The organism is Methylobacterium sp. J-118, assembly GCF_057836565.1.
This window is the reverse complement of record NZ_JBYQFA010000001.1, coordinates 2330001-2780720: the sequence shown is the minus strand read 5'-3', so window position 1 is coordinate 2780720 and position 450720 is coordinate 2330001. Positions and strand designations below refer to the sequence as shown.

415 protein-coding genes, 4 tRNA genes and 14 pseudogenes (2 of these 433 running past the window's edge) are annotated in these 450720 nt (G+C 68.0%); 216 read left to right on the top strand and 217 right to left on the bottom strand.

Annotated elements, in window-relative coordinates; genetic code table 11:
- The 4 genes from AC3IF3_RS13395 to catC form a co-directional block, all read right to left on the bottom strand.
- Window positions 1-561, bottom strand: the start of a protein-coding gene (locus AC3IF3_RS13395) for an ABC transporter substrate-binding protein (RefSeq protein ID WP_489229157.1). It extends 645 nt beyond the left edge of the window; only the first 561 of its 1206 coding nucleotides appear in the window; it begins with the start codon at window positions 559-561; its stop codon lies off the left edge, out of view.
- Window positions 562-692: 131 nt separating this feature from the next.
- Window positions 693-1490, bottom strand: a complete 798-nt coding sequence (gene pcaD / locus AC3IF3_RS13390; protein WP_489229156.1) for a 3-oxoadipate enol-lactonase — start codon at window positions 1488-1490, stop codon at window positions 693-695.
- A 16-nt stretch (window positions 1491-1506) separates the two neighbouring features.
- Window positions 1507-1803: a YciI family protein gene (locus AC3IF3_RS13385; RefSeq protein ID WP_243964712.1), complete on the bottom strand. Its 297-nt coding sequence runs from the start codon at window positions 1801-1803 to the stop codon at window positions 1507-1509.
- A gap of 13 nt (window positions 1804-1816) precedes the next feature.
- On the bottom strand, window positions 1817-2101 hold the full coding sequence (gene catC, locus AC3IF3_RS13380) for a muconolactone Delta-isomerase (RefSeq protein ID WP_243964714.1): 285 nt from the start codon (window positions 2099-2101) through the stop codon (window positions 1817-1819).
- A 277-nt stretch (window positions 2102-2378) separates the two neighbouring features.
- Between catC and AC3IF3_RS13375 the strand changes: the two genes are divergently transcribed.
- Entirely contained in the window at window positions 2379-3434 is a 1056-nt protein-coding gene (locus AC3IF3_RS13375) for an enoyl-CoA hydratase/isomerase family protein (RefSeq protein ID WP_489229155.1), read from the top strand.
- A 41-nt stretch (window positions 3435-3475) separates the two neighbouring features.
- On the opposite strand, the gene AC3IF3_RS13370 is transcribed toward AC3IF3_RS13375, so the two are convergent.
- Together AC3IF3_RS13370 and AC3IF3_RS13365 are read right to left on the bottom strand one after the other, a co-directional pair.
- Entirely contained in the window at window positions 3476-4204 is a 729-nt protein-coding gene (locus AC3IF3_RS13370) for an SDR family oxidoreductase (protein ID WP_489216500.1), read from the bottom strand.
- A gap of 193 nt (window positions 4205-4397) precedes the next feature.
- Entirely contained in the window at window positions 4398-4703 is a 306-nt protein-coding gene (locus AC3IF3_RS13365; protein ID WP_489229154.1) for a hypothetical protein, read from the bottom strand.
- A 669-nt stretch (window positions 4704-5372) separates the two neighbouring features.
- Here AC3IF3_RS13365 and AC3IF3_RS13360 point away from each other — a divergent pair.
- Window positions 5373-5462: transfer RNA gene (locus tag AC3IF3_RS13360), tRNA-Ser, on the top strand.
- 44 nt (window positions 5463-5506) lie between these two features.
- Here the strand turns inward: AC3IF3_RS13360 and AC3IF3_RS13355 are convergent.
- From AC3IF3_RS13355 to AC3IF3_RS13345, 3 genes and pseudogenes are all read right to left on the bottom strand, one after another.
- Window positions 5507-5983 (bottom strand): annotated as a pseudogene (locus AC3IF3_RS13355) (transposase); the annotation flags it as partial.
- Window positions 5984-6025: 42 nt separating this feature from the next.
- The gene (locus tag AC3IF3_RS13350; RefSeq protein WP_489229153.1) at window positions 6026-8896 is read right to left on the bottom strand and encodes an AMP-binding protein; all 2871 of its coding nucleotides are present in this window, start codon (window positions 8894-8896) and stop codon (window positions 6026-6028) included.
- A gap of 250 nt (window positions 8897-9146) precedes the next feature.
- Window positions 9147-9374, bottom strand: coding sequence for a hypothetical protein (locus AC3IF3_RS13345; RefSeq protein ID WP_489229152.1), 228 nt, complete (start codon window positions 9372-9374; stop codon window positions 9147-9149).
- A 171-nt stretch (window positions 9375-9545) separates the two neighbouring features.
- On the opposite strand from AC3IF3_RS13345, the gene AC3IF3_RS13340 reads away from it, so the two are divergent.
- Window positions 9546-10424: a 3'(2'),5'-bisphosphate nucleotidase CysQ family protein gene (locus AC3IF3_RS13340; protein WP_489229151.1), complete on the top strand. Its 879-nt coding sequence runs from the start codon at window positions 9546-9548 to the stop codon at window positions 10422-10424.
- Here AC3IF3_RS13340 and AC3IF3_RS13335 read toward each other — a convergent pair.
- Entirely contained in the window at window positions 10405-10896 is a 492-nt protein-coding gene (locus AC3IF3_RS13335; protein WP_489229150.1) for a YHS domain-containing (seleno)protein, read from the bottom strand. The two genes, AC3IF3_RS13340 and AC3IF3_RS13335, sit on opposite strands and share 20 nt — an antisense overlap.
- Window positions 10897-11054: 158 nt before the next feature.
- On the opposite strand from AC3IF3_RS13335, the gene AC3IF3_RS13330 reads away from it, so the two are divergent.
- The 9 genes from AC3IF3_RS13330 (at window position 11055) to AC3IF3_RS13290 (ending at window position 17549) form a co-directional block, all read left to right on the top strand.
- On the top strand, window positions 11055-11687 hold the full coding sequence (locus tag AC3IF3_RS13330; protein WP_243967452.1) for a DUF1134 domain-containing protein: 633 nt from the start codon (window positions 11055-11057) through the stop codon (window positions 11685-11687).
- A gap of 109 nt (window positions 11688-11796) precedes the next feature.
- A complete protein-coding gene (locus AC3IF3_RS13325; protein WP_489229149.1) occupies window positions 11797-12540 on the top strand; it encodes a hypothetical protein in 744 nt (247 codons plus the stop codon).
- 146 nt (window positions 12541-12686) lie between these two features.
- Window positions 12687-12989, top strand: a complete 303-nt coding sequence (locus AC3IF3_RS13320; protein WP_243967454.1) for a 3',5'-cyclic-nucleotide phosphodiesterase — start codon at window positions 12687-12689, stop codon at window positions 12987-12989.
- A 149-nt stretch (window positions 12990-13138) separates the two neighbouring features.
- Complete coding sequence (gene lptM, locus AC3IF3_RS13315; protein WP_489229148.1) at window positions 13139-13489, top strand: LPS translocon maturation chaperone LptM; 351 nt, start codon at window positions 13139-13141, stop codon at window positions 13487-13489.
- 127 nt (window positions 13490-13616) lie between these two features.
- Complete coding sequence (gene lysA / locus AC3IF3_RS13310) at window positions 13617-14885, top strand: diaminopimelate decarboxylase (protein ID WP_489229147.1); 1269 nt, start codon at window positions 13617-13619, stop codon at window positions 14883-14885.
- Window positions 14882-15730 (top strand): glycosyltransferase family 2 protein, encoded by an 849-nt coding sequence (locus tag AC3IF3_RS13305; RefSeq protein ID WP_489229146.1) that lies wholly within the window; start codon window positions 14882-14884, stop codon window positions 15728-15730. The genes lysA and AC3IF3_RS13305 overlap by 4 nt, the downstream gene beginning before the upstream one ends.
- 12 nt (window positions 15731-15742) lie before the next feature.
- Window positions 15743-15834 (top strand) — tRNA-Ser (locus tag AC3IF3_RS13300).
- Window positions 15835-16121: 287 nt separating this feature from the next.
- Window positions 16122-16304 (top strand): DUF3606 domain-containing protein, encoded by a 183-nt coding sequence (locus AC3IF3_RS13295; protein WP_003600567.1) that lies wholly within the window; start codon window positions 16122-16124, stop codon window positions 16302-16304.
- A 103-nt stretch (window positions 16305-16407) separates the two neighbouring features.
- Window positions 16408-17549, top strand: a protein-coding gene (locus AC3IF3_RS13290) for an IS3 family transposase (protein WP_489229145.1) whose coding sequence is annotated in 2 segments (ribosomal slippage) — window positions 16408-16675 and window positions 16675-17549 — 1143 coding nt in all. Because the reading frame shifts where the segments join, the coding sequence is not laid out codon by codon here.
- 318 nt (window positions 17550-17867) lie between these two features.
- Here AC3IF3_RS13290 and AC3IF3_RS13285 read toward each other — a convergent pair.
- From AC3IF3_RS13285 to AC3IF3_RS13275, 3 genes are all read right to left on the bottom strand, one after another.
- Window positions 17868-18776: a LysR family transcriptional regulator gene (locus tag AC3IF3_RS13285; protein ID WP_489229144.1), complete on the bottom strand. Its 909-nt coding sequence runs from the start codon at window positions 18774-18776 to the stop codon at window positions 17868-17870.
- 98 nt (window positions 18777-18874) lie between these two features.
- Entirely contained in the window at window positions 18875-19804 is a 930-nt protein-coding gene (locus AC3IF3_RS13280) for an EthD domain-containing protein (protein ID WP_489229143.1), read from the bottom strand.
- Between the two features lie 31 nt (window positions 19805-19835).
- Window positions 19836-20960 carry an alkene reductase gene (locus AC3IF3_RS13275; RefSeq protein WP_489229142.1) on the bottom strand — a complete coding sequence of 375 codons (1125 nt, stop codon included), beginning with the start codon at window positions 20958-20960 and terminating at the stop codon, window positions 19836-19838.
- Between the two features lie 197 nt (window positions 20961-21157).
- Between AC3IF3_RS13275 and AC3IF3_RS13270 the strand changes: the two genes are divergently transcribed.
- The 4 genes from AC3IF3_RS13270 (at window position 21158) to AC3IF3_RS13255 (ending at window position 24964) form a co-directional block, all read left to right on the top strand.
- Window positions 21158-21616, top strand: a complete 459-nt coding sequence (locus AC3IF3_RS13270; RefSeq protein WP_489229141.1) for a diguanylate cyclase domain-containing protein — start codon at window positions 21158-21160, stop codon at window positions 21614-21616.
- A gap of 271 nt (window positions 21617-21887) precedes the next feature.
- A complete protein-coding gene (locus AC3IF3_RS13265; RefSeq protein ID WP_489229140.1) occupies window positions 21888-23045 on the top strand; it encodes a Gfo/Idh/MocA family protein in 1158 nt (385 codons plus the stop codon).
- A 154-nt stretch (window positions 23046-23199) separates the two neighbouring features.
- Window positions 23200-24447 carry an MFS transporter gene (locus AC3IF3_RS13260; protein ID WP_489229139.1) on the top strand — a complete coding sequence of 416 codons (1248 nt, stop codon included), beginning with the start codon at window positions 23200-23202 and terminating at the stop codon, window positions 24445-24447.
- 274 nt (window positions 24448-24721) lie between these two features.
- Complete coding sequence (locus AC3IF3_RS13255) at window positions 24722-24964, top strand: DUF6522 family protein (protein ID WP_489229138.1); 243 nt, start codon at window positions 24722-24724, stop codon at window positions 24962-24964.
- Between the two features lie 507 nt (window positions 24965-25471).
- Here the strand turns inward: AC3IF3_RS13255 and AC3IF3_RS13250 are convergent.
- The 4 genes from AC3IF3_RS13250 to AC3IF3_RS13235 form a co-directional block, all read right to left on the bottom strand.
- On the bottom strand, window positions 25472-25825 hold the full coding sequence (locus AC3IF3_RS13250; RefSeq protein WP_489229137.1) for a hypothetical protein: 354 nt from the start codon (window positions 25823-25825) through the stop codon (window positions 25472-25474).
- Between the two features lie 220 nt (window positions 25826-26045).
- Window positions 26046-27077 carry an HWE histidine kinase domain-containing protein gene (locus AC3IF3_RS13245; RefSeq protein WP_489229136.1) on the bottom strand — a complete coding sequence of 344 codons (1032 nt, stop codon included), beginning with the start codon at window positions 27075-27077 and terminating at the stop codon, window positions 26046-26048.
- A gap of 189 nt (window positions 27078-27266) precedes the next feature.
- On the bottom strand, window positions 27267-27515 hold the full coding sequence (locus AC3IF3_RS13240) for a hypothetical protein (RefSeq protein ID WP_489229135.1): 249 nt from the start codon (window positions 27513-27515) through the stop codon (window positions 27267-27269).
- The gene (locus tag AC3IF3_RS13235; RefSeq protein ID WP_489229134.1) at window positions 27512-27769 is read right to left on the bottom strand and encodes a hypothetical protein; all 258 of its coding nucleotides are present in this window, start codon (window positions 27767-27769) and stop codon (window positions 27512-27514) included. The genes AC3IF3_RS13240 and AC3IF3_RS13235 overlap by 4 nt, the downstream gene beginning before the upstream one ends.
- Before the next feature lie 292 nt (window positions 27770-28061).
- Between AC3IF3_RS13235 and AC3IF3_RS13230 the strand changes: the two genes are divergently transcribed.
- Together AC3IF3_RS13230 and AC3IF3_RS13225 are read left to right on the top strand one after the other, a co-directional pair.
- Window positions 28062-28391, top strand: a complete 330-nt coding sequence (locus tag AC3IF3_RS13230) for a YciI family protein (protein WP_489229133.1) — start codon at window positions 28062-28064, stop codon at window positions 28389-28391.
- Window positions 28392-28465: 74 nt separating this feature from the next.
- Window positions 28466-29221, top strand: a complete 756-nt coding sequence (locus AC3IF3_RS13225) for an SDR family NAD(P)-dependent oxidoreductase (RefSeq protein ID WP_489229132.1) — start codon at window positions 28466-28468, stop codon at window positions 29219-29221.
- A gap of 549 nt (window positions 29222-29770) precedes the next feature.
- Here the strand turns inward: AC3IF3_RS13225 and AC3IF3_RS13220 are convergent.
- The gene (locus AC3IF3_RS13220) at window positions 29771-30778 is read right to left on the bottom strand and encodes a LysR family transcriptional regulator (RefSeq protein ID WP_489229131.1); all 1008 of its coding nucleotides are present in this window, start codon (window positions 30776-30778) and stop codon (window positions 29771-29773) included.
- On the opposite strand from AC3IF3_RS13220, the gene AC3IF3_RS13215 reads away from it, so the two are divergent.
- From AC3IF3_RS13215 to AC3IF3_RS13175, 9 genes are all read left to right on the top strand, one after another.
- On the top strand, window positions 30769-31524 hold the full coding sequence (locus AC3IF3_RS13215) for an SDR family NAD(P)-dependent oxidoreductase (protein ID WP_489229130.1): 756 nt from the start codon (window positions 30769-30771) through the stop codon (window positions 31522-31524). The genes AC3IF3_RS13220 and AC3IF3_RS13215 overlap by 10 nt on opposite strands.
- A 174-nt stretch (window positions 31525-31698) precedes the next feature.
- The gene (locus AC3IF3_RS13210; RefSeq protein WP_489229129.1) at window positions 31699-32142 is read left to right on the top strand and encodes a (2Fe-2S)-binding protein; all 444 of its coding nucleotides are present in this window, start codon (window positions 31699-31701) and stop codon (window positions 32140-32142) included.
- A gap of 13 nt (window positions 32143-32155) precedes the next feature.
- Window positions 32156-34426, top strand: a complete 2271-nt coding sequence (locus tag AC3IF3_RS13205; protein WP_489229128.1) for a xanthine dehydrogenase family protein molybdopterin-binding subunit — start codon at window positions 32156-32158, stop codon at window positions 34424-34426.
- Between the two features lie 87 nt (window positions 34427-34513).
- Entirely contained in the window at window positions 34514-35941 is a 1428-nt protein-coding gene (locus AC3IF3_RS13200; RefSeq protein ID WP_489229127.1) for an amidase, read from the top strand.
- Between the two features lie 185 nt (window positions 35942-36126).
- Complete coding sequence (locus tag AC3IF3_RS13195) at window positions 36127-36765, top strand: HD domain-containing protein (RefSeq protein WP_489229126.1); 639 nt, start codon at window positions 36127-36129, stop codon at window positions 36763-36765.
- Between the two features lie 64 nt (window positions 36766-36829).
- The gene (locus AC3IF3_RS13190; RefSeq protein WP_489229125.1) at window positions 36830-37345 is read left to right on the top strand and encodes a DUF1993 domain-containing protein; all 516 of its coding nucleotides are present in this window, start codon (window positions 36830-36832) and stop codon (window positions 37343-37345) included.
- 143 nt (window positions 37346-37488) lie between these two features.
- Window positions 37489-37950: a DUF4126 family protein gene (locus AC3IF3_RS13185; protein WP_489216346.1), complete on the top strand. Its 462-nt coding sequence runs from the start codon at window positions 37489-37491 to the stop codon at window positions 37948-37950.
- Complete coding sequence (locus AC3IF3_RS13180; RefSeq protein ID WP_489231293.1) at window positions 37950-39347, top strand: FAD-containing oxidoreductase; 1398 nt, start codon at window positions 37950-37952, stop codon at window positions 39345-39347. The genes AC3IF3_RS13185 and AC3IF3_RS13180 overlap by 1 nt, the downstream gene beginning before the upstream one ends.
- A complete protein-coding gene (locus AC3IF3_RS13175) occupies window positions 39344-40744 on the top strand; it encodes an FAD-dependent oxidoreductase (RefSeq protein WP_489229124.1) in 1401 nt (466 codons plus the stop codon). Before AC3IF3_RS13180 ends, AC3IF3_RS13175 begins: the two co-directional genes overlap by 4 nt.
- A 17-nt stretch (window positions 40745-40761) precedes the next feature.
- Here the strand turns inward: AC3IF3_RS13175 and AC3IF3_RS13170 are convergent, their stop codons facing one another.
- Window positions 40762-41421 carry a TetR/AcrR family transcriptional regulator gene (locus tag AC3IF3_RS13170; protein WP_489229123.1) on the bottom strand — a complete coding sequence of 220 codons (660 nt, stop codon included), beginning with the start codon at window positions 41419-41421 and terminating at the stop codon, window positions 40762-40764.
- Window positions 41422-41542: 121 nt separating this feature from the next.
- Here AC3IF3_RS13170 and AC3IF3_RS13165 point away from each other — a divergent pair, with 121 nt between their 5' ends.
- The gene (locus tag AC3IF3_RS13165; protein ID WP_489229122.1) at window positions 41543-42724 is read left to right on the top strand and encodes an HlyD family secretion protein; all 1182 of its coding nucleotides are present in this window, start codon (window positions 41543-41545) and stop codon (window positions 42722-42724) included.
- Between the two features lie 26 nt (window positions 42725-42750).
- Complete coding sequence (locus tag AC3IF3_RS13160) at window positions 42751-44337, top strand: DHA2 family efflux MFS transporter permease subunit (protein WP_489229121.1); 1587 nt, start codon at window positions 42751-42753, stop codon at window positions 44335-44337.
- A gap of 433 nt (window positions 44338-44770) precedes the next feature.
- Here the strand turns inward: AC3IF3_RS13160 and AC3IF3_RS13155 are convergent, their stop codons facing one another.
- The 3 genes from AC3IF3_RS13155 to AC3IF3_RS13145 form a co-directional block, all read right to left on the bottom strand.
- Window positions 44771-45109, bottom strand: coding sequence for a hypothetical protein (locus tag AC3IF3_RS13155; RefSeq protein WP_489216334.1), 339 nt, complete (start codon window positions 45107-45109; stop codon window positions 44771-44773).
- A gap of 357 nt (window positions 45110-45466) precedes the next feature.
- A complete protein-coding gene (locus AC3IF3_RS13150) occupies window positions 45467-46345 on the bottom strand; it encodes a Gfo/Idh/MocA family protein (RefSeq protein ID WP_489229120.1) in 879 nt (292 codons plus the stop codon).
- 124 nt (window positions 46346-46469) lie between these two features.
- Window positions 46470-46712, bottom strand: a complete 243-nt coding sequence (locus tag AC3IF3_RS13145) for a hypothetical protein (RefSeq protein ID WP_489229119.1) — start codon at window positions 46710-46712, stop codon at window positions 46470-46472.
- A 162-nt stretch (window positions 46713-46874) separates the two neighbouring features.
- Between AC3IF3_RS13145 and AC3IF3_RS13140 the strand changes: the two genes are divergently transcribed.
- Window positions 46875-48086 (top strand): oxidoreductase, encoded by a 1212-nt coding sequence (locus tag AC3IF3_RS13140; RefSeq protein WP_489229118.1) that lies wholly within the window; start codon window positions 46875-46877, stop codon window positions 48084-48086.
- 41 nt (window positions 48087-48127) lie between these two features.
- Here AC3IF3_RS13140 and AC3IF3_RS13135 read toward each other — a convergent pair whose 3' ends face one another.
- The 4 genes from AC3IF3_RS13135 to AC3IF3_RS13120 form a co-directional block, all read right to left on the bottom strand.
- Window positions 48128-48541 (bottom strand): site-specific integrase, encoded by a 414-nt coding sequence (locus AC3IF3_RS13135; protein WP_489229117.1) that lies wholly within the window; start codon window positions 48539-48541, stop codon window positions 48128-48130.
- 278 nt (window positions 48542-48819) lie between these two features.
- Entirely contained in the window at window positions 48820-53109 is a 4290-nt protein-coding gene (locus tag AC3IF3_RS13130) for a diguanylate cyclase domain-containing protein (RefSeq protein WP_489229116.1), read from the bottom strand.
- 98 nt (window positions 53110-53207) lie between these two features.
- Window positions 53208-54020, bottom strand: coding sequence for an IS5 family transposase (locus AC3IF3_RS13125; RefSeq protein ID WP_489229115.1), 813 nt, complete (start codon window positions 54018-54020; stop codon window positions 53208-53210).
- A gap of 410 nt (window positions 54021-54430) precedes the next feature.
- Window positions 54431-54856, bottom strand: coding sequence for a Ros/MucR family transcriptional regulator (locus AC3IF3_RS13120; RefSeq protein ID WP_489229114.1), 426 nt, complete (start codon window positions 54854-54856; stop codon window positions 54431-54433).
- Between the two features lie 260 nt (window positions 54857-55116).
- On the opposite strand from AC3IF3_RS13120, the gene AC3IF3_RS13115 reads away from it, so the two are divergent.
- The 5 genes and pseudogenes from AC3IF3_RS13115 to AC3IF3_RS13095 all read left to right on the top strand — a co-directional run.
- Window positions 55117-55485 carry a hypothetical protein gene (locus tag AC3IF3_RS13115; RefSeq protein WP_489229113.1) on the top strand — a complete coding sequence of 123 codons (369 nt, stop codon included), beginning with the start codon at window positions 55117-55119 and terminating at the stop codon, window positions 55483-55485.
- Window positions 55482-56441, top strand: coding sequence for an AraC-like ligand-binding domain-containing protein (locus AC3IF3_RS13110; RefSeq protein WP_489229112.1), 960 nt, complete (start codon window positions 55482-55484; stop codon window positions 56439-56441). Before AC3IF3_RS13115 ends, AC3IF3_RS13110 begins: the two co-directional genes overlap by 4 nt.
- Before the next feature lie 737 nt (window positions 56442-57178).
- On the top strand, window positions 57179-58012 hold the full coding sequence (locus tag AC3IF3_RS13105; RefSeq protein WP_489229110.1) for a PAS domain-containing protein: 834 nt from the start codon (window positions 57179-57181) through the stop codon (window positions 58010-58012).
- 165 nt (window positions 58013-58177) lie between these two features.
- A complete protein-coding gene (locus AC3IF3_RS13100; protein WP_489229109.1) occupies window positions 58178-59137 on the top strand; it encodes a helix-turn-helix domain-containing protein in 960 nt (319 codons plus the stop codon).
- Window positions 59138-59341: 204 nt separating this feature from the next.
- Window positions 59342-59713 (top strand): annotated as a pseudogene (locus tag AC3IF3_RS13095) (IS5 family transposase); the annotation flags it as partial.
- Here the strand turns inward: AC3IF3_RS13095 and AC3IF3_RS13090 are convergent.
- Window positions 59714-60148 (bottom strand): annotated as a pseudogene (locus AC3IF3_RS13090) (helix-turn-helix domain-containing protein); the annotation flags it as partial.
- The gene (locus AC3IF3_RS13085; protein ID WP_489229107.1) at window positions 60108-62255 is read right to left on the bottom strand and encodes a methyl-accepting chemotaxis protein; all 2148 of its coding nucleotides are present in this window, start codon (window positions 62253-62255) and stop codon (window positions 60108-60110) included. The gene AC3IF3_RS13085 and the pseudogene AC3IF3_RS13090, both read right to left, overlap by 41 nt.
- Window positions 62256-62514: 259 nt before the next feature.
- Between AC3IF3_RS13085 and AC3IF3_RS13080 the strand changes: the two genes are divergently transcribed.
- On the top strand, window positions 62515-62649 hold the full coding sequence (locus AC3IF3_RS13080) for a hypothetical protein (protein WP_489216300.1): 135 nt from the start codon (window positions 62515-62517) through the stop codon (window positions 62647-62649).
- A 199-nt stretch (window positions 62650-62848) separates the two neighbouring features.
- Here AC3IF3_RS13080 and AC3IF3_RS13075 read toward each other — a convergent pair whose 3' ends face one another.
- The 11 genes from AC3IF3_RS13075 to AC3IF3_RS13025 form a co-directional block, all read right to left on the bottom strand.
- On the bottom strand, window positions 62849-63367 hold the full coding sequence (locus AC3IF3_RS13075) for a cupin domain-containing protein (protein WP_489216298.1): 519 nt from the start codon (window positions 63365-63367) through the stop codon (window positions 62849-62851).
- A 788-nt stretch (window positions 63368-64155) separates the two neighbouring features.
- Window positions 64156-64500, bottom strand: coding sequence for a Rieske (2Fe-2S) protein (locus tag AC3IF3_RS13070; protein WP_243971764.1), 345 nt, complete (start codon window positions 64498-64500; stop codon window positions 64156-64158).
- Complete coding sequence (gene nirB / locus AC3IF3_RS13065; RefSeq protein ID WP_489216295.1) at window positions 64497-66944, bottom strand: nitrite reductase large subunit NirB; 2448 nt, start codon at window positions 66942-66944, stop codon at window positions 64497-64499. Before nirB ends, AC3IF3_RS13070 begins: the two co-directional genes overlap by 4 nt.
- A gap of 39 nt (window positions 66945-66983) precedes the next feature.
- Entirely contained in the window at window positions 66984-67331 is a 348-nt protein-coding gene (locus tag AC3IF3_RS13060) for a molybdopterin oxidoreductase (RefSeq protein ID WP_243971768.1), read from the bottom strand.
- A 735-nt stretch (window positions 67332-68066) separates the two neighbouring features.
- A complete protein-coding gene (locus AC3IF3_RS13055; protein ID WP_489229105.1) occupies window positions 68067-68702 on the bottom strand; it encodes a glutathione S-transferase family protein in 636 nt (211 codons plus the stop codon).
- Between the two features lie 19 nt (window positions 68703-68721).
- Window positions 68722-70365: a cation/acetate symporter ActP gene (gene actP, locus AC3IF3_RS13050; RefSeq protein WP_489229103.1), complete on the bottom strand. Its 1644-nt coding sequence runs from the start codon at window positions 70363-70365 to the stop codon at window positions 68722-68724.
- A complete protein-coding gene (locus tag AC3IF3_RS13045; protein WP_489216289.1) occupies window positions 70362-70625 on the bottom strand; it encodes a DUF485 domain-containing protein in 264 nt (87 codons plus the stop codon). Before AC3IF3_RS13045 ends, actP begins: the two co-directional genes overlap by 4 nt.
- Window positions 70626-70815: 190 nt before the next feature.
- Complete coding sequence (locus AC3IF3_RS13040; RefSeq protein WP_243971776.1) at window positions 70816-71385, bottom strand: hypothetical protein; 570 nt, start codon at window positions 71383-71385, stop codon at window positions 70816-70818.
- A gap of 59 nt (window positions 71386-71444) precedes the next feature.
- Window positions 71445-72326 carry a PRC-barrel domain-containing protein gene (locus AC3IF3_RS13035; RefSeq protein WP_489229101.1) on the bottom strand — a complete coding sequence of 294 codons (882 nt, stop codon included), beginning with the start codon at window positions 72324-72326 and terminating at the stop codon, window positions 71445-71447.
- Window positions 72327-72365: 39 nt separating this feature from the next.
- Window positions 72366-73016 carry a BON domain-containing protein gene (locus AC3IF3_RS13030; RefSeq protein ID WP_489229099.1) on the bottom strand — a complete coding sequence of 217 codons (651 nt, stop codon included), beginning with the start codon at window positions 73014-73016 and terminating at the stop codon, window positions 72366-72368.
- 272 nt (window positions 73017-73288) lie between these two features.
- Window positions 73289-74218 (bottom strand): LysR family transcriptional regulator, encoded by a 930-nt coding sequence (locus tag AC3IF3_RS13025; protein WP_489229098.1) that lies wholly within the window; start codon window positions 74216-74218, stop codon window positions 73289-73291.
- Between the two features lie 160 nt (window positions 74219-74378).
- On the opposite strand from AC3IF3_RS13025, the gene AC3IF3_RS13020 reads away from it, so the two are divergent.
- The 6 genes from AC3IF3_RS13020 to AC3IF3_RS12995 all read left to right on the top strand — a co-directional run bounded on the left by AC3IF3_RS13020 (window position 74379) and on the right by AC3IF3_RS12995 (window position 79519).
- Window positions 74379-74936 carry an OsmC family protein gene (locus AC3IF3_RS13020; RefSeq protein ID WP_243971783.1) on the top strand — a complete coding sequence of 186 codons (558 nt, stop codon included), beginning with the start codon at window positions 74379-74381 and terminating at the stop codon, window positions 74934-74936.
- Between the two features lie 300 nt (window positions 74937-75236).
- Entirely contained in the window at window positions 75237-75974 is a 738-nt protein-coding gene (locus AC3IF3_RS13015) for a cyclic nucleotide-binding domain-containing protein (protein ID WP_489229097.1), read from the top strand.
- A gap of 565 nt (window positions 75975-76539) precedes the next feature.
- Complete coding sequence (locus AC3IF3_RS13010; RefSeq protein WP_243971787.1) at window positions 76540-77187, top strand: BON domain-containing protein; 648 nt, start codon at window positions 76540-76542, stop codon at window positions 77185-77187.
- A gap of 117 nt (window positions 77188-77304) precedes the next feature.
- Window positions 77305-78021 carry a hypothetical protein gene (locus AC3IF3_RS13005; RefSeq protein WP_489229095.1) on the top strand — a complete coding sequence of 239 codons (717 nt, stop codon included), beginning with the start codon at window positions 77305-77307 and terminating at the stop codon, window positions 78019-78021.
- Window positions 78018-78626 (top strand): GlcG/HbpS family heme-binding protein, encoded by a 609-nt coding sequence (locus AC3IF3_RS13000; RefSeq protein ID WP_489229093.1) that lies wholly within the window; start codon window positions 78018-78020, stop codon window positions 78624-78626. Before AC3IF3_RS13005 ends, AC3IF3_RS13000 begins: the two co-directional genes overlap by 4 nt.
- Window positions 78627-78658: 32 nt before the next feature.
- Entirely contained in the window at window positions 78659-79519 is an 861-nt protein-coding gene (locus tag AC3IF3_RS12995; protein ID WP_243971793.1) for a universal stress protein, read from the top strand.
- A gap of 66 nt (window positions 79520-79585) precedes the next feature.
- On the opposite strand, the gene AC3IF3_RS12990 is transcribed toward AC3IF3_RS12995, so the two are convergent.
- The 5 genes from AC3IF3_RS12990 to AC3IF3_RS12970 form a co-directional block, all read right to left on the bottom strand.
- A complete protein-coding gene (locus AC3IF3_RS12990) occupies window positions 79586-79951 on the bottom strand; it encodes a chaperone modulator CbpM (protein ID WP_489229091.1) in 366 nt (121 codons plus the stop codon).
- Complete coding sequence (locus AC3IF3_RS12985; RefSeq protein WP_489229089.1) at window positions 79948-80856, bottom strand: DnaJ C-terminal domain-containing protein; 909 nt, start codon at window positions 80854-80856, stop codon at window positions 79948-79950. The genes AC3IF3_RS12990 and AC3IF3_RS12985 overlap by 4 nt, the downstream gene beginning before the upstream one ends.
- A 47-nt stretch (window positions 80857-80903) precedes the next feature.
- Entirely contained in the window at window positions 80904-81413 is a 510-nt protein-coding gene (locus AC3IF3_RS12980; protein WP_489229088.1) for a nucleotide exchange factor GrpE, read from the bottom strand.
- Between the two features lie 32 nt (window positions 81414-81445).
- Window positions 81446-83332, bottom strand: coding sequence for a molecular chaperone DnaK (gene dnaK, locus AC3IF3_RS12975; RefSeq protein WP_489229086.1), 1887 nt, complete (start codon window positions 83330-83332; stop codon window positions 81446-81448).
- 345 nt (window positions 83333-83677) lie between these two features.
- A complete protein-coding gene (locus AC3IF3_RS12970) occupies window positions 83678-84070 on the bottom strand; it encodes a hypothetical protein (protein ID WP_489229085.1) in 393 nt (130 codons plus the stop codon).
- Window positions 84071-84688: 618 nt separating this feature from the next.
- Here AC3IF3_RS12970 and AC3IF3_RS12965 point away from each other — a divergent pair.
- Together AC3IF3_RS12965 and AC3IF3_RS12960 are read left to right on the top strand one after the other, a co-directional pair.
- Window positions 84689-85339, top strand: coding sequence for a BON domain-containing protein (locus tag AC3IF3_RS12965; RefSeq protein WP_489229083.1), 651 nt, complete (start codon window positions 84689-84691; stop codon window positions 85337-85339).
- 68 nt (window positions 85340-85407) lie between these two features.
- Window positions 85408-85779 carry a hypothetical protein gene (locus AC3IF3_RS12960; protein WP_489216262.1) on the top strand — a complete coding sequence of 124 codons (372 nt, stop codon included), beginning with the start codon at window positions 85408-85410 and terminating at the stop codon, window positions 85777-85779.
- Window positions 85780-85832: 53 nt separating this feature from the next.
- Here AC3IF3_RS12960 and AC3IF3_RS12955 read toward each other — a convergent pair whose 3' ends face one another.
- The 12 genes from AC3IF3_RS12955 to AC3IF3_RS12900 all read right to left on the bottom strand — a co-directional run bounded on the left by AC3IF3_RS12955 (window position 85833) and on the right by AC3IF3_RS12900 (window position 97638).
- On the bottom strand, window positions 85833-86069 hold the full coding sequence (locus tag AC3IF3_RS12955) for a hypothetical protein (protein WP_489216260.1): 237 nt from the start codon (window positions 86067-86069) through the stop codon (window positions 85833-85835).
- A complete protein-coding gene (locus tag AC3IF3_RS12950; RefSeq protein ID WP_489229081.1) occupies window positions 86066-87433 on the bottom strand; it encodes a YeiH family protein in 1368 nt (455 codons plus the stop codon). Before AC3IF3_RS12950 ends, AC3IF3_RS12955 begins: the two co-directional genes overlap by 4 nt.
- 186 nt (window positions 87434-87619) lie before the next feature.
- The gene (locus AC3IF3_RS12945; protein ID WP_489229079.1) at window positions 87620-88906 is read right to left on the bottom strand and encodes a hypothetical protein; all 1287 of its coding nucleotides are present in this window, start codon (window positions 88904-88906) and stop codon (window positions 87620-87622) included.
- A gap of 55 nt (window positions 88907-88961) precedes the next feature.
- A complete protein-coding gene (locus AC3IF3_RS12940; protein WP_243971814.1) occupies window positions 88962-89249 on the bottom strand; it encodes a hypothetical protein in 288 nt (95 codons plus the stop codon).
- A 280-nt stretch (window positions 89250-89529) separates the two neighbouring features.
- The gene (locus AC3IF3_RS12935; RefSeq protein WP_489229078.1) at window positions 89530-90903 is read right to left on the bottom strand and encodes an LLM class flavin-dependent oxidoreductase; all 1374 of its coding nucleotides are present in this window, start codon (window positions 90901-90903) and stop codon (window positions 89530-89532) included.
- Window positions 90903-92141, bottom strand: coding sequence for an SfnB family sulfur acquisition oxidoreductase (locus tag AC3IF3_RS12930; RefSeq protein ID WP_243971816.1), 1239 nt, complete (start codon window positions 92139-92141; stop codon window positions 90903-90905). The genes AC3IF3_RS12935 and AC3IF3_RS12930 overlap by 1 nt, the downstream gene beginning before the upstream one ends.
- A gap of 5 nt (window positions 92142-92146) precedes the next feature.
- Window positions 92147-93379 carry an SfnB family sulfur acquisition oxidoreductase gene (locus AC3IF3_RS12925; RefSeq protein ID WP_489229076.1) on the bottom strand — a complete coding sequence of 411 codons (1233 nt, stop codon included), beginning with the start codon at window positions 93377-93379 and terminating at the stop codon, window positions 92147-92149.
- A 74-nt stretch (window positions 93380-93453) separates the two neighbouring features.
- Window positions 93454-94107, bottom strand: coding sequence for a methionine ABC transporter permease (locus AC3IF3_RS12920; protein WP_489229075.1), 654 nt, complete (start codon window positions 94105-94107; stop codon window positions 93454-93456).
- Window positions 94088-95230, bottom strand: a complete 1143-nt coding sequence (locus AC3IF3_RS12915) for a methionine ABC transporter ATP-binding protein (protein ID WP_243971822.1) — start codon at window positions 95228-95230, stop codon at window positions 94088-94090. Before AC3IF3_RS12915 ends, AC3IF3_RS12920 begins: the two co-directional genes overlap by 20 nt.
- Window positions 95230-96030, bottom strand: coding sequence for a MetQ/NlpA family ABC transporter substrate-binding protein (locus AC3IF3_RS12910; RefSeq protein WP_489229073.1), 801 nt, complete (start codon window positions 96028-96030; stop codon window positions 95230-95232). The genes AC3IF3_RS12915 and AC3IF3_RS12910 overlap by 1 nt, the downstream gene beginning before the upstream one ends.
- On the bottom strand, window positions 96027-96920 hold the full coding sequence (locus AC3IF3_RS12905) for a MetQ/NlpA family ABC transporter substrate-binding protein (RefSeq protein WP_489229072.1): 894 nt from the start codon (window positions 96918-96920) through the stop codon (window positions 96027-96029). The genes AC3IF3_RS12910 and AC3IF3_RS12905 overlap by 4 nt, the downstream gene beginning before the upstream one ends.
- Before the next feature lie 475 nt (window positions 96921-97395).
- Entirely contained in the window at window positions 97396-97638 is a 243-nt protein-coding gene (locus tag AC3IF3_RS12900; RefSeq protein ID WP_489229070.1) for a hypothetical protein, read from the bottom strand.
- Window positions 97639-97885: 247 nt separating this feature from the next.
- On the opposite strand from AC3IF3_RS12900, the gene AC3IF3_RS12895 reads away from it, so the two are divergent.
- From AC3IF3_RS12895 to AC3IF3_RS12875, 5 genes are read left to right on the top strand one after another with little or no spacing between them, the layout of a single operon-like run.
- Window positions 97886-98893: a hypothetical protein gene (locus AC3IF3_RS12895; RefSeq protein WP_489229069.1), complete on the top strand. Its 1008-nt coding sequence runs from the start codon at window positions 97886-97888 to the stop codon at window positions 98891-98893.
- A 54-nt stretch (window positions 98894-98947) separates the two neighbouring features.
- Complete coding sequence (locus AC3IF3_RS12890; protein ID WP_489231292.1) at window positions 98948-100546, top strand: ABC transporter ATP-binding protein; 1599 nt, start codon at window positions 98948-98950, stop codon at window positions 100544-100546.
- A gap of 15 nt (window positions 100547-100561) precedes the next feature.
- The gene (locus tag AC3IF3_RS12885; RefSeq protein ID WP_489229068.1) at window positions 100562-101638 is read left to right on the top strand and encodes an ABC transporter permease; all 1077 of its coding nucleotides are present in this window, start codon (window positions 100562-100564) and stop codon (window positions 101636-101638) included.
- Complete coding sequence (locus AC3IF3_RS12880; protein WP_489229066.1) at window positions 101635-102561, top strand: ABC transporter permease; 927 nt, start codon at window positions 101635-101637, stop codon at window positions 102559-102561. Before AC3IF3_RS12885 ends, AC3IF3_RS12880 begins: the two co-directional genes overlap by 4 nt.
- A 33-nt stretch (window positions 102562-102594) precedes the next feature.
- Window positions 102595-103656 (top strand): BMP family ABC transporter substrate-binding protein, encoded by a 1062-nt coding sequence (locus tag AC3IF3_RS12875; RefSeq protein WP_489216234.1) that lies wholly within the window; start codon window positions 102595-102597, stop codon window positions 103654-103656.
- A gap of 46 nt (window positions 103657-103702) precedes the next feature.
- Here the strand turns inward: AC3IF3_RS12875 and AC3IF3_RS12870 are convergent, their stop codons facing one another.
- Together AC3IF3_RS12870 and AC3IF3_RS12865 are read right to left on the bottom strand one after the other, a co-directional pair.
- Window positions 103703-103969 (bottom strand): hypothetical protein, encoded by a 267-nt coding sequence (locus tag AC3IF3_RS12870; protein WP_489216232.1) that lies wholly within the window; start codon window positions 103967-103969, stop codon window positions 103703-103705.
- Between the two features lie 229 nt (window positions 103970-104198).
- Window positions 104199-104432, bottom strand: coding sequence for a hydroxyisourate hydrolase (locus AC3IF3_RS12865; protein ID WP_489216230.1), 234 nt, complete (start codon window positions 104430-104432; stop codon window positions 104199-104201).
- A gap of 280 nt (window positions 104433-104712) precedes the next feature.
- On the opposite strand from AC3IF3_RS12865, the gene AC3IF3_RS12860 reads away from it, so the two are divergent.
- The 3 genes from AC3IF3_RS12860 (at window position 104713) to AC3IF3_RS12850 (ending at window position 107563) form a co-directional block, all read left to right on the top strand.
- Window positions 104713-106116 (top strand): nucleobase:cation symporter-2 family protein, encoded by a 1404-nt coding sequence (locus AC3IF3_RS12860; protein ID WP_489216228.1) that lies wholly within the window; start codon window positions 104713-104715, stop codon window positions 106114-106116.
- A 32-nt stretch (window positions 106117-106148) separates the two neighbouring features.
- Window positions 106149-106991, top strand: a complete 843-nt coding sequence (pucL, locus tag AC3IF3_RS12855; RefSeq protein WP_489229064.1) for a factor-independent urate hydroxylase — start codon at window positions 106149-106151, stop codon at window positions 106989-106991.
- Window positions 106992-107305: 314 nt separating this feature from the next.
- The gene (locus AC3IF3_RS12850) at window positions 107306-107563 is read left to right on the top strand and encodes a hypothetical protein (RefSeq protein ID WP_489229063.1); all 258 of its coding nucleotides are present in this window, start codon (window positions 107306-107308) and stop codon (window positions 107561-107563) included.
- 346 nt (window positions 107564-107909) lie between these two features.
- Here the strand turns inward: AC3IF3_RS12850 and yidD are convergent, their stop codons facing one another.
- Complete coding sequence (gene yidD / locus AC3IF3_RS12845) at window positions 107910-108248, bottom strand: membrane protein insertion efficiency factor YidD (protein ID WP_489229061.1); 339 nt, start codon at window positions 108246-108248, stop codon at window positions 107910-107912.
- Window positions 108249-108252: 4 nt separating this feature from the next.
- Window positions 108253-108696 (bottom strand): iron-sulfur cluster assembly scaffold protein, encoded by a 444-nt coding sequence (locus AC3IF3_RS12840; RefSeq protein WP_489229060.1) that lies wholly within the window; start codon window positions 108694-108696, stop codon window positions 108253-108255.
- 386 nt (window positions 108697-109082) lie between these two features.
- Here AC3IF3_RS12840 and folE point away from each other — a divergent pair, with 386 nt between their 5' ends.
- Genes folE through AC3IF3_RS12825 form a run of 3 tightly spaced genes read left to right on the top strand, consistent with a single transcriptional unit; the run spans window position 109083 to window position 111200 of the window.
- Window positions 109083-109754: a GTP cyclohydrolase I FolE gene (folE, locus tag AC3IF3_RS12835; protein ID WP_489220320.1), complete on the top strand. Its 672-nt coding sequence runs from the start codon at window positions 109083-109085 to the stop codon at window positions 109752-109754.
- Between the two features lie 40 nt (window positions 109755-109794).
- Window positions 109795-110217: a phosphoribosyl-AMP cyclohydrolase gene (gene hisI, locus AC3IF3_RS12830; RefSeq protein WP_489216220.1), complete on the top strand. Its 423-nt coding sequence runs from the start codon at window positions 109795-109797 to the stop codon at window positions 110215-110217.
- On the top strand, window positions 110214-111200 hold the full coding sequence (locus AC3IF3_RS12825; RefSeq protein WP_489229059.1) for a patatin-like phospholipase family protein: 987 nt from the start codon (window positions 110214-110216) through the stop codon (window positions 111198-111200). Before hisI ends, AC3IF3_RS12825 begins: the two co-directional genes overlap by 4 nt.
- A gap of 34 nt (window positions 111201-111234) precedes the next feature.
- Here the strand turns inward: AC3IF3_RS12825 and AC3IF3_RS12820 are convergent, their stop codons facing one another.
- The 9 genes from AC3IF3_RS12820 to cynS all read right to left on the bottom strand — a co-directional run bounded on the left by AC3IF3_RS12820 (window position 111235) and on the right by cynS (window position 116420).
- On the bottom strand, window positions 111235-111393 hold the full coding sequence (locus AC3IF3_RS12820; protein ID WP_489216216.1) for a hypothetical protein: 159 nt from the start codon (window positions 111391-111393) through the stop codon (window positions 111235-111237).
- Window positions 111394-111970: 577 nt separating this feature from the next.
- Window positions 111971-112165, bottom strand: a complete 195-nt coding sequence (locus tag AC3IF3_RS12815; RefSeq protein ID WP_243971855.1) for a hypothetical protein — start codon at window positions 112163-112165, stop codon at window positions 111971-111973.
- Between the two features lie 345 nt (window positions 112166-112510).
- Window positions 112511-113260 (bottom strand): aquaporin Z, encoded by a 750-nt coding sequence (gene aqpZ, locus AC3IF3_RS12810; protein WP_489229058.1) that lies wholly within the window; start codon window positions 113258-113260, stop codon window positions 112511-112513.
- 181 nt (window positions 113261-113441) lie between these two features.
- Window positions 113442-113786, bottom strand: coding sequence for a hypothetical protein (locus AC3IF3_RS12805; protein ID WP_489229056.1), 345 nt, complete (start codon window positions 113784-113786; stop codon window positions 113442-113444).
- Between the two features lie 215 nt (window positions 113787-114001).
- On the bottom strand, window positions 114002-114214 hold the full coding sequence (locus AC3IF3_RS12800) for a hypothetical protein (RefSeq protein WP_489216210.1): 213 nt from the start codon (window positions 114212-114214) through the stop codon (window positions 114002-114004).
- Window positions 114215-114329: 115 nt separating this feature from the next.
- Window positions 114330-114704, bottom strand: coding sequence for a hypothetical protein (locus AC3IF3_RS12795; protein WP_489229055.1), 375 nt, complete (start codon window positions 114702-114704; stop codon window positions 114330-114332).
- 44 nt (window positions 114705-114748) lie between these two features.
- Window positions 114749-115018, bottom strand: a complete 270-nt coding sequence (locus AC3IF3_RS12790; protein WP_489229053.1) for a DUF1488 family protein — start codon at window positions 115016-115018, stop codon at window positions 114749-114751.
- Window positions 115019-115253: 235 nt separating this feature from the next.
- The gene (locus tag AC3IF3_RS12785) at window positions 115254-115442 is read right to left on the bottom strand and encodes a hypothetical protein (RefSeq protein WP_243971866.1); all 189 of its coding nucleotides are present in this window, start codon (window positions 115440-115442) and stop codon (window positions 115254-115256) included.
- A 489-nt stretch (window positions 115443-115931) separates the two neighbouring features.
- Window positions 115932-116420, bottom strand: a complete 489-nt coding sequence (cynS, locus tag AC3IF3_RS12780; protein WP_243971868.1) for a cyanase — start codon at window positions 116418-116420, stop codon at window positions 115932-115934.
- A 233-nt stretch (window positions 116421-116653) separates the two neighbouring features.
- Here cynS and tsaE point away from each other — a divergent pair, with 233 nt between their 5' ends.
- The 3 genes from tsaE to AC3IF3_RS12765 all read left to right on the top strand — a co-directional run bounded on the left by tsaE (window position 116654) and on the right by AC3IF3_RS12765 (window position 119200).
- The gene (gene tsaE, locus AC3IF3_RS12775; protein ID WP_489229051.1) at window positions 116654-118234 is read left to right on the top strand and encodes a tRNA (adenosine(37)-N6)-threonylcarbamoyltransferase complex ATPase subunit type 1 TsaE; all 1581 of its coding nucleotides are present in this window, start codon (window positions 116654-116656) and stop codon (window positions 118232-118234) included.
- 18 nt (window positions 118235-118252) lie between these two features.
- Window positions 118253-119005, top strand: a complete 753-nt coding sequence (locus AC3IF3_RS12770; protein ID WP_243971872.1) for a nucleotidyltransferase family protein — start codon at window positions 118253-118255, stop codon at window positions 119003-119005.
- Between the two features lie 118 nt (window positions 119006-119123).
- Window positions 119124-119200, top strand: a tRNA-Arg gene (locus AC3IF3_RS12765).
- Here AC3IF3_RS12765 and AC3IF3_RS12760 read toward each other — a convergent pair.
- From AC3IF3_RS12760 to AC3IF3_RS12750, 3 genes are all read right to left on the bottom strand, one after another.
- Entirely contained in the window at window positions 119171-120805 is a 1635-nt protein-coding gene (locus AC3IF3_RS12760; protein ID WP_243971874.1) for a recombinase family protein, read from the bottom strand. The genes AC3IF3_RS12765 and AC3IF3_RS12760 overlap by 30 nt on opposite strands.
- 67 nt (window positions 120806-120872) lie before the next feature.
- Entirely contained in the window at window positions 120873-121208 is a 336-nt protein-coding gene (locus tag AC3IF3_RS12755; RefSeq protein WP_489231291.1) for a recombinase family protein, read from the bottom strand.
- A gap of 594 nt (window positions 121209-121802) precedes the next feature.
- Window positions 121803-122540, bottom strand: a complete 738-nt coding sequence (locus AC3IF3_RS12750) for a hypothetical protein (RefSeq protein ID WP_489229048.1) — start codon at window positions 122538-122540, stop codon at window positions 121803-121805.
- A 9-nt stretch (window positions 122541-122549) separates the two neighbouring features.
- On the opposite strand from AC3IF3_RS12750, the gene AC3IF3_RS12745 reads away from it, so the two are divergent.
- From AC3IF3_RS12745 to AC3IF3_RS12735, 3 genes and pseudogenes are all read left to right on the top strand, one after another.
- Entirely contained in the window at window positions 122550-122846 is a 297-nt protein-coding gene (locus AC3IF3_RS12745) for a hypothetical protein (RefSeq protein ID WP_243971878.1), read from the top strand.
- A 1689-nt stretch (window positions 122847-124535) separates the two neighbouring features.
- Complete coding sequence (locus tag AC3IF3_RS12740; RefSeq protein ID WP_489229047.1) at window positions 124536-124847, top strand: plasmid mobilization protein; 312 nt, start codon at window positions 124536-124538, stop codon at window positions 124845-124847.
- Window positions 124844-125260 (top strand): annotated as a pseudogene (locus tag AC3IF3_RS12735) (relaxase/mobilization nuclease domain-containing protein); the annotation flags it as partial. The gene AC3IF3_RS12740 and the pseudogene AC3IF3_RS12735, both read left to right, overlap by 4 nt.
- Here AC3IF3_RS12735 and AC3IF3_RS12730 read toward each other — a convergent pair.
- Window positions 125222-125377 (bottom strand): hypothetical protein, encoded by a 156-nt coding sequence (locus AC3IF3_RS12730; protein ID WP_489231386.1) that lies wholly within the window; start codon window positions 125375-125377, stop codon window positions 125222-125224. The pseudogene AC3IF3_RS12735 and the gene AC3IF3_RS12730 sit on opposite strands and share 39 nt — an antisense overlap.
- Between AC3IF3_RS12730 and AC3IF3_RS12725 the strand changes: the two genes are divergently transcribed.
- The 6 genes and pseudogenes from AC3IF3_RS12725 to AC3IF3_RS12700 form a co-directional block, all read left to right on the top strand.
- Complete coding sequence (locus AC3IF3_RS12725) at window positions 125376-125681, top strand: hypothetical protein (protein ID WP_489231385.1); 306 nt, start codon at window positions 125376-125378, stop codon at window positions 125679-125681. The genes AC3IF3_RS12730 and AC3IF3_RS12725 overlap by 2 nt on opposite strands.
- A gap of 188 nt (window positions 125682-125869) precedes the next feature.
- Window positions 125870-127612, top strand: a complete 1743-nt coding sequence (locus AC3IF3_RS12720; RefSeq protein WP_489231290.1) for a hypothetical protein — start codon at window positions 125870-125872, stop codon at window positions 127610-127612.
- Between the two features lie 262 nt (window positions 127613-127874).
- Entirely contained in the window at window positions 127875-128801 is a 927-nt protein-coding gene (locus AC3IF3_RS12715; RefSeq protein ID WP_489229045.1) for a hypothetical protein, read from the top strand.
- A gap of 262 nt (window positions 128802-129063) precedes the next feature.
- Complete coding sequence (locus AC3IF3_RS12710) at window positions 129064-130341, top strand: exodeoxyribonuclease VII large subunit (protein WP_489231289.1); 1278 nt, start codon at window positions 129064-129066, stop codon at window positions 130339-130341.
- 20 nt (window positions 130342-130361) lie between these two features.
- Window positions 130362-130550 carry a hypothetical protein gene (locus tag AC3IF3_RS12705; protein WP_243971889.1) on the top strand — a complete coding sequence of 63 codons (189 nt, stop codon included), beginning with the start codon at window positions 130362-130364 and terminating at the stop codon, window positions 130548-130550.
- Window positions 130551-130868: 318 nt separating this feature from the next.
- A pseudogene (locus AC3IF3_RS12700) lies at window positions 130869-130982 on the top strand (IS481 family transposase); the annotation flags it as partial.
- A gap of 95 nt (window positions 130983-131077) precedes the next feature.
- On the opposite strand, the pseudogene AC3IF3_RS12695 reads toward AC3IF3_RS12700, so the two are convergent.
- Window positions 131078-132304 (bottom strand): annotated as a pseudogene (locus AC3IF3_RS12695) (IS110 family RNA-guided transposase).
- 248 nt (window positions 132305-132552) lie between these two features.
- On the opposite strand from AC3IF3_RS12695, the pseudogene AC3IF3_RS12690 reads away from it, so the two are divergent.
- Window positions 132553-132792: pseudogene (locus AC3IF3_RS12690) on the top strand (hypothetical protein); the annotation flags it as partial.
- 7 nt (window positions 132793-132799) lie between these two features.
- On the opposite strand, the gene AC3IF3_RS12685 reads toward AC3IF3_RS12690, so the two are convergent.
- Together AC3IF3_RS12685 and AC3IF3_RS12680 are read right to left on the bottom strand one after the other, a co-directional pair.
- A complete protein-coding gene (locus tag AC3IF3_RS12685) occupies window positions 132800-134332 on the bottom strand; it encodes an ISL3 family transposase (protein WP_243971897.1) in 1533 nt (510 codons plus the stop codon).
- A 182-nt stretch (window positions 134333-134514) separates the two neighbouring features.
- Window positions 134515-134856, bottom strand: a pseudogene (locus tag AC3IF3_RS12680) (HU family DNA-binding protein).
- Window positions 134857-135339: 483 nt separating this feature from the next.
- Here AC3IF3_RS12680 and AC3IF3_RS12675 point away from each other — a divergent pair.
- On the top strand, window positions 135340-135858 hold the full coding sequence (locus AC3IF3_RS12675; RefSeq protein ID WP_243971891.1) for a PAS domain-containing protein: 519 nt from the start codon (window positions 135340-135342) through the stop codon (window positions 135856-135858).
- 379 nt (window positions 135859-136237) lie between these two features.
- Complete coding sequence (locus AC3IF3_RS12670; RefSeq protein WP_489229043.1) at window positions 136238-136462, top strand: hypothetical protein; 225 nt, start codon at window positions 136238-136240, stop codon at window positions 136460-136462.
- 387 nt (window positions 136463-136849) lie between these two features.
- Here the strand turns inward: AC3IF3_RS12670 and AC3IF3_RS12665 are convergent, their stop codons facing one another.
- Complete coding sequence (locus AC3IF3_RS12665; RefSeq protein WP_489229042.1) at window positions 136850-137275, bottom strand: hypothetical protein; 426 nt, start codon at window positions 137273-137275, stop codon at window positions 136850-136852.
- Window positions 137276-137571: 296 nt separating this feature from the next.
- On the opposite strand from AC3IF3_RS12665, the gene AC3IF3_RS12660 reads away from it, so the two are divergent.
- From AC3IF3_RS12660 to AC3IF3_RS12650, 3 genes are all read left to right on the top strand, one after another.
- On the top strand, window positions 137572-138411 hold the full coding sequence (locus tag AC3IF3_RS12660; protein WP_489216192.1) for an outer membrane protein: 840 nt from the start codon (window positions 137572-137574) through the stop codon (window positions 138409-138411).
- A gap of 857 nt (window positions 138412-139268) precedes the next feature.
- Window positions 139269-139478, top strand: a complete 210-nt coding sequence (locus AC3IF3_RS12655) for a hypothetical protein (protein ID WP_489229040.1) — start codon at window positions 139269-139271, stop codon at window positions 139476-139478.
- A gap of 586 nt (window positions 139479-140064) precedes the next feature.
- Window positions 140065-140241 carry a hypothetical protein gene (locus tag AC3IF3_RS12650; protein WP_489229038.1) on the top strand — a complete coding sequence of 59 codons (177 nt, stop codon included), beginning with the start codon at window positions 140065-140067 and terminating at the stop codon, window positions 140239-140241.
- Window positions 140242-140246: 5 nt separating this feature from the next.
- On the opposite strand, the gene AC3IF3_RS12645 is transcribed toward AC3IF3_RS12650, so the two are convergent.
- Window positions 140247-140474: a DUF6894 family protein gene (locus tag AC3IF3_RS12645; RefSeq protein WP_489231288.1), complete on the bottom strand. Its 228-nt coding sequence runs from the start codon at window positions 140472-140474 to the stop codon at window positions 140247-140249.
- Between the two features lie 227 nt (window positions 140475-140701).
- A complete protein-coding gene (locus AC3IF3_RS12640) occupies window positions 140702-141100 on the bottom strand; it encodes a hypothetical protein (protein ID WP_489229036.1) in 399 nt (132 codons plus the stop codon).
- Between the two features lie 1112 nt (window positions 141101-142212).
- Between AC3IF3_RS12640 and AC3IF3_RS12635 the strand changes: the two genes are divergently transcribed.
- Window positions 142213-142629 carry a GlcG/HbpS family heme-binding protein gene (locus AC3IF3_RS12635; RefSeq protein ID WP_243966577.1) on the top strand — a complete coding sequence of 139 codons (417 nt, stop codon included), beginning with the start codon at window positions 142213-142215 and terminating at the stop codon, window positions 142627-142629.
- Between the two features lie 100 nt (window positions 142630-142729).
- On the top strand, window positions 142730-143155 hold the full coding sequence (locus AC3IF3_RS12630; protein WP_489216186.1) for a BrnA antitoxin family protein: 426 nt from the start codon (window positions 142730-142732) through the stop codon (window positions 143153-143155).
- On the opposite strand, the gene AC3IF3_RS12625 is transcribed toward AC3IF3_RS12630, so the two are convergent.
- A complete protein-coding gene (locus AC3IF3_RS12625) occupies window positions 143134-143370 on the bottom strand; it encodes a hypothetical protein (RefSeq protein ID WP_243966575.1) in 237 nt (78 codons plus the stop codon). The genes AC3IF3_RS12630 and AC3IF3_RS12625 overlap by 22 nt on opposite strands.
- A gap of 1355 nt (window positions 143371-144725) precedes the next feature.
- Window positions 144726-146036: an NHL repeat-containing protein gene (locus AC3IF3_RS12620; protein ID WP_489229034.1), complete on the bottom strand. Its 1311-nt coding sequence runs from the start codon at window positions 146034-146036 to the stop codon at window positions 144726-144728.
- A 434-nt stretch (window positions 146037-146470) separates the two neighbouring features.
- Between AC3IF3_RS12620 and AC3IF3_RS12615 the strand changes: the two genes are divergently transcribed.
- On the top strand, window positions 146471-146824 hold the full coding sequence (locus AC3IF3_RS12615) for a hypothetical protein (RefSeq protein ID WP_489229032.1): 354 nt from the start codon (window positions 146471-146473) through the stop codon (window positions 146822-146824).
- Between the two features lie 124 nt (window positions 146825-146948).
- Window positions 146949-147749: a tyrosine-type recombinase/integrase gene (locus AC3IF3_RS12610; protein WP_489229030.1), complete on the top strand. Its 801-nt coding sequence runs from the start codon at window positions 146949-146951 to the stop codon at window positions 147747-147749.
- A gap of 15 nt (window positions 147750-147764) precedes the next feature.
- Here the strand turns inward: AC3IF3_RS12610 and AC3IF3_RS12605 are convergent, their stop codons facing one another.
- Window positions 147765-147938, bottom strand: a complete 174-nt coding sequence (locus AC3IF3_RS12605; RefSeq protein ID WP_489220318.1) for a ribosome modulation factor — start codon at window positions 147936-147938, stop codon at window positions 147765-147767.
- A 279-nt stretch (window positions 147939-148217) separates the two neighbouring features.
- Here AC3IF3_RS12605 and AC3IF3_RS12600 point away from each other — a divergent pair, with 279 nt between their 5' ends.
- Genes AC3IF3_RS12600 through AC3IF3_RS12590 form a run of 3 tightly spaced genes read left to right on the top strand, consistent with a single transcriptional unit; the run spans window position 148218 to window position 151169 of the window.
- Window positions 148218-148826, top strand: coding sequence for a TadE/TadG family type IV pilus assembly protein (locus AC3IF3_RS12600; RefSeq protein ID WP_489229029.1), 609 nt, complete (start codon window positions 148218-148220; stop codon window positions 148824-148826).
- A gap of 56 nt (window positions 148827-148882) precedes the next feature.
- A complete protein-coding gene (locus tag AC3IF3_RS12595; protein ID WP_243966569.1) occupies window positions 148883-149467 on the top strand; it encodes a TadE/TadG family type IV pilus assembly protein in 585 nt (194 codons plus the stop codon).
- Window positions 149451-151169, top strand: a complete 1719-nt coding sequence (locus tag AC3IF3_RS12590) for a TadE/TadG family type IV pilus assembly protein (RefSeq protein WP_489229028.1) — start codon at window positions 149451-149453, stop codon at window positions 151167-151169. The genes AC3IF3_RS12595 and AC3IF3_RS12590 overlap by 17 nt, the downstream gene beginning before the upstream one ends.
- A 7-nt stretch (window positions 151170-151176) precedes the next feature.
- Here AC3IF3_RS12590 and AC3IF3_RS12585 read toward each other — a convergent pair whose 3' ends face one another.
- Window positions 151177-151671, bottom strand: coding sequence for a Ros/MucR family transcriptional regulator (locus AC3IF3_RS12585; protein ID WP_489229026.1), 495 nt, complete (start codon window positions 151669-151671; stop codon window positions 151177-151179).
- A gap of 101 nt (window positions 151672-151772) precedes the next feature.
- Here AC3IF3_RS12585 and AC3IF3_RS12580 point away from each other — a divergent pair, with 101 nt between their 5' ends.
- The 4 genes from AC3IF3_RS12580 to AC3IF3_RS12565 all read left to right on the top strand — a co-directional run bounded on the left by AC3IF3_RS12580 (window position 151773) and on the right by AC3IF3_RS12565 (window position 153276).
- Window positions 151773-152060 carry a hypothetical protein gene (locus AC3IF3_RS12580; RefSeq protein WP_489229024.1) on the top strand — a complete coding sequence of 96 codons (288 nt, stop codon included), beginning with the start codon at window positions 151773-151775 and terminating at the stop codon, window positions 152058-152060.
- Between the two features lie 269 nt (window positions 152061-152329).
- The gene (locus AC3IF3_RS12575) at window positions 152330-152608 is read left to right on the top strand and encodes a PilZ domain-containing protein (protein WP_489216177.1); all 279 of its coding nucleotides are present in this window, start codon (window positions 152330-152332) and stop codon (window positions 152606-152608) included.
- A 16-nt stretch (window positions 152609-152624) separates the two neighbouring features.
- Window positions 152625-152882, top strand: coding sequence for a hypothetical protein (locus tag AC3IF3_RS12570; protein ID WP_489229022.1), 258 nt, complete (start codon window positions 152625-152627; stop codon window positions 152880-152882).
- A gap of 76 nt (window positions 152883-152958) precedes the next feature.
- Window positions 152959-153276, top strand: coding sequence for a hypothetical protein (locus AC3IF3_RS12565; protein WP_489229021.1), 318 nt, complete (start codon window positions 152959-152961; stop codon window positions 153274-153276).
- A gap of 169 nt (window positions 153277-153445) precedes the next feature.
- Here AC3IF3_RS12565 and AC3IF3_RS12560 read toward each other — a convergent pair whose 3' ends face one another.
- Window positions 153446-154084 carry an MFS transporter gene (locus tag AC3IF3_RS12560; RefSeq protein WP_489229020.1) on the bottom strand — a complete coding sequence of 213 codons (639 nt, stop codon included), beginning with the start codon at window positions 154082-154084 and terminating at the stop codon, window positions 153446-153448.
- Window positions 154085-154101: 17 nt separating this feature from the next.
- Between AC3IF3_RS12560 and AC3IF3_RS12555 the strand changes: the two are divergent.
- Window positions 154102-154468, top strand: a pseudogene (locus tag AC3IF3_RS12555) (LysR substrate-binding domain-containing protein); the annotation flags it as partial.
- A gap of 285 nt (window positions 154469-154753) precedes the next feature.
- On the opposite strand, the gene AC3IF3_RS12550 reads toward AC3IF3_RS12555, so the two are convergent.
- The 15 genes from AC3IF3_RS12550 to AC3IF3_RS12480 form a co-directional block, all read right to left on the bottom strand.
- The gene (locus AC3IF3_RS12550) at window positions 154754-155005 is read right to left on the bottom strand and encodes a hypothetical protein (RefSeq protein WP_489216174.1); all 252 of its coding nucleotides are present in this window, start codon (window positions 155003-155005) and stop codon (window positions 154754-154756) included.
- A gap of 376 nt (window positions 155006-155381) precedes the next feature.
- Complete coding sequence (locus tag AC3IF3_RS12545) at window positions 155382-156554, bottom strand: chromosome partitioning protein ParA (protein WP_489229018.1); 1173 nt, start codon at window positions 156552-156554, stop codon at window positions 155382-155384.
- A gap of 29 nt (window positions 156555-156583) precedes the next feature.
- Window positions 156584-156886, bottom strand: a complete 303-nt coding sequence (locus AC3IF3_RS12540) for a hypothetical protein (RefSeq protein ID WP_243967514.1) — start codon at window positions 156884-156886, stop codon at window positions 156584-156586.
- 81 nt (window positions 156887-156967) lie between these two features.
- On the bottom strand, window positions 156968-157330 hold the full coding sequence (locus tag AC3IF3_RS12535) for a CsbD family protein (RefSeq protein WP_489216172.1): 363 nt from the start codon (window positions 157328-157330) through the stop codon (window positions 156968-156970).
- 368 nt (window positions 157331-157698) lie between these two features.
- Window positions 157699-158199: a YidB family protein gene (locus AC3IF3_RS12530; protein WP_489216171.1), complete on the bottom strand. Its 501-nt coding sequence runs from the start codon at window positions 158197-158199 to the stop codon at window positions 157699-157701.
- A gap of 39 nt (window positions 158200-158238) precedes the next feature.
- Complete coding sequence (locus AC3IF3_RS12525; RefSeq protein ID WP_489229017.1) at window positions 158239-158538, bottom strand: hypothetical protein; 300 nt, start codon at window positions 158536-158538, stop codon at window positions 158239-158241.
- A gap of 46 nt (window positions 158539-158584) precedes the next feature.
- Window positions 158585-158857 (bottom strand): hypothetical protein, encoded by a 273-nt coding sequence (locus tag AC3IF3_RS12520; protein ID WP_489229015.1) that lies wholly within the window; start codon window positions 158855-158857, stop codon window positions 158585-158587.
- Window positions 158858-158938: 81 nt separating this feature from the next.
- Window positions 158939-159871, bottom strand: a complete 933-nt coding sequence (locus AC3IF3_RS12515; RefSeq protein ID WP_489216170.1) for a YsnF/AvaK domain-containing protein — start codon at window positions 159869-159871, stop codon at window positions 158939-158941.
- Complete coding sequence (locus AC3IF3_RS12510; protein WP_489229013.1) at window positions 159868-160374, bottom strand: YsnF/AvaK domain-containing protein; 507 nt, start codon at window positions 160372-160374, stop codon at window positions 159868-159870. The genes AC3IF3_RS12515 and AC3IF3_RS12510 overlap by 4 nt, the downstream gene beginning before the upstream one ends.
- Entirely contained in the window at window positions 160371-161357 is a 987-nt protein-coding gene (locus AC3IF3_RS12505; RefSeq protein ID WP_489229011.1) for a PhnA-like protein, read from the bottom strand. The genes AC3IF3_RS12510 and AC3IF3_RS12505 overlap by 4 nt, the downstream gene beginning before the upstream one ends.
- Window positions 161358-161406: 49 nt before the next feature.
- The gene (locus tag AC3IF3_RS12500; RefSeq protein WP_243971503.1) at window positions 161407-161667 is read right to left on the bottom strand and encodes a GlsB/YeaQ/YmgE family stress response membrane protein; all 261 of its coding nucleotides are present in this window, start codon (window positions 161665-161667) and stop codon (window positions 161407-161409) included.
- Window positions 161668-161757: 90 nt separating this feature from the next.
- Window positions 161758-162009 (bottom strand): hypothetical protein, encoded by a 252-nt coding sequence (locus tag AC3IF3_RS12495; RefSeq protein ID WP_243971501.1) that lies wholly within the window; start codon window positions 162007-162009, stop codon window positions 161758-161760.
- Window positions 162010-162071: 62 nt separating this feature from the next.
- Window positions 162072-163562 (bottom strand): helix-turn-helix transcriptional regulator, encoded by a 1491-nt coding sequence (locus AC3IF3_RS12490; RefSeq protein ID WP_243971506.1) that lies wholly within the window; start codon window positions 163560-163562, stop codon window positions 162072-162074.
- A gap of 390 nt (window positions 163563-163952) precedes the next feature.
- On the bottom strand, window positions 163953-165206 hold the full coding sequence (locus AC3IF3_RS12485) for a flavin monoamine oxidase family protein (protein WP_489229009.1): 1254 nt from the start codon (window positions 165204-165206) through the stop codon (window positions 163953-163955).
- 93 nt (window positions 165207-165299) lie between these two features.
- Entirely contained in the window at window positions 165300-167129 is a 1830-nt protein-coding gene (locus AC3IF3_RS12480; protein ID WP_489229008.1) for a cation:proton antiporter, read from the bottom strand.
- A gap of 412 nt (window positions 167130-167541) precedes the next feature.
- Here AC3IF3_RS12480 and AC3IF3_RS12475 point away from each other — a divergent pair, with 412 nt between their 5' ends.
- The 3 genes from AC3IF3_RS12475 (at window position 167542) to AC3IF3_RS12465 (ending at window position 170301) form a co-directional block, all read left to right on the top strand.
- Window positions 167542-167970 (top strand): LexA family protein, encoded by a 429-nt coding sequence (locus AC3IF3_RS12475; protein WP_489229006.1) that lies wholly within the window; start codon window positions 167542-167544, stop codon window positions 167968-167970.
- A complete protein-coding gene (locus AC3IF3_RS12470) occupies window positions 167967-169256 on the top strand; it encodes a Y-family DNA polymerase (protein ID WP_489229004.1) in 1290 nt (429 codons plus the stop codon). The genes AC3IF3_RS12475 and AC3IF3_RS12470 overlap by 4 nt, the downstream gene beginning before the upstream one ends.
- Before the next feature lie 634 nt (window positions 169257-169890).
- Entirely contained in the window at window positions 169891-170301 is a 411-nt protein-coding gene (locus AC3IF3_RS12465; RefSeq protein ID WP_489229003.1) for a helix-turn-helix domain-containing protein, read from the top strand.
- A gap of 748 nt (window positions 170302-171049) precedes the next feature.
- Here the strand turns inward: AC3IF3_RS12465 and AC3IF3_RS12460 are convergent.
- Entirely contained in the window at window positions 171050-173107 is a 2058-nt protein-coding gene (locus AC3IF3_RS12460; RefSeq protein WP_489229001.1) for a putative bifunctional diguanylate cyclase/phosphodiesterase, read from the bottom strand.
- Between the two features lie 1038 nt (window positions 173108-174145).
- Here AC3IF3_RS12460 and AC3IF3_RS12455 point away from each other — a divergent pair.
- From AC3IF3_RS12455 to AC3IF3_RS12430, 6 genes and pseudogenes are all read left to right on the top strand, one after another.
- A complete protein-coding gene (locus AC3IF3_RS12455; RefSeq protein ID WP_243971488.1) occupies window positions 174146-175084 on the top strand; it encodes a hypothetical protein in 939 nt (312 codons plus the stop codon).
- A complete protein-coding gene (locus tag AC3IF3_RS12450) occupies window positions 175081-177363 on the top strand; it encodes a glycosyltransferase (protein ID WP_489228999.1) in 2283 nt (760 codons plus the stop codon). The genes AC3IF3_RS12455 and AC3IF3_RS12450 overlap by 4 nt, the downstream gene beginning before the upstream one ends.
- 41 nt (window positions 177364-177404) lie before the next feature.
- Complete coding sequence (locus AC3IF3_RS12445) at window positions 177405-178478, top strand: WcbI family polysaccharide biosynthesis putative acetyltransferase (RefSeq protein WP_489228998.1); 1074 nt, start codon at window positions 177405-177407, stop codon at window positions 178476-178478.
- Window positions 178479-179014: 536 nt separating this feature from the next.
- Window positions 179015-179833, top strand: a complete 819-nt coding sequence (locus tag AC3IF3_RS12440; RefSeq protein ID WP_489228996.1) for a class I SAM-dependent methyltransferase — start codon at window positions 179015-179017, stop codon at window positions 179831-179833.
- 554 nt (window positions 179834-180387) lie between these two features.
- A protein-coding gene (locus AC3IF3_RS12435; protein WP_489228979.1) for an IS5 family transposase occupies window positions 180388-181193 on the top strand; the annotation gives its coding sequence in 2 pieces (ribosomal slippage) (window positions 180388-180724 and window positions 180724-181193; 807 coding nt in all).
- Window positions 181108-181437, top strand: a pseudogene (locus AC3IF3_RS12430) (hypothetical protein); the annotation flags it as partial. The gene AC3IF3_RS12435 and the pseudogene AC3IF3_RS12430, both read left to right, overlap by 86 nt.
- 472 nt (window positions 181438-181909) lie before the next feature.
- On the opposite strand, the gene AC3IF3_RS12425 reads toward AC3IF3_RS12430, so the two are convergent.
- From AC3IF3_RS12425 to AC3IF3_RS12390, 8 genes are all read right to left on the bottom strand, one after another.
- Window positions 181910-182356: a MarR family winged helix-turn-helix transcriptional regulator gene (locus AC3IF3_RS12425; RefSeq protein WP_243969426.1), complete on the bottom strand. Its 447-nt coding sequence runs from the start codon at window positions 182354-182356 to the stop codon at window positions 181910-181912.
- Between the two features lie 325 nt (window positions 182357-182681).
- Window positions 182682-184289, bottom strand: a complete 1608-nt coding sequence (locus AC3IF3_RS12420; protein ID WP_489228994.1) for a mechanosensitive ion channel family protein — start codon at window positions 184287-184289, stop codon at window positions 182682-182684.
- A gap of 361 nt (window positions 184290-184650) precedes the next feature.
- On the bottom strand, window positions 184651-185115 hold the full coding sequence (locus AC3IF3_RS12415) for a nuclear transport factor 2 family protein (RefSeq protein WP_243969394.1): 465 nt from the start codon (window positions 185113-185115) through the stop codon (window positions 184651-184653).
- A gap of 68 nt (window positions 185116-185183) precedes the next feature.
- Complete coding sequence (locus tag AC3IF3_RS12410) at window positions 185184-186152, bottom strand: zinc-binding alcohol dehydrogenase family protein (RefSeq protein ID WP_489216158.1); 969 nt, start codon at window positions 186150-186152, stop codon at window positions 185184-185186.
- Between the two features lie 39 nt (window positions 186153-186191).
- Entirely contained in the window at window positions 186192-186719 is a 528-nt protein-coding gene (locus tag AC3IF3_RS12405) for a YybH family protein (RefSeq protein WP_243969390.1), read from the bottom strand.
- Window positions 186716-187120, bottom strand: a complete 405-nt coding sequence (locus AC3IF3_RS12400) for a DoxX family protein (protein WP_489228992.1) — start codon at window positions 187118-187120, stop codon at window positions 186716-186718. The genes AC3IF3_RS12405 and AC3IF3_RS12400 overlap by 4 nt, the downstream gene beginning before the upstream one ends.
- A gap of 16 nt (window positions 187121-187136) precedes the next feature.
- Window positions 187137-187529: a YybH family protein gene (locus tag AC3IF3_RS12395; protein ID WP_489228990.1), complete on the bottom strand. Its 393-nt coding sequence runs from the start codon at window positions 187527-187529 to the stop codon at window positions 187137-187139.
- 179 nt (window positions 187530-187708) lie between these two features.
- On the bottom strand, window positions 187709-188215 hold the full coding sequence (locus AC3IF3_RS12390; protein ID WP_243969385.1) for a YybH family protein: 507 nt from the start codon (window positions 188213-188215) through the stop codon (window positions 187709-187711).
- Between the two features lie 103 nt (window positions 188216-188318).
- Between AC3IF3_RS12390 and AC3IF3_RS12385 the strand changes: the two genes are divergently transcribed.
- A complete protein-coding gene (locus AC3IF3_RS12385; protein WP_489228988.1) occupies window positions 188319-189233 on the top strand; it encodes a LysR family transcriptional regulator in 915 nt (304 codons plus the stop codon).
- Window positions 189234-189372: 139 nt separating this feature from the next.
- Here the strand turns inward: AC3IF3_RS12385 and AC3IF3_RS12380 are convergent, their stop codons facing one another.
- Complete coding sequence (locus AC3IF3_RS12380; protein WP_243969382.1) at window positions 189373-190278, bottom strand: LysR family transcriptional regulator; 906 nt, start codon at window positions 190276-190278, stop codon at window positions 189373-189375.
- Window positions 190279-190373: 95 nt separating this feature from the next.
- Here AC3IF3_RS12380 and AC3IF3_RS12375 point away from each other — a divergent pair, with 95 nt between their 5' ends.
- Window positions 190374-191498, top strand: a complete 1125-nt coding sequence (locus tag AC3IF3_RS12375) for an aldo/keto reductase (protein ID WP_489228986.1) — start codon at window positions 190374-190376, stop codon at window positions 191496-191498.
- A 270-nt stretch (window positions 191499-191768) separates the two neighbouring features.
- Here the strand turns inward: AC3IF3_RS12375 and AC3IF3_RS12370 are convergent, their stop codons facing one another.
- Window positions 191769-193061: a DUF2254 domain-containing protein gene (locus AC3IF3_RS12370; RefSeq protein ID WP_489228984.1), complete on the bottom strand. Its 1293-nt coding sequence runs from the start codon at window positions 193059-193061 to the stop codon at window positions 191769-191771.
- Window positions 193062-193144: 83 nt separating this feature from the next.
- On the opposite strand from AC3IF3_RS12370, the gene AC3IF3_RS12365 reads away from it, so the two are divergent.
- From AC3IF3_RS12365 to AC3IF3_RS12355, 3 genes and pseudogenes are all read left to right on the top strand, one after another.
- Complete coding sequence (locus AC3IF3_RS12365; protein ID WP_489228982.1) at window positions 193145-194398, top strand: cation:proton antiporter; 1254 nt, start codon at window positions 193145-193147, stop codon at window positions 194396-194398.
- A gap of 354 nt (window positions 194399-194752) precedes the next feature.
- Window positions 194753-194953: a hypothetical protein gene (locus tag AC3IF3_RS12360; protein WP_489228981.1), complete on the top strand. Its 201-nt coding sequence runs from the start codon at window positions 194753-194755 to the stop codon at window positions 194951-194953.
- Window positions 194929-195183 (top strand): annotated as a pseudogene (locus tag AC3IF3_RS12355) (transposase); the annotation flags it as partial. The gene AC3IF3_RS12360 and the pseudogene AC3IF3_RS12355, both read left to right, overlap by 25 nt.
- A gap of 2 nt (window positions 195184-195185) precedes the next feature.
- On the opposite strand, the gene AC3IF3_RS12350 reads toward AC3IF3_RS12355, so the two are convergent.
- The 5 genes and pseudogenes from AC3IF3_RS12350 to AC3IF3_RS12330 form a co-directional block, all read right to left on the bottom strand.
- Window positions 195186-195991, bottom strand: a protein-coding gene (locus AC3IF3_RS12350; protein WP_489228979.1) for an IS5 family transposase whose coding sequence is annotated in 2 segments (ribosomal slippage) — window positions 195186-195655 and window positions 195655-195991 — 807 coding nt in all. Because the reading frame shifts where the segments join, the coding sequence is not laid out codon by codon here.
- Window positions 195992-196474: 483 nt separating this feature from the next.
- Complete coding sequence (selB, locus tag AC3IF3_RS12345; RefSeq protein WP_489228977.1) at window positions 196475-198460, bottom strand: selenocysteine-specific translation elongation factor; 1986 nt, start codon at window positions 198458-198460, stop codon at window positions 196475-196477.
- A gap of 82 nt (window positions 198461-198542) precedes the next feature.
- A pseudogene (locus AC3IF3_RS12340) lies at window positions 198543-199916 on the bottom strand (ABC transporter substrate-binding protein).
- 313 nt (window positions 199917-200229) lie between these two features.
- The gene (locus AC3IF3_RS12335; protein ID WP_243969426.1) at window positions 200230-200676 is read right to left on the bottom strand and encodes a MarR family winged helix-turn-helix transcriptional regulator; all 447 of its coding nucleotides are present in this window, start codon (window positions 200674-200676) and stop codon (window positions 200230-200232) included.
- A gap of 967 nt (window positions 200677-201643) precedes the next feature.
- Window positions 201644-202570: a LysR family transcriptional regulator gene (locus AC3IF3_RS12330; protein WP_489216151.1), complete on the bottom strand. Its 927-nt coding sequence runs from the start codon at window positions 202568-202570 to the stop codon at window positions 201644-201646.
- 123 nt (window positions 202571-202693) lie between these two features.
- Between AC3IF3_RS12330 and AC3IF3_RS12325 the strand changes: the two genes are divergently transcribed.
- The 9 genes from AC3IF3_RS12325 (at window position 202694) to AC3IF3_RS12285 (ending at window position 211431) form a co-directional block, all read left to right on the top strand.
- Window positions 202694-203719, top strand: a complete 1026-nt coding sequence (locus tag AC3IF3_RS12325; RefSeq protein WP_243969409.1) for a carbon-nitrogen hydrolase family protein — start codon at window positions 202694-202696, stop codon at window positions 203717-203719.
- A gap of 47 nt (window positions 203720-203766) precedes the next feature.
- Window positions 203767-204345: an ABC transporter substrate-binding protein gene (locus AC3IF3_RS12320; protein WP_489228975.1), complete on the top strand. Its 579-nt coding sequence runs from the start codon at window positions 203767-203769 to the stop codon at window positions 204343-204345.
- 44 nt (window positions 204346-204389) lie between these two features.
- The gene (locus tag AC3IF3_RS12315) at window positions 204390-205697 is read left to right on the top strand and encodes an ABC transporter substrate-binding protein (protein ID WP_409564827.1); all 1308 of its coding nucleotides are present in this window, start codon (window positions 204390-204392) and stop codon (window positions 205695-205697) included.
- A 10-nt stretch (window positions 205698-205707) separates the two neighbouring features.
- Window positions 205708-206583 (top strand): branched-chain amino acid ABC transporter permease, encoded by an 876-nt coding sequence (locus tag AC3IF3_RS12310; RefSeq protein WP_243969405.1) that lies wholly within the window; start codon window positions 205708-205710, stop codon window positions 206581-206583.
- Complete coding sequence (locus AC3IF3_RS12305; RefSeq protein ID WP_243969403.1) at window positions 206583-208472, top strand: branched-chain amino acid ABC transporter ATP-binding protein/permease; 1890 nt, start codon at window positions 206583-206585, stop codon at window positions 208470-208472. Before AC3IF3_RS12310 ends, AC3IF3_RS12305 begins: the two co-directional genes overlap by 1 nt.
- On the top strand, window positions 208469-209173 hold the full coding sequence (locus AC3IF3_RS12300) for an ABC transporter ATP-binding protein (RefSeq protein WP_243969401.1): 705 nt from the start codon (window positions 208469-208471) through the stop codon (window positions 209171-209173). The genes AC3IF3_RS12305 and AC3IF3_RS12300 overlap by 4 nt, the downstream gene beginning before the upstream one ends.
- Before the next feature lie 79 nt (window positions 209174-209252).
- Window positions 209253-209405 (top strand): ABC transporter ATP-binding protein, encoded by a 153-nt coding sequence (locus AC3IF3_RS12295; RefSeq protein ID WP_489231287.1) that lies wholly within the window; start codon window positions 209253-209255, stop codon window positions 209403-209405.
- Between the two features lie 98 nt (window positions 209406-209503).
- Window positions 209504-210403, top strand: coding sequence for a fatty acid desaturase (locus AC3IF3_RS12290; RefSeq protein ID WP_243969400.1), 900 nt, complete (start codon window positions 209504-209506; stop codon window positions 210401-210403).
- Complete coding sequence (locus tag AC3IF3_RS12285; protein ID WP_243969398.1) at window positions 210400-211431, top strand: alpha/beta fold hydrolase; 1032 nt, start codon at window positions 210400-210402, stop codon at window positions 211429-211431. Before AC3IF3_RS12290 ends, AC3IF3_RS12285 begins: the two co-directional genes overlap by 4 nt.
- Before the next feature lie 267 nt (window positions 211432-211698).
- On the opposite strand, the gene AC3IF3_RS12280 is transcribed toward AC3IF3_RS12285, so the two are convergent.
- The gene (locus AC3IF3_RS12280) at window positions 211699-212205 is read right to left on the bottom strand and encodes a tyrosine-type recombinase/integrase (RefSeq protein ID WP_489231286.1); all 507 of its coding nucleotides are present in this window, start codon (window positions 212203-212205) and stop codon (window positions 211699-211701) included.
- Between the two features lie 612 nt (window positions 212206-212817).
- Between AC3IF3_RS12280 and AC3IF3_RS12275 the strand changes: the two genes are divergently transcribed.
- Together AC3IF3_RS12275 and AC3IF3_RS12270 are read left to right on the top strand one after the other, a co-directional pair.
- Window positions 212818-215211: a putative bifunctional diguanylate cyclase/phosphodiesterase gene (locus AC3IF3_RS12275; protein WP_489228972.1), complete on the top strand. Its 2394-nt coding sequence runs from the start codon at window positions 212818-212820 to the stop codon at window positions 215209-215211.
- A gap of 58 nt (window positions 215212-215269) precedes the next feature.
- Window positions 215270-216943 (top strand): methyl-accepting chemotaxis protein, encoded by a 1674-nt coding sequence (locus AC3IF3_RS12270; RefSeq protein WP_489228970.1) that lies wholly within the window; start codon window positions 215270-215272, stop codon window positions 216941-216943.
- A gap of 285 nt (window positions 216944-217228) precedes the next feature.
- Here the strand turns inward: AC3IF3_RS12270 and AC3IF3_RS12265 are convergent, their stop codons facing one another.
- The 4 genes from AC3IF3_RS12265 to AC3IF3_RS12250 are packed head-to-tail and all read right to left on the bottom strand — an operon-like array spanning window position 217229 to window position 219873.
- A complete protein-coding gene (locus AC3IF3_RS12265; RefSeq protein WP_489228969.1) occupies window positions 217229-218482 on the bottom strand; it encodes an MFS transporter in 1254 nt (417 codons plus the stop codon).
- Window positions 218479-218808, bottom strand: a complete 330-nt coding sequence (locus AC3IF3_RS12260; RefSeq protein WP_489216143.1) for a hypothetical protein — start codon at window positions 218806-218808, stop codon at window positions 218479-218481. The genes AC3IF3_RS12265 and AC3IF3_RS12260 overlap by 4 nt, the downstream gene beginning before the upstream one ends.
- Before the next feature lies 1 nt (window position 218809).
- Complete coding sequence (locus AC3IF3_RS12255; protein ID WP_489228967.1) at window positions 218810-219373, bottom strand: isochorismatase family protein; 564 nt, start codon at window positions 219371-219373, stop codon at window positions 218810-218812.
- A gap of 47 nt (window positions 219374-219420) precedes the next feature.
- On the bottom strand, window positions 219421-219873 hold the full coding sequence (locus AC3IF3_RS12250) for a MarR family winged helix-turn-helix transcriptional regulator (protein ID WP_489216141.1): 453 nt from the start codon (window positions 219871-219873) through the stop codon (window positions 219421-219423).
- A gap of 490 nt (window positions 219874-220363) precedes the next feature.
- Between AC3IF3_RS12250 and AC3IF3_RS12245 the strand changes: the two genes are divergently transcribed.
- Window positions 220364-220780 (top strand): DUF1761 domain-containing protein, encoded by a 417-nt coding sequence (locus tag AC3IF3_RS12245; protein WP_489228965.1) that lies wholly within the window; start codon window positions 220364-220366, stop codon window positions 220778-220780.
- A 25-nt stretch (window positions 220781-220805) separates the two neighbouring features.
- The gene (locus AC3IF3_RS12240) at window positions 220806-221516 is read left to right on the top strand and encodes a helix-turn-helix transcriptional regulator (RefSeq protein WP_489216138.1); all 711 of its coding nucleotides are present in this window, start codon (window positions 220806-220808) and stop codon (window positions 221514-221516) included.
- Window positions 221517-221887: 371 nt separating this feature from the next.
- Here the strand turns inward: AC3IF3_RS12240 and AC3IF3_RS12235 are convergent, their stop codons facing one another.
- Window positions 221888-222742, bottom strand: a complete 855-nt coding sequence (locus AC3IF3_RS12235; RefSeq protein WP_489228963.1) for a helix-turn-helix transcriptional regulator — start codon at window positions 222740-222742, stop codon at window positions 221888-221890.
- Between the two features lie 99 nt (window positions 222743-222841).
- Between AC3IF3_RS12235 and AC3IF3_RS12230 the strand changes: the two genes are divergently transcribed.
- Window positions 222842-223756: an SDR family oxidoreductase gene (locus AC3IF3_RS12230; RefSeq protein WP_489216132.1), complete on the top strand. Its 915-nt coding sequence runs from the start codon at window positions 222842-222844 to the stop codon at window positions 223754-223756.
- Here the strand turns inward: AC3IF3_RS12230 and AC3IF3_RS12225 are convergent.
- On the bottom strand, window positions 223753-224682 hold the full coding sequence (locus tag AC3IF3_RS12225; protein WP_489228962.1) for an AraC family transcriptional regulator: 930 nt from the start codon (window positions 224680-224682) through the stop codon (window positions 223753-223755). The two genes, AC3IF3_RS12230 and AC3IF3_RS12225, sit on opposite strands and share 4 nt — an antisense overlap.
- Window positions 224683-224775: 93 nt before the next feature.
- On the opposite strand from AC3IF3_RS12225, the gene AC3IF3_RS12220 reads away from it, so the two are divergent.
- A complete protein-coding gene (locus tag AC3IF3_RS12220) occupies window positions 224776-225519 on the top strand; it encodes an SDR family oxidoreductase (RefSeq protein ID WP_489228960.1) in 744 nt (247 codons plus the stop codon).
- Window positions 225520-225797: 278 nt separating this feature from the next.
- Here the strand turns inward: AC3IF3_RS12220 and AC3IF3_RS12215 are convergent, their stop codons facing one another.
- Both AC3IF3_RS12215 and AC3IF3_RS12210 read right to left on the bottom strand, forming a co-directional pair.
- Window positions 225798-226826 carry an IS110 family RNA-guided transposase gene (locus tag AC3IF3_RS12215; protein WP_489220400.1) on the bottom strand — a complete coding sequence of 343 codons (1029 nt, stop codon included), beginning with the start codon at window positions 226824-226826 and terminating at the stop codon, window positions 225798-225800.
- A 353-nt stretch (window positions 226827-227179) separates the two neighbouring features.
- Window positions 227180-227995, bottom strand: coding sequence for an alpha/beta hydrolase (locus AC3IF3_RS12210; protein ID WP_489228958.1), 816 nt, complete (start codon window positions 227993-227995; stop codon window positions 227180-227182).
- Between the two features lie 1215 nt (window positions 227996-229210).
- Here AC3IF3_RS12210 and AC3IF3_RS12205 point away from each other — a divergent pair.
- Window positions 229211-229408, top strand: a complete 198-nt coding sequence (locus tag AC3IF3_RS12205; RefSeq protein ID WP_489216124.1) for a type II toxin-antitoxin system ParD family antitoxin — start codon at window positions 229211-229213, stop codon at window positions 229406-229408.
- A 7-nt stretch (window positions 229409-229415) separates the two neighbouring features.
- Window positions 229416-232220: a GAF domain-containing hybrid sensor histidine kinase/response regulator gene (locus AC3IF3_RS12200; RefSeq protein WP_489228956.1), complete on the top strand. Its 2805-nt coding sequence runs from the start codon at window positions 229416-229418 to the stop codon at window positions 232218-232220.
- Between the two features lie 690 nt (window positions 232221-232910).
- On the opposite strand, the gene AC3IF3_RS12195 is transcribed toward AC3IF3_RS12200, so the two are convergent.
- The 3 genes from AC3IF3_RS12195 to AC3IF3_RS12185 all read right to left on the bottom strand — a co-directional run bounded on the left by AC3IF3_RS12195 (window position 232911) and on the right by AC3IF3_RS12185 (window position 234058).
- Entirely contained in the window at window positions 232911-233183 is a 273-nt protein-coding gene (locus AC3IF3_RS12195) for a GCG_CRPN prefix-to-repeats domain-containing protein (RefSeq protein ID WP_489216120.1), read from the bottom strand.
- An 83-nt stretch (window positions 233184-233266) separates the two neighbouring features.
- Window positions 233267-233665, bottom strand: coding sequence for an EF-hand domain-containing protein (locus AC3IF3_RS12190; protein ID WP_489216118.1), 399 nt, complete (start codon window positions 233663-233665; stop codon window positions 233267-233269).
- A gap of 81 nt (window positions 233666-233746) precedes the next feature.
- Window positions 233747-234058 carry a GCG_CRPN prefix-to-repeats domain-containing protein gene (locus tag AC3IF3_RS12185; protein WP_489228954.1) on the bottom strand — a complete coding sequence of 104 codons (312 nt, stop codon included), beginning with the start codon at window positions 234056-234058 and terminating at the stop codon, window positions 233747-233749.
- 187 nt (window positions 234059-234245) lie between these two features.
- Between AC3IF3_RS12185 and AC3IF3_RS12180 the strand changes: the two genes are divergently transcribed.
- The 7 genes from AC3IF3_RS12180 to AC3IF3_RS12150 all read left to right on the top strand — a co-directional run bounded on the left by AC3IF3_RS12180 (window position 234246) and on the right by AC3IF3_RS12150 (window position 242077).
- Window positions 234246-234965, top strand: a complete 720-nt coding sequence (locus AC3IF3_RS12180) for a response regulator (RefSeq protein WP_489228952.1) — start codon at window positions 234246-234248, stop codon at window positions 234963-234965.
- Window positions 234962-236329 (top strand): ATP-binding protein, encoded by a 1368-nt coding sequence (locus tag AC3IF3_RS12175; protein ID WP_489228950.1) that lies wholly within the window; start codon window positions 234962-234964, stop codon window positions 236327-236329. Before AC3IF3_RS12180 ends, AC3IF3_RS12175 begins: the two co-directional genes overlap by 4 nt.
- 634 nt (window positions 236330-236963) lie before the next feature.
- Window positions 236964-238016, top strand: coding sequence for an ABC transporter substrate-binding protein (locus AC3IF3_RS12170; protein WP_489228949.1), 1053 nt, complete (start codon window positions 236964-236966; stop codon window positions 238014-238016).
- 4 nt (window positions 238017-238020) lie between these two features.
- Window positions 238021-238947: an ABC transporter permease gene (locus AC3IF3_RS12165; RefSeq protein ID WP_243972051.1), complete on the top strand. Its 927-nt coding sequence runs from the start codon at window positions 238021-238023 to the stop codon at window positions 238945-238947.
- The gene (locus AC3IF3_RS12160; protein WP_243972049.1) at window positions 238937-239743 is read left to right on the top strand and encodes an ABC transporter ATP-binding protein; all 807 of its coding nucleotides are present in this window, start codon (window positions 238937-238939) and stop codon (window positions 239741-239743) included. The genes AC3IF3_RS12165 and AC3IF3_RS12160 overlap by 11 nt, the downstream gene beginning before the upstream one ends.
- Window positions 239744-239772: 29 nt before the next feature.
- Window positions 239773-241314 carry an amidohydrolase family protein gene (locus AC3IF3_RS12155; protein ID WP_243972047.1) on the top strand — a complete coding sequence of 514 codons (1542 nt, stop codon included), beginning with the start codon at window positions 239773-239775 and terminating at the stop codon, window positions 241312-241314.
- Window positions 241315-241318: 4 nt separating this feature from the next.
- Window positions 241319-242077, top strand: a complete 759-nt coding sequence (locus tag AC3IF3_RS12150) for an aspartate/glutamate racemase family protein (protein WP_243972091.1) — start codon at window positions 241319-241321, stop codon at window positions 242075-242077.
- A gap of 10 nt (window positions 242078-242087) precedes the next feature.
- On the opposite strand, the gene AC3IF3_RS12145 is transcribed toward AC3IF3_RS12150, so the two are convergent.
- Complete coding sequence (locus AC3IF3_RS12145; RefSeq protein ID WP_489228948.1) at window positions 242088-242822, bottom strand: maleate cis-trans isomerase family protein; 735 nt, start codon at window positions 242820-242822, stop codon at window positions 242088-242090.
- 135 nt (window positions 242823-242957) lie between these two features.
- Here AC3IF3_RS12145 and AC3IF3_RS12140 point away from each other — a divergent pair, with 135 nt between their 5' ends.
- Together AC3IF3_RS12140 and AC3IF3_RS12135 are read left to right on the top strand one after the other, a co-directional pair.
- Window positions 242958-243191, top strand: a complete 234-nt coding sequence (locus tag AC3IF3_RS12140; RefSeq protein WP_489228946.1) for a hypothetical protein — start codon at window positions 242958-242960, stop codon at window positions 243189-243191.
- Window positions 243192-243814: 623 nt separating this feature from the next.
- The gene (locus AC3IF3_RS12135) at window positions 243815-244024 is read left to right on the top strand and encodes a hypothetical protein (protein WP_243972041.1); all 210 of its coding nucleotides are present in this window, start codon (window positions 243815-243817) and stop codon (window positions 244022-244024) included.
- Window positions 244025-244055: 31 nt separating this feature from the next.
- On the opposite strand, the gene AC3IF3_RS12130 is transcribed toward AC3IF3_RS12135, so the two are convergent.
- Window positions 244056-245336, bottom strand: a complete 1281-nt coding sequence (locus AC3IF3_RS12130) for a cytochrome P450 (protein WP_243972039.1) — start codon at window positions 245334-245336, stop codon at window positions 244056-244058.
- Between the two features lie 397 nt (window positions 245337-245733).
- Here AC3IF3_RS12130 and AC3IF3_RS12125 point away from each other — a divergent pair, with 397 nt between their 5' ends.
- Both AC3IF3_RS12125 and AC3IF3_RS12120 read left to right on the top strand, forming a co-directional pair.
- Window positions 245734-246453, top strand: coding sequence for a L,D-transpeptidase (locus AC3IF3_RS12125; RefSeq protein ID WP_489228945.1), 720 nt, complete (start codon window positions 245734-245736; stop codon window positions 246451-246453).
- A 170-nt stretch (window positions 246454-246623) separates the two neighbouring features.
- Complete coding sequence (locus tag AC3IF3_RS12120) at window positions 246624-246914, top strand: hypothetical protein (RefSeq protein ID WP_489228943.1); 291 nt, start codon at window positions 246624-246626, stop codon at window positions 246912-246914.
- Between the two features lie 630 nt (window positions 246915-247544).
- On the opposite strand, the gene AC3IF3_RS12115 is transcribed toward AC3IF3_RS12120, so the two are convergent.
- The 6 genes from AC3IF3_RS12115 to AC3IF3_RS12090 all read right to left on the bottom strand — a co-directional run bounded on the left by AC3IF3_RS12115 (window position 247545) and on the right by AC3IF3_RS12090 (window position 251658).
- Window positions 247545-247928: a CsbD family protein gene (locus AC3IF3_RS12115; protein WP_243972033.1), complete on the bottom strand. Its 384-nt coding sequence runs from the start codon at window positions 247926-247928 to the stop codon at window positions 247545-247547.
- 82 nt (window positions 247929-248010) lie between these two features.
- Complete coding sequence (locus AC3IF3_RS12110) at window positions 248011-248214, bottom strand: CsbD family protein (protein ID WP_489216095.1); 204 nt, start codon at window positions 248212-248214, stop codon at window positions 248011-248013.
- Window positions 248215-248330: 116 nt separating this feature from the next.
- Complete coding sequence (locus AC3IF3_RS12105; protein WP_489228941.1) at window positions 248331-249254, bottom strand: PhnA-like protein; 924 nt, start codon at window positions 249252-249254, stop codon at window positions 248331-248333.
- A gap of 100 nt (window positions 249255-249354) precedes the next feature.
- Entirely contained in the window at window positions 249355-249861 is a 507-nt protein-coding gene (locus AC3IF3_RS12100) for a CsbD family protein (RefSeq protein WP_243971911.1), read from the bottom strand.
- Between the two features lie 67 nt (window positions 249862-249928).
- Window positions 249929-250102 (bottom strand): CsbD family protein, encoded by a 174-nt coding sequence (locus tag AC3IF3_RS12095; protein WP_489228940.1) that lies wholly within the window; start codon window positions 250100-250102, stop codon window positions 249929-249931.
- 95 nt (window positions 250103-250197) lie between these two features.
- Window positions 250198-251658: a PAS domain S-box protein gene (locus AC3IF3_RS12090; protein WP_489220316.1), complete on the bottom strand. Its 1461-nt coding sequence runs from the start codon at window positions 251656-251658 to the stop codon at window positions 250198-250200.
- Window positions 251659-251917: 259 nt separating this feature from the next.
- On the opposite strand from AC3IF3_RS12090, the gene AC3IF3_RS12085 reads away from it, so the two are divergent.
- The 3 genes from AC3IF3_RS12085 to AC3IF3_RS12075 all read left to right on the top strand — a co-directional run bounded on the left by AC3IF3_RS12085 (window position 251918) and on the right by AC3IF3_RS12075 (window position 253472).
- Window positions 251918-252580 carry a sigma-70 family RNA polymerase sigma factor gene (locus AC3IF3_RS12085; protein ID WP_489228938.1) on the top strand — a complete coding sequence of 221 codons (663 nt, stop codon included), beginning with the start codon at window positions 251918-251920 and terminating at the stop codon, window positions 252578-252580.
- A 222-nt stretch (window positions 252581-252802) separates the two neighbouring features.
- Complete coding sequence (locus AC3IF3_RS12080) at window positions 252803-252997, top strand: hypothetical protein (protein WP_489216086.1); 195 nt, start codon at window positions 252803-252805, stop codon at window positions 252995-252997.
- A gap of 100 nt (window positions 252998-253097) precedes the next feature.
- Window positions 253098-253472: a hypothetical protein gene (locus AC3IF3_RS12075; protein WP_489216084.1), complete on the top strand. Its 375-nt coding sequence runs from the start codon at window positions 253098-253100 to the stop codon at window positions 253470-253472.
- A gap of 48 nt (window positions 253473-253520) precedes the next feature.
- Here the strand turns inward: AC3IF3_RS12075 and AC3IF3_RS12070 are convergent, their stop codons facing one another.
- The gene (locus AC3IF3_RS12070) at window positions 253521-254888 is read right to left on the bottom strand and encodes a sensor histidine kinase (protein ID WP_489228937.1); all 1368 of its coding nucleotides are present in this window, start codon (window positions 254886-254888) and stop codon (window positions 253521-253523) included.
- A gap of 6 nt (window positions 254889-254894) precedes the next feature.
- On the bottom strand, window positions 254895-255572 hold the full coding sequence (locus AC3IF3_RS12065) for a response regulator transcription factor (protein WP_489231285.1): 678 nt from the start codon (window positions 255570-255572) through the stop codon (window positions 254895-254897).
- A gap of 340 nt (window positions 255573-255912) precedes the next feature.
- Here AC3IF3_RS12065 and AC3IF3_RS12060 point away from each other — a divergent pair, with 340 nt between their 5' ends.
- Genes AC3IF3_RS12060 through AC3IF3_RS12050 form a run of 3 tightly spaced genes read left to right on the top strand, consistent with a single transcriptional unit; the run spans window position 255913 to window position 260697 of the window.
- A complete protein-coding gene (locus AC3IF3_RS12060) occupies window positions 255913-256110 on the top strand; it encodes a polyhydroxyalkanoate synthesis regulator DNA-binding domain-containing protein (RefSeq protein WP_243967491.1) in 198 nt (65 codons plus the stop codon).
- Window positions 256111-256165: 55 nt separating this feature from the next.
- Window positions 256166-257512: an efflux RND transporter periplasmic adaptor subunit gene (locus AC3IF3_RS12055; protein ID WP_489228935.1), complete on the top strand. Its 1347-nt coding sequence runs from the start codon at window positions 256166-256168 to the stop codon at window positions 257510-257512.
- Window positions 257513-257520: 8 nt separating this feature from the next.
- On the top strand, window positions 257521-260697 hold the full coding sequence (locus tag AC3IF3_RS12050; protein ID WP_489228933.1) for an efflux RND transporter permease subunit: 3177 nt from the start codon (window positions 257521-257523) through the stop codon (window positions 260695-260697).
- Here the strand turns inward: AC3IF3_RS12050 and AC3IF3_RS12045 are convergent.
- The 4 genes from AC3IF3_RS12045 to AC3IF3_RS12030 form a co-directional block, all read right to left on the bottom strand.
- Window positions 260583-261386 (bottom strand): hypothetical protein, encoded by an 804-nt coding sequence (locus AC3IF3_RS12045; RefSeq protein WP_489228932.1) that lies wholly within the window; start codon window positions 261384-261386, stop codon window positions 260583-260585. The genes AC3IF3_RS12050 and AC3IF3_RS12045 overlap by 115 nt on opposite strands.
- Before the next feature lie 85 nt (window positions 261387-261471).
- A complete protein-coding gene (locus tag AC3IF3_RS12040; RefSeq protein ID WP_243967487.1) occupies window positions 261472-261723 on the bottom strand; it encodes a DUF6894 family protein in 252 nt (83 codons plus the stop codon).
- 160 nt (window positions 261724-261883) lie between these two features.
- Window positions 261884-262603 (bottom strand): Crp/Fnr family transcriptional regulator, encoded by a 720-nt coding sequence (locus tag AC3IF3_RS12035; protein WP_489228931.1) that lies wholly within the window; start codon window positions 262601-262603, stop codon window positions 261884-261886.
- Window positions 262604-263282: 679 nt separating this feature from the next.
- Entirely contained in the window at window positions 263283-263591 is a 309-nt protein-coding gene (locus AC3IF3_RS12030; RefSeq protein ID WP_489228930.1) for a hypothetical protein, read from the bottom strand.
- Between the two features lie 93 nt (window positions 263592-263684).
- Here AC3IF3_RS12030 and AC3IF3_RS12025 point away from each other — a divergent pair, with 93 nt between their 5' ends.
- Entirely contained in the window at window positions 263685-263945 is a 261-nt protein-coding gene (locus AC3IF3_RS12025; RefSeq protein WP_243967483.1) for a hypothetical protein, read from the top strand.
- Between the two features lie 92 nt (window positions 263946-264037).
- Entirely contained in the window at window positions 264038-266611 is a 2574-nt protein-coding gene (locus AC3IF3_RS12020) for a CheR family methyltransferase (protein ID WP_489228929.1), read from the top strand.
- Between the two features lie 87 nt (window positions 266612-266698).
- On the opposite strand, the gene AC3IF3_RS12015 is transcribed toward AC3IF3_RS12020, so the two are convergent.
- The 4 genes from AC3IF3_RS12015 to AC3IF3_RS12000 all read right to left on the bottom strand — a co-directional run bounded on the left by AC3IF3_RS12015 (window position 266699) and on the right by AC3IF3_RS12000 (window position 275822).
- Entirely contained in the window at window positions 266699-269548 is a 2850-nt protein-coding gene (locus tag AC3IF3_RS12015) for a bifunctional diguanylate cyclase/phosphodiesterase (protein ID WP_489228928.1), read from the bottom strand.
- A 121-nt stretch (window positions 269549-269669) separates the two neighbouring features.
- On the bottom strand, window positions 269670-273638 hold the full coding sequence (locus AC3IF3_RS12010) for a beta strand repeat-containing protein (protein WP_489228926.1): 3969 nt from the start codon (window positions 273636-273638) through the stop codon (window positions 269670-269672).
- Window positions 273639-274134: 496 nt separating this feature from the next.
- Window positions 274135-275064 carry a Brp/Blh family beta-carotene 15,15'-dioxygenase gene (locus AC3IF3_RS12005; RefSeq protein ID WP_489228925.1) on the bottom strand — a complete coding sequence of 310 codons (930 nt, stop codon included), beginning with the start codon at window positions 275062-275064 and terminating at the stop codon, window positions 274135-274137.
- Between the two features lie 5 nt (window positions 275065-275069).
- A complete protein-coding gene (locus AC3IF3_RS12000; RefSeq protein WP_489228923.1) occupies window positions 275070-275822 on the bottom strand; it encodes a bacteriorhodopsin in 753 nt (250 codons plus the stop codon).
- An 819-nt stretch (window positions 275823-276641) separates the two neighbouring features.
- Between AC3IF3_RS12000 and AC3IF3_RS11995 the strand changes: the two genes are divergently transcribed.
- Both AC3IF3_RS11995 and AC3IF3_RS11990 read left to right on the top strand, forming a co-directional pair.
- Window positions 276642-277739 (top strand): sensor histidine kinase, encoded by a 1098-nt coding sequence (locus tag AC3IF3_RS11995; RefSeq protein WP_243967477.1) that lies wholly within the window; start codon window positions 276642-276644, stop codon window positions 277737-277739.
- A gap of 81 nt (window positions 277740-277820) precedes the next feature.
- On the top strand, window positions 277821-278249 hold the full coding sequence (locus tag AC3IF3_RS11990; protein WP_243967476.1) for a SufE family protein: 429 nt from the start codon (window positions 277821-277823) through the stop codon (window positions 278247-278249).
- Between the two features lie 109 nt (window positions 278250-278358).
- Here the strand turns inward: AC3IF3_RS11990 and AC3IF3_RS11985 are convergent, their stop codons facing one another.
- Both AC3IF3_RS11985 and AC3IF3_RS11980 read right to left on the bottom strand, forming a co-directional pair.
- The gene (locus tag AC3IF3_RS11985) at window positions 278359-279207 is read right to left on the bottom strand and encodes a DUF6456 domain-containing protein (RefSeq protein WP_489228922.1); all 849 of its coding nucleotides are present in this window, start codon (window positions 279205-279207) and stop codon (window positions 278359-278361) included.
- Window positions 279208-279308: 101 nt separating this feature from the next.
- The gene (locus AC3IF3_RS11980) at window positions 279309-279536 is read right to left on the bottom strand and encodes a hypothetical protein (protein WP_489228921.1); all 228 of its coding nucleotides are present in this window, start codon (window positions 279534-279536) and stop codon (window positions 279309-279311) included.
- A gap of 170 nt (window positions 279537-279706) precedes the next feature.
- Between AC3IF3_RS11980 and AC3IF3_RS11975 the strand changes: the two genes are divergently transcribed.
- Complete coding sequence (locus tag AC3IF3_RS11975) at window positions 279707-281842, top strand: S9 family peptidase (RefSeq protein WP_489228920.1); 2136 nt, start codon at window positions 279707-279709, stop codon at window positions 281840-281842.
- 9 nt (window positions 281843-281851) lie between these two features.
- Here the strand turns inward: AC3IF3_RS11975 and AC3IF3_RS11970 are convergent, their stop codons facing one another.
- Complete coding sequence (locus AC3IF3_RS11970) at window positions 281852-285298, bottom strand: AsmA protein (protein WP_489228919.1); 3447 nt, start codon at window positions 285296-285298, stop codon at window positions 281852-281854.
- Between the two features lie 282 nt (window positions 285299-285580).
- Between AC3IF3_RS11970 and AC3IF3_RS11965 the strand changes: the two genes are divergently transcribed.
- From AC3IF3_RS11965 to AC3IF3_RS11935, 7 genes are all read left to right on the top strand, one after another.
- Entirely contained in the window at window positions 285581-287956 is a 2376-nt protein-coding gene (locus AC3IF3_RS11965) for an ATP-dependent helicase (protein ID WP_489228917.1), read from the top strand.
- A 412-nt stretch (window positions 287957-288368) separates the two neighbouring features.
- Window positions 288369-289085 carry a PhoH family protein gene (locus AC3IF3_RS11960; protein ID WP_243967471.1) on the top strand — a complete coding sequence of 239 codons (717 nt, stop codon included), beginning with the start codon at window positions 288369-288371 and terminating at the stop codon, window positions 289083-289085.
- A 133-nt stretch (window positions 289086-289218) separates the two neighbouring features.
- A complete protein-coding gene (locus AC3IF3_RS11955) occupies window positions 289219-289440 on the top strand; it encodes a hypothetical protein (RefSeq protein WP_243967470.1) in 222 nt (73 codons plus the stop codon).
- Window positions 289441-289590: 150 nt separating this feature from the next.
- Entirely contained in the window at window positions 289591-289875 is a 285-nt protein-coding gene (locus AC3IF3_RS11950) for an accessory factor UbiK family protein (protein ID WP_489228915.1), read from the top strand.
- A gap of 290 nt (window positions 289876-290165) precedes the next feature.
- Window positions 290166-290675 (top strand): type III secretion system chaperone family protein, encoded by a 510-nt coding sequence (locus AC3IF3_RS11945; protein WP_243967468.1) that lies wholly within the window; start codon window positions 290166-290168, stop codon window positions 290673-290675.
- Window positions 290676-290713: 38 nt separating this feature from the next.
- Window positions 290714-291517 (top strand): pyrroline-5-carboxylate reductase, encoded by an 804-nt coding sequence (gene proC, locus AC3IF3_RS11940; RefSeq protein ID WP_489220313.1) that lies wholly within the window; start codon window positions 290714-290716, stop codon window positions 291515-291517.
- A gap of 104 nt (window positions 291518-291621) precedes the next feature.
- Complete coding sequence (locus tag AC3IF3_RS11935) at window positions 291622-292437, top strand: TetR/AcrR family transcriptional regulator (protein WP_489228913.1); 816 nt, start codon at window positions 291622-291624, stop codon at window positions 292435-292437.
- A 13-nt stretch (window positions 292438-292450) separates the two neighbouring features.
- Here AC3IF3_RS11935 and AC3IF3_RS11930 read toward each other — a convergent pair whose 3' ends face one another.
- Together AC3IF3_RS11930 and AC3IF3_RS11925 are read right to left on the bottom strand one after the other, a co-directional pair.
- The gene (locus AC3IF3_RS11930) at window positions 292451-294448 is read right to left on the bottom strand and encodes a methyl-accepting chemotaxis protein (protein ID WP_489228911.1); all 1998 of its coding nucleotides are present in this window, start codon (window positions 294446-294448) and stop codon (window positions 292451-292453) included.
- Between the two features lie 540 nt (window positions 294449-294988).
- On the bottom strand, window positions 294989-295423 hold the full coding sequence (locus AC3IF3_RS11925; protein WP_243965402.1) for a response regulator: 435 nt from the start codon (window positions 295421-295423) through the stop codon (window positions 294989-294991).
- 228 nt (window positions 295424-295651) lie between these two features.
- On the opposite strand from AC3IF3_RS11925, the gene argJ reads away from it, so the two are divergent.
- From argJ to AC3IF3_RS11910, 3 genes are read left to right on the top strand one after another with little or no spacing between them, the layout of a single operon-like run.
- Window positions 295652-296902 (top strand): bifunctional glutamate N-acetyltransferase/amino-acid acetyltransferase ArgJ, encoded by a 1251-nt coding sequence (argJ, locus tag AC3IF3_RS11920; RefSeq protein WP_489216045.1) that lies wholly within the window; start codon window positions 295652-295654, stop codon window positions 296900-296902.
- Entirely contained in the window at window positions 296899-297612 is a 714-nt protein-coding gene (locus tag AC3IF3_RS11915; RefSeq protein WP_489228910.1) for an SIMPL domain-containing protein, read from the top strand. The genes argJ and AC3IF3_RS11915 overlap by 4 nt, the downstream gene beginning before the upstream one ends.
- Window positions 297609-298037, top strand: a complete 429-nt coding sequence (locus AC3IF3_RS11910) for a (deoxy)nucleoside triphosphate pyrophosphohydrolase (protein ID WP_489228908.1) — start codon at window positions 297609-297611, stop codon at window positions 298035-298037. Before AC3IF3_RS11915 ends, AC3IF3_RS11910 begins: the two co-directional genes overlap by 4 nt.
- Before the next feature lie 10 nt (window positions 298038-298047).
- On the opposite strand, the gene AC3IF3_RS11905 is transcribed toward AC3IF3_RS11910, so the two are convergent.
- From AC3IF3_RS11905 to AC3IF3_RS11890, 4 genes are all read right to left on the bottom strand, one after another.
- Entirely contained in the window at window positions 298048-299025 is a 978-nt protein-coding gene (locus AC3IF3_RS11905; RefSeq protein WP_489216039.1) for a Gfo/Idh/MocA family protein, read from the bottom strand.
- A 138-nt stretch (window positions 299026-299163) separates the two neighbouring features.
- Entirely contained in the window at window positions 299164-299595 is a 432-nt protein-coding gene (locus tag AC3IF3_RS11900) for a DoxX family protein (protein ID WP_489228906.1), read from the bottom strand.
- A 38-nt stretch (window positions 299596-299633) separates the two neighbouring features.
- Window positions 299634-300266, bottom strand: a complete 633-nt coding sequence (locus tag AC3IF3_RS11895; protein ID WP_489228905.1) for an alpha/beta hydrolase — start codon at window positions 300264-300266, stop codon at window positions 299634-299636.
- Between the two features lie 60 nt (window positions 300267-300326).
- The gene (locus tag AC3IF3_RS11890) at window positions 300327-301250 is read right to left on the bottom strand and encodes a ring-cleaving dioxygenase (protein WP_489228903.1); all 924 of its coding nucleotides are present in this window, start codon (window positions 301248-301250) and stop codon (window positions 300327-300329) included.
- Between the two features lie 118 nt (window positions 301251-301368).
- Between AC3IF3_RS11890 and AC3IF3_RS11885 the strand changes: the two genes are divergently transcribed.
- Both AC3IF3_RS11885 and AC3IF3_RS11880 read left to right on the top strand, forming a co-directional pair.
- The gene (locus AC3IF3_RS11885; RefSeq protein ID WP_243965416.1) at window positions 301369-302325 is read left to right on the top strand and encodes a LysR family transcriptional regulator; all 957 of its coding nucleotides are present in this window, start codon (window positions 301369-301371) and stop codon (window positions 302323-302325) included.
- Window positions 302326-302678: 353 nt separating this feature from the next.
- Complete coding sequence (locus AC3IF3_RS11880; RefSeq protein ID WP_489228901.1) at window positions 302679-303347, top strand: GntR family transcriptional regulator; 669 nt, start codon at window positions 302679-302681, stop codon at window positions 303345-303347.
- 30 nt (window positions 303348-303377) lie between these two features.
- Here the strand turns inward: AC3IF3_RS11880 and AC3IF3_RS11875 are convergent, their stop codons facing one another.
- Genes AC3IF3_RS11875 through AC3IF3_RS11860 form a run of 4 tightly spaced genes read right to left on the bottom strand, consistent with a single transcriptional unit; the run spans window position 303378 to window position 306556 of the window.
- Window positions 303378-303944 (bottom strand): GbsR/MarR family transcriptional regulator, encoded by a 567-nt coding sequence (locus AC3IF3_RS11875; protein WP_489228899.1) that lies wholly within the window; start codon window positions 303942-303944, stop codon window positions 303378-303380.
- 56 nt (window positions 303945-304000) lie between these two features.
- Window positions 304001-304123 (bottom strand): DUF2474 family protein, encoded by a 123-nt coding sequence (locus tag AC3IF3_RS11870; protein WP_243965419.1) that lies wholly within the window; start codon window positions 304121-304123, stop codon window positions 304001-304003.
- The gene (cydB, locus tag AC3IF3_RS11865; RefSeq protein ID WP_489228897.1) at window positions 304123-305130 is read right to left on the bottom strand and encodes a cytochrome d ubiquinol oxidase subunit II; all 1008 of its coding nucleotides are present in this window, start codon (window positions 305128-305130) and stop codon (window positions 304123-304125) included. The genes AC3IF3_RS11870 and cydB overlap by 1 nt, the downstream gene beginning before the upstream one ends.
- A 7-nt stretch (window positions 305131-305137) precedes the next feature.
- Entirely contained in the window at window positions 305138-306556 is a 1419-nt protein-coding gene (locus tag AC3IF3_RS11860; RefSeq protein ID WP_489228895.1) for a cytochrome ubiquinol oxidase subunit I, read from the bottom strand.
- Window positions 306557-306801: 245 nt separating this feature from the next.
- Between AC3IF3_RS11860 and AC3IF3_RS11855 the strand changes: the two genes are divergently transcribed.
- Entirely contained in the window at window positions 306802-308031 is a 1230-nt protein-coding gene (locus AC3IF3_RS11855; protein ID WP_489228893.1) for a pyridoxal phosphate-dependent aminotransferase, read from the top strand.
- 415 nt (window positions 308032-308446) lie between these two features.
- Here AC3IF3_RS11855 and AC3IF3_RS11850 read toward each other — a convergent pair whose 3' ends face one another.
- Entirely contained in the window at window positions 308447-309373 is a 927-nt protein-coding gene (locus AC3IF3_RS11850; RefSeq protein WP_489216020.1) for a dihydrodipicolinate synthase family protein, read from the bottom strand.
- Between the two features lie 453 nt (window positions 309374-309826).
- Between AC3IF3_RS11850 and AC3IF3_RS11845 the strand changes: the two genes are divergently transcribed.
- The gene (locus AC3IF3_RS11845) at window positions 309827-310006 is read left to right on the top strand and encodes a hypothetical protein (RefSeq protein ID WP_489228892.1); all 180 of its coding nucleotides are present in this window, start codon (window positions 309827-309829) and stop codon (window positions 310004-310006) included.
- Window positions 310007-310186: 180 nt separating this feature from the next.
- On the opposite strand, the gene AC3IF3_RS11840 is transcribed toward AC3IF3_RS11845, so the two are convergent.
- The 3 genes from AC3IF3_RS11840 to AC3IF3_RS11830 all read right to left on the bottom strand — a co-directional run bounded on the left by AC3IF3_RS11840 (window position 310187) and on the right by AC3IF3_RS11830 (window position 315216).
- Complete coding sequence (locus AC3IF3_RS11840; protein WP_489228890.1) at window positions 310187-313339, bottom strand: multidrug efflux RND transporter permease subunit; 3153 nt, start codon at window positions 313337-313339, stop codon at window positions 310187-310189.
- Between the two features lie 18 nt (window positions 313340-313357).
- Window positions 313358-314650, bottom strand: coding sequence for an efflux RND transporter periplasmic adaptor subunit (locus AC3IF3_RS11835; RefSeq protein WP_243965428.1), 1293 nt, complete (start codon window positions 314648-314650; stop codon window positions 313358-313360).
- Between the two features lie 155 nt (window positions 314651-314805).
- Entirely contained in the window at window positions 314806-315216 is a 411-nt protein-coding gene (locus AC3IF3_RS11830) for a hypothetical protein (protein ID WP_243965430.1), read from the bottom strand.
- A 219-nt stretch (window positions 315217-315435) separates the two neighbouring features.
- Here AC3IF3_RS11830 and AC3IF3_RS11825 point away from each other — a divergent pair, with 219 nt between their 5' ends.
- On the top strand, window positions 315436-315996 hold the full coding sequence (locus AC3IF3_RS11825; RefSeq protein ID WP_243965431.1) for a L,D-transpeptidase: 561 nt from the start codon (window positions 315436-315438) through the stop codon (window positions 315994-315996).
- Between the two features lie 346 nt (window positions 315997-316342).
- On the opposite strand, the gene AC3IF3_RS11820 is transcribed toward AC3IF3_RS11825, so the two are convergent.
- The 5 genes from AC3IF3_RS11820 to AC3IF3_RS11800 are packed head-to-tail and all read right to left on the bottom strand — an operon-like array spanning window position 316343 to window position 322560.
- Entirely contained in the window at window positions 316343-316822 is a 480-nt protein-coding gene (locus tag AC3IF3_RS11820; RefSeq protein WP_489228889.1) for a SidA/IucD/PvdA family monooxygenase, read from the bottom strand.
- Entirely contained in the window at window positions 316822-317706 is an 885-nt protein-coding gene (locus tag AC3IF3_RS11815) for a lysine N(6)-hydroxylase/L-ornithine N(5)-oxygenase family protein (protein ID WP_489228887.1), read from the bottom strand. The genes AC3IF3_RS11820 and AC3IF3_RS11815 overlap by 1 nt, the downstream gene beginning before the upstream one ends.
- Window positions 317703-319559, bottom strand: coding sequence for an IucA/IucC family protein (locus tag AC3IF3_RS11810; RefSeq protein ID WP_489228886.1), 1857 nt, complete (start codon window positions 319557-319559; stop codon window positions 317703-317705). Before AC3IF3_RS11810 ends, AC3IF3_RS11815 begins: the two co-directional genes overlap by 4 nt.
- The gene (locus tag AC3IF3_RS11805; protein WP_489228884.1) at window positions 319556-320752 is read right to left on the bottom strand and encodes a GNAT family N-acetyltransferase; all 1197 of its coding nucleotides are present in this window, start codon (window positions 320750-320752) and stop codon (window positions 319556-319558) included. Before AC3IF3_RS11805 ends, AC3IF3_RS11810 begins: the two co-directional genes overlap by 4 nt.
- Window positions 320749-322560 carry an IucA/IucC family protein gene (locus AC3IF3_RS11800; RefSeq protein WP_489228883.1) on the bottom strand — a complete coding sequence of 604 codons (1812 nt, stop codon included), beginning with the start codon at window positions 322558-322560 and terminating at the stop codon, window positions 320749-320751. The genes AC3IF3_RS11805 and AC3IF3_RS11800 overlap by 4 nt, the downstream gene beginning before the upstream one ends.
- A gap of 154 nt (window positions 322561-322714) precedes the next feature.
- Here AC3IF3_RS11800 and AC3IF3_RS11795 point away from each other — a divergent pair, with 154 nt between their 5' ends.
- The gene (locus tag AC3IF3_RS11795; protein ID WP_489228881.1) at window positions 322715-323890 is read left to right on the top strand and encodes an MFS transporter; all 1176 of its coding nucleotides are present in this window, start codon (window positions 322715-322717) and stop codon (window positions 323888-323890) included.
- Here the strand turns inward: AC3IF3_RS11795 and AC3IF3_RS11790 are convergent.
- The 3 genes from AC3IF3_RS11790 to AC3IF3_RS11780 are packed head-to-tail and all read right to left on the bottom strand — an operon-like array spanning window position 323887 to window position 327711.
- Window positions 323887-325092, bottom strand: a complete 1206-nt coding sequence (locus tag AC3IF3_RS11790; RefSeq protein WP_489228879.1) for an MFS transporter — start codon at window positions 325090-325092, stop codon at window positions 323887-323889. The genes AC3IF3_RS11795 and AC3IF3_RS11790 overlap by 4 nt on opposite strands.
- Window positions 325089-325451 carry a hypothetical protein gene (locus AC3IF3_RS11785; protein ID WP_489228877.1) on the bottom strand — a complete coding sequence of 121 codons (363 nt, stop codon included), beginning with the start codon at window positions 325449-325451 and terminating at the stop codon, window positions 325089-325091. Before AC3IF3_RS11785 ends, AC3IF3_RS11790 begins: the two co-directional genes overlap by 4 nt.
- Window positions 325452-325455: 4 nt before the next feature.
- Window positions 325456-327711 carry a TonB-dependent receptor gene (locus tag AC3IF3_RS11780; protein WP_489228875.1) on the bottom strand — a complete coding sequence of 752 codons (2256 nt, stop codon included), beginning with the start codon at window positions 327709-327711 and terminating at the stop codon, window positions 325456-325458.
- A 278-nt stretch (window positions 327712-327989) separates the two neighbouring features.
- Here AC3IF3_RS11780 and AC3IF3_RS11775 point away from each other — a divergent pair, with 278 nt between their 5' ends.
- Window positions 327990-329015, top strand: a complete 1026-nt coding sequence (locus AC3IF3_RS11775; RefSeq protein WP_489228873.1) for an AraC family transcriptional regulator — start codon at window positions 327990-327992, stop codon at window positions 329013-329015.
- A gap of 307 nt (window positions 329016-329322) precedes the next feature.
- The gene (locus AC3IF3_RS11770; RefSeq protein ID WP_489228871.1) at window positions 329323-329955 is read left to right on the top strand and encodes an outer membrane protein; all 633 of its coding nucleotides are present in this window, start codon (window positions 329323-329325) and stop codon (window positions 329953-329955) included.
- A gap of 7 nt (window positions 329956-329962) precedes the next feature.
- On the opposite strand, the gene AC3IF3_RS11765 is transcribed toward AC3IF3_RS11770, so the two are convergent.
- Genes AC3IF3_RS11765 through AC3IF3_RS11755 form a run of 3 tightly spaced genes read right to left on the bottom strand, consistent with a single transcriptional unit; the run spans window position 329963 to window position 331959 of the window.
- Window positions 329963-330565 carry a GNAT family N-acetyltransferase gene (locus tag AC3IF3_RS11765; protein ID WP_489228869.1) on the bottom strand — a complete coding sequence of 201 codons (603 nt, stop codon included), beginning with the start codon at window positions 330563-330565 and terminating at the stop codon, window positions 329963-329965.
- Between the two features lie 35 nt (window positions 330566-330600).
- Window positions 330601-331644: a MaoC family dehydratase gene (locus AC3IF3_RS11760; protein WP_489228867.1), complete on the bottom strand. Its 1044-nt coding sequence runs from the start codon at window positions 331642-331644 to the stop codon at window positions 330601-330603.
- Window positions 331645-331656: 12 nt separating this feature from the next.
- Window positions 331657-331959 (bottom strand): YggT family protein, encoded by a 303-nt coding sequence (locus tag AC3IF3_RS11755; protein WP_243965451.1) that lies wholly within the window; start codon window positions 331957-331959, stop codon window positions 331657-331659.
- A 122-nt stretch (window positions 331960-332081) separates the two neighbouring features.
- On the opposite strand from AC3IF3_RS11755, the gene AC3IF3_RS11750 reads away from it, so the two are divergent.
- Window positions 332082-332157 (top strand) — tRNA-Ala (locus AC3IF3_RS11750).
- Between the two features lie 340 nt (window positions 332158-332497).
- Here AC3IF3_RS11750 and AC3IF3_RS11745 read toward each other — a convergent pair.
- The 5 genes from AC3IF3_RS11745 to AC3IF3_RS11725 form a co-directional block, all read right to left on the bottom strand.
- A complete protein-coding gene (locus tag AC3IF3_RS11745) occupies window positions 332498-334123 on the bottom strand; it encodes a recombinase family protein (protein WP_489228866.1) in 1626 nt (541 codons plus the stop codon).
- Window positions 334120-334722 (bottom strand): DUF2924 domain-containing protein, encoded by a 603-nt coding sequence (locus AC3IF3_RS11740; RefSeq protein WP_243964915.1) that lies wholly within the window; start codon window positions 334720-334722, stop codon window positions 334120-334122. The genes AC3IF3_RS11745 and AC3IF3_RS11740 overlap by 4 nt, the downstream gene beginning before the upstream one ends.
- Window positions 334722-335336 carry a DUF3489 domain-containing protein gene (locus AC3IF3_RS11735; RefSeq protein WP_243964916.1) on the bottom strand — a complete coding sequence of 205 codons (615 nt, stop codon included), beginning with the start codon at window positions 335334-335336 and terminating at the stop codon, window positions 334722-334724. Before AC3IF3_RS11735 ends, AC3IF3_RS11740 begins: the two co-directional genes overlap by 1 nt.
- A gap of 137 nt (window positions 335337-335473) precedes the next feature.
- Complete coding sequence (locus tag AC3IF3_RS11730) at window positions 335474-335746, bottom strand: hypothetical protein (protein ID WP_243964917.1); 273 nt, start codon at window positions 335744-335746, stop codon at window positions 335474-335476.
- Window positions 335747-336345: 599 nt separating this feature from the next.
- Window positions 336346-336708 carry a hypothetical protein gene (locus AC3IF3_RS11725; protein ID WP_243964918.1) on the bottom strand — a complete coding sequence of 121 codons (363 nt, stop codon included), beginning with the start codon at window positions 336706-336708 and terminating at the stop codon, window positions 336346-336348.
- 82 nt (window positions 336709-336790) lie between these two features.
- Between AC3IF3_RS11725 and AC3IF3_RS11720 the strand changes: the two genes are divergently transcribed.
- The 3 genes from AC3IF3_RS11720 to AC3IF3_RS11710 are packed head-to-tail and all read left to right on the top strand — an operon-like array spanning window position 336791 to window position 340163.
- Window positions 336791-338356 carry a recombinase family protein gene (locus AC3IF3_RS11720; protein WP_489228863.1) on the top strand — a complete coding sequence of 522 codons (1566 nt, stop codon included), beginning with the start codon at window positions 336791-336793 and terminating at the stop codon, window positions 338354-338356.
- On the top strand, window positions 338353-339252 hold the full coding sequence (locus AC3IF3_RS11715; protein ID WP_243964920.1) for a plasmid partitioning protein RepB C-terminal domain-containing protein: 900 nt from the start codon (window positions 338353-338355) through the stop codon (window positions 339250-339252). The genes AC3IF3_RS11720 and AC3IF3_RS11715 overlap by 4 nt, the downstream gene beginning before the upstream one ends.
- On the top strand, window positions 339249-340163 hold the full coding sequence (locus AC3IF3_RS11710) for a plasmid partitioning protein RepB C-terminal domain-containing protein (RefSeq protein ID WP_489228861.1): 915 nt from the start codon (window positions 339249-339251) through the stop codon (window positions 340161-340163). The genes AC3IF3_RS11715 and AC3IF3_RS11710 overlap by 4 nt, the downstream gene beginning before the upstream one ends.
- A gap of 278 nt (window positions 340164-340441) precedes the next feature.
- On the opposite strand, the gene AC3IF3_RS11705 is transcribed toward AC3IF3_RS11710, so the two are convergent.
- Window positions 340442-341128, bottom strand: coding sequence for a hypothetical protein (locus AC3IF3_RS11705; protein WP_243964923.1), 687 nt, complete (start codon window positions 341126-341128; stop codon window positions 340442-340444).
- A gap of 218 nt (window positions 341129-341346) precedes the next feature.
- Between AC3IF3_RS11705 and AC3IF3_RS11700 the strand changes: the two genes are divergently transcribed.
- Entirely contained in the window at window positions 341347-341760 is a 414-nt protein-coding gene (locus AC3IF3_RS11700; protein ID WP_243964925.1) for a hypothetical protein, read from the top strand.
- Between the two features lie 31 nt (window positions 341761-341791).
- Here AC3IF3_RS11700 and AC3IF3_RS11695 read toward each other — a convergent pair whose 3' ends face one another.
- The 8 genes from AC3IF3_RS11695 to AC3IF3_RS11660 form a co-directional block, all read right to left on the bottom strand.
- The gene (locus AC3IF3_RS11695; RefSeq protein ID WP_243964926.1) at window positions 341792-342001 is read right to left on the bottom strand and encodes a hypothetical protein; all 210 of its coding nucleotides are present in this window, start codon (window positions 341999-342001) and stop codon (window positions 341792-341794) included.
- Window positions 342002-342457: 456 nt separating this feature from the next.
- Window positions 342458-342664: a hypothetical protein gene (locus tag AC3IF3_RS11690; protein WP_489228858.1), complete on the bottom strand. Its 207-nt coding sequence runs from the start codon at window positions 342662-342664 to the stop codon at window positions 342458-342460.
- Window positions 342661-346824, bottom strand: a complete 4164-nt coding sequence (locus tag AC3IF3_RS11685; RefSeq protein WP_489228856.1) for a peptidoglycan-binding protein — start codon at window positions 346822-346824, stop codon at window positions 342661-342663. The genes AC3IF3_RS11690 and AC3IF3_RS11685 overlap by 4 nt, the downstream gene beginning before the upstream one ends.
- A 629-nt stretch (window positions 346825-347453) precedes the next feature.
- Window positions 347454-347930: a GNAT family N-acetyltransferase gene (locus AC3IF3_RS11680; RefSeq protein WP_489228854.1), complete on the bottom strand. Its 477-nt coding sequence runs from the start codon at window positions 347928-347930 to the stop codon at window positions 347454-347456.
- A gap of 667 nt (window positions 347931-348597) precedes the next feature.
- A complete protein-coding gene (locus AC3IF3_RS11675) occupies window positions 348598-349143 on the bottom strand; it encodes a PAS domain-containing protein (RefSeq protein WP_243969316.1) in 546 nt (181 codons plus the stop codon).
- A gap of 810 nt (window positions 349144-349953) precedes the next feature.
- Window positions 349954-350340 (bottom strand): response regulator, encoded by a 387-nt coding sequence (locus tag AC3IF3_RS11670; protein ID WP_489228852.1) that lies wholly within the window; start codon window positions 350338-350340, stop codon window positions 349954-349956.
- 122 nt (window positions 350341-350462) lie between these two features.
- Complete coding sequence (locus AC3IF3_RS11665) at window positions 350463-350729, bottom strand: hypothetical protein (protein ID WP_489228850.1); 267 nt, start codon at window positions 350727-350729, stop codon at window positions 350463-350465.
- A gap of 3 nt (window positions 350730-350732) precedes the next feature.
- Window positions 350733-351497 (bottom strand): Crp/Fnr family transcriptional regulator, encoded by a 765-nt coding sequence (locus AC3IF3_RS11660; protein ID WP_489228848.1) that lies wholly within the window; start codon window positions 351495-351497, stop codon window positions 350733-350735.
- A 585-nt stretch (window positions 351498-352082) separates the two neighbouring features.
- Here AC3IF3_RS11660 and AC3IF3_RS11655 point away from each other — a divergent pair.
- The gene (locus tag AC3IF3_RS11655; RefSeq protein WP_243973867.1) at window positions 352083-353135 is read left to right on the top strand and encodes a PAS domain-containing protein; all 1053 of its coding nucleotides are present in this window, start codon (window positions 352083-352085) and stop codon (window positions 353133-353135) included.
- A gap of 637 nt (window positions 353136-353772) precedes the next feature.
- On the opposite strand, the gene AC3IF3_RS11650 is transcribed toward AC3IF3_RS11655, so the two are convergent.
- Genes AC3IF3_RS11650 through AC3IF3_RS11635 form a run of 4 tightly spaced genes read right to left on the bottom strand, consistent with a single transcriptional unit; the run spans window position 353773 to window position 357260 of the window.
- The gene (locus AC3IF3_RS11650) at window positions 353773-354402 is read right to left on the bottom strand and encodes a class I SAM-dependent DNA methyltransferase (protein ID WP_243969359.1); all 630 of its coding nucleotides are present in this window, start codon (window positions 354400-354402) and stop codon (window positions 353773-353775) included.
- Entirely contained in the window at window positions 354399-355541 is a 1143-nt protein-coding gene (locus AC3IF3_RS11645) for an acyl-CoA dehydrogenase family protein (RefSeq protein WP_243969357.1), read from the bottom strand. Before AC3IF3_RS11645 ends, AC3IF3_RS11650 begins: the two co-directional genes overlap by 4 nt.
- Window positions 355542-355555: 14 nt before the next feature.
- Window positions 355556-356059, bottom strand: coding sequence for a DNA polymerase ligase N-terminal domain-containing protein (locus AC3IF3_RS11640; protein WP_243969356.1), 504 nt, complete (start codon window positions 356057-356059; stop codon window positions 355556-355558).
- Complete coding sequence (locus tag AC3IF3_RS11635; protein WP_243969354.1) at window positions 356052-357260, bottom strand: glycosyltransferase family 2 protein; 1209 nt, start codon at window positions 357258-357260, stop codon at window positions 356052-356054. Before AC3IF3_RS11635 ends, AC3IF3_RS11640 begins: the two co-directional genes overlap by 8 nt.
- Window positions 357261-357283: 23 nt before the next feature.
- Between AC3IF3_RS11635 and AC3IF3_RS11630 the strand changes: the two genes are divergently transcribed.
- The 6 genes and pseudogenes from AC3IF3_RS11630 to AC3IF3_RS11605 all read left to right on the top strand — a co-directional run bounded on the left by AC3IF3_RS11630 (window position 357284) and on the right by AC3IF3_RS11605 (window position 364847).
- A complete protein-coding gene (locus AC3IF3_RS11630) occupies window positions 357284-358588 on the top strand; it encodes an MFS transporter (RefSeq protein WP_243969352.1) in 1305 nt (434 codons plus the stop codon).
- Window positions 358589-358606: 18 nt separating this feature from the next.
- A complete protein-coding gene (locus AC3IF3_RS11625) occupies window positions 358607-359851 on the top strand; it encodes an MFS transporter (RefSeq protein WP_243969350.1) in 1245 nt (414 codons plus the stop codon).
- Between the two features lie 105 nt (window positions 359852-359956).
- Complete coding sequence (locus AC3IF3_RS11620; RefSeq protein ID WP_243969348.1) at window positions 359957-360244, top strand: hypothetical protein; 288 nt, start codon at window positions 359957-359959, stop codon at window positions 360242-360244.
- 40 nt (window positions 360245-360284) lie between these two features.
- Window positions 360285-360782 carry a DUF892 family protein gene (locus tag AC3IF3_RS11615; RefSeq protein WP_243969346.1) on the top strand — a complete coding sequence of 166 codons (498 nt, stop codon included), beginning with the start codon at window positions 360285-360287 and terminating at the stop codon, window positions 360780-360782.
- A gap of 624 nt (window positions 360783-361406) precedes the next feature.
- A complete protein-coding gene (locus AC3IF3_RS11610; protein ID WP_409564825.1) occupies window positions 361407-363824 on the top strand; it encodes a bifunctional diguanylate cyclase/phosphodiesterase in 2418 nt (805 codons plus the stop codon).
- 79 nt (window positions 363825-363903) lie between these two features.
- Window positions 363904-364847 (top strand): annotated as a pseudogene (locus tag AC3IF3_RS11605) (transposase family protein).
- On the opposite strand, the gene AC3IF3_RS11600 reads toward AC3IF3_RS11605, so the two are convergent.
- Window positions 364844-365524, bottom strand: coding sequence for an OmpW/AlkL family protein (locus AC3IF3_RS11600; protein ID WP_489228846.1), 681 nt, complete (start codon window positions 365522-365524; stop codon window positions 364844-364846). The pseudogene AC3IF3_RS11605 and the gene AC3IF3_RS11600 overlap by 4 nt on opposite strands.
- Window positions 365525-365673: 149 nt before the next feature.
- Window positions 365674-366741 carry a class I SAM-dependent methyltransferase gene (locus AC3IF3_RS11595; RefSeq protein WP_243969339.1) on the bottom strand — a complete coding sequence of 356 codons (1068 nt, stop codon included), beginning with the start codon at window positions 366739-366741 and terminating at the stop codon, window positions 365674-365676.
- A gap of 355 nt (window positions 366742-367096) precedes the next feature.
- Here AC3IF3_RS11595 and AC3IF3_RS11590 point away from each other — a divergent pair, with 355 nt between their 5' ends.
- Entirely contained in the window at window positions 367097-369100 is a 2004-nt protein-coding gene (locus AC3IF3_RS11590; RefSeq protein ID WP_489228844.1) for a putative bifunctional diguanylate cyclase/phosphodiesterase, read from the top strand.
- Between the two features lie 711 nt (window positions 369101-369811).
- Entirely contained in the window at window positions 369812-370510 is a 699-nt protein-coding gene (locus AC3IF3_RS11585; RefSeq protein WP_243969336.1) for a hypothetical protein, read from the top strand.
- Between the two features lie 516 nt (window positions 370511-371026).
- Here the strand turns inward: AC3IF3_RS11585 and AC3IF3_RS11580 are convergent.
- Both AC3IF3_RS11580 and ligD read right to left on the bottom strand, forming a co-directional pair.
- Entirely contained in the window at window positions 371027-372985 is a 1959-nt protein-coding gene (locus AC3IF3_RS11580; RefSeq protein WP_489228842.1) for an AI-2E family transporter, read from the bottom strand.
- A 384-nt stretch (window positions 372986-373369) separates the two neighbouring features.
- Entirely contained in the window at window positions 373370-375883 is a 2514-nt protein-coding gene (ligD, locus tag AC3IF3_RS11575) for a DNA ligase D (RefSeq protein ID WP_489228840.1), read from the bottom strand.
- Window positions 375884-376088: 205 nt separating this feature from the next.
- Here ligD and ku point away from each other — a divergent pair, with 205 nt between their 5' ends.
- Together ku and AC3IF3_RS11565 are read left to right on the top strand one after the other, a co-directional pair.
- Window positions 376089-376991 (top strand): non-homologous end joining protein Ku, encoded by a 903-nt coding sequence (ku, locus tag AC3IF3_RS11570; RefSeq protein WP_489228838.1) that lies wholly within the window; start codon window positions 376089-376091, stop codon window positions 376989-376991.
- A 785-nt stretch (window positions 376992-377776) separates the two neighbouring features.
- Window positions 377777-378790: an alpha/beta fold hydrolase gene (locus AC3IF3_RS11565; protein WP_489228837.1), complete on the top strand. Its 1014-nt coding sequence runs from the start codon at window positions 377777-377779 to the stop codon at window positions 378788-378790.
- 569 nt (window positions 378791-379359) lie between these two features.
- On the opposite strand, the gene AC3IF3_RS11560 is transcribed toward AC3IF3_RS11565, so the two are convergent.
- The gene (locus tag AC3IF3_RS11560) at window positions 379360-380250 is read right to left on the bottom strand and encodes a LysR substrate-binding domain-containing protein (RefSeq protein WP_489228835.1); all 891 of its coding nucleotides are present in this window, start codon (window positions 380248-380250) and stop codon (window positions 379360-379362) included.
- Window positions 380251-380377: 127 nt separating this feature from the next.
- Here AC3IF3_RS11560 and AC3IF3_RS11555 point away from each other — a divergent pair, with 127 nt between their 5' ends.
- From AC3IF3_RS11555 to AC3IF3_RS11525, 7 genes are all read left to right on the top strand, one after another.
- Window positions 380378-381604, top strand: a complete 1227-nt coding sequence (locus AC3IF3_RS11555; protein WP_243970021.1) for an aminotransferase class V-fold PLP-dependent enzyme — start codon at window positions 380378-380380, stop codon at window positions 381602-381604.
- 64 nt (window positions 381605-381668) lie between these two features.
- A complete protein-coding gene (locus tag AC3IF3_RS11550; protein WP_489228833.1) occupies window positions 381669-382973 on the top strand; it encodes a dicarboxylate/amino acid:cation symporter in 1305 nt (434 codons plus the stop codon).
- A complete protein-coding gene (locus AC3IF3_RS11545; RefSeq protein WP_243970025.1) occupies window positions 382970-384007 on the top strand; it encodes a threonine aldolase family protein in 1038 nt (345 codons plus the stop codon). Before AC3IF3_RS11550 ends, AC3IF3_RS11545 begins: the two co-directional genes overlap by 4 nt.
- Before the next feature lie 590 nt (window positions 384008-384597).
- Entirely contained in the window at window positions 384598-385497 is a 900-nt protein-coding gene (locus AC3IF3_RS11540) for an amino acid ABC transporter substrate-binding protein (protein WP_489231284.1), read from the top strand.
- A 370-nt stretch (window positions 385498-385867) separates the two neighbouring features.
- Window positions 385868-387460: an ABC transporter substrate-binding protein gene (locus AC3IF3_RS11535; RefSeq protein ID WP_489228830.1), complete on the top strand. Its 1593-nt coding sequence runs from the start codon at window positions 385868-385870 to the stop codon at window positions 387458-387460.
- Between the two features lie 13 nt (window positions 387461-387473).
- Entirely contained in the window at window positions 387474-388922 is a 1449-nt protein-coding gene (locus AC3IF3_RS11530) for an amidase (protein WP_243970029.1), read from the top strand.
- A gap of 14 nt (window positions 388923-388936) precedes the next feature.
- Window positions 388937-390325 (top strand): amidase, encoded by a 1389-nt coding sequence (locus tag AC3IF3_RS11525; RefSeq protein ID WP_489228828.1) that lies wholly within the window; start codon window positions 388937-388939, stop codon window positions 390323-390325.
- Window positions 390326-390469: 144 nt separating this feature from the next.
- Here AC3IF3_RS11525 and AC3IF3_RS11520 read toward each other — a convergent pair whose 3' ends face one another.
- The 5 genes from AC3IF3_RS11520 to AC3IF3_RS11500 form a co-directional block, all read right to left on the bottom strand.
- On the bottom strand, window positions 390470-391720 hold the full coding sequence (locus AC3IF3_RS11520) for an NAD(P)/FAD-dependent oxidoreductase (RefSeq protein WP_243970033.1): 1251 nt from the start codon (window positions 391718-391720) through the stop codon (window positions 390470-390472).
- 151 nt (window positions 391721-391871) lie between these two features.
- The gene (locus AC3IF3_RS11515) at window positions 391872-392642 is read right to left on the bottom strand and encodes an ABC transporter permease (RefSeq protein ID WP_243970035.1); all 771 of its coding nucleotides are present in this window, start codon (window positions 392640-392642) and stop codon (window positions 391872-391874) included.
- 2 nt (window positions 392643-392644) lie between these two features.
- The gene (locus AC3IF3_RS11510) at window positions 392645-393478 is read right to left on the bottom strand and encodes an ABC transporter permease (protein WP_489231283.1); all 834 of its coding nucleotides are present in this window, start codon (window positions 393476-393478) and stop codon (window positions 392645-392647) included.
- Window positions 393478-394635: an ABC transporter ATP-binding protein gene (locus AC3IF3_RS11505; RefSeq protein ID WP_489228825.1), complete on the bottom strand. Its 1158-nt coding sequence runs from the start codon at window positions 394633-394635 to the stop codon at window positions 393478-393480. Before AC3IF3_RS11505 ends, AC3IF3_RS11510 begins: the two co-directional genes overlap by 1 nt.
- 17 nt (window positions 394636-394652) lie before the next feature.
- Window positions 394653-395720 carry an ABC transporter substrate-binding protein gene (locus AC3IF3_RS11500; protein ID WP_243970041.1) on the bottom strand — a complete coding sequence of 356 codons (1068 nt, stop codon included), beginning with the start codon at window positions 395718-395720 and terminating at the stop codon, window positions 394653-394655.
- A 201-nt stretch (window positions 395721-395921) separates the two neighbouring features.
- On the opposite strand from AC3IF3_RS11500, the gene AC3IF3_RS11495 reads away from it, so the two are divergent.
- On the top strand, window positions 395922-397202 hold the full coding sequence (locus AC3IF3_RS11495) for an NAD(P)/FAD-dependent oxidoreductase (protein WP_489228822.1): 1281 nt from the start codon (window positions 395922-395924) through the stop codon (window positions 397200-397202).
- A gap of 143 nt (window positions 397203-397345) precedes the next feature.
- Here the strand turns inward: AC3IF3_RS11495 and AC3IF3_RS11490 are convergent, their stop codons facing one another.
- The gene (locus AC3IF3_RS11490; RefSeq protein WP_243970045.1) at window positions 397346-398332 is read right to left on the bottom strand and encodes a LysR substrate-binding domain-containing protein; all 987 of its coding nucleotides are present in this window, start codon (window positions 398330-398332) and stop codon (window positions 397346-397348) included.
- Between the two features lie 119 nt (window positions 398333-398451).
- Between AC3IF3_RS11490 and AC3IF3_RS11485 the strand changes: the two genes are divergently transcribed.
- The 3 genes from AC3IF3_RS11485 to AC3IF3_RS11475 all read left to right on the top strand — a co-directional run bounded on the left by AC3IF3_RS11485 (window position 398452) and on the right by AC3IF3_RS11475 (window position 402445).
- A complete protein-coding gene (locus tag AC3IF3_RS11485; RefSeq protein ID WP_243970047.1) occupies window positions 398452-399774 on the top strand; it encodes an aspartate aminotransferase family protein in 1323 nt (440 codons plus the stop codon).
- 47 nt (window positions 399775-399821) lie between these two features.
- Window positions 399822-400730 (top strand): amino acid ABC transporter substrate-binding protein, encoded by a 909-nt coding sequence (locus AC3IF3_RS11480; protein ID WP_243970049.1) that lies wholly within the window; start codon window positions 399822-399824, stop codon window positions 400728-400730.
- A gap of 416 nt (window positions 400731-401146) precedes the next feature.
- Entirely contained in the window at window positions 401147-402445 is a 1299-nt protein-coding gene (locus AC3IF3_RS11475) for an aspartate aminotransferase family protein (protein WP_243970051.1), read from the top strand.
- 18 nt (window positions 402446-402463) lie between these two features.
- Here the strand turns inward: AC3IF3_RS11475 and AC3IF3_RS11470 are convergent, their stop codons facing one another.
- The 3 genes from AC3IF3_RS11470 to AC3IF3_RS11460 form a co-directional block, all read right to left on the bottom strand.
- Window positions 402464-404656 carry a N,N-dimethylformamidase beta subunit family domain-containing protein gene (locus tag AC3IF3_RS11470; RefSeq protein WP_489228819.1) on the bottom strand — a complete coding sequence of 731 codons (2193 nt, stop codon included), beginning with the start codon at window positions 404654-404656 and terminating at the stop codon, window positions 402464-402466.
- Window positions 404657-404681: 25 nt separating this feature from the next.
- A complete protein-coding gene (locus AC3IF3_RS11465; protein WP_489231282.1) occupies window positions 404682-406259 on the bottom strand; it encodes an ABC transporter substrate-binding protein in 1578 nt (525 codons plus the stop codon).
- 215 nt (window positions 406260-406474) lie between these two features.
- A complete protein-coding gene (locus AC3IF3_RS11460; protein WP_489216467.1) occupies window positions 406475-407758 on the bottom strand; it encodes an MFS transporter in 1284 nt (427 codons plus the stop codon).
- A 197-nt stretch (window positions 407759-407955) separates the two neighbouring features.
- Here AC3IF3_RS11460 and AC3IF3_RS11455 point away from each other — a divergent pair, with 197 nt between their 5' ends.
- On the top strand, window positions 407956-409065 hold the full coding sequence (locus AC3IF3_RS11455) for an enolase C-terminal domain-like protein (protein ID WP_489216465.1): 1110 nt from the start codon (window positions 407956-407958) through the stop codon (window positions 409063-409065).
- Window positions 409066-409082: 17 nt separating this feature from the next.
- Here the strand turns inward: AC3IF3_RS11455 and AC3IF3_RS11450 are convergent, their stop codons facing one another.
- Entirely contained in the window at window positions 409083-409799 is a 717-nt protein-coding gene (locus AC3IF3_RS11450; protein WP_279598630.1) for a GntR family transcriptional regulator, read from the bottom strand.
- 135 nt (window positions 409800-409934) lie between these two features.
- Here AC3IF3_RS11450 and AC3IF3_RS11445 point away from each other — a divergent pair, with 135 nt between their 5' ends.
- The 7 genes from AC3IF3_RS11445 to AC3IF3_RS11415 all read left to right on the top strand — a co-directional run bounded on the left by AC3IF3_RS11445 (window position 409935) and on the right by AC3IF3_RS11415 (window position 417213).
- Entirely contained in the window at window positions 409935-410900 is a 966-nt protein-coding gene (locus AC3IF3_RS11445; protein WP_243972781.1) for a Bug family tripartite tricarboxylate transporter substrate binding protein, read from the top strand.
- 56 nt (window positions 410901-410956) lie between these two features.
- Window positions 410957-412099: a mandelate racemase/muconate lactonizing enzyme family protein gene (locus AC3IF3_RS11440; RefSeq protein ID WP_243972782.1), complete on the top strand. Its 1143-nt coding sequence runs from the start codon at window positions 410957-410959 to the stop codon at window positions 412097-412099.
- Between the two features lie 11 nt (window positions 412100-412110).
- Window positions 412111-413007: a fumarylacetoacetate hydrolase family protein gene (locus AC3IF3_RS11435; protein WP_489228817.1), complete on the top strand. Its 897-nt coding sequence runs from the start codon at window positions 412111-412113 to the stop codon at window positions 413005-413007.
- A complete protein-coding gene (locus AC3IF3_RS11430; RefSeq protein ID WP_243972784.1) occupies window positions 413004-413978 on the top strand; it encodes an NAD(P)-dependent oxidoreductase in 975 nt (324 codons plus the stop codon). The genes AC3IF3_RS11435 and AC3IF3_RS11430 overlap by 4 nt, the downstream gene beginning before the upstream one ends.
- Before the next feature lie 8 nt (window positions 413979-413986).
- Complete coding sequence (locus AC3IF3_RS11425; protein ID WP_489216460.1) at window positions 413987-415126, top strand: mandelate racemase/muconate lactonizing enzyme family protein; 1140 nt, start codon at window positions 413987-413989, stop codon at window positions 415124-415126.
- 87 nt (window positions 415127-415213) lie between these two features.
- Window positions 415214-415690 carry a tripartite tricarboxylate transporter TctB family protein gene (locus tag AC3IF3_RS11420; protein WP_243972786.1) on the top strand — a complete coding sequence of 159 codons (477 nt, stop codon included), beginning with the start codon at window positions 415214-415216 and terminating at the stop codon, window positions 415688-415690.
- Complete coding sequence (locus AC3IF3_RS11415) at window positions 415687-417213, top strand: tripartite tricarboxylate transporter permease (protein WP_243972787.1); 1527 nt, start codon at window positions 415687-415689, stop codon at window positions 417211-417213. The genes AC3IF3_RS11420 and AC3IF3_RS11415 overlap by 4 nt, the downstream gene beginning before the upstream one ends.
- A 537-nt stretch (window positions 417214-417750) precedes the next feature.
- Here AC3IF3_RS11415 and AC3IF3_RS11410 read toward each other — a convergent pair.
- The gene (locus AC3IF3_RS11410) at window positions 417751-418362 is read right to left on the bottom strand and encodes a helix-turn-helix domain-containing protein (RefSeq protein ID WP_489228815.1); all 612 of its coding nucleotides are present in this window, start codon (window positions 418360-418362) and stop codon (window positions 417751-417753) included.
- A 172-nt stretch (window positions 418363-418534) separates the two neighbouring features.
- Between AC3IF3_RS11410 and AC3IF3_RS11405 the strand changes: the two genes are divergently transcribed.
- The 8 genes from AC3IF3_RS11405 (at window position 418535) to AC3IF3_RS11370 (ending at window position 426007) form a co-directional block, all read left to right on the top strand.
- On the top strand, window positions 418535-419863 hold the full coding sequence (locus AC3IF3_RS11405; RefSeq protein ID WP_489228813.1) for an MFS transporter: 1329 nt from the start codon (window positions 418535-418537) through the stop codon (window positions 419861-419863).
- A gap of 96 nt (window positions 419864-419959) precedes the next feature.
- Entirely contained in the window at window positions 419960-420352 is a 393-nt protein-coding gene (locus AC3IF3_RS11400) for a Rid family detoxifying hydrolase (RefSeq protein WP_489228811.1), read from the top strand.
- Window positions 420349-420918, top strand: coding sequence for an MOSC domain-containing protein (locus tag AC3IF3_RS11395; RefSeq protein ID WP_243969809.1), 570 nt, complete (start codon window positions 420349-420351; stop codon window positions 420916-420918). Before AC3IF3_RS11400 ends, AC3IF3_RS11395 begins: the two co-directional genes overlap by 4 nt.
- A gap of 4 nt (window positions 420919-420922) precedes the next feature.
- Window positions 420923-421870 carry a PDR/VanB family oxidoreductase gene (locus AC3IF3_RS11390; RefSeq protein ID WP_243969810.1) on the top strand — a complete coding sequence of 316 codons (948 nt, stop codon included), beginning with the start codon at window positions 420923-420925 and terminating at the stop codon, window positions 421868-421870.
- A gap of 13 nt (window positions 421871-421883) precedes the next feature.
- Window positions 421884-423473: an ABC transporter substrate-binding protein gene (locus AC3IF3_RS11385; RefSeq protein ID WP_489228808.1), complete on the top strand. Its 1590-nt coding sequence runs from the start codon at window positions 421884-421886 to the stop codon at window positions 423471-423473.
- Window positions 423466-424665, top strand: a complete 1200-nt coding sequence (locus tag AC3IF3_RS11380; RefSeq protein ID WP_489228806.1) for an acyl-CoA dehydrogenase family protein — start codon at window positions 423466-423468, stop codon at window positions 424663-424665. The genes AC3IF3_RS11385 and AC3IF3_RS11380 overlap by 8 nt, the downstream gene beginning before the upstream one ends.
- Window positions 424662-425327 carry a 3-oxoacid CoA-transferase subunit A gene (locus AC3IF3_RS11375; protein WP_243969816.1) on the top strand — a complete coding sequence of 222 codons (666 nt, stop codon included), beginning with the start codon at window positions 424662-424664 and terminating at the stop codon, window positions 425325-425327. Before AC3IF3_RS11380 ends, AC3IF3_RS11375 begins: the two co-directional genes overlap by 4 nt.
- Window positions 425324-426007, top strand: a complete 684-nt coding sequence (locus AC3IF3_RS11370; RefSeq protein ID WP_243969817.1) for a 3-oxoacid CoA-transferase subunit B — start codon at window positions 425324-425326, stop codon at window positions 426005-426007. Before AC3IF3_RS11375 ends, AC3IF3_RS11370 begins: the two co-directional genes overlap by 4 nt.
- Window positions 426008-426120: 113 nt before the next feature.
- Here AC3IF3_RS11370 and AC3IF3_RS11365 read toward each other — a convergent pair whose 3' ends face one another.
- Window positions 426121-426312, bottom strand: a complete 192-nt coding sequence (locus tag AC3IF3_RS11365) for a helix-turn-helix domain-containing protein (protein ID WP_243969819.1) — start codon at window positions 426310-426312, stop codon at window positions 426121-426123.
- On the opposite strand from AC3IF3_RS11365, the gene AC3IF3_RS11360 reads away from it, so the two are divergent.
- Complete coding sequence (locus tag AC3IF3_RS11360) at window positions 426304-426765, top strand: hypothetical protein (RefSeq protein WP_489228802.1); 462 nt, start codon at window positions 426304-426306, stop codon at window positions 426763-426765. The two genes, AC3IF3_RS11365 and AC3IF3_RS11360, sit on opposite strands and share 9 nt — an antisense overlap.
- A gap of 63 nt (window positions 426766-426828) precedes the next feature.
- Window positions 426829-427125 carry a hypothetical protein gene (locus AC3IF3_RS11355; RefSeq protein WP_243969823.1) on the top strand — a complete coding sequence of 99 codons (297 nt, stop codon included), beginning with the start codon at window positions 426829-426831 and terminating at the stop codon, window positions 427123-427125.
- A gap of 59 nt (window positions 427126-427184) precedes the next feature.
- Here the strand turns inward: AC3IF3_RS11355 and AC3IF3_RS11350 are convergent, their stop codons facing one another.
- Window positions 427185-428657, bottom strand: a complete 1473-nt coding sequence (locus AC3IF3_RS11350; RefSeq protein ID WP_279598450.1) for a DNA modification methylase — start codon at window positions 428655-428657, stop codon at window positions 427185-427187.
- A complete protein-coding gene (locus tag AC3IF3_RS11345) occupies window positions 428650-429831 on the bottom strand; it encodes a DUF5681 domain-containing protein (RefSeq protein WP_489228801.1) in 1182 nt (393 codons plus the stop codon). Before AC3IF3_RS11345 ends, AC3IF3_RS11350 begins: the two co-directional genes overlap by 8 nt.
- A gap of 1180 nt (window positions 429832-431011) precedes the next feature.
- On the opposite strand from AC3IF3_RS11345, the gene AC3IF3_RS11340 reads away from it, so the two are divergent.
- From AC3IF3_RS11340 to AC3IF3_RS11315, 6 genes and pseudogenes are all read left to right on the top strand, one after another.
- Window positions 431012-431632, top strand: a complete 621-nt coding sequence (locus AC3IF3_RS11340; protein ID WP_489228799.1) for a TetR/AcrR family transcriptional regulator — start codon at window positions 431012-431014, stop codon at window positions 431630-431632.
- Between the two features lie 142 nt (window positions 431633-431774).
- Window positions 431775-432005 carry a hypothetical protein gene (locus AC3IF3_RS11335; RefSeq protein WP_489228797.1) on the top strand — a complete coding sequence of 77 codons (231 nt, stop codon included), beginning with the start codon at window positions 431775-431777 and terminating at the stop codon, window positions 432003-432005.
- A 92-nt stretch (window positions 432006-432097) separates the two neighbouring features.
- Complete coding sequence (locus AC3IF3_RS11330; protein WP_489228796.1) at window positions 432098-432781, top strand: type 1 glutamine amidotransferase domain-containing protein; 684 nt, start codon at window positions 432098-432100, stop codon at window positions 432779-432781.
- Window positions 432782-432882: 101 nt separating this feature from the next.
- A pseudogene (locus AC3IF3_RS11325) lies at window positions 432883-434291 on the top strand (amidase).
- Window positions 434292-434340: 49 nt separating this feature from the next.
- Complete coding sequence (locus AC3IF3_RS11320; RefSeq protein ID WP_489228794.1) at window positions 434341-434535, top strand: hypothetical protein; 195 nt, start codon at window positions 434341-434343, stop codon at window positions 434533-434535.
- A gap of 300 nt (window positions 434536-434835) precedes the next feature.
- Complete coding sequence (locus tag AC3IF3_RS11315) at window positions 434836-436161, top strand: APC family permease (RefSeq protein ID WP_489231281.1); 1326 nt, start codon at window positions 434836-434838, stop codon at window positions 436159-436161.
- Window positions 436162-436176: 15 nt separating this feature from the next.
- Here the strand turns inward: AC3IF3_RS11315 and AC3IF3_RS11310 are convergent, their stop codons facing one another.
- Together AC3IF3_RS11310 and AC3IF3_RS11305 are read right to left on the bottom strand one after the other, a co-directional pair.
- Window positions 436177-436740, bottom strand: coding sequence for a class I SAM-dependent DNA methyltransferase (locus tag AC3IF3_RS11310; protein WP_243969839.1), 564 nt, complete (start codon window positions 436738-436740; stop codon window positions 436177-436179).
- A 321-nt stretch (window positions 436741-437061) separates the two neighbouring features.
- Complete coding sequence (locus tag AC3IF3_RS11305) at window positions 437062-437673, bottom strand: helix-turn-helix domain-containing protein (protein ID WP_243969835.1); 612 nt, start codon at window positions 437671-437673, stop codon at window positions 437062-437064.
- Window positions 437674-437845: 172 nt separating this feature from the next.
- Between AC3IF3_RS11305 and AC3IF3_RS11300 the strand changes: the two genes are divergently transcribed.
- From AC3IF3_RS11300 to AC3IF3_RS11285, 4 genes are all read left to right on the top strand, one after another.
- Window positions 437846-439174 carry an MFS transporter gene (locus AC3IF3_RS11300; RefSeq protein WP_489215977.1) on the top strand — a complete coding sequence of 443 codons (1329 nt, stop codon included), beginning with the start codon at window positions 437846-437848 and terminating at the stop codon, window positions 439172-439174.
- An 89-nt stretch (window positions 439175-439263) separates the two neighbouring features.
- Window positions 439264-439656, top strand: coding sequence for a Rid family detoxifying hydrolase (locus AC3IF3_RS11295; RefSeq protein ID WP_489228792.1), 393 nt, complete (start codon window positions 439264-439266; stop codon window positions 439654-439656).
- Window positions 439653-440222: an MOSC domain-containing protein gene (locus tag AC3IF3_RS11290; RefSeq protein WP_489228790.1), complete on the top strand. Its 570-nt coding sequence runs from the start codon at window positions 439653-439655 to the stop codon at window positions 440220-440222. The genes AC3IF3_RS11295 and AC3IF3_RS11290 overlap by 4 nt, the downstream gene beginning before the upstream one ends.
- 4 nt (window positions 440223-440226) lie before the next feature.
- Window positions 440227-441174: a PDR/VanB family oxidoreductase gene (locus AC3IF3_RS11285; RefSeq protein ID WP_489228788.1), complete on the top strand. Its 948-nt coding sequence runs from the start codon at window positions 440227-440229 to the stop codon at window positions 441172-441174.
- 121 nt (window positions 441175-441295) lie between these two features.
- On the opposite strand, the gene AC3IF3_RS11280 is transcribed toward AC3IF3_RS11285, so the two are convergent.
- Window positions 441296-441955 (bottom strand): hypothetical protein, encoded by a 660-nt coding sequence (locus tag AC3IF3_RS11280; RefSeq protein WP_489228786.1) that lies wholly within the window; start codon window positions 441953-441955, stop codon window positions 441296-441298.
- A gap of 375 nt (window positions 441956-442330) precedes the next feature.
- Complete coding sequence (argH, locus tag AC3IF3_RS11275; protein ID WP_489228784.1) at window positions 442331-443710, bottom strand: argininosuccinate lyase; 1380 nt, start codon at window positions 443708-443710, stop codon at window positions 442331-442333.
- Between the two features lie 42 nt (window positions 443711-443752).
- Here argH and tlpA point away from each other — a divergent pair, with 42 nt between their 5' ends.
- Window positions 443753-444394: a thiol:disulfide interchange protein TlpA gene (tlpA, locus tag AC3IF3_RS11270; RefSeq protein WP_489228783.1), complete on the top strand. Its 642-nt coding sequence runs from the start codon at window positions 443753-443755 to the stop codon at window positions 444392-444394.
- 13 nt (window positions 444395-444407) lie between these two features.
- On the opposite strand, the gene AC3IF3_RS11265 is transcribed toward tlpA, so the two are convergent.
- Together AC3IF3_RS11265 and AC3IF3_RS11260 are read right to left on the bottom strand one after the other, a co-directional pair.
- On the bottom strand, window positions 444408-444977 hold the full coding sequence (locus AC3IF3_RS11265) for a type II toxin-antitoxin system VapC family toxin (RefSeq protein WP_489228781.1): 570 nt from the start codon (window positions 444975-444977) through the stop codon (window positions 444408-444410).
- Window positions 444974-445285, bottom strand: a complete 312-nt coding sequence (locus AC3IF3_RS11260) for a hypothetical protein (RefSeq protein WP_243969995.1) — start codon at window positions 445283-445285, stop codon at window positions 444974-444976. Before AC3IF3_RS11260 ends, AC3IF3_RS11265 begins: the two co-directional genes overlap by 4 nt.
- An 82-nt stretch (window positions 445286-445367) precedes the next feature.
- Between AC3IF3_RS11260 and nhaA the strand changes: the two genes are divergently transcribed.
- Window positions 445368-446573, top strand: a complete 1206-nt coding sequence (nhaA, locus tag AC3IF3_RS11255; protein ID WP_489228779.1) for a Na+/H+ antiporter NhaA — start codon at window positions 445368-445370, stop codon at window positions 446571-446573.
- 55 nt (window positions 446574-446628) lie between these two features.
- Complete coding sequence (locus AC3IF3_RS11250; RefSeq protein WP_489231280.1) at window positions 446629-448386, top strand: carbamoyltransferase family protein; 1758 nt, start codon at window positions 446629-446631, stop codon at window positions 448384-448386.
- A 55-nt stretch (window positions 448387-448441) separates the two neighbouring features.
- Here the strand turns inward: AC3IF3_RS11250 and AC3IF3_RS11245 are convergent, their stop codons facing one another.
- Window positions 448442-448969 carry a response regulator gene (locus AC3IF3_RS11245; protein WP_489228777.1) on the bottom strand — a complete coding sequence of 176 codons (528 nt, stop codon included), beginning with the start codon at window positions 448967-448969 and terminating at the stop codon, window positions 448442-448444.
- Between the two features lie 562 nt (window positions 448970-449531).
- On the opposite strand from AC3IF3_RS11245, the gene AC3IF3_RS11240 reads away from it, so the two are divergent.
- Together AC3IF3_RS11240 and AC3IF3_RS11235 are read left to right on the top strand one after the other, a co-directional pair.
- Window positions 449532-449855 carry a hypothetical protein gene (locus AC3IF3_RS11240; RefSeq protein WP_489228776.1) on the top strand — a complete coding sequence of 108 codons (324 nt, stop codon included), beginning with the start codon at window positions 449532-449534 and terminating at the stop codon, window positions 449853-449855.
- Between the two features lie 14 nt (window positions 449856-449869).
- Window positions 449870-450720, top strand: the 5' portion of a protein-coding gene (locus AC3IF3_RS11235; RefSeq protein WP_489228774.1) for a hypothetical protein. Its footprint extends 28 nt past the window's final position; the window shows 851 of its 879 coding nt (coding positions 1-851); it begins with the start codon at window positions 449870-449872; its stop codon lies beyond the right edge, outside the window.

Sequence of the window (450720 nt, the reverse complement as noted above, 5' to 3'; positions counted from 1 at the left end):
CGTCACCACCCGGGTGACCTGGGCCTCCAGATCGTGCCCGAAGGTGTAGTCGGCGGTGATGAAGAACCACGTGTTCTTGGGATCGTCCGCTAGGGCCGTGGCGGTGCCGGCCGCGAGGGCATAGGTATCCCAGGTCCAGTGGGCGCCGGTCGGCGAGCAGGCGGCGTTGGTCAGCGCCATGGAGCCGGCGCCGGAATTGATGTCGATCTTGCCCTTGGCGCGCGCGACCTCCCGCACGGCGAGCCCCGCCACCGAGGAGTTGGTGTCGAAGATCGCGTCGACCCCCTCGGTGTCGAACCAGCGCCGCGCGATCGCGGAGGCGATATCGGCCTTGTTCTGGTGGTCGGCGAAGATCAGCTCGACCTTGCGGCCGTTGATCGGACGGCCGAAATCCTCCACGGCGAGCTGCGCCGCCGTCACCGATCCCCGGCCGGCGAGGTCCGAATAGCCGCCCGACATGTCGGTCAGGACGCCGATCTTGATGCCGCCGTCGGCATATTGCGCGGCGGCCGGCGTGACCGCGAGGGCGACCGCGCCGAACGCGGCCGCCGCCAGGGCCATGCCCCTCCCGCGACGCGCGCTCCGGTGCCGAGCCGGCCTCCGCCGTGACCGCGCCCAGGTCCCATCAGCCATAGAGATCCCCCCGTGTGTTGATCGTCTTGTCGGATCGCGATGCCGCGCGCCGCCGGCGGCTACGGGCCGCCCCCGGCCCCGGCGCCGAAGAACGCGAGCAGCGCTCCGTTGAAGCGCTGCACATCTTCGAGGTTCGTCAGATGCGCGCCGCTCAGTTCGAGATACTGCGCACCGACGATGTGGTCCGCCAGGTAGCGGCCCTGCGCCGGGGGCGTCGAGGCGTCGTGCGTTCCGGCGATCACCAGCGTCGGCACGCGGATCTGCGGGAGCTGCGCGCGGAAATCGGCATCGCGCACCGCCAGGCAGGCGGCCGCGTAGCCCTCCGCCGCCGTGGACGCGAGCGTCCTGCGCAGGGCCGCCGCCAGTTCGGGCCGGGCGGCCGCGTAATCCGGCGTGAGCCAGCGCGACACCACGGTCTCGGCGATGCTGCCGACGCCGTCCGCCCGGACCTTCTCGACGCGCCCGGTCCAGGTCTCCGGGGGGCCGATATAGGCGGCCGTGTTGCACAGGGCGAGGCGCCGCAACCGCTCCGGATGGTTCAGGGCGATCCACTGCCCGGTCAGGCCGCCCATCGACACACCGGCGAAATCGGCGCTGCCGATGCCGAGGTGATCCAGGAGGCCGAGGGCGTCCCGGCCGAGCTCGGCGATCGTGTAGGGTCCCGGCGGGACATCCGAGGCCCCGTGGCCGCGCGTGTCGTAGCGGATCAGGTGGAACCGGTCCGCGAAGGGTTCGACCTGCGGTGCCCACATGTCCAGCGCCGCGCCGAGCGAGTTGGACAACAGGAGCGCGGGTTTGGCGGGGTCGCCGTCGGTCCGGTAGTGCAACCGGACGCCGCCGAGGTCAGCGAAAGCCATCTGCGTGCCCTCCCCTTCAGAGATAGCTTCGGCCGTCGAGATAGGCCTTGCGCCAGCGCCGGATCTCGACGCGCGCGAACAGGCCGACCGCGTGGAAGGGATCCGCCTGGATCAGCGCCTCGGCCTCGGCGCGGGTCTCGACATCGACGACGTACAGGCCGCCGCCCGCGTCGCTGCCGTCGTCGTTCAGCTTCGCGCCGCAGGCGAGGAGACGGTCCTTGATCCGGTCGAGATAGGCGAGATGCGCGGCGCGATGCGCCTTGCGGACCTCCAGGCTGCCGGCCTTGTCGAAGGTCTCGATGATGTAGGGCATGATCCGCGACCTCTCAGTTGGCGGCGATGGCGGAGGGATGCTGCGCCAGCGGCGTGACCTGGATCGACATGTACGGGTAGAGCGGCAGCGCCGTCAGGGTCTCGTGGAGCGCGTCGTTGCCGGCGACGTCGAAGACGCTGTAATTGGCGTACTGGCCGGCGACGCGCCACAGGTGCCGCCACGTCCCCGCCTGCTGCAGTTTCTGAGCGTAGGCCTTCTCGTCCGCCTTCAGGCGATCGGCCTCCGCCTTCGGCAGGGTGTCGGGAATGTTGACCTGCATGTGGACCAGATAGAGCATGTCGTCCGTCCTTCGCCGACCGGATGTCAGCCCGCATCGGCCCTGAGAGGCGACTCGGTCACCGGTGAGGAGCAGAGACGGGGCCGGGCCGCAACGGTCGCGGCGGGCGGCCCGGAACCATCGTGCCGATTCTGTAGCCTCTGATACCCCGCGGCCCGCACCGGGGCCGCGTCGGCGGAGGGGGCGGGGCCAAGGCGCCGATCGTTGCGGCGCCCCGGATGCAGGCCTATTCAAACGCCGGTGGGGCGAAGTTCATACCGGGTGGATGCGGCCGACGATGACGGGACATTCGACAGACGAAGTGGTCTTCGAGGCGCGCGGGCCGCTCGGACTCGTCACGCTCGACCGCCCGAAAGCCCTGAACGCCCTGACGCTCGGCATGATCCGGGCGATGCAGGCGCAGCTCCGGGACTGGGCGGCGGATGAGCGCGTGACCCGCGTGGCTCTGCGCGGCAGCGGCGGACGCGCCTTCTGCGCGGGCGGTGACGTCCGGCGCATCTACGAGGCCGCCCGCGCGGGCGAGATGGAGGCGATGTTCGCGATCTGGCGCGGCGAGTACGAACTCGTCGCGGCGCTGGCCCGCTATCCCAAGCCCGTCGTCGCCCTGATCGACGGCATCGTCATGGGCGGCGGCGTCGGAATCTCGGTGCACGGGCCGTACCGGGTGGCGTCCGACGCGTATGCCTTCGCCATGCCGGAGGTCGGCATCGGCTTCATCCCGGATGTCGGCACCACCTATCTCCTGCCGCGGCTGGCGGGTCACAGCGGCACCTACCTGGCCCTGACGGGATCCAAGATCGGCCCGGGCGACGCCCTGGCCCTCGGGCTGGCGACCCATGCCGCGCCCGCCGCCGCGTTCCCGGCGCTCCTCGACGCCCTGGCGGCCGGCGGCCCGGTCGAGCCGATCCTGGCCGCGCACGCCGCCCCCCCGCCGCCGCCGGGGCCGGTCGTCCGGGAGGCGGCCCTGATCGAGGCCTGTTTCTCCGCCGGGAGCGTCGAGGCCGTCCTAGCCCGGCTCGACGCGACGGAAGGGTCGGATTTCGCCGCCGAGACCGCGCGCATCCTCCGCAGCCGCTCGCCGACCAGCCTCTGCCTCGCCCACGAACAGATGCGGCGCGGACCCGGCCTGACCCTCCTCGACGCCATCCGGACCGAGTACCGGCTGGTGACGCACGTCATGCGGGGCCACGATTTCTTCGAGGGCGTGCGCGCGGTGCTCGTCGACAAGGACAACCGGCCGGCCTGGCAGCCCGCCACGCTCGACGCCGTCGACCCGGTCGCCATCCGGGCCGCCTTCGAACCGCGGGACGCGCCGGAGCCGAGCTTCACCTGAGGCGTCTGGCCAGCCGGATTCGGCCCGTCCCGTGACGGGGCTCAGATCGTCCAGCCGCCGTCGGCGACGACGGCCTGGCCGGTGGTGTAGGTCGCCCCGGCCAGATAGACGGCGAGGTCGGCGATCTCCTCCGGCGTGCCGAGCCGCCCGATCGGCTGGCGGGCGACGAAGGCGGCGCGGGTCTGCGCGTAATCGCCCTGCGCCCGGATGCGCGCCTGCAGCGACGGGCTCTCCACCGTGCCCGGACAGATCGCGTTGCAGCGGATGTTGTGGGCGACGTAATCGGCCGCGACCGACTTGGTCAGCCCGATCACCGCCGCCTTGGTGAGGCCGTAGGCGCAGCGGTTCGGCACGCCCTTCACCGAGGAGGCGACCGAGGCCATGTTGACGATGGCCCCGTCGCGGCGTTCCACCATGCCGGGCAGCACCGCCCGGATGGTGCGGACCATCGCCTTGACGTTGAGGTCGAGGGCGAAGTCGAGCTCGGCCTCCTGCATCTCGAGGACGGTCCCGCCCTGGACCACGCCGGCGCAGTTGAACAGCACGTCGACCCGGCCGATGCGCTCCACCAGGGCGGCGATCGCGCCCGCGTCGAGCACGTCGAGGATCGCGGTGCTGAGCGTGTCCGCCCGGAGGTCGGCGAGGGCGGCCGCGTCGATGTCGGTGGCGTGGACCCGTGCCCCGGCGCGCGCGAAGGCGAGGGCGCTCGCCCGGCCGATTCCCTGCCCCGCCGCCGTGATCAGGACCGTCTTTCCCGAGAGATCTGCCATTCCCCGCCCCCAGAAGGTTGTCGTCGGTGCGGAGCCGGTCGCCGCGATCGCCCTGGACGACGCCCTCGATCGGCGAGAATTCTTCGCTCGGCGACCGGCCCTCCCGGAAGGGTGGCACGGATGCCGTGCCGCCGCCACGCGGCCGCCGCCGCGATCGTCCCGACGGGTTTTTGATCCGATCGCGCGGAGCGCATCACGCACCGGCCCGATGCCGGGACCGGGGCTTTCGGGGGTGCCGGCGGCGAACCCGCGGCGGGGGCGCGGCCTGCGGCGGCGCGACGGCGGGCGGGGGCGCGGCGCGCCCATCATGGGCGGCGATGACGCGCCGGGCCTCCTCGACGCTCATGTCGCAGGCGCTCGTCATCCCCTGCAGGGCCCCGAGGGCCCGATTGTACTCGGGCAGATTGGTGCATCCGGGCACGCCCCAGGCCAGGGCCGTGACCGGCGCCGCGCCGACCACCGCCAGAACCAGGCCGGCAAGACATCTGCTGTACGCCACGTTCCGTCCTCCCCAGGGCGGAGACCGGGGTTGGACGGTCTCACGGCGGGGCAACGCGGCTGCCCCCGGGCCGGGTTCGCCCGATGGATCCGGGATGCGGCGATTTCAGGCACCGCTCCGGCGAAGGAAGTGCTTCCGGTCGACGGCGGTGTTCGCAGTATCGGCTGGACCACGGCTTGAGGCAGCGCCGGCCAAGTCGGCATCCGGCGCGTTGCGGCCATCGTTGAGGGTGTCGTGGGCGGGACGGGTCCGCTCTCAGGCCGGGACGCGGCGCAGGAACTCCAGGCGCTGCGCCCCCACAGCCGGATCTCGCCGACATCGACCAGGCCGTCCGATGGGGCGCACAGCAGCAGAATTTCGGGCCGCGGATCGATCACCCGCCGGCGCTGGCCCGGCTCCTCCAAGGCGGAGACGCACCGCAGGATCGACGGCGAGGACGGCACCGCAGACGGCAAACCAACCGGGAATCACAGACGCCCCCAGCCACGCTGAAGCGATCGCGCCGGGTTCCGGTTCTCGCCGCTTGCTCTGTCTTCGCAACCCCGTTATGACCCGCCTCGGTCATCCGACGCGACCGTTGCCGATCTCTATGGCGACGCTCTATCGGTATGACCAAAGCGACGGTTTTGAGGACGGTGCCGCACGCACTTCGTCATCGAGATCGAGGCTGGAGAGGTGGCAGAGCGGTTGAATGCACCGCACTCGAAATGCGGCATGCCTGCAAGGGCATCGGGGGTTCGAATCCCCCCCTCTCCGCCAATCATGCTGAAGTTCTGATCGACGAAGCCCTCTCTCTACGCTCCCGTCTCCGCCTGCACCGCGTCGGTCAGGCGATCCACCGCGCCGCGATCGTCGGCCTTGGCCGGGGTGATATGTGGCGCCGCCACGTGGCCGAGCGTTTCCACCGCCGGGTGAACCTTCGCGCCCCGCTTGCTCCCGTCCCCGTCCTAGCTCGCCGCCCTCGTCCGAGGAGCGCAGCGTCCGCCTGTTCAACACCGCCGGCTCCCCGGGCCCCGCAGCGCCCCGGCCGGGTCTGTAAAGCACGCCGCGGCCCGCCCGAGCGCTGCGCCGGTTGATACATCGCCGCCCGCAGCAGCAGGGCGTGCGGCATGAACCGCCAGGGGGCGCCCGGCTTCACGATGAACCGCAGACCGTTGAACACCTCGCGCCGCGCATCGTCGCGCTCGCGCGAACGCTCCGGCAGGAGCGCCCGATGCGGCGCGCCCAGCCCCCATTCCTCACCCGACACGCGCGGGATAGGTGGGACGATCCAGGCCCATCCCACCCAAACGCAAACAACACCCATCAGTTCGCAGCACGCGCTAGAGATCGGCGGAACTAAACCCCAGTGACTTATAATAAGCGTCAGCTTTCGAGCGAATGCTCAACTGCCTGCTGTCGAGGAATTGTCCGTGCGGCGTGCTGAATCCCGCAAAGAACAGTTGATAGACCGGCTTGTCGGTGGAGGGCTTGCCCCAGGCCCCCGTCATCAGAACGCATTCGTAGGTCCGCTCGTCGACGAGTTCGAGATTGAGCGTATTGATGTGCGTAAAAGGCTTGCCGAGGCGGCGCAATTGCGTGGTGATGTAGAACACGCTTGCCGGCACGCCGATGATCAAGAAGCGGTCATACGCACCCAAAACCGCGTCGACGAGATCCTTGTCCATTAGCCAGCAGCAGAAATGCGGCAGGTCGATCAGGGTCCGCCGCCCGGGGAAGGTCGGACGCCTGGGCGGCGGATCGCGCAGCAGGCGCTCCTCGATCCGCGAGACTAGGCTCGGCGGTGCGTAGACGACGTTATCGTGACGGTGGTTGACCCGGTCGATGACGTCCCACTGCCGGGTCAGATCCGTGAAAATCGGCAGCGTGGCGATCTTCAGGACATCGGCACCGAGATAACCGGCCAGGCGGTCCAGACTCGTGTCGTGATCGTCGCTCAAATCCTGACCGAACTGTACCGAGATCGGCAGCAGGTGGTGCTTCAGGGTATAGCGCTGCCAGCGATACGCCAGCATCTCCGTTCCGGCCTCCCGGATATTCATCCGGTTGAGCAACGGGTAGACCTGCTCCTTGGCGAAGGCAATCTCGGCCACGTCGTCGACGAGGAGCAAGCTCGCCCCTTTCACAATCGCCAAGACCTCATCGACCATGTCCAGGGATTCGCCCGTGCCATCCGTCCGGAAATAATCGCAGACGATCAGATCGTTGAGCAGGACCTCGCTCGGCGGAACACAGACGTGCTCCAACGACACGGGGCAGCCCAGCAAGGCGGACCAATGTTCAAGCGTCTCCGGGCTGATGCCCTCGACGATCCCGCGGTCGCACAGCGCGACGATCCTGATACCGTCCTCGGCGCTGTCGGCTTCTGCCGCGGCGTCGCTCGCGAGGATCTCGTTGATGGAGCGACGCGTATCGATGGCGCGGCCGTGATGCGACGCGATGATGGAGATCAGGACGCGGCCGAGGGAGTCCAGGCAATCCGCGACGGGCTCGTCCCGTGGCACGTGCGGGAACAGAGCGTCGAAGTCATCGGCCAGCGAGGTGCGTCTGCTCGACCGCGCGTGCGTGACATGCGCCTTCCACCGTTCGAGCGTCGCGCGCCGGTTGGCCTTTCCGGATGAGGTTTTGACGATGAACCGACTCGGAACGAAGTGGATCTGAACGACCTCGATGCCGGTCAGATCGGACAGCTTCCTCTGCAGCGCGCCGGCATCGGTCCGCGCGAAGAACGTTTCGTCTTCGATGAAGGCGATCGGCAGCTCGGTCCCGAGCTCGTCCGAGCGCTCGGCGCAGACGACGGCGCGGCCCCGGGATTCGGGCACCAGCGTCTCCACGGCCCGGTCGAGGTCGTTCAGCATGTATTTGCGGCCCGCGATGTTGAGCACGTCACCGGTGCGGCCGGTGACGATCAACGCCCCCCCGTGCAGGAAGCCGGCGTCCCCCGTCGGGTAGAATCCCCGCGCGTCGGCGATCTCGGCACCGCCCAGGTAGCGGCGCATGGCGGTCGGGCTCGTCACGAAGATCTGCCCGTCGCGGATCTCCAGCTCCACTCCGGGGATCGGGGCGCCGCACGAGACGAGGCGGCGCCCGTCATGCTCGACGATCGAGAGGGCGTCCGACTGCGCGACGGCGAAGACGTTCTCGGCCATCGCATAACAGGACGCGAAGGTGCTCGGATCGAGGGCGTGCGCAGCCAGGAAGCGCTCGGCGGTCTCCGCGTAGACCGGTTCGGAGCAGGAGACCCAGCGCCGCATCGAACCCAGATCGCCGGCCGGCTGTCGCGCCATGATCTCGAAGCCGAAATTGGGCATGTAGCAATACGTGCCGCGGTGGGCCGCGATGGCGTCGAACAGCAGCTTCGGCCGGCGGACCCAGGTGATCGGGTCGATCATCACGACGGGCACCCCCAGGACCAGGGGCATCAGAAAGCAGGCGACGAACCCCATGTCATGATAGAGCGGCAACCAGGACACGCAGACATCGTCCGAGCGAAGCCGCATGATCGCGTTGTAGGCCCCGACATGGGCCTCGACTTGGCTGCGGGTGAACGCCAGCGCCTTGCGATGTCCCGTGGTGCCGGATGAGAGCTGCAGGATCGCCCGCGCCCGGAACGCGAAACGCTGCCCGACGCCGCTCCCCTCGGGGAGGTGATCGATCCCGAATGGGACGGCGAGATCCGGCAGCAGGTCGGCGATCTCGGGCGCGCAGACCACGTGGTCGAGCGTCGCGAGCGTGACCGAATTCGCCACCGACGCGCGCCAGGCCGCCCGGTCCTGCTTCTCGGTCGGGTACTGCAGGATCAGCGGCTCGAACCCCGCGGACACGAGGCCAAGCCAAGCCACGATCAGCGCGGGCTCGGAGCGGAATACGAGGCCGATCCGCTGTCCGGCCAAGTCCTGCCGGAAGCGCAGCGCCGCGGCTTCGGCCAGCCGCCTCAGCTCGGCGGCCGGCATCGTGCGGCTGCCGTCCTCTGACACGAAGGTGAAGTCGCACAGCTTCAGGTCGAACGCCGGGCCCGGATCTGCCGTGTCGCCCCGCGATGCGGATCGGCCCCGAGCGCCCAGAAGACTGGCAACCCACCGCTTAAGCCGCATGATCATCTCGTCTGAACCAAGGCTTCCGACGCCGGCGGAGTTCGGCCCGGGCGCGGGGCGCACCTTTTGTCGCATCGTCGATCGACGGGCGCGGAGCAACGATATGCGGCTGAGAGGACGCGGTCTGCACCCAACGGGCTACCTCGACGCATGCGCTGGGACCGGCGGCGGCGCGCACCGACGGAGATCGGGACCCACCGCGGCACGCTCTAGACGGACCCATCACGAACGTACGGTTGCCGGTGGCGTGGAGTTGCGTCGGCGCCCGCGTGCCACGGGCTCGATCAAGAAGCACATCCGCCGCGCAGCGGCCTGTTACATGGCTTTCGGCAGCCGATCCACACATCCTTCACGCGGATCGCCCGCCCTGCGGGCGCTCGGCGAGATCCTCCGGCACATCGCCCGACGGCCCGAGGATCGTCACGCCGTCCGGCCGGCCGGTCTCATCGTCGGCCAGGATCCTGAGCGCCTCCGCCCCCAGCACCCGCCTGCGGAGGGTCTCGGCCTCCTTCAGCGCGCCGAAACCGGTCTGCGCCGGCTCAGGTCGCGCGAGTCGGAACCGCTCGAATGCCTGCACGCGGGATGCACCGACGTCGAACCTGCCCCCCGCAGGGCGGCAGGCCACGCGCTGTCGCCGCTCCGGAGGACGCGGCCCGCGCGCCCAAGTGAAACCGCGACACGACCTCGCCCCGGAAACGGTCGACATCGCGCCGCCCCTCGGGCATTCAGAGTGGTCTTGGGAGGAACCATGACCGGCGCAGCGACGATCCCGGGACCGGAGCGCGAGCGGATCGCCGCGGCGCTCGCCGAGATCGCCTGTGCGGCCGGCGAGATCCTGCGCGGCTATCACCGGGCCCCCTGCCCCCACGCCCTGAAGCCCGACGGATCGCCGTCGAGCGCCGCCGACATCGAGGCCGAGGATCTGATCGTCGCCGCCCTGGCCGGACGGTTCCCCGGGATCGCGGTGATCGCCGAGGAGCGCCACCGGGACGGCGCGGCGCGGCCGGGCGAGATCTTCTTCCTCGTCGATCCCCTGGACGGCACCCGCGACTTCCTGGCCGGGACGCCGGACTACTCGGTCAACATCGCCCTGGTGGCGGGCGAGCGCCCGGTGGCGGCGGCCCTGGCGGCGCCGGGGCTCGGCCGGGTCTGGTGGGCGGGTCCGGCGACCGTCGAGGCCCCGGTGATCGCGGGACGGCCGGGCGCCGGGCGGCCGGTGCGGACGCGGCCGGTGCCCGAGGCCGGCCTGCTGGCCCTCGGCAGCCGTCGGCACGGCGACGCCGCCACCGCCACCTGCCTCGCCGCCCTGCCGGTGCTGGAGACGCGCCAGGTCGGTTCCGCCGTCAAGTTCGGCCTGATCGCCGCCGGCGAGGCGGACATCTACGTGCGCTGCGGCCCGACCATGGAATGGGACACGGCGGCCGGCGACCATATCGTGGCGGCCGCCGGGGGGTGCGTGGTGGTGCCGGGGGGCGGCCCGATCCGCTACGGGCGGCACGGATCGGATTACCGCAACGGGCCCTTCGCGGCGATGGGTGATCCGTCCCTGGCCCGGCGCCTCGCCCTGCCGGCGTCCTGCGGGACCCGCGGACCGGACCGGCCGCCGGTCACCGCGGCGGCGTCGTAGGCGGCACGTCCAGCAGGCCCTGCAGGCCCGGCCACGCCGCCTCCGCCTGCCCGGCAAGGCCGGGATCGGCCAGGAACCGGGCGCGGCGCACGGCATCCCGGAACAGGTAGAGCCGGCCGCCGATCACCGCGAAGATCAGCGGGTCGGCATCCACCAGCCGGCCCTCCAGGATCCCGGCGGCATCGTAGCCCCCGAGCCGCGGGGCGTAGGCGGCCGGATCGTCCCGGAAGGCCGCGCGGTTGGCCCCGTTGGCGAAACGCCAGACCCGCCCGCCCCAGGACACTTCGAACCGGCCCGTGCCGGCGGTTGGTCCGGCCTCCAGGAAGTAGCTGACCGGATCGAAGCCGTTGAGCGTCAGCAGGGCGAACCCGGCCCCCGCCGGCTCGGCCCGCGCCGGCGGCGCCATGGCCAGGGTCAGGGCCGCGCAGAGGACGAGCGCGCGGGGTGCGGGATCGGGACGCGTTAACCACATCTTGCGGATTCCCTCGGAAGCTGGTCCGACTCGGGCGCCCGCGGGACGCGGGCCCGGACGGAGCAGGGCTCCCGGGCCGCGGCCGATGCCGGCGCGGCGGACGGGAACGGACAGATCCATCGCACGAACCGTTAATCGAACCGGGCGAGGAGACAACGATGACGGCACGAGACGATCGCGGAACCGACCGCCGCCGCCTGCTGCGCGCGGGCCTCGCCCTGGCGCTCGGCACCCCGCTGGGCGCTTCCCTGGCCGGCCTCGGCGGCGCGGGCGCCGCCCTGGCGCGCGGGGCGGACCCGGACACCCCCGAGACCTTCCGCCCCGGCGAGATCGTGGAATCGGGCCACCGGTTCTTCGGCTCGGTCTCCCGCGGCCTCGCCCTGACCGTCGAGGAGGCGGGCCGGCGCTGGGGCGAGCCGAACGGCTACATCCTCGGCCAGGAGGGCGGCGCCGCGGTGGTGGCCGGCCTCCGCTACGGCGAGGGCACCCTCTTCACCCGCAATGCCGGCCAGCGGCGCATCTACTGGCAGGGGCCGTCGGTGGGCTTCGACGTCGGCGGCGACGGGGCGCGCACCATGATGCTCGTCTACAACCTGCCGAACGTGCGCGACCTGTACCGGCGCTTCGCCGGCGTCGACGGCTCGGCCTACCTTGTCGGCGGCTTCGGCATGACCGCGGTGGTCAACGACCGGATCATCGTGGTGCCGATCCGCAGCGGCGTCGGCGCCCGGCTCGGCATCAATGTCGGCTATCTGAAATTCACCCGGGAGCCGACCTGGAACCCGTTCTGATGGATCGGCGGAATCGGATTTCACCCTTCCGATCAACCTGGGCTAGAGTGGAGACGGGTCGGGTCGTCCGGCCGGATACGCGGGCTGTTCCCTCGTGATCGAAACGGCGATGATCTTCGCGCTGGGCTTCCTGGCGGCGAGCCTGTGCGGCCTCCTGCTGCTGCCGGCCCTCAACGCCCGCGCCGCCCGGCTGGCCCGGCGGCGGGCCGAGGCGCGCCTGCCCCTTTCGCCGGCCGAGATCGCCGCCGAGCGCGACTTCCTGCGCGCGCAATTCGCCGTGCAGCAGCGCCGCCTGGAGCGCCGGGCCGAGACCGCGGAGGCCAAGCGCCAGGCCGAGATGGCGGCGCTCGGGGCGAGGACCATGCGGGTCGCCGCCCTCGCCCGCGACGTCGCGGCGCGGGACGCCGACATCGCCCAGGCCCAGTCCAAGACCCGGGAGCTCGAGACCGAACTCGCGCTGGCCCGCGAGGACGGTACGGCGAGCCTCGCCACGCTCCAGGCCCTCGAAGAGGCCCATGCCGACCTGCTCGACAGTCTCCTGGGGCTGCGCCGGGGTGAGACCACGGCGGCCGGCCCGGATGCTGCGGCCGTGGCGGCGGAGCGCGACGATCTGCGCGCGAGCCTCCGGGCGGCCGAGGAGGCGCTGGCCCTGACGGTGGCGGATCGGCAAGGGGATCGACACGCGGACCGCCAATCGGACCGCCAATCGGACCGCCAATCGGACCGCCAAGCCGGCATCGAGCGGGAGAACGCCGATCTGCGCCGGCGAATCGCGGATGTGGCCGACGCCCTGACGAATCCGGGCCGGATGCCCCGGGCCGCCTACCCGGTCGCGCAGGCCGAACGCGTCTGACCCGGATTCGGGCCCGCCGGACGGCCCTGCCGGGCGCGTCGGACGCGAAAACCTGGGACCCTCGCCTTGTTTCGACCACGCGGAGGCCCCATCGCAGCGCGGACTCACTCAACATCGTCCCTGTCCGAAAGATGGTACGGATACCCATGCGCCTGAAGCCCATCGTCCTCGCCGTCGTGGCGACCGCTGCCCTGGCACTGCCGGCAGCGGCGCAGCAATCGAAGCGCGGCAACGAGACCCTGAAGAAGTACTGCACCGGTGACTACCTGACCTATTGCGGCAACCTGGCCCCCGACGATCCGGCCACCGATGCCTGCTTCCAGAAGAACTGGAAGAAGCTCAGCGAGAACTGCCGCCGTGCGATCGACGCCTACGAGGCCGAGCAGGGTCAGGACGCGCCCGCCAAGGGCCGGCAGGGCGCGCAGGGCGGGAAGGAACGCCGCGGCTGAGGCCGAAGGGCCAACGCGGTTCCGGCCCGGCCCTGATGCGGGCCCGCCTGTTGCGGGCCTGCGCTCGCGCCGGCGCGCGGCAACCGCTAAGGTCGCGCTTCCGCCGGCCCCTCCGCGTGCCGGTGCCGAGCCCGCCGGACCCTCGCGCGATGTTGTCGAACCCCGCCCTCAAGCTCCTCGCCGCGGCCGGCCTCGTCGCCCTGGCGGTCTCCGCCTGCGGGCGGCGGGGCGCCCTCGAACCGCCCCAGACCGCCGCCCCCGCCGCCGCCGCCGCGCCGGCGGCTTCGGATGCGGTGAACGGCCGCCGGACCCTGCCGGTCTCCGTGGGCCTCGGCGGCGGCGCGCCGGAGCCGGATGCGGCCTCGGTGCGTGCCGGCGACGAACTGTCCGGGGCGGCGGTGCCGCCGGGGGGCACCGACGCGCCGGTGCAGACCAGCCGCGGCGCCCGGCGCGGCTATCGCATCCCGAAGGAACCTTTCATTCTGGATCCGCTGCTGTAGAGGGCGGGGGCCGGAGGGCCGCGCCGTCGCGGCGCTCTCTTGGCGATCCGGTCGCCGGAGCGCTCCGCGGCCGGATGTTTCACGGGAAACAGCCCGCTTCTCCGCGCGCAGACGAGACACGGCCGAGATGCACCATTTCCACTATCGCGACGGCCGCCTGCAGGCCGAGGACGTCGACCTGACGGGCCTCGCCGCAGGGGTCGGCACGCCGTTCTACTGCTACAGCACCGCCACCCTGGAGCGGCATTACCGCGTGTTCGCCGAGGCCTTCGCGGGCGACGACGCGCTGGTCTGCTTCGCCATGAAGGCGAATTCCAACCAGGCCGTGCTGCGCACCCTCGCGGCCCGGGGCGCCGGGATGGACATCGTCTCGGGGGGCGAGCTGCACCGGGCGCTGGCGGCGGGGGTCGATCCCGGCAAGATCGTCTTCTCGGGCGTGGGCAAGACCCGCGCCGAGATGGCGGCGGCGCTGACGGCCGGCATCTTCTGCTTCAACGTCGAGAGCGAGCCGGAACTCGCGGCCCTGTCGGAGACCGCCACGGAACTCGGCCTCACGGCGCCGGTCTCGATCCGCGTGAACCCGGACGTGGATGCCGGCACCCACGCCAAGATCTCCACCGGCAAGTCCGAGAACAAGTTCGGCATCCCGATCACCCGGGCGCCTGCGGTCTACGCGGCGGCCGCATCCCTGCCGGGCCTCGCGGTCCACGGGGTCGACATGCATATCGGCAGCCAGATCACCGACCTGGCGCCCTTCGCCGGTGCGGCGCGCCTGCTCGCCGACCTCGCCCGGCAGCTCCTGGCGGCGGGCCATCCCCTGCGCCACATCGATTTCGGCGGCGGCCTCGGGATTCCCTACCACGACGACAACGCCCCGCCCCCGGACCCGGCCGCCCTGGCGGCGACCCTGCGGCCGCATTTCGCGCCGCTCGGCCTGCGCCCGGTCTTCGAGATCGGCCGGATGATCGCCGGCAATGCCGGGATCCTGGTGACCCGGGTGCTGTACGTGAAGCGGACGGAGGGGCGCACCTTCGTGATCGTCGATGCGGCGATGAACGACCTGATCCGCCCGACCCTGTACGAGGCCCATCACGGCCTGCGGCCCGTGGCCGAGCCGGACCCGGAGGCGCCGCGCATGGTCGCCGACGTGGTCGGCCCGGTCTGCGAGAGCGGCGACTACCTCGCGCTCCAGCGGGAGATGCCGGCGGTGCGGGCGGGCGATCTGATCGCGGTGATGAGCGCGGGCGCCTACGGGGCGGTCCAGTCCTGCACCTACAACACCCGGGCGCTGGTGCCGGAGGTGCTGGTGCGGGGGGACCGCGCCGCCGTCGTGCGCCCGCGCGTCGAGGTCGAGGCGCTGATCGCCCTCGATCGGGTGCCGGACTGGCTGGCGTGAGCGGCGCATCCGCGTCGGCGTCGGCGGCCGCCGCCGCCGGCCCCCTGCCCCTGTCGATCTTCGTCATCGCCCACAACGAGGCGGACCGGATCGGCGCGACGCTCCGGGCGGTGCGCGCCCTGACCGACGACCTCGTGGTGGTCGATTCGGGTTCCACCGACGGCACGCAGGCTTTGGCCGCCTCGCTCGGCGCGCGGGTGATCCACAATCCCTGGCCGGGCTACGGGCCGCAGAAGCGCTTCGCCGAGGAGCAGTGCCGGCACGTCTGGCTGCTGAACCTCGACGCCGACGAGGTGGTGCCGGAGCCCCTCGCCCGGGAGATCCGCGGCCTGTTCGCGGCGGGCGAGCCGCGCCGGGCTGCGTGGCGGATCGGCATCGCCGAGATCTTCCCCGGCGAGGCGCGCCCGCACCCGCTGGCCTACACGCTGACCCCGGTGCGGCTCTACCGGAAGGATCGGGGCCGCTACGCCGCCTCCCCGGTCCACGACCGGGTGGCGCTGGAGCCGGGGGTGGCGGCGGGACGGCTCCGGGGTGTGATCCACCATTTCTCGGTGCGCTCGCTCGGCGACCAGCTCGACAAGCTCAACCGCTACTCGGACCAGCAGGCGGACGACCTGGAGGCCCGGGGGGTGGTGATCCCGAGCTGGCGCGTCTTCGTCGAACTGCCGGGCAATTTCCTGAAGGCCTATCTGGGCCGGCGCCACGTGGTGCGCGGCACCTACGGCTTCCTGACGGCGATGAACTACGCGATCGCGCGGCACCTGCGCATCGCCAAGCACTACGAGCGCCGCCGCCTGGCCACGGTCCGCCGGGATCGGGTTGACCCGCCCGGCCCGACCTTCTAGAGCCAAGGCGCCGGAGACGTGGCCGAGCGGCTGAAGGCACTCGTTTGCTAAATGAGCATACCCAGAAATGGGTATCGAGGGTTCGAATCCCTCCGTCTCCGCCACTTACGTGGCTTAAGTTGCTGTTTTAATCTAGAAAACAGACCCAGCGGCAACTGCCGCCCCACCTTTTGACCCACATTTTGAAACGGCTTGTACCGGCTCGTATCGGACGCAGCCGGACGATGCGGCCTCACGCGCGCGAGGGCCGACACCAAACCTTGATAGGGGAGGACGAGCTTCGTTGCAGACTGCGTGGTCGCGCTTCCCCGCATTCCTTCGCGCTCGTCCCCCATCAAGGTCGTCGCGAGGTTCTCCCTAGACCGCAATCATCATCCCAACAGGATCACTCATGGCCGGCCTTAAGGACAAGCGTGGCTTCATCGATAAGGACCGACTCGATCTGTCGGAACGCAAGGCTGTCGAGTTCTGGATGAAGCGCTGGGGCGTCACGCAGGACCAACTTACGGCAGCGCATCGGAAGGTCGGTCGAATGACCAAGGACATCGCCGCCGAGTTGGGCAAGAAGCGTTAGGGGCACGCTCGCCACGACGGGGCAGCTCGTGAAGAGATGACCTGACCGGCCGGCTTTGGACCGGGCTGATTGAGAGGATCAGCCTGGTGCAGAGGAGTTGGGGATGAAGCGAGGACAGAGGCCGAGCGCGGAACAGGTCGTGCTGATGCTGCGCCAGATCGAGGTGCAGACGGCACAAGGGAAAAGCATCGCCGTTGCCTGTAAGGAAGCGGATGTCTCCGAGCAGAGCTACTACCGCTGGCGTAAGGAATACGGCGGTCTGAAAATTGATCAGGCCAGGAAGATGAAAGATCTGGAGCGCGAAAACGCTCGGCTTCATCGGCTTGTGGCGAATCTATCTTTAGAGAAGCAGGTTCTGGCGGACGTCGCCTCGGGAAACTTGTAGCCCCCGAGCGACGCAGGCAGACGGTCGACGTCATTCGGGAGGAGTATGGTCTCTCGGAACGTCACGCCTGCGGGATCGTCGGCCAGCACCGGGGCACGCAGCGCTACGTGCCCACCGTGCCGGCCGACGAGGATGCGCTGACCCGAGCCATCGTTGCCCTGGCGTCCGAGTACGGGCGCTATGGCTACCGTCGTGTCACCGCGCTGCTGCAGGCAGGCGGCTGGCAGGTGGGCAAGGACCGGGTTCAGCGCATCTGGCGTCGCGAGGGGCTCAAGGTCCCCAGCCGACATAAACCCCGCAGCCGCCTCTGGCTGAACGACGGCTCGTGCGTGCGTCTGCGGCCACTCCACCGCAACCACGTCTGGAGCTTAGACTTCGTGCAGGCTCAGACCCACGACCGCCGGAGCCTGCGCATCCTGACGCTGATCGATGAGCACAGCCGGGCGTGCCTCGCCTTGAGGGTGGCGCGGCGCATCAACAGCCTCGGCGTAATCGAGGCCCTGGCAGAGGCGATGTGCCTCCACGGCATCCCGGAGAACATCCGCTGCGACAATGGTCCCGAGATGATCGCGAAGGCGTTGCGCAAATGGGTTGCCAAAACTGATCCACAGATCCAGTACATCGCGCCAGGATCACCGTGGGAGAACGGGTATTGTGAGAGCTTTAATGGCAATCTGCACGACGAGTGCCTGCGCCAGGAGATATTCTACTCGCTGAAGGAGGCACAGATCGTAATCGGCCTCTGGCAGAACACCTACAACCGCGTCCGGCCCCATTCGTCGCTAGGCTATCGGCCGCCCGCGCCCCTCAGCTTCCCGGATCTGGCCTTCCAGCTACCCATGGGCGTGACCATGCAGTAGCCTCGCAACTGGCCCGGTCCAAAATACCGGTCAGGTCACCATTGGCAAACAAGCGGCTTTTTCTTTGTCAAAAATGCATATGACCCCGATATGACCCCGCCCCGGACGCGTGTGGAAACCCCTGGCCCATGAGGGGTCGTGACCACGTTCAGGCAGCACTGCGGGTGCTTCCTCGGCAGGATTCTGGAGAGTAGTCTGGTAGCGAAAGTCCGATTATCGCGGTCATCTGAACGTCGGAGGCCAGTAAATTCCTTTCGCCAGGATACGCGCCGCTCGGCGTTCAACCTCCGCGAACCGCAGTCTCGATCCTCGTCTCCGTTACAGGTCCCAGGGCGGACGCGGCTGCCAGGATGCGGTTAGGAGTTCGACGAACGCGGTTACCTTCGGCGGCAGCAGTCGACGGGCTGGGTAGACGACCGCCAGGGCTTCGCCTTCCGAAGCCTGACCCGCGAGGATCGGCACCAATCTGCCGTCGCGGAGTTCGTCCGAGATGAGGAAGGTGGCCAACTGGCCGATACCGAAGCCTGCGACGACCGTATCGCGTAGCCCTTCGGCGTTGTTTGACGTCAGCGAGCCCCCGGCGGCGACCATCCGTTGTTTCCCATTCTCGCGAAACCGCCATTCGACAGGGCGGCCGCCGTGGCAGAACGTCAGGCAATCGTGGTCCGCCAGGTCGCCCACCGTCGCGGGCGTCCCACGCTGCGCCAGGTAGTCCGGTGCGGCACAGGTCACGAGTGCGTGGGGCGCGACCTTCCGGCTGACCAGATTGCTGTCGACCATGCCGCCCACCCGGACCGCAACGTCGATTCCCTCGCCGACGAGGTCGACGTAGCGGTCGTTGAAGCTGACGTTCACGCTTACCGCAGGCCAAAGCCGCATGTAGCGCTGAAGGATGGGGAGAACCTGCAGGCGTCCGAGCGACACCGGGACGTCGATCCTCAGGCGGCCGGTCGGTGACACGCCCCGCGCCGATACGACCGCTTCCGCGGCTTCCAGGGACACCAGGATTTCCGCACACCCCGCGTGGAACGTCGCGCCCTCGTCGGTGAGCGTCACGCTGCGCGTCGTCCGATGCAGCAGGCGTACGCCGAGGCGGGCCTCCAGACGCGTGATCCGCTTGCCGATTGTCGAGCGCGACAGGCCCAGCCGCTCGGCGGCTACCGTGAAGCTCCGGGCGTCCGCCGCATGCACGAACGCGACGATGTCCTCGATCCGTTCAGGAGACATGACGGGCGCCCCGTCCCGCGCGTTCCGCATGGGTGCGTGGGGCCCGCCCGTCCCCGGTATCCTGCCAGGACGCCGCAAGGGCGCCCCGGTTCGGACGATCAGCGATCCTGGAGCGTACCGGTGTGCAGCAGGTGACGGACATCGGCGGCGACCTGGTTGCGGGCGCCGAGCCTCTCGATCAGCTGGGCCGGACGGCTGCCCCGCAATCCTGCGAGCGTCAGTTGCTTGTCTCGGACATAGGTGTAGACGCCGCTGACCGCAAACGGCGTGGCATACGCCACGTCCCGACCCAAGCCTTCGCAGGCCCGGACAAAGGCGTCGGACGCGTAGAACGTGCTCCGCTCCAGCGGCGACGCGAATGCGAGGTCGAGGATCGCGATCAGGCGACGTTCGGCCGGGACCTCGTGGCCGACGTTGGGCGCCGGGGGAGCCGGCTTGGCGTTGTCGTAGGGGTCCGGCAGGTGGAGGCGGACCCGCAGCACCGCCTCCTCGGCGGCGAGCGCCCGGGCGAGACGGCCGACGCGTTCGCCGAATGCCGCCGCATCGTCGTGGGCGGCACCAAGGTGGAGGTGGATGCGGTCGAGCCCGTCGTCGGCGTTCGGGGAAGGTTCGGCGATCCGGTCGACCAGCGTGGTCGAACCTTTCGGTAGCGCGTAGGCGACGGTGGCCGCGAACATGTTCTGCTCGTCGGCGAACAGGATCGGGCAAGCCTCGTTGAAGGCGGCCTGGTCCTCCGCGGAATGGAAGCCGATCTCGACGCCACCGTCGAGGTCGTAATCCGGGAACGGGCGGATGCCCTCCATGGCGGGCCAGAGGCGGGCGTCCTGCTCGCGGGCGAGATGGGTCTGCACGTACCAGCCGAGGCCCGGAATGCGTGAGCAAAGGGGGCCGTGCACGTCCCGCCAGTAGGTGGCGAACAGCTCATGCGGCACCACCGGATGGCGCAGCACCGTAGTGTATGAGTTGATCGCGATGCCTTTATCGCGGTTGGCGTAATCGACGGATGTCGTGAGCTTTGGCAAGGTCATATCCTTCGGGCGAAGTGGGGAAGCGAGTGGGTCAGGCGGCGGTGTAAATCGGGTAGTCGACGTACCCGGCGGCGCCACCACCGTAGAAGGTCGCCTTGTCCGGGACCGCCAGGGGGAAGCCTTCCCGCAGCCGGGCGACAAGGTCCGGATTGGCGATGAACGCTTGCCCGAATGCGGCGAGGTCGATGGTCCCCTCGGCGATCAGCGCATTCGCGCGTTCCAACGTCATCCCGCCAGCGAGGATGATCGCGCCGGTTGGGAAGGCAGCGCGCAGCTTTTCCCAGAAAGGGGGCTGGGCCGGGATGGCATCGACCGACATCTCGCCGGTATCAAAGCTCGATTGGTCCATGACGTGGATGTAGGCGATGCCGCGCCCGGCAAGCTCAGACGCCAGCGCGAGGTAGGTCTCCTCCGTCCCATCGTAGGCGGGCATGTCGAACAGCCGGCCGTAGGGCGAAATCCTGAGGCCGATTTTGGCTGAGCCGATCCGAGCCGCGATGGCGTCGACAACCTCCAAGGTGAAGGCTATGCGGCCGGTGACCGTCGATCCCGAATAGCGGTCGGTACGGTCGTTCACGTGTGGGTTGAGAAACTGCTCGTGCAGGTAACCGTTGGCACCGTGGATCTCGACGCCGTTGAACCCGGCCTCGATGGCATTCGATGCCGCGGTCGCGAAATCGTCCACCACGCGGCGGACCTCGTCCGTCGACAGGACGCGGGGACGGGAGGTCTCGACAAAAGTCGGCTTGCCGGCCTCGTCGTAGGCATACGCTTTGGCGCCCGCCGCCGGTTTGGCCGACGCGCTGACCGGGAGGCCATGGTCCTTTTGGAGGGATGTGTGAGACACGCGTCCCACGTGCCAAAGCTGCGCGAACATGCGGCCGCCGGCGCCGCGCACCGAAGCCGTGACGATTCTCCAGCCCGCGATTTGCTCGGGCGAGAAGATGCCGGGGTTGAACAGGTAGCCCCGCCCTTCCGCAGTGATGGTCGTACCCTCAGAGACGATCAGTCCGGCCGTCGCCCGCTGCGTGTAGTAAAGCGCGGTCATTGCGTCCGCCTCATCGTTTGAGGCCCTGGACCGTGTCAGCGGCGCCATCACGATCCGATTGGGCAGTTCCAAACCGGCCAGGGAAAACGGGGAGAACAGGGGCGACACGAAATTCCTTCCGAACAGGGCGACCGGTCCATTCCTCCGCCGGGCACCTCATCCTGAGATATGGGCGCGGAACGCTCCCGGAAGGCACCTCGGTTCCGATCTGTAGGGACACAGCGTCCCCAATCGGCCGCCACGTCGAGGATGCCGGTCATGCCAAGCGGACGTCCCACTGTCTGGTTCTCATCGCGGAGCATCCGATGCGGAGGTTGGGGGCTCATGCGGAAGGCGACGAGGTTCTCTGCTGGGTCGCCTCTGCCGGGACGGCAGCAATTGGTCGAGGCAATTGGTTTGAGCGGCTTGGGGGCGACGAGTTCGGCCTCTTGCGGCAGGCCAGCACGGTCGCGGCGGCCATATTCCGGTTGGAGACGATACACCGGCGCCTCAGTGACGGCCTCCGAGGGTCGGGCCATCCTGTCGGCATCACCATGGGAGCCGTCGACGCACGGCCCGGGACCACCCTGGATCGGGCGACGGGGATCCGCGAAGCCGACCGCTTCATGTACACCGCCAAACGCACGCGAAGGGGCGGGTTTAGCATCGAGATATTCGGAGGAAGCGCCGTCCCAGCGTTCTCGACGAGAGGTGCCGGGGAACGCGCCCGTCGCTGCCGCGTCAGGCATCACCTCCAGGCTGGTGAGCTTGCCGCCAGGTCTTGAGACGCAGGGTGCGACGCCGTTCCAAAACCATCTCCCGACACGGCATGCTCACCCGCAACCGCCTCTCGCGGGGCGGTCGCCCCAGGCGCAGGACACGCATAGGCGGTCCGCTGCATGGTTTTGCAACGATTGCTGCACCGCACAGTTGATGCCCAGACCCCATGCGCCAGCCGCATATCGTCAGGGCCGGACGTTCCGATCCGTCTTGCCACCGGTCGTTCGACAGCCCGACCTTCGGCGTGGACCAACCCAGATATTCACAAGAGATCCCATGAGCATCGCCTCCGCCCTCGGTCTGACGTCGGGCAAGAAGGTCCGCTATGCCTTCGTTGCCCTCGGTGACATCACTCAGGAAGCCATGTTGCCCGGCGTCGAGCACACCGGAAACTCCGAGGTCGTGGCCTTCGTTACCAGCGACCCCGAGAAGGCACGTGGCGTCGGCAAGCAGTACGGCGTCACCGACACCTACACCTACGAGCAGTTCGGCGAGCTCCTCGCCTCGGGCAAGATCGACGCGATCTACCTCGCGACCCCGAACTGGCGCCATGCCGAGTTCGCGATCCCCGCCCTGAGGGCCGGCATCCACGTGCTGGTCGAGAAGCCGCTGGAGATCTCCACCGCCAAGTGCCGCGAGATCCTGGATGTCGCGAAATCCTCCTCCGCCAAGCTGATGGTGGCCTACCGGCTTCACTTCGAGCCGGCGACGCTCGCGACCATCGACCTGATCCGCGCCGGAAAGCTCGGCGAACTCCTGACGTTCTCGGCGACCTTCACCCAGATGGTTTCGCCCGAAAACCACCGGGCGACGAGCGGCGTGGAGGCCGGGCCAGTCTTCGACATGGGGCCCTATCCGGTCAACGCGGCCCGTTACGTCTTCGGCGACGAGCCGACCGAGGTGGTCTCCGCCATCGGCGTGCGCCACCCCGAGGCGGGCCTGGGGGAATTCGACGACACCGTCGCGGTGACGTTGCGTTTCCCCGGCAATCGCCTCGCCCAGTTCGTGCTGTCCTACTACGGCAACACCCTCGACACCTACGCGGTGGTGGGCACGAAGGGCAGTGTCGAGGTCAACCCGGGCTTCATGTACGGCAAGCCCCTGGAGCACACCGTCACGCTCGGCGAGACCAAGAGCCACGAGAGTTTCAAGAACACCGACCATTTCGGTGGTGAGCTCCATTACTTCTCCGACTGCATCCTCAACGATAAGGACCCAGAGCCCGATGGGGAGGAAGGCTATGCCGACGTGCGCGTGCTTGAAGGCATCGTCCAGGCGCTCAGGAACAACGGGTCGGTCAAGCTGGAGCCGTTCGAGCGCACGAAGCGAATCGACACGTCGGCCCAGCGAGAAACACTGAAGGCCCGCAAGTCGCCGGACCTCGTCAACACCTCGAATCCCGGCAAGGGCAAGGACAAGGTCCCCGTGAACTGACGCACTCCGAAGTCGGACGCGGAATGGATGTTGTCGGAACGGGTAGGCGGACGGGAATGAGCGGGAAACGTACAGCTATGGTGACCGACGGGGCCTCGATCCGTCCCGCCGCGACACCCGATGACGACCGTGCATGCCTGGGCGGCTCCGGCACATGACCCTCGTCGACCTGCCCGAAAGCGCTCGCCAGGACCTCGACGAGGCGATTGCTCCGGCGACACCTGTCCCCGCCGTACATCCGACCCTCGTCCTCGTGGCGTTGGCGATGGGTGGCTTCGCCATCGGCACGACCGAGTTCGCGGCGATGAGCCTGTTGCCGGCCTTCGCGCCCGATCTGGGCATCGACGCGCCGACGGCCGGTCACGTGATCAGCGCCTACGCGCTCGGTGTCGTCGTCGGTGCCCCCGTCATCGCGGTCCTGGCCGCCCGGATCGCGCGGCGCACGCTGCTCATCGGCCTGATGACGCTGTTTGCATTGGGCAACGTCCTCTCCGCCCTGGCGCCGAGCTATCACTGGATGCTGGCATTCCGATTCATCGCCGGCCTGCCGCATGGCGCCTATTTCGGGGTGGCGGCCCTGGTCGCCGCGTCTTTGGTGCCGCGCGCCAAGCGTTCCCAGGCGGTCTCGCGCGTGATCGCCGGGCTTACGATCGCGACCGTTGTCGGCGTACCGCTGGCCAACGGGATCGGGCAACTCGTCGGCTGGCGTTGGAGCTTCGGCCTTGTGGCCACCCTGGCCATCGCCACCATCGCCCTGGTCCGCCTCCATGCGCCGCTGGGGGGGCCGGCACCTGGGGCGAGCGCGCTGCGGGAACTCGGCGCGCTGCGGAGCGGACAGGTCTGGCTGACGCTCGCCACCGGCGCCATTGGGTTCGGCGGCCTGTTCTCGGTCTACACCTACCTCGCCTCGACGATGCTGGAGGTCACCCACGCCTCCCCCGCCGCAATCCCGGCGATCCTGGCCTTGTTCGGTCTCGGCCTGACATTCGGCAATCTTGCCTGCGCCTGGGCGGCCGACCGAGCGCTGATGCCCGCGGCCGGGGCGACCCTGGTCTGGAGTGCCGTCGCCCTCGCACTGTATCCGTTCGCCACCGGCAGTTTGTGGACGTTAGGTCCCGTTGTGTTCCTTATCGGTTGCGGCGGTGGCCTCGCCACCATCCTGCAAACCCGCCTCATGGACGTGGCGGAGGATGCGCAGACGCTGGCCGCCGCCCTCAACCACTCAGCATTCAACCTTGCCAACGCGCTCGGGCCCTGGCTTGCCGGCCTCGCCCTCGCTGCAGGGTTCGGCCTCCCCGCCACGGGGTGGGTCGGCGTGGCCCTTGCGCTGGGTGGCCTCGCGCTATGGGCGACCTCGATGCTGTTCGACCACCGGTACGTTCGCCATCGACAGGTGCGGTGATCGGAATTGAACGGGCCCGGGTTGATCTCCGTGTGGCTCGGATCTGACGTCTACGCCCATCCCGAAAGTCCGTGATGGGTGGTTTCCCGACTGTCCGGTTTTCGATAGCACACTAGAACAAGCGGACGTTTGCTCCGGTCGCCAGGATCGGCCGTTTCGGACCCTTTCTGGCCGCTTCCCGCTGGTTTGCGCCCTCATCGCCGCAGGCAGCACCCCAGTATGCTAACGTTGCTCTCAGCTCCGCATCTGCCGCCAAGCTGATCAGGGCTACCTCATGCGATTAGAGCGCAACGAGCGCGGCGACTGGATGCTCGATCCCGAGCAGCTCCACTCCCGACTCATGATCAATCCAGGCCTCATGCGGCAGAAGATGAGGCTCGGCCTTGTCACCAGCCGGATCGAAAAGGGCGTCGATGCGGATGTCGGTAGGTCGCGCGTGACGATAAGTGTCGCCACCTCGACCTGGGAAGGGATTTTCGACGAGACGGGATCCTTGATGAGCGAGAAAATTGTATGAGCTAATCGGAAATAAGTTCGCCCAACACCTTAATGATTTTTCTGAAAAGGTCCGCTGGCCGAGTCAGTATATTTGGCAGAAACTTGAGTTTAGCCGGCTGCTTCCCTGCAGGCTCTAGCTGCGCCCCGGATTGTGGAAAGACGAGGCGCACATGTCGGCTCTGTCGCTAGGTCACGCACGGAGTTCGACGGCGCTCATGCGTCAGCCAGAGTGACGGGGTGGCCGAGAAAGGCGAGCCGGCCGACCACCTCCACTATAACCCTCACTATTACGCCGCCAACGTGTTCGACATGGATCATCAAGGTCTGGAGCTCGTCCATAGGGGCTGCCAGCGGGCTTCGTCCCAAAAGTCATGTCCCCGCGACGTGTGGGCCGAACCTGGTCGGTACCGAGACGACATCAACGATGAGGTCCCGGGTCAGCAGGTCCGATGGTCTTTTGATGTAGCAGGAACGTTCGGTCGACGAATCTTCCACTCCCCGTGCGACCGAACACCGATGCGTAAGCCTACGGCAGAGCGCCGATCATCCCCTTAGCCTGGGTCATCGTGTTTTCGCAGGCGCGCTTTTCCCCCCGCTGGTCTTCGGCGCCAGCCCGGATGATGAGGGTCCTGGCAACAGCGACGTGGTCGGCGGTCGAGATCATGTCGGGATCGCTTGGGGCGTCGAGGCGAGCCGTGGTGACGCCATGGGTCGAACCGGTCCGGAGTGTATGCCCGGCTTGGAGGCCGGCGACTTGCACGGCCCCGGCGCTGTCGAGGCGACGCTCGATGGTGCCGATCTGCTCGGCGCAGGAGGATGCCATCGCGGGAAGCGGGGCGATGGCGAGGGTGAGGGCCGCGAGGGTGGGGATAACGCGCATCGGGGTAGCCTTCGGCTTAACGGCAGCATCGCGGTTCCGCCCGTCGAGCGTTTGACCCGATGCCGTCCCTCACCCGTCGATGCGAGGGTAGCGCCTTCTCAAAGGTACGCCTCTCGTTTTGCTGCGTCGCAACATGAAACGCGGGGCAGGTCCGCGTTCCTTGTATCCGCCATCACATCAGAGGGATGCCGTGCCGTTCGCCTGCGATGCCGTTCGAGAGTCACCCATGGTCGGGTGAGTCGAGCGGCATCCCCACGGTGACCCGAAGGCCGTCCGGATCGTAGTCGATGGCCACCTCGGCATGGACCTGGGTAGCGAGGACGCGCTTGAGCAACCGCGATCCGAAGCCTTCCCGGGTCGGCAGCGCGACCGGCGGCCCGTCGTGCTCTTTCCAGACCCAGGTCAGCCGGGGCCCGGACTTCGTCTCTTCCAGGGTCCACGTCACCTCGATCCGCCCGCCGAACTCGGCGAGGGCGCCGTGCTTGGCGGCGTTGGTGGTGAGTTCGTGTACCGCCATGCCAACCGGCACCGCGAGCCACGACGGAAGGACCACATCCGGTCCCTGCAGGCGGATGCGGGTCTCGCCACCATCCTCGTAGGGCGCCAGTTCGGCTCGAAGGAGATCCTGGAACGGCACGGACTGGAACCGGTCCTCGGTGAGAAGGGCGTGCGTCTTTGCTAGGGACGCGATCCTCCCGCCGAACGCGTGCTGGAATTCCGGCATGGTAACGCTGCTGCGAGCGGTCGAGCTCATGATGGCCTGGACGGTGGCCAGCGTGTTCTTCACCCGGTGGTGAAGCTCGCGCACCAGGAACTGCTGATGTTCGAGCGCGGCCTTGCGCTCGGTCACCTCGCGCTGGGCGGAAACCCAATGGAGGATCCTGCCCCCGTCATCGACGACGGGCGTGATCAGCCATTCGACGGCATAGGTCGTCCCGTCCTTGCGATAATTCAGGGCCTCCCCCTGGAAACGCTCTCCGGCCCGGAGCGCCGTCCGCATAGCGTCCAACACGCGCCGGTCGGTCAGCGGCCCCTGCAGGAAACGCGGCGAACGACCGATCACCTCGTTCACGGCATAACCGGTCATGCGTGCGAAGGCGGGGTTGGCATACTCGATGATCGGCCCGGGCTCGGCGAGGTCGACCGATGTGACGAGGATCGCCTCGCCGGTAGCCTCGACGGCGGCCCTAAGGAAGGCCGCATCGATGTCCGGGCTCGCGGCGGCGAGGACGGGGTGTGGAGCGCCGTGCATGGCAGTCTCCGAAGGCTCGACGGTCGGATTGCAGATCGGGGATGAGGCGTGAACCCGCGGCGAGCAGGCGGGACGAGGGCATGCCGCCGAGGGCAAGTCCAGCCGGACGGGCCGAATACGTCGGCATTTCGATTCTGGGGCGGGATAACTGCGGGATGCGAAGCACCCGTCACGGGCGTCGGGACGCGCTTATCCCAGGATCTGGGATTTCGCCCCATCCCAACAAGCGACCAGGATCAGGGTTGAGAACCCGAGGGTGCGGCCGAACCGGTCCATGGCCTTCCTCGCCTGACGTGCTTCCCCGTCCCTTTCGTTAGGCATCGGCCAGATGCGCTTGTCATGCATCCCGGCCGAGCCGGTCCTTACCGCATCCGACATGCCTTCCGCTTGACCGTGGCAGAGGGCCTGCGAACCATTGTCCTGGCTGCCCATGCTCATCCTACCATCTGTCGATCTGTGATCGGACCCGGGCGGAGCCGCCCCTCGAACACCGGCAGGTGCTGCTGGTAGTCATCGAGGATCTCCCTTTCGAGCGCCTGACGCTGAACGTCCTCAAGGTCGGCGAGGATATCCTCGCCCCATGCGTCGCGTACCGACAGCAACCTGACCACGCCCCCCCTTGTCTCGAACTCCACCATGGCCTCCGCCTGGGCGTACTGGTCATGCGGGTCGATGCAGGCATGGAGAGGCATCGGCGTGCTCTAATATAAATACAAGGTCGAGGAAGTCGCGCTTGGCGACTCCCAAGCGCGATCCGGGAAAAGCCCGATGCGCGGGAGTGAGGCGGGGGCGCGTTGGCCCGCGCATCGGCCTAACGACGGATAGATCGCCAGGATAAGTAGGCTAGCAGGGTTCGGGACGGGCGACCGAACGATTTACGGAGATCCGCTAGGCATAAAAGCGGACCTCGACGACTGTACTTCCCACTCCAGAAGGATCATCGATTTCAATCGGCAACGCCAGGGTCAACCAGGATAGCCAGCGATGATCGATGAGAACTGGCCTCATTATTTCGCGGCTTATCACAGTCCTGGTCCGGAATGGGTTGACGGTACGCCGTACGACCGGCAGCCCGGCTTCGAAGATCACGTCGCATATATCGCTGATTGTCGGAGCAAGGGCTGGATCGTCCCCGACAATCCTTTCCGGGAGGCATCCGACGATGTTTCGAGGATCTTCGTATTCGGAAACGTGACGATCTTCAGGGCCACAGACCTTGAGGAGGCGATGAGGCTCGGGGCGGACAATCCGACCGTTCGGTCCGGGATGCTGAACGTCGAGGTCGCGCCCTGGGCTGTCCCGTCCCACGGATGAACGTGCACGGGAAGCGACCTGCTTGACCAAAAATCTCGCGTTCCCCGTGATCCGGGGGCCCACGATCAACCGACATGGAGATCGACATGCGTAAGTTAGAAGGACGGGTGGCCATCGTCACAGGGGCATCGAAAGGCATCGGGGCGGGGATCGCGCTGCGCCTGGCGGCGGAAGGGGCGAGCGTCGTCGTCAACTACGCCCGGAGCGTCGAGGCGGCGGAAAGGCTCGTCATGACGATCAGGGACGCCGGCGGGAAGGCAAAGGCGATCCAGGCGGACGTTTCCAGCCCCAGAGAGATCACCAAGCTGTTCGACGAGGCCGTCTCGGCGTTCGGACAAGTCGACATCCTGGTTAACAATGCCGGCATCTACGAGTTCGGCGACCTCGCCGGCATCACGCCGGAATCGATAGACCGGCAGTTCGGCCTCAACGTGAAGGGGCTGATCCTCGCGACGCAGGCGGCGGCGAGGGTGTTCCCCCCCACGGGCGGCGTGGTGGTCAACATCTCGTCCGGCGCCGGCGTCACCCCCATCGCCCAGGCGCAGGTCTACAGCGCCACGAAGGGCGCGGTCGACAGCCTGACCCGCTCGCTCGCGCTCGAACTCGGGGCGCGCGAGATCCGCGTGGTCGGCGTCGCGCCCGGCCTCGTCGCGACGGAAGGCACCAGCGGGATGGGCGAGGAGGGCGCGGCCCCGTTCGTCGCCCGTACGCCGCTCGGCCGCATCGGTCAGCCCGCAGACATCGCCGCCACGGTCGCCTTCGCGGTCTCCGACGATGGCGGCTGGATCACCGGCGAGACCATCCAGGTCGGTGGCGGGCTGCGGCTATAGCCTGACGGCTCCGGCATGAGCGACTTCCATCCATCCACGAGCCGGGACTGACAATCACGGACCACAAGACCGAACAAGGTGTGATCGCATGCGACACGGATTGATCGTTCCGGCCCTCCTAGGGTTCGCGCTTGCCGGCCCGGCCCTCGGCCAGTCGGATCCCTATCGGCAGGCACCGAGCGCCCTGTTCCACGGCAACTATTGCGGCCCCGGGAACAACGCCCCTGCACCGCCCATCGATGCCCTCGATGCCGCCTGTGCCCGCCATGACGCTTGCAGCCCCAACAGTGGGCCCGCCACGAAAGCCTGCAACCTTCGCCTGCAACGAGATGCCGAGGCGATCTCGCGGGATCCCCGGCAGCCGAACGACCTCAGAACCCTCGCCGGGTTCGTGTCGATGGGGGCTTCGATGATGATGTCGACCGGTGTGCCCCATGCGGGGATACCGGTCGGTCGGACCTCGAACCGCAAACTTCACGCTGCGGATCACCGCCCGGAATTCGGAGCCGTCCGGCGGTCGAGCGACAGGGTTTCCGACGCCCGCGCGCATCAGGGACCTTTCAGCTCTGTCAGGAGAAAGTCCGCGAAGGCCCGAGCCGAGGGCTTCATGGCATGACCGCTCGCGAAGACGGCATGAAGTTCCACCGTATCCATATCCCAGTCCTTCAGGACCCGAACGAGGGCGCCGCTCTCAAGCTCCCGACGGCACGCGCCCAGCACCGACGAGATGATCCCGAGCCCTGCCACGGCGGCCGCGATGGCCCCCTCGTGCACTGACGCCTTCAGCCGGCTGTCGACGCCGATGGAGAGCTCTTGTCGCCCCTTGCGGAACGACCAGGTCGAAGGATGCCCGGGACCGAGGACGAACGCGTGGTCGGTGAGGTCGTCGGGCTTGGCCGGCACGCCCTTCAGGGCAAGGTAGGCCGGCGCCGCCGCGAGGACGCGGGGCCAGACGGCGACGAGCCTCGCCGTCGCGGTCGAGTCGCTCAGGCTTCCGAACCGCAGCGCGAGGTCGACGCCTTCGTTCACCAGGTGCTGGCGCTGGTCGTCCATCATGAGGTCGACGCGCAAGTCGGGGTGGCACTCCATGAAGCGGGCCAGCCGCGGGATAATCTCGCGGATGCCAAGGCTCGACGAGAGGCCGATCCGTAGCGTCCCACGAAGCTCGGCCGACCCCCGCGCCTCGTGATCGGCCTCCTCAAGGGCCATCAGGATCGGCTCGACCCGCGTCAGGTACTGCTCGCCGGCATCCGTCAGGGTCACGGCACGCGTGGTCCGCGTGAATAGCGCTGCGCCGACCTCGCTTTCCAGGGCCGCGATGATGCGCGAGGCCGAGGGCTGCGACAGTCCGAGGTCGCGTCCCGCGCCCGAGAAGCTTCCGGAGCGGGCCACGCGCACGAAAAGCTTGAGGGCAACGAGACGATCATTCATGTCTGGGATGAATATAACAAAGTTGAAAGCAATGGCTAGTGGCACGGTTTGGAATGAATGATCGTCGTTGACAGTTAAACACGCCGACCACCGGCAAAACTCGTAGGAATACTCAGATGCTCGCATTGGCCGACAAGACAGCGCTCGTCACCGGAGCCTCCAAGGGCATCGGGGCCGCCATCGCAAAGGCTCTCGCCAAGGCCGGTGCCACCGTGATCGTCAATTATGCGACCAGCCAGGCCGGTGCGGAGAAGACCGTCGCCGAGATCCGCGCAGCCGGTGGGCGCGCCCATGCCATCCAAGGGGATTTCTCAAAGCCCGACCAGATCAACCGCGTTTTCGTCGAGATCGAGAGCAAGTTCCGGACGTTGGACATCCTCGTCAACAACGCAGGGGTCTACAAGATCGGTCCCTTGGAGGATGTGACCCCAGCCGAATTCCACAGGCAATTCGACCTGAACGTTCTGGGACTGCTGCTGTTGACCCAGGCGGCCGTCCCCCTGTTCGGACCCGGAGGCGGCTCGATCATCAACATCGGCTCCACGGTCGGCAAGATGGCTCCGGCCAACAGCGCCATCTACGCCGCGACCAAGGGTGCCGTCGATTCGGTCACGGTCTCGTTGTCGAAGGAGCTCGGCAACCGCAAGATCCGGGTGAACAGCCTCAATCCGGGTCTCGTGGAAACCGAAGGCACCGTCACCGGGGGGTTCCTCGGGGAGAGCGATTTCCAGACCTTCGTCGTGGCCACCACTCCGCTGGGTCGCATCGGCCAGCCCGACGACATCGCCAACGTTGCCGTCTTCCTGGCGTCCGACGCAGCTGCGTGGGTGACCGGCCAGCAGATCGTCCTGGCCGGCGGGCAGACGATGTGATGGGTCCGGTCGGCCCCCGACCCTGAGTGGACGGGCGGAGCCGTACCGCGGCCGGACGCGACACCCCAACCGGGTCGGTCCCGCCCCGGCCCTGCGCAATCGGGGCCCGATCCTGGAACCGTCCACGACGAGCGCCCCGACCGACTCAACCATGGGCCAGGGAGTACCATCGCGATGATCCTCACCATCAACGGTTCGCGCCACGAGGCCGACGTCGAGGGCGACACGCCGCTCCTCTTCGTCCTGCGCGACACGCTGGGCCTCACCGGCACCAAGTACGGCTGCGGCATCGGCCAGTGCGGGGCCTGCACCGTGCTCCTCGACGGTCAGGCGACGCGTTCATGCCAGATCCCGGCCGACAGCGCGAAGGACGCCAGGATCGTCACCATCGAGGCCATTGAAGGGGATGAGGTCGGTCGCAAGGTCGTTGCCGCCTGGGTCGCGGGGCAGGTGCCGCAATGCGGCTACTGCCAGTCGGGGCAGGTCATGGCCGCCACCGCGCTGCTCCAGCAGACCCCTAAGCCCTCGGACGACGACATCGCCAACGCGATGACGAACCTGTGCCGGTGTGGGACCTACAACGCCATTGCCGCCGCCGTGCGGCAGGCCGCGGCTTGAGGAGGCGAACGCCATGAACGATCTCACTCCGATCCGTGCCGCGATGCGGCCCTCGCTCCATGTGGAACCGACGATCCGCAACCTTTCGCGCCGCGGGTTCCTCGGTGCCGCCACGGGCGCCCTCGTGCTCGGCGTCGGTCTCCCCGTCGGTTCGGCCCGAGCCCAGTCCGACGGCGCCGGGGCCATCGCGCCTAAACCCGGCACGCGGGTCTCGGCCTTCCTGGAGATCCGACCCGACGATAGCGTCAGGCTCCTCAGCCCCTTCGTCGAGGGCGGCCAGGGCATCAATACCGGGCTTGCCCAGACCATCGGCGAGGAGCTCGACCTCGATCCGTCGCGCTTCGCCGTCGAATGCGCGCCGCCCGGACCCGACTACGCCGTGGTCAATGGCCTGCGCATGACCGGCGGCAGCTTCTCGACCCGGTCGAGCTACGACGCCATGCGTCGGCTCGGCGCCACGGGGCGCGAGATGCTGCTGCGGGCCGCGGCCGCCAGGTTCGACGTCAAGCAGGACACGCTCACGACCAACGACGGTCGCGTCCTGCATGAAGCGTCGGGCCGCACCATCGGCTACGGCGCCCTGGCAGGTGCCGCCCTCATCCTGCAGCCGCGCGAGGACGTGCCGCTCAAGGACCCGAAGGCTTTCCGCTACATCGGCAAGCCGGTCGCCCGCCTCGACGTGCGCGACAAATCCACGGGCCGGGCGACCTACGCCATCGACCTCAAGGTCGACGGCATGCTCCATGCGGCCGTGGTCCACGCGGTCCATCTCGGCACGGAGCCCAAGGCCATCGCCAACGAGGCGGCGGTCAAGGCGATGCCGGGCGTTCACGCCGTCCACCGCCTGCCGGGCGCCGTGGCGGTCACCGCCGACAGCTGGTGGCGAGCGCGCAAGGCGGTCGAGGCCCTGAACGTGACCTGGACCGAGCCGGCACCCGCCGGCATCGCCACGGTCTCCGATGACTTCTCGTCGGCCGGGATGCGGGCCGCACTGAAAGCCGCCGACGCTGAGGGCCTCGTGGCCGAGGCGTCGGGCGATGCCGCGGGCGTGTTCGCCAAGGCCACGAAGGGCTCCGGGGTCACGGTGATCGAGGCCGAGTACGACGCGCCCTACCTCGCCCATGCCCAATTGGAGCCACCGTCCTCCATCGCGCGCTTCAACGCCGACGGCACCCTCGACCTTTGGGTGCAGAACCAGATGCCGGAGGTGTTCCAATCGGTGGCGGCCAAGGTCTCGGGCCTCCAGCCGGAGCGGGTTCGCATCCATTCGCCGATGCTCGGTGGCTTCTTCGGCCGCCATTTCTATTACGGCTCGTCGAATCCGTTCCCGCAGGCGATTCAGCTCGCCAAGGCCACGGGTCGGCCTGTGCGGGTGCTGTGGTCGCGCGAGGAGGAGTTCGGCATGGACGCCGTTCGTCCACTCGGCTTCGTACGGTTCCGCGCCGCCATCGGTCCCGACGGGATGCCGCTGGCCATCGAGACGCGTGCCGTGGGCGAGGGCCCGATTGGCCGCTGGTTCGGCTCGATCTTCAAGGCGCCCGTGGATGCCTCGGTGGTCGAGGGCCTCGACAAGAAACCCTACGCGATCCCGAACCGACGGATCGACTACGTGAAGGTCGCCCAGCCGGTGACCATCGCGTTCTGGCGCTCGGTCGGCCACTCGATGAACGACTTCTTCTCGGAGAGCTTCTTCGACGAGATCGCCCAGGCCGGCGGCAAGGACCCTTTCAACCTTCGCGTGGCGCTGCTGAAGGACAGCCCGCGCCACACGACCCTCCTCAAGGCCGTGGCCCACCTCGCCGGCGGTTGGAAGCGAGGGCCGTTCCAGGCCGCGGACGGCACAAGGCGCGCACGTGGCGTGTCCATGGCCTCGCCCTTCGGCTCGGAGACCGCGACCATCGCCGAGGTCTCGCTCAAGGACGGCGAGGCGAAGGTCCACGACCTCTGGATCGCCATCGATCCGGGCAGCATCGTCAACCCGGCGATCATCAGGCGCCAGGTCGAGGGTGCCGCAGCTCTGGGGCTGTCCGCCACGCTGCTGGAACAGGTGGTCTACGAGAAGGGCAAGCGCCAAGCCCGCAACTACGACACCTATCCGATCCTCGACCGGGAGAGGATGCCACGCGTGCACGTCGCCATCGTCGAGAGCGGTGCCCCCATGGGCGGCATCGGCGAGCCTGGCCTGCCCGGCGTTCCGCCCGCGGTGGTCAACGCCGTCGCCGCCCTCACCGGACAGCGAGTGCGAAGCCTGCCGCTCGCCAAGGAAAAGCTTTCGGGCGTGTAGCACGCGGGCTCGTCGGGCCTCCGGGGGGACATCCGGATCCGCCGACCGATACCGAAAGACCGTCCTGTCATCGAGCGAGGTTGAGTCATGGTCGAAACCCGGAACCACGACGAGGGTGTCCCGCTCCACTATGAGGATGCGACCCGTCTTGCCTCGCTCATTCGGACCAAAGCCATCTCGTCACGCATGGTGGTCCAATCGCATCTCGACCGCATCGAAGCGGTCAACGGCCCCATCAACGCCGTCGTCACCCTGATGGCGGATGACGCGCTCAGGAGCGCCAATGCCGCCGACGAAGCCGTCGCGCGGGGCGGACGCCTGGGGCCGCTGCACGGCGTCCCCTTCTCGATCAAGGATGCCATCGATACGGCGGGCACGCCCACGCAGCGCGGTTCGAGATTGTTCGCGGGCAACGTTCCCGAAACGGATGCGACGGTCGTCGCGCGCTTCAAGGCGGCCGGGGCCATCCCGCTCATCAAGACCAACCTGCCCGAGTTCTCGGCCTGGACCGAGAGCGACAACCTGGTGACGGGCCGCACCAACAACCCCTGGGACCTGACGCGCACCCCCGGCGGTTCCTCCGGCGGAGAGGCTGCGGCCATCGCGGCCGGGATGTCGCCAATCGGCATCGGAAGCGACGTGATGATCTCGGTGCGAGGACCGGCCGCATTCACGGGCATCGCCGCCCTGAAGGCGACGCACGGCCGCATCCCCTACACCGGCCACTACCCCAGCATCCTCTCGCATTGGTGGCACGTCGGGCCGATGGCCCGGAGCGTCGGCGACGTCGCCCTCGGCTACTCCATCCTGAAGGGACCTGATGGGGCTGATGGCTACGCCATCCATGCGCCGGATGCCGGGCCGGGGAACGTCCGTGTTCCCGGGCAGCCGCTCCGGGTCGGGTGGGTCTCGGAGGCTGCCTTCGGCCCGGTCGATCCTGAGATCACCGCAGCCCTTTCCGGCGCTGCGTCCCAGCTCGCCGATCTCGGCTGCATCGTGGAGGAGGTGACCCTGCCGTTCCTCGGCGATCCCTTCGGTACGCTCGCCACGCTGGTCTACGGCGAGATCGTCCCCTCGATCAAAGCCCTGGCGGAGGGCCGTGAGGACCAGTTGCACGCCGTGGGTGCCGGGATCGTCGGGATGTCGGACCCCTCGTTCATCGATTTCGCCGCCGCTCATGCCAGGGCCGAAGCGCTTCGATCGGCATTCGCAGGATTCTTCAGCATCCACGACGTCCTGCTGTGCCCGGTCAATCCGATGACCGCGACGCCGCACGGGGCCCAGACACTCGTCGTCAACGGTCGGCAGGTTTCGTGGACCCACGTCATGAGCGCGACCTGTCCGTTTAATCTCAGTGGGCTACCGGCGCTTTCGGTACCGTATGCCCTCAGCTCCGAGCATCTGCCGATCAACATCCAGCTCGTCGCCGGATGGCTCGACGAGGACACCATCCTGCGTCTCGGCGCCGTCCTCGAACGCAAGGGCGGTCTCGGACGCCGGCACCCGATCCCATAGACCGGGGACGCGGACCCATTCGCAGATTGCGATCCGATGGCGAGAGAGCGTCGCCTGACGCAGCAACGTCCTCGACTGCATGGGACGAAGAATGACTGACCAACAATCGTCCAAGCTTAGCTCATGCCGTCCAGGGAGGTGCTGAACGCCCCGATCCACATCGTACAGTGCAAGGAGAGCCAGCCATGACGATCTCGATCAGAGGCATCCACCTTCCGGACGGCAAGCTCGGTCGCGCCGTGACGGAATTCATCCGTGACACCGAGAACGACCTGCTCTTCAACCATTCGAGCCGCGTCTACTATTTCGGCGCCCTCGCGGGTCTCGACCGCGAGCTGAAGTTCGACGCCGAACTGCTCTACACCGGCGCGATGTTCCACGACATCGGCTTGATCCCGGCCTACAGCAGCGCGACGGAACGCTTCGAGGTCGACGGCGCGAATGCCGCCCGGGACTTCCTCAAGGGCCATGGCATCGATCAGACCGACATCGACACGGTGTGGACCTCGATAGCGCTTCACACCACGCCGGGCATTCCCAAGCACATGCACCCCGTCGTCGCCCTCGTCACCGCGGGCGTCGAGATGGATGTCCTGGGCCTGACCTACGCCGAGTACGCGGAGGAGGAACGCGAAGCCGTCGTTCGCGCGTACCCGCGCGCAGGCAGCTTCAAGGAAGACATCATCCAGGCGTTCTACGACGGCATCAAGCACAAGCCGGACTCGACCTTCGGCAACGTGAAGGCCGATGTCATCGCCGACAAGGAGCCGCATTTTCATCGCGGCAACTTCTGCGACGTGATCCGCGCGTCCCGCTGGCGCTGACGTTTCCCGGCCGCGCCCGGCTGCTTGAGCCGGCATCCCACCCCGTCAACCGGAGGCCGACACGATGCCCATTTCGATGTACCAAGCCTCGGTCCCCGTCCTCACGCGAGGACTTGGAGTGCTGTCGGATCTGCTGAGGAAGGGCGAGGCGCATGCCCGCGAGGCCGGCCTCGATCCAGCGTCCATCGTTGCGGCCCGCCTGGCCCCGGACATGCTGAACCTGGCCGGGCAGGTGCAACGGGCGAGCGACACGGCGAAATACACGGCCGCACGTCTCACCGAGGAGGCGGGACCATCCTTCGCGGATGATGAGGCGACCTTCGCCGAGCTTCACGAGCGTTGCGCGCGGACGGTGGCGTACCTGGAGTCGGTCCGCCCCGGGACCCTGGAGGGTAGCGAAACGCGGATGATCACGTTCGGGGGCGAGGCGCACAAGACGACGCTCCCGGGAGATGCCTACCTCCTCAGCTTCGCGCTGCCGAACTTCTTCTTCCACGTCACCACCGCCTACGACCTCCTACGCCACGTTGGCGTCCCCCTCGGCAAGGCCGACTATCTCGGGACGCGTGAGAGCCGCTGAGGCTTTCGCCGCGACCGTCCCGGGAGCCTTCCGCAGGAGCAATGAACCGGGGCGGCCGATCCGCGGCTCCCCCGGCAAAGCGATTTCCTCTGTCGCGCACAGGAAGCGACGGACGTCCGGAACCCCGAAGGGAAACCCAGGTCATGACGATGTACCTTCTCGCCCTGCTCGTCGGCATCATCGCCGGTCTCCGGGCGTTCGTGGCACCGGCCGTCGTGAGTTGGGCCGCGGCCTCCGGGTGGCTCAACCTGGACGGATCGTGGCTCGCCTTCCTCAGCTATCGCTACACCCCGTACGTGTTCACGCTGCTGGCCCTGGGCGAGTTCGTCACTGACCAGTTGCCAAGCACGCCGAGCCGCACGGTGCCGATGCAACTCGCGCCCCGGCTCCTGAGCGGCGCCCTTTGCGGCGCGGCCATCGGGATACCGTCGGGACAGCTTGTCGGAGGGCTCGTGGCCGGCATCGTCGGCGCCGGGATCGGCACCTACGGGGGCGCCGCGGCACGCGGACGCCTCGCCGCGACCTTCGGTAAGGATCGGCCGGCCGCATTCATCGAGGACGCCGTGGCCATCCTCGCCGGAGCGTTCATCCTCGGATCCCTATGATGGGCCGCCGGTTCGACGCCATCGTCATCGGTGCCGGCCAGGCCGGGCCGCCGCTGGCCGGCCGCCTCACGGCGGCGGGCCAGCGCGTCGCGGTGATCGAGCGCAACCTCTTCGGCGGCACCTGCGTCAACACCGGCTGCATGCCGACCAAGACCCTGGTGGCGAGTGCCTATGCCGCCCACCTCGCCCGCCGAGCCGCCGAGTACGGGGTGGTCCTGGAAGGGTCGGTCGGCATCGACGCTAAGGTCGTCGCCGCGCGACAGCAGGGCGTGTCCGCCAAGGCGCGGGCCAACGTCGAGATCTGGTTGCGCGGCATGGAGGGCTGCACCGTCCTGACCGGTCATGCCAGATTTGTGTCGAGTTACGCCGTGGCCGTGGGCGACGAGGTCCTGGAGGCGGAACATATCTTCATCAATGTCGGCGGCCGCGCCCGCGTGCCGGAGATGCCGGGGATCGACACGGTCCCGTTCCTTACGAACACCACGCTGCTGCAGCTCGACACGATTCCCGAGCACCTCGTCGTCATCGGCGGCAGCTACATCGGATTGGAATTCGCGCAGGCCTACCGGCGCTTCGGCAGTGCGGTCACCGTCGTGGAAATGGGCCCGCGGCTGATCGGGCGCGAGGATGCGGACATCTCGGAAGCGGTCGCCGGCATCCTGAGAGACGAGGGCATCGCCCTTCGGCTGAACGCGGAATGCGTCCGGTTCGCACTCCATGCCGACGGCATCACGGTCGGGGTCAACTGCCGGCAGGGCGAGCCCGAGATCGTCGGGTCCCACGCACTGCTGGCGGTGGGGCGCCGGCCGAACACCGACGACCTCGACCTGGAGGCAGCCGGCATCGCCATCGATGCGCGCGGCTTCATCACCGTCGACGACACCCTGCAGACCAGCGTGCCCGGGATCTACGCGCTCGGCGATTGCAACGGGCGCGGCGCCTTCACCCATACCGCCTACAACGATTTCGAGATCTTGGCCGCCAATCTCCTCGACGGGGCGGACCGCCGGGTCAGCGACCGCATCCCCGGCTATGCCCTCTACATCGACCCGCCCCTGGGACGCGTCGGCATGAGCGAGGCGGAAGCGCGGTCGAGCGGCCGCCCCGTCCTCATGGGGACCCGCCCGATGACCCGGGTCGGGCGGGCCGTCGAGAAAGGCGAGACCAAGGGCGTCATGAAGGTGCTGGTGGATGCCGGGAGCCGAGCCATCCTCGGCGCGGCGATCCTCGGGACCGGCGGCGACGAGGCCGTACACGGCATCCTCGACATGATGAACGCCGGGGCCACCGCGGACACCCTTCGGTGGGCGGTGCCGATCCACCCGACCGTGTCCGAACTGATCCCGACCGTCCTGAACGATCTGAAGGTGCTTGGCCACCGAGAGAATCCCGCATGAACGCGCTCGAACGCTACGACATCCTGATCCTAGGCGGCGGCAAGGCCGGCAAGACGCTGGCGATGGATCAGGCCAAGGCCGGCAAACGCGTCGCCGTCGTCGAGGCCGGCATGATCGGCGGCTCGTGCATCAATATCGCCTGCATCCCGACCAAGGCGCTCGTCCGCAGCGCGCAGGTCGCGCACCTGACCAAGCAAGCGGGCGCGTTCGGGGTCGTCACGCCCGGGGAACCAGCCATCGACATGCGTCGCGTGGCCTCGCGCACCGCCGAGGTCGTGGCCGGGATGGTCGCGGTCAACGCGAAGGCCTTTGCTGCGAGCGGGTTCGAGCTCGTGCTCGGCTGGGGTCGGTTCGTCGAGCCACGGGTGATCGAGGCCGTCGGCGAGTGGGGCGCCCGCCGGCTTACGGGGGATCGCATCTACCTCGATCTCGGCACCCGCGCCGCCATCCCGCCCGTACCGGGTGTGCGCGAGGTCGAACCGCTCACGCACGTCGAGGCGCTGACGCTCGACGTCCTACCCAACCACCTGCTGGTGATCGGCGGGGGCTACGTCGGCATGGAGATGGCCCAGTCGTTCCGCCACCTCGGCGCCGAGGTCACCATCATCGAGCACGGACCGCGCCTCGCCGCCCGGGAGGATGCGGACGTCGCCGGCGCGATCCAGGACCTGTTCCGGGCCGACGGCATCAAGCTCGCGCTGAACGCCAGGATAGCGGAGGTCTACGGTCATTCCGGCGACGGCGTGACCGTCCGGCTTGAGGACGGACAGGGGTTTGACGGATCGCACGTGCTGGTCGCGGCCGGGCGCGAGCCGATGACGAAGGACATCGGTCTCGACATTGCCGGCGTCACCCTCGACGCGCACGGGTTCATCACGGTCGACGAGCGCCTGGCCACCGCCGCACCCGGCATCTGGGCCCTCGGCGAGGTCGCCGGCAGCCCGATGTTCACCCACGTCTCGCTCGACGATTATCGCGTGGCCAAGAGCGGCATCGAAGGTGGGGGCCGCACGACGAGGGATCGCCTGGTGCCCTACGCCGTGTTCATCGAGCCCGAGTTCGCACGGGTGGGCCTCGGCGAACGCGAGGCCGAACAGGCGGGCGTCCCATACCGCGTGGCGCGGATCGCGATGGACGCCGTGCCGCGCGCCCGCACGCTCTCCGAGCGGACGGGCTTCATGAAGGCCCTCGTCGGCGACGACGACCGCATCCTCGGCTTCGCGATGCTGGGTGCCCAGGCCGGAGAGGTCATGTCCACGGTGCAGATGGCGATGCTCGGGAACCTGGCTTTCACGGTCTTACGCGACGCAATCCTGGCCCATCCGACGCTGGCCGAGGGACTGAACATGCTTTTCGCCAACCTTGGCGTGCGGACGCCTTCGGCGCAGGCGGCATGATGGCCATGGCCGTACGATCAGGGGCATCGCTTCGTGGCCGCGCCGGACAGGAACAGTCGCGCGCATCGGTGGGCCCGTTCGACGATTTCGGCCTCCGTCGGCAAGGCGCGCTGCCCCATCATCGCCGCCCTCTGGGGTTCCATCGTCATCATCCCCCGCAGCATCCCCGCAGCCATGTCGGGATCTTCAAGCCGGAGGGTCCCGCGTTCGCATTGCAGCCGGAGATAGGCAGCCAGGACGCGCTGCGTCGCCAGGATCGCCTCCTGGAAAAAGTTCGCCGCCAGATCCGGAAACCGGCCGCTCTCGGCGATGACGAGTTTCTGGATCGCCACCGTCTCCTGTGAAAGGGTGAGCCGTCCATATTCCTCCATGATGCGCGCGAGTGCGTCGTCGACCGGCAATGAGCCGACAGCCACCGGATCGACCGCCAGCATGAACTTGGCGATGCGGTCGGTGATCGAGGTCTGGAACAGGTCGGCCTTGGTTGGGACGAGCCGGTAGAGCGTCTTCTTCGAGATGCCGGCGGCCTGCGCCACGTCGTCCATGCTGGTGCCGGCGAAGCCGCTTACCATGAAGGCCTGCCGCGCCGCGTTGGAAATCAATCCGCGGGTCTCCTCGTCGGACCGGGTCGGGGGCCGTCCCCTCGGACGACGGGCAAGCTGTTCGGTGGCGTCCATCAGAAATTCTCGGTGGGTGGATTGATATCACGGAGATAGGGACCATTTTGGAAACTATCAAGTTTCCGAAATGCCACGCTGGGGTTCAGCGGCGGCATCCGCCTCATCAGGAGCAGCGGCCATGTCGAAGCACCCGGACGCCTTCATCGTCGACCGGCAGGTCCCTGCCGCCGTGGCACTCCCCAGCCGGGACTTGGCTGTCGCGACGACAGAGCTTCCGGTCCCCGCGAAGGCGCGAAGCGGTCTTCGTCGGTTCCTGATGGTCGGCGCGAGCCTCGCGGCGCTCGCGGGCGGCTCGTACTATGGCTGGGACTACTGGACGGTCGGTCGCTTCAACATCTCGACCGACGACGCCTACGTCCAGGCCGACAGTGTCACCATCGCGCCGAAGGTGTCGGGCTACCTCGGTGCGGTCCTCGTCGGCGACAACGAGGCGGTGAAGGCCGATCAGGTCCTGACCCGGATCGACGACCGGGATTACCGCGTCTCCCTCGACACCGCGAAGGCCGATGTCCTCGCCGCCTTGGCGACCATCGAGAGCAAGAAGGCCGCCATCGAGACCCAGCTCGCGATGATCGAGTCGGCCAAGGCGATCGTCACCGTCAGCCAGGCGAGCCAGATGTTTGCCGAGCAGGAGAACAAGCGCTACGCCGACCTCGCCTCGACCGGGTATGGCTCCGTCCAGAACGCCCAGCAGGCGGCCTCCCGCATCGCCGCCTCCCGTGCATCCGTCCAGCGGGACGTGGCGGCGTTCTCCTCCGCGACCAAGCAGGTCGGTCAACTCAAGGCGGAGCTCGCACAGGCCGAGGCCGCCCTCGCCCGCACGCGGGCCCTGGAGCATCAGGCCGAGCTCAACCTGTCCTACACGGCGATCCGCGCGCCCATGGACGGCGTGGTTGGCAACCGCACCCTGCGCGTCGGCCAGTACGTCAATGCCGGGACCCAGCTGATGTCGGTGGTCCCGACGGCGGCCGTCTACGTGGTCGCGAACTACAAAGAGACCCAACTGACCGACGTCCGCCGGGGCCAGCGCGTCACGGTCGAGGTCGACATGTTCCCCGGCCGCACCTTCACCGGCAGGGTCGACAGCCTCGCGCCCGCCAGCGGCCAGACCTTCGCGCTCCTGCCGCCGGACAACGCCACGGGCAACTTCACCAAGGTGGTCCAGCGCATCCCGGTGCGGATCACCCTCGATTCGGCCAGCATCGGCTCCGGCGACCTTCGCCCGGGCATGTCGGTCGAGCCGGTGATCGAGACCAAGGCGGCTGCACAAACGTCGACGACCCTCGTGCAGGCCGAGTGACGCAGAACCCCGAGGAGGGCCGTCCCATGCCCAGCGTCACGCAGCCTGCACTGCCCGGAGCGGTCACCCGCGCCACCACCCGCGAATGGATCGCGGTCTCGGCCAGCATGATCGGCGCCTTCATGGCGATCCTGAACATCCAGATCACGAACGCCTCCCTGCTCGACATCGAGGGCGGCATCGGCACCGGAATCGACAACGGCGCCTGGATCTCGACCTCGTACCTCATCGGCGAGATCATCGTGATCCCGCTGACCGACTACCTCAGCCGGGTGTTCTCCTTCCGGCGCTACATCCTCGTGAACAGCATCCTATTCCCGCTGTTCTCCATCGCCTGCGCGTTCACCCACGATCTCGGCTCCATGATCGCCATGCGGGGCCTGCAGGGCTTCGCCGGCGGCGTCCTGATCCCGATGGCGTTCACCATGGTGCTGACGCGGCTGCCCAAGGCGCAGCAGCCCATCGGTCTCGCCCTCTTCGCACTCGCCGTGACCTTCGCCCCGGCAATCGGCCCGACCATCGGGGGCTACCTCACCGAGAACTACGGCTGGCAGACGATCTTCTACGTCAACGCCGTCCCGAGCGCCGTCATGGTGGTGGCGCTGGCCCTGACCCTCGACCCGTCGCCGATGCGGCTCGACCTACTCAAGGAAGGCGACTGGGCCGGGGTCGTCACGATGGCGATCGGGCTCTCCGCCTTCCAGACCGTGCTGGAGGAAGGCAACAAGGACGACTGGTTCGCCTCGCCCTTCATCCTCAGGCTGGCGGTCGTCGCCGCCGTGTTCCTGACCGCCTTCATCGCCATCGAATTGACGGTCGCGAAACCCCTCATCAACATCCGCCTCCTGAAGCAACGCAACTTCGGCATCGGGGTGCTCGCGAACACGCTCGTCGGCTTCGCCCTATTCGGCACGGTCTACATCCTGCCCCAGTATTTGGGACAGGTGCAGCGCTACAACGCCGAGCAGACCGGCAACGTTCTGGCCTGGACCGGGCTGCCGCAGCTCCTGATCATCCCGCTCGTGCCGCTGATGATGAAGCGCTGGGACGCGCGGTACATCGCGTTCGTCGGCGTCGCGATCTTCGCCGCGAGCTGCTTCATGAACATCACGCTCTCGCTCGACAATTCGGGGGACCAGTTCTTCATCCCCAACGTCGTCCGGGCCATCGGCCAGGCCCTGGTCCTGACCCCGATCAGCGCCATCACCACGGGCGCCATCGCGCCAAGCGAGGCCGGTGCCGCCTCCGGGCTGTCGAACATGATGCGCAACCTCGGCGGGGCCGTCGGCACGGCGGCCCTGTCGACGATCCTAGCCAAGCGCGAACAGTTCCACTCTAATATCATCGGGCAGTCGATCACCCTGACGCGTGACGAGGTCCGTGCCCGGCTCGAACAGATGACCGACTACTTCATGGCGCACGGCGTCGCGGATCGCGCGATGGCCACGGCCAAGGCCGTCGGCCAACTCGGGGCGGTGGTGAAACGCCAGGCCCTGGTCATGGGCTTCAGCGACACCTTCGCGGTGATCGGGGTCGTCTTGTCGGTTGCGGCGGTCTCAGTCCTGCTGGCCCGCCGGTCCGGCAAGGCGGCCGGCTTGGGCGGCGGGCATTGAACACCGCCCGTCCCTCGCCAAGGTCGTGATCGACGCCGGAACATGATGACGTTCGAGCGCCCCCCGAATCGCATCGCCTGCTGGAGGCATGTCGAGGCTGCCGTCCTGCACCGGCAATTCGAGATCTTGGCCGCGGTGGCCTTCGTCGCGACCGACGCTGGCGGTTGGGTGACCGGCGAGACTGTCAAGGCTAGGGCAAGAGTTGGTGGCGTGTTCGTAGAGCGAGCGAGCCCTGGTGCGGGCTCGCCTTCTAGACCGGTGAACTCGGCTTGGCTCCGGCATCGCCAACGTCAAGGCGCAGCTCGACGACCAGATCGCAACGGGCGCCTAGGTGAAGGTCGCATGGTCCCATCGCGACGCCGGGGATGTACGTCGCATCCCCGGCTCCAGGACACAGGTGAATGGAGTCGAGACTTTAATCGGTGGATCGACCCTACCTTTTCGATTCACCCGCATCCTTCGCGCTGACCGAGCCCGTCGTCGATGGCTCGCTGGCGAAGCGGAGCATGCCCTCAGTGTCGATGACGAGCGTGTCGCCAGTCTCCACTGAACGTCCGTACCCCGAACCCCGTACGCGAAGCTCGCATCCCCCCTTGCATTCGACCTCGGTCGAAGCTCCCGCCGCCAGCTTCTGGTCGGCCTGGGTCTCGCCCTGGTCGACCGTGAAGATGTGCTCGGCCTTGTCTTGGTTGGTGACCGTGATCGCGAACGCCGGCGACGCCGCCAGCATGGTGCCGGCAAGGATGATTGCGGGTATCAAATCGCGTTTCATGTCTTTTCTCCGTCCGTTGGCGTTATGCCGTCGTGCCGGGGATGTAGGGCCGGGCCGCGGTCACCCGCCCGGATGACACGGCCAAAAGCCAATCGCTTTTGCGGAGTAGCTATCCGTATTTGAGGACTTCCAATTAGATGTTGGCGACAGTGGGGGATGCAGGTTCGGGGAAAGCTCCGACCGAGCGACGGTCGATGACCACCTGCACCAATCGTCCGGGCCAGGGTTGTATTAGGAATTAGACGTCCTTGTCGGGGCTCAAGGGGAAATCCCGCCGAGAACAGGTCAGCCTGAAAGACGCTATTTCCGATGGCACGCCCGGTCACCCCACGATATTTCTTCGACCGTCTCGACGGGTTATCCCGAAGGGGGACCTGGGCCGTGCTGACGCTCACCGGCCTGGGTTTCATAATGTTCGACGAGGTCGCCGGCGTCCCCGGTGACGTCGATTTGCACGCCCGAGCCGCCGCGCTTGCCGCCCTCGACATGGACCGACAGCACCGCGCCGTCGGCAAGCAGGCCCGAGAGCACGAGTTGGTCCGGGTTAGTGGTCGGGATGCGCTCGCCGGTCTCGGCGATCCGCACCTCGGGGAACGGGTTGACCAGCAGGGCCGAGACGCTCTGAGGCCAGCCCACACCCTGGAACAGCATGTCGAGGAAGTGCCCGGCGTAGATGGCGACGACGCTGGAGAAGTTCTCCGGCGGCACCGTCCAGGCCATTGCCCTCGGCCGGACCTCGTGGAAGTCCGGCGTGCTCACGTGCATCCGCACCGAACGGAGGCGGCCGACGAAGCCGTCCGCGATGAGGTCGCGCAGGTACCGGTTGTGCGGGGCGAGCCGCCGCTGCAGGCCGACGAGGTGGCGAACGCCCCGGTCCCGCGCCATACGCAACAGATCCTGCGCGGTTGCGGTGTCCACCGTCAGGGGCCACTCGCAGTACACGTCCTTGCCGGCGGCGATGACGGCCCGCACGGTGTCCGCGTGCTGGGGCGCGGTGTTGAGCACCAGCACGAGGTCGAGGCCAGGCAGGGCGGCGAGTTCCTCGACCGTATCCGCCACCGTCGCGATGCCGAACCGGTTCGCAGCGGCCTCCGCAGCTTCCCGACGCCTCGCCTGGACGGCAACCACCTCGTGGTCCGGAAGCAGGTCGAGGACCTGCAGGTGGCCGTGGTTGGCCCAGGTGCCGGCGCCGATCAGCCCGACCTTGATCGGGCGTCCGTCTGGATGGGGGTTCATGTCGGTCTGCCTCGGTTCGTCGCCGCGGCGTCGATCTAGGCGTGGTCGGGCAACCTCGGAATTGGGCCAACCGTCCGGGCATTCCGGACGGGGGCGTCCGCAAAGCCGGGGCCGCTAAGGTCCCCTATGTCTCGGCGAGCCACGCCACAGTCCGTAGGGCGCGCTCCCAGGTGACTTCGCGGGATGGGTAGGACGAGCGGGAGTAGGCGGCCACGGGCGTCCAGAGGCCGCCATCCTCCACGTCCCTGCGGAACTCCTCGAACCCCCAGGTCCCGTCCGGCCGCCGGAACAGGTCGACGCAGCGGTCGTGCGCGTCGTTCTCCACACTGGTCAGGACGGTCCACGACCGGTCGATGCGTCTGGTCATGCCTGCTCCGGCACCTTTCGCGGCCCCCGAACCGAACGGGGCGATGGCTGACGAGCATCAACGCGCGACGATTGCGGACTGGACGTCCCGAGTGTCCGGACACGGACCCCGATACCGTCTCGCGGCGTCGCCGGCCATCTTGCCGAGACTGTGGAGGACGTCATGCCAACCCTGTTCGACCCCATCCGGCTCGGCGCCATCGAGGCACCGAATCGCATCCTGATGGCGCCCCTGACCCGGGCCAGGAACACCCGCGATCATGTCGCCACGCCGATGATGGTCGAATACTACCGCCGCCGCGCCAGCGCGGGCCTCATCGTCGCCGAGGCGACGGGGGTCAGCCTGCAGGGGCTGGGCTGGCCCTACGCACCGGGCATCTGGAGCACCGAGCAGGTCGAGGCATGGAAGCCCATCGTGAGGGCCGTGCGCGAGGCCGGCGGCCGCATCGTCTCGCAGTTCTGGCACATGGGCCGGGCGGTCCACCCGAGCATGCCCGGACGAGAGCAACCGGTCTCGGCCTCCGCCACCACGCAGCCGGGCGAGGACCACACCTACGACGGCAAGAAGCCGTTCGCTCAGGCCCGTCCGCTGCGCATCGACGAGATCCCGGCGCTGCTCAACGATTACCGCCGCGCCGCACGCAACGCCCTGGCCGCCGGCTTTGACGGCGTCCAGATCCACGCCGCGAACGGCTACCTGCCGGACCAGTTCCTGCGCGACGGCTCCAACCTGCGCGACGACGCCTACGGCGGCTCCATCGAGAACCGGATGCGGCTGCTCGGCGAGGTGACCCGCGCGGTGGCGGAGGTGGCGGGACCGGACCGGCTGTCCGTGCGGCTCTCGCCCAACGGTGACCGGCGCGGCGTCAACGACAGCGACCCGGCATCGCTGTTCACGGCCGTAGCCGCCATGCTCGACGGCCTCCGTGGCGCCGCACCCGCGCAGCCGCCCGACCTCGGCGGTCAGCGCCGCCACCCGTGCCTCCAGGGCGTCGACCGTCATGCCGGCCTCGTCGAGCACCTCCCTGAAGTGCGCCCGATCGATCTCGAAGTTCGCGCGTTCGACGTCGCGGACCCGGCTCTCGTCGGCCCGGACCTCCTCCAGCAACGCCCTGCCGAAGTCGCCGATGCGCTTCTCCAGGGCCTCCGGCAACTGCATCGTCTCGATGACCGGATGGTGATTATGCATATGCCAAATCTCGCGAATTTGGCTCAATCTCGCACCACGCAGGGGCAGCCCAACCCATCCGATGCCATCTCGTTCGATCCGATCCAGCACCTGCAGCCTTCCCATCCGTTGATCCCGATGGCTCGTTCGGGGGTTTGGGCGCCTTCGACGAAGGAGCGCCAACACGACCGCGGATGCGACCCGTAGTCGATCGCGCCCACCCCCCCGAACACGGTGCCGCCAGCCTGCTACGCGATCGTCCTACGGCGGCGAGGCGTCAGGGCCTGGGCCTCTCTGACGGGCAAGCCATCCAGCGGGGGGAGTTTCACCTTCGCAATCGCGTGCTCTGCGGCCAGCATTTCTGGGCCTTCGCTGTACCGGCCGAGCGTCAGGCCCGAGCGCTTGTGCCCGACGATGGCTGCGAGGAGGTCGCCATCGACAGCGGCACGCTCCGCCTTGGTAATGAACCAGCGTCGAAGGCTATGGAGGTTGACGAGCGAACGCCGCTTCCCCTCAATTTGCTCGTCGACTTTGAGGTCGCGCCGATACTTCGTGAAGCGTTTCGAGAAATACGCACTTCGTTCGCTGACCGACCCCTTAGCCACCGGCGCTGGCCATTCCGGAAAGAAGTCGTCCGCGGGCTTTTCAAGGCGATGGATCACGAGGAGATCCCAGCCTTCATGGCCCGCTTGCGGACGGCCGGCTCAATGAGCGCCTTCGCGCTTGAGCGGATCATCCTGACGGCGCCGAGCGTCGGTGTCGGTGCGCGGAGCGTTGCGGGTTGTGCGCCAGGGGCTGCGAAGAGCGGACCTGCCCCTTTGCGCCCCCTGCTGACCCAACAGGCAGTTCATCCCGTCCCGAATAGCGGACGGGCCGGAACGCACCCTCAGCGGTCCTTCGCACGGCGGTGCGGAGAGGTGTCAGCAACGGGGATGAGCCCTCACGCCGAACGTGCCGGGACCTTCCGACCGACGCAAGCGTCGGGGTCCCAGGTCTTCAGCAGCCACGGCACGCGCGCGCCGGCCATCGGCTTGGCATAGAGGTAGCCCTGCACGTGGTCGCAGCCCATCGCCGCAAGGTGCCGCGCCTGCTCCACGGTCTCCACGCCTTCCGCCGTGACTTTCATCCCGAGGTTCCGGCCGAGGCCGATCACGGCCGCGACGATCGCCGCGTTGTCCGGGTCCCGTTCCAGATCGCGCACGAAGCTCTGGTCCACCTTGATGTGGTCCACGGGGAACTGCTTCAGGTGCGTCAGCGAGGCGAAGCCGGTCCCGAAATCATCGAGCGCGATGCTCACGCCGCTGGCATGCAGGCGTGCCAGCGTCGCGGGCACGGTTTCCGCTCCCGCACCGAGGAATACCGTTTCGGTGACCTCGACCTCGAACTGCGTCGCGGGAACCCCGAAGCGGCTCAGGACATCGAGGATCACGCCGGCCAGATCGGGCTTCTGGAACTCGGCCGAGGCGAAGTTTACCGCCACGCGCCCGAAGTCGAGGCCGCGCGCGGTCCAGGCGCGCATGTCGGACGCCGCCGTTTCGAGAATCCGGTCGCCGATCGCGGTGGACAGCTCCGGTTCCTCGAAGGCCGAACCGAAATAGCCCGGCGTCAACAGCCCCCTCTCGGGGTGCCGCCAGCGGGCCAGCGCCTCGAAGCCGACGATCCGGCCCGTCGTGAGGCAGACCTTCGGCTGGTAATACGGCACGATCTGCCCTGTCGCGAGGGCGGCGCGCATCTCCGCGGCGATTCTCAGCCGGCGCAGGGCGTCCACGCGCATCGCGGCCGAGAACATCACGACGCGGTCCCGGCCCCGCGCCTTGGCCTGGGACAGCGCGATGTCGGCGTCCTTGAGAAGCTCACGCAGGTCGGTGTGGTGATCCGGGCAGGCTGCCACGCCGATGCTGGCCTTGCAGGTCAGCGTCTGGTCCCGGATCTGCAACGGCTGGCGCAGGCGCTCGATCAGCGCTTCCGCATGCTGCACGGCGTTGGGCAGGCGCAGCGGGTCGACGAGGATGAGGGCGAACTCGTCGCCCGTGAGCCTTGCGAGCGTATCGCAGGGCCGCAGACCCTCCCGCAGACGATCGGCGACCTCGCAGATCACGGCATCGCCGACGTCGTGGCCGAGGGTGTCGTTCACGTCCCTGAGATGGTCGAGGTCGATCAAAAGCAGGCTCACGCCGGTGCCGTCCCGCTCCGCCGCCGCCAGCGCCGCCTCCGCGCGCCCACGGAACAGCTGCCGGTTCGGCAGACCCGTGAGCGCGTCGAGGTTGGCCGTCTGCCACAACTTCTCCTGCGCGAGCTTGCGCTCCGTGATGTCGAAGGTGATCCCCACGATCCGATCCGCATCGACCCGCTCGACCGACGAGCACAGCCATTGCATGCGGCCGGCGGGTGAGAGGTAGCGGAACTCGCGCTCCTCGCGCGTGCCGCAGGTTCGGATGAAGTGCGCCATCTGTGCGCAATCGTCCGGGTGTACGCGATCGAGGAACTCCGACCGCGATTCCACCGCCAGGCCGAGGACGTGGGGGGCATTCTCGGTTTGGGTGACCCGACCCGTCTTGAGGTTGTGCTCCCACGCCACCATCCGGCCGGCGCGCAGGGCGAGACGCAGGCGCTCCTCGCTGGTGCGCAGCGCGGCGATCGCCCGCCGCTGCTCGGTCACGTCGCGTACCGCACCGACCATGCGGACGGGCCGCCCCCGCGCATCGCGGACGACGAAGGCCTGGTCGATCACCTCCTTGTAGCCCCCGGTACCGCTGCGGTAGCGGTACTCGGCCTGCCACCGATCGTCCGTGCCCTCGACGGCCGCGGCGAAGCTGGCGATCACGCGCGCGCGGTCCTCGGGATGGATCCGAGCCGCCCAGCGCGACCATGACGGCTTGCTCTCCTCATCCGTGTAGGTGCGCACCTCGCCGGTCGCCTTGATCCAGGCGACGTCGTCCGACGCCACGTCCCAGTCCCAGATGCCGTCCTGCGTGGCGCGCACCGCCAGGCGATACCGCTCCTCCTGAACCCGGATGGTCTCGGCCGCCTCGTGACGCTCGTGGATGTCGGTGATCGTGCCGACCCACTCCTGGACCCGACCCGTCTCATCCTTCAGCGGGACGGTCCGGCCCAGAACCCAGCGGTACCGGTCCTGCGCGTGGCGGACCCGGTAGGTGGCACTGCCCGCCTGCCCGGTCGCCATGGTCGCCTGCCAGATTGCGGTGATCGTCTCCCGGTCCTCCGGGTGCACAACCTTCAGCCAGCCATCACCGAGATAGGCGTCCGTGGCCTGTCCCGTATATGACGCCCAGCCGCGGACCTCGATGATGCTGCCGGCGGCGTCCGCGCGCCAGACCATGGTGCCGGTGGCTTCGATCAGGGCCTGATAGCGCCGCACCGTCGTTCGCAGGTCGGCATCCAGCGCGACCTGGGCGGTGATGTCGCGGGACACGGCCAGAATGCGCTCGGGGCCGTGTCGGCCGCCCGCGAGCGGGCTGAGGTTGACCGCCCACCATTTCGGCTGCCCCGAGGGCGTCAGGCAGAAACCGCGGAAGCTGGCGCTGCGCCCGGCCCTTGCGTGGGCGAGCGCGGCCTGGGCCGCTTCGTGATCCGCCCCGTGCCAGAACGCGAGCCAGGATCGTCCGAGGCGCGGCTGGATGTCGTCGATCTCCATCAACGCCTGCCCGCCGGCGCTCATGAACAGGAGATCGCCCCCCGGATCGACGAGCATCACGCAATCCGTGCTGCTCTGGAGCAGGCCACTGAAGAGCGCGTCGAACAGCCCGTGCTCGGTGCGATCCGGGGGCGCGAGGCCGGTCGTCGGATCGCGTGTCTGCTCGTCCGCGGTCCAGGCGGGCCCAACCGCCTCGGACCCGTAGAGGTGATAGCCGCCCCGACCGGCGGCCTTGGCGCGGTAGAGCGCCTGGTCCGCGCAGGTAAACAGGCGGTCGGGGTCGAGCCCATCGTCCGGGGCGCGCGCGATGCCCATGCTGAGGCCGATGCGCACCGGATAGCCGCCGAGATCGACCGGCGCCGCGACCGCCGCCAGCAGCCGCTGGGCCAGTGCGGCCGCTTCCGCGACGCAGCCCGTCCCGGTCCGGATGATGACGAACTCGTCGCCCCCCAGGCGCGCCACCGTATCCGCGGGGCGCAGGACGCGTTTCAGCCGCTGCGCCACCGCGCACAGCAGACTGTCGCCGGCCTGATGGCCGAGGGTGTCGTTGACCGGCTTGAATCGATCCAGGTCGAGGCAGAACAGCGCGAAGCCGCCGCCGCCGCGCTGGGTCCGGGTGATCTCCCGCGCGAGCCGCTCGCGGAAGAGGAGCCGGTTCGGAAGGCCCGTGAGCGGATCGTGACGCGCCATATGCGCCATCTGCCGCTCGGCCTCCTTGCGCCGGGAGATGTCTCGGATGACGGCGACGTAGCCGTCCGACGCCCCCGTCGCCGGGTCGGTGGTGAGGTTGAACGAGACCTCGACCCAGACCCACGCGCCGTCCTTCCGGCGGTAGCGTTGCTGACTGACCGCTTGTTTGAGCGTGCCGCGCCCCACCTCTTTCAGCAGGCGGGCGAAGGCTCGCGCGTCCTGCGGATGGACGGACTCGATCGGCCGCGTGCCGAGGAGTTCCTCCGGCTCGAAGCCGAGCAGCCGTTTCGCGGCGGGCGACACGTAGCGGCGCGTCCCGTCGAGGTCGCAGCGGACGATCAGATCGGTGGCGTTGTCCGCCAGCAGCCGGTACAGGGCCGCGCTGTCCCGCGCCTCGCGCTCCGCCTTGCTCATCCGCAGCAAGGTGACGGCGATCTGCGCCAGGCTCCGAAGCTGGTCCTGTTGCTCGGCCGAGAACGGGCGCGGGACCCGGTCGATGATGCACAAGGCGCCGAGGTGGATGCCGGGGGCGAGTACGAGGGGCGCGCCCGCATAGAAGCGGATATGCGGCTCGCCCGTGACCAGCGGATTATCCGCAAACCGCCCGTCACGCGTGGCGTCCTCGACCACCATCACCGCGTCGGACAGGATGGTGTAGGTGCACAGGGAAACCCCACGCGCGGTGCCGGGCGTGTCGAAGCCGCATCGACCCTTGAACCGTTGCTCGGTCTCGCCCACGAGGCTGACGAGGGCGATCGGAACGCCGAACAGCGCCTGCGCGGTCCGGCAGAGCGCGTCGAATTGCGGCTCGGCGGGAGAGCCGAACACGTCGAGTTCGCGCAGGGCTTCCAGACGTCTGACCTCATTCGGATGAACCGGATGCATATCTGATCCACTCGGGTCCGCTTGCACCCCCCGGGTGCCTCGCCTCGCTCGACCCGACGAACAGTCTGTGGGGCTTATGTTAGAGTCCGTCCGAGAAGTCAGGCTGATCGGGCGAGGCGTCTGACGAGGATCATGACGGCTGCGGCGTAGAGGAAGGCTCGTGCGGAGGCGAGTGTCGCTTCCGGATCCTTCCAGAGGCGTCGGTTGCGGCTGATCCAGGCGAAGAACCTCTCAACGACCCACCGACGTGGATGAACAGCGAAGCCAACCTGATCCGGCGGCTTGCGCACGATCTCCACGGCGATGATCGTCGCGCTCGCTGGCTTGTCGCCGGCATAGCCGGCGTCGGCGAAGGCCTTGGTGATGAACGGGAAGGTCCGGCGCGACAGGCGCAGGACCGGACCGGCTCCGTCCCGGTCCTGCACGTCGGCAGGTTGCGGATCGAGGACGAGCGCACGCCCTTCCGTGTCGACCAGAGCTTGGCGCTTGCGGCCTTTGACCTTCTTGCCAGCGTCGTAGCCGCGCGGCCCGCCGCTCTCCATCGTTTTGACGGTCTGGCTGTCGAGCACGGCTGCAGACGGCGAGGCTTCCCGCCCGACACGCTCGCGATCGGCCATGACGAGGTGATGGTTGATCCGGCCGAACAGCCCTGTGTCGCGCCAGCGGCTGAAGTAGCCGAACGTCGTCGAACGCGGCGGCAGATCCTTGGGGATCATCCGCCAGGAGATCCCACCTCTCAGAACGTAGAAGATGGCGTTCAGGACTTCCCGTGTCGTCCAGAGCGGAGGCCGGCCACAGGACGCTGGCCTCGGCATCAGCGGCGCGATCACAGCCCACTCGGCATCGGTGAGGTCAGTTTCATAGCGAAGGCCCGCGCGGCTATGCTGCCGCCGGGTGGTCGGGGTCCACATGGCGCTTCCAGGTTAGGCTTCAGCACCCTCCTGGAATCATCGCCATCCCGGCCACTCAACCCCGCCTCAGGCCCTTATCGGACGGGCTCTTAAAAGCCGGTTCATTCGACGCCGACCGACAAGAAATTCACGGCCGAAAACCGATGTACGTGTAGGAATTTTCCATACATTGCGCATGAAATCGGACTGAATGCCGATGATGTTTTGAATGAATAGTGTACCTGAGATCCACTGAGCCGCGTGGATCGGGGCAACTTATCCGATTTCACCTTGCACCTTGCCGATCGATACGCGCACCGGTCTTCGCACGGCGATTTGGCTCGCCGGGGCGGGAGCGCCAGCGAGGATCATCGAAAACGAGATCAAGGCTTCCCCATCGGTCATCGGCAGCCGCGGGTACCCGTGTTGCATCAATCGGCGCGCGTTCTCGGCTGACCGAGACCGATTTCCCTGGCGATCTGGGCGCGCTTCTCGGCGTAGCTCGCGGCGACCATCGGGTAGTCGGCAGGTAATCCGTACCGCTCGCGATAGCGCTTCGGGTCGAGCCCGTGGCTAGTCAAGTGCCGCTTCAGCGTCCTGTAAGCTTTGCCGTCAATGAAACTGATCAATACATCCGGCTTGACCGACTTGCGGATCTGCGTCAGCGTCGCCTTCTTCTCGAATGCGATCGACGTGTCCTGTGCAGTTCCGTTCACGAGCCCGTTCAAAGCCGCGTGGATATGGCCGATGAGGTTCGGAAGCTCAGACGCGGGAACGGAATTGTTCGCGACATAGGCTGAGATTATATGGCCGGCCAACCCCATGGGAAGGAGGGGGCGCCGTTCGTTGATGTCCATCATACGCTCCGTACCCTTGATCATCTGAGAAGTGACAGTCCGAACGAAGTTCATTAGAAACTCTGTATTCTGCTTTGGGCAGTGCAGAGCGCGGCCCCGGAGGCTGCCGCGGCGATGACCGCCGCTCCCCGACTTGCTCCGGCTCTCGGGAAGCTGAAACACAGATCTCCCGCATTCGCTGCTCAGGGCCATGGCTTGAACAGGGTTGACCTGTTCCCTCGCCAAATACTGCGTCCTATTCGAAGGATCGATGCCCAACGATGAGCGTCCTCGTTCTTACTGAGAACGTCATCGTGCAGACGCAATCCCCGCTTCCGCCTCTCACAGCCACGCAGATCGTGATCGCACTCGGGCGCGATGCCGTCTGCGCAACCCATTGCGCCGCCCGCACAGTGCAACTCCGTTCCGGAGCGGCTGAAATGCGCGCGCTCTGCCCCTCCTCGCGGCCGGATGACGAGACCTTCGCGTGCCGTGAAGAAGTATCGTCACGTGGAAATTTTTTTAATCTTGATCTGGCGGAGCCGGATGCTTTCAGCCTACTGGGGGGCCATATGAACCTGACGGTGCGATGTCGGATCGGCCGAGTCAGCACTCATCGTCGGCTATTTGAACGGCTGAGGGCCAGGTGAAGACCGTTTTCTCGACAGAGCACGTCCACCCGCGTGATCGGTTCGATTTCTGGCACGACGTTGCGCGAAAGGATGTCGTCGATCACGCCGCCACGCCGAAATGCCGGGCCACCTTTCGGGCTGAGCTGCGCTCAGGCGCGGTCGGGGCCATCGGCCTTGTCTCGTTCCAGAACTCGGACATGTCGGTCACCCACGCGCGCGATCACATCGCGCACGCGAACACCGATGAGGTGCTCGTCTGCCGGCAATTCGGTGGGCGGGTCGCTCTCGAGCAGGACGGCCGCCAAGTCGTGCTGGAGCCGGGGGATATCACGCTGATCGACCCGAGCTTGCCCTATCAGGGACGGTTTTCCGAAGCGTCGGACGTGCTCGTGTTGAAGGTCCCACGGCAGCTCGTGGAAGCCCGCCTCGGGCAGATCCGGGAGATGACCGCGCGGGCGATCAGGCCCTGCACGGCCGAGAACGGTCTGCTCTCGGCCAGCCTTGCGATGCTGCCGTTCCACACACCGGACGCGGGCTCGACCGCCGAGGCACTCTTGGAGCCGCACCTGCTTGATCTGATCACCCTCTCCGTCGGTCGGACGATGGGGCAGGACAGGGCGCGCACATCGTCGTCCCGCTCACTCGTCCGCGTGCGGCTGCGGGCCGTGATCGAAGCGCGCTTGGCTGACCGAACGCTCGACGCCGGCACGGTCGCGAGCGCAGCCGGGGTCAGTGTACGATACGCCAATGAGGTCCTGGGCGACGAGAGCACGTCGATCGTGCAGCTCATCCAGGCGCGGCGCCTCGCTCGCTGTCGGCAGGCGCTGGAAGACCCCCTTCAGAGAGGCCGGACGGTGAGCGAGATCGCCTATGGCTGGGGGTTTTCGGACATGACCCATTTCGGCCGCCGGTTCAAAGCCGGATACGGCGTCTTGCCCAGCGCGTATCGTCGCCGCGCCGGGCCGAGTCACTGAACGTCGGCCACGGGCTTCGTTTCGTCTGCGGGACTGTTCGCGGCCTGCAGGCAACGCTTGGTGTTTCATCCCGCGGGGATGGCCGCAAGGCGAACGGGGACGCGCGGCGTCTCGTCCCGCGGACGATCCCCCGGCCGGCTGCGGCGGACCTCGCAGCTTGGCGCATCAGCCCGAACGGCGCCCACGGCTTTGGGGAACAGATGATGCGTCCTCGGCGGCGGCAAATGCGATCGGGCGCATGACGGCCCGCCGTCGCGTCGGTCGCGGCCCTGCCTGCCGGGGACGTCCCCCCAAGACGCTGGCGATCTGATCGCCCTTCTCGTTGAACGTGCACTGACCGGCGTCGAGGCGCGCCCGGGCGCAGGGCTCCGGGGTGGCTTGGCGCGTGAGCGATCATCGGTCCGAACGACAGCCTTCGATCGCGGCGTCATCTCGATACCGCGCATACGCTCACCCAACAGAATCGAGGATGCCGAGCATATACCCTGTGGCGCCGTTGAACTTAATTTGAGTGTCAAATTTCGGTTCCACCCACAAAATCCATGTGTTTACTTTAAATACAAAGAGATTTGGCTGCGATTTTCTCAAGCACAATATTTAAATTGATGGGTCGATTTCGGCAGACCGAAGATGTATCACATTGCTCGACGACGGATGACCGCCGGGCAAGTTCTCCGGATACCGCTGCGGTTCCCGAGAAAGCTGCTGCGCCGCCGGCGAAGAAGGTCGAGACGAGGGTGCGTCAGGATAGATCTCCACCGGGCGACAGCGGGCCCGCCGCGCGCGAGACGGCCGCGGATGGCGCACGGCACCGCTGCAACCCGGCGATCGCGCCGGCGCCGGAGACCCTGTTCGCGGCGTTCATTCGGCAGGCACAGGTGTTCGTCGGCATCGCCGACACGAAGCTCACACCCGTCTTCCTGAACGCGGCCGGGCGCAGGATGGTCGGGCTTCAACCCGACGACGACATCTCGGCCATTCCGATCCCGGACTTCTTCCACCCCGCCGACCAAGCCGTCATCCGCGACGTCGCGCTTCCGACGCTGTTGCGGGATGGCCGCTGGGAGGGCGAATTGCGCTTCCGGGATTTCGGGGGCGGCGCCGGGACGGCGGTCCGGGGGCGCGCCTTCACGCTCTACGATGAGGATGGAGGGCTCATCGGCGCCGCGACGATCAGTACGGACATTTCGGCGCGCACCCGCGCCGAAGCCCGGCTGCGCGCGAGCGAGACCCGGCTTCAGGCCGCCATCGACCTCGTGGACCTCTCGACCTATTCCTGGGATCCCCGCACGGGCGCGCTCGATTGGGACGCGCGCCTGAAGGCGCTGTGGGGCTCCCCCCGACGCGCCCGTCGACGAACAGGTCTGGCTGTCCGCCATTCACCCCGACGACCGCCCGCGCGTCGAGGCGGCGGTGGCGGACCTGTTCTGGCTCTCGGATGCGCAGAGGGCGGCGATCGAGCTGTCCGGGCGGTGGACGACCGCTCGTGCGCCAGGCCAGCTCTTCAACTTTTAGTGATCGACGCGCTGCGGGCGGCAATCGAGGGCCAGAAAATCAACTTTAGAGATTAATATAGCATCTGGCGCTGGGCTAAATGTGTTTCAGGAGTATTATCTGAGGTTGCTTGCCGAGCCTGTTGCAGCTTGACATTCAAAAAACTACGATCATTCAAAACGATGGCGATCTTATGGCGATTTACTGATTTCACGTAATCGTGAAATGTAGAAGACTCATGTATGAAAACTTTATTTTCCACCGAGTACCTTCATCCTCGCGATAGGCTCCGGGTTTGGCGAGAGACCGTGATCGAGCATCTCATCCCCATTGAGATCCAGCGCCTCGACGACGGGCCGTTCGCTGCCAAAATGGAGGTCGCCGGTGTCGGTCCTCTCCGGATGTCGCGCCTCACACAGGGCGCCTTGCGGACCGAGACCACACCCAGAACCACGCGGCATCACGACGGGGCTGAAATAATAGCCGTGTGCTTCAATGTCGCCGGTGCATCGACGAGCCTCCAAGACGGACGGGAAGCCGTGCAACGGCCGGGCGACATCGTCGTGCTCGATCATCGTCCGGCCGTGATTACGACGAGTGCGGGCAGCCAATCCGTGATCCTGGATCTGCCGCGCCAGCGCCTGGAGCACATACTCGGGCCCTCGCGGCTCTACACGTCGCTGACGATGGGGGCGGATCTCGCCTCGACAGCCCTGACATCGAACTTTTTCCACGAGCTGATCCGGGTGCATCGTCAACTTACGCCCGACGCGGCCGAGCGCATGGCGTCGATCGGCGCCGACCTGATCGTGGCCAGCATCGCCGCGCGACTGGCACAGGAGGTGCCCCGGTCGCTCCACGGCACCGTCGTGGTCCAGCGCGCCAAGGCCTATGTCGAAGCTCACTTGAACGATCCGACCCTCGACCCGCCCCAGCTCGCCGCAGCGGTCGGCGTATCGCTGCGGCGGCTCCAGGAGCTGTTCCACGCGCGCGGCCAGCACATCTCCGACTGGATCTGGCGCCGCCGGCTGGAGACGGCGGCCAAGCGCCTGTGCGACCCGGGCTACGCCCATCTGCCGATCGGCACCCTGGCCTACGGGACCGGCTTCGCCAGCCAGGCCCACTTCTCCAAGCGCTTCAAGGACCGCTTCGGCATGACCCCGCGCGCGTACCGGGATGCGGCGCTGGTGAGCGCCCCATAGGCGACCCTGATGGGCGCGCCGGCGCACAGGCGACCCGGCGCGTGGTCCGGACCTGACGCTTGGGACCGGCGGCTATGGTTCGGACGCACCCGCTCAGACGGTCAAGCTGCGTGCGTTCAGGCCCTCGGGTGTGAACCGAACCAAGCCATTGCATGGTTTGTCGGTTTGTGAGTCCAGGCGGCCGTTTGCGGCCTGGAGGTGACGATGGCGAACCTGTTCTGGCTCTCGGATGAGCCGTGGGCGGTGATCGAGCCGTTCATGCCCAGGGACCAGCCCGGACCCGAGCGGAACGACGACCGGCAGATCATCTCGGGGATCCTGCACGTTCTCACGTCGGGCTGCCGCTGGCGCGACGGCCCGGCCGCGTATGGCCCGCGCACCACGGTCTACAACCGCTTCAATCGTTGGTCGCGGCGCGGCTTCTGGAAGGCGATGCTGACCGCGCTGGCCAAGGCCGGGTGAACTAGCGATGCGGCCGCTCTCGACAGCAGCTACGTCCGGGCTCAGGCCGCCGCCCATGCGCTGGAGGGCGCCCGGATTCAGGAGGGTCACGGAGCGCCCGCGCGTGGTGATCAGCCCGTTACGGCGGAGCGTGGTGAACGTCCGGCTCACGGTCTCGCTCGAGAGGCCGAGATAATCCCCGATGTCGGTGCGCGACATCGGCAGCTCGATCGATCGCATGGTCGAAACTCTGCCCACGAAGTCGATCAGAAAATACGCACGCTTCTCAGAGGCGCCGGCGCGACCGATCACAGACAGATCCTCCGCCCGCTCGGCCATGCGCAGGGGCCACGACCAGAGCGCGTTCGCGATCTGCGCGTCCGATGCCGCAAGCGCGTCCAGCCGGGAGCGGGAACAGCGTACGGCCCGCGTGTCGCTGACCACCTCGGCGGACGAGGCGTGCCGTCGGGCGCGCTCCATCCCGAAGAACTCCCCGGAGAGATGGAACCCGCGCACGACCCGATTGCCATCACGGCTGACGTTGATCGTGCGGACCATGCCGGCCACCACGCAATAGACGAAATCTCCGACATCGCCTTCGGCGTAGAGGGTCGCGCCAGGGGAGAAATGGTCGACCCGCCCGAGAGACGCGATGCGAGCGAGGGTGAGATCGCCGGTGCCCCGCGCCAACGCGGGCGGCCAAGTGTCGTGAGGGCCGGGAGCGGGCAATACGTAACCATACTGCAGCATGACGCTCCCCTGCGGTGGCATTCATAGATCGGATATTGTCCCATCTCGCACAATGCGGAGAACACCTAGCCTGCCTGCTCCTTCGGATTGTGTTCAGGCCCACACGGTCGATGACGTCCTCCCGCTCGGAGCCGGCGGCCAAGCTCTCGACCTCGCGCACGCCCCGGGATCGGCCTTCGGTCGAGCAAGCGTCGAAGGCCTCGACGATCCGACAGGGCCGGCGACCGGGGTCGACGACGGCGGCCACCCCCGCGTCACGGATGATGTCCAACGTCATGTCATTCATGCATCCGATTGTATTGGCGATCGACTGGATCGCACCGACGGCCTTCGTGGTCGATGCCTGGATCGCATCGATCTGCGCCGAGATATCGGCGGTCGCGTCGGCGGTTTGGGTCGCCAATTCTTTGACTTCCGCGGCCACGACGGCGAAGCCGCGGCCCGATTCACCCGCTCGCGCCGCCTCGATGGTTGCGTTGAGCGCGAGAAGATTGGTCTGTCCGGCGATGCTGGAAATCAGCCCGACCACCGCGCTGATCCGGCTGGCGCTCTGCAGCAGATCCTGCACGATCGCAGCGGTTGCGTTCGCTTCGTCGACAGCCGCGCGCGACAGGGCTTGCGCATCCCGCACTTGCCGGCCGATCTCTTCTACGGACGAACCCAGTTCCTCCGCCGCGCCAGCGACGACGGTGACATTGGCGGACGCCTGCTCGGCTGCGGCTGCAACCGCAGTCGAGCGCGTTGTCGAGTGGGTGACGATCGCATTCATGTCGCCGGCCCCGGCTTCGAGCGCGCGGGCCGACGCGGCGACGGTCTCGACGATGCGTCCGACACTCGCCTCGAACTCTCGGCTCAACGCCTCGAGCGCATCCTTGCGTCGCCGTTCCGCCCCGGCGCGGGTGCGTGCGTTCTCGATTTCCAGCTCACGGTTGCGCTTGAGCCCCGTTTTAAAGACTTCGACGGCCGCCGCCATACCGCCGATCTCGTCGGCTCGGCCGACGCCGGGAATGGCTTCGTCGACATTGCCACCCGCGATGCGCGACATACTGTCGGTCATCTGCCTGATAGGCCGCAAGACGTGGCGGTAGACCAGAACCGAAATCCCGATACTGATTGCCAGCGAGCCGACGATGATCGCAATCGCGAAGTAAAGGCGCTGCGTCGCGTCGGACAGTTTCGCCTGGATCGCGTTGTCGGCCTCAGCAAAGGCAGCGTCACGCAGGGCGATGACCTTGATCCATGTCGGGACGGTTTTCTCGCGGTAGGCCCCTCCGGCCAGGGGATATTGCCCGGTGATGGAACTCTCGAACACCGTTTGGTTGAGGGCCCCGAACTCATCGATGTAGGTTGCCTTAACGGCCAGGACTGAATCCTTAAGCCTTTGCGGCGTCGATGACTGCTCAAGGAGTGGAGCAAGCCTGTTCCATACCTCCGTGATCTGGCCGCGGAGCTTGAGGATCGTCCGACGCTCGGCGTCGGACGCCGGTTTGCCGCTCGCGATGAAATTCAGCAGCAGGCCGGCCTCGCGACCTCCGGCATCCCGCAGGTCCAGGACGAGGCTCGCGAAGTCTGCGTACCGGAAAGCGTTGCCGTCGATGGCGGCGAGTTGCCGGGTCTGGTCGAGCATCGCCGCTATCACGATCCGGTTGATCTCGGCACTCTGATCGATCGCGCGCTTGATGGCGTCGCCGCGCCCCGCCGGCGGCACCTGGAGGATCTGATCGTCGCCAGTGGCGCGTGTCTCCCTCCATAGATTCACGATCTTCGTCGTCTGCTCAGCGAGGGGGGCCACGGCAGCGTCTGACATCGCCAACACGCTGGCCGCGGCCTGGGCGGCAGCCATCGCCGCATCGGTGGCCTTGCGCATCGTCACCAGCGTATTGTCTTGCGGCTGATCCCCAACCGGCCGCGTGCTGATGAGCAGCATGCGATGCCCTGGCCGGGCACGGCGTGACCGCCAGCACGGGCGGACTGTCGCGGTTCTTTACCCGACGCGGCATCACCCACAGAGAAGGGCTCTCTACGCGGCTGAGCAGGACAACATTGACTGTGATCGCGCCTGTTTTCGCGCATGATCCTGTGAATTCCAAAGGGATCATCCCTTTGGCGGGGTCTCGGGGCAGAGCCCCGAGGATCGGGCAGCGCTTGCGCCCTGCACCCGCGACAGGTCCCGGACCTTCACCACGTTGAAGCACCTGCTGCAGACCACGGCGGACTGCCACGCCGCCAACCGCCGAGCCTTCCCCCGCTTCACGCCCGATGCGTGCCGCGACTGCCTGACCGCGGCCCGATCCGAGAACGACATCGCCGTTGCTGCATGATCGCGTGCAGATCCGGTCATGACACGGCAGAGCTGTCTTTATGGAAAATTTTGACCGCGTTTTGTTTCAAGGAACTGGAAAAGAGCGCTCGCAAAACTGCCATAGATTGGAATTTAGCAGGGCGCCACGCCGGTCGTTACCGAACGCAGCGCCCTTCCAACTCTCTTCCCTGGGGGCGTATTAACTCTTTACCGGGCGCCTAGACTTCGCGCCAACCAGGCTTGGTTTCATCCGTGAGATGATAACGGATCGGACCCAGACCACTGATCGCAATGATCGCGGGTTCCTTGATGCCAGCCTTTACGCCGTCGTAGTGCGGCGACTTCGCGACGCGGTGGACGTAAGAGCCTGCCGGAACCGGCACTGTCGCTTCTGGAACGAAATCCGCTCCGCTCGCGACATACCAGGTTCCGGACAGAACGACACAGAGTCGATCGGTTTCATACCAATGCGGCGCACTCATGTACCCGGGGTGCCACCGTATGAGAACGAAATACTGTCCAGGATCCCCGATCTTCCCGAACATCGGCGCCTGCTCCGCCATTCCCGGCGGGAAGTTATAAAGCGGCTGCCAGGGAATTTGGTCCGGTAGCTTAACAATGGTCTGGGCCGGATCGACACCGGCGGCAGGAGCGGAACGCGTCCCGAAGGCGGTGGCAGCCGCCGCAAGCAGGGGCGCGAGGAGCAGATCGCGCCGGTTAGCACCAGGGTCTGACATGGAGGTTCTCCGACTCAGGGATCAGGAAACTAAGGCCCCTCGATCTGACCATGGAGGCGGATCGAGCCGGAACCAAGCCTATGGCACCACGGCCGTTGATTGTGTAGATCCACCGGCTAAACATCCACGGTGCTATGGGTGCCGTCGAGTCAATGTCGTCAGATTTGAAAGACACATATCGTGATTTGACGTTTTGACAATACAATCACACAACGGAATTCCGACGCATTGTTGCAATCATCACTATGGAAGCTTTTAGATCGACGGCTCCATCGTGACCTGCGCTTCGGTGTGCATGGGGAGGCCGAGCGGGGCGATCCGAACGTGAAGGGGTCACTGCAAGACAACGACGTCTGCGTGCGCTCGGTTCATGGTTCCGGGATGACGCGGTGCTGGCCGATTCTGAACCGGTCCGAGCCGGTGATCCAGGCCTGACAGATGGTCGGGAACGGTGTTTTCCGGCGTGATGCCCGGAGGTACGTAGCGAAGTCGCGGGTCATGACGAAAGCCAAGACGTGCGCCCTGAGGCTTTCCAACGCGTCGGAGTGGAAGACCCTTACGGTCGCGTCCTCGATCGTCCGGCTCCTGCACTCAGCCTGGCCATGGCTCGGCGTCGTGCGGGCCCCGCCGTGAAGACCGCTTGCCGCGGGCCATCCTGCTCCTGACGCATCAGGAGCAGGATGCACCCTCACAGACCGGGACGGCACACCGAGTGCGCGATGCGGCTCGCCGTCTGCGAGATCCCGGCGGAGACGCCCCGAGCGTTCGGCAAGGGTACGCCGCCGAACTCACTCCGCCGCCGCCTGGGCTTGGACGGGCTCCGGCCGCAACCAGATCTGGCCGTCGATGACCCGGGCCTGATAGGTGACGAGGCCGAGATGCTCGTGGCTCGTGCCGCAACCGGATGTCAGGTCGAAGGTCCGGTCGTGCAGCGGGCACATCAGCGTGGTCCCGCCGAGGAGTCCATCGGCCAGGGGTCCCTGCCGATGTGGGCAGAGTGCCTGCGTCGCGTAGACGTCCCCTTCGGCGGTGTGGAACACGGCGATCTCGACGTCGCCGACGCGGAAGGTGCGCCCCTCCCCGGTGGGGATTTGCTCGACCGCGCCGAGCAGCACTTCGCCGGCCGCCATCATGCCTCCTCCTTCGCCGGGATCACCGAGGTGAACTGGTTGGCGGTCTTCGGGGCGACCGCTTCGAGCCAGGGATCGACGCAGGCGGCGATCGACGCCTCCATGGCCGCGTCGAGATCGGCGCAGATCCCCTCGCTGTCCTCCACCACCACGGCGCGGACCCGCTCCAGGCCGACCCGCTCCATGAACGTGTAGGTCCGTTCCTTCCACTTCGCGTTCTCGCGGTAGAACTGCATGAAGCGGCTGCCGATCAGCATCGCCTCGGTCTCGTCCCGGGCGGTGGTGAGCAGGTCGCCCTTGCGGATATGGGCGCCGGCCGCACCGCCGACGTAGATCTCCCACTTGCCGTCGCCGATCGCGACGAAGCCGACATCCTTCACGTAGGCTTCGGAGCAGTTGCGCGGGCAGCCGGCGGTGGCGAGCTTGAGCTTGGCCGGGCTGTCGATGCCGCGGTAGCGCCGCTCGATGCGCTGGGCGAAGCCCATGGAATCGCCGAGTCCGAACCGGCAGAAATCGGTGCCGATGCAGCTCTTGCAGGTCCGGTAGCTCTTGCCCCAGGCATAGCCGGCCTTGAAGCCGAGATCGCTCCAGATCTTGGGCAAGTCGTCCTTCTTCAGGCCGACCAGATCGACGCGCTGCCCGCCGGTCAGCTTCACCAACGGAACGTTGTACTTCTGCGCCACTTGGCCGATGCGGACCAACTCGTCGGGGGTGCAGACGCCGCCGGGCATCTCCGGGATCACCGAGAAGGTGCCGTCCTTCTGGATGTTGGCGTGGACGCGGTCGTTGATGAAGCGCGCGTCGCGCTCGTCGTCGTACTCGCCCTTCCAGACGGTGATCAGCAGCGAGGCAAGCGCGGGCTTCGCGCCGGCATCAACCTCGCCGTTCCCGAGCTCGCGGAACACCGAGGAGACCGACTTGAGGCCGCGGGCGACCACCTCCCGCATCAGTTCCGGTTTCCGCAGGGGAATCGTCGGCACGTAGTAGTGGACCGACGGGTCCTCCTCGACCTCGCCGCCCAGGAGCCACGAGACGAGCTCGGTCACCTCGCCCTTGCAGGCGCCGCAGCCCATGCCGGCGCGGGTCTGGGTCATCACCGCTTTGGAGGTGTTGGCGCCGCCCGCGACGCAGGCCGCGATACCGGCCTTGGTCACGCCGTTGCAGTTGCAGACCTGGGTCTCCGCCGGCATCTCGTCATAGGTGACCTTGGCGGAGGGCGTGCCGAGATCGAACATCAGCGACAGGCGCTCGTCCGGCAGCGGCGCGTCCTGCGCGAAGGCCTGCATCAGGAACGGCGCCTTGGAGATGTCGCCCATCAGGATGCCGCCGACCAGCCGGCCGTCGCGCACGATCAGCTTCTTGTAGGTACCGCGCTTCGGCTCGGTGAACTGCACGACCTCGTCGTTGTCGTCCGCCGGCTCGGTGATGCCCATCGAGGCCAGCTCGACCCCCATCACCTTCAGCTTCGTGGCCAGCTTCGAGCCGTGATAGGCCGCGTCGATGTCGGTCCGGGTGACGTGCTCGGCGAACACCTTCGCCTGCTCGTAGAGGGGGGCAACCAGGCCGTAGAGCCGGCCGCGGTGTTGCGCGCATTCCCCGACCACGTAGATGTCGCGGTCGTCCACCGACTGCATATGATCGTTGACCACGATCGCGCGCTCGACCGTGAGGCCCGAGAGCTGGCCGATCTCGGAGTTCGGCCGGATGCCGGCGGCGACGATGACGAGGTCGCAGGCAAGCTCCGAGCCGTCCTTGAACCGCAGGCCCTCGACTTTGTCGGCGCCCAGCACCTCGGTGGTGAGCTTGCCGGTATGGACCCGGATGTTCATGCCCTCGATGGTCTTCTTCAGAAGTCCGCCGGCGGTCACATCGAGCTGCATCTCCATGAGGTGGCCCGCGAGGTGGACCACATGCGACTCGCAACCCTGCACCGTCATGCTGCGCGCCGCCTCGAGACCGAGCAGACCGCCGCCGATGGTCACCGCGACCTTGCTCCGCCGGGCGTAGTCGACGATCCGCGCGCAGTCCTCGACGGTGCGATAGCCGAACACCCCCGGCTTGAGGCTTCCGTCCTCCATCCGTACGCCCTGCATGGGCGGGATGAAGGCGCGGCTGCCGGTGGCGATCATCAGCTTGTCGTAGCGTTCCCGCACGCCGGTCTGCGCGACGACGACCTTGGCGGCGCGATCGATCCGCTCGACGCGGTGGCCGGCATGGAGCGTGATGCCGTTCTCGGCATACCAGCTCAGCGGGTTCATGGTGATCCCGTCGGTGTCCTGGGTCCCGTTGAGGATCTCGGAGAGCAGGATGCGGTTGTAGTTGCCGTAGGGCTCGTCGCCGAACATGACGATGTCGAACATCTCGGCGCCGCCCCGAGCCAGCACCTCCTCCACGGCACGGGCGCCGGCCATGCCGTTTCCGACGACCACGAGTCTCTGCTTGCTCATGAAGGCTCTCCTGCTCGGTGCTGCCTGCGGTCGGACCGTTCAGATCTCCAGGAGGCCGACATCGACCACGACCTGGCCGGTGGCGCCCTCGGGGGCGGAGATGTGGATCTCGACCCGCGTGTCCGGCTGCAGGTCCTCGACGATGGTCAGCGGCACGTTCATGCCGGCCTTGGCGCCGATCGGCAGGTAGCGGGCGGCCTTGCCGGCGATGACGAGCGACAGGCAGACCAGTTCAGGCCCCGCATTGCCGGCGCGCAGGTAGACGAACTGGGCCCGCTTGGTGCTCGGAACCGTATAGATCAGCGTCGACGCCAGGAGGGCCGACCGGTCGAGGCCGGCACCGGTGTATCCGAACACGCCCTGGAGGAATTTCGGGATGGATTCCATGATGCTGATCCTTGGCTGAAGCTTCGGGGCCACGGCCCCGTATCGTCCGTGCGACGGAGGGTCCGTCAGGCTAATGGGCGGAGGCGGCGTGCGGCCTGGCGATGGCAGCCGTCAGCACGGCGTGCGCCCCGAAGCGGTGCATCCGCGGACGTTTCCCCAATGCGGCCCGGGATCGGCGTCCGCCGGGTCGGCGCGGAGGCGCCCGAGGGGGTGGGTTCTTCGATACCGGCCATGCGACACCCGCCACATCCGCACTTCGGCACCGCCCGAGGCTCGTCGGTCCAGGTCGTGCGGGATCCCCGCGCCTGAACCATCCCCGGACCGGGACATAAACGAGACGACCTCAAACCGTCGGCAACAAACCGGAACCCGGCTGTTCAAAACACCTGTTCGGCGCCGTTCTAAAGTGGAACGCTATCCGATAATACTTGAGCGTCGAGCAATAATTTTAGGCTCAGTGCTCATCAGGCATCATATCTGCACATGGCGAGAGCATGAGCGACAGAGAGGCGCCGATACCCTTCGCAGAGCCGCGCTCGCGTTTGGTGAGCGTGTCCCCGGATCGATCGAAGTCGAGCGGATCGTGTTGCGCGACCGCGCCGACGGCCCGCGCTTCGGCGGCCCCGGATCGGATCGTGACGGGGCCGTCGCCGGGATCGATCGCCGCGACGCGTGGACCGGATGTCCCAACCTCCGCCAGGATGCCGAGCGCCGCCCGGGCAGAGGCAGGGCGGACTACACCACCTTCTCGGTGATCTGCTGAGGCGTCGGCCGCGTCCCCTGGAAGGAGGGCCGGCGTTCCATGCGATCGCTATAGGCGGCGAGACCCGGGTATTGCGCGCGCCACGGATAGTCCGGCCAGCGGACATCGAGATAGCCGACGACCGTTCCGGCCGCGATGTCCCCGAGCCCGAAGCCGTCGCCAACCGCATAGTCACGGTCCCCGATCAGGCGGGCGATCTCGCGCACGCCGCCATCGACCTTGCGGCGCTGCCGGGCGATCCATTCCGGGCTCTGCCGCTCCTGCGCGCGCATCTGCTCGAAGAACATGAGCACGAACGCGTCACAGGTGCCGTCGCACAGCACCTCGAACTTGCGGGCGAGGAGCCGGCCGTCGACATCCGCCGGAACGAGCGGCGGCGTCGGGTACTTCGCCTCGATCCATTCCATGATGTAGTGCGATTCGTAGACGGCGCTGCCGTCCTCGAGGATGAGAACCGGCAGCTTCTCGAGGGGATTGTACTGCGGCGTCACCGACGTGCCGTGCCAGGGCACTTCGGTCTGCAGTTCGAAGGGGATGCCCTTCTCGGCGAGTGCGATCCGCACCTTGCGGGCATAGGGGCTCGGCGTCGCGCTGATCAGCTTCATCATGCCGGGATCCTGGGGTGTTTCATTCCGCGAGCGCCGGTGCGGTCGGTGCGGCCCGGCCGACGAAGGCCCCCCGCTGGTGATCGATCCGGGCCTGCGGACTCCTGTCGGTGATGGACACGAGGTAGCAGACGAGAAACGCGAGCGGCATCGTCACGATCGTCGGCGGATCGATCGGGAAGATCGGTGTCGCGTAGCCGAGAACGCCGACCCAGACGGCCCGGCCCAGGATGGTGAACAGGAGGGCACTGGCGAGCCCGACGCACCCGCCCGTCACGGCCCCGCGCGTCGTGAGCCCGGGCCAGTACAGAACGAGGATCAGAAGCGGCAGCGTCGACGAGCAGGCGATGGAGAACGCCAAGCTCACCATATAGGCGACGTTCTGGTTCTGGAACGCGATCCCGAGCCCGATCGCCACGATCCCCAGAACCACGGTCGCGTAGCGCGAGACCCGCACCTCCGCCGCATCGCCCGCTCCGGCCCGCCGGAACACGCTGGCATAGAGATCGTGCGACACCGCCGTCGCCCCGGCGAGCGTCAGGCCCGCCACGACGGCGAGGATCGTCGCGAAGGCGACGGCCGAGATGAACCCGAGCATCAGGTCGCCGCCGACCGCGTGCGAGAGATGGATCGCCGCCATGTTCCCGCCGCCGATCAGGCCGCCGGCGGCGTTCACATAGGCGGGGTTCTTGGCGACCAGGGCGAGGGCTCCGAATCCGATGACGAACACCAGGGCGAAGAAGTAGTTCATCCAGACCGAGGCCCAGAAGACGGAGACCCGGGCGGCGCGCGCATCGGGCACCGTGAAGAAGCGCATCAGGATGTGGGGGAGGCCGGCGGTCCCGAACATCAGCGCGAGGGCGAGGGAAATCGCCGAGACGGGATCGCGGGACAGGAATTGAGGCGTCAGGATCGCCTCACCGCGGGGGTGACGGGAGACCGCCTGCCGCAGCAGCGCGCCGTAATCGAAGCCGAAATGGGCCATCACGAGCAGAGCGACCGCCGTTCCGCCGATCAGGAACAGCACCGCTTTCGTGATCTGCACCCAGGTCGTGGCGACCATGCCGCCGAACAGGACGTAGCAGATCATCAGGAGCCCGACGATGAACTGCGCGTAGACGTAGTCGAGGCCGAGCAGAAGGCGGATGAGCTGGCCGCCGCCGACCATCTGGGCGATCAGGTAGAACGCGATCACCACGAGGGAGGCCGAGGCCGCGAAGATGCGGACCGGCTTCTCCTGAAGGCGCGTGCAGGCGACGTCGGTGAAGGTGAACCGGCCGAGCGCGCGCAACCGCTCCGCCATCAGGAAGACGACGATCGGCAGCCCCGTCGTGTAGCCGACCGCATAGATCAGGCCGTCGAACCCGTTGCCGTAGACGAGCCCGGCGAGCCCGAGGAAGGCGCCGGCCGAGATGAAGTCGCCGGCGATCGCGAGACCGTTCTGGAATCCCGTGATGCGTCCTCCGGCCGTGTAGAAGTCCGAGGCCGATCGGGTCCGCTGTGCCGCCCGGTAGGTGATGTACAGCGTGCCCATCACGACGGTCGTGAACAGCGCGATGGCGGTCAGGTTGAGGCCAGTCCCGGCACCGCCCGTCTGCGCGAGCGCCGGCGTCGGGATGAGGGCGGCCAAGCCGAACAGCCCGCGGCGTCCTGCCCAAGCCCTCACCGGATGCGCTCGCGGTTCGCGATCAGCACGTAGATGCCTGTCAGCGCGACGCCCAACGCGATGACGAAGAGACCATACGCGAAGGCGACGGTGACCGTGCCCCCATCGACGAGGGGCCGCGCCAGGACGGACGGCGCGAACGCGCCGAGCCCGACGAACCCGAAATAGAAGACCATCAGGATCGCGGTGAGGCCCAGGCCGAGCCGGGGACGCCCGATCCTGCCGCCCGCCTCGGAAGGCGGGGAAATCTGCACAGCCATGACGGTCTCCGGATGCGTCCCGGTCGAATCCGCAACTCGGATGCCAACCTGGACACCGCTCCGAGAAAGACCTTCGTGGCGATCAGCGGGTGCCGGAGATCCGCGCCCGAGACCCGTTCGCGCCGAACCCTGCGCCGGCCATCGCTTGAGCCCGTCGCGCCGGGCCGATCCAGCCGCGGCCCAGCGGTGGTCAGCCGCGGATCTGGGCCCGCGCCATGTCCCGGTCCCAGGTGGTCCGGGCCGCCGCGCGGGCGGCGCGGGCGGCGTTCGCGGTGGCCGTGGCGGCCTTGACGAGGGACGCCCGTGCCGTCGTTGCCGCTCGCCGCATCGCCGCCATGTCCGAGCGGACCGAGGCCCCGGCGGCCGCCTCGGAGGTCTGCACCGCGAGCCGGGTCGCCGCCACGGATGTCCGCGCGGCATCCGCGGCCTTCCGCATCGAGGCGTTCGCCGCCCTGCCCGCCGCCCTGTTGGCCGCGGCGATCTTGGTCTCGGCGCGATCGGCCGCCTCGGCGGCGTCGGTGGCGAGCTTGCCGATCATGTCGGCCGATCGCTTCGGGGCATCGGTCACCGCCGCCTTCGAGGCCTGCATCGCCAGCCGGGCCGCCTCACGGGCCGCGTCGGCGGCTTGGCTCGCCTCGCGCCCCGCCTCCCGCATCGTCGCGCTCGTGTTGCCCGGAGGCGTCATCGGCGTCTGCGCCCGGGCCGCCGGGATCGTCGCGAGGACGAGGAACGTCGTCGTCAGGATCGTGATCGTTCGCATGGGACAGTCCAATCGTGTCGTCGGGCGGGGCGGGCGGCGGTCTTCGGTCGATGCGCGGTTCAGTCCGTCCGCCGGATCTTCGCGGCCGCACTCCAGTAGGCGTCCGCCTTCGCGGTCTGCCGGGCGAACGGCTCCGCCGTCGTGAAGCGGCCCTCGATCATCCGCGGGGCCTGGTCCATGCCGTCCTTGCTGGTGTCGAGGACGAGGATGTTCAGGTTCGGAGAGACCTTGAACTGATCCCAGGGGACCGCGACGTGGCGCTCGCCCAGGCCGAAGATGCCGCCGCGGGCGACGACGAGGTAGGCGATCTTGCCGCCCTCGGGGCCCATGACGATGTCGTCGACGCTGCCGAGGGCCACGTTGCCGGGGTTGCGCACCTCGCTGCCGAGCAGGTCGTCCGAGCGGAAGGCGCGCGTCCGGGACGCGACCGGCTGGGCGAGGGCGAGTTCCTGCTTGCGGAACCCCAGGGCGTTGGCGATCCGGAGGTCACGGCCCTGCAGATCCGTCTTATAGGCGTCGTAGCTCGCCCGGATCTGGACCAGCACGTCCTCGCACGGCTGCTGCTTGCCATGGCGCGCCAGGATGTCGGCGCCCGCGAACAGGATCCGGACCTCGTATCCGGGGCGGGCATTCGCGTACCGCATCATCGCGGAGGCGGCGCCCATCGCCATGCCGGCGTCGGACCCCAGGCTGCCCGCCCAATAGCCGCCGAGCGGATAGCCGTAGCCGTAGCCCGATCCGCCGAGCCAGTACCCGTCCTTCTCCATCTGAGCGTCGAAGACCTTGAGATGGTCGAGGCAGGCCTGGGCCGGCAGGGCCTCCGCGTCCGGGGCGGTCGCGGCCGCCGGATCGGCGCCCCGCTCACCGGCGGCGCGCAACGGTGTCGCCAGGATCAGGGCCGCGCAGGCCCCGAGCGTCAGGGGGCGGATGAGATCGCGCATGGGGGTGCCTCGGCTCGAAGGGACGGACGCGGACGCGCGTCAGAGGATGGCGAGGTCGTTCTCGACGATGGCGACGCCCGGGCAGCCCCAGGCCGTGACGGCCGCGAGCCGGCGCTCGCCCTCGGTATGGACGCTGCCCGTCAGCCGGACCCGGTCGCCCTCCACATCGACTCCGACGCGCTTGGGATCGAAGAACCAGGAGCGCCCCAGGGCGCTGTGGATCCCTTCGGCGATGTGATTGGCGTTCGCGCGCGGCTTGATCGTGATCCCGTTCGAGAGGCCGACGACGCCGAGCAGCGACCGGACGTCGAGAGCCGCGGCGTCCTTCTGGAAGTTCCAGTCCACGGCCCCGTTCAGGGTGACCCAGCCGTCCTGGACCTGCGCCGTGATCGTGTCCGAAAGGATCGCGGCATCCCAGTCCAGGCGGTTGACGACGGCGGCCGCGATGTCCGCGTCGGTGCGGCGATGATCGAAGGGGAGGTCCACCCCGATCTCCCCGGCGATGGCCTTGACCCCATTCACGCGGCGGGCGGCGGCCTCGGCGGCGTGCTTCTGCGCGAAGCTCGTGACCGCGCCGGTCAGCGTGACGATGCCGTCCTTCGCGCTCGCCCCGAGGGCCGTCTCGGTCACGCTCGGATCCCAGGCCAGCTCGGCCAGCACGTCGTGCGTCAGTTTCTCGTTGGGGCTCATGATGGCTCGCCTTCGTCGGTGCGATCCCGGCGGCGGATGGGCCGACGGATCCTGTCGACGGCAAGCTAGCGTATCGAACAAATACATACGCCAATCAAATTTGATATTTCACTATGCACGATCGAATGCTGAAATATTGCAACATCAGCGGCAAGCTTTGATTCAGATCAAAGGGCAGTGCCCGCAATCGGTCGATACATGGCGATTGATGTCCGTCCCGGCGCATCCGGCCTCCTGTCGGGATCGGACCGCGGATGGCCGCCAGGGCCGCATCATTGGTTGACGGCGCGGACGTCATCGGCGTCCGCCATCAGGGGCTGGAGCTTGTGGCCGAGCGCGCGGATGCTGTCGGTGATGTGGCTCAGCACCACCCGGATCCGCGGCGTGTCGCGGTTGTCCTTGTGGACGAGCAGCAGGATGTCGGCGCTCGGGGGTTCGGTCGGGACATTCAGCCGGATCAGCCGGGACTCCTCGTCGCCGCGGAACCGCGCCAGGCAGGCCAGCCCGCCGCCATTGGCGGATGCCAGAACGGCGGCCTCGTGGCTGCTCGTCTGCAGAACCACCTGGGCGCGGGGGGCCATCTCGGTCAGCCAGGCCGACTGCGTCATCTCCTGGCTGTCCTCCAACTGCGTGATCAGGTGGTGGTCGGGGCACCCGTCGTCGAAGTCCGGCCCGCCGTGCGCCGCGAGATAGTCCGGCGCCGCGTAGAGACCGAAGGCGATGCCGCCGATGCGCCGCACGACGAGATCGTGCTGTTCCGGCTGGCGCATGCGGACGGAGATGTCCGCCTCGCGCATCGCCAGGCTCAGTTCCCGCGGGTTGGGGATGAGCTCGATCATGATATCGGGATGCAGCGCATGGAGCCCGGCGAAGCTCGGCGCCAGCAGGTGCGCCGCCATCGTCTCGGCGCAGGTCACCCGCACCAGCCCGCGCAGGCGGGTATCGCGCCCGGTGACGTCCCTTTCCAGGGCTAGGGTCTCCGCCTCCAGACGCTCCGCCCGCTCGCGCACCTCCTCGCCGGCCAGCGTGGGCACGTAGCCCTCGGGGGTGCGGTTGAGCAGGCGGACCGCCAGGGTCGCCTCCAGGGTGTTGAGGCGCCGCCCGACCGTCGACTGCGAGACATGCAGCACCTTGGCGGCCGCCGACAGGCTGCCGTGCCGCGCCAGGGCCAGGAAAAATCTCAGGTCATCCCAGTCTAGCATCCGCCGCGCCCCGCCATTTTTGAGCTTCCCTTCATCAAATTTGGTTGCCGACTCTCGCGAATATAAGTCTAAACTACCGTTCGAGAGTTGCCTATCGATCAAATATTTCCGGCGGACGGAACGATCGCCATGGACAAGCAATCAGGGGACGGCATTCAATATGGCTAAGCTGCCTCTTGCACCCGAGAACCGGGCGCCGTCCCCCGTCGACAAACGCGCGCTCGACGTCGTCGTGGCGAAGGCCAAGGCGGACCCGGCCGCCGTGCGGACCCTGCGGTGCCGGACGGTGGCACAGGGGCGGCTGCACCAGCTCAACTACATCCGGAACCTGCCGCCGCAGCAGGTGATGGAGGACGAGCCCGAGGGACTGCTCGGCGAGAGCGTGGCCCCGAACGCGTCCGAGGCCCTGCTCGCGGCCCTCGGGTCGTGCCTGTCCATCGGCATCCACGCCAACGCCCTGGCGCAAGGCATCCCGATCCGGTCCCTCGAACTCAACGTCGAAGCCGACATCAACATGACGTCGGTCTGGGGCAGCGGCGATCTCCAGCCGAAGACCATCGGGTTCGAGACCATCCGGGTTGCCGTGACGATGGACGCCGATGCGTCGCGAAAGGCGCTGGCCGCGCTCATCAGGCATACGGTGCTGTGGTCGCCGGTGGCGAACACGCTCCACAACCCGGTCCATCTCGACGTCGCGCTCACGGCGGCCGTCGCCTAGCGCATACGCCGTCTCCGAAATCCGGTGGCCGCCGTCCGGGGCGATCCGGTCGGGCGGGGCCCAACATCGCGACGCCCTGACTGCGGGTGAAGACAGGGGATCGATCCCGTCATCACGCGGCCCCCAGTCCGGGCACGGCGCAAATCCGGGTGTCCGGTCGCCGGATTTGACTCCGTTCGTCGCCGCCGCAGGCACGTTGTCCCGATACGGAGCGGATGCGGGTCACCGAATGGTGGCGGAGGCGCCGCGGTGCCGTCATCGGCGGAGCATGCGACCAGACCGAACCCGAAGGACAGGCCCATGTCGACCCATTCACTGCCGGTCAGCCCAGGGATCCATCCGTATCGACCGCCCGCGTATCGGCCGGACGGCGTGGGCACGCTCCGTCGCGTCAGTTCGGCCACGGCCCTTCCGCTAGCCGAACGCGACGCCCTGGAGCCGCTGAGCCGGCGGGTCGCCCTCGACCAGAAGCAGCCCCTGTACGGTCAGGACGAGCCCGCCGCCTCGGTCTACAACGTCACGTCCGGCGCCCTTCGCCTGTACCGCATCCTCCCCGACGGACGACGCCAGGTCACCGGATTCGCCTTCCCCGGGGACTTCCTCGGGCTCTCCATGCTCGACCGTTTCTCGGTCTCCGCCGACGCCCTCGGCCCGGTGACGGCCTGCCGCTTCGAGCGGCTGGCCTTCATGGACCTGCTGCGCGGGCAACCGGGCCTGATGATGCACCTGCACGCGATCACCGGGCAGGACTTGTCCCGGGCCAAGGACATGATGATGCTGCTCGGGCGGCGCACCGCGGAGGAGAGGATCGCCACCTTCCTGACGGGCCTGCAGGCGCGCTACGTCCGGATCGGGCGGTCCGCGGTCACCCTCGAACTGCCGATGGGCCGCCTCGATATCGCCGACCATCTCGGCCTGACCATCGAGACGGTGAGCCGGACCCTGTCCCGCCTCGACCGGGACGGCACCATCCTGATCGTGCCGGGCGGCGTGCGCCTCATCGATCAGGGCCGCCTCGACCGGCTGTCGGCACAGTGATCCCCTCGGTCGCAGCGCGCCGGAGGCCGGGCCCGCTCACGGGGACGGCGGCCGGGCCGGCGGCCGCTTGATGTCGCGCCACCGGGATATCGCGCCCGTCTCCGCGGGTCCTTGGGCGCTTCCCGCCGCGGCGGCATCCTCCGGTCGGATCTCGCTCGGCACGATGTCCCGCGCGGGCGGCATGTTCGGGCCGCTGGAACCGGCCTGAGGTCCGTCGGCGGGGGCCGCCTGAGCCATCGCGCCGACGAGGACCGCCCCAAGGGCGGCGAACGTGGTCGTCAGTGATCTTGCCATCGCGGGTTCGTCCTTCCCGGGTCGTCGGCCGCGTTCGGCCGCCCCGGTGCGCGATGCAGCATGGGCGCGTGGCCGGTCCCGGACTTTGCGTTGGATCAAGGACGGGGCCCGCCCGGTCATTAGGGTTCGGTGGCCAGGACGGACGGCCAGGACGCACGGCCCGAACCGAGGCCGCGACGGCCCCCCTCACCGTCCCGGCACACCGGACGCAGCCGATCCCCGAAGCCCCAGCGGCGACGGGGCGCCGTCCTCCTCGATCCAGGACCGCATCATGACCATGGACAAGACCCTGCAGACCAACGTCATCGCCGAGCTCGGCTGGGAGCCGAGCGTCACCGCCGCGCATATCGGCGTCACCGCCAAGGACGGCATCGTCACCCTCACCGGCCACGTCCAGAACTACATGGAGAAATACGCCGCCGAGCGGGCCGCCGGCCGCGTCAAGGGCGTGCGCGCCGTCGCCGAGGAGATCGAGGTCCGCCTGCCGGACCACGCCAGGCGGAACGACGACGAGATCGCGGTCGCCCTGCTGCAGCGCCTGGACTGGAACGTCTCGATTCCCGACGGGGCGGTCCAGGCCAAGGTCGAGAAGGGCTGGGTCACCCTCACCGGCACGGTCGACTGGCAGTACCAGAAGGAAGCGGCGCAGCACGACATCCGCGGGATGCTCGGCGTGGTCGGCATCTCCAACTGGATCGCGATCAAGGCCCGGCCCAGCGCGGTGAATATCGGCGCGGACATCACCAAGGCCCTGCACCGGAGCTGGTACGACCCGAAGACCATCGCGGTCAGCGCCGAGGGCGGCGTGGTCCATCTGAGCGGGACGGTGGACACCTGGTACGACCGGCAGATGGCCGGATGGACCGCCTGGGGCGCGCCCGGGGCCACCACGGTCGAGAACGACATCCGCGTCGTCTGATACCGGGCCTCACCGATCCCCGCCAGGGGTCGGTGGGGCTGAGCCAGCCGCGCACCGCGACCTACCCGGGCGGTCCAAGCCGATCGGCCCGGTACGGCCTCCCTCAGGAGCCCCAACGTGATGATGCACGCCCGGATACACGGCCACGACCGGACCACCCTCGCCCTGATCTTCAACCACCCGACCAGCGAGAACCTGGAATGGCGGGAGGTCGTGGCCTTCGTCGACAGGATCGGGACCAGCGAGGAAAAGCCGGACGGGAACTGGAGCCTGAGCCTCGGCGGGCGGGCGTGGACCTTCCCCCAGCCCCCGCACAAGGACATGGATCCCCGCGAGGTCGAACGGCTGAGGCACCTGATGGAGGAGGCCGGCCTGTCGGCGCATTCCACGGAATTGATGGCGCCCGGCCCGGCCGCGGCCGAGAACGACGCCCTGATCGTGGTCGATCATCACGAGGCGCGGATCTATCGCCTCGACCCCGAGACCGTGGGCAAGACGGCCGAGACCACGCTTCGGCCCTACGATCCCCACGGCTACATCCACCACCTCGCCCACAAGGAAGGCGGGACCTACCCCGGCCAGCGCGCCCCGGAGAACATGGCCTTCTACGACGGGATCGTCGCGTCGGTCCGGGATGCGCCGCGCATCGCCATCGTCGGCCACGGCACCGGCAAGAGCAGCGCCATGTCGGTCCTGTCGCGCCGCCTCGGCGAGCACCATCACGCGACGCAGGGCCGCGTCGTGGCGACCGCGAATGTCGACCTCTCGGCGGCGACCGACGGACAGTTGCTGGCGCTGGGGCGCACGATGCTGAACCGGGACGCAGGGTCATGACCGCAGGCGTCTCCACCGCTCCCGAGGGCGCCCTGACGCTGGCGGAGGCCAGCGCGGTCGTCGCGCAAGCCATCGCGGAGGCCCGTCGCCTCGGGCTCGCCGTGAGCGTCGCCGTCTGCGGCGGCCAGGGCCGCCTCGTCGCCTTCGCGAAGATGGACGGCGCGGGCTGCATGACCGCGCGCGGGGCCATCGGGAAGGCCGTGGCCTCGGCGCTCTCGGGCGAGCCGAGCGAGGTCCTGCGCGCGCCCGGGGAGGCCGTCTGGAGCTCCTTCGTCGAGGCCGAAGGGACAGCGGCCTTCCACGAACGCGGCGGCGTGCCCTTGAGACGGGACGGCGCCCTGATCGGCGCCGTCGGCGTCTTCGGGGAGGCATCCCGGGACCAGGATCTCGCCTGCGCGACCGCCGGCAGCGGCGCCCTGCGGTCCACCGCGCCTGCGCCGGAAGGGCGGGGTCACACCGCCGTCACGGAGCGCCCCGTCGTCACGAACGACGCCCGCGGGATCGGCGGCCCCGAACCGGACCACGGGGCCGCCGGCGTCGCGGCGGGTCGCCCGGCCGATCCTCACAACGGGGCACGGCTCGAGCCCGTCCTCATCCGAACGTAGCCCGCGATCACGCCAGGTGAGGAAAGTCTCCGATGTTCTTGCGCTGCCTGCTCGTCCCGACCGCCCCGGGTCTCGACCCGACCCGTCGGCTGGAGGCCGCCCTTCGTCTCAGCCGGCGCCTCCATGCCCATATCGGCGTGCGTTTCATCGCGCCCGGTCTGGACCATATGCTCGCCGGCTTCGCGAGCCTCGCCCCCCTCGACGGTGCGAGCCTCGAGGCCGTCCAACAGGGCGTGCGCGAGGCGGCGGCCGACGGCAAGGCGGCTCTGCAGGCGTGGTGCGCGCGGGCGGAGGTGCCGTTCAATGGGAAGTCCGAGCGCCTCGACGCCACCTTCGTGACCTGGGCCGAGCTCAGCGGCGAGGTCGAACCCCTCCTGACGCTGGCCGGGCGCGTCAACGACCTGGTCATCGTCGACCGGCCCGATCCGAAGCTGCCCTTCACCGGCCGTGCGCTCGACACCGCGCTGTTCTCGGTCGGGCGGCCGACGCTGATGGTCGGCGAGACCGTCCCGTACGACCTGCTGAACCATGTCGTGATCGCCTGGAACGGCAGCTTGGAGGCGACGCGCTTGATCGGCCAGTCCATCGACCTGCTGCACGAGGCCACGCGTGTCACGGTCGTGCATGCCAGGACCGAACGCTCCGACGAGGCGCGGGCCGCGGACCTGTGCGGGTACCTGAGCTGGCACGGGGTCGTGGCCGAGGCCGCCAGTCTGGCGATCGAGGACGGAGCCCCGGTCGGCGCCGCGATCCTGGCCGAGGCCGAGCGACGGGGCGCCTCCATGCTCGCCCTGGGCGCCTACACCCACAGCCGCGTGCGCGAATTCCTGCTCGGCGGCGTCACCCGGCACGTCGTCGAGAACGCGGGCATGCCCGTGCTGATGGCCCACTGACGCGGAGAGACGGCGCGGCTTCTCGACCGCCGCCCGATCGCTCGAACGAGGCCGCGACCGTTCCGGTTACCGGCTTCGTCCCTCCGGTTGACCGGGGGCATCGCCGGACCCGCGCGCCGCCGCCAAGGCCCCGTCCGCGATCCGGTCCCGGATGTGGCCCGGTTCTCGTCGGATCGCCACGGCGCGGTGACCGAGCGCCCGCCGCATGCCGCTCATCCGGTCGACGAGGTCGAGGATCAGGACGATCCCTTCGGCGTTCACGCCGAAATCCCGGTCCAGGTCCTGGATGAGTTGCGCCCGGCCGAGGTCGATCTCGCGGAACGTCCAGTGTCCCTCGGTCTCTCCGGGGATGAGCCAGCCGGTCTCGACCCAGGCGAGCAGAGCCTCGGTCTCGACCCCGGCGCGGGCCAGGAACTCAGGCATCTCCATCATCGCGCGTCCTCGCTTTGGCGGGTCTCGGGACGCTCCGCGCTCCCCCATCGGGAGACGAAGTCCTGCAGTTCCGCATCCGGCTCGGCCGGCAGGGTCAGCCGCAGCGTGACGTACGCGTCGCCAGGGGCGCCGCCGCTACGGACCATGCCCTTGCCCTTCAGGCGGAGCACGGCGCCGGCGTTGCTCCACTTGGGAACCGTCATGGAAACCGGACCGGACGGCATCGGCACGCTGACCCTGCCGCCGAGGACCGCGTCGCGGAGCGAGAGCGGCAGCGCGACATGGATGTCCTCGCCCTCCAGCTTGAACACCGGGTGGGGACGGACCTCGATCGCGATCAGGGCGTCGCCGGGCGGCCCTTTTCCGATGCCGGGCTCGCCCTTGCCGCGCAGGCGCAGCGTCTGCCCCGTCCGCGTCCCGGGCGGGATCGTGACGTCGAGGGCTGGACCGTCCGGGAGCGTCAGCGTGCGCGTCCCGCCGTTGAACGCCTCCAGGAAATCGAGATCCAGCCGATACCGGGCGTCGGCACCTGCTCGATTGGAGTCGGCGCGGCCAGCGCGACCGAACATCTGCGCGAAGATGTCCTCGCCGTCGAAATCCCCAAAGCCCGCATCGCCGCCATACGGATGGCCGCCTTCGCGCTCGGCCTGCGCGCGGTAATACGGCTGCCGCGGCCGCTCCGCGCCGGACGCGTCGATCTCGCCACGGTCGAACTGGGCGCGCTTGGCAGGATCGTTCAGCAGATCGTAGGCGGTCGCGACCGTCTTGAAGGCCGCCTCGGCTTGTGCATTGCCCGGGTTCAGGTCGGGATGCAGCTTCTTGGCGAGCTTGCGATAGGCCTTGCGCAGGCCCGCCTCGGAGACGTCCCGCGTCACGCCGAGGATCTTGTACGGATCGTCGCTCACTGCGGAGTCCTCCGGCTCGGGATGATCTCTGGACTGACCAAGGCCTGTCAGCCCGGCGTGCCGCCGCCGGATCGCACCTTGGCGACACTCACCCGGGCCGGTCTGAGGAGCCGGTCATGGAGGGTGAAGCCGTCCTCCATGACGTCGAGGACGATCCCCGGCGGGTGGATCGCATCCTCGATCTCGCGCATCGCCTCATGGGCCTTCGGATCGAAGGGCATCCTGAGGGCCGGGATCCGGTGGATGCCGAAGCGTTCGAGGGTGCCGGTCAGCATCCGCTCGGTCGCCCCGACGCCTTCGAGCAGGGACGCGTGGGCCGCCGGACCGACGCCCTGGCCGCTCATGGCCGCCGCAACCGCCCGGCCGAGGTTGTCGACGACCGGAAGAAGCGCGCCCGCGAGACCCTGGACGGCGAATTTCTTCGCCTCCTCGACACGCCGCTCGCCCCGCCGCCGGACGTTCTCGGACTCGGCGAGCGCCCGCATCAGGCGATCCTGCAGGGATGCGTTCTCGGCCTGGAGGGCCGCGAGATCCGCGGCCTCCGAAGCGGGCGACATGGCCTCGGTTGGGGGCTCCGCGATCGGGCCGGTCATGCCGCCGGCCGGTGGCGGGTGTCGCCGCCCGGCGCCTCCTCGAATTCCGCGTCGACGATCTCCGGGTCGGAAGACGGCGCCTTCGGTGCGGCCCCGGTCTCGCCCAGCCGGGACGCCGCCTGGGTCAAGCGCTCGGTCGCAGTCCTGATGCGCGCGAGGTCGCCGGCTTGGATCGCCGCCTTCGCGGCCGTGACCGCGGTCTCGACCTCGGCCTTCACATCGGCGGCCACATGGCCCTCAGCGTCCTTCAGGCTCTTCTCGGTGGTGTAGATCGCGACATCCGCCTGATTGCCGGCCTCGACCAGCTCCTTGCGCACCTTGTCGGCGCCGGCATGGGTCTCGGCCTCGCGCACGAGCCGCTGGATCGCCGCCTCGTCGAGGCCGCCGGACGCCTCGATCCGGATCGTCTGTTCCTTCCCGCTGGCCTTGTCCTTGGCCGCGACGTTGACGATGCCGTTGGCGTCGATGTCGAAGGTCACCTCGATCTGCGGCTGGCCCCGGGGCGCGGGTGGGATGCCGACGAGGTCGAACTGGCCGAGCATCTTGTTGTCGGCCGCCATCTCGCGCTCGCCCTGGAACACCCGGATCGTCACCGCCGGCTGGGCGTCGGCGGCGGTCGAGAAGGTCTGGCTCCGCTTCGTTGGGATCGTGGTGTTGCGCTCGATCAGCCGGGTCAGCACGCCACCGAGGGTCTCGATGCCGAGGGAGAGCGGGGTGACGTCGAGCAGCAGCACGTCGCTGACGTCGCCCTGGAGAACGCCAGCCTGGATCGCCGCGCCGATGGCCACGACCTCGTCGGGGTTCACGCCCTTGTGCGGCTGGCGTCCGAACAGGGCCTGCACGGTCTCCTGCACCTTGGGCATCCGGGTCTGGCCGCCGACGAGGACGACCTCGTCGATCTGCGACACGTCGAGGTTCGCGTCCTTGAACGCCGCCCGGCACGGCGCCGTCGTCCGCTCGATCAGGTCGGCCACGAGGGCTTCGAGCTTGGCGCGGCTGAGCTTGATCGCGAGGTGCTTGGGCCCGTTCTGGTCGGCCGTGACGAAGGGCAGGTTCACCTCGGTTTGGGTGGCCGAGGACAGCTCGATCTTGGCCTTCTCGACGGCGTCCTTGAGGCGCTGGAGGGCGAGCCGGTCCTTGCGCAGGTCGATGCCGCTCTCCTTGCGGAACTCGTCGACGAGATAGTCGACGATGCGATTGTCGAAATCCTCGCCGCCCAGGAAGGTGTCGCCGTTGGTGGACTTCACCTCGAACACGCCGTCGCCGATCTCCAGGAACGAGACGTCGAAGGTGCCGCCGCCGAGGTCGTAGACGCCGACCCTGCCGCTGCCCTTCTTGTCGAGCCCGTAGGCCAGAGCGGCCGCCGTGGGCTCGTTGATCATGCGCAGCACCTCCAGGCCGGCGATGCGGCCGGCATCCTTGGTGGCCTGGCGCTGCGCGTCGTTGAAATAGGCCGGCACGGTGATGACCGCCTTGGTCACCTTCTCACCGAGGAAGGCCTCGGCGGTCTCCTTCATCTTGGTGAGGATGTAGGCGCTGATCTGGCTCGGGCTGTAGGTCTTGCCCCGCACCTCGACCCAGGCGTCGCCGTTGGGGCCGGGCACGATCGTGTAGCCGACCATGGCCTTGTCCTTCTCGGTCAGAGGGTCGTCGTAGCGGCGGCCGATCAGGCGCTTGATCGCCGAGATGGTGTTCTCCGGGTTGGTGATGCCCTGGCGCTTGGCCGGCTGGCCGACCAGGACCTCGCCGCCCTCCGTGAAGGCGACGATCGACGGCGTGGTCCTGCCGCCTTCCGCGTTCTCGATGACCTGCGCCTTCGCCCCGTCGAGGACGGCGACGCAGGAATTGGTGGTGCCGAGGTCGATGCCGATGGCCTTGGACATGGTGGTCTCCGCAGTGTCTGTGGTCAGGGATGCCGGTGCCGGCGCGTTTCGGCATGGGCGTCGAAGGTCTCGAAGGGTCAGGCTCGAAGGCCGGTCGGGGGAAGGCTTGAGCGGGGCCGTCGCGACGGTCGATCCGGCGGGGCGCGACCCATGTCGGTTGCGGCTTGCGCGGGGTCCGGAGACGGATGCGGAACCCGGCTCGCCGTGCGCGGGCCCGACACGCCGGCCCCGCCATCGTCCGCCCAGGTCTCGCGCTGGAATCGCTCGATGGGCGTCAGGCGCTCGGATGGGAATGTCATGTCCGGTCCTCCCTGCATCGTGCCGGGCCACGGGCGGCGGCCGCTCTCAGCGCGCGGGAACCGGACCGATGCCGGCCGCCCCCGGCACCGCAGCGTCGGGGCCGCGGTCGGATTTCGGGGCGGTCAGGGCCCCGGTCGTGTCCGGAGGGGCTTCGAGGCAGGTACAAGCGAAGGTCTCATCACCGGCGTCGGAAACATCGTCCGGATCGGCCTGACGGTTCGAACCGCCGGGCAGGATCGAGCCCGCGGCGTCCGCACCCGGCGCCGTGATGCGGCAGGTGCAGTCCAGGGCCTGCTCACGGACCGGCGCCGCGTTCCGCACCGAGCCGGGATTGTTCGCGCTGTTCACGGCATCGTCCGGCAGAGTGGCCTGAGCGAAACCGGACCCGGTGATCGCCGCTGCGAACACGGCCGAAAGGATCAGAACGGACAGTCGCATCGGAGATTTCCTTCGTCCGATGGGGCTCATAAATCTGCATCCATCGCGACATATCTATGAATTTCATCGCAACGGAGGTCTTTGTCTTGGATCAAAGACGGTGGGAGCTCGTCCAATATTCTCAAGACCGCGCCTGAAGAGCGCGGTTTCTCGTGTCCACGGGCATCACCGTAGCGCAGGCGCGTCGAACGAGCGCTGGCAGGCAAGTTCTGGACAGCGAGACACTGCATGGTCCACGCCGACGCCCCCCGCCACGGCCCGAAGGCCTATCTCGTCGGCGGCGGCCGTCTACCAGGGCAAGTTCGATCCCCGCATCCTGTTCAACGCTTACCGGGCCCTGCACGATCGGCAGGACACCGGGGTCTCCCGCGCGGATCTCGGCAGACCGGCGGCCTGAGCCGCACGGGCCGACGATCCTGACCCGGTCGGCGCGCCGGCGGTCGGGATGACGGCCGGATGCCCCGAGGCGTCGCGGCGGTTGCGGTGGATCAAGGACGTCACCGGTGCGGCTGCTTAGGGTCGCCGAATGCCGGGCCACCCCCTCACGGCGCGGACGGCAAAGGAGCCTCCGCCGGGGGTTCAGGGTCACCCGCGCCCCGCATCGTCACGGAGACCACCATGTCCCACGACACAACCCTCCAGCACGCCGTCACGGCCGAACTCATCTGGGATCCCCAGGTGACCTCCTCCGAGATCGGCGTGACGGCCAAGGACGGGGTCGTCGCCCTGTCCGGCCAGGTCGGCACCTACGACGAGAAGATGGCCGCCGAGGCCGCCGCCCGCCGGATCCGGGGCGTGCAGGCGATCGTCCAGGAGATCGAGGTGACGGTGCCGTTCGCGCTGAAACGGTCCGACGCGGACATCGCGGCGACGGCCGTCGCCCGCCTCGCCTGGAACGTGGCCGTGCCGCCGGACTGCATCTCGGTGAAGGTCTCGAAGGGCGTCATCACCCTGACCGGGGAGGTCGACCAACACTTCCAGTCCAAGGCCGCCGAGCGGGAGCTTCGTCAGATCTCCAGCGTCGTGGCGGTGAACAACGACATCACCGTTCGGCCCCAGGTCGACGTCTCGGCGGTCAGCGACAACATCAGTGAGGCGCTGGATCGCTCGTGGCTGTTCGATCCGAAGACCGTGACCGTCACCGCCGACGGTGGGACCGTCCATCTCGGCGGGACCGTCCGCACGATGCAGGAGCGCCGCGCGGCGGTGGGGGCGGCCTGGGCCTCCCCGGGCACCACGGCCGTCGACAACCTCATCAGCGTCGTCTGACGGGCGCACCCCCTGCCGGATCGCACGTGCCGGCAGGGCGACCTTCGACCAGGACAGGGAAACCGACCATGACCAGACCCGATCACGAGCACGGCCAATCCTCGGATGCCGGGGCCGGCGGCAGCGACGACGGACGCCGCATCGAGGGGGCCGCCGACGAGATCTTCGCGCGCGCCCAGGACGCGGTCCGCGACGTCGCCGACCGGGCCACGCACCTGGCGCAGGATAGCCTGGCCCGCGGACGGGCCGGTGTCAGGCGGGCCGAACAGGCGAGCCAGGGCGACCCGCTCAACGGACGCGCGCGCGGTGGGGCGTCGCCGCTGGCCACCGCGTTGGCCGTCGGGGCGATGGGCTATGCCATCGCGACCCTGATCCAGGGGGCTTCGCGCAAGCGTCGCCCCGCCCCCCGGACGGCGTTGCCGGCGGCCCCCGCGGCATAGGCGCACCGCCGTCGCGCCCACGGGGCGCGACGGCGGGCGTCAGGGCTTCGTCCTCACGCCGCGTGATCGGCGCAGGATTCGCCAGCCGGAAGATACAAGCCCCGATGGCGGCACAGACCGTCGCTGCTCTTCACGGAGGCGAAGGCCGAGCTCATGGCGGCGAGGTTGCCGAACAGGCGCTCCAGCCTGTGCGGATCGGTCTCGAAATGCACGCAGGTCCCGCAGCGGCGCCCCTCGCGCGCGGCCCAGCGCAGGCCGGCCACTGTGCGCCGCCAGCGGGGGGCGCTCACTTCGCCAGCTCCGCCCAGTAGGTGCCGAAGACCAGGACCGACATCACGAAGCCGACGACGAGGTTCACCGCGACGCCGGCCGTGAAGGCGATCGCCGGCCGCCCGCCCGCCGGGGCGAAGTCGCGGAAGCGCGTCGTCAGCCCGATCGACAGGAAGCTGAACGTGAAGGCCCAGATCCGCAGGCTGGTGATGGGGGCGATCAGGGCCGGCTTCACCCGCGCGTTGTAATCCGCGAACGAGATCCCCCGCGTCACGGCGGTGACCAGGAGCGAGGCGATCAGGAACCCGACCACGAATTTCGGGAAGCGCCACCAGATCTGGCCGACCTCCACCGGGCCTGTCGTGCCCTCGCGCTCCCAGTAGGTCACCGAGATGATCGACAGGACGAGGGCCCAGATGCCGATCCAGACATCGCGCCCGACCACCTTGATCAGCGTATAGGCCCAGACAGCCTGATCGGCCGTGCCGGCGATGCCCGTCGCCGGACCGGCGAGGCCGCCATAGGCCTGCGCCGCGGCGAAGCCCGCCGCATCGGCGAATTCCGAGGTGCCGATCCACGCCCCCCCGACCCCGGCCGGGAGGCCCAGAGCCCGGGACACCAGCGGCAGCAGGAAGATCAGCACGATCGCCCAGAGCACGACGAGCGTGATCGCGATCGGCGGATCCTCCTTGCGGGCGCGCACGGCCCCGGCGACGGCGATCGCCGCCGAGACGCCGCAGACCGCGCCGCCGGCCCCCAGCGTCGCGGCCAGCCGATGGTCGAGGCCGAGCCTGCGCGCCACGAAGAAGATGACCAGGAAGGTCAGGATCGAGACGATCGACGCCTGCAGGATCGCCACCGGGCCCGCCCAGAGGATCAGCGTGAACGGCAGCGTCGCGCCGAGCAGGACGATGCCGAGCTTCACGTAGAACTCGACGCGGAACGCCGCCGACAGGGCGGCCGGCAGGCCGGTCGTGTTGGCGATCACCAGCCCGATGAAGAGGGCGATCAGCGGCGGTTCGAGGTTGTAGGTCTGCGCCTTGTCCCAGGCGCCGAGGGTGAAGATCGCGAAGGACAGGAGATAGACCAGTACGAAGGAGGCCAGGAAGGCCCCCGGGCGCAGGCCGATGACGGCGAGGGCGATCGTGAAGACGGCGGCGAAAACCACGAACTGGACGGCGTAGCGGACGGCATCGGCCGCAAGCTGCGCCCGGAGTTGATCCAGCGTCGACCATTTGGCCGGCGCCGCGGCGATCCAGCCGATGCTGGTTCCCTGGGCGAACGCCGCGTAGGCGATCAGCACGGTGGCCAGGCCGACCCAGACGGCCCACCAATCCTCCTTGCGCCACAACTCGTTCCACCCGCCCCCGTGTTTCGAGGACACCGGCTCGGTTGCGGCCGGTATCGCAGCGTCCCCACCCATCTCGACCCTTTCACACATCCAGCGCCCGAAACCCCGTGCCCGGCCGGACCGGCCGCGCACCCCGCCGCCACGTCGGCACTGAGGGAGAACCCCCGGGCGCGCTGTCTCGACTGCGCGTTGCGGTATGCCCGTCCACGGCGCGGGACGCTACGGCCCCGCGGCGTTGGCGAGCGCCTGCTGCGGCTCGGCGAGGAACAGGGACCGCAGCCGCGCCGCCGATTCGGGGGGCGGCAGCGCGAGGGCGCGCGTCGCATCGGCGATCCGGGCCTCGCAATCCTGCGATCGGGCGACGCTCGGAACCATGACACCCGGGCTCGTGACCGCCGGGATCGTGGCGGGGACCACCCCTTGGCCCGGGGCCGCCCCTTGGCCCGGCAGCGCCCCTTGGCCCGGCAGCGCCCCCTGCGTCCGGGCGAGGAGCGGCGCCAGCCCGAACCCGGAGGGTCCCTCGGCGCGGAGCCGCGCGTCGAGCGTCACGAGATCGCCGGCCAGGAGCGCCGTGCAGGTGGCCGCGCCCCGCGTGCCGGTGATCCGCATCATCGCCAGCACCCGGCGCCCCAGCGCCCGGACGACCCCGTCGTCGGCCGCCCGGAAGCGCCGCCGCAGATAGGCGCCGGCCAGCCGGCTCAGGCCCGCCCGCGCCTCCGCCTCCGGCCGCCCGGCCGCGTAGCTGTCCCGGTACCACCGGGCGATGGGATCGAGTCCCGCCGCCCCGGCCTGCCGCAGGATCGGCAGGGCCCGCAGGATCGCCGCGCGGGCCCCGGCCTCGCTCGGATCCGCGTCGAGGGTCGAATCGGGGAAGCGGTCGGGGCCGACGACCTCGGTCACGACGCCGGCCGCGCGGAGTTCCGCCGCCGCGGGCATCCAGATCCCGGCCGGGGGCACCGCCAGGGCCCGCGCCACGAAGGCCCGCGGCAGGCCGGCGGCGCGGTAGGCCGCCCGCTCCGGCGCGGAATCGACCGGGTGCATCCGGCCATGGGCGCCGATCTCGTGGGGCGCGTGGAAGCCGAGCCGGCCGCCGACCGCGAGGGAGCGCGCCCGCCCGCGGACGAAGATCAGCGTGCAGGCCGAGGCGCAGGCATCGGGCACGTAGGTGGCGAGCCCGCGCGCCGCCACGAGCGCCCCGATCGCCGCGCCCTCCTCGACCAGCCCGCCGTCGCTGGTGAGGTGGAGGCGCGCGATCTGCGGGTGCGCGGCGAGGATCTCGGCGACCCGCGCGGCCACGCCCTCCGTGAGGTCGCCGGCGAGGCGCAGGTCCCGGCCATCCGGTCCGACCGTGAGCCGGGCCGGGATCTCCGGCCCGTCCGTCGCGGCGGACGCGCGGCGATTCGTCGACAGGGGCCCGGCGACAACCGGGCCGGCGGCGAGCGCCAGGGCGAGGACGCAAGCCGCCCTCCCCGTCCGGCGCCGCCACCCGCGGGGGATGACCGACATGACAGGTTTCCATCGTTCGGGAGCGGGATTGCCGGCGCGGCCGGCCGCGGCGCGTCTACTGGAGGTAGGCGACGAACATCTCGGCGACGGCCCGGGACGCGTAATCCTCCGGGCTCTCGCCCCGGCGGACCGGAAAGGCCTCCGCCACCCGGCGGCCGGCGAGGATCCGGGCCACCTCGTCGGGCATCAGGCCGTCATCGAAGGCGGTCGCGAGGGCGGCGCGTTCGTAGGCGGGATGGGAGCGGACGCTCCGGTACAGGGTTCGGCCGAGGGACGCGGCCGGTTCGGCCTGCGCGGCGCTCAAGTCAGATCGGGTGTTCCGGGTCGTCTCATAGGTCTGCATCGCTGGTCGCCTTCCGTGCCTGATGTCGTGCGCTCTCCGCCTCCTGGACGCGGCAACACGGCAGACACGGCACAGTCGTCAGGGCGATCCGATCCTTGCTGGCGACCACGGCACACCTCATTCGGCGCTGCGTCGACTTCGCGTCGACACCGTCAATCTAGATGCCGATGCCGAGAATGTGCTGCCAAATCGGCGATAACCTGCAGCGCAGGTTGTTCGCCGAAGGCCCATCCCGGAGCATAAGATGCGGTCCGGCCGGGGCCTGAACCCGCCCTCCGGCTCACCCGCGGCCGACGGCCCGGCGGCGAGCGGTCTGGGCGGGGTGGCGTTCGGGCAGCCGGTCGCCCTCCCCGAACAGCTTGTTCCGGTACGACCCGTCCGCATACGCGGTCTTGTAGAGCCCCCGATCCTGCAATTCCGGGATCACGATGTCGATGAAGTCGGAGAAGCTCTCCGGGGCGACGATGCGGCTGAGGTTGAACCCGTCGACCTCGCCCTCCTCGATCCAGGCCTGAAGCTCGTCGGCGATCGACACCGCGTCGCCCGCCAGCACCGCGTAGCGCCCGCCGAGATCCAGCTCCCCCAGGAGGTCGCGCTTGGTCAGGCCGCGCTTGGCGGCGGCCGCGGTGGCGGACTGGATGGCGTTGCCCGGGCCGTAGGGGATCGGCTCGTCGAGGCCGTAGCGCGCGAAATCGATCCCCGTGGACGCGGAGAAATGCGCCAGGCCCGCCTCCGGGTTGGCGTAGCGCCGGTACTCGGCGCGTTTCTCCGCGGCCTCGGCCCGGCTCCGGCCCGGGATGACCGCGAGGCCGACGAACACCTTAATGTCGTCCGGCCGGCGCCCCGCCGCCACCGCCTCGGCCCGGAGCGCGCGCACGGCCTCCCGGGCGGCGCCCCGGTCGCGGGCGGAGATGAACACGCATTCGGCATGGCGCCCCGCGAAGGCCCGACCGCGGCCCGAGGCGCCCGCCTGGTAGAGGACCGGGGTCCGCTGCACCGACGGCTCGGACAGGTGATAGCCCTCGACATCGAAGAACTCGCCGTGGTGCGAGACCGGCCGGATATGGGCCGGATCGCTGAACACCCGGGCCTCCCGGTCCCGGCGCACGGCCGCGTCGTCCCAGCTGCCCTCCCAGAGCTTGTAGAGCACTTCGAGATACTCGTCGGCGTAGTCGTAGCGCCGGTCATGGGCGGGCAGACTGCCGCCGCTCTGGCCGCGATGGGCGCTGTCGAGATAGCCGGTGACGATGTTCCAGCCGATCCGGCCGCCGGTCAGGTGATCGAGGGTCGAGAGGCGCCGGGCGAAGGTGTAGGGCGCCTCGGTATGGACGTTGACCGTCACGCCGAAGCCGAGATGCGCGGTCACCGCCGCCATGGCGGGCACCAGCAGGCTCGGATCGTTGACCGGGAGTTGCACCGCCTCCCGGGCTGTGACGGCGATGCCGCCGCCGTAGATGTCGTAGACGCCGCTGATGTCGGCGATGAACAGGCCGTCGAACAGGCCGCGCTCCAGCAGCTTCGCCTGGTCGGTCCAGTACCGCAGGGTGTTGTACTCCGAGGATCGGTCGCGCGGATGGGTCCACAGGCCGTGGTTGATGTGGCCGACGCAGTTCATGGTGAACGCGTTCAGCCGGATCTGCTTTCTGGCGGCCATCAGAGGGCTCCGTGCCGGGGCGGCAGCCGGCCGTCGAGGTGGTAGGCGCCGATCCAATGGTATTTCCACCGCACCGGATCGTGCAGGGTGTGGGTGCGGACGTTGCGCCAGTAGCGGTCCAGCGCCTCGGCCCGGTCGGTGGCGGAGGTGCCGCCGAGTTCGAGCAGCGTGTTGGCGGCGCGCAGACCGGCCCGGTGGCTCGCGGCCCGGGCCTCCGCCACCGCCACGGAGGCCGCCGCGACGCTGTCCGCGTCGGGTTCGGCCTGCGCGGCATCGACGAAGCGGCCGGCCCGCTCCAGCAGGGCATCGGCGGCGGCGAGCCGCACCCGCACGTCGCCGAGCGCGTGGAGGGTCAGCGGATCCTCGCTGGCACGGGCGACGCCGGCATCGATCCAGGGCCGGGCCCGATCCCTGACAAAGGGCAGCGTCGCCGCGAAGGCGCCCTGGCCGATGCCGAGATCGATCCCGGCGTGCAGGATCTGCGCGAAGGGGCCGATGGCGGTGGGGCGGTCCATCGAGGCCTGGAACGGCACCACCCAGTCCGGCTCCACCCGAACGCGGTCGAACACGACCGAGCCCGAGCCGGTGAGCCGCTGGCCGAACCCGTCCCAATCGTCGACCAGCGTCACGCCGGGGGCGTCCCGGGGGATGAACACCAGATAGGCGACCGCCCTGCCCTCCTCCTCGGCATTGACCATCGTGGGGATGCGGTGGGCGAACAGCGAGCCGGTGCAGTAGTATTTGCGCCCCTCCACGAACCAGCCGGACGGATCGCGCACGAGCCGCGTGCGGCGGGTATGGTCCCGCGGGCCGATCTCGGCAAGCGCGTTGCCGAACCGCTCGCCGGCCAGGACCCGCCCGTAGAGGTCCCGCTTCTGCGCCGCGGTGCCGCCGTTGCGGAGCACCTCCAGGGCGTAAAAGTGGTTCTGCGGAATCTGGCCGATCGACCCGTCCGCCGCCGCGATGATCGCGATCACCTGCGCCACCGTGGCGGCGCTCACCCCGGGGCCGCCGTAGTCCCGGGGCACCGTGATCGCCCAGAGGCCGGTCCCGGTGAAGCGCTCGATCTCCGCGAAGGGTAGCGTCCGGTCGAGGTCGCGGGTGGCGGCATCGACGGCCAGGTCCTCGGCCAGCGCCCGGGCGGCCGCGAGGGCGGCGGCATCGTCGGCGAGGATTGGCACCCGGCGCGGCGGCTCGGGCAGCCGGGTGAAGGCGGATTCGTGCGCCTGAAGCGGCATGGCCCTCAGTTCCACTGGTGCCGGGCGGGCAGCGCGCCGTTCAGGGTGTAATCGCCCAGCAGGTGATACTTCCAGCGCACCGGATCGTGCAGCGTGTGCACCCGCGCATCGCGCCAGAAGCGGCCGAGATTGTCGCCCGCGCGGGTCGCCGCGGCGCCGGCGAGTTCCAGCAGGCGCTCGGAGGCCTCGAGGGCGACTTCGGTGGTGAGGATCTTGGCCTCGGCGACGGCGACGGAGGCCTCGGCCGAACTCTGCGCGGTGACGGGGGCGGCGGCGATGCGGTCCAGCGTCCGGCCGGCGCGGGCGAGCACCGCCTCGGCGGCGTGCAGGTCGACCGCCAGCCGCCCGACCTCCCCGAGAATGTGCGGATCCTCGGCCACGCTCTCGGCGGTGAACGGAAAGGGCCGTGTCCGGGTCCGCAGGAAGTCCAGGGCGGCTTCGGTCGCACCCCGGGCGATCCCGGCATCGATCGCCGCCTGCACGAGCTGGGAGACCGGTCCGAACAGGGCCGGCCGCTCGGCCAGGGGCGTGAGGTCGAGGGTCAGGCCGTCCTCGATCGGCGCGTCCGCGAACGCCACCGTGCCGCTGGCCGTGGTGCGCTGCCCAAAACCCTGCCAATCGTCCACGACCCGCACCCCCGGGGCGTCGCGGCGTGCCCAGACCAGGAGCGGCCGGCCGTCCGGGGCCACGGCGCGGGTCGGGATCCAATGGGCGAACAGGGCGCCGGTGGAATAGAAGCGCCGGCCGGTGAGGCGGCTCCCCGCCGGCCCGGGCGCCAGCCGCGTCTCCACCTGGATGATCGCCCTGCCGTTGCGGGACGGCCCGGCATTGCCGATCCGGTGACCGTCGAGCACGGCGCCGTAGATCCGGGCCTGCTGCTCGGGGCTCGCCGCCGCCCGCACCAGCGCGAGAACGCCGAACTGGCTCTGCGGGATCTGGGCGGCCGAGCCGTCGGCGGCGGCCAGGATGGCGAACACCGCGGCCAGGGTCGTGTGCGCGACATCGGCGCCGCCATAGGCCCGCGGCACGGTGATGCCGCCCAGGCCGCTCGCCGTGAACGCCTCGATCTCCGCCCAGGGCAGGCGCCGGTCGCGGTCGCGGTCCGCGGCCCCGTCGGCGAAGCGCCGCGCGATGGTCCGGGCGATCGCGATCGCCTCCGCGTCCGAACGGATCCGGTGCGGGCGGGTCGGCGGCAGCGGGCGCCGGTCCTCGAAACCGTCGGCACGGTGCAGGGTCATGCGCGGATCACCTCGAACGGAACGGGGGGGGCGCGCGACAGCCGCCGCGGGTGGCGCGCCCGGATGCGGGACGATCAGCGGGCGCGCAGGCGCCGGACCGCGCGGTCGCCCGCGAACTGCACCAGGCAGACCAGCGCGACCAGCACCGCGATCACCGCCGCCATCACGGTGGTGTCGAAGCGCTGGTAGCCGTACCGGATCGCGACATCGCCGAGGCCGCCGGCGCCGACCGCCCCGGCCATGGCAGAAGCGCCGATCATCGCGACCAGGGTGATGGTGAAGCCGCCCAGGATGCCCGGCAGGGCCTCGGGCAGGAGCACGTGGAGCAGGATATGCCGGCGCCGGCAGCCGATGGACTGCGCCGCCTCGATCAGCCCGCCATCGACCTCCCGCAGCGAGACCTCGGCGATCCGCGCGAAGAACGGCGTGGCGCTCACCGAGAGCGGGACGATCGCCGCCCAGATGCCGATGGTGGTGCCCGTCACCAACCGGGTGAACGGGATCAGCGCCACCAGCAGGACGATGAAGGGCACGGCGCGGAAGCCGTTGACGATCGTCCCGACCACCCGGTTGGCCTTCGGCGCCGGGAGGATGCCGCCGGGCTCCGAGGTGACCAGGAACAGCGCCAGCGGGATGCCGGCCAGCACCGCGATCCCGGCCGAGACACCGACCATGACGAGCGTGTCGAGACAGGCCTGCCCGAGGCGATCAATCATCTGCGGTGACATAGCCAATCCTCTCCACGGTTCCTCCGAGGGCGCGCAATCGATCCTCCGCGTCCGGCCCCGCCGCATCGAGGGCGATCAGCATCCGGCCGACCGCGTGGCCCTGGATCCGCTCGATGCCGGCCTGGAGCAGCCGGACGGGTCCGCCGGCGGCCGCCACGAGGGCCGACAGATCGGGGCCGGCCGGCCCGGCACAGGTGACCGCCAGGACCGTCGCGGCACCGGGGGTGAAGTGCGGCCGGAGCCGGGGCGCCAGATCCGCCGGCAGGCCCCGGCTCAGGGGTTCAAGGAGGGCCCGGGTCGTGGGATGTTCGGGGCCGCCGAACACCCGCCAGACCGGCCCCGTCTCGACGACCCGGCCCTTTTCCAGCACCACCACGTCGCTGCAGATCTCCCGGATCACGCTCATCTCGTGGGTGATCAGGATGATGGTGATCCCGAGCCGGCGGTTGATGTCGCGGAGCAGGTTCAGGATCGTCAGGGTCGTTTCCGGGTCGAGCGCGGAGGTCGCCTCGTCGCAGAGCAGGATGTCCGGGCGGCTGACGAGGGCGCGGGCGATGCCCACGCGCTGCTTCTGGCCGCCGGAGAGGCGCGACGGATAGGTCTCCGCCTTGCCCTCGAGCCCGACCAGGCGCAGCGCCTCCTGGACCCGCGCGGCGATCTCCGGCTTCGGCAGGCCGGCCGCCTTGAGCGGCAGCGCCACGTTCCCGTGCACCGTCTTGGCCGAGAGCAGGTTGAAATGCTGGAAGATCATGCCGACGCGGCGGCGCAGGGCGACCAGCCCGTCCGTGTCCAGCGCCGCGACCGGCTGGCCGTCGACCAGAACGCGGCCGGAGGTCGGCGCCTCCAGCCGGTTGACCGTGCGCAGCAGGCTCGACTTGCCGGCCCCCGACCGGCCGATGATTCCGAGGATCGCGCCCGCGGGCACGTCGAGGTCGACCCGATCGAGGGCCTGGACCGGGCCGGCGGCGGACAGGTAGGTCTTGGACACCGCCTCGAACCGCACGGTGCCGGCCGCCCGGGTCGCGATCGCCGACACGAGGGCGGGCGCGGCGGATGCGCCGGGCCGGTCCCGGGCGATCCAGCGGGCGGGGTCGCGGAGGCTGTCGAACGTGAGGCCGGCCATCAGTTCTGCCACGCCAGCACGTAGAGCTTGTCGCTGTTGGCGAAGGATTTGTGGATCTGCCGCTTCACCGCCTCCGAAGTCTGGAAGATCCGCACGAACCTGGCGATGGTCGGGTCTTCCTTGCGCGCCGCCTTGGTGACGAAGCTCACCGCGAAGAGCTTGTCCTCGATGCCCGTATAGATGAGGCCGCTGGTCGGATCGAAGCTGCCGGCGGCGACGATGAAGTGCGGATAGCCCTGCGCCAGATCGACATCGCCGGTGATGCGCGCGAGCTGGGGGCCCTCGACCTCGGTGAACCGGAGCTTCCTCGGGTTCTCGGTGATGTCATCGAGCGTGCCGAGGAAGCCGACCTGGTCCTTGAGCTTGATCAGCCCGGCCTTCTGGAGCAGCAGCAGGCCGCGGCCCTGGTTCACCGGATCGTTGGCGATCGCCACCGTGCCGCCCACCGGGATCGCCGCGAAGCTCGTGTGCTTCAGGGAATAGAGCCCGAGATTCTGCAGGATCCCGAGCCCGACGATCGCGAATTTGTAGCCCTTCTGCCGCTCGGCATTCTCCATGAAGGGGCGGTGCTGGAAGAAGTTCAGATCGATATCGCCCGCGTCGAGCGCGACGTTCGGCGTCGTCCAGTCGCTGAACTCGATGACCTTGACGGTGATGCCCTGGGACTTGGCCTCGTCTGCGGCGACGTTGACCGCATCGGCATAGGCGCCCGGGACCACACCGACCGTGAGGGTCTCGGCCCGGGCGGCCATCGCGCCGAGCGACAGGAGGGCGGCGGCAAGGAGACGCGGGACTCTCATCGGGTCGAACTCTGGGATGGGGCGGCTTCGGGCAGCCAGGGCAGGGCGTAGAGGCTCGGGTTGTGGGCGAAGGACGCGTCGATCCGCGCCCGCACGGCCGGCGAGGTCTGATAGATCGCCACGAATTGCGCGATCTCGGGATCGTCGGCGCGGTCGGCCCGGGTCACGAACCGAATGGCGTAGGCGCGGTCGCCGATGCCGGAATAGATCAGGGCCTGGCCGGCGAAGTCTGCGCGACCGGCATTGACGTAGTGGCCCGGATACCCCTGCGCGAGATCGACATCCGAGACCGCGCGGACCAGTTGCGGCCCCGCGATCTCGACGAATCTGAGTTGTTTCGGATTGGCGACCACGTCGTCGAGCGTCGCCTTCGTGCCGGCCCCGTTCGTGAGCGTGATGAGCCCGGCGGATTCGAGGAGCGCGAGCCCCCGGCCCTGGTTCACCGGATCGTTCGCCACCGCCACCGTGGCCCCGTCCGGCAGGGCGGCGAGGCTCGCATGCCGCTCCGAGTACAGGCCGATATTGGGCACGATGCCGAGGGCGACGCTCCTGAGCGGAAAGCCGGTCTCTGCGACGGCGTTGTCGAGGAAGGCCTGGTGCTGGAAGTAGTTCACGTCGAGATCGCCGTTGGCGAGGGCGAGATTGGGCGTCGTCCAATCGGTGAATTCGACCACCTGCACATCGAGCTTGCGTGCCTTGGCCTCCGCCGCCGCGACGTGGATGGAATTGGCCAGGGATCCGGGCGTGACCCCGATCCGCACCCGGGCGAGGGCCGGCGCGGCGCCGAGGGCGAGCAGCAGCGCGGCCGCCAGGACACGGCGTCTCCGGCGCGGCCGCCGGGGCGAACGGACGAGGCCGGCCTGTGGGTGGAGGATGGCGCGGGACTCCATGACGGCGTTCGACCTCGCGGGACCCCGTCGGGGGATCCCCGCAGTCCAGAGCGGATGGGACGGCCATTCATCGAACACCCCAGACACCGATCCTCGGCCTCCGAAGTCTTCCGTGCGCGACGGCCGAGGGAAGATCGGATGGGATCGTGTCGGGACGATCGTTGCGACCGCGAGCGTTTGATCTCGCGTCGCAAACTAGACCAGAGTCGCGGGGCCGGGCATTCCAAAGATCTCTGAATCGCGATACAGACGACCTACCGCCGGCCTGACGGACAGAAGTTCTAGCCTGCCTCCGATCGGTGGCCCGGGCTCGCAGTCAGACCGTCGTCGGTCCGCGGCCCCGGAATGGGGCGTCCCGCGGGAGGCCCGCTCGGCGCGCACCTTCAGATGTCGTCCCACGCGATCGCGAGGTTGCCGGCCTGAGACAAAGTCCCGCTCGACCGCTGCAAGCTGCGCGACGCCGGGAACCTGCCTTTCAAGACCGGATCCGCTTCGGGATCGCGCGGCCGCGGCAGGCGGCGCGGTATTGCTGGCGCGGCAGGCCGCGCATGTTGCGCCGGTCCGCCTCCTGCGTGCAGGCGGTCTTGCGGTCAGCCTTGCTCAGTTCCCGGGTGCCGGAGGACGGCACGTCGGTCGGCGCGGGGGCGGTGTAGCTTTGCGCGCCTGCCGCACCCGGGATAGCAACGAGAAGGGCGAGCCCGAGATACAACCGGCGCATGATCGTCCCTGTGAACTAGAGCCAAGTCGAAGCAAGCGCCGCGCCAGGACGAAGACCCACGGGACGTGCAGGAACTCCGGTTCAGGTCCCGGATTCCGGCGCGGGATAGCGCAGCGGGTCGCCTCCGCGGGTCCGGCATCTGTTGCACTTTTATAACGCGTGCGGCCGGCCGCGCTCTGGACCGGAGCGATGGCATATCGGTTGCGGCCGCTCGTCCGATGCTTTGCGAAGCCGGGGGACCGAGACGATGTTCAGGCGCGGGATCGCGGCTGCCTTGTTGCCAGCCCTGATGTTCGGGGCCGCGCATGCGGCAGACCTTGAAGCCGGCAAGACGGCCAAGGCACCCGAGGCTGCCGCCGTGGCCGATGGGCCGTTCTTCCTCTTCGCCGACACGCAGGTCAGCTATCGCTACCAGTTCCCGACGGTCTCGCCCGGCGTCCAGATCCAGCGGGCGGACGGCAGCTTCGTCTCCCGGGAGGCGCCCAAGCAGATCCTCAACATCGCGCATGCCGATGCCTGGGCCTACGGCACCAACTTCTTCTCCCTCGACATCCTGAAATCGGGCTCGCAGTTCCCGGCGGGCACCACCAACCCGCCGGGCAGCGTCGCCGCGCCGGCCTTCTTCGAGAACGGCAATACCGAAGCCTACGGCCTGTACCGCGGCACCCTCAGCCTGAACGCGCTCACCGGCACCAGGGCGTTCACGATTCCCGGGCTCGTCAAGGACGTGTCCCTCGCCTTCGGGTTCGACGCCAATGCACAGAACGACGCGTTCGGCTCGAAGAAGCGCGATATCGTCGGCGGCTTGAATTTCTCCTTCGACGTCGCGGCGGGCTTCCTCAATCTCAGCACGCACGTCTACAAGGAGTGGAACCGCAACGGCTTCAACCTCCAGCCGGATCGCGACCAGAGCTTCGACGCCGTTCCGGAATTCGAGCTCGTCTACAACTTCCCGCTGACGTTCACCGGGCTGCCGCTCAGCCTGACCGGGTTCAACAACATCGTTCTGCCCAAGGGCCGCGGCGTGCGCAACGTCGCGGACTTTTCGTACAATCCGCCGCGCGGTCTCGAGTTTCTCTCGCGCACGAACCTCGTGCTGGATCTCGGCAAGCTGATCTACGACCAGCCGAACAGGGTCGATGTCTTCATCGGCTTCCAGTACTGGCTGAACAAGTTCGGCAACCTGGAGACCGCGACCTTCAAGGGGACCGAGGAGAAGAGCTTCCTGGCGGGCTTCGCCTTCCACGTCCTCTGAGGCGCTGTCCCGGCATCGCGGAGGGTCTGGATGACGATCGCGGCGACTGAGCCGATGCCCGCCCCGGGCGATCCGAGGCCGCTGTTCGGCGCCTACGGCATCGTGAAGCGCTTCGGCGCCTTCACGGCCAACGACCGCATCGACCTCGAGATCCGGGCCGGCGAGATCCATGCCCTGCTCGGCGAGAACGGGGCCGGGAAATCCACGCTGATGAAGATCCTCTACGGCCTCCTGGAGCCGACGGCGGGCGTCGTGACGCATCGGGGCGAGGTGGTCCGGCTCAGGAACCCCGAGGCCGCCCGCCGGCTCGGCATCGGCATGGTGTTCCAGCACTTTTCCCTGTGCGCGAATCTGACGGTCGCCGAGAACATCGCCCTCGTGATGGGCAAGGGCCTCGGCCGCAGGGCGCTCGCCGACCGGATCGCGGCCCTCGGTCGGACCTACGGCTTGCATCTCGACCTGGATCGGCCGGTCTGGTCGCTGTCGGCGGGGGAGCGTCAGCGCATCGAGATCGTGCGCTGCCTGCTCCAGGATCCGAAGCTCGTCATCCTCGACGAGCCGACCTCGGTGCTCACCCCCGGCGAAGCCGAAATGCTGTTCACGGTGCTGGAGCGCCTGCGGGACGAGGGCCGGGCGCTGCTCTACATCTCGCACCGGCTCGACGAGGTGCGCCGCCTCTGCGCCCGCGCCACGATCCTGCGCGGCGGCCGGGTCGTCGGCGCCTGCGATCCGCGTGCGGAGAGTGCCGGCTCCCTCGCCGCCCTGATGGTCGGCGCGCCGGTGCGCGCGCTGACGCGGGAGGCCGCCCCCGCACGGTCGGCGCCGGCGGGACCCGAGCGCCTGCGCCTCGACCGGCTGTCGCTGCCCGCCCCCGGCCTGCACGCCACCGGCCTGCGCGACATCTCGCTCAAAGTCCGCGGCGGCGAGATCCTCGGCATCGCCGGGATCGCGGGCAACGGCCAGTCCGAATTGTTCGCGGCGCTCTCGGGGGAGGCCCGGGCGCCGGAGGCCGGCGCCGTCCGCATCGACGGGACGCCCGCCGGCCGCCTCGACATCAACGCGCGGCGGCGTCTCGGGGCCGCCTTCGTGCCCGAGGAGCGCAACGGCCATGCCGCGGCGCCCGGCCTGAGCCTCTCGGAGAACGTCGTGCTCTCCCGGTACGCCACCGCGTCGCTGACGCGCTTCGGACTCGTGCGCCGGGGCGCGGCCCGGGCGCTGGCGGCCCGGGTGATCGCGGCGTTCGATGTGCGCAAGGCCGGCCCGGACCCGGCCGCCGGCACCCTGTCGGGGGGCAACCTGCAGAAGTTCGTGGTCGGCCGCGAGATCCTGGGCGAGCCCGGGGTGCTCGTCGTCGATCAGCCGACCTGGGGCGTCGATGCGGCGGCGGCCGCGCGCATCCGCCAGGCGCTGATCGACCTCGCCGCGCGCGGGAGCGCCATCCTGATGATCAGTCAGGATCTCGACGAACTCTTCGCGATCGCCGGGTCCATCGCGGTCCTCCAGGCCGGCACCCTGTCGCGGGCGGTGGCGCGCGCCGAGACCTCCCGCGAGGCGGTGGGACTGCTGATGGGCGGCTCCGGCGGCCCGCCCCCGGGCGGCCACACGGGCACACCGGCGGGCCGCAGCCGCGAAGGAGATTCCCATGCGACGTAACCAAGCGACGTAGCCATGCGCCTTGACCTCGTGCCGCGCCCCGGCCGCGCGCCGCTCGCCGCCCTCCTCGCGCCGGCCCTGGCCTTCCTCGCCTCGGTGCTGCTCGGCGGCGTGGCCGTCGCCCTGCTTGGAGTCTCGCCGGCGGCGGCCTTCGCGGCCTACTTCATCGCGCCGCTGTCCGAACTGTGGTCCCTGCAGGAGATCGCCGTGAAGGCCGCGCCGCTCGCCCTGATCGCGACGGGCTTGGCCTTCTGCTACCGGGCGAACCTGTGGAATATCGGTGCCGAGGGCCAGTTCGTGGTCGGTGGCCTCGCCGGCGGCTGCGTCGCCCTCGCCACCCAGGGCAGCGCGGGCTTCACCTTCTGGATCCTGCCGACGATGCTCGCCGCCGGCACCCTCGCCGGCATCGCCTACGCGATGATCCCGGCCGTGCTGAAGGTGCGGCTCGGCGTCTCCGAGATCCTGACCAGCCTGATGCTGGTCTACGTCGCGGAACTGCTCCTCGACTACATGGCCCGGGGCCCGTTGCGCGATCCGGCGGGATACAACTTCCCGCAGAGCGTCCCCTTCGATGCCGCCGCGCGCCTGCCCTACCTGATGGAGGGGGAAACCCTGCATGCCGGCGTGCTCGTCGCCTTCGCTTCCGTCGTGCTGGCCACGATCGTCCTCGGGCGGACCCTGTTCGGGTTCGAGGTGCGGGTCGTCGGGGCGAGCCCCCGCGCCGCCCGGTTCGCCGGCTTCAGCGAGGCCCGCCTGACGCTCGCCGCCTTCGCGGTCTCGGGCGGGGCGGCGGGGCTCGCGGGGATCGCGGAAGTCGCGGGCCAGATCGGGCAGCTCCAGCCGACGATCTCGCCGGGCTACGGCTTCACGGCGATCATCGTCGCCTTCCTCGGCCGGCTCTCGCCCCCGGGCATCCTCGTCGCCGCCCTGGTGATCGCGCTGACGACGATCGGCGGTGAGGGCGCGCAGATCGACCTCCGGCTTCCCCTCGACCTGACGCGGGCCTTCCAGGGCGTGCTGCTCGCCTTCGTCCTGGGGGCGGACGTCCTCACCCGCTTCACGGTCCGCCTCGTCCCGGGAGGGGCCCGATGAGCCTCGACATGGTCCAGATGATCCTGGTCACGGTGCTGACGGCGGCGACCCCGCTGATCATCGCCGCGATCGGCGAACTGGTGGTCGAGCGCGCGGGCGTGCTCAACCTCGGGGTCGAGGGCATGATGATCTGCGGGGCGGCCGTCGGCTTCGCCGCCGCGGTCGAGACCGGCTCGACCCTCCTGGGCGCCCTGGCCGGCGCCGGCGCCGGATTGGGCCTGGCGGCCCTGTTCGGGCTGCTGACCGTCGGGCTCGCGGCCAACCAGGTCGCCTCGGGTCTCGCGCTCACGATCCTCGGCCTCGGCCTGTCGGGACTCGTCGGCGCCCGGTATGTCGGCCTGAAGCGGGATCCCGCACCCCATCTCGACATCCCCGGCCTGAGCGACCTGCCGGGGGTCGGCCTGCTCCTGTTCGGCCAGGACGCCTTCGTGTACGCGGGCCTGGCCCTGACCTGCGCCGTCTCGTGGTTCCTGTGGCGGACGCGGGCCGGCCTGATCCTGCGCGCGATCGGCGACGACCACACCGCCACCCACGCCCTCGGCCTGCCGGTGCGCAAGCTGCGCTTCCTGGCCGTGCTGTTCGGGGGCGCCTGTGCCGGGCTCGCCGGATCCTACCTGTCGCTGGCCTACACCCCGTTCTGGGCCCCGGCGATGACCGCGGGCCGCGGCTGGATCGCCCTGGCGCTCGTCGTCTTCGCCTCGTGGCGGCCGGCGCGGCTGGTGGCCGGGGCGATCCTGTTCGGGGGCGCCACGGTGCTGCAGCTCCATGCCCAGGCGGCGGGCATCGGCCTGCCCGGACAGCTACTCTCGGCGCTTCCCTACCTCGCGACGATCGTCGCCCTCGTCCTGCTGTCCCTCGGGCGGCGGCAGGGCGGATCGCTCGCCCCCGCCGCCCTGGGGCGCGACTTCACCCCGCACCGCTAGCGGTGCCGTCCACCGGAGAGGACACGAGCGACCATGCGACATTCCATCTGCGCCGGCCTCGGTGCGCTCCTGCTCCTGCTCGGCCCGGCGCGGGCCGCGGACAAGCTCAAGGTGGGCTTCGTCTATGTCGGGCCCGTGGCCGATTACGGCTACTCGTTCCAGCACGACCTCAGCCGCAAGGCCCTGGCCGAGGCCATGCCCGACACGGTCGAGACCACCTTCCTGGAGAACGTGCCCGAGGCCGACAGCGAGCGGGCGATCGAGAAGCTCGCGCGCTCGGGGGTGGGCCTGATCTTCACCACGTCGTTCGGCTTCATGGAGCCGACCCTGAAGGTCGCCAGGAAATTCCCCGCGGTGAAGTTCGAGCACGCCACCGGCTACAAGCGCGCGGCCAACGTCTCGACCTACTCGGCCCGGTTCTACGAGGGTCGTTACGTCTGCGGGAAGATCGCCGCCAGGCTGTCGAAGACCGGGACGGTCGGCTACATCGCGTCCTTCCCGATCCCCGAGGTGGTGAGCGGCATCAACGCCTTCATGCTCGGCGCGCAGTCGGTCAACCCGAACGTGAAGGTGAAGATCGTCTGGGTGAACACGTGGTTCGACCCGGGCAAGGAGGCCGAGGCCGCCAAGGCCCTGCTGGCGCAGGGCGCCGACATCCTGACCCAGCACACCGATTCCGCCGCCCCGCTGCAGGAGGCCGAGAAGCAGGGCAAGCTCGCCTTCGGGCAATCCTCCGACCAGTACCGCTTCGCCCCGAAGGCGCAGCTCACCGCGATCGTCGACGACTGGAGCGGCTACGTGATCGGCGAGGCCAAGGCCGTGCGCGACGGCTCCTGGAAGAGCCACGACACCTGGGGCGGGATCAAGGACGGCCTGGTCGTGCTCGCCCCGTTCACCAACATGCCCGCCGACGTGAAGGCCATGGCCGAGGACACCGTGAAGGCGATCGCCGCCGGCACGGTTCATCCCTTCGCCGGTCCGGTGACGAAGAAGGACGGGACCGTCGCGGTCAAGGACGGCGAGACCGCCCCCGACCCGATGATCCTCGGCATGAACTGGTACGTGAAGGGCATCGACGACACGCTGCCCCAGTAGGGAGCCGCGGACCGCCGGACGCGGATCGGGATCGGGATCGGCGCCGTCAGCGGCTCGCGGGGGACCCGTAAGTGCCGGGCGGCGGCCCGGCGGGCTCCTCGACGGCGACCCCGCCGCGGCTCGGCGGCACCGCCACGGCATCACCCGACCGGATCGATTCGGCCTCGTTGCGCGGTCCGGCGATGCCCTCCGTGCCGCCCGGTGCGGTGGATGGATCGCGCCCGGCCGGCGCAGTGTAGGATTGCGCCGCGGCGGCGCCGGCGGCGCCGAGAAGTCCGCAGAGCGCCAAAGTCAGGGTCGTCTTCGTTCGCATGGTCGCCTCGCGCCCGCTGCATCCTGCAATCGGGACGAATGGCGCAGCTGCGGGCTGGTTCCGCCGTTTCAGCGCCGGTGGCGCGGATGCCTATGAAAGAGGTGAAAATGGCGACGGCGGACGCCGCGACCGCGCAGGCCGCCCTCGAATCCGGCGCCCGGGCGGAAGATCCGCTTCCCGCCTGAGCCTGACATCTCGCCGGCGTCGCGGCCAACCCCGTGCCGCGGGCTCAGCTCCCCCGGTAGGTTTGGAAGCTCCACGGGGTCGCGGCCAGCGGCACGTGGTAATGCGCCTCCGGCTCCGCCACACCGAAGCGCAGGGGCACGACGTTAAGTAAGGCCGGCCGCGGCAGGGCGAGACCGAGCCGGCGGTGATAGTCGCCGAGGGCGAAGCGAAGCTCGTAGACCGCGATCGGGACCGGGCGTCCGCCGATCAGCGGCGGCCCGGGCGACCCACGGCGCATGCTCGAAGACCGCGCCCAGCGCCGCGATGAAGTCGGGTTCCGGGAGGCCGTCGAGATCTGCGAGGGAAAACGTCATCGCGCTCGCACCGCCCCGGTCCCGTGCGGCCGCGACGCAGGCACCGGGCCAAGCGCCGGCGCTCGGGAATCGGCCGGCCCGCGGGAGCGATGGCCAGGGCGGGGCCGGGACGCGGGGGTGGCATATGGCTTGCGCCTCCGCCCTCGTGGCGCATCGGGCCGCGCTCCGGCTGCCGGCCCGTAACGCCTCGGGGGAGTCTCCGCGATGTCGAGCGCCGTCCGGTCAGAGCCTTCCGCAGCCTCGGGTACCGTCGCGCTCGGGCCGGCCACCGCCCCGGTGGGCGGGGTCGGCCCCCTCGCCCTCGGGCTCCTCGGCCTCCAGCACGTGCTGGTGATGTATGCGGGCGCGGTGGCGGTGCCGCTGATCGTCGGGCGGGCGCTGAAGCTGGCGCCGGAACAGGTGGCGATGCTGGTCAGCGCCGACCTGTTCGCCGGCGGCCTCGCCACCCTGGTCCAGAGCTGGGGCCTGCCCGGGATCGGCGTGCGCATGCCGGTGATGATGGGCGTCACCTTCGCGGCGGTCACGCCGATGATCGCCATGGGGAGCAATCCCGCGATCGGGCTCACCGGCATCTACGGCGCGGTGATCGCCGCGGGCCTGTTCGCGCTCCTCGTCGCGCCGCTGATCGGGCGGCTGCTGCCGCTGTTCCCGCCGGTGGTGACGGGCACCATCATCCTGGTGATCGGCATCTCGCTGATGCGGGTCGGCGTGAACTGGGCGGCCGGCGGGGTCGGCAACCCGGCCTACGGGGCGCCGGTCTACCTGGCGATCGCGGCCTTCGTCCTCTGCGTCATCCTGGCGATCACCCGATACGGCACCGGCTTCGTCAACGCGGCCTCGGTGCTGATCGGCATCGTCCTCGGCATGGTCGTGGCCGGCATGTTCGGGCTGGTCGACTTCGGCCACGTGGCCAGCGCGCCGTGGTTCGACGTGGTCCGCCCCTTCGCCTTCGGCTGGCCGAGCTTCGAGCCGGTCTCGGTGGTGACGCTGAGCATCGTGATGATCGTCGTGATGATCGAGTCGACCGGCATGTTCCTCGCGCTCAGCGAGATCTGCGCCGATCCGATCGACGCGGCGCGCCTGACCCGGGGCCTGCGCGGCGACGGCCTCGGCACGGTGATCGGCGGCATCTTCAACACCTTCCCGTACACCGCGTTCTCGCAGAATATCGGCCTCGTCGGGGTCACCGGCGTGCGCACGCGCTCCGTGGCGGTGATCGGCGGGATCATCATGCTGGGCCTCGGGCTGGTTCCCAAGCTCGCCGCCCTGGTCGAGGCCGTGCCGCAATGCGTCCTCGGGGGCGCGGGGCTGGTGATGTTCGGCATGGTCGGGGCGACCGGCACGCGCATCCTCGGCGCCGTCGATTTCGCCAGCAACCGCAACAACCTGTTCGTGGTCGCGGTCTCGGTGGGCTTCGGAATGATTCCCCTGGTGGCGCCGGGCTTCTTCCGGCAGATGCCCCAGGCGCTGCATCCGCTGCTCGAATCCGGCATCCTGCTCTGCGCGCTCTCGGCGGTGCTCCTGAACCTGTTCTTCAACGGGCTCGGCAGCACGGAGGAAGCCCGCGCGGCCGCCATCCGCCAAGCCAAGACCGCGGAGGCGCATTGAGATAGGCCTTCGGCCCCATTCCGGAGATCCCCATGGCCCTGACGGCATCGCGATACGGCAAAAGCCGGGTGCGGGTGATGCGCCTGACCCGCGACGGCGACCACCACACCCCGCGCGAACTGACACTCACGGTCCTGATGACGGGGGGGTTCGACGCCGCCTGGACCGCGGGCGACAACCGGGCCTGCGTGGCCACCGACAGCGTGAAGAACATCGTCAACGTCACCGCGGCGGAGAACCTCGCGCTCGACAAGGAGGCCTTCGCCGAGGCCGTGGCCAAGGTCTTCCTCGACACCTACCCCCAGGTGGAGGAGGTCGCGATCGAGGCCACGGAGACGCGCTGGCTGCGCCAGGAGATCGGGGGCGCCCCGCACGGCCATACCTTCGTCCTCGACGGCAACGGCTTCGGCTATGTCGGCCTCGTGGCGAACCGGGGCGGGTCGGTGCTGCGCTCGGGCCTGCGCGGATTCACCGTCATGAAGACCACGCAATCGGGCTGGGCCGACTTCGTCGACGACACCTACCGGACGCTTCCCGACACGACCGACCGCATCGCCGCCACCAGCATGGACGCGACCTGGACCTGGGCCGGCAAGCCGATCGACTATGCCGCCGCCAACGCCGAAATCCTGTCGGTCCTGATCGCGGTGTTCGGCACCACCTACAGCGCCAGCGTCCAGGACAGCATGTACCGGATGGGCGAGGCGGCTTTGGCCGCCGTGCCGGAGATCGACACGATCGGCTTCGCGATGCCGAACAAGCATTACATCCCGGTCAACCTGCAGCCCTTCGGCCGGGCGAATCCGGGGACCGTGTTCCTGCCCACGGACGAACCGCACGGCCAGATCGAGGCGACGATCCGCCGGACGGGCTGAGGCGGCCTTCGACAAGCGCGGCATCGGCGATCGATCGGGCCGAGCGGGAGGGGGGATTGGCGAAAGAACCGTGCCAGCAGGCCGGCCGTGCCGAGAGCCTTCGACAGCCCGGCTAAAAGGCTGCGGCATCAGGGACTTCGCCGATCCTTCGACCCTCCGCCTGCGGCGCCGGCCTCCGGAGCGGGCACCGCCTCGTGCGCAAGCGCACAAATAGCGAACAGGGTGTGTTGTTATTTTCGGCAGCGCTGCACAGTTCCGATTCCATGGAAAGCGGCCGGCCCATGCCCGGCACCTTCGCCATCGGATCCTGCGCCATGACCACCCGCATCGTTCTCGGAGCCGTTCTCGGCTTCACCCTCTCCACCGCAGCGCTCGCGCAGAGCTATACGGCCCCCGCCGGGATCCCCGCCACCACCGCGCCGGGCGGCCTTGAGGGGCGTGCGGCCGTCCCGAACCTCATGAACGACCGCGGGCCTGCGTTCCGCGCCGGTCCGTCCCACGGGACCACGGACGATCTGGTCACCGGCACCCTGCCCCACCCGCACCGGAACCACACGGGCGGCGCACGCTGAGGGCGGGCCCCGAGAGGCGACGCCGGTGAACGCCGGGTGGTCCTTGCGGGATCGCGGAACGCAGTTTCGCCGAAGCACCGCCCGATGACCGGCCGTTTGCATTCCCGGTTCCCGCCGCGGGCCGTGGTGGTCCCACATCGGCCCGAACACGGCGCGACCCGCCCCCCTCTCCCGTGCGGGCTACCGGAGTCACACCTCGCGTTTTGATCCCCGGCCGGGTCGAAGGATCTTGGCTGTCCAGAGCTGCCATGCGCCCGCCCTCCCCCGCGTCAGCCACCCCGTCATCCCGGGTCCACGGCGGTGCGGCGCCCTGTTTCACGTGAAACAAAACGCGAACTCAGCGGTCTCAGCCCGTCTCCGTCCGCGGCGCCTCACTCACCGTCTCGCAGGCGAAGGGCGCGGGCGGCGCCTCGACGCCGCGCCAGCGGGCATAGGCCCAGGGGCGGTACCAGGCGGCCCCCGCGGGCAGCCGCTCCGGCACGAGGTCGATGCCGTGGGTGCCGAACGGCCCGCAGCGGCAGATCCGGGCGAAGCCCATCCAGCCCCCCGGCCAGAGCCCGTGCCGGGCGATGGCCGTATCGGCGTAGTCGGAGCAGCTCGGCCAGTGGCGGCACTGGCGGCCGATCAGGCTCGACAGGGTGAGCTGGTAGATGCGGATCGCCCAATGCGCGGTGCGCCGGACCATGCCGTCACGCGGCCTGCCGCTTGGCGGCGATCTGGTCGAGGGCGTCCACCACCGCGTCGAAGGTCAGCAGCGTCGAGGCGTGGCGCGCCTTGAACTCCCGTACGGGCTCCAGCACCGCGAGATCCGCCCAGGCCCCGCCGGGGGCCGGGCCGTTCTCCTTGAGCATCGCCCGCATGGTCGCGCGGACCGCGCGCAGCTCCTCCGCGCTGGCGCCGACCACGTGCCGGCCCATCAGCGACGAGGAGGCCTGCCCGAGGGCGCAGGCCCGGACCTCCTGGGCGAAATCCGCGACCCGCCCGTCCTCACCGAGCACGAGATCCACCGTCACGGTCGAGCCGCACAGGCGGGAATGCGCGGTGGCGCTGGCCTCGGGGTGGTCCAGCCGGCCGAGCCGCGGGATGTCGGCGGCCAGTTCCAGGATACGGCGATTGTAGATGTCGTCGAGCATCGGGTCCTCGGCCGGAAGCGCATATCCCATCGGGACGCTGCCGCGTGCATCGCGCATTGCGCGTTGCCCCGCGAACGATGATATAGGCGCCGGACGGACGCTTCGCGAGGAGGCGGACCGTCGACCAGGGTCGCGCCCACGGCCACGGTGATTCCCACAGCTTCTGAACCGCCCGGGGCGCCGGCTTGAAACCTTTTCGAGCCCGGGATCTTCCCTCGAACGCCCGACGCGATCCGACGATGTACGCCAAGCCCGACAGCACCCCGATGAAGTCCCGCGTCGCGCGGGCCGGAGATGCCATGGATGCCGCGCTCAAATCCCTGTCCTACCAGGGCGACGCTCCGGGCTTCGACCGGGGCGGGCTCGACGGGCAAGGGCTGAACGGCATGCGCAACGACAACCGGCCGGTGGATGACGGGCGTCCCGCCGAGGTCGCCCCCGAACCGGCCTCCGCCACCCGCGTCCCGGACGGGATCGAGACCGGCCGCCCGAGCCGCGCCGAGGCCGAGGCCGCCGTGCGCACGCTGCTGCGCTGGGCCGGCGACGATCCGGCCCGCGAGGGGCTGCGCGACACCCCGGCCCGGGTGACTAAGGCCTACGAGCAGCTGTTCGGCGGCTACGGGGTCGATGCCGAGAAGCTCCTGGAACGGGTCTTCGAGGAGGTCGAGGGCTACTCGGACATCGTGCTGGTGCGCGACATCCCGTTCCACTCCCATTGCGAGCACCACATGGTGCCGTTCATGGGGCTGGCCCACATCGCCTATTACCCGACCCGGGGCGTGGTCGGCCTGTCGAAGCTCGCCCGGGTGGTCGACACCTTCGCCCGGCGCCTGCAGACGCAGGAGACCATGACGGCCCAGATCGCCGACGTGATCGAGAGCATCCTCAAGCCCCGCGGCGTCGCCGTGATGGTGGAGGCCGAGCACCTGTGCATGGCGATGCGCGGCGTCCAGAAGGCCGGGGTCTCGACCATCACCAGCCAGTTCCGCGGCGTGTTCAAGGGCGACGCCAACGAGCAGGTGCGCTTCCTGACCCTGGTGCGCGGCGGCGCCAAGTAGCCTATAGGACCCGCGAACCAGAGGTCCCCGCCCCCGCCCCATGACCGCGCGCGACATCGCCTTCGATCCCCCCGGCTCCCGCGCCGAGGTCGAGGAGGGCACGGCCTTCATGCCCCGCTTCGACCGGGACGGGCTGATCACCTGCATCGCCGTCGACGCCGGGGACGGCCGGGTACTGATGCTCGCCCACATGAACGCCGAATCGCTGGCGCGCACCCTGGAGACCGGGGAGGCCTGGTACTGGTCGCGCTCCCGGCGGGAACTCTGGCACAAGGGCGCCACCAGCGGCCAGATCCAGCGCGTCGTCGAGATGCGGGTCGATTGCGACCAGGACGCCCTGCTGATCCGGGTCGCGGTCGGCGGCGACGGCGGCTGCTGCCATACCGGCCGGCGGGACTGCTTCTACCGTGGCGTCGTCCGGAAGCCGGACGGCGGCGTCACCCTGGAGAGCGCCGGGATATGAGCGCGAGCCTTGCCGCGACCGGGTGGCAAGACTGTCCCGCCGTCACGTCCTTTCTGCCCGGCGCGGTCGAGCCGATCCGGCCCCTGCCCAGGGCGGGCCCGCGGATCGGGCTGGCCCTGGGCGGCGGCTCGGCCCGGGGCTGGGCCCATATCGGCGTGCTCCGCGCCCTCGAGGAAGCGGGCATCCACCCGACCGTGGTGGCGGGCTGCTCGATCGGGGCGGTGGTGGGCGCCTGCTACGCAGCCGGGCGCCTGGACCGGCTGGAGGCCTTCGCCCGGGCGCTGACCCGGCGCCGCGTGGTCGGTCTGATCGATCCGCGGCTGCCGGGCTCCGGCCTGATCGCCGGCAATCGCCTGCGCCAGCGGCTCCGCGCCGACCTCGGCGAGCGCCGCATCGAGAACCTGCCGATCCGCTTCGGCTGCGTCGCCACCGAGTACGGCAGCGGCCGGGAGGTCAGCCTGACCGAAGGTCCGGCGGTGGACGCGGTGCGCGCCTCCTACGCGATTCCCGGCCTGTTCCCCCCGGTGACCCACGAGGGCCGGGTGCTGATGGACGGGACGCTGGTCAATCCGGTGCCGGTGGCCCTGGCGCGGGCGCTCGGCGCCGATCTGGTGATCTGCGTCAATCTCAACGGCGACACCGGCGGCCCGGTGGTGCGCGAGGCGCCGCAGCATCCGCTCCGCCGCGGCTTCCTGCAGACCCTGCGCGAGCGGTTGCCGGGCTTCCAGAGCGCGGAGCCGGAGATCGCCGTGCCGGGCCTCGCCCGGGTGGTGCTCGACGCCTTCAACATCACCCAGGACCGGATCTCGCGCGCGCGGCTGGAGCGCGACCCGCCGGATGTGGCCATCGGCCCGGACGTGGCCGGGTTCGGCCTGTTCGACTTCCACCGCGCCGCCGAGGGCATCGCCCTCGGGCACCGGGCCGCCCGGGCCGCCCTGCCGCGGATCCGGGCCGTCCTGCAGGGCGCCGAGGCGCGGGCGTAGGGCCTCGTCCCCGGCGGGGTCGCGGGACGGGCCGCTATCGGAAGACGGGCAATCCCGCGCCGATGATGACGAGTCCGAGCACGATCAGGCCGCCCCCGGCCCCCTCCAGGGCCGCCTGCTGCACCGAGCGCCGCGGCGCCAGGCCGGCAAGCGACGCCCCCGAGACCAGGCAGATCACGCTGAGCAGGGTCATAGCGGCAGGCGCTCCGGCGCCCAGGCGGACGCTCACGACGACATCGGGCCGCCGAGGCTACAGGCGCACCGTTAAGGAAAGATCTCGCGGGACGCGCCCGCCCGGGGCGGTGACGGCAGCCGACGGCCCCACGGATGGCGCTCGGCGCCGGGCCTGCGCCGCCATAGCCTGACCAAACGTCTCTTCCCGAAATCCGGGTAGAGTTGGATACAAATTGACGAATCCTGAAATCAAAATCTGCCTTATAATAATACGATCATATTATCCATGTAGTTCGATAATTCTAAAGCCTGTTCGGCCGTTCTTGCCCGGTTGCGACCTCATCCCGCGGCGTGTCGCGGTGCGGAGCCCTCGAAGGAGGCCTCCAGCCGGCCGCGCGATCCCTGGAGAGCTCTTTCGAGTCTGCTGCGCAGCACCCTCACGAAGAGGCGACGATCGGGCTACACGTCGGTCAGGACGGCCGCGCGATCGCAATCGCACGGTCAAACGGGCGTTCAGACTCGGCAGCCGCCCCCCATCCCGGTCCGGAGCGCGGACACGCGGCCCACGCTCCGTGTTCGATCAGGCGATGGAGATGTTAGTGCTTGCCGGTGCTCTTGGCGTGGGCCTTGGCCGAGCTTTCATGCGCCTTGACCGAATGGCCATGCGCTTCCTCGGAGTGTTTCGTGGCCGTGGCCATGTCACCCTTCGCATGATGATCGGCCGCACTCTTGTGGGATTTGGCCGCGGCCTCGTGATGCTTGGAGGCTTCGGCGTGGGATGTCTGAGCCATGGCTGGTTTCCTTCGTTGCACCGGTGACCGGTGCGTGTTGCGGTCGTTGCGACCGTCGCATCCGGACAGGATGTTTCCCGCCCGGCGTGCTGGCTTCCTCGGAGCCGGCCCATATCGGGGACGGGCCGTTTCGCTGCCGGTGGGACGGTGCCGACGGCGGGAGGCTCCCGAGAGACTTTGAATCGAGGATCTTCGTCGTTCCGTTGCGCCCCGGACCGATCCTCCGGGATGTCAGGGTCGAGCCCGGGGGGCGCGAAGATGGATCGCGACCGCGGCGCGATCCGGGACGAATCCGGGAGGGATGATCGACGGTCGCCGGGGCTGTCCGCCCCGTCACGCCGGCCTTCAGATCGGCCGGACGGCGGCCTTCTCGACCACCACGGTTTCGACCATGTCGGCCGGCTCGTAGAACCACCGCGCGAGCCTACCCGCCACCATGGCCCCGGCGATGGGCGCGCGCCAGAACAGCCACAGCTGCCCGATATAGGCTTCACCCGCGAACAGCGCCGGCCCCGTGCTCCGCGCCGGGTTGACCGAGGTGTTGGTCACCGGGATCGAGATCAGGTGGATCAGAACCAGGGCGAAACCGATCGGGATGCCGGCAAAGCCCACCGCCGCCCCCTTCGAGGTCGTTCCGATGATGATGAACAGGAAGAAGAACGTCGCCAGGAACTCGATGGCGAGGCAGGAGACGATGCCGAACCGGCCGGGGCTGAGGTCGCCGTACCCGTTCGCGGCGAAGCCGTTCGGAACCCAGCCGGGCTTCCCCGACGCGATCAGGTAGAGGGCGCCCGCCGCCAGGATCGCCCCCGCGACCTGCGCCAGGATGTAGGGGACCACATGCCGGCTCGCGCATCGCCTGGCCGACCATAAGCCGAGGGTGACCGCGGGATTGAAGTGGCCCCCGGAGATATGCCCGACCGCGTAGGCCATGGTCAGGACGGTGAAGCCGAAGGCGAAGGATACGCCCAGGAAGCCGATGCCGAGCTCGGGGAAGGCCGCCGACAGCACCGCCGCGCCGCATCCGCCGAATGTCAGCCAGAACGTGCCGAGGAGTTCGGCTGTCGCACGCCGCATGGTCGAATGATCTGTCATCGAAGCCCTCCAGGGCTGTCGCGCAGGACGGTCGACGCCGGGACGACGTCGCCGCAGCGCCCGCCCCCGGTCCGGATGCCCCCCCGCATAGGCGTTCGCGGCCCGAGACCCGCGCTGCGACGGGCCCTCTGACACCGAGCCGGGCACCCACCTCGGCGGACAGTATATTCAGGACGATGCGTTAGACGTGAGGGCTTTGCACGTTCGGTCGTAGCGGGCTCTCGGTCCGATGCACCGCCGCGGTGATCTCATCGCGAAGATCCTGACGCTGTATCTCTTCGAAATCGGGGAGGATGTCGTCGTGCGCGGCGTCGATCACCGAGATCAGACTGACGTCGCTGCCGTCCCCCTTGAATGTCACCAGGACCTGAGCGTCGCTGTATTGATCGGTCGGATCGATGCAGAGGTGCGTCGGCATAGGCATCTCCGGACCACGGTTCGGGATGAGCGCCACCGCATCGCCGCCGTCCCGATGGGCCGGGTCCGGGGCGACGGTGCGCGGGCAGGTCGGGCGCGTTGCGCGCACCGGCCGGATACCGACCGGCGATCCGACGTCCGGAGTCTATCCGCGGGACGCTGCCGTGGCGCCCACCAATTCTGATGCTCGGATCCGCGAATATGACGCGACCGGCCTGTCCCGGACCCGGTCCGGCATCCCCGGGCCCCCGCTCTCCGGCGCGCCATCCTGGCCGGGCGGAGCCGTGGCCGGTCGGGCGACGTGGCCGACCGATCCCGACCGGATCAATCGTCCGGGCGCGGCATCGGCCGTGCCTGAAGGAACGCGGCGCGCACGAAGGGGCGCTTCAGTCCGATGCCGACATTGGGACGACCGACAAATTCCTGGGCGCCCGGGTGGCTGCGCACCGCCTTGACGAGGTTCAGCCGATAACCGCCTCGGAAGAGGAACACGCTCGCGACCGACCCGGACAGGAAGGCTTCGACGGCGGCGTCCACCTCGTCCTCCGAGATGAGCTTCCGGTCGCACAGCGTCCCGATCGTCTGAAAATCCATCATCGTGACGATGTAGGGCGCGGATCTCGCCCGTGGATCCGAAGGCCGCCGCCGCTCGTCAAGGCGCGGGGCGCACGACAGGATCGCTCGACGCCTGTGCCGAGGGGCGTTCCTGCGCGCCTACGGCCGCCGCGACCTGGGCCAGCTTCTCGGACATGTATCGGAGCGCTTCCGCGCCGCGATCGATCTCGTGCCGCCGGTTGGCGACGGGACCCGCCTCGTCCTTGGTCGATGAGATCGCGTCTGCGGCGAGGCCGAGCCGTGCAGCCACACGCTGCAGGGATTGCGGCCCGGTGAAGACTATTCGCGCATCGGCGGCGAGGGTCTCGACCAGCGTTCCCGTCTCGGGCTCGAGCTGCATGCCCCAATGCTGCTCGTAGTTCGAGGCCAGCATCTGGCACTTGGTGAACCAGCTAAATTCGATGCCCGTCAATCTGGGAGTTGTCATTGCAATTTTCCTGATCCTGTGAGCCGAAATCAAGACATGTCGGCTTCTTTAATCTCGACGATGCCGTTCATGACCCCGCCGAATTCGTATTTATTGCTGGCGAAGCCTTCGATCTCGCATTGGAAACTCTCGAAGAGAGCGATCGGCTCGGAATCCGCATCGCCGAAGCAATCGCGCAGCGTGCTGATCGCGATGCGGCATGGGATAAGCCTGCGCCCATCCGACATCGCGAAACGGACGTGTTCGCGCGTGTTCGCATCGATGACCGGTTGCCAGGCCGGGTATCCGACAATCGGCATGACGTATCTCCGCAGTCTTTGATATCATTTAAAACATGATGGATGTGTGCTGCAATAAATGGAAACGTGCGAACGCGCAAAAAGTCACGGATTTTATTTTCGATGATCTCGCGACAGGCCCGATGCCGCCCGACGCCCCCATGACGGGGCGCCGGGCTCGTCCTGCAAGACCGAAGCGGTGGCCGCCGTTTCGCGGATCAGGACGCGAGCGGCAGCCGGATCCGCCGGGCCGGTTTCACCCGATCTCCGGAGGCGCACCGGACGGGATGCCCAGCGGCTCGTTGGACGGCGGGACCTCGTCCGGCCCATCGTCGGGCATGCCCGGAGGCTCGGGGAGCGGCGTCCGGTCGGGATTCGGGGGATGCGCCGGTGACGGATCGGGATAGGTCGGGTCGGGGCGCTCGGGAGACATCGGGCTTGTCATGCGGGGGTCCTCGCGCGCTCGCCGCCGAAACGGGGACCGGTTCGCCGTCTGCGAGCGCGTCAGATCAAGGACCTGGGGCGACGCCCGGTTGCACAGCCACGCGGTACGCCGGGGATTCCGCCTCGCTCCGGCGACGACAAGGGGGCTACAGAGGTTTGAGGTCTCAGCGCGCTCGCCGGTCAGATCGGCGGGGCTCGGGTCCCCTCACTCGTGCGGGGCGGCGTTGGAGGTTGCGGGTGGTGCAGGATCGAACGGTGCGGTGCCGTCTGCACCACCCGCACCCCTGACCCCGCCCCGCGACGGGGAGGGAAACAGCGCCTTCCTTTCAAGATGGTGGCGTCAGCCCGAGACGTGTGAACCCGGCAGGCCGTGGGGGAAGGGCGACGCGCCTGGGGCCGGCCGTTGCCCCCGGCCGGACGCGATCCGTGAATCCGCCAGCCCCTGCGGGCACGGCGGATGCGGCGGATCCCGATCGCCCCCCCCGGCCGCTCAGCCCTCCTTGAAGCCGTATTCCGGCGTGTCGTCGTCGTTGCCGTAATACTTGTACGGCAGGAACTTGCCCGACATGGTCAGCCGCACCCGGTCGCCCTTGTTGTTGGCCTCGCGGGCCATGTCCATGTTGAAGTCGATCGCCGACATGATGCCGTCGCCGAACTCCTCCTGGATCAGTTCCTTGAAGGTCGTGCCGTAGACCATCACCAGCTCGTAGAACCGGTAGATCAGCGGGTCGGTGGGCGGCATCTGGGGGATCGAGCCGCGATAGGGCGCCTCGTTGAGCATGCGCTCCTCGGCGGCGGTGAGCCCGAACAGGGCGGCCGCCCGCTTGGCCTGGGCCTTGGGCAGCTTCATCTGGCCCATGCAGGCCGCGGTGATCAGGAACGGCGACAGGCCGCCGATCTCCGCGTGGATGTGCTTCCAGCTCCAGCCCTTCTCGCGCTTGATGTCGAGAAGCTTCTCGGTGAGGTCCTCGCGCTTCATGCGTCACTCCCTGCCTGATCGTCGAATGGGGGGCCGGGCCGGCCCGCGGGTCGTTCGCGTCGCCCTCGGCAAGCGGTATGCCAAGCACGGCGCCGGTCCGGCAATCCGCAGCCGATGCCCGCGAGCGTGGTTTCGGTGCACCGGGCGAACGGGAAGCGCACGAGAGGGGCCGGAAACGCTTGCATCCGTGGCGTGTTTTCGGACCATGCGTCTTCGGGTCTCGGAGGCGGGCTTTGGACGGGGACGATCGGGACGGGCAGAGGGCCGGCGGGGCGGCGGGCGCATCCGCGCCCTGGGAATTCGTGCTGCCGGAGGAGACCGCCACCGAGGATCTCGGCCTGTTCCTGTCCGAGTTCCTGCTCCCGGGGGACGTCGTGACGCTCTCCGGGGGCCTGGGCGGCGGCAAGACCACCCTCGCCCGTGCGGTCATCCGCGAACTCACCGGCGACCCGCGCCTGGAGGTGCCGAGCCCGACCTTCACGCTGATCCAGCCCTACGCGACCCGGGACGGCCGGCCGATCATCCACGCGGACCTCTACCGCCTGCGCGACGCCGACGAATTAGTGGAACTCGGCTTCGACGAGTTGGCCGAGGGGGCGATCACCCTGGTGGAATGGCCCGAGCGGCTGCCGGCCCGCGACGGGCCGGTGCTCAGCATCGACCTGTCCCTGCGGGCGGAGTTCGGTCCCGGGGCGCGGCTCGCCCGGATCGCCGGCACCGGCGCCATGCGCGCCCGGCTCGACCGGGCCCGGGCGGTGCGCCGGCTCCTCGACCGCAGCGGCTGGGACCTCGCCGAGCGCGCGCTGATGCAGGGCGACGCCTCGTCCCGCGCCTACGAGCGCCTGACCAAGCCCGACGGCACCAGCGCGGTCCTGATGATCGCGCCGCCCCGGCCCGACGGGCCGCCGGTGCGCGACGGCAAGCCCTACAGTGCGATCGTGCATCTGGCCGAGAGCGTCCACGCCTTCGTGGCCCTCGACCGGGGGCTGCGGGCGCTCGGCTTCTCGGCGCCCAAGATCTACGGCGAGGACCTCGCCGAGGGTCTGCTGATCCTGGAGGATCTCGGCAGCGAGCCGATGATCGAGGCCGGCGCCCCGCGGCCCGAGCGCTACGCCGAGGCCGTGCGCCTGCTCGCACGGCTCCACGCCACCCCCCTGCCCGCGGTGCTGCCGGTGGCGGAGGGCATCGACCACGTGCTGCCCCCCTACGACACGGAGGCGCTGCTGTTCGAGGCGGAGCTGCTGCCCGACTGGTACGCCCCGGCGATCCGGGACGTGACCCTGCCGGAGGCGGCGCGCTCGGACTTCGTGGCTCTGTGGCGGGCGGCCCTGGAGGGGGCGGTCCCGGACCGGCCGACCTGGACCCTGCGCGACTACCATTCGCCCAACCTGATCTGGCTGCCCGACCGGGACGGGCTGGAGCGGGTCGGGCTGATCGACTTCCAGGACGCGGTGATGGGCCACCCGGCCTACGACGTCGCCTCGCTGCTGCAGGATGCCCGGGTCGATGCCAGCGCCGAGTTCGAGCTGCGGCTCCTCGGCCTCTACGCCCGGGAGCGCCGGGGCCGGGACCCGGCCTTCGACGTCGGCGCCTTCGCCACCGCCTACGCCCTGCTGGCGGCCCAGCGCGCCACCAAGATCCTCGGCATCTTCGCCCGGCTCGACCGGCGCGACGGCAAGCCCGGCTACCTCGCCCACCTGCCGCGAATCGAGGGCTACCTCGCCCGCAACCTCGCCCATCCGGCGCTGGCCGGGCTGCGGGCCTGGCACGCGGAACACCTGCCGGGGCTGGTCGCCCCCGCCCCCGAACCCTGACCACCGGATCCGCCCCGCATGAGCGAGCTCGAGCCAGCCGTCAGCCGCGCCTTCGTCCTGGCCGCCGGCCTGGGCAAGCGCATGCGGCCGGTGACCGCCACGGTGCCGAAGCCCCTGGTGGAGGTGGCCGGCAAGGCGCTCCTCGACCACGCCCTGGACCGGGTCGCCGAGGCGGGGATCGGGACCGCGGTCGTCAACGTCCATTACCTGCCCGACCTGATCGAGGGCCACCTCGCCCGCCGGGCCGAGGCGCCGGGCCGGGGGCCGGCCACGATCGTGTCCGACGAGCGCGGCGCGCTGCTGGAGACCGGCGGCGGCATCCGCAAGGCGCTGCCGCTCCTGGGCGAGGCGCCCTTCGTCGTGCTGAACGCGGATTCGTTCTGGCTGGAGGGGCCGGCCTCCAACCTGCGCCGGCTGGTCGAGACCTGGGACGCGGCCCGCATGGACGGGCTGCTCCTCGTGGCCCCCACCACCACCAGCCTCGGCTACGAGGGCGCCGGCGATTTCGTGATGGATGCGGACGGGCGCCTGGAGCGCCGCGGCGAGCGTGCGGTCGCGCCGTTCATCTATGCCGGGGTGGCGATCCTGGACCCGGGCCTGTTCGCCGACACGCCGGAGGGGGCCTTCTCGCTCAACCTCCTGTTCGACCGGGCGATCGCGGCCGGGCGGCTGTTCGGCATGCGCCTCGACGGCCAGTGGCTCCATGTCGGCACGCCGGAGGCGATCCGGGCCGCGGAGGAGCGGGTGAAGGCGAGCGCCCGGATTCTCTGACCCGGCGGGGGTGACGCTCGTGGCCGGATTCTCTTGCCACGATGTGTCTTGCCAAGCCCGATCCGAGCCTCTAGAAGCCCCCTCACACCGGCGGGGCGAGACCCCGCCGCCGTGTCAGGCGCCCGTAGCTCAGCTGGATAGAGCACCAGACTACGAATCTGGGGGTCAGAGGTTCGAATCCTTTCGGGCGCGCCACTTCCGTACAGAACTGCGAACACTGGGCGCGGCTGAGCCGGCATCAAGGATGGCCGTTTCCAGGGCTTCTTTCCCGCCAACGATGCGGATGACATCTGCCCCGACCTCGACCCGGTCGACGATCGCCTGAAGCCACGCCTTCCGGAACGGGATCTCTCCCGTCGTCACGTTCTCGCGCATCAGACGGCCGAATCGTTCGATGAGGTCCGGAGCGATTTCCGCCGGCGGACGCGCGTTGACGTGGATCCGGTCGAGCGCCGCTTTGGCGCGGTCCCGCTCCTGTTTCAGCGCCGCAAGACGGTCCCTCAGGATGTCGTCGAGGTCGGTCATTCCTTCTTCGATCATTCGGTACAAGCGCTTCAGTTTCTCCTCCGCCCCGGCGACCTCGCGGTGCAGCGCCGCCACCCGCACGTCGACCTGGATCGCCTTCTCCGCCCTCACCGACCAAAGCGAGGCGAGCGTCGTCCGCAGCCGGTCAGGCTGCAACAGCTCCGCCACGAGGCGGTCTGTGACCAACGTGTCGAGGGTATCCATCCGGATCGATCGGCCGGTGCAGCCGGTCTTGCCTTGCCGGCCGTGGGTCGAGCAGCTGTAGTAGCGATGGACTTGGCCGGACTTCGACGTGCCGGTGCGGAGCGTCATAGGGCCGCTGCAGGTCGTGCAGGTCGCCAGCCCGGTGAGCAGGATCGGGCCGGTCACGACCCGGGCCGGCGTGGTGCGTGGGTTGTGCGCCTTCAGCGTCGCCTGCACCGCCTCGAACTCGGACAGGGAGATGATCGCCGGCACAGTGATCGGGATCTGCTCCGCCTTCGGTTTCTCGGTCAGCGTCCGCGAGCAGCGCCGGTTGAACACCCACTCGCCGACATACACGCGGTTGGTCAAGATACCGTGAACCGTCGCGACCCCGAAGCGACCCCCGGAGCGAGTGCGGTAGCCGCGCTCGTTGAGATGGCAGGAGATCGCCTTGACCCCGAGCGGACCGGAGATGCCGTCGCCATGGCGGTAGAGGCGGAACATCAGTGCGATCGTTTCCGCCTCGACGCTGTCGACCGCCAACCGCTTCTTGATCCGGGCCCCGCGCTTCTCGACCTCGACGGCGGTGTAGCCCAGCGGCACCGGAGCGCCGTTGTAGAAGCCCTGACGCGCATTCTCCTTCATCGCCCGCAGCACGTGCTTGGCGTTCTCCTTCGACTGGTACTCGTCGAACAGGGCGATCACCTGCCGCATCATCACCTGGGCGGGATCGTCACCGAGTTCCTGGGTGATCGAGATCAGCCGCACGCCGGCCTTGGCGAGGCGGCGCACGTACATCTCCAGACCGAACGAGTCCCGGAAGAACCGCGAGTATGAGTGGACGAGGATGACGTCGAAGGGGTCGTCGTCGTCGCAGGCGCGCTCGATCATCTTCTGGAACGCGGGGCGGTTGTCGTCGGTGGCCGAGGCACCCGGCTCGACATACTCCCCCATCACCGGCCAAGCCTTGGCGGCGCAGAAGGCGTGCACCTGCGCTCGCTGATCGGGGATCGAGAGATCCGATTCGGCCTGGCGTCCGGTGGAAACGCGCAGGTAGCAGACGACACGCTGAGGCTCATCGAGAGCAGGCATGGCGCGCGCTTTGCGGGTGTAATGACTCACGGCGGGAACCTCGGCACGGCAGGGGTGGTGAGCACGTTCAGAGAGATGAAAGCTGCTTCGACTGGTACGCGTCGAACCGGGCGATCACCTGCCGTATCATCACCTGGATGGGGTCGTTGTAGAGTTCCTCGGTGACCGAGATCAGGCGCACGCCGGCCTCGGCGAGGCGGCGCACGTACGGATCGCGCCCGCAGGCATCCCGAAGAAATCGCGGATGAGAGGGGACGAGGATGACGTCGAAGGGATGGTCGTCGTCGCAGGCGCGCTTGATCATCGTCTCGAATGCGGGCCGGTTGTCGTCGGTCGCCGAGGCACATGGTTCGACACACGCGTCCACCACTGGCCAAGCCTTGGCGGCGCAGAAGGCATGCACCTGTGCCCGCTGGTCGGGGAGCGAGAGATCCGATTCGTCTGCAGTCCAGTGGAAACGCGCAGGTAGCACACGACGCGCTGCGGTCCGTCGAGAGACGGCAGGACGCGCGTTTTGTGGGCGTGTCGGCTCATTGGCGGAACCTCAGCAGTTCAAGAACGAGAGCTCTCATGGACATGGAGGCTGCGAACTCTGCGACTCGGCGGCAAGAGTCGTCGCTGCATCCTCCAAAGGCGGTCACGCTCGCAGGGTGGCGAAGCCTCAACCCAGCAGATCGTCGATGAAGCTCCCGAGATGCCGATCGATCACTTCGATCTCCCGGGTCGCCACGTTGGTGGGATCTGCGAGATCGAGGACGAACGAGGGATGCCTGCGGATACCGGGGCGGCGCTGCGTTGCGACGCGAGCCCGCGCACCGGGGGCATGGCGTCCGTCAGGCCGCCGAGGCTCGGTCTTGCGTCGTCCGTTTCGGCGAGATGTGTTCGGGGGAAATGGCTTACGCATCGTCGGGCTCCTCAATGGAGCTCTCCAATGATGCCAGTCCGCTTTGAAAAACTCGGGTAAAAACTCGCGCGGCCCTGTCGAACGACGAAATCTTCAGCCTGTCCGCTGCTTCGCGATGATCGCCGGCACACGGATCTCGATCGGCCCCCCCCGTTTGATCGCTGTTTCGACCTCGTTCAGCAGCTCGCCGCGCAAGAAGTGGATGTTTGCGTCGGCGAGACCGTTGAAGGCGTCGATGATCAGGTCCCTGCAGAGGAAGTACCGGCTGATCGCATCGGGATCGGTGCTGTCGAGACTCGACCAGCCGGCGAGGTAGTTGATCAGCCAGTTTGCACCGTCCGGGCTCAGCGGCGCGAACTTTCCGATCCTGCACCACCCGGCGCAGCGTGCCGCTTCGAACATGGCACTCGACAGATGGTAGCTCCGCCACAGCTCAGCGGGATTGATGTGACCGTAGATCGCGACTTCGACCATCTCCGGTAGGCTCAGGCGGAATTTCTCCTGTTGCTTGGTGTCGAGGAGCAGGCGCTCCTCCAACAGAGCTTCCTTCCCTTCCCACCAACCGATGTCGTCGTGCGCGCGCACCGCGTGGCCGAGTTTGTGTTGCTCGCTGGTGATGAGCTGGTCTTGTTCGCTGGCGATGGCGAGCAGGCGCAGGATCCGTTTCTGTGCGGTGATCCAGGCATCGCCGGTTTTCGCGTTCGGCTTTCCCGGATGTTTGCGTCCCCGTCCGCGCGCGTCACCCTTGAACGCCTTGAAGGTGGGATAGGGCGATAGCTCGGCTACGAACTTCTCTGCCGCATCGGTAACCGTTGCCGGACTCCACGACACTGGGATCCCATGGAGGATCTCCTGCCGCAACTCCTCGTGCAGAACCTCACGCCGATGTCCTTTCGCGCGGCCAGCATCTCGCGCGCGACGGAGCAGCGCCTCGAAGAGGCCGACGTAGGTGAGGCCGAAGCTCGCCTGCAGGAGCCTCTTCCGCTCAACGGTGCGGGGGCGTCCCGTCTGGACGGGCGGCGGACACGTAACTGGGACCCAGGCGAGCGGGTGACCTCGTCCATCCCGACGGATGTCCTCCGTTTTGAGGGGCTGGCTGTACACGAACCTGGGGGCATCATCGTCGCCGAGCATTGAGTCCGCTCCATCGTTTGAAGGTGGATTCGAGCGATCTCAAGATCGCGACGAAGAATGTAGGTCGGCATGAGAGTCCTCATGCCGACCCTTCGTATGAAGATATGGAAGATTATCGACTATGGGCCTGATGTCGTATTTTGCCTGGTATGACGCATAGCTCTGTAGACTGTTTGTGTAAGTCGCGGATCGCAACCTATCGCTGCCGTCATCTCGACGGATGATCAGAACAGCGGATCCTCTTTCTTTGTCGGATTGTTCCTGGGCTGTGGAATCGGATGCGGCTCGAAGCCCGGGGGAGGTGCGCGATCCATTCTCGCCGCAGCCGCGAGGCATAAATCGAGACTCGGTTGATTTTGAATGCCCGGTGTCCGCTCTGCCATGGATGCAGGCGATGATGGTGTCGGCGCCCGTGACGTGCTCAGCGGAACGCTCGTCTCTCGGATTGGCGGCGCCGGCATCGGATTGTGTGAAGTGACGGGCTGCGCCGCCGGCCGCGTTACCTCGGCGGACTGAGGTGGCTTTGCGGGTATCACCGTTTGTGCGAGCGGCGCTGGTGCCGGTCGAGCCTGTTGTACTGGGTGCGCGTCGGTTATCGGTCGCGAGACATCTGGCTGGACTGGAATGCCCCGCATCGCCTGTGTTTGTGACGTCGATGCTGGCTTCGACGACGCTGCCGCAGTCGGTGATCGGTTCGACGGACAGGGATCGCCGCTGACCATTATCGCGGGCGATGACGACCCGGCTGACTGACCAGCTCCACGCTTTGCCGGTTTCGTACCCTTCGTGCGCCGCCCCTTCGATTTGCTGCGCCGGCCGCCACGCGCCGCGATGTAGCGCTTGAGCGTGGCTGCGAGCATCGGTTGGCCGCCAAGCCGAACGCGCTCGGCAATCATCTCGATGGTGTGGCCCGCATCCAGGAGCGCCAGGATCTTCGGGGCGAGGTCTCCAATGGCTTTCGCAAGTGTGATCGTCTCGCGTGGCGGCGGTGGCGGAATGCGTAGCAACGCATCGAGCGCCTCGTGCGACGCAGAGATTTCCTCCGACTTGATCGGGACCCTTATTCGCTTTGGCTTTACCATCATTGGCTCCACCTGTGGATTGGTTCGCTCGACGCATCGTCAGCGTCCGCCGTCACCATGGTCACGCTTGCCTGTACCGATTGCAAGAACTTTTTGCCGCGAATCGATGCAGATGAGTGTTATATTGATTGTGTTTTATGGTGATTCGCCCCCGCAAATTTTGCTGTGCTTGTCAACTCATTGACCAATCAAGCGCCGGTGTGAATGCTTGAGACGGCGATGCTCGATTCCCCCACGGACTCGACAAAGTTGATCGCTTTCGAGTTGGCTAGCGAGCTTATGATCTACGTAGAAAACTGCGCGACGCCGGTTAAACGAGCTCGCCGCAAAACGATCGCCAGTGCGCTGCGCGACGGCTTCGTTCCAGGCTTGGTGGCCAAAGCGGAGGCGGTCACCGCGCGTCGGCTGACGCCGCGGGAAGACCAGGGAAAGACAACACCCATGGAGGACGCAGGGGGCAGGATGCCCTTTGCTAACCGCGCCGTCCCCGCCGGCCACGGAGCGCAAAGGGTCGGGGGCCGTTCGGCGCTCTCGCTTCTCACCTCCCCCTCAGCCTGTCGGGGCGTGCCCCCGAACCCCCACCCCTGAAGGCCCCCTGAGGACGACGCCGATGTCCGGCCAACGTGGTTCAGAGCGCCGCCAACTCACGGAGATGGTCGGCATTCGGCTCGCCCCCGACGAGCACGCGCGCCTCCTTCGCGAAGCGCAGGGGGCCGGGCTCACCCTCGCCGCGCTCACCCGCCGTCGGCTGGTCGGCCTGCACATCGCGGCACAAGTCGATGATGAGCACATTCGCGAGCTGCGCCGGCTCGGCGGCCTCGCCAAGCTCGCCATCCGCACCCCCGGTTTGCGCGAGGACGGCCGCCTCGCCCTGCGCGATATCCGCCGCGCCATCGACGCCCTGTCGAGGGCGCCGTCATGATCGGCAAGCGCGTGGACAAGCGCCGCGACGGTGCGCCGGTCGCACGGCAGGTGGAGGCGCTGGTTACCTACATCGACCGCAGCGCCAACGATCTCGACCGCGGCGATGTCCTGGCCCGCGGCAGGCTCAACCTCATCGCCGGAACCCGCTCGGGCCAGGTCGCCGAACTCATCGCCACCGTCACGGGGGCGCCGCGAGCGCGATCACCGGTCGAGCACCTCGTGTTGTCCTGGCGACCCGGCGAGCAACCCACGGTGCGACAGGTCGAGCGGGCGCTGACCATCCTGCTGGATGAGACCGGTTTGCGCGGTCACGGCGTGCTCTGGGCGCTGCACCTCGGCGAAGGTGGCAACCCGCACCTGCACGCGCTGGTCTCACGCGTCGCACCGGATGCCGACAAGACGACCAAGGTCGCCTTCTTCCACAACGCCATCGGGCGCGCGGTCGCCCGGATCGAGCATGCCCAGGGCTGGCGACGCGAGCCCGGCGCCAACTTCGAGATCCTCGAAGACGTCACGGGAGAACAGCATGTCAGCAGGTACAGGACAGCCCGGCGGGCAGCCGCCGAATTGGGGGCAGGTCGCCGCCAAGCATGCGGAGCATGCCTCCGTCGAAGCGCACGCCGCCCATCGCGACACGCGCAGGATCCTGCAGTTCCTGCAGGGCGGTGGGGATCAAGCCGAGGAGGATCCGATGAGCGCGATCCTCGAAGCCCAGGACGCGATGATGGAACAACAGGAGCAGATCGTCGGGCTCCTGGCAGACATGCGCGAAGAGATCGGCCAGTTGCGGGCTCAGATGCAGGCGGTGCTGGTTCGGCTCGGGATCGGTTGAGGCGGGCCAATGCCGACACGGCTCACCTCCCACGACAGGTGAGCGCGAGCCGGTTGCGTGCTTCCGCTGCTCACGCTTCCAAAGCTAACGGGCAACGCCGGGAGAGCGCCGAGGCGCGTATCACCCGCGTCCGGGACGCACTCCGAGCGGCCGCGGCGGACGATCCAAACGCGCGGGTTGCCCGTTATATGGCCGCCGCCCGCGTCCGTGAGAGCTATCGGGCGACGGCCCAGGCAAAGACCCTCGCCCGCCGTTTCGATCCGGGCGACGCCCTGCCTTCCGGAGCGGCGCGGGCGGAGATCTACCAGGGCGGCGAGAGTGCCGCGCGGCGGGCCATCGAGATCGTAGCCCCGATCGTCGCGCGCGCCGGATCCTGGGCCGCCCTGCACCGCGATCTCGCTACGGAGGAGATCGTCTACGCGAGCAAGGGATCGGGCGCGATCCTGATCATCGATGGTCAGGTCATCAAGGCCTCGACCTGCCGCGCCGCGAGCTTGGCTAAGCTGCAGGCTCGGCTCGGGCCGTTCGAGCCGGGTCCGGCTGCGCAGGGCGTCCGACCGGCCTACCTTCCCGAAGCGCAACCTTCCGGATCACCGCGCGCCGCACCGGGAACCGATCCAGAACTTCATGTGCTGGCACGGCGGCGCAAACACGAGGCTGATCGGGTCCGTGAGCGGTACGACGCGAGCTATCCCGCGCTCGATGCGATGCCCCTGCTCAAATCGGTGCTGGTCGGCCCCCGGCCTTCGACCGCGCCCAGCGCGCGAACGCTCGCCAGACAGACCGGTCGATCGCCGCCCAAGCTCGCCCCCCTGAAACGTGATAACGAGCCGGCGGCACGGATCCCGCACACGCTGGCAACGTGTCATGCCGCGCTCGATGCTTCTCGCTACCGCCTCGTCGCCGTGCGACCCGCTCCGGTCCCGCACGACCCGATCGACCGGAGCGTTAGGCCGGTCAGAATACCCGATCGCCTCGCCCATGTTCCGCCCAGTCCGATGGCAAAGATCGCCGCGGCATTGCCCGGCTTCCTGGCGGCGTTCGACGATCGGACGATCCATCTGGCTCCCGACGACGACCGGCGCCACCACGTCGTCCTGGCCGATCTCGATGCTCGAGCCGTTGATCGCCTCCAGCGGAGGTTCTCACCGTCCCTGATCCTCGCCCGGGGGAGAAGGCGCTTCGACGCTGTCCTGAGCGCGACCAAGCTTCTGCTCCCGTTCGAGATGGCTGCGGTTGCGCGAGCTGCTGCCGCGATCCGCGCTTTTGTCGGTGCGGCCCGAGGGCGTTTGGGACTGACGATCCTCGACGATCCGAGCCCGGACGGCTTCAGGCTATTCGCACACGCGATCCAGACGACGGGGAAGGATTGCAGCGCGTTCGCAGCAGCGATCCAGCGGCAGGCGCGGTGGTTCGTCCGGCGTTTCGGCGTCGGAGCCTCCTCACGCTCGGGCGTAGCGCCGGATGCCGCACACCCGACGCAGCCCGTGCCGCCGGACGCGATGCTCTACCGCGAACACCGGTTGAACATCCTCGCGATGTGGGAAGGACCTTGGCCGGACGCCTCACGGGTCGATGCCCTCGTCGCCCGCCGTCTGCGCGTCTCGGGGCACGACCAGACCGAAGTCGCCGCCTTGATCGCCGCGTATGCACCCTCGACCGCCGGCAGGCACCGCGACTGGCAGGCCTACGGAAAGCGGGCCGCGGCACACGCGTTCAGTGACTTGGATGACGGGAGCTGGACGTTCGACCGTCGCCCGGATGCTGAGCCATCGGACATGCTTCGTCGCAAGAGGAAGCTGAACGCCGAGAAGACCGAGCCTTCAACACCGCTGCTGTCGACTCCGCCGGAGATCATCGGGGCGCTCCGGCCAACACCCGTTCGCCGTCCCGTCGGACGACGTTCCGAACGCGGGATAGGAGATGACTGACCGAACCACGTGGGTTGCATCGGCGCGATGCGCGCGGGGTACGACGACCCGAACGACGGGATTGGCACAGACAGACGATGATCCTTCGCCGCGCGGTCGGATCATCAGCGAGACAGACGAGAGACCGGGACCAAAGACGCGAAGGCGTTCCACGAAAAATCCCACGAGGACGGGACGAGAGGCGACGCGAGGCGGGCGACCGCAGCCTGCGCATGGCCGGTGAGGCGTCTTCACACCTCCCTCACATCCCAAGGATATCGACATGACACACGAGACCGACCTCCCCGCCAGCGGGGGGCCGAGCGCCTCCGCGCGCCAGTGCACGCCGCTGCGCATCTGCGCGATGGTCGAGGAGCCACGCCCCCACGACGCCGGCTGGCGATGCGAACTCCGCGCCACGCACTCGGCACGGCGGGGCCGGCTCACGGCCGTGCTCCCGCCGAAACTCGTCACGCGCATCGAGGCCCAGACCGGCCATCCTCTCCGTCCCAACGACCTCATCGTCGAGCACGTCGTGGAACTCAACGTCACGGTCGCCCCGGACGGTGACCTGCTCGGATGGATCGAAGATCTCCATCTCGACCTCGAGCACGACGAGGTGGTGGGGGCCCGGACTGAGAGGGATGACGCCATCAGGGCGAGGCTGTCCGCCGACGGCCTCATGGCCACGCAGGGCACGCGGCCGCAGATCGACCGTCTGCGCCGGGTCGCGATGATCGAGCCGCAGGATGGTCGCCCACGCGAGGCGAGCGTGCGGCTGGCAGACTGGGAGGCGCGGGGCCTGCTGACGCTGCTGCGCTTCCCGGTCGCGTTCGACGGGCCGCAAGCCGTTGTCGATCTGCACCATACCCTCGACGGTGCCTATGACCAGTACGAGTGGGGCACCCTCGACGCGCTGATCGTCGTCCTCAACGGGGTTCGCGACCTCGATGCCCTCGCCGACGAGGAGCTGCTGCGACGGCTCTGCGTCTTCCCGGTGCCGATCCTGGTGGTGCGGCCGCACCGTCCGACCGTGCTGTGCGATCTCGCCCACCTCACCGTCGATGGCGCGGTGGAACTGATCGCGCACCTCGAGGCCATCCTGCAGCGCGAACTGCGGCTCGCCGGCTACCCCCGCCTCGCGGCGATCGCCCAGGCGCTCCCCCCGGTCGCTCCCATCCTACGCCGGGTGCCGCTGTCCGAGGGCTGAGCCGATGTCAGGCGCCCGCTGCCCCAATCCCGGGCGGCCGGCGCACCCGATCAAGCCGACAAGCCGTGTCCTGTCGGAACACATTACGCCATCGCACGAGATCCGCCTCCCCATGCGTCACCATCTGTTCCCCGGCACGATCGCTTATGCGTCGCCCGGACATCGCCGGCTGTCTGCCCCCATAACCGCCGACCCGCCTCCCGGGCCCCCTCAGCCGGATAAGCCGGTCGATCGCCTGCCGATCCTCGAGCTACGCGACCTCGTGGGCTGGTTGCGGCAGCGTCTCGCGGGCGAGCACACCGTCCGTGCCTGTGTCATCGCCGTCGAGCCCGCCGGCAACGGCAGCTGTCTCCTGATGCTCGGCGAGGCCGATGCAGTCCTCACTGCGGAGCCTCCGCGCCTCACGGCTCGGCTGAACCCCTCCGAACTCGCCGTCATCCGGGAGCAACGCGGGGCGACGTTCGATCCGGCATCCCTCGCCGACAGCATCGTGGTCCTGACGCTGCGGACCGGCATCCGCCATCGCTTCGGCAAGGGCTTGGGCGTCCAGGCCAAGGTCGTCGCTCTCGAGGGGGTCGAGGAGACCGCGCGTTCGGCAGCGCTCTCCCGCGACCGGGCGCTTGCGTTCCTGCGATCGAGCGGATTGCGATTTGGACCGCAGACCTGGGACGCTTCCGAGGATCCATGCGAGATCGCGGTGATCGCCTCGGAGCACGGCGAGGCCCGCAGGGACGTCGCCCACCAGCTTCAAGCCCTCGAACAGATGGGATTATTGCGCGTCCACTGGCTCTGGGCGACGTTCGAAGGGACCGGCGCGCAAGCCTCGCTGGTCGCCGCGCTCGAGCGAGCCGCGCAGCTGCACGCTGCGCGGGGCCTGTCGGCGACGGTGCTGGTCCGGGGCGGGGGCTGCTCGTTCGCCTTCCACATCCTGAACACCCTCGACGTGGCCAGGGCGGCCACGGCCGAGCGGATCCCCAACCTGATCGTCGGGCTCGGGCATGCCGGGACGGTGCGCACCGCTCTCGACGAGGTCGCCGCCCGCTCCGAGCCGACCCCGACAGCGGCGGCGAGGCTGGTCCGGGATCTGGTCGAGCAGACTAGCGCGCGTGCCGAGCGGGCGCTCGCTTCTCTCGACGATGCGATCGCGCACGATCTGCTGGAGGCGGGCCGCATCGCTCTGGCTCGAGCCACGAAAGCGTTCGAGGCGGCGTTACAGGATCTCGCCGCCGAGGCGCATGCGCGGCTGCGGCACCTCGATCGGGAGGTCGAGCACGCCCTGCTTGGCGCACTCGCGGCAGCGACGACGATCACCGCCGCTCACGGCATCGCGCCGCTCCAGGCGGTGGCCGAGCCGACCATCCTGGCTGCCGACCAGGACCCCGATCTTGAAGCGTCCCTCGCGCTGGTGATCGACGCCGAGACCGGAACGGTCATCACCGGGGCCGGCAGGGCGCCTGCTGGCTCACGCCTGCTGCTGCAATTCACGGACGGCCTCATGCCAGTCCGGGTCGAACCCCACTCCCATCCTACCGCTCATTGAGCCAGTTTTTGGAGACCCCCATGATACCGACACACGATCAGGCCCCGACATTCCTCGCTGCCGTCAGGCGCATCGAGCAGTTGACCGAGGAGATCCGTCGCGACGGGCTCGCGGGCTTCGAGCGGGCGCAGTCCGCCTACACCGAGATCCGGGAGTTGCGCCTCGTTCTCGATGCCCGGATCAGGGAGCTGAACGGGCAGCGCCAATAGTCGAGGTCACTAAGTACGTCGGCGGTGAAATCTTACCGCCGACGGGAAGAATGGATCCATCGGCCCGGGCTCGATTTGCTTCGAGTTCGGCCGTTTACGTCTGATTGGGCGCCCAAATACCGACGAGGCCTATCATACTAAACTACGACGCAGAGTCAAAATTTTGAGGATACCATCCAGAATAGTTTGAGATTGAAGATAAATATTGGCCGTTTGTCGTAAATGATCGGCTCCCACCGGGTGGTCCGGACTCAAAGTTAGTGCAGGGTCGGCTTTTGCTCCACGGGTAGCTTGGCCGGCGGGGCCGGTCGGGTGAGCGCAGCCGGCCAGACGTTCCGAGCCCACAGCGTCGAGTCTGCCTGCGCTCGCAACGACATCGACCATCGGCTAACAAGGCCGCGTCACCCCTGGACCACGGATGAGGTTGAACAGCCCCTTTCCTCGCGGATCGTGCTATTTTTCTGCCGCCCACGGGTGACCACGTGACGAAGAGCCGGGTTTGAGGTGCAAGGCCGGCCGCGCCGTCTTCATAGTCGCTCCTCCTTTGCGGGACCCGTGGGCACCCGCCGCCCACGTCGGCTACAACCCTCGATCAGCCGCCGATAGGCAATCTCCGCCTGCTCGACGCGTCGCCGTTCGTCCTGGCGCATGCGGGTTAGGTTGTAGGCGTAGGCTGACCCACGCTGGCCGCGACGAGCCGGCTCACCCGAACGCAGTTCCAACTCGCGCAGCTTCTTGGCGTGCAGCTCTGGACGCACCCACGCGTAATCCTCACCCCGCTTGAGCAGATGCCAGATGATCGCCGCGAGCTTGCGCGCGACCGCCACCGCCGCAACGTGTGGCCCGCGGCGAGCCGAGACGCGCTGGAAGAAGGCGCGCAACGGTCCAGGTCCCCGAACCGCCTGCCACGCCGCCTCGACCAGCATGGTGCGTGCATGGCTTCGGCCCTGTTTGGTGATGCGCCCGTGCCGTGGCTTGCCAGAGCCGGACTGATGCACGCTCGGGTTCAGCCCGAGATAGGCGACCAGACGATCCGGGGCGGCAAACCGTGCGATGGGTCCGATCGCGGCAATCAGCCCGACCGCCACTACCATGTCGATGCCCGGGATCGTCATCAGCCGGGTGACGTTGGTATCGGCCTGGGCCTCGCGCGCTAGCTCGCGCTGGACGACCTTCAGATCCTCACTCAGCCGGTCGTACTTGCGCAGGTGCCGGGTGACCGCATCACTCTCGTCGGAAGGGAGCGTTTGGGCCAGTAACCAAGGCCGCCCCCGTGGCCCGAACAGATCAGCATGCGGACAAGGCGGGACGAGATGGGCATGCAGGATCGACTGTACGATCGTCTTCAGTCGCGTCCGCTGCCGCACGATTTGGGTCCGGCGTGTAACTTGGCGTCAGAGCCCAAGGGTGGCCTCGTTCGGCATCCAGACCTCCGGAAGGAAGCCGCTGGCGTAGAGGCGTGCCAGCACTGTCGCATCGATCACGTCGGTCTTGATCCGCGCCTCCGCGATGAGGCGCACCTGGCGGGGATTTGCGATCACGACCCGACCGACATGGGGCCGGATCACTTCGGCGACCGCGCTCGCATTGCCGGTCGCCTCGACTACGACGTGGCCGTCGTGCGTCGGTCTTTTGGCAAACGCCGTCAGGTGATCACGCCTCATCCCGACCCGCCCCAAACGCCGGATCGTCCCGTTCTCCAGCAGCACCGCCTCAGCAAAGACGCGGTGGATGTCCAATCCCACAACTCGCATGAGCCTGCCTCCTCGTGTCTTGATCACGGGAGCTGGCGGGCAACACGGCAACTACGGATCCGCGCTCGCAGCGCATCCGGGCGAACCGCAGGGGCGGCCAGATAACGGCTCTGACTCTAAGCCCATAGCTTAAGGGTCGGCCTGCCCGCACTCACGTGCTCCCGGTGCCCTACATCCCGGATGGGCTCACCATAGCGCCGATCACATGGTCAGCGGAATGTAGGGGCACCGAGGCCATCATGCCGGATAACGGTCAGGTCGAGCGAATGAACCGGACGATCAAGGACGCAACAGTCAAGCGCGACCACTACGATAGCCATGAGCAACTCCGCGCTCACCTTGCTGACTTCGTGAGCTCCCACAACTTTGGACGTCGCGTAAAGACTTTGCTTGGACTCACGTCTTATGAAGCTTGTGTTTCAGCGTGCGACTTTGGTTCTTCCGCACTTTCGGTGCTGAAGGTTTGGCATCCGATCAAGCTTTGCTGATCCCGGCTCATGCAGCATGCAGGACGCGTTGGCGCAGGAGATCGAAACCGGCGCGACCGTACATGCTCCGCTTGATCAGCTTGAGGCGGTTGACCTGCCCCTCGACGTGGCAGTTGCTCCAGGGCTCGACGATAGCGGCGCGCACGGCTGGCTCGTCCTGCTGGAGCCCGGTGACGAAGCCGCCGAGATCGGTCGCGGCTGCAGCTTCCAGCCAGGGCGTCAGTCCGGTGGGATCGTTCTGGCGCAGGAGGTCGGCGAAGGCGCGTATATCCTTGGCGGCTTGCTTCAGCTTCGGCGCGGCGCTGCAGAGCGCTTCGGTGAAGGCGCGATCCTCCCGCGACAGTGCGGCCGGGTCGGCGGTGAGCCAACGGGTGATGCGGCGCGTCGAGGGGACCCGGGCGGACGGTGATCGCGCGGGCGCATCCTGCCTCCGTCGTGAGGCCCAGCGCCGGACGATGTCGTAGCTGCCGATGAAGCCCTGCGCGTGCAACTCGCGGTGGAGGACGGTGGCGCTGTGCTGGCCCTCCCGCCAGCGTGCCTCGACGAAGGGGAGATGGCGATCGAGCAGGCTCGAACCCGGTGCGCGGCGGTAGGGCATCAACCGGCCCGCCCGCACCCAGCGGCGCACGGCGTTGCGGGATGCGCCGAGACGGCGAGCGATCTCCTTGGTCGGCAGACCTTCGCCGTGGAGGCACAGGGCCGCCTCGCAGCGGTCGCGTCGCCGGCTGCTCACGTTCGTTGGCACTGTCTTCGCCAGATCAGGGGAGCCCGCGGAATCGTGCACGGCGCGGTGCGCCACGTCTCGGATCTCGGACTGGTGCCGCTCGACGATGCCGCGCAGGACCTCGGAAGCGTTGACGAGCAGGTGCCAGCGATCCGCGACCTGCGTCGCCGTCGGTGCTCCCGTGCGCGTGGCCTCGGCGTAGGGTCCCGAACGGTCACGGCTGACGACGGTCACGCTCGGATGGGCGGTGAGCCACTCCCGCACCGGTGCCGACGAGCGGCCGGGCAACAGATCGATGACGCGCCGCCGCTCCAAGTCGCACACGATGGTGCCGTAGGACCGGCCGCGCCGCCACGCCCAATCGTCGATGCCGATCACCCGCGGCGGCGGAGACGGTACGGTCCCGCGACGACGGATCAGGCGCAGGACGGTGTCGCCGCTGACCGGCATGGCCAGCCGCCGCGACAGCCTTGCGCCGGCTTCACCACCCAGCACCATGCCGATGTCGGTCTGCGCCTCGGCCAACCGGTCGCTGCGGCGCGCCTTGCGCGCACTCAGCCCCGGCACGCGTTCGGCGAAGATCCGCCCCGGGCAATGGCCGCAGCGGAAGCGGCGCACCTGCACCCGCCACGTCACCGGCCGGTCCTGCCAGGGCAGGTCGTCGAACGTCCGCCAATACCTGCTGTGCACCCGCACTGACGCACGCCAGCAGACCCGACAGCAGGCTTGGGCTGCCATGGTTCGGGCGGTGATCAGCAACCCGGCCGTGTCCAGCGTCAGATCATCGACGTGCAGGCCGTCCGGGACCGACGGCAACGACGGGTTCGAGATCGGCATCGCACTGCCCTCGGGCCAACATGCGAATCAACGTCCAAACCACCGCTCAGCACCGAAAGTACGGAAGAACCAATGTTTAAAGCTGTTTGACAGCCATCGCCGACCTGCTGCCGGACGTGCCCGAGCCCGGGCGTATTAGGAAGGTGAGGGCGATCCTCCAATCACTGGACGTGATCAGGTGGCGCGTAGCAGCCGTTCCGGCCTCCCCCTTCCTGCTCAACCTTCACGTGGTTAAGCCGATCCAGCATAAGTTTGCTCGGGCTGAAGTGGATGTTCGCCTTGACCGCCACCTTCACACGAGCGCCGAATCGTGGGTTGCGGACGATGCGATCTTTGACCGTTCGCGTCGTGAACGCCCCGAAGCCGCGCAGCTCGACGCGGGTACCGTCCGCTAGTGCGTCGGCGATCCGGTCAAGGATGGCATCGACCGCCCACTCGACGTCCCGGGCCTAGAGGTGCTGGTTCTGCTCCGCGACGCGGAGGACGAGCTCTGATCGGATCATGTCGGAAAGGTGTCGGGATCTCAGCGAAGGTGCAAGCGGGGTCCGGCAGCAACCTTTATCTTCGCTCCCCTTCGTTCACTTTGCTTCCGGCGGCATCGCAGTCAGGGCCTGGCTTGAAGAAATCCTCGACGGGCCTGCCAAGGACGTCGGCGAGGCGCTTTAATGTCCGCAGCTTGCCCTCGCGCTCTCGTGTCGCAGCGGCCTGCTCCCCCGAAGGGAGAGGCATGTCGCGGCCGTCACCTTTGTCGCGCTCGCCCATCCTGGACCTGTCATCATCGTGATCCCCAGGTTGAGTACGCCGATTGCGGTACTACGAAAAGTTGCGATGATGCGGTCTCCTCGAATTGTGAAGGGCATAGGTTACTCATGCCGCGTCGGTCCCCAGGGTACACTCTTGCAGCAGCTGCGCTGCCGCTGACAGATCTCAGCATCGGGGTATGGGAAGAGGACGTAGGCGCTGACCGGATCCGCGGCGATGCGGTCATGGGTCGAATGTACGGGCTATCGGATGCGGAGACCGCCGAGGGCATCTCGCGATCGGATCTCTTCTCGATCTTCCACCCGGACGAAGTCGCCCAAGATCCAGAGCTTCGTCGCAGCGTGCGCGAGGAGGGCGGACTGTTCGTATGGGAGCACCGCATCATGCCCGCGCCCGGCATCGTGCGCTGGATCTTAGTGCGCGGGCATTACAAGCGGGGCGCGGACGGACAGATGCGTGGGCGCGGGATCGTCATCGACGTGACCGACAGTCGGATCGATGGACAGATTGATGGACCGGCACGCTTCCTCACAGCCTACGAGGCGCCAGGTGCTATTCTGGAGCGCATTGCTGATCGAGCGATCGAAGCCTGTGAGCTGATCCGCACCCTGGAGGCGGACAAGTCGGTTCACCTCCGTCTGCTGATCGATGCCCTCCTGCATGAGCTCGGTTGCCAGCTCGCGACTTCGCTGCAGGACGATCCGCCAGCTCCGAAACGGCCGCGGAGCGCCAGGATCCACTGAGCGTGTTCCGTAATATCGACGCTCTCCCGCCCCGTTAGCAGATCGGGGCGGGGCCGAGCGGCCGATACGATGGTGAATGCCCATACCTGGCTAGGCCCTGCATCGCAGCCACGTTCGGGAAGGCCCTCAAGTGGTGAGCGGCTATGCACACATAAGTTGCAACTGGTGGTGACCCTCAGACATTGAGGAAGCATAGCCATTCAGCCCCCAAGTCCTCCCATGTTGCTCATCTCATCCCTCGTCGTAGGCACGTTCGTACTCGCTACATCGTTCTCGCTCGTCGCCGTTCTGTCGGACTAAGGCTCCCGCCGAAAAGTCCTCCCGGGAACTTCGGTCAGACCCCGCGCCTTGGCCTCCCACAACTTCAACGGAGGCCAACATGGGCTCGGATGTAGACGCGGCATGCGAAGCCTTCGGGACCGTGCCGCCAGGCCGGCCGATCGGTGAACTGAAGAAGCTCGATCCGGCGGTAGGCAGCAGTGGCCCGAACTCGCCAGGTAGCCCCGAGCCTGATGCCGGTGAGGGTCCCGAGAGCGGCGGCTACGACAACCGGCCGGATACGCCCCAACCCGACAACGCCAAGGGCGGTCATGGCGCTGGTTGACGTGTGAGGGTCGGTGCGGCGGCGGGACTGGAGACCGCAGGCGCCGGCTCACGGACCTCGACAATCGCCGGCGCGCAGCTCCGCTCCCGAGCGCCCGCCGGATGCATCGTGGGCGTGCAAGGGTTCGCTAACCGACGGTCGTCACCGTCGTCGATATGTCCAAGCGAACGACCCGAACCCTGAGAGGCGTTCTCTGGATTGCCGCCCTGGCGCTCTGCTGCTTCTCGGCCGTGATGCTGATGGAGGCCAACAGGCCTACTGAACGAGCGATAGCGCACCTGCCGTCCGCTGATCCCACGACAACAGGCGCCATCGATAAGGGTCCCATCCGGTGGTGTGGTGCCGCCTCGTGGTGCCGATGATGCACACGATCACGTCGCTGTCGTCTCAAGCATAGGGGCCCCCGAACAGGTCACCGAGCGCTTTCCGCCGGAACAGCGTGCGCCAGCGTCGCCTCTGATGTTCCGGCCGATCGTGGATCATGTGGCATCGCTGGCAGAAGGCCGCGAGGTTGGCGTCCGCATTGTTCGAGGTATCGTGATCCCTGTGCGCGGCAGCTAGAACGACCCAAGTCCGGCGAGCGCGGCCGAGGATGCCGGCACCCAGCCCGAGACGGATCCGCCTGCCCCAGCCGTCACGCCACCGCCTGACGTCCGTGTCCCACCAGCGCCCATCGCCGAGGTGGTAGACCATCCGCCCATGCGGCCGTCCGCAGCCCTCACAGCAGCCCTTTGCCCGACCAAAGCGGATCGCCAGCGACAGCTCGCGCCAGTCGATCGGATAGAAAAAGCGGTGCTCGGGCCGGATCGGCATGAGGGGGCTGAATACCCGATGGCGGGCCAATTCTGTGGCAGGGCGGCGGATCGCTTCTGTAGCATCTCGGCAACAGCCACGGGCCAAAGTCACGGGGTGCCGCAACCAAACCACCGCCGAGATGTTACGCCGCCTGGTCGTGCACATCGCACTGTATTTCGACCGTGCAACGCATGTTCATGGATGGTTTACTATACCGTCCCACGTCATCAGCCGGCAGTGTGTCCGTAAAACTACAGCCATTTCATCGACGGACCGGTAGCCTTCTCGTCAGATCGAAATTTGGACCTTACGTTATGACCAAGCTCCTGACCTCGCTGGCCGCCTTCACCGCCCTGACGGCCGCCGCCTCGGCCGCCGACCTGCCCCGCCGCGCCGCCCCGCCGCCGGTGTTCACCCCCGTGCCGGTGTTCACCTGGACCGGCGCCTACTTCGGTATCAACGCCGGCTACGCGTTCGACGCCTCCAGCCGCAGCAACAACAACTCCACCTTCGGCGTCCCGGCCCCCTACGCCGCCGCCGGCACCACCGCCACCTTCGGCAACCGCAGCCAGGACGGCTTCTCCGGCGGCGCCCAGATCGGCTACAACTACCAGTTCACCCCGGGCTCGGGCGTGGTCGTCGGCATCGAGGCCGACGCCCAGTACCTCGACTTCGGCCGCAGCCGGAACAACGCCTTCATCAACGGCGCCCTCGCCCCCGGCTACTACGTCACCGACCCGCGCGGCCTGTCGAGCCTCGACTACTTCGGCACCGTGCGCGGTCGCCTCGGCTACGCCTTCGACCGCACCCTCGTGTACGGCACCGGCGGCTTCGCCTACGGCTCGGGCAGCGCTGACCGCTCCTTCGGCGGCTATGCCGGCAACGACAGCTTCCGCACCGGCTACGCGGTCGGCGGCGGCGTCGAGTACGCGCTCCCCACCGACTCGTTCCTGAACTTCTTCCGCTCCTCGGCCGTGACGCTCAAGGTCGAAGGCCTGTACGTCAACCTCGACCGCAACACCCGCAACCAGGGTGCGTTCGTCATCAACGCCGCCAGCAACTTCCCCGCCGTCTACAGCAGCGGCATCGGCCGCCGCTCCGACGAGTTCGCCGTCGTCCGCGCCGGCCTGAACTACAAGTTCGGCTCGTACTGAGATCCGGTCGCGCTGCTCCCGGCACCCGTGCCGGGAGATGCGATGGTGGGCGAGGGGTAGTTGGTCCTCCTCACCGCCCCTCATCGCCGAAGAGCAGCCGATCGGCTGACCTTCGCATCCCCAGCTCGATCAAACTGGCCGCGAGGTCGGCGACACCCTGGGAGCACCCGCTCCCGGGGTGTTTCTTCGTTCTGGGATTAGGCGCGGAGAGGTTCAGCCGATCGCCCAGAACAGCGGCAGGGCGCCAGCCAAGAACAGGGCCGAGGACAGGAGCACGGCCAAGCGCTCGCGGTGATAGTGGATGAAGGCGTGGGAACTGGCGAACATGGCGATGCCGGATCGGGGAAGGCATCTCACGCTCGCCCCTGAACCTTGACCAATCAGAGGCATCCGACGTCGTCCACAGATGGTCGTCGATGCGTGTCACCACCGAGCCACATGCGACTGGATGTGCTCAGGCGCACCCCGCGAAGGCGGGGCTGGGCGTATCCGTTTCGTCGTGGCCGTCATTGCCCCCTCAGGCGGCCCGACCAGCGGCGCAGTGACCTCAAGGTTGCTGCGCCGTTGTCGTATAAACGCTCAGCTTACGGCTCAGGCTATGCCGCTACCGCCTCGGCGCCTCTGGCTGCTGGTTTGGCGTGCGCGCATCCCGAGCGCGGTAGAGGATCCGTTAACCTTGCCGCCCCACCATGCTCTCAGCGATCGGCTCTGGCCGCGCGCCGGAAGAGCAGCACCGGGATCGTCTTGAGACGGCGGGCCTTGGTGCGGCCTCGCCGGCCCAGTCGCGCTGATCGGCATGATTGCGGCCAAGCTTGAGCCCAGCTATGCGCGCCACCTCGGGGTGTGCGGGAGCAGGAATGAGCGATGTCGTGGCCGCCCTGCTTCTAGCGCTGGCGGCCGAGAACGCCGAGTTGCGCGAGCAACTGGCCTCCGCTCAAGACATGCTCGTCGAGACCGCGATCGACGCCGGCAACATGCACGCCCTCGTCGAAGCCATGAGAACAGAGCGGGACACGTGGCGGGAGGAGGCCAAGCTGGTCCGTGCAGCCTTGCAGTTGGCTGAATAGGGGCAAGGCGCCCCCCCCGTCGAAGCTCTGCACCCGCAAGCAGGCTACAATCGTATCCAGGCGCTCCAGCGGGTCGCTGAGGCTGGGACCGAGCAACACAGCCGTCCCAAAGGAAAGGCGATTATATCGTTGACACATGGCGTAGCGCTGACGCGGAGGTTGCCCGAAGGCGGGCGTGATGCGGTCAACGGGTGACGTAATAAGTCTATTGGTAGACTCTGGCCGTCGGGGTGATATCTCCGGCGGCTTTTTGCTGCCGACGCTGTGAAGGCTTACATTGAGGCTGATCCAAGGGCCGCACCGATGCCGACAGACACGCCCCTCAAATCAAAGCCCCCCTAGCTCGGCGCCGAGAGGCTGACGCCCGGGAGACTCGAGGACAGGCAGTAACAGACATGCACGCTAGAACCGACCTCGTGTGGCCAGATGTACGGCGCTTGTCACTGATCTTTGACTCGGCACTACTTTCGGCCGCAAAAAGAATTGCACGCACGCTCGAACTCTTGGCCGAAGATGTCGCCTTGGTGAAGACAACCGCGGCGGCCGTAGCCGCTTCACAGCCGTTCTTGAACCCACAGAATGGCGGATGGCCGTTACATCTGAGAAGTCCAAGCCACCCGGCAAGCTCGGGGCTCAGAAGCTGACGCCCGAGGAACAGCGTCGCCGGTTCATCGAAGCCGCTCGCGAGGCTGGTGCCAGTGAGGACGAAGCCGATTTCGATGCAGCGCTGAAGCGGGTCACAAAGCCGAAGGCCGCGAAGTAGCGGACCTACTGGTCTGTGATGGAGAAACTGGCCCGTGCGCTCATCACCAGCCGGCCAACATCGTCGTAGGCCTGAGCGGTGAACTCGTCCACGCCGGTTTGGCACCCTTTGTCCCGCATGATCTCGGTCAAGGCTCTGCGGAGTAAGTCACGAAGGGCGCTTAGGCTCCGTAACTCGACGCCCTCTTCATCTATCGCCGTAACGTGGTTCGCCGTGTTGACGAAGTAGCGCACATTCACGCGTCCGTGACCTGGTAGGCCCTACGGTGCTAACTCGCGATATCTTGCATCGTTCGTTGAAAGCGAAGGCTTACGGCATCGTTTGTGCGAACGGTATAATCGTCAAAGGAAATGCCGGATTAGGTGGTGCTGTCAGAGGACACCCTAGCCCCCAGCTCTGACCCGAGCGGGTCCCTCGCTGGTCAGCCGCCGGATCGCCCACCCATTAGGCCATTCCTGGCTCAACCCTCGCGGTGACGACCCAGGCTCCCACCCTCGTATAGGATGCGCGGCTGCCGGCCTGCGTAGCTGACGCCCAAATCGAACCGCGCAGAGCCCGCTCTGCGCGTACCCCGAGCTGGGTTGGCCACCACAAAATCGATGACCGAGCGCGCGGCGCATTTGGACTGGGGCATGTTGCAGGTCACGCGAAGGGTCCCAGGCCGGATGGCGTAGCGGCGTAACGGCCACTGCCTGATGGCGGCGCGCTTCTCGTTGATGAGCTGCCCCTGCGTATAGGGACGCCCGTAGAACTGCACTGTCGGCCCGTACATGTACGGCACGCCCGCGACCGCGTCGCCGTCATTCGATGACCAGATCGCGAGGTAGCGCTCTGCGATGGTGGCCGTGCGCCGCTGCATCTCCGCCGCCGACTGCGCCAGGGCCTGAGTTGAGCCTAGGGCGAGGCAAGCACAGAGCAGCAGAAGGAATGGCCTTGGCATGGATGGGACTCCTCTGCGGGTGCGAGGAACGCTCAGAACTGGCCGCCGGGTCCGGAGAGCCAGCGCATCAGACCGTCCGAAGCGACGACACTTCGGCGTGGCGAGGGGGCGTCCACATTGAGGTCGTCGCGACCTGCCAGCCGCACCGTCCTGTAGGGGCTCGGGACAGGCGAGCGCGCGCGGCGGGGCTCAGGCCGCCGAGCAGCCATCCGGGCCTCGTCGACGGCATGGAGCAATGGCAGATTTCGGGATGGGGCGGGCTGAGGCTTCGGCTTAGGACCGGCTGCCTCGGCGACACGAAACCGAGCATGTCTACCATCCTCGTCGAGGGCGCGCCGAGGCGCCTCCAAGGACCCGAGCCGAGGTCCGTCCACATCCAGCGCTGGGCGGGCGTGCTGGCCCCTGTCAGCAAGCCTAATCCGGTGACGTTCCATGCCCTCGTCGGTCGGACGGACAGGCACGGGCATGGCTTGCAGGACGGGACTCCTCTTCCCATCCGCGACGGACTTGGCGCCCTCTCCGGGCACCTCGGCGGGACCAGGGGTAAACTGAAGCTTCGGGGGTGCGGGCGCCACGGCGGTAAGCTTGACTGGATCCGACCAGGGCAGCGGCTGCCCGTGGGCTTCAGCCCGCAGGCGCTCGGAGAGGGTGGGCACGGCCACGTGTGGTGCCTCCGCGACATACCTGTGAGCGTCGCCGCGGGACATGTACGCGCTCGTGCTGGCCACCCCGGTTACGAAGGCGACGGCGACGGCGAACAGGAACCTCGTTGACGCTGTCATGGACTACCTCGCAGAGGCCGCAGGTGGTATCACGGGATACGCACGGCAACCGCGTAGATAGGACGGAGACCGCCACCGGATCGATGCGAACGAACCCCCATCTACGCAGCCGCTGCCGTAACGCCCCGCCGCTCGCCATTCGGCGCCCATGCCCGCGCAGCAGGGCCAGACCTACGATCCGCAGGAGGAGCCGGCGCCCCGGGGGGGCTTGGTTCGACGCTTCACACGACCATAATCCGACGGTGGCTAATGCATCAGCGTACCTGCCTCGACGCATCCGACGTGCGCATCCTCATGGCTGCGGGACGCGCTGAGGCCGAACGGCGCGGCCTTCCGGTAGCGTTTGCGATCGTCGACGAGGCAGGCGTGCTGCTCGCTCTCGAACGCCTCGACGGCGCGCGACTGCACACGCCGGAGGCGGCTTGGTTGAAGGCTCGAACCGCCGCAATCACGCGCACATCGACCGAGGACCTTCAGGCGGCGATCCAGACGAACGCAGCGCTTCTCGCCTTCCCAAGACGCCTGCCTCTGACGGGTGGGTTGCCGTTGCTGGTCGGCGAGGAGATCGTGGGCGGCGTCGGCTCGTCGGGTGGCGAACCTGAGGACGATCTAGCCGTGTGTCACGCCGTGTGCGCAGCGCTCCGACGGCTGCCCGTCGCTGGCTGAGCGATGGTGTGTTCGGCCGGTCAAGTGACGTGTCGTCGATGACCCGGCCGCGTCCGGCTACGCGCCGAACCCCGACTACAGCCAGGAGGATTGGGACGAGGTGTCCGACAATCCCGAGCTGACGGATGCGGAGATCGCCGATCTACGTCCGAACGGCGAGGGCCTGCCCGCCGAGATGGCCGCGGCGTTCAAGAGTCTCGGCGGTCGCCCGAAGTCCAAGGTCAAGGCCGTCCCGGTCTCGCTGCGGGTGCCGCCGGATGTGCTGGCAGCCTTCTTAGGCACCGCGATAGCCCTTTCCATCATCACGAGGATGCTCATGAGGCGGGACTTCCTGATCGCCCTCAGGTGCGCCCATGTCGCCCGGTTCGGTGCCTCCCGACGAGCGTGGACCCTCTACCGTCCCTCTCACCGGAAGGTCCTGATAGGCGCGCTCTCCCGGTGGTGTCTCGGCGGGATCGGTCTCGGGGTGCTTCGGATCGATCATGCTTGTGCTCCTTCCGACGCTCAGGGACGAGTGGGCTTGTAGGGCTGCACCACCTTCGGCTGTAGCTGGCTCCGGATGGCATCGACTTGATCCGGCGGCAGCTCCTCGACGCTCATCTGCAGGCTTGGCCCGACGACCTTCCCGAAGGCCTCACGAGCATCGGTCTCATCGTCCGCCAGCACGATCATGAGGTGCGTATCAGATACCGTGTCGTCCGGCGGGGGCAACGTCATCTGCTGGGCTATAAAGACGGGCATGGTGCGATCCGTGCTGCCTCGACTAACCCAAGTGTTGATTGAGAGCTTCTTCTCCAGCCGCGCGTGCCTCGTCCTCACTCGCGTAGGTGCCATCCGACATGATGACCGGGTTCAGCGGCATGTCGTCGGTGTCGAAGAGATGCCATTTGAAGCGTCCGGGCTTCGAAGGATCGGGCAGGACCCGGACGACGGCAGGAGGTGCTCTATCCATGACCTATCATGCCACGCTCACCAGCCCAGACCAAGGTGCGGTTCAGGAAGAGGCGTCGAACATTATCGTAGCGGGACCGCCCTCGACAGCCACGCTCACCAAGATCGTCTCGCCGGGACGCGCTACGTCATTGCCGCCCTCGCCTTCGTCGTCGCTGCCGGTGGGGCGTAGGCGGTTGAACTGCTTCAGAAGTTCAAGCCCAATACCCTCTACGTCGATGCTCGCGCGACGCTTTTGGAGATCGGTTGGCGGCCGGTTCCTGAAGCGGCATCAAGCAGGGTGTGTGACGGCCGCGAGAATACCTGCGAGGCCTACTCAGAGGCTGAGACCTGCGCGCCGTTCGGATCCGCGGCCTGCTCGATGCTCTGCAAGCGCGGCGAGCAGATCATCAGCGTGACGACGATTGGCGACAGAGACATCCTGGTCCGATCCGCGTCCTGTCGGTCCGGCTGCTAATGGTACCGACCAAGAAAAGCCCGCGCCGGCGAACCGGGCGGGCTGAAAAAACGATCTGCGAGACGAAGACTACTTCCCGCTGGGCGCGGCGTAGCTGCCAGTCGTCCCGTTGCCGCCGCCGCTGCCGGCGGGCGCACCGCGTGTGGTGTTCCGGACGAAGCTGGCACCGGGGTACTTCCGCTGCGTCCGCATCATCGAGCGTCGGCGCATGCGGTGACGTCTTATCCGAACATTGGTGAGCATATCGGAAGGCGAGGAGACGCCGGCTACGGGGCCAGCCGGCACGGCTGAGGCGGGAAGGGCCAGACCGCCGAGGCCAAAACCAGCAAGCGCGGCGAGAACAAACATTCGCATGGAGTTTCTCCTTGCCTCAGCGCAGGAGTATCGCGTCGGCCTGTTGGAAAGTCCTGAAACGAGGCGGCAGTTCACTGCTTCCAGGGGCCCGCGACTCAGCACCGCGTGTTTTGACGGATCACCAGCGACCAGCCCCCTTCCGTCTTCACCGTCTCCCGCCCATGGTTCTGCACCACGATGCGGAAGGGGGCGCCAGTGGCAGAAGGATCTATTGGAGTGGATCCGCCGCTGGAACGCTCCTCACGCGTAAAGGATGCTCCAAACGCTGGTGAGATCGACGACCTCCCCTGCCAGCCTGTGATCAGATCGGGCGGCGGGGCCGAGCCGATTGCGTCTATCTCACTACGCGCGCGCTATGGACCAATGCCGCCTCAAGGCGCGCGGGATCAATGCGGGTGACGACAACCCCGTGCTCAGGACTTCCGTCGAAGCTTGTGAAGTAGAAGCGGCCAGCTGCGTCCCAAGCATTGAAACCGGTGTGGACGTGCAAATGCTCTAAAGCCGGGTCGAGTTCGGCCATCGTACATAGGCGCCGCGTCCGACCGCTCGCGAACTCAAATTGGTACAGCGTCGTATCTTCACTCGGCCGTGGGGATGTGCTGGTGCCGACATACGCACTCTTTCCGTCAGAGCTCGGCGCAAAAAGCCAGAACTCGACACCGCCCCAGCCCGCCGTCTTACCTGTTTCTACTTGGCCCAGGTATGCCCACGTATGCGCATCCTGATCGAACCGGTAGACGTGACCGCGGTCGTCTCCGAACACGCACCGCTTACCGCCGTCCATGCACTGCCCTGTCTCCAGGGCTAGGCCGTCCTTCAGCAGCCAGTCCTTCTCCTCACCGAAGCCGGTCTCTGGGTCGTAGTAGTGCACGTGGTCGTGCGCTGTTGGTTCATCCCAGTTGCTGGCGGTGAAATAGAGGCGGCCGTGGGTGTCGACCCACATCACCCGCCCTGTGTAGACGTAGGGCTGCTTGTATGAGGCCGGGCGACCGAGGTCCTGGGTGCGTCCGCTGGCGACGTCGTAACGATAGATCGCACCGGTCGGCACGCCCGCGCCGTAGATGACGTTGCGGGCTGGGTCAGAGGCGAGGGTGATGAGATTGCCATGGGGCACGGCACTCCCGCTAGGCTCGGACGCGCTTAGGTCCATGAAGCTGTCGTGGGCGGGATCGTAGGCGTACCAGTGAAAGCCGCGTCGATCGAGGTAGCCCGCGTCGAGGTCCGAGCGATCCATGGTCGCGACGTAGATCTTGCCGTTATACCAGAGTGGCCGGGTGTGGAATTTCTGGGCCGTCTCCCCGGGCAGCCAGTTTTGCGCGATCTCTGACGCGGAGCGCGCATCACCGACGTACCGCAGCGTGCCCGCCTGTGCGTCGATGCGATACAGGGCTGCGTTCGTCTTGTGATCCATGCCGCCGACGTAGATGCTACCGTCAGGCGCGGAGCCGGTTGCGTGCCAGCTCTGGGTAGGGCGCAGACCGTTTGGCGTGTCCGGCAGCCGCCAGTGCCACGTGCCGTCGAGGGTTCCTGCCCAGCCCACCTCGATCTTTTTAGGCTGTGAGGTCTGTCGCTCGGAGGCTTGGCCCGTGGTGGGCAGCGCGAAGCAGGCGAGCATCGCGCCGAGGCAAGTGATCTGCCGCAGCATGGTATCTGTTCCCGGGGGGCGAAGCAGCCTGCGCCGGCCGCGCTTCCGTTCTGTGTCAGCAGGCCAACACCCGCTTGCATGTACCGTTCCTGTCGGATCGTTCGACGTCGGAATGCCCCGGTTCGTCAGCAAGCTGACCCACGACGCATGTGGCCACGGACGTAGCCCCCATCCACGGGACATCGCCCCCGCCAGAAGGCGTCCGCCGCACCGGCCGGGCGGCCATAGCATCACGGCTTGCCCGGCCTCGCCCACCCTCCGATCGCACCGCGGCTGGTAGTGCAATAGACGGCGAGGCTGCGTCTGGCGGCCAGCCGATCTGAGGTCATGACCAACCACGGACCGACGTAGCTACAAGCTTTCGGAATTCCCTACGATCCGGCATCCCCACGAACGCTAGGTAAGTATCTTTATCTTGCGTTGAGGCGAACCTTGTGCCGAACTTGCTCAACCCGATCCTGTTCACGGTGCTCGGCGACCCGATCACGCTGGCCAAGGCGCTGTCGGTTGCGGGACTTTCACTCGACGTGCTCGGCGTCGTGGTCCTGCTCGTCCAGGGTCTGCGCGGGAGGCTGGAGGATGTCGCCGATACAAGCGGCGATGCTCAGATCTGGCGCGATATGCACCGCCGAATGTACGACACGTCGATCGTCTCGAATTCGACGCACATGCTGGAGGAGACACGACTCGAACGGAAGGCGCTGGCCCTCCTACGCGGTACACGAGCCGGTTTTGGACTGATCCTGATTGGCTTCGTCCTGCAGATCCTCGGAACACTTGCCTCATGAGCAACGCCCTCGTCCCGCTTGTCGAGCCCGTCGAGGCCCGGCCACCCAGCAGGCGGACGACGACGCGCAGATGATCCGGCTGTGGCTCGCCCGGTCCGCCAGTCCACACACCCGCCGGAATTATGTGCGGGAGGCGGCCCGGTTCCTGGCGCACGTCGCCAAGCCGCTCGGCTCGGTGCGGATGGGCGACCTACAGGAATACATCGCGGGCCGGCCGGGCTCATTGGCCAAGGTGGCGCTGACGGCCGCGGCCCTGAAGTCGCTGTTCACGTTCGCGCAGGAGGTCGGGTTCCTGCGCTTCAACATCGGCGCGCCCGTGAAGGTGCCGCCGATCAAGAACACCCTGGCCGAGCGCATCATGGCCGAGGCTGACGCCCTGCTGATGATCCGGCAGGAGGCTGCCCTACAAAACCGCGTCCTGCTGACCGTGCTCTACGGCGGCGGGCTGCGCATCTCCGAGGTTTGCGGCCTGCGCTGGCGCGATCTCACGGCCCGCGATGAGGCCGGACAAGCGACGGTGTTCGGCAAGGGCGGCAAGACCCGGGTCGTGCTGTTGTCGGCAGCGACGTGGAAAATGCGTACGGCGCTACGGGAGGAGGCAAGTCGCAGAGTAGGCGACTTGCAGGTTGCAGATGACAAGTTGGCATCTGTATCGGCCGACGCGCCGGTGTTCCTGTCGCGGAAGGGTGGGGCGCTCGATCCGAGCGCGGTCCACCGGGTGATGAAGGCCGCGGCTGCTAGGGCAGGGCTCCCTGGCGAGGTCTCGGCTCACTGGCTGCGGCACGCCCATGCCTCGCACAGCCTGGATCGTGGGGCACCGATCCACCTTGTGCAAGCCACGCTCGGCCACGCCTCGGTGGCAACGACGGGCCGGTATCTGCACGCGCGGCCATCTGAGAGCTCGGCGCGGTTCCTGGGGGTTTAGGGACCGTCGTTGACCTCAGCCCTTAAGGTTCGCTTCCCCAGCCTCAGCGTCGGGCATCTTGTAGCCGCGCTCCCAAATCCGGTGCTCCTCAGAGCCATCAGGGTAGGGATTGGCGGTGATCGGCTCGCCGCGGTCGCGCGCGTGACGCCCCTCGTCGCTGATCGTAGCGGGTGAACGGGACGAGAGCATCACGGTGCAATCCTCCTGGATTTTGGCTCGGCCACAAGCACGCTACATCCGGCGGACGAACGCATTCAAGGGGCGCTCAGGGAGCGGGATCCTGTAAGATCCTCATATGAATGGAACACAATTACCTGCTCTCCCAGCAACCGTTTAGAAACTTGAACGTTAAATTTCGTCAGGATGTGGTGTTAGATAGGTTTTTTAACCAAATGTAAACTATTGCTGCCGTTATGATTTGCGTGACAGCGCAGAATATTACTTCGCTGGTACACAGCTGGTTTCTCGATGCCACTCAAGCATCTCCGTCGTCTTGAGCGCCTGCATTTTCTCCGTGACAAGCGCGGAGCAGCGGCGGTTGAGTTCGCTTTCGTGGCGATGCCGTTTCTGGCGCTGTGCGGTTCAGTTTTCCAGGTCGCGTTTCAAATCTGGGCGACACAGAATTTTGATCGTGCACTGCAAAATGCGGTCCGCACAATCTTCACCGGACAATTCCAGATCGCCAATGCTGGCCAGACCGATGCCGCAACCCTGCTGGCGGCCCTGAAGACGACGATGTGCGGGCCGGCGACCGCTTCCATCGTCAACGTTTTCAATTGCCAAGCGGTCAAGATCGACGTCGCGACGTCGAGCACTTTCGCGGGCGCCACCGCGTCGACGCCGATCAACGCCACGACGGGGACGTGGAGCACGAGTTTCGGGACCAACTATGCCTGCGCCAAACCGGGCACGATCGTCATCGTCACCGCCGCCGTGCAGTTCCCGACCTTCTTCAACCTGATGGGGTTGAACACGCGAAAGTTCAGCAGCGGCACGGATGCCGGATCGAGCCTTCTCACCTCGACGGCGGTGTTCCGCACCGAGCCGTACCAAATTGTCGGGACGAGCCCGTGCTGAGGTGCTTCGCTCGCCGGGCTGGGCGCATGTGGCGCGACCGCCGTGCGACCGCCGCCGTGGAATTTGCCGTGATATTGCCGGTCCTGCTCGCCATCTGGGCGGGCATGACGGAACTAGCGCATGCAATCGACGAATGGCGCAAGCTGACCCTGCTCGCTCGCACGGTCGCTGATCTGACCGGACAAGGCGACACGCAAAACCCGATCAGCGCGACGCTGATGAACGACATCGTCGCCTCTGCCACCACAGTAATGCGCCCGTTCAATTCCTCGACGGTAAAAATCGTAGTCAGCGCCATGGGCGTTGGGCTAAATGGTGCGAACCTGATCCCGACCGTTTGTTCTAGCGTCGCCAACGCCAATGCCAGCCCCCGCAGCACAGGGACAGCCACTGGCCTGACTGTGCCACCGGGCTACCAGACCGCGGGCATGCGTTATGTTTTCGCTGAGGTCAGCATCGCTTACACCCCGATGATTGGGGGAGCGCTGATCCAACTCGCAAAGGGCGTCAGCAGCACGATTACCTTCTCGACCAGCGTCCCGTGGCCGGCGCGGGGCGGCAAGACCTATGGAACGAACACCTACACCGAGGTCGTAGTGCCGGCCTCCAACGCGATGGCGTGCAATGGCTCAACACCCTGATGAACTGCGGCAAGGGGCTTGGAACGGGATCGCCCGGGATCGCGGCGGCAATGTCGCTATCTTGTTCGCGTTCCTCAGCGTGCCGATGCTTATGTTCGGTGGGGCGGCGATTGATTACGGCTTCGCAACCCGGGTCGAGACGAAGCTACAAGCCGCGACGGACGGCACTGCACTCCTCCTTTGCCAGACGCCGCTCACGACCTCGACGTCGGATCTAAACGCCTTAGCCCAGACGGCGATGATCGGAGCAATGGGGGCGCCGAACCTCGTGGTCGATCCTCTGGTGATCACCAGCAACCCGCGCCAGATCACTCTGACGGCGCACAAGCAATCGTCGGTCTTTTTCGGAAAGCTCACGAAGACGACAGTCATCAATCCGGGCGCCAAATCACAATGCGCCACGCCACTACCCAAAACATTCGAGATTGCCCTCGTGCTCGACAATACGGGATCAATGGCCGAGTCGAGCGGTGGGCAGACGAAGCTGCAGGCGGTTCAAACTGCTGCGACGAACTTCGTCAGCTATGTCTACACCAACAGCGCCTTCTCGAGCGCAACTAGGATCTCGATCGTGCCGTTCGCTGCTGCGGTGGCCGTTGATCCATCAACGTACAGATATGCTTCCTGGATCGATCAAACCGGACAATCCAGTTTGCATTGGACCAACATACTCTCTCCGAGCAGCTCGAGCTTCACGAGCCGGTTCGATATCTTCACAAAGCTGAAAGCAGCTTACTCCGGCTGGGGTTGGGCGGGGTGCCTGGAAACGCTGCCATATCCTTTGAACGTACAAGATGGAGCACCGGCCAGCGGCAACAAAGACTCCTACTACATACCGTTGCTGGCTCCTGACGAACCTGGCGACTCCAGCAATACATATGCGGGTTTCAACGTCAATGGCAATACATACTATAGCTTCAATAGCTACATTGATGACGACAACAGCAGCAAGTCTGGCAGTTGCCCGATAATGCCGTCTGGAACATCTTTTAACGCCGCCGAAGGCCGAGCGTGTAAGTATGTTAGCCCCGCCAACCCAGCTCCAACAAGCTCGAACACCTCAACTGGCGTCCCGAATGGCCCTAATTTCGGGTGCACCACGCAGCCGTTGCAGCGACTGACGAATAATACGATTACGCTGAAGACCCTGATCAACAACATGGCGCCGTTGGGCTCGACCAACATCCACGAGGGCTTCATGTGGGGCTGGCGAACGCTCTCGCCAATTAGCGTTTTTGCTGATGGAAGCGCTTACTCTTCGAGTTCCAATAGCTCGAGCGCAACAACTATCAATAAGATCATAATATTAATGACAGATGGAACAAATAGCTGGGCAACAAACCCATACTCCCCAAACGTTTCGATGTATTTTGCTGCCGGCTACTTTCAGAACGCCAATGGTACGACACCGAACCCGCGTCTGCCCTCGACGAACCAAAACATTAACGACACGACGAGTTCTAGGAACGCGCTTGACGCACTGACCGCACAAGCGTGCACCAATGCGAAAGCGACTAATATCTCAATTTACACGATCGGATTTAGCATTCCTTCTGATCCAATCGATACGGCAGGACAAAATTTATTAAAAAATTGCGCATCATCAGCAAATCAATTTTTCATTGCTAATACGTCCGATGATCTTATTTCAGCCTTCCAGCAGATACAAGCAAGCATCGGCGCCCTGCGGCTCACGCAGTAGCGCGGCATCAGCTGTTTGCCGGGTCCTTGGCCTTGCGCGGCCGGCCGGCACGCTTCGCCTTGTTAGACACGGTCTCGGTGGGCTCGGCCACCTTCTCACGCTGCTGACCGAGACCGAGGCTTTTGGCAAGCGCCGAGTAGCTTGCTGCTGTGGAGGGGTAGTCCCTAGGCAGGCCATAGTGCTTACGGTATTCCTCGATCGTCAGACCGTTGCCGGTGAGGTGGCGCTTCAACGTCTTGTACGGCCTGCCGTCGATGAAGCTGATCAGCGCGTCCGGCGTGATCGACTTGCGGGTCTGGCCGGCTGTGAGCTTCTCAGTGGCCAGAGCAGCAAGTGCGCCAGTATTGCCAAGCCCCGTGAGCGCAGCGTGCGTACTGGTGATCAGCTCCGCCATATCGGCCGGTCGTACCGAATTTCTGGACACATAGGCCGAGACCAGGTCAGCCGTGAGTTCCAAATAATCGTTGGCAGCAGCTACGATGGTTCTTAGTTTCTTGTCCACGATGCACTTGCCTTTGTTGAAGGCGCATATTCTGTGGACGTGCGTCAAAATGCAATCATATTCAAGAGCGAATTTGTATTTTTGCTGCTATCGATACCGCGATGATGCAGGTTTTAGGCCTTGAAAGCGCTGCGCATATCATCGCCGAGAACGTAGCCTCGGCGTTCGTGTACGCGTGCGATGGCGCGGACTTTGACGATTTGTCCCGAGAGACCGTCGTAGCTCGCTTGTTGCGCGAAATCCTGTTTGTAATGCCAACTCGGTGCAGCAACACTCTGACTGCCGCGTGCAACCACGCCCTCGACAACACTGTCGGCGTGATGGGCCTCACTTGCCCTCGCGTCGAGGCAATCGACGCCAACGACGGCTCGGTGACGATGCGTTCATAATGAGGTGACGGGCCGGATCCCGTGACGACGTGGTTCGGCACTGCGCCGTTCGGCATCCGAGCCGGAGCGACGGATGCGATGTAGCACGTGAGCGAGTCGACGTGGGATCAATGAGTGCTGAGGGGGCGCTCTATAGAAGGCGGCCACGGTAGCGCGCCTTGCACCATTGGTCCAAGTTCAATTGGCTAACCCTGCGATTATTATCATCAGCTATAAAGATTTAAGGATCACGTGCCATCGTGATGATCTCATTTCAGTAGCACATCGTGATGTTAGAGCGCCGCGCCAAGCTTCGTGTAACGTCAACGTTGGAGGGACGCGCGTCGTTCGCGGGCACCCCCGTTCAATCCCCCTGCCTGGTGCTCAACCACAGCTCTAACGGCGCATGCATCCTGTTCGCCGCAGGCATGAAAGTGCCGCACACGTTCGATCTCTCGATCGGCAGGGCCAGCACCGCACTGCCAGTCAAGGTCGTGTGGCGTCGCAATACGACTATGGGCGTTACCTTCCTGATCCCGCGGATCGTGCCGGACGTGATCCCGGGCTGAACTGGGGCGATTCGACATGCTGATCGCCGACAAGCTCGTCACTGCCTTCGAGCCCGACCGGGATGGAGCGCCTTTCCATCCAACCATGAGCGTAACCGTCGTGTCCGTCTTGGTGCGCAGCCTTCTGCTCGTTATGCCTACTGTCTCGGACGACGCCCTCGCAGCAGCGTGCAATCGCGAACTCAAGACTGTGGTCGGCGCAATCGGGATCGGCGGCCCGCACGTCGAGGCGGTCGATCCCGATGATGGGTCGGTGACGATGCGGGGCGGTTGAGCGGACCTTCCGTACAGAAAGATTTCATTAACCATAAGACCAGCACCCTGCTCACGGTCAGCCTGCAGTTGCCGCCGTGAACAGTGCCTATCCCGTCAGCGCCGAGGATCCGGCCGGTGACTGCCCGGTGCCGATCGATACGCTCAGCCAGCTCTACCGCGCAGGGCCCGAGGCATTGTCCGATCAACTCTGCGGCATCCCCGAGGCGACACGAGCCCGGCTCGCGATCTATCTCTACGGGCGCAGTCACACCCGCAAACTCGGGGTGCAGATCGCCGCGACCTGCGAAGGAGCCAGCCTACGCCGTGTGGCCGGGTTAGTCGGCAATGCGCTCTACGATCTCTCCCGACAGAACCGTGCGGCGAGGTCGGAAGCCAGCCCTGACCGGTGGTAGGCGTGGGGTTAGCCTTGCAGGGTCAAGCGCCGCAACGCTGTGAATCGGCTCCGAAGCATGACCCCAGCAAAAATTTAGCTAACGCTTTCTCCAAAACGCGAAAATCGAGATAGAGGTGGGGTCACTATCGGCGCCGACCGTGACTCCATCTCGAAGTAAAATTCAGCACCTATCTCAACGCATTGAACCCAATTCCGGGAGGGGTGAGGCTTCGACGCCTATTGATAGCGCAGGCCCCGACCAGGCCGGCGCCGATGATGCCGCTGCCGTAGTGGATCGCGCCGACGAGGGCAGAGACCGCTCCCGCCCGCTCCGGGAAGCCAGAGAGCGCACCAAATATCGAGTTCGCCACCACGAACCCCGTGGCCAAGACGAACACGAGGAGCGGCAGGGCCAGCCCGGCAAGGCCGCCCCATCCAGTCCCGGCCGCCATGGCGAGAACGACGCCGGCACAAGCGCCCAGGGCCGTCCCGAGGATGAGGAGCCGGTCGCCGCCGAAGCGCATCACAAGGCGCGCGTTCAGCAGGTTAGTCGCCATGATCCCGAGGATGCCGACCTCGAACAGCAGGCCGTAGGACCGCGGCTCGACGTGATAGATCGTGATGTGAGCGAATGGAAAGCCAGCGACGTAGGCGTACATGCCGCCATAGAAGAACCCGCCCGCCCCGGCGTAGGCGAGGATGCGGGGGTGACGGAGCAGTCGCCCGTAGCGTGCGAATGCACGGCCGAGTGGTTCGTGATTGCGCCGCTCCGGCGGTAGGGTGTCCGGCAGGGTGAACAGGGCCGCCGCCGTCAGCACGCCGATCACGACCAAAACCGAGAAGATCGCCCGCCAAGCCGCGCACCCCCGACGAGCTGACCGGACACGCCTGCATCAACCTCCGCCTGCCGACGCGCGGCAGCCTATACGCATGGGAGTTCGAGAAGGGCTCGCGCGTCCTGAACGTGCGGGTCGAGGGTCCGCTGGTAATCAACACCGGCTCGAGGTCGCTCAAGGCGGCCCTGGGCGGGCTGGGCCTCGCCTACCTCCTCGAGGACCGGGTGCGGGTCGACCTCAACGCCGGCCGGCTCGTGCGGGTGCTGGCCGATTGGTGCCCGCCATTCCCGGGCTGCCACTAGTACTACCCAAGCCAGCCGGCAGCCCACGCCGGCCTTCGCCCTGCTGGTCGAGGTGCTGCGCCACCGGGGATGAGTGTGGGCCTCGTACGCTCCCATACGGATGACGATGTCAGTCTGCGCGACCGGATCGAGCGGGGAACGGAAGCCGCAGCGGCATCCTTGAGGAAGTCTCCCGCTCCCCGTCGATCACCCGCCCATGATTCCCCGACGTCGCTGCAAAATCGCCGCCTTGCGCAGGACGCGTTCGGATGACGCCGGCGGGGCGTCCTATCCCACCGCTGAGGAAGAACGAGACGACGCTCTCCACCCCAGCGAGGCTTTCGCCGGCGGCCCCCGCGGGTGACCGTCGGGTGCCGGTTCAGCCGCGGATGTCACCGTGGAAGGTCGCGAAGGAGGACAGCACCTTCTCGGCGATAGCGTCGTCGACCGCGACGGAGACCCTGACCTTGCCGGCGAGGGCGGGTTCGCCCTCGGTCCCGGCCTTCAGGTGCCCGTCTTCGACATCAGCCCGCGCCGCCTCGGTCCCGGCCGTGTTCTCGTCCAAGGCAGGACCGACCTGCACCGCATTCCGATCAAGGCCGTGATCCTGCACGATGTGCTCGACGGCCATCTCCGCATCCCGGCGGGATTTGAAATCAGCTGAGATCGTCCTGGACATGTCGTCTCCGGTTTATTGCCGATGGGTCCGGAAGGATCGCGAAATATCATTCGGGATCGACTTCCATTGTCTTGGGCAAAGGGCCGGCGCGCGGGACCGTTCCGGTGGCGAACCATGAATACGGACGCGAGGGTGGAATTCACGATGCCGTCCGAAGCTGCATCGACCACCGTGCTTCAGGTCGCGGCAAGCTCCAACCCTGGACGTCCGTGACGCCTCGTCCGGAAATCCGACGGTCAGAGCGCTTCCTCCCTGTCCCGCCGATCTGGAGCCCCCTGTCTGTTCCCCGCCCTGGTTCAGCGCCCCTTCGGCCCAAGTCCCGAGGGATTCATTCGGCCTTGGGGGCGACGGCAGGCGCTAGCGACTGGGATGGGCCGGGATGCACCGTCATGGACGGAGGCTGGTTTGAAAGCTGCTGACGCGCCTCTGCGAGCTTGGCCTGGGCCGCGGCAAGCTCCTGCCGGGTCGTCCCGATCCGGTCCGCAAGGGCGGCCATCTCCTTGTTCCGAGTGGCCAGCGTCTCGGTCAGGGTCGCCAACTGCGCCTGGGCGTCGGCCTGCCTCTTCTGCAGCGCCTCCAGCGCCGAGGTCGCATCGTCGCGATCGGAAGCCAGCTTCTGGACGGCCTGCTCAGCCTGGTTCCGTTCGGAGATCACACGGTCCCGCTCGGACTGCGCCGTAGCCAGTTCCTTCTGCGTCGCCGCCAACCCATCCTTGGCTTGCTGCACCTGCTGGCCAACCTGCGAGCCGCCGCTCGCCAGCTTCTCACGATTGGCGGTCAGACCGTCGACGGCCCGCTCCAAGTCAGCCTTCTGCCTCGTCGCCTGCTCGGTCGCGGCGCGGGCATCGGCGAGATCCTTCTGAGCGGCGGCCGAGCCCTCGCGCGCCTTCTGCTGGCTCTCCTCGGCCTTGGCGAGGTCGGCGGTCTTGGCGGTCGCCTCCTGGGACATGGAGGCGATGTCGGATCGCAGCTTCGCCTCTTGCTGGCGCGTCTCCTCCAGCCGACGGCCGACGTCAGCCAATTCCTTGGTCCTGGCAGTCGCGGCCTGCTCGGCGGCCGTGGTGGCCTCCTTCATCGGCGCGAGCTTCTGCTCCGCCTGGGTAAGCTGGGCCTGAAGCCCGGTGAGCTTGGTCGTCTCGGCCTCCGCGGTGGCCTTCGCCTCGCCGGCCTTGCGCTCGGCCGCCTGTTGTTCGGTCGCCAAGCTCGCGGCCTTCGCCTTTGCCTCTTCCCCGGCCTGGGTCGCGTCCCGCTCCTGCTGCTGGGCGGATGCGATCTTCGACTTCAGTGCATCGAGGGTCCCCGCGGCCGCCCGCTGCTGATCGAGGTCCGATCGAAGCGCGACTTGCCGTGTCTCCAGGTCCTGGATGTGGTGATCCCGCACAGTCCTCTGCCTCGCACCGACGATGGAGGCGACGACGAGCCAAACCAGGAGGACCGCCGCCACGACGGCGAGGCTAAACGGCAGGGGCCTGCGGAGTTCGGAACGGTAGTCGATGGCCATGGCGGTCTCGCGGGCGTTGGAGGAACGGATCAGATCGACGTGGCAGCCTCGCCAGGGGTCGGTTCGGCACCGGCGGCCCCCGGCTCGGGGGTGGGACTGCTCGATGCGAGTTCGGCACGATCAGTCCTGACGAGGGAACCGATCATACCGAGGAGGGCGCGGTGCTCGGGGGAGCCGTCCGCCGCAGCAAGGAAAGCTGCGAGCTCGATGCGGGACGGCCTCCCGCCGGATGGCCCGTTCGGTTCATGCAAGACGTACACGTCGGCAGGGTCACCGCCGCGGCATAGGTACCAGCGGTCGTCGTTGGACCCGTCGTGGATCAGCGTGCGCATGGGTGGCATCGAGGGTCCCCATCGTCTCGTCCCCGATCGGGGACCACGCCTATCGTAAGCCTAACCCCGGACGGCAACCGTTCAGCGACGGCCGTGGATCACCATCGCAAGCAGGTATCCAATGGCTCCGGCCATGGCCGCCAGCATCAGCGGGGACTCCTTCGCATACTGTGCGACGACATCTCCACCCTGGCGGTAGGCACGCTCGGCCTCGGGAAGGGCGTCCCGGCCCCTATTGATCGCCTTGTCGGCGCGGTCGCTTGCCTGTCCGGCAGCGTCGCGCACGGCGTCCTTGGCCTGTCCGTACAAGTTCTCGACGGTCCCCTTTGCCTCGTTGGCCGTGCCCTTGGCCTGGGTCTCGCGGTCGCCTGTGACGTCACCGACGGCGCCCTGGACCTTGCCGCCGAGTTCCTTGGCGGCGCCGGTGATGCGGTTCTCGTCCATTGGTCAATTTCCATCCGGTTCAAGGTTGAGCTGGCCCGCTGCGAAACGCGCTTCGAGCCGATGCGAGGCACTGACTGATCCTTCGACACAGCCTTCCCGGGTCGCGCCTTCATCGAGCTTTGGTTGGCTTTCTTCGCCCGGTCGTCGGCCTTCGACGCGTGCTCGGCGGCCTTCTCCTCGTTGCCGGCGTCGATGTGTCGAGCGGCCTTCCGGTGTGACTTCGCCGCAGCCTCATGGTGTTCGGCGGCGTTGGCGTGCGCGTTTCCGGACATCTGTCCCTCCCGTGACGGGGATTTACGTGCCCCGGTGCGAACGTGGTGGCCGGTCGGTTCCGATCCTCGACACTGGCGGGATCGACCGGGGGTTCATCACGCCGGCATGCCGGCGACCGTAGACGGTAGCCTGCCGTCGGGGGTGTAGCGGTCCACCGCGGACGGCAGCTCGCGCGAGAGCCTGGACAAAAGGTCGTCGTGCGAAAGGCCGGTCTGCCGCGACAGCGTATCGAGGACGTCGGAACCGATGGCCGACCTCAGGTGGTCGGGCTTCATCTCGGCGTTCGGACCATGGTGCACCCAGGAGTCGGCGGCCTCGCCGTGGCCGTTCTCGCGAAAGCGGTCGACGAGCTGGCCGAGGCCGCCACTGAGCAGGCCACCGGCACCAGCACCCCCGAGAGCGCCTCCGAGATTACCCAGCAGGCCGCCGAGACCACCCTGTCCCGCGATCCCGCCCTGTCCGGCGGGCGCACCTGGGGTTGTGGGACCACCGTGGCCGGCTCCGCCGAGCATCTCCTGGATCTTATCCCGGTTCTGGAAGCCCGCCACGGCCAACAGGCCGAGCAGCGCCGTCATAGAGGGGAAGCCGTCACTCATTGGGTGTCTCCGTTCCGGTGAGAGGGGTCGTCGTGCCGATCAGCAATCGTTGTTGCCGGGCTTCACCACCTTGCCCTCGGGCGGCTTCGCCTCGTTGGCAGAGGGCGTCGCATTCGAGCCGACGTTGTTCATCGCCCCGACCGTCCCGGGGGATTCGGCCTTGGCACCGGGCGAGACCTTCGCGGTCGCGTCCCCGTCGACCTTCGAGGAAGCGTCCGCCGAGCCCTTCTGGCTGGCGCTGTTCGTGGTCGTTCCGACCGCACATGGCTTCGCCGAGGCGAGGCCAACGCCAAGAAGCGTCATCGCCGTCGCGACGGTCAGGGTGGTGAGGATCGTCATGGTGTTTCCTTCGGGATGGGGGGTGGACCGGGCAGGCGAGCGGCCACTACCGCGAGGGAACGGACTGTTCGGAAGCCGTCTCGACGTAGTCCGCGATGGCCGCGCGGCAGCCTGGCGAGACCTCCCGGGCGTTCCTGCGGAAGCAGGCGACGATCTCGGGTCCGTTCAGGTCGAGGCCGTTGCAGAGACGGGCATAGTCGGCGGAGCAGAAGGGTTTCAGCGACGCCCTGGAACCGGTCTTCTCAAGAGCCTGCGCGCCGAGCGGGAGGCATGACGATGCGACGGCCGCGAACACGACGAGGTGGCGGAGCTTGGTCACGGCAACGGGGCTTTCGCGAAAGGTGGACGTGGGATCGTACGGAGCCGGGACCGGCTCGAACCGGTCCCGGACTTGAGCGTTTCAGAGCGGCTTGCGCGCGGTGGTTTCCGTCGTGGTCCCGGTGGTGCCGGTACGGCTGACCGTTCCGCGACCGTCCTCGACCTCGACCTCGGTGTGACGGACCTTGTCGGTCACGATCTCCATCCGCTGGGCCGCATCCTTGCGGATGCCGACCTCACCGACGACGCGGGCGTCCTTCGACACGACCGCCTGCTCGCGCATCTCGGTCGCCTCAATGACCTTGTCCTCGAACAGCGCCATGTCGCCCGGGGTGACGGCGCGGTCGACGACGCGACGGTCGACGCTCACGGTCTCGTCGTGGAGGGTGACGTTCTCGCTGACGTCCTTCTCGACGGCGTAGGACCGAACCCGGACCCGGCCAGCGTCGACCATGCGCTTGCCGACGTTGAGGCGCTCCTCGACCACGGGGATGTAATCGGTGCCGGTTGCGGTCCCGCGGGCGGCGAGGTCCTCGGACGATCCGGCTGCGTGCAGGCTGGTGTCGCGGGTCCTGGCGGCGTGGTCGGACGACATCGCACCCTCACCGAGCGCTCCGGCGGCAACCGGTGCGGTTCCGGTGGTGGAACCGGTCGCACGACCGTCCCAGCCTTCCTTGCGCCAGGCGGCCTCGCGCTCGTCGAGATCGACCGAACCGTGCTCCTCCAGGATATCGGAGGCGGCGTGGACATGCGCGTCGTCGACCTCTGCGCTCAGCATCGTGCCGCCGCGGTGCAGTCCCTCGCCGTATGCGTGACGGTCCTCCTCCGGCATGAAGAAGTCCTTGATCGAGCCCCACATGCCTTCGTCGGCCTTGGTCGCGGTTCCGGCCGAGCCGGCCTGGGTGCCGGAAATCAGCTTGATCGCGCCGGCGGGAATGCCGAGGCCGACGAGCTTGCCCTGGGCGGCGACCGCCTCGGGATGGGTGTCGTACATGGCGGTGATGGTCTGGGTCATGATGTCGGCTCCTGTGACGGGTGCGTGGTGGCCTGTTCCGTGACGTGCCCCTCGGGGGACACGCGTTCGATCACGGCGTGCTGCCTGCGCAGCGTCACCGGCATCTCGACGTCCTCGCTCGCCGTGGTCCGGCGGATGTGCACCTCCTCCTTCAGGACGAGGCGTTTCTCGACGACGAGGATCTCTTCCAGCACCGGGATGATGGTCACCCCGGCCTCCGTCCTGACCACCGGGGGTGCCTCGCCCTCGGCGAGGGTCCGGTTGATGGGCACCCGGGTCACCCCGACCATGTCGCTGCGCAGGGTCTCGCGCAGGACTTGGTCGAGGGTGTCGGTTCGCGTGCTGACACGGACCCGTCCGGTCTCGACCGCACGCTTCTCTATGCGCGCAGTCTCCTCGATCAGCGGGAGGACCGCCTCCTCACCGATGGCGACCTCCGCCGCGGTGCCGAAGCGCGTCCCGAGCCCGTGGGGCTCGGTCGCGGCGGGATCGCCGACACTCATGCCCGGCGCGGGGTCAGGGTATTCGGGGCGGTGCGGGTGACGGTCGGATCGACGGCCGAACCGCGGCCGGCGAAGAAGGAGGCGAGCGCCCCGAAGATCAGCGCGAGGCCCCCGAACAGCGCACCCTGGGACACGCGGCGCGCCGTGGCGTCGGCGATCTGCTTGGACTGCTCCTTGGCCGAGGCGACGGTTTCCCTGAACTGCTGGGTGTACTGCGCGACCTGGGTCCGGGCCTGCTCGACCGGGATGTTCTGCGCCTTGGAAAGAGCCACGGCAGCCTTCTCCTGAGCGGCGGCCTGCTGTGCGCCGTCACCCGAGACGGCGGCGCGCATCGCGGTCACAGCGGCGTCCTTCAGCGCGGCCGGATCGGATCCGGTGCCGTTGCGGACATTGGACTCGATGTTCGAGAAAGGGTCGGTGACCTTGGTCAGCGACGGGGCGGCGGCCTGCGCCAGGGTCGAGACGGAGCCGCCCATCGCGTTGCCGACCCCGCCGATGGCCGAGGAGGCCGTGCCGAGGGCGCCGCTGACGATGCCGCTGGCGGCCGACGACAGCATGTACAGCACCACGAGGGTCGAGACCGCCCAGGCGAGGAGACCGTGATAACCCGCCGTCGAGGTCGAGGGCTTACCGGACAGGCGTCCGGCGAAGTAGCCGCCGGCGACGGCCGCCAGCACGCCGGAGACGACGAACCACAGGCCGGCACCGATGCCGAGCGAACTCGCCGCCGGGGTGCCATCACCCATCGGATCGACCGTCGAGAGGCCGATGCCGAGCCCCAGCATGTTCAGGATGACCTGCGAGATCAGGGCCACCGTGGCACCGGCAAGCACGGCACCCCAGGAGACGGAATGCAGCGTCATCGCGCGCATGTCCTCAGCGGGGGTGACCATGGTGGCCTGCGGCAGCTCGCGGTCGACGACGGCGCGGTCGGGTATTGGGCGTCCGGGGGATACGGGCGCGGGCTCGGTAACGGTGGCCATGGTGGATCTCCTAAGTATTGAGCTCGGAAAGCTGGAAGGGCGCGGTGGGTCAGACGACCCGGCGGCGGCCCATGACGATGTGGTAGAGCCACAGCACGATCACGGCGCCGACGATGGCGACGAGCAGGCTGTAGAGGTTGACCCCCGACACGCCAGGCTCGCCGAACTGGTTGAACAGGAAGCCGCCGACGACCGCGCCGACGACGCCGAGCAGGATGTCGACGACGAGGCCCTGTCCGGTGTTGTTGACGATCTTGCTGCCGATGAAGCCGGCGATCAGGCCGAGGACGATCCAGGCGAGGAGGGACATGACGGGCTCCATTAACTTGGCGTGCGGAAGGGTCCCGGCGCAGGGCCTGCGCGGGCTGGGATGAGTCTCGAAGGTGTGTTGGTTCGGCCGCTACGACCTCGATGGCCTGCGGGGTTGGTCGGGTTTGGTCTTTGTCGTGGCGTGCCGCGCCTTGGTCGCGACGATCTCGGTCGTGGCCTCCGCCTCGACCTTGGTGTCACCAAAGATCACGCCGATGGCCTGCTTGATCAGGGCTCGGGCATGATCGCTCGATAGAACCTTCCGGTCCTTGCCCATCCACCACACCTCTCTGTCCGGCTTAGCCGTCTTTGAGATGCCCGGATCGAGCAGAGCTACACCCACCGAATACTTCTATCGAAGCGATGTTCCGGCGATTTACATAAAAGTAATTAAGCCTAGGCCGCTTAGTGTTTTCGACCTGGTTTTCGCGTTGTATTTTTGCCGTAATGCTCAATCGACGTCTTCTCGCCGATCCCACGCTCCCTGGCCCAGACCACCACGGCGCTGCGGCGGTTGACACCGATCTTGCGGTACAGGCTCGCGACGTGGTTGCGCACCGTGCTTAGCGAGACCCCGAGCGCCTTGGAGATCTCCTCGTCCGTGTCGCCGCGGCAGATGCCCTCCAGCATATCGCCCTCGCGGGTCGTGAGCCTCTCGACCATCGCCAGCGGCTTGCCCGGCCTGGGAGGATTGCGTAGCTGGGCGAGTTTCTCGATCACGCCGTGGCTGAACCACGACGCCTCCGCCATGACGGATTCGATGGCCGCGATGAGTTCGACCTCCGTCCGTTTCCTCGACGAGATGTCCTGGACGGCGCAGAGAAGCCCGTCACCGCCGTTGACGGTGACCTTCTCGGCGGAGACGAGGCAGTCGAACTCGTCGCCGTCTTGGGTTCGCAGCCGTCCCTCGAATGCCCGGACCCTTCCGTAGCGCTGGAGCTCACGCTTGAATCGGGTCCGTTCCGCTTCCTCGGCCCAGGGCACGGACGTGGCGTGCGCGGCGTTCCCGAAGGTTGCGGCGTAGGCCTCGTTGACGCTGGTCGGGACCTTCGCGTCCGAACTCAGGAGAGCCGTCGGGATCGGGCTGAGCTCGAACGCCTTGGCGAAGCGCTCCTCGCTGAGACGGAGCTCCGCCTCGGCCTTCCGTCGGTCCTCCAGGTCGGCGAAGGTGAACAGCATGCAGCGCTCGCCGCCGGGCATCTCGATGGGATGGCCGGCGACGATGACGTACTTCTCGGCGTCGGACGGCACCGAAAGGCACGCCTCGCGTTGGCGGATGGTGGTGCCGGCATGGAGGTGCTCGACCGCGGAGGCGCGGCGCTCGCCTTGGCCAATGAGGTCGATTTCGGTGAAGGTCCGGCCGAGGACTTGGTCGCGGGCGTAACCGGTCAGCTCGACGAAGCCCTGGTTGACCTTGACGTAACGCAGGTCGGAGAGCCGGCACACCACGGCCGGGGCGGGGTTCGCCCGGAACATGCATTCGAACCGCTCCTCGGCCTCGTAGCGGTCGCTGGCGTCCTGCATCAGCAGGGCGAGGCCGTTTGGCGTTCCGGCATCGTCCGTCGTCACAAGTCCCCGCATCCGGTGCGTCCACGTCCTTGCGGGATCCCGGAAATGGTGGACCTCGACGACCGCATCGCGAAACGCCTCGCCGGCCAGGATGCGCTCGACCGGATGCTGCAGCGGCCCGACCTCGCGATGGTTGCGGTAGTGCAGGATGAAGTTGGCACGGTACTCGGCGACGGTGGCTCCGAGGTCACCGAGTTCGGTGACCCCATGCATCGCGAGGGCGGCGTCATTGGCGTAGGCGATGGTGTGGTCCGGCTCGATCAGGATGACGCCTTCCGCGAGACCGTCGACGACCTGCGCCAGTTGCCGTTGCTCGAACTGGGTCATGATGGCTCGCCTCGTTCGAAGGGCATCAGTGGCCGCCTCGCATCCACGCATGGGTGCCAACGTCCCAAACGATGCGTCGGGCAATACCCCAGACATCGCCGGCCGGCATCCTTGCCTTAGTCGGGAAGGCCGTCGCCTCGGACCGACGCGCGTTTCCGGACTAGGTGCCCCTGCAATCCGATCCTCGGCCCTCGACCGCTTCGGACTGGGGCATGACGAACGGCCCAACCGCATCCGCCAGGTTTTATAAGAAGGGTTGGCCCTTCCGAATGACCCGGTCGGCCTGCCTGGTCAGGCATCGGCGGTCGTCGGCAGTGGTGTCCGAGAGCATCGGAAGTCCGCCCCGGATGTTCCGGGATCTGCGGCCATACGGATGCTTTCGGGCTTCCGTCAGGCCGCTTTCTCCTGTCTGTGCCGAAGCGCTGCCATGGCCTCGTCCGCAGCCCTCCGCCCGCTGTCGTGAGCTCCGTGGGCAGTGGTGAAATCGAAGGGGTGGGTCGCCTCGCCCGCGAAGAACAGCCTATCCTCGAAGGGCCGGGCCAGCCGTGCACGCGCCTTGGATTTGCTTGGCAGGGCGCAACTGTAGGCACCGCCGATGGACGCTATCTGGCTCCAGGACGTCGCTGCGAGCGGCCGGATCGCCGATGCGACGGCGCTGCCGAACAGGCTGGCCAATTCGGCCGACACGAAGTCGAAGCCCGCGGCCGGACCGTTCTTCTCCAGGATCCGGGCGCCCTCGCCCCCGAGGAACGCCTCGATCACCGGCCATCCGTTGGGGCGGATCGAGTAGGCGGCAGACCGCGGGTCGTGCAGGTTGCCGTAGGCGTGCGTGTCCGGCTCGAACGCGGCCCCGCGCCCGATCTCCAGGAAAATTTTCTCGTTTCGGCCCAGCGGCAGGTCGGCGGCCGCGTCGCGCCAGGGTTCGGTACCGGCGGGAAGGCGGATCGCGTCCCCGGCCAGGACCGCGGTCGAGACCGTAAGGATGGCGGCCCCAGCGCGGACGGCGCCGGCGCGGGTGGTGACGGCGACGCCGTCGGCCGTCAGGTCGATCCGCTCGGCGGGCGTGGCGAGCCGCAGCGTCGTCGAGGGCGGCAGGCTGGCGGCGACCAGCGTGCCGTAGCCGAGCGGCAGGTGCCAGTTCCGGCCCGTCGAGGCATCGTCGTAGGCGAGGTAATCCGTGGCTGAGATCGCCTCGGGTGCGACGCCGCTCATGAAGCCGGCGATGGCCCGCACGTAGGCGTTCCAGGGCTCGCCGGGCTCCAGGGCGTCGCTGGCCCTGTCGCTGCCCGCTGCGACCGTGCGGAGCCGCTCCTCCCAGTCGCCGTAAGCCCTCTGCGCCGCCTCCTGGGCTTCCTCGTCCTCGGCGATGCCCGGGTGCGCCTTCGCCCATGGCGGCTCGCCCCGGTCGACCGGGAAGCCCGATGCCTCGGCGATACCGACCCAGGCATTGCGGTCGCCGGAGTGGAGCCACTCGCAGCCGAGGTCGAGCGGGTAGCCTCCGAGATCCTGCGTGTGGGCACGGCCTCCGAGACGCGACGACGCCTCCAGCAACAAGGCCGATGAGCCTTGTGCCGCGAGCCGCCGCGCGGCGCCGATACCGGCGGCGCCTCCCCCCACGATGATGACGTCGAACGTGTTGCCCATGGGCCAAAGGTGAGGAGGGACGGTACGACTTCCAAGATTCGTGCTGCTGCGGCGCCGCGGCCGTGACGGTTGGGTCCCGCCAGACGCCTCCGCTCAGGCAGGTACCTGAACGAGGCGGTCATCATCAGCGTTGACCATTGCCATGCCCGGCGCCTGCAAGACCAGCAATCGGTCGTCCTCGGCAGCGTCGTTCGCCTCGTGATCGGCGGAGACGAATTCGAGCCTCCCGTCGATCTTGATAGCCAGCAGGGGAATGTCGTCCGGCTGCCCGAGGGTATCCGGGCCGGTCACGACGAACCGCCAACCAGCCTCGTGCCGCCCGGCGAGCGCGTCGAAGCTGGCGTCCGCGGCACCGAACACCTTCCCGCGGGCATCCCGGCTGACGCCGGTGTCAGCGTGCAGCATGTGGTTTTCCGACGGCGCCAGTTGGTAGACACGCTCGCGACCGATCTCCGGGGCCAGCCTCGTGCAAACGAGGGCGTTGTAGAGCTCGTCCCTGGTCGCGGCGAGCAAGTGGTCCGGGGGATGGTCGGCCATCCCTTCCTCGGCGGATCGGGACAGGAGTTCGGCCTGAAGCGTCGGCACGCCCGCCTCCCGCGCGGCAAGCATGGCGCCAGGGTAGATGTCGATGATCACGACCGGCACGCCCGCCCGGTGCAGCGCGATCACCATGTCGCTCGCCCATGGGGATGCACCGACCACGGCGAGCCGCTGGGTATCGGCGGCGGTCGACAGGCCGAGCCGGCGGGCGAGCGGCCCCAGGGAGAAGCCGTGGGCGAGCACGGTCGCCACGATGACTGCGAACACGGTGGGCTGGATGAGGTCGCCGCCGGCATATCCCACCGCGCTTAGGCGGGGACCGGCCAGCCCGGCGACGGCGGCCGCGACGATGCCGCGAGGTCCGATCCAGCCGACGAACAGGCGCTCCCGCCGGGTGAGGTCGCTGCGCAGCGTGGCCAACCAGATTGCCGCCGGGCGAACCACGAACAGGATCGCGGCCGTCAGACCGAGGATGGGCGCCGACAGCTTGCCGAGGACCGCGAGGTCTAGGTCGGCGGTCAGCACGACAAAGAGGCAGGACACCAGGAGGACGACGAGGCTTTCCTTGAACCGACGAAGCTCCGCGAGACCCGGCACGTGCCGGTTCGCTAGCGCGATGCCGAACACGGTCGAACCGATAAGCCCGGCCTCGTTCATCAGAAGGTTCGGCACGACGTAGGCGATCAGCGCGAGCGCGAGCAGCGCCGGCGTCCTCAACGTCTCGGGGATGAGGTCGCGCCGGAACGCCCAGGCGATGAGGAACGCCGAGCCGACGCCGAGGGCGCCCGCCACCAGCACGCCCTCCGCGAGGTGAAGCATGAGCGCGGTGGCCGCATCCTCCCCGGACCCATGGGGCACCCCAACCAGGATCTCGATGACGACCGCGGTCAGGATGGCCCCGACGGGGTCGTTGACGATGGCCTCCCATTTCAGGAAGGCGGCCGAGCGTCGCTCCAGGCGGGCGTGGCGCAGGAGCGGCAGGATCACGGTCGGCCCCGTGACGACCAGGATGGCGCCGAAAACCGAGGCCGGTCCCCATAGCATGCCCCCGATCACGTGGGCGGCGAGCGTGCCCAGGACGAAGTTGATGGGCAGGGCGAAGGCGGTGAGCCGTAGCACCCCCTCGCCGGAAGCCCGCAACTCGCGGAAGTCGAGCGCGAGGCCGCCCTCGAACACCACGATGGCGACCGCCAAGCCGATTAGGGGCCGGAGGTTCGGTCCGAAGTCATGCGTCGGATGCAGCAGGCCGAGTACGGGCCCGACCATGAAGCCGAGCGCGAGCAGGAGGACGATGGCAGGAATGCGCAGCCGGGATGCGAGAACCTGGGCTGCGATGCCGCCGCCGACGACGCAAAGGACCGCCGTCGCCACACCGTTTTCCATGCAGGACGCTCCGGACCAGCGTCCGGACCTACCCCCTGGCAGCCGAACCGGGACCAAATGATGGGTGGGGATGGTCGCGCCGCTCCACCTCTGACAGGCGGGGCCTCACCTTACGCTCCGAGGCCAATCGAGGGGCCGAGCGACAGTTCCCGCTCACGCAGTGAGGCCGTGGTCGCATCCCCCCGGGTACGCGTCGACGGTGTCTGCGGGCGTCGCCAGTGACAGGAAGCCCCCCTTGATCAGCACCGGGTTTGAGCAGCGAGGCCCGATGGTGACTTGTGGCATCAACGTCAATGCCTTTTGCGCGTTATCCACACGCGTCCACAGCCTCGCTACGTCGTGGGCCTAACCGCTTGGCGGAACCGCCCCACCGTGTTCCACTTTTGTTCTGATGGATTCGTGGAGCGGGCGCATGCTGGTGCTGGACATCGTCGTCGGGTTGCCGACCCCCATCCCCATGCTTGCCCGTGCCGTCCGGGCGGGCTTCCCCAGCCCGGCCGAGGACTTCGTCGAGGAGGAGATCGACCTGCAGCGGCTGCTGATCGCGAACCGGCCGGCAACCTTCCTGGTGCGGGTGGCGGGCGACAGCATGCTGCTGGCCCGCCTGCACGACGGCGACCTCGCGGTGGTCGACCGGTCGCTGACCCCGCGCAACGGCGACGTGGTGGTCGTCGACATCGACGGCGAGCGCTCGTTCAAGGTCTGGCGGCGCCAGGGCCCGCGGGTGATCCTGTCCTTCGCCAACCCGCGCTTCCCCGAGTTCCGCCTCGCCCCGGACGCGGTGGTCGAGGTCTGGGGCGTGGTCTCCGGGTCGATCAACCCGAGGCGCCGCGCGGAATGAGCGCCCGGGCCTACGCCCTCTCGGACGGCAACTCCTTCTACTGTTCGTGCGAGCGGGTGTTCGACGCCCGGCTGGCCCGGGTGCCCGTGATCGTTCTGTCCAACAACGACGGCTGCGCCATCGCCCGGACACCCGAGGCGAAGGCGCTGGGCATCCGCATGGGCGAACCCTTCTTCCAGATCCGCGACATGTGCCGGTCGCAGGGGGTGAGGGTCTACTCCTCGAACTACGCCCTCTACGGCGACATGTCGGCCCGGGTGAACACGGTCTACCGGAGCTTCTCTCCCCGCATCGAGATCTACTCCATCGACGAGAGCTTTTTGGACCTCTCGGACGTGCGCGAGGCCGACCGCGTGACCCTGTGCCGGGACATGCGCGAGACGGTGCGGGCCTGGACGGGCATCCCCACTTGCGTCGGCATCGGTGCCACCAAGACGCTGGCCAAGCTCGCCAACCACGTCGCCAAGAAGGTGCCCGAACTCGGCGGGGTTTGCGACCTCACCGACCCGGTCCAGTACGACCATTGGATGGCCCGCATCCCGCCCGAGGACATCTGGGGCGTCGGGCCTGCCAACGCCCGCAAGCTGGAGGCCCTGGGCTGCGAAAGCGTCGCCGACGTGCGCGACCTCGACACCCGGGCGGCGCGCAAAGCCATGACGGTGGTGGGCGAGCGGCTGGTGCAGGAACTGCGAGGCATGGCCTGCCTCGACCTGGAGGAAGTCGCCCCGACCCGGAAGGGATGCGCGGTGACCCGGAGTTTCTCCGACCGCGTTGAGGACCTCGGCACCATGGAGCAGGTGGTCGCCGCACACGCCGCCAGGCTGGGCGAAAAGCTGCGGGCGGGGGGACTTGGCACCAACCACGTGACGGTGTTCTTCCATACCTCGGAGCACGACCGAGACCGACCGCAGCGGTCGGTCTCGTCGGTGGTGACCCTGCCGGAGGCGTCGAACGACACCCTCGTCCTGGTGAAGGCGTGCCTCCACGGCGTCCGGAAGACTTGGAGGAATGGGTACCGCTATTCCAAGGCCGGAGTCGTCACCACCGACCTCGTGCCCCTTGCTGCCTCGCAACAGGCCTTCCCGGGGTTGGGGCAACTTGACCGGGAACACGGGGCGGCGCTGATGAGCGCCCTCGATGCCTGCAATCGCCGCTTCGGGCGGGGCGCGGTCGTCCCGGGCAGCGCCGGGTTCGCCTCCAAACGAGAATGGTCAACCAAGTTTGACATGCGCTCGCCCCGGTACACGACCCGGGTTAAGGAGTTGCCGATCATCGCGGCGGCATAGGCTGTGAATCGGCTTTGAGGCATGACCCCGGCAAAAACTTAGCTAATTATTTCTCCAAAATGCAAAAATAGAGATAGAGATGGGGTCACTATCGGCGCCGACCGTGACCCCACCTCGAAGTAAAATTCAGCACCTATCTCAACGCATTGAACTCAATTCCGGGAGGGGTGAGGCTTCGACGCCTATTGAAATTTAAAAACTGACTTCGAATCTTCACTGTCTGCCGGAAGGCCTTGTGTAGAAGGCTCCGCATTGCAAGTCGCAAATTAAGGTTCTGTCGCGTTGGTTGGGTGCAGTCTTGTGTCCGGCCTGTCGATGCAGTCGTGCATGTTGACTGCTGGCCCTGATGGTATCCGCGTGATGGGTCCCACTCTGCCTTGCGGGCTATGACGCCCTGGACATTCGGCGGGGTGTCCTGGCTCCCGGTATGATCGGTTCACCATGTCGTCTCTGGCCGGCGCGGGCCGATGATGCAGACTGCGTGGCTGTCGAATTTTCAGTCCCTGCGACCCAGCCAGACGATTGACGCACGCCTGAATTGCATGTCTTTCCGAAACTCAATCGTGCGTTATGGAGTTGGGGCGATCGACGCCGCGGCCAACCCTGGTCGTACTTTTCCGAAAGTCGACTTCGAATGACCGCCCTCGTGATTTTTAACAAATGTCCGAAAATGGCAACCGATGCTGATCGCACGATCGGCAGCCGCATCGCAGCGCTCCGGGCGGCACAGGGCTTAAGCCAAACGGCACTTGGGAACGCCCTCGGCGTCAGCTTCCAGCAAGTGCAGAAGTACGAAAAGGGTCGCAACCGCGTCGGTGCCGGGCGGCTTCAGGCGATCGCCGATGTTTTGAAGGTTCCGGTCGAGACCTTCTTCGCCGGTCGGCCAGGATCGGCCGGGGCTGAAGCCGCGACGTTCTTAGACGATGCGAAGGTCATGGAACTTGTGATGGCGTTCACGGGAATCCCGGACGACGCAACCCGCGACAGCGTCCTGTCGATCGTGAAGGCAGCTGTGCGCCTGCGACCGGAATCCGACGCGGCCTGACCACTTTTCGCGATGTAACGCTCAGACCGCCCCCTGAGACCTGGCCGGGCTCGGCAGGAGAGTCCAAGGGATCGAACACGATCGGATCCCCCCGGCCTGGAGGCGGGCCACCGGCCGGTCAATGCCCATTTGGGCGCCGGCATAGTCCCACGCAGGGCGGCACACACCTGATGAACGCCGAACGGCCGGGGTGTTGGCTGGCCGAGACGATGCACGTCGCGCGTGGCCAAGACTTGAAGGATGCCGGCGCACGGGCGCCAGGCTGGTTCGGGCTACGTCTCTCAGGCGTTCGTCCTTGAGCGCCGGATCAAGTGTCAAGGCCCGGCAGGTCGCCTCGGTGGCGGCGATCGGGCCAGAGCGTGGCGCGGGCCATCGGCGCGATCGCCACCCGCGCGTCTATCATGTGCCGTGTTACCGTGTCCGGGAGGCGTAGACGCGCGACGACGGCCTAGAGCCCGACGCGGTCGCCCAACCCTGCGCCGGCCGGTAGAGGGCCGAGGCCTTCCCGCGCCGATGAGGCAAGGTCCCGGCGGCCGAAGCGTCCCGGGCCGTAGCCGCAACGCTGCTCACGAACCATGGCGACCCGTAATGTCGGTAATCCGCCGCGGGTGGCAGCACCAGCTGGTTCAGCGATTTCTCAGCCTCGGCAGGGCGTCTCCGATCGTGCGCTTAATCGGTGCCCCGGTTGGAGGGGCGTCGCAGACGAGATCCACGCGCCGCCGACGCTAGGGACAGAAATCGACTCCAATCACCGCGGGCCATCACACAGAATTGGAGACGCAGCCAAATAAAGAGCGGCCTCATGAGCAGGCAGAGGCTGGCTGATCAGAAATCCCTGGATCTGCGCGCAGCCTTCCCGCCGAACCAGGCTGAGCTGCTCAGCAGTCTCGACGCCCTCGGCAACGATGCCCATACCCAACCGCTCGCCTATGCCGACCACAGCCCGCACGATCGCGGCCGAGTCCGCGCGGGCGATGTCGTTAACGAACGTGCGGTCGAGCTTAATTTCGTCAAATGGGAAGATCCGCAGGTAGCCTAGCGACGAATAGCCGGTGCCAAAATCGTCGAGCGCGATCCTCACACCACGTGCGCGTAACGCGTGCAGGCTAGCGAGCACCGAGTCCGCGTCATGCACAAGAACACTTTCCGTCACCTCCAGTTTGAGCCGGGTAGGCGACAGCCCACTGGTCGCGAGTGCCAAGAGCACAGCCGCCTCAAGTCCGCCACGCCGTAACTGGACCACCGAGACGTTTACCGCCACGCGGATCGGATCCGGCCAATCGACGGCCACACGGCAGGCCTCCTGCAGTGCCCAAGACCCCAATAGAACAATTAATCCGGTTTCCTCGGCCAGTGGGATGAAGATGCCGGGCGAGATCTCGCCGTGCACTGGATGCCTCCAACGCATCAAGGCCTCGAAACTGAGAACGACACCCGTCGTTGCATCAACTACAGGCTGGTAGAACAATCGGAACTCGCCGCGGCGGATCGCTTCGCCCATGTCAAGGGCAAGTTGGCTGCGCAACGCGATGCGGACGCCGGCATTGGCCTCGAATTCTCTGCACATGTTTCCGCCGGCGGCCTTGGCCTCGTAAAGGGCGATGTCGGCGCGCTTAAAGATTTCGTCGGTACTGACGTCCCTCTTGAGCGCAAGTGTGAGCCCGATACTGATGCCCACCTCAACCGTCCGCCCTTCAAGGGTCATCGGCTGGCTGACCGCCGCGATCAGTTGCTCCGCCAGGTGCGTGGCGTTGCTTGGCAGGTCGAGATGCGTGAGCAGGACCGCAAATTCGTCACCGCCGAGACGCGCCAAGGTGTCGTAGGGGCGCAACACCGCCGTCATCCGATCGGCCACAAGGCGCAGAAGGGCGTCTCCGGCCGGATGTCCGAGGCTGTCATTGACCGCTTTGAACCGATCAAGATCGCAGGCTAGCATCGCAACGAAGCCGTGCGTGCGGTGTCCCTGCGCTACGGCTTGGTCGAGGCGATCCCAGAATAGGGCCCTGTTCGGTAAGCCCGTGAGCGCGTCGTGCAGCGCCAGATACCGGATCTGCTCTTCTGCCCGGCGCCGCTCAGAGATGTCGCGCAGCGCCGCCACGTAGCCGATAGCGCGATCGTCAGACGGCTCACGCACCACCCGGACTGAGGCTTCGAGCCAGACGTGATGCCCCGCTTTATGCTGATAGCGCATACTCGCGACAAATCGGCCCTGGCGCTCGCCCTGCGCCTTGGTCCAAAGCTCGGTGAACATATTCCGTTCATCGGGATGGACGTGCTCGAGTTGCACGCTTCCGACGAGTTCCTCCGGCTCGTAACCCAGCACGGTACGTACGGCCGGCGAAACGTAAAGGCGGCGCAAGTCGAGGTCGCCGAGGATGAAGATATCGTTGGAATTTTCGGCCAAGAGCCGAAAACGGCGCTCGCTGTCGCGCAATGCGGCCTCCGCGGCGTTCCGCTGCGTGACGTCGGTGAAGGTTCGAACTAATCCGCCTTCCGGGATCGGCACGGTGCGGACATGGAGCACCGTGCCGTCCGGCCGCGAGCGCTCATAGTCTTCAATCATACTATCCGAATGTCCCTCTTCCAGCCATCGCCTCAACGGCTGCGGCAAGTGGGCAAACTCCCCCCGGGCCGCCTGACAGTTTCGAACATTGGCGAAAGCTGCCCCCCCGCGCAGAAGATTCTCTGGAACATTAAGCATCTGCAAGACGCGTTGGTTATAGACACGCACGCAATCGTTAGCGTCAGTCATTATAAGACCCTGATCGATATGCTCCAGGATCGTGCGAAAACGCATCTTCGACATCTGCAGCTATCTCCCGAACCGGATCAGGTCGGTGACATCCACGACCACACCCGAGATCGCTGCCCGTCCACCCGACCCCTCGCGCCCCGTCCATCCGTGACCCACAACTTCCAGCACAGAGCCGTAGGTACGCAGCATACGGCTGAGTCCAACAAAGGCGCCATCAGCGTAGTTTAACGTGCCGCGCGTTCCCCGGTGAAACGCACGGAGTAGACGCGAACGCTCCCGCGGGTGATGGCTGACGATGTGCCGTCGAAGACTGATAAAGCCGTCCGCCCACACCTCCCGCTTGAGAGGGCGCCCCAACGCCTTGCACAAAACCACGCGACCGGTCGTCTGATCGATCGTCCAACGACCGATGCCGGGGATCTGACGACCCCGACGCTTTGCGCCTGGAGCGTTCTGCACATGCATCTGCCAAACAGCGATGACCGCTTCCTCGCGAGAGTTCGTGTGCAGGCGCTGACGTCGCCGCCCAGCATACAAGCCAGCCCGCGAATTGCAATCTGTGAGTGCATTATGGAATCCTTTTCAACCAGAGCGGTTAGGGGCCTCGATCGAGGTGAGGAAGACGGTCGGCCAGACGGTCCGAAGTTAGAGGCTTAGTCGAAAGACGGGGATGGACGCCCGGTTTGGACTCGAAACCCGTACGGAGATCACGATATCGGTCTGGAGCGTTTCCACGTCGCCCGCGGCTTCTGATCTCAGTTGCTCGATATCATTCATCGCCAAATGGCAATTTGCCGTTCGATATGTGCCTTGGTTGTCTAACTATATCTTCGTTTTCAGCGAATAATCTGACAAACCGCGGAATACTTACTGAGAAAGCTTGCCCTGGCCAGAAATCATGCTGGGGCCGTCTGTGCCTCCAAGAGACCTCCCACCCAGGCCCGCGCGACCATAATTCGTTTTTTTTTCGCTAATGGGTTGCATTGATCGGAGGAGAACTCCATTCTGGGTTGCAACGAGGGATCTCGGCCACGTCCCCCATTTCGGGCTGAACAGCCGGCTGAATGGGTATCGAGTGGGAGCAAACCAATGCCCAAAGCTATCTTATACCGCAATGATGAGTGTGACGGGCAATCGAAGTCGGCTATTGTCTATAGGAATTTTGAATTTGCACTACGCCGTTTCGCTCAGGCCGAAGGCCGCGAAGTTCATTCGAACTTCAGACCGGAAATTCTAGGCGAAAAACGCCCATGTACGATGTATAGGAGTATCCATAGCGTCATAGCTATCGGGTTGGCATCCCACGAGCGTCTGTCGAATGTCATCAGAACCAGTTTGATCTACCTAGATCCCAAACCTTCGAAGCTTTCCACCGGCGACGACATCGCAAATTTGTTGAACGGCATTGGAAGCACCAGGAAACAGTCGCGCGTCCGTCTGCTCGGCGACCGAGCACGGAAGGCATCGGTCTTAATCCAGCACGACCAAACCGCGGCACACGATCTTCCCCCTCTCAATCTCAACCTGAAGTCTCCGCGGACGGCCTCGGCGCCGAGGCTGGCAGTGATCAATCATCTCGATCGCGACTGTTTGGCGCGGACGATAGTCGGGCGACTCATTGCCGAAACATCTTATTTCATCGACGGGTATGGCATGTCTGGTGAGTCGCACAATCGGACCCGTTATCTTGGCGACGATCAGATCAGTGATACCGCTTCGTGGGTGCATATTCACATCGGTTCGCAGCAAACCGACTCGGAACGCCTCCGGATATGCGACAGCTGGCAAAGCCGAGTTCCAGTCCTTCATTTCGACCTGAACACGACGATCCAGGGGCGCAGCGAGGGCCACGAGCTGAAGGACGGTGGGGATGTCCTCCGGTGCAACACCTACAATGAAGCCAGTGATCTCCTGACCCTGCTACTCGAGACGCCAAGCCTCTACAACCAACTGATCGAAGGCGGCCGGGCTTCTGTCGCGAGCGCAGCACAATCATGGCAGACATTGGTACAGGAGCTTGCGGCGTGATCCTGCGGATTGGCTGGCTAACACCGTTTACAAATCGATCCGGTGTGGGGACTTTCAGTAAAGCCGTAACAGATGCGATGCCTGAGACATATGGCGACCATCGCATCGAACTGAGTATCGTGACACAGATATCCGATGGATTGTACGAAACCAAACACAGGATCATTGACATCGAGAAAACAGCATCGGACAGCAATTTTTACAGTCTTTTTGATTTTATAATATACAACATTGGTAATAACGAAGAACATCATAAGCATATCTTTGACGTACTTCGAAACTATCCCGGAATTGTTATCTGCCACGATTATGTTTACCAGCACGTGCTTGCAAAAATTGTCCATGATCGCGGGAGTATGTTCGCGGATTATGTCGCAATTGCCGCCCGTTACGGGTCTCTAACCGATCTGCGCCGCGTGCGTCAGTCGAACATTACCCAGCCGTATGGATTGCGATACGCCGTGTGGGACTCTGAGATGAGTGGAGATATGCCGCTCGGAACTCCACTGTTTCAGCTGGGCTCAGGCCTGGTGGTGCACTCACGATACGCTGAGCGATATAACTCACAGCGATTCTCTGGTCCGGTTCTATGCCTCGGCATGCCGCATGATCAGCGGCCACATGCGATCTCTACGGACTCAGCAGCTCGAACTAGGCGACGTCGCACGATTATCTCCTTCGGGCATATTCAAAGCACGAAATGTATTCACGACGTTCTCGCGGCTATCGCCGATTCACCTAAGCTACGGAGCAAGATCGTCTACGTAATAGCGGGCTTCGCTAGCGATGCGCATTATCTCCAAAAGTTGTGGGACTTCGTCGCGGAAAACAATCTTGGTGAATGTGTGCGCTTTGCGCTAAACCTGAGTGACGCCGCACTGGAAGAGCAATGCATTGAGGCCGATGGCTTCGTGAACCTTAGGTTCCCGAACACGGAAGGCGCCTCGGTGTCGCTGATTGAGCAACTCCTAACTGGCAAACCGGTCGTGGTTTTTGATACTGGTTGCTACTCGGAAGTTCCAGACGATGCAGTTATAAAGGTTGCTGCGTCTCGGAGCGTGGAGGCTATTGCCAGTGCGCTGTATCGGTTGCTGGAAGAACCGGACATGCTCGCCCGGATCGGCGCGCGTGGACGCGACTACGCGCGACTGATCGACTGTCGAAGCTACGCTTGTCAAGTACTGGGGTTTATTAAACAGCACGAGGCTTTGCTTCGCAGGCGAGCCCTCGTCCACGCGGAGTCCTTCCTCGAGGGAACGCGCCTCTATGTTGAAGGTGTCGCAGAGGACGCATCGTGGGAGCGGGACTTGGCGTTGGCAAGAGAATCCCTCGATCTCCTAGAGCAGGGGCGTCTCGCAGACGATCCTGTTTTGATAGAAAGCCTGGATACCGAAGCTCTCGTCGAATTCGTGCAGGCGGCAATTCTGCGTTCCAGCACTAGCCGCCGCTTGACCGTTGCGCTGCATCGATACCTTGCTGGAAAGTTAGATGTCGTTCGTAGGACACGGACCATCAAGGCGGTTAAAACAGCCATTGAGACGTTTGACCCCTCTCTGATCGCCCTGTTCCCGGACATAGTCCCCTACGACGACATCACATTCTGGGAAGTCGTGGATGCCGTTACAGACCAAGCGCTCATCACTGTTGCCCATGCTGCCACCTATGGATCGCTCCCCAACTGCTCGCCGGTTCCGAGATCTCCAGACGCGTTCAGTCCATTATCGCGCGTGTATCTCGCTGATGCCCTGGAGCGTCGGCCCTCCGGCGAGAGAAAAGTATCTTCAAAAGCATTTGAGACATTGACAAAGTGGCTCCGGGCCGCCGCAGGGCCGGAATGTGACATCTATCTCGACCCATGTCCCGTTGGGCAACTCATCCGAATAGGTTCTGACGAGCAGGTACGGTATCTAAAGATGGTTGGGTTCTACGAAATCCACGGGGACCATGTCTGGACTATGCCCCCAAGCGCCTGTCTCTTCGTTTTCCCTGCACCGCGGGCGAAAAGCATCATGCTGTATGGGAACACGATGGACAACGTCGAGGATATTCAGATTGCGATCACAGCCCAGACGCGCGCGGGTCCAATAGAAGCGCGGCAAGTCCCGTCAAACGCGGGGAGGGTGTTCGAGATTGCTCTGCCGGATGAGCCGGAATACTCGCAAGGCAACCTATTGCAGCTATTTATCAATAGTGACGGATGCCGTTCGCCACGCGAGATGGGGCAGTCTGAAGATTTTCGAGCTCTCGGATTTCAGCTTAAACAGGTTCAAGTACTGTAATAGTTAATCTCAGCGATTTTGGTTATCACGCGGATACGCTCATGAAATTACTCCTCTACGGCGGTTGCCATGCTGTCATCATCAAGCGTTTGATAGATGAGCTGGGACCCGCTCACCGGCACCAAGTCGAGTGCCTCGTGAATTTTCAGCTGATCAATTCAGGCAAGTCTTTTCCTTATGAAAGTCTGCCTGCGTACGACGCGGTTATATATTCGCCCATTAGCAATAAGGGTGAGTATAACACCAGCTTCCTCGACGAGGCATGCTTGGCGGCCAACGTGCAGGCTATCCGCTTTCCGTGGCTGGAATGGCATGGTTACGCGCCTAGCGCGCAGAAAAAGCTTTTCTGGGGCCATCACGGCTGGTACTTTCCTGAACTCGTCTCAAGTTCCTGTAATTTCACGAACTTCGATGATTTTGTTTACTTCGCGCTTAACGAATTTCCGTCGTACGAAACTATTAAATTGAGCTATGAGTATTCTACCAATCGAATCATTGACCAGGAAATTGGCTCCAAATGTGAAATCAGGGTGAGCGACTTTATATTAAACAATTACCAGGATCGTCGATTGTTTCTGATTCCTGATCACCCGACGACGTATCTGTATCAATATATTTTAAATGAAATCGAGGCGCTTGTCGGTACACCGCTGGTGTCGGCCTGGCCATCGAACCTTCCGGAACTGCAGCCCGAGGAGCGAACGCCGATCTTGCCCCGGATCGCTTCTGAAATGGGGCTAACTTTCAACGATACATCGTGGTGTTCGGAGACGCAGCCGTTAAGCGCGATGGATGTCAATGCTTTCCTCGCCCTACATTTCGAGGCTGGCCGGGAAAGGCACCGAGAGAGGATGGAAGGGAGCGACGTCGTTCTGGCCACGGCATGCCGCCCGACCTGGGCGAGCTCGGTCGCGAGGGGCCCCGACGTATCCACGCCCGTCGACCTTCCGATTTTTACTCAGGTCCTCATGCGCCGCTGGGCGATCGATGAGGGGAGTGACCATTTCACAGGCGACGTCTTGGCGGCACTGAGTGGTCACGGCGGTGGGATCCTTGCTCGTCGCCTCGGAGGCTTGAGCCGCTTCCGCACAGGGGATTGGATTTTTAGGTCGTAGGGGTGGGGGATAATGGTTCAGCCCGCGATTGACATTGTGCATTCGCGTCCATGGGCGAACGATCACTGCGAGATCCGGATATCTCCAGACTCAGTATATGGTGGATGAATTCATTCGTTATATCAAAGCGCTCGTCGCTCACCGCGGCGGTTCGAGCCCGATAACCCTGTATTCAAGCGGGAATTACCACCGGTCCGTATCCGTCATGTCTTTGTGGCATGAATCTTAAAAATGTGAAATTGAGATATACATAATCGTTCGTTGTTGCCATTCCCATTGCTGGTTTTATCCAATGGCATCGTAAATCGATCGACCCCCTTCGTAAGTCGTCAGATTTATAAAACAATTCATACAAATCAATGCATATTTTCCTGTGTCTGTCGAGTAATATAGTTTTTGACTAACAATACAACTTTCATATGTATTTATTCCAACAAAAGTGATTTGCTTCAGTCTTCGCCGATACGTATTGATTGTTAGCAAATCAATCCCCGAGCCTGAGCACCTATACCCTGTCCGACCTGACTCGAGGTTTTATGATGACAGTACGAGCCCGAATACAATCAAGTGAGCTTGCTCCTTACGAACCTCGACAATCACAGGCAGACTTAAAAGACTGTTTTTTCTACCATACCATGACTTTTAGAGACGGCAGTGTAGCACAGGGCGCGTGGGATCTTCGTGGCCGGTTTTCCGATTACATTGGGCATGTCAGCCTCAATGGTTGCCGCGTCCTCGACGTCGGAACGGCGAGTGGATTTCTATCGTTTTCCGCAGAACAGGCTGGTGCGTGCGAAGTAGTCAGTTTCGACCAGGATACGGCGAAGCGCCAACATTTGCTGCCGTTTGCGGGCAGCCTCTACATGGTCGATCATGCATCTTGGGTGCGGAATCATGATCACGCTATGCAGGCTTGGAAGAACGCTTACTGGTACACTCATGCCGATCAGGGCTCTAACACAAAAGTTGTATATGGAGACGTGTATGATCTTCCAGCAGGGATCGGAGTATTTGATGTTGTGATTCTTGGAGCTATTCTTGAGCACCTCGGCGATCCCGTCCGCGCAATTGGCTCCGTATCAAAAATCTGCACCACGCGTCTCGTCATCAACACCGACTACATTTGTGGCGAAGAGCCAATGGCGCGCTTCAATGGATCGCCAAATTTCCCTGACCATAACTATATCTTTTGGACATACACGATCGGTACCTACCGACGGATCTTACAAATTTGCGGTTTTGAGATCGAGAGAATTTATGAAGACGTCTTCTTAGGGACGCCCGACGAGTTTGGCGGCCTCCGTCCTCTAATGCCGCGTGCAGCAATCGTTGCTCGACGGGTCGCTTCGCCTTAGCCACCCCAGCAATTCTGGGGGCGAAAAAATACATGCCTGCGATCCGTAATTTGCGGACAAAGAAAGCTTCTGGGCGGATGGAGGCCACATACGGTTGGCGGAAAACTCCATCTTCAAGAGGTTGAGCCGCCCATACGAGCAATTGTTGGTCTTAAGAAGTTTCAAGCCACGGCTTTTTGCCTCTTCTCCAAAAATGCCAACTTCGCTGTCTCGACACCGAGCGTCCTTGCCGGTGATCCACGTGGTTTTCTGCCCAGCCAGCATCTATCCTGGCTATTGCGGTGCGCCGATCTTGTAGCCTTAAATCCATCCGGGCGTTTCCACGAGGCCCTTTGCTACTAAGTCGTCGGGATTATTCAACTGGAAGTAGCGTCAATCGGCCTCATGCAATCTGAGCTTTCCAGTCGGATAAACATGTGTTGAGAAATGTGCTGCATGGAGCCGATTGGCGGTCGGGTGCTCTGTACGGTTGGGGGAAGTTGATGGTGTCGTTCAGTATGGCTTAGAGCGCCTAACAGAACGGCACCGAGCGGGGTTTTCAGCGTTGGTTTGGCATGGCCAGACTGCTTCTTCCCGTTGATCTCTGGGATGAGATCGCGCCGCTCCTCCCGCCGCCTCGGCCGCGTCCGAAGGGCGGGCGTCGTCCAATTGAGAACCGGGCCGCACTCACGGGCATCCTGTTCGTGCTGCGCTCGGGGCTGCCGTGGGAAATGCTGCCGGCCGAGATGGGCTGCGGCTCCGGCATGAGTTGTTGGCGGCGACTGCGGGATTGGCAGGCGGCGGGCGTTTGGAGCCGTCTGCATGACGTGTTGCTGGAGCGCCTGCACGCAGCAGGGGAGATCGACTGGAGCCGGGCTTGCCGGGACAGCGCGTCTGTCCCGGCCAAAAAGGGGGGCCTGCCACCGGCCCGAACCCGACGGACCGGGGCAAGGCGGGCACGAAGCGCCATCTCGTCACCGACGCGCGCGGCACGCCGCTCGGCTTCTGCCTGAGCGGTGCCAACCGGCACGACACCGTCATGATGGCGGCCACCCTCGATGCCATCCCGTCTGTGCGGAGCGGTCGGCGCGGACGACCGCGACGCCGTCCGGACAAGCTGCACGCTGACAAGGCCTACGATGCCAGACCTCGCCGCCAGGAGTGCCGAGCGCGGGGGATCGTCCCACGCATCGCACGTAAGGGCATCGAGAGCAGCGAGAAACTCGGTCGTCACCGTTGGGTCGTGGAGCGCACCCACGCCTGGTTCAACCGTTTCCGTCGATTGCCCATCCGCTATGAGCGACGCGCAGACATCTACGAGGCCTTCACGAGCTTCGCCGCCAGCCTCATCACCCTCAACCAGATCAGACGGTTCTGTTAGGCGCTCTAAGTACGCCCTTCAGGCGGCAGGGCTGATCGGCACTTGGAGCACGAATGTTGCTGCAGGTCGCTCTGTGCTCGATGTAGGCGCCGCAGCCCTGCTGGCCGGTAGCGCCAGCCTCGCTGGCAAGCCGCTTTCCCTCGAAGCTGCTCTGTACCGCACGCATCCGGATGACCGAACTTGGTTGTTTGACCGCATCAGCTATGTGCGACAGACCGGCGGTCCGTTCTCAGCCGAATTCCGTGTCTTGGATGAGCGCGGCGAGGTCCATTGGGTGCTCAATCGGGGCGCCCTAGTGCGCAACGGGTTTGGCCTCATGCAGGGCCTCGGCATTTATATCGATACCACTGATAGTCATCAGGGCCCCTTCACTCCACCGGCCTCAATGAATCAAGATATCGAGGACTCACTGGTTGCTGCCGCGGATCGCTGCATCGAGATACATCTAGCTCTCAAGCAGAGTGCTATACGGACCTGCACAAGCTTTCAGGGTTCCTTCTGTTCGAAATCGGCCGCGCGCTCGCACGATTTTGACCGCATAGGCCGCGGCACGGGCGTGGACGGCGTGAGCGAGCCGACAGCATGGAAGGCACCTGCAGTTGCGCATGGCCCTCGATTGGTCCGCGTGGGTCGTCGGCCAGGCCGGCGTCGAACCCTCGCGGTTTCAGTTCGCCCACTCGGGGCGCATCATCCGCCCACCTGCGCGCCGTGCATTCTCAGCCCGTTGCGGCGACGCGGTCAGCGAGATCCTTTAACTCCTGGCGCAGGTCGGCGAGCTCGCGGTCGCCGAGGCCGGTACGGCAGACCACGGCCTGCTGTGCCGTCGCGACTTGGTCCTCCAGCAAGCGGCCCGCCTCCGTCAGGGCGACGAGGACGATGCGCCGGTCCGCGGCGCGGGTCCGGATCACGAAGCCAGCCGCCTCCAGCCGGTCGACCAAGGGCGTAATCGCGCTGGACGTGAGTTGCAGGCGGGCGGCGAGGTCGTGCACTGCCGTCACGCCATCCTGCCAGAGCGCCAGCATGACGAGGTACTGCGGGTAGGTCAGCCCGAACTCGCCCAGTAGCGGCCTGTAGGCGCGCACGACCGAGTTCGTAGCGGCGTAGAGGGCGAAGCAGAGCTGGTCGTCCAGCCGCAGGCCGCGTTGCTTCGTCGACGTTGCCACTGGCCGCTGCTCCATTCAGACTTTAATCATTCACGCGTGAAAGACATTGTCAACGGGCTGTATCTTGTGCGGCGGGAAACGCGGCTAACAGGCCTGCCTTTCCCGCTCTCTGAGCGTCCGCATCCGCGAGAAGTCGCCCGAAAGCGGACCGGCGCCTATCCACCGGACCCAGTCGTTCAGAGGCGCTCGCCCAAGCGGCTGGGTTTGGCCGAAAGCCGAATGACTGCTTCTGATTGATCCCGCGCTGAAACGGACACGGTCGCCCTGGCCATCGGTTTGAGGCACCAGTCCGTTATCGCGCACGCCATTCGCGGTGTTCGACCGGTCAGCTATTCAGCTGGATGCCTGCTCCGGCCATGCCGGACAGGACGTGGCGCAGCAGATCCGATCTCACCCGCCCCTGGCTGCCGGGCACCGTCCGGACCAGCACGGCCATCCTGACGGACGCCTCGGACAGGGCCGTCGCACCCAGAAACGCGGGCGGCGCGGTGAGCAGGGTAGCGAGCGTCTCGTCGGCCTCCACCGCCGCGATGGCCGCCGTGATCACGCCAGCTGCGGCTTCGTAGGGCACGCCGTGTGGCACATAGATCGGGACCTCAAGCCCCGCCCAGTCGCGCGAGAAGTTCGTCACCGCCTTCAGCTCGCCGAAGGCCACCGTATGCATGTGCCCGCTGTCGTCGCGCAGTCGGACCGAGCGCAGCGAGAACGCCTCGACCCGACCCTGCAGGCCGCCGCTCTCGATCGTCTCGCCGACTCGGAACGCGTCGTCGAGCAGCAGGAAGAAGCCCGCGATGACGTCACGGACCAAGGCCTGCGCCCCGAAGCCGATCGTCAGGCCGACCACGCCAGCCCCGGCGAGCAGCGGGCCGATCTGCAGGCCGAAGGTCGAGGCGATGCTCAGGGTCGCCGTGACCGCGAGCGCGACAAGCACCACCGTCCGCAGGGCGGGCAGGACGGTGGCGAGGCGATCCGTGCGCGAGTCGCCGTCCGCCCGGGCGAGACCACGGTCGATCAAGCTGCGGACAATCTGCCAGGCAAGGTCGGCGCCGAGTAGGATCAGCAGGGTGAACACGATCTGGGTCGTAGCGGCTGCGCCTAAGCCTTCCTCGGACCCGGGCGCGCCCCTAACCACCAGCAGCAGTCCCGCGATCAACGCGACGTTGCGGGCGGCGTGGGCGACGATGCGTTCCTCGCGTGTCAGCGCTCCCAAGCGGTTCGGACCGAACGCGATCGTGCGCGCGGCGTCGCCGAGCGCCAACGCCAGCGCCGGCGCGAGGCCCAGCACCAGCGCAGCCCAAGCCACGGCGGAGAGGCCGGCCTGGGCCAGCAGCCACGCGGTGATGGGGACGAGGGCCAGCGCCACAATCGCCGGGCGCGGCGGACGTCTGTCCGCTCCGCGCCGCACCAGGACGACGGCGCAGACGACCGCCGGAATCAGGATGGCAGCGAGCAGCAGACTCAGGCTCGTGGCCGCGTCGGCGACGGCCGCGCCGGCGCCAGCCAGCCGCAGCAGCGCCGACCATAAGAGCCCCGCCGCCAGGGTGAGAGCCACGACCGTGACCCCGTGCTGCGCGCGCCAAGCCGCGTCCGTCGGCAGGGCGACGAGACGCAGCCGCGGGCCACCGGGGGCGAGCAGAAAGCGGCCGAGCACGCGCGTGGTGCGCACGGCGACGATGGCGAGCAGCACGTCCAGCGCCATGACGCCGGCGGCGGCCGGGGGTGCCGCAGCGAGGTAGGCGAGGCAGGCACCCGCCGCGAAGCTCAGGACCAAGCATTGGGCGAACAGCAGACGCTGGGCCTGGGCGACGGCCCGCTGTCGCACGGTGGCCAGCGGGCTGTCGGCGATCCGGCGCATCCACGTCGCGGACCAGCGGAAGAACAGGCGCTCAGCGAGCCACCCTCCGAACCATAGCATGAGGAGGCGCGCAGCCAAGCCAATCGGGCTCGTCTGCTCGTCTGCAACGAGCGTTGAGGCGGCTTGGCTAGTCGCTGCGGGGACCCCGGCGGCAGCCTCGACCAGATCGCCCGTTCTATCTCGGATCGAGCGGAGGTGCTCGTCCAGGTCGCGGCCGAGGGCGAGGCCGCCGAAGCCGAGCTGGAGCGTCTGCGCACTTGGTGCCGTCGGGAAAGCGCACAGGACAGCGAGGGCCGCCAGGCACCAGAAGCGGCGAGATCTTATCACGGCCGGCTTGCGCGCATGAATCGCGACCCACACACGAGAAGATGCGACACCGTTGCCGCCGGGGTCGTCATGCCCTCCTACACCACCTCATGCGTCGCGGCACCGCCTCGGTTTAGATCGTCACCTCCGTTCCTTCTGGATCGGCCCGGAAGGTCCAGGAGCCCCCACTTCTGAACGTCGAGGCCGTACCGAACGTGTTCTCCATGAACTGCATGTGTGTGACTTTGCCATCCCTGACCTTGGCGAGGACGGCGACCGGAGACGTGATCCGCTTGTCCATGACGCGTGAGCGGAAGGTGCACCGCGCGAACACTGCGACCCGCTCGTCGGTGCCGAATGCCTCCAGAACGTCGAAGGCCAGAATCCCCCAGTGGCGGTTCACGTCCACGAATGTCGCCAGGATGGATTGCGAACCGGCATGCGTGCCGCACCAGGGCATGATCCTACTCAGCTCTGGATTGTCGTAGTTCAGCGAGACGTAGGTGGCGTCCGGCTCGACCAGCGCGGCGATGGTGGCCGGGTCAGTCGCATTCCTCAGGACGGCGAGGACGGTCTCGGTCGGCGTCAGGGCGTTCATCACGTTCTCCTCGCGGTCAGCCGGACATCCCGCGCCGGGCATGCGGCAAGGGCGTCGACCTGATACGGTCAGGCCAGCACCACGATCTTCCCGCCGGCGCGGTTCTCCTCCATGCAGCGATGCGCCTCGGCGATCTCATCCAGCCGGAACGTCCGCCCGACCTGCACCCGCAGCGTGCCCGCGGCGACCTGATCGACGAGTTCCTGGAGCGGCGTGCGCATGAAGTCGGCCACGCCGCCGTCGTAGGTCGTCAGGCAGACCGCGCTGGGGATCGCGTCCATCGGGCTGAAGTCTGGAAGCGACCAGCGATCGCCCACCATCCCGGTCATGCAGACGATGCCGCCCGGCTTGGCGCAACGCAGCGAGTCTTCCAGTGTCGTGGTGCCGACGAGTTCGAGAACCTTGTCGACGCCGCTGGTACAGACTTCCCTGACTTGAGCCACGATGCGGCCGGTGTCGACGAAGACCTGGTCCGCACCGGCCTCGCGCAACAGGGTTGCGCGGTCCGCCCGTCGCGAGGTCGCGGCGACATGAGCGTCATGCGCCTTTGCGATGGCGGCGGCGGCAAGCCCGACGGACGTGGTGCCACCCCGGATCAGCAGGCGCTCGCCTGCCCTCAGGCGCAGGGCCGTGAAAAGCGAGCCCCAAGCCGTCTGCAGCATCTCAGGGAGCGCGCCGAGAGTCGCCCAGGGCAGATCAGTACGCACCACCTGCACTTGGCCGGCCGGCACCCGGACATACTCGGCGTAGCTTCCGTCGTACTGGCGCCCCATGCCGCCCATGACCGTCGCGACAGTCTCACCGTCGCGGAATTCCCCGCCGGGAGCCGCCGCGATCGTGCCGACCGCCTCGATGCCCAGCACGCGCGGGAACACGACATCGGGCGACTGGCCCCGGCGCGTGAATAACTCGGACCGGTTCAGGCCGAAGGCGCGCACGCGGATCAGAACCTCGCCGTCCCTGGGTTCGGGGACTGGAAGCGCCTCGACCTTCAGCGCGCCCGCATCGCCGGCCTCTCGGATCACCGCCGCCTTCATCGTCGCCATGAGCCACCCTCCTGTCATGCGAGGCTGCGCTTAGCCCTCGCCCTGCACGGGGTTGGTGTTGAAGATGTACAGGCTGATCCGCCACCTGCCGTCGATCCTGCGCAGCACGAAGACCTCGCGGTTCAGGTCGACAATTTCCTTGCCGCCCTCCAACACCGTGGCGCCCTTGTGGTGGTATGTACGCACCACCGCCGTGTCGCCGTGAACGTCGATGCCGGCGTAGCCGAACATGGTCGTGAACTTGGCGATCTGGAATAGGGCATCGTAGGCGTCCCTCTTCTCCTGAAGCGTCGAGAAGGTGGGCTTGTCGTTCCACTCCGCGATGCCGTCGGGTGCGAACAGCGCCAGGATGCCGGTCGTGTCACCGGCATTCAGCAGTTGTTCGTAGCGATGCACCACATCAAAGGCCGACCGCTGCTGCGCCGCGACCGCCGGGTCGGTCGCGAAGGTGAAGTTCGGTCCAGGCTCGATCGCTGCATGCGCGAGGGGTTGGAAGAGGACTGCGCCCAAGACCGCCGCAATGACGCTGGAGCGCAGGATAGTCGTGAGGCTCATCATGGTCTTCCACCTGTACCGACCCGGCGGCCATTGAGACTGAGGCTGGTGGCGCCGGCGCGGGCGAGCAGCAGGAAGCCGCCCGCCATCGCGAGATTCTTCAGGAAATTGATCAGCTGGTTCTGGTCGGCGAACGCCGTGTGGAAGATGGCCGCGGTCAACAGGCACCAGCCGGCCAGCAGCACGCCGAGCGGACGCGTCCAGAGGCCGAGCAGAAGCAGTGCGCCGGAGCCGATCTCGAACGCGGCCGCCGGCCAGAGCAGCACGCCCGGAACGCCGTAGGCGGCCATGTAGCCCTGCGTAGCCGAGACGGCGGTGAGCTTGCCGATGCCCGAGAGCAGGAACAGCGCGGACATCAGCGTGCGGGCGGGCGCATCGGCCCATCTCGACAGGGTGAGGGTCATCGCGAGCGCCTCACGCCTACGCCGGCAGGACGGTAGAGAAGCTGTAGCGGGCGATCTTCCAGGTGCTATCGACCTTCCGGAACAGGAACAGCTCCTGATTGGCCTCCGGGATTTCGATGCCGGGCTGCAGGAGGCGGATCGTGCCCGTCGAGGTCGAGCACAGGAACGCCCAATCAGGGGCGACCAGGCGGATCTCGGCGATCTCGAAGGTGATGTCGAGCTTGATCGCCCCGGCCATCCCGGCATAGGCGGCGTGCACGGCCGCCTTGCTGACCGCGGACGGACTGTTCTGAGCCATCAACACGGCGTCGTCGGTATAGAGTTCTGCCACGGCCGTGGCATCCGAGTTGTTGGCGGCCTCGGCGTACCGCGCCAGCACGGCCGCGATGGCCTGTTCGTCGACATCCATGGTGTCTTCCTCTGATCGTGGGAGTTTCATGAACTGGCCTCCGCTCGCATGAGCGGCGTCACAAAGCAGATCGGGAAGGTCGCCTCCGGTGGCGGAAGCCAGCCCGAGAGACCAGCCAGGTCACCGCCGCAATGTTCGCGTGCACTGTGCGGGAACCGGGTTCGGCTCGTGCGCTGGAGCTAAAGTCGAGGCGGCTTCGTGGGCGAGAAGCTGTAGCGTGCGATCCGCCAGAGCCCGTCGTCACCCTTCCGGAAGATAAACAGTTCCTGGTTGGCTTCCGCAGTGGTCTTGCCGGTCGAGTGATGCAGGGTCGTCCCGGCCGAGTTGGTGCGCACGAACGCCCAGGCCGGCGCCATCTGCACCACCTCGGCGATGTCGAACCTCACGCCGAACTTCAGTTCGGCGAAGACGGCGTCGTACGCCTTGCGGATCGCCGTCTGGCCGATGAACGACGGGCTGTAGGGAGCCATGAAGATGCCGTCTGGCGTGTAGAGCGGTAGTACCGCGGCCGTCTGACCGCCGTTGAGCGCAGCGTTGTACGAGGCCAGCACGGCGCGAATGGCCTCCTCGTCGGTCACCGCGCGCTGTGTGGTAGGGGCTCCATCGCTCGATTGAGCCAGGCTTGGACCGCTGACAAGGCAACTGAGCAGGAACAGCGGCGACGTAATGACGAACCGAAATTTCATCCCGGGCGCTCCAGCCACCGGTTTACGGTGCCGCATGGATATGCAACCGATGATCTGCCCATAAGACCGCGATTGCGGAAAACACCTTCCCAGATCTGGGATAATGAAGCTCGATCTGAACGCACTGCTGGTCTTCGCCAAGGTCGTGGAAGCCAACAGCTTTTCGGCGGCCGCGCGACAGCTCCGGGTGCCGGTCTCGACCGTGAGCCGGCGTGTCGCGGAGCTGGAAGGACAACTCGGTGTCCGTCTGCTGGAGCGCTCGACGCGCAGCCTGCGCTTGACCGACCTCGGTTCGGAGGTGCTGGAGCACGCCCGGCGCAGCGTCGAGATCAGCGACGCGGTCGCCGGCATCGTCTCGAACCAGATGACGTCCATCTCGGGCCTGCTGCGGGTTGCGGCGCTCCCGAGTATCTCCGATACGCTCGTCGCACCGCTCGTGGGCGCGTTCCAGGCCGCCCACCCGAACGTGCGCGTCCAGGTGCTGGTCACGGAGCGGCACGTGGACCAGGTCGCGGAAGGCATCGACATCGCCTTTCGGTTCGGCCCCCTTCGCGACTCGGGTTCGGTCGCGCGTCGCGTTCTCACCTATCGCCACCGTCTCGTGGCGAGCCCGACTTACCTGGCGGCGTGCCCAGCGCCGGACGTGCCGCGAGACCTGTACGATCACCGGCTCCTGGCGTTCTCGCTGAGCAAGCCGGACCATCGCTGGACGTTCATCCGCGCCGGACATGCGGACCGGGAGACCATCACCTTCCAGCCGCACTTCACGATGAACGACTATATCGGGCTCGCCACCGCGCTGCTGGCAGGGTCCGGCATCGGAGACTTGCCGCCAGTGGTCCAACCGGAGCTGCTGCGGGACGGCAGGTTGGTCGAGGTGATGCCGGACTGGCGGTTCCGGACCTTCGACCTGTCGCTGGTACATCTTGGTCACCGCCAGCTGTCACGACCCGTGCGCCTGTTCAAGGACTTCGCCATTGAACTGATGCCGACGCTCTTCCCCGACCTGCCGACCTGATGATCCGGATTGGCCTCTGACGCGCGCGGACGGCAGTGCACAGCTGTCGAAGAATGGGCTTGCGCGGACCGGTCGGACGCTGTCCGGCTGCTTGCAGATGAGTGGCTGGGCAGAGTGAAACCACGATCCGGCACCGCTCCTATTCGGCAGCGGCCTTCCCCAGCGAGCGCAGTGCGTCGATGAGGGCGCGCAGAGCGGGTGTAACCTGCCGGCTGGGATAGTAGAGGTGACACCCGGGGAAGGGTAAGCACCAAGCGTCCAGCACAGACACCAGCCGCCCAGTCGCTAGGTCGTCCGCGACCTCGTCTGCCAGCATGTAACCCAATCCCGCTCCCGCCCGCACCGCCGCACCCGCAAGGTCACCCTCGTTCACGACGAGCTGACCGCGTGGGCGCACACGCACCTCGCGCCCGGCGTTCAGAAACTCCCACGGCAGCAGGCCGCCCCCGCCGATCAGCCGATAGTTGACGCAGTTGTGCGCTTCCAGATCGTAAGGCGTCTCCGGTGCCGTATGACGCGCAAAGTAGTCCGGTGTTGCCACCACGACCGTGCGCAGATCCGGGCCGACGCGAACGGCCACCATGTCGCGCTCCACCGTCTCACCGAAGCGGATGCCGGCGTCGAACCCGGCTGCGACGATGTCTGTGAGGCGATCATCGATCACGACCTCGACCGCGACGGCAGGATGGTCGAGGAGAAAGCGTGGGAGTGCTGGCTGGAGCACGGCCCGGGCAGCGTAAGCGAACGTCGTCAGCCGGAGGCTGCCGGACGGCTCACCGCGCCAGTCAGCCAGCGCGGCGAGCCCGCGTTCCACCTCTAAGAGTGCGGGATCGAGCGAGCGCAGCAACTGAGTCCCCGCCGGTGTTGGAGCGACGCTGCGGGTCGTGCGCGCGAGCAGGCGAACGCCGAGCCGGGCTTCAAGACCGCGCATCGCGTGGCTGAGGGCCGAGGGCGACAGGCCGAGCTCGGCAGCCGCGCGCGTGAAGCTGCGGGTGCGCGCCACAACCGCGAAGGCCGCGAGATCGTCGAGGGTACCACGCCGCATTGCTGCATCTCGCTCATAAGCGCATGCCGTCCGAAGCGGCTAATCGCTGGCGCCGCGCTGGGCTAGCTCTTGCGCGTCATCGACGAGGCGCAGCAATGGATCTGACCCACTATCGCACGCTCGGCCGCTCGGGATTGGCGGTGAGTCCCTTGGCACTCGGCACCATGACCTTCGGCACGGCGCGCTGGGGCATGGACGAGGCGGCGGCTCGCGCCGTGTTCGACGCCTACGTCGAGGCCGGCGGCAACTTCCTCGACACCGCCGACGTCTACGCCGGAGGCGTAAGCGAGACGATGGTCGGCCGCTTCATCGCCGAGCATGGCCTGCGGGACCGAATCGTGCTCGCGACGAAGGCGGGGTTTGCCACCGGCACCGGACCGCACGCGGGCGGCAACGGCGCCAAGCACGTCTACACCACGCTCGAAGGATCGCTGCGCCGGCTCGCGACGGACTACGTCGACTTGTACTGGATCCACGTCTGGGACGGCGTCACGCCGGCGGAGGAATTGTTGGAGACGATGGCGGCCCTCGTGCGGGCAGGCAAGATCCGCTACTGGGGCCTGTCGAACACGCCCGCTTGGTACGTCGCCAAGCTCGCGACGCTGGCGGGCGTGCGCGGCCTGCCGGGGCCGATCGGGCTGCAGTACTTCTACTCCCTCGTGAACCGGGACGTAGAGGACGAGCACGTACCGCTTGCGGCCGAATTCGGCCTCGGATTGGTGCCCTGGTCGCCCCTGGCCTACGGGCTGCTGACTGGCAAGTACGACCGGACCGCCGTCGAGGCGCGCAGTGAAATACGCGCGGACGGCCTGCCGAGAGACGCCGCCATGGCTGGCGAACTGCGTCCCGCCGAGGATAAGCGCCTGGACGGGGCGAACCCATTCGGCGACAGCCTGTTCACGCCGCGCAACTGGAAGATCGTGGAGGCGGTACGCCAGGTGGCTCATGCGATTGGGCAGCCGCCAGCGCGAGTGGCGCTGGCGTGGGTGATGGCGCGTGCAGGCGTGGCTTCGACGCTGATGGGCGTGAGCCGGGCGGTACAGGTCGCCGACAACGCGGCAGCACTCAGTCTCATCCTCGCACCCGACCATCGGGCCGCATTGGACGCAGCCAGCGCGTCGCCCGAGCCGCGCCTTATCTACGGCTTGGCCAGACCGCCAATGCGGCAGCACGTCGTGTTCGGCGGCAGCCATGTTCAAGCCATGTCAGAGGGGGCCTGAGGCAAAAGGCTGGTGTCCGCTTTGGAGGAGAAGCAGGGATGCCTCCGAACAGCCGGAATGGGCGCAAAGCCGAATGTCCGGTTATGCGTACGCTGACGATATGGCGTGACGTGGTATGGCCGGAAGCTGCCTGTTCGCTTCGGAGAAAATCGGTCGGAAAAGCGGACAGGCTTCTACTGACCCAACCCAGCCACTGAGAGGCCCCCGCCGACATCCCACAAAGCAGACAAGCTGCGGCAATCTTCTGAACATCCCCGACAAGGGGGCGTACTAGGTGCCGACTGAGTCGGCGCCGCCGAACCGACTGTAGCGGTCCTCCAGGTCGGCGAGGTCGGACGGATCCGCCACGTCGCGGCGGGCCGCGGCGATAACGAGACCGGCATGCCGGTAAAGCTCCGCCGTCCGGTCGGGCCGCCTCTCGACCTCGGCGACGCGGGCAAGGACGTCGAGCATCCGACCGAGCACGTGGACCGAGCCGGCCGCGTTCTGCCGGATCATGTGGAACATGGCATCACACAGCCCGACGTAGTCCGTCACGGGATGGACGAGCACGGCGTGGCCATCCCGGAGCGTCACCCCGGTCGGCAGATGCCGCGGCGCGATCCGGCATAAGGCGTCGCCGAGATGGTCCACCACACTGCCGGCGGTGAACGGGTCGTTGATGCCGGACGAAAGGGCCCGGACCGCGATCTCGACCAACTGCCGCACTGAGTATTCCGGGTCCTGGAGCGCGGCAGGGCGGCGGCCGAGCGTCACCGCGTCGAGGATGGCGGCCTCGGCCCCCTCAACCGGCGCGGACAATAACGCGATGGGGATGCCGCTCGGTACGTAGTCGCCGGGCCGCACCCGCAGGGTGACCGCGATCCCGTGCCCGTGGGCCCAGTCCGCCAAGGCGTCCTCGTCGATAGCCTGCACGTAGCCGCCCCCGGTCGCAGCCGCGGCCCGTCCAACCGGCGCGTCGTCGGGACGGGCGGCCCCGGGTTCGTCCCGGGTTTGGGCCCCGATGGCCCGGCAGAGGTCCTGCTGGACGGCGTCGACCACGGTCTCGATGTTGATGCTGGTGGCGATGTGGTGGACGAACCAGACCAGCGTGCCGACCGCGACCAGCGCTAGGACCAGGGCGCCGGTGATGGCGAGGTGTGGGACGAACGGGTCCTCCTCCACCGTCCGCACGGTGCGCAGGACCATCAGCGCGTAGGCGAAGGTGCCAAGGAAGATGCCGAGCACGGTCTGATTGCGGCCGTCGCGGATGAAGTTGCGCAGGAGCCGGGGGCCCATCGGACCGGAGGCCAGGGTCAGGGCGGCGATGGTGATGGAGAAGGTTGTGCCCGCGACCCCGATGTTCGAGGAGGCGATGGCGCTGAGCAGCGCCCGCGCGCCCTCGGCCCCGCCGGAATAGCCCCAGTTCGTGTCCGGCGAGGAGGGGTCGAAGCCGGCGACGTGGGCCGTTTCCAGCCAGACCCCGAACTGGGCCAGCAGGATGCAGCCGAGGACGACGAGGGCCGGCCGGAGCCAGAACATGTCGCCGAGGATCTCAAGCCAGGCTTTGACGCGTACTCTCATCGTTGCGGACCGACCCCTTCCGAGCCCGGCAACGACCGGCACGATGGGGCGTTCCGGATGACCGCAGGCGGGAAGGACGGCCCTTGATCTCTATCTTCGACCTCGCAGCCATGCTGCTGACGTTGTCGGCGTTGTTCGGCTGGCTGAACCGGCGCTTCCTGCGCATGCCGCACAGCATCGGCCTGCTCGTGATGGGGCTACTCGCCTCGCTCGCGCTGGTGCTCGTCGACGTCGCCTTCCCGGCGCAGCATCTCTATCAGGACCTGACGGGCGTCCTTAACCAAGTCGACTTCACCGGCGTGGTCATGAACGGCATGCTGGCGTTCCTGCTGTTCGCCGGCGCAATGAACCTCGACCTCCGGGCGCTCCGGGAGCGGTCCATGGCGGTGGCGACCCTCGCGTTGCTCGGGACGGTCATCTCCACCGCCCTGGTCGGCGGGGCGTTCTGGGCGGCGGGACAGGCGCTCGGCACCCCGCTGCCGCTGGGCTGGGCTCTCGTGTTCGGCGCGCTGATCAGCCCGACCGATCCCGTCGCAGTGCTGGCTACCCTGAAGAACGTGGAGGTGCCGGAAGCCCTTGAAGTCGAGATGCAGGGCGAGGCGCTGTTCAACGACGGCGTCGGCATCGTGTTGTTCACGGTGCTCGTCGCCTTCGCCTCCGGCAAGGGCGGCGAGGCGACGAGCGCGGGCGGGGTGGCGACGCTCCTCCTCCACGAGGCCGGGGGAGGCATGCTGCTTGGCGTCGTCACCGGCTACGTCGCCTACCGGGCGATGAAGGCCATCGACGACTTCCCCGTGGAGGTGCTGATCACTCTGGCCCTCGTGACCGGGACCTACGCCATCGCGCAGAAGCTCGGGGCGAGCGGCCCCCTCGCGGTGGTGGCTGCCGGGCTTCTGATCGGCGAGCGCGCCCCGCGCTACGCGATGAGCGATAACACCCAGAAGTACGTCTCGACCCTATGGACGCTCGTCGATGAGGTGCTGAACTCGGTCCTGTTCCTCCTGATCGGCCTGGAAGTGCTCGTCCTGCGTTTCCAGGTCTCCGGGCTGGCCTTGGCAGCCTGCGCAGTGCCCATTGTGCTCGTCGCTCGCCTTGTGGCGGTCACGACGCCTGTCCTCTTGTTCCGCTGGGGAGGCAACCTCTCGCTTGGCAACGTGCCGTTCCTGACCTGGGCGGGCGTGCGCGGCGGCATCTCGGTGGCGCTGGCCCTTTCGATCCCGGAGAGCGAGGCCAAGCCCGCGATCCTGGCGGCGACCTACGCCGTGGTGTTGTTCACCATCATCGTGCAGGGGTCGACCCTCGGCCTCGTGGCGCGGCGGACCCTTCGAGCGAGCTAACCGTCACTGAACTTCCCTGAGCCAATGCGAACTGACAGTGACGGACGAAATTACGAGAGGTCTGTTGGGAAGTGTAAGCGGCTGGCGACAACGTCCGCTTGGATGCATTGCGAGCCGAAAAGTGGACCTGCAGAGATCCGCCCCGAGCAGCCATCTCGCTCCCGACCCAACCCAGCCGCCCAGACCGCTGGCTGCGCTGCTCCAAAGCGGCCGTTGATGAGCCCTCCAGCAACTTCGGCTCGGGGTGGGAAGCGGACGTTGGCCTGTCGCTCCGAACCGGACGTTCCGCATCCGACCCTGGCTGTGTCAAAACTCCGATGGTGGCAGCTTTCCTCTGCACGACCGGAGGCCGGCATGGGACGGTTTGTTGTCGGTGCCGAGCGCAATCAGACGACGCTATTTCCGCCTTGCCTGGAAGACTGGATTGCTGAGGACAACCCTGTCCGTGTCGTCGATGCCTTCGTGGAGGCCCTGGAACTCGGCGCGCTCGGCTTTGCGGGCGTCGATGCGGCACGGACGGGCCGATCTGGCACACCTCGGTCGAGAATGGTCTGACGCTGCATCGTTACTGGACGAACGTCTGCCAGACCTGCCCGATGAAGGCGGACTGCACGACGGGGAAGGAGCGCCGGGTGACACGGTGGGAGCACGAGGACGTACTGGAGGCCGTGCAGCGCCGGTTGGACGGCGATCCGCTGGCCATGCGGGTCCGGCGCGAGACGGTCGAGCACCCCTTTGGCACGTTGAAGGCGCGGATGGGGGCGACGCACTTCCTGACTAAGAGCGCCTAACAGAACCGTCTGATCTGGTTGAGGGTGATGAGGCTGGCGGCGAAGCTCGTGAAGGCCTCGTAGATGTCTGCGCGTCGCTCATAGCGGATGGGCAATCGACGGAAACGGTTGAACCAGGCGTGGGTGCGCTCCACGACCCAACGGTGACGACCGAGTTTCTCGCTGCTCTCGATGCCCTTACGTGCGATGCGTGGGACGATCCCCCGCGCTCGGCACTCCTGGCGGCGAGGTCTGGCATCGTAGGCCTTGTCAGCGTGCAGCTTGTCCGGACGGCGTCGCGGTCGTCCGCGCCGACCGCTCCGCACAGACGGGATGGCATCGAGGGTGGCCGCCATCATGACGGTGTCGTGCCGGTTGGCACCGCTCAGGCAGAAGCCGAGCGGCGTGCCGCGCGCGTCGGTGACGAGATGGCGCTTCGTGCCCGCCTTGCCCCGGTCCGTCGGGTTCGGGCCGGTGGCAGGCCCCCCTTTTTGGCCGGGACAGACGCGCTGTCCCGGCAAGCCCGGCTCCAGTCGATCTCCCCTGCTGCGTGCAGGCGCTCCAGCAACACGTCATGCAGACGGCTCCAAACGCCCGCCGCCTGCCAATCCCGCAGTCGCCGCCAACAACTCATGCCGGAGCCGCAGCCCATCTCGGCCGGCAGCATTTCCCACGGCAGCCCCGAGCGCAGCACGAACAGGATGCCCGTGAGTGCGGCCCGGTTCTCAATTGGACGACGCCCGCCCTTCGGACGCGGCCGAGGCGGCGGCAGGAGCGGCGCGATCTCATCCCAGAGATCAACGGGAAGAAGCAGTCTGGCCATGCCAAACCAACGCTGAAAACCCCGCTCGGTGCCGTTCTGTTAGGCGCTCTAAGACGTTGCCGCGCGTCTCGACCGAGATGGCACTTCAGGTCCTGGCCTACAATCTGAAGCGTGTTCTCAACATTCTGGGAAGCCGGAAGCTCTTAGATGCCATTCCCGCCTGAGCAAGAGCCTTGGATCGCTCACTGAGGAACTGAAAAGCCGTACAACAGCGCCTTCAACTCAATCGGATTGTCGCTCGACCACAAAAGGTCGCTCCAAGCGATGGAACGCCCATTCTCGCAAGATTGGGGGGCACCCGAGCGCAAAGCCCATTCCCGGCGTTTTGACACGGCCTGGACCCAACCCGGCCATCCGACTCGGGTCGAACGAAACCCGAAAGCAGTCGTTCATGCGGGACGCGGAATACCTTGATGTACGCTGCCCTGTACGAGAGCCCGTTCCGGGATGCTTAAGCCGGAACCATGAGAAGCGCCCCCACCTTCATGCTGACACCCGCAAGTCCGTTGGATCCGAACCCGGCGCCTCCGGCGGCGGGGCATGCAGGTTCGATGGGGCTAGGACGCGCCAGTCGGTTCGGATGCGCCGTCCCTCCGCGATCCGCACCGTGAAGCCTCGCTCGTCGAAGAACTCGAGGAGCGGCATGGTCATGTTGCGACCGATACCGGCCGTCTCGCGGAAGCGCCCGACGGTCAACAGGCCTTCGGGATGCTGGCGCGCCACGGCATCCGCGATCCGCGCCAGTTCGGCGACCGTCTCCGGCAACGCGTAGTAGTTCTTCGAGATGCGCTGGAGCCAGCCGAGGCGGCCGGCCTTGTCGAGGAGATGGCGGAGATCGTCCGGTTCGCGGTCCAGGCGGTCTGCGAGGACGGTAACGCGGGGCTGGTCCAAGCCCGCCTCCTCCAGCACGGCGCGGACGCCATCGTAGACGACGGCGTCGGCCGGACGCAGGCGCGCCGTGTGGCCGGGCAGGTGCAGGAGCGAGCCGCGCTGCAAGACCTGCTGCGTCCGGACGAGGCCATCGAGGGCGGCTGGGAGGGCCGGACGGTCCCCGGCCTCCAACGTCGACGCGATTTCGTCCCGCGTAAGCCCGGGGTTGTCAGGCTGCGCCATGTGGGTCCGGGCGAGTTCGGACATCACGCCCGCGGCCAGTGCCGCGACCCGCTCGCCTTGGAAGGCGAGCCGCGGGCCATCCTCTGCCACGACCGCCCCCGCCTCGGCGACGAGTGCTTCCAGCTTCGCCACGGGCAGGTTGCGCAGGCGCGCGAACCGAGCGAGGTCGATCCCGGGCCCGGAGGTGTCGAGGAGCCCCCGGAGCGCCCGACCGTCGTCCGCGGTGTCGAGGGCTGCGACAACAGCCCGGCGTTCCAGCGTCCAGGGACCCCGGCGCGGTCCCTCCACGTCGATCACGCGACCGCCCCCGAGCGTGCGCGCGGCCGAGACGTCGCGCAGGACGAAGCGGTCCCCGGCGAGGGCGCCGACCTCGCGGTCGAGCGTGATCACCGCCTGGGCGGACGCGCCGGGCTCGACCGATCCGCTCCCGGGAAGCAGCAACCGTCCGGTCACCGCGGCCGCGCCGAGATGGAGATGCACCGGCGTACGGTGGCGCAGGGGGCGAACCTCGTGCGGCAGCACGCGCACGGAGACGTCGAGGCGGGTCGCCGGCCCGTGCAGGTCCGGCGCCAAGATCCACGTGCCCCGGCCCACATCGTCGAGCGAAAGGCGAGAACCAGCCAGGTTCAGGGCGCAGCGCTCCCCGGCGCACGCGGTCTCGGTCACCGCATCGTGGACGCGCACGGCGCGCACCCGGACCTCGCGCGCGCTTGGCGAGACGAGGAGCCGGTCGCCCACCCGCACCGTGCCCGCGTGCACCGCCCCGGTCACGACCAAGCCGGCACCGGGCACGGTGAAGCGCCGGTCGACGGCAAGGCGGAAGCCGCGATCCGCACCTGCCGGGGCGTGGGAGCCCGCCGCAGCCTCCAGCCGACGGGCGAGATCGTCGATGCCCGACCCCGTCAGCGCGGAGCAAGCGACGACCGGCGCCGCGGCGAGCCCGGTTCCGGCGAGGAGGGCGTGGATCTCCGCGGCCACCGCCACGACGCGCTCTGGATCGGCGCGGTCGGACTTCGTCACCGCGACGACGCCGCGGTCCAGGCCGAGAAGGTCGAGGATGGCAGCGTGCTCGCGCGTCTGCGGCATCACCCCGTCGTCGGCGGCGACCACTAGAAGCGCGCAGGACACGCCGGTGGCGCCCGCCACCATGGTGCGCACCAGGCGTTCGTGGCCCGGCACGTCAACGAAGCCTAGCGGGACCCGCAGGCGACCGTTCCTCGGCGCGTAGGCGAAGCCGAGGTCGAGGGTGATGCCCCGGGCCTTCTCCTCCGGCAGCCGGTCGGCATCGACCCCCGTCAACGCCTTCACTAGGGCCGTCTTGCCGTGATCGATGTGCCCGGCGGTCGCGACGATCATCTTGTCCCTCGACCGAGCGGCATTTGACGCGAAGGACCGGCGCGGGTCACCCCGCGCCGGCGTTTACTTCAGCCCGAAGGCATCAACCCTTGATCCGGGTCTCGGCGAGTTCGGACATGCAGGTGTCGTAGGGTGTGAACTCTACCCGGTCCGACACCGCGAACAGGGTGAAGGGCGAGTACAGGAACAGGGCCTTGGCCTCGTCCTGCAGGTAGCGCTCCACCTCGCGCACCACCCCCTCCGTTTCGGTCTCCGGCGTATGCAAGAGCTTCTCGTAGAGGGCGTCGAACTTCGGATCCTCCGGACCCTGGCGCAGGGTCGCGTCACGTCCGAAGAACTCCCGGTGCACGCAGGCCACCGGATATTGCGGCGTCCAGTCGAAGTACCATTCGAGCTTGACGTCGAACTCCGCCGGCGGCTCATCCTTGGCGCTGACGAAGCGGCAGCCCATGCCGACCTTGGCGAGGCACTGGCCGATGGCGTCCACCACGCCCTTCCAGGCGGGCGAGGCGACGAAGACCAATTCCCGTCCCCCGAGGCCCAGGCCGTCGAGCGTGCGCTTGGCACCCTCGGGGTCGTGCGGCATCGGCTTCATGTCCGGGTCCGCTCCGTAGCGCCCGGGCTGGATGAAGGCCGGGATCACCGTGCCGTAGCCATGCGCCCCGTGCTCCAGCACGAAGGCCTGGTCGATGGCGAGGTTGAGCGCCCGGCGGGCCTCCGGGTTGCGCCAGGGCGAGTCCGGACGGTTCTCGTTGAAGACGCCCGTCAGGATCGTCTTCGCCTTCTTCGTCTGGATCCTGCCGTGCTCGCTTGCCGGGAAGGCGTGCGCCTCGTCCGGCGTCAGATCGAACACCACGTCGACCCGGCCGTCACCGGCCGCGACCGACTTGATGCCCTCGGCCTTGCCGATGACGTTGTCGTAGACGATCCGGACCGTCGGCCTGCGGGCCGGGTTCCAGTACGTCGGGTTGGGCTCCATGACCACGCGGTCGGAGCGGCTATCGATGAGCGAGACGCCCTCGGTGAGCACGAACGGGCCAGTCCCCCACGGACCAGGCGCGTCGATCACTCACCAATGACCTTCTGCCGACCCCGTCTTCGGGTCGACGAAACCCCACTCATTCCAGAAGCGCGTCGACGGCAGGTGCATGCCGCGCAGCTTCATCAGCGCCGCAGAATCACCGCCGGGGAAGCGCATGCGGATGGTACGGTCGTCCACCGCCTCGCAGGTCACGTCCCGGGCGAAGTTCAGGAAGGCGCCCGGCGGGTGCGGGTTGGTCCATTCTTGGACCTTGTCGAACCCGAGCTTGAACATCGCGGCGTTGAAGGGCTCGCCGTCCTGATAGACTGCGTCCCGCATCTTGAGTTCGAGGATCTCGCCATCGAGCCAGCGCCAGCTCTCGGCGAGGCTCGGCTGGCCGATGCCGTCGTGATCGACGCGGTTGGCCTCCTCCATCGTGTTCCAGGTGATGGAGAGCCAGTTCACCGGCGACGGATCGACCACCGTCACCGTATGGTGGGGTCCCCAGGGCTGTCCGCCCCCCGGGTCCCCGGTCGCTTGCGCGTCCATATCTCCTCCTCGTGTTCGACCCGCATGGCGTGCGAGCATCGTCCGGCTCATCGCGAGCCGACAGCATGGAAGGCACCTGCAGTTGCGCATGGCCCTCGATTGGTCCGCGTGGGTCGTCGGCCAGGCCGGCGTCGAACCCTCGCGGTTTCAGTTCGCCCACTCGGGGCGCATCATCCGCCCACCTGCGCGCCGTGCATTCTCAGCCCGTTGCGGCGACGCGGTCAGCGAGATCCTTTAACTCCTGGCGCAGGTCGGCGAGCTCGCGGTCGCCGAGGCCGGTACGGCAGACCACGGCCTGCTGTGCCGTCGCGACTTGGTCCTCCAGCAAGCGGCCCGCCTCCGTCAGGGCGACGAGGACGATGCGCCGGTCCGCGGCGCGGGTCCGGATCACGAAGCCAGCCGCCTCCAGCCGGTCGACCAAGGGCGTAATCGCGCTGGACGTGAGTTGCAGGCGGGCGGCGAGGTCGTGCACTGCCGTCACGCCATCCTGCCAGAGCGCCAGCATGACGAGGTACTGCGGGTAGGTCAGCCCGAACTCGCCCAGTAGCGGCCTGTAGGCGCGCACGACCGAGTTCGTAGCGGCGTAGAGGGCGAAGCAGAGCTGGTCGTCCAGCCGCAGGCCGCGTTGCTTCGTCGACGTTGCCACTGGCCGCTGCTCCATTCAGACTTTAATCATTCACGCGTGAAAGACATTGTCAACGGGCTGTATCTTGTGCGGCGGGAAACGCGGCTAACAGGCCTGCCTTTCCCGCTCTCTGAGCGTCCGCATCCGCGAGAAGTCGCCCGAAAGCGGACCGGCGCCTATCCACCCTTGGCAGACCTTCAGGTTGCGTATGCGAGTATGAGCGGCGGCTCACCTGAATGGGTCGCTCGGAGGCCGACATGGTTAGGCTCGCGGTTCGAATTTTGGCGAGCGCCCTCATACTCATCGGGCTCGGCACCGTCGTGGGGTTGGGTCTGGCCTTCACTGCCAAGCGAACCGTCTGCGCCGGACAACCTGACTGTCGTCGCCTCGCCAGATGGTTCATTCAGTGTGGTCCTAGCGTCCTGGAACGGTGGCGGGGCTATCGCGCCCTTCTGCTACAACCGCGTATTCGTCGTCCCGGCGGCGGTATCGAACGACCGCCTAGCGGACGACCAGAACCTCGTGTTCGCAGGCGCGTGCGCGACCTTCGAGGACCATTCCAGTGCGCCCAACTTGACTTGGCGTGGGCCGAACGCGCCTCAAGTCAAGTTCTCGACACTGGAGACCACAAGCGCTCCGGCAACATTGCGCCTGCGCCATCTCGCTGCAGGTGGCCAGGTCGAAGTGGAGTTCGAGGTAGGTCACTAGGCTCTGAAAGTCCGCTTTCCGCCCGCAGCGGCCATCCCGGTTCCGACCCAACCCGGTCACAGGAAATGATCGGCGCGGCTCCCCAAAGCGGACATTCCCATCGGAATGGAAGGTGTAGTGCAAAAGCACATATACTCAAACACAAAGACGTTGATTGGCCCTGCATCAATCTCTCTGTATGCACATCGAGTAATATTTAAGAGCTATCTCTCGTATTAAAGAATTATGCTGCCCGGGCAGTTTAAGGACAGTCCGTCTAATACTTCGCTGATCCCAAAATTTAGACCGGCTGCGGAAGCCGAAGATTGACTTGCAGCGAGGGGTCGGAGCGGAACAGGGTTTTCAAGAAGTCCGAGACCGCCCTGATGCGGGGCGAGAATTGCAGGTCGGTGTGGACGTTGAGCCAGAGATCTCGGGTCGTCGACAAGTCATCGTGGAGTACCGGGACCAGAAGGTCGCGTCCGGCAACCGCGAAGCTCGGGAGGAGGACGATGCCGAGCCCACCGGCGGCCGCCTGCTTCTGCGCGATCATGCTCGTCGAGTGGAACACGGTACGCCGATCCGCGATGATCTCGTCGAGCCACCGCACGCAATCGACCTGCACGAGGTCCTCGACGTAGGTGACAAAGGCGTGGCGCTCCAGATCCTGGATGGATCGCGGCGTTCCCGCTCGGTCGAGGTAGCCCGGTGAGGCGTAGAGCCCGAGCCGGAAGCGGCCAATCCGGGCGGAGACGAGCGCCTGCCCAGGCGGCTTGAAGAAGCTCAGGAAGAGGTCGGCCTCCCGGCGGTTCACGTAGACTGTCTGGGGCGATGTCAACAACTCGACGGTGAGGTCGGGATGCGTTTCGTGCAGGCGCACGAAACGCTCGGCGAGGTAGAGGGAAGCGATGCCCTCCATCGTCGCGAGCCGAACGCGGCCCCCGGCCTGTCCAGAACCGGGGGTGACTTCCTCCTCCATGGCGATAATGGCGCTCTCCACCCGCTCCGCATGGCCGAGCAGTCGCTGACCGGCCTCACTCAGGCGCAGGCCGGATGGCACGCGCTCGAATAGGGAGACGCCGAGCGCGGATTCGAGATGCGCGATGCGGCGGCTGACCGTCGATTGATCGACCCTTAGCCGCTTGGCGGCACCAGCGAGGCTGCCGCCGCGGGCGGCATGGACGAAGACCTTCAGGTCATCCCAATCGAGCTGATCGAGGGCACGCATGAGCCTGCGCGGCGCAAGAGTCGCGCCACCTCGGCGGCTCGGGATGCATGCAAGGGTGCTTGCGGAATTGCCCGCTTCAAGCGGCGGCCACGCTGCCTAAGCTCGGCCGGGAAAGGGCATCCCATGCATCCCCGCTTCAAGGCCGCCGCCATTCACGCAGCCCCCGTCTTCCTCGACGCGAAGGCGACGACGGACAAGGCGGTCTCGCTGATCCACGAGGCGGCCAGGGCCGGGGCGGCCCTCGTCGCCTTCCCGGAGACATTCATCCCGGCCTTCCCGATCTGGGCCGCTCTGGCAGCGCCGATCGACAACCACGACCTGTTCGCCCGCATGGCCAACCAGTCGGTCGTGATCGACGGGCCGGAGGTTGCCCTCATCCGCGAGGCCGCGAAGGCTGCGGGGATCGTCGTCTCCATCGGCCTGAGCGAGCGTTCGCCTGTGAGCGTCGCCTGCCTGTGGAACAGCAACCTGCTGATCGGCGAGAGCGGCGACATCCTCAACCATCACCGCAAGCTCGTCCCGACCTTCTACGAAAAGCTGATCTGGGCGGCAGGCGACGGGGCGGGCCTGAAGGTGGTCGAGACCTCCATCGGCCGGATCGGCCAGCTCATCTGCGGCGAGAACACCAACCCACTCGCCCGATACAGCCTGATGGCGCAGGGCGAGCAGTTCCACATCTCGTCCTGGCCGCCGGTCTGGCCGACGCGTCGACCGTCGGGCGGGGGCAATTACGACAATCTCGCCGCCAACCGGCTCCGGGCGGGCGCCCATTGCTTCGAGGCCAAGGTCTTCGGCCTCATCACCGCCAGTGTGCTCGACCGCAAAGCCTTTGACACCATCGCCGCCTGCGATCCCCGCGCCGCCGAGGTGCTGGAAGGGACCCCGCGTGCGGCCTCGTTCTTCCTCGATCCGACCGGTTCCCAGATCGGCGAGGTGCTGCAGGAGGAGGGGATCCTCTATGGCGAGATCGATCTCGCGGCCTGCATCGAGCCGAAGCAGTTCCACGACGTGGTCGGCTACTACAACCGCTTCGACGTGTTCGACCTCACGGTGAACCGCCGCCGCCTCGCCCCCGCGGCCTTTCGCGATCCCGGTTTCGCCCAGCCGCCGGCGAGTGTTCCCGCGCCTGTTCCCGGCGACGGCGCATGACTTGCTGAGCGTTGCCTCGACCCCTGCCCGAGCGGAGATGTGCTATAATGTTCGACCGTCGCAAGCTGCTCCTCGGGGGCGCCGCCGGACTGATGCTGCCGAGCTTGGCTCGCGCGCAGACGCCCGCCGCGATCGGCACCTTCCCAGAGGGTGTCGGCGCCGACTCCGTCTTCGTCGGCCTGACCATGCCGCTGACCGGCGTGTTCTCCGGTGACGGGAACGACCTGAAGCTCGGCTACGAACTCGCCATCGCGCAGATCAATGCGGGCGGGGAGATCCCGGCCGCCTGGGGCCTCAAGGGCAAGGGCGTGCTCGGGCGCCAGATCCGCTACAAGGTCGCCGATACAGAGGGGAAACCCAACGTCGCGGTGCAGGCGGCGACGCAGTTCATCCAGCGGGACAAGGCGATCCAGTTCTCGGGCTCAGTGAGCAGTTCCGAGGCCATCGCCCTCGAAGAGCTCGCGAGCCGCGACAAGGTCCACGACGTGGTCGGCTACTACAACCGCTTCGACGTGTTCGACCTCACGGTGAACCGCCGCCGCCTCGCCCCCGCGGCCTTTCGCGATCCCGGTTTCGCCCAGCCGCCGGCGAGTGTTCCCGCGCCTGTTCCCGGCGACGGCGCATGACTTGCTGAGCGTTGCCTCGACCCCTGCCCGAGCGGAGATGTGCTATAATGTTCGACCGTCGCAAGCTGCTCCTCGGGGGCGCCGCCGGACTGATGCTGCCGAGCTTGGCTCGCGCGCAGACGCCCGCCGCGATCGGCACCTTCCCAGAGGGTGTCGGCGCCGACTCCGTCTTCGTCGGCCTGACCATGCCGCTGACCGGCGTGTTCTCCGGTGACGGGAACGACCTGAAGCTCGGCTACGAACTCGCCATCGCGCAGATCAATGCGGGCGGGGAGATCCCGGCCGCCTGGGGCCTCAAGGGCAAGGGCGTGCTCGGGCGCCAGATCCGCTACAAGGTCGCCGATACAGAGGGGAAACCCAACGTCGCGGTGCAGGCGGCGACGCAGTTCATCCAGCGGGACAAGGCGATCCAGTTCTCGGGCTCAGTGAGCAGTTCCGAGGCCATCGCCCTCGAAGAGCTCGCGAGCCGCGACAAGGTCCTCTACATGGTCGGTATCGCCGGCTCGAACGACGTCACTGGCAAGAACTGCCAGCGCTACGGCTTCCGCTCGCAGCAGAATGCCTACATGGCGGCCAAGGCACTGGCCCCGGTAGTCGCCAAGGCCCTCGGACCCAAGCGCAAGATGGCCTTCCTGGTGCCGGACTACACCTACGGCCAGACGGTCTACGATTCCTTTGCGAAATTCGCCAAGGAGGCGGGCTGGACGCAGGTGCTGAAGGAGACCGTGCCGCTCGGCACCGCCGATTACAGCTCGGCTCTCCTCAACATCGCCAATAGCGGCGCGGACGTCTTCGTGAACATCTGCTTCGGGGCCGATGCGGTCGCCTCGACCAAGCAGGCCGAGCAGTTCGGTGTCCTGTCGAGCATGAAGCTTGTGGTGCCGAACCTGTCCTCGTTCCAGGACAAGGAGCTGGGTGCCGAGCTGATGCAGGGCGTCTACGGCTCCTGTGATTTCTGGTGGACGCTGGAGGACCGCTATTCACTGGCCAAGACCTTCGTGGCGAGCTTCTTCGAGAAGAACAAGTATCACCCGCGTTGGGGCGCGCACATCGCCTACATGCAGACCTATCTCTGGGCGCTCACCGTCGAACGCGTCGGCGGGTTCAACCCAGTCGACATCACTAGGGCGATGGAAGCATCGAAGAGCCAGCCCTACGACTCGACCATCGGCCGCGTCTATTACCGCGCCGAGGATCACCAGATGGTTCGGCCGATCCCTATTCTGAAGGGCAAGGCCCCCGGCGCGATGAAGGGGCCGGAGGATTTCTACGAGATCGTCGACCTGGTCGAGGGCGAGGCGGTGATGAACCCGCCCGACCTGTTCGGCTGCAAGCTCGGCCCCTACACCTGAGACCGTGCCGATGCCCAGTACGGCGGTTCTTCTCTCCCAAGCGTTTAATGGCTTTGCCCTCGGGAGCCTTCTGGCGCTCGTCTCCAGCGGGCTCACCATCATCCTGGGCACGCTCGGCGTGCTCAACTTCGCCCACGGCGCGCTGTTCGCCGTGGGGGCTTACACAGCCTTCGTGATGATGTCGGCGACGCATTCCTTCCTGCTGGCGATGCTCGGCGGCTGCGCCGTCATGCTGATTATCGGCTGCGCGATGGAGCGGCTGGTGATCCGCCACTTCTACGCGCGGCCGGACGAGGACCAGATTCTCGTTACCTACGGCATTGGCATCGTCCTCGTGGAGGCCCTGCGCGCCTGGTTCGGCGGCAACAGCCAGCGGGTACCCGTGCCGTCCTGGGGCGTGGGCGCGACGAAGCTCGGCTTCCTTGTCTACCCGACCTACCGCCTCCAGCTCATCGGCATCGTCGCAGCGCTGCTAGTCGGCCTCTATCTCGTCCTCTACCGGACGGCGATCGGCCTCGTGGTGCGGGCGGGCATAGAGAATGCCGGCATGGTCGGCATCCTGGGCATCGACGTGCGCCGCACCTTCCTCCTCGTCTTCGCCATCGGCATCGTCGCGGTGGGGCTCGCGGGAATGCTCTACGCCCCGGTCGTCTCGGTGACCCCCGACATGGGCGCGAGCTTCATGGTACAATCCTTCGTGGTCATCGTTCTGGGCGGGCTCGGCTCCTTCCCCGGCGCGGTGGTCGGCGGACTTATCGCCGGCGAGGTCATCAGCCTGACTAGTGCCTTCAGCTCCGCCTATTCCGAGGTGATGCTCTACGGCCTCATGGCCCTCGTGCTCGTCGCGCGCCCGCAGGGGCTGTTCGGCACGGAGGGCCGCGTGTGATGGCCCGCGTCCTACGCCGCTTTCTCCCGGAACTGGCGCTTGCCGCCTTCCTCGTGGTGGCGCCGGTCCTGTTGCCGCCGCTCGGCTTCTCGCACGACCTGCTCTCCCGGGCGCTCAACTGGGCCCTTTTCGGCCTCGGTCTCGATATCCTGTTCGGGCTCGCGGGCCTTCTGTCCTTCGGGCAGGCGGCCTTCTACGGGACCGGCGGGTTCGTCGCCGCCACCCTCCTCGTCTCGGGTGCGGTGGGAAGCGTCTGGCTCGCCCTCGTGGCCGGGACGTTGTCGGCGGGGCTGTTCGGGCTCCTCGTCGGCTGGCTCGCCGTCCGGCGCATCGGCATCTATTTCGCCATGATCACCCTGGCCTTCGGCCAGATGGCTTACTTCTTCCAGAACTCACCGCTCTCGGACTGGACCGGCGGCGAGAACGGCATAGCCGGGGTGCCCCTACCGACGATCGGCTTCGGGGCAAGTGCGGTGCGGATCACCGCCGGGCTGCCGATGTACACGCTGCTCGCGGTCACCTTCCTCCTCGGCTTCGTCCTGGCCCGCCGCATCGCCCGCTCGCCCGTCGGGCTGATCCTACGGGCAGTGAAGGAGAACACCGCCCGCGTGGCGATGCTTGGCCACGACGTCCCGGCCTACAAGCTCGCGGCCTTCACCATCGCCGCCCTCTATGCCGGGCTTGCCGGGGCGATGCTCGGGCCGTTCCAGAGTTATATGCCGCCGGATGCCTTCGCTCTGGAGACCTCGGGGCAGCTCGTGGTTCAGACCATCGTCGGTGGCGTCGGTACGCTGGTCGGACCCTTCGTCGGCGCGGCCTTGTGGCTGTGGCTGCGCGACAATCTGCAACTCGTTCCCGGCCTTGGCCCCCTCTGGAAGCTCGTCCTGGGGCTCGCCTTCATCGGGCTCGTCATCGGCTTGCGCCGGGGCATCTGCGGCGAGATCCTGCATCTCTGGAATCGCCGCCGGGAGGCCCTTCGCCTGTACGCGGCACAGGCCCGGACCGAAGCCATCGAAGCGACGGGCGAGGCGCGGCCAGCCGCCATCCCGGCCGAGATCGCCCTTCCGATGCCGCGCCCGGCCGTGGATGGCCGGAGCGCGTATGCGGAGATCGCCCTGGAGGCGCGGGGGCTGGCCCGGCACTATGGCGGCCTGAAAGCCGTGGACGGCGTCAGCTTCATCGTGCGCCGGGGCTCCATCCACGCGGTGATTGGGCCGAACGGGGCGGGCAAGAGCACTCTGTTCAAGATGCTTTCCGACGAAGTGAGCCCCAGCGCGGGCGAGGTGCTGCTGTTCGGCGAGCGGCTGACCGGAGGCGGGGTGAGCCGGGCGGCCCAGCGGGGCATCGCCAAGAGCAATCAGCTCAACCAGCTCTTCCTGGACCTCACGGTGCGGGACAACCTGCGGGTGGCGGCGCTGGCGCGGGCGCGGGGCGGCTTCCGCCTGGATCTCATCGCCCCCGCCGACGGACACCTCGAGGTGGAGGCGCAGGTCGCGACCCTGATGGACCTTCTCGATCTCGGCGAGCGGGCTGGCACCCCGGCGAGCGTCCTGGCCTATGGCGAGAAGCGACGGCTGGAAATCGGCATGGCGCTCGCCACCAGCCCGAACGTGCTGCTCCTCGACGAACCCTTGGCCGGCATGAGCCTGTCGGAGCGGGCGGCGACCTGCGCTCTGATCCGGCGCATCGCGAAGGCTTGCACGGTCGTCGTGGTCGAGCACGACCTCGACGCGATCTTCAACCTCGCCGAGCGGATCACCGTGCTGTGTGAGGGCCGCCTCCTGGCCGACGGCCCAACCGATTCCGTGCGCCGGGACGCAGCCGTCCAGCGCGCCTATCTCGGTGCCGGCCCGGCGGAAGCCGGTGCCACAATGGGAAGCGCCGCATGAGCCTGCTCGAAGTCCAGGGGATCGACACCCTCTACGGCGATTCCCACGTCCTATTCTGCGTTTCCCTGCGAGTGGAGGAGAACGAGGTCGTGGCCCTGCTCGGCCGCAACGGCGCGGGCAAGACCACGACGCTGCGCACCCTCATGGGCGTGCTCAGCCCCAGGAAGGGCACGATCCGCCTCGACGGCCAGCCGATCCATGGGCTCCCGCCCTCGAAGATCGCTCGTGTTGGCATGCAGTTAGTGCCGGAGGAGCGCGCGGTGTTCGGCGGCCTGACCGTGGAGGAGAACCTCCGCGTCGCGCGCCTGACCGCCCCCAAGGCGTGGCCCCTCAATCGGATCTGGGAGATCTTCCCCCGGCTCAAGGAGCGACGCACCTCGCGGGGGCGCACCCTCTCGGGGGGCGAGCAGCAGATGCTCTCGATCGCCCGCGCCCTGGTCCGCGACCCGCGCATCCTCCTCCTCGACGAGCCCTTCGAGGGGCTGGCGCCGCTGATCGTTCAGGATCTGATCGTGTTGACGAAGCGTCTGGCCGCGGAAGGGCGCACGATCGTCGTGGTAGAGCAGAACGTAGCAGCGGTCCTGAGCTTCGCCGACCGGGTTTACGGCCTCAACAACGGCCACGTCGTCTACGAGGGGCGGGCCTCCGCTCTCCGGACAGATCCCGCTCCGATGCGGGACTTCATGGGCTTGGCGCCGTAAGCGAGACCACAGACATCGCCTCGATGCGGCTGCTTACATCGAGCGATCACCGCTTTGGTTCGCCGATCGGGTCGCGGTGATGCAGCAGGGCCGGATCGTCGAGACGGGTCCAGCCGCTGCGATCTTCGCCGCGCCCGAGCACCCCTACACCCGCGGCCTCGTGGCCGCGATGCCGGGCCGCAGCCTGTTCTGCGGGCTCGACGCGTCGGCGCCCGAGGCGCTGACCGCCTGAGCGTGTCCGCCGGTTCAGCAACAAGGGCCGGCGGCACCGGCACGGATGATGCAGCAGCCGTGTGTCTTTCGAGGCGCCTGCAACTCTCGGGGAGATCCATGGCTTCGGCGAGCGGACGGATTCTGACGGGCGCGGAGGTGAAGGCGCTGTCGCAGCGCTCAGACCTGCGCGGTGCGATGCGCCTCGGCGCGCATGTCCTGATGTTGGCCGGCTTCGGCTGGCTGGTCTGGCGCTCCGGACCGTGGACGCTGCTGCCCGCCATGATGCTGCTAGGCATCGTGCAATCGGCGCTGTTCGCGCCGATCCACGAGACCATCCACCTGACCGCGTTCCGCTCGCGCCGGGCCAACGCCGTCGCCGGCTGGCTGGTCGCTTGCCCGTCGCTCCTGAACTGGCACTTCTACACGGCCTTCCACCTCGCCCACCACCGCCACACGCAGGATCCCGAGCACGATCCCGAACTCGCGTTGCTGCCACCTTCAACCCTCGACGCCTATGTCTGGCGCGTGATGGCACTGCCCTACTGGCGCACCCGCCTCCAAGTGGCTGCAGCCGGCCTGCGCGGCGACCTCTCGGCTTACCCGTTCATCACGGAGCGCGCCGCGCCGCGTATCATCCGGTCGCTCAGAGTGATGTGCGCTGTCCTGCTCGGCGTCTCGGTTCTCGGTATGGTGCTGATCGGCTGGTGGGCGCCCCTGGTGTTCTGGATCGGGCCTCAGCTCCTCGGGCAGCCGTTCCTGCGGCTCTACCTGCTCACCGAGCACACGCTCTGCACGATGGACGACAACGGTCTGACCAACACCCGCACGACCTTGACCAACAGCCTGATGCGTCTGCTCATGTGGAACATGCCGTTCCACACCGAGCACCACCTCTACCCGTCGATCCCGTTCCATCGCCTGCCGGACGCCCACGCGGCGATGCGTGAGCGGCTCGTCGTGCTCCAGCGCGGCTACGCGAAATGGCATGTCGGCTTCGTCCGGACGCTGCGCCCGTGACCGGATGGCCGACAAGCACCGGTACCTTCGCGCTCGGTGACCTGCCGCTTCAGTCGGGCGCCGTGCTGCCGGGTGCGCATCTGCGCTGGAAGACGCACGGGACCCTCTCGTCCGAGCGCGACAACGTCGTGCTCTATCCGACGAGCTACGCGGCCCAGCACCCCGACCTCGAATGGCTGATCGGCCCGGACGGCGTGCTCGATCCGGGCCGCTGGTTCATCGTCATCCCGGACATGTTCGGCAACGGCCTGTCGTCGAGCCCGTCGAACACGCCGGACTGGCCCGGCCTCGTCACCGCCTGGGACAACGTCCACGCTCAGCGCCGCCTGCTCGCAGAGACCTGGGGCATCGAACACCTGCACGCGGTCTACGGCTGGTCCATGGGAGCGCAGCAGGCCTATCACTGGGCGGCTTTGTTTCCCGAGCAGATCGCCCGGGCGGTGATCAACTGCGGCAGCGCCCGGACCGCCACACACAACCGCGTGTTCCTGAAGGGTTTGATGGCGGTGCTGGAGGCCGCGCCGGAGCATCGCGGCGCCGGCCGCTTCTCGGCCGAGCCCGCCGCCGCGCTCCGGGCCTTCGGACGCATCTACGCGGGCTGGGCGCTCAGCCAGGACTTCTACCGGGCCGACCTGCACCGCACCGCCCTCGGCGCCCCGGACCTCGACACCTTCCTGTGCACCGACTGGGAGGAGCGCTTCGCTCGCCGCCCGGCGGCCGACCTGTACGCGCAGCTCCGCACCTGGGAGGCGGGCGACATCAGCCGCGCCCCGCGCTTCGGCGGCGACCTCGCACGGGCGCTGGGTGCGATCACGGCCCGCCTGCTGCTGATGCCGGGCGAGACCGATCTCTACTTCCGCATCGCCGACAACGCCGCCGAGCTGCCGCACCTGCGCGAGGCCGTCCTGCGGCCGATCCCGAGCGTCTGGGGCCATCGCGCCGGCAATCCCGCGGCCAACGCGGCCGACGCCGCCTTTCTCCGCGACACCGTGCGGGCCTTCCTCGAGGCTGACGCGATAAACCCCTGATCGGTGCGGCTTGCGCCCAAGATCCGCGCCAAATCTCGAGCATCAATTGCAAACGGGTTCGGCGCCCGGGCGAAGCAGAGAAGTCACATCATCGCGTCAACCCCGTATCGCAGGCGAGACGGCGCTCGGCCTTGCCCCATGTCCGCTTCGGAGATGCTGCCGATGGCAGTCGGATGACCGAGATGGGCGCTTTTCTGCCGGGCTGCTCTGAAAGCCCCTCGACACTGAAGCCGAGGGGCCGAACGCTCAAATCTTCGTGCCTTCGGCTTAGGTCAAGGCATCTTCGACGTCGACACCGAGGTACCTGACCGTGCTCTCGATCTTGGTGTGACCGAGCAAGATCTGGACGGCACGCAGGTTGCCCGTCCGCTTGTAGAGCAACGACGCCTTCGTGCGACGCAGGGAATGGGTTCCGTAGTCCTTGCTGCGCAGCCCGATGCCCGTGACCCACTCATCGACCAGGCGAGCATACTGCCGGGTGCTGATGTGCGTGACGCCGTCGAGCCGGCTCGGAAAAGCATAGTCCTCGAGCGTTCCACCCCTGGCCTCTAGCCATGCGAGGATGCTGGTACGTGCAGGTTCGAGCAATTCGAACTGCACTGGTCGACCGGTCTTGCGTTGGATGACGATGGCGCGGCTACGGACGCGATTGCCGCTGACGAGCTCGCCGATCTTAAGCTTGACGATGTCGCAGCCGCGCAGCTTGCTCTCGATGGCAAGGTCGAACATTGCCCGGTCGCGCGTGCGCCGTTCGCGGTCGAGCCAGAATCGGATGGCCTAGACCTGCTGAGGTTTAAGGGCTCGTTTGGCGCCGAGCTTGCGGCCCGCGTTCCAGGCCGGCCGCCCTTTCGTGGCCGGATCGTGTGCTGAGTGTCCCATCGTCTGTCTCCTCGCCGGCTCATGCCGACGAGGCGAGGAGACACCCGAACCAAAGCTATGAAGATGGGGACACATGCGGACGTTCCGCTGGCGACCCATCTCCAACAAACAGTCGATGATCGGTTCTCCCCTCAAGCGGACATAACTCGGCTTTTTCCTGGAGCCGCCTAACTCGCGAAGCATTGCCCGGTCCCATTGCTTCGGTAGCCGTGAGGAAAACCGACCGGCGGGCATCCGCACGGTTGCCAACATCGCTCGCCCGGATGGTGTGTCCCAACAAGGTACGGTCTGCGACGGGTTGTAAGTCGGAAGAATGCGGGAGGGCGGGAACGCGGCGCGTCTCCCTTTCGCAGCTGGTCAAATCGTCGCGATAACAAATCCGTCATCACAAAAGGTGCTCAAGACGACCCGGTCTAAAACTATCTTGATACATATAAATTTAATAAGAGCCGCGTACTTCCCCAGACAAAGGGACATGCTGATCCTTCAGTTGGAACAGTCAGACTGATGCGGACATTCCGAGCCGAAGCACCGCAAGGCGGGCCGCTTCCCGATCAAGCGCTCGACACGCACCTGCCTGCCGACGAGCTGAAGCTGGGTCGCATCCGAGCTCGGCGACACGAGGCTATCGATCAGCTCGTGCCCGCGATGATGCTGGCCAACATCGCCTGTGTCGTCCCGCTCACGCTGCTGCTCTGGCGGGCTCAACCCGTCGTGATGCTCTCGTGGTGTGCGATCATCGTTGCCCTTTGCACGGCGCGGTTGATCACGGCGATCCGAACCAACAAGCAGTCGTCACGTCTTTATGCCTCGCTTCGTTTCGATCGAAAGCGTGTACGGCAGGCGGCCGTCATGGCCCTGCTCTTCGCCAGCGTGCCCGCTTGGCTGCTGTCGCGAACGACGGGAGCCGAAGCCACCTGCGTCGTCTGCTTCGTCACTGGTTTGCTGTGGGCAGGCGGCCTCATTCTCGCGCCCGTGCTACCGGCTGCGATCACCTACGTCGGCTTGGTCGGCGGACTCACCATCGCAGGCTTCCTCGCCTCCGGGGGCAACGCCTACACGCTGTATCTGACTTTGCTGTTTGTCGCCGGAGGCGTCACGGTTTTAGGCACTGCAAGGCGTCAGTCTGCACTATTTACCGCCAACCAACGGCAGCAGGCCGAGTTGGAGGAACAAGGCGCCACAATCGGTGTATTGCTGAAGGACTACGAAGATCAAACGAGCGACTGGCTTTGGGAAACCGACGCCAAGCTGCGGTATCGGAATTTGAGTCAGCGCTTTGTCGAGGCGCTCGACCGGCCCGTCGAGCTTATGCAGGGCACGGCTCTGGATCAGCTCATGGCGGACGATGGTGTCGCCGGGAACGCTGACGCGAGACGGGCGCTTGTGGAGCACATCACTGCACGCTCGGCGTTTCGCGATGTCGTCATACCGTTCACCATCGCCGGCACTCCGCGATGGTGGTCGCTCTCGGGCCGGCCGTTCCACGACGGGCAGGGGGCGTTTTCGGGGTATCGCGGCGTCTGTGCCGACATCACCTTGGCCAAGCAGGCCGAAGCGCGTCTCGCCTATCTCGCGCATCACGATGCCCTCACCGATCTGTCGAACCGCACGCTCTTCTGCGACAGCCTCGATCGCCTCCTTCAACACGGCCGCGGGGGCTTTGCGGTGCTCAGCCTGGATCTGGACGGCTTCAAGGGCGTGAACGATCGCTACGGCCATCCCTCCGGCGACGAATTGTTGAAGGCAGTCGCGCAACGCCTGCGTACCGTGACCGGGGTGGACGATCATATCGCCCGCTTGGGCGGCGACGAGTTCGTGATCTTGGTCGCTAAAAGAGAACGTCAGCAGGAAGTCGAGGCGCTCGCGCAGAACGTCATCCGCGCGCTGGGCTCGTCATTTTCGGTCGCCGGCGACGAGGTGACGATCGGCGTCAGCATCGGTGTCGCCTTCGCCCCGACGGACGGAGAGACGGCCTCCGCGCTGATCAAGAACGCCGATGCCGCGCTCTACCGGGCCAAGGATGAAGGGCGCGGCACCTTCCGCTTCTACGAGATGGAGATGGATCGTCGTCTGCAGGAGCGGCACCGTCTCGTGCAGGATCTGCGCTCGGCGCTGACGCGCGAAGAGCTCGTGCTGCATTACCAGCCCTACATTTGCGCGCGGACCGGGCGTGTCAGCGGCTGCGAAGCGCTACTGCGGTGGCATCATCCGGAGCGGGGTATGATCGCGCCGGCGGACTTCATCCCGGCAGCTGAGCAGAGTGGCCTCATCGTGCCCATCGGAGCCTGGATCCTCGGTGAGGCCTGTCGGGCGGCGGTACGCTGGCCTGCGGATCGCCGCGTATCGGTCAACATTTCCCCCGTGCAATTCCGCGATCGGGAATTGCCGCGGACAATCCTGGCGGCGCTGACCGCCGCGGGATTGTCACCGTCGCGTCTCGAGATCGAAGTGACGGAAACCGTCCTGATTGACGACGTCACAGTCGCGCTCGATACCTTGCGACAGATCCGGGCCCTGGGTGTCCGCGTGGCGCTCGACGATTTCGGCACCGGATACTCGTCGCTTAGTTATCTGCGCATGTTCCCGTTCGACAAGATCAAGATCGATCGCTCGTTTGTTCAAGAACTGACGACGCGGCGGGACAATCAGGTCATCGTACAGGCGATCCGCGAGATGGCCCGAGGGCTCGGCATGTCCGTGACGGCGGAGGGTGTCGAGACGAGCGAGCAGGCTGAACGACTGCGACAATGCGGCTGCGAAGAGCTCCAGGGTTACTACTATAGCCGCCCAAAGCCAGCGGGCGACCTTCAATTCGAAAAAATTTCGATGCCAATGCTTGAGATGATATCGTCTAAAAGCTTAGGTGCTCTGCCTCTATACCATGTAGCCAGTCGATGACGGCTAGTTGTGCTGCCCTGTCGGCGGCTTCGGGTGCCGGTGCTTGGAAATCTGCCTCATGAAAATGACGATCAAACTGCGGCTCATCGCATTGCTCGGCGGCCTCGGCCTGGTCTTGCTTGCAACGGCCGCACTAGGAAATCTTGCGCTTCATTGGAGTCATCAGAGCCTGAAGACTGTCTTTGACGATCGTGTCGTCTGCCTTCGGCAATTCAGTGTCATCCGTGACGCCTACGATGACCTGATCGATACCTCGCGCATGCTGCGCAGCAAGCAGATCGAGCCGGCTCAGGCGAGGGACAGGATCGATCGTGACATGTCGAAGCTCCACACGGAGTGGTCGGCCTATCTGGCGACTTTCCTAACCCCGGAGGAGGAGGTCCTCGCCAAGGACCTGCAAGGGCGCATCAATCGGAACGATGTGATCGTCACCGAGATCCTCCAGCGCGTCGCCGCCGGTGCCGCTTCGAATTTCGACGCTACGCACACGGATCTTTTGAAGAGCATGCAGGTTACCACCGCGACACTGAGCAAGCTGACCGCGTTGCAGGTCCGGGAAGCCGAGGCCGAATACCAGCGCTCCGAAGCGACTGCCGGCTGGTCGCGCCTCGCGTTCTTGACCGCGCTCGTCGTCGCCGCGCTCAGCATCGCCTACGGCGTGTACGTGATCATCCTGCAGGTCGCCCGCCCGCTGGGCAACCTCGTCGCCGTGCTGCAGCGGATGGCCCAGGGTGAAGTCGACGCCGAAATCCGCGACGCAAGCCGCGGCGACGAGATCGGCGCAGTGGGTAAGGCGGTCGAGGGCATCAAGGCCATGGTCGCCAGCAAGGCCGCCGAAGAGGCCGAGGTCAAGCGCCGCGCCGATGAGGCCGCCGCCGCTGAACGCCGCCGCACCATGATCGAGCTCGCCGATGGCTTCGAGCGCGCCGTCGGCGGCATCGTCGGCCTTGTCTCTTCCTCTGCCACCGAGCTCCAGGCGACCGCTCAGCAGATGACCGCGACCGCCCAGGAGACGGCGCGTCAGTCGATGACCGTGGCCGCCGCTGCCGAAGAGGCGTCGACCAACGTCAACACAGTCGCAGCTGCTGCCGAGGAACTCAGCTCGTCGGTGCAGGAGATCAGCCGGCAGGTGACCGGCTCGGCCCATCTTGCGCAGGCCGCAGTGGGCGAGGCAGACCAGAGCGCCCATCTCGTCCAGGCTCTCAGCCATAACGCTGCCCGGATCGGCGACATGGTCGGGATGATCTCGAGCATTGCCGGCCAGACCAACCTCTTGGCGCTCAACGCCACGATCGAGGCGGCGCGGGCCGGCGAAGCCGGTCGTGGCTTTGCGGTAGTCGCCGCGGAGGTAAAGGCTCTGGCCGAGCAGACGGCCAAGGCAACCGCGGAGATCTCTGCTCAGATTTCTCAGATTCAGGGCTCAACCGGCCAAGCGGTAACGGCGATCGGCGGGATCACGGGGCGGATCCGGGAAATCGACAGCGTGGCGACGTCGATCGCGGCTGCGGTCGAACAGCAGGGCGCGGCAACGCAGGAGATCGTGCGCAACGTAGGGCAGGCCTCGGCGGGGACGAACGAGGTGACGGCCAACATCGCCGGCGTGGCGCAGGCCTCGGAGGAAACTGGGGCCGCCGCCACGCAACTGCTCGGTGCAGCCTCGGAACTCTCGCGTCAGTCCGAGCACCTCACCGCCGAAGTCGACCGCTTCCTCGCAACCGTGCGCGCCGCGTAGCGATAAGATCGCACGCTGCACTGTGAAGCGTCCGCTTTTCGGTTTGTTGGACCGAGAAGCGGACAGGCAGGAAATAACCCTCAGCCGCCATTCGGCTTCCGACCCACAGCAGCCGCCCGGATCGCCTTCGGCGCTTCCCGAAAGCAGCCATTGGCCCGATGTCCGAGAGCGGACCTCAAACTCCTTACCCATCTGGTCATTCGCAGAATACAGCGATTGGCCCGCTTGGGCGTTTCAACCATGATTAGATTGCACCAAGTAAAGTTTCTGTTCTTGCTCAGGATTTCATCGCGAGCCTCCTCGCTGACCGAGGCGGATCGCCCTTAACCTACGCCGTTCTCCCCTCAAGAAATAACCTCCCACAATCACCGCCGCGAAGCCGGACATGGCGCCGACGCTGAGTGCCCAACGCGGTCCGAGATGGTCGGCGATCCGGCCGACGATCGGCGCTCCGATGGGAGTGCCACCAAGAGCGACGCCGACGCGCAGCGCCATCACACGGCCACGCATAGCGGGCTCGGTCGACAGCTGCATCAGGCTGTTACTGGTATTGGTGAAGGTCAGGGCCGCCACGCCAGTTAGGGCGAGAGCGGCCGCGAACGTGTAAGTGCCCGGGGAGATGGCTGCCAGCGCGCACCCTAATCCGAACAAGGCGCCCCCGATCAGCAAGGTCTCGAAGGTCGGGCGCTCCCGCCCGGCACTCAGGAGCGCACCGGCCACCGTTCCCACCGCCATGCTTGCCGACAGCAGACCGTATCCACGGGCATCGGCGTTGAAGACTCCGACGGCCATGGTGGAGATGAAGATCGGGAAGTTCAGCCCGAAGGTGCCAATCAGGAACAGCATGATCAGGATGATCTTGAGGTCGGCCCTAGACAACACATAGCGGAAGCCCTCGGCGATGCTGCCGCGCCGATTTGCTCTCTCACGCCTGTGGAGTTCGCCGACGCGCAGCAGACACAAGGATGCCAGCACCGCAACGAAGGAGGCGCCGTTGATCAGGAAGGCCCATCCAGTCCCGACCGCAGCGATGACAAGTCCGGACACGGCCGGGCCGATCATTCGGGCGGCGTTGAACGAGGTCGAGTTCAGCGCGACAGCATTGGCGAGGTTCGCGTCTCCCACCAGTTCGCCCACGAAGATCTGCCGCACGGGCGCGTCGAAGGCCGCCGCGCTACCGAACAGCGCCGCGAAGACGTAGACGTGCCAGAGCTGCACGATCCCGCTGACGGTGAGGACACCGAGTGCAAGAGCCAGTGTGCCCATCGCGGCCTGGGTTGCTATCAGGAGCCTGCGCTGGTCGAGATGGTCGGCGGCGTAACCGGTCCAAGGCGACAGGAGAAGCTGCGGCCCGAACTGTAGCGCCATAACGGTGCCGACCGCCGAGGCGCTGTGATCGGTGAGCACGGTGAGCACCAGCCAGTCCTGAGCGGTGCGCTGCACCCAGGTTCCGACGTTGGACACGAAGGCACCCGCGACCCAAACCCGATAGTTGAAGCTGGTCAGCGATCGGAAGACGCCACGAGCCGGAGCGTTCACGAGCGCTCCGGCAGGTTTCCGCCATGGAAGCGTCCGAAGTGCCGCGCAAGCGGAACGCCGATCAGGAGCATGCCGAGCCCGAGCGCCGCGACGTGGCAGATGTTCCGCGGGTCGAAGTCGCCGACCTGGGCCACGAGCAGGTAGCCGACCGCCAGATTGGCGAAGCCCCAGAGCACGTTCACGGTCGCCGAGGAGAGGCCCTCACCACGCGGCGTGGCGAACGGACTCTGGAACGGCCTACCCATCAGGCCGCTGACGGCGTGCGGGACCGCATTCGCCAGGAAGGCGCCCCCAAGAAGGTAGGACGCGAGTGGGAGCGAGGGCATCTTAACCCCTCTCGTTCAGCAGGGCGATGACTGCATCAGTGGAGCCGGTCTCCCCAAGCCTCGGGAAGACGCTCCGCACGCTGTGGTCGTGCGCGTCCGGGCGCCGGTCGGTCATGGCGTCGATCGCGAGCGTGACGTTGAACCCGAGTTCGTAAGCCTGCCTAGCGGTGGACTCGACCCCCGATCCGGTGGCGACACCGGTAATCACCACCTGCGTCACGCCCGACGACCTCAAACGCTTCTCCAGGTCGGTGGAAGCGAATGCGCCCTGGCTTCGCTTGGTGACGACGATGTCGTCGGGCTGCCGGTCGAGTTCCGGAAGGAGGTCGGCGAAGTCCTCGGGAAGCGTGCTCGTATCGAGCTTCGGCTGCTCCGTCCGACCCGGCGGAACGTCGGTGACGTTGACGAGGACGACGGGAAGGCCGCGGGCGCGAAAGGCTTCCACCAAGCGGCAATTCCGCTCCACGACCGTCTCCATAGAGGGCGCTGGGGGCGAACCGACGGTACCTTTTTGCAGGTCGACGACGACGAGTGCTGTGTTTGGATCGAGCGTGGTCAACGCCATGGGCGTGGTCCTTCGATTAGGTTCACTGGCCGGATCGGGAGTGCGGCTTAGGCGTCGACGAGGCGCCGGAGCAGGATGAGCGCCGCCGCGAGCTGCTCCTGCTCTTGTGGCGAGAGGTGGCCCTGAATGGTGCGCGACAGCCAATCCTGCCGCGCTGCCCGACCATCGCGGAGCCACTGCCGGCAGTGCTCCGTCAGCGACAGGATCGTCTGACGTCCGTCCTTCGGGTCAGGCACGCCGCTCACCAGTCCACCGGTTTCGAGTGCCACGATCACGCTCCCCATGGATTGTGGGCGCATGCCCTCCGCTCGGGCGAGTGCCGATGTCGTAGTGGGACCGTCTCGTTCCAGGCGTAGAAGGACGGCGGTCTGCGATGGTGTGAGGTCGCCGGTATGGCCCTGCTCACGCAAGCGGCGCTTCAGTTGGCCAGCCAGGGCACGCAGCTCCTGCGCCAAGGCCGCAGCGCTTACAGACGTTCGCTCAAGGGACAGCTCGCTCATGCCCACGACGCTACATTTATGAAGGCAATCTGTAAAGATTGCCTGCGCTTCATAGGGATAGATGCAAGTGCCGCCCGTCGGCGAAGAGGGGTGAAACATTGCAGGCCATCCCAGCAGTTCCGCGGAGCGGACGACATGATCAGGAGCTGGTCGCAATCAGGTTTCGCGTTCAGGGCCGATCAGAGCGCCAGCAAGCGCACCTTCCGAAGTGCGGAAGAGGGTCGAAAGAGGGCGGAGCGGCCACGTCCGCTTGTCGACCAAAAGCAGACCGGCAGAAGCCCACCCCGAGCCGCCATTCGGCTACCGACCCGACTCGGTCGTGTTGAAAGCTGCCGTGATTGACCAAAAGCGGTCATCGGTCGGCCACCGATCATGGGCGGTTCGGCTTGGGAAACCGGCAGGATGCGCCAACGCTGCTGACAGCACGGTGGCAGCAGCGCCTCGCTATTACGGGGGCCTCGGCAACGGCCGGTGTAAGGAAATAAGCCCCATGATCGAAGCTCTCTCCCACGTGAACTGGCTCGCCGTTGCAGTCGCCAGCGTCGCTCACTTCGCCCTGGGCGCAGTGTGGTTCGTGGGGTTGGTCGGCAAGCACTACCCAGTCGTGCTCGGCATCGCCGACCAGCCGCAGGAAAAGCCCGGCTTGTTGTCCCTCGCCGGTCCCTTCGCGTGCACAGCGCTCACCGTCGCCACCAGCGCCATCCTCCTGCGTGCCCTCGGCCTCACGACTTACGGGGATGCGCTCGGCCTGGGTGCCCTGGTCGGTGTCGGTTATCTTGTTCCAATGACCCTCAACATCGCGATCAATCCGCTGTTTCCGCGCCCTTTCGCGTACACGGCCCTCAACGCCCCCTTCTTTGTGATCGGCAGCTTGATGTCGTGCGCGATCCTGGTGGCACTATCGTAGGACCGCCCGCCATCGGATACGGGCCATGCGCCGCGCCGACCGCCTCTTCGAGATCATCCAGGTGTTGCGCCGTGCGTCCGGCCCGCTCACGGCCGACCGGATCGCCGCCGAACTGGAGACGAGTAAGCGCACCATCTATCGTGACATCGATGCGCTGGTCGCCCAGCGCGTACCAATCCGGGGCGAAGCGGGTGTCGGCTACGTCCTGGAGCGCGGCTTCGACCTGCCGCCGCTCATGCTGACCACGGACGAGGTCGAGGCGGTGGCCCTCGGCGCGCAATGGGTGATCGCCCATGCCGATGCCGGGCTGGCCCGCGCGGCGCTCAGCGTGCTGGCCAAGATCGCCGCGATCGTGCCCGAGGAACTGCGTCCGGTGATCGACGATCCGGCGGTCGGAACACCACCCGCGCGGCATCGGGACGACGACCATATCGACATCGCACGCCTGAGAACGTGGTGCCGTGAAGGACGCAAGCTCGCCATCGGCTACATCGATGAGACTGGAGCGGCGAGCGAACGGGTCATCCGGCCGTTCATGGTCGGCTATGTCGCGACCGTTCGCGTCTTGATGGCGTGGTGCGAGTTGCGGCAGGACTTCCGGGTGTTCTTGACCGACCGACTGGCTGCCATCGCCTTTCTCGACGAACGCTATCCCGAACGTTCCGTGGTCCTGCGTCGGCGCTGGCTGGCGATGAGGCGCGAGAAGCGCGCTGTTCCTCTGTCCTCGGTTCGATGATCCAGTCCTACTTCAAGGATCGCGAGCGGGCGCGATCGCAACGTCCGCTTCGGTTCTTCGTCGTCCGAGAGCAGACGGGCAGAAACCCACCCAACCCAGCCATTCAGGGACGTCCAGCGCGGGACCGGATCTGGCCGAAAGCGGAACGGCCGCTTCGGATGAGACTTGCCAGAAAGGCGGACAAGCTTCTATCGACCCAGTGCGGCCATTCAGGATTTCTTTGTCGATGCTCTGAAGCAAACACGACATCGTTGCACATGATTAGGCCGCCATCCGGGAAGGCGGAGCCCGTCTTCGATGGACGACGGGACGATCTTCACCGACGCGGTCGGCGCTGCTGCGATGTCCAAACGTCGATGCCTACGGCGTAATTACAGCAACGGGTCTGCGCGGGTTTCGTCGCCGGGCCGGGCATCGACCAGCCTGCGGATCTGCTCTCTGACGGACGATACGGTGGGGTTGTAGACGATCAGGCCAAGGTCGGGGCGGCCGTCGACGGCGAAAGAGGAATACTTAAGCTCGATGGCGCCGAGGATCGGGTGCTTCAGCCGCTTCGTCCCCTCGCCGTGATGGTGCACCTCGTTCTCGCGCCATAGCGCCGCGAAGTCTTCGCTTGTCCGGCAGAGTTCCTCGACCAGCGCGCCGACCTCGGACGCCGCGCCGGCGCGGGCGGCGTCCGCGCGGAACGCGGCGACCACGTAGCGTGCCACGCTGTCCCAGTCGTGCTGGATCGCGCGAACCTGACTGGAGCCGAACATGCGGCGAAGGATGTTGCGCTCGCCCGGCGGGACCGTGTCCCAGTCGGTCAGTACGACGGCCGACGCACGGTTCCACGCAACGACGTCCCAGGTGGCGGTCTTGATCAGCGCAGGGCTGGTCTCCAGCGTGTCGAGCAGTCGCTGTAGACGGGGCGTCACGCCCTTGGCGACCGCGTAGCGGACCTCCGGCGGGCGTCCGAGGCCGAGCATGAACACGTGCTCGCGCTCGGCATCGGTCAGCATCAGCCCGGCGGCGATGCGGTTCAGCACGTCCGCGGAGGGCGCACCGCCGCGGCCCTGCTCAAGCCACGTGTACCACGTCGCGCTGATGTTCGAACGCTGGGCGACCTCCTCCCGACGTAGGCCCGGCGTCCGCCTGCGGCCCGCGAACCCGAACGAGGACGGGTCGAGCTTCGCCCGCCGGTCCCGTAGATAGGCGCCGAGGGTGTTCTCCGAGCCGGCCGGCATGGCGATCCTGTGAGAGACTATACCCCGATAAGGTCACGTATTTTACGATGACGCCAGCTGCCGGACAGTGGGTTCTCTCCACAACGCGGACAGTCATCCCTGCGTGTATTCCTCACTGGCGCCACCGGCTTCATCGGCTCGGCGCTCATCCCGGAGCTCGTCAACGCCGGGCACCAGGTGATCGGGCTGACCCGGTCCGAGGCCGGCGTGGAGGCGCTCCGCGGGGCGGGGGTCGAGCCGCACCGGGGCGACCTCACGGACCTGAGCAGCCTGCGCGACGGAGCCGCCCGGGCCAACGGCGTGATCCATGCCGCGTTCGATCACGACGACTTTTCGAACTTCGTGGCTAACTGCGAGAAGGACGAGCGGGCTATTAAGGCCCTCGGCTCCGCGCTCAAGGGCTCGGATCGGCCCCTTCTGATCACATCCGGCGTGGCGATGGGATGCCCGGCACCCGGCCGTCCGGCTACCGAGGACGTCTTCGACAGGGACCACCCGAACCCCCGTGTCGCTTCCGAACAGGCGGGTGCGGCGTTGCTGGACGCGGGCGTCAACGTGTCGGTGATGCGGCTCCCGCAGGTGCACGATACCGTCAAGCAGGGCCTCGTGACCTACCTCGTCGCACATGCCCGGGCCAAGGGCGTCTCCGCCTATGTCGGCGACGGCGCGAACCGCTGGGCGGCGGGACCGAGGCGCGACGTCGCCCGACTCTACGTGCTGGCCCTGGAGCGTGCCGAGGCGGGGGCTCGGTACCATGCCGTCTCCGAGGAGGGCGTTCCGCTTCGGGCCATCGCGGAAGCCGTCGGCCGGGGCCTTGGCGTCCCCGCAGCCTCCGTCGCGCCTGATGCGGCCGCCGCGCATTTCGGATGGTTGGCGGGGTTTGCCGGAGCCGACATGGCGGCGTCGAGCACACTGACGCGGTCCCGGCTCGGCTGGCAGCCTGACGGCCGGGGCCTCATCGCCGATCTCGACGCTATGAATTACGCCCGCGGTGCGGAAAACCACACTTCTTAGACGTTCATAGGCGCAGGGCTGCGAGGGTGGGCGCGCTGCTCGCGGGCGTATTGGATCGGCGGTCTGCCGACATGACGAGAGAAGGCGGTGCTGAAGGTGCTGGCAGACCCGTAGCCCACACGCTCGGCCACCTCCGCCACGCCGGCACCTTCACGACCAAGCAGATCCTTCGCCAGCGCGATGCGCCACGCCAGTAGATACGCCATCGGCGCGACGCCGACCTCGCGCCGGAACCGTTCGAAGAATATCGAGCGCGACAGTCCCGCCTCTCGAGCCAGGGCCGCGACCGTCCAGGGAGCGGTCGGCAGCTCGTGCATCCGGCGCAGCGCAGCAGCCACGCGCTCGTCTGCAAGCCCGCGCAGGAGGCCCGAGGGCGCCGCTGGACCCGCAGTAGACCGGAGCGCCTCGATCAGGAGCACCTCCAGAAGCCGCGCAAGAACGACTTCACGGCCGGGCCTGTCCGCCCGCGTCTCCTCGTTCACGAGGCCGAGCAGCATCGCCAGTCGCCCGACACCGCGCACATGGACGAACCTGGGCAGGAGCGACAGAAGTAGGTCCACATCGTCGGAGGCGAAGGTGCAGTGCCCCACCAGCATGCGCAGGTCGGGCGGCACCTCGGGAGGGCCGAGCCGGAACACGCCGGCGCCAACCTCAACCGGCGGCGGCGCCCGCCCCACCGACGGCGCGACGAGGCTGGAGGCGGCGAAGGCGCTTGCGGCGGGGATCAGCACGAAGTCGCCGGCCGCGAGGACGATGTCCGCCTCACCATCGATCGCGAGGCGGCACTCTCCCTCCAGCACCGCGGCATAGAACGGCTGGCCGTGGTCGTCGCGGCGCACCGTCCAGGCGCCGCCGGCCACGACCAACTTGGAGAACGAGGCGCTGGGCTGAAGTAACCCGACGACCTGGGTGAGCGGATCGACCATTTCGGACGTTCGCCAATGTAATACGGACTTGTGCCGGTATCACGTCCGGCAGAGCGCTCCTATCACCCCGTGGTGCGTCACACGGGAGGTCCCATGAACACGATCCTCATCACCGGCTGCTCATCCGGCTTCGGCCTGGAGACGGCACGCGTGTTTCTCGACCGCGGCTGGCGAGTCGTCGCCACGATGCGCACGCCTCAGGTGGCCCTGCTCCCGGAGTCCGACCGCCTTACCGTCCTGCCGCTCGACGTGACTGACGCCGACAGCATTGCCCGGGCCGTTGCGGAGGCCGGGGCGCTCGATGTCCTGGTGAACAACGCGGGCGTCGGGCTGCTAAACGCCCTGGAGGGCCTGTCGATGGAGTCCGCCCGGGAGGTGTTCGAGACGAATACCCTTGGCACTATCGCGATGACCCAGGCCGTGCTGCCGCAGTTCCGGGAACGGGGCGCGGGGGTGATCGTCAACGTGACGTCGAGCGTGACCCTGCGACCGCTACCGCTGCTGGCGGTCTATACCGCGAGCAAGGCGGCTGTGAACGCTTTCACAGAGTCCCTCGCCCACGAGCTCGTGCCATTCGGCGTGCGCGCCCATCTCGTCCTTCCCGGCCGATCGCCGGAGACCGCGTTCGGGGTCAACGCCCGTACCCGGATGGGGATGAATGTGCCCGAGGCCTACGGTGATCTGGCGGGGCAGGTCTTCGCGAATTTCCAGCAGGCGACGGAAGAGCTGACCCGGGCCTCGGACGTGGCCGATGCGGTCTGGCGCGCGGCAACCGACCCGGCTTGCCCGATGCGCCTGCCGGCCGGCGCTGATGCGATCGCCTGGGCGGCGGCTTGACACGAGCCCTTGAACGTCCTGTGTGGATGACTCCCGCATTGCAAGTGGCGAATTGAGCTTCTGGCGCGTTGGTCGGATGCAGTCTTGTGTCCGGCCTGTCGGTGCAGTCGTTCATGTTGACTGCTGGCCCTGATGGTATCCGCGAGCTGGGTCCCACTCTGCTTCGCGGGCTATGACGCCCTGGACATTCGGCGGGGTGTCCCGGCTCCCGGTCTGACCGGTTCGCCATCAACTCTCATCGTCCTCGCAACCTATAAAAAGTCTCTTTGCCGTGCTTGTCAGGCGGCCGTGGCCGCTGGTGCGCGGTAGGTGCCGCCGCGGGTCATGATCGCCCAGGCGACCCGCGCGGTGCGATTGGCGGCCGCAACGGTCACGACGCGCACCGGCTTACGCTGGAGAAGGGCCGGCAGCCGCGGGTCGACCGAGGTCGGTGTCGCCTTCGCACGCCGGATCAGGGAGGTCATGCCGACGACGAGCAGGCGGCGCAGGTAGCGGTCGCCCATGCGCGAGATCCGACCCAGGCGCTCCTTGCCGCCGCTGCAGTTCTGCAGCGGGGTTAGTCCCAACGAGGCGGCGAACTGCCGACCGGAGCGGAAGCGCTCGGGCTCGCTCACTGAGGCGGCCAGCGCCGTCGCCGAGACGATACCGACACCGGGGATCGTCGCCAGGCGCTGCGACAGGTCGCTGTCCCGATGCCAGGCGAGCAACTCCTTTTCCAGGCGGGTGAGCTGGATCTGCACGGCGCCGATCTGATCGGCCAGCCCGGTCACCACGCGTTGCGCCAGTGGTGGCACCTCGGCCGCGTCTCCGGCCGAGAGCCGGGCCGCTAGTTCGAGCGCGTGCCGCAGGCCCCGCGCCATCTCGATCCCGAACTCGGCGAGCAGGCCGCGGATCATGTTCACCAACTGCGTGCGTTGCTTGACCAGCAGGTCGCGCGTCCGGTGCAGCGCCAGCGCCGCCTGCTGCTCGGTCGACTTCACCGGCACGAACCGCATGCTCGGACGCGTCACCGCCTCGCAGATGGCAGCGGCGTCGTTCGCATCGGTTTTACCGCGCTTCACATACGGCTTCACGTAAGCGGGCGGCATCAGCCGCACGTCATGGCCGAGCTTCATCAGTTCCCGGGCCCAGTGGTGGGACGTGCCGCACGCCTCCATGCCGACCAGGCATCGCGACAGCTTGGCGAAGAACGGCACGACCTGCGCCCGCCTCAGCGACTTGCGAACGACGACTTGCCCGGCTGCATTGACGGCGTGGACCTGAAAGATGCTCTTGGCCAGATCGATGCCGACAGTGGTGATCTCCATGGGGATGGCTCCTGCATCTGCGTGGCTGCTGCGTCGACAGCAACCACATCTTGGCACCGAGATGCCGTCAGTTGGAGCGGGAGCCATCCACCCCATCTGCTTCCGCTACATGTTTGAGCGGAAGCGGACTGGCAGATATCCACCCTGAGCCGCCCTACTGCTTCCGACCCAACCTGAACGCTTAGTCAGCAGGTGCGCATCTCTGGAACCAGTCGTTGAAACGACCCGCAGCATTCGTCTCTCGCTGCTCGCCTGCAAATCATATTCGCGTACACCACGCGCGGAACTAGCCCACGCGGCCGCAGCCAGTACGCGCGCAGCTGCTCAGCGCCCTCTTCGGCGGTGAGTCGCGGTCAGCCACCGTGCGTTTGGAGCCACCCGGCGATCCCGCCCACCACCTCCTGCTCAATCCCGTAGTAGCCGTGGGGCGAGAGTGAACCGCAGGCTCTGTCCGAACGCTGCATGCCGCCGCTGACTGCGAGAACGCGAACGCTGGGCGAACGCGTCATGGTCGCGGCAATGCGTGGCGCCATCTCGGGCGGAGCCACGTCGCAAGCATCGTCTCGGTTGGCGACGACCAATACCGGAACGCGCACGCCCCCCGGATCAGCGTCGAATACCGTCTCGGTGCTCCGTTGTCCGGGCACAGACACGGACTCGGTCAACACCAAGCCCGCAATGAGACCCGACCGGGCGTGGGCGGCCCCGTTTATCGCCGCGATCGTCCCCTGACTGGTGCCAACCAAGAAGACGGGTGCAGAGGCTCGATCCCGGGCGTAAGCTACCAGACCGTTCACAAGCTGACCGTAGGCCGGTGAGCTTCGCAGGCCCCGCAGGTTCGCCTGATCGACGGTGTCGGGGATCAGCACGGCGTAGCCCCTTGCAACCCAGTCCGCCCGCGTACGGACGACGAAGTTGTCTTCGTGGCGCAGGTCCCCGTCTCGCCGAACGCCGATGTCGCCGGAGCCGCCCGGCAGCATGACGAGCGTTGCCCGGGGGTGAGGCGGCGCGTCGTAGAGAACGCGCTGGTCAACACCACCACCGAGCGGCAGATTTATCACGCGCTCTCCCGCAACAAGGGCCTGCCTTGCTGGTCCGGTCTGGGCGAAGGCCGGGACGCCGAGCAGGTTAACGGCGAGGAGCGAGAGGGTGAATTTACCCGGCATCATAGATCCTCTTAACAGACTGATAGGAATGCCTCGATCGACCCATGAAGACTGCGCCTGTATTCCTGCGAGTTATCTGAACAGATTGGCTGAGGGCATCAACTTGCAGTGATGATACAGACTGCAACATTCGTCGTTCGAAAGAGGAGCCTCGTCGCTGTTTTGCGGAACGGTCCCGAGCCGTCACTCGCGTCGTTGAGCTTCTCCGTCCCGCCAATCTTTACGCACTCTCGCTCGACCGCATTATGTGGCGGGTAGCCTAACCACCGATCGGCAACCTTTTCGAAGGCCCAAGATGAGTCGCCAGTGAGCGCGAGGGCGGCGTCTGCTTCTTACGTTTTGCGCTCAGAAGCAGACCGTCCGAAATCCACCCTTGGCAGACCTTCAGGTTGCGTATGCGAGTATGAGCGGCGGCTCACCTGAATGGGTCGCTCGGAGGCCGACATGGTTAGGCTCGCGGTTCGAATTTTGGCGAGCGCCCTCATACTCATCGGGCTCGGCACCGTCGTGGGGTTGGGTCTGGCCTTCACTGCCAAGCGAACCGTCTGCGCCGGACAACCTGACTGTCGTCGCCTCGCCAGATGGTTCATTCAGTGTGGTCCTAGCGTCCTGGAACGGTGGCGGGGCTATCGCGCCCTTCTGCTACAACCGCGTATTCGTCGTCCCGGCGGCGGTATCGAACGACCGCCTAGCGGACGACCAGAACCTCGTGTTCGCAGGCGCGTGCGCGACCTTCGAGGACCATTCCAGTGCGCCCAACTTGACTTGGCGTGGGCCGAACGCGCCTCAAGTCAAGTTCTCGACACTGGAGACCACAAGCGCTCCGGCAACATTGCGCCTGCGCCATCTCGCTGCAGGTGGCCAGGTCGAAGTGGAGTTCGAGGTAGGTCACTAGGCTCTGAAAGTCCGCTTTCCGCCCGCAACGGCCATCCCGGTTCCGGCCCAACCCAGCCGCCCAGACCGCTGGCTGCGCTGCTCCAAAGCGGCCGTTGATGAGCCCTCCAGCAACTTCGGCTCGGGGTGGGAAGCGGACCTCAGGTGCGCCGTCATCAGCAGACCTCGGCAGGAGGCAGGGGTTCATTCTCGATGACGCAAAACCCCACCAACTGGCTATCGAAGCGCTGGTGAGGACGACTGAACTCATCCCGCTAGCGTCCAAGCGCCACACAAAGGTTGTCAACCTTTGACATGCCAGCGTGGCTTGCTAGGTGCATGCCCATGTCGACCACACCGACCCGTAACTTCTCTCTGACGCCAGAACTCGATGGCTTCATCCGCGATCTCGTGGCCTCAGGTCGTTACAGCAATGCCAGCGAGGCGGTCCGCGCGGGTCTGCGTCTGCTGATCGAGCATGAGCAGATGATGAAGCGCGGGCGCAGCAGACAAGTGTCGACACACGCCCAGCCTCGCCCCTGAGGCATCGGTGACCGCTTCTCCGCATCCGCTCACGTCAAGGGCGCTACCCTCGTTCCCCGCCGCCGGTGGAGATGTCGCCGCGGCGATCCGGGCACACGATTGGTCGCCGTTTCCGCTCGGATCGCCGCAGGCTTGGCCCACCGCCCTGCGCCTCGCCATCGAGCTGATCCTCGCTTCGCCAGAAAGCATGTTCCTGGCATGGGGGCCGGAGCTGCTGTTCTTCCATAACGACACATACAGCCCGATCCTCGGCCCGCGTCGCGCTCACGCCCTCGGCGTTCCGATCGCCGACCTCTGGCCCGACGTCTGGGACCAAGTCCGACCCATCGCCGAAAGCGCGCTGTTGGGGGAAGCCAGTCGGTTCGACGACCTGCCCCTGACCATGGCGCGCTATGGCCACACGGAGCAGACGTGGTGGTCGTTCTCCTACTCGCCGTTGCGGGACGAGAGCGGGGCCGTCGTCGGGTTGTTCTGCGTCACCAACGAGACCACGCGGCAGGTGCTGGAGAGCCGGCGGCAGGCGTTCAACGCGGTGCTCGACGATGCTCTGCGCGGCCTGAGCGATCCCGTCGAGGTCCAGGCGGCGGCCTGCGCGACACTGGGCACGCACCTCGGTGTCGGCTGTGTCGGCTATGCCGAAGCGATCGACGAGACCGGTGAGCGCACGTACATCCAACGGGATTGGACCGCCCCTGGCTTCGCGAGCGCCGCGGGGCTTCACGTGCTCGACGAGTACGGGCCGGTTATGAGCGCTCAGCTGCGGGCCGGCTACACGGTCCGTATCGACGATACCGCCACCGATCCGACGACCGGCCCTGATACGGCAGACGCTTATGCCGCCATCGGAACGCGAGCGTTTCTGAACACCCCCCTCGTCAAGGGCGGACGCTTCGTCGCGCTGCTCTATGCGCTGCACGGTACCCCGCACCGCTGGACCGACGATGAGGTCCGGCTCATCGAGGAGGTGGCCGAACGGACCTGGGCAGCGGTCGAGCGGGCGCGCTCCGAGGTGGCGTTGCGCGAGGAGCGGCGGACGCTGGAGACCCTCAACCGGGTCGGGACGACCTTAGCCGCCGAACTCAACCTCGAACGTGTGGTTCAGATGGTCACCGACGCAGGGGTCGAGCTGACGGGGGCACAGTTCGGAGCGTTTTTCTACAACGTGCTCGACCCTAAGGGGGAGAGCTACATGCTCTACACCCTCTCGGGCGTCGATCGCTCCAAGTTCGACAAGTTCCCGATGCCGCGCAACACCTCCGTCTTCGCCCCGACCTTCGGCGGGGAAGGCGTGCTGCGTTCGGACGACATCCTGACCGATCATCGCTACGGCAAGAACGCGCCGCATCGTGGCATGCCCAAGGGGCATCTACCCGTGCGCAGCTACCTCGCGGTGCCGGTCATCTCGCGCTCCGGCGAGGTGCTGGGCGGCCTGTTCTTCGGGCACCCTGAGACAGCGCGGTTCCAGCTCCGGCACGAGCACCTCATGATGGCGGTCGCGGCACAGGCAGCCATCGCGATCGACAACGCGCAGTTGTTCAAGGCCGCACAGCACGATCTCGAAGAGCGCCGCGTTGCCGAGGCACGCTTGCGCGACCTCAACGAAACCCTCGAACAGCGCATAGCGAAGGCTATGGTCGAGCGAGCGGCCGTCGAGGAGGCCCTGCGCCAGTCGCAGAAGCTGGAGGCGATCGGCCAGCTCACCGGAGGCGTCGCGCACGACTTCAACAATCTGCTCACCGTGATCAAGTCGTCGACCGACCTGCTCAAGCGACCCGACTTGCCCGAGGAACGCCGCCTCCGCTACGTGGCCGCGATCTCTGACACCACTGACCGCGCCGCCAAGCTCACGGGCCAGCTGCTCGCCTTCGCCCGGCGCCAAGCCCTGAAGCCGGAGGTGTTCGATCTCGGCAAAAGCGTTGCGGCTATCGGTGACATGCTTGGCACCCTGACCGGTTCTCGCATCCGGGTGGCGACCCAATTGCCGGCGGAGGCCACCTACGTCGACGCCGACCCGAGCCAGTTCGACACCGCCATCGTCAACATGGCGATCAACGCCCGTGACGCGATGGCCAGTGAGGGTGTGTTGGCGATCGTAGTCGAAGCAGTGTCGGGCATCCCGGCGCTTCGGGCTCATTCTCCCATGTCGGGGGACTTCGTGTCCGTGTCGATCACGGACACGGGCTCGGGGATCGCCGCCGCCGACATTGAGCGGATCTTCGAGCCATTCTTCACGACGAAGGCTGTCGGACACGGGACGGGCCTCGGCCTCAGCCAGGTATTCGGCTTCGCCAAGCAGTCGGGTGGCGAGGTCATGGTGACGAGCGTGGTTGGGCAAGGCACGACCTTCACGCTGTACCTGCCTCGCGCCGGACAGGACCGACGCCCGATGACGTCCGAGCCTGAGCCGGCGGCGCTCGTCGCGGGCCACGGCACGCGCGTGCTGGTCGTCGAGGACAACGTAGAGGTCGGGAGCTTTGCGACCCAGTCGCTGGCCGAACTAGGTTATCGGACGGTCTGGGCGGCCAACGCCGAGGAGGCGCTGGCTGCGTTGGCCAAGGAGGCGGCCCGGTTCGACGTGGTGTTCTCGGACGTGATGATGCCCGGCATGAGCGGGATCGAACTAGGGCAGGAGATCCGGAAGCTGTACCACGACCTGCCGGTAGTCCTGACCTCGGGGTACAGCCACGTCCTCGCGCAGAATGGAACCTACGGGTTCGAGTTGCTGCACAAGCCGTACTCGGTCGAGCAACTCTCACGTGTCCTGCGCAAGGTGGCGACGTGGCAGAGGCGCAAGCGCATCCTCGCTGGCTGATCCCTTTCCGTCGAGTTGCGGTCGAGCTGGTACACCATCGCATCTCGCCCCCGTTACGCAATCCTTGATGCCGGCGAAGACAAGTCACCAGTTCACTGAGGCGACCGCGACGAAATTCACTGCCTCGCGCGGCGGCGCTGCCACGAAGCGGACCTTCCGAATGTCCCAAAAGGGTCGTGTGCGGACCTAGCGGTTATGTCCGTTTCAATGCATCCGTCGTCCGGAAGCGGACGGGCCGAAAACCACCCATCTGAGCCGCTCGGGCCGGCGCTTCGTGTAGGCTGCATCTGGCCGAAAGAAACATGTCCGCTTCGGAGGAGACCCGCCGGAAAAGCGGACTGCCTCCTACCGACCCAACACGGTCGCCCCGCATTTCTCTGACTTAACCCGTAAGCGGACGTAAGCCGAGTAAAGGCCGGACTGTCATCATCCATGCGCCTAACCCAGCGAAACGGCATGCTCAGTATGCCCCCGTAGGATACCCTGCCAGCCGAGCCAACCAGTGCAGAGGCCGACCAGCACGAGTCAGCGCCGTCGAGGCATAGCGCGCCTGCCGGGCGAAGCCGCTGAAACCGCGGCGTCTAGTTGCAGGGATGCCAGTGGTCGTGCGAGCCCCCCGGACGGATCAAACCCCGCCCGGGAAGATCTCCATTTATCCAAACATTGTTCGGACGTCGAACAAGCCGCGCCTCAGCGATGGCAACGGCCGGCGGGGCCTCGATAGAGCCCGGGCGGGCAACCACGCGGAGCCCCCGTCATCGCCCGTCGGATGGCGCCCCGCGGTCCTCGATTGAGCCTGCAGCCGCCGAAGCCTCCGCGATGGGCGCCGAAGCCGCAACCGCCGCGAACCTGGACGATGGGCGCATCAGGGCCCAACCCGGGGGCCGCCATCGGCAGCGCCTGGGCTTGGCCGGCGATGAGCATGGACGTAGCCGCGGCGACGATCAAATTAGTGATCCTCATTTTGATACCTTTCTAAGTGAGCAAGCCGTTTCGACCGGGTTGCCGCTGTAGACGTCGCCGGACCGGGCTACGCACAGCTCGGATTACTTGACGCGGCAGGGACGCTCGGCTCGGCTGACATGCCCGTCATGGTCGACGTCGAGCCGGGCGAAGCGCTTGGTGGACACCGCATCGACCTCCTGTGCAGTGAGGAAGCCGTCGCCGTCCGCATCGATGGCCCGAAATCGGCCTGCCGGGTCGGATGGCCCCTTTCCGGGATGTGCCTCCCACCATGCCGTCCACTCCGCCCTGCTGATCCGGCCGTCGTGATCGGCGTCGGCCCGCATCAGCCGCTTCAGGTGTCTCGCCTGAAAAGTGGCCAAATCGACGCCGGCGGCCGCATGGTCACCAGATGGCGAAGGCGCGTTCGAGAGTGCCTGGGCGTAGGCGCCCGTGGTTGCGAGGAACACCGCAAGCGTCAGGGAAACGGTTCTCTTGGTCATGCGTGGACCTCTTATAGATGAAGGACCTCGATGACGGGCTGAACGCCACGTCACCGAGCGTCGGACCGCCGAAAACTCCCGTCACCAGTGGCGATGCCAACCGCCGCGCCATCCCCCACGCCATCCGACGTGGCGGTATCCGCCCCAGCGGTGCCAGCGAGGGCCGCCCCAGCCGAAGCGACGCGGACCGTAGAAGTCCGGCCGGTAGGCATAAGGGGCGTAGAATGGTCTCGGCCCGAGGTTAGGACGGCAAACGCCGTAGAACCCGCGGTGGAACCCGAGGCCGCAGCCGTCGCGGGCTTCGGCTACGCCTGCGGTCGCCAGGGGAGCAGCAAGTCCAGCCAACAGCAGCGTTGCCGACATAAGGCGCCTCAGCACCGTTCGCGTCGTCATCGTCTCGTCCTCCGATGGTCGGTTGCGATGGACAGACCATCTCATCCACCTGTCGCAGGCGTTTGCCGGGATGGCTCAGAAGTGTCGCAGGCGGTCGCGGATCCGGGCTGACCGATACAATTCGCGACATCTTTTCGACGCTGCGGGCGGGCCGGGGCGTTACATCCCGTGCTCGGGAGGAAGGGACATGGACGACGCGCACGTTTTGGTTGTCGACGACCACTGCGATATCCGCGATCCGCTCGCGGCCTACCTGAAGCGCCATGACATTCGGGTCAGTGTCGCGGCCGATGCGGCGGCCGCCCGTTCCGTCCTCGTGACGAGCGCTATCGACCTCGTCGTCCTCGACGTGATGATGCCGGGCGAGGACGGGCTTTCGTTGTGCCGCCACATCCGCGAGGCCCGCGATACGCCGGTGATCCTTCTGACCGCGCTGGCCGAGCAGACCGACCGGATCGTTGGCCTGGAGATCGGGGCGGACGACTACGTCACGAAGCCGTTCGATCCGCGCGAGCTCCTCGCCCGCATCAAGAACCTCCTCCGGCGTACCCGCGCGCTACCCCGTACTCGTGACACAGCCGACGGGCGCAAGCTGGCGTTCGACCGGTGGACGCTGGACACCGACCGGCGCGAGCTCGTCGACGAGGCCGGCACCTCAGTGGCGCTCAGCACCGCGGAATTCCGGCTGCTCACGGTCCTGGCGAGCCATCCGCGGATCGTCCTCACGCGCGACCAACTCCTCGACCTGACGAGCGGCCGGACCGCGGACGCGTTCGACCGCAGCATAGACAATCAGGTCAGCCGCCTCCGGCGCAAACTGGAGCGCGATCCGACGAACCCCGCCCTGCTCAAGACGGTCTGGGGCGGCGGCTATGTCCTGGCCGCCGAGGTGAGGACGGTACCGTGAGGCTAACGCCGCACTCGCTGGGCGGTCGGCTGGCAATCCTGCTCGTGCTCGCGGTCGTCGGTGCTCAGGCCGTGGCCTTCGCGATGTTCACGCACGAGTCGTCCCAGATCGGTCACGCCGTGGCCAGGACCCAGGTTGTCGACCGGATCGCCACGCTGGTGCGCCTGCTCGACACAATCCGGGCCGATACCGTCCCGAGCGTCATCGCGGCGTACGGTTCCCCCCGTCACCGCTTCACCATCGATGCCGGGAGCCTCGTGCCGGAAGGTGCGATGGGGGCGGACGAGTTGCGGCTTGCACGACGGATCGACCGGCGTCTGAAGGACGACGCTGGCCAAGCCCGGATCGCTCTCGTCGAGCGGGACATCACAGGAGAGGCGGCCTCCGATCGTATCGCCGACAGGCCCCAGGCCCTGCGCGTTTCCGTCAGACTCGATGACGGACGCTGGCTCAATGCGGAGGCTCCGCTCGCGCTGCGGACCCCACCGTGGATGCGTGTCGGGCTCATCCAGATCCTGGCGAGCGTCGTCGCGGTGCTCGGCGTCGTCTCTGTCGCTAGGCGCGGGATCGTTGGGCCGGTGACGAGCCTCGCGAAGGCCGCCGAGATGGCCGGTCGCGGCGCCGCTTTCGAACCCCTGCCCGAGCGCGGCCCCAGCGAACTGCGGACGATGACGGCGGCGTTCAACCTGATGCAGGCTCGCTCGCGGGCGTTCGTCGCGGACCGGACGCGAATGCTGGCGGCGATCAGTCACGACCTGCGCACGCCCATCGCGTCCCTGTGGCTCAGGGCAGAGATGGTTGAGGATACCGCGTTGCGCGAGGCGATGGTGCGGACGCTTACCACCATGCAGCGGACGGTGGAGATTACGCTCGCCTTCGCGCGGGAGGACGCCTCCGAGGGACGCGGCAGCCGCCTTGACCTCGGTGCCGTCGCGCGGACCCTGGCCGACGACCACCGCGTGCTCGGCCGGGATGTCGTGGTGGATGCGCCGCCGTCACTTCCGTTCCACGGACGCGAGCCGGTGCTGCGACGTGCCCTCGACAATCTGGCAGAGAACGCCGTGCGCTATGGCGGCCGGGCTCGGATCACCCTCGAGGACCACGACACGGAGGTCTGCATCCTCGTAGACGACGACGGCCCCGGCATACCGCCGGACCGTATCGAGGACATGTTCGCCCCCTTCGCCCGGCTCGACGCGTCGCGCAGCGACGAAACGGGCGGTACTGGTCTTGGGCTCGCCATCGCTCGTTCCGCGATCAGGGCCCATGGCGGTGACATCACGTTGGCGAATCGCCCAAACGGAGGGTTGCGCGCGACGGTCACGATGCCGCGTGAAGCGTTCCCGACTTCAGCGGGTTCGTAGAGGAGCGGCGCCCTCCGCCCGTTGCGTTCGACGAAGGTCCGACCATGGCAAGCGTCATCCCTGCACCGGGGATAGACGATACCCACCGCGATCCGAGCCAACGTCTGGTTTCCCAAAAGCAGACCGGCAGCAAACTACCCACCCCAGTCATCCCGCCGAGCCTACTGGCAAGACCGAAACTGGCCGAAAGCCGCCAATTCGCTTCGGAGAAGGTTAGCCTGAAAAGCCGACGGTTCGATAGCGACTCTTCCGGATGCCCGAAAGGACAGCTTGCGGGCGCTCGACCCTCGCTATCGGAGCCAGCAAGCGACCGGGCTACGTCGCGTGATGTCGACAGCCCCGCGAGAAGCGGGGTGTCCCCGGCGAGCCTGCTGACTACGAGCTCCGTGAGGCGGACAGGTCAAGCGCGGCCAATACGGTCGATCCCCACATTTGGCACGCTTCTTGGTTCTCATTTGCCAGCGCAGCGTCGCTCCGGCGGCAGCTAAAGGTTGGCGTGCCGTCGATGTGGTGAGGTGCCGGGCGACCGGATCTCCGCGACTGCCTAGAGCCTGTCCCGAGTTCCGATCCCTCCGTTTCACCATCGGCACGTAATCCGGCGGATCGTGCGATCCGCCCTCTGAGGAGAGTCGATATGTGCGACCGCCACGGCGATTATCGCGTCCCAGACTTCTCGCGGTTCAAGCCCAGCCGCAGGCGCTTCCTCGGCGGCACCGGCGCGGCGCTCACCCTGGCGTTGGGCCCAGGCCTGAGCAGCCCGGCCTCGGCGGCCACCGGCATCCGGGCGACGCACGGGACCGGCTTCTGCAACCTCAACTTCTTCCTCGCCGAGGCGATGCAGCTTGCCAAGGATGACGGCCTCACCATCGACTTCGTCAACACGCCGACCTTCTCGGATCAGGTCACCTTCCTCGGCATGGGCCAAGTCGATGCCGGCGTGATGCCCTATACGAGCTTCATGGCGCTCTACGACGCCGGCGCCCCGGTCAAGATAGTGGCCGGCGGCGGCATCGAGGGCTGCGTGCTCGTGGCCCAGCCCGGCCTCGACAGCCCGGGGAAGCTCAAGGGCAAGACGCTCGGCACCTTCCAACTCGATACGCTGGAGGTGCTGCCCTACGACTGGCTGAAGAAGAACGGCGTCGCCTTCAAGGACATCACGGTCCGCTACATGGGCTCGACCCCGGAGGCCGTGGAGGCGTTCCGCGCCGGTGCCCTGGACATCATCTCGACGATCGAGCCCTACGGCACGGCGCTCCTCACCGACGTGAAGGGCGCGGTCAAGCTCTCCGACGGCACCGACATCTACGGCAAGGGCTACACCGATTGCGTGCTCGCCGTGCGTGACGAGCTGATCACCAAGAATCCCGGCGCCGTCAAAGCCCTGATCAAGGGCATGATGAAGGCCCAGGTCCTGGCCGAGAGCGATCCCCAGTCCGCCCTGAACACGCTCGTCGGCTCCTACTACAAGACCTCCATGAGCAACGCCCAGCTCGCCATGGGCCGGCAGCCCTCGGTGGTGGACGCCCGCAACCAGACGCAGTTCATCCTCGACCGGACCGATTCCGTCGCCGAGATGGGCTACATCAAGAAGAAGCCTGGCCGCGACGCGATCGACTGGACCCTGTTGGAGCAGGTCATCGCCGAGAACCCGGATCTCTACGGCAAGCTCAAGCTGAAATCGGCCTGAGCGGATGGCCGTGGATCTCGCCCGCGCCGCCGTCCCGCAGGTCCGGCCGCGCCTCCCGTTCGGTCAGCGCCTCGCGCTGCCCGAGGGCTTCGTCCCGCTCCTGCAGCGGACCGGCTGGATGCTGGTCTCGGTTGGCTGCTTCGCCGGCCTGTGGGAGCTGCTCTGGGCGTTCGGCATCGCCGACGCCAAGCTGCTGCCGCCGCCGCACATCTTCCTCGGCAACCTCGTCGAGCAGGCGCGCTTCTTTAACACCGCCCAGCGCTGGCAGATCGGCACCGGCATGAACGCCGGCCCGAGCCCCGCCATGGCGGTCCTGATCACGGTGCTCGCCTCCACGGGCCGGGTGCTGGCGGGCCTGTTCCTGGCCGCGACCCTGTCAATCCTGGTCGGTGTGGCGATCCGCTACGTCGTCCTGTTCGAGCGCCTGACCCTGCCGACCATCACGCTGCTGGCGCCGGTCTCGCCGATCGCGTGGCTGCCGGTGGCGATCTTCATGTTCGGAATCGGCAACGCCCCGGCGATCTTCATGGTGTTCATCGCCCTGTTCTTCACGATGGTCCTGTCGACCATCCACCAGATCGACGGGGTCAACCGGAACTACATCAACGTCGCCCGGACCATGGGGGCGTCGAAGCGTCAGATCTACGCGCGGGTGATCGTGCCTGCGATCCTGCCGGGGCTGCTGGCGGTGCTGCGCCTTAACCTGTTCGGGGCCTGGATGGTGGTGCTCGTCGCCGAGGCGACCGGCGTCGGCTACGGGCTGGGCCAAGTGATCATGCTAGCCCGCAACACCTTCAATCCGTCGCTCGTGTTCTTCACCATCACGCTGATCGGCCTGCTCGGCTTCGCCTTCGACCTGCTGTTCCGGGTGGTCCAGCGGCGGATGCTCTACTGGCTGCCGCGCGACGCGGGGTCCTCCCTTGGGCTCTGACGTCGCGTCCGTCGACGCCGTCGCCTGCCGCAGCGTCGCCAAGGTCTGGGCGGCCGGCACCGCCCGTGCCCACGAGGCCCTGCGCGACATCGACCTGACCGTGCGGCCCGGAGAGTTCGTGGTGTTCCTCGGACCCTCGGGCTGCGGGAAGAGCACGCTGCTCTACCTGATCGCCGGGCTCGAACCCGCCTCCGGGGGCGAGCTCCTGGCCTTCGGCGCGCCGGTCACAGGCCCCTCCCCCGAGCGCAGCCTGATCTTCCAGGAGACCTCGCTGCTGCCCTGGCTCAGCGTCTGGCAGAATGTCAGCTTCGGCCTGTCGCTGAAGGGCGTGCCGGAGGCCGAGCGCCGCAGCGTCGCCCGTGCGGCGCTCCAGCGGGTCGGCCTCGCCGAGGCCTTCGACAAGCGGCCGGACGAATTGTCGGGCGGCATGCGCCAGCGTGTGGCGGTGGCGCGGGCGCTGGCCATGCGCCCGAAGGTGCTGCTGATGGACGAGCCCTTCGCGGCGCTCGACGTCCAGACCCGCCAGAAGATGCAGGACTTCCTGCTCGACGTCTGGCGCGACAGCGGCGCCTCGGTGCTGTTCGTGACCCACCACATCGACGAGGCGGTGGCGCTCGCCGACCGGGTGGTGGTGTTCACCGCCCGCCCCGGGCGGATCAAGACGATCGTCCGCAACGATCTGCCCCGCCCGCGCGACCCGTTCTCCCCCGAGGCCGAGGCGATGCGCCGGCATCTCACCGAGCACCTGCGCGACGAGGTCGACCGGGCCTTCGCCGAGCAGGAAGCGCTCGTCTGACCCTATTTCCGATCGAGACGGACCCGACCATGGCCACATCGCTGATCCGCAGCCGGCGGATGATCACCCGCACCCTCGACCACGATTGCTGGGAGGAGATCGCCGACGGGGCGGTGCTGCAGAAGGACGGCGTGATCGAGGCGGTCGGCACCTACGCGGACCTGCACGCGCGCTACCCCGACGCCCCCGTGATCGGCTCCGGCCGCGAGATCCTGCTGCCGGGCTTCGTCAACGGCCACCACCATGTCGGCCTGACGCCGGTGCAGCTCGGCTCCCCCGACATGCCCCTGGAGCTGTGGTTCGTCACCCGCATGGTGGCGCGCAACCTGAACCTCTACCTCGACACCCTGTACTCGGCCTTTGAGATGGTGGGCTCCGGGATCACCACGGTCCAGCACATCCATGGCTGGATGCCCGGCAGCCTGGAGGAGGTCGAGGCGCGGTCCAACGAGGTGCTGCGCGCCTATCGCGACATCGGCATGCGGGTCTCGTACTGCTTCGCGGTGCGCGACCAGAACCGCCTCGTCTACCAGGCCGACATGGATTTCGTGGCGAGCCTGCCGGCGCCGCTGCAAGACCCGATGAAGCGCTGGTTCGAGCGTTTCCAGATGTCCCTGGAGGACAATTTCTCCCTGTTTCGCAGCCTGCATGCCGGCCAGGAGAGCGCCTCGCGTGCGAAGATCCAGCTCGCCCCCGCCAACCTCCACTGGTGCTCCGACGCGGCCCTCGAAGGCTTGGCAGGTCTATCCGAAGCCTACGACGTGCCGATGCACATGCATCTCGTCGAGACGGCTTACCAGAAGGCCTATGCGGAGAAGCGCGGGGGCGGCACCGCGCTCGAATATCTCGACCGGTTCGGCATGCTCGGGCCCCGCCTGACACTGGGCCACGGCGTCTGGCTCAACGAGTCCGACATCGACCGGGTCGCCGCGACCGGCACCTGCATCTGCCACAATTGCTCGTCGAACTTCCGGCTGCGCTCCGGCGTAGCGGCGCTCAACCGCTTCGAGGCCAAGGGGATCAACACGGCGATCGGCCTCGATGAGGCCGGCATCAACGACGACCGCGACATGCTCCAGGAGATGCGCCTCGTGCTGCGCGCCCACCGGGTGCCCGGCATGGACGAGGCCGGTGTGCCGAGCATGGCCCAGGTGCTGCGCATGGCGACCGTCGGCGGCGCCCGCACCACCCCCTACGGCGACGGCCTGGGCACGATCGAGGTCGGCAAAGGCGCCGACCTCGTCCTGATCGACTGGGACCAGATCGCCTATCCCTACCTCGACCCGGAGACGCCGCTCCTCGACGCGGTGATCCAGCGGGCCAAGACCGGCGGCGTCACCACGGTGCTGTGCGAGGGCGAGGTGCTCTACGCCGACGGGCGCTTCACCCGGGTCGATCGCGACGCCGCCCTGAAGGCCCTCCATGACGACCTGTCGCGGGCGCTCTCGGACGACGAGGTCGAGCGGCGCCAGCTCTCTAAGGCTCTGCTGCCGCACGCGAAACGCTTCTACGCGGACTACATCGACCCGTCGCGGCACGAGCCGTTCTACAGCCCGAGCTCGCGTGTCTGACGGCGTGCGGCTCCTCCTCCTCAACCCGAACACCTCGGCCGCCATGACGGCGCGGATGGAGGCCGCCGCGGCGGCATCGCTCGCCCCCGACGCGGCGCTCACTGCGATCACGGCCGCGCGGGGGCTGCCCTACATCGCGAGCCGCGCGGAGGCGCAGCTCGCGGGGGCCGCGGTGCTGGAGACTCTCGCGGAGCATCACGCCGGCTACGACGCTGCCGTGATCGCGGCCTTCGGCGACCCCGGCCTAATGGCGGCACGGGAGCTGTTCGACCTGCCGGTGGTCGGCATGGCGGAGGCGGCGATGCTCACCGCCTGCCAGCTCGGCCAACGGTTCGGCATCGTGACCTTCTCGGTCACGCTGCTGCCCTGGTACGAGGATGCGGTTGCCCTCGCCGGCCTGTCGGCCCGCTGCGCCTGCGTCCGGGCGGTCTCGGCCGGCTTCCGCTCGGTTACGGAGGTGCAGCACGAGCTGGCGGCCGAGATCGTCGCCCTGGCCAACCGGGCCGTCACCGAGGATGGGGCCGACGCGGTGATCTTGGCCGGCGCCCCGCTCACCGGCCTCGCTGCGCGGATCGGCGATGCGGTTCCGGTGCCGCTGATCGATCCGCTGGCGGCCGCCCTCGGTCAGGCGCAGGCCCTGGTCCGGCTCGGGGCGCGACCGCCGCGTGCGGGCCGCTTCGCCCGGCCTCCGGCCAAGCCCGCCACCGGGCTGGCACCGGCGCTGCGGCGCTGGATCGAGCGGGGCGACGTGGACGACGGCTGAACGACGCCGCTCAGTGCGGCGCGAACAGGCTGCCCCAGCCGGTGATCGCCGCGGTCTCGAGCCTAGCGAGGTCCATCGCCTTCCACAGGCTGACGGCCACGGAATCGTAGACCGGGATCCCGAGTTCTGCCTCCAGGGCGGGCGCGATGGCTGCGCCTGCGAGGTTGGTGCAAACGATGGCGGCCGCCTCAGCGCCCTCGCCCGCCACGGCGCGGACCATGCCGGCGATCTCGGCCTCGTCGGCCTCCGCGAAGGCAAAATTCTCCGACAGGCCAAGGTGCCGCTCGGCCGAGCAGTCGAGCCCGTTGGCCTGCCAGTTTGTTTGGATCTGTGCCTGGACGTCGCCCGTATAGGGGGTCACCAGCCCGACACGCGTGATCCCGCGCCTGCGGAACAAGTCGCGGAAGGCGAGCGCTGAGGTAGAGGCCGGCACGCCGGTCTGCCGCGTGATCGCCTCGGACAGAGCCGCATCGCTCGCAAAGCCGAGCCAGGCGCCCGCCGTGCCGTTCCACAGGATCGCGGCGACGCGGGCATCGGCCAGCAGCTCCGAGGCGGCCAGCATCGGTGCCTGATCGAACTGATCGAGTGCGGCCGACGACAGCCCGATCTGCGTCACCCGCAGGCGCGCGAAATGGGCGGTGATCCTGGGTTGCCCGACCAGCATGCGTGCCGTCATCGGCTCGAGGACGCTGTTCGAGGATGGCGTCAGCATTCCGAGCCTGACCTTCGACTGCGTGTCCACCATCCCGGTTGTCTCCCCTGCGCCTCGGTGCGAGCCCGGCCCTCGTCGGTGGCAAGGATCGTTCCGGCGGGGCGGCATGATAGTGGCAGGGTGGCGCCGTCGCGGTCCGCTCCAGACCCGCGCACCGGGAGCGGCAGGATGGACACGGTATCGGCGATCGGTGCGGCGGCGCGTGCGCAGAGCGGCCGAGTGGAGGCGCTGTTCGACGACCTCGCCCGGTGCGGCCGCACGGATCCCGGTTTCGCGCGGGCCTCCTACAGCGCGAAGGACATCGAAAGGCACGCGGTGATGACGCGCTGCGCCGCCAATCTCGGCCTCGCGGTCGGGAGGGATGCGGCCGCCAAAACCGCAATGACCCGGAACGCACACTGAACCTGGCGCAGTGCGCTTGCAGGAATGGGGCGGGGGTGCAACCCAGGAAGGAGGGCCCTAGAGTCCGATTGATCTGACCGCCTCAGGACCAGTGCTCACGGGCTGACAATCCGGGCTGGCTCGGCGCGGAATTTCCGCTCCTGGGATGGCGCTGCAGTCACTTGCACGACCGAGATGGGCGCATAGCGGAACGTCCGGTTTCGGAGGGTGCGTTGCGGCTAAATGAGATCTACCGCCGACAGTGGCGTGCCGGGTAGCAGCCGGATCTCAAAAATAATCTCGCTACCTCAATGACATAGGTGTTCGCATTTTTGTTCGGACTGGCGCGCCATTCACAAACAGAGCCGTTTATGCCGGGTGCGGCTTCCGGTCCGTTTGTGACAACTCTCTCCAAAACGTCGCGTCGATCCGGATCGCATCGGTTGTGACCTTCCCCCGATCGATGGCCGCACAGGGTTAGGCTTTCCGGAGCGGCAGCTTGCCCTCGCGCCTGACCACCGCGACGCATTCCGGTGCGCCCTCCGCAGCGCGGCATCCCTGCGTCCGAGACCCGGTCAGGAACCAGGACAGACAGCGGCACTTGCCTAGACGGGCCGGCGCTCCGGCCGGCAGCGAGGTCCACCATGTCGAGCGATACCGAACAGCACCACGCCCTGCTGAGCGCGCTCCGAGCCGCTCACGGGCAGGGGGACGGCGCGTTCGAGCGCGCCGTGACCGACGCCTTCGCGCATGTCTTCGCGCATCTGGAACGGCTGAGCAGCCACGTCGCGCTGGGCGGTCCCGAGGGCGAGGACCGGCACCTGAATCCCGGCGAATCGCCGACGCTGCGCTGAAGGCGGCGCCCCGGCCAGCCGGCGACACGCGCTACCGGATGGCCTCCACCGCCACCCGCAGATGCTCCGGCCCGCGCAGGGTCGCCGGGCGCCGGTAGGGCGGCGGATCCGCGATCAGGCGCGGCGCCTCCAGGCGGCGCGCGAGGGCCGTGAGCGCGGCCTCCGCCTCGAACCGGCCGAGCGGGGCGCCGACGCAGTAATGCAGGCCCCCGCCGAAGCCGAGATGGCGGGTGCCGGTGCGGTCCGGATCGAACCGATCCGGATCGGGGAACGCGGCCGGATCGCGGTTGCCGGCGGCGAGCATCAGGACCAGGGCCTCCCCCTCGGGGATCGTGGTGCCGGCGATGTCGATGGCGCTGAGGGTCTTGCGGGTGACGAGCTGGACCGGGGGATCGTAGCGCATCACCTCCTCGACCACGCGCGGCGCGCGGCCCGGGTCGGCGCGCAGGCGCTCCAGCTCGCGCGGGTGGCGCATCAGGGTCAGCCAGGCGTTGCCGATCAGGTTCACCGCGGTCTCGTGGCCGGCGACGAGGATCAGGATCGCCGTGGCGATCAGATCGAATTCGCCCATCCGGTCGCCGTCGGGCGTGGCGTGGTTGGCCAGCCCCGAGAGCAGGTCGTCGCGCGGCCGGCGCCGCTTCTCGGCCACGAGGTCGCCGAGATAGTCGGAGATGGCATCGAAGGTCCGGGCGTTCTCGATGCGCGTCTCTTCGCTGACGGCGAGACCGGGCTCGACCGCGGTGGCGAGCTGGCTCGACCAGTCGCGGAACCGGGCCTCGTCCCCCTCCGGCACGCCGAACAATTCGCAGATGATGGCGACGGGCAGCGGGTAGGCGAGGTCGTCGATGACGTCGATCTCGTGCGCGCCGACCTTGCGGTCGAGCATCTCGCCGACCAGCCGCTCGGCGCGCGCGCGCATCGCCTGGACGCGGGCGGGGGTGAACTGGTGGACGGTGGCGGCGCGCAGGCCATCGTGGGCGGGCGGGTCCCGGAACAGGAACGGCTGGTGCCGGTCGGTGATCCGGTTCTTGATCGGGTTGACGAGGTAGTCGGTGACCGGGTTGCCGGTCGAGGGGCGCTGCGTCGGCGGCTGGGTCTCGACGCTCAGCCGCGGATCGTTCTGCAGGCGCAGGATGGCGGCGTGGCTCGCGGCCACCCACACGCCGGGTGCGTCGCCGCCCGGAGCCCCCTCCCCCTGGCCGGGGTCGTCCTGGCGCGAGACCGGGGTCTGCCGCAGGCGCGCGTAGAGCGGGTACGGGTCGGTGCGGCTGGAGAAATCCTTGATCCGGGTGAGGAGCGTGGCATCGGCCATGGCGGGTCTGGTGCCTACGCGTCAGGGGAGCGGGGATGGCGCGGGGCCCCATCCGGCGAAGAGCGCCTCCGGTGGGACGGGCGCGGAGCAGCCCCCGTGACCGGGTCGCGGCGCCCGCGCGGTCACGGCTCGGAAACCGCGCCCGGGCGCGTCGGTTCCGCCCGGTCCCCGTCGGCCGCGCGCGGCGTGCCGGTCTCGACATGGCGTATACCGGCATCGACCAGATCAAAACCGTATCGAGCGGCGCCAAGAGTCATACTCTCGACGCATTCTCCCGGCTTTCGGCATTGAAAAGCCGAGCTTGCCGGCGGGGTCCGGCAGTCTCGGCCGAGCCGCAGGCGGAGCGGGTGCGGGCCGACGCGCGCGCGTCGCACCGCAGGACAAGGGAAGTCCGGACATGAGCATGGACGTTGGGAATGCCGGCGCGGCCGGGCGGGACGGGAGCGGGCGCCTCGGGGCGCGGCTTCTCAGCCGCCGATCCTTCCTGGCCGGCTCGGCCCTCGGCGTCGGCGCCCTCGGTGTCGGCACCCTCGGGCTCGGCGGCTGCGCGACCTCCGACGGCCTGCTCCTCGCCGAGGCCGCGAAGGTCTACGGGCCGATGCCGGACGAGAAATTCCCGATTCCCGCGGTCGATGTCAGCAAGATCGATCCGAAATACTATCGCCGGACGGTCCGCTACGAGACCAAGGAGGCGGCCGGCACGATCATCGTCGATCCCGCCAACTTCTATGTGTATCGCGTCGAGGGCGACGGCTCCGCCACCCGGTACGGCGCCAATGTCGGCCGCGACGGGTTCCTGTGGAACGGGGACGCCTATGTCGGACGCAAATCCGAATGGGCGACCTGGACCCCGCCCAAGGAGATGATCCGGCGCCAGCCCGAGGCCGCCAAATACGCCCATGGCATGCCGGGGGGCCTCGACAACCCGCTCGGCGCCCGCACCCTGCATCTCTATCAGAACGGCGCCTATACGCTCTACACGATCTACGCCAGCAGCGACGCCGAATCGATCGGCACGGGCATCACGAGCGGCTGCGTCGGCCTGCTCAGCCAGGACATGATCCATCTCTACGCGCGGACGCCGGTCAAGACGAAGGTGGTGGTTCTGCCCGCCTAGTCGGGCCAGCATGATCGGCCGGTTTCGGGGCGCCCGACACTGTCCATCTGATCCCGGGCCCCACGAATCCAGAACACCGGTCGGGGTTCGTGAGACCTGATGTGAACATTACCGGTCATGATGACGTTTCCCCCTGAGCTGATCGCATCGATCCGCACGGAGAAACCATCATGCCGATGAAAACGCTGACCCTGGCTGCCGTTCTCTCGCTTGCGGTCTCGGGTGCCGCCTTGGCCCAGTCCGCGGCCGGAGGCGGCAGCGCCGAAGGCAACATGAACAACCCGGGCTCCGTGAAGAGCAATTCCGAGAAGGGCATGAGCACCGGGTCCACCGGCACCATGAGCCGGGGCACGGGGCCCGGCACCGCCGGCGGCCCGCCCATCAGCACCCCCGGCGCGCCCGCCGGCAGCGGGACCGGCAATGGCGCGACCGGCAGCGGCGCCGCGCCGAGCGGCAAGTAACGTCACAGGTCACGTCGCCCGCCCCACGGCGGTGACAGCGTCGTCCCGAAAGCTGGGATCCGGCTTTCGGGGCGACATGGCCGAGCGGCCGTCGGGTGGGTGGATCACACGGACCACCATAGCGCCGCAGGAGCGGACCTATCGCGGGGAGAGCCTGTTGCTCCCTCGGATCCACGCATGTGGATCAGCGAGGTCTTCAAGTGACGCAGCGGCTATCCAGTCAAAACGGCCGGCACGGGGGACCCGGCCTGCCGATGTTCTGCGGGGTCATCGGCGGCACCGGTCTCATGCTGGCCGCCCTGACCCTGCTGATGGCGGGCCAAGTGGCCAACGGGCACCGCACGATCGGCCCCGCGGCGGAGGCGCCGGCACGGTCGGGAAGCCCCATGGGTGCGTCCGGACTCGTACCCCATCCCGAATCGTCAGGGCCGTGATCGCGGCCTGAGAAGCGCCGCGCCGCTGGAAAGCCGTCGCGCGGCGCGGGGCGGTCGGCGGATGTGCCGACGGCGGGGCATTCAGGAGGTTCGGCCCGAACGGGTGCCGCGGCCGTAGCGGCGTCCGAGATAGGCGATGATCTTCGGCACGACGAAGGCCGTCAGGATCTTGCGCAGCATCGGTGGGGTCTCCTGGTTAGCGGGTGCGTCGGACGAGCCATCCGGCCGCGAAGGCGAGCGCGGCGAGGCCCAGCAGGGTGTTCGTGCGGTTGCCGTCGAGGGTGCGGATCGCCCGCCGGCCGTAGGCCTCGCCGCGGCGGCGGACGTCGCGCGCGCGGTCGCGCCCATCGTCGATCAGGTGGTCGGCCCGCTTCCGCGCGGCCTCCGCCAGGTGGCGCCCGTCCTCGGCGAGGTCCTCGGCGCGGTCCCGGGCGCGGCCGTAGGCGTATTGCGCCCCGCCGGCGACCTGGTTCACGGCGCCACGCACCTGACGGGCCGGATCGCCGGTCAGGCCGCCGACCGCGCTCTGCGCCCGGCCCTTCAGGTGCCGGGACGCGCCACGGATCTGGTCGCGGTTCATGTTGCTCTCCTGGATTGGGATGGGTGCCATCGGGGGCCGGGCTCGGGGGCGGGGCCGGCCGGCGCCACCCCCGGTCGCGGCCTCAGTGCTTGCCGGTGACCTTGTCGGCCAGGCTCTTGGCGCCGTCCTTGACGTCGCCCACCGTCTTCTGCGCCTCGCCCTTCAGCTCCTGCGCCTTGCCCTCGGCCACGAGCTTGTCGTTGCCCGTCGCCTTGCCGGCCGCCTGCTTGACGTTGCCCACGGCCTCGTTGGCCAGGCCCTTGATCTTGTCGCCGGTGCTGCTCATCGCGTGCGCTCCTTCAGGTTGAGGTTGCGGTCGAGGTTCGCGGTTGCGGGTTGGCCGGGCCCGCGCCGGTGGTGCCGGCCCCCGCAGCCCGCGGGGGCCGACCGGATCGCGCCGGGTCAGACGCGCCGGGTCTCGTAGGTGCCGAGCAGCGTCGCCGGCTTGGGCGCGCCCAGGCGCCCGCCCAGGAAGGCCGCCAGCGCCCCCAGGACCAGGGCGATCGCCGCGTAGAACGCCCCCTGCGTGGCCGCCGACTTGGCCGTCACCGCCGCGGCCTCGGCCTTCTGCTTGGCCGTGGCCACCGCCTGGTCGTACTGCTTCTCGTAGTCCTGGATCTGCTGCTTGGCCTGATCGACCGGGATGTTCTGCGCCTTGGCCAGGGCGTCGGCCGCCCGCGCCTCGGCCTGCTGCTTCTGCCCGGCATCACCCGTGAACAGCGCCTTGACCGCCGCCACCGCCGCGTCGCGGGCCGCCTGCGGGTCCTGGCCGGCCGCCTGCTGGCGCACGGAGTTCTCGATCCCGTCGAGGGGGTTCGAGATCTTCGACAGGGACGGCGCCGCCGCCTGGGCCGCCGTCTGCACGGTCCCGCCCACGAGGTTGCCCGCCCCGCCCAGCGCCCCCGAGACGGTGCTCAGCGTCCCCCCGACCAGCCCGGTGGCCGCCGAGGTCAGCAGGTACAGGACCACGAGGGTCGTCACCGCCCAGGACACCAGCCCGTGCAGCGCGGCCGCCCCCGGCAGGGTCTTGCCCGAGAGCCGGCCCGCGATCGCCCCGCCGGCCAGCGAGGCGACGATGCCCGAGGTCACGAACCACACGCCCGCCGACATCGACACGGTCGAGGCGGCCGGGTTGTCGGCGGCGTTGGGGCCCACCGAGGCCAGGCCGACGCCGACGCCGATCAGGTTGACGATCACCTGGGTCACGAGGGCGGTCACGGCGCCCGCGAAGATGGCGCCCCAGGACACCTGGTTGAGCAGGACGGCGCGCGTGTCGGCATGCGCGTCGGGGGAAAGCGGTGTCGCGGCGGTCTGGATGGGGGTCACGCTGTCACTCCGGGAAAGGGGTCGTCGAGGATCTGGAGCGCCCGCCGCCGACAGGGATACCGGTTCGGCGTCGGCGGGCGCGTCGAGGCGAGGGGATGGCTCAGTCGCGGGTGGCGCTGACCAGCAGGCCGAGGCCGAAGCCGGCCAGGCCGGCGATGAGCAGCGAGGCGAGCGGGTATTCGGCGACCTGATGGCCGACCTCGCGGGTGCCCCGGCGCAGGTACTGGCTGCCGCGCGCGTAGGCGTCCTCGGCGTAGTCCGAGGCCTCGTCGGCAGCGTGGCGGACGCCGCGCTCGGCGCGGTCGTAGTGGTCCTGGGCGGCGCCCTGGGCGCGGCGGGCGCGGTCCTCGACATCCCCCGATCCGACGACGTCACCCACGGTGTCGCGGACCTTGCCGCCGATGTGGCGGGCGGTGTCGGCGACGTGCCCGGCCGCGTCGCGGACGGTGTCCTTGGCCTGGCCGTACAGGCCCTCGGCCTGTCCCGCCGCCTCCCGGGCGCGGCCCTCGGCCGAGTCCCGATGCGAGCCGGTCAGGTCGCCGACCGCGCCCTGCACCTTCCCGCCCAGCTCCTTCGCGGCGCCCGTGATCCGATCCGTGTCCACCATGTCGTTCTCCTGTTGTGAATGCGTCGTCTCAGGCGGCCTCTCGGGTGAGAGGCCGCGTCACCGCCCGTCAGCGCCGGCCCGAGCCCGTGGGCTCCGTTCCGTCGGCCTTCGAGGCCGAGGCATCGCGCTTGTGGCGCCGGCCCTCGGTCTCCGTCCGGGCATCGCCGGTGAGCTTGCCGATGGCCTCTTTCACCGAGCCCTTGAGGTGCTCGGCGGAAGTCGTTTTCCTGTCCTCGGTCATGGGCACCTCGTCACGGTTGAGAAAATCCCAGTCGACCCGAAGATGTGCGCGGAAGCCGTATCATCAATGGTGTATTTATACCGGTACAACGGTATTCACCCTTCAGATATGCCGAGCGGGAAACCGTTTTCCCGGCCCCAGACGACGGCCTCGCTGCGCTTGTGGATGCCGATTTTGCGGTACAGCGCGGCCCCGTGATTGCGCACGGTGTTGCGCGACAGGCCGAGCTTGCGCGCGATGGCGTCGTCGTCGAGACCTGCGCAGATCAGGTTCAGGATCTGACGCTCCCGCACCGTCAGGTTTGGGGCGGATCCGTCCGCGCTCTCCCGGCCGGGGCGGCGCAGGTTGGCGAGCTTCTCGATCAGGCCGCGGCTGAACCACGAGGTATCGGCCATCACCGCCTCGATGGCGCCGAACAATTCGCGCTCGGTGTGCTTGCGGTCCGTGATGTCCTGAAGAACCAGCAGCACGAAGTCGGCCTCGTTGATCGCGATACGCTCGGCCGAGAGCAGGCAATCGAGATTGGCGCCGCTCTCATGGCGCAGGCAGATTTCGGCGCCGAGCACGTAGCCGTGCCGTTCGAGCGCCGCCTCGACCTGCAGGCGCTGCTTGTCGGTCACCCAGAGACCGGCCTCGTGGAGGCTGCGTCCGACGATCCGGTCCTCACCCAGGCCGAAGACCCGGCTGAACGCCTCGTTAACGCCGGTGACGTGGAAATTCTCCGCGCGCGCCAGCACGGTCGGGACCGGGGTGAGCCGGAACGCCTTGGCGAACCGCTCCTCGCTCTGGCGGAGCGCGGTCTCGGCTTTGCGGCGCAGCTCCAGGTCGGCGAAGGTGAACAGCATGCACGCCTCGTCGCCCATCGTGATCGGCTGGCCGGCCACGATCACGAAGCGCGAGCCGCCGTCGGGGAGGTCGAGGCAAGCCTCCATCTGCGGAATCGTGGCGCCGGCTTCGAGCCGGGATACGGCGAGGTCCCGGTTGCGGGCATTGGCGAGCACGTCGACCTCGTAGACGCTGCGCCCGATCACGGCGTCGCGGGTGTGGCCGGTCATCTCCAGGAAGCCGTGATTGACCTTGACGTGGCGCAGGTCGGACAGACGCGTGATCACCGCCGGCGCCGGGTTGGCGTTGAAGGCGGCCTCGAAGCGTGCCTCGGCCTCGAACTGGTCGGAGACGTCCTTGAGGATCAGCGCCAGGCAGCTCGGATTGCCGTCGCGGTCGGTGGCGACCAGGCTGCGCAGCGAATGCACGAAGTCCATGTCGGGCTTGTCCGCCCGCCGCACCTCGACGACGACGTCGTGGAAGCGCTCGCCCGCGACCACGCGCTCGATCGGATACTGATTGGGCGTGACGTTGTTGCGGTAGCGCAGGCGGAAGCGCTCCCGGTAGGTGTCCACGGTCTGGCCGAGTTCGTCCAGGCTCTCGGCGCCGTGCATCGCCAGGGCGGCCTCGTTGGCATAGGCGATGGTCTGGTCGGGCTCGACCAGGATCACGCCCTCGCTGAGGCCGGCGATGATCTGCCGGAGTTCATGCCTGTCGACGCCCGCCGTCACGGTCAGCCCCACCCATCCTGTCTGCGGCCACCCCATGGGCAGCGGGGCACAAACGGGTTGCGCGCAAGCCGGTTCCCGAACGCAGGCTGTTTTCCTGGTATCCCTGCATCATTGACGCGGGCCTTTTCAGCCAGAGATAAATTCTCGCCGCGCAGGGACGACTGTTCGGCAGGATAGACCTCGCCTCTGGACAGCCATGAATGCGTCTCGCGTGCATCCCATCCACGAACACCCTTCGACGCCCGCCGAACACGGGCCCGTGATCTCCGGCCAGGACGCGGCCCTGGGGATAAGTCTTCGCGAGCACTACCCGCAAGTTGTACCGATCGACCCGGCCTCTCGCCTGGGCCGCGTGCTGGCGCGCCTGTCGGAGGTCCTGGACGAAGCGGACGCCGAGGTGCGGGTGGCGGGCGGGTTCAGGACGGACCTGATCGCGGCGGCCCCGCACCTGCGCCGCTTCGCCCTGTCCCTGACGCGCGACGCGGTCGAGAGCGACGACCTCGTCCAGTTCACCCTGCTCAAGGCCTGGGAGCACCGGGCGCGGTTCGAGCCCGGGACCCGGATGATTGCGTGGCTGTTCACGATCCTGCGCAACGGCTACCTCAACGGCCGGATCAAGCACCGGCTCGAGGTTCCGGACACCGACGGGGCGCATGCGGCGCGGCTCGCCAGGCCGGCCGACCAGGAGCACACGCTCCACGTCCAGGACTTGCAGGCCGCGCTCGACCGGCTCGATCCGGTCCAGCGCGAGGCGTTGCTGCTCATCGCCCTCGACGACCTGTCCTACGAGGAGGCCGCCGAGATCCTCGGCTGCCCGAGCGGCACCGTGAAGAGCCGCGTCAGCCGGGCCCGTAGCCGGCTGGCGCGCGATCTCGGGGACGACGCGGACCCACGCCCCGCAAATAAATCCCCGTACTGGTAGATTTTTCTCACTGAACCCGTCGGTTTTGATCCCATGTTTCGAGGACGGATGCGGTGTGCCGGCTGCACGCCTCACACGGATCCGGCTCGTTTTCCGAGGTTGTGCCGGGCGGATGGCCCTCTTGTTCGGCACGGCCGCGTGGCCGGGCGCTCGCGATACTCCGGGCGCGCGTCCGGCCCGTCGCCCTTTCCATCCCTCCCATGTCCGACGCGAGGTGCGCGAATGGCCAGCCCCAATCCTCCCGATCCGGCGCCCGGCGGTCCGGGCGACGTTCCACCGGGTCCGGGTCCGGACGGGCGTCCCCTCGGCCCCGACGAGCCCTCCGCGCCGATCGACGTCCCGCCGGATGTGCCCCATCCCGGCATCGGCCCGGACACGCCGCCCGGCGACCCGGCCGGTCCCGACATCCGCGCCTGAGCCCGGGACCGCGGTCCCGGGACCGACGCCGGCCGCGCCGCGCGGGGCCCGCCCCGTCGCGATGACCCGAATCTGAAATCCCATCGCCACAGAGGAGATCATGACCCGACTTCGCGCTGCGACGCTCGCACCGGCCCTGTTGCTCACCCTCGCCAGCCCGTCGACGGAGGCCCTCGCGGCCAGCCGGTTCGACGGAGCCTGGGCGGTCGTGGCCACGGCGGAGAACGGCACCTGCTCCGGGCCCTACCGCTACCCGATCGTCATCCGGGACGGGGCCGTGGACGATGGCGGCGGCAACGGCGTCGACGCGTCCGGCCGAGCCGGCGCGGACGGCCGGATCAACGGCACGATCCGCAAGGGGCTCGCCAGCGTCGCGGTCACCGGCCGTCTGCGCGGCTCCGGCGGGAGCGGCCGCTGGACGCTGACCGGGCTCGGTTCGTGCTCGGGTCGCTGGACAGCCCGACGCACGGGATGAACCGGATCGCGGCGCGGCCGCAGCCTTCGGCACCGGCGGGAGGCGGTCTCAGGCCGTCTCCGCGGGCGGGAAGGCGATGTCGAACCGGCCGCCGCCTGCCGCGCGCGCGCGTGCCGTCGCGGTCGCGTTGTGGAGTTTGGCGATCGCCGCGACCAGGCTCAGCCCCAGGCCGTTGCCGGGGGTCTGGCGGGCCGTCTCCGCGCGGTAGAACCGCTGGAACACCTTGGCGTGCTCGCCCGGCGGCAGGCCCGGACCCGTGTCGTCCACGGCCGCCACGATCGCATCGCCGGCGCGGGCGACGCGCATCTCCACCCGGCCCCCGGCGGGCGTGAACTTCAGGGCGTTGTCGAGGAGGTTCGACAGGGCCTCGAAGCACAGGTCGCGGTCGCCCAGGATCACGTGGGCGCCCGGCGCGACGGCGATATCGAGGCGGATGCCCTTCTCCTCGGCCATCGGCTCGAAGAACTCCACCGCCACGGAGGCGACCTCGCCGAGGTCGACGCGGGTGAACGCGGCCCGCCGACGCCCGTCCTCCATCTCCCCGATCCGCAGGACCGCCGTCACCATGGCCAGGGTCTGGTCGATCCAGGCGAGGCCCTGATCGATCGTCTCGTGGAACTCCGCCACGGTCCGGGCCTGCACCCGGCTGCGCTCCAGCCGCGCCCGCAGCCGGGTGAGCGGCGTGCGCAGGTCGTGGGCGACCGCGTCGCCGACGCTGCGGACCTCACCCATCAGGTGCTCGATCTCGTCGAGCATCCGGTTCACGTTCCCGGCGAGGCGATCGAACTCGTCCCCGCGCGTCCCAACCGGCAGCCGCTTGCGCAGGTCGCCGCGCATCACCTCGGCCAGGGCCGCCTCGGTGGCGGCCAGCCGTCCGCGGGCGCGGCGGGCGAGCAGCAGGCCGCCCAGCCCCGAGAGCATCAGCGTCGGCACCAGCCCGAGGCCGAGGGCGCGCAGGGTCGTCACCCGCACCCGGTCGATCTCGTCGGTATCGTGGGCGATGACGACGGTGCCGCCGTCCGGCAGCGCCAGGGCGGCGGCCCAGATCTCGTCGGCGAGGGTGCGGCCCGCGACATCGACGGTGGCGCTGACCCGGTAGGCGTCGCCGTCGCGCGCCAAGCGCTCCGGCACCGCCCCGAGATTGCCGGCGCGGCGGGTGCCGCCGGGGCCGAACAGCCCGCCGTAATGGGTGGCGTGGAGGTCCATGGCGGTCCAGGTGTCGACCCGCATCGCCGCGGCCGCGGGATCTTCCGCCGCGGCGCGGACTTCGAGCCGCAGGGTCTCGGCGAGTTCCTCGCGCAGATAGGCGGCGGTCTGCCAGTAGATGAAGGCGAACATCGTCAGCGCGAGCAGGACCGACCAGAGGGCGATCCCGAGCGCCCAGCGCAGGGTGGTGGAGCGCAGAAGGTCGGTCATCAGCGTTCAATCGTCGGGCGTCAGCGTGAAACCGATGCCGCGCACGTTCTGGATCAGGGGCGTCTCGCCGCCCGCCTCGAGCTTGCGCCGCAGCCGTCCGACATGGACATCGATCAGGTTCGACTTGGGCGTGAACCGGTAGTTCCAGACCTCCTCGAACAGCATCGCCCGCGTGGCGATCTGCCCGGGGCAGCGCATCAGGTAGGCGAGGAGCTTGAGTTCGCGCGGCAGCAGGGCGAGGTCGCGGGTGCCGCGCCGGCCGGTGCCCGCGATCAGGTCGATCTCCAGGCTGCCGACGCGCAGGACCGTCTCCGGCCTGGCCACCGGACGCCGGAGCAGCGCCTCGATGCGGGCGGCGAGCTCGCCCAGGGCGAAGGGCTTGGCGAGGTAGTCGTCGCCGCCCGCCCGCAGGCCACGGATGCGCTCGTCCACATCGCCCAGGGCGCTGAGGATCAGGGCGGGGGTCGGGTCCCCGTCCCGGCGAAGGTCCTGCAGGATGCCGAGCCCGTCCTGGCCGGGCAGCATCCGGTCCAGGATGATCGCCTCCCAGCCGCCGTCCCGGGCCGCGCGGGCGCCCGCGGGCCCGGTCGCGGCCCAGCTGACATCGTGGCCGCGACCGCGCAGGTCGTCGAGCACGTCCCCGGCCGTCTCCGCATCGTCCTCGATCAGCAGCAGCCGCGCCACGCCCGTCCATCCTTCCGGCCACAGCATCGTGTCGTTCCGAAAGCCGGCGACCCCCGCTCGGGACGATGCTCTCTCGCCCGGCCGCGCGTCCCTTGTGTCGGAATTCGCGCCGCCGGTCCCGAACCACCAGCAGTATGAACCCGAATTTAGTGGCGCCGCACGGGGTTCGTCCAACTTATTAGAATGACTCTAGCGCGTACCGGAACCCATCCCGCGGTCCGAACGCCCCTCGCCGCCCCCCCCTCGCCGAACGCCCCTCGCCGGACCTCCTCGATGCAGACGATGTCACGCGCCGCGCCGGCGCCCCGACCGGCCATGGGCCACCGGAAACGCGCCGCGCATGCCTAGGAAGCGGCGCCCCCGGCGCCTGATCAACCGGTATGGCCGGACCCGGCTCTACGACGTGGAGACCGCGTCCTACGTGTCCCTCGTCCGGCTCAAGGAGCTGCGCAGCGAGGGCTACGAGGTCGTGGTCCGCGACGTCGAGGACGGGCGTTTCGTGACCGAGGACGTCCTCCGTCCGGGGCTCGACCGATGAGCCGGACGGTTCCCTGCATGCCGGCCTCCGGTCACAGCGCGCGGCGCTTCTGCTGATGTCCCTGCACGCCGACTTCATTCCGCCCGAGCGCGATGCCGGGACCGCCGATCCGGCGGGTCCGGACAGCTCTGCGCGCGCGGAGGATTCGCGCCCCGCCCCGGCCCCCGCCCGGCGCCGGGTGCCCGTCCGCCTGCTCGTCCTCGCCGCGGCGCTCGCCCTGCTCGCCCTCGGGGGGTGGATGTACCGGGCTCCCCTCCTCGACGCCCTCGGCCTCGCGCCGCGCCCGCCGGCCGCGGCCCCGGAGAAGGCGGACGATCCCGCGCCCGATCCCGACCTCGTCACCCTCGACGCGGCGGGACAGAAGCGGATCGGCCTCGCCTTCGGGACCGCCAAGACCCGCCGGATCGTGCTGCCGGTGCGCGCCCCCGGGATCGTCGCCTTCGACGAGCGGCGGGTGACGCATCTCAAGCCGCGCACCCAGGGGCGGGTGCTGAGCCTCGCGGTCCAGCCCGGCGATCGGGTGGAGGCCGGCCAGACCCTGGCGACCCTCGACGCCGCCGGGATCCTCGACGCCCGCAACGGCCTCCTCGCCGCGCAGGCGGCGCTCGGCGAGGCGCAGGCCTCCGAGAAGGTGACGGAGCTGCAGTACAAGCGCGGCCAGGACCAGCTCAAGTTCGGCGGCGTGGCCCAGGCCGAGGTCGAGCGGCGGCAGGCCGACCTGGCCAAGACGCACGCCGCCGTCCAGTCGGCCCAGGCCAATGCCGACATGTACCGGGCGCAGTACCAGCGCCTCGCCCCCGCGGAGGGCGCGGCGCCCGGCACCAGCGCCGTGGTCACGCCGATCGGCGGCGTGGTGACGAGCGTCGGCATCACGCTGGGCGAGGTGGTCGATACCGGCCGCGACGCGATCACGGTGGCCGACCCGACCCGCGTCCTCGTGCTGGCCAGCCTCTACGGGCCGGACATCGCCCGGGTGAAGGCCGGCGACGAGGCCTCGGTGGAGAGCCCGGTGCCCGGCCACCCGCCCTTCGAGGGCCGGGTCCGCTCGGTCAACGCCGCCCTCGATCCGGCGACCAACACCGCGCCGGCCCGGATCGAGCTCGCCAATCCCGAGGATCTGCTGCGCGCCAACATGTTCGTCTCCGTCACCGTGGCGGCGGATCTCGGCCGCGACGGCGTCACCGTCCCGGCCGCTTCGGTCCAGCAGACCGAGCAGGGGCCGATCGCCTTCGTCCGCGTCGCCCCGGACCGATTCGAGCGGCGCCCCCTGACGCTGGGCATCCAGCGCTCGGACTGGGTCGAGGTGACGCGCGGGATCGCGTCCGGCGACAGCGTGGCGACCGCGGGGAGCTTCGGCCTCAAGGCCATCCTGCTGCGCAGCCTCCTCGGCTCGACGGATTGAGGGGCTCCATGAAGACCTGGTTCGCCCTGCTCGTGCGCCGCCGGTTCCTGGTCCTGATGGTGGCGCTCGCCGCCGCGGCGGGCGGAATTGCCAACCTCGAAGGGCTCTCGATCGACGCGGTGCCCGACATCTCGCCCAACCAGGTGATGATCCTGACCCTGTCGCCGGGCCTCGGGCCCCTGGAGGTCGAGCGGCTCGTCACCTTCCCGGTCGAGAACGCTATGGCGGGGGCGCCGGGGCTGACCAACGTGCGCTCCACGTCGCGGGCGGGGGTCTCGGCCGTCTACGTCACCTTCGACGGGTCGATGTCAGTCACCGGGGCGCGGGCGGAGGTGTTCCAGCGGCTGCCCCAGGCCAAGGCGCTGATGCCAGCCGGCGTCGGCGACCCGCAGATGGGCCCGATGGCCACGGGCCTGGGCGAGATCTACCAGTTCGAGCTGCGCGGGCCCGCCTACACGCCGATGCAGCTCAAGCGCATCCTGCAATGGACGATCGCGCCCAAGCTGAAGCTCACGCCGGGCATCGCCGACGTGAACATCTACGGCGGCCAGATGCCGACCGACGAGGTCCGCGTCTCGGCCGCCGCCCTGCGCCGCTACGGCGTGAGCCTCGCGCAGGTCTACACGGCGCTGGCCGACAACAACGCCGCCCGGGGCGGCGCCTATATCGAGCACAACGACCAGCAGGAGGTGATCCGCGGCCTCGGCCTCGCCAAGGGACCGGCGGACATCGCCACCATCGTCGTCGCGACCGGCCCCGGCGGCTTGCCCGTGACGCTCGCGGATCTCGGGAGCGTGCAGGAGGCGCCCAAGGTGCGCCTCGGCGCCGTCACCCACGACGCCGCGGGCGAGACGGTCGTGGGCATCGCGCTGATGCGCTACGGCGAGAATGCCAGCGCGGTGGTCGAGGAGGTGAAGAAGACCGTCGCGGCGCTGCGCCCGCAGCTTCCGCCGGGGATCGAGATCGTCCCGTACTACGACCGCAGCGCGCTGGTGGAGCGCACGATCCACACGGTGGAGCACAACCTCCTGGAGGGGGCGGTGCTGGTGGTCGTCGTCCTGCTCCTGCTGCTCGGCAACCTGCGCGCGGGGCTGATCGTGGCCGCCGCGATCCCGCTCTCGATGCTCATGGCCTTCGCGGGCATGCGGCTGCTCGGCCTCTCGGGCAACCTGATGAGCCTGGGCGCCATCGATTTCGGCCTGATCGTCGACGGCGCCGTGGTGATGATCGAGAACGTGCTGCGCGCCCGGGGCGAGCACCCGGACCGGCCGCCCCACGACCTGATCCGGGACGCCGCCGCCGAGGTGGCCCGGCCGGTGATCTTCGCGGTGGCGATCATCATCATCGTCTACGTGCCGATCCTCGCCCTCCAGGGCGTGGCCGGGAAGATGTTCGTGCCCATGGCGCTGACCGTGATCCTGGCGCTCGCCAGCTCCCTGGTCGTCACCATGACCCTGATGCCGGCGCTCGCGGCGATCCTCCTCGCCGGCCGCGGCATCGGCGAGCGCGAGACGCGCCTCGTCCACGCGGTGCGGGCCGCCTACACGCCGGTGCTGCGCTGGGCCGAGCGGCACGCCGTCGCCACCGTCCTGACGACGCTCGCCCTGTTCGCCGGCTCCTGCGTGCTGGCGACCCGACTCGGCGGCGAGTTCCTGCCCAAGCTGTCGGAGGGGTCGATCGTCATCACCTCCGAGAAGCTGCCCGGCATCAACCTGGACGCCTCCCTGGCCACGGTCGGCCGGATCGAGCGGGTGCTGAAATCCTTCCCCGAGGTGAAGCGGGTCGTCTCCCTCACCGGCAGCGCCGAGATCCCCACCGACCCGATGGGGGTCGAATCGACCGACAGCTTCATCACCCTCACCGACCCCGCCACCTGGACGACCGCCGACACCCAGGAGGGCCTCGTGGCGGCCTTCGACAAGCGCCTCAAGGAGGAGGTGCCCGGCGTCGCCTACACCTTCTCGCAGCCGATCCAGATGCGCATGGACGACCTGCTGGAGGGCGTGCGCGGGGACGTCGCCATCAGCCTCTACGGCGACGACCTGAAGGTCCTGAAGGACACCGCCGACGCCATCGTGCGGGCGGTCTCCGGGGTCGAGGGGGCGGCGGACGTGAAGGCCGAGGCCCAGGCCGGCATGCCGGCGCTCTCGATCCAGGTCGACCGCGCCCGGGCGGCCCGCTACGGCATCAACGTCTCCGACGTGCTCGACGTGGTCGAGAGCATCGGCGGCCGCACCGCCGGCATGGTCTACGGCGACGACAACTCGATCACCGACATCGTGGTCCGCCTGGATCCTGCGGATCGCAGCGACCTCGAGCGGATCCGCGCCCTGCCGGTGAGCCGCTCGACCCGGGAGATCGGCCGGGAGGCCGGGCCCCCGCCGACGGTACCCCTCTCGATGGTGGCCACCGTCGAGGTCGCCTCGGGACCGGCCCAGATCAGCCGGGAGCGCCTGCAGCGGCGGATCTCGGTCCAGGCGAACGTCCGGGGCCGCGACGTGCAGAGCTTCGTGGACGCCGCCATGCAGGCCGTCTCCGATCAGGTGACGCTGCCGCCGCGCTACGCCCTGATCTGGAGCGGCCAGTACCAGAACCTGCAGGAGGCCACCGCCCGGCTCTCCGTCGTGGTGCCGGCGGCGATGGCGGCGATCCTCGTCCTCCTCGTCGTGATGTTCGGCGACATCCGCCTCGCCGGGCTGATCTTCCTCAACGTGCCGATGGCCGCGACCGGCGGCATCCTCGCTTTGACCCTGCGCGACATGCCGTTCTCGATCTCGGCGGCGATCGGGTTCATCGCGACCTTCGGCATCGCGATCCTGAACGGCGTCGTGCTGACGAGCTACATCCGCGACCTGGAGGAATCCGGCCTCGACCCGCGGGCGGCGGCCACCCGGGCCGCCGAGATGCGGCTGCGGCCGGTGATGATGACGGCCCTCGTGGCGGCCCTCGGCTTCCTGCCGATGGCCCTGTCCACCAGCGCCGGGGCCGAGGTCCAGCGCCCGCTCGCCACCGTGGTGATCGGCGGCTTGATCTCCGCGACCTTCCTCACCCTCGTGGTCCTGCCGGCGGTCTACCCGGCGGTGACGCGGATGCGCCTCCCCTTCCGCCGCGGGGGATCCGCTTCCGGCGCAGCCGGGGCCCGGGCGCGCCCGGCCGCCCGGACGCGGGCGGACGCCGACGTGTGAGCGCCGTCGGGATGGTCCCGGCCCCGCGCCCCGGCCGGCGCCGCCGCCTCCCAGTCCCGATCCTGCTCCGCCAGCAGAGCGGCGCGGCGGGCCGCGGCGTCCGGTTCCGGCGCGTCCGGGCCGGCCTCCGTAGCCCGGGGGGCGACGGTCTCGCCCGCGCCCAGGACATGGGCGAGCGCCGCGACGATGCGGTCCACCTCGCCGGGCGTCGCGCCCCCGCCGAGGAGGTCGAGGCGTGACCGGTCGGCGATCTCGGCGCAGGTGCCGCCCTCGAGGCCGAGCGCCGCGAGGGCGCCCGGGTCGAGGGGCAGGCATCCGGCCGGCATGTCCCGCAGCCGGCCGAGCCTCCGAGCCCGGGTCGCGTCGGCGGCGTGCAGCGCGCGGGCGTCCGGGAGCCGGCGGGCCAGCGCGTCGAGGATGACGCTCCGGACCCGTTCGAGCCGGACCGGGCCGAACTTCCGGATCCCGGTGATCGCGTCCGGCGAGGATTGGGCGAGGTGACCAAGATCCTGGATTCCCGCCTTGCGCAGGCGGGCCCGCAGCGACGCCGTCAGGAAGCCGCGACCGAACCCGGAGGCCGAGAGATCCGCGATCGTGTCCTCAGCCAGCCCCTCGAACAGCGGAAGGCGCGCGCAGACCTCGGCGAAGAGGCAGTCCGACCGGACGGTGCGGCGTGATCGCGGAAGCATCGCCTGGGCGGATACGGCGATCTCCGGGTGTCGGCAACAGGCGGCCGGTGCGCGCCGCCCAAATCCCCCGGCCTCCGGCGCGGCGCTAGGAGGCCGCGCGCGGGATGTGCCACTCGCCGATCAGGTCGAGCGTGGCGGTGTAGATGACCGCCCCGCCCTCGTCGCGCACCTGCACCGAGAAGGTGCGCCGGTCCCCGTCCGGCAGCTTGTCCCGCGCCATGTCGGGGAGCGCGTCCACCGCGGCGACGCGGGCGGCCTCGGCGTCCGGCAATTCCATGCCCTCGTCGTCCTGTGACCGGTAATCGCCGTCGTCCGTGTCGAAGAAGTAGCGCGACATGGGGTTTCTCGCTCATCGGAGGTGGAATGCAACGCGTTCTTCCCGGTCAGCGTCCCTGGACAGCACCTGATGCAGGCAGCACAATTGCGCCCGGTTTCAATCCATATCTTTAGCTTATGTTTCTGCACGGCGTGTTTAATTTTTTTCACCGCGCGAAAATCTAATTTCTGCGCGGGACGCGATGCAGGTAGTTCGGATTGAATTCGCAGTAGGCCTTCAGCCGCGTCACGTCCGGGATCCGCAACCGGCGCTGCGCCAGCACGATCAGCCCCGTGGAGCGCAGGTCGCGCAGGACCCGGTTCACATGCACCGGCGTCAGTCCAAGCATGTCGGCCAGGTCGACCTGGGTGAACGGGATGGCGTAGCCGTCCTCCCTGGCCAAGCCGACGGCCTGCAGGCGCAGCAGCAGCTCGCAGAACAGGTGGGCGATGCGCCGCGACGCCTCCCGCCCGGCGAGGCTGATCAGCCATTCGCGCAGGATGGCCTCATCCACGAGGGTGGCCCACCACATCGCATGGGCGATGCGCGGGTGGTTCTCGGTCAGATCGCGGATGGTGGCCCGGGGGATCTCCACCACCATGCAGGGCGTCATCGTGGCGATCGAGTGATCCCGCTCGTCGAGGATGGCCACGTGCAGGTCGCAGAAATCACCGGGCACCATGAGGGCGGTGATGTTGCGCTTGCCCCGCGGCAGGACCTTGTAGCGGCAGGCGAACCCGGACAGGATGAGGTGGACGTTCTCGGGCCGGTCGCCTTCGCAGGTGAGATCCTGACGCGCGGGAATCTGCCGGCTGCGCAGGCTCAAATGCCGCACGGTCTGATGATCGGCCTCGGTCAGGCTGCCGGCCATGTCGAGCTTGCGGATCAGGGCATCGAACATGGCTCACGACGCGCTCTTCGGCGGTCGTTTCGCCCGGCGCGGGACGGCGTATCGCAAGGGTGCGGGATGGGCCTGAGTGCCCATCCGCGGTCAGACACGCGATCGCGGTCCGATACGCAAACATAGGTTATGTTTATCGCGTGGCGTTCGCGGAAGGCCACTTTCGTTACACCCGGCATGCAAGCGGCGCCATCCGAGTGCGGGCGGATCGATCGTCCGACCGCTCCGCGATCCAGGCGGCGGCAGGTCGTTCCCCGCGCGGTACCGTCCCCGGCTCGATCACGCCTCGTCACCGTCGCGGACATCGATGTTTGCACTTCGCTCGAAGTTCGCATTCACTATACCTATAGGCGCGCATCACCTATGTGATTTGATATATGCCAGAAATATTCTGACAAAACTTTCAAGCTTTGCTTGATTTGGACATTACCGGAAGATTTCCGACGTAAAATACCCGGACGAAGCGTGAGAGGTGCTGACTTTCGCATCCGTCAGGACCGATCGAGCCAGCCTCGTCCAGGCCTGATCCGCCGGTCGTTACAGATGGGCGGGGATACACTGGGGCACATCATTGCCGGCGCCGCTCTTGGCCGATCCGCCCACTCGCCACCGCCAGGGAAAACCAGATTTGCCACATGTATAAATTGAGAGCATGGTCGAGTTTGCCGCGCAAGATTGATCAGCGTGCGGGCGCGCAGCGAAAGTTCGATCGCCCATGACAAACCGCCTTCACGCAGATCGGAGCCTCGAAGTCGCACGCGCGCTGCGCGCCGCGGCCGCAGAGACGCGCAGCGCGCTCGAAGCCTCGCGCAACCTCGTCCGGCGTTCGCGCGAGCAATCGCTGTTTGCCGCGGAACAGATGATGCCCCGCGACGGCGATTCCGGTCCCTCGAAGCATCTGGTCGAATGCCTCATCGAAGCCTACGAGGCCGCGGAATATGACGCCGATGCCCAGACGCGCCTGCTCCTCGATCACGTCCTCCAGCATGTCGGTCGGCGCATCGCGGGTACGATCGGACCGAGAGCGACCGGGATCGCGGTGCATTGAGCAACGCATCGGGGATCCAGACGGAGAAGCCACATGACCGGTGACGATCCGAAGGGCGACGATCTCCCCGACACGCTGGCCCGCATCGCCCGGACGCTGGGCGTCCCGGTCGCGACATTCCTCACGACCACGACCGGTTCCGGAGCCACGCCGGGTCTTGAATCGTTCGCGGAAGGAACGGATGATCCGGCCCAGGTGGTGGCGTTGCTGCGCCTGTTCGCGCGGCTGAAGAACCCCGAGGCGCGGGCCCGCTGTCTCGCCTACGTCGTGCAGGAGGCCACGCACGACGACTGATCCGCGCCGCGATCCTCGACATCAGGCGAAACCGGGCGAGGCTCGACCCCGACAGACGGCGCGGCATCGATCGTGAGGCTTGGTAGGGGGCGATGGACCACGACGACTTCCCGCAGGACGCCTTCCCGCAGGACCACGTCCCGCAGGACGACCGGCCGCAGGACCATTTCCCGATCGTCGGCATCGGTGCGTCGGCGGGCGGGATCGAGGCGATGCGCGGCTTCTTCCGCGGGCTGCCGAAGACGCTCGAGGCCGCCTTCGTCGTCGTCACGCATCTCAGCCCGGGGCGTGAGAGCCTGCTTCCGGAAGTCCTGGCCCGCTTCACCCCGCTCACCGTCGAGGCCGCCGCCGACGGCGTGGCGGTCCGGCCGGACCACGTCTACGTCATGCCCCCCGGCTGCGTCATGGGCATCGCGGACGGTCGGCTGACCTTGAAAACGCTCGGCCCGGAAACCCGCGAGACCAAGCCGATCGACATCTTCCTGACCGCCCTGGCGCTCGACCAGGGCGAGCGCGCGGTCGGCGTGATCCTGTCCGGCGGGGACGGCGACGGCGCCATCGGCGTCAAGGCGGTCAAGGAGCGCGGAGGTCTGACGCTGGCCCAGACCTCGGACGGCTACGGACCGGAAACCGCCGACATGCCGCTCAGCGCGCTGCGGACCGGCTTCGTCGATTTCGGCGAGACGACGGAACGGATGGGGGACCGGATCGCCGCGCATGTCGCGTCGGAGAGCGGCCCCGCACTGAAAACCCGGACCGCGACGGCCGTGGACGAGATCGACGCCGCCCTACTCGCCGAGACCTTCGCCATCCTGCGCCGGCAGGTCGGGCACGATTTCTCGGGCTACAAGCCCAGCACCTTCGTGCGCCGCCTGCAGCGCCGCATCAGCGTCATCGGCGCGTCCGGACCGGGGGGCTACCTCAAATTGCTGCGCGCCGATTCCGCAGAAGTCGGCGCGCTGTTTCGGGACCTGTTGATCGGCGTGACGAACTTCTTCCGCGACACCGCCGCCTTCGAGGCCCTGGCCGCCCAGGTCATCCCGAAGCTGTTCGAGGGGCGGACGGCGGACGAGGTGGTGCGGATCTGGGTGCCGGCCTGCTCGACCGGCGAGGAGGTCTATTCCCTCGCCATCCTCCTGAGCGAGCACATGGCGGGCCTGAACGACCCGCCGCGGGTGCAGATCTTCGCCACCGACATCGACGAGCGTTCGCTCACCGTCGCCCGGACCGGCCGCTACCCGAAGGCCTACCTCGACACCGTCTCGCCCGAGCGGATCGCCCAGCACTTCGTCACCGAGGGCGACGGCGCGACGATCGGGAAGGCCGTGCGCGACCTGTGCACGTTCGCCCCGCACAGCGTCCTGCGGGACCCGCCGTTCTCCCGCCTGGATCTCGTCTCCTGCCGCAACCTGCTGATCTACCTCGGCGTCGAGGCCCAGCAGCAGCTGATGCCGGTGCTGCATTTCGCCCTGCGCCCGCGCGGCTACCTGTTCATCGGGATGGCGGAGAACGTGACGCGCTTCGAGGATCTGTTCGAGACGATCGACAAGCGCCACCGGATCTTTCAGGCCCGGGACGCGATCCCGCCGGCGCGGCTGCCGACGACGATCGCGCCCGATGTGCCGACCTTCGGGAGCGCCGGACCGTATCGTCGGCGGACCGCGATCGCGCACACGGCCCTGCGGCACGCGGTCGAGTCCCAGATGCTGTCCGAGTTCACCCCGCCCCATGCGGTCGTGACCCGGACCGGGGAGGCCGTGCACTATTCGGCGCGGATCGGGGATCACCTGGAGATCGTGCCGGGTCAGCCGACGCGGGAACTGGCCGCGCTGGCGCGCAAGGGTCTGCGGCTCGAACTCCGGACGGCCCTGCGCGAGGCGATCGAGGGCAACACGCGGGTCGTGCGCGACGGCATCGGTGTCGAACGCCAGGACGGCCGCCTCCAGACCATCTCCCTGGTCGTCAAGCCGCTGCACACCCCCAACGAGACCGAGCCGCTGTTCCTGGTGGTGTTCAACGAGGCCGCCGTGCCCGTCGAGCGGGAACGGCAGCAGGCGCTGGAGGCGACCGAGCGGGACACGGTGATCCAGCGCCTCGAACGCGAGCTGAGCAATACGCGCGAGCGGCTCCAGGCCGTCATCGAAGAGTACGAGACGTCCCTCGAGGAGCTCAAGTCGTCCAACGAGGAACTCTACTCGGTCAACGAGGAGATGCAGGCCGCCAACGAGGAGCTCGAAGCCTCGAAGGAGGAGACCCAGTCCCTCAATGAGGAATTGCACACGGTCAATTCCGAACTCGCGTCCAAGATCGAGGCGCTCGATCAGGTGTCCGATGACCAATCGCTGTTGTTCGACGGCATGAACGTCGCCAGCGTGCTGCTGACGCCGGATCTCCGCATCCGCATGTTCACCGGCGCGGCGGCGCAGCTGTTCGGCCTGCAGCCGAGCGACATCGGTCGCTCCCTGCGCAACTTCTCGGCCCCGATCCCCCTGACGTGGCTGCTCGACGAGATCCCGACCGTGATGGCGGAGAACCGCCCGTCCGAGCGGACGATCGAGGGGGCGGACGGCGCCCGCTACCGGGTCCGGTTGATGGCCTCGTCCCGGACGGGCAGCCGGATGCCCGGGATCGTCGCCAACTTCACGGACCTGCACGCGGAGGGATGATCGTCCCGGACGTGATCCGATCCCGTCTGTGCCCCCGCACCGGCTGCGGGCTCATCCCGAATCCCTCGATATCCCGCTGCAGCCTGCTCAGGCGGCGTCCGAGACGAGAGCCCGCGCGCGCGGTTCGAGCCGGGGGTCGTAGGCGCTGCCGGTCCAGACCGTGATCGGCTGCGGTCGCCCGATCAGGAAACCCTGGACCTCGTCGCAGGACGCATCGGCCAGGAAGCGCATCTGCGCCTCGGTCTCGACGCCTTCGGCCACCACGTTCATCCCGAGGCTGCGCCCGAGGCCCAGGACCGCCCGCACGATCACGGCCGCCTGCGCACTCTCTTCGAGACGGCCCACGAAGGACCGGTCGATCTTGATCTTGTCGAAGGGGAACGCCTGGAGCGCGGCGAGGGAGGAGTATCCGGTGCCGAAATCGTCGATCGCGATCCGGATCCCGAACTCCTTCAGGCGCCGCAGGATGGACTGCGCCCGCGCCGTATCGTCGATGATCAGCGATTCCGTCACCTCCAGCTCCAGGCGGTCGGGGGACAGGCCCGTCTCCGTCAGGATCGCCAGCACGCGTTCGGGCAGGTCGGTCTGCTGGAACTGGCGCGGCGAGAGGTTGACCGCCACCTTCAGGGCTCCCGACCAGCGCGCCGCCTCGCGGCAGGCCGCGCGCAGGACCCACTCCCCCAACGGAAGGATCAGGCCGTTCTCCTCGGCGATCGGGACGAAGTCGGCCGGGGAGACGAGGCCGCGCACCGGATGCACCCAGCGCACCAGGGCCTCGAAGCCGAGGAGATCGCGCGTATCCGCCCGGAGCTGCGGCTGGTAGTACAGGGTGAGTTCGTCATGCTCGATCGCGTGCCGAAGATCGCGCTCGATCATGCGCCGCTCGGCGGCCGCGGCATCCATCATCGCGTCGAAGAACCGGAAGGTGTTCCGCCCCTCGGCCTTGGCGCAGTAGAGGGCGAGATCGGCGCATTTGAGCACGTCCTCGCCGCCGGCACCGTGATCCGGCGCGAACGCGATGCCGACGCTCAGGCCGACCTGCATCCGGTGCTCCCCGAAGGCGATCGGCACCTGGACCGCCGCGATGAGGCGCTCGACCAAACCCGCGACGTCCTCCAGCCCGCGGGTGCCGCCGAGCAGGATCGCGAACTCGTCGCCCCCCAATCGGGCGACCGTGTCCTCGGCCTGCAGCGTCGACCGCAGGCGCTGGGTGATCGCCCGCAGGAACGCGTCGCCCGCCCCATGCCCGAGGGTGTCGTTGACCGCCTTGAAGCGGTCGAGGTCCAGGCACAGGACCGCGCAGCGGCCGCCGAAATGCCCGATCTCGGCGAGTCTCCGGTTGAGGCACTCGTGGAACAGGGTGCGGTTCGGCAGCCCGGTCAGGGCGTCGTGATGGGCCATGTGGGCGAGCTGCGCCTGGGCTTCCTTGCGGGCGCTGATGTCGATCTGGGTCCCGACGAAGCGCAGGGGCGTGCCGGCCGGATCGCGGGCGACGATCCGGCCGCGCGTCATCAGCCAGGCCCAGGACCCGTCCTTGCGCCGCAGGCGGTGCTCGCATTCGAACAGCGGCGTGTGCCCGCTCAGATGATCGTCGAGGGCGTGCTGGGCGCGCAGGGCATCCTCGGGATGAAGCAGCGCACGCCAGGTGCGGGCGTGGCTGTCCAGCTCGCCCGGGGCGTAGCCGAGCATGCCCCACCAGCGCTCCGACGACCACGCCGTCCCGGTCGTCAGATCGCAGTCCCAGAGACCGTCGCTGCCCGCGTCGAGCGCGAGGGCGAGCCGCTCCTCGCTCTCGGCGATGCGGCGCTCGGCCTGCTTGCGCGCGGTGATGTCGGTGTAGGTCCGGACCACCCCGCCCGCGGGGAGCGGGACGGTTCGGATCTCCAGCACGGTCCCGTTCGGCCGCTCGCGTTCATAGGTGTGGGCCGCCAGTTCGAGGCCGCTCCGCGCCACCCACTGGCGCAGGTCGGGGCCCGACTTGGCGAAATCCTGCTGCGCGAGCTGAAAGTCGCGCACCGCCGCGAAGGTCGGCTGCCCCCGCATCATCGGGGCGGGCAGGCCGAGCAGGCCGATCGCGCGCTCGTTGCAGACCCGGACCACCTTCTGCGCGTCGACCATCATCAGGCCCTGGTCCATGGTCTCAAGGATGGCGTTGAGCAGGTCCGTCTTCTCGGACAGGAGGATCTCGCGCTCGCGCAAGGCGCCGTTGCTGCGGTGCAGGCGCTCGGCGAGGAGCGCCAGCCCGCAGAACGCGACGACCACGAGCATGACCGCGGCGACGCCCAGGGCCAGCGCGCCGCGCGGGAGGCTCTCGGGGCCCGCGCCGAGGCTCGGATCGGGCACGACCCGCACGGCCCCCATGGCGAGGAAGTGGAGACCGCCGACGGCGCATGTCAGCAGGGTGGCGGCCCAGACGTGGGGCCGGCGCGTCCCGGCGTGTGCGGCCACGAACAGCGCGGCGCACGAGAACATAGCGCTGACGGCCAGGGCGGTGGCGACGACGGGAACCGACCAGACGAAGCGGCCGGGCAGGCGGATGCCCAGCATGCCGGTGAAGTGCATCGCCGCGATGCCCGCGCTGAGCACGAGACCGGCCACGATCGTGCCGACGAACCGGTCGCGATGCTGGGCCAGGGCAAGGGCGACGAAGGTCACCGTGATCGCGATCGCCAGCGAGGTGAGGGTCGTGGTCAGATCGTAACCGACGCCGATGCCGGGATCGTAGCCGAGCATCGCGATGAAATGCGTGCTCCAGATGCCGCTGCCCGCCGCGAGGCTCGCCGCGCCCAGCCAGCCGGCACGCGCGCGGCCTCTCGCTTCGCGGGCCTGCTGGAACAGGCGCAGGACGGTCTGGCAGGAGAACCAGCAGATCAGAACCGCGAGCGGAACCGTCCAGGCGGCGTGCTCATGGGCCAGGCAGGCGAAAGCTCGGTACATCGATCATCGCCCTGTGCAGGAGAGGCGCAGGAAGCTATCGCGCAAGGGGTTAATACAGGTTATAGTTGTATTCACGCCGGACATCGGAACCTGCGGCTCCGACGGCCGGCCCGCGGGAGCGTCACCACGCCAGGGTGATCCCGCCCCGTCCGCCGATATTGCTCGGCCCGTTGACGGCGAAACCGATGCCCCCGGAGGCGTAGAGGTTGTCGCCGATCCGGGCCGTGCCCGCCGCGCCGAAAGCACCCTGTCCCCGATAGGTGCCGAAATTCGCCGAGACCGCATACGCCTTGCCTTCCGGCAGGACCGCTCCGGAGAGGGCCAGCGCGATGGCCGTGCCCTGGAACGCGCTGCGGACATCGCGTTGGAGTTGCAGCGTGGCGCTCTGCAGACCGGCGACGCTCGCCTCCAGAGTGCCGATCCGCCCGTTCATCGCGTCGAGGTTCGCCGGGCCGAAGCTCGACGCCGCGAGGTTCCCGCTCGCGTCCGTGGTCACGAAGCCGGTCGGCCCCGCTTGCGTGGCGAGGCTCTGGGCCGAGGCGAGCCCGGCGAGGGTGTAGGTCTGGCTGGACGCGCCGATCGCCACCTGGTTGGCCCGGGTGGTGGCCACGCCCGCGCCGAGCGCGACCGCGTTGTCGTGCGCGGCCTGGGCGCCCTGCCCGACGGCCACCGAGCCGGTCCCCTGGGCCCGTGCATCGACGCCCACCGCGGTCGCGCCGGACCCGGTCGCGCTGGCCGAACGCCCGAGGGCGGTCGCATTCTCGGCCGTCGCGCTGGCATAGGCGCCGAACGCCGAGGCCTCGTTGCCGCTGGCGGCCGCCCTGTAGCCGACGGCCGTGGTCGGGTCGGCGGTGGCCGTCGCCCCGTAGCCGATCGCGGTCGCGCCGGCATAGGTCGCCTGGGCTCCGGTCCCGATCGCGGTGGTCGCCGAGGCCGTCGCCTGGCTGCTCTGGCCGTAGGCCGCGCTGTCGCTGCCGCTGGCGGCGCTGCCGGATCCGGTCGCCGTGGCGCCGGAGCCCTGGGCCGAAGCGGATGAGCCGACCGCGACGCTCGCCGCGCCCAGGGCCGCCGCACCGTAGCCGCTCGCGTAGGAATCCGCCCCGGCCGCCACCGGCGGGGCCGCACCGCGGGCGTTGTTGGCGCGCACGGGAAAATCCTGGATCGCGGCGTCGAGCGTCTGCGCCGCGGCGTTGAGCTGGCCGAGATTCACGGCGTCGCCCGCAGCCTGCCCGTTCGCAACGCCGCTGATCGTGCGCGGGCCGTCGGTTCCGGACACGGTGATCACACGGCCGCCGACCTGGCTGGCGACGGTCACGGCCCCGCCGGCGCTCGTCTGCTGCACGAGCCGGGCGCCGCCTCCGGCATTCTGCAGGACCGCGACCTGCTGCGTGACGGCGGCGATCTGTCCGGCGTTGCCGGTCAGGGCGGCATCGACCGCGTTCAGGGCGCTTCCGACATCGGAATAGCCGCTGCCGCGGATGGTATAGGTCGGGGCCGTCCAGCGACCGGTCTGGCTATCGACGCGGGCGCCGCCGCCGAGCGCGGCGGCCACCTGCGCGGTGGCGCCGAACAATTGGCCGCCGTTGACCGCGTCCGTCGAGCCGCTCGACACGGTCCCGGCCGCCACGTTGACGATGCGCCGCTCCGCGCCGACCTGTCCCACGGACAGCGTGTCCGCCTGATCCGCGACCGAACCGCTCCCGATCGCGATGGACCGGCTCGCGGTCGCCGATGCGCCAGGGCCGATGGCGAGGGCGTCGCGCCCGGACGCGGCCGGCGCTCCGAGGCCCGCCTGGTTGCTGGCGGCCAGGGGCACGGTGGCGCCCGGCGTTCCGCCGCTGGTCAGCACCGCGTTCAGCTGGTCCAGGTTGACGGCGTCGCTGCCCGCGACGCCGGCCGCCACGCCGGTGACCCGGCGATTGCCCGCCGTGCCGGCGACGCTGAGCACGGTCCCGTCCGTGGCCGCACCGACCGTGAGAATGCGGGTCGCGGGGTTCTGCCGGACGAGGCCGACGGTGCCGTCGTCGAGGCTGCCGCGCAGCCCGGTGAGCGCGTCCGACACCGCGGTCACCCGCTGATCGACCGCGTAGAGCTGCCCCCCGTTGACGGCATCGGTCGATCCGGACGCCACGGTGCCATTGGCCACGTTGACCACCCGGCGCTCCGCTCCGACGGCCCCCACCGAGACGGTATCGGCCTCCGTCGCGACGGATCCGCTGCCGATGGCGACCGAGCGCGCGGCCGCCGCCGATGCGCCGTACCCGACCGCCACGGCGTCCGCGCCGGCCGTGGCGGGAAGCGCCGCGCCGGCCGGGTTGCTCGCCGCCAGGGCCGCCGCGCTGCCGGTCGCGACCGTCAGGGCCGCGCTCAACTGTCCGACGTTGACCGCGTCGTTGGTGCTGGTGCCCGCCGCGACGCCGGTGAGACGCCGGTCGCCCGCCGTGCCGGCGACGTTGAGCAGGGTCCCGCCCGTGGCCGCCCCGACCGTGATCGTATGGGTGACCGGATCCTGTGCCAGGATCCCGATCGCGCTCGTGCTGAAGGCATTCTGCAGCACCGAGATGCTGGTGGTGTTGGTCGCGACCTGCTGGTTCGTGCTCTGGAGCTGACCGCCGTTCACGGCTTCGCTGGAGCCCGCCGCCAGGGATCCCGGCGCGACGCCACGCAAGGTCACCGGGCCAAGGGCGCCGCCCTTGCTGAAGTCGACCGCGTTCGTGGCCGCCCCCGACGTGCCGGGCACGTACTGCACCGAGAGCGTGTCGAGGGCGCCGATCGCGCGGTCGACCGAGGTGTAGGACGATCCCGCGACGGTGTAGTTCGGCGCCTGATAGGCCCCCGTCGCCGGATTGAAACCGGCCCCCGCCCCCAGGGAGGCGGCGACCGTCGTGCCGGCACTGCGCAGCTGGGTCAGGTTGACGGCATCGTTGGCGCCCGTTCCGGCGCTCACGCCGGTCAGACGCCGATCCCCCGCCGAGCCCGCGATGCTGACCAAGCCGCCGTCGGCCGTCTTCCCGACGGTGATCGTGCGCGTGACCGCATCCTGCTGGACGAGGTTCGGCAGCGCGGCAACCTGGCTCTGCAGCTGCTGCAGATCGGTGGTCGCCGCGGAGATCGCCGTGCCATTCCCCGACACGCGGAGATCGAGCGCGCCGAGCGCGCCGCCGACCGTGCCGTAGGTGCTCCCCTGGATCGTGAAGCTCGGCGCCGTGAACAGGCCGGTGGCCGTGTCGAACCTGGCGCCGCCCCCGATGCCGGCCGCCAGGTTGCCGCCGACGGCCGAGAGCTGGCGCAGGTTGACGGCATCGGTCGCCTGCGTGCCGCCGGCGACGTTGGTGATCTGCCGCTCGGCGCCGGCCGCCCCGACCGACACGGCGCCCGCGCTCGATCCGACGCTGAGCCCGCTGAAGGCCTCCGACCCGCCGTTCAGGCCGACGCGGTCGGCCACCGCGCCGCTCCCCAGGGCGACGGCTCCGGCGACGCTGGCCGCGCTGCGCGCACCGAGGCTCAATCCGGCCAGAGCGGAGCTGTTCGCATCGGTCCCGATGGCGATCGCATCTGTGCCGGCGACACTCCCGCGCAGCCCGATCGCGAGCGCGTTACTGCCGCTCGCCGTCGCCTGCGCGCCGAGCGCCACCGCGTTCGCGCTGCCCACCGCCGTCCGGCTCCCGTCGCCGAGGGCGATCGCCGAAACCTCGCCCGCGCGCGCGGCTTGGCCGGCGGTATCTCCGAGGCCGCCGATCCGGCCCCCGCCGAGCGACAACCCCTTGCTGCTGTCGAGCGTCAGGCTCGACGCACTTAAGTTGCAGCCGCCGGGGCTGGCGACGCTGACGAGATTGCCGTTCGCATCCAGGACGCCGACCCGGAGGGTGGTATCGGAGAGCGGGGTGACCACGCCCTGGTTGATGGTGTCGACCAATCCATTGAGCGTCGTGGTCAGGCCGGTCACGAGGCTGAACGGCGCGGTGATCGGACTCGGGCCCTGGAGGTGCGGCAGGGTCACGCCGAGCCCGGCACAGACATTGACCAGTGAGCTGGATTGCGCCCGGGCATCGCCGACACCGAAGCGGGCGGTGAGGCTGATCGACGACACGGCGAGGGCGAAAAGCCATCCGGTCCGACCGCACGATCGGACGGCCGCGGTGTCTCGACGGGAGGAGGGTCCAGGAGATCCGGGCATTGTCACAACCAGGGCGGCAATTACGACCCTGATTACAACTTCTGATGATTAAAAATCGGTTTTCGGCAGCAACCTGATCGCGAAAACTTCACCCGATCGGCACAACCTGCAGGACCAACCCGATGCCGACCGCCCGAGGCCGCGCTGATCGGCGCAACGGCTCCATCGAGCACGATAGGCCCTGGTCGACGCTGGCGAGGCTATCGCAGGTTATAAAATTCCACAAGCCTGGGTTGCAGATAGGCCTGCTCCGCTAGGTTGTCGACCGCGCAGACGGCACCCCGCCGCCGCCCCCGAATCCGGCCCGGCTCCGGGCGGATTGCGCTTGTCCAAGGCGGATTTCCCGCGGGCACGCGCGGACGAATGGCGCCGCGGTGTTTCGGCCGCCCGGCCGAACCCGGGACCCGTCTCAGTGCCGGGCCGCGATGCGGTCGAGGAGCATGTGCGGCACGGTCAGGGCGGACAGCATCTGGAGCGTCACCGTCAGCAGGTTGGACGCCGCATCGGACGCGCCGGCGGCGTAGACGGGCCAGAGGCCCGCGCCGAGGAGGAGGGTCAATGCGAAGACGGGCAGCGCGGCGCGGACGGCGCGCCGCATCGTATCGACGCCGGGCGCCCGCCTCGGGTCGCGCACCAGCGCTTGCATGTGCCGGGGGCCGTGGAGGCCGACGAAGTACAGGGTGAAGGCCGTCAGGGGTGGCAGCACCGCGAAGGCCGCCGCCAGGATCGCCATCTCGATGCGCACGGCCGGCACCGGCCGGTGCGTGAGGAGCCAGATCGACGCGAGGGCGAGCCAGAGCCAGGCCGCGACCGACCACCAGGCCGGCAACTGTGGCATCGGCGTCCGTGCGACGACCGCGAAGATCCCCACCGTCGCCGCGGGGTGCAGGAGCGCCGGCAGGGCGACCGGCAGGCCGCCGCGCACGAGGGCCTCCCAGGGTCGGCCGGGGCCGGCATCCTCCGCGCCGAAATGCAGCACCGACAGAGCCAGGAACCCCGCCAGGGTAGCCAGGGGGGCGACCTGCCACGCCAGGAGGACCAGGGCCGCGAGGCCGAGATACGGGACGGCGAAGATCCCGAACCAGGCCCGCCCGTAGCGGGGGCGCAGCAGCGGCGCCGCCACCGCGCCGTCGAGGGCGCCGTGGGGAACCCCGAGGGCGATCACCACCGTCAGCGCCACGAGCCAGGAGGCCTCGCGCGGGAGGAAGGCCGAGGCGGCGAGCCCCAGCGCGACGATCGCACCGGCGCCGTGGAGCAGCCGGGCTCCCCAGGCGTGCGCGTGATGGCGGCCCGGGCTGGCCGCCTCCCCGGGGAGGAGGACGGATGACCGGGCCGCCATCCGGGTCAGGCCGCCCGGCGCAGCGGCCGGGCCTCGGCGCGCCCGTCCGTGAGATCGCGGTCGACGGCGCGGGTCGTCTCCAGGGTCGCCATGATGCCGTAGGCGACCTTGGCGGTCAGATCGAGGATGGCGATCACCGCCAGGGCGACGGTCGGCGACAGGAAGCCGAGGCCGTCCTGGCCAACGAGCAGCACGACGGGATAGGCGCACCAGACCCCGGTGAGGAATATGGCGTTGCGCAGGAAGGCGGCCCGCACGTCGGCCCGTTCGGCGGCATTCTCCTCACGCAGTTGCACGAAGATCCCGTAGAACACGGCCACGAACGCGCCGCAGGAGATGGCGAACCACGTCCACTTCACCGCGGCGGCGTCGGACAGGCCGAAGGCCAGGGCGGTCACGATCATGATCAGGTCGGAGCCGATCAGCCCCCAGACGACGGCCGGCCGGCGCATCCCGGAATGCATCGCGGTCCGCGCGAGGCCGACGAGCAACAGGGGCGTGGTGAAGGTCCAGTCGATGTAGCGCGCGAAGTAGAACTGGCGCGCCGCCTCGGCCGCGTCGGGGCCGGCGGGGAGGACGAGGCTTCCCTGCCCCGTCGCCATGGCGAAGTAGGAGCAGGCCGCGATGATCGGCACGATCCCGTGGATGATCCCGTCGGCTTCTTCCGTCGGTGTCCGTCGCTCGGCCAGGAGCAGGATCACCGCGGCCCCCGCCGCCATGCCGGCAAAGCCCAGCCACAGCCAGAATTGAGGCGTCATCGCGATCTCGTCGGTATGGGGATGATTGGTCCGCCCACGAACGTGGCGGCACCCTGCCCAATCGGTGTCGGGGGCGATCGTTGCGTGGGGCGAATGTCGCAGCCGAACCGGCTCTGCCGGGACGCTTATTGCATCGCCCCCCGCCGCCCCGGGCCCTGGACGGAAGGACCACGCCCGCGAAGGCACGCGCCCTCCCCCTACGGAATCGGGTGGCCCCCGAAGGAGGTCGGGCCGACGCGGGGGCCTCTTTCCCGCGCAGAGGCCGGCGGCTTCAGACTTCGGATTCGGGATCATCGTCCGGTCGGCGGATATGGCATTCCTGAGCGGCCACGCGCCCTCCCTCCCCCGCAGGGCCGATTACGGTGACCCATCGCTTCCGGCCGTTGCCGTCGTCGAACGCGATCCGGGAATCCGCCCCCGCGCAGAGAAGGGACGGCGCGCGGCAGGTCCCGGCGGTTCGTCCCGTGGAACGGCCGAGTCAAGACGCCGCTGCCGGAGATGGACGGCCGTCGCCGCAAGCACGGGAGACAGGTTTCACAAGTCGTGCCGCGCGAATCCCCGACCCGAAACCTGCGGCACGACGCGGATCGTCCCGGCGGCGACCGGCGCAGCGCCCCGGGGGCCCCCGTGGGACGACGGCGTGCCCCGGTTCGAGCACCCTGATCCGGAGCGGTCGCCCCGTCGCCGCGCCCGTGCCTGTGAATGACGGCTCCAAAGGCGGCTGAAGACCGGAACGGTGCCTCGGTCGGCACGTTGACCGGCGCTATCCATACCCAGTCGTCTCCCTCACACACGTCGCCAGAGCGAATCGGACAGAGAATGGTCGGACAGCCCCCAGGGTCCGGAACGGCTGAGCCGCTGGACGATGGTCCCGCGGGGGATACTGGAACGGTTCCGGCGCAGGGCACCGCCGAGGCGGCCGCGCTGAGCGACAGCTTCAAGCGCTTCGCCGATGTCGTCCCACTGATGATGTGGCGCTCGGACGCGCACGGGCACGCGGTCCACCACAATGAGTGCTGGCTGGAATTCACCGGGCGCCCGCTTGCGGCGGAACTCGGCCTCGGCTGGCGCGAGGGGCTGCATCCCGAGGATTTCGACCGCCACGCCCGGGTCGTCGCGGAGGCCTTCGACGCCCGGGCGCCGTTCACCGTGGAGTTCCGCCTGCGCCGGCACGACGGCGTGTACCGCTGGCTGCTCGACACCGCGCGCCCCCTCGTGGAGGACGGGCGGTTCCAGGGCTATCTCGGGTCGTGCTTCGACATCACAGACCGCAAGCACGCCGAAGAGAGTATCGAGCATGCCCTGGCCGAGAAGGAGACGCTGCTCGCCGAGGTCTATCACCGCGTCCGCAACAACCTGCAGGTGATGGTCAGCTTGATCGGCCTGTACGGCCGGGCGGCGCCGGATGCCTGCCGCGGCAGCTTCGAGGCCCTGGGCCAGCGGGTCCGGGCGATCGCGCTGGTGCAGCAGCACCTCCACGAGGCGCCGCACATCGCCTCCATCGACCTCAAGGACTACCTGCACCGCCTGGCCTCCGGGCTCGGGCAGCTCCGCCGGGCCGGGCGCATCGGCGTCCAGGTCGAGGGCTCGGGCAACGGGCTCGTGGAGCCGCGCACCGCCAACGCGCTCGGCATGATCGTGGCCGAGATCGTGGCCGAGTGCCTGGACGCCACCGCCGAGCACGTCGCCTGCTCGATCTGCATCGGCATGGAGGCCGAGGCGGGCCAGCCCCTGCGCCTGTCGATCGTCTCCGGGGTGAGCGATATGGCCGCCTCCGGCCGGCCCAACGTCCCGAAGCTCGGGCCCCGGCTCATCGCCGCCTATGCGGCGCAGGCCGAGATCGCCGTGTCGGGCGACGCCTCGCCGGTCGATCCCCTGAAGCTGATCCTCCCGCCCACCTCCGTGGCGGCGCACTGACCGCCCGCGTCGCTGGGGGCCGTCGCCACCGCCGCGCGGCCGGCCTATAGCGGCGCAGACGTTTCCCGGATCCGGACGACCATGCTTCCCCCGATCGGCACCATCATCGACAATTTCGAGATCGTCGACGACGACGACATGCGGCTGGAATACCTGATCGAGCTCGGCCGCGCCCTGCCGCCAATGCCCGACGCCCTGCGGACCGAGGCCAACCGGGTCCATGGCTGCGAGAGCCAGGTCTGGATCGACACCGCCGTCGAGGACGCCGCGGCGGAACGGCGCCTCGTGCTGCAGGGCTTCAGCGATTCCTTCATCGTCCGCGGCTTCGTCGCGCTGATGGTGGCACTCTACACCGGCAAGACCCCGCGCGAGGCCGCCGAGACCGACGGGCTCGACCTGTTCCGGCAGCTCCGCTTCGGCTCCCACGTCACCTCGAAGCGGTCCAACGGCGTGCGGTCCATGGCCGAGCGCATCCACCGCGACGCCGTCCGGCTCGCCGCGGCGGGCTGAGCGGTGGTCCGGATCATCCCGGACCGCGATGCGCCCGACTCATCGAGGTCCGCCCGCGCGGCGGCGGCCGTCCGCCGGACCTCACGGATCGGATCCGTGACAGTCCGCATCAAGCCTGCCACAGGCGCAGGCGGGCGTGCTCCGGCCCCGTGGCCTCGCGCTCCAGGCCGTAATGCTCGGCCAGCCGCCCAAGGGCGATGCGCGCCACGACCTTGGCCGAGCGCGCCGGCCAGCGCCGCTCGACCTCGATCCGCTCCAGGCCCTTCAGGAAGCCGCAGAGATCGATCAGGAGGCCGGACAGGTCGCTCCCGACCGCGTCGAGGGCGCCGCGGACCCGCTGCCGGGCCGCGATCACGTGATCGGCCGCGGCCGCCGGGTCGCGGGGGCCGCCGCCATCGACCCGGGGGGCACTGGGATCGCTCCCCATCCGGGGCAGCAGCGCGGCGGCGTTCATGTCCCGCCGGAGCCGCTCGCCGGCCTCGAAGGCGGCCGCATCGATCAGCGGCGCACCGTCCCGGCCGCGGCGGCGCACCATCCAGGCGAGCGGGTTCTCGGAGGCGTTGCGCAGGATCGGCCCCCCGCCCTCCGCCGCCACCGTGAGGTCCTGATGCTGCGCGGCGAAGGCCCTGTCGCCCGGCATGGCCTGCCGGCGCAGGCGCGCCCGCCCGGCGGCGCTGATCGTCAGCCGCGTACCGGCCGGGTCCCAATCCGCCAGGTCGGCGGCGGCGAGGGCCCGGCCGGACGCGACCGTGAAGCGCCCGCTCCCCACCGAGATGCCGTCGCCGCCGCGCCGGACCAGCAACGCGTCCTCGACCAGGGGATCGGGCCGGGCATAGGCCCCCGCCTCGCCGAGCCGCGCCAGCAGGCGCCCCGCCTCCGGCGGCAGGTCTACCGGCTCCGCCCGGTCCCGCTTCGGTCGGGCGGTCTCGGCACGCCGGTTCCTGGCCAGCTTGTTCATGTTTTGTTCCTAGTCGGATGCGATGAATGCGGGAGCGCTCGCACCCTGTCAGGAAAATTCATAAAGTCAAGGTTTTTTTGCCTAAAACCGACCGGCTGCGGTCATGCAGTCCCGACCGGACGGGGCGGCGGCCGGCGCAGGATCTCGGCGATCTCGTCCTCCGACTTGCCGCGCACCGGGTAGCCCATCGCCTCGAAGCGCTCGACCAGCGCCTCGCTCGTGGTCGCCGAGCGCGCCGCCCAGTCCGCGAGCATCTCGTTCACCTGCTGCAGATCCCGCTGGGGATCCTCGTCCTGCGAATCGGCCTGCGTGTCGGGGATCGCGACCATGTCGGCACCTCGGCGTCGAACCGGCGACCGTGATCCACGCCACGGTCCGGGCTTCAACGCCCGAGGTCGGGACAGGCTCCCGCCGGCCCTGCGCCGCGCCGCCTTGCATCCCGGCGCCGGGCGGGACACATGCCCTCACCCGCACCTGACGGGACCCGACGGGAGAGACGATGACCGACATCGGCCACGGCCTGCGCGCGCAATCCACCGGGGCGCCGGTCGCCGAGATCCGGCCGCGGCGCTTCAGCGTCCACGGACAGGCGATCACCGATCCCTACGCGTGGCTGAAGGCCGAGAACTGGCAGACGGTCCTCAAGGACCCCGCCGCCCTGCCCGCGGACATCGACGCCTATCTCCGCGCCGAGAACGCCTACGCGGAGGCGGCCCTGGCCGGGACCGCGGCGCTGCGCCAGCGGCTCGTCGCCGAGATGCGCGGGCGGATCCAGGAGGACGAGAGCGGCGTCCCGGACCCCGACGGGCCGTTCGCCTATTACACGCGCCACCGGGAGGGCGGCCAGCACCCGCTGATCTGCCGGAGGCCGGCGACGGCGCCCGACGTGCCGCAGGCCGGGCCGGACCCGGCGGAGACGATCCTGATCGACGGCGACCGCGAGGGCGAAGGCCTGCCGTTCTTCGAGATCGCCGCCGCGGTACATTCCGACGACCATGCCCGCCTCGCCTGGAGCGCCGACACGAAGGGCTCAGAACTCTACACGATCCGGGTCCGCGACATCGCCACCGGGCTGGACCTCGACGACCGGGTCGAGGCGACCTCCGGCGAGGCGGTCTGGGCCGGGGACGGCGACAGCTTCTGGTACGTGGCGCTCGATGCCAACCACCGCCCCGCCAAGGTGATGCGCCACCGCCTCGGCACCGCGCAGACACAGGACGAGACCGTCTATACGGAAGCCGATGCCGGCTATTTCGTCCATATCGGCCGGACCCAGTCCGGGGCGTTCCTCGATGTGACGGCGAGCGACCACGAGACCGCGGAGGTCCGGCTGCTCGACCGGCACGCCCCCGCCGGGCCCCTGCGCCTCGTGCAGCCGCGCGAGCCGCTGCTGATCTACGGGGTCGAGCACCGGGGCGACCGGCTGTATATCCGCACCAACGCGGACGGGGCCGAGGACTTCAAGATCGTCACGGCCCCCCTCGACGCTCCGGGCCGCGCCAACTGGACCGACCTCGTGCCGCACCGGCCGGGGGTGATGATCCGGCACCTGCACCTGCTCACGGGCCACCTGATCCGGCTCGAGATCGAGAATGCCCGGCCGCGGATCGTCGTGCGCGACCTCGCCAGCGGCGCCGAGCACAGCGTCGCCTTCGCCGAGGAGGCCTACGCCCTGGGGCTCCGGTCCGGGCTCGCCTTCGACACGGCGACGATCCGCTTCGTCTACTCGTCCATGACGACCCCGTCGGAGACCTGGGACTACGCCTGCGACAGCCGGGACCGGACCCTGCGCAAGCGCCAGGCGGTGCCGAGCGGGCACGACCCGGCGGCCTACGTGACCCGGCGGCTCTTCGCCACCGCCCCGGACGGGGAGCAGGTGCCGATCTCGCTGCTGCACCGGCGCGACCTCGTGCTCGACGGCTCCGCGCCGCTGCTGCTCTACGGCTACGGCTCCTACGGGACGCTGATGCCGGCCGGATTCCGGACGAACCTGCTGAGCCTGGTCGACCGGGGCTTCGTCTACGCCATCGCGCATATCCGGGGCGGGACCGAGAAGGGCTGGCGCTGGTATCTCGACGGCAAGCGCGCGCAGAAGCCCAACACCTTCACGGACTTCATCGCCTGCGCCCGGGCGCTGATCGGGGCCGGCTACACGGCGGAAAAACGCATCGTCGCCCATGGCGGCTCGGCCGGCGGCATGCTGATGGGGGCGGTCGCCAACATGGCGCCGGAGCTGTTTGCCGGCATCGTCGCCGACGTGCCCTTCGTCGACGTGCTCAACACCATGCTGGACGCGGAATTGCCGCTGACCCCGCCGGAATGGCCCGAATGGGGCAACCCGGGGGCGCGCGACGCTGATTTCCGGACGATCCTGTCCTACTCGCCCTACGACAATGTCGCCGCCCAGGCGTATCCGGCGATCCTGGCGCTCGGCGGGCTCACCGATCCGCGGGTCACCTACTGGGAGCCGGCCAAGTGGGTCGCGCGGCTGCGCGCCACCATGACGGGCGGCGGCCCGGTGCTGCTGCGGATCAACATGGAGGCCGGCCACGGCGGCGCCGCCGGCCGGTTCGACCGGCTGGAGGAGGTGGCGCTGATCTACGCGTTCGCGCTGATGGCGGTGGGGAAGGCCTGAGCCGCCCGTTCAGGGCCGTCCCTCGGCTGGGGAGGGTGCCGGGTCCGCCCCCTCCCCCAGGACCCGCGCCCGGCGGGCCGCCTCCTCGGCGGCGGCCCTCTCGGTCGCGGCCTTCTCCGCCGCCGCCCTGTCGGCGGCGGCCTTGAGCGCCGTGGCCCGGGCATGGTCCATCTCGATCCGGGCGCGGCGGCGCTGCCGCTCGACCTGATCGGCGTCCGTCAGCTCGATCGTCTCCAGCTCGCGCTGGAGCACGAAGGCGGCGAGCCCGTTCGACAGGGCGCCGACGTCGAGGGTCCGTTCGGGGGCGGCGAGCGGCCCCGCCAGGCCGATCTGGATCGCCGGCGGACCGGCGCTCCAGCCCCGGGGCACCGGACCGCCGGTGAGCGTCCCCCGGGCGTCGAGGCGGCCGCCGCGCAGGTCGCAGCCGACCGTGCCGGCCCAGCGGGCGGGCCCGAAATCGATGTCGAACGGACCGGCCCGCAGCACCCCGCCGACGATCGTGGCCGCGGCCCGCGCGGGCGCGCCCGCCTGCGCCGCAGCCTTGGCGAGTTCCTCCGCCACCAGGGCCTGGAGGCGGCCCTCGCGCAGGGGATCGTCGATCTCCACCGCCCGGGACAGGGCGCGCCCCGGCGCCGCCGGATCGGCCGCCGGGACGCGCAGGTCCTTGAGCACCAGCGTGCCGCTGCCCGAGAGGCCGTCGCCGAGCCCCGGGATCGTCTCCGCCGTGGTGGCGAAGCGCAGATCGGCATCCAGGCGGCCGCCGACCGGGCCGCCGGTGAGCGCGGAGAGCGCCACGTCGTCGAGGCTGCCGGTACCGGAGATCGCCGCGCCGGCCCCGGCCCGCGTGATCGTCGCCGATCCGGCGATCCGCCCGCCGCCGAGCTTGCCGGTCAGGTCGCGCAGGGTCAGGCCGGTCTCTGCGAGGCCGAGGGCCATGGCCGCATCCGTCGCCACGAGACCGCGCCCGAGGTCCAGCCTGGCGATGCGGGTGTCGAGGGTGACGGCCGGGTGGGCGGGGGGCGGCCCGAACCGGCCGCCCTCCTGGACCGGGAGCAGCACGGCCTCCGCCAGGTGCGGCAGCGACAGCCGGTCGAGGGCGAGGCGCCCGTGGGGGACGCCGCCCGGCGCCCGCAGCAGCGTCCCGCTCACCCCCGATCCGGCGATCTGGCCGGCCAGGGTGGCGGCCCCCTCCCCCGCCTCCCGGGACACGGTGACGGTCAGGTCGGCCGGCCACGCGCCCGGCGGAAGGCTCGCGGCCCCGGCGAGCGTCAGGAACGGCCCAAGATCGGCCGTCTCGGCCCGGACCACGCCGCCGCTGGGCAGCGCGTCGGCGCCGATCAGGATCGGCAGGGAGGTCGCGAGCCGGAGTCCCGCCACCATCCCGTCGAGGCTGAGGGCGAGCCCGGCGCCGTCCGGCCGCTCGGCCTTCAGGTGGAGCGCGGCGGGCTGCTGGAGGCCGGCGATGTCGGTCCGCCCGAACCACGTCCCGGCCCGGGGGGTACTCAGCGTCGCGGTGCCGCCCTCGATCCCCGTCCCGCGGCTCGCCAGGGTCAGGTCGAGGCTGCCGCCGCCGGCGCTGCCCCGGGCCTGGGTGCGCAGGGCCTGGGCGGGGCCACCCTCCCGGTCGAGGCTGACGGCGAGGTCGAGGGGCGCGTCCCGCAGGAAGGCCGGCAGCAGGCGGATCTCGCCGATCCAGACCCGTTCGAGCAGGCCCAGCAGCGGCGCCGCCACCGGGGCCTTCAGGCGGCCGGAGACGCGCCCGGTCCCGTCCGCGCCGATCCGGCCGGAGAGCGTGGCGCTCGCGCCCGCGAGATCGGTCACGGCGAGGCTGTCGACCACGAGGCCGGCGCCGTCCGTCTGGATGCTCGCCGCGATGGTGCCGGTGCCGGAGCCCGTGGCCCCGAAGCGCACGTCCCGCGCCTCCAGGGTCAGGGCGAGGTCGAGGTCGCGCAGGCTCCCCAGGGCGGTGCCGAGGGGCGGCAGGCCGGCGATGTCGATGCCGTTCGCGCGGATCTGCGCCTCGAAATGGCCCCGCGCCCCGGCCTCCGCGGCGGTGTAGCGGGCGTTTCCGGTGATCCGGGCCGCGCCGAGGGCGAGGCGCAGGTTGCGCAGGGACAGGCTCCCGGGGTCCGCGGAGACATCGGCGGCCGCCTCGACCCGGCGTCCGTCGAGGAGGGCGGTCAGGGGGTTCTCTAGGCCGAGGCGGCGCAGGTAGCGGCCCAGGGCGTCCGAATCGGGCGCGCTCAGCGCCACCGGGCCGGTGAGGCGGAACGGCGCGGTGTCGACCTGCCCGCTCACGCTGACGGTGGATTCCGCCGGGCCGGTGGCCGTGAGGCGCCGCAGCAGCAGGCCGCCGGCCCGCTCCAGGGTGCCGGTGAGGGCGAGGTTCGACCATTCGTCCCCCCCGAGCATGGCGCTGCCCACGGCGAGATCGAGGTCGAGCATCGCCGGCAGGTCGCCGCCCCAGCTCGGCAGGCCGCGGGCGATCAGGTTCTGGCCCTCGGTCGAGGCCAGGAAGGCGTCGAGGTCGAGGCGGCGGGCCTCCAGGCTCAGGGCGGCGCGCCACTGGCGCAGGTCGAGCCGGCCGGTGCCGCCGAGGCGCAGGGTGCGCCCCCCCGGGTCGAGGGCGAGATCGACCCCCTCGAACCGCACCTGCGTGCCCCTGGCCTTGAACGTTGCGCCCATCGTGAACGGCAGGTAGGCGCCCGCGGCCTGGGTCGGCGGGCCGACCACGAGGCGGGCGGAGCCCTCGGCCTCTACCTGGACCGCCCGGCCGGTCTCCAGGGGGACGAGGCCGAACCGCGCATCCGCCTCGAACCGCGGGTGGGCATCGCCGCCCCCCGAGATCTTCACGGCGAGCCGCCCGTCCGGCCCCGGCGTGCCGCTCACCGCCCGGAACGGGACGCCGCCGCTCGTGCCCTCCACGCGCCAGGGCCCGACCAGGGCCGGCGCCTGCAGGGTCAGGTCCTGCGCGTAGAACTGGTCGGTCCGGCCGGTCTCGGGCACCTGCGTGGTGACGAGGAATTGCTGGACGTGCAGCGCCTCGATGGCGAAATCGCGGGTGCCCAGGGCCTCCCCGAGACCGCCCGGCAGCTTCAGGGCGTCGGGGCCGGCCAGCGGGAGCTTGATCTCGGCCCGGCCGATCCGGGTCTCTGTGAAGCGGAACTCGCCCTTCAGGAGCGGCGCCAGGGCGACCTCGGCCTTGACGAACCGCGCATCGAGGGTCGGGCGCTCCGGATCGGCCCCGAGATGCAGGCGGTCGACGCGCAGCCTCGGCGAGGGCAGGAGCCGGACCTCGATCCGCCCGTCGGTCCGGGCGGGCACACCGAGCGACCGGGTGAGCGCCCGGTCGACCAGCGCACGGTGGGCCTGCCAATCGACGAAGGGCGGGACGGCCAGCGCCGCCACGAGAACCAGGATGACGGCGCCCGCCAGCGCGGTCAGAAGATCACGCAATGGTCCCGTTCCGCACTCGTTTCCGCGCGGGACCGTCCCGCGTGCCCCCGCGAGCAAGTGGCCATAGCACGATAAGCCCTCGGAGGCGCCAGCGGTGATGCCACGGTCCGGAGCCGCTCGCGCGGCGCTCGATGTGCCGGTTCCCGGACAGGCGCAGCGAAGCGGAACCTGATTCGGGACGGAGCATGAGACCCGGCGTGCAAGCGGCTGCGCCCACACGCTCAGGTCGCACCGCGCGCACGCGCCCTCGACGCCGTTCGCGATTTGGTCCAGGGATGCGGGATGCAGAACCGCCCGCATGCGCAGCCCGCCGGGGACGGCGCTCCCGCCTCTTCCATCGCCGCCCGCGCCATGGGCGCGCTCCGCCGCGACGCCGCCGCCTATCTCGAGGGGCTCAACCCCGAGCAGCGCCGCGCCGTCGAGACCACGGAGGGCCCGGTCCTGGTGCTGGCCGGGGCCGGCACCGGCAAGACCCGGGTGCTTACCACCCGCATCGCCCACCTGATCGCCACCAACCGGGCGCGGCCCTTCGACATCCTGTCGGTGACCTTCACCAACAAGGCCGCCCGGGAGATGAAGCACCGGATCGGCGCGCTGATCGGCCCGGCCGGCGAGGGCATGCCCTGGCTCGGCACCTTCCACGCCATCGGCACCAAGATCCTGCGCCGCCATGCCGAGCTCGTCGGGCTCAAATCCGACTTCACCATCCTCGGCACCGACGATCAGCTGCGGCTGATGAAGCAGGTGATCGCCGACCAGAACATCGACGAGAAGCGCTGGCCGGCCCGGGCGCTCGCCCACACGATCGACGGCTGGAAGAACCGCGGCCTCTCGCCCGAGCAGGTGCCGCCGGGCGAGGCCGCGTCCTTCGCCTTCGGCAAGGGCGGGGCGCTCTACACCGCCTACCAGGCCCGGCTCGCGACGCTGAACGCCGTCGATTTCGGCGATCTTCTGCTGCTGTGCCTCAAGCTCTGGCGCGAGAACCCTGATGTGCTCGCCAATTACCAGGACCGGTTCCGCTACATCCTGGTCGACGAGTATCAGGATACCAACGTCGCCCAGTACCTGTGGCTGAGGCTGCTCGCGCAGAATCGCAAGAACATCGCCTGCGTGGGCGACGACGACCAGTCGATCTACGGCTGGCGCGGGGCCGAGGTCGACAACATCCTGCGCTTCGAGCACGATTTTCCGGGCGCCGTGGTGGTCCGTCTGGAGCGCAACTACCGCTCCACCGGCCACATCCTGGCGGCCGCCTCGGGGCTGATCGCCAGGAACGAGAGCCGGCTCGGCAAGACCCTGCGCACCGAGGACGAGCCGGGCGAGCGCGTCACCGTGTCGGGGGCCTGGGATTCCGAGGAGGAGGCGCGGCTGCTCGCCGAATCGATCGAGTCGCTCCAGGTCAAGCAGCATCCCCTGTCGGAGATCGCCGTGCTGGTGCGCATCTCTGCGCAGATGCGCGAGATCGAGGACCGCTTCGTCCAGCTCGGCCTACCCTACCGGGTGATCGGCGGCCCGCGCTTCTACGAGCGGGCCGAGATCCGCGACGCCCTGGCCTATCTGCGCGCCACCGTGAATGTCAGCGACGACCTCGCCTTCGAGCGGATCGTCAACACCCCGAAACGGGGCCTGGGCGACGCGACCCTGCAGCAGCTCCACACCTACGGCCGCGCCAACCGGCTGCCCCTGCGGATCGCCGCGGAGCGCCTGTGCGAGACCGACGAGCTGAAGCCCCGGGTCCGCTCGACCCTGCGGGCGCTCACCGCGAGCTTCTCCCGCTGGGCGCGGCTGGTGGAGGCGCAGCCGCACAGCGAGGTCGCCCAGACCATCCTGGAGGAATCCGGCTACACCGAGATGTGGCAGAAGGACCGCTCGGCCGACGCCGCCGGCCGGCTGGAGAACCTCAAGGAATTCGTCCGCTCCATGGAGGAATTCCCCGACCTCGCGGCCTTCCTGGAGCACGTCTCCCTGGTGATGGAGGCCTCCGAGACGGAGGGCGCCGACCGGGTCTCCCTGATGACGCTCCACGCCGCCAAGGGGCTCGAATTCGACACCGTGTTCCTGCCCGGCTGGGAGGACGGCCTGTTCCCGAGCCAGCGGGCGCTGGACGAGAGCGGCCGGGCCGGCCTGGAGGAGGAGCGGCGCCTCGCCCATGTCGGCCTCACCCGGGCGCGCAAGCGGGCCAAGCTGTCCTTCGCGGTCAACCGGCGCATCCACGGGCTGTGGTCCTCGACCATCCCGTCCCGGTTCATCGACGAATTGCCGGAATCGGCCGTCGACGTGATCGAGGCGCCGGCCCACTTCTCCGCCGGCGCCTCGCGGTTCGACCGCAACCCCGCGCCGTTCGGATCGAGCTACGGCACGCCGGGCTGGCAGCGGGCGCAGGCCGCCACCGCGCCGCAGGCCGGCCGCGGCGGCTTCGGGTCCGCGCCGGGGGGCCGGGCCGGCGGACAGGCCGGGGGGCCGCGGCAGATCGAGGGCGAGCTGATCGCCAAGTCGACAGGCATGCCCTCGGCGTTCGAGGCCGGCCAGCGGGTCTTCCACACCAAGTTCGGCCCCGGCACCGTCGCCGAGGTCGATGGCAACAAGCTGACCGTTGACTTCGACAAGGCCGGCCGGAAGATGGTCCTCGACAGCTTCATCCAGGCTGGATCAAGCTAGTCCCGCCGATCAAGCCCGGACGGTCCAGGGCGGCAGGGTCGGCCGGCTTCGCCCGATCGGGCGCGGAGGAACGCTTTCGTGCCGGATGCCGCGTCAGCGCGTCTCCCCCTCCCGAGCCTGATGCATCCGCGCCAGCACGGCGCCTTTTCCCGGGCGGTCGCGCCGACCGTCACCCCCTGGTCACACCCCGTGCGCAATCGTCAGGTGCGAATCACGCTGGCGCGGCCGTTGCGTCACGTATTCGGCCGCGCGCGGGACGTTGTGACGCTCTCCACAGGCGGACGAGCGCGGCGCGGAACCTTCGGGAAAGGGACGGTATTAGTTCCGCAAGACGTGTAGAACCGGGAGCAGGCAGGTAAACGGCAGTTCAGAAACAGATCCAGGTTGGCAAGTCCCGTTGGAGTGTACATCCATGAAGAGACGCCGCGCACGACTTGAACTGGTTGAAGACCGCACGTCCCGTATTCACCGCACGCGCTTCGACGAAGAACGCAACCTCGCTCCGATCCAGCCCCTCACCGAACGCCAAGCCGAGTATCTCGACGCCCTCGCCCGCTCCCCGCAGGTCATCGTCCTGGGGCCCGCCGGCACCGGCAAGACCTACATCGCCGGGACCCGCGCCGCCGACCAGCTCCGCCAGCGCCGGATCTCCAAGGTGGTGATCACCCGCCCGAACGTCCCGTCGGGCCGGTCGCTGGGCTTCTTCCCCGGCACCCTCGAGGAGAAGATCGCCCCCTGGGTCGCGCCGCTGACCGAGGCCATGAAGGAGCGGATGGGCGCGGCCGCCTTCGAGATCGCCCTCAAGACCGGTGACATCGAGATCGTCCCGTTCGAGGTGATGCGCGGGCGCACCTTCAAGAACTGCCTCGTGATCCTCGACGAGGCGCAGAACACCACCACCGCCGAGATCAAGATGTTCCTGACCCGGATCGGCGACGATTGCCAGGTCATCATCAACGGCGACGTCTCCCAGACCGACCTGCGCGAGACCTCGGGGCTGCGCACCGTCATGCACTTGGTCAAGAGCCGGATGATGCCCATACCGGTGGTTGAGTTCACCCGGAACGACATCGTGCGCTCGGGCATCTGCGCCGAGTGGGTGAAGGCGTTCGAGGAAACGAATCTCTAACTCACAAGTTGACGGCGGCGGACCCTCGAAGGTCCGCCGTGCCGCCCCGCGGCGCGAGACGACTCTCCGTACCTCCCGTCCGGGAGGATGAACCGGGCATCCTACCCGGCGAACAGAGAACTGGAGTCTCTTCGTGAGGAAACTGACCTTCGCCTTCACCGTGCTGGCCTCGCTGGGCGCCGCCGCCCTGGTGCAGCCCGCCTCCGCGGCCCCGGCCATGCCCGGCGCCGTCGCGGCCCCCGACGCCGTCACCCAGGTCCGGATGAACCACATGGAGCGGCGGATGATGCGCCGGCACATGATGCATCACCGCATGCACCGCCGGATGATGCACCACCGCATGCACCGCATGTAAGGTTGCAGGGCGGAGCGGGTCCGATCCGGCCCCGCTCCGCCGCCCCGGCCGGGAGGGGCGTTGCTCCCCGCCCCGAAGATTCCTATCTCGTCGTCTCGAATCGCGCCGTCAGGCGGCCGTCGCGGCAGCCAGCCGATCCGGGAGACCAGGATGCCCCCCTCCAATCGACTGTTCGACGACCTCGCCCGCCTGATGACCGACGCGGCCGGTGCCGCCCAGGGCGTGCGCCGCGAGGCCGAGACCGTGGTCCGGGCGCAGATCGAGCGCGTCATCCGCGACCTCGACATCGCCTCGCGGGAGGAGCTCGACGTGCTCCGCGACCTCGTCACCAACCTGCAGGCGCAGAATGAGGCCCTCGCGGCCCGCGTCGCGGCCCTGGAGGCGAAATCCGGGGGCGCCGCGGCGGGCGCCGCCGGGCTGAGCGAGGTGGTTTGAGTCCGGGCGGCAACGCCGGGAGCTTTTACACAGGAAGCCGTCGCGACGATCCGGTTTCCTGTTCACTGAACGGGGCCTGCACTTTGTGTCGTGAGTCACGGCCGGTCTATAGTCGGGCATAGGGTGATTCGATCGCTGCGGGGCGATGTCCGCGGAGCTTCGACAGTCGATCGGCTCACCGCCGGCGTGGATTTGCCGGTCGTCCCAGTTCTCGGAGTGTTCTCGCGCTCCGGTTTCGCGTCACCGTCACGTCGGGCCGGATGTCGTCCGGGCCGTCCTTTTGGATCGTCATGCCGCTTCTCAACGTCGACTTCCACGACCCGGACCGGAACGAGCATCCGCTCGACGTCGTCGAGCGTCTGGCGTCCCTGCGTGACTGGATCTTCGACCGGGCCGAGACCGACGAGATGTCGGTCACGAGCCCCGGCCGGTGGACCGACTACAACGTCGCCTTCACGTGGATCGAGGACGTGGAGGCCCTGCACGTCGCCTGCGCGTTCGACCTCAAGGTCCCGGAGCGGCAGCGGACCGAGGTGATGCGCCTGATCGCGCTGATCAACGAGCAGCTCTGGGTCGGCCATTTCGACCTCTGGACGAGCGACGGCGTGGTGATGTTCCGGCACGCGCTGCTGCTGACCGGCGGGGCGGTGCCGACGCACCCGCAATGCGCCACCATGATGAAGACCGCCGTCGATGCCTGCGAACGCTACTTCCAGGCGTTCCAGTTCGTGCTCTGGGCCGGCAAGAGCGCCCGCGATGCGCTGGACGCGGTGCTGTTCGAGACCGAAGGCGAGGCGTGACCGCGCCGGGGGCCGAGCCGGAGGCCACGGCGGCGGCGATGCCCGCCTCCCTGGTCCTGGCCGGGGCCGGCAAGATGGGCGGGGCGATGCTCGCGGGCTGGCTCGCGGCGGGCCTCGACCCGCGCCGCACCACCCTCATCGACCCGATCCCGACCCGGGAGATCGTCGATCTCTGCGCCGCGCGGGGCCTCGCCCTCAACCCGCCGGACCCGGCGCCCGGCGCCGTGCTGGTTCTGGCGATCAAGCCCCAGGGACTCGACGGGGCGGCCCCCGGACTCGACCGGCTGATCGGCCGCGACACGCTCCTCGTCTCGATCCTGGCCGGCAAGACCGTGGCGGACCTGCGCGGCCGGCTGCCGCGGGCGCGGGCCCTCGTCCGGGCGATGCCGAACCTGCCGGCTAGCATCGGCCGGGGCGCCACGGGGGCCTATGCCAGCCCGGAGGTCACGGCCGGACAGCGCGGCGCCGCCGAGGCCCTGCTGACGGCCAACGGCACCGTCGCGTGGCTCGCCGACGAGGCGCAGATCGACGCGGTGACGGCGGTCTCGGGCTCCGGGCCGGCCTACGTCTTCCTCCTGGCCGAGACGCTGGCCGAGGCCGGCATCGCCGCCGGGCTCGATCCGGACGTGGCGCGCCGCCTCGCCCGGGCCACCGTGGCGGGCGCCGGCGCGCTCCTCGACGCCAGCCCGGCCGAAGCCGCGGAGCTGCGCCGCAACGTGACCTCCCCGGGCGGGACCACGGCGGCGGCCCTCGACGTGCTGATGCGTCCGGACGGCCTCGGCGCGCTGATGCGGGAGGCCGTGGCGGCGGCCCGGCGGCGGGCGGAGGCGCTTGCGGGCTGACACCCCTCGGCGCCCGTGCGGCAAGGCCGCGCGAAACCCCTGCCCTTCCGCGTCGGCCTGCCTACATCAGGAGGCAACGACCGACAGGAGCGGGCGACAGATCCATGACCGAGACCAGAGGGCCGGCGAAGCGCCCCCGCAAGACCGCGACATCCGCCATGGCACCCGGGACGGCCTCCGCCACATCGGAGGGCGCGGCGCGGGAGAGCCTGGCAGAGGCGAGCACGGCCGAGCCGAGCCCGCCCAAGCTGCCGCCCCGGGAGGCCGCCGTCGAGGCCCTGATGCGGCTCGCCGCCGAGCAGCCCTGGAGCGATATCGAGATCGGCGACATCGCCCGGGAGGCGGGCCTGACGCTGGCCGAGCTGCGCGACCTGTTCCCGTCGAAGGGCGCGGTCCTGGGCGGCCTGACCCGGATCATCGACCGGAAGGTCCTGGAGGGCGATAGCTCCGGCCTCGAGGAGGAGCCGACCCGCGAGCGCCTGTTCGACGTGCTAATGCGGCGCCTCGACGCCATGACGCCCTACAAGCCGGCCCTGCGCCGGATCGCCTACGCGCTGCGCGGCGAGCCGCTGGCGATGCTCGCGCTGAACGGCGTCATGCTGAACTCCCACCGCTACATGCTGGCGGCGGCCGGGATCGACACCGAGGGCCCGCTCGGCCAGCTCAAGCTGCAGGGCGTGGTGATCGCCTTCGCCCGGGTGACCCAGGTCTGGCTCGACGACGACGATCCGGCCCTGGCCCGGACGATGGCCCGGCTCGACAAGGAGATCCGCAGCGGCGAGCGCCTCATGGAGCGGGCCGAGGATGCACGCAGGCTCACCGCGCCGCTGCGGGCGCTGGGCCGGTCGCTGCTCGACCGACGCCCCCGCGCGCGGCGCGACCGCGACGGCGACGAGACGGATCCCGCCGCCGCCATCTGAGCGGATCCGCGGCTCACATGGCCTGGATGTCGCGGAGGAAGCCGTCGACCTCCTGCTTGACGGCCAGCGACTGCTTGGCCAGCTCGGCCGCCGCGTTCAGGACCTGCGTGGCGGCGCTGCCGGTCTCGCCCGACGCCGTCAGGACCCGGGCGACGTTGGCCGACACGTCCTGCGTCCCCTTCGCCGCCTGGCCGGCATTGCGCGAGATCTCGCTCGTGGCCGCCGTCTGCTCCACCACCGTCGAGGCGATCGCGCCGCTGATCTCGCTCACGCTGGCGATCGTGCGGGCGATCTGCTGCATCGCCTCCGCGGCCTGACCCGTGGCCGCCTGGATCGCGGCGATCTGCCCGCCGATCTCGTCGGTGGCCCGGGCGGTCTGGCCGGCCAGCTCCTTGACCTCGGCCGCCACCACGGCAAAGCCCCGCCCCGCCTCGCCGGCGCGCGCCGCCTCGATCGTGGCGTTGAGCGCCAGCAGGTTGGTCTGCCCGGCGATCCCCGAGATCGTCGTCACCGCCGCGCCGATCTGCTCGGCGGCCGCGCGCAGGCTCGCCATGGCGGCGTTGGTCGCCTCGGCCTCGTGGGCGGCCTGACCGGCCACCGCGTTGGAGCGCACCACCTGCCGCTCGATCTCCTGGAGCGAGGACACCATCTCTTCGGCCGCCGCCGCCACCGTCTGGACGTTGGACGCGGTCTGCTCGGCGGCACTGCTGGAGGCGACCGCCTGGCTGCTGGTGTCGTCGGCGACTTGGGTCATCGCGCGGGCCGTGGCGTCGAGCTCGGTCGCGGCCGCGGTGACGATCTCCAGCGCGCTCGACATGGTCTGCTCGAAGCCGCGGACCAGGGCCTCCCGCCGCTCGATCCGGTTCTGGCGGGCCTCCTGCTCGGCGGCCTGGGCGGCCTCCAGCTCGGCCCGGGCGATGGCGTTCTGCCGGAACACCTCCACGGCCTTGGCCATGGCGCCGATCTCGCCCGCAGCATCCTGCGACGGCACCGCGACGGCGGTGTCGCCGTTCGCCAGGCGCGCCATCGCGTCCCGCATGCCGTCGATCGGCCGGATGATGCTGCGCCCGATCACGGACGCCAGCGCGATGCCGACGACGAGGGCCAATGCGCCCAGGCCGACCTCGATGCGCCAGGTGCGCAGGGCCATGTCGGCGGTGCTCGCCTTGATCCGCTCGACCGATTGCAGGATCCGCCCGCGCAGGGCGGTGCAAGCCTTCTCGATGGCGTCGATGTGCGGCTTGATGCCGGTCTCCAGCGTCGCCTTCGTGGCGATATTCGCCTTGTAGAAGACGTCCAATTCGGTGGCGTAGTCGGCGAGCGCGGTCTCGAGGGCGTCGATCCGCTCGGCGAAGGCCCCGGCGCCCGCCCCGTTCCTGAAGGTCTGGATCGCGGTCCGGGCCTGCTCGACCTGCGCCAGGAACTTCGTCCGATCCTCGGGCTCAACGGCGATCAGATACCGGGCGCCCGCGAGGCGGACCCTCAGAACCGCCGTCTCGACGTCCTGAGCGTGCAGCAGCGTTCCCTGGTCGGCCCGCCCACGGATCTCGACGCTCATGGCCGCCAGCAGGCTGGTGAGGGAGCCTCCCGATCTGAACATGCTCCGTCTGGCGTCGAGCAGCTGGGTCCCCCCCGCCACGAGGTAGTCCAGCTGCGGCTTCAGCGCGATGGCGCCCTCGACGATCCGCCGATGCAGGTCGCGCCCTTCCTCCGTCCGGACGAGCGCCATCCGTCTCGTGGATATCGCCTCGATCTGCCGCCGCGCCTCCTCCATGGTGGCGATCTGCTCGGGACCCGGTGCCACCCGGTAATACGCGGCCTGGGCGGAGAGCCGCGTGGAGAGTCCGTCCAGGATGAGAATCTCCTGAGCGCCCTGCTCGATGGCGCTCCCTGTCTCGTACTCCAGATTGATCACGCCCTGCTGATAGATGGAGAACAGAATGACGATGGCGTTCATCGCCACGAGGAGAACAAATCCGCCGTAGAGACGGCCACGAATTCCGATCTTCACAGGAGTACGACCTTCGCAAATGCGATTGCCACAACGGCCATCTGCGACAGAAAGGTAATATATCGTGACATAAGAATAACAAAGCCCGCGACAAACCTAGGATTTATTATCTATCAATACAATACATTGGCGATAATTATTGAGATAAAAATTTCAATCCAAACTCAGCGCAATCGAAACCGCGATACTGTCGCCGAAGATACTGCGTTCACCGTTGCGCACAGACATGCCCGAAGTGCCCCGGCCCTCGGCTGACAACACTTGAGCGTTGCAGAGATCACGGGACTGCGAGATCGCGGTCACGGCGTCCTTCGACTGCGCGACAGCCCGTCGTACTGGACCACAGCATCGCCCCGTCGCCGCGCGATACCGAACCGGGATCGATCGATCAGTTTCGGGGTTCGACGAGATCTGTCCTGGACCCGGCCCGCGCGACGCCGATCCGGCCCCGCGGCGACCGAGGCGGGCGCGCACCGATTCGCCCGGTGCGGCCGTCCATCGACCGCAGGCGCCGCGCAGAATCTCGATCGGGTCGGCGGGTCAGGCGGCGCGGTCGGCCAGCGCTTCGCGCATCAGGGACGCCACCATCCCGTTCTGGAACTGGTCGCGCCGGACGCGCAGCGCGTCGGGGACCTGGGCGGGGGTCTCCGTCTCCGGAGCATCGAGGGAATCGCCGGCCACGACGATGCGCAGGCCCGGGCGCAGACTCCGCGCCTCGACGGCCAGCTGTGTGCAGCACAGGCCGCCCTGCAGCCCCGAATCCACCACCATCACGTCCACCGGCAGCCCCAGGGCCAGCACCGTCATGGCGTCGACCCCCCGGTCGCAGGCGGTGACCTGATAACCCAGCAGGCGGACCTGGGCGGCCGCCTCGTCCCGCCAGCGCTTGTGGCGGCCGACCACCAGAACCTGGATCCGGTAGCATCCGCCCTGGGGCATCGTGCCGGAGGCAGTCCCGACGTCGGCTGTGGACATTCCGCACTCGACTTCGCACTGGCTTTGCAACGCACCATGCTATGCCGGGAGGCGAGCCCGACGCAAGCCTCTCGCCGCGAAGGCGCCGCATTCCGCGCCGCCGCTGCCCAACGCACGGGCAGCGGCACATCTGACCATAGCGCGGGCATATGGTTGACGCAGGCAGGGTCCCCCGGGCAACACCGGGCCGCCGCGGACCACCACCGCGCCCTGCCGGAGCCCGAGCCGATGTCGTCCGCGAAATCCCCGCCCGTCTCCCCCCTGGCGCCCGCCGCGATGCCGGATCTGCCACCCCTGCCGGGGGTGCGAATCGCCACCGCCCAGGCCGGGATCCGCTACAGCGGCCGCACCGACGTGCTCTACGTGGCCCTCGAGGCCGGGACCCGGGCGGCCGGCGTGTTCACCCGGTCGAAATGCCCCTCGGCGCCGGTGGATTGGTGCCGGGAGGCCCTGGCGGACGGCGCCGCACGGGCGCTGGTGGTCAATTCCGGCAACGCCAACGCCTTCACCGGCCGACTCGGCCGGGAGGCGGTGGCGCGCACCGTGGAGATCGCCGCGCAGGCGGCGTCCTGCGGCCCGCGCGAGGTCTACGTCGCCTCGACGGGCGTGATCGGCGAGCCGCTGCCGGCCGAGCGCTTCGAGGGTGTGCTGGCCGATTGCGCCGTCCGGGCCACGGACGGGTCCGCCGCCTGGGCCGAGGCGGCGCAGGCGATCATGACCACCGACACCTTCCCGAAGCGCGCGACCCGGACCGCCACGATCGACGGCGTGCCGGTGACGATCAACGGCATCGCCAAGGGCGCCGGCATGATCGCCCCCGACATGGCGACGATGCTGGCCTTCGTCTTCACCGACGCCGCCCTGCCCCAGGGGGTGCTCCAGCCGCTCCTGTCCGCGGGGGCGCGGACCAGCTTCAACTGCGTGACGGTGGACGGCGACACCTCCACCTCCGACACCCTGATGCTGTTCGCGACCGGCAAAGCCGGCCATGCCGGGATCTCCGACCCGGCCGACCCGCGGCTCGCCGGCTTCCGGGAGGCGCTGGAGAGCCTGCTGATCGAGCTGGCGCAGCTCGTCGCCAAGGATGGCGAGGGTGCGCGCAAATTTGTCACCGTCCGGGTCACGGGCGCCGAGGGCGATGCCTCCGCGCACCGCATCGCCCTATCGATCGCCAACTCGCCGCTGGTGAAGACCGCGGTGGCGGGTGAGGACGCCAATTGGGGCCGGGTGGTGATGGCGGTGGGCAAGGCCGGCGAGCCCGCCGACCGGGACCGGCTGGCGATCTGGTTCGGCGACGTGCGCGTGGCCGTCCAGGGTGCCCGCGACCCGGATTACAGCGAGGCCGCCGCCAGCGCCGTGATGCGCGAGGCCGAGATCGGGATCCGGGTCGATCTGGGCCTGGGCGACGGTCAGGCGCGCGTGTGGACCTGCGACCTGACCAAGGGCTACATCGAGATCAACGGGGATTACCGCTCGTGAGGGCTGTCCTGGCCGGCGCCGTCCTGGTCGTCGCGCTGGCCGCCCGGGCGCACGCGGACGATGCGGACTGCACCCGCCACATCAGCGTGGTCGGCCGCGCCGCGGACGCGCGGGCCCCGGACTTCGCCGAGGTGACGGTCGGCATCGAGGCGCGCGGCGCCAATGCGGCGGCGGCCCTCGATGCGGCCTCGAAGGCGGTGGCGGGCGTCACGGCGCAGGCCCGCGCCCTCGGCGTCCCGCCGGCCGATCTCGGCACCGCCGCCGTCACCCTGCAGGCGGCGACCCGGTCGGTGACCCGGCCGGGGGGCGGCGTCACCGAGGAGCCCGACGGCTACAGGGCCGGCAACCTCGTGAGGGTCCGCCTCGCCGCCATGGACCGGCTCGGCGACCTGCTGCGCCAGGCCCTCGACGCCGGGGCGAACCGGATCGACGGCGTGAGCTTCGGCCTGCGCGATCCCGACACGGTCGAGGCCGCCCTTCAGGTCGCCGCGGCCCGGGACGCCCGCAGCCGGGCCGCGGCCCTCGCCGACGCCCTCGGCACCCGGCTCGGCCCGCTCTGCACGCTGGCGCCCGCGGGCGGCGCGCCCTACCCGCTCGCGAGCCGCGCCCTGGCGGCGCCGATGCCCGCCAAGGGGCCGCGCGTCCCGATCGAGGCCGGCACGATCCAGATGTCCTCCGAGGTCGCGGCCACCTTCGCGGTGGCGCCGTGAGCGCCCCCGGGAATGCCGCCCTGCGCCTGCTCCTGGTGGTCGCGGTGGCCCTCGTCGACGTCGACGGCCGCGTGCTGGTGAGCGAGCGCCCGGCGGGCAAGCAGCTCGCCGGATTGTGGGAATTCCCCGGCGGCAAGATCGAGCCCGGCGAGCGGCCGGAGGCGACCCTGATCCGGGAACTGTCCGAGGAACTCGGCATCCGGGTCGAGGAGCCGTGTCTCGCGCCCCTGACCTTCGCCAGCCACGCCTATCCGGACTTCCACCTCCTGATGCCGCTCTACGTTTGCCGACGCTGGACGGGCACGCCGCGCCCGATGGAGGGGCAGGCGCTGAAATGGGTCCGGCCGAAGGCGCTGCGCGATCTGGCGATGCCGCCCGCGGACGCGCCGCTGATCCCGTTCCTGATCGATCTGCTGGAGGTCTGAGGGCGCCCCCTCACAGGGCCAGGATCGTCTCGACCGCCTCCTGCACGTCGAGGGCCTCCGCGAAGGTGGCGAGGGCGTGGGGCTCGCCCCGCGCCATCCGGACGACGCCCGCGAGCTGGCGCCGCAGGGTGATCGGGCGCAGCCGCGCGTTGGGGATCGCGTCGGGCTCCGGCGCGAAGCGCCCGTCCGGCGCCCGGCGCTCGGCGATGGCCCAGTCCCGCAGCCGGACGGCGCCGGCATCGCCCTCCAGCGTCCAGGTGTTGTGATCGTCGGCCTCGGTGCCGCCGACCCGGCCGGTCAGGGTCACGGGGACCGCCCCCGCCGTGAGCGTCACGGCGATCGCCCGCTCGGACCGGCCGGCCTCCGGGAGGTCGACCCGGCCGCGGATCCCGCTCAGGGGGCCGAGCAGGCGGCGGGCGAGGAACAGGAAGTGCGAGACCACCTCGCGGGTGAAGCCGCCCTCCGCCCGGGCATCGAGCCAGCGCGCCGCGTCGGCCTGCCAGGGACGCGGCCAGCGGGCGAATTCCACCGCGATGGCGAGCCGCCGCGGCGTCCCGACCACGCCCGCGCCGATCCAGCGCTCGAGCGTTGCCACGCCGGGCGACGAGGCGAACGGGAAGTTGACCGCGCCGGCGCTGCCGGCTTCCGCCACGAAGGCGCGGGCCTCGGCGAGATCGATGGCGAGCGGCTTCTCGCAGAAGACGCTCCGCCCGGCCGCCAACGCCGCCCGGGCGTGGCCGAGATGGGAGGCCGGCGGCGAGGCGACGTAGACGCAGGCGCTCGCCGCCACGACGGCGGCGGCGTCGGCGACGCGCGGCACAGCCGGGAACGCCGCCCCGATCCGGGCCAGGGCCTCCGGGGCCGGGTCCCAGATCGCCGCGACCCGGACGGGCGCGTCCGGGGCCCCATGGATGGCGCCGAGCAGGCGCTCACCCATGATCCCCGCGCCGATGATCCCCAGGGCGAGCGTGGCGTCGGTGGTCGGCATGGGGATTCCCGTGTGGCGGACGGCCGGGCGGCGCGACCCGCCGCCTTTACGGATCCGGAATGGCACGGGAAAGGCCGCCGGCTTCCTCAACCCTGGATAAAGGCTAACTGGGCCGCCGCCCCGGGGACGCGGGCGGGGTCAGGCCCGGCCCCGACGGGCGTCGAGGCTGAACGGGCCCGCGCCGAAGGCCGCCACCTGGAGCAGCCCGCCGGCCATGGCGAGGTTCTTCAGGAAGTGGAACATCTGGTTCTGGTCACTGAGGGCCGCGTGGAAGGTCACGGCGGTGGCGACCGCGAAGACGGCGAGGACGAGGGCGACGAGGCGGGTCCGGCACCCGGCGATCAGCAGCAGCCCGCCGCCGATCTCCACCAGCGTCGCCGCCCCGTAGGAGATCGGGGGCAGCGGCAGGCCGGCGGCCGCGATGGTAGCGCGCGTCGCGGCGGGGGCGGCGAGCTTGCCGGCCCCGCTCACCAGGAAGATCGCGCTCATCAGGACCCGACCGGTGACCGGCAGCAGGGTTGCGAATGCGGGGCCGGCGGCGGCCGGTGCGGGGGAGATCGAGGCGGCCATGGGACCAGTCCGTCCTGTGCGGTGGGGGGCTAGGCGGCTCAGGCCGCTTGCGGGTGTGCGCGGTCGTGGATCCAGTCCGCCGTGAGGCCGATCTCGGCCTGCGACAGGCCGTGGCCGGCGGGCAGGACCCGGTGCTCGACGCGCGCGCCGGATGCGGCGAGCTGCGCCGCGAGGCGGCGGGCATTCTCCACCGGCACGATCGGGTCCATCGCCCCGGAGAGGATCAGGACCGGCCGGCCCGCGAGATCGGACACGGGGGGCTCGGCGAAGGGCACCATCGGGCGGATCAGCACGGCGCCGGCCAGGGCCTCCGGCCGCAGCATCAGGAGCGCGGCCGCGATGTTGGCGCCGTTGGAGAAGCCCAGCGCCAGGGGCGCGCCGAGACCGTAGCGCGCCCGGGCCTCGGCCACGAAGGCGGCGAGGTCGCCGGTGCGGCGGCGCAGGTCCGCCTCGTCGAACACCCCCTCCGCGAGGCGCCGGAAGAAGCGCGGCATGCCGTTCTCGAGGACCGGGCCGCGCGGGGCGAGGCGCGCGGCGTCCGGCGCGACCGCCCGGCCGAGGGGCAGGAGATCGCGCTCGTCGCCGCCGGTCCCGTGGAGCAGCAGCAGCGGGCGCGCGGCCTCCGCGCCGGGCTCGAAGCAATGGACGAAACCGAGGGCGTCCCGGGTCATGGCAAGCTCTTGGCGATGCGTTGGGGGTCCCGCCCCGCGGGCGCGGGGCGGGATCGGGGTTCAGGCGACCTTGGGCAGGACCGCCTCGATGGCGGCCCGGTGCGGCTCCAGCCCGGCGGGCAGCTTCAGGGCCTGGCCCAGGGCCTCGACCGGCTCGTCGACCGCGAAGCCGGGCGCGTCCGTGGCGATCTCGAACAGCACGCCGCCGGGCTCGCGGAAGTAGATCGAGCGGAAATACTGGCGGTCGCGCTGCTCGGTGACCTGGAGGCCCCGGGCGGCGAGCGCCGCGCCCATCGTGGCCTGGGCGGCATCGTCCGCCGCCCGGAACGCGATGTGGTGGACCGAGCCGGCGCCCGGCCGGCCGGGGAGGAAGCCCCCGACGGCCCGCAGGGTCACGAAGCCGCCGATCGCGGCGCTGCCCGCGAAGCGGATCAGGTTGCCCTCGCGGCCGGCCTCGGCGAGGCCCAGCACCTCCGTGAGGATCGCGGCCGTCGGCGCGGCCGCGTCGAGGAGCAGCGTCACCCCGTGCAGGCCGCGGATCGCGTGCTCGGCCGGCACCTCGCCCGAGGCCCACCCCGCCGTGTCGTCGCCGTCGACACCCACGAGGGCGAGCAGCATGCCGTCCGGATCGCGGAAGCGCAGGGTCGGCGCGCCGAAGACCTGGACCAGCGGCTCGTGGGCGACGCCCTTCTCGATCAGGCGATGGGTCCACCAGCCGATGGAGGCCCGGGGGATCCGGAAGGCGGTCTCCTGGGCCTCCCCGACCCCGACCCGGCCGGGCACGGCGCGCTCGACCGGGAAGAAGGTCAGGATCGTGCCGGGGCGCCCGGCCGCGTCGCCGTAATAGAGGTGGTAGGTGCCCGGATCGTCGAAGTTGACGGTCTTCTTGACCAGCCGCAGCCCGAGCACGCGGGTGTGGAAGTCGAGGTTGCGCAGGGCCGGCCCGGAGAAGGCCGTAACGTGGTGGAGGCCGGTCTGAACCATGGCGCTGTCTCCTGGCGGGCGCCGCAGGGGGCGCGCGTTCGCGATGACGGCACTATGCCCCTTGCCGTCTGTCCGGAAAACCGAAACGATGGAAACCCATCGTTTCCGGAATTGACCCATGCGGCTCCCCGATTTCGAGGCCTGGGCGGTGTTCGCCAAGGTGGTGGAGACCGGCTCCTTCGGCCGGGCCGCCGCGGATCTCGGCCTCTCGAAGGGCACGGTCTCCAAGGCGGTCGGCCGGCTGGAAGTCCGGATCGGGGCCCGGCTGTTCAACCGCACGTCGCGCAAGCTCGCCCTCACCGAGGCGGGGCAGGCCGCCAAGGCGAGCGCGGCGCGGATCCTGGCGGAGGGCGAGGCGGCCGAGGCGCTGGCCAGCGCGGGCGCCGCGGAGCCGCGCGGTCTGGTGCGGCTCGCCGCGCCGATGACCTTCGGGGTGATGCACGTGGCGGCGCTGCTGCCGGATTTTCTCCGGGAGCACCCGGCCGTCGCGGTGGATCTGCACCTCTCCGACGCGGTCGTCGATCTCGTGGGTGGCGGGTTCGACATCGGCCTGCGCATCGCGGCGCTGCCGGATTCCTCCCTGCGCGCCCGCCGGCTCTGCGGGATCCGCCGCTCCCTGGTGGCCACGCCCGCCTATCTCGACCGGCACGGCCGCCCGCAGCATCCGGACGATCTCGCCCGCCACACCTGCCTCGGCTACGCCTACCTGCCGACCCCCGACCGCTGGCGGTTCAGGGATGCGGCCGGCACGGAGGCCGTGGTCGTGCCCGGCGGCCCCCTGCGGGCGAACAACGCCGAGGCCCTGGCGCCGGCGCTCCGGGCCGGCCTCGGCCTCGCCCTGCAGCCGGATTTCATGATCTGGGACGACCTCGAGGCGGGACGCCTGGAGCGGGTCCTGCCCGACTGGTCACCACCCCCGATCGCCCTGCATCTCGTGACGCCCCCCGGCGACCCCCGCCCCGCGCGCGTGACCGCCCTGCTGGCGTTCCTCGGCCAGCGCCTCGCCCATGCGCCCTGGGCGGATCCGCACCATCCCGCGGAGCAGCGGGACATCCGCACCCCGGATCCAAACTGACGTCCGGCAATTCAACACGCCCGCCTGTGGGCTTCACGCCGGCGTTGGACAGGTTTCGGATCCGGCACGCGAGCGCGCGGGACGGTGTTGTATATTAAATTCCGGTGACGCCCCCTGTGAAGAGGCCCAACGACGCGCGCGATCACGCGGAGAGACGATTCAAGAGCCGAAAGAACTGTTCGACAAAAGGGGAGTAATCTCAGAATATCGAATTCATCTCGCGATGAAACCCGACATGCGCGAGGACTAGATTTCAAGCCGCAGCGAAAAGACTCCGGCCTTTCGGGATGCTATATCTGCGTATCTACCCTCACGCCGAGGCTTCGACGTTGACAGCGGTCCCCGAACGCCATGTGCCCGAACGGCTGCAGCATAAGACGGTGTCGGCGGCCGTGGCGGATTCGCTGCGGCGGCGGATCCTGAACGGGGAGCTGCGCCCGGGTCTTCAGCTTCGTCAGGATGCCCTGGCCGAGGAGTTCGGGATCAGCCGGATCCCGATCCGGGAGGCGCTCCTGCAGCTCGAGGCGGTCAATCTGGTCAAGATCGTGCCGCATCGCGGGGCCGTGGTGGTGAGCCTCTCCCTCGCGGAGGTGGAGGACATCTTCAAGCTGCGCGCCCAGCTGGAACCGGACCTGCTGGTGCTCTCGGCGCCGCGCCTGACGGCGGCGGATTTTCAGGATCTTTACGCCCTGTCGAAGACGTACAGCGACGCCCTGAAACGGGGCGAGGTGTTCCGCTGGGGCGAACTGAACCGACGCTTCCATTTCGACCTCCTGCGGCATGCGGGCCGCCCGCGCTCGCTGGATATCGTGTCGCGCCTGCTGCAGGATTGCGACCGTCCGACCTGCCTTCAGCTGTCGGCGACCGGGGATGTCGCCCGCGCCGAACAGGAACACACGCTGATCCTCCGCCTGTGCGAGGCGGGCAGGGTCGACGAGGCGGTGGAGGTCCTGCGGGCCCACATCGAGACCGTCGGGGTCTGCCTCGTGGCGATCTACCGGGACGGGCTGGCCCGCTCCTGAGCGCGGCCGCGCCGGCCCCGTCACGGGGGATCAGCTCTGCTGGTCGGCCCGGCCGCCGAGCCGGGTCAGCCGATCCTTCATCGCCAGCACCTTCTGGACCTTCGCGCCGAGGGTGAGGAGCTGGACCAGGCGCTCGGTGTCCAGGCGGCGCACGTCGGCGTACCAGCCGGCGAAGAGCTCGAACAGGTCGTGCATCTCCCCGAGCCGTGCCTGGGCGTGACGCTCCGCGTCGGTCCCGGCCTCCTGCATCAGCAACTCGCGCAGCAGGGTCAGCGTCGGGTCGATCTCCCGCTTCTTGCGCTCCTCGACCAGGGTGCGGACGATCTGCCAGAGATCCTCGGGGGTGGCGAAGTAGTCCCGCCTGTCCCCGGGTACGTGCTGGAGACGGACGAGGTTCCAGGCCTGCAGCTCCTTGAGGCCCATGCTGACGTTGGAGCGGGAGAGGCCGAGCCGCTCGACGATCGCGTCGGCGTTGAGCGGCCGCTCGGCCACGAACAGCAGGGCGTAGATCTGCCCCACCGTCCGGTTGATGCCCCAGCGCGAGCCCATCTCGCCGAAATGCAGCACGAAGGTCTGGACCAGGGGAGGAAGCTGCAAGGGGGCGATCCGTCGAACGGTGGGCCCCCGGGAAAGCCGGGGGTGTTGGCGGCTTATCAGCTCTTCAGCCAGAGGCGGAGGAGCGTCGCGACGCAGCCGAGGCCGACGATGCTTCCGGCCCAGATCGCCGCGAACCAGGCGAGGCGCTTCCAGAGCGGGAGCGGGGTTGCGGGGGCCATCAGTGATACCCGTGCGCGTCGACCTTGCCGCGGAACACCCAGTAGGAATACGCGGTGTAGATCAGGATGATCGGGACCAGCAAAGCGGCGCCGACCAGCAGGAAAATCTGGCTGGCCGCGGGGGCGGCGGCCTGCCAGATGGTGATCCGCCCCGGCACCACGTCGGGGAAGATGCTGATCCCCAGCCCCAGGAACGACAGGGCGAACAGGCCGAGCGCGATCAGGAACGGGGCCCGCTCGCCCCCGGCCCGCAGGGTCCGCCACAGGGCGACGGCGGCGAGTGCCACGAGCACCGGCACCTGCGCGGCGAGCAACACGTTCGGCATCGCCAGCCAGCGCTCGAAATAGCGCCCCTGCAGGAACGGCGTCGCAGCGCTGACCAGGGCGATGGCCGCCACCGTGGCCACGGTCAGCCGCAGGGCGAGGCGGCGCGCCTGGAGCTGGAGCAGCCCGTCCGTGCGCATCACCAGCCAGGTCGCCCCGAGCAGCGCGTAGGCCACCACGAGGCTGACGCCGACCAGCAGGCTGAACGGGGTCAGCCAGTCCCACCAGCCGCCGGCATAGGCCCGGCCCTCGACCGCGATGCCCTGGAGCAGCGCCCCCAGCGCGATCCCCTGGGCGAGCGCCGCCACCACGGAGCCGCCCGTGAAGGCGATATCCCAGGCGGCCCGGTGACGGGGATCGCGCCAGCGGAACTCGAAGGCGACGCCGCGAAAGATCAGCCCGAGCAGCATCGCGATGATCGGCGCGTAGAGCGCCGGCAGGATCACCGCGTAGGCCAGCGGGAAGGCCGCGAACAGCCCCCCGCCGCCCAGCACCAGCCAGGTCTCGTTGCCGTCCCAGACCGGGGCGACCGAGTTCATCGCGGTGTCGCGCTCCGGCCCCGGCCGCAGGGTCGGGAACAGGATGCCGATGCCGAGATCGAAGCCGTCCATGACGATGTAGGCGAAGACCGCGAAGGCGATCACGAACGCCCAGACCACGGTGAGATCGACGCTGTCGAGCATGGCTGCCTCACGCGGCCGGCTGGAGGTGGCGGTCTGGATCGACCGACGGGGCGGGGGTGATGCCCGCCGTCCGGATCGGCGCGCCGGGCTCGATCCCGGATTCGCCCGCATGCGGCGGCTGGGCCATCAGGCGCAGGATGTAGAGCACCCCCATGGCGAACACGGAGAAGTAGATCACCACGAAGGCGGTGAGCGAGGCGGCCACCGCCGGGGCGTGGAGCGGCGAGGCGGATTGCGCGGTCCGCAGCAGGCCGTAGACCGTGTAGGGCTGGCGCCCGACCTCGGTGGTGATCCAGCCGGCGAGCACCGCCACGAAGCCGGCGGGGCCCATGGCCACCGCGAAGCGGTGCAGCGGGCGCCACCGGTAGAGCGCCCCGCGCCAGCGGGCGAGCAGGCTGAGCGCGCCGAGGAGCAGCATCAGCAGGCCGAGCCCGACCATGATGCGGAACGACCAGAACACGATCGGCACCGGCGGCCAGTCCGTCCGGGGCAGGCTGTCGAGGCCGGCCAGCGGCGCGTCGAGGCTGTGCTTCAGCACGAGCGAGGACAGCTTCGGGATCTCCACGGCGTAGCGGACCGTGCCGGCCTCCTGGTCGGGCAGGCCGAACAGCACGAGCGGTGCCCCGTCCGGATGGCTCTGGTAGTGGCCCTCCATGGCCATGACCTTGGCGGGCTGGTGCTCCAGGGTGTTGAGCCCGTGGGCGTCGCCCGCAAAGATCTGGACCGGCGCCACCAGGGCGGCCATCCACATCGCCATGGAGAACATCGTCCGGGCGGCCGGGTTGGCCCGGTCGCGCAGCAGGTGCCAGGCGCCGACCGCGCCGACCACCAGGGCGGTGGTCAGGTAGGCCGCCAGCACCATGTGCACGAGGCGGTACGGGAAGGACGGGTTGAACACGATCGCCCACCAGTCCAGCGGCACGAACTGCCCCTCGGCGTTGGTGCCGTAGCCGGCCGGCGTCTGCATCCAGGAATTCACCGACAGGATCCAGAACGCCGAGAAGAAGGTCCCGAACGCCACCATCAGCGTCGCGGCGTAGTGGAGCCGCGGCCCGACCTTGCGCATCCCGAACAGCATCACCCCGAGGAAACCCGCCTCCAGGAAGAAGGCCGAGAGCACCTCGTAGGCCATCATCGGGCCGAGCACCGGGCCGGTCTTGTCGGAGAAAACCGACCAGTTGGTGCCGAATTGGTAGGACATCACTAGGCCGGAGACGACGCCCATGGCGAACGCGATGGCGAAGATCTTAATCCAGTACTTGAACAGGTCCATGAAGACCTGCCGTCCGGTGGCGAGAAACAGGCCCTCCAGCACGGCGAGGAAGCTCGCCAGCCCGATCGAGAAGGCCGGGAACACGATGTGGAACGCCACCGTGAACCCGAATTGCATGCGGGCGAGGATCAGGGGATCGAGGTTGGCGAGCACGACGGGTCTCCCGTGCGGGATCTGCGACTCGGCTTATAGCAATTTCAGTAATTTCTGAAAAGTCGATAATGCGCCGGCCGCCGCGACGCCCATGCCGGGCAGCCCGTCCCGCAGGGCCTGGACGCGCGGGCCCGGACGCGGCAGGTTCGCGCGGAATCCCCCAGAGACCGGGACCGCGCAGGCACGGCGCCCGCCGCCGCGCCGCGATCGGCCCCGCCCGGACACCCCGAGAGTAGCCGCGCCCCATGGCCGAACCCGCAGCCGCGTCCCTCGATCCTGCCCCCTCCCTCGACCTCGCCGCCGCGCTGTCGGAGCGCATCCGCGGCATCGGCACGAGCCAGATCGGCCTTGTGGCGGATCGCGGGCGGGACGATCCGGAGGTGGTGAAGCTGTGGATCGGCGAGGGCGACCTGGCGACGCCGCCCTTCATCGTCGAGGCGGCCCACCGGGCGATGTTGGCCGGGCATACCCGCTACACCACATCCCTCGGCCTGCCGGCCCTGCGGGCGGCGCTCGGCGCCTATCACGCCCGCCACTGGGGGGTGGAGATCCCGCCCGACCGGTTCGCCGTCACGGCCGGCGGCATGAACGCGATCATGCAGGCGGCCCAGGCGCTGCTGGAGCCGGGCGACGAGATCCTCATCCCCGCCCCCGCCTGGCCGAACCTCGCCGAGGCGGTGCGCATCACCGGCGGGGTGCCGGTGACGGTGCCCTACCGGATCGGGCCGGACGGGCGCTTCTCGCTGCCGCTCGCCGATATCGAGGCGGCGCTGACGCCGCGCACCCGGGTGATCATGATCAACTCGCCCTCGAACCCCACCGGCTGGACCATGCCGCTCGCCGAGATGACGGCTTTGCGCGACCTCGCCCGGGCGCGCGGCCTGTGGATCCTGTCGGACGAGGTCTACGCGCATTTCACCTACGGCAACCGGATCGCCCCGTCCTTCCTGCAGATCTGCACCGAGGACGACCGGCTGATCGTGACCAACACCTTCTCGAAGAACTGGGCGATGACCGGTTGGCGGGCCGGCTGGCTGATCTTTCCCCGCGGCCTGGCGCCGACCTTCGCCAAGCTCGGGCAATACAGCACGACCTCGATCCCGACCTTCGTCCAGCACGCCTGCATCGCGGCCTTGGACGAGGGCGACGGCTTCATCCGCACCATGGTCGACCGCTGCGCCGAGGCCCGGGCGATCCTGGTGGAGGGTCTCTCCCGGCTGCCGGGCGTGACGGTCGCCCCGCCGGACGGCGCCTTCTACCTCATGGCCCGGATCGCCGGCGGCGAGCCGAGCCTCGCGCTTGCGTTCCGCCTGCTGCGGGAGGCGAAGGTCGGGGTGGCGCCCGGCACCGCCTTCGGGCCGGAGGGCGAGGGCCTGGTGCGGATCTGCTTCGCCATCAGCCCGGGGCTGGCGCGGGAGGCGGTGGCGCGGCTGTCGGGGGTGTTGGGCCGGAGTTCGGCGGGGGCCTCACACTGATCGCGGCAACCGGCACTTCAGCTCCGATGCTCAAGCGGGAATCCCCCCCGCCCCGCTCGCGAGCGACCGGATCCGGGATCGAGATCCGGATTATCGCTGCTGAGAAGTAAGGCTTCGCCAGCGACGGCGCGCGCCCTCCCTCCCCCTCTGTGGGCTAGCGGCTTCACACGTCTCAGTCTGACACCGACACTCTGGAAAAAAGGGCGCTTTTCCCCTCCCCCTTGCGGGGAGGGGTTAGGGGTGGCTCAGAAGGCACCGCCGAACTCAATCCTGCACCACCCCCACCTCCAACGCCTCCCCGCAAGCTCGAGCGATCCCGGGCAAGCCCGGAATCGCCAGGGGAGGAGAGACTGTCGCAGGCTCACAGTGGACGGAAAGAGCGCGGGGTTCAGACAGTCCCCTTCGTCGATCAACCTCACCGCCCCCAGCGCAGCACCAGCGCATCGTTGCGCCGCGCCAGTTCGATCAGGCCGGCCCGGGTCGCCGGGTGCAGCGGCTGGAGCGGCAGGCGGGCGGTCTCGTGGGCGATCACGCCGCCCTCGGCCATCAGCGCCTTGCAGGCGAGCAGCCCGCATTGCCGGTTCTCGTAGTTGATCAGCGGCAGCCAGCGCGCGTAGGCGTCCAGGGCGTCCGTCCGGCGCCCCGCCGTGTAGGCGTCGGTGATCTGGCGGATGCCGTCCGGATAGGCGCCGCCGGTCATCGCCCCGGTGGCGCCGGCATCGAGGTCGGCCATCAGGGTGATCGCCTCCTCGCCGTCCCAGGGGCCGACCACGGCGTCGCCGCCGAGCGCGATCAGCTCGCGCAGCTTGGCCGCGGCGCCCGCGGTCTCGATCTTGAAATAGGCGACGTTCGCGATCTCCCGGGCCATCCGCGCCAGGAACGCGGCCGGGAGCGGCGTGCCGGCCACCGGCGCGTCCTGGATCATGATCGGGATCGAGATCGCGTCCGAGACCCCGCGGAAGAAGTCGTAGACGCCGAGGTCCGGCACCCGGATCGTAGCGCCGTGATAGGGCGGCATGACCATCACCATGGCGGCCCCGGCGGCCTCAGCCCGGCGGGAGCGCTCGGCGCAGACCTGCGTGGCGAAGTGCGTCGTCGTCACGATCACCGGCACCCGGCCGGCCACGTGGTCGAGCACCGCGTCCATCACGGTCTCGCGCTCGGCGTCGGTCAGGACGAACTGCTCGGAAAAATTCGCCAGGATGCAGATCCCGTGGCTGCCGGCGTCGATCATGAAGTCGATCGCCCGGCGCTGCCCATCGAGGTCGAGGGCGCCCGCCGCGTCGAACACCGTGGGGGCGACCGGGAAGACACCCCGGTAGATCTGGGCCGTCGAGCTCATGCGCGATCCTCCGCCGAGGCGGGCAACGCGCCCCGGTCCGTCACAGACAATGCCGTTCCGCGCCGGCCCGGGGACAGGGACGCGTCCCCGGATCGGCGCCACGCCGGCACTGTGCCGAAGGCTCATCCAAGATCAACAGCCGCTCCGGCGCCGGCTCGACAAAAGCCGCGCTGTGTTTGCGCCGAGCCTAGGCAGCCGCCGCAAGCCTTGATCCGCGGGGATCATCAAAGATCGCGGGGAAAAATCTTATCCCCGCCCGTGAACTGGACGGTTTGATCAACGCCTGATCACCGATCCCGTCCCCCCAGGGTCGAGAAGCGGAACTGCGCCTCGGGAAACACCAGCCGGTCAAGGATTTGCATCGGGCGTGGATCCGGATCCGCCCACGGCGCAGCGGGATGCCGGGCCGCCGCCAGGACCGGGAGGCCGGGTCCGCGGGCAACCCGCGGCGCGTTGGAAACCCCGCGCCCGGTCGATACCCCGGGCGCGGCGCCGGACGGGGTGGCCTTCCTCGAAGCGGGCACGATCGTGGCGCAGGGACCGCCCGCCGCCCTGTTCGGCCGGCCGGCCGACCCGCGCACCCGGCGCTTCGTCCGGACGCCGCGGGGCGAGGCCGCGGACCCGCGCCGCTGAGACGTCGGGACAGACGGCTACGGAAAAGCCGGCCCCACCGTCATGCGCGCCGGATCGCTCCGCTCCCAGGCCGCGGAACGCGGTGCCAGAGTCCCGGCCAGGCCAAACATCGCGCGAATCCGGGGGGCTCCAGAGGGGGAGGACGCGCGGGTGGCGGCCGGGTGAAGCCGAGCGGCGGCCTCACTCGGCCGCCACCCGCGCCGGCTCGGGCCGCGCCTCCACCCGCTCGCCCTCCGCGACAGCCCCGCGGCGGAAGACCCGCATCACCACGACGAAGAACACCGGCACGAAGAACACCGCCAGCACGGTCGCGGTGATCATGCCGCCCATCACGCCGGTGCCGATCGCCTGCTGGCTCTTCGAGGCGGCGCCGGTGGCGATGGCCAGCGGCACCACGCCGAAGATGAAGGCGAGCGAGGTCATCACGATCGGCCGGAACCGGAGGGTCGCCGCCTCGACCGCCGCCCGCACCACGGAGGTCCCGGGCTTCCAGAGGTCGCGTGCGAACTCGACGATCAGGATCGCGTTCTTGGCCGAGAGGCCGATGATCGTGATCAGCCCGATCTTGAAGTAGACGTCGTTGGGCATGCCGCGCAGGTGCACCGCCGCCACGGCGCCGATCACGCCGAGCGGGATCACCAGCAGCACCGAGACCGGGATCGCCCAGCTCTCGTAGAGCGCGGCGAGGCACAGGAACACGATCAGCACCGACAGCGCCAGCAGCAGGCTCGCCTGGCTGCCCGCCTGCTTCTCCTGATAGGATTGCCCGGTCCAGGCGTAGCCGAACCCCTTGGGCAATTGGAGCATCAGCCGCTCCATCTCGGTGATCGCGTCGCCCGACGTGTAGCCGGGGTTCGGCTCGCCGGTGAAGCGCACCGACTGGTAGCCGTTGAAGCCGACGATCTGGCTCGGCCCCATACCCCATTTCAGCTCCGCGAAGGACGACATCGGCACCATCGTGCCGCCAGCGTTCTTCACCGCGTAGTTGAGGATGTCCGACGCGTTCATGCGCTGGAGTTGCTCGGCCTGGACGTAGACCCGCTGCATCTTGCCCCGGTTGGGGAAGTCGTTGGGGTAGACCGAGCCGAGGTTGAGCTGGATCGTGGCGTTGATGTCCTCGAACTTCACGCCGAGCGCCGCGGCCTTCTCGCGGTCGATCACCAGCTCCGCCTGCGGGGTCGGGGGCAGGCCCTCGATCTTCACCTTCTGGAGGATCGGGCTCGCCTGCGCGAGCTTCAGGAGCTGCGCCTGGGCCGAGAGCAGGGCCGCGTAGCCGCGGTTGGCCCGGTCCTGGAGGCGGAACGAGAAGCCCGCGGCGTTGCCGAGGTTGTCCACCGGCGGCGGCTCCTGGGCGTCCACGGTGGCGTCGCGGTAGCTGGCGAGCGCCGCGTTGGTGCCGGCCACCAGGGCGGCGGCCGAGTTCTTGGCGTCGCGCTCGCCCCAGGGCTTGAGGGTGACGAAGGCCTGGCTGGTGCTCGGCGCCTGGCCGGAGAACGAGAAGCCGTTGAGCATCGTCACGGTGGCGACGCCGGGCTGCGCCAGCAGGTGCTCCTCGACCCGGCGGTTGGCCTCCTGGGTGCGGTTGTAGGAGGCCCCCGGCGGCGCCTGGATGTCCACCGTGAAGAAGCCCTGGTCCTCCACCGGCAGGAAGCCCTCGGGCAGGTTGACGAAGGCGTAGGCGGTGCCCGCCACCAGGGCGAGGTAGACCAGCATCACCCGGCCGGATTTCCGGATGAACGCCTGGGTGCCGCGGCCGTAGCGGGCGGTCTCCCGGTCGACGAACCGGTTGAACATCCCGAACACGCCGCCCTTCGCGTGGCCGTGGCCCCGGGCCACCGGCTTCAGGAAGGTCGCGCAGAGGGCCGGCGTCAGCGACAGGGCGAGCAGCGCCGAGAACGCGATGGAGGTCACCATGGCGATCGAGAACTGCCGGTAGATGATGCCCACCGAGCCCGGGAAGAACGCCATCGGGATGAACACGGCCATCAGCACCAGGGTGATGCCGATGATCGCCCCGGTGATCTGCTCCATGGCCTTCTTGGTGGCCTCCTTGGGGGGCAGCCCCTCCGCGTTCATGATCCGCTCGACGTTCTCCACCACCACGATGGCGTCGTCGACCAGGATGCCGATGGCCAGCACCATGCCGAACATGGTCAGCACGTTCACCGAGAAGCCCGCGATCCACATCACCGTGACCGTGCCCATCAGGGCGATCGGCACCACGATGGTGGGGATCAGGGTGTAGCGGATGTTCTGCAGGAACAGGAACATCACCAGGAAGACCAGCACCACCGCCTCGACCAGGGTGTGCAGCACCTTCTCGATGGAGGCCTCCACCGCCGGGGTGATGTCGTAGGGGATGTCCCACTTCAGGTCCGGCGGGAAGAACTGGGACAGCTCGACCATCTTGGCGCGGATCGCCTTGGCGGTCTCCAGGGCGTTGCCGTCGGGGGCGAGCGTCACCGAGATGCCGGCGGCCGGGCCGCCGTTCAGCCGCGTCGAGAACTGGTAGGCGTCGCCGCCGAGCTCGATCCGGGCGACGTCGCGCAGGCGCACGTTGGAGCCGTCGGGATTGGCCCGCAGCACAACGGCGCCGAACTCCTCGATCGTGCCGAGCTGGCCCTTCACGATGATCGGCACGGTCACGGCCTGCTTGATCGGGCTCGGCTGCGCGCCGACCGAGCCGGAGGCGACCTGGACGTTCTGGTTGCGGATCGCGTCGGTCACGTCCGAGGCGCTGAGCGAGAGGCCGCGCAGCTTGTCGGGATCGACCCAGACCCGCAGCGAGCGCTCGGTGGAGTAGAGCGTCGCGCGCCCGACCCCGGGGATGCGCCGGATCTCGTTGATGATCGTGCGATTCATGAAATCGCCGAGCCCGATCTCGTCCATCGACCCGTCCGTGGAGACGAGGGTGATGATGTTGAGCGTCGCGGCCGAGGCCTCCTCGACCAGGATGCCCTGCTGGCGCACCTCCGCGGGCAGGCGCGCCTCCACGCGCTTCAGGCGGTTCTGCACCTCGACGGAGGCCAGCGCCGGATCGGTGCCGGGCTGGAAGGTCGCGGTGATGTTGACCGAGCCGAACGAGTCGGTGGTCGACTCGAAGTTCATGATGTTGGCCGCGCCGTTCAGCTCGTCCTCGATCAGCCGGGTCGTGCCGATGTAGAGGCTCTCCACCGAGGCCCCGGGATAGGCCGTCGACAGGGCGATGGAGGGCGGGGCGATCACCGGATACTGCGCCACCGGCAGGTTCGGGATGGCCAGCGCCCCGCCGAGGCAGATGAACAGGGCCACCACCCAGGCGAAGACCGGGCGGTCGATGAAGAAGCGTGCCATGATCGGGTTCTTCCGCGGTCAGTGACGCTGGGCGGCGGCCGCCCGCTGCGCGGCCTCCGCCGGGTCGCCCGCATTCTTGGCGCCCGGAGCGTCCGGGGCCTCGTCGGCATCGTGCCTCGGGCCGGCCTCGCCATGGGCCGGGGTCTGATCCAGGGGCTTCACCGTCGCCCCCGCGGTGATCTTCTGGACGCCGTCGATCACGACCTTCTCGCCGCCCTTGAGCCCCTCGCGGATCAGCCAGTTCTGGCCGACCACCGGCCCGACCTCGACGGGCTGGCGCATCACCGTGTCGTCGGCGCGCACCACCCAGACCTCGGCGCGGCCGTCCTCGGTGCGCTGGATCGCCTGCTGGGGCACCGCGATGGCGTCGGAATCGATGCCCTGCTTGATCCGGGCCCGCACGTACATGCCCGGGAACAGCTCGTCATGCGGGTTGGGGAACTGCACCCGCAGGGTCACCTGGCCGGTGCTCGGATCGGCGGTGACGTCCGAGAACAGCAGGCGGCCCGCCAGGGGGTAGAGGGAATTGTCGTCCATGATCAGGTGGACGTTGGCGGTGTTCTCCTCCAGCCGGGCGAGCTCGCCGCTGGCCAGATCCCGGCGCAGGCGGTTCAATTCGCCCACCGACTGGGTGATGTCGACGTAGATCGGGTCGAGCTGCTGGATCGTGGCCAGCGCCCCCGTCGAGCCCGGCTCGATCAGGGTGCCCTCGGTGAGCAGCGCCCGGCCGATCCGGCCGGTGATCGGGGCGCGCACGTCGGTCCAGCCGAGGTTGAGCTGCGCCCGGTCCCGGGCCGCCTTGGCGCCGGCGACCTCGGCCTCCGCCTGCTTCTTGCCCGCGAAGGCGGCGTCGTACTGGGCCTGGCTGGCGGTGGCGCGGGACAGCAACTGCTCGAGCCGGTCGGCCTGCTGCCGGGCGAGCACCAGGGCGGCCTCGTGGCGGGCCAGCACGGCTTCCGCGCTGGCCAGATCGACCTGGAAGGGGGCCGGGTCGATCTTGTAGAGGATGTCGCCCTCCTTGACCTGGCTGCCCTGCTCGAACAGGCGCTTGACCACGAGGCCGGACACCCGCGAGCGGACCTCGGCGATGCGCATCGGGGCGACGCGTCCGGGCAGGTCGCGCAGATAAGGGATCGCCTGCGGCGTCACCGTCACGAAGCCGACCTCCGGCACGGGGGGCGTCGGCGCGGCGGCCTGCTTCGGATTGCAGGCCCCGAGGGCGAGCAGGAGCAGCGCCGCGGGCAAAGCTGCGGTCGCGCGGCGCGGCGCCCGGATAACGGACAGGGTTCTGGCGGACAGAGTGCGGGTCACGGCTACCGACGCTCCTGGAAGCATGCGTCTGATGAGGCTTGCGCGACGCAGAAAGCCGCGCATCGACGGGTCGGATCTCGGACCGGCCCACGGGCCGGCCGGACGGGGATCGGGAGAGGTGCGCGTTCCAGCCGGCCGTCACGGCCGGGCGCGCGTCAGGCCGACCGGGGCGGCCGGTGCGGCGAGCCGTGCGGCACGGCGGCCGGCACGGTGTCGGACCTGTAGGCGAACGCTGCGGACAGGGTGTGACGGGGCCGCGGCGCCTCGACCGGCGCGCGGGGAAGGCCCAGTTCGGTGAGGATCTCGCTGTCGGCGGGGCGGAGATCGGTGCGGTCGAAGGCCGACCGCTCGGCCTCCTGGGCCGCATCCTGTGCACCCGACAGGACCGCCATCCGCGGGCTCTCGACGGCGCAGGCCGGGCCCGCGACCGTCACGGCCTGGGCGGGCACGGATGCCGTGGCGCCGGCCGCCGCCAGGACGAGCAGCGCCAGCACGGCGAAGCCCCGGGCGAGGCGGTCCGGCAGGCCCGCGACACGGCGGGCCAGGAGGGCGGCGGATCGGATCACGGATCTGAGATAAGCATGGCCGTCCCCCGGCGCAATCACCCACGGCGCCACGCCATGCGGTCGGTGTTGCCCGAAGCCCACACGGCGCCCCGGATTCATCCCCTCCCCCCGGCCGGCCTCACCCTCGCCGCGAAGTCCGGGCCGGCTCGCCGCAGGGTCGCGGCACCGCCGCGACGACCGACGCCATCGGCAAGAACCGGCCGGAGAGGACCTGACACCATGTCGAGACGGATCGCGCTGCTCGGGATCGCGGGGCTTCTGCTCGCGAGCGCCCCCGCCTCCGCCAACCCGCTGGACAGCGGGCCGCTCGCGGATTTCCTCAACGTCTTCCGCAGCCAGGCGATCCCGCGGGAGACGATCGGCTGGAACAGCACCGAGAAGCCCGGCACGATCGTGGTCTCGACCCGCCAGCGCCGGCTCTATTACATCCTCGGGAACAGCGAGGCGATCCGCTACGGCGTCGGCGTCGGCCGGCAGGGGTTCTCCTGGTCCGGCACCAAGACCGTGACCATGAAGAAGGAATGGCCGGCCTGGCGCCCGCCGCAGCAGATGCTGGCCCGCCGCCCGGACCTGCCGCGCTTCATGGCCGGCGGACAGGACAACCCGCTGGGCGCCCGCGCCCTCTATCTCGGCTCCTCGCTTTACCGGATCCACGGCTCGAACGAGCCCGACACGATGGGCGCGGCGGTCTCCTCGGGCTGCATCCGCATGACCAACAAGGACGTGGTCGATCTCTACGACCGCGTCCGGGTCGGCACCAAGGTGGTGGTGCGGGACTGAGTCCGCGAGCGGGACGTTTGCCGGCAGGAGCGGGTGGTGTGTCGGCTTGGCCGCGCGAAGGTTATCGGCGCGCGTCCAGGCCAGCCCGATCACCGCGTTCCGACCGCGCATGCGTGAGGGGGGCTCCTCGCGCCCGGCATCGAACCCGCTTTGTCCAAGCGTGAGGTTCAGGCGCCCGTTCACGACCGGGCCAGCGGACGGCCCGCGGGGGCTCCGGCACCATCGCCACGGGCGGCCGTGTCGGCCATCCTGCACATCGCCCGTGGCATCCTGGCTGCTCAACAGACCCCACGAAACGGGTTCGCGAGCCTTCGTCGGGACGCTCCGGATCTCCGCGCGAGGGTCCTCACACCATCTCGAACGGGGAGAGCGATTCGGCGGCGTCCAGGCGTCCGCCACCGTCGTGGACGGGTCGTCCGCACTCGGCGCTCGACCAGGTTATGGGCGATGGCGGCAGGTCCGTCTCGAAGACGGCGCGCCCCGCCACGGCGTTGACGATGACGGCGCTTCGCCAGGCCATCAGGCTGAGCTGCGGCTCCGCGATGCCGTGGCTGATCAGGCCGCCATTGAGCACGAAGACGCGGTTCCGCGCCGGCCCGTCCCAGGCCGCGGCGAAGTCGGGACCGATCTGCGGGCGCCCGGTCGCGTCGAGCCTGAGACGGTCGCGCAGCGGGTCGAGGCAGGGCGGCAGCGCGAATCGGTAGCCGGTCGCCAGGATCACGATGTCGGCCTGGGCGACATCGATGCGCCCGTCGAAGCCGTTGCGCATCAGGAGGCGGTAGGATCCGCCCGCCCGCTCGACGTCCATGACCTCGCGATGCGGCATCAGGCGCGCCGCGACCGGCGCGTCGCGGCGTGCGGCCCGGTGAGATGCCGCACGGTGTAGAGGCGCTGGTAGAGGGCCTGCAGGGTCGCGGGCGAGATGCCGTCGCCCGCGAGCTTCTGGTGCGCCACGGTCGAGCGGCGGCGCGCCTCCGGGAGGGCGTGGAAGCGTTCGACATAGCCGGGCGTGAACAGCTCGTTGGTGAACGGCGTCGCATCGATCGGCTGGAAGTTCGGGCGACGGCTGATCCAGTCCACGGAGGCCGGCGCGTCCCGGCTCCGGTTCAGCAGGGTCAGGACGATCTCGGCGCCGCTCTGGCCGCCGCCGATCACCGCGACCCGCCGGCCGGCGGTGCGGTCGAGGCATGAGGCGGCCTGGGCGCTGTGGACGTGATCGCGCGGGTCGAGCTTGCCCGCGAAGGCCGGCAGGTTCGGCTGCAGGCCGACGCCGACGGCGATGGTGCGCGCCCGGACCGTCCCGCCATCGCCGCGCAGGCGGAACCCGTCCGCCGCGAAGCGGACCTCGTGGATCGCCGTGCCGAAGCGCAGGCTCGGGAGCCGGGCCGCCACCCAGGCGAGGTAGCGCGCGAATTCCTGCCGCGGCACCGCCCCGAAGTCGGCGTTGAGGAACTCATAGAAGCGCTTCTGCGCCACCAGATAGGCCATGAAGCTCCAGGGGCTCGTCGGGTTCACCGCCGTGACGAGATCCTTGAGGCAGGAGGTCTGGAGCGCGACCTCCGGCAGCATCATGCCGGGATGCCAGTCGAAGGCCGGGGCCCGGTCGAAGAACCGTGCGTCGATGTCCGCGACCGCGTCGAGCTGCGCCGCGAGGCTCAGGTTGAAGGGGCCGATTCCGATGCCGGCCAGATCGAGCGGGTGGTCCGTCATGATGCGAGAAGCCCTGCCTGGGAGCCTGTCCGGGAGGCGGCCCCAGGTGTCGCCTGAGCCGTCGCGGCGATGTCTGCGCGGTGGAGGGGGTTGATCAGGTCGCTGCCGAGCCGCGGCACCGGCCGCAGGTTCGAATCGCCGTAGCCGAGGGCGAGGCGGACGCGGTTGATGCAGACCCGCGGCACGGTCGGCGCGAACAGATCGAACAGGCGGAAGCGGTCGGCCAGTTCGGGATGCCGGGACTGGTAGCCGCGCAGGGCCCGCGCCAGCGCGCCGTAGAAGGCGATCTCCGGCACGCCCTGGTCGCGCAGCAGCGCGTCCGAGACGAAGCGCAGCAGGCTCGCGAAATGGCCGGTCTGGAGATGCTGCAGGAGATGGGCGGCCGGGCGGCGCAGCAGCGTCTCCCGCACGCCCGCCGGCAGGTCGCGGCTCTCCGGGAAATCCTGGTCGACGAGGTCGGCATCGCCCTGGAAATCCTTGAGCGCCACGCCGCAGGGCACGCCGTCCCGCAGGATCAGGGTGACGTTCTGGCCGTGGGCGATGAAGCCGACACCGTAGCGGCAGAGGAAGTGGTAGAGCGGCACCGCCACGTGGTCGAAGAGCCGCTCCAGCCACGCCTCGGCGCCGAGGCCCGAGCGGGCGACCAGGGTGCCGACGAGGGGATGGCCCTGCGCGTCCGCCTTCAGGAGCGCACCCATCATCAGGGCGGAGGTGCCGGGTTCGAGCCGGCCCTCGACGCCGTCGCGCCAGATCACGCCCAGCATCTCGCGATACTGATAGGGGGCGTCGGCGATCCGCTCGTAGACGGGGTGCGGGTAGAAGGCGCCGGCCCGCTCCCGCAGGATCACGGTGCCGGCGAGCGCGGGATCGTGGGCGGCCGTGTCGGCGAGCCAAGCCGAGAAGGCCGGCCCGATCGCCATGTACTGGCCGGGCACGCCCCGCCACGCGGAGGTGTTGAGGATCGTCAGCGCGAGCTTCACGTCGAGGCGGCCGCCGGAGTCTGCGCACGCCAGGGTGCGCAGGGATTGCAGGGGCCTGTAGGCCCGGCCGAAGGTTCCGAGCGGGACGAGGCGCCCGGCCGCGATCTCGCCCGCAAAATGGAGGGCGATCCGGTTCTGCCACTGCCAGGGATGGACCGGCATCAGCAGGAACCGCGCCGGATCGACGCCGCGCGCGCGACAGGTCGCCTTCAGGCGGGACCGCTCGGGCTCGTCGAGGGCGTCGGCGAGGAGATCGTCCTCCGCAAGGCCGGGCTCGCGGTCGAAGCGGCAGGCGGCCCGGTCGGCCGCGACCCAGAACAGCCGGATCTCCGGCTGGAATTCCGGCGCGTAGGCCTCGAAATCGGAAAGCCCCCAGCCGATCCGGCCCTTGCTCGCCGGTGCCTTGGGGTGGCCGTCGAGATAGGCCTGCAGGATCCTGTCGCTCAGGGCCAGGAGCGCCGGCCCCGCCCTATCCCGGCCGATCGCCGCGATCCGGGCATCGGCCGTCAGGGTGCTCAGCAGCTCGGCGATGTAGGTGCAGAGCGTCGCGGGCACGATTGCCAGCACCCGGCTCGCGTCGACCAGGAAGCCGGCGGCGTCGCCGGCCGGGCCCGCGCGATCGCCGGCGACGCGGACCAGGCTTGCGGGATCGATCGCGAGATTGCCCCAGATCCGGCGCTCGGCCCGGAAGCGGTAGGCGACCCCGTCGTCGAGGCGCAGCAGCCACTGCGTGGCCTCGCGATCCGTCGGCTCGGGCGCGAGCGCCTCCTCGAAGGCGAGTTCGGCGATGGCCTTGGCGATGAGCGCGCGGTTCAGGTCGAGCCAGAGCGGCGCGGTCACCGGGCCGCCCCCCGGCAGCGGTCCGGCGCTCACAGGGTCACCTCCCGGAAGAAGCGTTCGCGCTCGCAGCAGACGAGGGCCGCGCGCTTGTGGGGGAAGTCGAATTCCTTGAGCGTCTCGTAGGCCGCGTCCGCGCAGTAGCTCAGCATCTTGCGGTGCGAGGCCCGCGGCTCGCCCATGATCCGCCGGGTGCGGGGCTCGTCCAGGAACAGGTAGTGGGTCACGGCCTTGAACCACGCCAGCGTCTTCGGTCGGCCGAGATGGGCGGCGTTGCCGATGAGCCCGTGCCAGCCGCGGTCGAAATCCTCCGCGTCGTAGTAGGGGCCGAGCCGGTCCTCCTTGGCCCAGTAGAACTCGAAATAGCCGACCGGCACGTCGTCGAAGCTGCCGATCACCCCGAACAGGTGCGGGTCGGCCTCCTGGTCGGCGAGGTAGCGGTCGAGCTCCGCCGCGCCCTGTGCCAACTCCCAGTAGTAGGCGACCCGGGGCTGGTTCATCCATTCGTGGAACAGCGGGAGGTCGCGCCGCCGGTCGATGGAGCGGAACGACAGGGTCGTGCCAAGATGGGGTAGCCAGCGCCGGTACAGCGTGCCGTTCGGCTGGGGCGGCCGCAGGGGCGGAAGGCGGTCCTGCGGCCCGACGCGCGACCGGATCAGCGGGTAGGCGGCCCGCGTCCCCGGGCTCAGCCAGAGCAGCGGGAGCTGGTGGAACTGCGCGCGCTCGATCGGCGCGTCGGGCGCGGCGCCCGGTTTGGAGTGAGTCTCGTCGGCTCGAGCGCTCTCCGCCGAGGTGGACGCCGGCTCGGCGCAAGAGAGCGCGTCACAACAAAGCCCTGGAGTCGTTCCCGATTGCGGTGCGATCGGGAACGACTCCAGGGCGAGCAGCGCCGGGGCGCCCCCGAGACCGGCGACGCGCAGGCGCGGCACGTCCGGGCAGCGCTGGAACGCGGCCTCGACCAGGGCGGCCACGATCGCGGTCTCGCCGGGATGCCGGCCGTCCGGGTGCAGGATGTCGAGGATCGCCGTGTCGGCGCCGGCCGGCCTGCGCAGTTCCGCCTCGGCGACCGTCGCGCCGTTGCGCATCGCCTGGAGCCGGGCGGTGTGGGCGTCGCGGGGCAGGCTCTCCACCGTGAGACTCTCGCCGGCGACAGGCCAGTGCCGGCTCGTTCCCGTCCAGCCGTCGAGGGGGATGCCGACGAAGCTGTCGGCGCGGGCGCGCAGGGTCATGGGCGGACCTCCGCGGGGGCGGCGGCGAGCGGGTTGGGCAGGCCGGCATAGTGCGCCAGGGGATCGGTCACGTCCGTGTTCTCGTTGATGTTGCGGAAGCAGATCATGAAGTTGCCCTTGCTCCCGAGGGTGGGGGCATCGAGCAGGAGGCGCAGGCAGGTCTTGTCGGGGAGATCCGTCCCGGCCAGCGCCTCGACGAAGCGGCGCAACTGCCGGAAGAGCACGGCCTCCCGTGCCAGTCCCGCGATGGCGATCGCGCCGATCACCGCGAAGACGCTGTTGACGACGAGGTAATAGGCCATGATCCGCGCGGCTTCTCCGGCGGCGAAGCGGTGGCCGGATCCGAGGTCGAGCCCCGGCGCGGCCTCGGCGAGGACGGGCAGGAATTCGCGCACGAAGCCCGTGCCCTGGCAGTCGCGGAAGAAGGCCTCGGCCGGCCAGCCGTCGTCGAGGCCGAGGACGAGGTTCTGCTGGTGCGCGCCGAACAGCAGGCCGAACGCGCATTGCATGCCGAGGAGCGGCCCGACCACGAGGTCGAGGAAGCTTTCGAACCAGCGTAGGGCCACGGTCTCGGCCCCCTGCCCGCCGCCGCCCTCCCGCTCGGCGATGCGCAGGATCGTGGTAGCCAGCGCGCTGCCCCGGCCGTCCGGATCAATCTCGCACAGGGCGGCCAGGACCGCCGCCGGGCGCTGCCCGGATCCGCGGAAGGGGTTGTCGCGCAGCGCGACGATCGTCTGCGGCAGCACCGCGCCGTCGGCGCCGCGCAGGGCGAGGTAGCCCGGCTCGCCGAGGATGTGGAAACGCGGCCAGCGCGCGGCGATCGCCGCCCCGACCGGCCCCTGCAGCAGCGTGTCGACCGCAAGGCCGCGCGCGCACTCGACCGGCTTGATCAGGCGCAAGGAGTTGGTGAGCCGGAGGCTCAGCGAATGCTTCAGCATCACGCGCGCGTGCGGCGCGTAGAGGCTGCGCAGGGAGGTCGTGGCGAACCACGGGCTGCCGCCGGACCCGTGGTCGATCAGTTGCCCTGAGCGGAACAGGGCGTCGACCGCCGGATCGAGGGTGAGCCGGGCCGCCTGCCAGGGATGCATCGGCAGGAGGACGCGGCCCTCCGCCGCCGCCAGGATCCGCCGGTCGAGGGCGGGATCCTCCGCGGCGAGGCCGGCGCTGAGATCCGCCGCGGTCTCCGCCCGCGAACTGCCCTGCACGACCGCGTCGGGCGCGGCCGACCACCAGCGCAGGGGAAAGCCCCGTCCGTATTCGGGCGCGAAGGTGCGCGTATCCTCGGACGTGAACCCGTCCCGGCTGCGCGGGGTCGGGTGCACCGCATGGCCGAAGCGCAGGGCCCGCTCGGCCTCCTGGAAGCTCGGGTCAGCATGCAGGCCGAGGCCGGGCGCGGGGGCGCGGGCGAGCGCGTCCTCGATGGCGGACAGGCTCTGGAAGACCCGGCCCAGGAAGGCCGGCGCAGCCCGCGCCGCCTCCGGGCCGACGATGGCCGGCTCGTGGGCGACCGCCGCGGCGAATTCCGCGAAGGCCATGATCCGGGCGGGCGCGCCGGCGCGGTGCTCCCGGAACGGGAGACGGAACACGTGCAGGCCGACCGAGGAGCGGTGAACGACCGCGATCTCCACCACGGAGCCGCGGCTCGGCAGCGGGATGCGCAGCCGCTGTGCGCCGGGGCCGGCCTCCATCTCCGCCTCGGCGGCCGGGGCGAGCGACCAGCCCGTCCACTCCCGCAGGAGGCTGTTCAGGAAGCCGCGCGCCGAGATCTCACAAGCAACGTCGGCCAAGCAGATGCCCGGATCGACCATACGTCCACCTCCATCCCGCGATTTTTGTCGATAGATGAAGACGGATTGCGAAGCAATCCCGTTTTTATACTATGTAATTATTTTAAAACTACATAACACGTTTTGCAATCCTGCCGGCCGATGCGCTAAGACGGCGCCTCTCGACGAGGCGCCCATGGTCCCACACCCGATCGGCACGTCCGGACGCGCGGCGGCGCGGCTCTCCCTCGCGGCGGCCTCCGTGGGCTTCGGTCAGTCGGCCGTCCTGGCGCTGGTGCCGGTGACCGCCGCGCGCACCGGGCTCGACCCGGCCGCGATCGGGGGCGTCGCCCTGCTCGGATCGGTGGTGTTCCTCGTCTGCGCACCGGCCTGGGGGCATTGCGGCGGCGCGTGGCGCCTGCGGCGCCTGTTCGGGGGGCTGGCCGCGCTGATGGTGCTCGGCCACGGCCTGTTCGGCCTGGCTCTGGTGCTGCCGGGCCTGCCCGCGGCCGCGGCGCTGGGCCTGCTCGCCGCGTCGCGGATCGCCTACGGGGCGGGCGCGTCCGGGGTGATGCCCTATGCCCAGGCCGCGCTGGTCCGCGGCCTGCCGGAGGCGCTGCGCCCGGCGGCCCTCGGGCGGCTCGGCGCCGGCCTCTCGGTCGGCCGCATCCTCGGCGCGCTGGTGATGGCGGCCGGCCTGTTCGGGGCGGTCGCGCCGCTCCTCGCGCTGGCCCTGAGCCCGCTCCTGCTGCTCGCGGCGCCGGACCTCGCCGGCGGGCCCCGGCCTGAGCGGGGCGGGGCGGGGCCGAGCTTCCTGCGCGCCGCGGCGCCGCTCCTGGCGATCGGCTTCGCGCTGACCGTCGGCCTCGGGCAGATCCAGATTGTGCTCGGCCTGTTCCTGCAGCGGCGCTTCGGTCTCGGCGCCGAGGCCGCCGCCGGGCTCGCCGGGGTGATCTTCGCGCTGGTGGCGGTCGCGACGATCCTGACGCAGCTCCTCGTGGTGCCCCGTCTCGGCCCGAATCTGGGGCGCAACCTGGCCCTCGGGCTCGCCGGGTTCACGGCCGGCTGCGGCCTGATCGCCCTGGCGCCGGCCCCGTGGCTCGCCGGGCTCGGCGCGGTCCTGGCGGGCGCCTGCCTCGCCGTCGCGACGCCGACCTACACCGCGGCCCTGGTGGCCCGGGTGCCGGAGGGCGCGCAGGCCGCAGCGGCGGGCTGGCTGGCGAGCGCGCACGTGCTGGGTCAGGGGATCGGCGCCCTGAGCGGCGGCGCGGCCTTCCGGATCGCCCCGACCCTGCCGCCCTGGCTCTGCGCGGCGCTCGGCCTCGCGCTGATCCCCGCGGCCCTGCGGCTCGGCAGGGGACCGGGCCATTAGGACGGCCCCCGGCCGGTGCCGAGCAGCCGCACGGTCGCCACCGTGGCGGCGCCCGAGAGCAGCGTGGCGAGCCCGAACAGGGCCCCGTAGCCGAGGAGGTCGGCGAGCTTGCCCGAGATCAGCGCGCCGACGAAGTAGACGATGAGCTGCGCGCAGGCGAGGATCGTGAAGTCGGTGCCGGGCTGGTCGGTCGAGGAGACCGCCATGAACAGGCTGTAGAGCGCCACGATCTCCATGTAGCGGATCAGCGTCTGGAACCCGGCCGCGCCGAAGAGCGGCCACAGGCCGACCACGGCGCCGAAGGCATGGGCCGCGAACAGGGCGAAGCACAGGGTGCGCGCGGCCCCGAGCAGGCCGAGCGTGGCGGCGGTGCCGCAGCGGCGCACCAGCAGCGCGGCGATGCCCGATCCGGCGAGCCCCGCCGTCGCCGCCGAGAGGCCCGACAGGTAGCCGATCCGGTCGAGCGGCACGCCGGCATCGACGAGGTAGGCCCCCTCCATCGCCTTCACGAGACCCTCGCTGACCCGGTAGGTCAGGGCGACCCAAAGGATGGTGCGCACCTCCGGCCGCCGCAGGAAGGCGCGGATCGAGGGGCGCGGCGCGCTCCGGCCGGGCGCGGGATCGCCCTCGCGCATGCAGAAGGCGGCGGCGAGCGGCGGCAGGCAGAAGGCGGCGGCGGTGAGCAGCATCACCGCCCAGCCGGCATGGTGGTAGAGCACGAGGCTCAGCGTCCCGCCCACCACCACGCCCAGGGCGACCGAGCCGCCCTGGATGGCGTTGCCGATGGCGCGGTCCTCGGGCCGCAGCCGCGTCACGGCGTAGCCGTCGGTGGCGATGTCCTGCGTGGCGATCAGGAGCGCGGCGACGAAGCCGATGCCGATGAGGCCGGCCACGTCGGTGGGGCCGAGCGGCAGCATCGCCAGGATGCAGCCGATCACGCCGACCTGGGTGACGATCACCCAGCCCGCCCGGTGCGCCCGCGCGAAGGGCCGGACCCGGTCGACCACCGGCGCCCAGAGGAACTTCAGCACCAGCGGCAGGAACAGCAGGCTGAGGTAGCCGATCGCCGCCCGCGAGACGCCGGCCTCGCGCAGGATCGGCGGCAGCGCGGCCGCGATCAGGTAGGAGGGGATCGCCTGCGCCATGTAGAGCGCGGCCAGCACGGCGAAGAGCCGCAGCCGCTCGGACCGGGCGGCGCTCACGTGCGGAAGTCCTTCACCGTCACCCGGGCGACCGCCTCGTCGGGCGCGATCCGGATCGGGAAGCGCCAGAGCCGGCGGAACACGTCCGCGCCCGCTTCGGTGAAGCCGGGCCGCACGAGGACGAGGCCGCGGCAGAGCCGGTCGAGATCGGCGCGGGTGCGCTTGAACCACAGGTTCTGCGCGCGTTCCCCGGCCGGCGAGAGCTTGCCGATTCCGCCGAGCACCAGGATCAGCGCGAAGGGCCGGGCCTGCGCGCCGATCCGCTCCAGGGCGTCGAGATAGGCGGCCTCGTCGCCGGGTTGCGGCGGCCCGAGCCAGCGCAGGACGACGAGGCCGTCCGTCTCCTCCACGGCGACCATCGGCTCAGAACGTCTTGCGGTAGCCGACCGTGACGGTGCGCCCGAGCCCGTAGACGGTCAGGTTGCGCACCGAGGTCGCGGTGGGGTTCCAGTAGGCGGCGTCGAACAGGTTGTCGACGGAGGCGTAGAGCTCGCCGCCGGCCAGGGGCGCGCCGACGGAGGCGTTCACCGTGAAGGCGTCCTTGAGGCGGTAGCGGGTGCCCACGAGGTCGATGCGGGCGTCGCGGCCGCTGAAGCCCTCCCCCTCGAGGCGGACCGAGACGCCGTTCGCGAACAGGTAGGTGCCCGAGACCGTGGCGCGGAAGGGCGCGCCGATGCGGTTGTTGGGCAGATAGCTGTCCAGGCGCCCGTCCTTGTTGGTGTCGTAGCGGCCCTCGCGGTAGCCCAGCACGGTGCCGAGGCTGAGCTGCTCGGTCACCTGCGCGTTGCCGGTGAACTCGACGCCGTAGATCATCTCCTTCTGCTGGCTGAGCCGGCTGGTCAGCGGATCGAAGGTCGTGCCCTCGTCCGAGGTCGAGACGAAGCCGCCGAGGGAGCCGGAAAAAATCCCCACCCGGCCGCGGACGCCGAAATCGTAGGAGTTCACGATCTGCGCCTGCGGGGCGATGCTGGAATACGCGATGGTGGTGCCCGCCGGCAGGCAGAAGGGCCGCGCCACCGGGCAGGCATAGGCGAGCGACAGGCCGGCCCGCCGGGTGAAGGCGCCGATATCGGCGAGCGCATAGCCCTGGCTGAAGCCGCCGTAGAGATCGATGCCCGGCAGGAGGTTGAAGGTCGCGCCCGCGTTGAAGGTCGGGGCCGCGTAACTGAAGCGCCCGCCCGTGACGGCGAGGGCCGGCAGCACGAAGGTCGAGTAGCCGAGGGCGTTGCGGGCGGCGGTCGCCGCGAAGGTGGTCGGCCGCGTGTAGCCCGCCACGTCGAGGTCGAAGTGCTCGTAGCGCATGCCGGCCCGCAGGGTCAGCCGCTCGCCCAGGGGCAGCTGCAGCAGGGCGAAGCCGGCATAGCTGTTCTGCTGGAGCGGCGTGAACACGTCCGCGCCGTCGCGGGACCGCTGACGCGTGGATTCCGCGATCACGTCGGTGCCCCAGGTCAGCTTCATCCCGGGGAGGAGGACGCTCAGGTCCGTGTCGAGGGTCAGGTTGATGCCGCCGCGCTCGGTCGCCAGCGCGGACTGGTTGGCGAGGCTCGTGGGCGCGGTGGGCCTCAACGAGTAGGTCACGAACGGGTTCGCCGGATAGGCGAATTCCGTATAGTTGAAGCGCTTGTTGATGTCGTTGAAGAATCCGAGCAGCGACAGCGACCCGAGCGGCGTGTCGCGGTCGGTGTAGCGCAGGTACAGCGACCGGGTGTCCTCGGCCACCGGCAGCCCGGGGTAGAGCCGCGCATAGTTCGGGCGCGCGTAAGCGCCGGTGTAGTCCGTCAGGTAGCGCGGGTCCTGGTTGAGCAGGATCTGGGTGAGGCCGAACTCGACGCGCTTGGCGAGGTCGAGGTCGTAGCCGAGCCGCAGGTTGATGTTGCCGAGCTGGAAGCGGTCGCCGCCGCCCTGGCCGAGCTGCCCGTCGGAGGGCATCTCCCGGCCCTTGCCGTCGTAGGTGCGGCCGGCGAAGCGGCCCGATCCGGTGAAGGCGTAATCGACCCCGTCCGGCACCTTGCCGGTCACGCTGATCGAGGTCTCCGGCGCGAGCCCGTGGACGGGATCGGCCGTGAAGGTCCGCAGGGCGGTGTTGACGGTGACGACCGGCTTCCCGTCGGTGGGGCGGCGGGTGATGAAGTTGACCGTGCCGCCGGTGGCGCCCGCGCTGTAGAGGCTGGAGGCGCCCGCCACCACCTCGATCCGCTCCACGCTGTTGAGGTCGATCAGGTTGAGGATGCGCGAGACGTCGCGCAGGGGCGTGTTCACCGGCACGCCGTCGATCAGGACCAGGAGGTTGCGCCCGCGAAAACTCTCGGACGCGCTGGAGATCGTGCCGTTCGGCGCCGAGAATCCCGGGACCAGCTTCGCCAGCACGGAAGAGGGGTTCGACGTCAGGGCGAGCTGCTGGCGGATCTGCTCCCGGTCGACCACCTGGACGCTCTGCGGCACGTCCTCGATCCGCCGCGGGGCGCGGGTGGCGGTCACCGAGATCTCGTCGAGGGCGACGGTCGGCCCGGCCGTCTGCGCGGAGGTCTGCGCGGCGGTCTGCGCGGCGGTCTGCGCCTGGGCCGGACCGGCCAGGATCGTCCCCGCACCGAGGATCGCGACGAGACCGACATACCGCATGACGCTCACACCCACCCCTGTGCGCCTTGGTCGAGGCGCCCCGTTGCCGCCGCGCCCGCCGTAGCCGCCCGTGTAACGCGGACGCCAGACCGGCACGGATCGCAGTTTAAAATTCGTCTAATTTGAGAACTACGAGATCATCGATCCGGTATCGAAAGTAGAAAATCGCAAATCCTCTCGACATCGTCTTGGGCCTCTAGCATGGTGACTGCCCGCCCGCTTGGACTCAGGCGAGCAAGAGTTCGGACTGCTGCGCAGGATCCGGCCGCATTGGGCGTATGATGACGAAGCGGACGGATCCGGCGGGCGCGTGCTCCGCCGAAGGGGAGACCGGTTCGGCGCAGGCGCGCGCGTCGGACCGGGGACTTGCGGCCCTGCCCGATCACAGTGCGGTCGAGCCGGTTGGCAGCGCGCGCCCGCGGATGATCGCGGAGCCGGATGGTCTCCCCTTCCGCGGGCGGACTGCGATCCGCCTGGACCCCGATCTCGGCATCGCCTCGGTGTTCGGCCCGTCCCGGATCTGGTGCGACGAGGCCCCGGTCGAGCGCCTCCTCCTGGTGCGGCCCGCGGCCGGGCGTCTCCAGGTGACGCAGGGCGGGCGCACCCTCGCCTGCTGCTCGCGCGATGCGCTGCTCGTCGCGGCGAGCCGGGGGGCCGTGTTCGCCGTAACGGGCGTCGAGCGGATCGACGTCCTGGCGATCGAGCGGACCCGGCTCGCCGCGCCCCTCGCCGCCCTCGACGCCGGCGTCCTCCGGCGGATCGGGCGGGACCATCCGGGCCTGCAGACCCTGACCGCCTATGCCGCGGGCCTGCTGCGCGGGCTGATTCCGGCCGCCACCGCGGGGCTCGCGGAACTCGCCCGGGCGCACCTGGCCGAGCTCCTCGCCCTCATCGTGCGCGAGCCCGACCTTCAGCCGAACGGGCCCGTCCCCAGCCGGCGCGACCTGCGGATCCAGGTGCTCAAGGCCGAGGTCGAGCAGCGCCTCGGCAGCCCGGACCTGAGCCTGGACGCCGTGGCTCAGGCCCAGGGGATCTCGAGCCGGCTGATCCAGGCGCTGTTCCAGGCGGAGGGCGAGACCTTCTCGGGCTTCGTCCTCGCCCGCCGCCTCGACCGGGCGATGCAGCACCTCACGGCTGGCGATGAGGCGCGGCCGATCGGCGCCATCGCCTTCGATGTCGGCTTCGGCGACCTGTCCTACTTCAACCGGACCTTCCGCAGACGCTTCGGCCTCACCCCCTCGCAGGCGCGACGGTTGCCGCGGAGGGCGGACCGGGTCCAGGCCCTCGCTGCGGAGCGCGTGTAGGGCCTGGTCTCGATCACGGCCAGACGGCGATTTCCGCCCGGCATGGCGGGCCAAGCGCTCCGAACGCCGCGCGCCCGTCAATCCAGAGGCGTGTGGGTGCTGTGCTCCCACCGGCAAAGGTGGATTCCAAAGGGATCCTCCCTTTGGCGGGGTCTTGGCGCAGAGCCCCGGGGCTTTCGCAGGGCTTGCGCCCCGCACCCGCGACAGGTCTCGGACCTCTCGAAACCATCGCGGGCCAAAGACAGCATCCGCCCGTCGCGTCGGCCGGACCCTGTCCCGGTCCGGCGCCTTCGGCTATCCTGGCCGCATGAGCAGACGCGCCGATTCCCGTTCGCTCCGCCGGATCGCGGCGGGTCTGGTGCTCGGCGCCGGGTTGCTGCCGGCCGGCCCCGCCGCGGCCCAGGCGCTGCTGTGGCCGGCGGTCGGCTTCGCGCCCTTGCCGTCCTTCGCCTGGCCCGGGCCGGTCGCGGATACGGGCAGCCGCTGGACGGGCAGCTACGCCCGGCTGTCGACCGGCTACGCGGTCGCGTCGTCCCGGCACTTCGGCAGCTATGGGGGTCCCACCCTCGGCTTCGAGGGCGGCAGGATGTGGCAGGCCGGCCCGATCCTCTACGGCATCAGCGGCGGCCTCGACTACCTGGCCGGGCTCGACGGGACCCTGACCCCGGGCTACGGGCGGCTCGCCTATGCGCAGGACTTCGCCGGCACCCTGGAGATGAAGGTCGGGACCCTGCTGTCGCCGGATGTCCTGGTCTACGCCAAGACCGGCGCGGTGGCCGTCCACGAGACGCTGCGCGTCGGGCCGCGGCCGGGGGCGCTTCCGTTCAGCCGCCAGGACATCGCGGTGCGGCCGGTGGCGGGCGTCGGGGTCGAGTGGGCGGTCACGGATCGCCTGACGCTGGCCGTCGAGGCGGGGGTGGTCGGGGCGGGGATCCGCTGAGGGGCGTTCAGCGTCCGTCCCGCCCCGCGCGCGGGCGGCAGGACGCTGCCAGGGCGGCGAGGTCGCGCCACCCGTAGGCGATCTCCGTGAAACGGCCATGCCCGCGGGACGCTTCGGGCGCGTCGAGCGCGGTGCCGTCGAGACCTTCGAGGAAGCGGCGGCCCGGCGCGTTCGTGCGCAGCACCCAGGCGCTGGCGGCACGGTACCCGGCCTGCCGGAGCCCCGCCGCCGTCGCGGCGACCAGGGCCCGGCCCGCTCCGCGCCCCTGGGCGGCCCGCAGGACGTAGAGATCCCGGATCTCGCCGTCGAAGCCCGCCGCCTTCAGGGTCTCCGCGCGCTGGGCGTTGCCGGCGCCGAAACCGACCGGCTTGCCACCCGTCTCGGCCAGATAGACCGCCTCGCCGGGGCCCGGCTCCAGGCCGCTGAGAACCTGCGCCCACCAGGCCTGCCGTACCGCGACCGTGAGGGCGGCGATCATCTCGGCGGGCAGGAGGCCACCATAGGCCTCGTGCCAGGTCGTCACGTGGATCGCCGCGAGGGCGGCCGCGTCCTCCGGCTGCGCGGGCCTCACGACCACGCCGCTCGTCGTCGGGATCCGGATCGTGGCCATACGCTCAGGTCCGATCGCACGGCCTCCCGGCCCCGCTACTTCGGCACGAACGCCCAGTAGTCGAGATCGAGGATCACGGCGGGGTCGTAGCCCTCCCCGGCGCGGTCCGGGAAGGCGCCGCAGGGCTGGTTCTTGGTGGCGACCGTGCGCAGGCGCAGGAGCCCGACATCGGCGCGGCCGACATCGGCCGCCGCCAGCACCTCGCTCCAGGCATAGACCGTATCGCCGGCAAACAGCGGCGCCACGTGGCGGCCGGCATTGATGCCGGCGAGCGCGAAGGCGTTGGCCAGCCCGTTGAAGCTGAGCGCCCGGGCCAGCGAGATGACGTGGCCGCCATAGATCAGGCGCCGGCCGAACCGGGTGTCCTTCGCGGCCAGCCCGTCAAAATGCACCTTGGCGGTGTTCTGGAACAGCCGCGTGGCGATCTGGTGCTCGGCCTCCTCGACGGTCATGCCGTCGACGTGGTCGATCTTCTCCCCGACCGCATAGTCGGCGAATCGGTGCGGGCTGCCGGCGAGTTCCGAATCGTAGGCGGCGGCCGAGAGGGGCGGCAGGGCGCCGGCGAGATCCCGCGGGTCGACGACCTTGGCGAGGGTCGGCACGTGCGCCTCGGCGATCGCGGCCGCGGGGTCGCGCTTGCGCACCAACACCCAGCGGCAATAGCTCAGCACGGTCTCGCCGGCCTCGTCGGACCCGACCGAGCGCACGTAGACCACGCCGGTCTGGCGGTTCGAACTCTCCTTGAGGCCGATCACCTCGGAGACGGTGGAGAGGGTCTCCCCCGGATAGACCGGCCGGCGGAAGCCGCCCTCCGCGTAGCCGAGATTGGCGAGCGCGTTGAGGGAGACGTCCGGCACGGTCTTGCCGAACACCATGTGGAAGGTGAGCAGGTCGTCGAGCGGGCTCTTCGGATACCCGAGGGCGCGGGCGAAGGCGTCCGAGGACTGCACCGCGAAGCGCGGGCCGTAGAGGCCGGTGTAGAGCGCCACGTCGCCCACCGTCACGGTGCGCGGGGTGGCATGGCGGATGGTCTCGCCGAGGCGGAAATCCTCGAAGAAGCGGCCGGGATTCGTCTTCACGGGCGGGCAGTCCTACTGCGCGTAAACGTAGGTTGCGGGCACGGCGTATTCGTGCAGCAGGCGGCTGATGAACAGCAGCAGCAGGATCAGGATGATCGGCGAGATGTCGACGCCGCCGAGATTGGGCAGCAGGTTGCGGATCGGCCGCAGCACCGGCTCGGTGATCCGGTAGAGCACCTCGCCGACCTGGGCGACGATGGGATTGCGCACGTTCACCACGTTGAACGCCACGAGCCAGCTCAGGACCGCGCTGGCGATGAGGACGTAGATGAAGAGCTGGACGACCGTGTCGAAGAGCCAGATCAGGGCGTTCATGCGGGTCCGCGTACTATCCTCGGGGCACCCGCGTCCCAGCGCCGGATCGGCGCGCGGCGGGCGACGGTGAAACAGGAATTGACAGGCTGAGCCGCCCGCGCCTACAAGGCCGGCGCCTCGACGGGGCTGTAGCTCAGATGGGAGAGCGCCGCAATCGCACTGCGGAGGTCAGGGGTTCGATTCCCCTCAGCTCCACCAGGCAGTTTTTGGAAACTGCGTGCCTGGTGGTCGAGACGAAAAACGCCGCTGTGTTCGCGGCTTAGCCGCGTCTCCGCGACGATTTATCAGTCTCCACCCCGTCGGACCACGGATAGGCGCCTGAACGAGGCCGCCGTCTCCGCTGCTACCAAACCCGTTTCCGCGCACTCGATTCGATGACCGATGCATAGGTCGTTCGCTGCGGGCGCACGGCGATGCGAACGCGAGCGGGTGCCGACGACGCAAGGATGGTAGCGCTGAAGTTCGGCTCCGACGGCAGGGGATCGGATCGCCCGGTGATGGACCCGGCACGCGTTGATGCGGTGGCGCGGCGATGCGCTCACAAGCCCAGGGCGCGTTCCTGCTCCGCCCAGGATACCGGCAATCCAGCTAGGTGCCCAACGCCGATGCCACGCGGCAGGCGACCGTCGACGATGGCCCGAACGATCCGCGGGGCAAGATGGGCGAGCGGCAACATCATCCGCACCGCGCGCTCGCTGCAGCCCTCGTGCAGTGCGATGGCCGCAGTACTCGCCGCACGCGCCGCAACGAGATGGTCGACCCAGGCGCGGCTGCGGGCGATGGCCGTGAGGATGCGCGCGCGGTCCTCGACCTTCATCGGCCGCAAGCCATCGCGCTCCACGCCCGGGGGCACGACGATCTCCCGGCGCCGACGATGCCCCGCAGGCGACCACGGGATGCGGATCGGATCACGCCCGTCCCCATCGACCAGCTCGACCAACAGCGAGTCAGGATAGATCGTCACCCCCGCGAGGTGGGTCGCGATCACGTCGGCGTCGCTGAGGACGTTGGGCACCGGAGCAGATGGCGAGGCGGACGCGGCAGGCGAGACAAGCGTCGCGCGCAGCGCCTGGACCACGCAGGCCTCGAGCGCGTGGGCAGCGATGCGCCGGACCGCGCAGGCCGGCCTGCCCCGGACCGCCGCCCGGCTGACGTAGTACCGGTAGCGCCGTGCGCCCTTGGCCGTGTGGCTCGGGGTCATCGCTTGGCCATGCTCGTCCCGGATCCGCCCGGTGAGCAGATGCGCGCCCTCCCGCCGCCGGGCGGTGTGCGCGTGGTGATTGGCCGACAGTTGCGCCTGTACCGCGTCGAACATCGCCGGGTCGACGAGGCCCATGTGCTGGCCCTCGTGCACAAGGCCCCGGTGACCAAGCCGGCCAACGTAGATCGGGTTGGCGAGGATCTTGTACAGGTGCCCGCGGGTGAACGCACCGCCTCCCACCGACTTGCCTTTACCATCGCGGCGTTCGGGCACGCGGATGCCGGTGGCCTCCAGCTCGGCGTGAAGCGCGCTGACCGTGCCGAGAGCGTGATAGCGGGTGAAGATCGCGCGCACGACCTCGGCCTGCTCCTCAACGACGTGCAGCGCGCGCGCCTCAACGCGGTAGCCCAGCGGCACGACGCCACCCATCCAGATGCCCTTACGCTTACTCGCGGCGATCTTGTCGCGGATGCGCTCGCCGGTGACCTCGCGCTCGAACTGGGCGAACGAGAGCAGGACGTTGAGGGTGAGGCGTCCCATGCTGGTCGTGGTGTTGAACGCCTGGGTCACCGACACGAACGAGGTGCCGTGCGCGTCGAACAGCTCGACGAGCTTGGCGAAGTCGGCCAGCGCGCGGGTAAGGCGATCGACCTTGTACACGACGATGACATCGACCCGGCGCTCGCGCACCGCAGTGAGCAGGCGCTGTAGGGCTGGACGCTCGAGGGTCCCGCCGGAGTATCCGCCGTCGTCGTAGCGTTCGGGCAGGAGCCGCCAGCCTTCGTGAGCCTGGCTCCTCACGTAGGATTCGGCGGCCTCGCGCTGGTTGTCAAGCGAGTTGAACTCCTGCTCGAGCCCGTGCTCGGTCGAGACACGCGTGTAGATCGCGCAGCGCAGCGTCGGGCGGGCGCCCGAGGGGGGATGCTGTGCGGCATTCGCCGAGCGCCTCGGTTTGACGCTCACGCCGGGGCCCTCCGCTCGCCTCTATCCCGCCCAGCCTCCGTCGCCGCATCGGCCCGTTCGCGCAGGCCGAAAAAGCGGGGGCCGTTCCATTTGGTACCGGTGATGGCGTGGGCGACGCGGGACAAGCTGGGGTAGGTCGCCCCGTCCCAGGCGTAGCCGGCGTCTAGCACGGTGACGGTGTGCATGCGCCCGCCCCACTCGCGCGATAGCTGCACGCCGGGGATGTGCCCGCGCCGGTCCGGCACCGGGACCGCGATGGCGGTCGGGATGGCCCCAGCGCCGGGCTCGGACCTGTCTCGTCCGACCGCCGTCCCCCGCCCAGCTGTGAAACGGCTGAGGACCTGCGCGGTATCGCGGTCGAGGTCGCCCAGCGCACGAATCTGGAGACGGTGGGCGAGGATACGGGCGCGCAGGGTGGGGGAGAGGCCGGGCGGGGCGGCGGAACCGAAGTCCCGCCGCCAGCGCCGGGCGAGGCTGGCGGCGTCGAGGCCGGCGAGCTCGTCGAGCGCGGCGGCGAGCCGGTCGGCGGCGGGGATGGCCCCCGCTCTGATCACCGCCCTCACCGTCTGCGCCGCGGCCGGTGAGCGCTGCTCGCCCATCAGGCTGCCGCCTGGGCCGCGACGGCCGCCTCGGCCACCGGCGTGCGCCGGGGCTTGCGCGCCCGGGGCGGGGCGGCGACTGGGGCTACCGGCGCGGGGATGCAGTAGGCTGTAGCGTCGTCTGGGCGCGCGGCCTTGAGCAGCGCCTGGCCGCCGGTGCGGATGCGCGACAGGGCGGCGCGGGTCGTGTGGGGCAGCCAGCCGGTGGCCGCGGTCAGCTCGGCGAGCGTCGCCCCCTGCTCGCGCTTCAGCAGGGCCAGCACCTGCGCCTTCTTGCTCGAGATCGCAGTACCGGCGGGATCGGCCGGTGTGGCGGCAGGAGCACCCGCAGCCACCTTGGCGCCGCGCGGCGGCTTGGGCGGGGCGAGGCCGATGGCCCGGTATCCGGCGGGGGTGAGGCGGTGCGGGCCACCCGCCTCGGCGGGTGCGATCACCATGCCATCGCGCAGGAAGCGGCCGAGCAGCCGCGCGTGGGTGGCAGGACTCATCGCGGCCGGGGGCGTCAGTCGACCCTCGTCCGCTGCGGCGGCCTGCAGTAGGCCAGCCTCGGTCCGGTTCAGGAGGACGGTCGTCGGGGCGGTGGCGGTGATGGCGGCGGCATTGGTAGCGGTCATGATGATCGTCTCCGTAGCGGCGGGTGAGCCCCGCCACCGGCCCGACCCCGCGATCGGCCCTGCGACGGGCCGGCGGGGTGAAGTGAGGATGACCGCGTGTAGCGGCCGCATGGGTACGGCCGCGTGCGAACGGACGGTCAGTCGCCGGGGTCGGTGGCCTCGGCGGCCTTTCGGTTGATGCGGCCGATGAGGCAGATGGCGCCGTGTAGGGTCTGGGCCTCGCTGAGGGGGACGTCGAGGTCGAGGACGATGCGCACGGCCTCGCGCTCGGAGCCGGCGCGGGCGCAGACCAGGGCGGCCTTGGCGAGGGCGGCGGCGTCGATCAGGTGGGCGCTGATGGCGGCCAGAGCCGCGGTCACGCTCAGGCCGGCCTCGCTCGTATCCGTCCGGCCCGTGGTCGTCTCGCTCATACCGTCACTCCGTGCGCGTAGCTGCCTAGGCCCGCGGCTGCGTCGGGCCGGTCAACACACACGCTCTGTTGGCGGCGACAGTCCAGTCGAAAGTACCGGATCCCGCCGACATCCGCGTCGTAGTCCGGGAAGGCCTCCGCCAACGCGAAAAATGGACCCTAGGCCTCCGCCTCGAAGCGGACGTTTTAGTTCCGACCCAACCTAGCCGTACCGGCAAGCATTAGGACCGCCCATAAGCGGACGCTCGTCGCCCGCGCCGCAACTTCGACTCGGGTGGCAAGCGAATTGTGGCTCATCGTCCGAAACCGGACTTTCAGACTTGCGTTATTTTCGGTCACTTAGGTGTGCCCGTTCTGTACCGCAAACCAGCGTAGTCCGTGAGTTGATTAGATACTGCTGTGGTTGTGAGCTTGGCAATAGTCCTAGGACGGCAAACGATTGGTGTCGCTTCTGACTATTACCTGGACTACTGCGTGACGTCCTTGTGTGTTCGCCGGCGCTTGGTTGAAGATCCAGTCTCATGGGCATCGGCCTCCGCACAGGGTAGCCGTGATGAACGAAGTCAACCCCATGCAGTCGACGATCATATCGAGGCAGATCTAACGCTTAAGTTTAGTAATTGCAGCTAAGGCCTCGATCAGAGCTGCCTCGACCTCCCCTACCTTGGCAAAGGTAAGATGATCTTGTCGTCCGACTGAAAGGAGGAACGCCTCCAGCATCTCCGGGCAGTGCCGTACAAGTTCGCGGAAGTGATCACCTTTAGGTGCGCAGGAACCAGCGAACCAGTTCTTGACAGTGCGTTCGCCAGCGCCGGTCCAGCCTGCAACCACCTTGACCGCCGATGGTCGCTCGCTGACTGCGCACCGCAGCACTTCCGAGACCATCTGCGCGAACGTCTCGCCCCGATCCGGCGGCAGGCGTCCGTTGCCATGAAAGGAATTGCCCTTTTTAGGAAATGACATTCCGTTCTCCACACGCTCTTGTTGCGCAGAAAGGACGGACCCTGATGCAGGACCGGTCTCAACACCTTTCAGGCGCCGTGGGATGAACTCAGGAACATCGCCGGACTTGAGCCAAATGCGGGGATCGACTCGGGCGGTCGCCTACGTCCGGATGTCGACCGACCCGCAACAGTTCTCCATCGAAAATCAATTAGCCGAGATCCGGCGATACGCGGACCTGCGCGGCTTCGAACTCATCAGAGTTTATGAGGATGCCGGGCGCAGCGGACTCACCATCAGCGGTCGGGAGGGACTCACAAGGTTGATGGAGGATGTGGCTTCCGGATCGGCCGATTTCGAGGCCATCCTGGCTTACGACATCAGCCGTTGGGGACGGTTCCAGAACGCGGACGAGAGCGCACATTACGAATTCCTGTGCTCGCGCGCCGGCATCCAAGTCCACTACTGCGCCGAACAGTTTGACAACGACGGAACGACCAGCTCCGTTCTCCTAAAGGCGGTCAAACGCGTCATGGCCCGGGAACACAGCAGAGAGCTGTCGGTCAAAGTATTCGCTGGTCAATGCCGTTTGGTGGAAAAGGGTTTTCGTCAGGGCGGCATGGCCGGCTTCGGACTGCGCCGGCTGCTGGTCGACGAGAAGGGTACTTCGAAGGGGGAGCTCGGCTTCGGCCAGCGTAAGGGCCTCCAGACCGACCGTGTGATCCTTGTGCCCGGGCCCAGCGAGGAGGTGTCAGTCGTCGAGCGCGTGTACCGGATGTTCGTCGAGGAAGGGCATGGCGAAACGGAGATTGCGTCAGCGCTCAATCGCGACGGGTTGCGTACGAACCTCGGGAGTCACTGGACGCGCGGCACTGTTCATGAAGTGCTGACCAATGAGAAGTACATCGGCAACAACGTCTTCAATCGGCGATCCTTCAAGCTGAAGCAGCGCCGGGTCGCGAACGCACCAGACATTTGGGTTCGGGCGCGGCGAGCTTTCGAGCCGCTCGTGGACGAAGTCTTATTCGAGCGGACGCGCGCGATCATCGAGGCCCGTAGCCAACGATACGGCGATGCGCAGTTGCTCGACCTGCTGCGGGACTTACTGCGGTGTCAGGGAGCACTTTCCGGACTTGCCATAGACGAGCGCGGGGACATGCCGTCGAGCAGCGTGTACCGGCGCCGGTTCGGCAGCCTGCTTCGAGCCTACTCACTAGTCGGCTATAAGCCGGAGCACGATTACCGTTACATCGAGATCAACCGCACACTGCGCAGGATGCACCCCGATGTCATCGCTTCGGTGATGACGGGCATCCGCGATGTTGGCGGCGAAGTCGAGCGCGACCCCATCACCGATTTGCTCACTGTCAACGGTGAATTCACCGCCTCGGTCGTGATCGCACGATGTCAAGAGACGAAAGCCGGCTCACTTCGCTGGCGCATTCGCCTTGACGGCCTTCTCGCGCCCGACATCACGGCCGCAATTCGGATGGACGTCGGGAACGCAACGGCACTCGACTACTACCTTCTGCCCGGATTGGACATGACCGTCCCACGGCTACGCCTAGCCGAGCGCAACGGCTTTTCCCTTGATGCCTATCGATTTGAAGCCCTGGATACACTGTTCGCGCTCGCCGCTCGGGCGCCGTTTGAGGAGAAGGTAGCATGAATACTCCCGCCAAACGTCGCGTCCAGATCATCCCAGTCGACCGCATCACCGTCCTCAACCCCCGGGTGCGAGACCAACGAAAGTTTCGCGAGCTTGTAGAGAACATTTCTCTTGTCGGATTGAAGCGCCCGGTAACCGTAACACCGCTGCCTGACAAAAAATCTTTACCGGCCTATGGCCTCATCTGCGGCCAGGGGCGACTGGAAGCATGTGTAGAGCTCGGGCAGACTACAGTCGCGGCAATCGTCATCGAAGCGGATGAGCGCGATTGCCTCGTCATGAGCATCGTCGAGAACTGCGCCCGACGACATCACCGTCCGGCAGATCTCCTAAACGATATTTCCGCTTTGAAGCAGCGCGGATATACCGACGCCGAAATTGCGAGTAAGATCGGCTGTACTCCGCAATGGGTGAACATGGTCGTGGGGCTGATCGAGAGGGGGGAGGAGCGGCTACTCGCTGCGGTTGAGACAGGCGTCCTGCCTGTCAGCGTGGCTATGGAAATCTCGCGGACCGATGACGAAGGTGAGCAAAGGCTCCTCGCACAGGCATACGCGGAGCGGAAGCTATCGGGTGGCAAGCTAGCCAAAGTCAGACGTCTTCTTGAAGCGCGCCGCAGGGGTGGCCGCGGCATGAACAAGACGTCTCATGGACGGAAGGATGGGGCAAAGCGTCCGATATCCACGGACGCCCTCCTGCGGATGCTGCAGCAGGAGGCGGACAAGCAACGGCTCCTGGTTAAGAAAGCCGAGATTACCCAGACGCGCCTACTCTTCACCGTGGAGGCTCTTCGCGTGCTCAGGTCGGACGAGAACTTCGTCAACCTGCTGCGGGCCGAAGGCCTCGCGACAATGCCCCTTGACCTGCACAATCGTATGACCGCGAGGACGTCATGACTGAGATTGTCCCCGTTCCTCTTGTTACGCTTGCTTTCGAGTACGAGTTGGTGACGCTGCCACTCGCTTCATTGCTGCCCGTCAAAAGCGTTGGACCCACCGTGAAGGCCAGCCAAAAGTACTTACAGATAGCGGCATCAGTGCGTGAGGTTGGGCTCGTAGAGGCGCCCGTGGTGGCCCGGGACAAGATGAGCGGGGGCCTTTACCTACTCCTTGACGGCCACCTTCGTGTTGAAGCACTAAAGGATCTTGGAGAAACAGAGGTAGAATGCCTCGTTTCTACTGACGACGAGGCATTCACATATAATCGACGCGTCAATCGCCTTTCGGCTGTGCAGGAGCGTGCTATGATTGTGCGTGCCATGGAGCGGGGCGTCTCGGCAGAGAAAATTGCAGCAGCTCTATGTATCCACCCCGTAAATGTTCAACGACGAGTGCGAATGCTAGATGGGATTTGTGAGGAGGTCGTCGCCCTCTTGCGCGACAAGCAATGCCCGATTTCCGCCTTCGAGATATTGAGAAAGATGAAGCCTCTTCGTCAGATAGAGTCGGCGGAACTTATGATTGGCATGAACAATTACTCAATTAAGTACGCGACGTTGCTTTTAGCTACAACTCCACAGTCGGCTCTCGTCGAAGAAGGCGCGCGAAAGAAGGCCAAAGGTGTCAGCCCCGAGATACTAGCTCGGATGGAGCGGGAGCTAGCCAAGCTTCAGGCAACGGTCACCTCCATTCAGGATAGCTATGGCCGTGATACGTTAGAGCTAACTGTGGTCAGGGGCTATCTAACCAAGCTCCTTAAAAATAATCGAGTGGTTCGATATCTATTCCAGACACGTCCAGAGTTTCTCGATGAATTTCAGGCCATCGCGGAGACTAAATTGACTCTGCCTGTGGAGGTAGCCGCCTAGGTTGGGCTTGGTCGCTGCAAATCATAAATCTTGAAGCTCAGCAATAGATTTGAATAACTGCACACTGAGTGGACGCGGGCAGACCAGAGAAATGTCAATGTTTGGCTCCTGCAGGTCAATCAAATAGCTGTAAAGCGGGCATTCCAGTGTTCCGCGATGGGACAAGCGGAGGAATGATATGACGTCAGCTTCCATGCACTTCCGCCTAAAAGCAGACCGGCAGAAAACCACCCGTTGCGGATCCTCGCGAATGGGTACCAACCGTGAGATTTTGACCACTAGGATGCCGGAAGCGGGTTCTCTGCCCGATACTCAGCCTCGCCGGAGAGGTCCTGCAGGAGGGCTGCCAACTCTACAAAGCTCACGAACACGTCCTTCCCCTTGTGGTGGCATCCAAGGCCGTTGTTCGTGATCCAGATTGACGCCGTAGGCATCGCGCCTGGATCAGCAGCATTCGCGATGTCGCTCCCGAAATGCTTGATCCGGTTGTTGAACAGGTGGACCCGCTCGCTGACCGAACCGTCACCTTTTGTGAAAGCCGGGGGCAGGGGAGGGTAGATCTTCGTTGCCCCATTTACGCAGGCAATCGCCACGCCGATCCGGAGGATGCAGCTCTCGAAACGGGCCACTGCGAGGTCATAGGCCATCGGCGCCGTACCGTTCGGCAGATGCGACAGGTACCGGCGGACGTACCGGCAAGCGGCGCGGTAGTCGAAGACCGCGGGACCGATATTGCGGATGAAGGTGCCGATCAGAACGACAGCCGCTCTACCGGGACCATCATCGACCTGCTGAATGATGTGGTTCCACCAGTATGCTAGCAGGTACTCTGGCATGATCTGCACGTCGGGAGCGGTACACTCCGTTAGATCAGCGAGGTTCGTCCCGAAATATGGATTGAGCACCGACGTGTGACCGTCAGTGGTTGGGAATACGAAGATGAAGTCGTCCTCGGTGATGTCCACGGCCGTCCTCCGTGAGCATTAATGCCGGCGACTGCGGAGGCGATCCATATTGTCCGGCGGCACTTTTCGACACCCTCCAGATGTCCCGAGACTGCCTCTCGGCGCAAGGGCTAGTGCCGTTGCTGCGTCGATCAACACTGCCGCGATCCACTTAACCGATTACGCGAACCTGTCCTGCATAATCATGCTGGCGAGCTGATCAGGATTGGGCGACGGCAATGAACCTCTTTCGGCTCGGGACTGCATTGGCGGCGGTCGGGGTCCTGCTGGTCGGCGGCTCCGTCGCATGGTGGCAGAAGCTCTACGGAGAGGTTGCCGCCGTCCTCGGGGCGCAGGCTGAACCACCTCTGCAATGTCTGTATTCGGTCGCTGGCGCGTGTGGTCAGGTAATCGAGCTGGCGGCCATGGTCGGAGCCAACCCGTATCGCCCTGGCTTTTTTTGGATCGGCGCAGTGGCGCTCGTGGTTGGCGGCGTCTTGGAGTTTGCCGCTAAACCACAGCAGAAGCGTACCAGCCCGGTCCAGGTCCGAGGCGAGGGAGTGGTGATCCCTGGCTCTACCCCTCACGGCATGAGCGCCGAGGAATGGGAGCGGTTCAACGCGGTCGCGTTCCCCACGAAGAGCAAGCCCTGACCCACAAACCGGCTGCACCAGAGTTGCAGCGTCATGCCCTGCGCGCAGCTCGTCCCTGAAGACGCTGGGCTTCCTCCTGCCACGCATCGCGCTCGGTACGCATTGCCTCGACCAGGGCGTGCATGTTGCCGGCGTCGATCGCGGTCTCAACCAGCATCTCTTGAGCCGAGGCCAGTTGCTCGCGCAGCTCTGCGTTTTCGGCCACGAGCGCGAGCAGCAGAGCGGTCACGACATCGCCCATTCCTGCTCCCGCGGACCTCAAGGTGGCGCGTCTAGCTGGGCACAAGCTCGGCCGCAATCGCGTCCGATCAGCGCGATTGCGCCGACGAGGCCGCACCGAGGCTTGCCGTCTCAAGACGACCTCGATGCTGCTCTGCCGGCGCTCGACCCCTGGCCGATCGCAGGGTGACCGTGGGCCGGTATGGTTAACGGATCCTTGCGGCTGCTGGCCCATTCCGGATCCGGCAGGATGCAGGTTGCGAGGCGGTGGTGCAGTTCAGCCGAGACGAGACTTATACGCCCGCTAACGACCCAACACAGTCGTTCAAATGCGGCCGTACGGTTCTCAAGAGCGGACCTATGCTCATCTACTACTATGGCAGAGATGAGCCTTAGACGGTCCTCCTAATCTGATCGACGACATTCCGCAAGGCGATGTGATGATTCGAGCCGGTCGGAATGCGATCGATGTGGGGCGTCAGCGGTTGTACGACGGATGACTCTCGATCTCTACGCGGTTATCGGAAAGATCACGCTCGGAAGCGTACTCGACCATCGCCTCGCGGACCACCGGAGCCGCATTCTCGTAGTAGGCGAGACTGACATGTTCGGTGACCGAAAAGATGATCTTGATGACGTCCCACTTCCCCCTAACCGTGGCAGGCACGTCGATCTCGGCAGTCATGGTGCAATCCAACGGCTGGTAAAATACTCGTTTTGCTTGTACCGAGCGAGCTTGGGGCCGACTTCGTCACAGATTTCTCCGAACGCATCACGCATCACGTTAAACTCGGCGTCATTGATGTAACCCGTTACGTAACAGACATCCTGATACTCGCCCTTGATGCGATTCCGCATCTTGATGCGGGTGGTTACCAGAGCTGTTTCGAGAGGGCGGTTTTTGTAAAGCGCCGTTCCGTAATCGAGTACGTGGGTTTCCAGAGACATTAACTCCCAGCGATCGTTGCGCTGTTCTCGATAATGCTCCGCGAGCTTCGGATAGAGTTGGCTGAAGCTGGCGGTCTGCGCACCGGTAGCGAAGGCACGGGCATCGTCACCGAGCGTCTGCTCGAAGAACCGAGCGCGCTCGCCGTACTGGGCGCGCAGCGCCTGTTCTTGCGCGGCACGCCGAACGCCTTCTTCATTCGCCTTGATCTGATCGAGTTTCCTGCGGTCATCGAGCTCTCGCTGCCGCTTGAACTGCTGTTCGGCGCTGCGCGTCTTGTCCTGCTCGATCAAGTCCCGAGTTTGGGCGACCTCCGCCGATTCGATCCACAGCGGGAGGTAGCGATGGCTGATCCCATCCCGGTTCATGGCTTCGTCGAGGGCTGTGAGATCGACTGCGGCGGCGTAGACTGCACCGCATTCACTCCTTTTCACCGCGATGAATGCGCCGTCGGCCGACGTCGCCGTAGCCACAGGCTGACCCGGCAGTTCATCGGCGATCCGGTCATTCAAACGCATCAGGATCGCCGCGTGGGCTTCGGCGTCCGCCGACGGCACCCGGCACAGCACGCTCGAACCATTGGGTACGACGACGAGGCCGAAGCCGTCTGCAGTCTTGCCGCGAACCTTGGCCTCGACCTCGTTCGCCTTGGCCGCTTCCGCCTGCTTGACCGCCGCTAGAGCGCTCGCGTCCACCGCGTTGAGACGCGAGAACAGGTTGCCGTTGACGGCATCCACCAAGCTGATCACCCGGTTGACCGGCTCACGCAGAAGGCGTTCCCGCTCGGCGAAGATGAGGTCTTGGCTGGCAAGATCGGTCGCGCCGCATGATGCGAGCGGCAGGTCGAGCTTCGCTCCGAGTGCGGCGCTGCGGTCGCGGATCTGACGGTTCATGAACACGTCGGAGAGCGGGGCGTGATACAGGCAGGCGGTGGCGCGCCCATCCTCGAATACCAACTCGCCGCGCAGGTTGCGTACGACCGACGGGGCCTTGCCGCTGTCGTTGTACAGGATGATCAGGTCGCCGCGGTCCCCTTCCATGAGGAAACGGCTTTTCGCCGTGACTGCCCGGGCGAGCCGAGCCGCCTCGTCGATGCGGGCGCGCTTCCCGGCATAGGCGTCTGCCAACTCCCCAAGTCGGGCATCGGAGGTCTCGGGCGCGATGCTCGCGACCTCGGCGACGAAGCCGCTGAGGAAGGTTTGAAGATCCTGCGGGATGCCACCCTTGAGGGTCGATTCGGCCTCGGCCTGATCACGCTTGAGGCGGTCGACGAGCGCGGTCCGGCTGCGCTCGGCCGCATCACGCTCGCGCCGACGCGCGTCCTGCTCGCGATCACGCTGCTTCGTCGCCTGCTGCTCCATCAACGCTGCTTGCGCCTTGCCGACTGTTTCGGGCGAGATCCAGATCGGCAGATATCGGAACGTGATGCCGTCGCGGGTGAGACCCTTCACCAGCGCAGCCAAGTCCGGAGCCGTGCCATAGACGGCCCCGCACTGCCCGCGCTTGATCGACAGAAAGGCTCCGTCAGCGTTCGCGGTCACCGTTGTCGTCACGCCGCGCAGTTCCGCCCTTAGCAGCGCCTCGTAGCGCTGCAGGAGCTGATCGTGCAGCACCTTGTCTCCGGTGGCGATCCGGCAGATCGTGCGGGACCCGGGACCGAAAGCGAGGACGGCCAAGCCGTCCGAGGTGCCGCGAGCGACTTCACTTTCCGCCTCGGCCGCTCGGATCCCTTCCGCTTGGCGTGCGGCCACGATGTCCGATTTCGGCACCGTGCCGCCGAGGGTGAACACACCCGTGTCGACGGCCGAGGCGATGGTCTGGAACACCCCGACCTGCGCACGCAGCGCACTGCGCTCGAAGACGACAAGATCTGCGCTCTGCTGCTGAGCGCCGCTGCATGGAGGCAGCGTCTCCTTGACCGGCGCACCGAGGCTGCGCGCCTTGGCGATCAGCTGCTCCAGGGCGATGCGGTCGCTCGGCGCTTCGGGCATCGCGCATGCAACAGTGCGCTCCGGGTCGAACACGAGGTTGCCGTCGAGACCGCGCACGACGGCGGCCGCGCGGGGCGAGCTGTTGTAGAGGAACAGCAGATCGCCGGGGTCGCCTTCCACGAGGAAGCGGTTCTTGTCGGTGATAGCGCGCTGGATCGCCTCAGCCTCCCGCATCCGTGGCTCGATCTGGGAGAGGCGCTGCTGGAGCGCCTCGGCGGCCTTGGGTAAATCCTTTGGCGCAGCACCGTCGAACTGCTGGACGAGCACGGCGAGGTCCGGCCGGAGGTCTTCCGGTACGGGACCGGCCAAGAGGGCCTCGATGCGCTTGCGCTGCTCGTCGATCTGGCGCTGTGCCTGCAGGCGCGTGCCGCGATCCCGCTCCTCGACAGCGAGATCCGTGAGGTAGCTCTCGTAGCGCCGTGCGACGGCGTCGATACGCGCGGGGAGGCTTGGGTCGGTGATGAGGGACACGTTCGGCGCAGGCGTCGAGCCGCGCCCAAGCTTGGCGGCGAGCCCATCGCCGAGAAAACCATCGGCGTCCATGCTTTCGGCCTCGGCGAACGCCACGAGCGCTTTGCGCGTCACACCGCCGTAGACGCCATCCGCGGTCGCGTCGGCAGGCAGGTAGCCGGCGCTACGCAGCGCCTCCTGAAGGCGAACATGGTCTTCCAGCGACCGGGCGAGCTCCTGCCGGGCCGAGACCGGCCCTTCGCGACCCACGCGAGCCGACCACGCGTCCCGCTGACGCTGGTAGGTTGCGGCGATACAGGGGATGGCCTTCCGAGCGGCCGCCGTGGTCTTGCCGGTCTCCGGGATCCGACAGGATGCGAGTGTGCGCTTCACGAGGTCGTTCGAGGCCTCCTTGAGCTCGGCCGCGGCGTCCGGGTGAATCTGACGGAGCGTGTAGAACGCCCGGGCCATGTCGAGATCGACGCGCCGCAGGCTGGCATCCTCACAGATCAGGGTGGGGAGGGGCGTATTCGCCCGCTCGCAATCGAACGAGGGGCCGAGGTCGCGCGCCGGACCCGCCGTCTTCGTCGGTGAGGTTGCCCGGGGTGGTTCGGAGATTGACACGGCATCCTTGCGCAAGTCGGCCAGACGCTTGCGCAGGCCATCGGGCACATCCGCCTTCGTGCGGGCTTCGGCCTGCGCGCGCAGTCCGCTCATGCGATCGAGCGCGGCCATGCGCAGGGCTTCAGCCTGCGACAGCGCGCTCAACCCGCCGATCTCGCGATTGAGCGATTCGGTATCAAGCGCGGACGGTCCGGTGCGTGCACCGAGCTGCTGATCGATGCGGATCTGAATCCGGGCGATTTCGGACCGGACGACAGGGGACGGATCCCGCTGGTAGGCCGTCAGCGATCCCTTGAGCACCTGAAGCTGCTCGGCACGTCCCTGCGCCTCCGCGCGGGCCCGGCGCGTCTCACGCGCCTCGCCGGTCTCGACGTCGGCCACGATGATCCGGGTGCCCGAGAAATGAAGGTCGATTGCCTCCCGCGGCTCGACGGGTTGGACGCGGCCATCACCATTCCGGTAAGCGAACGTCTGATTGCAGGTCGTTGTGATCGACCATCCGCTATCGTCCGGCACCGTGCAGCTGTAACCGCGCCTGAGATTCGGCTCCGTGAAGCGTCGGCATTGGGCGAAAACCGCGCTCAACCGTCCATCGTCCGGGCCGATGCCGCGCTGGGCCAGACCGGCGATGGTAGTATTCTGGCGGGCAAGAGCTCGATCGAGGCACGAGCGATCCGCACTCGGGAGTCGTGCCCAAGCCTCGCGTGCTGCTTGCGCTTGAGCGGCACCGATCAGGGTTCCGAAGATGTCGACCGGCGAGATCTGCGCGCGGGCTTGGCCTGGAAAGGCGGCGGCTGCCGCCAGCAGAATCCCACACCACCTTCCCCGCGCCATGACCGTGCCCTGCAGCTTCGTTTAAAGCTGTGTCGCCGGTTCCGATTCCCTATTCAAGGTTGCAAAAGACACGCAGTGCGGGTTTGTGCTGCGATCGTAAACCGTTACAGCGCTCAGGTTGGCGCATCCGAGCCACACTTTTGGCAATGACCGGCGACAGGTAAAATAGCCGCCCTAATCGAAGCCTTAGATTTGCTGAGCATTGCTTTGCAAGAGTCCCGGTGGACGAGAGTGTTTGCACACTCTCTGATGCGGTAACTGGTACAACCACGGATGGAGCAGCTTATTTAAGGGGAGTATTCCGGCCCCTAAGCCTGGACTGCGACGTCCGCTTCCAACGATACAACGCTAAGAGCGGACGGGCGGCTTTCCACCCAACCCGGTCATAGGTCGTTGTCTATCGTGCTGCCACGAAGCAGACCTTCCGAGGGTCTGCGAAGGGTCGTGAGCGGTCCCCACGGCTATGTCCACTTGATGCAACCGCTGTCCAGAAGCGGACAGGCAGGAAACCACCCAGAGCAGCCATCCTGCTTCCGACCCAACCCAGCCGTGCGAGCAGTCGTCAGCGCTTCCCAGAAGCAGTCATGCATCGGCCGTCCGGCAATTTCGGTACGGGGTGGAAAGGAGATCTACGCGCCCTGCTGCGTCTCGGCCAGTCGTTCGAGGGCCACCCCGTCAAGCTCGTAGTACACTTTGTCGGACCCGTTTGCGCCTAAGCCATCGTATAGCGCCCGCGCTGCCGTGTTCTCGGCTGAAGTGGACCACTCGATCCTAGTGCTGCCTGCGGCTTTCGCCCCTCGTGCAACCTCGGCCATCAATGCCTGAGCGACGCCAAGGCGACGCGCAGCATGGGCCACATAAATCCGCTGGACGTAGGTAAACGCCAGCAGCCCACGAACGGGGTACAGCGACGTGTAGGTGGCGAAGCCCAGCAATCGGGCATCATCGTGAGCCACGGCTATGTTCACCCTCTGAGCTTGCCGGATGACATCCTTGGCGACCGCCAGATCAGGATCGACCGTAACGCCGTAGAAATCAGTCATCTCGATCATCAGGTCAGCGAGGGCCGGAGCATCATTCTCCTGAAAGCTGCGCACCCGAACCATGCGGCGACTCCTTTGTGACGACCTTTCTAGCTTCGGTACACCGCCAATGCTGCACGTGCCACCAAAGCTCCTGCAACGGATCGCTAGTCGGCGCGACGGCGATGTCTGCTTCTGCCACTTCTCGCTCGAAAACAGACCATCGCAAATCCCCCTCAGCAGCCATCCCGGTTCCGATCCAACCCGGCCGTCTGGATCGCCATGGCCGCGTCCCGTAAGCGGTCATTGGTCGGCTGTCTGGCAACTTCGGCTCAGGGTGGTGGGCGGACCATAGCGTTTCGCCCGAAAGCGGGCGTCTCGCCTATATCCCGTTGCGCGTATGGCAACGAGACTGACTACTTTCGGGAAGCTTCACGAGGGCCCGAAGCCCAAACCCAATCCATCGGTTGTGCATCTGCGTTATTTACAACTTCCAACTGTATGCTATGGTTAGCAGCGCTGCCGGGCGACGATGATCGTAAACGACCGCCCGAAGGATCGAGTTGGTGTTCCACGTCATCGTGCTGAGGTTCAGCATCTGATCGCAGGGGGCATGATATGGTGGTAGTGGTTCTCGACCCTCGGACCGGCAAACTCATCCAGATCCGTGTACCGCCTCGACCACCGTCCAAGCCGGCAACGCAATGGTCAAGATGCTTCTGTCTTCAGTAGGAGCCGAGGTTTCGTTCACTCAGTTGAGCCGCAGCCGCGATCCATCACTGCGGGCCAATGCTTGGCCGATCTTAAACAAGGCGGCTTTGACCTCCTTCAAGCCTGACGTCGCATCGTGCTGCTCCATTAGCGAGTACACGATGATGAGGTGGTCCGCGATGGTATCGAGGGGTGACACGGCCTGCGTGGCCACCTGTGTCGGCGGCGGGATGAACCTCTCGATCCCACCGTATGCGGCGATCTCAGTTGCCTCTGTCGGCGCAAACTCGGTCATGGACCCGAGATAACCGAGGAACGACCGCCCCGGCGGTCCAAACGAGGGAACGCCTCCTGCCGCGAGCCATCGCACCGACCCATCCGCGCACCGAATGCGGAACCGGACACAGAACTCGGCCTGTGCCTTGGCCGCCTCTGAGAAGATGGCCCTGACAGCATCCTGATCGCTTTCCAGGACTGGTGTGGTCCAGCCGTCCCGGTATGCCATCTCGCGCGTCTGCCCGGCGTAGGCGTTCCATTCGAGACAGATGTACGTGATTTCGCCCTGGGCGTCGGTCGTGAAAATCACCGGCACCTCCCGCATCAGTCCGGTTGGGTCAACATTCCACTACAACCTTTGAACACACAACTTGTTCGGGCTACAACTCGGCGGAATGGTATCTCCAGCCACCTTACACGACGGACAACCGTTGGAGGGCAACATGCGGAACGAGAAAGACGCTCGTCATGAGAATTTAAGACGGATTGCAGATGCGCTCCGTATACCCGTCGATGATTTATATGGATCTGGCGAACATGCCGGACAGTACATGCAGACTAATCGCATGTTGACGTTGTGGGGTAAACTATCGACAGATCAGATGCGCGAGAACGCACTGAATTAAATTAGAGCGATAATCAATAAAAATAGATAGTGTAGCATATATTGCGACGTGCTTAATCGGCGATCATGATTGGTTCGTAGTTGCCCTCCATCATTAGCCTACGCTGTGGCCGATACAAACGCACAACCTTATCTCAAAAAGTGGTTGCAAGCGGACCTGCTCAGAGTCTGCAATGGGTGGCAATCGGACCTTGATCTTTCGTCCTAACGCGGACGTGCCACATCCAACCCAGTCTTACCGTTAAGGCCGACGCGCGCTGTGCCGGGACGCTGACGAATGAGGCAGCGATCCATTAGTGCTTGCGTGATGGAACTGCTCTGCTGGAACGAGGCCTTCTAGAGAGGACGTTACTCGGTACGACATGCTGGCTCGCAGGTTCATTCAGTCTGCTTTGCCGAGATGCGGTTGTGGCGATACGACAATAATAATTGCCAGCCTGAATGCTAGCTCTTTGTTTCCTTGAGGGGACGCGACGCGAATGGCTCACTCAGCTACTAATCGCGCAGCAGCTCGGGCTTTTGCCCGTCCGGCAAGATCTCCTTGATATGCTCCCGGACTATCTCAGCCAAAAATGGCTTGCCGAGGAAGCGTGCCCCCTCCGGTAAGTCGCCGGAGCAAGGGCGAGCCTTCCCGGATGCGAGGACGATCGCGATGTGCGGCCACCGGCCGGCCGTTTCCCTGGCGACGGCAAAGCCATTGCGGGACCCAGGCATCTGTACATCGGTGAACAGCAGAATGATCAGGGCGTGCTTCTCAGCCAGCAGGGCCATGGCTGCGGCGCCGTCTCCGGCCTCGAAGGTGTGGAACCCCGCCTCCTCCAGGACGTCCATCGCGGTCATACGGATCAGCGCATCATCGTCCACGACGAGGGCGTAAGGCACGTGCGATACAGGCAATTGGAACCTCCTGAAAGTACCCCAGGCTTGAGAAAGGTTCGGGGGCGTCGCGTTCCAGCAGAGTGCGGACGCCGGTATCGCCCAACCACGGGGCAGCGCCGACGAGGTTAGGTCGGCGCTAGGCGTTGCCGCAGCCAGCGCGTCGCCTCCTCCAGGTCCAGGAAGGTCGGAGACTTGTTCCCCTGCAGCCGGCCGAACCCCGCTTCCAGAAACCAGCTTCCGACATTGGCGTGCTCGGGTTCGGCGAGGCGGACAAGAACCGCCACAAGGAGGCCGTTGGCGATCACCAGCATGCCGTCATGGTCGGGGCTACCCGTGTCGACCGCGATCGGCTGCAGCACGATCAACGTCTCGACGTTGCCCCGCTCGGACATCGGCTAGCCTTCCTGGGCTCGGCCGAGCCAACTCAGGTCGTGGCGCTCTCCCCAACGGGTATTGCGCAGGTGCAGGTAGTTCGGTGCGAAGCTGCAGAACGCCTTTAGCTGCTCGACGTCGAGAATGGTCAGCACCCGGCGCTTGAGGTGGATCAGGCCGAGGGCGCGCAACCCGCGTAGGGTTCGGTTCACGTGCACGTCGGACAAGCCGATCATGTCAGCGATCTCGGTCTGCGTGAGTGGGAACGCGTAGCTATTATCGGTGACACGCCCCACCGCCTCCAAGCGCATCAAAAGTTCGCAGAGGAGGTGAGCGATGCGCTGGTCCGGAGCGCGTGCGCCCATGTTGACCAGCCACTCTCGTAGGACCGCACCGTCGACCAGGGAGCACCACCAGAAGGCGCGCGCGATGCTCGTGTGATGCGCCGTGATCTCATCGATAGCCTGACGGGGGATGTCCACGACCTGGCACTGCGAGATGGTGCCGATGGTGTGATCCATCTCGTCGAGGATGAACACGTTCAGGTCGCAGAAGTCACCTGGTACCAACAGGGCCATGATCTGCCGCTGGCCGTCCGGAAGGACCTTGTACCGGCAGGCAAAGCCGTCGAGGATCAGCAGGACGTTGTCGGGCTTGTCGCCTTCCCGGATCAGATCCTGGCGCGCGCCGACGTGCCGAACCTTGAGTATCAGGTTGTTCAAAGCCCAGCGAGCTTGGTCGGACAGCGGCTCGAAGCTCTCGAGCTTCCGCGTCAGCGCCTGCTGCATTAAACCGCCCTCCCAAAAGAGAGAACGAGGTGATCGTTCGAAAGGTGCCTCTCGAAGGAACGCCAGACCGAGCCCAGTCGATCTAGCGACGACACCGCGAGCACGACATTGGATGCCTGCGCCCTGTCCAGTGATCGATGATCCGCCCGGTAAAAGACCCCGCCACCCGAACCGGGCGACGGGGCTTGAGTACGCTTGGGTCGGAAGGAGCCGTGCAGGCGATGAAGGGGCAAGGAACGCTCGCGCAGCTCGCTGCGCTCGCAACATCACAGCTACAGCTTGCTACCCATGGCAGTGACCGGAGATGCCCATCCGATCAAAAAGCAGGTTTCACCGAAATTTACCCTCAATAGAGGCCAGGTACCCCAAAGCGGTGATTAATTTTTCGTAAAAGGTTCGCGCAATTGTCTTTTGATAAGGGGACGGAGCGCAGTTTCCGTAGCCTGACGATAGCTTGACACTTCGTCATGCGAGACCAACGCGCGGGAGCCGGCAATGGCAACAGGAGCTCTGTGGGATCGTCTCTCCCTGGCGCTGTCCCCCGGCCCGAATGGCTACGGTTCGCCTCGACGCCGGTCACCTCCAATGCACCGCCTGTTCGACACCGGAACGATCGAGGCGGTGCGGCGTGGCCTGTGGTCCGTTGAGACCCTCAGCCGGTGCATCGTCGAGGCGAGCTCGGACTGCATCGAAGTACTCGACCCGCAGGGCAATCTCCAATTCGCCAACCCGACCGCGCTGCAGCAGCTGCGCAGCTGCGATACCGCTGAGAACGAGGGAGAACCATGGTCCCTATCCTGGCCCGAGGAGGCGCGGGCGGCCGTTTTAGCTGGGCTCGAAGCCGTGCGCGAGACCGGCGTCGCCCGCTTCAGCCATTGGCGTCCGGGGATCTTCGGAGAGGCGCGCTACTGGGACGTAGCCCTCTCGCGCATGCTGGACGATGACGGGGGTCCCATCGGCCTGCTTGCGGTCTCGCGGGACATCACCGCATCGGCGAAAACCCAGGCCGATCACGAATTGCGCAGCCGTGAACTGAGCCACCGTCTGAAGAACGTCTTCGCCCTGGTCAACGGCCTCGTCACCCTCTCGGCACGCGACATCCCGGTAGTGCAGCCGTATGCACGGACGCTGCGGGATCGGTTCACCAGCCTCGGTCGGGCGCTGGAGTACCTGCACGCGTCGCCCCAGGATAAGGCTGCGCCGCGTCCGGCGCAGACCCTGCAGGCGTTACTGCGCGCCTTGCTGATGCCTTACGACGGCGTGGGCAGCGCGCATCGCCGTATCCGGTTCTTCGGCGGAGCGGATGTTCCAATTCGCGACACGGCGTTGACCAGCCTCGCGCTGATCATCCACGAACTCGCGACGAACGCGGTCAAGTATGGCGCCCTATCTGGTGATACAGGCACTGTCAGTCTGAGCTGTCGCCGCTACGACAAGAGCATCAGCCTGATCTGGTGCGAGCGTGGTGGACCGCCGATCGCGCAACCGCCGGAACATGCTGGGTTCGGCGCAACCTTGGTCCAGCGCAGCGTCGGCGGCCAGCTCGGCGGCAAGATCGCTTATCACTGGTGGCCCGAAGGCCTGCGCGTGGTGATATCTATACCGATCGATCTGCTGAAGCAGACGGAGGCGACCTGACTCACGCTGGCAGACCTCGTGATGCTCAGCGCTGATCCAATCCGCTTGGACAAGCACCAGGTTGCGACCATCGAAAGCAGACACGAACTCGTGCGGCTGGATGCTGCCGACGATGTAAATGGGCTGGCGGTCGCACGCGGTCAGGTCGAGCTGCGGAACCGCGTAGCTTCGCAGATACAAACCAGCTCTCGCTGCGTTCGGTCAAGATCGGACACAGAACTGGATCAGGCTGCCCGCAAACAGACCTTCTGAACTTCCGAGAAGGGTCGTGAGGGGTCCCCACGTCTATGTCCGCTTGATGCAACCGCTTTCCAGAAGCGGTCGTGCAGGAAACCACCCATCCTGGTCGCAGGCGATGGTCAACCGAGTTGCCCGTTAGCGGACATTCCCAGGGTCAGCGAATGGGTCGACTCCGGACGGACGGTCACCTGAAACTGAATGTCCGCTACCGGGCGGTCAGCTGATGTCCGCTCATGGCGCGAAGCTGCGGTCTGGAATGGCAGGGTTTGGCCGAAAACTGCCAGTCCGCTTCGGGAAATGCATGTTGGAGAAGCTGACATGCATTTCCCGAAGAGGTGTTGCAGTCACGTGGTTGAAACATGTCAGATTGCACTGAACAGGATCGAGCACCAGCTACCTACTTCACCTTCCTTCCAGGAGGTGGGGCAGGATCATATGTTCTCATACAGCGATGAAGGACGTCGAGCCTGTACTTTTCTGCCCGCTCGCGGTGGGTGACCGGCAGGAAATTGGCCACTCCTTCGATGAAGCTATCCGCCGCTTCGTCGCCGGTCAGTGGGTAGTGCGTATCACCGGTCCAATGCACCAACACGACGTCCCCGCCATTGACGAGGCTGCCGCGCACACGCTCGACCAAGCGCGCCACGTCATCCAGGTCGAGGTAGTATACGACCTCCGAGAGCAGGATCAGGTCGAACGAGCCTGCCGGCCATTGGCCGGGGACCTGCCCGAGTTCGAAGTGGACGTGGTCGAGGTCGCGGCAGCGTTCCCGCGCTTGTGCGAGCGCCAGCTCGGTGAGATCGAGACTGATGAGCGCGTCGCACCGACTAGCGAGCTGCCGCGTAAGTACGCCGATGGAGCAGCCGATCTCTAGGACGCTAACGTAGCTGTCCCGCGGAAGGGCGGCGAGCGTCGCGGCGTACTTCCCACGCTCATAGTCGCTCGTTTGAAACTGCCAGGGGTCTGGGTCGGCGGCGTAGCGTTCGTCGAAATAGCTGGGTGGCAACGTGCCGGCGTATCGGGTCAAAGGATGCCTCCCAGCGTGAACAGGTCACTGGCCGTTCCGTCGGCCGTCAGGATCTCGGCCGCCGCCGTGGTGAGGGCCCGGTCCGGCGCGGGTTGCCGCAGGTAGGTGGCGAGGTCGCGTGAGAGCCGCTCAAGGGGATGTTCGCGCAGGAAGCCCTGCAGGCCGACCGAGCGTTGAGCGAGCTGCAGAACGTCGAGACCGGCTTTCTCCACCGCGAGCCGGGCCAGGTTGACGAAGGCGACGATGCGCTCGGGCGCAAGTTCGTCCTCGGCGACGGTCAAAGCGGCACGCTCGACCCATTGCCGGGCGCCCTCGACCGCGATGGCGCCCTCGCCGAGGCGCGCGAGCTGGTGTGGGTCGCCGCCGCGGCCCGTCGCGGAGAGGTGCCCTCGCCAAGCGTCGAACACCGCCTCGATGCCGCCGAGCTGCACCGCAGCGAACCGCCACGCGCCGCCCGAGAAGGTCGGCTGGCGGTGGTAGTCGTCCCACCCGCCCAGGATCTTGTCATCGCTCACGGCGATGTCCTCGAAATCGACGGTGCCGGTCGCGGACGCACGCATGCCGTGGGCATGCCATCCCGAGAGATCGGCGCGACTGCCGGCCTTCAGCGGCACAACCAGCATCAACGGCGAGGCGCCGGGCTCGCGCTTGACTGTTACTAGGGCGCGGGTGACGAAGCCGGCGCCTGACGCGAAGGTCTTCACGCCGCGAAGCCGGCAATCTTCCCCCAGTCGTAGGCAATTGCCGGGCAAGTCCGTGTTCCAGACCCCAAACAGGTGGCCGTCAAGGGCGTCGGCGAAGAGCCGCGCGCGCTGGCATTCATCGCCGTACCGGGCGACGAGCTGGAGCGCATTGACGTGTCCCTCGTAGAGCCGCCCCAGCGCAAGGCTGCCGTAACCGACGAGGCGCAGCACCGCCGCGAGCTGGCACGTGCCCAGTTCCTCGCCCAGGCCGACGCCACCGTCGTCGGAAGGTATCGGCGCGGCGAGCAGGCCCAGGCGGGCGAGGTCAGCGATGTCCTCGACCGGGAAGCCTTCGTCTTGGTCCTGTTCACCTGCGCGCCCGGTCGCGGTGACAGCCACCTGCCTGGCGGCCGCGACGGGGTCGTAGGCCAGGTTTGCTGGGGTGATCTGGTCCATGCGCCTTCCTCCCATTAGGCCGCAGTCGCGGCGATGTCCTTGACCGTGCGGCCGGTCAGGACCGAGCGCGGCTGCTCCTCCAAGATATCCGGATCGCTCCGCTCGCGTGCGGCGGCGCCGTGCGATTTCACCAGCAGCCAGGAAACATGCCCCTCGCAGAGCCGAGATTTCATGCGCTCAAGACACCAGCGGCCGATTAGCTTTTCCCCCTGTAGAATTAAGGCAGCCGACCCCGTTGCGAGGGCTGCGGCGCAGTCGCCGTCCGGCTCCCCGGTCGCACGGTCCCAGAGCAGCATGAGGACGGCCCCGTGGTGACCCATTGCGATCACACCCTCAAAATCACCATCGTCCAGGGCAAGATCCTCGACCGCGACGGTGAGGCGGTGTTCGCCCGCGACGAGGCTCGGGCCGCGCGTAATCGCCCAACCCTTCAGAGCAACGCCGATCTCCAGCCGGAAATCATGATGCAACCGGCGTGCAGCGTGGTTCTGGACGCAGTAGACCAGGGGCTTAAGCATGGCCCGCCCGCTCCGCCGAAGATTGGGCGGCGCCCTCCACCGCTACAGACTTCGACATGTGCAAGCGGCTGAAGACTTGGCGCCCGGAGCGGAGCAGGTTCAGGACGGCGCGGGCGCGCCGAATCTGTCGGGGGAGTTCGGCAGGCCGCAGCGGGCGATATATGAGCATGGGGCTTGCCGCTTCCGTCGCAGCGAGAACGGCGCCCAGCGTGGCGAGGTCAGCAATCGTCGCCGCCACATCTCCCCGGATGCCGAGCCATGGGGCCCAGAGCGCCGTGCGACCGAGGCGTCCCGAGGCCCGTAACTGACCCATCCGGCGACGCCAGGCGAACCGGAACAAAGCCCGCGGCAGCGGCTCCAGGCGCGGATCGCACGGGCTCTCGGGCACCTCGCAGCGCAGCTTCATCGTGTCGGCAGCCCCGCCGGGCGCGCGCCCATCGAGCCGTCCGGAAGTCACCACGAGGATTTCTGGGTCGTGACGGACCCGCGCATCGCTCGACAGCAGGGAGGAGACGAAGGCCTTGTCCTCGCCGACCGCGAGCGGCGGCATGCCGCCGACATGCCGATAGGTGGCTAAGCGGACGGCGAGGGTCGCGCCCGAGGTCGTCCAGTGCCGCGGCCAGGGATCGTGCGCGACCAGATTGATCCGTGCTTCGAGCTCCGTGAGCAGCGCCTCGTAGGCGCCCTCCAGCGCACCGCGCGCGTGCAAGGATGCGGGTAGGCGCGCGGCATCCGCCTCGTCGAGGGCAATCCGGCCGGCCACGGCATCGACACCCTCCGTGATGGCGGCGAGGTTGCGGGCGACCCAATCGTCCGGGACCCGACTATCCGCGTCGGTCGTGAGGATGACACCGTCCGGCGTACCGCTCTCCTCCAACCACGCGGCAGCGGCCTCCATGGCCTCCCGCCGTGCCCATCCCGCATTCGCCTCGGCATACGCTCGCTCGATTATTCGAACCGGGCGACTCACCGACGTGCGCAGGGCTGCGACCACATGGGCGGTGCCATCCGTGCAGTTGTTCAGGAACAGCAGGACGCCAAGCCCGCTTCCCCCAAGATCTTTCTGCCCGTCGAGAGCGCGCAGGCAATGTCCGATGCGTTCGGCTTCATTGAAGACTGGAACGGCGACCACCGCTCTGAGGGCCTGGTTCGGCATTCCTTGATCGACAAGTGAAACCACAACTTCTTGCTCGGTCAGCACGAATATCTCCGGCGAGCCGGGTTATGCGCCGGCACCACGCAAACCTGCCGCGCGGCACTCCTGTTCTGGGGCCGAGCCAGTTTTTATCCGGCGACGTTGCCGCACCTGACACGGATCACATGCAGCCAGCTTTTAACCTCGGTGCTCTAAATTTCGCCCTAGCCGGCGCACGCGAAGGTTTTGGGCCCTTCCTCGGCGTGTACCTGCAGAAGCAGGGCTTCGACCCCGCCGCCACTGGCTTCGCCATGGGTCTCGCCGGCTTCGCGGGTCTGCTCGCAACGACGCCGGTCGGGGCGCTGATCGACCGAATCACGTACAAGCGGGCGGCCCTTGCAGCCGCCGTCCTCGCCATCGCCCTGGGCGCCGTCGCCCTGATCGCCACCGACAGCCTATGGCTGATCGGCCTGTCGCAGTTGGTCATCGGTGTCGCCGACACCAGCATCGCGCCCCTCGTCGCGGCGATCACGCTAGGCATTGTCGGACAGAAAGCTTACGGCCACCGGGTCTCGCGCAACGAAGCGTACAACCACGCCGGCAACGCCGCGAACGCCGCATTGTCGGGCGTGCTCGGCTACACCCTTGGGCTCGGCTACGTCTCCATCGCCATTGTGGTGATGGCGGTCGCCTCGTGTGGGGTGCTGCTGACGGTAGACCAGAGCAGCATCGACCATGGCACGGCGCGCGGCGGTGAGCAGGACGAGCGATCGACGCTGCGCGTGCTTTTCGAGACGAAGCCGCTCCTGATCCTGGCGGCCACCGTGTTCGCATATCAAACCGCCAACGGCGCCATGTTGCCGTTCCTGGCGCAGGCACGCACCGCGGCGGGCGCCGATCCGAGCCTGACCACCGGCGTGATGACCGTCGTCTCGCAGGTCACGATGGTTGGGGCTGCGCTGCTCGCCGCGCGCGTCGCGAAGGGGCGTGGGCACGCCGGCGTACTCACCATCGCCCTGGGGCTTGTCGTGGTTCGCGGCATCTTCGCGGCGTTCGCCACTTCCTGGCTGCTGGTCATCCCGGTGCAGGTGCTGGAAGGCTTGGCGATGGGCCTGGGCGGCGTTGCTATTCCGGCTCTCGTGGCCGAGATGATGGAGGGCTCCGGTCACGCCACAGCCGGCCTTGGCGGCGTCATGACCGCCTACGGTGCGGGCGCGACCGTGAGCCCGTTGCTCGCCGGCCTCGTCGCGCAGTACTTCGGCTTCGCGGCCTCATTCTTTTCCCTGGCAGCCGTCGCGGGCATCGGCTTGGCCGTGTGGACGGTAGGCCGCCGCCTCCTGGGCACGAGCGCTCCCCCGGGGCACACTGGCGAGGCGTCTGCCGAGCCGGTGTGACGGCTCGGAGCATGCAGCATGGTTGTTCGAACGGGAGCGAAGGCTTGGGCTAGCGTCCTGACGAGCTCCTTCCCTGCCTTCGTGCTGCTTCAGGGCTCGCTCTACGCCGCCTATGGGACGGAATCGCCGTTCCTTCCGAGCTTCCTCGGCGAGCGCGGCCTGATACCGGGGGAGATCGGTGCCGTGCTCGCGGCGGGCACGTTGATGCGCCTCGCCGCGGCACCCGTCGCGGGTCACCTCGCCGACCGTTACGACGCGACCCGGGCCGTACTCGGTGTTGCCGCGGCCGCGGCTGGGCTAATCTCCTTCGTTTACCTCACAGGATATGGCTTCTGGCCGTTGCTGGCGGTCAGCGTGCTGCACGCGAGCGCTATCGCGGCTCTAGCGCCGCTCGCTGACGCGCTCGCGCTCACCGCCGCCGAGCGGGAGGGCACGTTCTCCTACGGCTGGGTCCGGGGTGCCGGCTCGGCGGCCTTCGTGTTCGGAACCCTAGTGTCCGGCCTGCTCGTCGCCAAAGCCGGCTTGGCGAGCATCATCGTGTCGAGCGGCATCCTGTTCCTCGCTATGGCGGTCGCAACGAGCCGCGTTCCAGCTGCCCATCCACAAGAGGAGCGGCCGAGCCTCGGCCTCGGTGGCATCCGTGAGCTTCTCGCCTCAGCGTCGTTCCGCCGGATGCTCCTCGTGGCGGCCCTGGTCATCGGCAGCCATGCCCTGAACGACGGCTTCGCGGTGATCCGCTGGCGCGAGGCGGGCATCGGACCCGGCACGATCAGCCTGCTCTGGTCGGAGGCGGTCGCATCCGAGGTGCTCGTGTTCGTATTCGCCGGTCCCTGGCTGCTGGCGCGCCTAGGCGTTGCGCGAGCCACGCTGATGGCTGCTGGGCTTGGCGTGCTACGGTGGTCGGCCATGGCGACCACGGCTGCGGTCCCTGTGCTGGCGTTCGTTCAGCCGCTGCACGGGCTGACCTTCGCGCTGCTGCACCTCGCCAACATGCGCCTGATCGCCTCGGTCGTCCCAGAGCGCCTCGCGGCAACCGCGCAGACGCTCTACGGCACGCTGGGCCTCGGCTTGGCCTCGGCCGTTCTGACTGCGACGGCCGGCTTCCTCTACGGCGCGTTCGGAGCCGGCGCGTTCTGGGCCATGGCGGCGCTATGCGCTCTGGCGCTGCCGCTCGCCTCCGGCCTGACCCAACGCGATGGTTCAGAACTCTCGCTAGACGTTGCGTCGCGCTTTCCCCCTGGTCGTGGAGGTTACAGAGATTGAAGCGGAAGAGATATGAGTTCTCTACGCGAACAGTTGTCACACGGGGGTACCCGGAACAACGATCAGTGAATCCCCTTCCCTCAGGCTTGAGAGCCTGGAGTACGAATGTCCAAATCCCTAAAAATCGCAGCCGCCGCCACGTTGCTCACGCTATCAGCAAGCCTTGCTGTTGCAGCGCCTTGCAATGTTGGCACGACGACAAATGCGGCTACTGGCAAAGACACCAGCTCGAATGTCGATGGCGGCACGACTGCCAAGGTGACCCCCGGCGCCAAGAGCGAGTCTCCCGGCACGATTGGCGCGATGAACAACGTCGGCGCGGCGACGAAAGATGACGGTTCGAAAAAGGCCCCTGAGGGTCAGCCCGTAAAGCCCGGCGCCGACAATTGTTGAGCCTGCACCAACCCTTTTTCGTTCAGACAAGGATGAAGGTATGAGCAACGTAAAGCGGGCGATGGACACCTACCTGAATGGGCTGCGCAACCAGCACGCGGTTGAGACCCAAGCGATCGGTACAATCCAGAACGAGCTGCCTCGAATGGAGGCGTACCCAGATCTGCACCTGAAGATGAAGGCTGACCATGAACGGTCGGTCACGCAGGCTGCGCGGCTCGACGATCTGCTTGAAAAGCACGGATCGAAGAAGTCGTTGCTCAAGGAGGCGGTTACGGGCGCGATCGCCACGGTGGCGGGGTTCACTCATGCCGGCGCAGGCGACGAGGTATTGAAGAACGTCCTCGCGGCTATCGGCTTCAAGGCCTACGAGATCAGTTCTTACAAGGTGTTACTCACACTTGCCGAGGCGGCTGGCGCCGGCGATGACAAGTCGACGCTCGAACAGTCAATGAAGGAGGAGCAGGAGATGGGCGATTGGCTCGGGAGCAATTTGCCCAGCATCGTTCATGCCTATCTTGAGCGGAAATCCGCGTAGCTCGGTTACACGCACACCCGCCAGCCCGTGATCAGATCGAGCGGCGGGACCGAGCAGGGCGCAAGAGAAATGGCTCGGATGAACGTAGAGCCGAACAGCCGGTTTTGCAGGACTTAACGATCTGGTGCTGCGTAGTCTGGCCGAAAGCGGCCTGTCTGGTTTTAGTAGTCCGATGTTCTAAGGCAGACATCGAAGCGGCCAGGCACCGATGCAGTCATCTGTCGTTGATGGTGCGTGCCCCGCTGCTCAATCGCGTCCGCTCCCGGTTGAGCGCGTGGCAGTGGGTCCATCCTGATCATCTGTTCAGGTTTGGGGGCTCTCCACAATCCCGGTGGCCGTCGGTAGCATGACCGTCATCGTCAGAGGGGTGGTCGGTTCAGTTCTGCGTGCCCGGAAAAATCCTACCTACCCGTTCGTCGCCGCCAGCCGGTCTCTCTCCGCAGCTGCTGGCGGATTCGTCGGCCACCGCCTTCAGGTGGCTCAAGACCCTCTGAAACTCCGAGGCGCCTTTAACCGGCGCTCAACTACAGCTTGATTTCAATTAGATTGCTGACCAAACGGTAGGCATTCCCGCGCTACGACGCGATTAGACGAACACGCGTCGTCGTTGCGACCGAGCTGGCCATGACCCGCGTCCTCTCCTGCGTCGCTCATCAGCACGACCTGCGCCTCGTCGCACTCTCCGCAATCATTTGCGCGCTCGGATGCTTCGCAACCGTTAATCTGATGACACGTGTCGATGCCCGGGGGCGCCCGCCATTGCGCGCCCTGCTGGCGGCTGCGACCCTGTTCGGCGGCAGCGTCTGGTCGCTGCACTTCGTCGCCATGCTAGCGTTCCGGCCCGGGGCGCAGGTCGCCTACGACGTCAACCTCACCGCCGCATCGATCGTCGTGGCTATCGCAGGCTCGCTCGCCGCTCTTTGTCTGTGGCGGCGATTGTCCGCCGCCCCGCTCGGTGTCGCCCTGGCTGGCACCGTACTTGGTCTGGCGATCACCGGTATGCACTATCTCGGCGTCGGCGCGATGACCGCCTCCAGCCTCGTGCTGTTCGACCCCGCCTACGTCGCCGCTTCGATCCTGGTCAGCATCCCGCTCTCCATCCTGGCTCTGTCACGGGCTGGCGCACTGACGAATTTCGGCCGCCGCACCGAGGTCACCGGTTGGCTCGCGCTTGCGATCTGCGGCCTGCACTTCACCGGCATGACCGCCGTCACGGTCGCGCCGATGGCGCCGCGAGCGGGTGAGAGCTACGTGCTCGGCTCGACCCCGCTCGCCCTGACGGTCGCTGCCGTCAGCCTCGCCGTGCTGATCGCCGGCGTGGTCGCCCTGGCCCTACAGCAGCACCTGTCGCAGCGTGCTCTGCGCGAACTCGACCGCATGCGCCTGCTCAGCAACCTCGCGCACGAGGTGCTGTTCATCCATCGCGACGGGGTCGTGCTGGAGATCAATCAAGCCGGCACACGCTTGTTCGCGGCACCGGCCGAGCAGATCATCGGCAAACCACTTCTAAACCTGTTCGCGGAGAGCGATGCTCCAGGGCTGCTCCGGCGCTCGCGCTGCCGGCCCGAAGAGTTGCGACCGGAGGAGTTCGAGGCTCGCACTGCTGCCGGCACCCATGTCCCGGTCGAGTTATCCTGCCGCACCATCGAGTTCGGCGGCAAGCCGGCCACCGCCGTCGCCCTGCGCGACCTCAGCGACCGCAAGCGCGACGAAGCGCGTATCCGTCACCTCGCCTTACACGACGCTCTGACCGATCTGCCCAACCGCTATCTGCTGGGGCAGCGCCTCGGCCCGGCGATCGAGGCCGCCGCCCTGGACGGGACCGGCGTCGCTGTCATCTACCTCGACCTCGATCGGTTCAAGGCGGTCAACGACCTGCACGGCCACGCCGCCGGCGACGCGCTCCTCGTCCATGTGGCCAAGCGCATACTGACCGAGCTGCGCCCGACCGACACGTTGGCCCGGGTCGGCGGCGACGAGTTCGTGGTGGTGCTGACCGGCACGCGCGCGCCCGAGCGGGTGGCGGATATCGCCAGTCGCCTCGTCGAGGGTCTGCGTCGCCCCTTCCTGATCGATGACCGTCGCGTCGAGATCGGCGCCTCCGCCGGCGTCGCCCTCTACCCCGGGGACGGCAGCACGGCCGAGACGCTGATGCGCGCGGCCGATACCGCCCTGTACCGCGTCAAGGACGAGGCCCGGGGTGCGGTGCGCTTCTTTGAGGCGGCGATGGATGCCCAGCTGCAGGCACGTCAGCTGCTCGAACACGAGCTCGGCGGGGCGATCGATCGCGACGAGCTGCGGCTGTTCTACCAGCCGATCGTCAACGCTCGTACAGGCGAGATCGAGACCTTCGAGGCCCTGATCCGCTGGCAGCATCCGGAGCGCGGCTTCGTCTCACCGGCCGAGTTTATCCCGGTGGCGGAGCAGACGGAGCTGATCGGGCGGATCGGCGCGTGGGTGATCGACACCGCCTGCGCGGCGGCGGCGGCTTGGCCGCAGCCATGGCGAGTGTCGGTCAACGTCTCGCCGACCCAGTTCCGGCAAACCGACGTCCCGGCGCTGGTCGCGGCGGCCCTGGCACAGCATGGCCTCCAACCCGCACGGTTGGTGATCGAGATCACTGAGAGCGTGTTCATCCAGGATGCATCCGCGGCGGTCGCGGTCCTAGGGCGACTGCGCGGCCTGGGCGTCCGCCTAGCACTCGACGATTTCGGCACCGGGTACTCGTCGCTGAGTTACCTGCAGCAGTTCCGGTTCGACAAGATCAAGGTCGATCAGTCGTTCGTGCGCCGGCTTGGCCAACACGCAGACACGTTGGCAATCGTCCGGGCGATCGTAAACCTTGGGCACAACCTCGGCCTGCAAGTCACGGTCGAGGGGGTCGAGACCGTCGAGCAGCTTGCGATCCTACGCGAGTTGCACTGCGAGCAGATGCAGGGCTACCTGTTCGCGCGACCGATGGCGACGCTGGGCGTATCGGAACTGGATCGGGCTCGATTAAGGGCTTTGTTCGCCGAGCCGTCGATGCGGGCCATGGCCTGAGCTGACCAGACCTCTAACGCCCGGTGTTTGATCCCGTAATGCGGTGGTACGGTTGACTACCATGCAGCGAGGGCTGTGCATTGGATGGATTCTTCATGGAAGCGCCACCACGGCGGAGGCAATCCGTCGTGCCATCGAACTACGTTAGGAGAGCGAAAGAGCGCTGGTGAAGCGCTACGTAGTGAGCCCAACGCCGGTTCAGAAATGGCGCAAGCGGGCGAGCACAGCGGATGGGCGGATGAGCCCCAAGGAACCGCGCCCCACCGTGCTCACAGTTGAGGCGGCGATCATCGTCGTCTCTCGACGTCACACTTCTCCCGCTCGACGACTGCCTCTACGGTCTGCAGCCGACGATCCCGCTCCTGACCCGATCGTCGAGGCTTCGCTTTCTGGAGCGGCACGGCGTCAGCCGACCGCCCGAGATTGACGGCCTTAAACCAAGGAACAGCGCCTCGGAGATAGTTCTTTCGGTTATGTGCAGATCGACGTCGCCGAGGTGTGCACACCTAGGGTCCGCTCAGGCTAATGGTGACCAATGACCGAACCAGCAAGTTTGCCTTCCCGCGAACCTTTCAAAGCGCAAGCAAGATGGAAGCCTTCAAGTTCCTGCGCGACTTCATCGAAGCTGCCGCCTACCACATCCATACTGTGCTCACAGATAAGGGTGTTCAGATCACGTCACGCCCGCAGGACATTTACGATAGCCACAACATCTTCGACCGTGTCTGCGTCGAGCATGGCATCGAACACCGTCTGATCAACGTTAACCATCCTTTAACCAATGGGCAAGTCGAGCGAATGAAACAAACGATCAAGGACGCCTCGGTCAAGCGCTACCATTACGATAGACATCCTTAGCATCGAACGCATCTGCATCTGCTCCTGGATGCTTGGTACCATGCTCGTAGTCTCAAGACCCCGCGCGGCTTGACACACAACGAGTTCATCCTGAACATCTGGGCGAAAAAGCCCAATCGCTTCGCAATCAACCCGTCACACCGCAACATGGGAACATACACCTAAAAACGGTAAGTCAAGCCCGAGTGTAGCACGACCGGATCCAGGCTCACGTTAGAACGGACAGGTACACCAAAGAGGTAGCCCTTGGTGTTGGTCGCGAGGAACCCCTTCTTGACGTCGAAGAAGACACCCCAGTGCGAGTCCAGCATGAGATCGAAGCCCGCCTGGATCACGGGTCCGACTGCATCGTCGGTTCGATAGCGACGCAGAAGACGATCCTCGTCGCCGAACACGATCAGGGCGGCGAGACCTGCTCCCACGTAGGGCTGGAATGCGCCGAGGCCGAAGAAGTGGTAGTGCACCGTTGCCGCGACCGGACCACCCTCGGTTTTTCCGACAGGGCCAAGGCCGGCCAAGGTGCCGGCGGCTTCGACTTTCGAGATTGGTGGAACACCGCCGCTAACCGATACGGCAATTGCGGGGGCTACGAAATATCCCGCTTCGATCGCAAAGGTCGCGCGATCGTCGATCCTTACCGTGCCTCCCGCGACAGGTGTGCCGGCCAGATTAATGCGTGCTTTGGGATCGTTGAAGATTCCGCCGACCCCGACATGGACATAGAAGGACGGTAGCCAGCTCATTGGTACGACTTGTGGCGGCGGCGAGGCGAGATCCGCCGCCGCCGCAGCCGTAGCGACTGCTGTGAACACCAGGCTAGCTGCGAGCGCCCCGTTTTGCATCACACCCTCTCACCGTAGGTGAGAAACCTGCCACACTCAATCTTTCGATGCGTTTAATTCCGTGCTTCGCTTTTCGGGGGCAACATGTACCCCCGCGGAGCCGACGGGGATCGAGATCGGAGCATTCACAGTGCCGGACGCAAGAGGCCTTAGACTCGTTCAACTTCGAGGTAGCCGATGACGCCCGTGCCGTCCTCCGAGTAGGTCATCCGGCGAACAGTGGTAGGTGGAATCTCCTCGGCGAATTTTTCGATCTCGTCGCGAGTCCGGTACAGGAGGTACCAATCCATAAACACCTCCATATAGGCTTCCTCGGGGACGCCCCACAGGAAATTGGGTATCAAGAGCCGCCCGCCGGGGTCGAGGTGTTCGAAAAGGGCGCGTGTCAGGCGTGCAGCGACCCGTGCGTCGAGATAGTCGTACAGGCCCGCCGCATAGATCAGATCGAACCGGCCCAAATCGGTCTTTCCGGCAAGAATGGCCCGAACTGTGCTCGGGTTGGTCTCGATCACTTCAGAGATCGAGGTGCGATAGCCATCGACGGCGGCGAGGCTTGTAGCATCTTGGTCGACCGCCAGCAGACGCCCGATCCGGCCCTCTTTCAAGGCCACGCTGAGTTCTGCCTCACGCAGATGGCCACTGGCTACGGCAAGGATCCGCGGTCGATCTCGCCGTAGCGCGGCATCATCGATTTTCCCAGCCAGGATTGACCGCCGGAGTCGCACAGCTTCGCAGGCCGTCACGTCGACCGTCGAGGTCATGACCGTGCGCCCGGCGTCCGACGCCGCCTCTTGTGCAGGCCGCGCAGCGGGATGGCGATAGACAAAGTCCAGAAGCCCGGCGTCACCGGGATATCCGCGTGGCCTGGTAAAAGAATGGTGGGTGAACGGACATTCGTGGATGAGACCGGCGAGGGTATGGGTGCGAGCCGCCGGAAGTACTGCGTTTTGCCACGTCTTATCGCTAAACGTTTCCTTGAGCAGACCGAGTAGATCAATAACGGCCTGCGTCAGCCGGCTGTAGTTATCTGGAGTCGCGAGAGCGAGAAGTCCCGTCAGCGCCGCACGGACGTCATCGCCAACGACCGCATAAAGAGTTTCCGGCAGTTCAACCGGGATCCGGGTGGCTCCCTCCTGTGTGAGCTCCCAACCTTGAAGCGAGACAAAGCCTTGCAGGCCCTCGCGTTCACGCGAAAGCAGAAGTCCCTTACTGGCCATCTGGAACCACCCCGATCCGACGCCGAGACCGCTCGGCGCCGGATTAAGCTTAACCAATGGTTAAGCTTTGTCCATGGGCATGACGCACAGGACTCGAGATAATCGACCTCCTGATCGCTGCAGACCAATGCGTTTCGATGACTCGCCTCACACGAGGAAGTGGCCTGCGGGGCGGGACCGTAGAGCGACGTACGCCACCGCGCGCCTAGGCAATGCGATGGTTAACCACGTTCGTCAAATTTGAACCATAGGGGCTGGCTGCACTCGCCAAACGATGAACGCTCCCGAGCCGCCGAGGCATTAAGAATTTTGGGACGCAACCCTGGTAGAGCATTTGCGGAAGGCCGGGGCCGCTATGAGCATCGCAACGCTCGATCAACTCGACGACGAACTGAGGAAGTGCTGGTTTCAACGCCGCTCGCCTCAGCTGCATCGGTCATTTCGAATTGCGCATGAGCAAGCAGTGCGCATAGCCATGAGCCAATCCTGTCAATGGGTCGGGCTGCTTTACATCGCGTTCGGCGCGATCGACGCCGTCCTCATCCGTGACATGCTCCCCTATACGCTGACGCTTCGCTTCGCTATCGGTGGGCTATATGTCGCCGCGATCGTAATGCAGGTCCGAAACAAGGTCGATACGCGAATTCTGGAATACCAGTCCGCGCTGGGCATCTACGTTGGCTTCGCCGCTTGGCTGTATTTAGCTACACAAAGTTCTGACACAACCGCGACGCTGTACTATGCTGGGTATGGCTTGATATTCATGTTGGTCTCTAACTTATTCTTTGATCTGAGCTTTAAGCTCGCCCTAATCTCGTCCGGGTTGATCGCATTTACATTTCTGGCATGGGCATTTGAATTTGCTAATAATTGGGCTTACATATTTTGCTTCGGATCACTGTACGCGTTCAGCTTATTGTTGACGCTATTCCTGAATTTCAAATACAATCGCGAGAGATTTCGTGTCTATTTAAACTCTTGTCGAGCCGAAATCGGTCATCGGGAGGCGCTTCACCGTGGAGAAGAACTTTACCGCCTATCGACGACGGACGCGCTGACGGGCTTAGCCAATCGACGCGCGATCGACGGCATCCTGCAAAATCTTTGGAATAAAAGTGTCGAACTTGGCGAACCGTTCGGCGTGATTTTGATCGACGTTGACTTCTTTAAGCTCTACAATGATCGTTACGGGCATCAACAGGGAGACCGCTGTCTTGCCACGCTCGGCAAGGCGATGGGCGAGGTCGCCGAGCGTCAGAAATGTTCGCTCGGCCGCTTTGGCGGAGAAGAATTTGTTGCGCTGCTATCGGTTAGCTCAGCCAAACAAGTTCACGCCGTCGCGGAGGAAATTCGTCACGCGGTAGAGACACTCTGCATCCCCCATACGGCACGTCGCGACCATAGATCATCAGTCACGGTCAGCATCGGCGCAGCGTATTCCACGGACATCGCGGGCGAAAAACCCGAGCGCACGGTGACTGCGGCGGACTTAGCGCTCTACGCCGCAAAGGACGAGGGCCGCGACCGCGTGCGGATTTTCGACAAACGAATGCTCGACGACGGCGCTGACAACGAACTCAGCGCCGAGAACCTCCGATCGGCTTTGGCGGATGGGCGCATCTCTGCAGTCTTTCAGCCCATCGTTGACATATCGGTGGGCCACGTATGGGCGGCCGAAGCGCTGATGCGGCTCAAAGATGCTGAAGGGCACTCGATCTCACCGGAAGCGTTCATTCCTGTCGCTGAACGTACGGGGGTCATCCTCGAGATGGGGGAGTGGATTCTACGGGAAGCCTGTCGCTTCCTCGCCGCCGAACCGAACCTGCCTGTCGTCAGCGTAAATATCTCCGCGCGGCAAATCGACGATCCCAATTTCGTGAGCACTGTTAGAGCGATCGTTCAAACAACGGGCATCGAACCATCACGTTTGGCCCTGGAGATTACCGAGAGCGGGCAGATCAGCGGCAACCCTGAAGTTGCTAAGCTGATGGAGCAGCTTTCCGCGTCGGGCATCCGGGTATGGCTGGACGACTTCGGCACGGGGTTTGCCGGCTTGACATGCCTCAGTGAACTCCGATTCGATATGGTGAAAATCGATCGTTTTTTTGTGCAAAGTTGCGATACACCCCGTGGCGAAAAGCTCCTGAAAAATATCATCGATCTCGTCAGCACCTGCGCGCAGAAAACTATTGTTGAAGGTGTCGAAGAGGCTCGACAAATCGAACTTGTCTCCTCGTTTGGTGTCGATCTATTTCAAGGCTACTATCTCGGGCGTCCAATGCCAGGTCATGAACTTAGTCACAAACTGTTAGACAATACAGCTGCGCGAACACCGGCAATTACATCGGCCAACGCGTAAAAGTCAGATTTCTCATATAGATTGCCCATTGCGAAAAGCGCTTCGTCGTTCTTCTGGAAACAGCTCGACGCACTGCATCGAGTGTAGATCGATTTCAGAATTTCTAATATTAGTCTCATACTGTCAGAAGTAATGCGGGGCATATGATTGACACTGCTCTGCTAAGGTTCAGCCCACGATGTTATTGCGAACGGCACGCCGAGGCGGGCCAATCGTTGTCGGAGGCAGTACCGCGACTAGACGTATGTGTAGCCAGCGCAATGCTACCGGAAGCAGTCTAAAGAGCGGCGACGCCACCCCCGTACAATTTTCACCTCTATAGATACCACGTATGAACTTACATAATCAGGAACATATTAAAAGAAGCGAGCTTAAGCTTGGCTTTGCGATGACGCCTGCGAGCAGCTCAATGCGTGCCCTGTTGATTGCCAGCGCTGCCTTGTTTCCCAAGATGCTATTGGCTGACCAGCTGGAAGGGCCAGCTCGAAAGATGATCGAGAGTTTAGTTAGTAAGGCGATAACTCACTACATATTGACCCCATTGGCTATAGCCTGTCTTGTCGAATAGGAGCCGACACTCACTTCTACATCTCCCACTAGTTCGACAACCGGTGCGCGTTGGCTATCAGGAAGTATTCTACGAATTCGGCTTGTAACGAGGCTTTTATAGACACGGCGGCTCTCATGGGTTCACCAACCGATGGCTGGAGCTTGAGCCATACCACCACCGACGCAAACAGTCGCAAATCGATCGGGGCGGCATTCAGTTGCACCACAGTGTTGTTCGCCCTCGTCCCTTTCACCTCAAACGCAATTGATTCGGCGCGGCACGGCACGGCAGAAATTATTCTCCTTGCCTCTATGTTCAGGGGGATGGCTATGCGGAGATGGGATGAGGAAATTCGGTTCGCGCTGTACGAGCGCCCAGCGATAACGTCGCTTTTAACGCTTGCTTTGTTCATCGCGGTTATTGCATCGACGGTGGCTGCATATGAGGGATCGCTTCAAAACCTCGACGTTCTCGCAGTCATCGTCCTTCCGGTCGCTGCGGTTTGGTACAGTTATGCGCGTCCATGGAACTACACAGGAGAGAAGCCGCGGGCGCGCATTGTCGTCGCCCTCGTTTCGATCGTCACAATAGGCCTGCTCGCTGCCAATCGCGTTCAGAGGGACCGAGATGCATCCGAGGCCTACAGGGTTGAGCACGAGACGGCCTGTCAGGCACAGATCGGCACTTCAAGAGCCGATACCGTTCCTCAGAAGTACACATTCGATACATGTGCGAGCTTACTGACACACGAGGAGGCGATCGCGATCTGTCGATCTCGGGTCTTCAAGCGTGGTCCCTTGCCGGATGGCTGGCACGGATGTTCTGAGTACGAGGCAGAGATTCTAGCACTCCCACGGTAGCCGTAACTGTCTCTTGTTGAGCTACCCAAGTGTTTGGCATTCTGGTCTGCCATGGAAGCATCACCTGGATGGGGCACCAGCAGGCGTATGCCAGCCTGCAGTTTCCGCGCGAGCTTCGCACTTGGCATGGCCCTGATTAGCTACGGTTATGGCGTGGACGATCTCTACGCGACCAGCGTGTGAGGCTGCGGTGCGCCTTGTTCCGTAGCGTGCCCTTACGCGAGTGGCATGGCAGCTGTCGCGCCAAATGTCCGCTATGCGGAAGCAGCAGATTCTCCTTGAATGACCGGGAAGGGCGCAAAGCCGAATGGCCGGTTTTGCGCGGGTTGGTGATTCGATCTGGCGTAGTCTGGCCGAAAGCCGCTGGTCCGCTTCGGAGACGATCCGCCGCAGAAGCGGACAGGCTCACACCGGCGCAAATCGGCTGCTCAGGACCACGGACCTAATATCCAAAACCAGACGTCGAACCCTTCAATCAGCCCGGTGCTTGAATAGGTGAGTTTATTCTGCTGATGCTCAGGCAGCGGCCTGCGACTGGGTAGCCTGTGCTGAAGCCTTCTTCAGGCAGGCTTCCACGGCGTCCCGCAGCGAGGACACGTAGACATCGGCGCCGACCTCCCGTCCAACGGCGGCGTCGGTGAGCACCTTCTCGCCCACCGGCCACAGCCCGACGAGAACTGGCATGCCCGGGGCGCGCCGTTTGAGCCGCTCCAGTAGGTAGCGCAGGTGTGCCGGGTTACCGGTGATGTCGAGGTAGGAGATGCACACCATCGCCACCCCGGTCAGATCGAGGTTGCGGATGCGCTCGCGCGAGACGGCCTCGTAGCCCAACACCCGGGCGCCGAGCCCGTGCTTGCGCAGCAGCTGGGCCAGCATCGCCGAGGAGGCCTCGTCGAGAGGCCCGCGCCCGGCAACGCACAGGACCGGTGCCTCGCCGCGCCACCCCTCGGGAAGCGCTTCGGTCGGGGGCGCTTGACCCGGCACGGCCTCGTTCTTCGGATGGGCCCGCTCGGCCAGGGTCGGCGTGGCGTTCGGGTTGACCGCCTTGTCGTCGCCGTTCGGCTCGACATCTTCGTGGTCCTCGAAGTCCTCGACCAATGACCGCGCCGAGGCCCGGATGTTCTCCAGCTGGCCCGGGGTGACCACGCCGCGCGCGAAGTCGTTGGCAGCGAGCTGCAGACCCTTGAGCGCCACCTCATCGTAGTACGAGGACAGGGAGCGTTCCTTCAGCATGGCCTCGCCGAGGTCACGCGCCTCGTCCGGGTCGCCCGCCAGCATGCGCTGGTAGAAGTTCTCCACCGGCGTCAGCGGCGGCCGGTCGCCCAGCAGCACGTCGAGGAATTCCAGGCTGTCGACGTGGCGGCCGAGCACGACGAGGCAGACGGTGAAGGGCGTGGCCAGGATCAACCCGATGGGTCCCCACAGGAAACCCCAGAACAGAGTCGAGACGATCACCGCGAAAGGCGAGAGGCCGGTGGAATGGCCGTAGAGCAGCGGCTCGATCACCTGCCCGAAGATCGGCTCGGCGATCAGGAACAATCCCGCGGTCTCGATGACCATCGACCAGCCCGGATCGACGGCGGCAGCAAGAGCCACCGGGAAGATGCCGGAGATAAAGGCGCCGATATAGGGGACGAAGCGCATCAGCGCCGAGAACACCCCCCACAGGAGAGGGTTGGGCACCCCGATGAACCAGAGCCCGACGCCGATGATGATACCGAAAGTGGCGTTCATGCCGAGCTGAGCCAGGAAGTAGGTCCCGAGCCGGCCCGCGGCATCGTCCATCGCCACCGTCGTGCGGTGCAGGTCGCTCGATCCGAACAGGCGGATCATCCGGTTACGCAGGTCTTCGCGCTGCAAGAGCAGGAACACGACCACCACCAGCACGATGCCGACCGTCGTCAGGGGCTCGACCACCGGGCCGAGGACGTTGCGGGCAAGCGTCAAGGGCGAGACCTCGGGCTCTTGCACCTTGACCAACTGCGCCTTGGGCGTGCCGCCATCCGGTCCAGCCGCCGCGGTCGTGCCAGCAGCATCGGCCTTCTGGGTCGCGTCCTGGACCTGGTGGCTGAACTTCTGCAGGACGCGGTTGGCCTCACCGAGCCAGCCCTGCTGCAGACCTGCGACCTTTTTCTGCACGGTGGCTTGGTACTGCGGCAGGTTTCCGGCCAGGCCCGCGACCTGCGTGCCGATAATCGCACCGAAGCCGCCGATGACGCCGAGGGCGAGCAGGACGGCGACGATGACCGAGGGAACGCGCCCGAGCTTGAGCTTTCGGAGCAGGCTGACCACGGGGCCCAGGACGAAGCTGAGCAGGACAGCCAGCACGAGCGGGATGAACACGTCGCGTCCGAAGTAGAGGGCGGCGATCAGCACGACACCGACCGCGAGGGTCAGGAGGCCGCGCAGGCCCGGCACGAGCGGGGGCGGCACCTGGGCGGGCGGGCGCAATGCGACGGCTTCGTCGGTGAGCATGCGGCTTGAACTCCTCGATCCGTCTGCATCCCAAATTCGATGCACGCGGGCTGACAACGCCCTCGCGTTCGTTTCGGCCCATGCTGCACGTTGCACCGCACTCGGGCCTGGCGCCGGTTGGCCTGCAATGGTGACACGATGCGGTTGCGTGCCGACTGTCTCTCCATTTGCGACGGTCCGGGGTGGCAGCTCCTACGAGGATTTCCGCAAAGAAAAGCTTTTGAGACGCCTGTAATCACCGGGATGGGCGCGAAGTGGCCGGCAGTATATGGCCGAAAGCGGTTGGTCCGTTTCGAAGACGGTTCGCAGGAATAGGAGAGAAGACCCTGCCGAATCTGCGCGGGTGGATAGGCTGGTTCAGAGCGTGTCCGAAAGCAGCAGATCTTACGACGGGGCTACGTCGAGCCGCCGCGACGCATGCGCAAATTCCGCCCACGGATTCTGATTCAACGCGGCGAGGCGGCTCGGCACGCTCGCGACGCTGAAGCGTGCGCCGGAGCCGAGCGAGGGAAGCTCGTCCCAGCTGACGGGTACAGACACAGGCGCTCCCGCGCGAGCACGGGTCGAAAAGGCAGAAACGGCGGTCGCGCCTCGCTGATTGCGCAGATAGTCCAAGAAGATACGCCCATCTCGGACTTGCTTCGAGACGGTCGCGACGTAGCGCTCAGGTGTGTCCTTCGCCATCTCGGTCGCGACGCGCTTCGTGAAGGCCTTCGCCGCGGTCCAGGTCGCCTGCGGCGCGAGCGGGGTGACGACGTGCACACCTTTGCCCCCGGTCGTCTTGACGAAGGCGGCAAATCCCAACCGCTCGAGCCGCTCGCGCACTTCGAGCGCTCCGGCCACGAGGTCGCCCCATCCGACACCCTCGCCGGGATCCAGGTCGAAGACAAGGCGATCCGGCCGATCCGGATCGGCGGCCGTAGCACCCCAGGGATGGATCTCGAGGACGCTCGACTGCACCAGCGCAAGGAGGCCGTCACGGTCGCGGATCACCACCGCCTGTTCGGAGCCGTGCCCGACGAGATGGAGATGCCGATCATCCATCCCGGCCCAGCCGTGCTTCTGATAGAAGCACGAGCCCACACCATCGGGACACCGAACGAGCGAGAGCGGTCGGTCGATCACGTGCGGTAGGATGTGCTCGGCGATCTCCGTGTAGTACGCGGCCAAGCCTTCCTTCGTGAGACCGACATCGTCCCACAGCACGCGATCGGGATGTGTCAGCGTAACGCCCTCGATCGGTGCGCCTCTCGCTTGGGATTTCGCAGCGCGCGGCTTCGGGCGCTTTACCGTCGCCTCCCGGACGACCTCGTTCGGCCGTACGTCCGGCCGAACTGTCTTGAAGGAAGCGTGCCGCAGCTGGTCGTCGGCTGTCCATCCTCGAAATGTCACCTCGCAGACGAGCCGCGGATCGACCCATCTGGCATTGCGCCGCGCGAGCGGGGGCAGCTCAGTGCTGAACGGCGAAGCCTTGACCCGCAACGGGTCGAGTTGCGTCCAGAGATCGCGCGCAGCTGCATTGCTGAAACCGGTCCCTACCCGTCCCACGTGCACGAGGCTCTCGCCCTCGTACGATCCGAGGATTAGCGAACCGACGGAGCGAACTGCCGACGTCGAGGGCATGTAGCCTGCGATCACGAATTCATCGGAATACGTACACTTGACCTTGCGCCACAGATCACTGCGACCTGAGCGGTAGGCCGCGTCAGCGCGCTTGGCGACGATGCCCTCCAGCCCGAGCTTGCAGGCGTGGCGAGCCATGGCCGCGCCGTCGGTGACGAGATGCTCGCTGAACCGCACGCGGCCGGCCGATCCGGCGTCGTAGAGGCTCTGCAGCAGCAGGCCCTTGCGCTCGATCAGCGGCAGGGCGCGCAGGTCCTTGCCATCTAGGTAGAGCAGATCAAAGGCGTAGAAGACCATGCGCTCGATCTCGCCGGAGCTGAGCGCCTGTTGCAGCGCCGAGAAGCTCGACACGCCGGTCTCCGTCTCGACGACGATCTCCCCGTCGATCAGGGCAGAGGGCAGCTTCAGGGCTTTGAGCGCCGCCGCGACCGGCTTGAACTTGGCCGTCCAGTCGAGACCCGAGCGCGTCAACAGCTTGACGGAACCGCCGTCGATGCGCGCCTGCATGCGGTAGCCGTCGTGCTTGATCTCGTACAGCCAGCCATCGCCGGACGGCGCGGCGTCGACCAAGGTCGCCAGCGCCGGCTCGACGAAGGGCGGGAGGATGGCGTTGCGAGCACGCGTGGACCGGCTTGTTGCCGGCTTCTTAGTCCGGCTGGCCGCGACCCGTGCGCGAGCTTCGTGATCGGCTCTAACGGCACCGCTCGACGCGAGATCATGGTTGGTGCGGCCCGAGAGGACCGAGGCGTCGTGTTCCTCCAGGATGTCGGCGTCGCCCTCCCGGCGGGCATGCTCGTCCTCGGCCTTCAGCAGGAGCCAGGGCTCCTTCTTCTCACTGCCGTGGCCTTTCATCCGCACGAGATGCCAGCGGCCCTTAAGCCGCTGACCGTGGAGGATGAACTCGACGTGACCCTTCGCCAATCCGGCCGCGAGGTCCCCGACCGGTTCCCAGTGCCCGGTGTCCCAGACGATCATGGTGCCGCCGCCATACTGGCCCTTCGGGATCGCGCCCTCCCAGCGCAGGTACTCCAGTGGATGGTCCTCCGTCTGGACCGCCAAACGTTTGTCGGCGGCCACCAGGCTCGGTCCGCGCGTCACCGCCCAGCTCTTGAGCACGCCGTCGATCTCGAGCCGCAGATCGTAGTGCAGGCGCGTCGCATTGTGCTTCTGCACCACGAAGCGGGCCTTCCTAGCCTTCCGGGCACGCCGTCCTGGCGGCTCGGATGAGACCTCAAAATTCCGCTTGGCTCGATAGGGTTCGAGGAGCTTGACCATAGCTTTCGGCAAACGGCGACGCTTGTACAAGAGTTCCGACAGCAGTTCCGTAATCGCTCGGATCACTCAAACTCGTAAGTTATCCACAGGTGACTGAGCGGCGGAACGAGTCGATCTGACTCCCCGTTGAGTCGCCGAAATCGAGATCGACTCTCTTCAGATCCGATGAGACTCGTCAACACTTGAGCGAATGTTGGAGGCGACAGTGGCGGCTCGTGCCAATTGGAAAGGTCATCTGCGACTTTCCCTCGTCTCTTGTGCTGTCGGGCTGTATCCAGCCGTCAGCTCCTCGAGCGATCTCAAGTGTCACACGATCAATCGTGAAACGGGCAACCGGATCAAGCAGCTCATCGTCGATGCGGTGACGGGCGAACCCGTGGACCGGGACGATCAGATCAAGGGCTGCGAGGTCGCCAAGGACGAACTCGTGCCGATCGAGGCCGACGAGCTCAGCGAGATCGCGCTGGAGAGCACGCACACGATCAACATTGAGGCGTTCTGCAAGCGCGAGGAGGTCGACGAGCGTTACCTCGACAAGCCGTACTATCTCGCCGCCGAAGATAAGGTCTCGCGCGAGGCCTTTGCCGTGATCCGCGACGCAATGAAGAAGAAGGGCATGGCAGGGCTCGGGCGGCTCGTCATCTACAAGCGCGAGCGGGTTGTTCTGCTCGAACCTTACGGCAAGGGTCTGCTGGCGACGCTGTTGCGCTACCAGGATGAGGTCCGGTCGCCGACGGCGTACTTCGAGGACATGCCTGACGGCAAGCCTACCGATGAGATGCGGTCGTTAGCCGAGGAGCTGATTGCCCGCGCGACGAAGAAGTTCGATCCCTCGAAGTTCGAGGACCGCTACGAGGAGGCGTTGATCACCTTGGTCAAAAGCAAGGCGTCGAAGCCTGCGAAGGGCAAAGGTCGCGCCAAGGCCGAAGCTCCGACCTCCGGCAACGTCGTCAACCTGATGGAAGCGCTCAAGCGGAGCATCGATACCGAAAAGGCTGCCACGACAGCGAAGCCGTCGGCAAGAAAGCCTTCGGACTCGAAGAGAGCGACTGCGGCATCGAAGCAGCCCGCACGCAAGCCCGCTTCTAAAGCCAGGAAGGCCGCATGAGAGCGGAGCTGCGATATCGGTCGCTCGCCCTGGTGCTTTCGCATCGAGCCGAGCAGCGAGACCGTGACTGTCACCTCCTGAGCGAGAACGGCTACGATGTACTTGGGTTTGCCTACGCTGCGGACACAGCAGCTTGGCTCGAAGAGGATTCCCCCGCAGTCACGATCGTTGAACAGGTAGCAGACCCTCGTCAGCAAGCCGTACTTGAAACGCTCGTCGGACGCGGTGTTATGCTGATCTCGCCAGATTCAACGCGTGACACCCAATACTGCGCGGAAGTCGCTGAACCTCCGTCGGTCGCGAACCGCTTTGATCGCCGAGATTTCGATCCATGTATGCAATCTGTGAGTTTTCATGCATCGGCGACTGTCTGGGTATGTCATGGGCATCATTGATAGTGATCGTGCCACATGAACCGAAGCGGCACGAATACCTGTTTGAGATCGCTCGCTCGATACTGACCATTCTGCACTCTTCGTACAAGCTTGTCTGAAAAAGCCTTCGCTCACGGACAGCCAGTCACAGCTGGATTTATCATAGCTTGTGACTAACCATTGTGGGCGCAAGGCAACAATCCTTCGGACGGTACGGATCATTCAGCCGCTGCGTACGTTGAACTTATTGCACCGCAGCATCCGCAGCGGATGCACAGGGATAAGGTACCGGACCCGAAGGGGGCCGACACGGGTCTGCTCCGCAGGTCGTACATCCGTCCGCATAGGCTCCGCCGCGCGATGGTGATCGTCCGATCACGACGCGTCTTGCTCACCATCCAGGAGCCCAACATGACGCGACATCCCAACAGCCGCGCGTGGCTTGTTCCGACTTTGCTCGGATCAGCGGCAGCGCTCGCCGCATCCGCGGTCTACACGGCCGCGAAGACGCGAGACGCCGAGCACGAGACCCCACCGATCGGTGAATTCATCACCGTCGATGGGGTTAGCCTACACTATGTCGAGCGCGGACACGGACCGGATCTCGTGCTAATCCACGGCAACGGCATGATGATCCAGGATTTCCTGATCAGCGGCATCGTCGACGATCTCGCCAAGCGCTACCGGGTCATCATCATCGACCGGCCCGGCTACGGCTACAGCGATCGCCCGCGCGGCCTCTGGACGCCACGCGCCCACGCCACGCTGTTCCAGAAGGCGCTCCAGAAGCTCGGTGTCTCGCAGGCTGTCGTGCTTGGACACTCCTGGGGTGCGCTGGTCGCGGTCGCCCTCGCGCTTCAAGCTCCGCAACTCGTCCGTAGCCTCGTCCTGGCCTCGGGGTACTACTATCCGACGCTGCGCGCCGACGTCGTGCTGTCCTCCCCGGTCGCGATCCCAGGCATCGGCGACTTGATGCGCCATACCGTGTCGCCCGTGGTTGGTCGGATCCTGCAGCCTGCCATGATCAAGGCGATGTTCTCGCCGGCCGCCGTTACCGAGCGCTTCGACCGCCAGTTCCCTAAGGCCATGATGCTGCGCCCGATACAGCTGCGTGCCTCAGCCGAGGACGCCGCACTTATGACGCCGGTGACTGTCGAGCTTGAGAAGCACTACCGCGACGTGAAGCTTCCGGTGGTAATCATCGTCGGCGGGGACGATCAGATCGCAGACGTCGACCGGCAATCGAAGCGGCTGCATCGTGAGTTGCCGCACAGCGAGCTCATCGTCGTCCCCGGCATGGGCCACATGATCCAGCACCTGGCACCGAGAGAGGTCATTGCTGCGATCGACCACGCAGCGGAGCCAGGGGCGAATTCGGCAGACCGACGAAGGGTCGCGAGCCGTGCCAACCGGGGCGTCGTATGAGCGAGGCCGTATTGGGCATCTGATCTACCTACGCCCCTGGCATCCAGGCACAGGTTACTCGTAGCCCCCAAGGCCTATGGACGCGAGCCTGACCTCCATTGGCCGCCCTTACGCGAATGGCCCATCATAGCTGACAGCGTCCGCTCTTGAGATCTTGCCAAAGCCAGCTGAATGGCCGGGATGGGCGCAAAGCTGAACGGCCGCTTTCGCGCTGATCGGCAATCCGGCGTGACGTAGTCTGGCCGAAAGCTGTCCGACGGGTTTCGGATGAGTGACGTAAAATGCAGACATTGTCGGTGGCCAGGTACATCAGGCCGCGCGAACCTAAGCGAAGCCTCTGTCGAGATGGTTCTGAGCAGTGGCCGCACTGTCCAGTCTACCAACAATCACGAAGCGCTGCATTGAGGCCGTGGCAATTTCGCAAAGAGGTTCGCGAGCGACCGGCGTCGGATCGGGACGCGGAGCGTTCTGGCGATCCATTGCTCTTCGTCGAGGTATTATGCTGCGTATGTGGAAAGCAAGTGACGCTCTACCGCCTTCCTACCAGCCCCTGTGGCGTGGCCGGACATTCAGGTGGACTGCGGCGGCGCTCGTGCGCCGCCGAAGGTTATCATCTCGCCGAGGAGCCAATCCGAGAAGACGCGAGCCATGGTGCGGTTCAGGTCGGTCTTGCGTGCCACCAGAAAATACCCAACGCCGTCATCGTGCTCGACCTCGAAAGGGCGCACGAGCGTCCCCGCAGCGAGGGCGTCGGCGACCAGCGAGCGACGGCCGATCGCTATCCCCTGCCCCTGCTCCGCAGCCGCGAGCACCAGCGCCGTCTCGCTGAAACTCGGACCCACCGTGCCTAGCGAAGCATCGTAACCCGCAGCGTGGAGCCAAGCGGGCCAGGTCGGACGTTCAGCGTAGTGCAGCAGAAGGTTCGCGCGAAGGAACGCTGCGCTCGGCGGTGCGCCGTCGCAGAGGGCCGGGGTGCAGACCGGGAACAAGGTTTCGTGGGTGAGCCGCTCAACCGCAAGGTCCTTCCAAGATCCGTCTCCGGCTCGGATGGCGATATCCCCTGGGGAATGGTTGAGGTCTGCGTAGTATCGGTGCGTGTCCAAGCGGAAGTCGATCCACGGATGCGCGCGTAGGAAGCCGCCTAGCCGCCCGACGAGAACGCGGAGCGCGAAGCTGCGCGGCGCCGCGACGACGAGCGTCGTACGCCGCCGCGGCTGGCCGATCCGTTCAAGGCCCGCGGCGAGTTCGTCAAACGCGCGCCGAACGTAGTCCGCCAGAAGGTCCCCGGCCTCGGTCAGCGTCACACCGCGCGGTCCGCGGTGGAAGAGCGCCGTCCCAAGAGCGTCCTCGAGCGCCTTCACGTGGTGGCTGACCGCCCCCTGGGTCATACCGAGTTCGGCTGCTGCCCGCACTAGATTCGCGTGCCGCGCCGCCGCATCGAAAACGCGCAGCTTCGCCAACGGTATGCCCGCAAAAGCGGCGCTATTAGCTTTGCTCATAGCGCAGGAACCTAACGCACATCTTGCGCAGCGGCCAAGTGGCGTCATCCTCTGCCAATGTTCGAGTGAAGAGGCAGGAGATCATCTGATGGCGCCCAGCGCAGACCGCTTCGCGGCAGCCCGGGAGCACTTCCCCGGCACACGGGCCGGACCGTTCCTCGACATGTCCGCGCGCGCGCTCTTTTACGACGGCGGCCGGCGAGCGCTCGATCAGCACCTCAACGATATGGCCGAGGGCACGGTCGATAAGAAGGGCCTGTTCACCGCGGTCGAGGAATGCCGTGACCACTTTGCGGCGCTGATCGGCAGCCACTCGGACGAGGTCGCCTTCACCCGGAACGTGACGGATGGCATCGCCGCGTTCGGGGCCGCGCTCGACTGGCGGGCGGGGGACAGCGTGGTCGTCTGCGAGGAACTCGAGCATCCAGCCAACATCTATCCTTGGTACGGTCTCGCCAGGAAGCACGGGATCATTATCAAGAACGTCCGCCAGAAGGACGGCATGGCACCTTTAGACGACATCGTGGCCGCCATGGACGAGCGATGCCGAGCGGTGGCGATATCCGCGGTGTCTTTCGCGCCGGGCTTCCGCTTTCCGGTTGCGGAGCTCGGGGCGGAATGCCGTCGGCGCGGCGTTCACCTCGTGGTCGACGCGGCGCAGTCAATCGGCGTCCTCGCAACGGACGTCGAGGCGTGGGGCGTCGACGTGCTGGCCGCCTCGACGCAGAAGGGCCTCATGGCTTTGTACGGGCTGGGCTTCCTCTACGTCCGCCGCAGCGTCGCCGAGCAACTCCAGCCCGCCCTACTGTCGCGCTTCGGGGTCGAGCAGGAGGGGCACGAGGCGAGCCTCGGCGACCCGATCTCGGGTCGCCTCGCCCCGGGCGCGCGACGCTTTGATGTTGGCAACTACAACTACCCGGCCATCATTGCCGTCATGCCGGCGCTCAAGTTGATCCTCGAACTGACCCCGCAGGCGGTCGAGGACCACGCCTTCGGGCTCGCGCGTGAGTTCGCCGATCGCCTGCTCGCGATCGGGCTGCCGGTCTATGGCGGCCGGCCCGGTCGCTGGGCCAGCCACATCGTCACGGTTGGCGCCGCGCTCGGGTACGATCACGACTCGGCCGCCGACCTGAGCATGGCGGCGCTGTACGAACACTTGGTGGCGAACGGCGTCCGGCTGAGCATCCGGCGGGACCTGCTACGCTTCTCCTTCGGGCTGTACAACGACCGGAGCGACATCGACCGCGTCGAACGGCTCGCCCGTGAATGGGTTCGCGGTCAAAACACAGCTCCGAGGATGGCGGCGACGGGCTAGACCCGAGGAGATCTCCAGCCCAAGCGCGGCGTCCATGCCCATCCGGCAGCACAGGAGCAGTATCATGGCGAGCATGGCTTCGCGTAGTCCGGCGGATGGCGGAGCGGTTCGCAGCCGGGCCAACCGGACCTTGTCGCTACAGATGCTCACGGGCTTGGTCGTCGGTTGCGTTATTGGCTTCGCTTTCCCAGACCTCGGCAAGGCCCTGCTGCCGATTGGACAAGTGTTCATCAAGGCGCTGCGGATGATCGTCATCCCGCTAGTCTTCTCGTCGATCGCGCTCGGCATCTATAACATGGGCCGGGAGCTTTCGGCTTTCGGGCGCATCGTGCTCATCGCCTTCGTCTGGTTCTTCATCGCGACTGGGATCTGCATCCTGGCCGGGCTGCTCATGAACGCGCTCGTGCATCCGGGCATCGGCGCCGATCTCTCGATTACCGGCAAGGTGCCAGCGAACGCTGGGCTGAAGATCGACCTAGTGTCGTTCCTGGTCGACCTCGTGCCAGTGAACATCGTCAGCGCCATGGCTGAGCAGAAAATCCTACAGGTTCTTCTGTTCGGTATCCTGTTTGGCGCCTCGCTCGCCTCTATCGGCGAGGTCGGCAGCGGGGCGGTCGCGGTCCTCGAGGGCGTACAGGCCGCCATGATGCGGATGGTCCGCTGGATCATTGCGCTCGCACCCATCGCGGTGGCCGCGGTCATGGCATGGCTGTTCGCGAGCCAGGGACTCGGCATGATTACCGCGCTGGGCAAGCTGATCGCGACACTCTACCTCGGACTGGTGCTGGTGATCGCGGTGATGTGGCTCGTCCTATTCGCTATCGGCCACAATCCCGTCCGCGTCACCCAGAAGATCGCCGAGCCCCTGCTGCTAGCCTTCACGACGCGCTCGTCAGAAACGACGCTGCCGATACACATGGAGATTTTGGAGCGGTTCGGAGTGCCGAACAAAATCGTCTCAACCGTGATCCCGCTCGGCTACTCGTTCAATCAAGACGGCACGTCGCTCTACATCTCGCTCGCTACCGCCTTTGTGGTCGAAGCTCACGGCATTCCGCTCGATCTACCGGCGATGCTGACCATCATCGTGACGGGACTGATCTCGACGAAGGGCATGGGCAACGTCTCGGGAGGTGGGCTCGTTGCAGCCACCACGGTCCTTGTCGCCCTCGGCTTGCCTATTGAATCTGTGGCTGTGCTCGCGGCAATCGACGTATTCATGGATATGGGCCGCACCACTGTAAACGTGTTCGGCAACACAGTCGCGGTCTTACTCGTCGATCGGTTTGTGCATGTGTCATCAGTTGATGCCGTGGCGATCGCGGATGCCGCTGAACCCCAGGCTTTAGCGAGTCACATTAGAGCATGATCTCCTTCGCCGTCGATCTGCGCAGCGATACCAAGACAAGGCCCACAGCCGGCATGCGGGCCGCTATGGCTGCGGCATCCGTGGGCGATGAGCAACTCCACGAGGACCCCACCGTCAACGAACTCTGCGCTCGCGCCGCCGCGCTCTTGGGCAAACCGGTCGCACTGTTCCTGCCATCGGGTACGATGTGCAACCTCGTCTCAGTCCTCGTGCACTGCCGGCCAGGCGAGGAGATCATCGCCGCCGACATCTCGCACCTCATCTCGTCCGAGTCCGCGGGCGCGGCCGCGATCGCAGGCACCCAAATCCGGTCGGTCCGCTCCGACCGCGGTATCTTCACGCCCGAGGCTGTCCGGGCTGCGCTGCGCCCGGAAAAGATCAATGTGCCTGTCAGCCGCCTCCTCCACGTCGAGCAGACGGTCAATCGCGGTGGCGGTTCGGTGTGGACGCTTGAGACCCTAGCCGCAGTCTCGGCCGCCGCGTGGGAGGCCGGGCTGAAGGTGCACATGGACGGTGCGCGCATCCTCAACGCTGTCGTCGCGACCGGCACGCCCGCAGACGCGTTCGGGGCACTGTGCGATAGCCTCTGGCTCGACCTTTCGAAAGGGCTAGGCTGCCCGGTCGGCGCGGTCCTGGCGGGGGACGAGGCCTTCGTGGCGGCCGCTCGGCGGTGGAAATTCCGCCTCGGTGGCGCGATGCGTCAGGCTGGCGTGATCGCGGCGGCAGGCCTGTACGCGCTAGACCATCACGTCGAGCGGCTGGCCATCGACCATGACAATGCGCGGCGGTTGGCCGAGTGCCTGTCGGGTGTACCGCAACTCCGGGTACGGACACCGGAGACGAACATCGTCTTCCTCGACCTCATCGACGACGTATTGGACGCAACGACCCTGTCGCGGGCCTTGGCCGAGCGCGGCATCGGCATAGACCCGGTTGACGCCGGCACACTCCGGGCCGTCACGCATCTCGATGTCGACGCGGATGGAGTCTACAAAGCCGCCGAGGCGATCATCGCGGCTGTTCGGAAAATATGAGCCTGCGACGACAAGCTTGACGTCGCGACGATACATCGTGTTGTAGCCGAAAGTTGCCGATCGGCTTAGAGGCGCAGGCCCCCCCGGTCAACGGATGTTGATCGGTCAGAACTACGCTGTTTCGAACTGAGATCGATCTGACTTGTGGGGTCGAGCGGCGCTATCTTTGTTGACGTTCTTGACTTGAATGTTTCGACACGCAGCAGAGGGGTTGCCTTGCTGCGCACGCCAAGCGCTTTCGCTCTCTATACGTCGCGACATCACACAGATAGGATGATTGCGGTGATGAGCTCTTTCTCGGGAGATCTGCTCTTACCGGTGGCAATTAGCGACCTAGGAAGGCCGCCCGAGCGAAATCGGAGCAGCTTTGCCACCCGAGCTTAAAGAGACGCTGCGACTGAGCCCTTCACTGACCAAGTTTGGCATCGGGTGTCAGCCTCTGTGCCGATGTACTGATGTATTACACGCTATCCCGAGAGCGGCGCAAAAATTGCCCCGGGTGATCCGCTTGACCCCGTGCCGCACGCGCGGGTGCTTGGGCTGCTCGATAACGCAGCCCACGGTGTAGTTGGAGGACCGTCATGTCCCGCATGTCTTGGCTGATCGTGTCGACGATCGTTATGCTTGGATCTCATGTCGTCGAAGCCGAGGAACTCACCGGCACGCTGAAGAAGGTCAAAAACAGTGGCGAGATCGCTGTTGGTTACAGGGATGCATCGATCCCATTCTCGTATCTCGATGGCGATCAGAAGCCGGTCGGGTTTGCAATGGACATCTGTTACAAGATCACTGATGCGGTCAAAGCCGAGCTGAAGCTTTCCGAACTGAAGGTCAAGCTTGTGCCGGTGACCGCCTCGACGCGCATTCCTTTGATGGCCAACGGCACGATTGATCTGGAATGTGGCTCCACTACGAACAATGCGGAGCGCCAGAAACAGGTTTGGTTCACGAACACTCACTTTCTCACGGCGACGCGGTTCGCTTCGAAGAAATCTGCCAAGATCGATAAGATTGATGACCTGAAAGGCAAGACCGTCGTATCGATCCCAGGTTCGACGAATATCATTCAGACCCTTGAGGCCAACAACTCAAGAAACCTCGGTATGACGGTCCTGCAGGCAAAAGACCATGGCGAGGCGTGGTTGATGGTGGAGAACGGCCGCGCCGCCGCCTACGTCATGGATGACGTGCTGCTCGCCTCCCTGATCGCGTCTTCGAAGGAGCCGGGCGCCTACCGGATTTCATCGGACACGCTCTCGCGGCCTGAGCCCTACGGGATCATGGTGCGCAAGGACGATCCGGCCTTCAAGAAGGTGGCCGACGCTGCCACGGCCAAGCTCTACACCAGCCCCGAGGGCAAGGCGCTCTACGAAAAGTGGTTTACCAAGCCGATCCCGCCGCGCGGTATCAATCTCAACTTCCCGATGGATGCGACCATGAGCAAGAACATGGCACATCCAAGCGATAGCTCTGACCCAGCGATGTACTGAGCGGCTGCCGAACCGCAGCGAGCACTCCTCAGCTTCGTACCGAAATCGGCGATCGCGCCATGATCGCACGGACCCGCGACCTGGACGCGTATTATTACGGATTCTGGTTTTCCGTTCGATAAGGTCGCGAAGACTGGGCACCGCGCCTTTCGGTATCGGCTGCGCCGAGCGGCTGCCTCCATCGGTCCTCATCTCGGACCGCCGGGAAACGAGCGGCGAGGCCCTGCCTTCGAGAGCTTGACGGCGTCAGATCCCCGGCGGGCCGTTCCTGACGGACGCACCGAGGCGCCGGCATGCAGCTTGCCATGCGCGCCCTGGGGTGGGACGCTGACCGGCGCGCCGGGCGCGTGCGTGCTCGACGAGGTGCAGGATGGATCGCCGTCGTTTCCTCCAGCTCGCAGCCGCCCCGGCCATCACCGCGGGCATCGCACGGCCGGGCCGCGTCGCCGCGCAGGGCGCGCACGTCCTGCGATACGTGCCCTACACCGACGTCACGGTCCTAGACCCCACGTGGAGCACCGCCTACGTCACCCGCGACCACGCGGCGATGGTCTACGACACGCTGTTCGCCCTCGACGAGCGGCTGACGCCCCAGCCCCAGATGCTGGCCGGCCACACGGTCTCGGACGATGGCCTCACCTGGGAACTTACCCTGCGGCCGGGACTGAACTTCCACGACGGCTCGGCCGTACTCGCCCGGGACTGCGTCCCGAGCCTCGTGCGCTGGGCGCGCCGTGACGCCTTCGGCGGGGCGCTGATGGCCGCGACCGACGAACTCGCGGCGCCCGACGACCGCACCATCCGCTTCCGCCTCAAGCGGCCCTTCCCGCTCCTGCCCTATGCCCTGGCCCGCAACGGCGCCCCCTACCCTGCGATCATGCCCGAGCGGCTGGCGCGGACCGACGCCTTCACCCAGCTCACCGAGATCGTCGGGAGCGGTCCCTTCCGCTTCAAGGCGGACGAGCGCGTCGTCGGCGCGCGCGCCGTGTACACGCGGTTCGAGGGCTACCGCCCGCGCGAGACCGGGACGCCGAGCGGCACCGCCGGGCCGAAGATCGTGCATTTCGATCGGGTCGAGTGGCTCGTCCAGCCGGACGCGGCCACCGCCGTCAATGCCCTCGTCGCGGGCGAGGTCGACATGTTTTACAACCCGCCGACCGACCTGCTGCCGGTCCTGGGCCGCAGCCGCGACCTGCAGGTTTTCCAGGGCGATCCGCTCGGCAACGTCGCCTTGATGCGGGTGAACCACCTGCACCCGCCCTTCGACAATCCGGGCGTGCGCCGCGCCGTCCTCACGGCCGTACGCCAGGAAGACTTCATGCTGGCGATGATGGGCGAGGACCGCGCCCTCTGGCGCGACGGGGTCGGCGTCTTCCCGCCCGGCACGCCGATGGCGAGCGCGGCCGGTCTCGACGTCCTGGCGAGTCCCCGGCCGGTCGAGGAGGCCAAGCGCACCCTGGAGGCGGCGGGCTACCGGGGCGAGCGCGCGGTTGTGCTGATCTCGACCGACAGCCCCAAGCTCCAGGCCCTGGGCGAGGTGGCGGCCGACCTCATGCGCCAGATCGGCATGAGCGTTGACCCGCAGGTCACCGACTGGGGCACTGTGGTGCAGCGCCGCGCCAAGAAAGAACCGGTCGCGCAGGGCGGGTGGAGCGCGTTCTTTACGACCTTCTCCGGCCAGGACCTCCTCGACCCCGCGGGCTACCTGGCGCTGCGCGGCACCGGCGAGCGCGCGTGGTTCGGCTGGCCGACCGACGCGATGATGGAGGGTCTGCGCGCGCAGTGGCTGGCGAGCGGCGATCCCGCGCAGCAGCGGGCGATCTGCCGGGACATCCAAGCACGGGCGATGGACGCGGTGCCCTTCGTGCCGCTGGGGCAAGCTTTCTACGCCACGGCGGCCAAGCGCGACCTCAACGGCATCCTGAAGGGGTTCAGCACCTTTTGGAACGTGCGGCGGGCTTGAGGGTATCGGGATCATGGCGGACGACCTTGCCTACACGCCCGCGGCAGAACTCGCCGCACTGATCCGAACGCGGCGGCTGTCGCCAGTGGAGCTCATGACGGCGACGCTCGCGCGCATCGCGCGGGCGCAGCCGGTGCTGAACGCCTTCATCACCGTCGCTGAGGTGCAGGCGCTCGCCGGCGCCCGGGCGGCGGAGGCCGCGGTGATGCGCGGAGAGCCGCTGGCGCCGCTGCACGGCCTGCCGGTCTCGATCAAGGATCTCGTTCCAACGGCCGGGATCCGCACCACCTGGGGCTCGCGCGTCTTCGCCGAGCACGTGCCGGAGACCGACGCGGAGGTCGTGGTTCGCCTGAAGGCATCCGGCGCGATCGTCGTCGGTAAGACCACCACGCCGGAATTCGGACAGCAATGCCTGACCCAGGCGCCCCTGTTCGGGCGTACGCGCAACGCCTGGGACGCCGGCCGCACGTCGGGCGGCTCCAGCGGCGGGGCGGCCATCGCTGCGGCGGCGGGGCTGACTGCGCTCGGCGTCGCCACCGACGGCGGCGGCTCGACCCGGATCCCTGCCGCCTGCAACGGCGTCGTCGGCTTCAAGCAGGGGCTCGGTGTGGTGCCGCAGGAGTACGCGCAGGACTGTTTCGGCAACATCTCCTACGTAACGCCGATGACGCGCACCGTTCTGGATACGGCGCTGATGCTCGACGCGATGTCCGGACCCGACTCCCGCGATCCGCTCAGCGCAGGCCGGCCGCAGCCGGGCTTCGGTGCGGCGCTGGATGCTTTGTCTCCGGGGACGAAGGCCCTGCGCGGCGTTCGGGTTGGCTGGCGGCCGAGACTGGGCAATGCGCACGTCGCGGCCGACGTCCTCACCGCCTGCGAGCGGGCAGTTGCCGCCCTGGCAGATCTCGGGGCCGAGACGCGTGGGCACGAGGCTCCGTTCGAGAACCCGGAATCTCTCTGGTTCGTCAGCAACGGCGCGTACCGCATGGCGCAGTTCGGCCACCACCTCGCGCGTCACCGGGATATCCTGTGCCCGACCTTCGTGCGGCAGATGGATCGGGTGCGCGACGTCTCGGCGGCCGAGCTCTACGCGGCGATCTTCGCGCGCACCGCCCTCTACCGGCAGGTGCAGGCATGGTTCTCGGATATCGACATCCTGGCGACGCCGACCCTGTCGCGCACGGCCCTGCCGATCGACCAGGACTTCTTCGGGCCGATCACGATCGACGGGAGAGCCGTGCCGAACCTGCGCGCGGCCTGGTACCCGTACACGATGCCGTTCAACCTCACCGGCAACCCGGCGGTAAGCCTGCCCTGCGGGTTCGACGAAGCGGGACTGCCGGTCGCGATCCAGCTCGTCGGACGCGTCGGCGAGGATGCCCGCCTGCTGCAGGTCGCGGCCTCCTTCGAGCGGGCGATGCCCTGGGCAGACCGGCATCCGCCGCTGCCGGAACTCGACTGACCCGAGGAGCAGAGATGGCCCCCTACGATCCGAACCGCCGGACCCCGGGCTTCGACGCCGCCGCGGAGGCGTTCCGCTCGGGCGCCGATTCCCCGCGAGCCTACCTGGAGCGCTGCCTCGCAGTGATCGCCGAGCGCGAGCCCGTGGTACGGGCCTTCGTGGTCGTGAACGAGGCCGGGGCGCGGGAGGCCGCGGACGCCAGCGGCGCGCGCTGGCGGGTCGGGCGGCCACTCTCGCCGATCGACGGTATGCCGATGGGGATTAAGGACCTCCTCGAGACGCGCGACATGCCGACCCAGATGGGCTGCGCGGCCTACGCGGGCAACTTTCCCCGACGCGACAACGCTGCGGTCTGGGCGCTGCGCGAGGCCGGGGCGGTGGTCCTCGGCAAGACCACCACGGCCGAACTCGGCGGCACGCACCCGCCGGCGACGACGAACCCGTTCGATCCGGCGCGCACGCCGGGCGGTTCGTCCTCGGGCTCGGCCGCCGCGGTCGCGGCGGGGATGGTGCCGGCTGCGATCGGCAGTCAGGTCGGCGGCTCGATCATCCGGCCGGCGAGTTACTGCGGCAACTGGGCCCTGAAGCCGTCCCAGGGAGCGATCAACCGCGGCGAGCGACAGGCGACCAGCATGAGCACGCACGGCGTGCACGCGACCTGCGCGGAGGACATGTGGCGCGTGTCGATCGAGATCGCCCACCGGGCCGGCGGCGATCCGGGTGGCGCGCCGCTCGCGGGCCCCGCGGATCCGCCCCGTCCACACCGGCCGCTAACCGTGGCGGTAATGGAGACCGAAGGCTGGGAGGCGCTCGACGACGCGTCACGGGGCGCCTTCGAAACCGTGGTGTCGCAGATGGCCGACGCTGGCGTCACGGTGCTGCGCCGCACGAAAGAGCCCGCGATCGAGCGCTTCGAGCGCGCCCTCGTCGGTGTGCGCGAGATGGCCAACACGATCACGGCCTGGGAGAACCACTGGGCGATGCGCAACCTTGTAGCCCAGCATCCGGACGGCGTTAGCGAACGGGCCAAGGCCACGGTCGCGATTGCGGAGCGCTTAGGCGTCGAGGGCTACCAGGATCTGCTGCGGCGGCGCGAGGGCGTGCGCGCCGTGTACGCGGCGCTGGCACCCACCGTGGATGCTCTGATCGCGCCAGCCTCGCCCGGACCAGCGCCGCCCTGGTCGGGGGACCGTCCCGGCGAGCCGCTCTCGCAGCGCCCGACGGGGGACTCGGTGTTCAACACGCCGAGTTCGCTGCTCGGCGCGCCTGTAGTGACGGCCCCCCTCACAGCCGTGGGCGGCCTGCCGATGGGCATCCAAGTTGTGGGTCAGCCCGGTACCGACGCGCGGATGACCGCGATCGCCTGCTGGATGGCTGAGGCGCTACGGCCGGTCCTCGCCTAATCGGGTGTGCGGTGTTCTCAGCGATTTATTGGGGGCTGCGGCCGGAGCAGGCGCGGCTCTTCCGTCATGCCCGATGCTCTGGCTTTAGATCGGTCAGCGTCACCGCCGCCCAGTCCATTTCGAGGCGAGCCCCCTGGCCTGCGATCAGGATGTGAAGCGATCAACCGCGTAGGGTGACGGATCGATCGGGGCAGCGCGCTGTGCCAGGAGCGCGGCGACCAAGCGCCCGCTCGGCGGGCCGGCCGTCATGCCGTAGTGGCCGTGGCCGAACGCGAGGTGCAGGCCGGGCCGCTGCGGGACCGGACCGAGCACGGGCAGCGTGTCCGGGAGCGAGGGCCGGAACCCGAGCCACAGCTGCGGCTCCCCGTGGGTGAGGCCGGGGAAGAGCGCGCGCGCGTGCTCGGCCAGGATCCGGGCGCGGGTCTCGTCCGGCGGGGCGTCGAGGCCCGCGAATTCGACCGTGCCGGCCGCGCGCAGGCCCCCTTCCATCGGCGTCACCCCGAAGCCGCGCGACTTGTAGCTGATCGTGTAGCGCGGTTCGATCGAGGGCGTGGGCAGCATGGCGTGGTAGCCGCGCTCCGTCTCGAGCGGCACGCGCACCCCGAGCGGGTCGAGCAGCGCCTTCGACCACGCTCCGCCGGCGACCACGACGTCGGCGCCGGCCCGGTTCGCGACGTTGGTCCAGACCGTGAAGCCGCCGCCCTCGCGCGGGATGAGCTTCAGGGCCCGCTCGGCCACGATCGTGGCGCCCTCCCCGCGCAGCCGGTCCGCTAGAGCCCCGACGAGCCGGGCGGGGCTGATCGTGTAGCCGTTGCCGGGCACGAGGAGCGCGCGCCGCACGGCGCGGGAGATGCCAGGCACCATCTGCTGCAGGTCGTCGGCCCCGAGCACCTGCGCCTCGATGCCGTGCCGCTCGCGGATCTGCCGCTCGACGCGCGCGCCCGCGCTCTCGCCCTCGCCGTCCCAGACCTGGATCTGGCCGGTGCGCCGGACGAGCTCGCCGAACACCTGCGGTCCGATCAGATTCTGCCAGCAGGCGAACGCGTCCTTGTGCAGGGCGCGCAGCGCGTCCGAGATCGCGAGGACGCGATCCATCCGCCCCTCCTTGATCCAGCGTATCAGCCAAGGCAGCGCGGTGGGGAGATAGGTGGGGTGGACGACCAGCGGGCCCTTCTTATCCCGGAGCCACCCGGGCACCTGGCGCAGCATGCCGGGCATCGCGATCGGCGAGGCCGTGTCGGCACTGATCATGCCGGCGTTGCCATAGGAGGCGCCGCCGCCCGGCGGCAGCGGATCGATCACGGTCACGTCCCGGCCGGCGCGCCGGAGGTAGAGCGCGGTCGATAGCCCGACCACGCCCGCGCCGAGGACGATCGCGGTGTTCTCATCGCTCATGCGGCGTCTCCGGCGTCCGAGGATAGGCGGTGGCCCGACCGAGATCGGCCGAGGGGATCGCGCTCGGATCTCGCCGCGGCGACCGCGGACCGCGCGCGTCGCCCGTGCGATGCGGGCGGGATCGTGGGAGCCGGGGGATCCCGTGCATGGGTCAGGCGTCCCGGCGCCGGCGCAGGAGCGCGTCGACGCCCAGGATCACGCCCGTGACGCCGATCAGGAACGCGCTGACTGCCGCCACCGTCGGTTCCACCTGCATGTGCAGGCTGTTCCAGATGCGCACCGGCAGGGTCTGCGTGGCCGCGTCGGTGAGGAAGAGCGAGATGACGAGCTCGTCGAAGGATGTCAGGAACGCGAACAGGGCGGCCGAGGCGAGGCCGGGTGCTGTGAGCGGCACGACGACGGTGCGCAGCGTCCGGGTGCGGCTTGCGCCCAGACTCAGGGCCGCCTGCTCCAGGCGCAGGTCGACGGATTGCAGCGCCGACAACAGAATCAGCAGGACGACCGGGAAGGCAATCACCGCGTGGCACAGACCGACCCAGATCACGCTCCCGACCAGCCCGAGGCGCGCGGACGCGTAGTACATGGCGATCGCCGTGACGACGGTCGGCGAGACGATCGGCAGGAGCGCGACGGCCAGGATCAGCCGCTTGGCCGGGAACGCGCCGCGCACGAGCGCGTAGGCCGCCAGGAACCCGACCCCGGTGGCGACGACGCAGGCCACGCCGCCGATTGCGAGGCTGGACGAGAGCGCGGCGCGCCAAGCCGGATCGCCGAGGAACGCCGCAAACCAGCGCAGCGACAGGGATTCGGGCGGGAAGCGCAGGAGGGTGCCGCCGCTGAAGCCCAGCACCACCACGATGGCGATCGGCAGGATCAGGAGCAGGCAGGCGCATCCGACGAACAGCGGCAGCGCGGCGCGCACGCTCAGGCACCCATCATGCGGCGCAGATCCGTCACGCGGGCATAGACCGCGAAGAGGATCAGCGTCGCTACGAGCAGCACCACCGACATAACGGCCGCGCTCGGCCAGTCGATCAGGATCTCGACCGCTCGCTCGATCAGCATCGCGACGGTGACGTCGCTGGGCCCACCCATCAGGGCGGGCGTGATGAAGAAGCCGAGCGCTAGGATGAGGACGATGAGCGAGCCGGACACGATCCCCGGGACCGACAGCGGGAGATAGACGCGCCGGAACAGGTAGAGCGGGCTCGCCCCGAGGGCGCGCCCGGCCCGCAGCAGGCTGGGGTCGATCGCCTTCATGGTCGCGTAGAGCGTCAGGACCATGTAGGGCAGCAGCACGTAGGTCATGCCGACCACGATTCCAAAGGTGTTGTAGAGAAGCGCGAGGGGCGCCGCGATGAGCCCCGACGCGCCCAGGAGCTCGTTGATGAGCCCGCTGCGGCCGAGCACCACGGTCAGCGCGTAGGTCCGCACGATCACGCTGGTGAAGTACGGCACGATCACGCAGAACACGACGAGCGCGGCGCGCCAGCCGCGGTGATTGGCCAGGTAGAATGCGATCGGGTAGCCGATCACCAGCGTCGCGAGCGTGACGAGGACCGAGACCCAGAGCGTCGTGAGCGCGGCGACCTGCATGGAGCGCGCGGTGAGGACGTCGACGAAGAGCTCCGGCACCTCGGCGGGCGCCGTCTCGATGAACAGGGTCCGCGCCAGAAACCAGGCGAGCGGCGCGAGGAACAGCAGCGTGAGCAGGCCGAGCGCGGGCAGGAGCAGGAGCCACGTCCGGTCCCGTCCCATCACGCCGCGTCCGGCGGCAGGATGACCGTGTCGGCTGGCGACCACGCGAGGGCGACGCGCTCGCCCAGCTCCGGGTGGTGATGCGCGGCTACGTTCGGGGCGTCGGCGGTCACGAACGCGCCGCTGCCCATCTCGACCGCGTAGCGCACGACGCTGCCGAGGAAGGACGCGCGCCGCACCGTGCCGCTCAGGCGATTGACCCCCTCTCGCGGCGGATCGGCCGACGGGTGCAGGGTCAGCTTCTCCGGGCGCACGAACAGCTGACCCTCGCCGCCCGCCGCGAGCGTCGCCGCTTCGTCCGCGTGCAGCACCGCGCCGTCCTCCAGCTGGAACGCGACGCGGCCCGGGCCGGGCGTCACGATCCTGCCCGGCAGGAGGTTTGCCTCGCCTAAGAAGCAGGCGGTGAAGGCGTTGGCCGGGCGCTCGTAGACGTCGCGAGGCGCGCCGATCTGCTCGACGCGGCCGCGGCTCATGATCGCCACGCGATCGGATAGGTTCATCGCCTCCTCCTGGTCGTGGGTGACGTAGAGGACGGTCATGCCGAGCCGGCGCTGGATCTCCTTGATCTCGACCTGCAGGTCGTAGCGGAGGTTCTTGTCGAGGGCGCCCAAGGGCTCGTCCATGAGCACGACGGGCGGCTGGAACACGATCGCCCGGGCGATCGCCACACGCTGCTGCTGCCCGCCCGAGAGCTGGCGCGCGTAGCGGTCAGACAGGTGCCCGAGGCGGACGAGGTCGAGCGCTGCTGCGACCCGCTCGCGCACGAGCGACTTCGGCATCCCACGCGCGCGAAGCGGGAACGCCACGTTCTCGAACACGTCCATGTGCGGGAAGATCGCATAGTTCTGGAAGACCATGCCGAAGCCGCGCCGCTCGGGGGGCACGGCCGCGAGGTCGACTCCGTCGACCAGGAGGCGCCCGGCGTCGATCGACGCGAACCCCGCGACCATCATCAGGGTCGTGGTCTTGCCCGAGCCGGAGGGGCCGAGCAGCGAGAAAAACTCGCCCGCCTGGATGCGGGTCTCAAAGCGGTCCACGACGGTCTCGGAGCCGTAGATCTTGGTCAGCCCCTGGAGCTCCAGCACCTTACCGGCCGGTTCCGTGACGGCGGCCGCCGCGCGCTCGCACGGGCGGGCGAGGCCGACGGCGCCCGGCACGGTCGCGTCCTGTCCGATCACAGCACCCAGTTTGACCAAGCGCGGCTCACTTTGGTTCGGTTGGCCGACCACCAGTTGATGTCGTTCTTAAAACCCTTCGACACGGTCCAGGGTGTGCCGGTCGCGGGATCGAGCAGGAGCTTCGATGTGTGCGGGTAGACCTTGGTGTTGGCCGGAATCGCCTTGTACTCGGCGAGCCAGCGCTTCTGCACGTCCTCGCTGATCGAGTAGTCGATGAACTTGAGCGCGGCCTCTGGCGCCTTAGCCCCCTTGGGTATGGCGTAGGACTGCACCAGGACTTGGTTCTGGTTCCACTGGATGCCGAGCGGCGCGCCGCCGTCGATCGAGGCCTGGGCGCGGGTGTTCCAGAGCACGCCGAGCACGGCCTCCTTGTCGGCCATCATCTGCGCGGACAGCGCGCCGGTGTCCCAGAACTTGGGCACGCTGGGCTTGATCCGGCTTAAGGACTTGAGGGCGCGCTCGATGTCGACCGGGTAGACCTTGTCAATCGCAACGCCGTCGGCGAGGAGCGCAATCTCGAGGTTCGGGGCCCCGGACTCGATGCCAGCCAGCGTGCGCGGTCCGGGAAACGCCCGCGTGTCCCAGAACTCGGCCCAGGATTTCGGCTCGGAGCCGGGCTTGAACACGTCCGTCCGGTAGCAGAGCACGAACGCGTACACGAACGAGCCGACCTGATGGCTGAGCTTCAAGCTCGGATCGATGTCCTCGAGCTTCGTATACCGAAACGCTCCGTAGTCGATCGGGACGAGCGCGCCTGCCTCCTCCAGCATGAGGTTGGCGTCGTTGCCGGTGTCGATGCAGTCGATCTCGACCTGCCCGGCCTTGTACATGGCGAGCAATTTGCCCACCGTGCTCGGGACAGGCACGATCTCGATGCCGGTCTCCTTCAGGAACGGCTCGTAGACGGTCCTGCGCTTGATCTCGTCGAAGGAGCCGCCGGGCGTCCTCACCCGCAGTTGCGTGGTGGCCCGGGCGGGGTTCGTGATCACGGCCGGCATGGCGAGCAAGGCCGCGCCACCCACCATGAGGCCGCGCCGCGTCGGGGTCGTGGACAGCTTCGGCACCGCGCGCTCCCATCACCTCGGAGCGGAGTGTAGGCGCGGGAAATACTGTTCGCCTAGCGAAAATCACGGGCAATCCTGACCGCATTTACGACGTGTCGCACACGCGGAGGGCTGCGCGGGTGGTCCGCGGTCGAGCCCGGCGCTTGCATACTCACGCCAGGGCCCGGATCATCGTCCCGCCGGCCGTCGCAGAGAGCGTCCATGATCAGGAACGAGCCGTACTGGTGGCGGGCGGCACCCTTGGCCGCCTCGGACCCTCTGCCCGTGCGCGGCACCGCCGACGTGGTCATCGTCGGCGCGGGCTATACCGGGCTGTCCGCGGCGCTGACGCTGGCCCGGGCCGGCCGCAGCGTTCAGGTCTTCGACCGGCAGAGGCCCGGCGAAGGCGCCTCGTCCCGCAACGGCGGCATCACGAGCGGGAACCTGCGCCCGTCGCTCGCCGAGCTGACGCGGCGGTTCGGCGCCGAGCGTGCGAGCGCCCTGGTGGCCGAGTCCAAGGTGGCGCGCGAGGACCTGTACCGGTTCATCGCCGAGGAGGGGATCGACTGCGACTTCAAGCTCGTCGGCCGCTTCGCGGGTGCCTCCCGCGCGGCCGACTACGAGCGCCTGGCGCGGGAGGCCGATCACCTGCGCGGCGCGTTCGGCATCGAGGCCCACCCGGTCGCGCGGGCTGAGCAGCGCAGCTTCATCGGCTCGGCGTTCTACCACGGCGGCAACGTCCGCATGGACATCGGCGGCCTTCATCCCGCGAAGCTGCACGCCGCGATGCTCCGCCTCGCCCGGGACGCGGGCGCCGTCGTGCACGGCGAGACTGCCGTTCTCGGCATCCGGGGGGAGGCCGGGCGCTACGAGGTCCTGACCGCGCGGGGCGCAGTCCGCGTCGGCCACGTGATCGTCGGCACTAACGGCTACACGGACCGGTTCGACCGATGGCTGCGCAGCCGGCTCGTGCCCGTGCGCAGCCGCATCATCGCGACGGTGCCGCTCTCGGCCAACCTCATGGGCGAATTAATGCCGAGCCGCATGATGTATTCCGAGACGCGCAAGCTCCACTACTACTACCGGCCCTCGCCCGACGGGACGTGCATCTTGTTCGGGGGCCGCGACGGAACGATCGCCGGCGATGCGGAGTGGCCGACCGCGAGTCTGCGGCGCGCGCTCGCGGATATTTTCCCTCAACTCGACGGCGTCGCGATCGAGCACAGCTGGTACGGCAATGTCGCCATGAACCGCGATATGGTCCCCCGGATCTTCGCGCAGAACGGGCGCCGCTACGCGGCGGGCTACTGCGGCTCGGGCGTGGTGTGGGCGCGATGGGCCGGGCAGAAGGCGGCGCTCCAGGTCTTGAACGAACAGGCGGGACGCTCAGCGCTAAACTTCCGTTCACCGCGATGGGTGCCGCTCGTCTCCGGCAAAGCCTGGTTCATGCCGGTCGTATTCGGTTGGCTGCGCTTCCAGGATAGGTTGGCCGCACGAAAATGAGGAGCCCATCAGGGCAAATGCCATTTTTCTAGGTTCGCGCGGTGACTGCTTCTGGGATCCGGGCGCATATGCTTGGACGCCAGAAATGAACGCAAAGCCGAAGATCTGTTTTTCGACCGGAGTTCAAGGTCCGCTTCTGGTGCTTACCCGCCGACCGCCTCATCAATTGTCGGAGCGGTGAGATTTTCTGCCGCGATCGCACCCCGCAGCCACCTCTCGAACGGGCCTGCCAGTGACCCGCGCTTTACCCCGCGCGGTTTGACAAGGAAGTACGATGTCGTCTCCACCTCGAAGGCATGATCCTTGAAGGGAGCGATCAGCCGGCCGTCACGAAGTTCATCCGCCGCCAGGACCTCGCTCTCCAGAACGACGCCGAGGCCAGCGACCGCAGCTTCCACCGCCATCACCGAACGGTCTAGCCACATCTCGTTGCGCGGGCGTAGAGCCCCTTCTCCGACATTTCGCAGGTAGTGCGCCCACGTCAACGCGTTGACGGAATGGATCAAGGTCGTGGTCGCCAGGTCTCGCGGTGTGTACAGCCCCACCGAATCGGCGAGTGAGGGACTGCACAGCGGGCGCAGCCGCTCGATCAGGAGCGGCTCGACGCCCAGGTTCGTCTGTGGCGGTCGACCGTAGGTGATGGCAAGATCGAACCGCTCCGTCTCGATGTCGTCGCGATCCGATAACGTAGACAGACGGATCCGCGCCTCGGGGTGGGAACGGAGGAAATTCGCCAGCCTAGGCTGCAACCATTTTGCCGCGAAGCTCGGCCCCGATGCGATGACGAGGGGCTCGCGCTGGGATTGTGGGGCGACCCGTTCCGTCGCACCTGCGATGATACTGAGCGCGTGTTCGATCTCGACGGCGTAGGTCCTGCCCCCCTCTGTCAGGAAGGCACGGCCCGCGCGCCGCCGGAACAGCGGCATGCCGAGAAAGTCCTCCAGTTGCTGAACCTGATGGCTGATCGCCGAAGGCGTGACGCCCAGCTCGTCGGCGCCCTTCGCGAAGCTGCCGTGCCGGGCCGCGGCTTCAAACGCCGCAAGCGCCCGCAGCGGCGGCGTTCTGCGTCGCCCCGGATCTGCCGGTGAGCCAGCCTCAGCGGCCGGTGAGTTTTTTGCGTTGGCGCTCATCGGCACCTCGGACCTAACAGTGCTTCCGACACCACGCAACGCCGGTGCCGGAACCGAGGCCGCAACGCGCGCCGCTTCGGAGCAGGCCCGATCCCGGCACCCTGCCGATGGAGCGGACGATGAGCGGATCCCTTGAGGCGGCGGCGAAGGACCATCTGGTCCGCTACGGCGGCGACACCTTCCCGAATCTCTTCACGAAAGCCAGGGGCACTGTCGTCACCGACAGCCAGGGACGGGAGTATTTGGATTTCACCTCCGGTCAGATGTGCGCCACGATCGGTCACAACCATCCCGCCATCGTCGAGGCGGTCCACCGGGCCGGGGAGAAGGCATTCCACTTCTTCAGCGGGATGATCCCGGAAGTGGTGGCCGAGCTCGCCCAGGTGCTGGCCCGCGACTGGCTGCCGAGCGACCTCACGAAGACGATCTTCGTCAACACCGGCTCCGAGGCGACCGAGGTCGCCCTTCGCATGGCCAAGATGTACACCGGCGGGTACGAGGTCCTGGCGCTGGGCGGTTCGTGGCACGGCATCACCGGCGGGGCAAGCTCCGTCTCGATGGCCAGCGACCGCAAGGGCTACGGCGTGCCCGCACCCGGCGTGTTCGTCATCCCCGAGCCCAACGCTTACCGCCCCTACTTTTCGGGGATGGACGAGGAGGCGGCGGCGCTCGCCAATCTCGATCTCGCGTTGAAGCTCTACGACATGCAGTCGGCGGGCAAGGGCGCCGCGATCATCGTCGAGCCGGTGATCAGCGCGGGCGGCGTGCTGGTGCCGCCCCGTTCGTTCCTGGTCGCCCTGCGGGAGGCTGCCGATGCCCGCGGCATGCTGCTGATCTTCGACGAGGCGCAGACCGCCTTCGGCCGGATCGGCACGCGCACCGGCGCCGAGCACTTCGACGTCGTGCCGGACATCATGACGATGTCTAAGACGCTGGGCGGAGGCCTGCCGCTTGCGGCAGTCGCGACCACCGCCGCGATCGAGGTAGACATTCACGAGAAGCACTTCACCTACTACACCAGCCACGTCTCCGACCCGCTCACCGCCGAGGTCGGCCTCGCGGTTCTGAAGGTGATCGAGCAGGAAAAGCTCGTCGCTAGAGCTAACGAGATGGGCGCCTATCTGCGCGGTCGGTTCGAAGATCTGCAACAGCGCTACGAGGTGATCGGCGACGTGCGCGGGCTCGGTCTACTCATCGGGGTCGAACTGGTGATGGATCGGGAATCGCGCAGCCCGGCGCATGCGCTCGGCGCGCTGACGACGCGCAAGTGCTTCGAGAAAGGCCTGAGCATGAACATCCGTCGCCGGCCCGAGCGCGGCTCGGTCTGGCGGATCGCCCCCCCGCTCACGGTCTCCACCGCTGAGATCGACCGGGCCGTCGAGATCCTCGAGGCGGCACTGCGCGAGAGCCTCGACGAGACCGCGGCCGGTAGCACCGCCTGAAGGCGAGCGCTTCAAGATCCAATGTCCTGTCGCCTGGAGACACCCTCATGACGCCCAAGCTCGCGTGTGCTCTCCGTCCGGCCCTGTCAGCCCTGGCGATCGTCTCCGGCCTCGGGGCGGCGATCGCCGCAAGCCCGACGCTCGAGAAGATCCGGTCCTCGGGCACGCTGACATTGGGCTATCGCGAGGCGTCGATCCCATTCTCCTATCTCGGTCCGGATCAGAAGCCTGTCGGGATGTCGCTTGATCTTTGCGCGGCGGTGGCACAGCGGGTCCGAACAGAACTCAAGCTGCCGGAGCTGAAGACCGCCTTCGTCGCGGTGAACGCCTCGAACCGGATCCCACTTCTCCAGAATGGCACGGTGGACATCGAGTGCGGCAGCACGACGAACACGGCCGAGCGGCAGAAGCAGGTCGCCTTCTCCGTCGCGACCTTCGTCAGCCAGCCGCGCTGGCTCACCCTGCGGGCGTCCGGGATCGCAGAAGTGAACGGATTGCGGGGCCGCACCGTGGTGATCACACAAGGCTCGCTCAACATGCTTCTGGCGCAGAAGCTGAACGTCGCGGACGGGCTCGATCTGACGATTCTCCAGGCGCGCGACCACGCCGAGTCGCTGCTGATGCTGCGCACCGGCCGAGCAGCGGCGTGGTACGAGGACGATGTCCTGCTCGCCGGGGCGCGGGCGACGGCTTTGGATCCCGCAGCGTTGGCGTTCCTGCCAGCATCGTCCGGCGCCGACTACTACTACGGCCTCATGCTCCCGCGCGAAGATCCCGAATTCAAGGCGCTCGTCGATGGAGCCGTAAAAGCGCAGATGGCCTCCGGCGTATTCGCCAAGTTGTATGAGCGGTGGTTCCTCACGCCGATCCCGCCGGCCGGACAGAACCTGGACCTGCCGATGAGCGAAGCGCTGCAGTTCCGCGTCACAAACCCAAGTGACGCACTGAAACCTTGAGTGTGAAATCCGGCCCTATCGGGAGGATGAAGGTGCGGTTGTGGCGTGATCCCGACCTACAGCCTAGCCCGTAATAACGTCCGCTCCGGAGCTTTTGACTGGGGCAGCTAAATGGCCGCAATGGGCGCCAAGCCGAACGGCCGGTTTCGGGAAGCGAGCCGATGTCGGTTGACGGCGCGAAGCCGGGGGGCGGGCAGATCACGGGTCCGCGGCCACGCAGTTGGTTCAGGAGTGCCGGACACTTGCTCCCTACGCGGACGGCTCCACGCCGATCCGCATTCGGGCGCATGACCATTCAGCCGAGGTAGGCAAGCCCTCGCCTTGGCACGAACCCTGCGCACGTGTTCTCACGATGTCGGCCTCCTGATGCGACAGTGCAGCCAGGCAGCGACGTCGATAGCCCCGGAGAGTGCAGGTTGAACACGCCGACCAACGCTGAGGAGCAGTCGCTCGTCCAGATCGCGCGACGCGTCCTGCCGGGGGGCAACTTCGGCAACATGGCCGGAGAGATCGTCGTGCGCTCAGGCCGTGGCGGACGCGTGTGGGACGTCAGCGGGAACGAGTACATTGACTACCTGCTCGGGTCGGGGCCGATGCTCGTCGGACACGCCCACCCAGCCGTGAACGCCGCCGTGTTGGAACAAGTCGAACGCGGCTCGACCTTCTTCGTCAACAACGAACCCGGCATCCGGCTCGCGGCCGAGATCGTCGAAGCGCTGCCCTGCGCCGAGCAGGTCCGCTTTGTCTCCACCGGGACCGAAGCCGACGCCTACGCCATGCGGCTCGCCCGCGCCCATCGGCGACGGCCCAAGATCCTTAAGTTCGAGGGCGGCTACCACGGCATGAGCGACTGGGCCCTGATGAGCCTGTGGTCCGCACGTGAGAACAACACTGGGCGCGCCGTCGCCGACACAGCCGGCATTCCGCCCGGCCTGCTCGACGAGATGTTGGTGTGTCCATTTAACGACCTCGCAGCGGCGCGCGAGATGATCCACGCCCACCACGACGCGATCGCTGGCGTGATCGTGGAGCCGATGCAGCGTCTGATCCCGCCCGCGCCCGGCTTCCTACAGGGCCTGCGCGACCTCACTACCGAGTACGGAATCGTGCTGATTTTTGATGAGGTCGTGACCGGCTTCCGCCTCTCCTACGGCGGAGGCCAGACCTACTACGGCGTCACGCCCGACCTGTGCACGCTGGGCAAGGTGATCGGCGGCGGCTACCCGCTTGCGGCGATCGCTGGCCGAGCCGAGATCATGGCGCACTTCGACCGCGAGCGGGTCGAGCCGGAAGGCTTCACGCCGCAGATCGGTACGCTCAGCGGCAACCCCATCGCTGCCGCGGCGGGGCTGGCCGCCCTGGCGCTCCTGAAGCAGCCGGGAGCGTACGAGCACCTGTTCGCGACAGGGCGTGCCATCTGGGCCAGCGTTGAGGCGGCGCTGCGTGAGGCGGGGCACGCCATCACGATGGTGGGCGAGCCGCCGATGTTCGACGCGCTCTTCACGACGTCGCGGGTGACGGATCATCGAGGCATGGCAGGGGCAGATGCCGTGCGCGCACGGCAGCTCAACGGCCTGTTGCGGGCGGGTGGAATCCTGAAGGGCGACGGTAAGATGTACGTCTCACTCGCCCACGACGAACGGGATGTGGCCGACACGCGCGCGGCCTACCGCGCGGCCGCAGCGCGTCTGGACGAGGCCGACGCCGTCCCGTGAAATTTCTTGTTGCGCCCCTCAAGGCTCGTCGCGCGAGAAGCGCCGGACCACGTTCTCCAGCAGCCGCGAGATTTGGCCCTGGAACGCACCCGCGTGCCAGAGGCTACCGCAGAACGTGATTGAACCAACCGACAGCACCGCCCCCCCGGACGGGGTCTCGAAGTAGACGATCTCGCCCCGCTTGAGCTCCTCAGGCTCCTCGCCCGAGATGGTCGAAACGTGCGTGAGCATCTCCTCCGGCACGGTCACGAACGAGCTCGGCGGGTCCTCCGACACCGCGAGGATCACCGCGTCCTCCGGGGTGCCGAGGTCGTGGTCGGCCCGGTCGAGCTCGAACCCCGCCGCCCCGCCGCCGGACAGGCCGTACCCGCCGATCGTCTCACCCTCGACCCCCTCGAAAATCCAGGCGTGCGCGGCCTCGTACGAGGCCGGCAGCCGGCGGTAGTGGGTGCCCTCGAACAATCCCTGGCCCGAGAAGCCGACGCCGACCAGCGACTGCGGCGGCCGACGGTTGCGCCGCCATAAGCCGCCCAGCGCGCCGTCGAAGGCGTTGTGGTACTCGCCGGGCTCGGCCTCCCAGGCCCGGATCCCACCCTCAGCGCGCCGGATCTCGATCACGCCTGGCATGTCGGGATGGCGGGCGATGCGCCAGTAGAAGCCGTTGCCCCCGAGGTACACGAGGCGGCCGCCGCTGCCCGTGTAGGCCGCCAGCGCGTCGAGCGTGCCCGGGGTGTGATATTCCGGGTGCGAACCTGTCAGGACCGTCCGATAGGGCCGGATAAGGTCGGGGCCCTCGTCGTCGAGGTCCTCGTCGGTGACGATGTCGAACGGGAAGTCCTTGGCGGTGAGCCATGCGAGGAGGTGCGTGTCGGCGGGGTAATGCCGCAGGCCGGAGCCCTTTGGGTCATCGAAGGTCAGGTAGTCCGGCCGCATCGTCAGGATCGGCCGAAGGCGGGACGAGAAGGCGATGCCGCTGCCGTCGGCGTGGCGGTTGTAGGTCGAGCGGCCGTAGACCGGGAAGTCGTCCGGGTTGTAGGGTGAGGCTCCCCAGGCGGCGGCCCGCGCGCGGAGCCTGTCGTCGAAGTTGCCGCGCGCATGGTTGGCATAGGCCTGGTAGGTGAAGGTTGAGGCCAGGAACGCGATCGGCGCCCGCGGGCCGTCCCGGCGCGGCAGGACGTAGAACGGCAGGCGGTCCTCCCCACCAGCACAGGTCAGCCGCAGGGCGTAGGCGCCGCTCGGCAGGTCGGGAATCGTCAGCTCGAAGTCGGGCTCCCACCGACAATCATCAAGGTCGTCGTCGTGGAAGTGGATGGCAGCGTAGTCGTTGGGCGCGTGGCGGAAGCAGGTCTCGCGCCCGCTCCAGAACGCCCCGACCACGCCGCGGGTGGGTAGGTTAATGGCGCAGCCGTGACGCTCCTGGGGCCCGGTGTCGATGAGCCCGGTCCCGCCGATGTCCTGCGCAAAGTCCCAGAGAGCGAGTGGCGTGACGTCTTCGGGGAGGCGGCCAGGGTCGAGCCAGTCGGCCACATGACCATCTAAAATCGCCGGTGCCTCGATCTTGCCGGTGAAGTGCCGCGCCGGCTCCGCTGCCCGCTCAGCCGCGAACAGCACAGGCCCCCCGGCGGGAAGCGCGAGCCCGGCATCGTCGGCGCGCCGGATGATTGGTTCGCCGCCATCGAGCGCCCGCTGCCCGAGGGTGAGCGCGCCGGTCCGCGGGTCGGCGGCGAGCCAGATCCGGTACCAGCGCCGCCGCTGGATCGGGACATCCGCGGCGAGATCGACGCGGCCGCCCGCCCACCGCATCGAAGCGGTCGCGCCCGCTCGGCCGAACGAGAGGACGACTGCATGATCGTCGTCCTCCTCGGAGAGGACGGCGCGCGTGTCACCCTGCCGAGCCACCCAGACGACGGCGGTCCACGTACAGGGCGCGGACGCATCCCGGTCCGGTCCGGCCGGCACCAGCCCGTATGACCCGGACCGGATCGGCTGTCGGCGTCCGGGCACGGTCCGGTCAAAGAAGGTGGACAGATCCTCGATGTGAAGGCCCGGACCGTCCGGGTTCGGGTCGCCAGAGACGATCCGCTCCAGCTGCGCTCGGTATGAACCCCCGTCACGCAGGCTGACGTGGACCAAGAGCGTGTCGCCGGGCCGCCCGGAGAAGCGGGACAGGTAGCCCGTAACGGGTAGTTCAGCCGGCGCCACGTCGCTCATTCCGTCACCCTTCGGTCCCGCCGCGTCACGCCTTGCGGACGTTGTAAAACAGCGGGAAACCCTTCATCAGCCCGGTCACGGTGCCGCGCCGCGCGGTCGGCTGGAAGAAAATCCCGAGCGGCAGGTAGGGCACCTCCTCAAAGGCCTGCTCCTGCAGCCGACGGCAGATCGCTAGTTGCGCGGTTTGGTCGGTGGTCGTGAGGTACTCGTCCCGCATTGCCTCCAACGCCGTGCTGGTCGGCCAGCCGTATATGCCTTTGGTGCCGATGCCGCGGATGAACTTGTTGTCGGCCGGGGTGATCGTGCTGACCGCGGTCGTGAAGGTGCACATGGCGCTCCACCCGCCTGCCTCGACGGGCTGCGTTGAACCCCAGCGCTGCGCCATGGTGCCCCAATCCAACGCCTGGTAGTCGACGTTGAGGCCGATGCGCCGGAACATGTCGGCCGTCACTTCGCTCATCGCGTTGATGCTGGCAAAGTCGGTCGGCGCCATGAATACCACGCGCTCACCCCGGTAGCCCGACGCCTGCACGGCGGCTTTGGCCTTGGCGAGGTCCGGCGTCCTGGATAGGCGCTCCATCCCCGCGTCGTTGGTCATCGGCCCCGGGGTCATGTAGCCGATGCCGTCCCGCCACATCTTCGGGTCGTCGCCCGCAACCGCCGTCATCACGTCCGCTTGGCTGAGCCCCATCAGCAGGGCCCGGCGTAAGGCGGGGTTGTTGAACGGCGGCTGGAGGTGGTTGACGCGCATCAGGCCGAGGAAACCCGCCTCGTCCTGCACCTCGGTGCGCAGGTCGCGGTCGCGGGCGAGCGACGCGACGAGGTCGGGGATTGGCTGCTCCCACCAGTCGATCTCGCCGGTCTGCAGCGCGGCGGCGGCGGTAGCGGCGTCCGGGATCGTGCGCCACTCCACGCGATCAAGGTGAGCGACCTTCGGACCCGCGAGGAAGCTTGGGGTCCCATCCTCGCGCGGAACATACGCAGCGAACCGCTCGTAGACGTTCCGCGCGCCTGGCACTCGCTCGGCGGCGAGAAACTTGAATGGTCCGCTGCCGATCACCTCGGGGACTGGCTTGAACGGGTCCAGCTTCGCCAAGCGCTCTGGCATGATGCAGGGCATGTTGGTGTTGGCCTTGCCGAGCACGTCGGGCAGGGTTGGGAAGGGCCGCTTGAGGCGGATCTGCACCTCATCGTCGGTTGGCGCCGTCATCTCGTCGATAGCGGCTATCAGGTCGAAGCCGTAGAGATCGCGTGAGCCCCAACGCTTGAGACTCGCGACGACGTCGCGCCCGCGCACTGGCTCTCCATCGTGAAAACGCAGTCCGTCGCGCAGGGTCAGCCGCCAGAGCAGTCCGTCCTGCTCGACGACGTGGCCGGCGACCATCTGCGGACGTGCCACGTAGGCGTCGTCGACCCCGTACAGGGTGTCGAAGACCATGAAGCCGTGGTTGCGCGTGACGAAGGCGGTGGTGACGATCGGGTCAAGGAGGGCGAGGTCGGCCTGCGGGACGAAGCGGAGCACGCGGTCCTTTACAGCAGCCCGGACGACTGCGGGCATCGCGAGGCCCGCGCCGGCGAGTTGGAGGAACCTACGCCGCCGCATCCCCATGATCATGATCTGCCTCGTTCGCGCTTACGCGAGCGCTCAACAAGAAGCATGCCGATCAGCCGCCAAGCCCGCAAAACCCGAACGGCGCTGCCAGACCTGATCTCGACGCTACCCTGGGCATCGGCTTCGTGTCGCCGAATGGATGTCTCCAACTGGCCGAAAGCCGCAGGTCCGCTTCGGAGAAGGTTCGCTACAAAAGCGGACGCCATTCACGGCTCGACCGCCACGGGTGTCGTCGGTTTCACGTGCGGCTCGGATCGGTTCGGCGTCGCCGAGAGTGTCGGGCGTCCGAGCAGGATGACGGCGACCGAGGCCGTCGCGGTCACGCCGGCGAGCGGCAGCAGCGCCAGGGGCCAGCTTCCAGTCGCATCCTTGATCGCCCCCGTCGCCCAGCTCGTGAAGAAGCTCGCTCCGGTGCCAACTGCGTTGATCTGAGCGATCCCCGCGACCGCCGCGCGCGTGGACAGCCACTCGGTCGTGAGTGCCCAGAAGGGGCCGCGCGACGCCGAGACGCCGAACAGGGCGAGGCACAGCAACAGCACGGTCGGGGCCAATCCGTGCAGGACGAGGCAGAGGCATAAGCCCAGCGTCGTTAGTGCGGTCGGGACGGCCGTGTGCCAGACGCGCTCGTCGCGCTGGTCAGAACTCCGGCCGCCCGCGTACATCGCTAGCGCGGCGACCGCGAACGGGATCGCGTTCACGAGGCCGACCTCCGTCGTCGAGAGTCCGAACGACTTCAGGAATTGCGGTTGCCACAACGATAGGCCGGCGTTGGCGGTGGCTTGGCCCGCGTAGATCAACGACAGCACCAGGACGGTGCGGTCGCCCATCACCGCCCAGACGGTGGTCTTCTCGATGCTGGTCCGTGCGGCCGCGTCGGCAGCGAGGCGGCTCGCGAGCCAGTCCTTGTGCTCCGGCTCGAGCCAGCCTGCCTGCGCCGGCGTGTCAGTCAGCCAGACGAGGCCGACGAGGCCGATCACCACGGCGGGCATCGCCTCGACGATGAACAGCCACTGCCAGCCCGAGAGGCCGAGCCAGCCGTCAAACCCGAGCAGCGCCGCCGAGATGGGCGAGCCGACGATGCCGGCCACGGGGCTTGCGACCATGAACAGGCCGATGACCCGTGCCCGCTCCCGGGCCGGGAACCACTGCATGAGGTACAGGATCACGCCGGGCACGAACCCGGCTTCTGCCGCGCCCAGTAGAAAGCGCAGCACGCAAAACGAGACCGGGCCCGACGTCAGCGCCATCGCCCCGGAGACCAGCCCCCACGTAATCATGATCCGCGCGAGCCACAGCCGCGCCCCGACCCGGACCATCGCGAGATTGCTCGGCACCTCGAACAACAGGTATGCGATGAAGAACATACCGCCGCCGAAGCCGAAGGCGCTCGCCGTCAGCCCGACCTCCCGGTTCATCTGCAGGGCGGCAAAGCCTGCGTTGACCCGGTCGATGTAGTTGGCGAGATAGCTCAGCGCCAGAAATGGCAGCAACCGCAGGCTGATCCTACGCAGAGCTTCACGGCCGATTGGGTCAGCCGTCGTCGACGGGTTGCTCACGGTTTCCTCCCAGTCTTTGGGCCGGCCAGCGTCTCGACGCGCTGGTCGCGGCGGCTTTAGAAAGGCGATGGCCCGAACGCGCCGGAGAGCGAAAGCCGCATCTGCGGTGGTCCCGGGCCGGAGGCGACGCCATGCGCATACGAGATGTCACGGTCACTCTGTTCGGCTGGGACGATATCCCGCCGACGCGCTACTCCGGGCGCACGGCGCGTGCGGTGGGCAGCAGCCAGCTCGGGCTCGTCACGATCCACACCGATGAGGGCGTCGAGGGGCATGCCTTCCTCGGCTCAGCTTACGGACCGGCCGATCTCGACGCACCGCTTCTCGTGCGAGTGCTCAAGCCGGTGCTCATGGGGCGCGATCCCCTCGATCGCGAGCGCCTGAACCAGGAGCTGTGGGCGCGCGTGCGCGCCGCCTCCGTCCGGACGATCGGAGCGCTCGACGTCGCCCTGTGGGACCTCGCCGGCAAGGTCGCCGGACTGCCGATCCACCGGCTCATTGGCACCTATCGCGACCGGATACCCGCCTACGCCAGCTCGCAGATCCTCGACTCGGCCGCCGCCTACGTCGAGCAGGCGCACGCGTACCGCGAGGCCGGCTGGAGCGCCTACAAGATCCACCCGCCCCAGGTCTGGCGCGACGACATCACGATCTGCGAGGCGGTGCGGGCCGGGATGGGTGACGGGTTCACGCTGATGCTCGACGCCTGCTGGGGGTATACCTACGAGCAGGCGCTGCGGGTCGGCCGCGCGATCGAGGCGGCGGGCTACTACTGGTACGAGGATCCGCTCGCGGATTCCGACCTCTACGGTTACGTCAAGCTCAAGGCCAAGCTCGATGTTCCAATCATGGCGACCGAATATCCGCAGGCCGGCTTCGAGTCCTACGCGCCCTGGATCTTGCAGCGCGCCACCGATTTCCTGCGCGGCGACGTGGCGGTGAAGGGCGGCATCACCACGCTCGTCAAGGCGGCCCATCTCGCGGAAGCCTTCGGGATGAACTTCGAGGTCCACCACGGCGGCAACTCGCTCAACAACGTCGCCAACCTCCACGTCATCATGGCGATCCGCAACACCGAGTTCTTCGAGGTGCTGCTGCCGGATGCGGCGCAGAAGTACGGGCTTGCCGCGGACATCGCGGTCGATCCCGCCGGCATGGTGCACGCGCCTACGGCGGCCGGGCTCGGCGCGGAGATCGACCGCGATCTCATCCGGGCTAAAACCACGGCCAACCTGACGTGAGGGCTCGTCCATCCCGGTCATGATGCCGCGTGCGCCTGTGGCCGGTGGCATACGGCCGGGTTTTCGATGAGCCCAGCGGCGTCCGCGAGCCCGACGATGTAGCGGCCTGCCTCGCGGATATCCTGTCGTATCGCCGTGGCCGCCGCGTCAGCATCGCCGGCGCGCAGGGCCGACAGCGCGGCGGTATGCAGATCGCTGCCCTTCTCCAGCAGCACGTAGTCCGGGATGACGTATGTCAGGACCGGACCGCACCTCAGCCAGATGTTCTCGATCAACCCTTCCAGGATCGGCATGCGCGCGAGCGCGTAGAGCTCGAAGTGGAAGCGCCGGTGCAGATCAAGGTACACATTGAGGTTCTGGGCCCGGATCAGAGCCTTCATCTCGGCGAGCAGTTCGTCGAGGACGCCCAGGTCGCCCGATGCGCAGCGCTCGGCCGCGCGGGCCGCGGCTCGACCCTCAAGGTCACAGCGGATCGTCAGCAATTCGTCGAAGCGCACCACGTCCATCCGCGGAACCACGGCGCCCCCGCCCTGGCCGGAACTGCCGCGCTCGAGCACGTGCTCCGCGATCAGTCGGTTGACCGCATCGCGGACCGGCGTGAGGCTGATGCCGAGTTCAGCCGCGACCTCGCGCAGGAGGATCCGCTCTCCCGGCCCGAACCGGCCGCCGAGCATGGCTATTCGCAGCTCCGCGTAGGCCTGATCCCAGAGGGGCAGTCGCTCGACCTGTCTCAACCCCGTTGCCCCCCTGCCCCTTGAACAACCCGCCCATCGCGGATCGGGACCGATCCGCGAGAACCGGTTCGACCCCGCTTGACATCCTAGCCGCCTTCGATCGTTATAACAAACAACGAAGACGGGAGAAACGCCATGCTGACCCGCCGTAGCCTCGTCGGAGGCCTTGCCCTGGGGGGGCTTGGCGCACGGATCGCACTGGCTCAGTCTGGCTTCCCGGCGCGGGAGATCACGTTCGTCGTACCCTGGAACGCGGGCGGCTCGAACGACATCCTGGCGCGTGGGCTGCAGCCGCTGCTCAAGGAGCGCGGCATCACGATCATCATCGAGAACCAGCCCGGCGCCACCGGCGCGATCGGGATGCGACGCGTGGCGACGGCGAACCCCGACGGCTACACGCTCGGCATGGGGACGAGCTCGACGCTGGCCTACATGGCCGAGGGCAAGACGCCCCTCAAAAGTGGTCAGTTCACGCACATCGCCCGGGTCTCGATCGACCCGCTGATGCTCCTCGTCCCCGGGTCGAGCCCTTACCAGACGCTCGACGATTTTCTCGCTCATATGAAGAAGAACCCGGGCAGCGTGTCGATCGGCACGCCGGGCAACTACAACCTCAATCACATCTTCGCCTCGATGACCGCCCGGGCGGCGGGCGTCAATTATATCAACGCTCCGTATACGGGCGGGGCAAAGGTCATCACCGACCTCGCCGGTGGGCAGATCCAGGCCGCGGTGCTCAAGCCCGCCGAGTCGCTCGGTCAGTTGCAGCAGGGCCTGGTGCGAGCCCTCGGCGTGTTCGCCAAGGAGCGCCTCCCGCAGTTCCCCGACGTTCCGACCTTCGAGGAGCGCGGCTACGACGTGTTCCCGTTCGGCCCGGTCGTGCAGATGGCCTACGTGGTCGCCCCTGCCAAGCTCCCGCCGGAGGTGCGCACCAAGCTGACAGACGGCTTCAGCGCCGCGATCGGGGACCAGCGCTTCACGGATTTCGCCGCGCGCAACGCCTTCCTGATCGCGCCGCTGACCGGCGATGCGCTGACCGCCGAGGTCGATCGGGTCGAGCAGTCGATCAGGATCGTGGCCGAGAAGGTCTTCAAATCCTGAGCCGCCGCGCTTCTCCGAGCGCTCGAACGATCTGAACAGAGACCGGGACGGATAGCGTGACCAAGATCAAGACCATCACCTGCCATGTCGTAACCACGCCGATCAAGCGGCCGTTCACCTCCTCCCGCGGCTGGCTGTACAAGACCCGCGGCACCTGCCTCGTGGAGATCGAGACGGCGGACGGTATCGTCGGCTGGGGCGAGTGCTACGGGCCGTCCGCGGTCGCCAAGGCGTTCATCGACACGCAGCTCGCGCCCCGCGTGATCGGTCAGGACCCGTTCGACGTCGAGGTCGTCTGGGAGGACCTCTACAACCGGATCAAGGATTACGGGCCGAAGGGCATGTCGATCGCCGCGATCAGCGGCATCGACATCGCGTTGTGGGACATCATCGGCAAGAGCGTCGGCAAGCCGGTGCACAAGCTCATCGGCGGCGCCTTCCGCACCAGCGTCGACGCCTACGCGACCGGCCTGTACTTCACCGACATGGACCGCCTCGTCGATGAGGCGGTCGAGGAGGCGCGCGGCTACGTCGAGGCCGGCTTCAAGGCCGTGAAGATGAAGATCGGCCTCGGCTCGATCGAGCGCGACATCGCCCGCGTGGCGGCGGTGCGCGAGGCGATCGGCCCGGACATCCGCCTCATGGTCGACGCCAACCACTCGCTCACGGTGCCGACCGCCATCCGCATGGGGCGGCGGCTCGAGGAACTCGGCATCGAGTGGTTCGAGGAGCCGATCTCGCCGGAGGATCTCGACGGCTACATCGAGGTCACCCGCGCCCTCGACATCGCGGTGGCCGGCGGCGAGAACGAATTCACCCGCTGGGGCTTCCGCGACGCCATCGCGCGCAAGGCGATGGACATCGTCCAGCCGGACGTGTGCGCGGCCGGCGGCATCACCGAGTGCAAGAAGATCGCCGCGATGGCGACCGCCCACGGCGTCGAGTGCGTTCCCCACGCCTGGGGTTCGGTGGTCGGCCTGGCCGCGACCATCCACTTCCTCGCCTCGATCCCCGATCAGCCCCCCTGCCTGTTCCCGGTCGCGCCGATGCTCGAGTTCGAGCAGGAGGAGAACCCCTTCCGGGATCACCTCGCCCTCGAGCCGATCCGTCAGGTCGGCGGCAAGGTCGCGGTCCCCACCGCGCCGGGCCTCGGCGTCGAGGTCGACCGCGCCGTGATCGACCGCTACCGCGCCGCCTGAGGCACGCCGCGATGCGTTTCGTCACCTTCACGAGCGGCGGTGCGGAGCGGGCGGGTATCCTGCTGGGCGACGCCAGCGGGCCGGACGACACGGTCGTCGATCTCGCCCACCCCGCCCTGCAGCCGGCGCTTGCCGGCTGCCCGCCGCAGGTCCTCGACCTGATCCGCTCTGGCCTCGTGGACGCCGCCGTGCGCCTGCGCGATCACGCCATTCCCGAAGCGGCGCGCCTCCCGCTGCGGTCGGTGCGCCTGCGCGCGCCGCTGCCCAAGCCCGGCCGGATCTTCGGGATCGCCCACAACTACGTGGACGCGCTGGCCGAGCGCGGCGCGCCCCATCCGACCGAGCCGTTCCTCTTCATGAAGGAGCCGTGGACGGTGATCGGGCCGGGCGAGCCTGTGGTGCTGCCGCCGGGTATCGGCGGCAGCACCTACGAGGCCGAGATCGCCGCGGTGATCGGCAGTCGCGCCGACCACGTCGCCGCGCAGGACGCGCCGGCCCATGTCTGCGCCTACGGCGTGTTCAACGACGTCAGCGCCAGCGAATTGATCCGCCGCGAGGGCTTCGGCCCGGGCAAGAACATCGCGACCTTCGGCCCGTTCGGTCCTTATCTCGCGACCAGCGACGAGGTCCCCGATCCGCAGGCGCTGCGGATCGGCCTGTCGATCGACGGGGTGAGCCTGCAGGACTCCACCACGGCCCGGATGCTGTTCTCTGTGGCCGACCTCGTCGCTCACCTGTCGGGGCAGACGGTGCTGGAGCCGGGCGACGTGATCGCCACCGGCACGCCGGCGGGGATCGCGGCCCTGCGCCAACCGCCGGCCTGGATCCGGCCCGGCTCGACGATGACCGCGTGGGTCGAGGGTCTGGGCAGCCTGATCAGCCCGGTCATCGCAGGGGAAGTCCGATGAGCGAACGCCCCGTGGTCCTGCTGACCAACCCGATCCATCCGGAGGCGGAGGCGATGCTGGCGGCCCACGCCCGTCCTGTCACCGCGCCCGACCCAAGCCCCGCGACCCTGCGGGCGCTCGTCGCTGACGCCGAAGGGCTCATCGTGCGGGTCAAGCTGCCCAACGACATCCTTGATCACGCCCCACGGCTGCGCGGCATCGTCCGTCACGGCGTCGGCCTCGACATGATCCCCGTCGCGGCGGCGACCGTGCGCGGCATCCCGGTCGCCAACCTGCCCGGCAGCAACACGCAGGCCGTGGCCGAGTACGTGTTCGCGGCGCTGTTCCACCTGCGCCGCCAGGTCTGGTGCCTCGACGGCGGCCTGCGCGCAGAGGGATGGGGCGCCGTGCGGCCGATCGCCGACGGCCTCGCTGAGATCGGTGGCAGCACCCTCGGAGTGCTCGGCCTCGGCGAGATCGGCGGCCGCGTCGCGCGGATCGCCCATCACGGCTTCGGCATGCGCGTGCTCGGGGCCTCCCGCAGAGGCGCGACGCTCGGCGGCTTCGTCCAGGCGGTCGACCTGGAGACGCTGTTCGCGCAGAGCGACGCGGTGGTGGTCGCCTGCCCGCTCACCGAGGCGACCTGCGGCCTCGTCGATGCGGCGCTGATCGGCCGGATGCGGTCGGGCGCCGTGCTCATCAACGTCGCCCGCGGCCCGGTGGTCGACGCGGCCGCGCTCGCCACCGCCCTGCACGCGGGCGCGCTCGCCGGTGCGGCGCTGGACGTGTTCGACGTGCAGCCGCTGCCCCCCGACCACCTGCTCCTGGCCTGTCCGAACCTGCTGCTCACCCCGCACGTGGCCGGCATCACGCAGACCAGTTCACGCGCGATGAGCGTCGGCGCCGTCGAGGAGATGCTGCGCATCCTGCGCGGCGAGCGACCGCGCAACCTCGTGAACCCCGAAATCCTGCCCGAGACCCTGTCCGTCTGAGAGAACCCATGCGCATCACCCGCATCCAGTCCGTCCCGATATCATTCCGGGTCCCCGAAGGTCAGAACGTCCGGCTCGGCATCGGCCGCGCAGTCAAGCGCGACGCCGTGCTCGTGAAGGTCGAGACCGACGAAGGCCTCGTCGGTTGGGGCGAGGCCCATCACGGGCGCTGCCCGGGCGCCATCGCCAAGCTCATCGACACGACCCTGTCCGAACTCGTCCTCGGCATGGATCCCCTCGACGTCAACGGCGTCTGGGCACGGGTCTACCGGATGCAACTCGCCAGCCACGGCATGGGCGCGGCCGCCGCGATGGCGTTGTCGGGCCTCGACATCGCCCTGTGGGACATCCGCGGCAAGGCGGCCGGATGGCCGATCTACCGGCTGCTCGGGGGTGGCCGCCGCGCGGTTCCGGCCTATGCCGGCGGCATCTCCCTCGGATGGCAGGAGCCGGCCTCCCTGGCCGATGAGGCGCGCGCCCACGTCTCCGCCGGCTACCGGGCGTTGAAGCTGCGCGTCGGCGACAGCCCCCGGCGCGACATCGCCCGGGTCGAGGCGGTGCGCGAGGCTTTGGGCGCCGATGTCGAGGTCCTGGTCGACGCCAACACCGGCTACACGGTCGACGACGTCCGCCGGGTGATGCCGGCGTTCGAGGCGGCGGGGGTCGCGTGGCTGGAGGAGCCGTTCCCACCCCACGACGCCTACAGCTACGGCGAGGCGGCGCGGCTCGGCACCGTCCCGCTCGCGGCCGGCGAGAACCACTTCACCCGCTACGAGTTCGTGCAGGCGCTGCAGGCCGGTTATCTCGGTTTCGTCCAGCCCGACCTGTCGAAGACCGGCGGCATCACCGAGACGATGCGGATCGCCGCGCTGGCCTCCGCGTGGAAGATCTCGGTCAATCCGCACACCTCGGCCACCGGCATCAACATGGTGGCGACGCTCCACCTCCTCGCGGCCGTCGACAACCCCGGCTACTTCGAGGGGGACGTGGCCCGGCACAACCCCTTCCGCGACGACGTGGTCGGTCTGCCCTATCGGCTCGACGCCGAGGGCAGAGTGTGCCCGCCGGACAGCCCGGGCCTCGGCGTCGAGGTCGACGAGCGCTTCCTCGCCGCCAATCCGCTGATCGACGGCCCCTGCTACGTCTGATCGTCCCTGAGGGACCGAGCGGCCCCGTTACGCCCGGGGCCGTCGCACGAGTCAAAAACAGAAAAGCCAAAACGACCGGAGGGACGCGTGCTTCACTCGATCCAGCGGCACAGGGAGCGCTACGCCGGCGTCCTGACCGCGCTGATCGGCCTCGGCGCCATCGTGGAATCAGCGACGTACGGCCTCGGCACGCTGGCGGCGATCGGGCCGGGTGCCTTCCCGCTGGCCATGGGCGTCATCCTCGTGGCCTGCGGCCTCGGGATCGGGCTGTCGGAGGCGACGACCGCCGACACGCACGACCACGACCGCGTCGACCTCAGCCGACCCGAATGGCGCGGCTGGGCCTGCATCATCGGCGGGATGCTCGCCTTCCTCCTGCTCGCCCGGACCGCCGGCCTGTTCCCGGCGACGTTCGCCTGCGTCTTCATCGCGGCGATGGGCGACCGCACCACGACGGTGCGCGGCGCCTGCCTCCTCGCGACCCTGATCGCGGCGCTCGGCTGCGCCCTGTTCTACTACGGCCTGCACATCCAGCTGCCGCCGCTCGCCTGGGGACAGTCATGATCGGCACGGCGCTCACCGACCTCGCCCAGGGCTTCGGGGTCGCCCTCCAGCCGACCAATTTCCTGGCCTGCTTCGTCGGGGTCCTGCTCGGCAACATCGTCGGCGTGCTGCCCGGGATGGGCGTGATGGCGGCGATCTCGATCCTGCTGCCGCTCACCTTCGCCATGCCGCCGGTGGCCGCGATCCTGATGCTGTCGGGCATCTTCTACGGGGCGCAGTACGGGGGCGCGATCTGCTCGATCCTGCTCAACCTGCCCTGCCATCCGCCGCACGCGGTGACCTGTCTCGACGGCTATCCCCTGACCAAGCAGGGCAAGGGCGGCACGGCGCTGGGAATCACGATGCTGGGCGGCTTCTGCGGCGCCTCGTTCGGCATCGTGATGATGATCTTCTTCGCGCCCCTCCTCGTGCGGGCGGCGCTGAAGTTCGGGCCCGCCGACGTGTGCTCGCTGATGTTGCTCGGGCTGCTCGCCGGCTCGACGCTGGCCCGCGGCTCGGCGCTGAAGGGCATCGCCATGACGACGCTCGGCCTCCTGCTCGGCATCTTCGGCACCGACGTCACGTCGGGCTACGAGCGTTTCACCTTTGGCCTGCCCGAGCTCGCCGACGGGATCGAGATCGTCGCCCTCGCGCTCGGCCTGTTCGGGATCGCGGAGTTCCTCAAGAGCGTGAACAAGGTCGAGCCGCTGCGCGGAGGCGCGAGCGTGCGCCTGCGCGACATGCGGCCGAGCGGAGCGGACCTGAAGCGCTCCGCCCTGCCGATCCTGCGCGGCACGCTGATCGGCAGCCTGTGCTCGCTCATCCCGGGCACCGGCCCGACCATCGCCTCGTTCGTCGCCTACGCGGCCGAGAAGAAGATTTCGCGTACTCCTGAGCGCTTCGGGCGGGGCGCGATCGAGGGCGTGGCAGCGCCCGAGACCGCGACGCACTCCTCGGTCCAGGGCGACTTCATCCCGACTATGAGCCTCGGCATCCCGGGCGACGCGGTGATGGCGCTGCTGCTCGCCGCCCTGACCATCCAGGGCATCACGCCGGGGCCGCTCCTGATCTCGCAGCACCCGGACATCTTCTGGGGGCTGATCGCGAGCTTCTGGGTCGGAAATATTCTCCTGATGGGGCTCAACGTCCCCCTGATCGGCATCTGGGTGAAGCTGCTGACGATCCCCTACCGCTACCTCTATCCGAGCGCGCTGTTCTTTGTGTGCATCGGTGTCTACTCGACCAGCAGCAGCCTGTTCCAAGTTGGCGAGACGCTGGTGATCGGGATCTTCGGTTATCTCCTGCTGATCCTCGGCTTCCACCCGGCCCCGATCCTCCTCGGCTTCGTGCTCGGTCCGCGCTTCGAGGAGAACTTCAGGCGCGCCATGCTGCTGTCGCAGGGCGACCTGACGGTGTTCGTCGAGCGCCCGATCAGCGCCGCCTTCCTCGCCGTCTGCGCCATCCTGATCCTCGGACAGCTCTTTCTGCGCTGGCGACGCCGGGGAGCGTTGGTGCCCGATGGCCCCGTCGTGATGGAAGGCTGAGCCTTATAAAGTTGACTGGGGGAGCGGTATCGCCCTGAACCTCGACATGGTCCGCGTATGTTCGCACGCGCTTCGCGCGCCGCATCGGCCGATTGCGGGCCGCGCGTGATGCGGGCGCAATGGGTGGGTTACAGGTGGCTGCCCGAGGTCGTGAACGATCGGAGAGCTCGGCCCGCGCACACCAGCCCATCCCGGTGGGTGCCATTCGTTCGCGGCAAGGCCTGGTTTGATCCGGCCGTCTTCGGCTCGCTTTGCTTCAAAAACAGATCGGCCGCTCAAGATGAGGATGGTCCCAGCGGGGGCAAGCGGCTTTGCCGGCTTGTCTCAGCGTCCGCTTCGGGGCGAATGCGCTCGTCGGCTGAATGACCGGGATGGGCGCCAAGCAGCCGGTCGGAGCTGATGAATTTCAGTCTAGCCACTTTTGGGCCAGACTGGCAGTAGACCGGACGTCGGTGTCGTCTCCGATTGCCGTGTGGCGGTCCCCTGTCGTCTCAGCCACGCTCCAATCGATCGAAGCCGAATCACGCCTGCGGAGGCTCACCGTAGCCGTGTCGCGTCGATGACCAGGAAATACTGACACGCGTCCGTCCCGAGATTGGTGAAAGCGTGTCCGGCATCGGCCTCGAAATACAGGCTATCGCCCTCCTCGACGACCACCGCGCGGTCGCCGATCGTGGCGCGCAGGCGCCCCTTCAGTACGAAGATGTACTCTGACACGCCGCGGCGGTGGGCGACGAACTCTCCTGTGGTGGCACCCGGCGGAAGCGTGTTGAGGACCCAGTCGATCCCGCGCCCGGGCAGCACCGGAGAGAGGCATCGGCGCAGGAAGCCCGAAGCCTCGTCGCGCAGCACCGGCTGGCGGGAGGCTGGGATCAGCAGCACCTCCAGTTCTGTGGCTGGAGCCATCAGCCGGGAGAAGGTCACGCCCAGTGCTTCGGCGAGGCGCGACAGGACCGCCGTCGACGGCACGGCCTCGCCGCGCTCGATCTTCGAGATCATCGAGCGGCTGACCCCCGACACGGCCGCCAAGGCCTCGAGGGAGAGATCGCGCTTCTTCCGCCGACGCCGGATCTCCTCGGCAAGCACCTGAATCTGGGAGCGGGCCTCGGCCTCGATCTGAACCCGCCGTACCTCTGTCGTGACCGTCATTCGCGTTTCGTCCTGGCCCTCCGGCTGACGCGTCATCCCTGAGCGCCCGGGGCTGATCGGTCGGGTGCTTAGCATAGGTCGCGTGGGAGCGCCCCCGCGACCGGAGCCCGCAATTGGCACGCCGCTTGTATGAGACGGAGTGGAAATTCCTCCTGCAAAGTGGATGCCCCCCATGCCCAACGCCGCAGCGCCGTTGGATGCGACACGGATCGCCGAGCCGGGCGCGGTGACGCACGCGGACAGGCGCCAGATCGTCTGGTCGAGCGTCATCGGCACCACCGTCGAATGGTACGATTTCCTGATCTACGGCACGGCCAGCGCGCTCGTCTTCAACAAGCTGTTCTTTCCCAGCATCGACCCCGCGGTCGGCACGATCGCGGCGTTCGGCTCCTATGCCGTCGGGTTCCTCGCCCGGCCGCTGGGCGGGGCGGTCTTCGGCCATTTCGGCGACAGGATCGGCCGGAAGGCCATGCTGTCGCTGACCCTGATGATCATGGGGCTCGGCACCTTCCTGATCGGGTGCCTGCCGACCTACGGGCAGATCGGCCTCCTCGCGCCGATCCTCCTCGTGGCCCTGCGCCTCGTCCAGGGGATCGGCATCGGCGGCGAGTGGGGCGGAGCCGTGCTGATGGTGGTGGAGAGCGTGCCGGCGGACCGGCGCGGGTTCTTCGGGAGCATCGTCCAGCTCGGCTATCCCATCGGCGTGATCCTCTCGATCGGCGCGTTCGCGCTGACCGGCCTGATGCCCGAGGCGGCGTTCCAGGCCTGGGGCTGGCGCATCCCGTTCCTGGCGAGCGCGCCCCTGGTCGGGGTCGGCCTGTTCATCCGCCTGCGGCTTCACGAGACCCCGGCGTTCCGGCGCATCAAGGAACGGGCGGTGACGGCGCGGCTGCCGGTGATGGAGATCCTCACCGAGCATCCCGGCATGTTCCTGAAGGCCGTCGGCCTGAAGGTCTCCGAGATCGCCTATGTGAGCGTCGTCACCGTGTTCTCGATCTCCTACGTCACCGGCCAGCTCGGCCTGTCGCGGGGGGTGATCCTGAACGGCATCCTGGTCGCCGCCATCATCGAGCTCTTCACGATCCCGGTCTTCGGCTGGCTGTCCGATCGCTACGGGCGCAGGACGCTGTTCATCGCCGCCTGCCTGTTCTCGATCGCCTTCGCGTTCCCGATGTTCCGGCTCCTCGATACCCGCGACCCGACGATCATCACCCTGACCGTCGCGGTGGCCCTGAGCTTCGGGCAGGGCATCATGTTCGGGACCGGGGCCGCGTGGATGTCCGAACTGTTCGATGCCCGCCTGCGCTACAGCGGCGCCTCGCTGGGTTTCCAGGTCGGCGCGGCGCTGAGCGGCGGCTTCACGCCGCTGATCGCCGCCGCCCTGCTCGCCTGGAGCGGCGGCGCGACGTGGCCGATCTCGGCCTACCTGATCGCGCTCGCGTGCGTGACGCTCGTGGCGACTTTCGCGGCACCGGAAACAGCGCGGCGGCGGATCGACTGAACGGTCCTGCACAGTCGAAAAACACGCTTTAACCAGTGGACGTGCGTCCACTACAATGGAATTATGTCGGACGCCTGACGCAATAGGAAGACGGATTTGGACAGGATCATCATCGCCACGAAAGCGGCGGCTCCGGCCGTCGGCCCATACGCCCAGGCGACTCGCGTCGGCGACTTCGTCTTCGCTTCGGGACAACTGCCGATCGATCCGGAAACCGGGGCATTTCCGGAGGGCATAGAGGCGCAGACGCGCCGCTCGCTGGCTAACCTCGCAGCCGTGCTGGAAGCTGGAGGTGCCAGCCTCGCGAGCGTCGCCAAGACCACCGTGTTCCTGAAGGACATGAACGATTTCACCGCGATGAACGCGGTTTATGCCGAACACTTCCCCGGCGCGGCGCCGGCGCGCTCGACAGTCGAGGTCGCGCGCCTGCCCCGCGACGCGCTGGTCGAAGTCGAGGCGATCGCGCTGGCGACGGGGCCGGCGCGATGAGCGCGACATCCGCACCCCGCCATGTCGAAGCCTTCGCGCACGCGGCCGGCTCGGTGGCGACCGGCGTGCCCGGAGGGGCGACCGGCTGGCACGGGACGCTGCTCAACATCCACATTGCGCCGGCGGCGAGCTACGAGATGGAGGAGTTGGCCGAGGCCTACTGCGTCGCTGGCCGCGGCATCGAGGGCGATCGCTACTTTCTCGGGACAGGGACCTACTCGCCCAAGCCGGACACTCGCGAGGTGACACTCATCGAGCAGGAGGCGCTCGATGCTCTCGCGCGCAACGATCCGCCGCTTCAGGGCGGCCCGATCCATCTCTCGCCCGTCGATCACCGCCGGAATCTCACCGTGCGCGGCGTACCGCTCAATCATCTCGTCGGCCGCAGATTCCAGGTCGGTGAGGTGATCCTGCGCGGCGGTCGCCTGAACTTCCCATGCAAGTATCTAGAGGAACTGCTGGGGCAGCCGGTCTACCTGCCGCTCTACAATCGCTCCGGCCTGAATTGCGGGATCGAGCGCGGCGGGATCATCCGCCCGGGCGACCCGATCACCCTGTTGGATTGAGGCCATGTCCGCCCGCATCGTCATGAGGCTGACGGTCGTAGAGGCCGTCGCCACTACGCCGGAGGTGGTGCGGCTGACCTTCGCCCACCCACAGCGTCCCGAACTGCCTGCTTGGGAACCCGGCGCGCATGTCGACCTTCGTCTGCCGGACGGGCGCACGCGCCAGTACTCGCTGTGTGGCGATCCGGCTGATCGGAGCCGGTACGTCATGGCGATCAAGCGCGAGGATGCGGGCCGTGGCGGCTCGCTGTGGACGCATGACAACCTCACCCCGGGCGCCGTCGCGCACGTGTCCCATCCGCGCAACAACTTCGGCGTGGCCGTCGAGGCACGGCGCCACGTCCTGATCGGCGGCGGAATCGGTGTGACGCCGCTCGCCGCCATGGCCTGGTATCTCGCCGCGCGCGGTGCCGATTTCGTCATTCATCTGTGCGCCCGTTCCGCCGAGAATGCCCCGCTGTTGGCCGAGTTGCAGGCGCTCTGCGGCGACCGGCTCCGCTGCTGGTTCTCCTCGGAAGGTTCGCGCTTCGACCCCGCGGCGCTCGGTGCGCCGGAGGACGGCGTTCATATCTATGCCTGTGGGCCTCAAAGGCTCACCGATGCCGTACAGGTCACGCTGGAAACCGCCGGCTGGCCGGTAGAGCAGGTGCATGTCGAGCACTTCGCGCCGATGGCCGACGAGAACTACAAACCGGAACCCTTCGACGCGCTGATCGCCTCGACAGGGGCGGTCGTTCACGTTCCCGCGGATGTCTCGCTGCTCGACATCCTGCGCCGTCACGGCTTTGCGATGCCCTCGTCCTGCGAGATCGGCGTGTGTGGCTCCTGCGAGTGCGGATACCGGGACGGCACCGTGATCCACCGCGACGTCGTGCTGCCGGTCGCCAAGCGCCAGGACCGGATGATGCCCTGCGTCTCCCGCGCCCGGGTAAACGTCACGCTCGAACTCTGAGGGTCGGCTGCCGATGACGTCGAGCCCCACGCGTCGCACCCTGATCGCAGGCGCTGCCGCTGTGCTCGCCGCGCCGCGGTTGGCTCTGGGGGCAGACGCGAAGACTCTACGCTTCGTGCCGCGCACGGATCTCGGCGTGCTCGACCCGATCTGGAGTTCGGCGATCATCACGCGCAACCACGCGTTCATGGTTTACGACACGCTCTACGGCCAGGATTCCAATTTCGAGCCGAGCCCGCAGATGGTGGCGGGTCACCGGATCGAGGCCGACGGACGCCTCTGGCGCCTCACCCTGCGTGATAGTCTCCTGTGGCACGACGGAGAGCGCGTGCTGGCGCGCGACTGCGTCGCCAGCATCCGTCGGTGGGGGGCGAAGGATGCCTTCGGCCAGGCGCTGATGGCCGCCACCGACGAGCTCGCAGCGCCGGACGACCGCACCATCGTGTTCCGGTTGAAGGCGCCGTTTCCCTTCCTGCCCCACGCGCTCGGCAAGTCCGCCGCCTTCTTTCCGGCGATGATGCCAGAGCGGTTGGCGACCGTCGGCCCGTCCAAGCAGATCACGGAGATCATCGGTTCAGGACCGTTCCGTTACCGCCCCGACGAGCGAGTGCCCGGAGCACGCAACGTCTACGAGCGGTTTGCCCCCTACAAGCCCCGGGACGACGGCACGGTCTCGCGTACCGCGGGGCCGAAGCGTGTGCATTTCGACCGCGTCGAGTGGATCACGATGTCCGATCCGGGCACGGCGGCATCGGCGCTTCGGGCCGGCGAAGTCGATTGGATCGATTACCCCGTGATCGACCTGCTGCCGATGCTGAGATCGAGCCCGGGCGTAGGCGTGAAGATCCTCGATCCGAAGGGCCTGATCGGCGTCTTCCGGATGAACCATCTGCAGCCGCCCTTCGACAATCCGAGGATCCGCCGCGCCGTACTCGCGGCTTTCGACCAGTCGGAGTTCATGCAGGCGGTGGCGGGCGACGACCGGAGCCTGTGGCGGGACGGCGTCGGCTTCTTCTGCCCGGATACCCCGCTCGCCTCCGCTGCGGGGATGGAGGTGGTGACCGGCCCACGCAACCTCGCGGCCGCCAAGCGGGCGATCGTCGAGGCCGGCTACAAAGGCGAGCCCGTCGCGCTGATCGTATCCAGCGACTTCCCTGCTCTGAAGGCGATGTCGGATGTCGCCGCCGAGACGTTGCAGAAGATCGGGCTGAACGTCGATTACCAGTCCCTCGACTGGGGCACGGTGCAGCAGCGTCGCTACAAGCGCGACCCAGTGGACAAGGGCGGGTGGAGCGCGTTCTGCACGAACTACGAGGGTGCGGATCTCGCCGATCCGGCCGGTCACCTCGCTCTGCGTACCAACGGGGCGCAGGCATGGTTCGGCTGGCCGAGCGACCCTAAAATCGAGGAGCTGCGGGATCGCTGGTTCTTGGCCGGGGATCTTGCCGAGCAGAAGGCCCTCGCCGCTGCGATCCAGCGCGCGGCTTTCGTGAGCGTACCCTACGTCCCACTCGGCCAGTTCTTCGCGCCGACGGCCTATCGCTCGAACATCAAGGACCTCGTCGACGGGTTCGCGATCTTCTGGAATGTGCGCCGTGGCTGAGGATCCGATGGAGGCCGATGGGCTACTGTTGTCGGCTCAGGAGCGCGAGGCGGTCCGGCGTGGCCGCGCACTGGCGCTGTCCGAGATCGCTCCGCACGCCGCCGCCTGGGAGCACGCCGGCTCAGCGCTGTCGCGCCCGGTCTTCCGGGCCTATGCTGAAGCCGGCCTAATAGGGCTTGAGGTCTCCCGCCAACGTGGAGGATCCGGTCTCGGCTACCTGTGCAAGATCGGCCTCGCCGAAGCTATGGCTCGGACCTGCCTGCCAAGCACCTTCGCGCTGAACCTCGCACAGGGGATGGCGACGCGGATCGAACGCGAGGGCTCGGAGAGCCAGGTCCGGCGTCACCTACCGAGCCTTATCTGCGGCGAGCGGATCGCCGCGGTTTCCCTGAGCGAACCGGGTGCAGGCAGCGATTTCTCAGCGATCGCGACGCGGGCGGAGCGGGCGGCCGGGGGCTGGCGCCTGCACGGAACCAAGGCTTGGGTCACGAACGGCGCGCACGCCGATCTCGCCCTGGTCTACGCGCAGACCGAGCCCGGCAGCGGGGCAGCTGGGATCGCCAGCTTTCTGGTCGAGCTGCACGCGGATGGCGTCTCGCGCGTGGCCGACGTTCCGCTGATCGGCGGCCACGCGATCGGTGCTGCGACGATCGTGCTCGACGGCGTATTCGTGGCCGACGACGACCTGTTCGCGCCACCCGGGCAGGCGTTCAAGCGGGCGCTGACAGGCATCACCGGTGCGCGTATCCACGTCTCCGCCATGGCCTGCGGCATCGTCACCGATAGTCTAGCGCGTGCTGTAGACCACGGGCGGGTTCGGCACAGCTTCGGTCGCCCGCTCATCGAGCACCAAGGCTTGCGCTGGAGCCTCGCCGACGTCGCCACCGGCCTGGAGGCGGCGCGTGCTCTGACCTACAGCGCCGCGCAGCGGATTGCCGCGGGCGCCGATGCTACGCTCGCGGCGGCGCACGCCAAGCGGTTTTCCGCCGATATGGCGCTCTCGGGCGTGGCCGCCTGCATGCAGGCGATGGGAGGCGTCGGGCTGCGCGCCGACCTGCCGTTCGGCCGCCACCTCGCTGCGGCGCGAATCGTGGCCTACGTCGATGGGACCACCGAGATGATGCGTGACAGGATCGGCGCGGACTTGGCCCGGCGTCGAGGTGGTCGACCGAACCCGGAGGCGCCGCGATGATCGACAAGCGCGCGGCCGGATTTCATGAGGCGGTCGAGGGAATCGAGACTGGCCACACGGTGATGGTCGGCGGTTTCGGAGACGCGGGCGTCCCCATCGGCCTAGTCGCGGCCGTGCTTGAACGCGGGCCGCGCGACCTCACCGTAATCGCCAATAACGCCGGCTTCCACACGGGGGACATCAGCGACTGGCTGAGCGCAGGCCTCGTGCGCAAGGTGATCTGCAGCTATCCGCGCACCTCGCCGACCTTCGTCGCGCTCTACCGTCAAGGCAAGGTCGATCTGGAGCTGGTACCGCAGGGGACCCTCGTCGAGCGCATGCGCTGCGCCGGGGCCGGGCTCGGCGGCTACTTCTCCCCGGTCTCGGTAGGGACACTCCTCGCGGCGGGCAAGGAGGTCCGCACGATCGGGGAACGCGACTATGTGCTGGAGGTGCCATTGACTGCCGACTTCGCCCTGATCCGGGCGCGGCAGGCCGATTTGATGGGCAACCTCACCTACAACAAGACCGCGCGCAACTTCGCGCCGGTCATGGCTACGGCCGCCCGCATGGTCGTGGCCGAGGCGAGCGAGATCGTGGACGTCGGCGGCATTGATCCAGAGGCCGTGATCACGCCCGGCATCCTCGTCGATCGGATCGTTCAGCAGAGGCTTCGCGTATGACGCCACTCAGCCGCGACGACATCGCCCGCCGCGTCGCACGGGCCCTCCCACATGGGGCCGTCGTCAATCTCGGAATCGGCCTGCCTGGCCTCGTCAGTCGCTATGTGGAGCCAGCCCAGGACATCGTCCTGCACAGCGAGAACGGGATCATCAACTTCGCCGCCTTACCGGACAGCGGCGCGGCAGATCACGACAGCATCGACGCCAGCAAACGGCCGGTCACGGTCCTTCCGGGCGGCAGCTACCTCGACGTCGCTCTCTCCTTCGGCCTCATGCGCGGCGGCCATTTGGATGTAGCGGTGCTCGGCGCCTTCGAAGTGTCGGCCCGGGGCGATCTCGCGAACTGGTGGACGGGCAAGCCCGGTGATGTTCCCGGCGTCGGTGGCGCGATGGATCTCGCCTGTGGCGCCAAGTCGATCTGGGTGATGATGGAGCACACGACGCGGGACGGCCAGCCTAAGCTCGTGGATTGCTGCAGCTACCCGCTCACGGCACCAGCCGTAGTCGACCGCATCTTTACGGATCTTGCCGTCCTCGACGTCACGCCCGATGGGCTGTCTGTCCGCGAACTCCTGACGGGTATCGAGCCGGACGAACTTCAAGCCCGCACCGCGACGCGCCTCATCTTCTCCGATACAAACCGGATCGATGCTCGCATCCTCGATCAAAGGGCGCGCTAATCCCGGCATTGGCCGCTTTGTAGACGAGCCCCAAGCGGACTGAACGGCTGATATGGGCGCAAAGCCGAAGGTCCGGTTTCTGCGCCGAGTAGCCGGTAGGGTCGGGTCAGCCGTCATGGCACGGTATCGCCCGCCACTTTCATACCGTCCGGATCGAGCAGCCGAGCGAACAGCTTGAGTGGGTCGGCTTCGACCGCACGGGCGATGGCGATGAACTCGACGAGGTCTAGGCGACGCTCTCCGCCTTCGTACTTGGCCACGAACGATTGAGGGCTGCCCAGCCGCTGGGCGAGCTGGTGCTGCACTGGCCGCTCGATACCTTACGGGCAGTATTCGCAGTGCGCTGCGAGGCCGAGGGCCGCGATCCCGGCGTTGTGCTGGGAGATCTGATCGGACCGGAGGCCGATCCGGAGGCGTTCTGGGAGGGCGTGCGCACGAACCTTCAGGCCGGGCGGGTGCGGCTCTTGTTCGTCGCCGATCGTGTGCCACCAGAGCTGCGTCGCGTCGTCGAGTTCCTCAACCGGCAAATGCAGCCGGCCGAGGTGCTGGCAGTCGAGCTGCGCCAGTACGAGGGCCAGGGGCTGAAGACGCTGGTGCCGATTGTGCTCGAGCGCTCTGAGGCGGCCAAAGACCGCAAGGGCGGCCCGGGCCGCGCGGCGTTGCCCAAACGGGCCTGGGACGAAGCGAGCGTGATGGCGGAGATCGCCGCGTGCGGCAACGCGGCGGTGCTCGCCACCGCCCGGGCGATCGTCGCCTGAATCCACCGTCGGGCGGACCGCGTCGCCTTCAATGCCAATCCCACGTTCGGCGCGCTGGGCGCGGTGTTCGAGAAGGACGGGGTCGCCATCCCGGCGCTGCGGATGTTCAGCGACGGCACGATGGCGGTGTACTTCGGGTATATGCTCGGCAAGCCGGTGTTCGACGATCTCGGGCTGCGGCAGACGCTGCTCGACCGGCTGAACGCGGTGCCGGGCATCCGATTGCCACTGGACGCGGTATCTAAGCGCAAGACCATCCCGCTCGCACCGCTCACCCCCGAGGCCACCGCCAGCTTCCTCGAAGCGATGGACTGGTTCGTTGACACGCTGCGCGCCGGCGCCTCAGCGACGAACGCGTAGCGACGCTGGAGCCGACGCCCTCATGAGCAGCCTCGCGCCACCCGAGAGTCGGGAGCGGGTCATGACCCGCGGGCTGGCCGAGATCGGCCGACGCGACGCCCATCACTCGCTGCGCTCCCCGACCGAACCGGGGCCGGTTCGGATTCACGACGGGACGCGAGCGCGGCGAAGGTCTCGCCGCTCTGCAGATGGACGGCCTCGGTCTTCGTCGTGTCCTCGAAACGCCGGATGATGAGATCGACATAGAGCGGGTCGATCTCGATCCCGACGCAGCGCCGACCCGTCAGCTCGGCAGCGATCAAGGTCGAGCCGGACCCAAGGAAGGGATCGAGCACGGTCTCACTGCGATCGGTTACGTCGAGCAGCGCATCCTTCAGCATCGCCACGGGCTTCACCGTTGGGTGATCGGCGAGACCCCGCCGTGCGTCGGATCCAGCCGTCGAAGCGCCGGGATAGGTCCAGAGATTCGTGCGCCAGCGTCCGTTCTGCCCGAGCTTCACGTTGTTGCGGTGGGGTGCGTGTCCTTTTTTAAACAGCGGCATCAGCTCGTGCTGCGACCGGTACAGGCCGCCCATCCCGGCGTTGGTCTTGCCCCAGACGATGAGGTTCAGCTGTTCCAACCCGAGGCGACCTGCGGCGCGGTCGACCGCGCTCAACCCCCGCCAGTCGATGAAGGTCGCCAGCAGCCCGCCATCGACGAGACACTCCGCAGCCTGGCTCATCCAAGCGTCGTTGAAGCGGGCGAACTGCTCGTCGCTCATCTCGCCGCTCGCCATCGCGAACTCGCGATGATCGCCGCGCGTCACATGTCCGGCGATAGCCACGTTGTAGGGTATATCGGTCAGCACAAGGCGCACCGGTCCAACCGCGAGCTTACCCAGCCAGTCGGCCGCCTCGCGCGCGTCGCCGCAGACGACCCGGTGATCGCCGCAGCTGAAGACATCGCCCTGTCGCGTCACGCCGATCGCGGCTGGGTTCGGCACGAGATCGGCCGGGTCGGGTTCATCGTCCTCATCCCCGAGCCGGATCGCGTCGATCAGCACGGTGTCGATCCCGACGACCTCGATCGGCGCCCCCGCGACCACCAGCTCACGCAGGATGACCTCGATGGACGCGAGGTCGTAGGTCGCCTTCTCGGAGAGCACGTTCACGCCGAGCCTAATGAGCTCCCATTGCTCCGGCGTCGTGATCTCCACCAGCACGCACGGGATGGTTTCGAGGCCGAGGCGCTTGGCCGCTTCGACCCGACTGACCCCGTCGAGAATCCTGTCATCCGTATCGATCAAGACGGGATCAACGAACCCCACGGTCGCGATGCAGGCCGCGATCTGCGCCACATGCGTCTCATCGAGCTTATGGATCTTCCGCTCCGCAGGGCGAAGGTTCGCGGGATCACGCCGGACCAAGCACAGGTTCGGCATGAGATCGTTACGATGCGGCGTTGTGAGGCTGGGGACGGAAGCCGGCTGCTTCCTTCGGGCCCTGCGCTCGGCATCCCGCTTCAGCAGGGCGGCCTTCAGGTTCCTAGTCATCGCTCTGTCCTCCCAGGCGGGACCGTGTTCGGACGCGCGGCAGGGACGGCGGCGGATGGACCGCTGGCGCGGTCACGGCGGGGGCCGGCGGGCGCGAGCGCGTCCTGATCCGTGCGGGCGGCGCCGACGCGATCGGTCGATCCGCGAGCTGGCGCTCCAGCGTCGTCTCGAACGGCGGGATCGGCCCGTAGACCCGCTGGTGTTCCTCGAGCAACCGAGCCTTGACCGTCGGCAGCAGGAGCCTCCACGCGTGCTTCTGCCGAGCTGCCAAATCCGCCTTCTGGCCGACCGTGAGGCGGGGCCGACGTCGCGCCTTGGGCGGCGGCGAGAGAAGGCCGAGCCCCTCCAGCATGATCAGGAGCTCCCTCACCTGCTGGTGTGCCCCGCACACGCCGTGCATCGCCGCGGTGAACAGCTGCCGGACCGCCACGGCGATCGCCGTCGCCTTGCGCGTGCGTCCGCCGGACGAGACGCCGATGAGCTTCATCATGGCCTTGCGGTGGGCGTCCCAGGGATCACCGGTGGCCCGCGCCGCGCCCGAAGGGTTGCCGCTTTGGCCGGGTCGCCAGCGCGTGTGCACCGGCGGCTTGCGGTAGCCAACCTCGGATCCCCCGGCCCGACGCCGCTGCGCCGCCATCCGCCGCGCCGCGGCGCGTTCGACTCCGGGCCTGATGGCGTCGACCTCCGGCTTCCACTCGAAGGGCACGAGCGTTCGGATCGGACGGCTGCTTGGATAGTGGGCCTCGTACGCCCGCTGAATCTCCGGCAGGATCCTGCAGCAGATATGCGCCGCTTGCAGATGAGCGTGATCGCAGAGCAGCGCGTCACGGGCCAACCGCAGTTTTGTGGCCGCGATGTCTAGATTTTCCACTTTGGAAGCGTGTAAAATACCCTTGTCGATGAGGAATTTGGTCAGCCATGTCTGTTGACGTATGGCGCCGATCACGCCGCGCGCCGCATCCTCGCTCGTTTTATCGAAGTAGACGTCGAGGAGAAACCTCCTCTTGACGCTACCGTTCTCCCGAACCTCGATCAGACCGAAGGTCGCCTTCCGGATATGGTTGATCGGGCTGTTGAAGCCGAGGCGCTCGATCTCGGCTGCGGCTTCCTGGCGTCGGCGTTTGTTCTTGAACGCGGTACGGGCCATCTGGGCGCTCTCCATCTGCGCCAGCACGCACGCGGGATCGCGTGCGGGTCAGGCGGTAAGGAAAGTGCCCCGGGCATCCCGGCGCTTGCTCCGTTGGAAAGCTTTATCGCCGACAGTTCTCAGAGTTGTCAATCTAAAAATCCCGAAGACGGGTCGAAGGCTGACATCGTCATAGCTCATCCTCAACCAATATACCCTGTGCTCGTTTTTTGGCTGAGTGATAGGTCCAATCTGATCTTTGGCTGAGTTCGCGGAATAGCTCAGAGCTGCTTCAGTGCCGACCACCGCCCGTTAGATCGGCTCCGGCGTGGCGCGCTCCGAGGCGACGGCGACGCGATGCGTGGGTTCATCGCCGTCGCGACGTCAATCATTCCCTTGATTTCGGATGCGTCTCTGGGCGTCGGCAAAGAGATCCGTGCCAGCTGCGTAAGAAATCCCTGCTCGATGCTTGAAAGGTCCCTGCTCGGAAGCTGACAGATCCGTGCGTGAACGCGCGCAAACCAGAGACCGGTTCGAGCCTGACTGCCCGCACCACCAGGCCTTCCTGGTGGACCATAGCGTTCGGTGCTCAGCGGCGATCGAGCGGCTGCGAGCGACCTTGCGTCGCTGATGTGGACCCGCTCTCGTGGAGCCCTTCAGGCTTTCCCACGGGGTGCCACCGATGCCCCACCCACGTCCGCCCTATCCCGCTGCGTTGCGTCGTCGGATCGTCGAACGGGTCCGCGCCGGACGTGACCCCGCAGACCTAGCCCGTGGGTTCGAAGCTTCGGCTCGGGCCCTCCGGAACTGGGGCGCGGAGGCTGACCAGAACGAGGATCGCCGGGGGGCAAGGACCGAGACCCTCACGGCCGCCGAACGTGAGGCCCTGATCCGTATCTTTTGGTTCATGAGCGCCGACCGGGCACCTGTCCCATCGCCGTCATGGCCCGCGAGCCCGGCGTCTCGGAAGCAGGCTACCATACCTGTCGGAGGCGGGAGCCCTCGGCCGACGCCGAAGGTCTCCGCGGCGCCGGTACCGCATTCGCGGTGACCAGCCTCAACGAGGTCCTCGTCCCCGCGCGGTCGGCATTCACCCCGCGATCGGCTCGGGCATGGCGGCTGGCGCGCGTGAGGCCTCGGAGCCGGTTGGGCGTACCGCGAGACCCCTCCGGCAAAAAAAATGCGCACCCCTCTAGACGACCGGTCTAATCGAGTCTATCTGGTCCTCATGACACGCGCCACCGCACACACCGACACCCGGCAGGATATCCTCGACACCGCCTACGGCCTCGTGGGCGCGAAGGGGTTCTCCGGGGTCGGGCTGAACGAGATCCTGACCTCTGCCGGTGTGCCGAAGGGGTCGTTCTACCACTATTTCGGCTCGAAGGAGGCCTTCGGCGAGGCCCTTTTGGCAGATTACTTCGAAAGCTATCTCGCCGATCTCGATACGACGCTCGCCGAGCCGGGGCTGAGCCATGCCGAACGCCTGATGAACTATTGGCGGAAGTGGCAGGCGACACAGGGGAACATCGACTATCAGCGCAAGTGCCTGGCCGTGAAGCTCGCGGCGGAGGTCTCGGACCTCTCCGAAACGATGCGCCTCGCCCTCAAGGGCGGCACCGCCGGCATCATCGACCGCGTGTCGCGGGCGATCGCTGCCGGCGTGGCGGAAGGTTCGCTCAAGGTCGAGAGTGAGCCGCACACGGCTGCAGAGGATCTGTATCACGTCTGGCTCGGTGCGAGCCTGATGGCGAAGATCGTGCGGACCGACGCGCCGTTCGAGGCCGCCATGGGAACGACCCGGCGCATCCTCGGGCTCGCTTCGAACGGATCGACCCCGTCGAACTGATCGACCCCTTCGAACTGATCGACCCCTCGGCGTTGGCGATACGACGCCGAAGTGGCCCGAAACTAAGACGACCGGTCTACTCTAGACGTCAGCCATCACGTCCCCCGGGCCGGCGGGGGACAGGATCGGAAAGGAGAGAACCATGTCTCACCGCACGAAGACGTTCGCCGCCGCCTCCCTCGCAGCCGCCGGCCTGGTGGCACTCCTGGGCACGCCGAGCGCGTCGGCTCAGGAGCGCATCACCCCGGAGACCATCGGCGCCGTCCGCATGGCCAGGGTCGAGGAGGTCCGCGGGGCGGACCTGGAACGCCAGCCTGCGAATGCGACGTCGGCGCGCGACCAAGCCGCGGGACGCACCACGAGGGCGCGATAGCGCCGATCCGCCATCCCCACGCCGGCGCCCTGCACGCAGGCCCGGCGCCTCGACCCCCCTGCCACCGAAGCAAGAGACCCCGGAGACCGACGATGAAGATCCTGATGGTACTGACCTCGCACGACCAGCTCGGCGACACCGGCCGGAAGACCGGCTTCTGGCTGGAGGAGCTGGCGGCCCCCTATTACGTGTTCAAGGATGCGGGTGCGGAGGTGGTCCTGGTGTCGCCCAAGGGCGGCCGCCCGCCGCTCGATCCGAAGAGCGCCGAGCCGAACTTTCAGACCGATACGACACGCCGCTTCGAAGCGGACGCGGCGGCCATGGCGGTGCTGGCCGATACGGCGCGGCTCGATGCCGTCAGCCACGCGGGCTTCGACGCCGTCTTCTATCCTGGCGGGCACGGCCCCCTCTGGGATCTCGCCGAGGACCCCGCCTCGATCGAGCTGATCGAGACGACACTCGGGGCCGGCAAGCCCCTGGCCCTGGTCTGTCATGCCCCCGGCGTCCTGCGCCATGCCAAGACGCCTGATGGGAAGCCCCTCGTCGAGGGCCGGAACGTCACCGGTTTCGCGAACACGGAAGAGGAGGCCGTCGGCCTCACCCGGGTCGTTCCGTTCCGGGTCGAGGACGAACTCAAGCGCAACGGCGGCACGTACGCCAAGGCCGCCGACTGGGAGCCGTACGTCGTCACCGACGGCCTGCTCATCACCGGCCAGAACCCTGCCTCGTCCGGACCCGCCGCCGAGCGTCTGGTCGCACGCCTCGCGAACCGCTGAGGGCAGCCCCCGCGTCGTCCTCGCACATCATCGCCCAGGATCGTCGCCCGGCCAAGCCACGGCGATCCACCCGCATCAGCGGTCTCGAAGGATCTCAGCCCATGACCACCGACATCGTCTTCTCGGACGCGACCCGGCTCGCCGATCTGATCCGCACACGGCACCTCTCGCCCGTCGAAGTCGTGCGGGCCCACCTCGACCGCATCCGGGCGGTCGACCCCAAGGTCAATGCCATCGTCACCGTCGCCGACGGCGCGCTCGCCGCCGCACGGGAGGCCGAGGCGGCCGTCTTGGCGGGCGAGGCGCTCGGCCCCCTGCACGGCGTCCCGTTCACCGTGAAGGATTCCATCGATACGGCAGGCGTCCTCACCCAGCGCGGCTCACCCATCTTCAAGGGGCGCCGGCCGGATACCGACGCGACGAGCGTCGCCCGCCTGAAGAAGGCCGGCGGCATCCTGCTCGCCAAGACCAACCTGCCGGAGTTCTCCTACTGGATCGAGAGCGACAACCTGCTCTCGGGCCGGTCGAACAACCCCTGGGACCTTTCGCGCACGCCGGGGGGCTCGAGCGGCGGCGAGTCGGCGGCCATCGCGGCGGGCATGTCGCCGCTGGGCCTCGGCACCGACCTCGCCATCTCGATCCGGGGGCCGGCCGCGCAGACCGGCATCGTCTCGCTCAAGGCGACCCACGGGCGCGTGCCGATGACCGGGATCTGGCCGCGGGCGCCCCGGCGCTTCTGGCACGTCGGTCCCATGGCACGCTCGATCCGCGACCTCGCGCTGGCCTTCTCGCTGCTCTCCGGCCCCGATGGCGAGGACGGCTTCGCGTCGAGCGCCGGCCCGTTCAACGCGAGTTCGGCAGCCGTGCCCGACCGTCCGCTCCGGGTCGGCTGGCTGGTCGAGCCCGGCTTCGGACCCATCGACACGCAGGTCGCAGCGACCGTCCGGGCGGCGGCCGAAGCCCTCGAGGGCGCGGGCTGCGTCGTGGACGCCGTGCGCATCCCGGCTCTGGAGCGCGACTCCGCCCTGGACGTGTTCAACAAGCTCCACGTCATGGAGATGAAACCGGCATTCCGGGAGGCGACCGCCGGGCGCAGCCCGGACGAGATCTACAGGATGGCCAGGACCATGCTGGCGCTGCCCGACACGTCCATGGCGGATTACATCGCGGCGGAGCAGCCGCGGAACGGCTCCGCGACGGATACGCCGCCTACTTCCGGGATTACGACCTGCTGCTGACGCCCGTGCTACCGGTCCCGGCGCACAAGCACGGCCTCCAGGAGCTTGTCGTCAACGGGGAGACGGTCGACCTGACCTTCCTCCAGGGTGCGACCGTGCCGCTGAACGTGACGGGCCTGCCGGGCCTGTCGATGCGGTTCGGGACGAGCCGCGAGGGGTTGCCGATCAACGTACAGGTGGTGGGTCGCTGGCAGGCGGAGGCGACGATCCTGCACGCCGCCGCGCTGCTGGAAGCGGTCAGCCCGGTCCGCGACCTTCATCCGAGCCTGTAGGCGGTTCGCAGGGCACCGGGCGGGCCGGACCCGGGCGCAGAAGGCCAGGATGCTCGAACGCATCATGGCGGAGACGAGCGCGATCCTCGGCATCTCGGATCAGGACGTCTGGGTCGACATCTCCGACATCCCGGCCCACCCTGTCCTGGAATTCGGCACCGTGCTGCCGGAGCCGGGTCAGGCGGATGCGTGGCTCGGATCACGCCCCGACGCCTTGCGTGAGACGCGCGGCCGGGTCGCCTGAATCGCGGTTCGCCCCGTCTCCCACCGTTTCGGATCCGGACGTCCGATGCGTTTCGACCTCGACGGCGGAAAAATGGTTTTCCGGCCTCGCGGCCGGGGATAGACCAATCGCATATCGTCAGAGATGCCGGTTCATCGCCTCCGATCCATCGCCGTCCCTGGGACAGGCGGGCGACGTCGCGGCTCGGAACCTCTGCCGTCCTCCGCGAAGGCTTGGCCAGCCCGATCCGCAACGGGCCCACGGAGCGCTTGCGATGAACGCGCACAGGCCTCGGCGGAGACGCTCGTGACCGGCGATCCGATGACGTCCGGCCCCCCACCGGCCGTCTCGACCCTGGCGGCGACGGCGCTCGTGGTTGCCGACATGGTCGGCATCGGCGTCTTCACCAGCCTCGGGTTCCAGGTGAGCGACATCCAGTCCGGCTTCGCGCTGCTGCTGCTGTGGTTCATCGGCGGCATCGTCGCGCTGTGCGGGGCGTTCAGCTACGCCGAACTCGCCGCGATGTTTCCCCGCTCGAGCGGCGAGTACAATCTCCTCACACGGGCCTACGGTCCGGCAATCGGGTTCATGGCGGGCTGGCTCTCGGCCACGGTCGGGTTCAGTGCGCCGGTGGCGCTGGCCGCGATGGCGTTCGGGCAATACGCCGAGGCGATCCTGCCGGGGGTGCCGCCGCTCCCCCTCGGCCTCGCGGTCCTGTGGGCCGTCACGGCCATCCGATTGCGCGGGGGGCGCCGCGGCGAGGCCATCCAGGTCGGCTTCACCCTGCTGAAGCTCGCGCTGATCGTGGCGTTCATCGTCGCGGGCTTCGCCACCGGCGGCGACCAGCCGATCAGCTTCACGCCGCGCGTCTTCGACCCGGGGCAGATCTTCAGCGCCGGCTTCGCCGTGAGCCTCGTGTTCGTGATGTACGCCTACTCGGGCTGGAACGCGGCGACCTACATCGTCGGCGACCTGGCCGATCCGCCCTACAGCCTGCCCCGGGCGCTGTTCGTCGGGACGGGCCTCGTGGTCGTGCTCTACGTCGCGCTGAACGCGGTGTTCCTCTACACGACGCCGCTGGCCGAACTCGCCGGACAGGTCGATGTCGCCCTGATCGCGGGGCGGCACGTCTTCGGCGAGACGGGCGGCCGCCTCGTCGGCGCCCTGATCTGCGCCGGCCTGATCCCGAGCCTCGGCGCGCTGATGTGGATCGGCCCGAGCGTCACGGTGGCGATGGGCGAGGACGTGCCGCTGCTGCGTCTGTTCGCGCGCCGCTCCCGTACCGGCGCGCCGGTGGCCGCGATCCTCCTCCAGGCCGGCATCGCCAGCCTCCTGCTCCTCACCCGGAGCTTCGAGGCGGTGCTCGATTTCATCCAGTTCGGCCTGACCGTCTGCGCGTTCCTGACCGTGCTCGGGCTGATCAAGCTGCGCATCACCCGGCCCGACCTGCCGCGGCCCTGCCGGGCCTGGGGCTATCCGGTCACGCCGTTGATCTTCCTCGCCGTCACCCTGTTCATGCTGGTCCACCTCGTGGCCGTCCGGCCCCTCCAGTCGCTGGCGGGCCTCCTCATGATGCTGGCCGGCCTCCTGCTGTACGGCGTCACGACCGCGCGGGCGCGGAACGCGGCGGACCGGTCACAGCGCTGACGCGGCGGCCTGCGGTCAGCGGACGGGGGGCGCTCCGGACGCGAGCCCCCGCAGCACATCGAGCCGGTATTCGGCGGTTCGCGACTGGGTCAGCACCTGCGCGAAGCCGCGCGCGCCCGCGATGAAGCCTTCGGCGGCCTCGTCGCCGGAGAGCGGATAGTGGGTGACGCCGAGCCAGTGAACCAGCACGATGTCGCCGCCGGGCAGCAAGGCGCCCGCGACCCGCGCGACGAGGCGGGCGAGATCGGCGCGGTCGAGATAGTAGGCGACCTCCGAGATCACGATCAGGTCGAACCGCCCGTCCGGCCACGTGCCGGGCACGGCGGCCAGCATGAAGTGCACGTTCGGGCAATCGGCGCAGCGTGCCCGGGCCGCCTCCAGCACTGACGGCACGACATCGAGTCCGATCAGCGCGTCGCACCGGGTGCAGAGCTGGTGGGTAAACACGCCGATCGAGCAGCCCACATCCAGACCGGACGTGTAATGGGACCGCGGCAGGCTCGCGAGCGTCGCCGCGTACTTGTCGCGCTCGTAGGGGCTGGTGGCGAAGTGCCAGGGGTCGGTTTCGGTGGCGTACATGCCCTTGAAGTAGTCGGGATCCAGGGTCGTCGATCGACGGCCGGTCTGGGTTCCGTCCGGCGCGCCCGGGCCTGTCTCGGCGCCCTCCGCCCAGCGCGTCCCGAGCATCATGCCCGTGACGATGGCGCTCCCGGAGCGCAGCAGGCGGCGGCGTGACGGTCGCTCGCGGTCGCGCACGATAAGCCTCTCCGCGTCCGTGAGTGCAGACCGGTGCAACGGCGCCCGGTGACGACGGTTCCGAAGTTCGACCTCGGATCGGGTGAGCGCGCCCGTGGTGGTGCTGCTGTGCGCCAGAGGCGGCCGGCAGGAGCCGGCCGGGCCTCAGCGCAGCCGCGTCGCATCGATCACCAGGAAATACTGGCAGGCGTCCGGGCCGAGATTGGTGAAGGCGTGCCCGGCATCGGCCTCGAAATACAGGCTGTCGCCCTCCTCGACCACGAGGGCGCGGTCGCCGATCGTGGCGCGCAGGCGTCCCTTCAGCACGAAGATGTATTCCGACACGCCGCGGCGATGGGCGACGAACTCCCCCGTGGTGGCGCCCGGCGGCAGCGTGTTGAGCACCCAGTCGATCCCCCGCCCGGGCAGGACCGGAGAGAGGCAGCGGCGCAGGAAGCCCGACGCCTCGTCGCGCAGCACCGGCTGGCGGGACGCCGGGATCAGCAACACCTCCAGGTCGGTGGCGGGCGCCATCAGCCGGGAGAAGGTCACGTCCAGCGCTTCGGCGAGGCGCGACAGGACCGCCGTCGACGGCACGGCCTCGCCGCGCTCGATCTTCGAGATCATCGAGCGGCTGACCCCCGACACGGCCGCCAAGGCCTCGAGGGAGAGATCGCGCTTCTTCCGCCGGCGCCGGATCTCCTCGGCAAGCACCTGAATCTGGGAGCGCGCCTCGGCCTCGATCTGGACGCGCCGCACCTCTGTCGTGACCGTCATTCGCGTTTCGTCCTGGTCCTCCGGCTGACGCGTCATCCCTGAGCGCCCGGGGCTGATCGGTCGGGTGCTTAGCATAGGTCGCGTGGGAGCGCCCCCGCGACCGGAGCCCGCAATTGGCACGCCGCTTGTATGAGACGGAGTGGAAATTCCTCCTGCAAAGTGGATGCCCCCCATGCCCAACGCCGCAGCGCCGTTGGATGCGACACGGATCGCCGAGCCGGGCGCGGTGACGCACGCGGACAGGCGCCAGATCGTCTGGTCGAGCGTCATCGGCACCACCGTCGAATGGTACGATTTCCTGATCTACGGCACGGCCAGCGCGCTCGTCTTCAACAAGCTGTTCTTTCCCAGCATCGACCCCGCGGTCGGCACGATCGCGGCGTTCGGCTCCTATGCCGTCGGGTTCCTCGCCCGGCCGCTGGGCGGGGCGGTCTTCGGCCATTTCGGCGACAGGATCGGCCGGAAGGCCATGCTGTCGCTGACCCTGATGATCATGGGGCTCGGCACCTTCCTGATCGGGTGCCTGCCGACCTACGGGCAGATCGGCCTCCTCGCGCCGATCCTCCTCGTGGCCCTGCGCCTCGTCCAGGGGATCGGCATCGGCGGCGAGTGGGGCGGAGCCGTGCTGATGGTGGTGGAGAGCGTGCCGGCGGACCGGCGCGGGTTCTTCGGGAGCATCGTCCAGCTCGGCTATCCCATCGGCGTGATCCTCTCGATCGGCGCGTTCGCGCTGACCGGCCTGATGCCCGAGGCGGCGTTCCAGGCCTGGGGCTGGCGCATCCCGTTCCTGGCGAGCGCGCCCCTGGTCGGGGTCGGCCTGTTCATCCGCCTGCGGCTTCACGAGACCCCGGCGTTCCGGCGCATCAAGGAACGGGCGGTGACGGCGCGGCTGCCGGTGATGGAGATCCTCACCGAGCATCCCGGCATGTTCCTGAAGGCCGTCGGCCTGAAGGTCTCCGAGATCGCCTATGTGAGCGTCGTCACCGTGTTCTCGATCTCCTACGTCACCGGCCAGCTCGGCCTGTCGCGGGGGGTGATCCTGAACGGCATCCTGGTCGCCGCCATCATCGAGCTCTTCACGATCCCGGTCTTCGGCTGGCTGTCCGATCGCTACGGGCGCAGGACGCTGTTCATCGCCGCCTGCCTGTTCTCGATCGCCTTCGCGTTCCCGATGTTCCGGCTCCTCGATACCCGCGACCCGACGATCATCACCCTGACCGTCGCGGTGGCCCTGAGCTTCGGGCAGGGCATCATGTTCGGGACCGGGGCCGCGTGGATGTCCGAACTGTTCGATGCCCGCCTGCGCTACAGCGGCGCCTCGCTGGGTTTCCAGGTCGGCGCGGCGCTGAGCGGCGGCTTCACGCCGCTGATCGCCGCCGCCCTGCTCGCCTGGAGCGGCGGCGCGACGTGGCCGATCTCGGCCTACCTGATCGCCCTCGCCTGCGTGACGCTCGCGGCGACCTTCGCGGCGCCGGAGACCGCCCGCCGACAGATCGACTGAACGCCACACCGAAATACGGTCCAGGGAGTGGACGTGCATCCACTGCAATGGAATACTCCCGACAGCCCTCACGCGACAGGACGACGGATTTGGACAGGACCATCATCGCCACGGCGGCGGCAGCCCCGGCCGTCGGCCCCTACGCACAGGCGACCCGCGTCGGCGACCTCGTCTTCGCCTCGGGGCAGCTGCCGATCGACCCGGCGACGGGGGCGTTCCCGGAGGGCATCGCGGCGCAGACCCGCCGCGCGCTGGCCAACCTCGCCGCGGTGCTGGAGGCCGGCGGCGCCAGCCTCGCGAGCGTGGCCAAGACCACCGTGTTCCTGAAGGACATGAACGACTTCGCCGCGATGAACGCGATCTATGCCGAGCATTTCCCCGGCGCTGCGCCGGCGCGCTCGACCGTCGAGGTCGCGCGCCTGCCCCGCGACGCGCTGGTCGAGGTCGAGGCGATCGCGCTGGCGACGGGGCCGGTCCGATGAGCGCGCCATCCGCACCGCGCCACGTCGAAGCCTTCGCCCACGCGGCCGGCTCGGTGGCGGTCGCCGTCCCCGGCGGCGCGACCGGATGGCGGGGCACGCTGCTCACCATCCACATCGCGTCCGCGGCGAGCTACGAGATGGAGGAACTGGCCGAGGCCCACTGCGTCGCCGGCCGCGGCATCGAGGGGGACCGCTACTTCCTCGGGACGGGGACCTACTCGCCCAAGCCGGACACCCGCGAAGTGACGCTGATCGAGCAGGAGGCGCTCAACGCCCTCGCGCGCAACGACCCGCCGCTCCAGGGCGGCCCGATCCAGCTCGCGCCTGTCGACCACCGCCGGAACCTCACCGTGCGCGGCGTGCCGCTCAATCACCTCGTCGGCCGCCGGTTCCGGGTCGGCGAGGTGATCCTGCGCGGCGGGCGCCTCAACTTCCCGTGCAAGTATCTGGAGGAACTGCTCGGCCAGCCGGTCTACCTGCCGCTCTACAACCGCTCGGGCCTGAATTGCGGGATCGAGCGCGGCGGGATCATCCGCCCGGGCGACGCCATCGCGCTGGTGGATTGAGCCGGTGTCCGCGCGCATCGTCATGAAGCTGACGGTGGTGGAGGCCGTCGCCACCACGCCGGAGGTGCTGCGCCTGACGCTGGTCCACCCGCAGCGCCCCGAATTGCCCGCTTGGGAGCCCGGGGCGCATGTCGACCTGCGCCTGCCGGACGGGCGCATCCGCCAGTACTCGCTGTGCGGCGATCCGGACGATCGGGGCCGCTATGTCCTGGCGATCAAGCGCGAGGATGCGGGCCGCGGCGGTTCGCTGTGGACGCATGCCAACCTGGTCGCGGGCGCCGTCGCCCACGTCTCCCACCCGCGCAACAATTTCGGTCTGGCCATCGGCGCACGGCGCCATGTCCTGATCGGCGGCGGCATCGGCGTGACGCCGCTCGCCGCCATGGCCCGGCGCCTGACTGCGAGCGGCGCCGACTTCACGCTCCACCTGTGCGCGCGTTCGGCCGAACAGGCGCCGCTGTTATCCGAGTTGCGGACGCTGTGCGGCGACCGGCTGCGCTGCTGGTTCTCTTCGGATGGCGGACGCTTCGATCCCGCTTCGCTCGGAGCGCCGGGCGCGGGCATCCATGCCTATGCCTGCGGGCCCCAACGGCTCACCGACGCCGTGCAGGCCGCGCTGACGGCCGCCGGATGGCCGGCGGAACGGGTGCATGTCGAGCACTTCGCGCCGATGGCCGACGAGACCTACAAGCCCGAACCCTTCGACGCGCTGATCGCCTCGACGGGGGCGGTCATCCACGTGCCGGCCGATGCCTCCCTGCTCGAGGTTCTGCGGCGGCACGGCTTCGCGATGCCCTCGTCCTGCGAGATCGGCGTGTGCGGCTCCTGCGAGTGCGGCTACCGCGACGGCACCGTGATCCACCGCGACGTCGTGCTGCCGGTCGCCAAGCGTCAGGACCGGATGATGCCCTGCGTGTCCCGCGCCCGCGTGAAGGTCACTCTCGCGCTCTGAGAGGCCGCTGCCGATGCCGTCGAGCCCTCCCCCCGGGGCCGTCGTCAATCCCGGGATCGGCCTGCCGGGTCGCGTCGGACCCCATGTCGAGCCGGGCCGGGATATCGTCCTGCACCGTTCGTCAATGCTGCCGAATGGACAAAACAGCACCCGTGCCGCTCTGCGCGTAGACCGCCGTCTGATGCGTGCCGGTCTGTATGACGACGGCTCTCTCGCCGGAGCCCGTCTGCGCACCGGTTACCAGGTTGTACGCGCCACTCTGCTCGATCGTGGCTCTGTCATCTCGCCCGGCTTGGAGCGCCTGGATGACGTTTTGGTCCCCGCGCTGGCTGACGCGGAGCATGGCGAGATCGCCCTGGGTGCCGGTCATGCGGTTATCCGCGCCCGATTGAACGCCCGTGAGGACGGCCGCTTTTCCGTTCTGATCGACGCTCACGGTGTTGTCTTTGCCGGACTGCGAGACGCTCGACGTCTTGCCGGCCTCCGCGACCGTCGTGAACAGCCGGTTGTTGGCGCCGGGCGTATTGACGGTCAGGTCGCTGTACGTGGCTGTCGGCGATGATCCAGCCGGATCGGCCGATCGGTGATACGCGTCGATGAGGCTGAGGCTATCCGGATTACCCCCGCCAGCGGCGCAGGCAAGCGGATGCACGGCGGATATCAGGACGCTCAGCAGCGCCGTACTTGTCGTCCTGCCGACCCGTCGAGCAGCGATGTGACACGACATGAGTCGTAGCTTCAGTTCATCGATTCGCATTGCCGCGAGCTTGGGCGCGAGCATTTAAATCGCGATCAATCTCAGCTCCATGATCGAAAAATCCAGCCGGTTATGGTTTCGAATTGACATACACCTTGTATCAACCCCGGGCGAACGGCCGCCGATTTCGTACGCCCGCGGTGAAGGCCGCGCTCGTCGTTGCAATGGGGCGTCAGACAGCGATCGTCCGGGGCCGGGCTGAGTCCAATTCCAGGGGTGGCAGATCGTCGATGCGCCGGGCGGGCGGGGGCAGGCGGACACCCGAGGACGTCGGCGAGCCAAGCCTGCGGGTCGGAGCCGGTGCGCTCGGCGTTTTCGATCCACGTGGAGGATGCCGGGCGACGCGGCCGCCGCCCTGGCTGAAGCCCGCATCGCCCAGGGGCCGAGCCCCGTCCCCGGTCAGGCCAGCCGCTCGATCCAGCCCTGCGCCTGCTGGCGCACATTATCGGGCGCGGTGCCGCCGTAGCTGGTGCGGCTCGCCACCGAGTTCGCGACGCCGAGCACGGCATAAACCGCCTCTGTGATGCGTGGCTCGGCCTCCTGCATCTCGGGGAGTGACAGGTCCTCCAGCCCGACGCCCTTGGCGGAGGCCGCGCCGACCAGGCGGCCGGTGACGTGGTGGGCCTGGCGGAACGGCAGGCCGAGCTCGCGCACCAGCCAGTCGGCGAGGTCGGTGGCGGTGGCGTAGCCGGAGCCGGCCGCTTGGCTGAGCACCGCGGCGTTGGGCTCCAGATCCTTCACCATGCCGGTCAGGGCGGCCAGGCACAGGGACAGGGCCTGGAGGGCGTCGAACGCCCCCTCCTTGTCCTCCTGCATGTCCTTGGAATAGGCGAGCGGCAGGCCCTTCATCACGATCAGCAGGCCGGTCAGCGCGCCGATGATCCGGCCGGACTTGGCCCGCACCAGCTCGGCGGCGTCGGGGTTGCGCTTCTGCGGCATGATCGACGAGCCGGTGGTGAACCCGTCCGACAGGCGGACGAAGTTGAACTGCGCCGAGGTCCAGACCACCAGCTCCTCGGCGAAGCGCGACAGGTGCACGGCGCAGATCGAGGCGGCGGCCAGCGATTCCAGGGCGAAATCGCGGTCGGCGACCGAATCCAGGGAATTGGCGGTGGGCCGGTCGAATCCGAGCGCCGCAGCGGTGGCGTGCCGGTCGATCGGGAAGGAGGTGCCGGCCAGCGCCGCGGCGCCCAGCGGGCACTCGTTGAGCCGCGCCCGCGCATCGCGGAACCGGCCCCGGTCCCGGGCCAGCATCTCGACATAGGCCAGGCAATGGTGGCCAAAAGTCACCGGCTGGGCCGACTGGAGATGGGTGAAGCCCGGCATCACCGTGCCGGCATGCTTGAGCGCCGTCTCGGCCAAAGCGCGCTGCAGGTCGGCGGCCTGCTGGTCGAGGGAGTCGAGGGTGTCGCGCACCCACAGCTTCATGTCGGTGGCGACTTGGTCGTTGCGCGAGCGCGCCGTGTGCAGGCGTCCGGCCGCCGGGCCGACGATCTCGGTCAGCCGGCTCTCCACCGACATGTGGATGTCCTCGAGCTCGCGCTTGAACACGAAGCGCCCGGCCTCGATCTCGTCGCGCACGGACTTGAGCCCGGCCTCGATGGCCGCCACATCCTCCGCCGGGAGGATGCCGGCCTGGCCCAGCATCGCCACATGCGCCAGCGAGCCGCGGATATCCTGGGGCGCAAGGCGCTTGTCGAATCCGATGGAGGCGTTGATCTCCTCCATGATCTCCGCCGGGCCGCTCGCGAAGCGGCCGCCCCACATCCGGTTGCTCATGTCGATCCTTCCGCGCCCTGACCATCCCGGCAGGCAAGCCTGATGCCCGGCCGCACCACAATCGCGGCCGGCGCGGGCCTCGCCGCGCTCGCCACCCTCGGGCTCGCCCTATACGGGAGCGGTCTCCTGCCCGGCAACACGGACGGGGCACCGGGCCCCTGCGCCGGCTCCGATCCGGCGCTGGCCCGGGTCGACGCCGCCGCCAAGGGCGAGGTCGCCGCCATGCAGGCCCTGAAGCAGGCCCGGCCGGCGCCCGAGATCCGGTTCAAGGGTCCGGACGGCGCCGAGACCGGGCTGTCCGACCTCAAGGGCCGGCTGCTGCTGGTCAATCTCTGGGCGACCTGGTGCGCCCCCTGCAAGGCCGAGATGCCGGCCCTCGACCGGCTCCAGGCCCAGCTCGGTGGCCCGGATTTCCAGGTGGTCGCCATCAACGTTGACACCCGCAACCTCGACAAGCCGCCGGACTGGCTGAAGCAGGCCGGCATCCACGACCTCGCCTTCTACGCCGATCCTGGCGGCCGCGTCCTGCCGACGATCCAGCGCGACACGCAATCGCCCGGCCTGCCGACCACGATGCTGATCGACGCGAAGGGCTGCACCCTCGGGGTGATGAAGGGCCCGGCCGCGTGGTCGAGCCCGGACGGGCTGGCGCTGATCCGCGCGGCCCTGGGGCAGGCGTCGTGAGGGACGGGAACGCTCAGACCCGCTCGTAGACGACGAATCGCCCCTCCGGTGCGAGCTGCTGGATGACGTCGAAATCGTCCCGATTGGCCGTCAGCACGGGAAGACCGGCCCGTGCGGCGGTGAGGAAGATGAGCGCGTCGGCGAGACAGGCCGTGCGCTGGTGTTTTTGATAGCCCTGGAGGCGCGCCAGCATGCCGGCCAAGAGACCCGCATCCGCGAATGTCTGCGCGTCGGGCGTCAGCAGGCGCGTGTCCGGGATCTGCGCGAATAGCTCCGCATAGTGATCGCGCAGCGCCATCCAGTTCGGTCCGCGAGGGTCGGCGGCAGCGACCCCGACAGCTAGCTCGGAGAGCGCCACCGCGCAGTGGAACAGCAAGGCGCGATCGAGGAGGCGGCACAGGTCCGTCGGCAGGCGACCGGCCGCGCTGTGGATGTAGACGCCCGTGTCGAGGACGAAGGCGGCGGGGGCGGCCTCACCGTAGAGGGTCCAATCCACGCGTTCATGCTGCGGGCGCGGGGACAGGCGCAGCCTGCGCTTGTCCGGCTTGCGACGCCGGAGCGCAGCCCGCAGATCGGCGCTCAACGTGTGCCGGTATCGAGGTCGTGGTCAGGCCCGAGCCGACCGGCGGTGCAGCGGAGAAAATTCGCGACCGGATCCGGTTGCGCCAGAAGCGCCAGGGCAACCACCCCGAGTTCGGCCGTCGACGTGATGCCGGCCTCACGCTTGGCCGCATTTACCAGGGCGGAGGGTACGCGAAAGCTCACGTGCTCCGATTCCACACCGTCGAGCAGACCGGATCTCTTCGCTTCCTCAAGAACCGCAGCATGGATGCGTGCGGCAGAGTGCGGAGCGCGCGTCCGCCGAGCGGGTGTGGATTTCGATGCGGCCATGCCTCTCATCTCCAGCTGCCGACACGTTGCGCACGGGATGCAGCCTTGCCCCCATCGCCGATGCGCGGCAAGGCCTGACCCGATGAAGCCGCCCCCGTCCCCCGATCGCCCCGCACCGAAGCGGGGCCGGCGCCCGCTCTCGGCCATCCGCAGGATGCTCGCCAGCGAGGCGGCGGGCGGGCTGATCCTGATCGGCGCGGCGGCGCTGGCGCTCGTCGTCGCCAATGGGCCCCTGTCCGAGGCCTACGCCCATGGGCTCCACGCCGCCCTCGGCCCGCTGAGCGTGCAGCACTGGATCAACGACGGCCTGATGGCCGGGTTCTTCCTGCTGGTCGGGCTGGAGATCAAGCGCGAGGCGCTCGACGGGCGGCTGCGCACTTGGCCGGACCGGGCGCTGCCCGGCTTCGCGGCCTTGGGCGGCATGGCGGTGCCGGCCCTGGTCTACGCCCTGTTCAATCTCGGCGCCGACACCCTGCGCGGCTGGGCGATCCCGGCGGCCACCGACATCGCCTTCGCCCTGGGCGTCCTGGCGCTCCTCGGCCAACGGGTGCCGGTCTCGCTGAAAATCTTCCTGAGTGCCGTGGCGATCATCGACGACCTCGGCGCCGTCCTGGTCATCGCGCTCTTCTACAGCGCCGGTCTCGACACGACGATGCTGGGTCTCGCCGCCCTGGTGCTCGCCGCCCTCTACGGCCTCAACCGGGCGGGGATCGGGTGGCTCCCGGCCTACGGGCTGCTCGGCCTCGTGCTCTGGGTACTCGTGCTGCGCTCCGGGATCCACGCCACCATCGCGGGGGTGCTGCTGGCGCTGACCATCCCGATCCGGGTCAGCCCCGGCCGGCCGGAGGCGGCGGAGTCACCGCTCCATCGGCTGGAGCATGCCCTGGCACCCTGGATCACCTATCTGGTGATGCCGATCTTCGGCTTCGCCAATGCCGGCGTCGACCTGACCGGCCTGACCGGCGACGCGCTGCTCCAGCCCGTGACGCTCGGCATCGCGGCCGGCCTGTTCCTCGGCAAGCAGGCCGGTGTGTTCGCCAGCCTGCGGCTCGCCGTCGCACTCGGGTTCGGTCAGCGCCCGGCCGGAGCCGGCTGGGGGCAGGTCTACGGCGTCGCCGTGCTCTGCGGCATCGGCTTCACCATGAGCCTGTTCATCGGCGGCCTCGCCTTCGCGGATCCGCAGCACGAGACCGCCGTGAAGCTCGGCGTGCTGGCGGGCTCCGCCCTCTCGGGACTCGCGGGGGCGGGGATTCTCGTGTTGGTGCGGCGCCCCGCAGCAATCCGGTAGCCGCCGCGCCCGGCTGGGCTCCGTTGCGCGGAAAAATGCGCTACCGCGCTTGCGTATGCGCTTCTATCTCGGCCTCGCCACCACCTTCCACGATCCCGCCCTGGCCCTGGTCGGGCCCGACGGCAGCCTGCTCTTCGCCGAGGCCGCGGAGCGCGACCTCCAGTACAAGCGCGCCCCGAACTGCGAGCCGGACGCCCCGGGCCGGATGGCGTCCCTCCTGAAGGCGCATGTCCCGCCGGGGTCCGAGTTGGTCATCGCCTCGACCTGGGGACCGCAATTCACCGATTTCCTGCGGGGCCAAGCCGGCGCCGGCGCCTTCGACCTGATGGCGCTCGCCGCCCACGGCACCGCGCTCAACCGCTCCTTCGTGCCCGAGCAGGCGGAGCGGGTGTTCATCGCCGATCTCCACGGCGCCCAGGAGCGGGCCGGCCACGGCACCTTGCTCGCCCTCAACCAGGAGGCGCGGATCACCGGCGCGGCGCCCCGGGCGGCGATCGCCGGTCAGCGGCGCTATCCGCACCACCTCTGCCACGCCGCCTACGGCCTCTGGGGCAGCCCCTTCGAGGAAGCCACCGCCCTGGTGGTCGACGGCATGGGCGAGACCGGCGCGGCGGCGCTCTACCGGCTGGACGGCGGCCGGATCACCGAGCTGCGCCGCCACCGCGGGCGCGGGTCGCTCGGCTTCCTCTACGGGCTGATCACCGATCTCGCCGGCTTCGACCAGGTGAAGGGCGAGGAGTGGAAGATCATGGGGCTCGCCCCCTACGGACATTCCGATCCGGACCTCGCCGCCCTGCTGGGCCGGCTCTGCACGGTGGAGGGCGGCCGCCTGCGCTACGCCGACGCGGACACGATCCGGGCGGTCGCTGGGGCGATCCGCGCCCGCCGTCCCGCGGACGCCCTGGAGAACGGCTGGGCCGACCTCGCCCGGTGCGGCCAGGATTTTTTCGCGACGTTGATGGACGTCCTGGTGGCCGAGGCCCGGGCATTGGCACCCAGCGAAAATCTCGTGATCGCCGGCGGCTGCGGCCTCAACTCCTCCTATAACGGCCGGGTGCTCGCCCGCTCCGGGTTCCGCCGGCTGCACGTCCCCTCCGCCCCGGCCGACGACGGCAACGCCGTGGGCGCCGCCTGGCTCGCCTATGCAGAGGACCATCCGGACTGGGCCGGGCCGCCCGCAGAGGCGCGCCCGCTGACGCCCTATCTCGGCTCCCGGGTCTCGACGCTGCCGATGGAGCGCCTCGCCGAGCAGGAGCCCCGGGCCAGGCGGGTCGGCCACGCCGAGGCGACCCGCGCGGCGGCGCGGATCCTGGCCGCCGGCGGCCTCGTCGGCTGGGTGCAGGGCCGGGCGGAGTTCGGCCCCCGGGCCCTCGGCAACCGCTCGATCCTGGCCGATCCGCGGCCGGAGGGCGCCAAGGACGCGCTCAACGCCAAGGTGAAGTACCGGGAGGCGTTCCGCCCGTTCGCGCCCTCGATCCTGGCCGAGGCCGGTCCCGACTGGTTCGAGGACTACGCCGACAGCCCCTACATGGAGCGCACCCTGGTCTGGCGGGAGGCGGTCCGCGCCCGCGTGCCGGCGGTGGTCCATGCGGACGGCACCGGCCGGCTCCAGAGCGTCACCCCCGCGCGCAACCCGGCCTATGCGGCCCTGATCGCGGCCTTCGCGGACCTCACCGGGGTGCCGATCCTGCTCAACACCAGCTTCAACGTGATGGGCAAGCCGATCCTCCACGGCGCGGAGGACGCGATCCTGATGTTCTACACCACCGGCCTCGACGCCCTCGTGGTCGAGGACTGGCTGGTGGTGAAGTGAGCGGCCGGGCGGCGGGGGATTCCAGGCGGGGGATTTCGGACCTGGACGCCACGGCTCAGACGAGATGCGCGGCGCCCGGCCGAGGATCGGTGGGCCAGACCTCCGCGAGGATCGTCCGCAGGGCGGCCGGCATGAAGGGCTTGATCAGGCAGGCGTTCACGCCGGCCCGGCGTACCGCCGTGAAGGCATGGGCGTGCTCCTTCGTGGTCATTATCACGAACAGCGTCTCCCGCAGGCGGCGGTCGTCGCGGATCCGGCGGAGCAGCTCGAAGCCAGACATCGGGAACATGTGCAGGTCCGAGATGACGAGGCCGTAGGTGTGCTCGTTCAGCATGGCGAGCGCGGCGGCGCCGTCGGGCGCCTCGCGCACGTCGTGAACCCCGATCTGCTCGAGGACGGCCCGGACCACCGTGCGGATCAGGGGGACGTCGTCGACCACGAGAACCGGCAGCTGGCGCGGATCGGGACCCGCCGTTCCCCCTGTCTTCGGACGGGGCCGGGGCGAGGACGATCCGCGCTCGGGCGGTTCGCGCACGTCGCGCCCGGATCTGTCGGCTTCGTGAGTCTGCTGCACTTCGTTCACGACACTGCTCTCACTCCAACTGTAGTGATATGATCCGAGCTTTTTGTGAAGACATCGTTGCTATTTAGTTCACGAATAGCCACGCTAGACCTGCAGCATCCGCACAAGATCGTGTGCGGCCGCATCCGGAGCGTCGGTTCCCCGCGCCTCCCGTCCCCGAACCGGGCCCGCCGCCGATCCCGGGTTTCATCCCGCGTTCTGAGATCAGAGTGCTGTCCGCCGATGTGGATGCCGGTTCGGCGCAACACAGCACGGTCCAACATGGAGCCGGAGCCATTCCCCGTGGCAACGCGACGGGGAACGGCTCTGAGGCGCGGCCGGTCTAAGCGGGTCGGTACGGGCGGACCTGTTAAGCTTCGATCTGCGCGCAGGGAATACCGATTCCAAGCGTCACGGAGCCAATATGGTTGGCCGTTATAGTTAACATGTCGATAAATATGTGAATTCATTAAACCGAATCCACTTGATGCTTGCATTGAATGCGGATTGGATTTCTTTCTCTCAATAGCTTGGTGAGGGAGGGAATACGCAGATGAAATACGTAGGTCTTGTCGGTTGCGCAATGATGGCGGCCGGATTCTGCAGTCCCGCCCTGGCCGGGCGCGGAAATGCACTGGCGGGTGGCTGGGACAGCACGCTGTCGAGCGGGGCACAGCACACCGCGCCGGCGCCGGCGCCGGCCCATTCGGGCACCGCCCCCTCCATATCGCTCTTCAGCGGCGGCTTCTTCGGCGGGTCCGGCTACGGCTCCGGGAGCGGGTCGAGCCAGAATGCCGGGGGCGCCCCGTCGCCGGAGGTCAACGCCGCCTGTGGTCTGATCCTCGTCGGCGGCACCGTCGCCTTCCTGCGCCGCCGCAGGACCCGCCGCGCCGAGCCGCAGGCCTGACCGGCTGATCCGTCATGGTCGGCTTCGCGCGGCGCGGGATGCGCGGTTGGTCGGACGCGGCGCGGGGCGCAGGCCGCGCTGACCGGGCCGCGTCCTGGATCCTTCTGGTCTTCTCCGGGGGCACCGTGCTGTCGGCCGCCCTGCAGCGCCACCTGTTCGAACAGACACAGACCGCCCAGCATCTCGTCGAGTTCAACATCGGCGAGGCGTTCGCGCTGGCCGCGCTTCTATCCTTGATCCGCGCCGCCGGTCGAAGCCTGACGCTGGGCAGATCGGAGTGCGCGGTCCTGGCGCTCTCCGCGCTGGCCTGGTTCGTCCCGGAGCAGCACGGGATCTATCTGGCCACGACGCTCGGCGGGGTCTGGGTCCTCCTTCGGAGGCGCTCCGACCGGAACCTGATCGGAATCGGGCAGGTCTGGCTCGCCCTGTCGGTCTACGAATTGTGGGGCAAGCTCCTCTTCAAGCTCGTCTACCAGGTGATCGAGGGGATCGAGGTCGGCCTGATCTATGGGGTCGGCCGTCTGCTCTATGGCGGCCTCGGGATCGCGGGGGCGAGCCTCAGCGTCCGCGGCGACTGGTCGATCGTGATCCTCGAAGGCTGCTCGTCGTTCCACAACCTGTCGCTGGCCGTGCTGATCTGGCTCTCCATCTTGAAGATCGCCGGTCACGGGGCGGACCGCGGGGCGTTCGGTGCGCTCGCGGCGGGCGCCTGCCTGGTGGTGACGATCAACGTCGCCCGCATCCTGGCGATGCTCCCGTCCCGGGAGGCCTACCACTTCTGGCATGAGGGTTCGGGGTCGTCCCTGGTGGCCTTCACCTCCGTGGCGGCGATCATCGGTCCCACGCTGCTCCGAATCGAGGCCCC

What these genes read in the sequence shown, in the direction of transcription:
- AC3IF3_RS12375 (WP_489228986.1), top strand. Translation starts at nt 190,374, where the DNA reads ATGGATCTGACCCACTATCGCACGCTCGGCCGCTCGGGATTGGCGGTG.
- AC3IF3_RS12970 (WP_489229085.1), bottom strand. Translation starts at nt 84,070, where the DNA reads ATGCGACTGTCCGTTCTGATCCTTTCGGCCGTGTTCGCAGCGGCGATC.
- AC3IF3_RS12270 (WP_489228970.1), top strand. Translation starts at nt 215,270, where the DNA reads ATGAAAATGACGATCAAACTGCGGCTCATCGCATTGCTCGGCGGCCTC.
- AC3IF3_RS12170 (WP_489228949.1), top strand. Translation starts at nt 236,964, where the DNA reads ATGTGCGACCGCCACGGCGATTATCGCGTCCCAGACTTCTCGCGGTTC.
- AC3IF3_RS13170 (WP_489229123.1), bottom strand. Translation starts at nt 41,421, where the DNA reads ATGGACGCCACCGAACAGCTTGCCCGTCGTCCGAGGGGACGGCCCCCG.
- AC3IF3_RS11775 (WP_489228873.1), top strand. Translation starts at nt 327,990, where the DNA reads ATGATGACGAAGCGGACGGATCCGGCGGGCGCGTGCTCCGCCGAAGGG.
- AC3IF3_RS12030 (WP_489228930.1), bottom strand. Translation starts at nt 263,591, where the DNA reads ATGCTGGAGGACGTGATCGAGGAGCAGGCGCGTCTGGGCATCGGCGTC.
- AC3IF3_RS13145 (WP_489229119.1), bottom strand. Translation starts at nt 46,712, where the DNA reads ATGACCAGACGCATCGACCGGTCGTGGACCGTCCTGACCAGTGTGGAG.
- AC3IF3_RS13070 (WP_243971764.1), bottom strand. Translation starts at nt 64,500, where the DNA reads ATGATGGCGGCCGGCGAAGTGCTGCTCGGCGCGGTCGAGCAAATCCCC.
- AC3IF3_RS12580 (WP_489229024.1), top strand. Translation starts at nt 151,773, where the DNA reads ATGATGCAGGTTTTAGGCCTTGAAAGCGCTGCGCATATCATCGCCGAG.
- AC3IF3_RS12515 (WP_489216170.1), bottom strand. Translation starts at nt 159,871, where the DNA reads ATGACCCAGACCATCACCGCCATGTACGACACCCATCCCGAGGCGGTC.
- AC3IF3_RS12305 (WP_243969403.1), top strand. Translation starts at nt 206,583, where the DNA reads ATGGCCCGCGTCCTACGCCGCTTTCTCCCGGAACTGGCGCTTGCCGCC.
- AC3IF3_RS13160 (WP_489229121.1), top strand. Translation starts at nt 42,751, where the DNA reads ATGCCCAGCGTCACGCAGCCTGCACTGCCCGGAGCGGTCACCCGCGCC.
- AC3IF3_RS11280 (WP_489228786.1), bottom strand. Translation starts at nt 441,955, where the DNA reads ATGCTCGCGCCCAAGCTCGCGGCAATGCGAATCGATGAACTGAAGCTA.
- AC3IF3_RS11350 (WP_279598450.1), bottom strand. Translation starts at nt 428,657, where the DNA reads ATGACTAGGAACCTGAAGGCCGCCCTGCTGAAGCGGGATGCCGAGCGC.
- AC3IF3_RS12500 (WP_243971503.1), bottom strand. Translation starts at nt 161,667, where the DNA reads ATGTCCCTCCTCGCCTGGATCGTCCTCGGCCTGATCGCCGGCTTCATC.
- AC3IF3_RS12020 (WP_489228929.1), top strand. Translation starts at nt 264,038, where the DNA reads ATGGACCACGACGACTTCCCGCAGGACGCCTTCCCGCAGGACCACGTC.
- AC3IF3_RS11645 (WP_243969357.1), bottom strand. Translation starts at nt 355,541, where the DNA reads ATGGACCAGATCACCCCAGCAAACCTGGCCTACGACCCCGTCGCGGCC.
- AC3IF3_RS13240 (WP_489229135.1), bottom strand. Translation starts at nt 27,515, where the DNA reads ATGAGCATGGGCAGCCAGGACAATGGTTCGCAGGCCCTCTGCCACGGT.
- AC3IF3_RS11680 (WP_489228854.1), bottom strand. Translation starts at nt 347,930, where the DNA reads ATGGTTCGGGTGCGCAGCTTTCAGGAGAATGATGCTCCGGCCCTCGCT.
- AC3IF3_RS11315 (WP_489231281.1), top strand. Translation starts at nt 434,836, where the DNA reads ATGACGTCCGGCCCCCCACCGGCCGTCTCGACCCTGGCGGCGACGGCG.
- AC3IF3_RS12745 (WP_243971878.1), top strand. Translation starts at nt 122,550, where the DNA reads ATGGAGGATCTCCTGCCGCAACTCCTCGTGCAGAACCTCACGCCGATG.
- AC3IF3_RS12080 (WP_489216086.1), top strand. Translation starts at nt 252,803, where the DNA reads ATGGCCAGCCCCAATCCTCCCGATCCGGCGCCCGGCGGTCCGGGCGAC.
- AC3IF3_RS13340 (WP_489229151.1), top strand. Translation starts at nt 9,546, where the DNA reads ATGACCGGCGCAGCGACGATCCCGGGACCGGAGCGCGAGCGGATCGCC.
- AC3IF3_RS11820 (WP_489228889.1), bottom strand. Translation starts at nt 316,822, where the DNA reads ATGCCGCATCGCGAGGTCATGGACGTCGAGCGGGCGGGCGGATCCTAC.
- AC3IF3_RS11905 (WP_489216039.1), bottom strand. Translation starts at nt 299,025, where the DNA reads ATGCCGACCACCGACGCCACGCTCGCCCTGGGGATCATCGGCGCGGGG.
- AC3IF3_RS13210 (WP_489229129.1), top strand. Translation starts at nt 31,699, where the DNA reads ATGATCCTCACCATCAACGGTTCGCGCCACGAGGCCGACGTCGAGGGC.
- AC3IF3_RS11715 (WP_243964920.1), top strand. Translation starts at nt 338,353, where the DNA reads ATGAATACTCCCGCCAAACGTCGCGTCCAGATCATCCCAGTCGACCGC.
- catC (WP_243964714.1), bottom strand. Translation starts at nt 2,101, where the DNA reads ATGCTCTATCTGGTCCACATGCAGGTCAACATTCCCGACACCCTGCCG.
- AC3IF3_RS12070 (WP_489228937.1), bottom strand. Translation starts at nt 254,888, where the DNA reads ATGACCGACCTTCTGCGCTCCACCACCCTGCGCTGGGCGCTCGGGATC.
- AC3IF3_RS12295 (WP_489231287.1), top strand. Translation starts at nt 209,253, where the DNA reads ATGCAGCAGGGCCGGATCGTCGAGACGGGTCCAGCCGCTGCGATCTTC.
- AC3IF3_RS11525 (WP_489228828.1), top strand. Translation starts at nt 388,937, where the DNA reads ATGGCCCCCTACGATCCGAACCGCCGGACCCCGGGCTTCGACGCCGCC.
- AC3IF3_RS13185 (WP_489216346.1), top strand. Translation starts at nt 37,489, where the DNA reads ATGACGATGTACCTTCTCGCCCTGCTCGTCGGCATCATCGCCGGTCTC.
- AC3IF3_RS11410 (WP_489228815.1), bottom strand. Translation starts at nt 418,362, where the DNA reads ATGACGGTCACGACAGAGGTACGGCGGGTTCAGATCGAGGCCGAGGCC.
- AC3IF3_RS11770 (WP_489228871.1), top strand. Translation starts at nt 329,323, where the DNA reads ATGAGCAGACGCGCCGATTCCCGTTCGCTCCGCCGGATCGCGGCGGGT.
- AC3IF3_RS13165 (WP_489229122.1), top strand. Translation starts at nt 41,543, where the DNA reads ATGTCGAAGCACCCGGACGCCTTCATCGTCGACCGGCAGGTCCCTGCC.
- AC3IF3_RS13085 (WP_489229107.1), bottom strand. Translation starts at nt 62,255, where the DNA reads ATGCTGCTCATCAGCACGCGGCCGGTTGGGGATCAGCCGCAAGACAAT.
- AC3IF3_RS11995 (WP_243967477.1), top strand. Translation starts at nt 276,642, where the DNA reads ATGGTCGGACAGCCCCCAGGGTCCGGAACGGCTGAGCCGCTGGACGAT.
- AC3IF3_RS11530 (WP_243970029.1), top strand. Translation starts at nt 387,474, where the DNA reads ATGGCGGACGACCTTGCCTACACGCCCGCGGCAGAACTCGCCGCACTG.
- AC3IF3_RS11305 (WP_243969835.1), bottom strand. Translation starts at nt 437,673, where the DNA reads ATGACGGTCACGACAGAGGTGCGGCGCGTCCAGATCGAGGCCGAGGCG.
- AC3IF3_RS13245 (WP_489229136.1), bottom strand. Translation starts at nt 27,077, where the DNA reads ATGCACGGCGCTCCACACCCCGTCCTCGCCGCCGCGAGCCCGGACATC.
- AC3IF3_RS11870 (WP_243965419.1), bottom strand. Translation starts at nt 304,123, where the DNA reads ATGGCCCCCGCAACCCCGCTCCCGCTCTGGAAGCGCCTCGCCTGGTTC.
- AC3IF3_RS13120 (WP_489229114.1), bottom strand. Translation starts at nt 54,856, where the DNA reads ATGGACATCAACGAACGGCGCCCCCTCCTTCCCATGGGGTTGGCCGGC.
- AC3IF3_RS12095 (WP_489228940.1), bottom strand. Translation starts at nt 250,102, where the DNA reads ATGACCGAGGACAGGAAAACGACTTCCGCCGAGCACCTCAAGGGCTCG.
- AC3IF3_RS11545 (WP_243970025.1), top strand. Translation starts at nt 382,970, where the DNA reads ATGATCTCCTTCGCCGTCGATCTGCGCAGCGATACCAAGACAAGGCCC.
- AC3IF3_RS13060 (WP_243971768.1), bottom strand. Translation starts at nt 67,331, where the DNA reads ATGGAATCCATCCCGAAATTCCTCCAGGGCGTGTTCGGATACACCGGT.
- AC3IF3_RS11975 (WP_489228920.1), top strand. Translation starts at nt 279,707, where the DNA reads ATGACCGACATCGGCCACGGCCTGCGCGCGCAATCCACCGGGGCGCCG.
- AC3IF3_RS12465 (WP_489229003.1), top strand. Translation starts at nt 169,891, where the DNA reads ATGACCGCCCTCGTGATTTTTAACAAATGTCCGAAAATGGCAACCGAT.
- AC3IF3_RS13295 (WP_003600567.1), top strand. Translation starts at nt 16,122, where the DNA reads ATGGCCGGCCTTAAGGACAAGCGTGGCTTCATCGATAAGGACCGACTC.
- AC3IF3_RS12550 (WP_489216174.1), bottom strand. Translation starts at nt 155,005, where the DNA reads ATGGCCGTCGAGCACATCGTGCAGGATCACGGCCTTGATCGGAATGCG.
- AC3IF3_RS13230 (WP_489229133.1), top strand. Translation starts at nt 28,062, where the DNA reads ATGATCGATGAGAACTGGCCTCATTATTTCGCGGCTTATCACAGTCCT.
- AC3IF3_RS12075 (WP_489216084.1), top strand. Translation starts at nt 253,098, where the DNA reads ATGACCCGACTTCGCGCTGCGACGCTCGCACCGGCCCTGTTGCTCACC.
- AC3IF3_RS11825 (WP_243965431.1), top strand. Translation starts at nt 315,436, where the DNA reads ATGTCGAGACGGATCGCGCTGCTCGGGATCGCGGGGCTTCTGCTCGCG.
- AC3IF3_RS13010 (WP_243971787.1), top strand. Translation starts at nt 76,540, where the DNA reads ATGACCATGGACAAGACCCTGCAGACCAACGTCATCGCCGAGCTCGGC.
- AC3IF3_RS11550 (WP_489228833.1), top strand. Translation starts at nt 381,669, where the DNA reads ATGGCGAGCATGGCTTCGCGTAGTCCGGCGGATGGCGGAGCGGTTCGC.
- AC3IF3_RS13025 (WP_489229098.1), bottom strand. Translation starts at nt 74,218, where the DNA reads ATGCTAGACTGGGATGACCTGAGATTTTTCCTGGCCCTGGCGCGGCAC.
- AC3IF3_RS12980 (WP_489229088.1), bottom strand. Translation starts at nt 81,413, where the DNA reads ATGTCGCCCGCTTCGGAGGCCGCGGATCTCGCGGCCCTCCAGGCCGAG.
- AC3IF3_RS12385 (WP_489228988.1), top strand. Translation starts at nt 188,319, where the DNA reads ATGAAGCTCGATCTGAACGCACTGCTGGTCTTCGCCAAGGTCGTGGAA.
- AC3IF3_RS11660 (WP_489228848.1), bottom strand. Translation starts at nt 351,497, where the DNA reads ATGCAGCAGGCGCTGACGCGGAAGCTCGAGAGCTTCGAGCCGCTGTCC.
- AC3IF3_RS13215 (WP_489229130.1), top strand. Translation starts at nt 30,769, where the DNA reads ATGCTCGCATTGGCCGACAAGACAGCGCTCGTCACCGGAGCCTCCAAG.
- AC3IF3_RS12405 (WP_243969390.1), bottom strand. Translation starts at nt 186,719, where the DNA reads ATGATGAGCCTCACGACTATCCTGCGCTCCAGCGTCATTGCGGCGGTC.
- AC3IF3_RS12505 (WP_489229011.1), bottom strand. Translation starts at nt 161,357, where the DNA reads ATGGCCACCGTTACCGAGCCCGCGCCCGTATCCCCCGGACGCCCAATA.
- AC3IF3_RS11895 (WP_489228905.1), bottom strand. Translation starts at nt 300,266, where the DNA reads ATGACCCGGGACGCCCTCGGTTTCGTCCATTGCTTCGAGCCCGGCGCG.
- AC3IF3_RS12730 (WP_489231386.1), bottom strand. Translation starts at nt 125,377, where the DNA reads ATGCTGTTCTCCCGTGACGTCTTCGAGGATCTCGAAGTTGGCGCCGGG.
- AC3IF3_RS13075 (WP_489216298.1), bottom strand. Translation starts at nt 63,367, where the DNA reads ATGTCAGACCCTGGTGCTAACCGGCGCGATCTGCTCCTCGCGCCCCTG.
- AC3IF3_RS13285 (WP_489229144.1), bottom strand. Translation starts at nt 18,776, where the DNA reads ATGTCTCCTGAACGGATCGAGGACATCGTCGCGTTCGTGCATGCGGCG.
- AC3IF3_RS11890 (WP_489228903.1), bottom strand. Translation starts at nt 301,250, where the DNA reads ATGGTTCAGACCGGCCTCCACCACGTTACGGCCTTCTCCGGGCCGGCC.
- AC3IF3_RS11805 (WP_489228884.1), bottom strand. Translation starts at nt 320,752, where the DNA reads ATGACCCTGCGCGCCCGCGCCGACAGCTTCGTCGGCATCCCCCTCGAC.
- yidD (WP_489229061.1), bottom strand. Translation starts at nt 108,248, where the DNA reads ATGGTCCGGCGCACCGCGCATTGGGCGATCCGCATCTACCAGCTCACC.
- AC3IF3_RS12380 (WP_243969382.1), bottom strand. Translation starts at nt 190,278, where the DNA reads ATGCGGCGTGGTACCCTCGACGATCTCGCGGCCTTCGCGGTTGTGGCG.
- lysA (WP_489229147.1), top strand. Translation starts at nt 13,617, where the DNA reads ATGCACCATTTCCACTATCGCGACGGCCGCCTGCAGGCCGAGGACGTC.
- AC3IF3_RS12040 (WP_243967487.1), bottom strand. Translation starts at nt 261,723, where the DNA reads ATGTCGCGCTACTTCTTCGACACGGACGACGGCGATTACCGGTCACAG.
- AC3IF3_RS12570 (WP_489229022.1), top strand. Translation starts at nt 152,625, where the DNA reads ATGCTGATCGCCGACAAGCTCGTCACTGCCTTCGAGCCCGACCGGGAT.
- AC3IF3_RS11730 (WP_243964917.1), bottom strand. Translation starts at nt 335,746, where the DNA reads ATGAGCGAGACGACCACGGGCCGGACGGATACGAGCGAGGCCGGCCTG.
- AC3IF3_RS12210 (WP_489228958.1), bottom strand. Translation starts at nt 227,995, where the DNA reads ATGATGCCGGGTAAATTCACCCTCTCGCTCCTCGCCGTTAACCTGCTC.
- AC3IF3_RS11340 (WP_489228799.1), top strand. Translation starts at nt 431,012, where the DNA reads ATGACACGCGCCACCGCACACACCGACACCCGGCAGGATATCCTCGAC.
- AC3IF3_RS11960 (WP_243967471.1), top strand. Translation starts at nt 288,369, where the DNA reads ATGAAGAGACGCCGCGCACGACTTGAACTGGTTGAAGACCGCACGTCC.
- AC3IF3_RS13015 (WP_489229097.1), top strand. Translation starts at nt 75,237, where the DNA reads ATGTCGACCCATTCACTGCCGGTCAGCCCAGGGATCCATCCGTATCGA.
- AC3IF3_RS11655 (WP_243973867.1), top strand. Translation starts at nt 352,083, where the DNA reads ATGCACCGCCTGTTCGACACCGGAACGATCGAGGCGGTGCGGCGTGGC.
- AC3IF3_RS12060 (WP_243967491.1), top strand. Translation starts at nt 255,913, where the DNA reads ATGCCTAGGAAGCGGCGCCCCCGGCGCCTGATCAACCGGTATGGCCGG.
- AC3IF3_RS13195 (WP_489229126.1), top strand. Translation starts at nt 36,127, where the DNA reads ATGACGATCTCGATCAGAGGCATCCACCTTCCGGACGGCAAGCTCGGT.
- AC3IF3_RS11495 (WP_489228822.1), top strand. Translation starts at nt 395,922, where the DNA reads ATGATCAGGAACGAGCCGTACTGGTGGCGGGCGGCACCCTTGGCCGCC.
- AC3IF3_RS13100 (WP_489229109.1), top strand. Translation starts at nt 58,178, where the DNA reads ATGAAAACTTTATTTTCCACCGAGTACCTTCATCCTCGCGATAGGCTC.
- AC3IF3_RS13225 (WP_489229132.1), top strand. Translation starts at nt 28,466, where the DNA reads ATGGAGATCGACATGCGTAAGTTAGAAGGACGGGTGGCCATCGTCACA.
- AC3IF3_RS11935 (WP_489228913.1), top strand. Translation starts at nt 291,622, where the DNA reads ATGACCGAGACCAGAGGGCCGGCGAAGCGCCCCCGCAAGACCGCGACA.
- AC3IF3_RS11690 (WP_489228858.1), bottom strand. Translation starts at nt 342,664, where the DNA reads ATGACTGCCGAGATCGACGTGCCTGCCACGGTTAGGGGGAAGTGGGAC.
- AC3IF3_RS13020 (WP_243971783.1), top strand. Translation starts at nt 74,379, where the DNA reads ATGGCTAAGCTGCCTCTTGCACCCGAGAACCGGGCGCCGTCCCCCGTC.
- AC3IF3_RS12820 (WP_489216216.1), bottom strand. Translation starts at nt 111,393, where the DNA reads ATGACCCTGCTCAGCGTGATCTGCCTGGTCTCGGGGGCGTCGCTTGCC.
- AC3IF3_RS11590 (WP_489228844.1), top strand. Translation starts at nt 367,097, where the DNA reads ATGAGCATCGCAACGCTCGATCAACTCGACGACGAACTGAGGAAGTGC.
- aqpZ (WP_489229058.1), bottom strand. Translation starts at nt 113,260, where the DNA reads ATGACAGATCATTCGACCATGCGGCGTGCGACAGCCGAACTCCTCGGC.
- hisI (WP_489216220.1), top strand. Translation starts at nt 109,795, where the DNA reads ATGACCGCGCGCGACATCGCCTTCGATCCCCCCGGCTCCCGCGCCGAG.
- AC3IF3_RS12625 (WP_243966575.1), bottom strand. Translation starts at nt 143,370, where the DNA reads ATGCCCGTCTTTATAGCCCAGCAGATGACGTTGCCCCCGCCGGACGAC.
- AC3IF3_RS11965 (WP_489228917.1), top strand. Translation starts at nt 285,581, where the DNA reads ATGCAGAACCGCCCGCATGCGCAGCCCGCCGGGGACGGCGCTCCCGCC.
- AC3IF3_RS12940 (WP_243971814.1), bottom strand. Translation starts at nt 89,249, where the DNA reads ATGCAGACCTATGAGACGACCCGGAACACCCGATCTGACTTGAGCGCC.
- AC3IF3_RS12635 (WP_243966577.1), top strand. Translation starts at nt 142,213, where the DNA reads ATGCATCAGCGTACCTGCCTCGACGCATCCGACGTGCGCATCCTCATG.
- AC3IF3_RS12720 (WP_489231290.1), top strand. Translation starts at nt 125,870, where the DNA reads ATGGCCGCCGCCCGCGTCCGTGAGAGCTATCGGGCGACGGCCCAGGCA.
- AC3IF3_RS12055 (WP_489228935.1), top strand. Translation starts at nt 256,166, where the DNA reads ATGTCCCTGCACGCCGACTTCATTCCGCCCGAGCGCGATGCCGGGACC.
- AC3IF3_RS11625 (WP_243969350.1), top strand. Translation starts at nt 358,607, where the DNA reads ATGGTTGTTCGAACGGGAGCGAAGGCTTGGGCTAGCGTCCTGACGAGC.
- AC3IF3_RS12120 (WP_489228943.1), top strand. Translation starts at nt 246,624, where the DNA reads ATGCCGATGAAAACGCTGACCCTGGCTGCCGTTCTCTCGCTTGCGGTC.
- AC3IF3_RS12190 (WP_489216118.1), bottom strand. Translation starts at nt 233,665, where the DNA reads ATGACCAAGAGAACCGTTTCCCTGACGCTTGCGGTGTTCCTCGCAACC.
- AC3IF3_RS11240 (WP_489228776.1), top strand. Translation starts at nt 449,532, where the DNA reads ATGATGGCGGCCGGATTCTGCAGTCCCGCCCTGGCCGGGCGCGGAAAT.
- AC3IF3_RS12535 (WP_489216172.1), bottom strand. Translation starts at nt 157,330, where the DNA reads ATGGACGAGAACCGCATCACCGGCGCCGCCAAGGAACTCGGCGGCAAG.
- AC3IF3_RS13385 (WP_243964712.1), bottom strand. Translation starts at nt 1,803, where the DNA reads ATGCCCTACATCATCGAGACCTTCGACAAGGCCGGCAGCCTGGAGGTC.
- AC3IF3_RS12545 (WP_489229018.1), bottom strand. Translation starts at nt 156,554, where the DNA reads ATGGCCATCGACTACCGTTCCGAACTCCGCAGGCCCCTGCCGTTTAGC.
- AC3IF3_RS13000 (WP_489229093.1), top strand. Translation starts at nt 78,018, where the DNA reads ATGACCGCAGGCGTCTCCACCGCTCCCGAGGGCGCCCTGACGCTGGCG.
- AC3IF3_RS12470 (WP_489229004.1), top strand. Translation starts at nt 167,967, where the DNA reads ATGAGCGCCCGGGCCTACGCCCTCTCGGACGGCAACTCCTTCTACTGT.
- AC3IF3_RS12785 (WP_243971866.1), bottom strand. Translation starts at nt 115,442, where the DNA reads ATGACAAGCCCGATGTCTCCCGAGCGCCCCGACCCGACCTATCCCGAT.
- AC3IF3_RS13175 (WP_489229124.1), top strand. Translation starts at nt 39,344, where the DNA reads ATGAACGCGCTCGAACGCTACGACATCCTGATCCTAGGCGGCGGCAAG.
- AC3IF3_RS11795 (WP_489228881.1), top strand. Translation starts at nt 322,715, where the DNA reads ATGGTCCCACACCCGATCGGCACGTCCGGACGCGCGGCGGCGCGGCTC.
- AC3IF3_RS11855 (WP_489228893.1), top strand. Translation starts at nt 306,802, where the DNA reads ATGGCCGAACCCGCAGCCGCGTCCCTCGATCCTGCCCCCTCCCTCGAC.
- AC3IF3_RS11250 (WP_489231280.1), top strand. Translation starts at nt 446,629, where the DNA reads ATGCGCTTCTATCTCGGCCTCGCCACCACCTTCCACGATCCCGCCCTG.
- AC3IF3_RS11620 (WP_243969348.1), top strand. Translation starts at nt 359,957, where the DNA reads ATGTCCAAATCCCTAAAAATCGCAGCCGCCGCCACGTTGCTCACGCTA.
- AC3IF3_RS12165 (WP_243972051.1), top strand. Translation starts at nt 238,021, where the DNA reads ATGGCCGTGGATCTCGCCCGCGCCGCCGTCCCGCAGGTCCGGCCGCGC.
- AC3IF3_RS12860 (WP_489216228.1), top strand. Translation starts at nt 104,713, where the DNA reads ATGTCGAGCGCCGTCCGGTCAGAGCCTTCCGCAGCCTCGGGTACCGTC.
- AC3IF3_RS13150 (WP_489229120.1), bottom strand. Translation starts at nt 46,345, where the DNA reads ATGAACCCCCATCCAGACGGACGCCCGATCAAGGTCGGGCTGATCGGC.
- AC3IF3_RS11725 (WP_243964918.1), bottom strand. Translation starts at nt 336,708, where the DNA reads ATGTCATTTCCTAAAAAGGGCAATTCCTTTCATGGCAACGGACGCCTG.
- tlpA (WP_489228783.1), top strand. Translation starts at nt 443,753, where the DNA reads ATGCCCGGCCGCACCACAATCGCGGCCGGCGCGGGCCTCGCCGCGCTC.
- AC3IF3_RS12850 (WP_489229063.1), top strand. Translation starts at nt 107,306, where the DNA reads ATGACCACCCGCATCGTTCTCGGAGCCGTTCTCGGCTTCACCCTCTCC.
- AC3IF3_RS12145 (WP_489228948.1), bottom strand. Translation starts at nt 242,822, where the DNA reads ATGGTGGACACGCAGTCGAAGGTCAGGCTCGGAATGCTGACGCCATCC.
- AC3IF3_RS12590 (WP_489229028.1), top strand. Translation starts at nt 149,451, where the DNA reads ATGGCTCAACACCCTGATGAACTGCGGCAAGGGGCTTGGAACGGGATC.
- AC3IF3_RS11435 (WP_489228817.1), top strand. Translation starts at nt 412,111, where the DNA reads ATGCGTTTCGTCACCTTCACGAGCGGCGGTGCGGAGCGGGCGGGTATC.
- AC3IF3_RS12445 (WP_489228998.1), top strand. Translation starts at nt 177,405, where the DNA reads ATGAAATTACTCCTCTACGGCGGTTGCCATGCTGTCATCATCAAGCGT.
- AC3IF3_RS12215 (WP_489220400.1), bottom strand. Translation starts at nt 226,826, where the DNA reads ATGGAGATCACCACTGTCGGCATCGATCTGGCCAAGAGCATCTTTCAG.
- AC3IF3_RS11300 (WP_489215977.1), top strand. Translation starts at nt 437,846, where the DNA reads ATGCCCAACGCCGCAGCGCCGTTGGATGCGACACGGATCGCCGAGCCG.
- AC3IF3_RS13255 (WP_489229138.1), top strand. Translation starts at nt 24,722, where the DNA reads ATGCGATTAGAGCGCAACGAGCGCGGCGACTGGATGCTCGATCCCGAG.
- AC3IF3_RS12865 (WP_489216230.1), bottom strand. Translation starts at nt 104,432, where the DNA reads ATGCGCCGTGGGTCGCCCGGGCCGCCGCTGATCGGCGGACGCCCGGTC.
- AC3IF3_RS12480 (WP_489229008.1), bottom strand. Translation starts at nt 167,129, where the DNA reads ATGGAAAACGGTGTGGCGACGGCGGTCCTTTGCGTCGTCGGCGGCGGC.
- AC3IF3_RS12620 (WP_489229034.1), bottom strand. Translation starts at nt 146,036, where the DNA reads ATGCTGCGGCAGATCACTTGCCTCGGCGCGATGCTCGCCTGCTTCGCG.
- cydB (WP_489228897.1), bottom strand. Translation starts at nt 305,130, where the DNA reads ATGCTCGACAGCGTCGATCTCACCGTGGTCTGGGCGTTCGTGATCGCC.
- AC3IF3_RS12825 (WP_489229059.1), top strand. Translation starts at nt 110,214, where the DNA reads ATGAGCGCGAGCCTTGCCGCGACCGGGTGGCAAGACTGTCCCGCCGTC.
- AC3IF3_RS12525 (WP_489229017.1), bottom strand. Translation starts at nt 158,538, where the DNA reads ATGACGATCCTCACCACCCTGACCGTCGCGACGGCGATGACGCTTCTT.
- AC3IF3_RS13330 (WP_243967452.1), top strand. Translation starts at nt 11,055, where the DNA reads ATGACGGCACGAGACGATCGCGGAACCGACCGCCGCCGCCTGCTGCGC.
- AC3IF3_RS11740 (WP_243964915.1), bottom strand. Translation starts at nt 334,722, where the DNA reads ATGGGCGAGCAGCGCTCACCGGCCGCGGCGCAGACGGTGAGGGCGGTG.
- AC3IF3_RS11430 (WP_243972784.1), top strand. Translation starts at nt 413,004, where the DNA reads ATGAGCGAACGCCCCGTGGTCCTGCTGACCAACCCGATCCATCCGGAG.
- folE (WP_489220320.1), top strand. Translation starts at nt 109,083, where the DNA reads ATGCGCAACGACAACCGGCCGGTGGATGACGGGCGTCCCGCCGAGGTC.
- AC3IF3_RS12300 (WP_243969401.1), top strand. Translation starts at nt 208,469, where the DNA reads ATGAGCCTGCTCGAAGTCCAGGGGATCGACACCCTCTACGGCGATTCC.
- AC3IF3_RS12575 (WP_489216177.1), top strand. Translation starts at nt 152,330, where the DNA reads ATGTTAGAGCGCCGCGCCAAGCTTCGTGTAACGTCAACGTTGGAGGGA.
- AC3IF3_RS12100 (WP_243971911.1), bottom strand. Translation starts at nt 249,861, where the DNA reads ATGGTGGACACGGATCGGATCACGGGCGCCGCGAAGGAGCTGGGCGGG.
- AC3IF3_RS12530 (WP_489216171.1), bottom strand. Translation starts at nt 158,199, where the DNA reads ATGAGTGACGGCTTCCCCTCTATGACGGCGCTGCTCGGCCTGTTGGCC.
- AC3IF3_RS11395 (WP_243969809.1), top strand. Translation starts at nt 420,349, where the DNA reads ATGAGCGCGACATCCGCACCCCGCCATGTCGAAGCCTTCGCGCACGCG.
- AC3IF3_RS12400 (WP_489228992.1), bottom strand. Translation starts at nt 187,120, where the DNA reads ATGACCCTCACCCTGTCGAGATGGGCCGATGCGCCCGCCCGCACGCTG.
- AC3IF3_RS11375 (WP_243969816.1), top strand. Translation starts at nt 424,662, where the DNA reads ATGATCGACAAGCGCGCGGCCGGATTTCATGAGGCGGTCGAGGGAATC.
- AC3IF3_RS11985 (WP_489228922.1), bottom strand. Translation starts at nt 279,207, where the DNA reads ATGAACAAGCTGGCCAGGAACCGGCGTGCCGAGACCGCCCGACCGAAG.
- AC3IF3_RS12195 (WP_489216120.1), bottom strand. Translation starts at nt 233,183, where the DNA reads ATGAGGATCACTAATTTGATCGTCGCCGCGGCTACGTCCATGCTCATC.
- AC3IF3_RS13045 (WP_489216289.1), bottom strand. Translation starts at nt 70,625, where the DNA reads ATGGCTGTGCAGATTTCCCCGCCTTCCGAGGCGGGCGGCAGGATCGGG.
- AC3IF3_RS12395 (WP_489228990.1), bottom strand. Translation starts at nt 187,529, where the DNA reads ATGGATGTCGACGAACAGGCCATCGCGGCCGTGCTGGCGCGGTACGCC.
- argJ (WP_489216045.1), top strand. Translation starts at nt 295,652, where the DNA reads ATGTCGTCCGCGAAATCCCCGCCCGTCTCCCCCCTGGCGCCCGCCGCG.
- AC3IF3_RS12930 (WP_243971816.1), bottom strand. Translation starts at nt 92,141, where the DNA reads ATGCCGCTTCAGGCGCACGAATCCGCCTTCACCCGGCTGCCCGAGCCG.
- AC3IF3_RS12815 (WP_243971855.1), bottom strand. Translation starts at nt 112,165, where the DNA reads ATGGCTCAGACATCCCACGCCGAAGCCTCCAAGCATCACGAGGCCGCG.
- dnaK (WP_489229086.1), bottom strand. Translation starts at nt 83,332, where the DNA reads ATGTCCAAGGCCATCGGCATCGACCTCGGCACCACCAATTCCTGCGTC.
- AC3IF3_RS11390 (WP_243969810.1), top strand. Translation starts at nt 420,923, where the DNA reads ATGTCCGCCCGCATCGTCATGAGGCTGACGGTCGTAGAGGCCGTCGCC.
- AC3IF3_RS13335 (WP_489229150.1), bottom strand. Translation starts at nt 10,896, where the DNA reads ATGTGGTTAACGCGTCCCGATCCCGCACCCCGCGCGCTCGTCCTCTGC.
- AC3IF3_RS11445 (WP_243972781.1), top strand. Translation starts at nt 409,935, where the DNA reads ATGCTGACCCGCCGTAGCCTCGTCGGAGGCCTTGCCCTGGGGGGGCTT.
- AC3IF3_RS12905 (WP_489229072.1), bottom strand. Translation starts at nt 96,920, where the DNA reads ATGGAGTCCCGCGCCATCCTCCACCCACAGGCCGGCCTCGTCCGTTCG.
- AC3IF3_RS12915 (WP_243971822.1), bottom strand. Translation starts at nt 95,230, where the DNA reads ATGGCCGGCCTCACGTTCGACAGCCTCCGCGACCCCGCCCGCTGGATC.
- AC3IF3_RS12665 (WP_489229042.1), bottom strand. Translation starts at nt 137,275, where the DNA reads ATGCCGATCCGGCCCGAGCACCGCTTTTTCTATCCGATCGACTGGCGC.
- AC3IF3_RS11840 (WP_489228890.1), bottom strand. Translation starts at nt 313,339, where the DNA reads ATGGCACGCTTCTTCATCGACCGCCCGGTCTTCGCCTGGGTGGTGGCC.
- AC3IF3_RS12115 (WP_243972033.1), bottom strand. Translation starts at nt 247,928, where the DNA reads ATGAACCGCGACCAGATCCGTGGCGCGTCCCGGCACCTGAAGGGCCGG.
- AC3IF3_RS11710 (WP_489228861.1), top strand. Translation starts at nt 339,249, where the DNA reads ATGACTGAGATTGTCCCCGTTCCTCTTGTTACGCTTGCTTTCGAGTAC.
- AC3IF3_RS12330 (WP_489216151.1), bottom strand. Translation starts at nt 202,570, where the DNA reads ATGCGTGCCCTCGATCAGCTCGATTGGGATGACCTGAAGGTCTTCGTC.
- AC3IF3_RS13030 (WP_489229099.1), bottom strand. Translation starts at nt 73,016, where the DNA reads ATGAGCCCCAACGAGAAACTGACGCACGACGTGCTGGCCGAGCTGGCC.
- AC3IF3_RS11290 (WP_489228790.1), top strand. Translation starts at nt 439,653, where the DNA reads ATGAGCGCGCCATCCGCACCGCGCCACGTCGAAGCCTTCGCCCACGCG.
- AC3IF3_RS12155 (WP_243972047.1), top strand. Translation starts at nt 239,773, where the DNA reads ATGGCCACATCGCTGATCCGCAGCCGGCGGATGATCACCCGCACCCTC.
- AC3IF3_RS11535 (WP_489228830.1), top strand. Translation starts at nt 385,868, where the DNA reads ATGGATCGCCGTCGTTTCCTCCAGCTCGCAGCCGCCCCGGCCATCACC.
- AC3IF3_RS11480 (WP_243970049.1), top strand. Translation starts at nt 399,822, where the DNA reads ATGACGCCCAAGCTCGCGTGTGCTCTCCGTCCGGCCCTGTCAGCCCTG.
- AC3IF3_RS11565 (WP_489228837.1), top strand. Translation starts at nt 377,777, where the DNA reads ATGACGCGACATCCCAACAGCCGCGCGTGGCTTGTTCCGACTTTGCTC.
- AC3IF3_RS12705 (WP_243971889.1), top strand. Translation starts at nt 130,362, where the DNA reads ATGATACCGACACACGATCAGGCCCCGACATTCCTCGCTGCCGTCAGG.
- AC3IF3_RS13200 (WP_489229127.1), top strand. Translation starts at nt 34,514, where the DNA reads ATGGTCGAAACCCGGAACCACGACGAGGGTGTCCCGCTCCACTATGAG.
- AC3IF3_RS11735 (WP_243964916.1), bottom strand. Translation starts at nt 335,336, where the DNA reads ATGACCGCTACCAATGCCGCCGCCATCACCGCCACCGCCCCGACGACC.
- AC3IF3_RS11415 (WP_243972787.1), top strand. Translation starts at nt 415,687, where the DNA reads ATGATCGGCACGGCGCTCACCGACCTCGCCCAGGGCTTCGGGGTCGCC.
- AC3IF3_RS13125 (WP_489229115.1), bottom strand. Translation starts at nt 54,020, where the DNA reads ATGTGGACCCCGACCACCCGGCGGCAGCATAGCCGCGCGGGCCTTCGC.
- AC3IF3_RS12320 (WP_489228975.1), top strand. Translation starts at nt 203,767, where the DNA reads ATGTTCGACCGTCGCAAGCTGCTCCTCGGGGGCGCCGCCGGACTGATG.
- AC3IF3_RS12180 (WP_489228952.1), top strand. Translation starts at nt 234,246, where the DNA reads ATGGACGACGCGCACGTTTTGGTTGTCGACGACCACTGCGATATCCGC.
- AC3IF3_RS12125 (WP_489228945.1), top strand. Translation starts at nt 245,734, where the DNA reads ATGAGCATGGACGTTGGGAATGCCGGCGCGGCCGGGCGGGACGGGAGC.
- AC3IF3_RS12035 (WP_489228931.1), bottom strand. Translation starts at nt 262,603, where the DNA reads ATGTTCGATGCCCTGATCCGCAAGCTCGACATGGCCGGCAGCCTGACC.
- AC3IF3_RS11320 (WP_489228794.1), top strand. Translation starts at nt 434,341, where the DNA reads ATGCTCGAACGCATCATGGCGGAGACGAGCGCGATCCTCGGCATCTCG.
- AC3IF3_RS12475 (WP_489229006.1), top strand. Translation starts at nt 167,542, where the DNA reads ATGCTGGTGCTGGACATCGTCGTCGGGTTGCCGACCCCCATCCCCATG.
- AC3IF3_RS12660 (WP_489216192.1), top strand. Translation starts at nt 137,572, where the DNA reads ATGACCAAGCTCCTGACCTCGCTGGCCGCCTTCACCGCCCTGACGGCC.
- AC3IF3_RS12995 (WP_243971793.1), top strand. Translation starts at nt 78,659, where the DNA reads ATGTTCTTGCGCTGCCTGCTCGTCCCGACCGCCCCGGGTCTCGACCCG.
- AC3IF3_RS12225 (WP_489228962.1), bottom strand. Translation starts at nt 224,682, where the DNA reads ATGGTCGATCCGCTCACCCAGGTCGTCGGGTTACTTCAGCCCAGCGCC.
- AC3IF3_RS12945 (WP_489229079.1), bottom strand. Translation starts at nt 88,906, where the DNA reads ATGTCGGTCATCCCCCGCGGGTGGCGGCGCCGGACGGGGAGGGCGGCT.
- AC3IF3_RS12290 (WP_243969400.1), top strand. Translation starts at nt 209,504, where the DNA reads ATGGCTTCGGCGAGCGGACGGATTCTGACGGGCGCGGAGGTGAAGGCG.
- AC3IF3_RS13040 (WP_243971776.1), bottom strand. Translation starts at nt 71,385, where the DNA reads ATGCGAACGATCACGATCCTGACGACGACGTTCCTCGTCCTCGCGACG.
- AC3IF3_RS12790 (WP_489229053.1), bottom strand. Translation starts at nt 115,018, where the DNA reads ATGCCGATTGTCGGATACCCGGCCTGGCAACCGGTCATCGATGCGAAC.
- AC3IF3_RS13115 (WP_489229113.1), top strand. Translation starts at nt 55,117, where the DNA reads ATGAGCGTCCTCGTTCTTACTGAGAACGTCATCGTGCAGACGCAATCC.
- nhaA (WP_489228779.1), top strand. Translation starts at nt 445,368, where the DNA reads ATGAAGCCGCCCCCGTCCCCCGATCGCCCCGCACCGAAGCGGGGCCGG.
- AC3IF3_RS13235 (WP_489229134.1), bottom strand. Translation starts at nt 27,769, where the DNA reads ATGCCTCTCCATGCCTGCATCGACCCGCATGACCAGTACGCCCAGGCG.
- AC3IF3_RS12240 (WP_489216138.1), top strand. Translation starts at nt 220,806, where the DNA reads ATGCGCCGCGCCGACCGCCTCTTCGAGATCATCCAGGTGTTGCGCCGT.
- AC3IF3_RS12460 (WP_489229001.1), bottom strand. Translation starts at nt 173,107, where the DNA reads ATGTCGAAGATGCGTTTTCGCACGATCCTGGAGCATATCGATCAGGGT.
- AC3IF3_RS11665 (WP_489228850.1), bottom strand. Translation starts at nt 350,729, where the DNA reads ATGTCCGAGCGGGGCAACGTCGAGACGTTGATCGTGCTGCAGCCGATC.
- AC3IF3_RS11850 (WP_489216020.1), bottom strand. Translation starts at nt 309,373, where the DNA reads ATGAGCTCGACGGCCCAGATCTACCGGGGTGTCTTCCCGGTCGCCCCC.
- AC3IF3_RS11755 (WP_243965451.1), bottom strand. Translation starts at nt 331,959, where the DNA reads ATGAACGCCCTGATCTGGCTCTTCGACACGGTCGTCCAGCTCTTCATC.
- AC3IF3_RS12540 (WP_243967514.1), bottom strand. Translation starts at nt 156,886, where the DNA reads ATGCGCACGCTGATCCACGACGGGTCCAACGACGACCGCTGGTACCTA.
- AC3IF3_RS12140 (WP_489228946.1), top strand. Translation starts at nt 242,958, where the DNA reads ATGGACACGGTATCGGCGATCGGTGCGGCGGCGCGTGCGCAGAGCGGC.
- AC3IF3_RS11555 (WP_243970021.1), top strand. Translation starts at nt 380,378, where the DNA reads ATGGCGCCCAGCGCAGACCGCTTCGCGGCAGCCCGGGAGCACTTCCCC.
- AC3IF3_RS12640 (WP_489229036.1), bottom strand. Translation starts at nt 141,100, where the DNA reads ATGCAGCGGCGCACGGCCACCATCGCAGAGCGCTACCTCGCGATCTGG.
- AC3IF3_RS11800 (WP_489228883.1), bottom strand. Translation starts at nt 322,560, where the DNA reads ATGGTCGATCCGGGCATCTGCTTGGCCGACGTTGCTTGTGAGATCTCG.
- AC3IF3_RS12990 (WP_489229091.1), bottom strand. Translation starts at nt 79,951, where the DNA reads ATGATGGAGATGCCTGAGTTCCTGGCCCGCGCCGGGGTCGAGACCGAG.
- AC3IF3_RS12260 (WP_489216143.1), bottom strand. Translation starts at nt 218,808, where the DNA reads ATGCCCTCGCTCCCACTCGCGTCCTACCTTCTTGGGGGCGCCTTCCTG.
- AC3IF3_RS11780 (WP_489228875.1), bottom strand. Translation starts at nt 327,711, where the DNA reads ATGCGGTATGTCGGTCTCGTCGCGATCCTCGGTGCGGGGACGATCCTG.
- AC3IF3_RS12655 (WP_489229040.1), top strand. Translation starts at nt 139,269, where the DNA reads ATGAGCGATGTCGTGGCCGCCCTGCTTCTAGCGCTGGCGGCCGAGAAC.
- AC3IF3_RS12910 (WP_489229073.1), bottom strand. Translation starts at nt 96,030, where the DNA reads ATGAGAGTCCCGCGTCTCCTTGCCGCCGCCCTCCTGTCGCTCGGCGCG.
- AC3IF3_RS11455 (WP_489216465.1), top strand. Translation starts at nt 407,956, where the DNA reads ATGCGCATACGAGATGTCACGGTCACTCTGTTCGGCTGGGACGATATC.
- AC3IF3_RS11260 (WP_243969995.1), bottom strand. Translation starts at nt 445,285, where the DNA reads ATGGCCGCATCGAAATCCACACCCGCTCGGCGGACGCGCGCTCCGCAC.
- AC3IF3_RS11520 (WP_243970033.1), bottom strand. Translation starts at nt 391,720, where the DNA reads ATGAGCGATGAGAACACCGCGATCGTCCTCGGCGCGGGCGTGGTCGGG.
- AC3IF3_RS11815 (WP_489228887.1), bottom strand. Translation starts at nt 317,706, where the DNA reads ATGACGGACCACCCGCTCGATCTGGCCGGCATCGGAATCGGCCCCTTC.
- AC3IF3_RS12250 (WP_489216141.1), bottom strand. Translation starts at nt 219,873, where the DNA reads ATGAGCGAGCTGTCCCTTGAGCGAACGTCTGTAAGCGCTGCGGCCTTG.
- AC3IF3_RS12880 (WP_489229066.1), top strand. Translation starts at nt 101,635, where the DNA reads ATGAGCCTCGACATGGTCCAGATGATCCTGGTCACGGTGCTGACGGCG.
- ligD (WP_489228840.1), bottom strand. Translation starts at nt 375,883, where the DNA reads ATGGTCAAGCTCCTCGAACCCTATCGAGCCAAGCGGAATTTTGAGGTC.
- AC3IF3_RS12130 (WP_243972039.1), bottom strand. Translation starts at nt 245,336, where the DNA reads ATGGCCGATGCCACGCTCCTCACCCGGATCAAGGATTTCTCCAGCCGC.
- AC3IF3_RS11335 (WP_489228797.1), top strand. Translation starts at nt 431,775, where the DNA reads ATGTCTCACCGCACGAAGACGTTCGCCGCCGCCTCCCTCGCAGCCGCC.
- AC3IF3_RS13250 (WP_489229137.1), bottom strand. Translation starts at nt 25,825, where the DNA reads ATGCGCGTTATCCCCACCCTCGCGGCCCTCACCCTCGCCATCGCCCCG.
- AC3IF3_RS11490 (WP_243970045.1), bottom strand. Translation starts at nt 398,332, where the DNA reads ATGAGCGCCAACGCAAAAAACTCACCGGCCGCTGAGGCTGGCTCACCG.
- AC3IF3_RS11885 (WP_243965416.1), top strand. Translation starts at nt 301,369, where the DNA reads ATGCGGCTCCCCGATTTCGAGGCCTGGGCGGTGTTCGCCAAGGTGGTG.
- AC3IF3_RS12360 (WP_489228981.1), top strand. Translation starts at nt 194,753, where the DNA reads ATGGGACGGTTTGTTGTCGGTGCCGAGCGCAATCAGACGACGCTATTT.
- AC3IF3_RS12045 (WP_489228932.1), bottom strand. Translation starts at nt 261,386, where the DNA reads ATGCTTCCGCGATCACGCCGCACCGTCCGGTCGGACTGCCTCTTCGCC.
- AC3IF3_RS12275 (WP_489228972.1), top strand. Translation starts at nt 212,818, where the DNA reads ATGCGGACATTCCGAGCCGAAGCACCGCAAGGCGGGCCGCTTCCCGAT.
- AC3IF3_RS12675 (WP_243971891.1), top strand. Translation starts at nt 135,340, where the DNA reads ATGGGTCGAATGTACGGGCTATCGGATGCGGAGACCGCCGAGGGCATC.
- AC3IF3_RS11945 (WP_243967468.1), top strand. Translation starts at nt 290,166, where the DNA reads ATGCCGCTTCTCAACGTCGACTTCCACGACCCGGACCGGAACGAGCAT.
- AC3IF3_RS12885 (WP_489229068.1), top strand. Translation starts at nt 100,562, where the DNA reads ATGCGCCTTGACCTCGTGCCGCGCCCCGGCCGCGCGCCGCTCGCCGCC.
- AC3IF3_RS12325 (WP_243969409.1), top strand. Translation starts at nt 202,694, where the DNA reads ATGCATCCCCGCTTCAAGGCCGCCGCCATTCACGCAGCCCCCGTCTTC.
- AC3IF3_RS12510 (WP_489229013.1), bottom strand. Translation starts at nt 160,374, where the DNA reads ATGAGTGTCGGCGATCCCGCCGCGACCGAGCCCCACGGGCTCGGGACG.
- AC3IF3_RS12410 (WP_489216158.1), bottom strand. Translation starts at nt 186,152, where the DNA reads ATGAAGGCGGCGGTGATCCGAGAGGCCGGCGATGCGGGCGCGCTGAAG.
- AC3IF3_RS12600 (WP_489229029.1), top strand. Translation starts at nt 148,218, where the DNA reads ATGCCACTCAAGCATCTCCGTCGTCTTGAGCGCCTGCATTTTCTCCGT.
- AC3IF3_RS12840 (WP_489229060.1), bottom strand. Translation starts at nt 108,696, where the DNA reads ATGCTCGACGACATCTACAATCGCCGTATCCTGGAACTGGCCGCCGAC.
- AC3IF3_RS11685 (WP_489228856.1), bottom strand. Translation starts at nt 346,824, where the DNA reads ATGGCGCGGGGAAGGTGGTGTGGGATTCTGCTGGCGGCAGCCGCCGCC.
- AC3IF3_RS12920 (WP_489229075.1), bottom strand. Translation starts at nt 94,107, where the DNA reads ATGTCACCGCAGATGATTGATCGCCTCGGGCAGGCCTGTCTCGACACG.
- AC3IF3_RS12310 (WP_243969405.1), top strand. Translation starts at nt 205,708, where the DNA reads ATGCCCAGTACGGCGGTTCTTCTCTCCCAAGCGTTTAATGGCTTTGCC.
- AC3IF3_RS11330 (WP_489228796.1), top strand. Translation starts at nt 432,098, where the DNA reads ATGAAGATCCTGATGGTACTGACCTCGCACGACCAGCTCGGCGACACC.
- AC3IF3_RS12440 (WP_489228996.1), top strand. Translation starts at nt 179,015, where the DNA reads ATGATGACAGTACGAGCCCGAATACAATCAAGTGAGCTTGCTCCTTAC.
- AC3IF3_RS12725 (WP_489231385.1), top strand. Translation starts at nt 125,376, where the DNA reads ATGTCAGCAGGTACAGGACAGCCCGGCGGGCAGCCGCCGAATTGGGGG.
- AC3IF3_RS11470 (WP_489228819.1), bottom strand. Translation starts at nt 404,656, where the DNA reads ATGAGCGACGTGGCGCCGGCTGAACTACCCGTTACGGGCTACCTGTCC.
- AC3IF3_RS11595 (WP_243969339.1), bottom strand. Translation starts at nt 366,741, where the DNA reads ATGGCCAGTAAGGGACTTCTGCTTTCGCGTGAACGCGAGGGCCTGCAA.
- AC3IF3_RS12895 (WP_489229069.1), top strand. Translation starts at nt 97,886, where the DNA reads ATGTTCAGGCGCGGGATCGCGGCTGCCTTGTTGCCAGCCCTGATGTTC.
- AC3IF3_RS11510 (WP_489231283.1), bottom strand. Translation starts at nt 393,478, where the DNA reads ATGGGACGGGACCGGACGTGGCTCCTGCTCCTGCCCGCGCTCGGCCTG.
- AC3IF3_RS12715 (WP_489229045.1), top strand. Translation starts at nt 127,875, where the DNA reads ATGACACACGAGACCGACCTCCCCGCCAGCGGGGGGCCGAGCGCCTCC.
- AC3IF3_RS12025 (WP_243967483.1), top strand. Translation starts at nt 263,685, where the DNA reads ATGACCGGTGACGATCCGAAGGGCGACGATCTCCCCGACACGCTGGCC.
- AC3IF3_RS12415 (WP_243969394.1), bottom strand. Translation starts at nt 185,115, where the DNA reads ATGAACGCCCTGACGCCGACCGAGACCGTCCTCGCCGTCCTGAGGAAT.
- AC3IF3_RS12650 (WP_489229038.1), top strand. Translation starts at nt 140,065, where the DNA reads ATGGCCGTTACATCTGAGAAGTCCAAGCCACCCGGCAAGCTCGGGGCT.
- AC3IF3_RS12235 (WP_489228963.1), bottom strand. Translation starts at nt 222,742, where the DNA reads ATGCCGGCCGGCTCGGAGAACACCCTCGGCGCCTATCTACGGGACCGG.
- AC3IF3_RS11640 (WP_243969356.1), bottom strand. Translation starts at nt 356,059, where the DNA reads ATGCTTAAGCCCCTGGTCTACTGCGTCCAGAACCACGCTGCACGCCGG.
- AC3IF3_RS12245 (WP_489228965.1), top strand. Translation starts at nt 220,364, where the DNA reads ATGATCGAAGCTCTCTCCCACGTGAACTGGCTCGCCGTTGCAGTCGCC.
- AC3IF3_RS11700 (WP_243964925.1), top strand. Translation starts at nt 341,347, where the DNA reads ATGAACCTCTTTCGGCTCGGGACTGCATTGGCGGCGGTCGGGGTCCTG.
- AC3IF3_RS11720 (WP_489228863.1), top strand. Translation starts at nt 336,791, where the DNA reads ATGAACTCAGGAACATCGCCGGACTTGAGCCAAATGCGGGGATCGACT.
- AC3IF3_RS13370 (WP_489216500.1), bottom strand. Translation starts at nt 4,204, where the DNA reads ATGGCAGATCTCTCGGGAAAGACGGTCCTGATCACGGCGGCGGGGCAG.
- AC3IF3_RS11610 (WP_409564825.1), top strand. Translation starts at nt 361,407, where the DNA reads ATGACCCGCGTCCTCTCCTGCGTCGCTCATCAGCACGACCTGCGCCTC.
- proC (WP_489220313.1), top strand. Translation starts at nt 290,714, where the DNA reads ATGCCCGCCTCCCTGGTCCTGGCCGGGGCCGGCAAGATGGGCGGGGCG.
- AC3IF3_RS12490 (WP_243971506.1), bottom strand. Translation starts at nt 163,562, where the DNA reads ATGACCCAGTTCGAGCAACGGCAACTGGCGCAGGTCGTCGACGGTCTC.
- AC3IF3_RS11310 (WP_243969839.1), bottom strand. Translation starts at nt 436,740, where the DNA reads ATGTACGCCACCGAAACCGACCCCTGGCACTTCGCCACCAGCCCCTAC.
- AC3IF3_RS13325 (WP_489229149.1), top strand. Translation starts at nt 11,797, where the DNA reads ATGATCTTCGCGCTGGGCTTCCTGGCGGCGAGCCTGTGCGGCCTCCTG.
- AC3IF3_RS13155 (WP_489216334.1), bottom strand. Translation starts at nt 45,109, where the DNA reads ATGAAACGCGATTTGATACCCGCAATCATCCTTGCCGGCACCATGCTG.
- AC3IF3_RS12925 (WP_489229076.1), bottom strand. Translation starts at nt 93,379, where the DNA reads ATGACCCTGCACCGTGCCGACGGTTTCGAGGACCGGCGCCCGCTGCCG.
- AC3IF3_RS11615 (WP_243969346.1), top strand. Translation starts at nt 360,285, where the DNA reads ATGAGCAACGTAAAGCGGGCGATGGACACCTACCTGAATGGGCTGCGC.
- AC3IF3_RS13130 (WP_489229116.1), bottom strand. Translation starts at nt 53,109, where the DNA reads ATGCATCCGGTTCATCCGAATGAGGTCAGACGTCTGGAAGCCCTGCGC.
- AC3IF3_RS13220 (WP_489229131.1), bottom strand. Translation starts at nt 30,778, where the DNA reads ATGCGAGCATCTGAGTATTCCTACGAGTTTTGCCGGTGGTCGGCGTGT.
- AC3IF3_RS12135 (WP_243972041.1), top strand. Translation starts at nt 243,815, where the DNA reads ATGTCGAGCGATACCGAACAGCACCACGCCCTGCTGAGCGCGCTCCGA.
- AC3IF3_RS12205 (WP_489216124.1), top strand. Translation starts at nt 229,211, where the DNA reads ATGTCGACCACACCGACCCGTAACTTCTCTCTGACGCCAGAACTCGAT.
- AC3IF3_RS13035 (WP_489229101.1), bottom strand. Translation starts at nt 72,326, where the DNA reads ATGCGCGATCTCATCCGCCCCCTGACGCTCGGGGCCTGCGCGGCCCTG.
- AC3IF3_RS11580 (WP_489228842.1), bottom strand. Translation starts at nt 372,985, where the DNA reads ATGCTCACCGACGAAGCCGTCGCATTGCGCCCGCCCGCCCAGGTGCCG.
- AC3IF3_RS13260 (WP_489229139.1), top strand. Translation starts at nt 23,200, where the DNA reads ATGACCCTCGTCGACCTGCCCGAAAGCGCTCGCCAGGACCTCGACGAG.
- AC3IF3_RS12485 (WP_489229009.1), bottom strand. Translation starts at nt 165,206, where the DNA reads ATGGGCAACACGTTCGACGTCATCATCGTGGGGGGAGGCGCCGCCGGT.
- AC3IF3_RS11980 (WP_489228921.1), bottom strand. Translation starts at nt 279,536, where the DNA reads ATGGTCGCGATCCCCGACACGCAGGCCGATTCGCAGGACGAGGATCCC.
- AC3IF3_RS13320 (WP_243967454.1), top strand. Translation starts at nt 12,687, where the DNA reads ATGCGCCTGAAGCCCATCGTCCTCGCCGTCGTGGCGACCGCTGCCCTG.
- AC3IF3_RS12455 (WP_243971488.1), top strand. Translation starts at nt 174,146, where the DNA reads ATGCCCAAAGCTATCTTATACCGCAATGATGAGTGTGACGGGCAATCG.
- AC3IF3_RS13375 (WP_489229155.1), top strand. Translation starts at nt 2,379, where the DNA reads ATGACGGGACATTCGACAGACGAAGTGGTCTTCGAGGCGCGCGGGCCG.
- AC3IF3_RS11950 (WP_489228915.1), top strand. Translation starts at nt 289,591, where the DNA reads ATGCCCCCCTCCAATCGACTGTTCGACGACCTCGCCCGCCTGATGACC.
- AC3IF3_RS12005 (WP_489228925.1), bottom strand. Translation starts at nt 275,064, where the DNA reads ATGGCGGCCCGGTCATCCGTCCTCCTCCCCGGGGAGGCGGCCAGCCCG.
- AC3IF3_RS12605 (WP_489220318.1), bottom strand. Translation starts at nt 147,938, where the DNA reads ATGCTCTCGTCCCGTTCACCCGCTACGATCAGCGACGAGGGGCGTCAC.
- AC3IF3_RS11370 (WP_243969817.1), top strand. Translation starts at nt 425,324, where the DNA reads ATGACGCCACTCAGCCGCGACGACATCGCCCGCCGCGTCGCACGGGCC.
- AC3IF3_RS11540 (WP_489231284.1), top strand. Translation starts at nt 384,598, where the DNA reads ATGTCTTGGCTGATCGTGTCGACGATCGTTATGCTTGGATCTCATGTC.
- AC3IF3_RS12890 (WP_489231292.1), top strand. Translation starts at nt 98,948, where the DNA reads ATGCCCGCCCCGGGCGATCCGAGGCCGCTGTTCGGCGCCTACGGCATC.
- AC3IF3_RS12935 (WP_489229078.1), bottom strand. Translation starts at nt 90,903, where the DNA reads ATGGCCGCCAGAAAGCAGATCCGGCTGAACGCGTTCACCATGAACTGC.
- AC3IF3_RS13280 (WP_489229143.1), bottom strand. Translation starts at nt 19,804, where the DNA reads ATGACCTTGCCAAAGCTCACGACATCCGTCGATTACGCCAACCGCGAT.
- AC3IF3_RS12875 (WP_489216234.1), top strand. Translation starts at nt 102,595, where the DNA reads ATGCGACATTCCATCTGCGCCGGCCTCGGTGCGCTCCTGCTCCTGCTC.
- pcaD (WP_489229156.1), bottom strand. Translation starts at nt 1,490, where the DNA reads ATGGCTTTCGCTGACCTCGGCGGCGTCCGGTTGCACTACCGGACCGAC.
- AC3IF3_RS11900 (WP_489228906.1), bottom strand. Translation starts at nt 299,595, where the DNA reads ATGGCCGCCTCGATCTCCCCCGCACCGGCCGCCGCCGGCCCCGCATTC.
- cynS (WP_243971868.1), bottom strand. Translation starts at nt 116,420, where the DNA reads ATGAAGCGCGAGGACCTCACCGAGAAGCTTCTCGACATCAAGCGCGAG.
- AC3IF3_RS11600 (WP_489228846.1), bottom strand. Translation starts at nt 365,524, where the DNA reads ATGCAAAACGGGGCGCTCGCAGCTAGCCTGGTGTTCACAGCAGTCGCT.
- selB (WP_489228977.1), bottom strand. Translation starts at nt 198,460, where the DNA reads ATGATCGTCGCGACCGCCGGGCACATCGATCACGGCAAGACGGCCCTA.
- AC3IF3_RS11425 (WP_489216460.1), top strand. Translation starts at nt 413,987, where the DNA reads ATGCGCATCACCCGCATCCAGTCCGTCCCGATATCATTCCGGGTCCCC.
- lptM (WP_489229148.1), top strand. Translation starts at nt 13,139, where the DNA reads ATGTTGTCGAACCCCGCCCTCAAGCTCCTCGCCGCGGCCGGCCTCGTC.
- AC3IF3_RS12770 (WP_243971872.1), top strand. Translation starts at nt 118,253, where the DNA reads ATGAGCGAGCTCGAGCCAGCCGTCAGCCGCGCCTTCGTCCTGGCCGCC.
- AC3IF3_RS11465 (WP_489231282.1), bottom strand. Translation starts at nt 406,259, where the DNA reads ATGCGGCGGCGTAGGTTCCTCCAACTCGCCGGCGCGGGCCTCGCGATG.
- AC3IF3_RS11405 (WP_489228813.1), top strand. Translation starts at nt 418,535, where the DNA reads ATGCCCAACGCCGCAGCGCCGTTGGATGCGACACGGATCGCCGAGCCG.
- AC3IF3_RS12670 (WP_489229043.1), top strand. Translation starts at nt 136,238, where the DNA reads ATGGGCTCGGATGTAGACGCGGCATGCGAAGCCTTCGGGACCGTGCCG.
- AC3IF3_RS13190 (WP_489229125.1), top strand. Translation starts at nt 36,830, where the DNA reads ATGCCCATTTCGATGTACCAAGCCTCGGTCCCCGTCCTCACGCGAGGA.
- AC3IF3_RS12960 (WP_489216262.1), top strand. Translation starts at nt 85,408, where the DNA reads ATGACCAGACCCGATCACGAGCACGGCCAATCCTCGGATGCCGGGGCC.
- AC3IF3_RS12760 (WP_243971874.1), bottom strand. Translation starts at nt 120,805, where the DNA reads ATGCCTGCTCTCGATGAGCCTCAGCGTGTCGTCTGCTACCTGCGCGTT.
- AC3IF3_RS12900 (WP_489229070.1), bottom strand. Translation starts at nt 97,638, where the DNA reads ATGCGCCGGTTGTATCTCGGGCTCGCCCTTCTCGTTGCTATCCCGGGT.
- pucL (WP_489229064.1), top strand. Translation starts at nt 106,149, where the DNA reads ATGGCCCTGACGGCATCGCGATACGGCAAAAGCCGGGTGCGGGTGATG.
- AC3IF3_RS12370 (WP_489228984.1), bottom strand. Translation starts at nt 193,061, where the DNA reads ATGAGAGTACGCGTCAAAGCCTGGCTTGAGATCCTCGGCGACATGTTC.
- AC3IF3_RS12110 (WP_489216095.1), bottom strand. Translation starts at nt 248,214, where the DNA reads ATGAGCAGCACCGGCGACAAGATCAAGGGCCTGGCCAACGAGGCCGTG.
- AC3IF3_RS12000 (WP_489228923.1), bottom strand. Translation starts at nt 275,822, where the DNA reads ATGACGCCTCAATTCTGGCTGTGGCTGGGCTTTGCCGGCATGGCGGCG.
- AC3IF3_RS11990 (WP_243967476.1), top strand. Translation starts at nt 277,821, where the DNA reads ATGCTTCCCCCGATCGGCACCATCATCGACAATTTCGAGATCGTCGAC.
- argH (WP_489228784.1), bottom strand. Translation starts at nt 443,710, where the DNA reads ATGAGCAACCGGATGTGGGGCGGCCGCTTCGCGAGCGGCCCGGCGGAG.
- AC3IF3_RS11485 (WP_243970047.1), top strand. Translation starts at nt 398,452, where the DNA reads ATGAGCGGATCCCTTGAGGCGGCGGCGAAGGACCATCTGGTCCGCTAC.
- AC3IF3_RS13205 (WP_489229128.1), top strand. Translation starts at nt 32,156, where the DNA reads ATGAACGATCTCACTCCGATCCGTGCCGCGATGCGGCCCTCGCTCCAT.
- AC3IF3_RS13055 (WP_489229105.1), bottom strand. Translation starts at nt 68,702, where the DNA reads ATGATGAAGCTGATCAGCGCGACGCCGAGCCCCTATGCCCGCAAGGTG.
- AC3IF3_RS11630 (WP_243969352.1), top strand. Translation starts at nt 357,284, where the DNA reads ATGCGCCGGCACCACGCAAACCTGCCGCGCGGCACTCCTGTTCTGGGG.
- AC3IF3_RS12185 (WP_489228954.1), bottom strand. Translation starts at nt 234,058, where the DNA reads ATGACGACGCGAACGGTGCTGAGGCGCCTTATGTCGGCAACGCTGCTG.
- AC3IF3_RS11385 (WP_489228808.1), top strand. Translation starts at nt 421,884, where the DNA reads ATGACGTCGAGCCCCACGCGTCGCACCCTGATCGCAGGCGCTGCCGCT.
- AC3IF3_RS13140 (WP_489229118.1), top strand. Translation starts at nt 46,875, where the DNA reads ATGCCAACCCTGTTCGACCCCATCCGGCTCGGCGCCATCGAGGCACCG.
- AC3IF3_RS12965 (WP_489229083.1), top strand. Translation starts at nt 84,689, where the DNA reads ATGTCCCACGACACAACCCTCCAGCACGCCGTCACGGCCGAACTCATC.
- AC3IF3_RS12740 (WP_489229047.1), top strand. Translation starts at nt 124,536, where the DNA reads ATGTCCGGCCAACGTGGTTCAGAGCGCCGCCAACTCACGGAGATGGTC.
- AC3IF3_RS13270 (WP_489229141.1), top strand. Translation starts at nt 21,158, where the DNA reads ATGCGGAGGTTGGGGGCTCATGCGGAAGGCGACGAGGTTCTCTGCTGG.
- AC3IF3_RS11695 (WP_243964926.1), bottom strand. Translation starts at nt 342,001, where the DNA reads ATGGGCGATGTCGTGACCGCTCTGCTGCTCGCGCTCGTGGCCGAAAAC.
- nirB (WP_489216295.1), bottom strand. Translation starts at nt 66,944, where the DNA reads ATGAGCAAGCAGAGACTCGTGGTCGTCGGAAACGGCATGGCCGGCGCC.
- AC3IF3_RS12255 (WP_489228967.1), bottom strand. Translation starts at nt 219,373, where the DNA reads ATGGCGTTGACCACGCTCGATCCAAACACAGCACTCGTCGTCGTCGAC.
- AC3IF3_RS13265 (WP_489229140.1), top strand. Translation starts at nt 21,888, where the DNA reads ATGAGCATCGCCTCCGCCCTCGGTCTGACGTCGGGCAAGAAGGTCCGC.
- AC3IF3_RS11785 (WP_489228877.1), bottom strand. Translation starts at nt 325,451, where the DNA reads ATGGTCGCCGTGGAGGAGACGGACGGCCTCGTCGTCCTGCGCTGGCTC.
- AC3IF3_RS11765 (WP_489228869.1), bottom strand. Translation starts at nt 330,565, where the DNA reads ATGGCCACGATCCGGATCCCGACGACGAGCGGCGTGGTCGTGAGGCCC.
- AC3IF3_RS12390 (WP_243969385.1), bottom strand. Translation starts at nt 188,215, where the DNA reads ATGAAATTTCGGTTCGTCATTACGTCGCCGCTGTTCCTGCTCAGTTGC.
- AC3IF3_RS12220 (WP_489228960.1), top strand. Translation starts at nt 224,776, where the DNA reads ATGAACACGATCCTCATCACCGGCTGCTCATCCGGCTTCGGCCTGGAG.
- AC3IF3_RS11925 (WP_243965402.1), bottom strand. Translation starts at nt 295,423, where the DNA reads ATGTCCACAGCCGACGTCGGGACTGCCTCCGGCACGATGCCCCAGGGC.
- AC3IF3_RS13180 (WP_489231293.1), top strand. Translation starts at nt 37,950, where the DNA reads ATGGGCCGCCGGTTCGACGCCATCGTCATCGGTGCCGGCCAGGCCGGG.
- AC3IF3_RS12015 (WP_489228928.1), bottom strand. Translation starts at nt 269,548, where the DNA reads ATGTACCGAGCTTTCGCCTGCCTGGCCCATGAGCACGCCGCCTGGACG.
- AC3IF3_RS12870 (WP_489216232.1), bottom strand. Translation starts at nt 103,969, where the DNA reads ATGCGAACGAAGACGACCCTGACTTTGGCGCTCTGCGGACTTCTCGGC.
- AC3IF3_RS12050 (WP_489228933.1), top strand. Translation starts at nt 257,521, where the DNA reads ATGAAGACCTGGTTCGCCCTGCTCGTGCGCCGCCGGTTCCTGGTCCTG.